Annotated in this window: 392 protein-coding genes, 2 tRNA genes, 1 pseudogene and 1 riboswitch (1 of these 396 running past the window's edge); of the genes and pseudogenes, 168 read left to right on the forward strand and 227 right to left on the reverse strand. The window is 74.9% G+C overall.

Features of this window, described 5'->3' with window-relative positions; all coding sequences use genetic code 11:
• Positions 1-14: 14 nt before the first annotated feature.
• From ACIPW5_RS00730 to ACIPW5_RS00775, 10 genes are all read left to right on the forward strand, one after another.
• Entirely contained in the window at positions 15-536 is a 522-nt protein-coding gene (locus tag ACIPW5_RS00730; RefSeq protein WP_401238392.1) for a MarR family winged helix-turn-helix transcriptional regulator, read from the forward strand.
• A 121-nt stretch (positions 537-657) separates the two neighbouring features.
• Entirely contained in the window at positions 658-1,116 is a 459-nt protein-coding gene (locus ACIPW5_RS00735) for a hypothetical protein (protein WP_401238395.1), read from the forward strand.
• Positions 1,113-1,979, forward strand: coding sequence for an NmrA family NAD(P)-binding protein (locus ACIPW5_RS00740; protein ID WP_401238398.1), 867 nt, complete (start codon positions 1,113-1,115; stop codon positions 1,977-1,979). The genes ACIPW5_RS00735 and ACIPW5_RS00740 overlap by 4 nt, the downstream gene beginning before the upstream one ends.
• Before the next feature lie 204 nt (positions 1,980-2,183).
• Positions 2,184-3,578, forward strand: a complete 1,395-nt coding sequence (locus tag ACIPW5_RS00745; protein ID WP_401238401.1) for a hypothetical protein — start codon at positions 2,184-2,186, stop codon at positions 3,576-3,578.
• Positions 3,579-3,755: 177 nt separating this feature from the next.
• On the forward strand, positions 3,756-4,385 hold the full coding sequence (locus tag ACIPW5_RS00750; protein ID WP_401238403.1) for an ankyrin repeat domain-containing protein: 630 nt from the start codon (positions 3,756-3,758) through the stop codon (positions 4,383-4,385).
• The gene (locus ACIPW5_RS00755; protein ID WP_401238406.1) at positions 4,382-5,494 is read left to right on the forward strand and encodes a hypothetical protein; all 1,113 of its coding nucleotides are present in this window, start codon (positions 4,382-4,384) and stop codon (positions 5,492-5,494) included. The genes ACIPW5_RS00750 and ACIPW5_RS00755 overlap by 4 nt, the downstream gene beginning before the upstream one ends.
• A gap of 47 nt (positions 5,495-5,541) precedes the next feature.
• Positions 5,542-6,429: a class A beta-lactamase gene (bla, locus tag ACIPW5_RS00760; protein ID WP_401238409.1), complete on the forward strand. Its 888-nt coding sequence runs from the start codon at positions 5,542-5,544 to the stop codon at positions 6,427-6,429.
• Positions 6,430-6,573: 144 nt separating this feature from the next.
• Positions 6,574-7,758 (forward strand): serine hydrolase domain-containing protein, encoded by a 1,185-nt coding sequence (locus ACIPW5_RS00765; RefSeq protein WP_401238412.1) that lies wholly within the window; start codon positions 6,574-6,576, stop codon positions 7,756-7,758.
• 74 nt (positions 7,759-7,832) lie between these two features.
• Positions 7,833-8,873, forward strand: coding sequence for a vWA domain-containing protein (locus tag ACIPW5_RS00770; RefSeq protein WP_401238415.1), 1,041 nt, complete (start codon positions 7,833-7,835; stop codon positions 8,871-8,873).
• 182 nt (positions 8,874-9,055) lie between these two features.
• The gene (locus ACIPW5_RS00775; protein ID WP_401238418.1) at positions 9,056-10,177 is read left to right on the forward strand and encodes a glycoside hydrolase family 26 protein; all 1,122 of its coding nucleotides are present in this window, start codon (positions 9,056-9,058) and stop codon (positions 10,175-10,177) included.
• Here ACIPW5_RS00775 and ACIPW5_RS00780 read toward each other — a convergent pair.
• Positions 10,161-10,418, reverse strand: a complete 258-nt coding sequence (locus ACIPW5_RS00780) for a hypothetical protein (RefSeq protein WP_401238421.1) — start codon at positions 10,416-10,418, stop codon at positions 10,161-10,163. The genes ACIPW5_RS00775 and ACIPW5_RS00780 overlap by 17 nt on opposite strands.
• 160 nt (positions 10,419-10,578) lie before the next feature.
• Here ACIPW5_RS00780 and ACIPW5_RS00785 point away from each other — a divergent pair, with 160 nt between their 5' ends.
• On the forward strand, positions 10,579-10,995 hold the full coding sequence (locus tag ACIPW5_RS00785) for a YjbQ family protein (RefSeq protein WP_401238424.1): 417 nt from the start codon (positions 10,579-10,581) through the stop codon (positions 10,993-10,995).
• A 327-nt stretch (positions 10,996-11,322) separates the two neighbouring features.
• Positions 11,323-11,817, forward strand: coding sequence for a C40 family peptidase (locus ACIPW5_RS00790; RefSeq protein ID WP_401238427.1), 495 nt, complete (start codon positions 11,323-11,325; stop codon positions 11,815-11,817).
• Positions 11,818-11,863: 46 nt separating this feature from the next.
• Here ACIPW5_RS00790 and ACIPW5_RS00795 read toward each other — a convergent pair whose 3' ends face one another.
• Positions 11,864-12,655, reverse strand: coding sequence for an SDR family NAD(P)-dependent oxidoreductase (locus tag ACIPW5_RS00795; protein ID WP_401238430.1), 792 nt, complete (start codon positions 12,653-12,655; stop codon positions 11,864-11,866).
• A gap of 109 nt (positions 12,656-12,764) precedes the next feature.
• Here ACIPW5_RS00795 and ACIPW5_RS00800 point away from each other — a divergent pair, with 109 nt between their 5' ends.
• Entirely contained in the window at positions 12,765-13,337 is a 573-nt protein-coding gene (locus ACIPW5_RS00800) for a TetR/AcrR family transcriptional regulator (protein ID WP_401238433.1), read from the forward strand.
• Here ACIPW5_RS00800 and ACIPW5_RS00805 read toward each other — a convergent pair.
• The gene (locus tag ACIPW5_RS00805; protein ID WP_401238436.1) at positions 13,334-14,881 is read right to left on the reverse strand and encodes a serine/threonine-protein kinase; all 1,548 of its coding nucleotides are present in this window, start codon (positions 14,879-14,881) and stop codon (positions 13,334-13,336) included. The two genes, ACIPW5_RS00800 and ACIPW5_RS00805, sit on opposite strands and share 4 nt — an antisense overlap.
• A gap of 226 nt (positions 14,882-15,107) precedes the next feature.
• Here ACIPW5_RS00805 and fabV point away from each other — a divergent pair, with 226 nt between their 5' ends.
• Entirely contained in the window at positions 15,108-16,322 is a 1,215-nt protein-coding gene (gene fabV / locus ACIPW5_RS00810; protein WP_401238438.1) for an enoyl-[acyl-carrier-protein] reductase FabV, read from the forward strand.
• A gap of 61 nt (positions 16,323-16,383) precedes the next feature.
• Entirely contained in the window at positions 16,384-17,292 is a 909-nt protein-coding gene (gene puuE, locus ACIPW5_RS00815; RefSeq protein ID WP_401238441.1) for an allantoinase PuuE, read from the forward strand.
• Positions 17,293-17,344: 52 nt separating this feature from the next.
• Here puuE and ACIPW5_RS00820 read toward each other — a convergent pair whose 3' ends face one another.
• From ACIPW5_RS00820 to ACIPW5_RS00830, 3 genes are all read right to left on the reverse strand, one after another.
• The gene (locus ACIPW5_RS00820; RefSeq protein WP_401240036.1) at positions 17,345-17,704 is read right to left on the reverse strand and encodes a subtilase-type protease inhibitor; all 360 of its coding nucleotides are present in this window, start codon (positions 17,702-17,704) and stop codon (positions 17,345-17,347) included.
• A gap of 342 nt (positions 17,705-18,046) precedes the next feature.
• The gene (locus ACIPW5_RS00825) at positions 18,047-18,862 is read right to left on the reverse strand and encodes a DUF4389 domain-containing protein (protein WP_401238444.1); all 816 of its coding nucleotides are present in this window, start codon (positions 18,860-18,862) and stop codon (positions 18,047-18,049) included.
• Positions 18,863-19,045: 183 nt separating this feature from the next.
• On the reverse strand, positions 19,046-20,392 hold the full coding sequence (locus ACIPW5_RS00830; RefSeq protein ID WP_401238446.1) for a YhgE/Pip domain-containing protein: 1,347 nt from the start codon (positions 20,390-20,392) through the stop codon (positions 19,046-19,048).
• A 142-nt stretch (positions 20,393-20,534) separates the two neighbouring features.
• Between ACIPW5_RS00830 and ACIPW5_RS00835 the strand changes: the two genes are divergently transcribed.
• Positions 20,535-21,200, forward strand: a complete 666-nt coding sequence (locus ACIPW5_RS00835) for a MerR family transcriptional regulator (protein ID WP_401238448.1) — start codon at positions 20,535-20,537, stop codon at positions 21,198-21,200.
• An 82-nt stretch (positions 21,201-21,282) separates the two neighbouring features.
• On the opposite strand, the gene ACIPW5_RS00840 is transcribed toward ACIPW5_RS00835, so the two are convergent.
• Positions 21,283-21,636: a hypothetical protein gene (locus tag ACIPW5_RS00840; protein ID WP_401238450.1), complete on the reverse strand. Its 354-nt coding sequence runs from the start codon at positions 21,634-21,636 to the stop codon at positions 21,283-21,285.
• Between the two features lie 334 nt (positions 21,637-21,970).
• On the opposite strand from ACIPW5_RS00840, the gene rox reads away from it, so the two are divergent.
• Positions 21,971-23,494 (forward strand): rifampin monooxygenase, encoded by a 1,524-nt coding sequence (gene rox / locus ACIPW5_RS00845; protein ID WP_401238452.1) that lies wholly within the window; start codon positions 21,971-21,973, stop codon positions 23,492-23,494.
• Here rox and ACIPW5_RS00850 read toward each other — a convergent pair.
• The 3 genes from ACIPW5_RS00850 to ACIPW5_RS00860 all read right to left on the reverse strand — a co-directional run bounded on the left by ACIPW5_RS00850 (position 23,455) and on the right by ACIPW5_RS00860 (position 27,319).
• Positions 23,455-24,765: a ClC family H(+)/Cl(-) exchange transporter gene (locus tag ACIPW5_RS00850; RefSeq protein WP_401238455.1), complete on the reverse strand. Its 1,311-nt coding sequence runs from the start codon at positions 24,763-24,765 to the stop codon at positions 23,455-23,457. The genes rox and ACIPW5_RS00850 overlap by 40 nt on opposite strands.
• Positions 24,766-24,892: 127 nt before the next feature.
• Positions 24,893-26,911, reverse strand: coding sequence for a sigma-70 family RNA polymerase sigma factor (locus ACIPW5_RS00855; protein ID WP_401238458.1), 2,019 nt, complete (start codon positions 26,909-26,911; stop codon positions 24,893-24,895).
• Between the two features lie 84 nt (positions 26,912-26,995).
• Complete coding sequence (locus ACIPW5_RS00860; RefSeq protein WP_401240038.1) at positions 26,996-27,319, reverse strand: YciI family protein; 324 nt, start codon at positions 27,317-27,319, stop codon at positions 26,996-26,998.
• Positions 27,320-27,469: 150 nt separating this feature from the next.
• On the opposite strand from ACIPW5_RS00860, the gene ACIPW5_RS00865 reads away from it, so the two are divergent.
• Positions 27,470-28,138, forward strand: a complete 669-nt coding sequence (locus tag ACIPW5_RS00865) for a DUF998 domain-containing protein (protein WP_401238461.1) — start codon at positions 27,470-27,472, stop codon at positions 28,136-28,138.
• Between the two features lie 147 nt (positions 28,139-28,285).
• Here the strand turns inward: ACIPW5_RS00865 and ACIPW5_RS00870 are convergent, their stop codons facing one another.
• Together ACIPW5_RS00870 and ACIPW5_RS00875 are read right to left on the reverse strand one after the other, a co-directional pair.
• On the reverse strand, positions 28,286-28,759 hold the full coding sequence (locus ACIPW5_RS00870; RefSeq protein ID WP_401240041.1) for a hypothetical protein: 474 nt from the start codon (positions 28,757-28,759) through the stop codon (positions 28,286-28,288).
• Positions 28,760-28,831: 72 nt separating this feature from the next.
• A complete protein-coding gene (locus ACIPW5_RS00875; protein WP_401238463.1) occupies positions 28,832-29,644 on the reverse strand; it encodes a hypothetical protein in 813 nt (270 codons plus the stop codon).
• A 98-nt stretch (positions 29,645-29,742) separates the two neighbouring features.
• Between ACIPW5_RS00875 and ACIPW5_RS00880 the strand changes: the two genes are divergently transcribed.
• Positions 29,743-30,483 (forward strand): SDR family oxidoreductase, encoded by a 741-nt coding sequence (locus ACIPW5_RS00880; protein WP_401238466.1) that lies wholly within the window; start codon positions 29,743-29,745, stop codon positions 30,481-30,483.
• A 22-nt stretch (positions 30,484-30,505) separates the two neighbouring features.
• On the opposite strand, the gene ACIPW5_RS00885 is transcribed toward ACIPW5_RS00880, so the two are convergent.
• Genes ACIPW5_RS00885 through ACIPW5_RS00895 form a run of 3 tightly spaced genes read right to left on the reverse strand, consistent with a single transcriptional unit; the run spans position 30,506 to position 32,687 of the window.
• A complete protein-coding gene (locus ACIPW5_RS00885) occupies positions 30,506-31,435 on the reverse strand; it encodes an ABC transporter permease (protein WP_401238468.1) in 930 nt (309 codons plus the stop codon).
• Entirely contained in the window at positions 31,432-32,301 is an 870-nt protein-coding gene (locus ACIPW5_RS00890; RefSeq protein ID WP_401238471.1) for an ATP-binding cassette domain-containing protein, read from the reverse strand. The genes ACIPW5_RS00885 and ACIPW5_RS00890 overlap by 4 nt, the downstream gene beginning before the upstream one ends.
• Complete coding sequence (locus tag ACIPW5_RS00895) at positions 32,298-32,687, reverse strand: GntR family transcriptional regulator (protein ID WP_401238473.1); 390 nt, start codon at positions 32,685-32,687, stop codon at positions 32,298-32,300. The genes ACIPW5_RS00890 and ACIPW5_RS00895 overlap by 4 nt, the downstream gene beginning before the upstream one ends.
• Before the next feature lie 132 nt (positions 32,688-32,819).
• Between ACIPW5_RS00895 and ACIPW5_RS00900 the strand changes: the two genes are divergently transcribed.
• A complete protein-coding gene (locus ACIPW5_RS00900; RefSeq protein ID WP_401238476.1) occupies positions 32,820-33,794 on the forward strand; it encodes an LLM class flavin-dependent oxidoreductase in 975 nt (324 codons plus the stop codon).
• A gap of 30 nt (positions 33,795-33,824) precedes the next feature.
• Here ACIPW5_RS00900 and ACIPW5_RS00905 read toward each other — a convergent pair whose 3' ends face one another.
• From ACIPW5_RS00905 to ACIPW5_RS00935, 7 genes are all read right to left on the reverse strand, one after another.
• Positions 33,825-34,829: a BtrH N-terminal domain-containing protein gene (locus ACIPW5_RS00905; protein WP_401238479.1), complete on the reverse strand. Its 1,005-nt coding sequence runs from the start codon at positions 34,827-34,829 to the stop codon at positions 33,825-33,827.
• 67 nt (positions 34,830-34,896) lie between these two features.
• Positions 34,897-36,507, reverse strand: a complete 1,611-nt coding sequence (locus ACIPW5_RS00910) for an alpha/beta hydrolase (protein ID WP_401238481.1) — start codon at positions 36,505-36,507, stop codon at positions 34,897-34,899.
• 289 nt (positions 36,508-36,796) lie between these two features.
• Positions 36,797-37,945 carry an RNA polymerase sigma factor gene (locus tag ACIPW5_RS00915; RefSeq protein ID WP_401240043.1) on the reverse strand — a complete coding sequence of 383 codons (1,149 nt, stop codon included), beginning with the start codon at positions 37,943-37,945 and terminating at the stop codon, positions 36,797-36,799.
• Positions 37,946-37,971: 26 nt separating this feature from the next.
• Positions 37,972-38,379: a YciI family protein gene (locus tag ACIPW5_RS00920; RefSeq protein WP_401238484.1), complete on the reverse strand. Its 408-nt coding sequence runs from the start codon at positions 38,377-38,379 to the stop codon at positions 37,972-37,974.
• 113 nt (positions 38,380-38,492) lie between these two features.
• The gene (locus ACIPW5_RS00925; protein WP_401238486.1) at positions 38,493-39,677 is read right to left on the reverse strand and encodes a serine hydrolase domain-containing protein; all 1,185 of its coding nucleotides are present in this window, start codon (positions 39,675-39,677) and stop codon (positions 38,493-38,495) included.
• 121 nt (positions 39,678-39,798) lie between these two features.
• Complete coding sequence (locus ACIPW5_RS00930; protein ID WP_401238489.1) at positions 39,799-41,055, reverse strand: cytochrome P450; 1,257 nt, start codon at positions 41,053-41,055, stop codon at positions 39,799-39,801.
• Positions 41,056-41,076: 21 nt separating this feature from the next.
• On the reverse strand, positions 41,077-41,601 hold the full coding sequence (locus ACIPW5_RS00935) for a DoxX family protein (RefSeq protein ID WP_401238492.1): 525 nt from the start codon (positions 41,599-41,601) through the stop codon (positions 41,077-41,079).
• Positions 41,602-41,807: 206 nt separating this feature from the next.
• On the opposite strand from ACIPW5_RS00935, the gene ACIPW5_RS00940 reads away from it, so the two are divergent.
• Positions 41,808-42,359, forward strand: a complete 552-nt coding sequence (locus ACIPW5_RS00940; protein WP_401238494.1) for a hypothetical protein — start codon at positions 41,808-41,810, stop codon at positions 42,357-42,359.
• On the opposite strand, the gene ACIPW5_RS00945 is transcribed toward ACIPW5_RS00940, so the two are convergent.
• The 3 genes from ACIPW5_RS00945 to ACIPW5_RS00955 are packed head-to-tail and all read right to left on the reverse strand — an operon-like array spanning position 42,356 to position 45,922.
• Positions 42,356-44,491 carry a hypothetical protein gene (locus tag ACIPW5_RS00945; RefSeq protein ID WP_401238496.1) on the reverse strand — a complete coding sequence of 712 codons (2,136 nt, stop codon included), beginning with the start codon at positions 44,489-44,491 and terminating at the stop codon, positions 42,356-42,358. The two genes, ACIPW5_RS00940 and ACIPW5_RS00945, sit on opposite strands and share 4 nt — an antisense overlap.
• Before the next feature lie 10 nt (positions 44,492-44,501).
• Complete coding sequence (locus ACIPW5_RS00950; RefSeq protein ID WP_401238498.1) at positions 44,502-45,500, reverse strand: hypothetical protein; 999 nt, start codon at positions 45,498-45,500, stop codon at positions 44,502-44,504.
• On the reverse strand, positions 45,497-45,922 hold the full coding sequence (locus tag ACIPW5_RS00955; RefSeq protein ID WP_401238501.1) for a hypothetical protein: 426 nt from the start codon (positions 45,920-45,922) through the stop codon (positions 45,497-45,499). The genes ACIPW5_RS00950 and ACIPW5_RS00955 overlap by 4 nt, the downstream gene beginning before the upstream one ends.
• Before the next feature lie 211 nt (positions 45,923-46,133).
• Here ACIPW5_RS00955 and ACIPW5_RS00960 point away from each other — a divergent pair, with 211 nt between their 5' ends.
• Positions 46,134-47,381: an SUKH-4 family immunity protein gene (locus tag ACIPW5_RS00960; protein WP_401238504.1), complete on the forward strand. Its 1,248-nt coding sequence runs from the start codon at positions 46,134-46,136 to the stop codon at positions 47,379-47,381.
• Here ACIPW5_RS00960 and helR read toward each other — a convergent pair.
• Entirely contained in the window at positions 47,375-49,570 is a 2,196-nt protein-coding gene (gene helR / locus ACIPW5_RS00965; RefSeq protein WP_401238506.1) for an RNA polymerase recycling motor ATPase HelR, read from the reverse strand. The two genes, ACIPW5_RS00960 and helR, sit on opposite strands and share 7 nt — an antisense overlap.
• Positions 49,571-49,807: 237 nt before the next feature.
• On the opposite strand from helR, the gene ACIPW5_RS00970 reads away from it, so the two are divergent.
• The 13 genes from ACIPW5_RS00970 (at position 49,808) to ACIPW5_RS01030 (ending at position 67,082) form a co-directional block, all read left to right on the forward strand.
• Complete coding sequence (locus ACIPW5_RS00970) at positions 49,808-50,218, forward strand: hypothetical protein (protein WP_401238509.1); 411 nt, start codon at positions 49,808-49,810, stop codon at positions 50,216-50,218.
• A gap of 38 nt (positions 50,219-50,256) precedes the next feature.
• Positions 50,257-50,619, forward strand: a complete 363-nt coding sequence (locus tag ACIPW5_RS00975) for a DUF2809 domain-containing protein (protein WP_401238511.1) — start codon at positions 50,257-50,259, stop codon at positions 50,617-50,619.
• Between the two features lie 128 nt (positions 50,620-50,747).
• The gene (locus ACIPW5_RS00980; protein ID WP_401238514.1) at positions 50,748-52,574 is read left to right on the forward strand and encodes a VanW family protein; all 1,827 of its coding nucleotides are present in this window, start codon (positions 50,748-50,750) and stop codon (positions 52,572-52,574) included.
• Positions 52,575-52,699: 125 nt separating this feature from the next.
• A complete protein-coding gene (locus ACIPW5_RS00985) occupies positions 52,700-55,381 on the forward strand; it encodes a SpoIIE family protein phosphatase (protein WP_401238517.1) in 2,682 nt (893 codons plus the stop codon).
• A 9-nt stretch (positions 55,382-55,390) separates the two neighbouring features.
• A complete protein-coding gene (locus ACIPW5_RS00990; RefSeq protein WP_401238519.1) occupies positions 55,391-56,089 on the forward strand; it encodes a M15 family metallopeptidase in 699 nt (232 codons plus the stop codon).
• A gap of 161 nt (positions 56,090-56,250) precedes the next feature.
• Positions 56,251-57,279 carry a galactose-1-phosphate uridylyltransferase gene (gene galT / locus ACIPW5_RS00995; RefSeq protein WP_401238522.1) on the forward strand — a complete coding sequence of 343 codons (1,029 nt, stop codon included), beginning with the start codon at positions 56,251-56,253 and terminating at the stop codon, positions 57,277-57,279.
• Entirely contained in the window at positions 57,276-58,439 is a 1,164-nt protein-coding gene (galK, locus tag ACIPW5_RS01000) for a galactokinase (RefSeq protein WP_401238525.1), read from the forward strand. The genes galT and galK overlap by 4 nt, the downstream gene beginning before the upstream one ends.
• Before the next feature lie 93 nt (positions 58,440-58,532).
• A complete protein-coding gene (locus tag ACIPW5_RS01005; RefSeq protein WP_401238528.1) occupies positions 58,533-60,209 on the forward strand; it encodes a sensor histidine kinase in 1,677 nt (558 codons plus the stop codon).
• On the forward strand, positions 60,206-60,883 hold the full coding sequence (locus ACIPW5_RS01010; protein ID WP_401238531.1) for a response regulator: 678 nt from the start codon (positions 60,206-60,208) through the stop codon (positions 60,881-60,883). Before ACIPW5_RS01005 ends, ACIPW5_RS01010 begins: the two co-directional genes overlap by 4 nt.
• A 202-nt stretch (positions 60,884-61,085) precedes the next feature.
• Positions 61,086-61,877, forward strand: a complete 792-nt coding sequence (locus ACIPW5_RS01015) for an ABC transporter ATP-binding protein (RefSeq protein WP_401238534.1) — start codon at positions 61,086-61,088, stop codon at positions 61,875-61,877.
• Between the two features lie 66 nt (positions 61,878-61,943).
• On the forward strand, positions 61,944-64,499 hold the full coding sequence (locus ACIPW5_RS01020) for an ABC transporter permease (RefSeq protein WP_401238537.1): 2,556 nt from the start codon (positions 61,944-61,946) through the stop codon (positions 64,497-64,499).
• Between the two features lie 192 nt (positions 64,500-64,691).
• Positions 64,692-66,071, forward strand: coding sequence for an AMP-binding protein (locus ACIPW5_RS01025; RefSeq protein ID WP_401238540.1), 1,380 nt, complete (start codon positions 64,692-64,694; stop codon positions 66,069-66,071).
• Between the two features lie 45 nt (positions 66,072-66,116).
• On the forward strand, positions 66,117-67,082 hold the full coding sequence (locus ACIPW5_RS01030; RefSeq protein WP_401238543.1) for a glycosyltransferase family 2 protein: 966 nt from the start codon (positions 66,117-66,119) through the stop codon (positions 67,080-67,082).
• A 10-nt stretch (positions 67,083-67,092) separates the two neighbouring features.
• On the opposite strand, the gene ACIPW5_RS01035 is transcribed toward ACIPW5_RS01030, so the two are convergent.
• On the reverse strand, positions 67,093-68,304 hold the full coding sequence (locus tag ACIPW5_RS01035) for a hypothetical protein (RefSeq protein WP_401238545.1): 1,212 nt from the start codon (positions 68,302-68,304) through the stop codon (positions 67,093-67,095).
• 550 nt (positions 68,305-68,854) lie between these two features.
• On the opposite strand from ACIPW5_RS01035, the gene ACIPW5_RS01040 reads away from it, so the two are divergent.
• Positions 68,855-69,862: a LacI family DNA-binding transcriptional regulator gene (locus ACIPW5_RS01040; RefSeq protein WP_401238548.1), complete on the forward strand. Its 1,008-nt coding sequence runs from the start codon at positions 68,855-68,857 to the stop codon at positions 69,860-69,862.
• Positions 69,863-69,898: 36 nt separating this feature from the next.
• On the opposite strand, the gene ACIPW5_RS01045 is transcribed toward ACIPW5_RS01040, so the two are convergent.
• Together ACIPW5_RS01045 and ACIPW5_RS01050 are read right to left on the reverse strand one after the other, a co-directional pair.
• The gene (locus ACIPW5_RS01045) at positions 69,899-70,843 is read right to left on the reverse strand and encodes an alpha/beta hydrolase fold domain-containing protein (RefSeq protein ID WP_401238551.1); all 945 of its coding nucleotides are present in this window, start codon (positions 70,841-70,843) and stop codon (positions 69,899-69,901) included.
• Positions 70,844-70,922: 79 nt separating this feature from the next.
• Positions 70,923-71,318 (reverse strand): cupin domain-containing protein, encoded by a 396-nt coding sequence (locus tag ACIPW5_RS01050; RefSeq protein WP_401238553.1) that lies wholly within the window; start codon positions 71,316-71,318, stop codon positions 70,923-70,925.
• Positions 71,319-71,370: 52 nt separating this feature from the next.
• On the opposite strand from ACIPW5_RS01050, the gene ACIPW5_RS01055 reads away from it, so the two are divergent.
• From ACIPW5_RS01055 to ACIPW5_RS01075, 5 genes are all read left to right on the forward strand, one after another.
• Complete coding sequence (locus ACIPW5_RS01055) at positions 71,371-72,339, forward strand: GlxA family transcriptional regulator (protein WP_401238556.1); 969 nt, start codon at positions 71,371-71,373, stop codon at positions 72,337-72,339.
• A 117-nt stretch (positions 72,340-72,456) separates the two neighbouring features.
• Complete coding sequence (dacB, locus tag ACIPW5_RS01060; RefSeq protein ID WP_401238559.1) at positions 72,457-74,064, forward strand: D-alanyl-D-alanine carboxypeptidase/D-alanyl-D-alanine-endopeptidase; 1,608 nt, start codon at positions 72,457-72,459, stop codon at positions 74,062-74,064.
• Positions 74,065-74,110: 46 nt separating this feature from the next.
• Positions 74,111-74,434, forward strand: coding sequence for a putative quinol monooxygenase (locus ACIPW5_RS01065; protein ID WP_401238561.1), 324 nt, complete (start codon positions 74,111-74,113; stop codon positions 74,432-74,434).
• A gap of 46 nt (positions 74,435-74,480) precedes the next feature.
• A complete protein-coding gene (locus ACIPW5_RS01070; RefSeq protein ID WP_401238564.1) occupies positions 74,481-75,212 on the forward strand; it encodes a class I SAM-dependent methyltransferase in 732 nt (243 codons plus the stop codon).
• 226 nt (positions 75,213-75,438) lie between these two features.
• Positions 75,439-76,200: a hypothetical protein gene (locus ACIPW5_RS01075; protein WP_401238567.1), complete on the forward strand. Its 762-nt coding sequence runs from the start codon at positions 75,439-75,441 to the stop codon at positions 76,198-76,200.
• Between the two features lie 16 nt (positions 76,201-76,216).
• Here ACIPW5_RS01075 and ACIPW5_RS01080 read toward each other — a convergent pair whose 3' ends face one another.
• Both ACIPW5_RS01080 and ACIPW5_RS01085 read right to left on the reverse strand, forming a co-directional pair.
• Complete coding sequence (locus ACIPW5_RS01080; RefSeq protein WP_401238569.1) at positions 76,217-78,346, reverse strand: MMPL family transporter; 2,130 nt, start codon at positions 78,344-78,346, stop codon at positions 76,217-76,219.
• Positions 78,334-79,953: a hypothetical protein gene (locus ACIPW5_RS01085; protein ID WP_401238572.1), complete on the reverse strand. Its 1,620-nt coding sequence runs from the start codon at positions 79,951-79,953 to the stop codon at positions 78,334-78,336. The genes ACIPW5_RS01080 and ACIPW5_RS01085 overlap by 13 nt, the downstream gene beginning before the upstream one ends.
• Before the next feature lie 260 nt (positions 79,954-80,213).
• Here ACIPW5_RS01085 and ACIPW5_RS01090 point away from each other — a divergent pair, with 260 nt between their 5' ends.
• From ACIPW5_RS01090 to ACIPW5_RS01100, 3 genes are all read left to right on the forward strand, one after another.
• Positions 80,214-80,627, forward strand: coding sequence for a rodlin (locus ACIPW5_RS01090; protein ID WP_401238574.1), 414 nt, complete (start codon positions 80,214-80,216; stop codon positions 80,625-80,627).
• Between the two features lie 167 nt (positions 80,628-80,794).
• A complete protein-coding gene (locus ACIPW5_RS01095; RefSeq protein WP_401238576.1) occupies positions 80,795-84,163 on the forward strand; it encodes a DUF4132 domain-containing protein in 3,369 nt (1,122 codons plus the stop codon).
• 299 nt (positions 84,164-84,462) lie between these two features.
• Positions 84,463-84,732, forward strand: a complete 270-nt coding sequence (locus ACIPW5_RS01100) for a hypothetical protein (RefSeq protein WP_401238579.1) — start codon at positions 84,463-84,465, stop codon at positions 84,730-84,732.
• An 11-nt stretch (positions 84,733-84,743) separates the two neighbouring features.
• Here the strand turns inward: ACIPW5_RS01100 and ACIPW5_RS01105 are convergent, their stop codons facing one another.
• From ACIPW5_RS01105 to ACIPW5_RS01135, 7 genes are all read right to left on the reverse strand, one after another.
• The gene (locus tag ACIPW5_RS01105) at positions 84,744-85,997 is read right to left on the reverse strand and encodes an acetyl-CoA carboxylase biotin carboxylase subunit family protein (protein WP_401238580.1); all 1,254 of its coding nucleotides are present in this window, start codon (positions 85,995-85,997) and stop codon (positions 84,744-84,746) included.
• Positions 85,994-87,286: an ATP-grasp domain-containing protein gene (locus tag ACIPW5_RS01110; protein WP_401238583.1), complete on the reverse strand. Its 1,293-nt coding sequence runs from the start codon at positions 87,284-87,286 to the stop codon at positions 85,994-85,996. The genes ACIPW5_RS01105 and ACIPW5_RS01110 overlap by 4 nt, the downstream gene beginning before the upstream one ends.
• A complete protein-coding gene (locus tag ACIPW5_RS01115) occupies positions 87,283-88,521 on the reverse strand; it encodes an ATP-grasp domain-containing protein (protein WP_401238586.1) in 1,239 nt (412 codons plus the stop codon). Before ACIPW5_RS01115 ends, ACIPW5_RS01110 begins: the two co-directional genes overlap by 4 nt.
• Complete coding sequence (locus ACIPW5_RS01120; protein WP_401238588.1) at positions 88,518-89,834, reverse strand: MFS transporter; 1,317 nt, start codon at positions 89,832-89,834, stop codon at positions 88,518-88,520. The genes ACIPW5_RS01115 and ACIPW5_RS01120 overlap by 4 nt, the downstream gene beginning before the upstream one ends.
• A 39-nt stretch (positions 89,835-89,873) precedes the next feature.
• Complete coding sequence (locus ACIPW5_RS01125; protein ID WP_401238591.1) at positions 89,874-90,902, reverse strand: PLP-dependent cysteine synthase family protein; 1,029 nt, start codon at positions 90,900-90,902, stop codon at positions 89,874-89,876.
• Positions 90,903-91,058: 156 nt separating this feature from the next.
• Positions 91,059-91,670: a serine O-acetyltransferase EpsC gene (gene epsC, locus ACIPW5_RS01130; RefSeq protein ID WP_401238594.1), complete on the reverse strand. Its 612-nt coding sequence runs from the start codon at positions 91,668-91,670 to the stop codon at positions 91,059-91,061.
• The gene (locus tag ACIPW5_RS01135; protein ID WP_401238597.1) at positions 91,670-92,251 is read right to left on the reverse strand and encodes an NADPH-dependent FMN reductase; all 582 of its coding nucleotides are present in this window, start codon (positions 92,249-92,251) and stop codon (positions 91,670-91,672) included. The genes epsC and ACIPW5_RS01135 overlap by 1 nt, the downstream gene beginning before the upstream one ends.
• 293 nt (positions 92,252-92,544) lie before the next feature.
• Here ACIPW5_RS01135 and ACIPW5_RS01140 point away from each other — a divergent pair, with 293 nt between their 5' ends.
• Complete coding sequence (locus ACIPW5_RS01140; protein WP_401238600.1) at positions 92,545-94,713, forward strand: FUSC family protein; 2,169 nt, start codon at positions 92,545-92,547, stop codon at positions 94,711-94,713.
• A gap of 60 nt (positions 94,714-94,773) precedes the next feature.
• Here the strand turns inward: ACIPW5_RS01140 and ACIPW5_RS01145 are convergent, their stop codons facing one another.
• Both ACIPW5_RS01145 and ACIPW5_RS01150 read right to left on the reverse strand, forming a co-directional pair.
• Positions 94,774-95,955, reverse strand: coding sequence for a cytochrome P450 (locus tag ACIPW5_RS01145; protein WP_401238603.1), 1,182 nt, complete (start codon positions 95,953-95,955; stop codon positions 94,774-94,776).
• Positions 95,952-96,662 (reverse strand): tRNA-dependent cyclodipeptide synthase, encoded by a 711-nt coding sequence (locus ACIPW5_RS01150; RefSeq protein WP_401238606.1) that lies wholly within the window; start codon positions 96,660-96,662, stop codon positions 95,952-95,954. Before ACIPW5_RS01150 ends, ACIPW5_RS01145 begins: the two co-directional genes overlap by 4 nt.
• A 346-nt stretch (positions 96,663-97,008) precedes the next feature.
• Between ACIPW5_RS01150 and ACIPW5_RS01155 the strand changes: the two genes are divergently transcribed.
• The gene (locus tag ACIPW5_RS01155) at positions 97,009-97,683 is read left to right on the forward strand and encodes a response regulator (protein ID WP_401238608.1); all 675 of its coding nucleotides are present in this window, start codon (positions 97,009-97,011) and stop codon (positions 97,681-97,683) included.
• Positions 97,684-97,793: 110 nt separating this feature from the next.
• Positions 97,794-98,978: an MFS transporter gene (locus tag ACIPW5_RS01160; RefSeq protein ID WP_401238610.1), complete on the forward strand. Its 1,185-nt coding sequence runs from the start codon at positions 97,794-97,796 to the stop codon at positions 98,976-98,978.
• 78 nt (positions 98,979-99,056) lie between these two features.
• On the opposite strand, the gene ACIPW5_RS01165 is transcribed toward ACIPW5_RS01160, so the two are convergent.
• Genes ACIPW5_RS01165 through ACIPW5_RS01175 form a run of 3 tightly spaced genes read right to left on the reverse strand, consistent with a single transcriptional unit; the run spans position 99,057 to position 101,486 of the window.
• Positions 99,057-99,878, reverse strand: coding sequence for an amino acid ABC transporter ATP-binding protein (locus tag ACIPW5_RS01165; protein WP_401238613.1), 822 nt, complete (start codon positions 99,876-99,878; stop codon positions 99,057-99,059).
• Between the two features lie 7 nt (positions 99,879-99,885).
• Positions 99,886-100,686 carry an amino acid ABC transporter permease gene (locus ACIPW5_RS01170; protein ID WP_401238616.1) on the reverse strand — a complete coding sequence of 267 codons (801 nt, stop codon included), beginning with the start codon at positions 100,684-100,686 and terminating at the stop codon, positions 99,886-99,888.
• Positions 100,683-101,486: an ABC transporter substrate-binding protein gene (locus tag ACIPW5_RS01175; protein ID WP_401240045.1), complete on the reverse strand. Its 804-nt coding sequence runs from the start codon at positions 101,484-101,486 to the stop codon at positions 100,683-100,685. Before ACIPW5_RS01175 ends, ACIPW5_RS01170 begins: the two co-directional genes overlap by 4 nt.
• A 765-nt stretch (positions 101,487-102,251) precedes the next feature.
• Between ACIPW5_RS01175 and ACIPW5_RS01180 the strand changes: the two genes are divergently transcribed.
• From ACIPW5_RS01180 to ACIPW5_RS01190, 3 genes are read left to right on the forward strand one after another with little or no spacing between them, the layout of a single operon-like run.
• The gene (locus tag ACIPW5_RS01180; protein WP_401238618.1) at positions 102,252-103,655 is read left to right on the forward strand and encodes a glycosyltransferase; all 1,404 of its coding nucleotides are present in this window, start codon (positions 102,252-102,254) and stop codon (positions 103,653-103,655) included.
• An 11-nt stretch (positions 103,656-103,666) separates the two neighbouring features.
• Entirely contained in the window at positions 103,667-104,422 is a 756-nt protein-coding gene (locus ACIPW5_RS01185) for a PIG-L deacetylase family protein (protein ID WP_401238621.1), read from the forward strand.
• Entirely contained in the window at positions 104,419-105,678 is a 1,260-nt protein-coding gene (locus tag ACIPW5_RS01190; RefSeq protein WP_401238624.1) for an MFS transporter, read from the forward strand. The genes ACIPW5_RS01185 and ACIPW5_RS01190 overlap by 4 nt, the downstream gene beginning before the upstream one ends.
• A gap of 252 nt (positions 105,679-105,930) precedes the next feature.
• Here the strand turns inward: ACIPW5_RS01190 and ACIPW5_RS01195 are convergent, their stop codons facing one another.
• Complete coding sequence (locus ACIPW5_RS01195) at positions 105,931-106,593, reverse strand: DUF4360 domain-containing protein (protein ID WP_401238626.1); 663 nt, start codon at positions 106,591-106,593, stop codon at positions 105,931-105,933.
• 267 nt (positions 106,594-106,860) lie between these two features.
• Here ACIPW5_RS01195 and ACIPW5_RS01200 point away from each other — a divergent pair, with 267 nt between their 5' ends.
• Positions 106,861-107,814, forward strand: a complete 954-nt coding sequence (locus tag ACIPW5_RS01200; RefSeq protein WP_401238627.1) for a nucleoside hydrolase — start codon at positions 106,861-106,863, stop codon at positions 107,812-107,814.
• 5 nt (positions 107,815-107,819) lie between these two features.
• Here ACIPW5_RS01200 and ACIPW5_RS01205 read toward each other — a convergent pair whose 3' ends face one another.
• Entirely contained in the window at positions 107,820-108,641 is an 822-nt protein-coding gene (locus ACIPW5_RS01205) for a helix-turn-helix transcriptional regulator (RefSeq protein WP_401240047.1), read from the reverse strand.
• Between the two features lie 140 nt (positions 108,642-108,781).
• Between ACIPW5_RS01205 and ACIPW5_RS01210 the strand changes: the two genes are divergently transcribed.
• Complete coding sequence (locus ACIPW5_RS01210) at positions 108,782-110,200, forward strand: MFS transporter (RefSeq protein ID WP_401238630.1); 1,419 nt, start codon at positions 108,782-108,784, stop codon at positions 110,198-110,200.
• A 241-nt stretch (positions 110,201-110,441) separates the two neighbouring features.
• Here the strand turns inward: ACIPW5_RS01210 and ACIPW5_RS01215 are convergent.
• Positions 110,442-111,209, reverse strand: a pseudogene (locus ACIPW5_RS01215) (IclR family transcriptional regulator C-terminal domain-containing protein); the annotation flags it as partial.
• An 866-nt stretch (positions 111,210-112,075) separates the two neighbouring features.
• Entirely contained in the window at positions 112,076-112,654 is a 579-nt protein-coding gene (locus ACIPW5_RS01220; protein WP_241253482.1) for an RNA polymerase sigma factor, read from the reverse strand.
• A gap of 437 nt (positions 112,655-113,091) precedes the next feature.
• Here ACIPW5_RS01220 and ACIPW5_RS01225 point away from each other — a divergent pair, with 437 nt between their 5' ends.
• Positions 113,092-113,523, forward strand: coding sequence for a VOC family protein (locus tag ACIPW5_RS01225; protein WP_401238633.1), 432 nt, complete (start codon positions 113,092-113,094; stop codon positions 113,521-113,523).
• 55 nt (positions 113,524-113,578) lie between these two features.
• On the opposite strand, the gene ACIPW5_RS01230 is transcribed toward ACIPW5_RS01225, so the two are convergent.
• Positions 113,579-114,211: an NADPH-dependent FMN reductase gene (locus ACIPW5_RS01230; RefSeq protein WP_401240049.1), complete on the reverse strand. Its 633-nt coding sequence runs from the start codon at positions 114,209-114,211 to the stop codon at positions 113,579-113,581.
• A gap of 307 nt (positions 114,212-114,518) precedes the next feature.
• Between ACIPW5_RS01230 and ACIPW5_RS01235 the strand changes: the two genes are divergently transcribed.
• Positions 114,519-115,265 carry a polysaccharide deacetylase family protein gene (locus ACIPW5_RS01235; protein ID WP_401238636.1) on the forward strand — a complete coding sequence of 249 codons (747 nt, stop codon included), beginning with the start codon at positions 114,519-114,521 and terminating at the stop codon, positions 115,263-115,265.
• An 87-nt stretch (positions 115,266-115,352) separates the two neighbouring features.
• On the opposite strand, the gene ACIPW5_RS01240 is transcribed toward ACIPW5_RS01235, so the two are convergent.
• Positions 115,353-116,354: a hypothetical protein gene (locus ACIPW5_RS01240; RefSeq protein WP_401238639.1), complete on the reverse strand. Its 1,002-nt coding sequence runs from the start codon at positions 116,352-116,354 to the stop codon at positions 115,353-115,355.
• A 426-nt stretch (positions 116,355-116,780) separates the two neighbouring features.
• Between ACIPW5_RS01240 and ACIPW5_RS01245 the strand changes: the two genes are divergently transcribed.
• Entirely contained in the window at positions 116,781-117,890 is a 1,110-nt protein-coding gene (locus tag ACIPW5_RS01245; protein ID WP_401238641.1) for a mechanosensitive ion channel family protein, read from the forward strand.
• A gap of 49 nt (positions 117,891-117,939) precedes the next feature.
• Here the strand turns inward: ACIPW5_RS01245 and ACIPW5_RS01250 are convergent, their stop codons facing one another.
• Complete coding sequence (locus ACIPW5_RS01250; protein ID WP_401238644.1) at positions 117,940-118,794, reverse strand: SDR family NAD(P)-dependent oxidoreductase; 855 nt, start codon at positions 118,792-118,794, stop codon at positions 117,940-117,942.
• Between the two features lie 89 nt (positions 118,795-118,883).
• Between ACIPW5_RS01250 and ACIPW5_RS01255 the strand changes: the two genes are divergently transcribed.
• A complete protein-coding gene (locus tag ACIPW5_RS01255; RefSeq protein ID WP_401238647.1) occupies positions 118,884-119,336 on the forward strand; it encodes a MarR family winged helix-turn-helix transcriptional regulator in 453 nt (150 codons plus the stop codon).
• A gap of 27 nt (positions 119,337-119,363) precedes the next feature.
• Here the strand turns inward: ACIPW5_RS01255 and ACIPW5_RS01260 are convergent, their stop codons facing one another.
• The gene (locus tag ACIPW5_RS01260) at positions 119,364-120,236 is read right to left on the reverse strand and encodes a PhzF family phenazine biosynthesis protein (protein ID WP_401238650.1); all 873 of its coding nucleotides are present in this window, start codon (positions 120,234-120,236) and stop codon (positions 119,364-119,366) included.
• Between the two features lie 10 nt (positions 120,237-120,246).
• The gene (locus tag ACIPW5_RS01265) at positions 120,247-121,494 is read right to left on the reverse strand and encodes an MFS transporter (RefSeq protein WP_401238653.1); all 1,248 of its coding nucleotides are present in this window, start codon (positions 121,492-121,494) and stop codon (positions 120,247-120,249) included.
• 82 nt (positions 121,495-121,576) lie between these two features.
• Here ACIPW5_RS01265 and ACIPW5_RS01270 point away from each other — a divergent pair, with 82 nt between their 5' ends.
• Both ACIPW5_RS01270 and ACIPW5_RS01275 read left to right on the forward strand, forming a co-directional pair.
• The gene (locus ACIPW5_RS01270) at positions 121,577-122,443 is read left to right on the forward strand and encodes an ArsR family transcriptional regulator (RefSeq protein WP_401238656.1); all 867 of its coding nucleotides are present in this window, start codon (positions 121,577-121,579) and stop codon (positions 122,441-122,443) included.
• A gap of 40 nt (positions 122,444-122,483) precedes the next feature.
• Positions 122,484-123,383 (forward strand): alpha/beta fold hydrolase, encoded by a 900-nt coding sequence (locus tag ACIPW5_RS01275; protein ID WP_401238659.1) that lies wholly within the window; start codon positions 122,484-122,486, stop codon positions 123,381-123,383.
• Here ACIPW5_RS01275 and ACIPW5_RS01280 read toward each other — a convergent pair.
• The gene (locus tag ACIPW5_RS01280) at positions 123,380-124,549 is read right to left on the reverse strand and encodes a cation diffusion facilitator family transporter (protein WP_401238662.1); all 1,170 of its coding nucleotides are present in this window, start codon (positions 124,547-124,549) and stop codon (positions 123,380-123,382) included. The two genes, ACIPW5_RS01275 and ACIPW5_RS01280, sit on opposite strands and share 4 nt — an antisense overlap.
• 103 nt (positions 124,550-124,652) lie before the next feature.
• Between ACIPW5_RS01280 and ACIPW5_RS01285 the strand changes: the two genes are divergently transcribed.
• Positions 124,653-125,219 carry a YbaK/EbsC family protein gene (locus tag ACIPW5_RS01285; protein WP_401238665.1) on the forward strand — a complete coding sequence of 189 codons (567 nt, stop codon included), beginning with the start codon at positions 124,653-124,655 and terminating at the stop codon, positions 125,217-125,219.
• 13 nt (positions 125,220-125,232) lie between these two features.
• On the opposite strand, the gene ACIPW5_RS01290 is transcribed toward ACIPW5_RS01285, so the two are convergent.
• The 3 genes from ACIPW5_RS01290 to ACIPW5_RS01300 form a co-directional block, all read right to left on the reverse strand.
• Entirely contained in the window at positions 125,233-126,144 is a 912-nt protein-coding gene (locus ACIPW5_RS01290) for an SDR family oxidoreductase (protein ID WP_401238668.1), read from the reverse strand.
• A complete protein-coding gene (locus ACIPW5_RS01295; RefSeq protein WP_401238671.1) occupies positions 126,141-126,755 on the reverse strand; it encodes a TetR/AcrR family transcriptional regulator in 615 nt (204 codons plus the stop codon). The genes ACIPW5_RS01290 and ACIPW5_RS01295 overlap by 4 nt, the downstream gene beginning before the upstream one ends.
• Positions 126,756-126,862: 107 nt before the next feature.
• Complete coding sequence (locus ACIPW5_RS01300; RefSeq protein WP_401238674.1) at positions 126,863-127,414, reverse strand: hypothetical protein; 552 nt, start codon at positions 127,412-127,414, stop codon at positions 126,863-126,865.
• Between the two features lie 194 nt (positions 127,415-127,608).
• Between ACIPW5_RS01300 and ACIPW5_RS01305 the strand changes: the two genes are divergently transcribed.
• The 3 genes from ACIPW5_RS01305 (at position 127,609) to ACIPW5_RS01315 (ending at position 130,672) form a co-directional block, all read left to right on the forward strand.
• A complete protein-coding gene (locus tag ACIPW5_RS01305) occupies positions 127,609-128,280 on the forward strand; it encodes a hypothetical protein (protein WP_401238676.1) in 672 nt (223 codons plus the stop codon).
• A 102-nt stretch (positions 128,281-128,382) separates the two neighbouring features.
• The gene (locus ACIPW5_RS01310; RefSeq protein ID WP_401240051.1) at positions 128,383-128,937 is read left to right on the forward strand and encodes an FABP family protein; all 555 of its coding nucleotides are present in this window, start codon (positions 128,383-128,385) and stop codon (positions 128,935-128,937) included.
• 115 nt (positions 128,938-129,052) lie between these two features.
• Positions 129,053-130,672, forward strand: coding sequence for an alpha/beta hydrolase (locus tag ACIPW5_RS01315; protein WP_401238679.1), 1,620 nt, complete (start codon positions 129,053-129,055; stop codon positions 130,670-130,672).
• Here the strand turns inward: ACIPW5_RS01315 and ACIPW5_RS01320 are convergent.
• The gene (locus tag ACIPW5_RS01320; RefSeq protein WP_401238681.1) at positions 130,600-131,358 is read right to left on the reverse strand and encodes an SDR family NAD(P)-dependent oxidoreductase; all 759 of its coding nucleotides are present in this window, start codon (positions 131,356-131,358) and stop codon (positions 130,600-130,602) included. The two genes, ACIPW5_RS01315 and ACIPW5_RS01320, sit on opposite strands and share 73 nt — an antisense overlap.
• Before the next feature lie 102 nt (positions 131,359-131,460).
• On the reverse strand, positions 131,461-132,045 hold the full coding sequence (locus ACIPW5_RS01325) for a TetR/AcrR family transcriptional regulator (protein ID WP_401238684.1): 585 nt from the start codon (positions 132,043-132,045) through the stop codon (positions 131,461-131,463).
• A gap of 134 nt (positions 132,046-132,179) precedes the next feature.
• Here ACIPW5_RS01325 and ACIPW5_RS01330 point away from each other — a divergent pair, with 134 nt between their 5' ends.
• Complete coding sequence (locus tag ACIPW5_RS01330) at positions 132,180-132,614, forward strand: CBS domain-containing protein (RefSeq protein ID WP_401238686.1); 435 nt, start codon at positions 132,180-132,182, stop codon at positions 132,612-132,614.
• Between the two features lie 221 nt (positions 132,615-132,835).
• The gene (locus tag ACIPW5_RS01335; RefSeq protein ID WP_401238689.1) at positions 132,836-133,900 is read left to right on the forward strand and encodes an N-acetylmuramoyl-L-alanine amidase; all 1,065 of its coding nucleotides are present in this window, start codon (positions 132,836-132,838) and stop codon (positions 133,898-133,900) included.
• Here the strand turns inward: ACIPW5_RS01335 and ACIPW5_RS01340 are convergent.
• The 6 genes from ACIPW5_RS01340 to ACIPW5_RS01365 form a co-directional block, all read right to left on the reverse strand.
• Positions 133,875-134,690: a class I SAM-dependent methyltransferase gene (locus ACIPW5_RS01340; RefSeq protein ID WP_401238692.1), complete on the reverse strand. Its 816-nt coding sequence runs from the start codon at positions 134,688-134,690 to the stop codon at positions 133,875-133,877. The two genes, ACIPW5_RS01335 and ACIPW5_RS01340, sit on opposite strands and share 26 nt — an antisense overlap.
• Positions 134,690-135,349: a DUF2278 family protein gene (locus tag ACIPW5_RS01345; RefSeq protein ID WP_401238695.1), complete on the reverse strand. Its 660-nt coding sequence runs from the start codon at positions 135,347-135,349 to the stop codon at positions 134,690-134,692. Before ACIPW5_RS01345 ends, ACIPW5_RS01340 begins: the two co-directional genes overlap by 1 nt.
• Positions 135,350-135,448: 99 nt before the next feature.
• Positions 135,449-136,255, reverse strand: a complete 807-nt coding sequence (locus ACIPW5_RS01350; RefSeq protein ID WP_401238697.1) for an MBL fold metallo-hydrolase — start codon at positions 136,253-136,255, stop codon at positions 135,449-135,451.
• Positions 136,256-136,347: 92 nt separating this feature from the next.
• On the reverse strand, positions 136,348-137,865 hold the full coding sequence (locus tag ACIPW5_RS01355) for an alpha/beta hydrolase (protein WP_401238699.1): 1,518 nt from the start codon (positions 137,863-137,865) through the stop codon (positions 136,348-136,350).
• Between the two features lie 73 nt (positions 137,866-137,938).
• Positions 137,939-141,127, reverse strand: a complete 3,189-nt coding sequence (locus ACIPW5_RS01360; RefSeq protein WP_401238702.1) for an amidohydrolase family protein — start codon at positions 141,125-141,127, stop codon at positions 137,939-137,941.
• Positions 141,128-141,269: 142 nt separating this feature from the next.
• Entirely contained in the window at positions 141,270-142,745 is a 1,476-nt protein-coding gene (locus ACIPW5_RS01365) for a multicopper oxidase family protein (RefSeq protein ID WP_401238704.1), read from the reverse strand.
• 198 nt (positions 142,746-142,943) lie between these two features.
• Here ACIPW5_RS01365 and ACIPW5_RS01370 point away from each other — a divergent pair, with 198 nt between their 5' ends.
• Together ACIPW5_RS01370 and ACIPW5_RS01375 are read left to right on the forward strand one after the other, a co-directional pair.
• Positions 142,944-144,053 (forward strand): ADP-ribosylglycohydrolase family protein, encoded by a 1,110-nt coding sequence (locus tag ACIPW5_RS01370; protein ID WP_401238707.1) that lies wholly within the window; start codon positions 142,944-142,946, stop codon positions 144,051-144,053.
• Positions 144,054-144,212: 159 nt separating this feature from the next.
• Positions 144,213-146,120, forward strand: coding sequence for a hypothetical protein (locus tag ACIPW5_RS01375; RefSeq protein ID WP_401238710.1), 1,908 nt, complete (start codon positions 144,213-144,215; stop codon positions 146,118-146,120).
• A 68-nt stretch (positions 146,121-146,188) separates the two neighbouring features.
• On the opposite strand, the gene ACIPW5_RS01380 is transcribed toward ACIPW5_RS01375, so the two are convergent.
• The 3 genes from ACIPW5_RS01380 to ACIPW5_RS01390 all read right to left on the reverse strand — a co-directional run bounded on the left by ACIPW5_RS01380 (position 146,189) and on the right by ACIPW5_RS01390 (position 149,362).
• Positions 146,189-146,443 carry a hypothetical protein gene (locus tag ACIPW5_RS01380; RefSeq protein ID WP_401238712.1) on the reverse strand — a complete coding sequence of 85 codons (255 nt, stop codon included), beginning with the start codon at positions 146,441-146,443 and terminating at the stop codon, positions 146,189-146,191.
• Positions 146,444-146,491: 48 nt separating this feature from the next.
• On the reverse strand, positions 146,492-148,594 hold the full coding sequence (locus ACIPW5_RS01385) for a sensor histidine kinase (protein ID WP_401238715.1): 2,103 nt from the start codon (positions 148,592-148,594) through the stop codon (positions 146,492-146,494).
• Positions 148,595-148,693: 99 nt separating this feature from the next.
• Entirely contained in the window at positions 148,694-149,362 is a 669-nt protein-coding gene (locus ACIPW5_RS01390) for a response regulator (RefSeq protein ID WP_401238718.1), read from the reverse strand.
• A 129-nt stretch (positions 149,363-149,491) separates the two neighbouring features.
• Between ACIPW5_RS01390 and ACIPW5_RS01395 the strand changes: the two genes are divergently transcribed.
• Together ACIPW5_RS01395 and ACIPW5_RS01400 are read left to right on the forward strand one after the other, a co-directional pair.
• Positions 149,492-150,640 carry a hypothetical protein gene (locus ACIPW5_RS01395; protein ID WP_401238720.1) on the forward strand — a complete coding sequence of 383 codons (1,149 nt, stop codon included), beginning with the start codon at positions 149,492-149,494 and terminating at the stop codon, positions 150,638-150,640.
• 5 nt (positions 150,641-150,645) lie between these two features.
• Positions 150,646-151,275 (forward strand): hypothetical protein, encoded by a 630-nt coding sequence (locus ACIPW5_RS01400; RefSeq protein ID WP_401238723.1) that lies wholly within the window; start codon positions 150,646-150,648, stop codon positions 151,273-151,275.
• On the opposite strand, the gene ACIPW5_RS01405 is transcribed toward ACIPW5_RS01400, so the two are convergent.
• From ACIPW5_RS01405 to ACIPW5_RS01415, 3 genes are read right to left on the reverse strand one after another with little or no spacing between them, the layout of a single operon-like run.
• The gene (locus ACIPW5_RS01405; protein WP_401238725.1) at positions 151,193-152,377 is read right to left on the reverse strand and encodes an anhydro-N-acetylmuramic acid kinase; all 1,185 of its coding nucleotides are present in this window, start codon (positions 152,375-152,377) and stop codon (positions 151,193-151,195) included. The two genes, ACIPW5_RS01400 and ACIPW5_RS01405, sit on opposite strands and share 83 nt — an antisense overlap.
• Complete coding sequence (locus ACIPW5_RS01410) at positions 152,374-153,876, reverse strand: MFS transporter (RefSeq protein WP_401238728.1); 1,503 nt, start codon at positions 153,874-153,876, stop codon at positions 152,374-152,376. Before ACIPW5_RS01410 ends, ACIPW5_RS01405 begins: the two co-directional genes overlap by 4 nt.
• Before the next feature lie 3 nt (positions 153,877-153,879).
• Entirely contained in the window at positions 153,880-155,295 is a 1,416-nt protein-coding gene (locus ACIPW5_RS01415) for an Ig-like domain-containing protein (RefSeq protein ID WP_401238730.1), read from the reverse strand.
• Positions 155,296-155,466: 171 nt separating this feature from the next.
• On the opposite strand from ACIPW5_RS01415, the gene ACIPW5_RS01420 reads away from it, so the two are divergent.
• The 11 genes from ACIPW5_RS01420 to ACIPW5_RS01470 all read left to right on the forward strand — a co-directional run bounded on the left by ACIPW5_RS01420 (position 155,467) and on the right by ACIPW5_RS01470 (position 172,769).
• Entirely contained in the window at positions 155,467-156,087 is a 621-nt protein-coding gene (locus ACIPW5_RS01420; RefSeq protein WP_401238733.1) for an L-threonylcarbamoyladenylate synthase, read from the forward strand.
• Positions 156,088-156,594: 507 nt separating this feature from the next.
• Positions 156,595-158,307, forward strand: a complete 1,713-nt coding sequence (locus tag ACIPW5_RS01425; protein ID WP_401238736.1) for a BTAD domain-containing putative transcriptional regulator — start codon at positions 156,595-156,597, stop codon at positions 158,305-158,307.
• A 133-nt stretch (positions 158,308-158,440) separates the two neighbouring features.
• On the forward strand, positions 158,441-160,576 hold the full coding sequence (locus ACIPW5_RS01430) for a TOMM precursor leader peptide-binding protein (protein ID WP_401238739.1): 2,136 nt from the start codon (positions 158,441-158,443) through the stop codon (positions 160,574-160,576).
• Positions 160,566-162,476: a TOMM precursor leader peptide-binding protein gene (locus ACIPW5_RS01435; protein ID WP_401238742.1), complete on the forward strand. Its 1,911-nt coding sequence runs from the start codon at positions 160,566-160,568 to the stop codon at positions 162,474-162,476. The genes ACIPW5_RS01430 and ACIPW5_RS01435 overlap by 11 nt, the downstream gene beginning before the upstream one ends.
• A 51-nt stretch (positions 162,477-162,527) precedes the next feature.
• Positions 162,528-164,078 carry a SagB family peptide dehydrogenase gene (locus ACIPW5_RS01440; RefSeq protein ID WP_401238744.1) on the forward strand — a complete coding sequence of 517 codons (1,551 nt, stop codon included), beginning with the start codon at positions 162,528-162,530 and terminating at the stop codon, positions 164,076-164,078.
• Between the two features lie 29 nt (positions 164,079-164,107).
• Positions 164,108-166,888, forward strand: a complete 2,781-nt coding sequence (locus ACIPW5_RS01445) for a lantibiotic dehydratase (RefSeq protein WP_401238747.1) — start codon at positions 164,108-164,110, stop codon at positions 166,886-166,888.
• Positions 166,876-167,931, forward strand: coding sequence for a lantibiotic dehydratase C-terminal domain-containing protein (locus ACIPW5_RS01450; RefSeq protein ID WP_401238750.1), 1,056 nt, complete (start codon positions 166,876-166,878; stop codon positions 167,929-167,931). Before ACIPW5_RS01445 ends, ACIPW5_RS01450 begins: the two co-directional genes overlap by 13 nt.
• Positions 167,928-169,034, forward strand: coding sequence for a peptidase M50 (locus ACIPW5_RS01455; RefSeq protein WP_401238753.1), 1,107 nt, complete (start codon positions 167,928-167,930; stop codon positions 169,032-169,034). The genes ACIPW5_RS01450 and ACIPW5_RS01455 overlap by 4 nt, the downstream gene beginning before the upstream one ends.
• A 50-nt stretch (positions 169,035-169,084) precedes the next feature.
• Entirely contained in the window at positions 169,085-170,053 is a 969-nt protein-coding gene (locus ACIPW5_RS01460; protein ID WP_401238756.1) for an ABC transporter ATP-binding protein, read from the forward strand.
• A complete protein-coding gene (locus ACIPW5_RS01465) occupies positions 170,050-170,805 on the forward strand; it encodes an ABC transporter permease (RefSeq protein ID WP_401238758.1) in 756 nt (251 codons plus the stop codon). Before ACIPW5_RS01460 ends, ACIPW5_RS01465 begins: the two co-directional genes overlap by 4 nt.
• Positions 170,802-172,769 (forward strand): TOMM precursor leader peptide-binding protein, encoded by a 1,968-nt coding sequence (locus tag ACIPW5_RS01470; RefSeq protein WP_401238760.1) that lies wholly within the window; start codon positions 170,802-170,804, stop codon positions 172,767-172,769. Before ACIPW5_RS01465 ends, ACIPW5_RS01470 begins: the two co-directional genes overlap by 4 nt.
• A 142-nt stretch (positions 172,770-172,911) precedes the next feature.
• Here ACIPW5_RS01470 and ACIPW5_RS01475 read toward each other — a convergent pair whose 3' ends face one another.
• Entirely contained in the window at positions 172,912-173,085 is a 174-nt protein-coding gene (locus tag ACIPW5_RS01475; RefSeq protein ID WP_007268044.1) for a thiazolylpeptide-type bacteriocin, read from the reverse strand.
• Between the two features lie 232 nt (positions 173,086-173,317).
• On the opposite strand from ACIPW5_RS01475, the gene ACIPW5_RS01480 reads away from it, so the two are divergent.
• Complete coding sequence (locus ACIPW5_RS01480) at positions 173,318-174,601, forward strand: amidohydrolase (RefSeq protein WP_401238763.1); 1,284 nt, start codon at positions 173,318-173,320, stop codon at positions 174,599-174,601.
• Here the strand turns inward: ACIPW5_RS01480 and ACIPW5_RS01485 are convergent.
• Positions 174,598-175,032 (reverse strand): MmpS family transport accessory protein, encoded by a 435-nt coding sequence (locus ACIPW5_RS01485; protein ID WP_401240052.1) that lies wholly within the window; start codon positions 175,030-175,032, stop codon positions 174,598-174,600. The two genes, ACIPW5_RS01480 and ACIPW5_RS01485, sit on opposite strands and share 4 nt — an antisense overlap.
• Before the next feature lie 105 nt (positions 175,033-175,137).
• On the opposite strand from ACIPW5_RS01485, the gene ACIPW5_RS01490 reads away from it, so the two are divergent.
• Complete coding sequence (locus ACIPW5_RS01490) at positions 175,138-175,371, forward strand: DUF6296 family protein (RefSeq protein WP_401238765.1); 234 nt, start codon at positions 175,138-175,140, stop codon at positions 175,369-175,371.
• Between the two features lie 82 nt (positions 175,372-175,453).
• Here the strand turns inward: ACIPW5_RS01490 and ACIPW5_RS01495 are convergent, their stop codons facing one another.
• From ACIPW5_RS01495 to ACIPW5_RS01540, 10 genes are all read right to left on the reverse strand, one after another.
• Entirely contained in the window at positions 175,454-176,716 is a 1,263-nt protein-coding gene (locus tag ACIPW5_RS01495) for an MFS transporter (protein ID WP_401238768.1), read from the reverse strand.
• A complete protein-coding gene (locus tag ACIPW5_RS01500) occupies positions 176,713-179,271 on the reverse strand; it encodes an ATP-grasp domain-containing protein (protein ID WP_401238770.1) in 2,559 nt (852 codons plus the stop codon). The genes ACIPW5_RS01495 and ACIPW5_RS01500 overlap by 4 nt, the downstream gene beginning before the upstream one ends.
• A 90-nt stretch (positions 179,272-179,361) precedes the next feature.
• The gene (locus ACIPW5_RS01505; protein WP_401238772.1) at positions 179,362-180,321 is read right to left on the reverse strand and encodes a PLP-dependent cysteine synthase family protein; all 960 of its coding nucleotides are present in this window, start codon (positions 180,319-180,321) and stop codon (positions 179,362-179,364) included.
• Between the two features lie 137 nt (positions 180,322-180,458).
• A complete protein-coding gene (locus tag ACIPW5_RS01510) occupies positions 180,459-181,721 on the reverse strand; it encodes an SGNH/GDSL hydrolase family protein (protein WP_401238774.1) in 1,263 nt (420 codons plus the stop codon).
• 65 nt (positions 181,722-181,786) lie between these two features.
• Positions 181,787-182,641 carry an ABC transporter ATP-binding protein gene (locus ACIPW5_RS01515; RefSeq protein ID WP_401238776.1) on the reverse strand — a complete coding sequence of 285 codons (855 nt, stop codon included), beginning with the start codon at positions 182,639-182,641 and terminating at the stop codon, positions 181,787-181,789.
• Entirely contained in the window at positions 182,638-183,624 is a 987-nt protein-coding gene (locus ACIPW5_RS01520; RefSeq protein ID WP_401238779.1) for an ABC transporter ATP-binding protein, read from the reverse strand. Before ACIPW5_RS01520 ends, ACIPW5_RS01515 begins: the two co-directional genes overlap by 4 nt.
• Positions 183,621-184,442, reverse strand: coding sequence for an ABC transporter permease (locus ACIPW5_RS01525; RefSeq protein WP_401238782.1), 822 nt, complete (start codon positions 184,440-184,442; stop codon positions 183,621-183,623). Before ACIPW5_RS01525 ends, ACIPW5_RS01520 begins: the two co-directional genes overlap by 4 nt.
• Positions 184,439-185,425, reverse strand: a complete 987-nt coding sequence (locus tag ACIPW5_RS01530; RefSeq protein ID WP_401238785.1) for an ABC transporter permease — start codon at positions 185,423-185,425, stop codon at positions 184,439-184,441. Before ACIPW5_RS01530 ends, ACIPW5_RS01525 begins: the two co-directional genes overlap by 4 nt.
• A complete protein-coding gene (locus ACIPW5_RS01535) occupies positions 185,422-187,101 on the reverse strand; it encodes an ABC transporter substrate-binding protein (protein WP_401238787.1) in 1,680 nt (559 codons plus the stop codon). The genes ACIPW5_RS01530 and ACIPW5_RS01535 overlap by 4 nt, the downstream gene beginning before the upstream one ends.
• Positions 187,102-187,154: 53 nt before the next feature.
• Positions 187,155-188,837: an amidohydrolase gene (locus ACIPW5_RS01540; RefSeq protein WP_401238789.1), complete on the reverse strand. Its 1,683-nt coding sequence runs from the start codon at positions 188,835-188,837 to the stop codon at positions 187,155-187,157.
• 128 nt (positions 188,838-188,965) lie between these two features.
• Here ACIPW5_RS01540 and ACIPW5_RS01545 point away from each other — a divergent pair, with 128 nt between their 5' ends.
• A complete protein-coding gene (locus ACIPW5_RS01545) occupies positions 188,966-189,661 on the forward strand; it encodes a TetR/AcrR family transcriptional regulator (RefSeq protein WP_401238791.1) in 696 nt (231 codons plus the stop codon).
• Between the two features lie 33 nt (positions 189,662-189,694).
• Here the strand turns inward: ACIPW5_RS01545 and ACIPW5_RS01550 are convergent, their stop codons facing one another.
• From ACIPW5_RS01550 to ACIPW5_RS01600, 11 genes are all read right to left on the reverse strand, one after another.
• Positions 189,695-190,567: an RNA polymerase sigma-70 factor gene (locus tag ACIPW5_RS01550; protein WP_401238793.1), complete on the reverse strand. Its 873-nt coding sequence runs from the start codon at positions 190,565-190,567 to the stop codon at positions 189,695-189,697.
• A gap of 74 nt (positions 190,568-190,641) precedes the next feature.
• Positions 190,642-191,244, reverse strand: a complete 603-nt coding sequence (locus ACIPW5_RS01555) for a HutD family protein (protein WP_401238795.1) — start codon at positions 191,242-191,244, stop codon at positions 190,642-190,644.
• 83 nt (positions 191,245-191,327) lie between these two features.
• Positions 191,328-191,699: a peptidase inhibitor family I36 protein gene (locus ACIPW5_RS01560; RefSeq protein ID WP_401238796.1), complete on the reverse strand. Its 372-nt coding sequence runs from the start codon at positions 191,697-191,699 to the stop codon at positions 191,328-191,330.
• Positions 191,696-192,370, reverse strand: a complete 675-nt coding sequence (locus tag ACIPW5_RS01565) for a hypothetical protein (RefSeq protein WP_401238798.1) — start codon at positions 192,368-192,370, stop codon at positions 191,696-191,698. Before ACIPW5_RS01565 ends, ACIPW5_RS01560 begins: the two co-directional genes overlap by 4 nt.
• Positions 192,371-192,499: 129 nt before the next feature.
• Positions 192,500-193,867, reverse strand: coding sequence for a VWA domain-containing protein (locus ACIPW5_RS01570; protein ID WP_401240055.1), 1,368 nt, complete (start codon positions 193,865-193,867; stop codon positions 192,500-192,502).
• Between the two features lie 142 nt (positions 193,868-194,009).
• Positions 194,010-194,213 (reverse strand): cold-shock protein, encoded by a 204-nt coding sequence (locus tag ACIPW5_RS01575; protein ID WP_007268031.1) that lies wholly within the window; start codon positions 194,211-194,213, stop codon positions 194,010-194,012.
• A gap of 168 nt (positions 194,214-194,381) precedes the next feature.
• Positions 194,382-195,044, reverse strand: a complete 663-nt coding sequence (locus ACIPW5_RS01580; protein WP_401238801.1) for an NADPH-dependent F420 reductase — start codon at positions 195,042-195,044, stop codon at positions 194,382-194,384.
• 170 nt (positions 195,045-195,214) lie between these two features.
• The gene (locus tag ACIPW5_RS01585; RefSeq protein ID WP_401238804.1) at positions 195,215-196,576 is read right to left on the reverse strand and encodes an FAD-dependent oxidoreductase; all 1,362 of its coding nucleotides are present in this window, start codon (positions 196,574-196,576) and stop codon (positions 195,215-195,217) included.
• A gap of 133 nt (positions 196,577-196,709) precedes the next feature.
• On the reverse strand, positions 196,710-197,243 hold the full coding sequence (locus ACIPW5_RS01590) for a GNAT family N-acetyltransferase (RefSeq protein WP_401238805.1): 534 nt from the start codon (positions 197,241-197,243) through the stop codon (positions 196,710-196,712).
• Positions 197,244-197,312: 69 nt separating this feature from the next.
• Positions 197,313-198,278 (reverse strand): isopenicillin N synthase family dioxygenase, encoded by a 966-nt coding sequence (locus ACIPW5_RS01595; RefSeq protein ID WP_401238808.1) that lies wholly within the window; start codon positions 198,276-198,278, stop codon positions 197,313-197,315.
• A 136-nt stretch (positions 198,279-198,414) separates the two neighbouring features.
• Positions 198,415-198,900, reverse strand: coding sequence for a hypothetical protein (locus tag ACIPW5_RS01600; protein ID WP_401238810.1), 486 nt, complete (start codon positions 198,898-198,900; stop codon positions 198,415-198,417).
• Positions 198,901-199,151: 251 nt separating this feature from the next.
• Between ACIPW5_RS01600 and ACIPW5_RS01605 the strand changes: the two genes are divergently transcribed.
• From ACIPW5_RS01605 to ACIPW5_RS01615, 3 genes are all read left to right on the forward strand, one after another.
• On the forward strand, positions 199,152-199,712 hold the full coding sequence (locus tag ACIPW5_RS01605) for an HPP family protein (RefSeq protein ID WP_401238812.1): 561 nt from the start codon (positions 199,152-199,154) through the stop codon (positions 199,710-199,712).
• 104 nt (positions 199,713-199,816) lie between these two features.
• On the forward strand, positions 199,817-200,578 hold the full coding sequence (locus tag ACIPW5_RS01610) for a VOC family protein (RefSeq protein ID WP_401240057.1): 762 nt from the start codon (positions 199,817-199,819) through the stop codon (positions 200,576-200,578).
• 59 nt (positions 200,579-200,637) lie between these two features.
• Entirely contained in the window at positions 200,638-201,657 is a 1,020-nt protein-coding gene (locus ACIPW5_RS01615; protein ID WP_401238815.1) for a PHP domain-containing protein, read from the forward strand.
• A gap of 65 nt (positions 201,658-201,722) precedes the next feature.
• Here the strand turns inward: ACIPW5_RS01615 and ACIPW5_RS01620 are convergent, their stop codons facing one another.
• Positions 201,723-202,871 carry a hypothetical protein gene (locus ACIPW5_RS01620; RefSeq protein WP_401238818.1) on the reverse strand — a complete coding sequence of 383 codons (1,149 nt, stop codon included), beginning with the start codon at positions 202,869-202,871 and terminating at the stop codon, positions 201,723-201,725.
• A gap of 241 nt (positions 202,872-203,112) precedes the next feature.
• Here ACIPW5_RS01620 and ACIPW5_RS01625 point away from each other — a divergent pair, with 241 nt between their 5' ends.
• Entirely contained in the window at positions 203,113-204,777 is a 1,665-nt protein-coding gene (locus ACIPW5_RS01625; RefSeq protein WP_401238820.1) for a carboxylesterase/lipase family protein, read from the forward strand.
• Positions 204,778-204,798: 21 nt separating this feature from the next.
• Here ACIPW5_RS01625 and ACIPW5_RS01630 read toward each other — a convergent pair whose 3' ends face one another.
• The gene (locus ACIPW5_RS01630; RefSeq protein WP_401238823.1) at positions 204,799-206,145 is read right to left on the reverse strand and encodes a M64 family metallopeptidase; all 1,347 of its coding nucleotides are present in this window, start codon (positions 206,143-206,145) and stop codon (positions 204,799-204,801) included.
• A gap of 164 nt (positions 206,146-206,309) precedes the next feature.
• On the opposite strand from ACIPW5_RS01630, the gene ACIPW5_RS01635 reads away from it, so the two are divergent.
• Complete coding sequence (locus tag ACIPW5_RS01635; RefSeq protein ID WP_401238824.1) at positions 206,310-207,668, forward strand: tetratricopeptide repeat protein; 1,359 nt, start codon at positions 206,310-206,312, stop codon at positions 207,666-207,668.
• A 30-nt stretch (positions 207,669-207,698) separates the two neighbouring features.
• Here ACIPW5_RS01635 and ACIPW5_RS01640 read toward each other — a convergent pair whose 3' ends face one another.
• The 3 genes from ACIPW5_RS01640 to ACIPW5_RS01650 all read right to left on the reverse strand — a co-directional run bounded on the left by ACIPW5_RS01640 (position 207,699) and on the right by ACIPW5_RS01650 (position 210,821).
• Positions 207,699-209,222, reverse strand: a complete 1,524-nt coding sequence (locus ACIPW5_RS01640) for an MFS transporter (RefSeq protein ID WP_401238827.1) — start codon at positions 209,220-209,222, stop codon at positions 207,699-207,701.
• A 219-nt stretch (positions 209,223-209,441) separates the two neighbouring features.
• Positions 209,442-209,687, reverse strand: coding sequence for a DUF6158 family protein (locus tag ACIPW5_RS01645; RefSeq protein WP_401238829.1), 246 nt, complete (start codon positions 209,685-209,687; stop codon positions 209,442-209,444).
• 42 nt (positions 209,688-209,729) lie between these two features.
• Positions 209,730-210,821, reverse strand: a complete 1,092-nt coding sequence (locus ACIPW5_RS01650; RefSeq protein WP_401238831.1) for an AI-2E family transporter — start codon at positions 210,819-210,821, stop codon at positions 209,730-209,732.
• Between the two features lie 133 nt (positions 210,822-210,954).
• Here ACIPW5_RS01650 and ACIPW5_RS01655 point away from each other — a divergent pair, with 133 nt between their 5' ends.
• Together ACIPW5_RS01655 and ACIPW5_RS01660 are read left to right on the forward strand one after the other, a co-directional pair.
• Positions 210,955-212,253: an MFS transporter gene (locus tag ACIPW5_RS01655; protein WP_401238833.1), complete on the forward strand. Its 1,299-nt coding sequence runs from the start codon at positions 210,955-210,957 to the stop codon at positions 212,251-212,253.
• Positions 212,254-212,328: 75 nt separating this feature from the next.
• The gene (locus tag ACIPW5_RS01660) at positions 212,329-213,066 is read left to right on the forward strand and encodes a hypothetical protein (protein WP_401238836.1); all 738 of its coding nucleotides are present in this window, start codon (positions 212,329-212,331) and stop codon (positions 213,064-213,066) included.
• A gap of 14 nt (positions 213,067-213,080) precedes the next feature.
• Here ACIPW5_RS01660 and ACIPW5_RS01665 read toward each other — a convergent pair whose 3' ends face one another.
• The 4 genes from ACIPW5_RS01665 to ACIPW5_RS01680 form a co-directional block, all read right to left on the reverse strand.
• Positions 213,081-213,422, reverse strand: a complete 342-nt coding sequence (locus ACIPW5_RS01665; protein WP_401238837.1) for a hypothetical protein — start codon at positions 213,420-213,422, stop codon at positions 213,081-213,083.
• 136 nt (positions 213,423-213,558) lie between these two features.
• Complete coding sequence (locus tag ACIPW5_RS01670) at positions 213,559-213,783, reverse strand: hypothetical protein (RefSeq protein ID WP_401238840.1); 225 nt, start codon at positions 213,781-213,783, stop codon at positions 213,559-213,561.
• Positions 213,784-213,924: 141 nt separating this feature from the next.
• Positions 213,925-214,593: a response regulator gene (locus ACIPW5_RS01675; protein ID WP_401238843.1), complete on the reverse strand. Its 669-nt coding sequence runs from the start codon at positions 214,591-214,593 to the stop codon at positions 213,925-213,927.
• Positions 214,590-215,771, reverse strand: a complete 1,182-nt coding sequence (locus tag ACIPW5_RS01680; protein WP_401238846.1) for a sensor histidine kinase — start codon at positions 215,769-215,771, stop codon at positions 214,590-214,592. Before ACIPW5_RS01680 ends, ACIPW5_RS01675 begins: the two co-directional genes overlap by 4 nt.
• Positions 215,772-216,072: 301 nt before the next feature.
• On the opposite strand from ACIPW5_RS01680, the gene ACIPW5_RS01685 reads away from it, so the two are divergent.
• Positions 216,073-218,229 carry an MMPL family transporter gene (locus tag ACIPW5_RS01685; protein WP_401238848.1) on the forward strand — a complete coding sequence of 719 codons (2,157 nt, stop codon included), beginning with the start codon at positions 216,073-216,075 and terminating at the stop codon, positions 218,227-218,229.
• Between the two features lie 65 nt (positions 218,230-218,294).
• On the opposite strand, the gene ACIPW5_RS01690 is transcribed toward ACIPW5_RS01685, so the two are convergent.
• The 3 genes from ACIPW5_RS01690 to ACIPW5_RS01700 form a co-directional block, all read right to left on the reverse strand.
• Positions 218,295-220,088 carry an ABC transporter permease/substrate binding protein gene (locus ACIPW5_RS01690; protein WP_401238851.1) on the reverse strand — a complete coding sequence of 598 codons (1,794 nt, stop codon included), beginning with the start codon at positions 220,086-220,088 and terminating at the stop codon, positions 218,295-218,297.
• Complete coding sequence (locus ACIPW5_RS01695) at positions 220,088-221,149, reverse strand: glycine betaine/L-proline ABC transporter ATP-binding protein (protein WP_401240060.1); 1,062 nt, start codon at positions 221,147-221,149, stop codon at positions 220,088-220,090. The genes ACIPW5_RS01690 and ACIPW5_RS01695 overlap by 1 nt, the downstream gene beginning before the upstream one ends.
• A gap of 201 nt (positions 221,150-221,350) precedes the next feature.
• The gene (locus ACIPW5_RS01700) at positions 221,351-222,310 is read right to left on the reverse strand and encodes a SigB/SigF/SigG family RNA polymerase sigma factor (RefSeq protein ID WP_401238854.1); all 960 of its coding nucleotides are present in this window, start codon (positions 222,308-222,310) and stop codon (positions 221,351-221,353) included.
• 205 nt (positions 222,311-222,515) lie between these two features.
• Here ACIPW5_RS01700 and ACIPW5_RS01705 point away from each other — a divergent pair, with 205 nt between their 5' ends.
• The gene (locus ACIPW5_RS01705; RefSeq protein ID WP_401238857.1) at positions 222,516-222,962 is read left to right on the forward strand and encodes an ArsR family transcriptional regulator; all 447 of its coding nucleotides are present in this window, start codon (positions 222,516-222,518) and stop codon (positions 222,960-222,962) included.
• Between the two features lie 26 nt (positions 222,963-222,988).
• Here ACIPW5_RS01705 and ACIPW5_RS01710 read toward each other — a convergent pair whose 3' ends face one another.
• Together ACIPW5_RS01710 and ACIPW5_RS01715 are read right to left on the reverse strand one after the other, a co-directional pair.
• Complete coding sequence (locus ACIPW5_RS01710; protein ID WP_401238859.1) at positions 222,989-223,762, reverse strand: GntR family transcriptional regulator; 774 nt, start codon at positions 223,760-223,762, stop codon at positions 222,989-222,991.
• 134 nt (positions 223,763-223,896) lie between these two features.
• Positions 223,897-225,435, reverse strand: a complete 1,539-nt coding sequence (locus ACIPW5_RS01715; RefSeq protein WP_401238862.1) for an IucA/IucC family protein — start codon at positions 225,433-225,435, stop codon at positions 223,897-223,899.
• Between the two features lie 201 nt (positions 225,436-225,636).
• On the opposite strand from ACIPW5_RS01715, the gene ACIPW5_RS01720 reads away from it, so the two are divergent.
• Together ACIPW5_RS01720 and ACIPW5_RS01725 are read left to right on the forward strand one after the other, a co-directional pair.
• On the forward strand, positions 225,637-227,094 hold the full coding sequence (locus ACIPW5_RS01720; protein WP_401238863.1) for an IucA/IucC family protein: 1,458 nt from the start codon (positions 225,637-225,639) through the stop codon (positions 227,092-227,094).
• 46 nt (positions 227,095-227,140) lie between these two features.
• Positions 227,141-227,803, forward strand: a complete 663-nt coding sequence (locus tag ACIPW5_RS01725) for a class I SAM-dependent DNA methyltransferase (protein ID WP_401238866.1) — start codon at positions 227,141-227,143, stop codon at positions 227,801-227,803.
• A 170-nt stretch (positions 227,804-227,973) separates the two neighbouring features.
• Here the strand turns inward: ACIPW5_RS01725 and ACIPW5_RS01730 are convergent, their stop codons facing one another.
• Positions 227,974-228,402, reverse strand: a complete 429-nt coding sequence (locus ACIPW5_RS01730; protein ID WP_401238868.1) for a hypothetical protein — start codon at positions 228,400-228,402, stop codon at positions 227,974-227,976.
• 340 nt (positions 228,403-228,742) lie between these two features.
• On the opposite strand from ACIPW5_RS01730, the gene ACIPW5_RS01735 reads away from it, so the two are divergent.
• The 3 genes from ACIPW5_RS01735 (at position 228,743) to ACIPW5_RS01745 (ending at position 234,625) form a co-directional block, all read left to right on the forward strand.
• The gene (locus tag ACIPW5_RS01735; protein ID WP_401238871.1) at positions 228,743-231,586 is read left to right on the forward strand and encodes an AfsR/SARP family transcriptional regulator; all 2,844 of its coding nucleotides are present in this window, start codon (positions 228,743-228,745) and stop codon (positions 231,584-231,586) included.
• A 111-nt stretch (positions 231,587-231,697) separates the two neighbouring features.
• Complete coding sequence (locus ACIPW5_RS01740; RefSeq protein WP_401238874.1) at positions 231,698-233,275, forward strand: FAD-binding oxidoreductase; 1,578 nt, start codon at positions 231,698-231,700, stop codon at positions 233,273-233,275.
• 27 nt (positions 233,276-233,302) lie between these two features.
• Positions 233,303-234,625, forward strand: coding sequence for a hypothetical protein (locus ACIPW5_RS01745; protein WP_401238877.1), 1,323 nt, complete (start codon positions 233,303-233,305; stop codon positions 234,623-234,625).
• On the opposite strand, the gene ACIPW5_RS01750 is transcribed toward ACIPW5_RS01745, so the two are convergent.
• Complete coding sequence (locus ACIPW5_RS01750) at positions 234,579-234,974, reverse strand: hypothetical protein (protein WP_401238879.1); 396 nt, start codon at positions 234,972-234,974, stop codon at positions 234,579-234,581. The genes ACIPW5_RS01745 and ACIPW5_RS01750 overlap by 47 nt on opposite strands.
• An 85-nt stretch (positions 234,975-235,059) precedes the next feature.
• Between ACIPW5_RS01750 and ACIPW5_RS01755 the strand changes: the two genes are divergently transcribed.
• The 4 genes from ACIPW5_RS01755 to ACIPW5_RS01770 all read left to right on the forward strand — a co-directional run bounded on the left by ACIPW5_RS01755 (position 235,060) and on the right by ACIPW5_RS01770 (position 239,218).
• A complete protein-coding gene (locus ACIPW5_RS01755) occupies positions 235,060-236,448 on the forward strand; it encodes a sensor histidine kinase (protein ID WP_401238882.1) in 1,389 nt (462 codons plus the stop codon).
• Entirely contained in the window at positions 236,445-237,125 is a 681-nt protein-coding gene (locus ACIPW5_RS01760) for a response regulator (RefSeq protein ID WP_401238884.1), read from the forward strand. The genes ACIPW5_RS01755 and ACIPW5_RS01760 overlap by 4 nt, the downstream gene beginning before the upstream one ends.
• 58 nt (positions 237,126-237,183) lie before the next feature.
• Positions 237,184-237,981: a GNAT family N-acetyltransferase gene (locus ACIPW5_RS01765; protein WP_401238886.1), complete on the forward strand. Its 798-nt coding sequence runs from the start codon at positions 237,184-237,186 to the stop codon at positions 237,979-237,981.
• A gap of 61 nt (positions 237,982-238,042) precedes the next feature.
• Positions 238,043-239,218, forward strand: coding sequence for a UDP-N-acetylglucosamine--N-acetylmuramyl-(pentapeptide) pyrophosphoryl-undecaprenol N-acetylglucosamine transferase (locus ACIPW5_RS01770; RefSeq protein WP_401238889.1), 1,176 nt, complete (start codon positions 238,043-238,045; stop codon positions 239,216-239,218).
• Between the two features lie 209 nt (positions 239,219-239,427).
• On the opposite strand, the gene ACIPW5_RS01775 is transcribed toward ACIPW5_RS01770, so the two are convergent.
• Positions 239,428-239,946 carry a hypothetical protein gene (locus ACIPW5_RS01775; protein WP_401238891.1) on the reverse strand — a complete coding sequence of 173 codons (519 nt, stop codon included), beginning with the start codon at positions 239,944-239,946 and terminating at the stop codon, positions 239,428-239,430.
• 253 nt (positions 239,947-240,199) lie between these two features.
• Between ACIPW5_RS01775 and ACIPW5_RS01780 the strand changes: the two genes are divergently transcribed.
• Together ACIPW5_RS01780 and ACIPW5_RS01785 are read left to right on the forward strand one after the other, a co-directional pair.
• Positions 240,200-241,243, forward strand: a complete 1,044-nt coding sequence (locus ACIPW5_RS01780; RefSeq protein WP_401238894.1) for an alpha/beta hydrolase — start codon at positions 240,200-240,202, stop codon at positions 241,241-241,243.
• Positions 241,240-242,460, forward strand: coding sequence for an acyltransferase (locus ACIPW5_RS01785; protein WP_401238896.1), 1,221 nt, complete (start codon positions 241,240-241,242; stop codon positions 242,458-242,460). The genes ACIPW5_RS01780 and ACIPW5_RS01785 overlap by 4 nt, the downstream gene beginning before the upstream one ends.
• A 19-nt stretch (positions 242,461-242,479) precedes the next feature.
• On the opposite strand, the gene ACIPW5_RS01790 is transcribed toward ACIPW5_RS01785, so the two are convergent.
• The gene (locus tag ACIPW5_RS01790) at positions 242,480-243,139 is read right to left on the reverse strand and encodes a winged helix-turn-helix transcriptional regulator (protein WP_401238899.1); all 660 of its coding nucleotides are present in this window, start codon (positions 243,137-243,139) and stop codon (positions 242,480-242,482) included.
• 118 nt (positions 243,140-243,257) lie between these two features.
• Between ACIPW5_RS01790 and ACIPW5_RS01795 the strand changes: the two genes are divergently transcribed.
• A complete protein-coding gene (locus ACIPW5_RS01795; RefSeq protein ID WP_401238901.1) occupies positions 243,258-244,469 on the forward strand; it encodes a pyridoxal phosphate-dependent aminotransferase in 1,212 nt (403 codons plus the stop codon).
• Positions 244,470-244,542: 73 nt separating this feature from the next.
• Here the strand turns inward: ACIPW5_RS01795 and ACIPW5_RS01800 are convergent, their stop codons facing one another.
• Complete coding sequence (locus tag ACIPW5_RS01800; RefSeq protein WP_125819052.1) at positions 244,543-244,965, reverse strand: DUF350 domain-containing protein; 423 nt, start codon at positions 244,963-244,965, stop codon at positions 244,543-244,545.
• Between the two features lie 116 nt (positions 244,966-245,081).
• On the opposite strand from ACIPW5_RS01800, the gene ACIPW5_RS01805 reads away from it, so the two are divergent.
• The gene (locus ACIPW5_RS01805) at positions 245,082-246,956 is read left to right on the forward strand and encodes a GNAT family N-acetyltransferase (RefSeq protein ID WP_401238906.1); all 1,875 of its coding nucleotides are present in this window, start codon (positions 245,082-245,084) and stop codon (positions 246,954-246,956) included.
• Between the two features lie 27 nt (positions 246,957-246,983).
• Here the strand turns inward: ACIPW5_RS01805 and ACIPW5_RS01810 are convergent, their stop codons facing one another.
• A complete protein-coding gene (locus ACIPW5_RS01810) occupies positions 246,984-249,026 on the reverse strand; it encodes an AMP-binding protein (protein WP_401238909.1) in 2,043 nt (680 codons plus the stop codon).
• Between the two features lie 140 nt (positions 249,027-249,166).
• Between ACIPW5_RS01810 and ACIPW5_RS01815 the strand changes: the two genes are divergently transcribed.
• A complete protein-coding gene (locus ACIPW5_RS01815) occupies positions 249,167-251,044 on the forward strand; it encodes an ABC transporter ATP-binding protein (protein ID WP_401238912.1) in 1,878 nt (625 codons plus the stop codon).
• A gap of 31 nt (positions 251,045-251,075) precedes the next feature.
• Here the strand turns inward: ACIPW5_RS01815 and ACIPW5_RS01820 are convergent, their stop codons facing one another.
• The 4 genes from ACIPW5_RS01820 to ACIPW5_RS01835 all read right to left on the reverse strand — a co-directional run bounded on the left by ACIPW5_RS01820 (position 251,076) and on the right by ACIPW5_RS01835 (position 255,860).
• On the reverse strand, positions 251,076-252,641 hold the full coding sequence (locus ACIPW5_RS01820) for an AAA family ATPase (RefSeq protein WP_401238915.1): 1,566 nt from the start codon (positions 252,639-252,641) through the stop codon (positions 251,076-251,078).
• 16 nt (positions 252,642-252,657) lie between these two features.
• Positions 252,658-253,251, reverse strand: a complete 594-nt coding sequence (locus tag ACIPW5_RS01825; RefSeq protein WP_401238917.1) for a hypothetical protein — start codon at positions 253,249-253,251, stop codon at positions 252,658-252,660.
• Positions 253,252-253,560: 309 nt separating this feature from the next.
• A complete protein-coding gene (locus ACIPW5_RS01830) occupies positions 253,561-255,336 on the reverse strand; it encodes a hypothetical protein (protein ID WP_401238919.1) in 1,776 nt (591 codons plus the stop codon).
• Positions 255,333-255,860 (reverse strand): hypothetical protein, encoded by a 528-nt coding sequence (locus ACIPW5_RS01835; RefSeq protein WP_401238922.1) that lies wholly within the window; start codon positions 255,858-255,860, stop codon positions 255,333-255,335. The genes ACIPW5_RS01830 and ACIPW5_RS01835 overlap by 4 nt, the downstream gene beginning before the upstream one ends.
• A 140-nt stretch (positions 255,861-256,000) precedes the next feature.
• Between ACIPW5_RS01835 and ACIPW5_RS01840 the strand changes: the two genes are divergently transcribed.
• Complete coding sequence (locus tag ACIPW5_RS01840) at positions 256,001-257,851, forward strand: caspase family protein (RefSeq protein WP_401238924.1); 1,851 nt, start codon at positions 256,001-256,003, stop codon at positions 257,849-257,851.
• Positions 257,852-257,859: 8 nt separating this feature from the next.
• Here the strand turns inward: ACIPW5_RS01840 and ACIPW5_RS01845 are convergent, their stop codons facing one another.
• From ACIPW5_RS01845 to ACIPW5_RS01865, 5 genes are all read right to left on the reverse strand, one after another.
• Positions 257,860-261,834, reverse strand: a complete 3,975-nt coding sequence (locus ACIPW5_RS01845; protein ID WP_401238926.1) for a CHAT domain-containing protein — start codon at positions 261,832-261,834, stop codon at positions 257,860-257,862.
• 18 nt (positions 261,835-261,852) lie between these two features.
• Positions 261,853-262,506, reverse strand: coding sequence for an RES family NAD+ phosphorylase (locus ACIPW5_RS01850; RefSeq protein WP_401238928.1), 654 nt, complete (start codon positions 262,504-262,506; stop codon positions 261,853-261,855).
• A gap of 3 nt (positions 262,507-262,509) precedes the next feature.
• A complete protein-coding gene (locus ACIPW5_RS01855; protein ID WP_401238931.1) occupies positions 262,510-263,154 on the reverse strand; it encodes a hypothetical protein in 645 nt (214 codons plus the stop codon).
• Positions 263,151-264,260, reverse strand: coding sequence for a macro domain-containing protein (locus ACIPW5_RS01860; RefSeq protein ID WP_401238933.1), 1,110 nt, complete (start codon positions 264,258-264,260; stop codon positions 263,151-263,153). The genes ACIPW5_RS01855 and ACIPW5_RS01860 overlap by 4 nt, the downstream gene beginning before the upstream one ends.
• A 157-nt stretch (positions 264,261-264,417) precedes the next feature.
• Positions 264,418-265,128 (reverse strand): FadR/GntR family transcriptional regulator, encoded by a 711-nt coding sequence (locus ACIPW5_RS01865; protein ID WP_401238935.1) that lies wholly within the window; start codon positions 265,126-265,128, stop codon positions 264,418-264,420.
• A gap of 151 nt (positions 265,129-265,279) precedes the next feature.
• Between ACIPW5_RS01865 and ACIPW5_RS01870 the strand changes: the two genes are divergently transcribed.
• Both ACIPW5_RS01870 and ACIPW5_RS01875 read left to right on the forward strand, forming a co-directional pair.
• A complete protein-coding gene (locus ACIPW5_RS01870; protein ID WP_401240062.1) occupies positions 265,280-265,765 on the forward strand; it encodes a gluconokinase in 486 nt (161 codons plus the stop codon).
• 11 nt (positions 265,766-265,776) lie between these two features.
• The gene (locus tag ACIPW5_RS01875; protein ID WP_401238937.1) at positions 265,777-267,174 is read left to right on the forward strand and encodes a gluconate:H+ symporter; all 1,398 of its coding nucleotides are present in this window, start codon (positions 265,777-265,779) and stop codon (positions 267,172-267,174) included.
• 39 nt (positions 267,175-267,213) lie between these two features.
• On the opposite strand, the gene ACIPW5_RS01880 is transcribed toward ACIPW5_RS01875, so the two are convergent.
• From ACIPW5_RS01880 to ACIPW5_RS01895, 4 genes are all read right to left on the reverse strand, one after another.
• Positions 267,214-267,456: a hypothetical protein gene (locus tag ACIPW5_RS01880; protein WP_401238940.1), complete on the reverse strand. Its 243-nt coding sequence runs from the start codon at positions 267,454-267,456 to the stop codon at positions 267,214-267,216.
• Positions 267,453-268,157, reverse strand: a complete 705-nt coding sequence (locus ACIPW5_RS01885; protein WP_401238942.1) for a hypothetical protein — start codon at positions 268,155-268,157, stop codon at positions 267,453-267,455. The genes ACIPW5_RS01880 and ACIPW5_RS01885 overlap by 4 nt, the downstream gene beginning before the upstream one ends.
• A 37-nt stretch (positions 268,158-268,194) precedes the next feature.
• Entirely contained in the window at positions 268,195-268,992 is a 798-nt protein-coding gene (locus ACIPW5_RS01890) for a hypothetical protein (protein ID WP_401238945.1), read from the reverse strand.
• 113 nt (positions 268,993-269,105) lie between these two features.
• The gene (locus ACIPW5_RS01895; RefSeq protein WP_401238947.1) at positions 269,106-272,672 is read right to left on the reverse strand and encodes a S8 family serine peptidase; all 3,567 of its coding nucleotides are present in this window, start codon (positions 272,670-272,672) and stop codon (positions 269,106-269,108) included.
• A gap of 272 nt (positions 272,673-272,944) precedes the next feature.
• Between ACIPW5_RS01895 and ACIPW5_RS01900 the strand changes: the two genes are divergently transcribed.
• Together ACIPW5_RS01900 and ACIPW5_RS01905 are read left to right on the forward strand one after the other, a co-directional pair.
• Complete coding sequence (locus tag ACIPW5_RS01900; protein WP_401238950.1) at positions 272,945-274,498, forward strand: DHA2 family efflux MFS transporter permease subunit; 1,554 nt, start codon at positions 272,945-272,947, stop codon at positions 274,496-274,498.
• A 16-nt stretch (positions 274,499-274,514) separates the two neighbouring features.
• Complete coding sequence (locus tag ACIPW5_RS01905; protein ID WP_401238953.1) at positions 274,515-275,180, forward strand: DUF6629 family protein; 666 nt, start codon at positions 274,515-274,517, stop codon at positions 275,178-275,180.
• Here ACIPW5_RS01905 and ACIPW5_RS01910 read toward each other — a convergent pair.
• The 3 genes from ACIPW5_RS01910 to ACIPW5_RS01920 all read right to left on the reverse strand — a co-directional run bounded on the left by ACIPW5_RS01910 (position 275,144) and on the right by ACIPW5_RS01920 (position 277,700).
• Positions 275,144-275,341, reverse strand: coding sequence for a DUF6126 family protein (locus tag ACIPW5_RS01910; protein WP_401238956.1), 198 nt, complete (start codon positions 275,339-275,341; stop codon positions 275,144-275,146). The two genes, ACIPW5_RS01905 and ACIPW5_RS01910, sit on opposite strands and share 37 nt — an antisense overlap.
• Before the next feature lie 87 nt (positions 275,342-275,428).
• Positions 275,429-276,082 carry a helix-turn-helix domain-containing protein gene (locus ACIPW5_RS01915; protein WP_401238959.1) on the reverse strand — a complete coding sequence of 218 codons (654 nt, stop codon included), beginning with the start codon at positions 276,080-276,082 and terminating at the stop codon, positions 275,429-275,431.
• A gap of 79 nt (positions 276,083-276,161) precedes the next feature.
• Entirely contained in the window at positions 276,162-277,700 is a 1,539-nt protein-coding gene (locus ACIPW5_RS01920; protein ID WP_401238961.1) for an ATP-dependent DNA ligase, read from the reverse strand.
• A 188-nt stretch (positions 277,701-277,888) separates the two neighbouring features.
• Here ACIPW5_RS01920 and ACIPW5_RS01925 point away from each other — a divergent pair, with 188 nt between their 5' ends.
• Positions 277,889-280,633, forward strand: a complete 2,745-nt coding sequence (locus ACIPW5_RS01925; RefSeq protein WP_401238964.1) for an alpha/beta fold hydrolase — start codon at positions 277,889-277,891, stop codon at positions 280,631-280,633.
• Complete coding sequence (locus tag ACIPW5_RS01930; RefSeq protein ID WP_401238967.1) at positions 280,630-281,550, forward strand: ABC transporter permease; 921 nt, start codon at positions 280,630-280,632, stop codon at positions 281,548-281,550. The genes ACIPW5_RS01925 and ACIPW5_RS01930 overlap by 4 nt, the downstream gene beginning before the upstream one ends.
• 122 nt (positions 281,551-281,672) lie before the next feature.
• Here the strand turns inward: ACIPW5_RS01930 and ACIPW5_RS01935 are convergent, their stop codons facing one another.
• Positions 281,673-282,620, reverse strand: coding sequence for an aldo/keto reductase (locus tag ACIPW5_RS01935; RefSeq protein WP_401238969.1), 948 nt, complete (start codon positions 282,618-282,620; stop codon positions 281,673-281,675).
• Between the two features lie 340 nt (positions 282,621-282,960).
• Here ACIPW5_RS01935 and ACIPW5_RS01940 point away from each other — a divergent pair, with 340 nt between their 5' ends.
• The gene (locus ACIPW5_RS01940) at positions 282,961-283,341 is read left to right on the forward strand and encodes a VOC family protein (protein WP_401238972.1); all 381 of its coding nucleotides are present in this window, start codon (positions 282,961-282,963) and stop codon (positions 283,339-283,341) included.
• A 78-nt stretch (positions 283,342-283,419) separates the two neighbouring features.
• On the opposite strand, the gene ACIPW5_RS01945 is transcribed toward ACIPW5_RS01940, so the two are convergent.
• Positions 283,420-284,091, reverse strand: a complete 672-nt coding sequence (locus tag ACIPW5_RS01945) for a hypothetical protein (protein WP_401238975.1) — start codon at positions 284,089-284,091, stop codon at positions 283,420-283,422.
• A gap of 231 nt (positions 284,092-284,322) precedes the next feature.
• On the opposite strand from ACIPW5_RS01945, the gene ACIPW5_RS01950 reads away from it, so the two are divergent.
• Positions 284,323-285,372, forward strand: coding sequence for a helix-turn-helix domain-containing protein (locus ACIPW5_RS01950; protein ID WP_401238978.1), 1,050 nt, complete (start codon positions 284,323-284,325; stop codon positions 285,370-285,372).
• Here the strand turns inward: ACIPW5_RS01950 and ACIPW5_RS01955 are convergent.
• From ACIPW5_RS01955 to ACIPW5_RS01980, 6 genes are all read right to left on the reverse strand, one after another.
• The gene (locus ACIPW5_RS01955; protein ID WP_401238981.1) at positions 285,348-286,136 is read right to left on the reverse strand and encodes an ABC transporter ATP-binding protein; all 789 of its coding nucleotides are present in this window, start codon (positions 286,134-286,136) and stop codon (positions 285,348-285,350) included. The two genes, ACIPW5_RS01950 and ACIPW5_RS01955, sit on opposite strands and share 25 nt — an antisense overlap.
• A complete protein-coding gene (locus ACIPW5_RS01960) occupies positions 286,133-287,155 on the reverse strand; it encodes a FecCD family ABC transporter permease (RefSeq protein ID WP_401238983.1) in 1,023 nt (340 codons plus the stop codon). Before ACIPW5_RS01960 ends, ACIPW5_RS01955 begins: the two co-directional genes overlap by 4 nt.
• Positions 287,152-288,141, reverse strand: a complete 990-nt coding sequence (locus ACIPW5_RS01965; RefSeq protein ID WP_401238986.1) for an ABC transporter substrate-binding protein — start codon at positions 288,139-288,141, stop codon at positions 287,152-287,154. Before ACIPW5_RS01965 ends, ACIPW5_RS01960 begins: the two co-directional genes overlap by 4 nt.
• Before the next feature lie 54 nt (positions 288,142-288,195).
• Positions 288,196-288,282: riboswitch (cobalamin riboswitch) on the reverse strand.
• A 78-nt stretch (positions 288,283-288,360) separates the two neighbouring features.
• On the reverse strand, positions 288,361-289,137 hold the full coding sequence (locus ACIPW5_RS01970) for a tRNA(His) guanylyltransferase Thg1 family protein (protein WP_401238989.1): 777 nt from the start codon (positions 289,135-289,137) through the stop codon (positions 288,361-288,363).
• Positions 289,138-289,208: 71 nt separating this feature from the next.
• Entirely contained in the window at positions 289,209-289,877 is a 669-nt protein-coding gene (locus ACIPW5_RS01975) for an SMI1/KNR4 family protein (RefSeq protein ID WP_401238991.1), read from the reverse strand.
• 60 nt (positions 289,878-289,937) lie between these two features.
• On the reverse strand, positions 289,938-290,306 hold the full coding sequence (locus ACIPW5_RS01980; RefSeq protein WP_401238994.1) for a hypothetical protein: 369 nt from the start codon (positions 290,304-290,306) through the stop codon (positions 289,938-289,940).
• A 281-nt stretch (positions 290,307-290,587) separates the two neighbouring features.
• Between ACIPW5_RS01980 and ACIPW5_RS01985 the strand changes: the two genes are divergently transcribed.
• Positions 290,588-290,902: a DUF6980 family protein gene (locus ACIPW5_RS01985; protein WP_401238996.1), complete on the forward strand. Its 315-nt coding sequence runs from the start codon at positions 290,588-290,590 to the stop codon at positions 290,900-290,902.
• 132 nt (positions 290,903-291,034) lie between these two features.
• On the forward strand, positions 291,035-291,661 hold the full coding sequence (locus ACIPW5_RS01990) for an SMI1/KNR4 family protein (RefSeq protein WP_401238999.1): 627 nt from the start codon (positions 291,035-291,037) through the stop codon (positions 291,659-291,661).
• Positions 291,662-291,747: 86 nt separating this feature from the next.
• Here ACIPW5_RS01990 and ACIPW5_RS01995 read toward each other — a convergent pair whose 3' ends face one another.
• Together ACIPW5_RS01995 and ACIPW5_RS02000 are read right to left on the reverse strand one after the other, a co-directional pair.
• Positions 291,748-292,458, reverse strand: a complete 711-nt coding sequence (locus ACIPW5_RS01995) for a hypothetical protein (protein WP_401239002.1) — start codon at positions 292,456-292,458, stop codon at positions 291,748-291,750.
• Between the two features lie 176 nt (positions 292,459-292,634).
• Positions 292,635-292,711 (reverse strand) — tRNA-Trp (locus tag ACIPW5_RS02000).
• A gap of 130 nt (positions 292,712-292,841) precedes the next feature.
• Between ACIPW5_RS02000 and ACIPW5_RS02005 the strand changes: the two genes are divergently transcribed.
• Together ACIPW5_RS02005 and ACIPW5_RS02010 are read left to right on the forward strand one after the other, a co-directional pair.
• Positions 292,842-293,300 (forward strand): hypothetical protein, encoded by a 459-nt coding sequence (locus ACIPW5_RS02005; protein WP_401239004.1) that lies wholly within the window; start codon positions 292,842-292,844, stop codon positions 293,298-293,300.
• A 114-nt stretch (positions 293,301-293,414) separates the two neighbouring features.
• Complete coding sequence (locus ACIPW5_RS02010; RefSeq protein WP_401239007.1) at positions 293,415-295,070, forward strand: GMC oxidoreductase; 1,656 nt, start codon at positions 293,415-293,417, stop codon at positions 295,068-295,070.
• Between the two features lie 74 nt (positions 295,071-295,144).
• Here ACIPW5_RS02010 and ACIPW5_RS02015 read toward each other — a convergent pair whose 3' ends face one another.
• Together ACIPW5_RS02015 and ACIPW5_RS02020 are read right to left on the reverse strand one after the other, a co-directional pair.
• Positions 295,145-295,624: a carboxymuconolactone decarboxylase family protein gene (locus tag ACIPW5_RS02015; protein WP_401239009.1), complete on the reverse strand. Its 480-nt coding sequence runs from the start codon at positions 295,622-295,624 to the stop codon at positions 295,145-295,147.
• Positions 295,621-296,703 carry a dihydrodipicolinate reductase gene (locus ACIPW5_RS02020; protein WP_401239011.1) on the reverse strand — a complete coding sequence of 361 codons (1,083 nt, stop codon included), beginning with the start codon at positions 296,701-296,703 and terminating at the stop codon, positions 295,621-295,623. Before ACIPW5_RS02020 ends, ACIPW5_RS02015 begins: the two co-directional genes overlap by 4 nt.
• Positions 296,704-296,938: 235 nt before the next feature.
• Here ACIPW5_RS02020 and ACIPW5_RS02025 point away from each other — a divergent pair, with 235 nt between their 5' ends.
• Both ACIPW5_RS02025 and ACIPW5_RS02030 read left to right on the forward strand, forming a co-directional pair.
• Positions 296,939-298,273 carry a glycoside hydrolase family 18 protein gene (locus ACIPW5_RS02025; protein ID WP_401239014.1) on the forward strand — a complete coding sequence of 445 codons (1,335 nt, stop codon included), beginning with the start codon at positions 296,939-296,941 and terminating at the stop codon, positions 298,271-298,273.
• Positions 298,274-298,354: 81 nt separating this feature from the next.
• Positions 298,355-299,581 carry a serpin family protein gene (locus ACIPW5_RS02030; protein WP_401239016.1) on the forward strand — a complete coding sequence of 409 codons (1,227 nt, stop codon included), beginning with the start codon at positions 298,355-298,357 and terminating at the stop codon, positions 299,579-299,581.
• A gap of 161 nt (positions 299,582-299,742) precedes the next feature.
• Here the strand turns inward: ACIPW5_RS02030 and ACIPW5_RS02035 are convergent, their stop codons facing one another.
• Entirely contained in the window at positions 299,743-300,702 is a 960-nt protein-coding gene (locus tag ACIPW5_RS02035; protein WP_401239018.1) for a PfkB family carbohydrate kinase, read from the reverse strand.
• Positions 300,699-301,334 carry a bifunctional 4-hydroxy-2-oxoglutarate aldolase/2-dehydro-3-deoxy-phosphogluconate aldolase gene (locus tag ACIPW5_RS02040; protein ID WP_401239020.1) on the reverse strand — a complete coding sequence of 212 codons (636 nt, stop codon included), beginning with the start codon at positions 301,332-301,334 and terminating at the stop codon, positions 300,699-300,701. Before ACIPW5_RS02040 ends, ACIPW5_RS02035 begins: the two co-directional genes overlap by 4 nt.
• 185 nt (positions 301,335-301,519) lie before the next feature.
• On the opposite strand from ACIPW5_RS02040, the gene ACIPW5_RS02045 reads away from it, so the two are divergent.
• The 5 genes from ACIPW5_RS02045 (at position 301,520) to ACIPW5_RS02065 (ending at position 310,949) form a co-directional block, all read left to right on the forward strand.
• Entirely contained in the window at positions 301,520-302,497 is a 978-nt protein-coding gene (locus tag ACIPW5_RS02045) for a helix-turn-helix transcriptional regulator (protein ID WP_401239022.1), read from the forward strand.
• Positions 302,494-303,243: an SDR family oxidoreductase gene (locus ACIPW5_RS02050; protein ID WP_401239025.1), complete on the forward strand. Its 750-nt coding sequence runs from the start codon at positions 302,494-302,496 to the stop codon at positions 303,241-303,243. Before ACIPW5_RS02045 ends, ACIPW5_RS02050 begins: the two co-directional genes overlap by 4 nt.
• Positions 303,244-303,378: 135 nt before the next feature.
• Complete coding sequence (locus tag ACIPW5_RS02055) at positions 303,379-306,627, forward strand: DEAD/DEAH box helicase (protein WP_401239027.1); 3,249 nt, start codon at positions 303,379-303,381, stop codon at positions 306,625-306,627.
• Positions 306,628-306,703: 76 nt separating this feature from the next.
• The gene (locus ACIPW5_RS02060; RefSeq protein WP_401239029.1) at positions 306,704-308,374 is read left to right on the forward strand and encodes a sigma-70 family RNA polymerase sigma factor; all 1,671 of its coding nucleotides are present in this window, start codon (positions 306,704-306,706) and stop codon (positions 308,372-308,374) included.
• A 94-nt stretch (positions 308,375-308,468) separates the two neighbouring features.
• Positions 308,469-310,949 (forward strand): Helicase associated domain protein, encoded by a 2,481-nt coding sequence (locus ACIPW5_RS02065; RefSeq protein WP_401239031.1) that lies wholly within the window; start codon positions 308,469-308,471, stop codon positions 310,947-310,949.
• Between the two features lie 41 nt (positions 310,950-310,990).
• Here ACIPW5_RS02065 and ACIPW5_RS02070 read toward each other — a convergent pair whose 3' ends face one another.
• Positions 310,991-312,382, reverse strand: coding sequence for a glutamate decarboxylase (locus ACIPW5_RS02070; RefSeq protein ID WP_401239033.1), 1,392 nt, complete (start codon positions 312,380-312,382; stop codon positions 310,991-310,993).
• Between the two features lie 298 nt (positions 312,383-312,680).
• Between ACIPW5_RS02070 and ACIPW5_RS02075 the strand changes: the two genes are divergently transcribed.
• Positions 312,681-313,073: a tyrosinase family oxidase copper chaperone gene (locus ACIPW5_RS02075; protein WP_125813512.1), complete on the forward strand. Its 393-nt coding sequence runs from the start codon at positions 312,681-312,683 to the stop codon at positions 313,071-313,073.
• A complete protein-coding gene (locus tag ACIPW5_RS02080; protein WP_401239036.1) occupies positions 313,073-313,918 on the forward strand; it encodes a tyrosinase family protein in 846 nt (281 codons plus the stop codon). The genes ACIPW5_RS02075 and ACIPW5_RS02080 overlap by 1 nt, the downstream gene beginning before the upstream one ends.
• Here the strand turns inward: ACIPW5_RS02080 and ACIPW5_RS02085 are convergent.
• Positions 313,876-314,574, reverse strand: coding sequence for a response regulator (locus ACIPW5_RS02085; protein ID WP_401239038.1), 699 nt, complete (start codon positions 314,572-314,574; stop codon positions 313,876-313,878). The genes ACIPW5_RS02080 and ACIPW5_RS02085 overlap by 43 nt on opposite strands.
• Positions 314,571-316,169 carry an ATP-binding protein gene (locus tag ACIPW5_RS02090; protein ID WP_401239040.1) on the reverse strand — a complete coding sequence of 533 codons (1,599 nt, stop codon included), beginning with the start codon at positions 316,167-316,169 and terminating at the stop codon, positions 314,571-314,573. Before ACIPW5_RS02090 ends, ACIPW5_RS02085 begins: the two co-directional genes overlap by 4 nt.
• A gap of 107 nt (positions 316,170-316,276) precedes the next feature.
• Between ACIPW5_RS02090 and ACIPW5_RS02095 the strand changes: the two genes are divergently transcribed.
• Together ACIPW5_RS02095 and ACIPW5_RS02100 are read left to right on the forward strand one after the other, a co-directional pair.
• A complete protein-coding gene (locus tag ACIPW5_RS02095; protein ID WP_401239042.1) occupies positions 316,277-317,662 on the forward strand; it encodes a cation:dicarboxylate symporter family transporter in 1,386 nt (461 codons plus the stop codon).
• Positions 317,663-317,953: 291 nt separating this feature from the next.
• On the forward strand, positions 317,954-319,723 hold the full coding sequence (locus tag ACIPW5_RS02100; RefSeq protein ID WP_401240065.1) for a S8 family serine peptidase: 1,770 nt from the start codon (positions 317,954-317,956) through the stop codon (positions 319,721-319,723).
• Here ACIPW5_RS02100 and ACIPW5_RS02105 read toward each other — a convergent pair.
• From ACIPW5_RS02105 to ACIPW5_RS02115, 3 genes are all read right to left on the reverse strand, one after another.
• On the reverse strand, positions 319,720-321,168 hold the full coding sequence (locus ACIPW5_RS02105) for an alpha/beta hydrolase family protein (RefSeq protein ID WP_401239044.1): 1,449 nt from the start codon (positions 321,166-321,168) through the stop codon (positions 319,720-319,722). The genes ACIPW5_RS02100 and ACIPW5_RS02105 overlap by 4 nt on opposite strands.
• 76 nt (positions 321,169-321,244) lie before the next feature.
• Positions 321,245-321,931: a (2Fe-2S)-binding protein gene (locus tag ACIPW5_RS02110; protein ID WP_401239047.1), complete on the reverse strand. Its 687-nt coding sequence runs from the start codon at positions 321,929-321,931 to the stop codon at positions 321,245-321,247.
• A gap of 12 nt (positions 321,932-321,943) precedes the next feature.
• Positions 321,944-322,792 carry an alpha/beta fold hydrolase gene (locus ACIPW5_RS02115; RefSeq protein ID WP_401239050.1) on the reverse strand — a complete coding sequence of 283 codons (849 nt, stop codon included), beginning with the start codon at positions 322,790-322,792 and terminating at the stop codon, positions 321,944-321,946.
• Positions 322,793-323,573: 781 nt separating this feature from the next.
• Here ACIPW5_RS02115 and ACIPW5_RS02120 point away from each other — a divergent pair.
• The gene (locus ACIPW5_RS02120; protein WP_401239052.1) at positions 323,574-324,260 is read left to right on the forward strand and encodes a GNAT family N-acetyltransferase; all 687 of its coding nucleotides are present in this window, start codon (positions 323,574-323,576) and stop codon (positions 324,258-324,260) included.
• Positions 324,261-324,323: 63 nt separating this feature from the next.
• Here ACIPW5_RS02120 and ACIPW5_RS02125 read toward each other — a convergent pair whose 3' ends face one another.
• The 3 genes from ACIPW5_RS02125 to ACIPW5_RS02135 are packed head-to-tail and all read right to left on the reverse strand — an operon-like array spanning position 324,324 to position 327,528.
• Positions 324,324-325,349 (reverse strand): TolB family protein, encoded by a 1,026-nt coding sequence (locus ACIPW5_RS02125; protein WP_401239054.1) that lies wholly within the window; start codon positions 325,347-325,349, stop codon positions 324,324-324,326.
• Between the two features lie 23 nt (positions 325,350-325,372).
• Positions 325,373-326,644, reverse strand: coding sequence for an MFS transporter (locus ACIPW5_RS02130; protein WP_401239057.1), 1,272 nt, complete (start codon positions 326,642-326,644; stop codon positions 325,373-325,375).
• A gap of 2 nt (positions 326,645-326,646) precedes the next feature.
• Entirely contained in the window at positions 326,647-327,528 is an 882-nt protein-coding gene (locus tag ACIPW5_RS02135; RefSeq protein WP_401239060.1) for an alkaline phosphatase family protein, read from the reverse strand.
• Between the two features lie 273 nt (positions 327,529-327,801).
• Between ACIPW5_RS02135 and ACIPW5_RS02140 the strand changes: the two genes are divergently transcribed.
• A complete protein-coding gene (locus tag ACIPW5_RS02140; protein WP_401239063.1) occupies positions 327,802-329,244 on the forward strand; it encodes an alpha/beta hydrolase in 1,443 nt (480 codons plus the stop codon).
• Here ACIPW5_RS02140 and ACIPW5_RS02145 read toward each other — a convergent pair.
• Positions 329,222-330,676 (reverse strand): carboxylesterase/lipase family protein, encoded by a 1,455-nt coding sequence (locus ACIPW5_RS02145; RefSeq protein ID WP_401239066.1) that lies wholly within the window; start codon positions 330,674-330,676, stop codon positions 329,222-329,224. The two genes, ACIPW5_RS02140 and ACIPW5_RS02145, sit on opposite strands and share 23 nt — an antisense overlap.
• Positions 330,677-330,974: 298 nt before the next feature.
• Between ACIPW5_RS02145 and ACIPW5_RS02150 the strand changes: the two genes are divergently transcribed.
• Positions 330,975-331,259, forward strand: a complete 285-nt coding sequence (locus ACIPW5_RS02150) for a chaplin (RefSeq protein ID WP_401239069.1) — start codon at positions 330,975-330,977, stop codon at positions 331,257-331,259.
• Between the two features lie 117 nt (positions 331,260-331,376).
• Here the strand turns inward: ACIPW5_RS02150 and ACIPW5_RS02155 are convergent, their stop codons facing one another.
• The 6 genes from ACIPW5_RS02155 to ACIPW5_RS02180 form a co-directional block, all read right to left on the reverse strand.
• Positions 331,377-332,240 (reverse strand): tyrosinase family protein, encoded by an 864-nt coding sequence (locus tag ACIPW5_RS02155; RefSeq protein WP_401239072.1) that lies wholly within the window; start codon positions 332,238-332,240, stop codon positions 331,377-331,379.
• 26 nt (positions 332,241-332,266) lie between these two features.
• On the reverse strand, positions 332,267-332,635 hold the full coding sequence (locus ACIPW5_RS02160; RefSeq protein WP_401239075.1) for a tyrosinase family oxidase copper chaperone: 369 nt from the start codon (positions 332,633-332,635) through the stop codon (positions 332,267-332,269).
• 68 nt (positions 332,636-332,703) lie between these two features.
• On the reverse strand, positions 332,704-333,246 hold the full coding sequence (locus tag ACIPW5_RS02165; protein WP_401239078.1) for a GNAT family N-acetyltransferase: 543 nt from the start codon (positions 333,244-333,246) through the stop codon (positions 332,704-332,706).
• Positions 333,247-333,322: 76 nt separating this feature from the next.
• Positions 333,323-334,480, reverse strand: coding sequence for an acyl-CoA dehydrogenase family protein (locus ACIPW5_RS02170; protein WP_401239081.1), 1,158 nt, complete (start codon positions 334,478-334,480; stop codon positions 333,323-333,325).
• Entirely contained in the window at positions 334,477-335,667 is a 1,191-nt protein-coding gene (locus ACIPW5_RS02175) for an acyl-CoA dehydrogenase family protein (protein ID WP_401239083.1), read from the reverse strand. The genes ACIPW5_RS02170 and ACIPW5_RS02175 overlap by 4 nt, the downstream gene beginning before the upstream one ends.
• Complete coding sequence (locus tag ACIPW5_RS02180; RefSeq protein ID WP_401239086.1) at positions 335,664-336,641, reverse strand: NADPH:quinone oxidoreductase family protein; 978 nt, start codon at positions 336,639-336,641, stop codon at positions 335,664-335,666. The genes ACIPW5_RS02175 and ACIPW5_RS02180 overlap by 4 nt, the downstream gene beginning before the upstream one ends.
• A 254-nt stretch (positions 336,642-336,895) precedes the next feature.
• On the opposite strand from ACIPW5_RS02180, the gene ACIPW5_RS02185 reads away from it, so the two are divergent.
• From ACIPW5_RS02185 to ACIPW5_RS02195, 3 genes are all read left to right on the forward strand, one after another.
• The gene (locus ACIPW5_RS02185; RefSeq protein WP_401239088.1) at positions 336,896-338,017 is read left to right on the forward strand and encodes a hypothetical protein; all 1,122 of its coding nucleotides are present in this window, start codon (positions 336,896-336,898) and stop codon (positions 338,015-338,017) included.
• A gap of 77 nt (positions 338,018-338,094) precedes the next feature.
• Positions 338,095-338,994: an SDR family oxidoreductase gene (locus tag ACIPW5_RS02190; protein WP_401239091.1), complete on the forward strand. Its 900-nt coding sequence runs from the start codon at positions 338,095-338,097 to the stop codon at positions 338,992-338,994.
• A gap of 48 nt (positions 338,995-339,042) precedes the next feature.
• Positions 339,043-340,242, forward strand: a complete 1,200-nt coding sequence (locus ACIPW5_RS02195) for an SMI1/KNR4 family protein (protein WP_401239094.1) — start codon at positions 339,043-339,045, stop codon at positions 340,240-340,242.
• Here the strand turns inward: ACIPW5_RS02195 and ACIPW5_RS02200 are convergent.
• From ACIPW5_RS02200 to ACIPW5_RS02220, 5 genes are all read right to left on the reverse strand, one after another.
• Positions 340,229-341,062 (reverse strand): enoyl-CoA hydratase/isomerase family protein, encoded by an 834-nt coding sequence (locus ACIPW5_RS02200; protein ID WP_401239096.1) that lies wholly within the window; start codon positions 341,060-341,062, stop codon positions 340,229-340,231. The two genes, ACIPW5_RS02195 and ACIPW5_RS02200, sit on opposite strands and share 14 nt — an antisense overlap.
• A 53-nt stretch (positions 341,063-341,115) precedes the next feature.
• Positions 341,116-341,880 (reverse strand): PIG-L deacetylase family protein, encoded by a 765-nt coding sequence (locus ACIPW5_RS02205; RefSeq protein ID WP_401239099.1) that lies wholly within the window; start codon positions 341,878-341,880, stop codon positions 341,116-341,118.
• Positions 341,881-341,942: 62 nt separating this feature from the next.
• Positions 341,943-343,253, reverse strand: coding sequence for an alpha/beta fold hydrolase (locus ACIPW5_RS02210; protein ID WP_401239102.1), 1,311 nt, complete (start codon positions 343,251-343,253; stop codon positions 341,943-341,945).
• A 192-nt stretch (positions 343,254-343,445) separates the two neighbouring features.
• A complete protein-coding gene (locus ACIPW5_RS02215; RefSeq protein ID WP_401239104.1) occupies positions 343,446-344,531 on the reverse strand; it encodes an S-(hydroxymethyl)mycothiol dehydrogenase in 1,086 nt (361 codons plus the stop codon).
• A gap of 103 nt (positions 344,532-344,634) precedes the next feature.
• Positions 344,635-345,579, reverse strand: a complete 945-nt coding sequence (locus ACIPW5_RS02220) for a LysR substrate-binding domain-containing protein (RefSeq protein WP_401239106.1) — start codon at positions 345,577-345,579, stop codon at positions 344,635-344,637.
• A gap of 71 nt (positions 345,580-345,650) precedes the next feature.
• On the opposite strand from ACIPW5_RS02220, the gene ACIPW5_RS02225 reads away from it, so the two are divergent.
• Entirely contained in the window at positions 345,651-346,580 is a 930-nt protein-coding gene (locus ACIPW5_RS02225; protein ID WP_401239108.1) for a dihydrodipicolinate synthase family protein, read from the forward strand.
• A 401-nt stretch (positions 346,581-346,981) separates the two neighbouring features.
• The gene (locus tag ACIPW5_RS02230) at positions 346,982-347,767 is read left to right on the forward strand and encodes a transglycosylase SLT domain-containing protein (protein WP_401239111.1); all 786 of its coding nucleotides are present in this window, start codon (positions 346,982-346,984) and stop codon (positions 347,765-347,767) included.
• Positions 347,768-347,786: 19 nt separating this feature from the next.
• Here the strand turns inward: ACIPW5_RS02230 and ACIPW5_RS02235 are convergent, their stop codons facing one another.
• The 10 genes from ACIPW5_RS02235 to ACIPW5_RS02280 form a co-directional block, all read right to left on the reverse strand.
• Entirely contained in the window at positions 347,787-348,392 is a 606-nt protein-coding gene (locus ACIPW5_RS02235; protein WP_401239113.1) for a response regulator, read from the reverse strand.
• Positions 348,392-349,645 (reverse strand): sensor histidine kinase, encoded by a 1,254-nt coding sequence (locus tag ACIPW5_RS02240; RefSeq protein ID WP_401240068.1) that lies wholly within the window; start codon positions 349,643-349,645, stop codon positions 348,392-348,394. Before ACIPW5_RS02240 ends, ACIPW5_RS02235 begins: the two co-directional genes overlap by 1 nt.
• A 136-nt stretch (positions 349,646-349,781) precedes the next feature.
• Positions 349,782-350,681, reverse strand: a complete 900-nt coding sequence (locus ACIPW5_RS02245; protein WP_401239115.1) for a squalene/phytoene synthase family protein — start codon at positions 350,679-350,681, stop codon at positions 349,782-349,784.
• A gap of 89 nt (positions 350,682-350,770) precedes the next feature.
• The gene (locus tag ACIPW5_RS02250) at positions 350,771-352,432 is read right to left on the reverse strand and encodes a serine/threonine-protein kinase (RefSeq protein ID WP_401239117.1); all 1,662 of its coding nucleotides are present in this window, start codon (positions 352,430-352,432) and stop codon (positions 350,771-350,773) included.
• Between the two features lie 27 nt (positions 352,433-352,459).
• Positions 352,460-354,130: a peptide-N4-asparagine amidase gene (locus ACIPW5_RS02255; protein ID WP_401239119.1), complete on the reverse strand. Its 1,671-nt coding sequence runs from the start codon at positions 354,128-354,130 to the stop codon at positions 352,460-352,462.
• Positions 354,131-354,204: 74 nt separating this feature from the next.
• Positions 354,205-354,690, reverse strand: coding sequence for a ribonuclease E activity regulator RraA (rraA, locus tag ACIPW5_RS02260; protein WP_401239121.1), 486 nt, complete (start codon positions 354,688-354,690; stop codon positions 354,205-354,207).
• A 58-nt stretch (positions 354,691-354,748) separates the two neighbouring features.
• Positions 354,749-355,015, reverse strand: coding sequence for a GlsB/YeaQ/YmgE family stress response membrane protein (locus tag ACIPW5_RS02265; RefSeq protein ID WP_401239123.1), 267 nt, complete (start codon positions 355,013-355,015; stop codon positions 354,749-354,751).
• 66 nt (positions 355,016-355,081) lie between these two features.
• Complete coding sequence (locus tag ACIPW5_RS02270; RefSeq protein WP_401239125.1) at positions 355,082-355,345, reverse strand: hypothetical protein; 264 nt, start codon at positions 355,343-355,345, stop codon at positions 355,082-355,084.
• 5 nt (positions 355,346-355,350) lie between these two features.
• Positions 355,351-356,220, reverse strand: a complete 870-nt coding sequence (locus ACIPW5_RS02275) for a DMT family transporter (protein ID WP_401239128.1) — start codon at positions 356,218-356,220, stop codon at positions 355,351-355,353.
• Entirely contained in the window at positions 356,217-357,113 is an 897-nt protein-coding gene (locus tag ACIPW5_RS02280; RefSeq protein WP_401239131.1) for a phosphatase PAP2 family protein, read from the reverse strand. The genes ACIPW5_RS02275 and ACIPW5_RS02280 overlap by 4 nt, the downstream gene beginning before the upstream one ends.
• Positions 357,114-357,261: 148 nt before the next feature.
• Between ACIPW5_RS02280 and ACIPW5_RS02285 the strand changes: the two genes are divergently transcribed.
• Positions 357,262-357,882, forward strand: a complete 621-nt coding sequence (locus ACIPW5_RS02285; protein WP_401239133.1) for a TetR/AcrR family transcriptional regulator — start codon at positions 357,262-357,264, stop codon at positions 357,880-357,882.
• Between the two features lie 155 nt (positions 357,883-358,037).
• Here the strand turns inward: ACIPW5_RS02285 and ACIPW5_RS02290 are convergent, their stop codons facing one another.
• The 7 genes from ACIPW5_RS02290 to ACIPW5_RS02320 all read right to left on the reverse strand — a co-directional run bounded on the left by ACIPW5_RS02290 (position 358,038) and on the right by ACIPW5_RS02320 (position 365,504).
• Positions 358,038-358,580 (reverse strand): TerD family protein, encoded by a 543-nt coding sequence (locus ACIPW5_RS02290; protein WP_401239136.1) that lies wholly within the window; start codon positions 358,578-358,580, stop codon positions 358,038-358,040.
• Positions 358,581-358,696: 116 nt separating this feature from the next.
• Positions 358,697-359,914, reverse strand: a complete 1,218-nt coding sequence (locus ACIPW5_RS02295; protein ID WP_401239139.1) for a VWA-like domain-containing protein — start codon at positions 359,912-359,914, stop codon at positions 358,697-358,699.
• Between the two features lie 17 nt (positions 359,915-359,931).
• Positions 359,932-361,122, reverse strand: coding sequence for an AAA family ATPase (locus ACIPW5_RS02300; RefSeq protein WP_401239142.1), 1,191 nt, complete (start codon positions 361,120-361,122; stop codon positions 359,932-359,934).
• The gene (locus ACIPW5_RS02305) at positions 361,119-362,984 is read right to left on the reverse strand and encodes an ankyrin repeat domain-containing protein (protein ID WP_401239145.1); all 1,866 of its coding nucleotides are present in this window, start codon (positions 362,982-362,984) and stop codon (positions 361,119-361,121) included. The genes ACIPW5_RS02300 and ACIPW5_RS02305 overlap by 4 nt, the downstream gene beginning before the upstream one ends.
• Positions 362,981-364,132: a gala protein gene (locus ACIPW5_RS02310; RefSeq protein WP_401239147.1), complete on the reverse strand. Its 1,152-nt coding sequence runs from the start codon at positions 364,130-364,132 to the stop codon at positions 362,981-362,983. The genes ACIPW5_RS02305 and ACIPW5_RS02310 overlap by 4 nt, the downstream gene beginning before the upstream one ends.
• A 116-nt stretch (positions 364,133-364,248) precedes the next feature.
• Positions 364,249-364,324, reverse strand: a tRNA-Arg gene (locus ACIPW5_RS02315).
• Between the two features lie 91 nt (positions 364,325-364,415).
• Positions 364,416-365,504, reverse strand: a complete 1,089-nt coding sequence (locus ACIPW5_RS02320) for a hypothetical protein (RefSeq protein WP_401240070.1) — start codon at positions 365,502-365,504, stop codon at positions 364,416-364,418.
• 236 nt (positions 365,505-365,740) lie between these two features.
• Between ACIPW5_RS02320 and ACIPW5_RS02325 the strand changes: the two genes are divergently transcribed.
• A complete protein-coding gene (locus ACIPW5_RS02325) occupies positions 365,741-366,553 on the forward strand; it encodes a glutamate ABC transporter substrate-binding protein (protein WP_401239149.1) in 813 nt (270 codons plus the stop codon).
• 90 nt (positions 366,554-366,643) lie between these two features.
• On the opposite strand, the gene ACIPW5_RS02330 is transcribed toward ACIPW5_RS02325, so the two are convergent.
• Positions 366,644-367,210 (reverse strand): DJ-1/PfpI family protein, encoded by a 567-nt coding sequence (locus ACIPW5_RS02330; RefSeq protein WP_401239151.1) that lies wholly within the window; start codon positions 367,208-367,210, stop codon positions 366,644-366,646.
• A 219-nt stretch (positions 367,211-367,429) separates the two neighbouring features.
• Between ACIPW5_RS02330 and ACIPW5_RS02335 the strand changes: the two genes are divergently transcribed.
• Positions 367,430-368,254 (forward strand): endonuclease I family protein, encoded by an 825-nt coding sequence (locus tag ACIPW5_RS02335; protein WP_401239154.1) that lies wholly within the window; start codon positions 367,430-367,432, stop codon positions 368,252-368,254.
• 18 nt (positions 368,255-368,272) lie between these two features.
• Here ACIPW5_RS02335 and ACIPW5_RS02340 read toward each other — a convergent pair whose 3' ends face one another.
• From ACIPW5_RS02340 to ACIPW5_RS02355, 4 genes are all read right to left on the reverse strand, one after another.
• Positions 368,273-368,857 (reverse strand): hypothetical protein, encoded by a 585-nt coding sequence (locus tag ACIPW5_RS02340; protein WP_401239157.1) that lies wholly within the window; start codon positions 368,855-368,857, stop codon positions 368,273-368,275.
• 134 nt (positions 368,858-368,991) lie between these two features.
• Complete coding sequence (locus ACIPW5_RS02345; RefSeq protein ID WP_401239159.1) at positions 368,992-370,626, reverse strand: glycoside hydrolase family 20 protein; 1,635 nt, start codon at positions 370,624-370,626, stop codon at positions 368,992-368,994.
• Between the two features lie 81 nt (positions 370,627-370,707).
• Positions 370,708-371,160 carry a heme-binding protein gene (locus ACIPW5_RS02350; protein ID WP_401239162.1) on the reverse strand — a complete coding sequence of 151 codons (453 nt, stop codon included), beginning with the start codon at positions 371,158-371,160 and terminating at the stop codon, positions 370,708-370,710.
• A 49-nt stretch (positions 371,161-371,209) separates the two neighbouring features.
• Positions 371,210-372,430, reverse strand: coding sequence for an MFS transporter (locus ACIPW5_RS02355; protein WP_401239164.1), 1,221 nt, complete (start codon positions 372,428-372,430; stop codon positions 371,210-371,212).
• A 233-nt stretch (positions 372,431-372,663) separates the two neighbouring features.
• On the opposite strand from ACIPW5_RS02355, the gene ACIPW5_RS02360 reads away from it, so the two are divergent.
• Positions 372,664-373,113 carry a MarR family winged helix-turn-helix transcriptional regulator gene (locus tag ACIPW5_RS02360; protein WP_401239167.1) on the forward strand — a complete coding sequence of 150 codons (450 nt, stop codon included), beginning with the start codon at positions 372,664-372,666 and terminating at the stop codon, positions 373,111-373,113.
• Between the two features lie 77 nt (positions 373,114-373,190).
• On the opposite strand, the gene ACIPW5_RS02365 is transcribed toward ACIPW5_RS02360, so the two are convergent.
• From ACIPW5_RS02365 to ACIPW5_RS02385, 5 genes are all read right to left on the reverse strand, one after another.
• Positions 373,191-373,757: a hypothetical protein gene (locus ACIPW5_RS02365; RefSeq protein ID WP_401239170.1), complete on the reverse strand. Its 567-nt coding sequence runs from the start codon at positions 373,755-373,757 to the stop codon at positions 373,191-373,193.
• Positions 373,754-374,449, reverse strand: coding sequence for an RNA polymerase sigma factor (locus tag ACIPW5_RS02370; protein ID WP_401239173.1), 696 nt, complete (start codon positions 374,447-374,449; stop codon positions 373,754-373,756). The genes ACIPW5_RS02365 and ACIPW5_RS02370 overlap by 4 nt, the downstream gene beginning before the upstream one ends.
• Before the next feature lie 8 nt (positions 374,450-374,457).
• Positions 374,458-374,946, reverse strand: a complete 489-nt coding sequence (locus ACIPW5_RS02375; protein WP_401239175.1) for an LAETG motif-containing sortase-dependent surface protein — start codon at positions 374,944-374,946, stop codon at positions 374,458-374,460.
• Positions 374,947-375,070: 124 nt separating this feature from the next.
• Positions 375,071-375,985, reverse strand: coding sequence for a nitroreductase/quinone reductase family protein (locus ACIPW5_RS02380; protein ID WP_401239178.1), 915 nt, complete (start codon positions 375,983-375,985; stop codon positions 375,071-375,073).
• A gap of 339 nt (positions 375,986-376,324) precedes the next feature.
• Positions 376,325-377,788 (reverse strand): PLP-dependent aminotransferase family protein, encoded by a 1,464-nt coding sequence (locus ACIPW5_RS02385; protein WP_401239180.1) that lies wholly within the window; start codon positions 377,786-377,788, stop codon positions 376,325-376,327.
• Positions 377,789-377,817: 29 nt separating this feature from the next.
• Between ACIPW5_RS02385 and ACIPW5_RS02390 the strand changes: the two genes are divergently transcribed.
• Complete coding sequence (locus ACIPW5_RS02390) at positions 377,818-378,744, forward strand: DMT family transporter (protein ID WP_401239183.1); 927 nt, start codon at positions 377,818-377,820, stop codon at positions 378,742-378,744.
• Between the two features lie 39 nt (positions 378,745-378,783).
• Here ACIPW5_RS02390 and ACIPW5_RS02395 read toward each other — a convergent pair whose 3' ends face one another.
• Entirely contained in the window at positions 378,784-379,158 is a 375-nt protein-coding gene (locus ACIPW5_RS02395; protein ID WP_362458255.1) for a YbjQ family protein, read from the reverse strand.
• Positions 379,159-379,374: 216 nt separating this feature from the next.
• On the opposite strand from ACIPW5_RS02395, the gene ACIPW5_RS02400 reads away from it, so the two are divergent.
• On the forward strand, positions 379,375-380,034 hold the full coding sequence (locus tag ACIPW5_RS02400; protein WP_401239186.1) for a hypothetical protein: 660 nt from the start codon (positions 379,375-379,377) through the stop codon (positions 380,032-380,034).
• Positions 380,035-380,107: 73 nt separating this feature from the next.
• Here the strand turns inward: ACIPW5_RS02400 and ACIPW5_RS02405 are convergent, their stop codons facing one another.
• From ACIPW5_RS02405 to ACIPW5_RS02425, 5 genes are all read right to left on the reverse strand, one after another.
• On the reverse strand, positions 380,108-381,040 hold the full coding sequence (locus ACIPW5_RS02405; RefSeq protein ID WP_401239188.1) for an AAA family ATPase: 933 nt from the start codon (positions 381,038-381,040) through the stop codon (positions 380,108-380,110).
• Positions 381,041-381,042: 2 nt separating this feature from the next.
• Entirely contained in the window at positions 381,043-382,251 is a 1,209-nt protein-coding gene (locus ACIPW5_RS02410; protein WP_401239191.1) for an RNA ligase, read from the reverse strand.
• Positions 382,252-382,386: 135 nt separating this feature from the next.
• Positions 382,387-382,821 carry a VOC family protein gene (locus tag ACIPW5_RS02415; RefSeq protein ID WP_401239194.1) on the reverse strand — a complete coding sequence of 145 codons (435 nt, stop codon included), beginning with the start codon at positions 382,819-382,821 and terminating at the stop codon, positions 382,387-382,389.
• A 9-nt stretch (positions 382,822-382,830) separates the two neighbouring features.
• On the reverse strand, positions 382,831-383,811 hold the full coding sequence (locus tag ACIPW5_RS02420) for a tellurite resistance/C4-dicarboxylate transporter family protein (protein ID WP_401239197.1): 981 nt from the start codon (positions 383,809-383,811) through the stop codon (positions 382,831-382,833).
• A gap of 4 nt (positions 383,812-383,815) precedes the next feature.
• Entirely contained in the window at positions 383,816-384,442 is a 627-nt protein-coding gene (locus ACIPW5_RS02425) for an alpha-ketoglutarate-dependent dioxygenase AlkB (RefSeq protein ID WP_401239199.1), read from the reverse strand.
• Positions 384,443-384,563: 121 nt separating this feature from the next.
• Here ACIPW5_RS02425 and ACIPW5_RS02430 point away from each other — a divergent pair, with 121 nt between their 5' ends.
• A complete protein-coding gene (locus tag ACIPW5_RS02430) occupies positions 384,564-386,195 on the forward strand; it encodes an AMP-binding protein (protein ID WP_401239202.1) in 1,632 nt (543 codons plus the stop codon).
• Positions 386,196-386,221: 26 nt separating this feature from the next.
• Here ACIPW5_RS02430 and ACIPW5_RS02435 read toward each other — a convergent pair whose 3' ends face one another.
• Both ACIPW5_RS02435 and ACIPW5_RS02440 read right to left on the reverse strand, forming a co-directional pair.
• The gene (locus ACIPW5_RS02435; RefSeq protein WP_401239204.1) at positions 386,222-388,297 is read right to left on the reverse strand and encodes a SpoIIE family protein phosphatase; all 2,076 of its coding nucleotides are present in this window, start codon (positions 388,295-388,297) and stop codon (positions 386,222-386,224) included.
• A 171-nt stretch (positions 388,298-388,468) separates the two neighbouring features.
• Positions 388,469-389,047: a hypothetical protein gene (locus ACIPW5_RS02440; RefSeq protein ID WP_401239207.1), complete on the reverse strand. Its 579-nt coding sequence runs from the start codon at positions 389,045-389,047 to the stop codon at positions 388,469-388,471.
• A gap of 136 nt (positions 389,048-389,183) precedes the next feature.
• Here ACIPW5_RS02440 and ACIPW5_RS02445 point away from each other — a divergent pair, with 136 nt between their 5' ends.
• From ACIPW5_RS02445 to ACIPW5_RS02475, 7 genes are all read left to right on the forward strand, one after another.
• Complete coding sequence (locus ACIPW5_RS02445) at positions 389,184-389,861, forward strand: response regulator transcription factor (protein WP_401239210.1); 678 nt, start codon at positions 389,184-389,186, stop codon at positions 389,859-389,861.
• 94 nt (positions 389,862-389,955) lie between these two features.
• Positions 389,956-391,332, forward strand: a complete 1,377-nt coding sequence (locus ACIPW5_RS02450; RefSeq protein ID WP_401240073.1) for a sensor histidine kinase — start codon at positions 389,956-389,958, stop codon at positions 391,330-391,332.
• Positions 391,333-391,562: 230 nt separating this feature from the next.
• On the forward strand, positions 391,563-392,081 hold the full coding sequence (locus ACIPW5_RS02455; RefSeq protein ID WP_401239213.1) for a universal stress protein: 519 nt from the start codon (positions 391,563-391,565) through the stop codon (positions 392,079-392,081).
• A 106-nt stretch (positions 392,082-392,187) separates the two neighbouring features.
• Complete coding sequence (locus ACIPW5_RS02460; RefSeq protein WP_401239216.1) at positions 392,188-392,610, forward strand: hypothetical protein; 423 nt, start codon at positions 392,188-392,190, stop codon at positions 392,608-392,610.
• A gap of 147 nt (positions 392,611-392,757) precedes the next feature.
• Positions 392,758-393,123 (forward strand): hypothetical protein, encoded by a 366-nt coding sequence (locus ACIPW5_RS02465; protein WP_401239219.1) that lies wholly within the window; start codon positions 392,758-392,760, stop codon positions 393,121-393,123.
• A 124-nt stretch (positions 393,124-393,247) separates the two neighbouring features.
• Positions 393,248-394,342 carry a PLP-dependent cysteine synthase family protein gene (locus ACIPW5_RS02470; RefSeq protein ID WP_401239222.1) on the forward strand — a complete coding sequence of 365 codons (1,095 nt, stop codon included), beginning with the start codon at positions 393,248-393,250 and terminating at the stop codon, positions 394,340-394,342.
• Positions 394,342-395,646 carry an MDR family MFS transporter gene (locus ACIPW5_RS02475; protein ID WP_401239225.1) on the forward strand — a complete coding sequence of 435 codons (1,305 nt, stop codon included), beginning with the start codon at positions 394,342-394,344 and terminating at the stop codon, positions 395,644-395,646. Before ACIPW5_RS02470 ends, ACIPW5_RS02475 begins: the two co-directional genes overlap by 1 nt.
• A gap of 63 nt (positions 395,647-395,709) precedes the next feature.
• Here the strand turns inward: ACIPW5_RS02475 and ACIPW5_RS02480 are convergent, their stop codons facing one another.
• From ACIPW5_RS02480 to ACIPW5_RS02500, 5 genes are all read right to left on the reverse strand, one after another.
• The gene (locus ACIPW5_RS02480; protein ID WP_401239228.1) at positions 395,710-396,426 is read right to left on the reverse strand and encodes a hypothetical protein; all 717 of its coding nucleotides are present in this window, start codon (positions 396,424-396,426) and stop codon (positions 395,710-395,712) included.
• Positions 396,427-396,559: 133 nt separating this feature from the next.
• Positions 396,560-397,459 carry a geranyl diphosphate 2-C-methyltransferase gene (locus tag ACIPW5_RS02485; RefSeq protein WP_401239231.1) on the reverse strand — a complete coding sequence of 300 codons (900 nt, stop codon included), beginning with the start codon at positions 397,457-397,459 and terminating at the stop codon, positions 396,560-396,562.
• 2 nt (positions 397,460-397,461) lie between these two features.
• Entirely contained in the window at positions 397,462-398,838 is a 1,377-nt protein-coding gene (locus ACIPW5_RS02490; RefSeq protein ID WP_401239234.1) for a family 2 encapsulin nanocompartment cargo protein terpene cyclase, read from the reverse strand.
• Positions 398,839-398,936: 98 nt separating this feature from the next.
• On the reverse strand, positions 398,937-400,349 hold the full coding sequence (locus tag ACIPW5_RS02495; protein WP_401239236.1) for a family 2B encapsulin nanocompartment shell protein: 1,413 nt from the start codon (positions 400,347-400,349) through the stop codon (positions 398,937-398,939).
• Positions 400,350-400,636: 287 nt separating this feature from the next.
• Entirely contained in the window at positions 400,637-401,794 is a 1,158-nt protein-coding gene (locus tag ACIPW5_RS02500; RefSeq protein ID WP_401239239.1) for an amidase domain-containing protein, read from the reverse strand.
• A gap of 253 nt (positions 401,795-402,047) precedes the next feature.
• Here ACIPW5_RS02500 and ACIPW5_RS02505 point away from each other — a divergent pair, with 253 nt between their 5' ends.
• Positions 402,048-404,207, forward strand: coding sequence for a transglycosylase domain-containing protein (locus ACIPW5_RS02505; RefSeq protein ID WP_401239242.1), 2,160 nt, complete (start codon positions 402,048-402,050; stop codon positions 404,205-404,207).
• Positions 404,208-404,267: 60 nt separating this feature from the next.
• Here the strand turns inward: ACIPW5_RS02505 and ACIPW5_RS02510 are convergent, their stop codons facing one another.
• Positions 404,268-405,593, reverse strand: coding sequence for a hypothetical protein (locus ACIPW5_RS02510; protein WP_401239244.1), 1,326 nt, complete (start codon positions 405,591-405,593; stop codon positions 404,268-404,270).
• Positions 405,594-405,825: 232 nt separating this feature from the next.
• Between ACIPW5_RS02510 and ACIPW5_RS02515 the strand changes: the two genes are divergently transcribed.
• Positions 405,826-406,590 (forward strand): hypothetical protein, encoded by a 765-nt coding sequence (locus ACIPW5_RS02515; RefSeq protein ID WP_401239247.1) that lies wholly within the window; start codon positions 405,826-405,828, stop codon positions 406,588-406,590.
• A gap of 17 nt (positions 406,591-406,607) precedes the next feature.
• On the opposite strand, the gene ACIPW5_RS02520 is transcribed toward ACIPW5_RS02515, so the two are convergent.
• Both ACIPW5_RS02520 and ACIPW5_RS02525 read right to left on the reverse strand, forming a co-directional pair.
• Positions 406,608-407,132, reverse strand: a complete 525-nt coding sequence (locus ACIPW5_RS02520) for a DM13 domain-containing protein (protein WP_401239250.1) — start codon at positions 407,130-407,132, stop codon at positions 406,608-406,610.
• 132 nt (positions 407,133-407,264) lie between these two features.
• Positions 407,265-408,419: an agmatine/peptidylarginine deiminase gene (locus tag ACIPW5_RS02525; RefSeq protein ID WP_401239252.1), complete on the reverse strand. Its 1,155-nt coding sequence runs from the start codon at positions 408,417-408,419 to the stop codon at positions 407,265-407,267.
• A gap of 158 nt (positions 408,420-408,577) precedes the next feature.
• Here ACIPW5_RS02525 and ACIPW5_RS02530 point away from each other — a divergent pair, with 158 nt between their 5' ends.
• On the forward strand, positions 408,578-409,225 hold the full coding sequence (locus tag ACIPW5_RS02530; protein ID WP_401239255.1) for a TetR/AcrR family transcriptional regulator: 648 nt from the start codon (positions 408,578-408,580) through the stop codon (positions 409,223-409,225).
• Positions 409,226-409,255: 30 nt separating this feature from the next.
• Here the strand turns inward: ACIPW5_RS02530 and ACIPW5_RS02535 are convergent, their stop codons facing one another.
• The 9 genes from ACIPW5_RS02535 to ACIPW5_RS02575 all read right to left on the reverse strand — a co-directional run bounded on the left by ACIPW5_RS02535 (position 409,256) and on the right by ACIPW5_RS02575 (position 419,516).
• Entirely contained in the window at positions 409,256-410,071 is an 816-nt protein-coding gene (locus ACIPW5_RS02535) for an ABC transporter ATP-binding protein (RefSeq protein WP_401239258.1), read from the reverse strand.
• Positions 410,061-411,065 carry an ABC transporter ATP-binding protein gene (locus ACIPW5_RS02540; RefSeq protein WP_401239261.1) on the reverse strand — a complete coding sequence of 335 codons (1,005 nt, stop codon included), beginning with the start codon at positions 411,063-411,065 and terminating at the stop codon, positions 410,061-410,063. The genes ACIPW5_RS02535 and ACIPW5_RS02540 overlap by 11 nt, the downstream gene beginning before the upstream one ends.
• Positions 411,062-411,916 carry an ABC transporter permease gene (locus ACIPW5_RS02545; RefSeq protein ID WP_401239264.1) on the reverse strand — a complete coding sequence of 285 codons (855 nt, stop codon included), beginning with the start codon at positions 411,914-411,916 and terminating at the stop codon, positions 411,062-411,064. The genes ACIPW5_RS02540 and ACIPW5_RS02545 overlap by 4 nt, the downstream gene beginning before the upstream one ends.
• Positions 411,913-412,872, reverse strand: a complete 960-nt coding sequence (locus tag ACIPW5_RS02550) for an ABC transporter permease (RefSeq protein WP_401239267.1) — start codon at positions 412,870-412,872, stop codon at positions 411,913-411,915. Before ACIPW5_RS02550 ends, ACIPW5_RS02545 begins: the two co-directional genes overlap by 4 nt.
• On the reverse strand, positions 412,869-414,539 hold the full coding sequence (locus ACIPW5_RS02555) for an ABC transporter substrate-binding protein (protein WP_401239269.1): 1,671 nt from the start codon (positions 414,537-414,539) through the stop codon (positions 412,869-412,871). The genes ACIPW5_RS02550 and ACIPW5_RS02555 overlap by 4 nt, the downstream gene beginning before the upstream one ends.
• A gap of 119 nt (positions 414,540-414,658) precedes the next feature.
• A complete protein-coding gene (locus ACIPW5_RS02560; protein ID WP_401239272.1) occupies positions 414,659-415,675 on the reverse strand; it encodes an agmatine/peptidylarginine deiminase in 1,017 nt (338 codons plus the stop codon).
• A gap of 290 nt (positions 415,676-415,965) precedes the next feature.
• The gene (locus ACIPW5_RS02565) at positions 415,966-416,547 is read right to left on the reverse strand and encodes a TetR/AcrR family transcriptional regulator (RefSeq protein WP_401239275.1); all 582 of its coding nucleotides are present in this window, start codon (positions 416,545-416,547) and stop codon (positions 415,966-415,968) included.
• A 128-nt stretch (positions 416,548-416,675) separates the two neighbouring features.
• Positions 416,676-417,836, reverse strand: coding sequence for an agmatine deiminase family protein (locus ACIPW5_RS02570; protein WP_401239278.1), 1,161 nt, complete (start codon positions 417,834-417,836; stop codon positions 416,676-416,678).
• 108 nt (positions 417,837-417,944) lie between these two features.
• The gene (locus ACIPW5_RS02575; RefSeq protein WP_401239280.1) at positions 417,945-419,516 is read right to left on the reverse strand and encodes a serine/threonine-protein kinase; all 1,572 of its coding nucleotides are present in this window, start codon (positions 419,514-419,516) and stop codon (positions 417,945-417,947) included.
• Positions 419,517-419,628: 112 nt separating this feature from the next.
• Here ACIPW5_RS02575 and ACIPW5_RS02580 point away from each other — a divergent pair, with 112 nt between their 5' ends.
• On the forward strand, positions 419,629-420,237 hold the full coding sequence (locus ACIPW5_RS02580) for a TetR/AcrR family transcriptional regulator (RefSeq protein ID WP_401239283.1): 609 nt from the start codon (positions 419,629-419,631) through the stop codon (positions 420,235-420,237).
• Positions 420,238-420,415: 178 nt separating this feature from the next.
• Complete coding sequence (locus ACIPW5_RS02585) at positions 420,416-421,582, forward strand: agmatine deiminase family protein (RefSeq protein WP_401239286.1); 1,167 nt, start codon at positions 420,416-420,418, stop codon at positions 421,580-421,582.
• Between the two features lie 118 nt (positions 421,583-421,700).
• Here the strand turns inward: ACIPW5_RS02585 and ACIPW5_RS02590 are convergent, their stop codons facing one another.
• The 7 genes from ACIPW5_RS02590 to ACIPW5_RS02620 all read right to left on the reverse strand — a co-directional run bounded on the left by ACIPW5_RS02590 (position 421,701) and on the right by ACIPW5_RS02620 (position 429,823).
• The gene (locus ACIPW5_RS02590; protein ID WP_401239289.1) at positions 421,701-423,104 is read right to left on the reverse strand and encodes an aminobutyraldehyde dehydrogenase; all 1,404 of its coding nucleotides are present in this window, start codon (positions 423,102-423,104) and stop codon (positions 421,701-421,703) included.
• Positions 423,097-424,428, reverse strand: coding sequence for a flavin monoamine oxidase family protein (locus ACIPW5_RS02595; RefSeq protein ID WP_401239292.1), 1,332 nt, complete (start codon positions 424,426-424,428; stop codon positions 423,097-423,099). The genes ACIPW5_RS02590 and ACIPW5_RS02595 overlap by 8 nt, the downstream gene beginning before the upstream one ends.
• A gap of 23 nt (positions 424,429-424,451) precedes the next feature.
• Positions 424,452-425,576, reverse strand: coding sequence for an ABC transporter ATP-binding protein (locus tag ACIPW5_RS02600; RefSeq protein ID WP_401239295.1), 1,125 nt, complete (start codon positions 425,574-425,576; stop codon positions 424,452-424,454).
• Between the two features lie 5 nt (positions 425,577-425,581).
• Positions 425,582-426,430: an ABC transporter permease gene (locus ACIPW5_RS02605; RefSeq protein ID WP_401239298.1), complete on the reverse strand. Its 849-nt coding sequence runs from the start codon at positions 426,428-426,430 to the stop codon at positions 425,582-425,584.
• Complete coding sequence (locus ACIPW5_RS02610; RefSeq protein WP_401239300.1) at positions 426,427-427,314, reverse strand: ABC transporter permease; 888 nt, start codon at positions 427,312-427,314, stop codon at positions 426,427-426,429. Before ACIPW5_RS02610 ends, ACIPW5_RS02605 begins: the two co-directional genes overlap by 4 nt.
• A gap of 1 nt (position 427,315) precedes the next feature.
• On the reverse strand, positions 427,316-428,446 hold the full coding sequence (locus tag ACIPW5_RS02615; RefSeq protein WP_401239303.1) for a spermidine/putrescine ABC transporter substrate-binding protein: 1,131 nt from the start codon (positions 428,444-428,446) through the stop codon (positions 427,316-427,318).
• Positions 428,447-428,614: 168 nt separating this feature from the next.
• Positions 428,615-429,823, reverse strand: a complete 1,209-nt coding sequence (locus ACIPW5_RS02620) for an aromatic ring-hydroxylating dioxygenase subunit alpha (RefSeq protein ID WP_401239305.1) — start codon at positions 429,821-429,823, stop codon at positions 428,615-428,617.
• 452 nt (positions 429,824-430,275) lie between these two features.
• Between ACIPW5_RS02620 and ACIPW5_RS02625 the strand changes: the two genes are divergently transcribed.
• From ACIPW5_RS02625 to ACIPW5_RS02670, 10 genes are all read left to right on the forward strand, one after another.
• Positions 430,276-430,719, forward strand: a complete 444-nt coding sequence (locus ACIPW5_RS02625) for a hypothetical protein (RefSeq protein ID WP_401239308.1) — start codon at positions 430,276-430,278, stop codon at positions 430,717-430,719.
• Positions 430,716-432,047 carry an NADH-ubiquinone oxidoreductase-F iron-sulfur binding region domain-containing protein gene (locus tag ACIPW5_RS02630; RefSeq protein WP_401239310.1) on the forward strand — a complete coding sequence of 444 codons (1,332 nt, stop codon included), beginning with the start codon at positions 430,716-430,718 and terminating at the stop codon, positions 432,045-432,047. The genes ACIPW5_RS02625 and ACIPW5_RS02630 overlap by 4 nt, the downstream gene beginning before the upstream one ends.
• Complete coding sequence (locus ACIPW5_RS02635) at positions 432,044-432,235, forward strand: ferredoxin (protein ID WP_401239313.1); 192 nt, start codon at positions 432,044-432,046, stop codon at positions 432,233-432,235. The genes ACIPW5_RS02630 and ACIPW5_RS02635 overlap by 4 nt, the downstream gene beginning before the upstream one ends.
• A 1-nt stretch (position 432,236) precedes the next feature.
• Positions 432,237-434,306, forward strand: coding sequence for an acetate--CoA ligase family protein (locus ACIPW5_RS02640; RefSeq protein WP_401239315.1), 2,070 nt, complete (start codon positions 432,237-432,239; stop codon positions 434,304-434,306).
• Positions 434,307-434,363: 57 nt separating this feature from the next.
• Positions 434,364-435,539, forward strand: a complete 1,176-nt coding sequence (locus ACIPW5_RS02645; RefSeq protein WP_401239318.1) for an acyl-CoA dehydrogenase family protein — start codon at positions 434,364-434,366, stop codon at positions 435,537-435,539.
• A gap of 66 nt (positions 435,540-435,605) precedes the next feature.
• Positions 435,606-436,778 carry an acyl-CoA dehydrogenase family protein gene (locus tag ACIPW5_RS02650; RefSeq protein ID WP_401239320.1) on the forward strand — a complete coding sequence of 391 codons (1,173 nt, stop codon included), beginning with the start codon at positions 435,606-435,608 and terminating at the stop codon, positions 436,776-436,778.
• 81 nt (positions 436,779-436,859) lie between these two features.
• Entirely contained in the window at positions 436,860-437,783 is a 924-nt protein-coding gene (locus tag ACIPW5_RS02655) for a 3-hydroxybutyryl-CoA dehydrogenase (protein WP_401239322.1), read from the forward strand.
• A 79-nt stretch (positions 437,784-437,862) separates the two neighbouring features.
• Positions 437,863-438,474 (forward strand): TetR/AcrR family transcriptional regulator, encoded by a 612-nt coding sequence (locus ACIPW5_RS02660; protein ID WP_401239324.1) that lies wholly within the window; start codon positions 437,863-437,865, stop codon positions 438,472-438,474.
• 52 nt (positions 438,475-438,526) lie between these two features.
• Positions 438,527-439,216: a response regulator transcription factor gene (locus ACIPW5_RS02665; RefSeq protein WP_401239327.1), complete on the forward strand. Its 690-nt coding sequence runs from the start codon at positions 438,527-438,529 to the stop codon at positions 439,214-439,216.
• A complete protein-coding gene (locus ACIPW5_RS02670) occupies positions 439,213-440,583 on the forward strand; it encodes a sensor histidine kinase (RefSeq protein ID WP_401239330.1) in 1,371 nt (456 codons plus the stop codon). The genes ACIPW5_RS02665 and ACIPW5_RS02670 overlap by 4 nt, the downstream gene beginning before the upstream one ends.
• Here ACIPW5_RS02670 and ACIPW5_RS02675 read toward each other — a convergent pair.
• On the reverse strand, positions 440,549-441,052 hold the full coding sequence (locus tag ACIPW5_RS02675; RefSeq protein WP_401239333.1) for an SgcJ/EcaC family oxidoreductase: 504 nt from the start codon (positions 441,050-441,052) through the stop codon (positions 440,549-440,551). The genes ACIPW5_RS02670 and ACIPW5_RS02675 overlap by 35 nt on opposite strands.
• 190 nt (positions 441,053-441,242) lie before the next feature.
• Between ACIPW5_RS02675 and ACIPW5_RS02680 the strand changes: the two genes are divergently transcribed.
• Positions 441,243-441,866 carry a TetR/AcrR family transcriptional regulator gene (locus tag ACIPW5_RS02680; RefSeq protein ID WP_401239336.1) on the forward strand — a complete coding sequence of 208 codons (624 nt, stop codon included), beginning with the start codon at positions 441,243-441,245 and terminating at the stop codon, positions 441,864-441,866.
• An 84-nt stretch (positions 441,867-441,950) separates the two neighbouring features.
• On the opposite strand, the gene ACIPW5_RS02685 is transcribed toward ACIPW5_RS02680, so the two are convergent.
• The 3 genes from ACIPW5_RS02685 to ACIPW5_RS02695 all read right to left on the reverse strand — a co-directional run bounded on the left by ACIPW5_RS02685 (position 441,951) and on the right by ACIPW5_RS02695 (position 447,414).
• Positions 441,951-445,151, reverse strand: a complete 3,201-nt coding sequence (locus ACIPW5_RS02685; protein WP_401239339.1) for a cytochrome P450 — start codon at positions 445,149-445,151, stop codon at positions 441,951-441,953.
• A 167-nt stretch (positions 445,152-445,318) separates the two neighbouring features.
• Complete coding sequence (locus tag ACIPW5_RS02690; RefSeq protein ID WP_401239342.1) at positions 445,319-446,638, reverse strand: diacylglycerol/lipid kinase family protein; 1,320 nt, start codon at positions 446,636-446,638, stop codon at positions 445,319-445,321.
• A gap of 128 nt (positions 446,639-446,766) precedes the next feature.
• Positions 446,767-447,414, reverse strand: coding sequence for a TetR/AcrR family transcriptional regulator (locus ACIPW5_RS02695; protein ID WP_401239344.1), 648 nt, complete (start codon positions 447,412-447,414; stop codon positions 446,767-446,769).
• Between the two features lie 175 nt (positions 447,415-447,589).
• On the opposite strand from ACIPW5_RS02695, the gene ACIPW5_RS02700 reads away from it, so the two are divergent.
• On the forward strand, positions 447,590-448,457 hold the 5' portion of the coding sequence (locus ACIPW5_RS02700; RefSeq protein ID WP_401239347.1) for an amidase. 863 nt of this gene lie beyond the right edge of the window; 868 of the gene's 1,731 nt are visible here — the first part of the coding sequence; it begins with the start codon at positions 447,590-447,592; its stop codon lies beyond the right edge, outside the window.

Below are 448,457 nucleotides of genomic sequence, written 5' to 3' on the forward strand. Positions count from 1 at the left end.
GCCATACTTTCTTCGTGATCCAGCATCCCGACGGCGGCCCGGCCGCACCCACCCTCGACCAGGCCCGCCGCCAGATCGCCCGCTACGGGCTGACCGCCGATCCGCAGGCGGTCCTGGTCGCCGCGCGGCTGATGGCCGCGGGCGCCCGGATCGGGCAGGCGGGCGAGGTGCACTTCGGCCGCTTCGGCCTCTCCACCGGGCGCTACCGGCTGCTGGCCGACCTGGAGGACCACGGCGGCGAGAAGTCACCCTCCCAGCTCGCGGCGAGCCTCGGCGTCTCCCGGGCGACCGTGACGGGCCTGGTCGACGGCCTGGAACGGGAGGGACTGGTGGCCCGCCGGCCGTCCACCGAGGACGGGCGCGGCAACGTGGTGGTCCTCACCGCACGCGGCGCCGACAAGCTGCGCGACCTGGCGCCGGAGCACTTCAGCCGGATGGAGGGCCTGGTCGGCGGCCTCTCCCCCGAGGAACGCGCCACCTTCCTCGACCTGCTGGCCCGGGTGGTCGCGGGCATCGACTCCCTCACCGGGGACTGACACCGCGCCAGGCGGGCCGCCGGCCGGCGGTCCGCCCTTTCCCCGCACCACCAGTTAGCCACCTAAGCAATCCGCACCCTGGTAATTAGGCACCTAATCAATGCATTCGAGAGGACGACCCGTGACGCACCAGCAGGCTCCCGGCGCTCCCCCGCCGACCGCCCTGTGGCCCGACATCCTGGCCGCCTACGCCATGCCCGCCCTGACGGCCGGACTCGCCGGGGCCCTCACCGGGCAGCCGCAGCTCACGACCGCGGCGCTCACCACCATCGGCGGCACCTCCGCCCTGGTGGCCGCCGCACTCGGCGCGCACCTGCGGCGCCGGACCGCGCCGCGCACCCGGACCGCCCGGACCCCGCGCGCCCTCGCGGCCGCCGGTCTGGGCCTGGCCGCCGCCGTGCTCGGCCTGGCCGCCGGGCTCGCCGCCGCCCGCTGGCTGCCGCAGGTCCCCGCCCTCGCCGACAGCCCCTGGCCGCCGCGGCTGCCGGTCGACCTGACGGTCTCCGCGGCCATCGCGGCCACCATCACCGCCTGGCGCCGGCTCCCCGCCGCGCCCCGGACCGAAGGACGTACCCCGTGATCGTCGTCATGGGCGCCGCCGGCGCCACCGGCAGTGCCGCCCTGCGCAGCCTCGCCGCCCTCGGCGTACCCAGCCGGGCCCTGAGCCGGGACCCGGCCCGCCTGGCCGCCGGGCTCGACGGGCGCACCCTCGCCCGTACCTCCGTCCTCGCGGCGGACGCCGCCGACCCTGAGTCCCTGCGGGCCGCCTTCCGCGGCGCCCGCCGGGTCTTCCTCACCATGGCCAACGGCCCGCAACAGGTCCGGTACGAGCTGAACGCCGTCGAGGCGGCGGCCGACTGCGGCGTGGAACACGTCGTCAAGGTGTCCGCGCCCGCCGCCGAGCCGGACTCCCCCGTCGCCGTCTCCCGGGGCCACCACCTGGTCGAGGAGCGGCTGAGGTCCTGCAGCGTCACCGCCACCGTCCTGCGGCCGTACGCCTTCATGCAGAAGCTGCTGCTCCTGGCGCCCGGCATCGCCGCCGCCGGGGTGGTGCACGGCGCCATGGGCCGGGCCCGCTGCAACTACGTGGACGTCCGGGACATCGGGGACGCGGCCGCCGCGGTCCTCACCGACCCGGAACCGGCCGGCGGCGCGTACCCGCTCACGGGCGGACGGGCCTACAGCCACCCGGAACTCACCGCGCTGCTCGGCGAACTGCTCGGCCGTCCGGTCCGCTACCTCGACCTGAGCCCGGCCGAGCTGCACGCCCACCTGGTCGGCCGGGCCGGGATGCCGCCCTGGCTGGCCACCCACGTGGTGGAGATCCAGCAGCTCGCGGTGGTGCGCGAGGAGACCCCGGACGACGCCTTCCTCCGTCTGACGGGACGCGCCCCGCGCACCCTGGAGGCCTTCCTCCGCGAGAACCTGCACCGGTTCCGCTGACCCGGGGTCAGCAGGACGGACGGGCCCCACCCGTTCGCCCGCCTCCGTGATCCGTACGGGCTGTCCGGGCGCCCGTACGGATCACGCCGGGGAGCCGACCGCCCGCCGGCGTGGTCGGCTGGGCCCGGCCGGCCGCGCTCCCCGGCGGCCGGCCGCGCCCCCTCGGTCACAGAAGTCGCAGAAGTCGCAGAAGGAGGAACCCCGATGTCCCGTCGGCATGTCCCGGCCGTCCTCGGCCTCGTCACGGGCGCGCTGGTGGCCGTCCCGGCCCAGGCCGCGCACGCCGCCCCCGTGGAGGTCCGCTGCTCGGTCCCGGATCTCGTCGCGGCGATCAACACCGCGAACGGCACCCCGGGGCCGGACACGCTCCGGCTCGCGCACGGGTGCACGTACAAGCTGACGGCACCGGACCCCGTACACCCCGGCAACGGACTGCCGGTGATCACCAGTGAGATCACCATCGACGGGCGCGGGGCCACCATCAGGCGCGAGGCCCACGGCAAGAAGGTGCCCAAGTTCCGGATCGTCTACGTCGAGAACACGGGCAGCCTCACCCTGACCCGGACGACGGTCAGCGGCGGCCACGCCACGGACTGCCCCGCCTTCCCCGACGCCGTGGGCGTCGCCTGCGGCGGCGGCGTGTCCAACAACGGATCGCTGCGGATCAGCCACAGCACGTTCACCGGCAACACGTCCTCGTCCGCCGTCTTCGCCCAGGGCGGGGCCATCGACAGCCCCGGCCGCGCCGCGAGCGTCATCGACACCGAGGTGAGCGACAACCACGTCGTCTACGACGGGAAGGCGCCCGAGGGGGGTGCCGCGGGCGGCGCCGTCTCGAACGACGGTCCGCTGACCGTCACCGGCTCCCGGCTCAGCGGGAACACCGCGACCGTCACCGCGAACACCAACAGCATCGCCTTCGGCGCCGCCGTCATCAGCTTCTCCGGGACGACCATCGAGGACACCGTCATCAGCGGGAACCGCGCCTTCGCGGTGAAGGGGATCGCGCGCGCCGCGCTGGCCAACGGCATTCCGGAGGAGCTCGGCAGACTCACCGTGACCGGCGGCGCCGTCCGCGACAACGTCGCGGACGCCCCGCACGGCACGGCCCAGGGCGGCGGCATCGCCAACAACGCCCTGATGACCGTCAGCGGCGTGAAGATCAGCGGCAACCGGGCCGTCGCCCAGGGCGGCACCGCGCGCGGCGGCGGCGTCCGCGTGGGCCCCTTCGGCACGCTCGACCTGGCGGACAGCCGTATCACCGGCAACACCGCCGAAGCACCGGGCGGCACCGCACAGGGCGGCGGCATCGACAACCCCGACGGGGGAACCCTGAAGGCCACGCGCAACGAGATCCTCCGCAACACCGTCACCGCGGGGAAGGGCACCGCGCAGGGCGGCGGCCTCTACCACGCGGGAGGAGCGACGGGGCTGGGCACGAGCACGCTGGAGCGGAACACCATCACCCGCAACCGGGCGGCCGACGGCGGCGGCATCTTCAAGGCCTCGGGCACGCTCACCCTCAGCGGTGACGTCGTCCGCGACAACCAGCCCGACGACTGCGCACCGTCCGGTGCGGTCCCGGGCTGCGGCGGCTGAGGCTCGGCGGCCGGGCGGCGCGGCGGCGGAGGCCGGGCCCTTGGGCGCAGGCCTGGTAGCGCAGGCCCGGCCGGGGCGGATCAGCCGATCGGATGACGCTCGGATCGGCCGGGCGGGCGGCACGGGAGGGACGGCGGGCGGACCGCCCCCGCCGGCGGGCCGGGCCACGATGGGCACATGAACCCGCACGACCGACTCCTGCTCGACGCCGCCCGGGCCGGCGACACCGACGCGGTGCGCGCCGCGCTCGCCGCCGGCGCCGCCCCGGAGACCCGCGACGAGGACCTCCGCACGCCGCTGCTGCTCGCGGTGCTCGGCGACCACCTCCGGGCGGCCGAGGTCCTGGTGGCCGCCGGCGCCGATCCGAACGCCCCGGACTCCCGCGCGGACAGCCCCTGGCTGGTCACCGGTGTCACCGGCAGCGTCCGCATGATGCGGGCCCTGCTCCCGGCCGGGCCCGACCTGACGCAGCCCAACCGGTTCGGCGGGACCGCCCTCATCCCGGCCGCCGAGCGCGGGCACGTCGGATACGTACGGGCCGTGCTCGCGGAGACCGGCATCCACGTCGACCACGTCAACCGGCTCGGCTGGACGGCCCTGCTGGAGGCGGTCATCCTCGGCGACGGCGGCTTCCGCCACGAGGAGGTCGTCCGGCTGCTGCTCGCCGCCGGGGCGGACCCGCGGCTCGCCGACTCCAAGGGGGTGACGGCGTACGAGCACGCGGTGCGGCGCGGCTTCGACGGCCTGGCCCGGCTGCTGCGCGCGGCTCAGGACCGGCCGGGCGGCGACGGCCGGAGCACGCGGTGAGCCGCCGGGCCCGTACCCGGGCGCTGCTCGCGGCCGTACCGGCGGTCCTCGCACTGCTGGGCGGCTGCACCACCGCCGGGGCGGAGGGCGGCGTTACGGCACCGGCACCGAGCGGGACCGCGCTGCCCGCCGGCCGGCCCACCCCCGGAGGGACCCTGCTCGTCGCCGACTTCGGGGCCGACACGGTGACCTTCGTCGACCCGCTGCGCGGCCCGGTCGGCTCCGTCGCGGTCGGCACCGCCCCGTACGGGCTGGCCGTCGGCCCGGACGGGCTCGCCTGGGTGGCGACCGCGGAGGGCGTGGCAGTGGTCGACACCCTCGCCCGGACCCGGGTGGCCCGGATCCCGTACACGACCGGTACGGGGCCGGCCGGCACCGGCGAGTACCGGGGCGGCGGCATGGGCATCGCGCTCTCACCGGACGGCTCGCGCGCCTACGTGGGGGTCAACGTGCCGGGCGGCCGGGGCGTGCTCGAAGTGGTCGACACCGCCGCGCGCAGGGTCACGGCGACGGTGCCGGTGGGCCGCCGCCCCTTCGACGTGGACGTCGCCCGTGACGGCGGCGAGGTCTACGTGACCGGCCACGACTCCTTCGACGTCACGGTGGTCGCGGCGGACACCCTCGCTGCGCGCCGCATCGAAGTCGCCCCCTACGGCACGGCGGGCGGGCTCGGGTCCTGGCTCAAGCCGCACTACGCGGTCGTCCGCCCCGGCGACGGCCGGCTGCTGCTGCCGTTCGAGGGGGAACGGCTGGCCGTGGTGGACCCGCGCAACGGTGCGGTCGCGGTGGAACCGATGACGGCCGACACCCACCAGCACGGGGCCGCCCTCACCCCCGACGGCCGCCTCCTGGTCGTCGGGACGGGCGCCGTGGAGGAGGGCGAGGGCCCCTCGCTCACCGTGCGGTCGCCCGGCGGCGACGAACGCGTGTACCCGCTGGACGGCCCGCACGAGGACGTCGCGGTGTCCCGCGACGGCCGCACGGCGTACGTCACCGGCGGCTACACGCGGGACGGCCACTGGAACGGGCTGACCGTCGTCGACCTCGCCGACGGCACCACCCGCCGCCTCCCGGCCGGCACCCGCCCCCTGGGCATCGCCGTCCTCTAGGCCGTGTCCTCCGGATCGTGCCGGGCCGGCCCCGCTAGCGTCGGGGCATGCCGCCGCCCCAGCCGGTCCACCGACTCACCCGGCGCCGGGTACTGGCCGCCGCGGCCGCCGTGCTGCCCCGCGGCGGCCCGGCCCTCACGGTCGCCGACCGGCTGGGGGCCCTCGAACGGGCCCGTTCGGCACGGCTGGGGGTCTTCGCCCGCGACCTCACCACCGGGCGGACGGTCCGGTACCGGGCGGACGAGCCGTTCCCCCTGTGCTCCGTGTTCAAGGCGGTCGCCGTGGCCGCGGTTCTGCGCGACCTCGACCGGGACGGAGCGTTCCTCGGAACCCGCTTCCGCTACACGGCGGGGGACGTCGCGCGGTCCGGCCACGCCCCGGTCACGGGGTTGCCGGAGAACCTGGAACGCGGCATGACGGGGGCGGAGCTGTGCGCGGCGGCCCTCACCCACAGCGACAACGCCGCCGCCAACCTGCTGCTGCGCGAGCTCGGCGGCCCGGGTGCGGTCACCCGCTTCTGCCGGTCCATCGGCGACGGGGTGACCCGGCTCGACCGGTGGGAGCCCGAACTGAACTCCGCGGAACCGGGGCGGATGACCGACACTTCCACCCCGCGCGCCCTCGGCCGCACCTTCGCCCGGCTCACGGTCGGGCCCGCGCTCGCCGACGCCGACCGCCGCCGGCTGACCGGGTGGCTGCTGGGCAGCACGACCGGCGGCAACCGGCTGCGCGCCGGGCTGCCGCAGGGCTGGACCATCGCCGAGAAGACCGGCACCGGCCGCTACGGCACCGCCAACGACGTCGGCATCGCCCGGCGCCCGGCCGGCGGCCCGATCACGATCGCCGTCCTCTCCACCCACCACACACCCGCCGCCCCACCCGACGACCACCTCCTCGCCGAGGTGGCCGCCCTGCTGGCCGCGGCCATGACGTGACCCCGTCCACGCGCTCCGGGTGCTGCCGTAGCGGGGGACTTCGTGTGGGCCGAACGGAGGCGGTGGGGCGCGGCGCGGGGGTGGGGGTTCGGGGCGGGTGCTAGTGGTGTGAACCGCCGCCCCACCGCACACCGGGAGACATCCGTGCCCACCCGCGCCTCCGTACGCCGTTTCCGCACCGGTCTGTCCGCCGCGGCCCTCGCCGCCGCCGCGCTCGGCTCGCTGCTCCCGCCCGCGCAGGCGGCGGACGCGCCGGCCGGTCCGGCCCGCGACGAGCGGCTCCAGCGGGAGCTCGACCGGCTCGTCGCGCAGGACGACGGTCCGCCCGGGGTGATCGCCGTGCTGACCAGGGGTGACCGGACCCGGGTGTACACCGCCGGGGTCGGGGACCTCGCCACCGGCCGCCCGCCCCACCTCGACGACCACATGCGCATCGCCAGCATCGCGAAGGCGTTCAGCGGGGCGGTCGCGCTCCGGCTCGTCGACCGGGGGGCGCTCTCCCTCGACGACAGCATCGGCGAGGTGCTGCCCGACCAGCCCGAGGCCTGGCACGCGGTGACCCTGCGCCAGCTCCTCCAGCACACCAGCGGACTGCCCGACTTCTCGGCCGCCCCCCGGTTCCTGGAGATCCTCCAGGCCGACCCCCGGCACGTCTTCGACTCGCGCACCCTGCTCGACTTCGTGGCGGACGAGCCGCTGCTCTTCCGTCCGGGCTCCCTGTACGAGTACTCCAACTCCGACAACATCGCCGTCGCCCTGATGGCCGAGGCCGTCACCGGCCGCCGCTACGAGGACCTGCTCAAGGAGCTCGTGTACCGCCCCCTCGGGCTGCGCCGGACCAGCCTCCCGCAGGGCTACCGCCTGCCGCGCCCGTTCCTGCACGGCTACGACGTCGCCCCGCCCGCCGCGCCCGAGGACGTCAGCGAGGCCGTCGGCACCTCGGGGGTGTGGGCCTCCGGGGGGATCGTCTCCACCCCCCGCGAGCTCGGCGCTTTCATCCGCGCGTACGGCGGTCCCGCGCTGCTGTCGCGGAAGACCCGTAAGGAGCAGCTCGCGTTCCGCCCCGGGGACTCCTCCGAACCCGCGGGGCCCGGCACCAACGCCGCCGGGCTGGCGCTCTTCCAGTACACGACCCGCTGCGGCGTGCTGTACGGCCACACCGGCAACTTCCCCGGCTACACCCAGCTCGCCGCCGCCACCCCCGACGGCACGCGCTCCCTCACGTTCTCCATCAACACGCAGACCAGCAAGGGCAACAAGCCCGCCCTGCTCGCCCGTCTCCGCACGGTCCAGGAGGACTTCGCCTGCGCGCTCCTCAAGGACCGCTGAAACAAAGCTCCCGGACCGATTGTCAGTGGCGGGTGCGAGGATCTGGACATCACTCGGAAACAGGGGGAGCGGTCATGTCCGGAATCCAGAATTACATCAATCACGTCGCACTCGTACTGGACGCGAGTTCGTCCATGTCGCACCTGAGCCAGAAGGTCGTCGACGTCGCCGATCAGCAGATCGCCTATCTGGCCCGCCGTTCGAAGGAACTCGACCAGGAAACCCGGGTCACGGTCTACGTCTTCTCGAACAAGGTCGAATGCGTCATCTACGACAAGGACGTGCTGCGCATGCCGTCCCTGAAGCAGCTGTACCGGGTCGGCGGAATGACGGCCCTGCTGGCGGCCACGCTGCAGTCGCAGCGGGAACTGGCGCAGACCGCCCAGCTCTACGGCGACCACAGCTTCCTGACGTTCGTGCTGACCGACGGCCAGGAGAACGCGAGCCACCGGTGCCCCGGGGCACCCGGCCGCAACCCCTCCGACCTGGTGCGGGCCGTGGGAACGATGATCGAGACGCAGGACGACAACTGGACGCTGGCCGTCCTGGTGCCGGACCAGATGGGCAAGCGCGAGGCCATGCAGTGCGGCTTCCCCAAGGACAACATCGCCATCTGGGACGCCACGAGCACACAGGGGCTGGAGGACGCCGGCCAGGTCATCCAGGAGGCGACCGAGAAGTTCATGGTGGGCCGCACCAAGGGAATCCGCGGATCCCGTGCGGTGTTCTCCACGGGCGGGGAGGCGGTCAACAAGAAGGCCATCGAGGCGGCCGGGCTCACGCCCGCGGATCCGTCGGCCTACCAGCTCATTCCGGTGGCCCGCGACGCGGGAATCCGGGAATGGGTGGTCGAGAGCGGGCACACCTACCGCACCGGCTGCGCTTTCTACCAGCTGAGCAAGACGGAAAAGGTGCAGGCGCGAAAGCAGATAGCGGTGCTGGAGAAGAAGACGGACCGGGTCTACACGGGACCGGAGGCCCGCGCGCTGCTCGGCCTGCCGGACGCGGAGGTCCGCGTGAAGCCCGACCACAACGACGACTTCACGATCTTCGTGCAGAGCACCAGCGTCAACCGGAAGCTGGTCGCGCAGACCCGGCTGCTGCTCATGGTCTGAGGGCCCGGCACCGTTCTCCCGTCACCCGGTCGGGGGAAGCGGGTGGCGGTCCGCTACCGCGAATGGTCCAGGATCGGGACACCGGACAGGCCGTTGTCCGGGCGGGACGCCTAACGTCGCTGGGGAGGCACCCCTTCCGCAGAACGTTACGCAGCCCCTTTCGCAGACCTTGTGGAGACGCCATGTCCCGTAGAGGCCGCTGGATGGCCCGCGCCTGCGCCGCTACGGCCGCAGTCATGCTGCTCGCGACCGGGGGCGCCCCGGCTCCTGCGCCGCACGGGTCCTACGGGGGCGGCTCCGGGAAGGGGGTCGCGGTGGGCGCCTACCTCCACTACGGCTCCCCCGGCGTCGACCGGATGCAGGGGCTCTCGCGCTGGCTCGGCGGCACCGACCTGCGCGCCGGGCACACCTACCTGCCGGGCGACACCTGGGCGAACATCGAGGGGGCGCCCGACTCCCTGCACGCCTGGGCGCGGTGGCGCAAGGAGCGGCCGGACCGGCTGTTCGTCCTCAACGTGCCCATGCTGAACCAGAACGAGGCAGGCGTCCCCGACGGCCGGGTCGCCGAGCTGCTGCGCGCCGGCGCGGAGGGCAGGTTCGACCGCCACTTCCGGCGGCTGGCCGGGCGTCTGGTCTCCCTCGGGCTGCCGGACACGGTGATCGTGCTCGGCTGGGAGATGAACGGCTTCAACTACACCCACCGGTGCAAGCCGGATCCGGAGAGCTGGAAGCGGTACTGGCGCTCCATCGTGTCGTCGATGCGCTCGGTGCACGGGCAGCGGTTCCGCTTCGACTTCGCCCCCAACCGGGGCCCCGACTCGATCGGCTGGACGAAGTGCTACCCCGGGGACGACGTGGTCGACATCGTCGGGATGGACTCGTACGACCAGCCGCCCGGGGAGAGTTTCGCGGACCAGGTGACCCAGCCCTACGGCCTGCAGCAGCACGTCGACTTCGCACGGGCGCACGGCAAGCGGATCTCCTACCCGGAGTGGGGGCTGTTCCGCAACGGCGACAACGCCGAGTACATGCGGGACATGCTGGCGTGGATCGCCGACCACAAGCCGCTGTACCACAGCATCACCGACTACTGCCCGCACGGCGTGTGGCAGTGCGGGCAGAACCCGCGCGCCGCGCAGGTGTTCCGGGAGTTCCTGTCGGCAGGGCGGGACGGCCGGCCGGCGGGTGGGCCGCCGCGTCCGGGCGGCCCCGCCGGCGAGGCCGCCCGGACGGGTGCGGAGGAGCACGGCGCCCTCTGGGGCGGCCCCGCCCTGCTCGACGGGCCCGCTAGCAGTTCTCGCTGATCACCGACTCCAGGTCCGCCAGGGCCCGGCGCTCCTCCTCCAGCTTCGCCTCCAGCACGCCGCGCGTCTGCTTGAGGGCGGCGATCTGCTGCTGGTCCGGAGGGGACTGCGCCTCCAGGACGGCGATCTTCTGCGTGACCTCCGCCGCCTGCTTCTCCGTCTTCTCGATGCTCTTCCGCAGGTCCTTCGCGAGGCGCTCCATCAGTTCACAGCCGGATTCCCCGGGCATCGGTGAGTTCACGTCGGCTCTCCCTCGTCATGGCGCCCCGTGGCCCGGCGCGCCCACGCGGCCAGTATCGGAGCCGGTACCGGAGCCGGTTCCGGCCCGCACCCGGGGAAGTAGCCCGGACGGACCACGGTCCGTCCGCCGAGTGGCCGGACGCCTGCACGAGGATGGCGGGATGACCTTCACGACCCGCACCATCGACGTGACCACCGGCTCCGCGGAGACCGTCCACGACCTGACCGCGGCCTGCGCCGGCTTCCTGCGCGAGGCGGCCCGGGGGCGCGACGGGCTCCTCAACGTGTTCACCCCGCACGCGACGGCCGGGCTCGCGGTCATCGAAACGGGTGCGGGCAGCGACGACGACCTGCTCGACGCCCTGGCCGCGCTGCTGCCCGCCGACGACCGCTGGCGCCACCGCCACGGCTCCCCCGGCCACGGCCGGGACCACGTGCTCCCGGCCTTCGTGCCGCCGCACGCCACACTGCCGGTCGTCGGCGGCGAACTCGCCCTGGGGACATGGCAGTCGGTCGTCCTGGTGGACACCAACAAGGACAACCCCCGGCGCATCGTGCGGTTTTCCTTCCTGGGCTGACCGGCGGGACGCAGCGGGGCCGTGCCGGCGGCGTGGGCCCGGCCCGTCATCTCCCATGCGCAGAAGGGCCGTTGGCCGCCGACGGGTGCCAGTGCGGTAGCGGGGCACCGGTTCGCCGTGGTGGACGCCGCCGCGGGCCGACGGCCCGCGGCCGGACGGGGGGACGCGTCAAGGACGGAGGAGATCCGGGCACGTCGTCGCGGGCCGGTGTGTCCGACGCGAAGAAACTCGCGCCGTGTCCGAGCGTGCAATTGCGGACACTTCGTGCAAAATGGGCGGTCGTCGGGAGCCATTACGCAGTCACCGAGAACAGTCACCATCACGGTCTTGTTCCTGTATCTGAATGCGGAGGTATCACGATTGCCGAAAACAGAAAAGAGCGCGAAGAGGCATCGCTGTCCCGCCCTGCTCCTCTCCCTCTCCGTGGCGGCCGCCCTGTTCGTCCCCGCCCGCCCTGCCCAGGCCGCTTCCCTGTACGGGATAAAGGCCGTGTCCATCGCCGCTTCCAAGAAAGGCGCACCTTACGTCTACGGCGCCACCGGGCCCGATGAATTCGACTGCTCCGGCCTCACCCTCTACGCCTTCCGCAAGGCGGGCCGGGCCCTTCCCCGCACCGCGGAAGCCCAGTACGAGAGCACTTTGCACATTCCGCACGCGCAGCGCGCACCCGGTGATCTGGTCTTCTTCCCCAAAGGGGGAACCATGGGCCACGTCGGCATCTACGCCGGCCACGACAAGATCTGGCACGCCCCCAAACCCGGCACCCGCGTACGGCTGGAACGCATCTGGACCGGCACCGCCCGCTACAGCCGGGCCAATTGAACGAGCAGCGGGGCGAAACGAACCAGCGCGGGCGCGAAGGCCCTGACTACCGGCGCGAGCGCTGCGCCTCGACGATCTGTCGCACCGAGCCGTCCAGACCGGCCCGTGCCTGAACGCGCTCGGCGAAACCGGGGAACTGGCCGGCCACGGCACTGAGCAGCCTCAACTCCAGCGGTGCCACGTTGACCTCGCAGAGGTCGCGGCGGACGGCCCGTACGACGCCGTCGGCGACCTGTCCGGGCGTCACGGTCCTGATTCCGCTCGGCGGGGTGGCACCCGTCGCGGCGAACATGCCCGCGTCCCGGACGAAGCCCGGCTGCACGAGGGACACCCCCACACCGGTGCCCCTGAGTTCCTGGCGCAGGGCGAGGGCGAAGCCGCGCAGCCCGAACTTCGTCGCGTTGTAGAGGGAGGTCGACCTGGTCGCGGCCTTCCCCGAGATGGAACCGACCAGCACGATGTGGCCCCGGCCGCGCTCGGCCATGCGCGCCGCGAGGAGCCGGGACAGCAGCACCGGGGCGCGCAGGTTGACGTCGAGGGCGCGGTCGAGCTGCTCCTCGGTGTAGTCCAGCAGGTCGCCGCTGGCGGGCAGGGCGGCGTTCGCGACGAGGACGTCCGTCCCGGCGCAGTCCGCCGCGAGCCGGACCACGTCCGGGCGGACGGCGAGATCGGCGACCACGGTGCGGGCGCCGCAGGCGTCGGCCGTCTCCTTGAGGGGCCCCTCCCGGCGTCCGGTGACCGTGAGGCGGGCCCCTTCGGCGGTCAGGCGCGCCGCCAGGGCGGACCCGATGCCTCCGGTGGCGCCGGTGAGCAGGACGTTGGATCCGGACATCTTCACGACGACTCCCGTACGGCGTTCCCTCGGACTCTTCCTGACTGTTCGTTCGAACGAACAGTAGGGATCGTCCGGCGCCGTGTCCACACCCCGGATGGGGCAGAATGCCGGTGTGCCCCTTGCCTCCGAAACCCGCCAGAGCATCATCGACGCCGTGCTGCGGATCATCGGGGAGGACGGGATCGCCGCCGTCACCAACCGGCGGATCGCCAGGGAGGCCGGGGTCTCCCTCGGCTCGGTCACCTACCACTTCGCCACCCAGCACGAGCTGCTGCGCGAGAGCCTGCTGCACTTCGTGGCGGAGGAGACCCGGCACTTCACGGAGCTCGCCGACGCGTGTACGGACGAGCACCTCGACGTCCGGCAGGCGGCGGAGGTGGTGGCGCGGGTCGCGGGCGGCGACGCGTTCGACAGCCGGCACATCGCGCCGTTCGAGCTGTACGTCCAGGCCGGCCGCGACGAACGGCTGCGCGCCTCCGCCGCCGAGTGCTTCGCCGCCTACGACCTGCTGGCCGCGCGGGTGCTCGGCCGCCTCGGCGTGCCGGATCCCGAGCGGCTGGCGGGCGCGGCCGTCGCCCTGGTCTTCGGCCGGCAGCTGCGCCGGCTGGCCACCGGCGCCCCGGCCGAGGACCTCGTCGACGCCCTGCTGCTCCTCGCGGGGCTCGCCCCGGCGCGGACCCCCTAGGGAACGCGCGTCAGCGTCGCGGGAGCGCCGGCGGACTGGGCCCCTTCCAGTTCGACGGCCAGGGTGTCGGGTGAGGTCATCCTGACCACGTAGAGGTTGCCCTTGGGGCAGTCGAAGGTGGCCGCGCGGTCGGTGGGGCGGCTGGTGACGGCCGCCAGGTAGGCGGTGTCGGCGCTGAGTTGGCGCAGTTCCAGGGCCTCCGTGCAGCCCAGGTTCCGGCCGGTGGAGATCTCGTGCACCTCGCTGACCTGGCGGCCCGTGAGCTCCCCGACGGCCCCCGCCTGGAAGGTGACGGTGACGGCGAAGTCCCGGGTCCGGGCGTGGGTGATGCCGTCCGCGTCCGGGGTGCCGGGCCCGAGGCCGGTCCAGGTGCCGGCCCAGGCCGCGGGCAGGGCCGCCGCGGACGCGGACGCCGTCGGGGCGGAGCCCGAGGGGCTCGGGGACGGCCTGCCCGCTCCCTGGCCGTCCGCGCCCTCCCCTCCGGTGAGGCGGGGCAGCACGATGGCGACGGCGGCGACGAGAACGGCGACGGCGGCCCCGGCCGCCACGGCCACTCCGGCCGACGGCCGTCGGCGGCCCGACGGAGCCGACGGGCCCACCGGGATCGCCGGGGCCGCGGGCGGTGACCCCACCGCCGGGAGTTCCCCGAGCAGCGGCCGGAGTTCCGCCTCGCGGCGCGCGGCGTCCGCCGGCAGGGCCTCCGGGGCCGCGGCGGGCCAGCCGTCCTCTTCGCCGGGCCCGAGGCGGTCCCGTACCTCCTCGGCGCCGGGGCGCCGGTCCGGGTCCTTGGCCAGGCAGTCCCGCAGGAGCGGTACGAGCTCGTGCGGCACCCCGTCGAGGAGGGGGTCGTCGTGGACGATGCGGTACAGGAGGGCCGGGAGGCTCGGCTCCTCGCCGTGGCCGAGGAAGGGCCCCCGGCCGGTGGCCGCGTACACGAGGACGGCAGCGAGGGAGAAGACGTCCGCGGGATGCCCGGCCGTGGCGCCGAGGGCCTGTTCCGGCGCGAGGTAGCCGGGGGTACCGATGACCGCGCCGGTCTGCGTGCGGCGCGGGTCGCGGACGGCGCGGGCGATGCCGAAGTCGATCAGGAACGGCCGCTCCGGGCCCAGCAGCACGTTGGCGGGCTTGATGTCGCGGTGCACCACGCCCGCCGCGCGTACGGAGACCAGTGCGGCGGACAGTTCCCGGGCCAGGGCGGTCACGGCCGGCCCGGGCAGCGGCCCGTGCCGGGTCACCCAGTCGGCGAGCGAGGGCGCGGGGACGTACTCGGTGGCCAGCCACTGCGGGGAGGAGCCCTCCGGGCCGAAGTCGACCACGGAGACCGTCCAGGGCGAGCGCACCCGGTCGCTGGTGCGGATCTCCCGGTCGAACCGTTCGGCGAAGCCCGGCTCCCGGCTCAGCTCCCGGTGCACGGTCTTCAGCGCGAGCGCCCGCCCGGACGCGGTCCGGGCCAGGAACACCTCGCCCATGCCGCCCTCCCCGAGCCGCGCCAGGAGGCGGTACCCGCCGATGTCGAGCGGATCACCGGGTCTCAGCGGTTCCACCAACCCACCCCGTTCCCAAGAGCGTTGCCGGGCAGAACTGTACGTCCCCGCACCCGGCCGACGCCCTGGCGGGCGGGGCGGCAGTGGTGGGAACACTCCAAGACCGGACCTTGATCGTTGTCCCCCGTCGGCGCTCCGGAGTCCGGCGACGGCGCCGCAGACTGGAAGTGAGCGGGGGCCGGCCGGCCGCCGCGTCCCCGTCCCTGCCGACCCTAGGACCGCCATCGTGAACGAGCGCGTGCTGAACCCCCGCAACCGGGGATTCCTCTTCCTCGACTCCCACCCGGAGGGCTGTCGGCGGCTGGTGGACGAGATGTGGCGGGCGTGCCCCGCTCCCGACGCCGCCCCGGAGGACGAGGGGCCGGTGGCGCTGGTCATCGGCTCCTCCGCCGGGTACGGCCTCGCCGCCACCCTCGCCGGACTGCGGCGCGCCGGGATCCGCGGGATCGCGGTCTCCTTCGAGAAGGCGCCCACGGAGCGGCGTACCGCCACGGCCGGCTGGTACCGGACCGCCGCCACCGCCGACATCGCCCGTGCGGCCGGACGGGACCTGGTCTTCCTCAACGGCGACGCGTTCTCGGACGCGATGAAGGACGAGGTCGCCGAGCTCCTCGAGCGGCGGTTCGGCGGGCGCCTGGACCACCTGGTGTACTCGGTGGCGGCCCCCCGCCGCACCGACCCCGACACCGGTGCCGCGTACGCCTCCGTCCTCAAGCCCATCGGCGCGCCGAACCGCACCAAGACGCTCGTCTTCGACGACCGGGGCGCCCCCGAGGTCCGCGCGGTCGAGACCGGGCCGGCCGAGGGCGACGACATCGAGCAGACCGTGGCCGTGATGGGCGGCGCGGACTGGGAGCGCTGGATCGACCACCTCTCCGGACGCGGCCTGCTCGCCGACGGGTTCACCACGGCCGCGCTGTCCTACATCGGTTCGCCGCTGACGGCGGCGATCTACCGGCAGGGCACCATCGGCGCGGCCAAGGCCCACCTGGAGGCCACCGCCCGGACCCTGGACGAGCGCCTCCGTAGGACGGTCGGCGGGCGGGCCGTGACCTCCGTCAACGGTGCAGCCGTCACCCAGTCCTCCACGGCCGTCCCCGGGATCGCCCTGTACACCGGCCTGCTGCGCGGGGTGCTCGGGGAGGACCTGGTCCCGCCGATCCGTCAGCTCGCCGCCCTGTGGGACCAGCTGACCGGCGCGGCCCCGCTCGCGCAGGACGACGAGGGCCGGGTCCGGCTGGACGGCTGGGAGCTCGCCGACGAGGTGCAGGCGGCCGTCGCCGCGCGCTGGGAGGCGGCGACGACCGGCACCATCGCGGGCCTCGCCGACCTCGACTGGTTCCGCGACGAGGTCCGGCGCCTGTACGGGTTCTCGGTGCCGGGAGTCGACTACTCCGCCGCCGTCGCCACCGACGTCCCCTGGCCCTCCCCCGCCGCCTGATCCGCGGGACACGGCCCGCGGCAGTGGGGCGCTCCCCCGGCCGGGCGGTAGGGTGCGGCCCGTGTCGGAGCATCTGCGCGATCTCGTCGGCTACGGTGCCGAACCGCCGCACGCCGCCTGGCCCGGCGGGGCCCGCGTCGCCGTCAGCCTCGTACTCAACTACGAGGAGGGCGGCGAGCGGAGCGTCCTGGAGGGCGACCCGGCTTCCGAGGGGTACCTCCACGAGATCGTCGGCGCGCCGCCGGTGGTGGGCGGGCGCGACCTGAACGCCGAGTCGATGTTCGCCTACGGCTCGCGCGCCGGCTTCTGGCGCGTCCACCGCACCCTCGCGGAGCACCGTGCGCCGCTCACCGTCCACGCCGTGGGCCGGGCGCTCGAACGCCATCCGGACGCGGCGCGGGCGATGGGCGCCGCGGGCTGGGAGGTGGCGGGCCACGGCTGGCGCTGGACCGACTACCGCGAGGTGCCGGAGGAGGCCGAGCGCGCCGAGATCGCGCGCTGCACCGCGACGATCGAGCGGCTCGTCGGCCGCCGGCCCGTGGGGTGGTACACCGGCCGGACGAGCCCGGCCACGCGGCGCCTGGTCGCCGAAGAGGGCGGTTTCCTCTACGACTCGGACGACTACTCCGACGACCTGCCCTTCTACGTCGAGGCGGCCGGGCGCCCGCACCTCGTGCTGCCGTACAGCCTCGACGCGAACGACTTCAAGTTCCTGATCGTCCACGGCTTCACGACGGCCGACGACCTGCTCGGCTACCTCGTCGACACCTTCGAGGTGCTCCGTGCGGAGGGCGCCGACCGGCCGCGCATGATGAGCGTGGGCCTGCACGGCCGGATCATCGGCCGGCCCGGGCGGATCCGTGCGCTCGACGGCTTCCTGCGGCACGTCGCGCAGCGCGGCGGGGCCTGGATCACCACCCGCGAGGGCATCGCGCGCCACTGGCTGGCCACGCACCCTCCCACGGCCTGACGGTCCGCCGGCCCGGGTCGGCCGTCCGGGGCTTCCTCCGGTGGAGCGGGCGTCAGAACGCGAAGACGGCGTTGCCGTTGAGGGTCGCGTTCATGGCGCAGGCGTTGGAGAAGGTGTGCTTCCAGGTGACGCGGCTGCCCTGCCAGACGCCCTCCGCGGTGACGGTCACGGGCGCGTAGTGCATCGGGCAGGCGCGGTCGGTGTCGGGGGCGGCGAGCAGCCGGTCGAAGGTGCCGCCGGTGGAGTTGAGGGCCGTACAGGCGGCCTTGGGGTCGGGGTGCGTGCCCTGCGCGCTCGGCATGCAGCTGAGGGTGGCGGCGCGCAGGACCGGGGCGGAGGCGTCGTCGCCCTGGGCGACGGAGAAGACCATCGCGGACGGGGCGTACAGGCTGGTGGGCTTGGCCTCGGCCATGCCGGTGGCGCCTGCCAGGGACAGGAGGGCGGCGGCGGAGACGGCAGCGAAGCGGTAGCGCACGACAAGACTCTCTTTCGATGTGAAGGTTGAGCGCGACAATTACTTTCGTTGTCGGGCTCCGATGCGGCCGAGTCTGTCCGATGCGAAGGTGGAGCGCATGTCGACGGCCGATTTACGGACACCACGTTCGGATATCGGATATCGCATGGTCGTTCGGGCAGCTCAGACGGGGTGCGGCGCTCCGTGTTCGGTCGGAAACGGGGGGTGATGAAGGGGGTGTCCGGCCGGACGCGGGCCGCTGACCTGGCGTCGAGCGACTGGTGTTCACCTGGAGGCCATTCAGCTTGTCCGGATCGCTGCGGTTTCCACGGCTTCGGACCCGTCGTCGTCCCTGACCTGGACGCGGACCGTCGGCGAGGCGCACGCGACGAGGATCCCGAGCACGAGGACGAGGACGACCAGCGCCTTCGCCGGCGCGTCGAGCAGCAGCGGGCGGGTGCCGGAGCCCCCGGCGGCCGGCGGCGGGACGGCCGCGGCCGTCGGCTGGTCGCCGAACAGGCGCTTGGGGTACGCGGAGGTCAGCATCATCGCGTACGCCTGGTAGCGCATCCGGTAGCGCGCGACGGCGGCGACGGCACCGAAGACGGGGGCGGGCATGCGCCCCAGTACGAGGGTGATCAGCCAGAACACCCAGCACAGGGCGCCCCAGCCGTACTGCAGGAGGCCGGTCACGATCATCGCGGGAAGCATCAGGACGAGGCGGAACAGCACGGCGGCCCGGTTCAGCGGGCCGGGGCGCAGTTCGATGCGGACCGGATGGCCGGGCGCCTCGAAGGAGAACGGCGGGTAGCGGTCCACCAGCAGCATCGCACTGGCCGCGACCCGGGTCTCGTACGCCAGGAACCCGCCGAGGAAGCGGGCGATGCCGTCGGGGAGCCGGCCCAGGACCAGTGCGGCGAACCAGCCGGCGACGGTCACGAAGAAGGCCGCGACGGCGAGCAGGGCCGTGACGATCAGCTGGGGCAGGAGCAGGAGCAGCCTGAGCAGGACCGTCCAGCGCCGCTGCGGACCGGGCGGCGGGACGTCGAGCTCCGGCAGGTGCTCGTCCTGCGGGTGGTCCGCGTCCGGCGGGCGGGGGTTCCAGCCTGTGGTCATGGGGCGCTCCTGCCGTCGGTCGGGGCGCGGAGGCCGCCGGACCGGGCAGATACGGAAAGGCGGGTTCCGCGCGTACGCCCTGTCAGGGGTACCGCGCGGAACCCGCCTTTCCAAGGATCCCGGCTGTGGCCGGCCGCCCGTTGCCCTGAAGGGCCCCGTCGGCGCGGCCGGGCCGGACCCGGCTCAGGCCTTGGCGGGCGCCGGGGCCTCGGTGGCCGCGGGCTGCTCCGGGGTCTCGACGACGGCCTCGTCGGCGGCCGGGTGCGGGATGCGGTGCAGGCCCCGGCGGTCGTAGAGGCGGGTGATGCCGAAGCCGAAGAGCAGGGCGGCGACGAGGGCGATGCCCATCGCGGTCCACGCCCGGGTCAGGCCCGCGTCGGCCTGGGCGCCGTAGAAGAGGATGGAACGCAGGCCCTCGGTGATCTGGCGCAGCGGCTCGAACTCGGCGAGGCCGTGGAAGAAGCCGGGCAGCGCCTGGAGGGGCACGGTCGCACCGGAGGAGGGGACGGCCATGGCGATGAAGACGATGGTGGCCAGCAGCATGCCGGGGGTGCCGAAGGCGGCGAAGAGGGCGAGGCCGCCGATGCCGACGACGGCGATGGTGGCGACCGAGTACACCCACAGCAGGCCGAGGTGGGAGGCGTCCATGTCGAGGATGGCGACGGTGGCGACCTCGACCAGGGTGCCCATGATCACCGACATGCCGAGCATGAGGGCGATGCCGACGGCAAGGGTCCGGACGCGGCTGGTGTGCTGGACGGGCTCGCGCTTGCGGACCGGGCCGTAGTCGGTGTGCAGGTAGCCGAGCGCGGTGTCGACCTGGGAGTTGACCAGGTTGGCGCCGAGCATGCCGCAGACGACCAGCACCAGGGCGTAGTAGAAGGCGCTCAGACCCATGGCGCTGCGGGAGCCGACCGGGTGGCCGTCGGCGACGGCCACGGTCACCGGGTCGGCCAGCTTGAGCTGGGCGGCCGTCGGCAGCGGGGTCTTCTGCGCCGCGGCCTGCTTGAGGAGCTCCTGCCCGATCTGGGCGGAGGCCGCGTGGGCCGCCTTCTGGGCGGCCTGGGAGGACATGGAGGAGCCTATGCTGCCGGCGGACTGGTTGGTCAGCACCGTGATCGTCGGCGGCGCGGGCTTGCCCTGGGCCGGGGGCTGGGGGGCGCCGAGCGCGGTCACCGTGGCGGAGAAGTCCTTCGGGATGACGAGGGCACCGAAGACCTTGCCGCTGCCCAGCCGCTTGTCCGCCTCCTCCCGCGTGACGAGCTGCCAGTCGATGCTCTTGTCGCCTTCGGCGGCCTTCTCGATGCCGGAGACGACCTGCTCTCCGAGGGCGACGCGGCGGCCGCCCGCATCGGCGCCGGCGTCGGCGTTGACCAGGGCCACCGGCAGGTCGCGCAGGTTCCCTCTGGGGTTGACGTTGCCGCCCACGTAGAGCAGGGCGAACAACATCGATACCACTGCTGCGATGAGTCCCGTACCGATCCACAGCTGGGGTCGGCGGAGCACGGAGGGTGGCGTGGGGTGAGGCATCGATTCTCCGGTGCGGCTGCGATTCCTGGGTTGGATACTTCTGGTATCCAGTCACTGGATACTGGCAGTATCTTGTTGTGGTGTCCAATCGCCGATGCCGGACACCGGACCGGACCGACCGCATGACCAGCAGGGAAGCCGCATGAAGATCTCGGAGCTCAGCCGGCTCACCGGCGTACCGGTCGCCAGCATCAAGTACTTCCGGCGGCAGGGGCTGCTGCCGGCCGGGCGGGCGACGGCCGCGACGCTGGCGGAGTACGGGGAGGAGCACGCGGAGCGGCTGCGCCTGATCAAGGCCCTGACCACGCTCGGCGGCCTGTCCATCGCGGCCACCCGCGAGGTCCTCGGGGCCGTCGACCAGGCCCACACCACCGAGGGCGCCCTCGGTGCGATCAGCTACGCGCTCCCGGTGCCGGTGGCCTCCCAGGGCCCGGCGGGCGAGGAGGAGGAGACCGAGGCCGACGAGGCCGCCGGGGCGGAGGTGGCGGAGCTGCTCGCGGCCCTGGACTGGCGGGCACCGGGCGCGTCACCGCACGTGAAGGGGCTGACGGCGGCGCTCAAGGAGCTGCGCCGACTGGACGCCCAGTACGCCCCGGGCGAGCTGGCCGCCTACGCGAGGCTGGCCGAGTCGGTGGCCCGGCTGGACCTGGAGCGGGCCTCCTGCCTCGACGAGCCGGTGGCCCTGGCGGAGCGCGCCGTGATCGTCTTCGCGATCTGCGCCCCGGTCTTCGAACTGCTGCGCCGCCTCGCCCAGGAGGACCAGGTCCGCCGCCGCATCGCGGACGACGCCGCGGGCTCAGGCTGCTAGCGGAAGCCGTCCGGGATCCCGCGGGGGTGCCGCCGGGGGCGTTTGGAGGCCGGCCGGCGGCTTCGGGGGTGGCGGGGCGGGGTCAGATGGTGACGCAGATGCCGTCCTCGATGGTGCGGCCGTCCCGCTCCAGGCCGCCGCAGACGAGCTTCGCCCCGGCCTGTTCGTAGCCCACCGCCCACCGGTGGGAGGCGGCGTTCACCTTGGGGCCGTGGAAGTTGCCCCAGTAGGACCGCAGCGTGCCCGGCAGGCCGTCCTTGGTCTGGACGGTGATGTCCTGCACGAAGCGGTTGTGGTGGGCGGTCATCACGCAGATGTACTTCCCGCATTGACTGTCGACCCCGCTGGGACGCGCGTCGGCGGGAGCACCGGCGGTGAGCGCCAGGGTGACTCCGGTTGCCAGGGTCGCGGCGAGGTACCGCAGGCGGTCGTTCATGGAAAAGCCGTCTTTCTTTCCGTCGCTGTATCGGCGGTGACCACCGCGCCCGCGCGGGCCCGGCCTTGATCACGTTCCGTTTGTAACGACCCGCGGGTGGGCGGGGACAGGGCCCGAGGGGGGAACTCACCCACGTGGGCTAATGCGTTCACCTGGCGAAACGCCACTGCACCGGCGGGACGGCGACACAAAGGAAAAGGCAAGGAGTCACGCGCTCCTCGCCACTCTCAACTTATAGCGCACCGGGGGGCTTGCGGCAAGACCCCGGGCCCGTCGCAGAATGGGCGGCCGAATCCAGAACCTGCGAATAAATCTCGTTGAACGGGCGTATTTCATGATTGACGTGATCATTGCGGGCTGCGGACCGACCGGCCTGATGCTGGCCCGCGAACTGCGGCTGCACGGAGTGGGCGTGCTCGTCCTCGAGAAGGAGACGGAGCGGCCCCGCGAGGCCCGTGCCCGCGGCCTCCACGCGCGCAGCATCGAGCTCATGGACCAGCGCGGCCTGGTGGAGCCGTTCCTGGCCCACGGGGAGAAGTTCACGGTGGGCGGCTTCTTCGCCGGTATCGGCAGGTCGTGGCCCGACGGGCTCGACACCACCCATTCCTATGTGCTCGCCATCCCGCAGGCGGTCACGGAGCGCCTGCTCACCGGGTACGCCACCGAGCTCGGCGTGGAGATCCGGCGCGGCAGCGAACTCGTCGGACTCCGTCAGGACGAGGAGGGGGTGAGCGTGGGACTGGCCGACGGGACGCAGTTGCGCTCGCGCTACCTCGTCGGCTGTGACGGCGGCCGCAGTACCGTCCGCGGGCTGCTGGGCGTCGGCTTCCCCGGCGAGCCCAGCAGGGTCGAGACGCTGCTCGCGGACGTGGAACTGACCGCGTCGCCGCAGACGCTGGCCGCCGTGGTCGCCGAAGTCCGCAAGACCCAGACGCGGTTCGGCGCGATCCCCGAGGGGGACGGGCTGTACCGGATCGTCGTGCCCGCCGAGGGGGTGGCCGAGGACCGTACGGTCCCCCCGACCCTCGACGAGCTCCGGCGGCAGCTGACGGCGTACGCCGGCACCGACTTCGGGGTGCACTCGCCGCGCTGGATCTCCCGCTTCGGCGACGCGACACGGCTCGCCGAGCGGTACCGGACGGGCCGGGTGCTGCTGGCCGGCGACGCGGCGCACATCCATCCGCCGACGGGCGGTCAGGGGCTCAACCTCGGCCTCCAGGACGCGTTCAACCTCGGCTGGAAGCTCGCCGCCGAGGTGGCCGGCTGGGCCCCGGAAGGACTGCTGGACAGCTACCACGCCGAGCGGCACCCGGTCGCGGCCGACGTGCTCGACAACACCCGTGCGCAGATGGAGCTGATGTCCACCGAGCCGGGCCCCCGGGCGGTGCACCGGCTGCTGGCCGAACTGGCGGAGTTCGAGGAGGTCAACCGCCGCCTGATCGAGAAGATCACCGCGATCGGGGTCCGCTACGACTTCGGCGAGGGCCACGAACTGCTCGGCCGGAGGCTGCGGGACGTGCGCCTGGAGCGGGGCCGTCTCTACGGGCTGATGCACCGCGGACGCGGGCTGCTGCTCGACCGGACCGGCCGGCTCCCGGCCGCGGGCTGGGCGGACCGGGTCGACCACGTCGTGGACGGCAGCGCCGAACTGGACGTGCCGGCGGTCCTGCTGCGTCCGGACGGGCACGTCGCGTGGGCCGGCGAGGACCCCCGTGAGCTGTCCGGCGCACTGGCGCGGTGGTTCGGCGCCCCCGCGGACCCGGGGGCTCAGTCCACGAGCCCGGGGTCGAATTCGGGCGATGACCACCCCCGGCCGGCTCAGGGCCGCTCCAGCATCCGCCGCCGCAGGGCGTCGTAGACGGGCTCGCTCCGCAGCGCGTCCGCGGTCAGCGTCGCGGCGAAGCATGCGACCAGGAGCGGGAGGACGAGCGGGGCGGCGCCGGTCATCTCCAGCACCAGCACGACCCCGGTGAGCGGCGCCCGTACGACGCCGGCGAACAGGGCGGCCATCCCGACGGCCGCGAACGCCCCCGGGCCGGGCGCCCCGGACGGCAGCAGCGGGGCGGTGACCGCGTGCGTGAAGGTCCCCCACAGGGCGCCCAGGGCCAGCAGCGGGGCGAACAGGCCGCCCGGGGTGGCGGCCGCGTAACTGAGCGGGCCCGCCGCGAAGCGGACGGCGAAGCAGCCCGCCAGTACCGCCACCGCGGGTGCGCCGCCCGCCAGCAGGCTCTCGCTGAGCGGGTCGCCGCCCCCGGCCAGCAGCGGGTCGTACGCCATGAGCAGGCCGACGACGGCCCCGATGACGGCGGCGCGGACCACCGGCGGCACCCGGGTGAGCCGGTCACACACGGCCAGGGTCCCCACGACGAGGCCGCTGTAGGCCGCGCCGAGGACCCCGGCCACCGCGCCGCACAGCAGGAAGAGGGGCAGGGTCCACACCGGCGGCACCGGCGCCTGCGCGACCGGGAAGACCGGCGCGTCGCCCACCAGGAGGCGGGAGCAGGCGAGCGCCGAGGCCGTGCCGGCGAAGGTGAGCAGCACCAGGCGGGGCCGGACCGTGCGGGTCACCTCCTCGCAGACGAACAGCAGCCCGCCGAGGGGTGCGGTGAAGGCCGCGGCCAGGCCGGCACCGCTGAGCGCGGTGTGCAGCTGCCGGGTGTCCTCGGGGTCCAGGCGGGTGAGGCGGCCCGCCCCGGATCCGATCGACGCACCCATGTGGACGATCGGGCCCTCCCGGCCGAGCACCAGGCCGGAGCCGATGGCGATGAGGCCGCCGAGGAACTTCGCGGGGAGCAGCCAGAGCGACCGGGGGCTGCCCGGGGCGGCCTCCTCCCGCCAGACGGCCTCCACGTGCTGGATGCCGCTGCCCTCGGCGTGCGGGACCAGCCGGGCGATCGCGCAGGCCACGGCCGCGCCGGTGGCGGCGAGCGCGACGGGGATCAGCCAGCCCGCGCCGCCGAGTGCGTCGGCGGCCTCCAGCAGCCTGCCGCGCAGCTCGGCGGCGCGTTCCAGGCACCAGCGGAACGCGCCGCCGACCAGCCCCACCAGGGCCCCGGCCGGCACCGCGATCAGGTAGGCCCGGTACCCCTGCGGAGCACGTCGGGGCGGGCCGGGCCGAGGACCGGGCATGGGCTGCCTCCCCACCGAGCCGAACGGGACGTCGTCCGAGCCTGGCCCCGTCGGACGCCCCGGCCCGCGCAGCTCGCCGGGTGCGCCCCGGGGAGGCGCCCGACCGGCCGAAGCGGGGGACCGCCCGTCAGGGGCGCCGGGTGCCCCTGAGCCGGCGCAGGGTGTAGCCGTCGCCCGCCGGGTCCAGGGTCCTGGTGGCCTGCTTGAAGAGGTACTCGGCCCGCTCGTAGGACAGGCGGCGGCGGCCCGTTTCCGGGCACAGGTCGGCGGGCCCGGGGGTCCGGGCGGGGCCGGGCCGGCGGTCCGAGAGGAACACCGGGCCCCGGGCGCGGCCGGCCAGCAGCCGGGGCAGGAGGGCGGCGGTCCCGGAGCGCCAGCTCACCCGGGAGCGGGCGGGTCCGGCCGGGCGGGAACGGCGGTCGTCCAGGTCCAGGTCCTCGGCGTCCAGTGCCAGGACCGTCGTCACGGGCGCGGCCGACTCGTGCAGGAGCAGCCACAGGGTGCGTTCGCGCAGCGGGAGGTCCGGGCGGCTCCAGAGCGCGTCGAGCTGTGCGGGGTCCAGCGCGGGCGTCCGGGGGCGGGCCCCGGCGGCGGGGTTCCCGGTACGGCGTTCCACGCCGGCCGCGAGGTCGGCGCGGGAGGCCCAGGCGGCGAAGGAGCGGACGGCGGAGCGGTGCCGGTTCCAGGTCGCGGGGGCGGTACCGCTCCAGGCCGTCGCGAAGGCGGCCGCCACCTGCTCGGCCGTCACGGAGGCGAGCGGCCGCTGGTCTCCGAGGTCCAGGCGGAGCCTGCGCAGGGTCTGCCCGTAGGAGTGCACGGTCGAGGCGTCCGGACCGCCGCGGGTCAGGAACCCGTGGGCGGCCTGGCCCAGGGTGGGTCCGGGCGGGAGGGCCGGGCCGGTGGCAGCGGCGAGCCCGTCGGCGCGCCGGAGCAGGAAGGCGCGCTCGGCGGCGTTCCCGGTGAGGGCGGCCGCCCGCTGGAACTCCAGCCGGGCCTCCCCGTACCGCTCCAGACGGGCCAGCAGGTCTCCCCTGACGCTGGGCAGGAGGTGGTAGTCGCGCAGCGCGGGGTCGGCGGTGAGGGTGTCTGCCAGGTCGAGCCCGGCCCGGGGCCCGTGCGCCATCGCGAGCGCGACGGCCCGGTTGAGCCGGACGACCGGTGTCGGCAGCAGCTCCTCCAGTGCCCCGTACAAGCCGGCGATGCGCGTCCAGTCCGTCTCCTCGGCGGTGCGCGCCTGGGCGTGGCACACGGCGATCGCCGCTTGCAGGAGGTAGGGGCCCGGCGGGCCGCCGGCCTGCCGGGCGCGCAGCATGGCGGTGAAGCCGCGGCGGATGAGCAGCTGGTCCCAGCGGCCACGGTTCTGTTCGTGCAGCTGGACGGGTTCACCGCGGGGCCCGGTGCGCGCGGCCGAGCGGGAGGCCTGGATCTCCATCAGCGCGACCAGCGCGTGCGATTCGGCCTCCTGCGGTGCCAGCTCCGCCAGGAGCCGGCCCAGCCGGAGTGCTTCGAGGCAGAGTCCGGGGCGCATCAGGTCGTCGCCGGTGGTGGCGGCGTAGCCCTCGTTGAAGATCAGGTAGACCACCTCCCGCACGGAGGCGAGGCGGCCGGCCAGTTCCGGGCCTTCGGGGAGGTCGAACGGCACGCGCTGCTCGGCCAGCGTCCGCTTGGCGGCGGCCATCCGCCGGGTGATCTCCGACGGGGTGGCGAGGAAGGCCCGCGCGATCTCCTCGGCCGTCAGGCCGCCGAGGAGACGGAGGGTCAGTGCGGCCCTCGCCCGGGTCGGCAGGGCGGGGTGGCAGGAGATGAGCATCAGCCGCAGGACGTCGTCCTGTCCGGCGTCCGTTCCCGGGCCGGGTTCGAGGCCCTGGCGCTGGTCCAGCGCGTGGGCGAGCTGCTCCTGTGTGCGGGTCAGCCGCTCGGAGCGGCGTATGCGGTCGACGGCGCGGCGCTTGGCCGTCGTGGTCAGCCAGGCTCCCGGGTTGTCCGGGACGCCCTGGACGGGCCACTGTTCGAGGGCGGCGACGAGCGCGTCCTGGGCCAGCTCCTCGGCGAGGCCGACGTCGCGCACCATCCGCGTCAGCCCGGCGATGATCCTCGCCGACTCGAGCTTCCAGACCGCGTCCACCGTGCGATGGACATCCGGCACCGGCTGATCACAGCACGCGCCGCTGCCGTCCCGCAAGGGGCGTCCGGGACGGCGGCGCCCCGGGGCTCCGGGGCGCCGGGTGGCTCAGGGGCCGAAGACCTGCTGGACCACGCTCTCGCCGTCGCCGACGATCCTGCGGAACCGGCGGGCCAGTTCGACGGCCTCCTCCCTGGACCGGACCTCGATCAGCGCGAAGCCGGCGACGGCCTCCTTGGCCTCGGCGAACGGTCCGTCGGTCACCGTGATCTCGTCGCCGACCGAGGCGACCAGGACTCCGCCCAGTTCGAGGCCGCCGGTGGCCAGCAGTACGCCGGCCGCCGACAGCTCCTCGATGAACCGGCTCATCTCGGCGTACAGGTGCTCGTCGGGGGCGGTGTCGGAAGGCCGGGTCGTCATCAGGTAGCGCACGGGGTCCTCGTCTCGTCGTCGGGTGCCGGTGTCCACCCACACGTCGAACGGGCCGATGTGACAGGGAATGCGGCGCGTTACCTGTCACATCGCCGGATCGACGTGTCACCGAGCAGCGAGCACCGCACACCGATCCCGGAGGACAGACGTATGAGCACCACCACCACGCACACCACGCACACCGCCCGCACCGCCCGCACCACGGCCCGCACGAGGCTCGTGTGCGCCGTCGCGGCGACACCGTTGTGGACGGTCGTGGCCCTCACCCAGGCCGCCACCCGCGAGGGCTTCGACATCACCCGCCACCCGCTGAGCGCACTGAGCAACGGCTCGCTCGGCTGGCTCCAGATCGCGAACTTCCTGGCCGTCGGCACCCTGCTCGTCATCGGGTCGACCGGCCTGCGCGAGGCCCTGCACGGCACCCCCGGAGGGACCTGGGTGCCACGGCTGGTGGGGGCAGCCGGCATCGGCATGGTGCTGGCGGGGGTGTTCGTCATGGACCCGGCCGACGGCTTCCCGGCGGGCACTCCGTACGGGCCCCCGTCCGCGCTCACCTGGCACAGCTACGCCCACTTCGCCGCCGGGTCGGTCACCTTCGCCGCGCTGATCGCGGCCTGCTACGTCCTGGCCCGCCGCTTCGGCCGCCTGCACGACCGCCGGTACGCCGCGCTCGCCCTGGCAGGCGGCACCGCGCTGCTGCTCGGCAACGGCTGGGCGATGGCGGGCGGCGTGGCGGGCACCCTCACGCTGGCGGTGGGCGTCATGACCGCGATGCTCGCGGTCTCCCTGATCGCGGACCGGCTCCGCCGCGGCCTCTGAGCCCGCGTCGGGGGTCAGCGCGGTGGGCGCCGGCCCACCAAGGGCGGGGAGGAGGCCGGGGAAGGCCCCGTCCACCTCCTCGCCGCGCCGGGCGTTCATCTCCTGCGGCCCGGGGCGCACCCCGCCCCTGACCCGCAGTCACCCGGCCTACCCGTAGAGGAGGTCGAGGTGGAAGCGGCTGCGGTCCGGGACGTCCGCGTCCCGGTCCGGCCGGGCGAAGAGCAGGTGGACGCCGGCGGGCCGGGTGACGACGGCCGACTGTTCGTCGCAGGTCAGGAGCGGGTCGGGCACGTGCCGGCAGCCGGCGGCGTCGAGGGCGGCGAGGAAGTCCTCGCGCGGCACGGTGGCCGCGTACGCCCCGGCGTCCGGCAGTACGGGCGACGGCAGCCTGACCGCCGAACCGGGGCGGAGCCGGATCGTGATGCAGCTGACGTGGCGCCGGGTGGACTCCAGCTCCAGCCCGTCCCAGACATACGGGTACCCGTCGAAGTCCGGCCCCTTCATGAGGATCTGCGGATGCGGGCGGCCCGGGCCGAGGAGCTCCTCGGCTTCGGCGAGGGACATGCCGCGGTACAGCGGGCCGAGCCGTCCGGTCGCGGCGAAGTCGAGGAGCACGTTCATCAGGGTCACGACGGCGACTGTGGCAGCTCCGGCGGGGCGGCGCACGCCGATTTCCCCAGGTCCGGGCGGGTCCTAGACGGGCATGAAGGGCGTCGCCAGGAAGGAGAGGAGGGCCAGGGCGGCGATCGCGGCCGCGGAGGCGAGGACGGCCGCCTGGAGGCGGCGGCCCTTGCCGTCGGCGCGGACCACGCGGGAGGGGTCGGCCGGGTCGTAGCTGACCTCCAGGCGGAGGCGGCCGCTGGTGTCGTAGTAGGTGCGGGTGTTGCCCTCCAGGTCCCCGTACAGGTAGAGGGTCGGCTCCGCCGAGCTGTGGGCGTATTCGGCCGTCACCGTGATGCCGTGCCGGGGCAGTCTCCAGCGCTCGGTGACCGCGGGCAGCAGGAGGAGGACCGCGCAGGCGAACGCGAAGCCGACGCCGCCCGTGAGCCAGACGAAGATCATCATCACCGGGTGCGTGACGAACGAGACGAGCACGCTCATCGCGGCGATCGCGAGGACGGAGATCCACACCATCCGCCTCACCCGCCGGCCGAAGGCCTCCCTCGGGGTGAGCGGCTCGCGCTCGGCGGGGCCGGTGGTGACCAGGGCGGCGCCGTCCACGGCGGCGGAGCCCGCGGGGACCGGCGGGAGCGCCGCGTGGACGGCGCGGGCGAAGGCGGCCGCCGCGGCCGCGCTGACCCCCTCGACGCGGTAGACGGCGGGCGGGGTCCCTTCGGGCGCCCGGAGGCGGACCTCGACGGCCCGCCGCTCGGTGTGGACCAGGGCGACGGCCTCGTAGGGGATGCGGTGCTCCCGGCCCGCCCGCCGCAGGACCAACTCGCCCCCGTCGGCTCGGAGATCGGTGCGCTTGGCGCCTCGGAGGACGGGTATCGGCGTGATCGGCATGGCCGGATCCTAACGGCCCGCGGCGGGCGTTGCGGGTGTTCTGGATCTTGTGTTACGTTTTTTATGTAACGATCACTACAGAAATAAGGGAGCTCCTCATGGGCAAGAACGCGCTCGTCACCGGCGGCAGTCGGGGAATCGGCCGGGCCATCGCCGAGCGGCTGGCGGCGGACGGTGTCACGGTCGTACTGACCTACGCGAGCGACGGGGCCGCCGCACGGGAAACCGTCGAGCGGATCACCGGGGGTGGGGGCCGGGCCTTCGCGCTGCGGGCCGAGCTCGGCCGGCACGGGGACGCGGCCGCGCTCTGGGCCGCGTACGACGGACTCGGCCTGGACGGCGTCGACATCATCGTGAACAACGCGGGCATCGGGCTGCCCTCCCCACTGGGCGAGGTCACCGAGGAGGGCTTCGACCGGGTCTTCGCGGTCAACGTCCGGGCCCCGTTCTTCGTGGTGCAGGAGGCCCTGGGCAGGCTGCGCGACGGCGGCCGGATCGTCAACATCTCCAGCGGGGCCGCCCGGCTCGCGATGCCCGAGATCCTGGCCTACGGGGCGACGAAGGGCGCCCTCGACACGCTGACGCTGAACCTCGCCAAGGCCCTGGGCCCCCGGGGCGTCACCGTGAACTCGGTCGCCCCCGGCATCGTCGACACCGACGTCAACGCCGGCTGGCTGCGCGGCAATCCGGAGGCCGAGGCACACGCGGCCTCGCTCGCCGCACTCGGCCGGGTGGGGCAGCCCGAGGACATCGCGGAGGTCGTCGCCTTCCTCGCCTCGGACGCCGGACGCTGGGTCACCGGTCGCGTCGTCGACGCGACCGGTGGAGCGGGGCTCTAGGGGGCGTCCGCCCCCTAGTACCTCAGCCGCGCCGGGTGCGCAGCACCCGGAACGCCGCGTACAGGGCGGCGGCGGCCAGGGCGAGGACCAGGGAGGTCTCGATCAGCTGCGTCGGCCAGTAGTGGGACGTCGGGTGGAAGTCCGCGTACCGGGCCGTGACGTCCAGGTCCGCCGGGCAGACACCCATGTCCCGGGTCCGGGCGAAGCAGGCCTGGTTGGGCAGTCGCTCCCCCGAGCCCGTGAGCAGCCCCATGTCCACCAGCAGGGAATCGGGCGGCATCAGCTTCGCCGGGTTCCCGGCGAAGGGGACGGTGTTGGTCTCCACGGGCAGGAACGACCACCGCAGGGAGCCGGTCCCGGCCAGCACCGCTCCGGTGAGCAGGCCCGCGACCGCCATGGCCGCGACCGTGCGCCGGACGAGCTGTCCGACCAGGACCCCGACGGCGACGCCGAGCAGGCAGTAGCCGATCAGCACCGGTCCGGTGGCCTCGTACGGGCCCCGGTCGAACCGGGTGAGCTGCCAGGTGCTCGACACCCGCGTCCAGCCCAGGCGGTAGACCAGTACCAGCGCGGCCGCCCCGAGGGCCGAGGCCAGTCCGGCGACGAGGACCTTCGCGCCGAGCCAGGCCCTGGGCGTGGTCGACTGGGTGAGGGCGAACCGCCAGGTCCCGCTCTCCAGTTCGCGCGCGGTCATCGGGCCGGCCACGAAGGCCCCGACCAGCAGTGGCAGCAGGAGCAGGGCAGTGCCGGCGTACTCCATGCAGAGCCGCAGCAGGTTGTGGGCACGGGTCGGGAAGACGAAGGGCCCCTCGGAGCCCGGGTCGCCGGCCCAGACGCGCAGGGCGGCCACCGCGGCCAGACCGGCGGCCACGAGGACGGGCAGCGCCCGCAGCACGCCGCGGTGCTGGCGGACCGTGGCCCAGTACGGGCCCTTCAGCACCGGCGCGCTCATGCCCGCACCCCCGCGGTGGTGAACGGCGGGGCGTCGGGGGAACGCAGGTGGGCGAGGAGGAGCTCTTCCAGGGAGGGGCTGTCCGTCTGCCAGGTCCGGCCGTCGACGGGTCCTCCCGGCCGGACGAGGGCCGTGAGCGTACGCCCCGTCGTACGGCTCTCGACGACGGTGTGGCGGGCGAGTTCGGCGGAGGCGGCGGCCGGGCCGGTGAGCAGCCGGTGGGCGGCGGTGACCTCGTCGATGGGCCCGGAGAGGCGGATGCGGCCGCCGTCGGCGAGCAGCAGGTGGTCGCAGGCGCCCTCCAGCTCGGTGAGGATGTGCGAGGACATCACCACGGAGGTGCCGTGTTCGGCGGCGTCGGCCATCAGCGCGCCCATGAGCTGGTGCCGGGCGAGCGGGTCGAGGTCGGCCATCGGCTCGTCGAGGAGGAGCAGGGAGGGCCGCTTGCCGAGGGCGAGGGCCAGGGCGACGCGGGTGCGCTGGCCGCCGGAGAGCGTACGGATCCGGGCCCGCCGGGAGAGGCCGCCGGCGTCCACGATCCGCTCGGCCGTCTCCGGGTCCCAGCGGCCGGGGTTGAGTTCGCGGCCCAGGCCCAGGGTCTCGTCGACGGTGAGCTGCGGGTAGAGGGGCTTGTCCTGGCCGACGTAGGCCAGTTCGGCGCGCGGCGCCGTCCGCAGGGCTCCCTCGGTGGGGAGCACGAGCCCGGCGGCGAGGGCCAGCAGGCTGGACTTGCCGGCCCCGTTGGGGCCGACGAGTGCGCAGATCCGGCCTTCGGGCAGCCGGAAGGTGCAGTCGCGCAGTGCCCACGCCCCCTTGCGGCCGTAGCGCAGCCCGAGGCCTTCCGCCTCGATCACGGTGTCCGTCATGCGTCGCCGTCCCCCTTGAAGTGTTGGTCCAGTACGGATGCGAAGAGCGCGGCCACGTCGTCCCGTTCCATCCCGGCGGCCCGCGCCCTGCGCGCCCAGCCGTCGAGCTCCTCGTGGAACGGGGAGTCCGCCGGGGCGCCGCCCAGGGACTTCCGGATGAAGGTGCCCATCCCCCGCTTCGCCTCGACGAGCCCCTCGCGTTCCAGTTCGCGGTAGGCCTTGAGGACGGTGTTGGGGTTGATGGCGGTGGCCTCGACGACCTCGCGCGCGGCCGGCAGCTTGTCGCCGGGTTCCAACAGGCCCAGGCGCAGGGCCTGTTTGGTCTGCTGGACGATCTGCAGGTACGTGGCGATGCCGCTGCGCCGGTCGATGCGGTACTCCAGCACGACAGCATCACCCTTTCACTAGTGGAGTAGTGAAAGGGTGGGGCAGGGGTGCGCCCCCTGTCAACCGCCTCCGGTGGCGCAAAAGGGATCGTCGCGGCGCTCGCCCGGGCCGCCGGTCCCTATGCTGGCGGCATGATCGACATACCGCTCTCCGCGCTCGAAGTCGCGATGGTCCAGACCGGCACCCGCGCCGTGGACACCCTGCGGGACACCGCGGCCTTCGCGCAGGAGCTGGAACGGCTGGGCTACCACCGGGTCTGGTACGCCGAGCACCACCACTCCCCCGCGATCGGGGCGTTCCCGCCGGTCGTGCTGACCGCGCACGCCGCGGCCTCCACCTCGGTGATCCGGCTGGGCTCGGGCGGCGTGCTGGCCCCCAACCACGCACCGCTCACGCTGGCCGAGCAGTTCGGGACCCTGGCGGCCCTGCACGAGGACCGCATCGACCTCGGCGTCGGCCGCGGCCCCGGCACCTTCGACGAGGGCATCGCGCGCGCCCTGCGCCGCGGGGCGGGGCCCACCACGGACGCCGAGTACCGGGAGGACGTGGCCGCGGTCCTGTCCTTCCTCGTGGAGGAGGTCGCGCTCGGCCCGCTGCCGGAGCCGTGGCTGCTGGCGTCCAGCCCCGCCGGGGCCGGGCTCGCGGCGGAGCTCGGCCTGCCGGTCGCCGTCGCCCACCACATCCGGCCGGAGAACACCCGCGCGGTCCTGGAGCGGTACCGGGCCGGGTTCGTCCCTTCGCGCTGGTGCGCCCGGCCCCGGGTGCTGCTGTGCGTGGAGACGGTGTGCGCGGAGACGGAGGAGGAGGCCCAGTGGCGCGGCGCGCCGATGAACGTCGTCAAGGCGGGGCTGCTCAAGGGCATCAGCGACCTGCCCTTCCCCACGCCCGAGGAGGCGGCCGCGCACCCCTTCACCCCGCAGGAGCTGGCGGCCCTGGCCGGTTTCCGCGCCCAGCAGGCCGTCGGCACCCCCGGCACCGTCGTGCGCCGGCTCGCGCAGCTGGCCGGCGAGACGGGCGCGGACGAGCTGATGCTGACCACGCCCGTCTACGACTTCCGCGACCGGGTCCGTTCGTACGAGCTGATCCGCAAGGAGCTCGGGGCCTGAGGGGCCCGGCCGCGTCCGGGCCCCGGGGCGCTACTTCTGCAGCGCCCGGACCGCCTCGCGTTCCAGCTCCAGGCAGCGGTCCACGCGCTCCGCACACGCGTCGAACAGCGCCCGCCGCTCCGGCGCACCGGCCTGCGGGTCGGCGTCCCGGGCCAGCAGGGCCAGCTCCGCCCAGTGCCCGGCCGACTCCCGGAAGAGTCCGGCGGCGTCCGGGCGGCCGGCCAGGTCCAGGAAATCGGCGTACAGCGGCCGGGTCGCGCCCGGGGCGGTCCACTCCTCCTCCAGGCAGGCGTACAGCCGCCCGGTGCCGGCCCGCAGCGCCTCGGGCGAGCTGCCGAACCGGCGCTCCCAGCCCGCCTTGGTGGTGGCGTCGCGCAGCTGGGCGGCGAACTTCTCCATCCCGCTGAAGCCGAAGTTCACGTCGAACTGGTTGCCGAGCACCGGGCCGGTGAGGTGCGTGACGGTGGAGGCGATCGCCCCGTCCACGTCCGGCTCGCCCTCGGCGGGCCCGGTGGGGACGATCAGCTGGTGGCGGCCCTTGCGGTGGGCGGTCCAGGCGGCGCCGAACTCCTCGCGGTCGATCCGGTACGGGGTCTCGGCGCCGTCCTCGATCAGCAGGTCGTCGCCGTCGTACCCGGCGATGACGACGGTGTACGGGTCGGTGCCGGTCATCTCGGCGTCCGGGTCGGACGCGTGCCAGGGCAGGGAGGAGCGGTCGACCACGCAGAACGCGGGCTGCCCGGCGTCGAGCGCGGCGCGGACCCGGCCCCAGCGGGGGTTCATCGCGCGGGTGGCCTCGTACGGGACGCCGAGGCGGCCGAGGGCGACCTGCACCCAGGGCTCGGGGTGGGCCTGGGCCACGATCGTGAGGATGGGCAGGCGCCCCTGGTACTCGAAGACGAAGTACATGAAGCCGATGCCCCCGGCGAGGCCGGCCACGAGCTCCTCGTCGTGGACGCTGCCCAGGGCGTGCCTGATCAGCGAGGCCTCGCGGTGGCGGCCGGTGCCGAAGTCTTCGTATACGAGCACAGTCATGGGGTGAGCCTAACCGCGCGGGGCCCCGGCCCGTGACCGGCCGGGGCGCCGCGCGGCGGCCGGGCGGTCAGCGCAGCGCGGGGATCACGTCGCGGGTCTCGTCGGCCTCGATGCCCGCGGTGCGCAGGCCCGGCGGCTCCGGCGGGGCCTCGTCCGCGCAGACGGTGCCCCGGGCGGGCAGCTCCAGGGTGGCGAGGTACCGCGTGGCCAGGGCGCTGGCGCACGCGCTGCGGTTGTACGCGGTGTGCCCTTCGGCGTCGAACGTCAGCAGGCGGCCGTTGTCGAGCGTCCGGGCGAGGGCCACGGCGTCCTGGTACGGGGTGTCGGGGTCGCCCGTCGTGCCGAGGACCAGGATCGGGGCGGAGCCGGCCGCCCGGTAGGAGCCCTCGTAGCGGCTGGGGCGCTCCGTCTGCCACTGGGCGCAGGTGGTCGCGTGGTTGTGGTCGTAGGTGGGCGGGCCGAGGCCGATCGGGGGGCCCAGCCGCGGTGCGGAGGCCGCTTCGGCGCCGACCAGGGCGCCCAGCAGGAGCGGGCTCTTCGGGTAGACGCGGTCGGCGCACTCCACGGCCAGGTTGACGTTGAGGAAGTCGAAGGAGCCGGGCGAGGGCGGGTTGAGCAGGAAGGAGGTCTGGCGCGCCTGGGCCGCCCGCAGGGCCTGTCCCAGGTAGGGCCAGACCTCCTTGCCCGAGTTGATGTTGAACATCAGGCGGTAGGCGAGGGTGTAGCCGCTCGCGGGGCGTCCGCTCGGGGTGACGACCGGGTCGGCGTCCAGCACCCGCTTGAGCTCCTCGAAGGCCTCGCGGGGCCGGCCGTCGCCGAAGCCGCACAGGACGGGTTCCCGGGCGCACCAGTCGAGGAACCGGTCCACGGCCCCGTCCAGGGCGGTGAACTGCGCGGCGTCGTAGGCGTAGGGCAGGTCGGCGTAGGTGCGCGGGTCGTAGGCGCCGTCCAGGACCATGGCGCGGACGCGGCGGGGGAACCGGGCGGCGTAGACGGTGCCGACGTAGCTGCCGAAGGAGCGGCCGTAGAAGGTGAGCTGCTCCTCGCCGAGGGCCTGGCGGAGCAGGTCGATGTCCCGGGCGTTGGATCCGGTGCCGATGTACGGGGCGAGGTCCGCGGCGCGCTGCCGGCAGGCGGTGGCGAAGTCCAGTCCCTGGCGGACCGCCTCGCGCAGGGCTCCGGGGCCGGGTACGCCGCGTGCGGCGTCGACGGCGGCGGAGTACTCCTGGTCGTTCCAGCACTCGACCTGTCCGCTGCGCCCCACGCCGCGCATGTCGTAGCCGACGACGTCGAAGGAGTCGCGGAGGGAGGCGGGCAGGTTCTCGTAGCTGTTGCGGGCGAAGTCCACACCGGAGTTGCCGGGTCCGCCGGGGTGGAGCAGCAGGACGCCGGTGCGGTGGGTCCGGTCGGCCGCGAGCCTGCGGGTGACCGCGAGCGGGAGGGTGCGCCCGGCCGGGTCGCGGTAGTCCAGGGGGACGCGGGCGGTCGCGCACTCGAAGGCGTCGCCGGGGGCGGCGCCGGCGCAGGGGCCCCAGGACAGGGTGGGGACGGGCGGGGCCGGGGGCGCCGCCGCGACGGCCTGGGGGGCGGCCCCGAGGAGGGCGGTGGCCGCGGCCAGCACGAGGGCTATTCCCCGGACCACTCGTGTGCGCGGCCCATCGAGTGAACGTTTCTGCATACAGCGGGCTCCCTCTGTGACGGTTCGTCGGGCAGCGGCGCACACGATCGGGGGCCCGTGGGCGCTCCCGCTCGGCCGAGCGGCGTGGACAGGTTCGCACCCGCGGGCCCGCCCGGACAGGCGGTCGGTGGTGCCTACACATCCGGAGCCGTGCGCTCCCCCGCCGTCGCCCGGCGGGGCCCGGCGGGCCCGGCTCCCGCGTCCGCCGCGTGCGGGAAGGGTTCCCCGGCGGGCGCCCGCCCTCCCGGGCGGGGCCGGGAAAGCACTCGTGCGGGTATCCCGGGACACCTCAGCGGCGGCCGCGGGCGTTGAGCCGGGCGGCCTGGCGCGTCAGGTGGTCCCGCTCGGCGAGGTTGGGGGCCTTGCGGGCCGCTTCGGCGTACAGCAGGGCCGCCGCCCCGAGGTCGCCGGCGCGTTCGTGGAGGTACGCCGCCACCGCCGTGTGGCGGGGCAGCGCGTCGTCCAGCGCCGCGAGCGCCGCCAGGCCCGCGCGGGGGCCGTCCGCCTCGCCGAGGGCCACCGCCCGGTTGAGCCTGACGACCGGGCTGCCGGTCAGCCGGACGAGCTCGTCGTACCACTCGACGATCTGCGGCCAGTCCGTCTCCGCGGCGGTGCGGGCGTCCGCGTGGAGCGCGGCGATGGCGGCCTGCGCCTGGAACTCGCCCAGCCGGTCCCGGGCGAGGGCCCGCTGGAGGATCCCGACGCCCTCGGCGACGGCCCGCGTGTCCCAGAGCCCGCGGTCCTGTTCGGCGAGCGGCACCAGGCTGCCGTCGGGCGCGGTCCGGGCCGCGCGGCGGGCGTGGTGCAGCAGCATCAGGGCGAGCAGCCCGGCCGCCTCCGGGTGGTCGATCGCGGCCGCGAGCTGCCGGGTGAGCCGGATGGCCTCGGCGGCGAGGTCGACGTCCCCGGAGTAGCCCTCGTTGAAGACCAGGTAGAGGACGCGCAGCACGGTCGCGACGTCGCCGGGCCGGTCGAGCCGTACGCCCGAGACGGTGCGCTTGGCCCGGCTGATCCTCTGCGCCATCGTCGCCTCGGGCACGAGGTAGGCCCGGGCGATCTGGCGGGTGGTGAGCCCGCCGACGGCGCGCAGGGTGAGGGCCACCGCGGACGAGGGCGTCAGCGACGGGTGGGCGCACAGGAAGTAGAGCCGGAGCGTGTCGTCGGCGGCGCCGGCCGACGGGCCGGGTGCGGGCTCCTGCCCCGCGAGGTCCTCCCTCCTGCGGCGGGCGGTGTCGGCGCGGGTCGCGTCGAGGAACCGCCGCCAGGCCACGGTGACCAGCCAGCCCTTCGGGTCGCGCGGGGGGTCGGCGGGCCAGACGCGGACCGCCTCGACCAGCGCGTCCTGCACGGCGTCCTCGGCCGCCGCGAAGTCGGCTCCGCGGCGGACGAGGGCGGCGAGCACGCCCGGTGTGAGGCTCCTGAGCAGGGCCTCGTCCATCTCGGGCACTCCGGGCATGTCGCAGGTCACTCCGTGATGGTGGGCGGCTCGGTCAGGAAGGGGCGCAGTTCGAGCCACTCGTGGATCGGCTCGCCGCCCGCCCCGGGCGCGGCGGACAGTTCGCCGGCCAGCTCGACGGCCCGTGCGTAGCTGTCGACGTCGATGACCATCCAGCCGGCGATGAGGTCCTTGGTCTCGGCGAACGGCCCGTCGGTGACCGGCGGGCGCCCCTCCCCGTCGTAGCGGACGAAGGTCCCCTCGGGAGCGAGGGCCTGGCCGTCGACGAACTCGCCGGTCTTCTCCAGCCGGGCGGCGAAGTCGTTCATGTACCGGACGTGGTCCGAGATCTCCTGCGGCGTCCACTGGTCCATCGGTACGTCGTTGACCGCCGCCGGGGCTCCTCGGTAGTGCTTGAGCAGCAGGTACTTGGCCATGGTGGTTCTCCTCCGCGGTGCTGTCGCGAGCCCTTCCGGTCGCGTTCTTACAGGAGACGGAGCCGCTGCGGGGTTCTCGACATCGCCGCGGGGGATTATTTCCGACGGGCGGATCAGGGGGCGGCCGGCGGGGCTTCGGGGCAGTACTCGGCCTCCATGATCTTCTGCATGGCCTCCCCGTTCCAGTCGCCGTTGCGGTTGTACGCGAGCTGGTGGCGGGCGTCCTCGGTGGAGACGGCGAGGGAGGTCGAGCCCACCATGCCGCCGCCGTGACCCCACAGGGTCGTCCCGCAGCCGGTGCGGAACCGGGTGATGCCGAGCCCGTAGGCCATGTCGGGGCGGTCCGGGACCGGGACGGTGGTCTTCATGGCCCTGAGCTGCTCGGGGCGGAGCAGTTCGCCGCGCAGCAGGGCGCGGTAGAAGCGGTTCAGGTCAGCGGTGGTGGAGATGACGTCCCCGTCGGCCCAGCCCTGGGAGCCGTTCATCTCGGTGACGTCGTCGATCCGGTCGGGGGCGGTCTCGAACAGTTTGGAGTAGTGGCGGGCGGCGGGCGAGGGCAGGCGGACGGCGTTGCCGGGGTTGGAGGTGGCCTTCAGGCCCAGCGGCCGGATGATGCGGTCGCGGACCTCGGCCCCGTACGTCCGCCCGCCCGCCTTCTCGATGATCAGCCCGGCCAGGACGTAGTTGGTGTTGGAGTAGGAGTGCCGCTCGCCGGGCCGGAACAGCGGCCGGTGGGACAGGGCCACCCGTACGTGCTTCTCGGGCGGCAGGGTGTCGTACCGGTGCGTGAGGTATCCCTCGCCGCGGAGGTAGGTGGAGTTGTACTGCTCGTCGGCCAGGTAGTCGAAGAGGCCGCTGGTGTGGTGGAGGAGCTGCCGTACGGTGATCGCGCGGCCGTCGTTCCCGTTGCCGCGCACCAGGCCGGGGAGGTGGCGCTCCACCTTGTCGTCGAGGTCGAGCCGGCCCTCCGACTCCATCTGGAGCAGGACGGTCGCCACGAACGACTTGGTGATGCTGCCGACGCGGAACCGGTCGTCGGCGCCGCGCGGCGTGCCGGTGGAGCGGTTCCCGACGCCCGAGACCGACTGCCAGACGCCGTGGGCGTCGCGCGCCTGCGCCGTGATGCCGGGGGTGCCGGCCCGTACGTCGGCGTCCATCGCGCGCTGGGTCGCCGCGTGCCGTCCCTGGGCGGGGGCGGGTTCCGGCGAGGCGTGGGCGGGGCCCGCCAGGGCGGTGGCGGCGACGGCGGCCGCCGCGAGGCCCAGGGCTCCGGCCCGTGCGGTCTTCCGTAACGTCATGTCGTCTCCTTGCGGTCGGGCTGTCGGCTCGTTCCGCAGGGAAGGACCCCGTCGGGCGGGGCGGGGTTGAGCGCGTGGAGGACCTCCGGCCGCGGGGCCGGTGCCGGTCCCGGCGGGCGGTCTAGCGGGCCGGGGTGAAGGACACCGGGAGGGCCAGGGGGCCGCGGAGGCCGCCGGGGCGCCAGGGGATCTCGTCCGGGCGTACCGCGAGGGCGAGTCCGGGGAGCCTGCGCAGGGCCGTGCCGATGGCGATCTCGCCTTCGAGCCGGGCCAGCGGTGCGCCCAGGCAGTAGTGGATGCCGTGGCCGAAGGCCAGGTGGGCGTTGTCCCGCCGGGTGATGTCCAGGCGGTCCGGGTCGGGGAAGCGGAGCGGGTCCCGGTCGGCGATGGCGGAGGCGATCAGTACGGTCGCTCCGCGGGGGATGCGTACGCCCGCGATCTCCACGTCCTCGCGGGCGAAGCGGGCGATGCCGGGGCTGACCGGGCCGTCGTAGCGCAGCAGCTCCTCGATCGCGCCCGGCAGCAGCGCCGGATCGGAGCGCAGCAGGCCGAGCTGGCCGGGGTGGGCGAGGAGCATCGCGAGGCCGCCCGCGATCAGGTTGACGGTGGTGATGTAGCCGGCGGCCAGCAGCAGGAAGACCATGGAGACCAGTTCGTCCTCGGTCAGCCGCCGTTCCTCGTCCCGTGCGGTGATCAGGCCGCTGAGCAGGTCGTCCTCGGGGTGCGTCCGCTTGTCCCGGATGAGCTCGGTGACGTAGTCGCGCATGTGCCGCCACGCCTCATCGATGACGGCGGGGTCGGGCGGTTCGGCGCCGCGGGTGGTCAGGCGGTCGGTCCAGTACTGGAAGTCGTGGCGGTCGTCGACCGGGACGCCGAGCAGTTCGCCGATCACGGTGACGGGGAGCGGCAGCGCGAAGTCGGCGACGAGGTCGGCGCTGCCCGCCGGGGCGACCGCGTCGAGCAGCCGGTCGGTGACGGCCTGGATCCGGGGCCGCATCCCGGCCACCCGGCGGGCGGTGAACGCCTGGGAGACCAGGCGGCGCAGCCGGGTGTGGTCGGGCGGGTCGCTGCGGAGCATGTTGCCGAGCATCGCCTCGCGTTGCGTTCCGGGCAGTTGCCGCAGGAGGCGGGCGTCCGTGGCGTCGCGCACGTCGCTGCTGAGGCGGGGGTCCGACAGGGCCTCCAGGCCGTCCTCGTAGCGGGTGACGAGCCAGGCGTCCAGGCCGCCCGCGATGACCGCCCGGTGGACGGGGGCCTCTTCGCACAGCCTGCGGTACAGCGGGAACGGGTCGGCGACGAAGGCCGGGTCGGCGTAGGGCAGCCGAACGGGCTCCTCGCCCGGGCCTGGTCCGGTTCCGTCGGCGGATCGCGTCGTCACCCGGCCATGATGCCCGGCGGATCAGTCCCGCAGCAGGAGCGCCACGGCGGCGAGTACGACCGCCAGGACGAGGGCGGCGAGGCCGTGGCCCGCCCGGTGGTCGCGCAGGACCGGCAGGAAGCGGTCCAGGGCGAAGCGGCCCGGCCCGGTCAGGGCCAGGGTGACGGCCCCGGCGACGATCAGGGACTCGAACTCGACGCCTTCGGGGCCGAACACCGAGCCGGCCCACTTGACGGCGATGGCGTTGATCATGACGCCGACGACGGCCGCCGCGGCCAGCGGGGTGAACAGGCCGAGGACCAGGCCGAGACCGCCGAGGGTCTCGGTCAGTCCGGCGACCGCCGCCATGGTCTCGCCCGCCGGATAGCCGGCCCTGGCGAAGAAGATGCCGGTGCCCTTGAGGCCGGGGCCGTCGAACCATCCGAAGAGCTTCTGGGTCCCGTGCACGGCCATGATCGCGCCGAGGACCAGGCGCAGCACGGGGAGGCCGATGTCGTAGGAGGTGGTCGCGGGGTGACGGGTCGTGGGGGAGAGGATCGCGGCCATCGTGGCGCCTTCCGTCGGCGGTGGGGGGAGTTCCGGGCGGGGCACGTCCGGTCATGGAAGCACGTCCCGCCCGGCCTGCCGGGGCGGGGCGCGCTGGCCCGGCCCGGCCTGCTCCGAAAGGCACCGTCCCGGGGGTGTCCGGCGGGCGTCCGCGGCCCGGCCACCCGGCCCGCGGTCGGGCACGGGCCCTCCGCTACCGTGGCCGGATGCACGGGAGCAGCAGGTGGGAGCCGTATCGGCGGGCCGGGCGGGCGGCCGCGACCGTCGCGGTGGCCGGCGTACTGGCGGGGTGTGCGGACCTGCCGGGCGAGGCCGAGGTCCGCTACGCCGGGGACTACGGCGGCCACGAGCCGCTGGCCGTGCTCGGGTACCCGTCGGCGGGCACGCTGCGGACCGCGCAGGAGGTCGTCTGGCGTACGGCCGACGGGGACACGGAGGAACTGGCCGCCCTCGCCGCTCCGGGCACCACGCACAGCGCCCCGGAGGCGACGGCGCGGAACTGGATCTCCGCCTTCGGCGCGGGCGCCCGGGGAAAGGTCACGGCCGAGTTCTACGACGAGGGGTCCAAGCGGCAGAGCGTCGTCCTGTACTTCCACTCGACCGGCCAGATCAAGCAGATCGACGTCCGCTCGGGCATGGGGGGCGAGGACCGCGACTGGTACGTGTACATGGACGAGGCGGACCCCGCGGCGGTCACGGCCGTGCCGTCGTGGATCCCGAAGACGCCCGGCGCGCTCGGCTCCCGGTCGGCGTCCTAGGGGGATTCCCGCCGGGGCCGGGGTGCGGGGGGACGGCGGAGGACGGCCGGGTCGAAGGGGCTGCGCACCGGTGCGCCGGTCGCCGACGCCACCAGCATCGCCTCCAGCACCTTCTCCTGCGGTGAGGCCTCACCGGTCGCGCGGCGCAGGCAGAGCGACAGGAGGGCCAGGGTCCGCAGTTGGGCGGGCCGCTCCCGGGCGTCCTCGGGCAGCAGCGCGAGGAGTTCCTGCTGGATCTCGACCACCCTGCGCAGCACGGCGGGGTCCTCCAGCTCCAGGAAGCCGCCGTAGAGGGCCTCGGCCACGTCCTGGCGCAGCCTGATCCGCCAGCCCAGCGAGATGTGCGGGAACGAGGGGGCGGCCAGTACGCCCTCGGCGGCGGCCGCCAGGGCGGCGAACCGCTCCGGGGTGGGGCGCCGTCCGAACGCCGCCTGCGCCTCGGTCATCCGCAGTACGGCGGGGTCCAGGTCCGCTTCGGCCCGGCGGCGGGTGCTCTCGCGCGGGACGGCGGGCGGCTGCGGCGCCAGGGTGTCCGGCCAGGGCCTGGCTTCGAAGTGGTGCAGCACCCGCATGACGTCCCGGAGCATCGCGGCGGAGGTGTAGAAGTCCTCGGGTGCGGTCACGAGGCGGAAGCGGACCCCGTCGCGCCGCTCCAGCAGTGCGTGCGCGGCGCGTTCGGCGGTGACCAGGGCGGTCGGGACGACGAGGACGGGCGAGGAGCCCTCGGGCCGCAGCATGAGGTAGGCCACGCCGTCGAGTTCGGAGTGCGCCAGCATCATGGTGACCGGGCCGCGTTCCGCGTCCAGGCCCAGCACCGGCAGTTCGACCAGCAGGGCGCGGTGCGGGGTCCGGTGCGTGAGCAGGACGACGCGCCGCCGCGCGGCGAGTGCGCGGTCGCCGAGCAGCACTCCGGCGAGGTCTCCGCCGTCGCGCGTGCACAGGGTCGTGTCCTCGTCGAGTTCGCCGAGCCATTCGTGGAGCCAGGCCGGGGACAGGTGGCAGGCCCGCTGGTCCTGCCAGGGCGAGACGAACCAGAGGGCCGTGTCGCCCTCGTGGAGCCACATCGGTTCCCGGCCGACGGGTTCCACGCCGGGAACCCGGGTGGGCAGCGCGTTGTGCAGCACCTCGACCAGGGGGTAGCCGTGGAGTTCGTCGGTCGGGGGGTCGACGTCGATCCGGCCCTTCGTGCTGGTGGTCTGGGTGAGGACCACGGACAGCAGGGCCGGGTGCAGGCCGGGCATGCTGACCGCGGGGGCGGCCCAGATGCCGGCGAGGAAGTCCCGTTCCGCCTCGGGCAGTGCGGTGTCGCCGACCAGCGGCCCGATCACGTTCTCCACGAGTCCCTCCAGCCACTCGGTGGTCGGGACGCCGTCGGGCAGCCGGCCGTAGGCGAGGGGTTCCCCGTCGAGGCGTACGTGGGCGAGGAGGCGGGCGGTCTCCTCGGCTCCGGCGTGCGCCGCGCGGCGCAGGGCCCGGTCGGGCTGGTCCCGCAGGGCCCGGCACAGGGCGGGGAAGCGGCGGTCCGGCCGGTTGCGGGGGATGCGGAACCACTGCTCGGCCTGCTTGGGCCGGTGCAGCCGCCGGGGCTGCCACGCCTCCAGGACGGGGACGGCGAGGGCGAGCCGGCCCAGGTGGAGGGCGAGCTGCTCGCGGGCTTCCGGGGGCAGGTCGCGGGTGCGCAGCCATTCCAGGGCGTCGGCGGCGTCGAGGTAGGCCTGGGGGTGGCGGGCCCGGTAGGCCTCGACGGCGTCGGGTTCGATGTCGAGGCCGGGCAGGAACGTCGCCACGGCCTCCTGGGTGAAGCGGGAGGCCTGGACGGTGGCGGCGAGCAGCCGGGCGCACCGGTCGCGCAGCCGTCCGGGCTGCCAGGGGTCCATCGCGGAGGGGCTCAGGACGAGCTGGGTCCAGCCGAGCGGGGTGGTCCGGAGCAGGACGTCGTGGACGGACTCGTGCGCGAGGATCTCGGTGAGCGAGTCCCCGTCGATGATCCGGTCGATGCTGACGAGGATGCGGCCGCCCCGGCAGAGCCCCGCCCAGTCCCGGCTGAACTCGAGGACGCGGGCGGCGGACTGGGGGCCGGAGCGGGACCCGGGGCGGGGGCGGGACCCGGGGCGGGGGCGGGCACGGGACATGGCGGGCCTTTCAGCGCGGGCCGTCCTCGGCGGGTGCGGCGGGCGGTACGGGGGGTGGTGCGAGCGGGTCGGGCTCGTGCCCGTGCTCGTACGCGAGGTCGGTGAGCGGGACCCCTTGGGCCCAGTAGCGGGTGAGCCGGCGGTTGAGGGCCCGTTCGGCACCGGCGTCGGCCGGCAGGGGCAGGTGCAGTGCGGTCAGCAGGTCGAAGCGGTGCAGGTCGAAGGCGGCCGACAGGGCCTCGCCGTAGCCGAGGGCCGCCGCCAGGGCCGCACGGTAGGCCACCCGGGCCGCCAGCAGGAGGACGGCCGGGCTCGCCGGCCACCAGCCGTCGCCGCCGAGGACGAGGGGGACGCTCAGCAGCGCGGTGGCTCCCGCCGTGACGGTGAGGCGGCACGCCAGGTCCAGCTGGTCGCGCCGGTCGTCGACGACGGCCCGGAGCCGCTCGCCGAGCAGGGGGTAGAGCCGGGGCCACCACACCACCGCGTCAGCCCCGTACGCGCTGCCGGCCGTCGCCTCCCCGGCGCGCAGGGCGTTGCCGAGTGCCGTCGGCAGCAGGGGCACCGGGGGCGGCGGGTAGCTCCGCGCCAGCTGCCAGGCGGCCGCCAGCATCCGCTGCCGCTCGGCGTCGGCGGGGTGGGCGGTGACGGCCTCGGCCGTCCGGGCCAGCCGGTTGCGGGCGCGCTCCTGCACGGTGGTCCCGCAGCGGGCGGCGGCGCGGGCCGGGTGCGGCCAGTACCCCTCCAGCAGCCGGACGAGCGGGGCCTGGAGGGGGTGCAGGAGGACGGCGAGGAGCAGTGCTGCGAGGGCCAGGCCGATGAGGGCGGCCCCGGACAGGCCGTGCAGGCGGGACAGTGCCCGGGACGGTTCGATGCCTCCCCCGGGAGCGCGGGCCGCGAGGAGGGCCCCGAGGTACAGCAGGGCCGCGTACGTGGGCAGGTAGCTGACGAGCGCGAACCGTGAGGCGGTCAGCTGCGTCACGCCCGTCGCGAGCTGGGCGGGGGCGCTCACCGCCCGTCGGTCTCGTACGGTTCCAGCGGCAGGTGGTGGGCCGGGCAGGCCGGCGGGACGCCCGGGTGGCGGGCGACCAGCACGGTCGCGTCCCCGTGCGGGCAGCGGAACTCCAGCAGGTCCCAGGAGACGGGCACTCCGGGGAGGGTGGCTCCGTCGCCGGTGCCCAGCGCGAAGCCGCCCGCGGTGTCCTCCTCCGCCTCGTCGTCGGCCTCCAGCAGGACGTCCTCGTCCCCGTCGGCGTCCACCCAGCGGAACTCCCCGCCCCCGAGGGCGATGACCACGGCCCGCACCCCGGGGGGCGCGGTGCCCAGGAAACGGCGTGCGAAGTCGGCGTCGCCTTCGCGGAGTTCGCCGGGGAAGCCGCCCCTGCGCACCCACACCAGCAGGTCGCCGGCCTGCTTCTCGCGGACGGTCCTCATGCGTGGTCCTTCCCCCCTGCGGCCGCTCCCGGCCGGTGTGAAGACCACATGATGCAGGGGTGGGGCGGGGCGTGTCCGGACGTTGGCGCCACTGCCGCGGATCCGGTGCGGACGGCGGTCGCGGGGCGGCGTGGTGCTCGTACTGCCGTCCGGTAAGGGGTCGTCAGTACGGGGCGTCAGGGGTGTCGGTGGGGGGTGGCAGCATGGGCCCATGACTTCTGACGATCTTGACGCGCTGTTCGCCTCCCCCGCCGCGCTGCTGGCGGCCGGGCCCGGCGCCCTCGGGGATCTGCCCGCCGGGGGCGGCGGTGCGGGGCGCGAGGCCTTCGGGCAGGCGGTCGCCGTGCTCGACGGGGCGGAGGTGCCGCGGGCGGAGTTCGCGTCGTGGCTGTACTTCGGGGCCCGGGTGCTGGGGCACGAGGCGTACGCCGGACTGGTCGACGGGGCCGCTCCGGACATGCCGTGGCGGACCGTCTGGGCCTGGTGGCGTCCGGTCGGGGCCTACCGCGCCCAGCCGAACCTGTCCGGCGGTGCGCACGTCGAGGTCCACCGGGCCCCGGACGGCCGGTCCCTGCTGAAGGTCGAGGCGCTGTGGGTGGGCGTGCGCTGGTTCGACCCCGCCACCGGGGAGCCGGTCCCGGCCCCGGCCGAGGGCGAGTTCACCGAGCGGCCGTACGAGGCCGTGGGCGACGGGGAGGAGTACGTCTTCTTCGACGACGAGGAGGAGCCCGTCCTGTACTGGCCGGAGAACTGGGAGGAGCCCGTGCCGCTCGGCGGGGGCCGGTTCGTGTTCGCCGAGGAGCGCGGGATCGCGGTCGTCGAGCGGAACACCGGCCGGCCGGCCGACGGGTCCGCCGGTGCCGTCGGGTGGGGGACGGACGGGCCCTGGTTCGCGGGGCCGGCGCCCGCCGCGGCCCCGCTCGGCCCCGAACGGCTGGCGGAGGCCTTCGGGGACGACGGGGTCGTGCGCCTGGAGCCCGGGCGGCAGCCCGCGGCGCTGGTCCACTCCCCCACCCGGGAGCTGCTGGCGGCCGCCGGGCTGCCGCGGTGGTGGGCGGCGGGGGTGGCCGCGTTCCGCCTGGCGTGGACCGCGGAGGGCGCGCAGCAGGTGCTGCCCGACGAGAACGGCCTGCTGCCGCTCGGCACCTTCGACCTGAGGTACGCGGACACCGGCCTGGTGTCCGTCCACCCGGAGACCGGCGCGGTCTGGATGGTCCGCAACGGCGAGGGCCCGTTCCTCTTCGCCCGGGACGTGGAGACCTTCGTACGGCTGCTGGAGGCGGTGTACCGGTTCATGGGCGCGTGCTGGAGCCCGTACCCGGGCGAGGACGGCAAGCGGGACTTCCTGCGGGAGGCGGCCGCGCTGGAGCCGCTCTCCGTGGACCCCTCCACGCCCGGCGGGGACGTCTGGGAGCACCTGTTCGCGGCCATCGTCGACCTCAGCGTCTGGGGCTACTGAGCCCCGGGGTCCTCCCGGCCGGCTCCGGTGAGGACCACGAGGCGCTGGGTGGCCCTGGTCATGGCGACGTAGCGGTCGACCGCGCCCGCCACGCCCGTGCCGAACCGCTGCGGGTCCACGAGGACGACCAGGTCGAACTCCAGCCCCTTCGACAGCCTCGGCGTCAGCGACCGGACCCGGGGCCTGGCGCGGAACGAGGGGTCGCCGATGACGCAGGCGACGCCTTCCGGGTGCGCGGCGAGCCAGTCGTCGAGGACCGCGTCCCGGTCGGCGGCGGACCCGTGGACGACGGGGATGCCGCTGCTGCGGACGGATGCGGGCACATTGGCGTCCGGGAGGGCGGCGCGGACGACCGGTTCGGCTTCGGCCATCACCTCTTGCGGGGTGCGGTAGTTGACGCTCAGGGCGGCCGTGGTGATCCGGTCGAGCCCGATCCGTTCGAGCCGTTCCCGCCAGGATTCCGCGAAGCCGTCGCGGGCCTGGGCCCGGTCCCCGACGACGGTGAAGCTGCGGGAGGGGCAGCGCTGCAGCAGCATCTGCCATTCGGCGTCGGTCAGTTCCTGGGCCTCGTCCACGACGACGTGCGCGAACGGGCCCGCGAGCAGGTCCCGGTCGGCGGCGGGCGGTACCGTCCCGTCGACCAGGCTGTCCTGGAGGTCCTTGCCGCGCAGCATCGTCACGGCGCCCTCGCCGTCGGCGTCGGCCGCGACCACGCTGTCGATGACGCCGGCCATCCGCTCGCGTTCGGCGGCGAGGGCGGCCTCGTGGCGGCGCTTGCGCAGGGAGGACCGGGCGTCGCCGAGCCGCCGCCGGGCGGCGTCGAGCAGGGGCAGGTCGCTGACCGTCCAGCGTTCGGCGTCCTCGCGCTGGAGCGCGTGCACCTCCTCGCGGCCGAGCCAGGGGGCGCACCTGCGCAGGTAGGCGGGGACCGTCCACAGGTCGGCGACGAGGTCGGTGGCTTCGAGGGAGGGCCAGGCGCGGTCGAGGGCGGTGGCCAGCTCCCGGTCCTGCCGCAGCGATCGGCTCAGCAGCGCGGGCGAGAGGCCGTCCTCGTCGTCCTCGTCGCCTTCGTCGCGGTGCTTGTCGAGCAGGATCTCGACCAGTGCGTCCCAGATCTGCTCGCGCGCCTCGTTGTGCGGGGTGCCGGGTTCGACCGCCTCGAACGCCGTGGCCCAGTCGTCGGCGGTCAGCCGGACGTCGGCCCAGTCGGTGGTGACGGTCATCGCCGTGGCGGGCGGCTCCTCGTAGAAGCGGACGGCCGCGTCGATCGCCTTCACCCAGTCCGCGGAGGACTTCAGCCGGGCCGCTTCCGGGTCGCTCTCGGGCTGCGCCGCGTCCCCTTCGGCGACGAGGTCCCGGACGGTGCAGGTCTGGACGCCCTCCTCGCCGAGGCTGGGCAGCACGTCGGCGACGTAGGACAGGTAGGGGCGGTGCGGGCCGACGAAGAGCACGCCGCCCCTGCGGTGGCCCAGGCGGGGGTCGGCGTAGAGGAGGTGGGCGGTGCGGTGCAGGGCGACCACGGTCTTCCCGGTGCCCGGGCCGCCGTCGACGACGAGGGCGCCGCGGGAGCCCGCGCGGATGATGGCGTCCTGGTCGGCCTGGATGGTGCCGAGGACGTCCCGCATGCGGGACGAGCGGCTGCCGGCGAGGCTCGCGATGAAGGCGGACTGGTCGTCGAGCGCGGCGTGGCCCTCCAGGGCGTCGACGGTGAACACCTCGTCCCAGTAGTCGCCGATCCGGCCGTGGTTCCAGCGGTACCTGCGGCGGCTCGCCAGGCCCATCGGGTGGGCGTGGGTGGCCGCGAAGAAGGGTTCGGCGGCGGGCGAGCGCCAGTCGACGAGGAGCCGGCGGCCCGTGCTGTCGGTGAGGCCGAACCGGCCGACGTACAGGGGTTCACGGCCGTCGGCGAGGACGATGCGGCCGAGGCACAGGTCCAGGCCGAACCGGCGCAGCAGGCGCAGGCGGGCGGTGAGCCGGTGGATCTCCGCGTCCCGGTCCATGGCCTCCCGGCCGATGCCGCCGGGTGCCCTGCGGGCGGCATCGAGCCGCTCGGAGACCTCGGCGGCCGTCCGTTCCAGGCTCTCCCCGATGGCGGCGAAGTGCCGTTCGTCGTCGGCGACCAGCTTCGGGTCGGCCTTGGCGGAGAGGCGGTCGGGGAGGTCGAACACGCTGGTGGTCAGCGGGTGCACTGGTGCGGCTCCGTTCCGGGGTCGTTCGCGACCCGTGTACTGCGGTGTGTCCGGCCCGTGTTGGGCTCAGGCCGGTGATTCTGCGGTACGGGCGGGGCCTTGCCGCAAGCCCCCCGGTGCGTTATAACTTGAGAGTGGCAAGGAGTGGGTTCACCTCCTTGCCTTTGCTGTTTCCGCCGCTCCGCGTGGACGACCCGCCTCCACCCAGCGGGCACCGACCCGGGAGACGAAGGTTCCATGACGCTGCAGGAGGGCCGGCGGGTGACGCTGACGGCCGACATCGGGCTCGCCGACGCACTGGCCGTGACGGACGGCTCCGGCGCCCCGCCGGTGCCGGTGGCCGGGTTCCTCGCGCTGGCGGCCGGGACCGCGGGGACGGTCGAGCGGGTGGTCCGGGAGGAGCGGGGGGAGAGCCACGGGGTCCGCGAGTACCTGCGCCTGAAGTCGCTCTTCGATTCCTTCGGGCACGCCATGCCGGCGGGGAGCCGGCGGCAGCTGGAGGAACAGATCGCGGCCCTGGAGCCGGAGTGGACCGCCCACCGGGAGCAGGGGCCCCTGCTGACCGTCCGCGTGCGCTTCGACAGCGGGTTCGTCCTGGACGGGACGCCGGCGCACCTGTTCGCCGACGCGGGCGGGGACGCGTCCTGATCCGGGTCCGGCTGACCGCCGCGGCCGCGGCGGTGGCGGTGGCCGCGGCCGGTCTGGGGCTGCGGGCGGTGGCCGACGGGAGCGTGGCGAAGTACGGCGGTGACGCGCTGTACACCGTCCTGGTGCTGGCGCTGGTCGTGCTGGCCGCGCCCCGGCTGGCGCCGCCGCGGGCGGCGGCCGCCGCGCTGGCCGTCAGCTGGGCGGTCGAGTTCCTCCAGCTCAGTGCCGTTCCGGCGGAGCTCTCGCGGCGCAGCACGGTGGCCCGGCTGGTCCTCGGGTCCACCTTCAACGCGCCCGACCTGCTCTGGTACGCCGTGGGCGCGGGGGCGGGCGGGCTCGTCCTGGCCGCCTGGCGGGCGCACCGCCCGCACACCACCCCGAGGCCTTTGCCCGATTTGTGAGAACGGTTACCTTCTCACCCGAATAGCGCACTTCCGGGTTCATCATGGTTGACCGGAACTGTCGTCTAAGCGCCCCCTGCCACGGCCCGCGAGCCGTCGGCGGCCGGTCGGCGCCACTAGGGAGAACCGTGCGACCTGCGGGCAGCTGGACGGGGAAGAACTGGCGGATCGCGCTGCCGCTGGCGGGAGGCGCCCTCGTGCTGGGCCTCGGCGGCCTCTACGCCGCCGGGCTCGCCGTGGGCGACGACATCGCCGACGGCACCCGGGTCCGGGGCGTCGACATCGGCGGCATGAGCCGTGCGGCGGCGCAGAACGTGCTGGTCAGGGAGCTCGGCCCGCAGGCCGGCGCCTCGATCCCGGCGGGCATCGGGGACCGCGTCGAACAGGTCGCCCCGGCGTCCGTCGGACTGTCCCTGGACGCCGCCGCGACCGCCGACCGCGCCTCCCGCGACGGCTACGGGCCGGTCGCCGTCATCGGCCGGCTCTTCGCCTCCGGCGACCCGGACGTGGAGCCCGTGGTCCGCACCGATGAGCAGGCGGCCCGGGCCGGCGTCGACCGGCTCGTGGCGAGCACCGCGCAGACGGTCCGGGACGGGTCCATATCCTTCGAGGGCGGCAAGCCCTCGGTCGTCCCCGCGCGCACCGGCGTCAGCCTGGTCGGGGACCGGACCCTCGACACCCTCCGGGAGGCCTACCTGCGGCCGCGCCCGGACGGCACGCCCGTCACCCTTCCCGTCACCCGTACCGAGCCCCGCGTGGACGCGGACGAGACCGGACGGGCCCTGCGCGAGTTCGCCGCGCCGGCCGTGTCCGGGCCCGTCACCCTCGGCGTGGCCGGCAGCCGGATCACCGTGAGCCCCGCGGTCCTGGGCGAGCACCTGAAGATGAACGCCGACGCCGGCGGCCGTCTGGTGCCCGCCCTGGACGCCGAGGGCCTGCTCGCCGACCCGGCCGTGGCCGGCCCCGTGGCGGAGGCCGCCGGGACGCCGCGCAACGCCGCGCTCGACGTGGACGCGGACGGCCGCGTGGTGGTCGCGCGGAGCAGCCGCGCCGGGCAGGAGGTCACCGGGGAGGCCCTCGGCCGGGCCGTACTGCCCGCGCTGACCCGCTCGGGTGCCGGCCGGAGCGCCGAGGTGGCCACCAAGGCCGTCGAGCCGGAGCTCTCCGACACCGAGGTGCAGCGCCTCGGCATCAAGGAGCGGATGTCCTCCTTCACCGTGCAGTTCCCGGCCGCCCCGTACCGGACCACGAACATCGGGCGGGCCGTGGAGCTGATCAACGGCTCCGTGGTCATGCCCGGCAAGGAGTGGAGCTTCAACCGGACGGTCGGCGAGCGCACCGAGCAGAACGGCTTCGTCGACGGCATCATGATCAACGACGGCCGGTACGTGAAGTCGCCCGGCGGCGGTGTGTCCGCGGTGGCGACGACGATGTACAACGCCATGTTCTTCGCGGGCCTGAAGCCCCTCGAACACGGCGCGCACTCCTTCTACATCGAGCGCTACCCCGAGGGCCGCGAGGCCACCGTCGCCTGGGGCACCCTCGACCTGCGCTGGCTCAACGACTCCGGGCACCCGGTCTACGTCAAGGCCACCTCGACGGACACCTCGCTGACGATCACCCTGCTCGGCACGAAGAAGTACGACGAGATCCGCGCGACCAAGGGACCCCGCACCAACGTCAAGCCGCCCGCCAAGATCGAGGCCGCGGGCCCCGCGTGCGAGGTGCAGACGCCCCTGGAGGGCTTCGACGTGACCGTCGGCCGGGTGTTCGTCAAGAACGGCCAGGAGGTCAAGCACGAGGAGTACGCCACCCACTACACCCCGCGCGACGAGGTCACCTGCACGCCGCAGACCGCGCCCGGCACGGCCCCGAGCGGCGCCCCGACCCCCGGCACCCCGACGGCGGGCACTCCGACGGCGGCCGCCCAGGCGGCCGCGGCGCAGGGCCGGTAGGGGGAAAGAGCGCCCGCCCGACGCGCCCGGCGGCGCGCGCGGCGCGTTCCGCCGGGCGCCGGAGGGGCCCCAGGTGCTACAACTGGGGACGTGACCCTTCCTCGCCAGCCGGACCGGGCAACTCGGTGCGGTCACCCCTGAGCAAGGGATTCAAGAGCGTCGCCGGACAGGTCTTCGTCCTCCAGGTGGCGATCGTGGTGTTGCTCGCCGCCGGTGCCCTCCTGGCGCTGCTCCTGCAGTCCCGCCACGACGTCGACCGTGAGGCGCGCAACCGGTCGGTCGCCGTCGCGGAGACCTTCGCGCACTCCCCCGACCTCCAGGAGTCGCTGCGGACGGCGGATCCGTCCGCCACCCTGCAGCCGCTCGCCGAGGTCACCCGCAAGGCCGCCGGGGTCGACTTCATCGTCGTCATGGACACCAACGGGATCCGCTACAGCCATCCCCAGCCGGACCGCATCGGCAAGCGCTTCGTGGGCACCATCGAGCCCTCCCTCGCCGGCAAGGTCCACACCGAGAGCGTGCAGGGGCCCCTCGGCAAGGAGATCCAGGCGGTGGTGCCCGTCACCGCGCCGGACGGCAAGGTCGTCGGGCTGGTGTCCGCGGGCCTGACCGTGGAGAACGTCAGCGGAGCCTTCGACCGCCAGCTCCCGGTCATCCTGCTGGCCATGGCCACCGGCCTGGCCCTGGCCACCGCCGGAACCGCCCTGACCAGCCGCCGCCTGCGCCGGCAGACCCGCGGGCTGGGCCCCCAGGAGATGACCCGGATGTACGAGCACCACGACGCGGTGCTCCACTCCGTCCGCGAGGGGGTGCTGATCACGGACGGGGACGGCCGGCTGGTCCTGGCGAACGACGAGGCCAAGCGGCTGCTCGGACTGCCCGAGGACGCCGAGGGCCGCCGGATCGACGAGGTGCCCGGGCTGGACACCCGGATGGCCGACCTGCTGCTCTCGGGCCGGGTGGCCACCGACGAGGTGCTGGAGACCGGGGACCGGCTGCTCGTCGTCAACCAGCGGCCCACCCATCCCCGCGGACGGCCCGAGGGCGCCGCCGTCACCATCCGCGACTCCACCGACATGCAGGTCCTCACCGGCCGGGCCGAGGCGGCCCGCAAGCGCCTGCGGCTGCTGTACGACGCCACCGGCGACATCGGGACCAGCCTGGACGTGGAGCGGACCGCCCAGGAGCTCGCCGACGTCGCCGTGCCCCGGTTCGCGGACTTCGTCACCGTCGACCTGGCCAGCCCGGTGCTCGACGGCGAGGAGCCCGGCCCCGGCTCCGACATGCGGCGCACGGCGGTCAGCGGCATCCGCCGGGACCACCCGCTGTACCCGCTCGGCCGGCTGATCGAGTTCAAGCCCAGCACCCCGCAGGCCCGCGGCTACGACACCGGGAAGACGGAGCTGGTGACCGACCTGGCCGAGGCTCCGGGGTGGCGCGTCCAGGACCCCCGGCGGACCAGGGCGATCATCGAGTACGGGATCCACTCCCTGATCGCGGCGCCGATCAAGGCCCGGGGCGTGGTCCTCGGCGTGGTCAACTTCTGGCGGGCCGGGAAGCCCGAGCCCTTCGACGAGGACGACGTGTCGCTCGCCGAGGAACTGGTCGCCCGGGCCGCCGTGGCCATGGACAACGCCCGCCGCTACACCCGCGAGCACACGCTGGCCGTCACCCTCCAGCGCAGCCTGCTGCCCCGGGGCCTGCCCGAGCAGAGCGCCGTGGACGCCGCGCACCGCTACCTGCCCGCGCATTCCGGGGTGGGCGGGGACTGGTTCGACGTGATCCCGATGCCGGGCGGCCGGGTCGCCCTGGTCGTCGGCGACGTGGTCGGCCACGGGCTGCACGCCGCGGCCACGATGGGGCGGCTGCGTACGGCGGTGCACAACTTCACCTCCCTCGACCTGCCGCCGGACGAGCTCCTGGCCCGTCTCGACGACCTCGTGCAGCGCATGGACGAGGACGACACCGACGAGGCGGACGGAGCCGGCGGGGTGCTCGGCGCGACCTGCCTGTACGCCGTGTACGACCCCGTCTCCCGCAGCTGCACCCTGTCACGGGCCGGGCACCTGCCGCCGCTGGTGGTCGCCCCGGACGGCACCACGGAGATCGTCGACCTCCCGGCCGGACCCCCGCTCGGGCTGGGCGGCATGCCGTTCGAGACGAGCGAGCTGCGGCTGGCGGAGGGCAGCCAGCTCGTGCTGTACACGGACGGGCTGGTGGAGCAGCGCACCCGGGACATCGAGGAGGGGCTGGAGCTGCTGCGGGAGGCGCTGAGCCACCCGGACCGGGACCCGCAGGAGAGCTGCGTCGCCGTCCTCGACGCCATGCTGCCGTCCCGGCCGACCGACGACGTGGCCCTGCTCATCGCCAGGACCCGGACCCTGGGGCCCGACCGGGTCGCCCAGTGGGACGTACCGCCGCGGGCGAGCGGGGTCGGCGTCGTGCGGAACCTGGCCGTCGCCAAGCTGGCCGAGTGGGGCATGGAGGAGCTCGCCTTCACCACGGAGCTCATCCTCAGCGAGCTGATCACCAACGCCCTGCGGCACGGCAACCCGCCGGTGCGGGTCCGGCTGCTCCACGACCACGCGCTGACCTGCGAGGTGTGGGACGGCAGCAGCACCGCCCCGCACCTGCGGTACGCGGCAACCACGGACGAGGGCGGGCGCGGGCTGTTCCTGGTGGCGCAGCTCAGCGAGCACTGGGGCACCCGGTACACCCCCGAGGGCAAGGTCATCTGGTCGGAGCAGGCCCTCCAGGGTCCCTCGGGCGGCCTCTCCCTGGACGCCTTCGGGGACCTGGAACCGTAGTCTGGCGGGGTGCGCCCCCCGCGCCCCACCCGCCCCACCCGCCCCGTGTCCGCCTGCCTGACCGCGGCCGCCGTGCTGTGCGCGGGCACGGCGCCCGGCTGCGCTCCCTCCGCCCCCGAGCCGGTCCGGGTGCCGGTACGGTCCCTCGCGGCGGAAGTGTCGCGGGTGCCGGCGGAGAAGCTGGGGACCACCCTGCGGCAGGGCTGCCCGGTGCCGGCGGAGCGGCTGCGGCTGGTCCGGATGAACCACTGGGGCTTCGACGGGAAGGTCCACCGGGGCGAGCTGGTCGTCCACCAGGACGCGGTCGAGCCGCTGCTGTACGTCTTCGGCCGGGCCCTGGCGGCCCGCTTCCCGATCCGGCGGATGCGCGTGGCGGCCGAATACGGCGGCGACGACCTCGCGGCCATGGCCGCCGACAACACCTCGGCCTTCAACTGCCGGCCGGTGACCGGGGACCCGGCCAGGCGGTCGCGGCACTCGTGGGGACTCGCCGTGGACGTCAACCCGGTGGAGAACCCGTACGTGGACCGGCACGGGACGGTGCACCCGCCCGCGGGCCGGGCCCACCTGCGCCGCGACCCGGACCGCCCCGGGACGATCACCGAGGACGGCGTGCTGGTCGAGGCCTTCCGCCGGGTCGGCTGGCACTGGGGCGGCGACTGGTGGTCGGCCCCGGACTACCAGCACTTCTCGGCCGACGGCCGCTAGGCCGTCTCTTCCGGATCCAGCCCGACCCGGATTCCGGCGCGGTGCGGCCGGTACCGCACGGGTGATCCTCGCCCGGACGGCCGTATCATCGACTCCGCGCCGCCGACCGGCCCGCGTCCGATGACGGCTGCCCCGGACTCCGCGACCCACAGGACGTGCACGTGCACAGGACCGTCACCCACCTCGCGGACGGACGCGAGCTCGTCTACTACGACAGCGCCCCCGGCCGGGACCGCGGGGCCGTGGACCTCCGGCGGCTCGATCCGGTGGAGAGCTCGCCCGAACTGCGCCGGGATCCGGCCACCGGGGACTGGGTCGCCATCGCCGCCCACCGGCAGTCCCGTACCCACCGGCCGCCCGCCGACGCCTGCCCGCTGTGCCCGTCCCGCGAGGGCCGGCCGAGCGAGATCCCCGCCGCCGACTACGAGGTGGCCGTCTTCGAGAACCGTTTCCCGTCCCTGTCCGGCGCGGCCGGCCGGTGCGAGGTGGTGTGCTTCACCCCGGAGCACGACTCCGGCTTCGCCGGCCTCACCCCCGCGCGGGCCCGGCTGGTCCTGGACGCCTGGACCGACCGCACCGCCGAACTCTCGGCCCGCCCTGGCGTCCACCAGGTGTACTGCTTCGAGAACCGGGGCGCCGAGATCGGCGTCACCCTCCCCCACCCGCACGGCCAGATCTACGCCTTCTCCACCCCCACGCCCCGCACCGCCAAGCACCTCGCCGCCGCGGCCGCCCACCGGGCCGCCACCGGGCGGAACCTCTTCGAGGACCTGCTCGCGGAGGCCCGGGCGGCCACCGGGCGGGTGGTGCTCGCCGGGGAGCACTGGACGGCCTTCGTCCCGTACGCCGCCCGCTGGCCGTACGAGGTCCACCTGTACCCGCACCGCAGGACGGCCGACCTGACCGGCCTCACCGAGGCCGAGCGGGCCGAGTTCCCCGGGCTGTACCTGGACCTGCTGCGGCGCTTCGACCGGCTCTTCGGGCTGGCCGAGCCCACCCCCTACGTCTCGGCCTGGCACCAGGCCCCGACGGCCGGCGGCGGGGAACTCGCCCTCCACCTGGAGCTGTTCACCGTCCGACGGGCCGCCGACAAGCTGAAGTACCTGGCCGGGACGGAGTCCGGCATGGAGGCGTTCATGAACGACGTGGCCCCGGAGGCGGCGGCCGGGCGGCTGCGGGAGGCGGGATGACGGGCGGGCAGGCGGGGGCGGCGCGGGTGCGCGAGGGCTTCGAGCGGGTCCACGGCCGCGCCCCGGAGGGCGTCTGGGCCGCCCCGGGCCGGGTCAACCTGATCGGCGAGCACACCGACTACAACGACGGCTTCGCCCTGCCCATGGCCCTGCCGCAGACCACCCTGCTCGCCGCCCGCCGCCGCGGTGACGGCCTGCTGCGGGTGCACAGCGCCCAGGGCGACGGCCGGGTCGCCGAGTTCGCGGTCGCGGACCTCGCCCCCGGCGCGGTGGCCGGCTGGGCCCGCTACCCCGCCGGGGTGGTCTGGGCGCTGCGCGAGCGGGGCCTGCCCGTCGGCGGGGCCGACCTGCACCTGGACAGCACGGTGCCGACGGGGGCCGGGCTGTCCTCGTCCGCGGCCCTGGAATGCGCGGTGGCCCTCGCCTGTGACGAGCTGTACGGGCTGCGGCTGGAACGGCCGGAGCTGGCGCGGGTGGCGCAGCACGCGGAGAACGCCTTCGCCGGCGTGCCGTGCGGGATCATGGACCAGATGGCCGCGCTGTGCTGCGCCGAGGGCAGCGCCCTGTACCTGGACAGCCGGGGTCCGTCGGTCCGGCAGGTGCCGTTCGACCTCACGGGCCACGGGCTGTCGCTGCTGGTGCTGGACACCCGGGTCAAGCACGACCTCGCCGACGGGGCGTACGCCGCCCTGCGCGCGGGGTGCGAGCGCGCGGCGGGCCTGCTGGGCCTGCCCGCCCTGCGCGACCTCGCCGAGGAGGAACTGGCGGGGGCGCTGGCGGGGCTCCCCGGCGAGCTGGTCCCGCTGGTGCGGCACGTGGTCACCGAGAACGCCCGGGTCGGCCGGGCCGTCGGGAGCCTGGCGGCCGGGGAGCCGGAGGCCCTGGGGCCGCTGCTGACCGCCGGGCACGCCTCCCTCCGGGACGACTACCGGGTCTCCTGTCCCGAGACCGACCTCGCGGTGGACGCCGCCGTCGCCGCGGGTGCGCTGGGTGCGCGGATGACCGGCGGCGGGTTCGGCGGCTGCGTGATCGCCCTGGTCCCGGCCGGGCGGGCCGCTCCGGTGGGGCGGGCCGTGGCGGAGGCCTTCGCGGCGGCCGGGTTCGCGCGGCCGGCGGTGCTGGACGCCGTTCCGTCGGCCGGGGCCCGCCGGATCGCCTGAGCCCCCTCACCCGCCGTCTCTGCCTTTCGGCAGAGGCACGGATCCACCGCGAGGCTCATGCCGCTGCCGTCGCGGGCATCAATACTGGTCAGCGTGGTGCGCACTCCCCTGATCCGTCGTCCCGGCCCCGGCTTCCCGCGCGGGGCCCTGTCTGCCGGGCGTGCCCGCACCGCGGCGGCGACCGCCGGGGCGACGCTGCTGGGCCTCGGCGTATTCGGGGCCCTCGCGGGGATCGGGCTCGCGCCGCATCCGTCGTTCCAGCTGCTGGTGATCGCCGCCGGCGCCCTGCTCTTCCCGCTGCGCGGCCGGTTCCCCGGGGCGGTGCTGCTCGCCCTGGCGGTGCTGACCGGCCTGGCGAGCGGCGCCGGTCCGCTCGCGGCGGTGGCCGCGTACGCGCTGGCGCGGCGGACCGTGTCCGCGCTCCGGCGCGCCCGGCTGCTGGCCGCCGCGGCGGTCCTGCTGGTGGCGACCGCGACGGCGGCCGCCCCCCTGGTGGGTACGGGGCGCGTGCCGTACGGGCTGGCGCTCGGGCTCGCCCTGGCCCCCACGGCGGTGATCGTCCCGGGGCTGGTGGGTACCGCGCAGGGGCAGCAGCGGCGTCTGGTGCGGGCCCTGCGGGAGCGCGGGGACGCGGCGGAGCGGGCGCGCCGGGCCGCGGACAGCGAGGCCCGCACCCACGAGCGCTCCCGGATCGCCGCCGAGATGCACGACCTGCTCGGGCACCGGCTCAGCCTGATCTCGCTGCACGCGGGCGGGCTGGAACTGGCCCTCGGCAAGGCCGCTCCGGAGCTGCGCGAGGAGGCCGTCCTGGTGCGCCGGACCACCCGCGACGCGATGCGCGAGCTGCGGCAGGTCCTGGGCGTGCTCGGGCCGCTGGGCCGGGACGCCGGGCCGGACGTCCTCACGGACGCGACGGGCACCCGCGCCGACCTGGAGGGGCTGGTGGCCGAGTCCCGGGGCGGCGGGGTCGCCGTGCGCCTCGACTGGACGGGGCCGGACCTGGACGCCCGCCCGGCGGCGGTGCGCAGGGCGGCGCACCGGGTGGTGCGCGAGGCCCTGACCAACGTCCACCGGTACGCCCCCTCCGCGCACGTCACCGTGGCGGTCGCGCACGACGCGGAGGCGGTACGGATCACCGTGCGCAACGGCGCGCCGGCCGGGCCGGCGGTCCCCGCCGGGAGCCTGGGCACCGGGCGCGGGCTCACGGGCCTCCGGGAGCGCGTGGAGCTGCTCGGCGGGGCCTTCGGGGCCGCACCGCTGCCGTCCGGCGGGTTCCTGGTGGAGGCCGTCCTGCCGGCGGAGCCCGGTGACGCCGTCGTCCCGCACACCCCCGGGCCGCGGGGTGCGGAGGCCTCGTCCGGCGCGGAGTCCGGCAGCGTCGGGGGCGGGGCCGCCCACACGCTGACCCTCGCGCTGGGGCTGGGGGCGCTGTGCGTGCTGATGGTCCTGGCGACCGCGTTCGTGTACGCCAGCGCGCCCCGGCCGGACGCGGGGCCGCGCCCGCTGCCGCGGGTCGGGATGACGTACGACGAGGTCACCGGGCTCGGCGTGGTGGACAACAAGGCGGTCCGGGCCGCCGCCACGGGGCACGAGCCGCCGCGCCCCGCCGGGACGGCCGGCTGCGCGTACCCGTTCAACGGCGCGACCGAGATCCGTCCGGGGGGCCTGCTGGTGGCCCGCTACTGCTTCGACGCCGGACAGCGTCTGATCGCCGTCGACCGTTTCACCGTCCCGTCGGTGCGGGACGCCTCACCCTGGGAGACCCCTTGACCGAGCCCGACGGGCCGATCCGCGTCCTGCTCGCCGACGACGAGACGATGATCCGGCACGGCGTACGCCTGATCCTGCGGCACGCCGACGGCATCGAGGTCGTCGCCGAGGCCGCGGACGGGCGGCAGGCCGTGGAACTGGCCGCCGTCCACCACCCGGACGTCGCGCTGGTCGACATCCGGATGCCGGTGTGCGACGGCCTGGCGGCGATCGCTCCGCTGCTCGCGCTCGATCCGGCGCCCCGCGTGGTGATGCTGACGACCTTCGGCGACGACGACAACGTGGTGCGGGCGCTGCGGGAGGGCGCCGCCGGGTTCCTGCTGAAGGACGAGGGCCCGCAGGAGCTGATCAGCGCGGTACGGGCCGCCGCGGCGGGCGACGCCGTGCTCTCCCCGGGGGTCACCGGGGCGGTGATCTCCCGAATGCTGGGGGCCCGCGAGCCGGCCGGGGCGGGCGGGGCGGCCGCGGACGAGCGGATCGCCCGGCTGACGGGCCGTGAGCGGGACGTCCTCGCGGCGCTCGGCGAGGGACTGTCGAACCAGGAGATCGCGGCGCGGCTCGGCATCGGGACCGGCACGGTGAAGACCCATGTGGGGGCGATCCTGGACAAGACCGGTTCGACGAGCCGGGTCCAGGCGGCGCTGCTGGCGCACCGGGCGGGGCTGGCCTCCTGAGCCCGCTCTCCGTCCCGGGGCGGAGCGGGGCGGCCGGGGCCTCTGCCCTCCGGCAGAGGCGGGCCGGGCCGACCGGCCCTTTCGGCAGAGGCCGAATCGCACCTTGAGACCGATGTCTGTGCAGGTCAGGGCCGTGAGGATGGATGTGTCCCCCTGGCTCGCGGCATGTTCCGCGGGCCGTCGTCCTTCAGGCGGAGCATCCATGTCGCACGCGTTTCCCCCGTCCCCCGCGCCCTCCACGCCCCCGGCCCCCGACGAGCCGGCGGCCCGCGCGACGGCGTTGACCAAGACCTACGGGAGGGGCGGGACGCGGGTCACCGCGCTGGACGCGGTGTCGGTGGAGTTCGCGCGGGGCCGGTTCACGGCCGTCATGGGGCCGTCCGGCTCCGGCAAGTCCACGCTGATGCACTGCATGGCCGGTCTGGACCCGGTGACGTCCGGTTCGGCGCAGATCGGCGGGGTGGAGCTGTCCGGGCTGGACGACCGCCGGCTGACACGGCTGCGGCGGGAGAAGGTCGGCTTCGTCTTCCAGGGCTTCAACCTGCTGCCGACCCTCACCGCGCTGGAGAACATCACCCTGCCGCTGAGGCTCGCCGGACGGCGGCCCGACCCCGCGTGGACGGACACCGTCGTCGCCACCGTCGGTCTCGGCGGCCGGCTGGCGCACCGGCCGGCCGAGCTGTCCGGGGGCCAGCAGCAGCGCGTCGCCGTGGCCCGCGCGCTGGTCTCGCGTCCCGAGATCGTGTTCGCCGACGAGCCGACCGGCAACCTCGACTCCCGTTCCGGCGCGGAGGTGCTCGGCTTCCTGCGCGACTCGGTGCGGGAGCTGGGCCGGACGGTGGTGATGGTCACCCACGATCCCGTCGCCGCCGCCCATGCCGACCGGGTGGTGTTCCTCGCGGACGGCCGCCTCGTGGACGAGCTGCGCGAACCCACCTCCGGCGCCGTCCTGGACCGGATGCTCGCCTTCGAGGCGCAGGGCCGCAGCAGCTGACGGCGCTCCTCCCCCGCCCCTCCTTCCCGCCCCCTCCCTCCCGCCGAGCCTTCCGAAAGCCCCTTCATGCTGCGAACAGCACTGCGCAACGTCCTCGCCCACAAGGCGCGCCTGGCCATGACCGTCCTCGCGGTCTGTCTCGGGGTCGCCTTCATCTCGGGGTCGCTCGTCTTCGCCGACTCCACCACGGCCGCCTACCGCGCCTCCATGGCGCGGGACTACGCCGGGATCGCGGTCACGGTCGACCCCAAGTACCCCGTCGGCGCCCCCGCCGGCGAACGCGCGAGCGTCCTCGACGACGCCCTCGCGGCCAGGCTGGCCGCCGTACCCGGGGTCGCCGCGGTCCGGCCCGCCGTCGACGGATCGGCGGCCCTGGCCGCGAAGGACGGCACGCCGATGCGGGCGGACGACCCGATGGGCAGGCTCGCCGCCGGCTACGTACCCGGGCCCGGCGGCAAGGACGACCGCTACCCGCTGACGGCCGGCCGGGCCCCGCGCGACCGGGGCGAAGTGGCCCTGGAGCGGGGCACCGCCCGGGCCGGCGGGTACTCCCTGGGCGACACCGTCACCCTGGCCTCCGACGGCCCCGTGCTGAAGCTGCGGCTGGTCGGCCTCGTCTCCACCCGCGACACCCGGGTCACGTCCGGCGGCACCCTCGCGGTCTTCGACCGGGCCACCGCCCAGGAGCTGTTCGCCGCGCCGGGCCGCTACACCGGGATCGACCTGTCCGCCGCGCCCGGCACCGAAGCGTACGAGCTCGCGCGGCGGGTCGGCGCGCTGCTGCCCGCCGACCGGGCCGAGGCCACCACCGCGGCCGCCAAGGCCGCCCAGCAGGCCGTCTACATCGACACCAGGACCCGCAGTTACTCCCGGCTGCCGCTGGTCTTCGCCGTGGTGTCGCTCTTCATCGGCTCGTTCCTCATCGTCAACACCTTCACCATGCTCATCACCCGGCGGACCCGGGAGATCGCGCTGCTGCGTGCGATCGGCGCCACCCGGCGCCAGGTGGTCCGCTCCGTGCTCGCGGAGGCGGCGCTGGTGGGGCTGGTCGCCTCCGTGATCGGGTTCGGTCTCGGTCTCGGCGTCGCCGCCGCGCTGCCCGGCCTGCTCGGCACGGAGGAGGACCTGCTGCCCGCGGGCCCGCTGGTGATCGGCCCCGTACCCGTCCTCGCCTCGCTCGCCGTGGGCGTCGGCGTCACCGTCCTCGCCGCCTGGCTGCCGTCCCGCCGTGCCGCCCGGATCGCCCCCGTCGAGGCGATGCGCAGCGCCGGGCAGCCGCCTTCCGCGACGCTGTCCCGGATCCGGGGGGCGGTCGGCGCGGCCGTGGTCCTGCTGGGAGCCGGTCTGCTGCTCTCCCTGGGCGGCGCGAAGAACGCCTCGGACGAGAACCTGCGCACCGCGATGTTCGGCTGCGGTGTCCTCGTCGCCGGGCTGATCGTGCTGGCGCCGGTGCTGGCGGGTCCGGCGGTGCGGCTCATCGGACGGGTCACCGGCCGGTTCGGCGTGGCGGGCGGCCTCGCCCGGGACAACGCCCTGCGCGACCCGCGGCGCACCGCCGCCACCGCCGTCGCCCTGATGATCAGCACGGCGCTGGTGACCGGGCTCGCCGTCATCGAGCACTCCTCCGGCCGGGCCCTGGACTCCCAGGCGGCCGCGGGCCTGAGCGCCGACTACGTCATCGGCACCCGGAACACCACCACGGCCGTCGACGCGGCCGCCGTCCGGCGGATCGCCGCCGTCCCGGGCGTCCGGACCGCCTCCGCCGTCGCGGACTCGGTCATCTCCGTCGGCACCGGGGCGGGGCAGGTCTCGGGCGTCGACCCGCAGACGGTGGGTGCCGTCATGAGCCTCCGCTTCACCGGCGGTTCCGCGCAGGACATCGGGCCGGGGCGGATCGCCGTCTCCGCGGGCTTCGCCCGCGAGCACCGGATCCGCACCGGCGACCGGGTCCGGGCGGCCATCGGCCCCGGTGCCGGGGAGGACCGCCACCGGACGTACACGGTCGTCGGGGTGTACCAGGACAACCCCACCGCGCAGGACGTGCTCGCCGACCGCGGCGAGGTCCAGCAGTACGGCTACCTGCGCGACTCCGTCCAGCGGGTCCTCGTGTCCGGCTCCGACGGCCTCGGCGGGCGGCTGCGGGCGGCCGTCGACGACAGCCCGCTGCTGAAGGTCCAGAGCCGTGCCCAGCTGGTCCGGGACCAGGCGGGAACGGCCGGGGACCTGATGACCCTGGTGTTCGGGCTGCTCGCCATCGGCGTGGTCATCTCCGCCCTCGGCATGGTCAACACGCTCGCGATGTCGGTCGCCGAACGCACCCGCGAGATCGGCGTGCTGCGCGCCCTCGGCATGGACCGCGCCGGCGTCCGCCGCATGATCCGCCTGGAATCCCTCACGGTGGCCGCGTACGGCACCCTGCTGGGGCTCGCGGGCGGGCTGTTCGGAGCCTGGAAGGTCAGCGGCCTGGCCAACGGGGCCATCCCGCAGTACTCCTTCTCCCTCCCCTGGGGCACCCTGGCCCTCGTCGTCCTGCTCTCCCTCGCCGTCGGCGCCGCGGCGGCCGCTCTCCCGGCACGCAGGGCCGCGTCGCTCACCCCGCTGCACGCGGTGGCGGACGCCTAGGGGGTCCGGGGCCGGTCCGGCGGCCGGGGCGTGGGGTTTTGGATCTTCCGCTGACCGGATCCGGTGCCGATGGTCGGGAACGCGCATTGCCCGCGGGCGTGTCGACCGACTGGAATGCCGAGGTCGGGGCCCGTCACCGCGACACACGACCCGCACGGCGTCCGGTCCGGGAGCCGGCACGGAAGGAATCCCATGGCATCCATCCTCGACGGCTGCACCCCCTGGCCGGAGGAGTACGTCGACCACTACTGGGCCGCGGGCCACTGGGGCGGCAGCACCCTGGACAACCTGCTGCGCGGGTGGGCCGTGGAGCACGGGCCGCGGACCGCGCTCGTGCACGGCGGGACCCGGATCACGTACGCGAACCTGAACCGGCGCGTGGACCGGATGGCCGCCGGGCTGCGGCTGCGCGGGCTCCGGCCCGGGATGCGGGTCGTGGTCCAGCTGCCGAACGTGCCGGAGTTCGTCGTCGCCGTGTTCGCGCTGATGCGCGCCGGTGCGGTGCCCGTCCTGTGCCCGGTGTCCCACCCGGTGTCCGAGGTGCCCGAGCTCGTCCGGGTCACCCAGGCCGTCGGCTACGTCGGCCCGGGGGTGTACCGGGGTGTCGACCACACGGCGATGGCCGCCGACACCGCCGCCCGCTGGCCTTTCCTGCGGCGGGTGTTCACGTACGAGCCGCCGGGCACCGAGTCCCCGTACGGCGGTATGACGACCGACCCGTCGAACTGTCAGTACGCCCCGCTGGGCTCCATCGACGCCCCGCCCGAGCCGGCGCTCCCGCCGAACGCCGCCCAGGTGGCCTTCCTGCTGCTCGGCGAGGGCCGCGCGGACGGCGGGGCCGGGGCGCCGGTGCTCGTCCCGCGCACCCACAACGACTACGCCTACCAGGCGCGGGCCGCCGCCGAGCTGGTGTCGCTCACCCGGGACGACGTGTACCTCGCCGCGCTGCCCGCCCCGTCCGTCCTCGCCCTCGGCTGCCCCGGCATCATCGGCACGCTCACCGCCGGCGGCACCGTGGTCCTGGCCGACGGACCGGATCCCGCGGAGTGCCTGCCGCTCGTGGAGCGGGAGCGGGTCACCGTCACCTCGCTGACGCCGGAGGCCGTCGGGGCGTGGCTCGACGCGCTGCCGTCGGTCGGGGCCGACGTGAGCAGCCTGCGTCTGGTGCAGACCGGCGTCGCACCCCTGCCCCGGGCGGCCGCCGAGCTGCTCGGAGCGGTGCTGGGGGCGCGCCCGCAGCAGGTCTTCGCGCTGGCCGGGGGGCCGGTGCTGCTCACCCGGCCCGCCGACCCGGACGAGACGGTGCTCGGCACTCAGGGCCGCCCGCTCTCGCCCGACGACGAGATCCGCCTGGTCGGCGCCGACGGCCGGAACGTGCCGGACGGCGAACCCGGCGAGCTCCTGGCGCGTGGCCCGTACACCCCGCGCGGCCACTACCGGGCGTCCGGGGACGGCGCCCGCGCCCACACCCCGGACGGCTGGTTCCGCACCGGGGTCCGCGCCCGGCGGACGGCGGACGGGGACCTGGTGGTGACCGGCCGGGCTCCGGCCCGGGGCGCCCCGGCGGGCTGACGGCCGCGGCGGCCGGACGTGCCGGGCCCGGGCGGCTCCCGCATCATGAGTGCTGTGTGCGACCCACCCGGCGGACCGGTCTTCCTGTCGATCGTGGTGCCCGTCTTCAACGAGGAGGAGTCCCTGCCCGAGCTGGCGGCGCGGCTGCGGCCCGTGCTGGACGGGCTCGGGGAACCGTACGAGGTCCTCACCGTCGACGACGGCTCCACCGACGCGACCCCCCGCGTGCTGGAGGAGCTGCGCGGCGCCTGGCCCCGGCTCCGGGTGGTGACCCTGCGGCGCAACAGCGGGCACCAGGCGGCCCTGACGGCGGGGCTGCACCGGGCCCGCGGCGCCTATGTCCTCAGCATGGACGCGGACCTCCAGGACCCGCCGGAGGTCATCCCGCAGATGCTGGAACTGGCGCGGGCGGACGGGCTCGACGTCGTGTACGGCGTGCGGGCCGACCGGTCCGCCGACAGCGGCTTCAAGCGCCGGACGGCGGCCGGCTACTACTGGCTGATGCGCCGTCTGGCCGGTGCCCACGTACCCGCGCAGGCCGGGGACTTCCGGCTGCTGTCGCGCCAGGTGGTGGAGACCCTGAAGTCCCTGCCGGAGCAGCGGCAGATCCACCGGCTGCTCATCCCGTGGCTGGGCTTCCCCGGCGGGCGGGTCACCTACCAGCGCGGGGAGCGGGTGGCGGGCACCACCAAGTACCCGCTGCACAAGATGGTCCTGCTCGCCCTGGACAGCGTCACCAGCTTCTCGGCGGTCCCGCTGCGCCTGGCCACGGCGATCGGTGCCGCCAGCCTCGTCGTGTGCCTCGGCTTCCTCCTGTGGACCCTCGTCGCCCACGCCACGGGGAACACCCTGCCCGGCTGGACCTCCCTGATCACCACGGTCCTGTTCTTCGGCGCCGTCCAGCTCTTCTGCGTCGGGATGCTCGGCGAGTACGTGGCCCGCATCTACACGGCGGTGCAGGCCCGGCCCGCCTACCTCGTGGCCCGCGACACGGACGGGGAACAGCGGTAGGCCGGGCGGGTCACACCAGCACCCCGGAGAAGAACATCGCCCCGAGCAGGGCGTACTGGGCCGCGCAGCAGGCCAGCAGCGGCACCTGGACCCGTCCGGGCAGGCGGGCGACCAGCAGGAGCCCGGTGAACATCTGCGCGTGGTTGCGGTACCAGGACATCTCCGCGCCGGCGAGGAACGGGACGAGGAAGACCGCCGCCGTCAGGACGGCCGCGGCCCACTCCCCCGCGTCGAGCCCGCGGCCGCGGACGAGCAGGGTGGCGGCCGTCGCCAGGACGAGGAGCACGAAGGCGGTGTCGAGCCAGAGCTGCGTCCGGTGGGCGTCGAGCCCGTGCTCGACCAGCCAGGGGAGGTGTCCCTGCGGCCGGTACCAGTCCTTGAACGGGAAGCGGTAGGCCCGGGCCATCTCGTCGAACGGCTGGTGCACGCCGCCCTGTCCGTAGCTGGACTCCTGGATGGCCTCGTACGCGTCCCAGCGGCCGGTCGCCTGCCACATCAGCCACTTGGCCCAGAGCACGCCGCAGCCGGAGACGGCCGCCGCCGCGCCGGCCTTGGCGAACCGGACCGGCCGGGTGTCGCCGCGCCACGCGAAGAGGGCGCTCAGCAGCAGCAGTCCGACGGCGACGGCGCCGACGGGGTGGCAGGCGGCCGCCGCGAAGCCGCCGGCGGCGGCGAGGGCCCACGAGCCGCGTTTGACCCCGGCGACGCAGACCAGCAGGGCGAGGGTGGCGGTGGAGAGGGGGAACAGGGCGTGGAAGTAGACGCCGCCCGGGAACACCGTGCCGATGGCGAGGGTGAGGCCGGTGGCCCGGGTGAGCCGGGCGCCGAGCAGCCACCACAGGACCGCGAACATGCCCAGCAGGCAGAGCTCGGTGACGACGGCGGCGGACAGCTCGTAGGAGAGCCCGGTGGCGGAGACCGCCCGGACCGCCATCGGATAGCCGGGGAACCAGGCGACGTTCCCGCAGATGACGTCGGGGAAGTCCGGGTAGCGCTCCCGGCAGCGGAACATCTCGTAGCCGGTCTCGGCGATGGACAGGTAGTGGGCGGAGTCCCAGCGGGTGCGGCCACCGGTCGACCAGTACGCCACCGGGGAGCCGTCGCCGGCGACGGACGCCCTGGCGACGGCCCAGGTGAGGAGGTTCGCGACCAGCCAGGCGGCGGCCGGGGGCAGCAGGCCGTGCCGCCAGTCACGGCCCGCCGGCCGGGTCGCTCCCGCCATCTCCAGCCCCGCGATCGTCCCGTCGGCGCCACGGCACGGCCGGCGCGAACCGGGGGCCCTGCGGGGTGCCGTGCTCCACGATCATTCTGTCGACCACCCCCGGCCCCCGCACCCGGAGCTACTCCGCCCCGGGTGCGGGTGCGGGACAGCAGGAAGGCCCCGGTCTCCGTGAGGAGGCCGGGGCCTTGATCGAGCGCTGGGCAGGCCTTGCACCTGCATTCCCCCACGGGAAGTGGGGTGTCTTTCCTTGGACCACCAACGCATCGCCCCGTTCGCCGTGTTCCGCGGCGGCGGGCTCGAGATCAACTATAGCCCACGAAACAGGAAGCTCCGCTACCGCGGCTTCGCCGCGCGGAGCGAGGGGATGTGAGGGACCTTCAGCCCGGCCGGCCACCGGTGCCGACGGCCTGGGGGCGTGGTCACGAGGGGAACGCAGCCGGGCCGGCCGAGGGGGCGACCGGATGGTCCGGCCGCCGGGGGCGCCGGGTTTGACTCGTGTAACCTCGAACGGAAGGGCCGCACCGGGCTGCCGAGGGCGTTGGAGCACACCATGACCAGAGAGGCGTCGGCCCCCGCGTCGGCCACGAGTACGGACGTCGCCCGCCTGGCGGGGGTGTCGCGCGCCACCGTCTCCTTCGTGCTCAACGACACCCAGGGCCACCGGGTCGGCGAGGACACCCGGGCGCGGGTACTGGCCGCCGCCGCGCAGCTCGGCTACGTGCCGAACGCGGCCGCCCGGTCCCTGCGCGCCGGCCGCAGCAATCTGGTGCTGCTGCCCGCCTCCGTCTCGGCGGTCGGGCGCCTGGTGAGCGAGTGGGTGGACGCTCTGGTCAGCGAGCTGGAGCGGCACGGCTACACCACCGTGATGCACGCCGGCCGCTTCGGCGATCCGGTCGAAGCCGCCCGCGCCTGGGCCGAGTTGCGGCCGGCCGCGGTGCTCTCCCTCGACGGCGACCGGCTCACCGCGCGGGCGGCCGAGGTGCTGCGCCGGGCGGGGGTGCGCGGGGTGCTGGCGTTCGCCTCGCACCCCGTGGACGGGGTCCACACCATCGCCTTCGACCACACCGCCGTCGGCGCGACCGCGGCCGCGCACCTCGTCGCCCGGGGCCGGACCCGGATCGGCGTGGTCATCCCGCGCGAGCGCGGCCTCGACGCCCTGGCCCGGCCGCGGCTGGCCGGCGCCGAGCAGGTCGCCGCGCGGCACCCGGCGACCGTCACGCCCGTCGAGCTGGCCTACACCCGGGAGTCCGCGACGGCGCTGGCCCGCCGGTGGCGGGAGCTCGGCCTGGACGGCGTCTTCGCGTACAACGACGAGTACGCGGCCCTGCTGATGCACGCCCTGCTGGCCGAGGGGATCCGGGTACCGGACGAGGTGGCCGTCGTGGGCTGTGACGACCTGGTGCTGTCGGCGCTGCAGCGGCCCGCGCTGACCAGCGTCGCGCTGGAGCTGCCGTCCGCCGCGTCCGTGGCGGACGCCCTGCACGCGCTGGTCGCGCAGGGCACGGCACCGCGGGTTCCCGGCATCGAGGCGGTACTGGTGCACCGCCGGTCCTCCTGAGGCCCGGCGGCCGGCACGCGCCGCCGGGCGGCCCGGTCAGGCGTCCAGGTGGCGGGCCAGGAAGGCCACGCTGCGGGTGACGATCGGGGCGACGTCCGGGGCGCCGAGGAAGATGTGGTCGGCGCCCTCCACCGGCTCCAGCACGCTCTCCCCGCCGGCCGCGTGCAGCGCCGCGTGCAGCGCCTCGCTCTGGCCGTAGGGGACCAGTCCGTCGCGCGTGCCGTGGACCAGCAGGAACGGCGGGGCGCCGGACCCGCCGGCGGCGTACGTCACCGGGCTCGCGGCACGGGCCAGCGCCGGCCGCTCCTCGTCGGTGCCGCCCAGCAGCGCGTCGTAGGGGTCGGGGAACTCCACGCCCGGCGGCACGGGCGGCAGGGGGTGCCCGCGCAGGGAGACCAGGTCGGACACCCCGTACCAGTCGACGACGGCCCGGACCGAGGTGTCGCCGGCGCCGACGCCCTCGGTTCCCTCCAGGGCGGCGGCGCCGGGCGTGTGCGGGCCCGTCAGGCCCGCCAGGGCGGCGAGGTGGCCGCCCGCGGACTCGCCCCAGACGGCCATCCGGTCCGGGTCGATGCCGAAGGAGCCGGCGAACCTGCGGACGTAGCGGATGGCGGCCTTCACGTCGTGCAGCTGCGCCGGGAAGGGGGCTTCGAGGCTGTGCCGGTAGTCGACGGAGACCAGGGCGAGCCCGGCCGCCAGCACCGTGCCGTGGAGCAGTCCGGCGGGGACGGTCGGCGGCGGGTAGCGCCGGTCGCCCTCCAGCCAGCCGCCGCCGTGGATCCAGACCACGGCCGGGACGGGGCCCGGCACTCCGGCGGGCACCCGGACGTCCAGCAGCCGCGGGCGGTAGCCCGGCCGGGTGGCGTAGGTGACCCCGTCGAAGTGGCGTACGCCGTCCTCGGCGACCACGGGCGGCACCGGCTCCCGGAAGGGGGGCGGCGGCCAGGTCAGGTCGGGCTCGGCCGGGTGCGATTGCGTCATTGCGGGCCCTTTCGTGCGGAGCTGCTGCCGGCTCCTGTCCGAGTTACACGTGTAACACCGGACTGTAGCCAGCCCCGCCTCAGCCGTCCAGGGGGTGCCCGGTCGTGGCGTCCACGTGGTCGGGGACCTCCTCGTGGCGGTCGCCCACGGTCGGGGTCCCGGTGGGTTCGAACATGAGGATGGCCGCTCCCGACGGCGCGGACGGCCTGTGCTCCGTACCCCGGGGGACGGTGAAGGCCGCCCCGCGCGGGAGCAGGACCGTGCGCTCGCCGCCCGCTTCGCGCAGGGAGATGCGCAGCTCTCCTTCGAGCACCAGGAAGAACTCGTCGGTGTCGTCGTGGGCGTGCCAGACGTGCTCGCCCTCGACCTTCGCGATGCGGACGTCGTAGTCGTTGACGCGCGTGACGATGCGCGGGCTCCACAGGGCGTCGAAGGAGGCCAGGGCCTTGGCCAGGGACACGGGTTCGTTGTTCATGGGCCCATGCTGCGCGGTACCGCGGCTCCGGGGTGAGTGCTAGGAATCGCACATGGCGAAAGAATCCTCGCACCGGGTCGTCGTGATCGTCGACGAGAACTCCAACCCCTTCGAACTCGGCTGCGCGACCGAGGTCTTCGGACTGCGCCGGCCGGAGATCGGCCGTGACCTCTACGCGTTCACCCTCTGCTCCCCCACCCCCCGCACGCCGATGCGCGACGGGTTCTTCACGCTCACGGGGGTGGCCGGACTGGAAGCCGCCGATGCGGCGGACACCCTGATCGTCCCCAACCGCCCCGACACCGAGGTGCCCCGCCGTCCCGCCGTGCTGGACGCCGTCCGGCGGGCGCACGCGCGCGGCGCCCGCCTGGTGGGCTTCTGCAGCGGCGCCTTCACCCTGGCCGAGGCCGGAGTGCTCGACGGCCGCCGGGCCACCGCGCACTGGCAGTGGGCGGACTCCTTCCGGGCCCGGTTCCCCTCCGTCCGCCTGGAGCCCGACGTGCTGTTCGTGGACGACGGCGACATCCTCACCGCCGCCGGGAGCGCGGCCGCGCTCGACCTCGGCCTGCACCTGGTCCGCCGTGACCACGGCGCGGAGGTCGCGGGCGCGGTCAGCCGGCGGCTGGTCTTCGCGGCCCACCGGGACGGCGGCCAGCGGCAGTTCGTGGAGCGGCCGGTGCCCGACCTGCCCGACGAGTCCCTGGCGCCGGTGCTGGCCTGGGCCCAGGAGCGGCTGGACGCTCCGCTCACGGTCGCCGCTCTGGCCGCCCGCGCGGCGGTCAGCCCCGCGACCCTGCACCGCCGCTTCCGGGCGCAGCTGGGCACGACGCCGCTGGCCTGGCTCACGGCGGAGCGGCTCGCCCTGGCCTGCCGGCTGATCGAGCGGGGCGAGTCCCGCATGGAGCTGGTCGCCCGGCACAGCGGGCTCGGCACCGCCGCCAACCTGCGGGCCCTGATGCGCCGGGGTACGGGCATCACCCCGTCCGCGTACAGGCGGCGGTTCGGCCCGGCAGCCGGCTGAGCGAGCCTCCTCCCCCCGTTGCGGCAACAGGGTGACGTGCGGGCCGCAGGGGGGCGTGGCACGCTGTTGACGGGGCTCGGGCCGCTGCGGAGGCGGCTGCGACGAACGGAGCGCGCCGTGAATCCGATCCTGCCCGTGGCGCTGCGGCGCCGGGTCGCCGGCTGCTGCGCGGCCCTGCTGCTGGTGGCGCTCGCCCCGGGCACGGGCGCCCGGGCCGAGCCCTCGCCGTCGCCCGCGCCGTCCGCGGAGGACGGCCTCGACCCCCGCATCACGGAGATCATGCGGGGGCCCGAGTACCGCCACGCCCAGTGGGGGCTGCTGCAGACCGGGCCCGGCGGCGGCCGGGTGGTGCACGACCTGTTCCCCGGGCAGTTCTTCATACCCGGCTCCACCGCGAAGCTCTTCCCCGTATCCGCCACCTGGCAGGTCCTCGGCCCGGACCACCGCTTCACGACGCCCCTCTACGCGGTCGGGCGGCGGACCGGGTCCACCCTGGCCGGCGACCTCGACCTCGTCGCCCAGGGCGACCTCACCCTCGGCGGCCGGACCCGGCCCGACGGGACGGTCGCGTACACGGACCTCGACCACACCTACGCCAACGACTTCCCCGGTGCCACCCTCACCCCGGAGAACCCCCTCGCCGGGATCGAGGAGCTGGCCCGGCAGGTCCGCGGGGCGGGCATCACCCGCGTCGAGGGCGACGTAGTCGTCGACAGCCGGCTGTTCGCCCCCGATCCGGAGCTCGACCCCGTACCGACCCCCCTCATCGTCAACGACAACCTCGTCGACCTGCTGACCACCCCCGGGGACCGGGCGGGTGCGGACGCCCGGCTGGACTGGCGGCCCAAGGTCGCCCCGTACGAGGTCACCTCGACGGTGAAGACCGTCGCGGCCGGGGAGCCCACGGACATCACGGTGACGGCCGACGCCGGCGGCACCCGCATCCGGCTGTCCGGCACCATCGCCGCCGACGCCCGGCCGCTGCTGCGCACCTCCCCGATCGCCGACCCGGCGGCCTTCGGCCGGACGGCGCTCATCAAGGCGCTCGGCCGGGCCGGGGTGGAGGTCGGCGCCGCCGCGACGGGGCCCAACCCGGTGGCCCGGCTGCCGCGCGACTACGCGGGGCGGCCGCGGGTGGCCGCGTACACCTCGCCCCCGTACGAGCAGTACGCGAAGCTGATCCTGAAGGTCAGTCACAACCTGGGCGCCAACCTCGACGTCTGCCTGCTGGCCGTCACCGCCGGCAGCCGGCAGTGCACCGCCGGCTTCCCCGTGCTCGCCGCGTTCCTGGACCGGGCGGGCGTGGACCGCGAGCAGGTGGCGCTGATGGACGGCCGCGGCGGCAACCCCGCCGACCGGGTCACGCCCCGGGCCCTGGTGCAGATGCTGGCGTACTGGCAGGGCACGCCGGACGCACGGCGGTTCCGGGAGGCGCTGCCGATCCTCGGGGTCGACGGGCTGCTGGCGTTGAACTGCCGCGACTGCCCGGCGCGCGGCAAGGTCTTCGCGAAGACCGGTGCGGCGGTCGGCGGCGACCTCCTCAACGACCGGCTGTCGGTGGGCGCCATCACCATCGCCGGCTACCTGGACAAGGGCGGCGGGCGCTTCGACCTCTTCTACGCGGGGGTGACGGGCGCGATGACCGCGACCGCCGACCCCGAGGAGGTGGTGGGCATCGCCGACGACCTGGCCCGGATCGCCGCCTACCTCCAGGAATCGCCCTGACCGGGTGCCGGGCGGCCGCCGCCGGGCCCGTGCCTACAATGGCTGAATGATCTTCATTGTGGTGAAATTCGCCGTCAAGCCCGCATACGTGGACCAGTGGCCGGAGAAGGTCGCGGAGTTCACCCGCGCCACCCGGGCCGAGCCGGGCAACCTGTGGTTCGAGTGGTCCCGCAGCCTGGAGGAGCCCGACACCTACGTCCTGTGCGAGGCGTTCCAGGACGACGCGGCCGAGGCGCACGTCACCTCCGAGCACTTCGCCGAGGCCCTGGAGACGATGCGTCCGCTGGTCACCCGTACGCCCGAGATCGTCAGCACCACCATCGAGGGCGCCACCGGCTGGAGCCGGATGGGCGAGCTCCAGGTCGACTGAGCCCGGCCGGCGGGGGCCTCTTGACCGGCGGTCCATGATGGACCGCATGACGACCGGATCCCGTGCTCGTTCGTTCGGTTCCGCGGCGGCCCGCTACGCCGCACACCGGCCCGCCTACCCGGCCGCGCTCTTCGACGCCGTCGAGGAACTGGCCGGCTTCCCGCTGGCCGGCGCCCGGGTCGCCGACGTCGGCGCGGGAACGGGCATCGCGAGCGCGCTGCTGCACGCCCGCGGGGCCCGGGTGGTGGCGGTGGAGCCGGCCGAGGGCATGGCCGCCGAGTTCCGTCGCCGCAATCCCGGGATCCCGCTGGTCCGCGGCGACGGCGACCGGCTGCCGCTGGCCACGGCGGGCACCGACCTGCTGGCCTACGCCCAGTCCTGGCACTGGACGGACCCCGGCCTGGCCGGCCCCGAGGCGCTGCGCGTCCTGCGGCCCGGGGGTGCGCTGGCCGTCTGGTCCAACGACCCCGACACGGACGTGGAGTGGATCGCCGAGCAGCAGGCGCGCATCGAGGAGCACTTCGGCCCCGGCTGGTACGTCAACGAGCCGGCCCGTTCGCTGCCCGGCCTGCGCTTCACCGCCCGGCGCCTGCACTGGTCGCGCCGGATCTCCGTCGAGGCCCACCTCGGGAAGCTGTCCACGCATTCGCTCTTCCTGGTGGGCGAGCCGGGCGCGGACGCCTTCCTGGCCGCCGAACGCGCCCGGCTGCTCAGCCTCTTCCCGGACGGCCTGCTCCGCGAGCACTACACCGTCAGGCTCGGTGTGGCCGTGCGGTGACGCGAAAGGCCCCGGTCTCCGTGAGGAGGCCGGGGCCTTGATCGAGCGCTGGGCAGGCCTTGCACCTGCATTCCCCCACGGGAAGTGGGGTGTCTTTCCTTGGACCACCAACGCATCGTCCCGTTCGCCGTGTTCCGCGGCGGCGGGCTCGAGATCAACTATACGGCACCCGGGGGGCCGGGAAAACCGTGTGGCGTCCGGGGCGGCAGGACGTCAGCCTGGTCCGGTGACCAGGGAATTGAACGTGCTGCGGCTGTACGTCCGGAACGACCCGTCGCTCGGGCCGTACGAGGATCTGGAGGTCCGCCCGCTGATCGACGGGGTGGACGTGATCGAGGAGGCCTTCGAGGACGCGGAGTACGACGCCCGGTGCGGCGATCCCCGGGACTGGCTGGTGCCCGACGGGCCGCTGGCGGTGGGCGAGAGGCCGCACGCGGTGGTCTTCGCGGAGAGGTGGTGCGGCTGCCACGACCTGCTGCACCTCACGCTGCGGCGGGACGGCGGCACGGTCGTGTGGAGCTGGCGGACGGCAGGCGAAGGGGTTCCCCGGCTGCCCGAGTACCGCTTCGACGCCGCCCGGTACGACGCCGAACTGGAGCGCGCCCGCCGGGACGGCGGCTGGGAGTGGCCCGCGCAGACGGTCGCGCGGCTGGTGCTCGACGGGCTGCGCGGCGAGACCGGGTGGCTGGAGCGCTGGTCGTGCGAACTCGGCCACGTGTGGACGGACCCGCGGCGCCCCGGGCAGGTGCTGGTCTACTTCTTCCGCAACGAGCAGGATCCCGACGGCGGGTACCGGCTCGCCGAGGAGTTCGGCATGGGGGCGGCGGTCACCGACGAGGACCCCGCCGTGCAGGCCGGCCGGATCGTACGGGCCTTCCTGGCGGGCGATCCCCGGACGGTGGACGGGTTCCGGCCCTGCCCGATGGAGGAACTCGGGCACGGGCACTACCACGGCGAGGGGCCGCTGCCCTGGAAGGAGTACCGCTGAGCGGCAGGGCGGTACGTCACACCGCCACCTCCTCCCGCGGCGCGGCGGCCTCCTCCCGGACCGGCGGGCGGGGGCGGCGGAAGGCGCGGGGGCACCACCAGTTGGCGCGGCCGAGGAGGGTCATGGTCGCGGGGACCAGGAGGCAGCGCACCAGGGTGGCGTCCACCACGACCACCAGGGTCAGGGCGGTCGCCAGCTGCTTCATCACCAGCACCTCCCCCGTCGCGAAGCCCGTGAAGACGATGCACATGAGCAGCGCCGAGGAGCTGATGATCCGCGCGGAGCGCTGTACGCCCGCCTCCACGGCGAGGTCGTTGCCGGCTCCGGCGCGGTACGCCTCCTGGATGCGGGAGAGCAGGAACACCTCGTAGTCCATGGACAGTCCGAAGGCCAGGGCGAAGACGACCACCGGCAGCCAGTAGCCCAGTCCGCCCAGGGTGTGGACGCCCAGGATCCCGGCGCACCAGCCGTCCTGGAAGACGAGGACGAGCGCGCCGAACGAGGCGCCGAGGGACAGGGTGTTCATCACGATCGCCTTGAGCGGCAGCAGGACCGAGCCGGTCATCGCCAGCAGCAGGACGTAGCTGGTCAGGGCGATCAGGGCGGCGGCGCGGGGCGCGTGCTCGACGACCTCGGCCCTGAAGTCGGCGTCGAGCGCGGCCCGTCCGGTCACCAGGACGGCGAAGTCCGGCGGCCGGTCGGCCCGCAGGAGCTCCACCAGGCGGGTGGCGTGGGCCGCGTCCGCGTCGGGCACCGGTACGAGGCGGGCGACGGCGACCCCCGGGCCCGCGGCGGCGGCGGGTTCGACGCGCTGCACCTGCGGGGCATCCGCGAAGCGCCCCGCCCACGCCGTCAGCCGGGACGGGTCGGTGCGGGCCACGACCACGACGGCGTCGGGCCGGTGCTGGGGGAACCGCTCGGCGACCAGGTCGGCGAAGCGCCGGGCCTCGCTGCCCGGCGGGAGTTGCAGTTCGCCGACCGGGCTGACGAGGTGGACCCGCAGGAACGGCGCGGCGGCGGCCAGCAGCAGGATCCCCGCGCCGGCCGCGACGGCCGGCGCCCGGCGGCGGGTCCAGCGGGCCAGCGCGGCGAAGGCGCCCTCGTCGGCCTCGCGGCGGGCCCGGGCCCCGATCCGCGCACCGCACGCCACGAGCAGCGCGGGGGTCAGGGTGACCGCGGCGGCGAGCGACAGCAGGACGGTGCCCGCCGCGGCCAGGCCGACGGAGGCGTAGAAGTCGCTCGGGAAGGCGGCCAGCCCGCTGAGGGCGGCGGCGACGACCAGTGCGGCGAACAGCACCGAGCGGCCCGCGCTGCCCATGGTCCGCACCACCGCCTCCGGGACGCCGTGGCCGGCGGCGAGCTCCTCCCGGAACCGCCCGACGGTGAGCAGGGAGTAGTCCACGGCCAGGCCCAGGCCGAGCATCGTGGTGGTGGACAGCACCGGGGAGGTCAGGTCGTACCAGCGCGACAGCAGCAGGAGCCAGAGCATCCCGGTGCCGGCCGCGGCGACGGCCGCGACCAGCGGCACGGCGGCCGCCACCAGGCCGCCGAAGAGGAGGTACACCACGACCAGGGTGACCGGCAGGGTGATCAGCTCGGCGCGCCGGGTGTCGGCCAGGGTCCGGCGCGCCACCTCGGCGCGGGCCCGGTCGCTGCCGCCGAGGGCCACCGCGACGCCGGGCCGGGCCCGGCCGACCGCGCGCAGCCGGGCTTCCACGGCCCGTTCGCAGCGCCGCCGGTCCTCCCCGGCCAGGGCGCGGTCCAGGCGTACGGAAAGCAGGGCCGCCCGGCCGTCGGCGGCGTACGCCCCTGCGGTGAGGGGGGTGACGCCGTGGACTCCGGGGAGGGCGGCCAGGTCCCGGCGCGCGGCGGCCAGTTCCCGCCGGAGGGCGGGGCCGGTCACCGGGGGGCCGGAGACCACGGCGTCGATCTGGCCCCCGTGGGCGCGGACGCCGTCCAGCAGCCGGCCGCCCCGCACCGACTCGTGCGGGGCCACGCTCCAGGGCCGCCGGTCCAGGGCGTCCGCGACCGGTCCGGCGGCGGCCGCCCCGGCGGCGAGGAGCAGCAGCCACAGCAGCAGGACGAGGCGGTGCCGGCGTACGCAGACCAGGGCGAGGCGGGCCGGCAGGGCGTTCAGGGTGCGCACCGGCGGCCTTCGGAGAGGTAGCCGGAGCCGATGGTGACGTCGCCCGGGCGGCGTACGGTCAGCCGGACGAAGCCGTGGTCGCGGGTGCCCCGTACCGGTTCGAGGCATCCGGTGTCCGCCGTCAGCCAGGGCGAGTCGAGGATCCGTACGGTCACCGTGCCGGGGCGGGGCATCCGGACGGTGAGCGCGGCCGCGTCGGAGCTCCGTACGGCGGCGGGCGGGTCGACGAGGGGGACGGCGTCCCGGACGCGGTAGATCCGCCAGTGGCGGTCGTGCCACACCGGCTCCAGGTACGCGGGTCCGCGGGCGACGAGGGCGCGTTCGGCCTCGGAGGCGGCGTCGGGCGGGCCGTCGTGGACCACGACGAGGCCCACGGCCCACCGGTCGAGCCAGGCGCGGTAGGCGGCGGGGGTGAGGCCGCCGTCCCGGTAGAAGAGGCGGCCGCGTTCCACGTCCGCCTGCCGGTTCCAGCCGCGCGCCAGGGTGACGTGGGGGGCGAGGAGGGCGGCCTCGCGGTGGCTGCGCGCCATGACGGCCTCCACCCGGGTGCGGCCGGCTCCGAGCCGGCCGAGTTCCGCGAGGACCCCGTCGGTGTCGGCGGCCCAGGCGGGGACCGGGACGGTGTCGCGGAGGTGGGCGGCCGTGTTGCCGCCGGACCAGAGCAGGCAGAGGGCGAGGCCGGCCGCGGCCGGGGCGCGGCGTGCGCGGCCGGTGGCCGTCGCGGCGGCGGCGAGCAGGAGGGCGGGTGCGGCGAGGCCGGCGAGCCGTTCGACGTTGGTCCCCATCGGGGAGGGGACGGCGTACGTGAGCAGGACGGCCGCCGCGTACAGGGCGGTGGCGCGCCTGACCCACCGCCAGGCGGGCGGCGCGGCCCCGAGGACGGCCAGTGCCGTCAGCAGCGGGGGCCAGATCCGCTCCGGGGGCATGGGCTGTTCGCCCTGGAAGGGGAAGAACCGGGACGTCAGGGCGAGGACGGCGCAGGGCGGTACGAGCAGGGCGGCCGCGACGGCCCGGCGCCGGGGTGCGGGCGGCAGGGCGGTGCCGGTGAGGGCGAGGAACAGTCCGGCGACGGGGCTGGCCATGGCCGAGAGGGCGGCGCACAGGGCGGTGCCGGCGAGCCGCCCGGCCCCGGGGGGTGTCCTGGGGAGGGCGGCCGGCAGGGCGGCGAGGGCGAAGGCCGTGCCCAGGACGAAGGTCGTGCGCCCGGAGGCCGCCTGGCACCACAGGGCGAGGGCCGCCGCCAGCGCGGGCCCTTCGGGCCTCCGGATTCCGGAGCGGGCGCAGAGCAGTCCGGCGAGCCAGGTGGCGGTCAGGCCGGCCGCCACGGTAACGGGCACCACCCCGAAGACGGCCATGGCGTACGGGGACACGAGGCTGTAGGCGGCGGTGTGGAGCCCGCCGTGCCAGGCGAGGTCGTAGGCGGAGCCCGGGTGGCGGGCGGCGAAGTCCGCCCATGCGCCCTGGGCGGCGAGGTCCCCTCCCCCGGTGGCGAGGGCCGCCGCCCAGACGGCGTACAGCGGCAGCGCGCAGCCGGTCGCCGCCACGGCCGCCCGCAGGGCGCGGGGTACGGCGACCGGGGCCCGCCGGGTCAGGGCGACAGAGGTCATGGGCGGCTCCGGTCGTGGCGGCGCGTGGGGGTCGTGGGAGGAACGGCGGTGGAGGGCCGCACGTACCAACGACGGCCGGCGGCCGGTGTGGCGGTGTCCGGGGCACCTGGCACCCGGTCGGCGTCCCGGGATCCGCGGCCCGCGGGCGGCCGCTCTGCCATTCGGGTGACGCACCGCCACGTCCCCGGCCGCGCTCCCGTTACCAGCACGAACTCCCCGATCCGGGGCTCGTTTCGGCTACAGCGAAGGAAAGTTCTCGAATGCTGAAGAAGATGATGGTCACCGCAGCAGCCACCGCCGCCGCCGTCGGCGCGGGTGCCGCCGTCGCCGCCCCGGCCATGGCCATCGGCAACGACAACGGGATCAACACCGTCAACGGCAACGGCGCCCAGCAGATCTACGGCAACCAGAAGTCGACCGGTGACATGAGCCCGCAGCTCAGCGCCATCCAGGGCACCCTGAACAAGCCCTGCATCGGCCTGCCGGTCAAGGTCAACGCCCAGTCGCTGCTCGCGGTGATCGCGAACGTCGGCGTCCAGGACGTCAACGTCCTCGCCAACCCGCAGAACCAGCAGTGCACCGAGAACTCCACCCAGGCCAAGGGCGACGAGCCGCTCTCGCACATCCTCAGCAACATCCCGGTCCTCTCCGGCAACCTCTCCGCCGGCAGCTGACCCTCGGCTTCCGCCGCTGGGCGGGCCGGTCGCGGGCGTCCGCACGAACGCCCGGGACCGGCCCGTCCGCATGTTCGGGGCCGCTCCCCCGGCCCCCCTCCCCGGCCGGTTGTCAGTGGTGGCGCCTACTGTTCGACCGACCGGTTCGTGAACAAGGGGAGGGCGCCATGGGGCGCGGGGAGCACGTCGACGGGCCCGGGACGGCCGCTGTACCAGGGGGTGAGGACGTCTTCGTCCTGCCCGAGGACTGGAAGCGGAATCTGCATCCGCGGCGCGGCGGGGTCCCCGTGGAGGTACCGCCCGTCGACAGGGAGGCACCGGCGCGGCTGCGCGAGTGGTTCGAAGCCGATGCCGAGACGGTCGAGCGGGCCCTCGACGCGCCGAAGAGCGAGCCCGAGGCGGTGGGGGCGGCCCGCGCCCACCAGTCGGGGAGCCCCAGCCCCCTGGGCGCCGCCGTGCTGGCGGAGGCGTTGCCCGTGCGGGCCGGCCGGGCCGGCACGATCGCGGACGCCTGGGCGGTGGTGCACGGACTGCCCTTCGCGGCCCGTGCCGCCGTCGAGGCGCTGGAGCTGTGCACCACGTCCGCGGTGCAGCGCAGCCGGAGCGTCGTCGAGGGCATCGGCTTCCGTCCCGAGGACGAGGGCAACGGCTGGAGGCGGCACGAGGCCGTCCCCGTCCTGCAACGGGTCCGCGCCCTGCTCAGTGTCACCGACGAGGAAACCTACCGTGCCACGGTGGAGGTGCTGGCCCGCCACCGGCGGAGCGCTCGCCGGCGTGTGGCGACCGCATTCCTCGTCCCCACGGAGCAGGGGTGGGTGGACGACTGCTGCGCGGACCCCGCCACGCGCGAGCACCACGAGCGTCCCGTGCGGGAGCTGCTGGTGTGCTCCCTGGGGTCCGCGCGCCAGGCCGCCCTGTTCGGCGACCGGGTGGACCTGAGTTGGTCCGGCTGGAACCCGGCCGTCATCGCCTCGGCGGCCGAGGGCATCGGTGCGGCCGTGGCCCCCTGGCTGGCGGCCGACCTCGACCGGGAGAACTCCGACGCCGACGACGTCAGGAGACTGGCCGGAGCCCTCGCCGAGCTGCCCACGGACGAGGCCTTCGGCCTGCTCCTCGACCGCGTCGAGAACAAGTACGTGCGCGCCGCCCTGGTCGCCGCTGCGGGGCGCCGGCCGCTCCGCGCGCTGCGCATGCTGGCCGGGGCCTCGGTGGGGCCGGGCCGGGCAGCGACCACGGCGGGGCTGCTGCTCAAGGCCCACGTGGCCGCGCACCGGCAGTCGGCGCTCGCCGCGCTGCCGGGCCTGGCGGAGCCGCTCGCCGGTGCCGTCGGGCCGCTCGTGCACCGGGAGCTGGTCGAGGAGGTGCCCGCAGGCTCGCTGCCGCCGCTGCTGACCAGCCCGCCCTGGACGGGCAGGCGCAAGGCCGTGACCCCGCGCGTGGTCGGCGGCCTGGCGGCCGAGCCGGTCACGGCGGTGGTCTGGCGGCCGGGCGAGCGCGCGTCCTGGGCGGCGGCCGAGTCCTGGCTGACGGGGTGGCAGCCCCACGCTCCGATGGAGCAGCTGGTCGATCAGCTCCGGGCGGGCCGGCTCCACCAGTGGAACAGTCTGGCGGTGTTCGTCCACGGCCCGCTCGACGAGGTCCGGCCGCTGCTGCCCGGATGGCACGGGCCTTCCTACATCCAGGAGGGGCCGGCGCTGTTCAAGCCGCTCGTGGCCCGGCACGAGGAGGCGGCCCTCCCGGTCGCCCTGCGCATGGCGGGCGGCAACCCGGCGACGATGGGGCCGGTCCTGCTGCCCTTCCTCGACCGGGACGTGGCCCGGCTGATGGCGGACTGGCTGGTGCGGCTCAAGGCCGCCGGGGAGACGGCCCGGATCTGGCTCGTCCGGCACGGGGCCGGGGCCGCCCGGCTGCTGGTCCCCGACGCGCTGGGTCCCCTCGGGCCGGAGCGGACCGCCGCCGAGCGGGCCCTGTCGGTGATCGCCTCGGCACACGGCGCCGACGCGGTGCGTCAGGCCGCGGCGGCGTACGGGCCGGAGGCCGCCGGTGCCCTCGAGGCACTGCTGGGCGTCGACCCGCTGGTCGCCGCGCTGCCGGCCAGGATTCCCCGGGCGGCTGCATGGGCCACCGTGGGGGCGCTCCCGCAGATCCTGGTCGAATCGGGTGGCGCGCTGCCCGTACCGGCCGTGGAGCACGTCGTCACGATGCTCGCGCTGACCACGCCCTCCTCGGAGTACCCGGGGCTGGAGCAGGTGCGGGAGCTGTGCACGCGGGAGTCCCTGACGGCCTTCGTGTGGGAGCTGTTCACGCAGTGGCGCCTCGCGGGGATGCCGCCCAAGGAGACCTGGGCCCTGCACGCGCTGGGCCGGTTCGGGGACGACGCGACCGTGCGCGCGCTGACCCCGGTGATCCGGGCCTGGCCGGGCGAGGGAGCGCACCAGCGGGCGGTGGACGGCCTGGAGGTCCTCGCGGCCATCGGCAGCGACCGGGCACTGCTGAGCCTGCACGGGATCGCGCAGCGGGTGAAGTTCAAGGCGTTGAAGCTGCGCGCCCAGGAGAAGATCGCCTCGGTCGCGGCGGAACTGAGCCTGACCGCAGAGCAGTTGTCGGACCGACTGGTGCCGGACCTCGGGCTGGACGCGGACGGCGCCACGGTGGTGGACTACGGGGCGCGCCGGTTCACGGTCGGCTTCGACGAGCAGCTCGTCCCGCACGTGCGGGACGAGGCGGGACGTCGGCTGAAGGACCTGCCCAAGCCGGGTGTCCTTGACGACGCCGAGCTCGCGCCCGCCGAGCGCAAGCGGTTCGCCGCCCTGAAGAAGGACCTGCGGACCATCGCACCGGACCAGGTGCGACGGCTGGAGTCCGCGATGGTGGACGGCCGGTCCTGGACGGGCGCCGAGTTCCGGCAGCTGTTCGTCGCCCACCCGCTGGTGTGGCACCTGGTGCGGCGGCTCGTCTGGCAGGTGCGGGACGGTGGGTCGGTGACCCCGTTCCGCGTCACCGGGGAGCGGACGTACGCGGACCTGTCGGGCGGGGGCGTCGAGGTCGCGGACGGGGCGGTCGTCACCCTGCCCCATCCACTGTGCCTGGGGGACGGACCGGCGGCCTGGGCCGGGCTGTTCGACGGGCTGGGGATCGTCCAGCCGTTCCCGCAGCTCGACCGGCCGGTGATGGCCGTGACCCCGGAGGAGGCGGGCGGCGAGCGGCTCACCCGCTTCGAGGGCGTCACGGTGCCGGTGGGCAGGCTGCTCGCGCTGCAGAACCGCGGTTGGGAGCGGGGCGAGCCGCAGGACGCGGGCGTGGAACGCTGGTTCTCCCGCAGGCTGGGACCGGAGCGCCATCTGGTGATCGGCCTCCAGGAGGGCATCGCCGTCGGGATGATCGGCGAGTTCCCGGACCAGACGCTGGAGACCGTCTGGCTCGACACCACACCCTGCGACTACTGGCACTCCCGGACGTACCCGCTGAAGTTCGCCGACATCGACCCGGTGCTGCTCTCCGAGGTACTGGCCGATCTGGCCGCACTGACCTCGTGAGTTCCGGCGCCCGCCCCGGAGGCCCCTGCCTCCGGGGCGGGCGCCTGCCCACCGCTCCGGGGGCGACAAGAAGGCCCCGGTCTCCGTGAGGAGGCCGGGGCCTTGATCGAGCGCTGGGCAGGCCTTGCACCTGCATTCCCCCACGGGAAGTGGGGTGTCTTTCCTTGGACCACCAACGCATCGTCCCGTTCGCCGTGTTCCGCGGCGGCGGGCTCGAGATCAACTATAGCCCATCCCCGCAGGTGGGCGCTGTCGGCGGGTGGTCGAGAACGGCGTGCACGCCGACGAAGGGGGTTCCCATGGTGCCGCGCCGACCGCGCGCCGTGGCGGTGGCCGTCGTCCTGCTGGTCTGCGGGACCGTCGGCACGGCCTGCGGCCCCGGGGCCGCGCCGGGCACCCCGCGGGCCGAGCCTCTGACGCAGGAGGAGCTGATGTCCGTACTGCCCTCCGGGAAGGAGCTTCCGGGCAACCGCGAGGCGTACACCACGCACTACGGCGCGGTGCCGGCCCGGATCCTGCGGGAACAGCACGGGCGGCTGCGGGACTTCCTCGCGGGATCCGGGGGCTGACGGCAGGCCCGTCAGTCGATCACGATCTCCTCCTCGAACCGGTTGCCCAGGGCCCGCAGCCGCCGCTCGCACTCCTGCCGGGTCGGCGCCGACAGCACCGCCGCCGCGAGGAAGTCCGAGGAGAGGGCCGCCTCCGCGAGCACCTCGCCCGGTTCCGCGAAGACCCCGTAGTACTGCACCCAGGGCTCCTCGGGGGTGACCGGGATGCCGCGCACCGTGCCGGGCCGCTTCATCATCAGGACCTGGCCGGCCATGCGGACCGGCTCCAGCCGGGCGCCGTCCGCGAGCCTGGCCAGGGCGGGCAGCCGCAGTCCCGTCTGGGCCCGGCTGGCCAGCTCCACCGGGTGCACGCCGAACACGGCGTCCAGCACCTCGCGGATCCGCGCGCCGGCCGGGCGGGAGGCGATCTCGCAGACCACGAGGCGGTCGTCGGGGGTGTGGAAGACCTCGGCGTGGAACGCGTGGTCGGCTGGGCCGCCGAGGGCCGCGAGCGCGGTGTCCGCCAGCTCCAGCAGGCGCGGGGTCAGCGGGTCGGAGGGGTCCAGGGTCAGGTCCACCCGGGCGCCGGGGTCGGCCTGGAAGGAGGACAGGTCGTACTGGTACTGGGACGGCCAGGACATCACCGAGCGGCCGCCCACGACGACTCCGTCGACGTGGCACATCCGGCCGGGCACGTACGCCTCGACCAGCAGGTCCTCGCGGGGGCCCGAGCCGGGCGGGAAGGCCTCGGCCAGGTGGGCCTCCAGGGCGTCGGGCGTCGTCACGATCCTCAGCCCGACGGAACCGAAGCCGTCGCGGTCCTTGAAGACCACCGGCAGGCCGTGTTCGTCCGCGAAGTCCCGGGCGTCGTCGGCCGTGGCGGGCAGGGCGTGCGGGGCGACCTCGATGCCGGCCGCTTCCAGCCGCCGCTTCATCAGGGCCTTGTCCCGGAAGGGCAGCACCTCGTCGGGCAGCTGTCCGGGCAGGCCGAACTTCTCCCGCAGCCGGGCCGCCCGCATCAGGTCCGCCTCGTGGGGGGCCAGTACGTGCGTGACCCCGTACTCCTCGGCCAGTTCGAGGGCGGTGCGGTCGAGGAGCTCCTCGTCCTCGAAGTCGTCGAGCACCACCAGCCGGCGGTAGCCTCCGTCGCCGTCCGGGACCCGCTCGCGGGCGCCCTCGATCCGTTCGCGGGAGGCGATCACCACCACGCCGCCGTCGAGTTCCGCGAGCCAGCGGTCGTAGGGGAACGGGTCGAGCGGGAAGCGGTGCAGGACCAGCGCGGTCACGCGGCCACCTCCAGGTCCCGGGCGTCCGCCGGCGCCCCGGCCGGGGTCACGTCGATGCGGATCTGCCCGGTCAGCCGCTCGCACAGGGCGATGGCGGCGTCGGTGTCGGCGGCGGTCACGGCGGCGAAGCCGAGCCGGTCCCAGTTGTCGCGCAGCGGGCGGACCGGGTCGCCGGGCGCCACCGAGACCTCCACCGCGAGCACGTCGGGGCGGGCGGCGAGCTCGTCCACTCCGGAGACGGCCGTGACCGTGCCGGGGTCGCGGAGCACGAAGCGGGTGCAGGCCCCGGCCCGGGCCTGCGGGGGCTCCGGGAGCGCCTCGACCAGGCCGAGCGGCCAGGCGACGCCGTAGCCGAGGAGGTCGATGCCGTAGGCGGCCTCGACCAGTTCGTTGATGTGGCCGCCGCCGACCCGGTTGTGGGATTCGATGACGACGGGTCCCCGGGAGCCGAGGCGCAGTTCGGTGTGGCTGGGTCCGTCGGTGACGCCCATCGTGTCGAGGAAGTCCTCGACGGCGGCCGTGACCCGGGCGTGCTCCGCCGGTGCCAGGCGGGCGGGCAGGGCGTGGCCGAGTTCCGCGAAGTGGGTGTCGTCGACGAGCTTCTCGGTCACGGCGATCACCACGTGGCGGCCGGCGAAGCTGAAGGCCTCGACGCTGAACTCGGGCCCGTCGAGGTAGGTCTCCATCAGGAACTCGCTGACGGTGTAGAGGGTCGAGCCGCGGTCGGTGCGCCGGCCGCGCAGCTCCTCGATCCGTTCCCAGGTGGTGTCGAGTTCCCCGGGGCCGCCGACGCGGATCAGGCCGAAGCTCGCGGTGGCGTCGGTGGGCTTGATGATGAAGGGGTAGCCGGCCCGGGCGGCGAAGGCGTCGAGGGAGGCGCGGTCGGTGACCCGGTCCCAGTGGATCGACAGCTTGCCCCGCTCCGTGAGGTGCTGCCGCATCAGGAACTTGTTGCGCATCCGGCGGCTGGCCTCGGGGCCGGTGCCCGGGAAGCCGAAGTGGGCGTTGAGGCGGGCGGCCATGTCGAGCCCGGCCTCGGTGAGGGAGGCGACCGTGTCGAAGCCCCAGGCCTCGCGGGCGGCCTCGGCGAGCGGCCGTACGGTGTCCCAGTCCGTGTAGTCCAGCATCAGCAGCACGTCGGCCAGGGCGGTCTGGTACGTGGTGATCTTGTCGGGGTGCTGGAGGAGCACCACCCGGACGCCCAGCGCCTTGGCGCGTTCGAGGTGCTGGTCCGTGGCGCCGACGAGCAGCAGGGTCCGGTCCGCGGCGCGCGCGGTCGGGGCGGTCATCTCAGTGCTTCCTTCGGGGTCTCGGTGGTCGTGGTGCGCAGGGCGGTGTGGGCGGCGGCGATCCGGTCGGCGGCCTCGGCGGGGGTCGGGGCGTCGACGACGGCGTAACCGTGGCGGGTGGCGGAGTCGGTGGTGCGGGGCAGGAGGTCGCCCGGCCGGTAGGGGAAGTGCACGCCGTGCACGTGGTCCCGGGCGCGGAGTCCGTCGAGGCCCTCGACGGACTCCAGGCGTCCGGCGGGGAGCTGGAAGAAGCCGATGGCGGCGTACCGGTGGGGTGCGGGGGCGGTGACGTCCTCGCCGGCCAGGCCCCGGAAGATCGCGGCCTCGATGTCGTAGCCGGTGGCGACCTCGACGAGCAGCGGGATCCGGTCGCCGCCGAGGCGTGCCTGGGACTCGACGATGCGCGGCCCGGCGGGGGTGAGGATGACCTCGGTGTGGGCGGGGCCGAAGGCGTAGCCGGCGAGGTCGAGGAGGGCGGTGACGGTGTCGCGGACCGCGGCGGCGTCGGCGGGGTCGAGGGGGGCCGGGTGGACGTGCCCGGTCTCGACGAAGCCGGGGGCTCCGGTGGTCTGCTTGGCGGTGATCCCGACGACGTGGTGGGTGCCGCCGGCGGTGAGGGTCTCGACGCTGAACTCGGGGCCTTCGAGGTAGTCCTCGATGATGAAGGGGCCTTCGAAGCCGCCCGCCTTGACCCGCTCGGTCCATTCGGCGAGGTCGGCGGCGGTGCGGACGAGGGCGATCCCGCGGCTGCCCGCCGTGTTGGTGGGCTTGACCACGGCCGGCAGTCCGAACTCCGCCAGCAGCGGCTCGACTTCGCCGAGGGTTTCGGCCCGGTGGGCGCGGACCGCGGAGACCCCGTGGGCGTTGAGGAGGCCGCGCATGGCGTGCTTGTCGTTGAGCAGCCGTACGGATTCGGCGGTGTTCGGCGACAGGCCGAGGGCTTCGGCCTCGGCGAGCACCGGGGCCATGGTGGCCTCGCTGCCCAGGTGCAGGACGTGCTGGACGTCGTGTTCGCGGGCCAGTTCGGCGACGAGGGCGCGCAGGGCCGACTCGTCCCCGAAGTCGACGAGGGCCAGGTGCTGCGAGTGCGCGGCGACCTCGGCGAGGTACTCGGGCGTGCGCAGGGCCGGGTCCCAGACCGACCAGACCTGGAAGCCTGCTTCGACGGCCTTGCGCACAAGTTGCGCGTACGGCATCACCATCAGGAGGCGGCCGGGTTCGCGGGGCTGGGTCATGACGTGGCTCCGTTCCGGGCCGGCGCGCCCGCCGGCGCGGCGGCCGGCGGCACGGCCGCGGGTTCGGGCTCCTCGGCGGTGCGGCGCGGTGCGCGCAGCGGCAGCAGGGAGCGGTAGACGAGGATGGCGCCGAGGCCGAAGGCGCCGTAGAGGACGCTCATGCCGACCGGGGAGAGGAAGGCGCCGACGGTCACGCACAGCGAGCCGATGAGCAGGCCGATGCGGGGTACCAGGCCGTAGGCGGCGAGGTACTTGGTGCGGGCGGCCGGATCGACCAGGTCGGCCAGGATGGCCTGCTTCACCGGTACGTTCGCGATCTCCCCGAGGGTGAACACGACGGCGGCGGCGATCAGGATCCAGCCGTCGTTGCTGACGGCCAGGACCATGTGCCCGGCGGTGAAGACGGCGATGCCGGCGTAGAGGCGGGCCCGGTCGGACAGCCGGCGGAACATGCTGCCGGTGAAGAGGGCGAAGCCGACGACCAGGACGGTGTTGACGGCCCGCAGGATGCCGAGCATGGCGACCCCGTCCACGGACGGGAACCAGCGTTCCAGCCCGGCGAGGGCCTGCTCGGGGAAGTCGTCGGCGAGGCGGACGGCGATGTAGTAGCCGATCTGGACCTCGATGGCCCGGGTGAGGAGCGCGGCTCCCACCAGCCGCAGGAACACCCGGTCGCGGGAGACGGCGAGGTAGCCGCGGAGCATCGCGGGGACGCCGGAGGCCCGGTCCTTGGCGGATTCCGGGGCGCTCTCCGCGATCCGCCACCAGGTGACGAGGGCGGTGGCCAGGGACAGGACGGCCGCGCCGGTCAGCAGGAGGGCGAAGTGGTCCCCGTAGAAGAAGCCGCCGATCAGGGCTCCGACGGTGAACGCCATGTTGATCGACCAGTAGTTGACCGTGTAGACGAGCTGCCGGTTCTCGGGGGTGGAGACGTCGATCATCATCGCCTCGGCGGCGGGGGTGGCCGCGCTGGCGAGACAGGTGTTGAGCAGGAAGAGCACGAAGGTGGCCGCTCCGGACTGCCACCAGGGCGAGTTGGCCAGGGCGAGCAGGGCGAAGGTGAGGGCGGCCCCCGCCTCGCCGGCGACCATCAGCGGCTTGCGGCCGTGGACGTCGGCGAGGTGGCCCCCGACGAAGTTGCTGGCGATGCCCGCGGCGGCCACGGCCATGGTGAGCGCCCCGGCCGCGGCCGCGCCGTACAGCGTGGCGAGGTGGATGACCATCAGCGGCATCAGCATGATGCCGAGCATCCGCTGGACGAATCCGATGCCCAGCCTCAGCTTGATGTTCGGATGGAGCTGACGGAAGTTCACGCCGGGTTCCTTCGGGGGTGGGGGGACGGGCGGGAGGCGTCAGTACTTCGTGGTCAGGATCTGGGCGGGGGCCGTGGCCGGCGGGGAGGCCGGAGCCGGCTGCCGGGCGGGCCGGGCGGCGGGTGCGGGGGCCTCGCTCCACAGGCTGAGGTACCGCTCGCCGGTGTCGGGCAGGACCGTGACGATGGTGGCTCCGATGTAGTCCGGGTGGGCGGCCAGCCGGGCGCAGGCGTGGGCGACTGCACCGGAGGAGACGCCGACGAAGACGCCCTGCTCGCGGGCGAGTGCGCGGGCGCCGGCCATGGCGTCCTCGTCCGAGACGGTCACCACGTTGTCGATCAGCGAGACGTCGGTGGTGGGGGCGACGAAGCCGCCGTTGAGGCCCGGGATCCGGTGCAGGCCGCCCTCGCCCTGGGAGAGCACCGGGGAGTTCTCCGGCTCGACGGCGATGACGCGGATCCGCGGGTCCTGCTCCTTGAGGTACTTCGCTATGCCGCTGAGGGTGCCGCCGGTGCCGACGCCGCAGACCAGTACGTCGATCCGGCCCGCCGTGTCGGCCCAGATCTCGGGGCCGGTGGTCTCGTAGTGGGCGCGGACGTTGTCGGCGTTCTCGTGCTGGCAGGCGAACCAGGACCCGGGGGTCGCCGCGTGCAGCTCCTGGGCCTTGGCGATCGCGCCGGGGTAGCCGGCGTCGCGGGGGGTCTGGACGACCTCGGCGCCCAGGGCCTTGAGCAGGGCGACCCGTTCGGCGGTGGCGCTGTCGGGCAGCACGATGACGCAGCGGTAGCCGCGGGCCGCGGAGAGGGCGGCCAGGGAGATGCCGGTGTTGCCGGAGGTGGCCTCGATGACGGTTCCGTTGCCGGGGGTCAGTTCGCCGCGCTCCTCGGCGGCGCGCAGCATGTAGAGGGCCGCCCGGTCCTTGCTGGTGGACATCGGGTTGGCGGACTCCAGCTTGGCCAGCACCTCGGCGCCCGGGGCCGAGTCGTCGAAGCGCAGGCGGACCAGCGGGGTCGATCCGACCAGGTCCGCGATGCTGTCGGCGATGCGGCGCGTCTCACGGCTTTCCACGTGTGGTTCCTCACAAGTCGGTTCGTGCGGCCGCCTGCCGGGCGGGCGGAGGTGGTCCGCCGCGGTCCCGGTGCGGCCTTCGTGGGGGGATGCAGGGCAGGGTGGAGCGGGATCGCGGCGGGCGCGCCGGGGCCGGTGCGGTGCCGCGCGGCCGGGCTACCAGGAGCCGGCCGAGGCCGTCACCGCGTACAGGTCCTCCATGGGCTGCGGCCGCTGGCCCACCGGCTTGATCACCGCGGTGGCGGCGAGCACCCGGGCGCCCGCGGGCACGTCCTTGTTCACCAGGGCCTGGGCTCCGATGACGGCGTGCGCGCCGATGGTGACCGGTCCCAGCACGGTCGCGTTGGTGCCGAGTACGACGTGGGCGCCCACCACCGGGTGCCTGCGGTCGCCCTCGGGCCGGTTGTTGTCGCTCCACCAGCCGACCGCTCCGAGCGTCACCTGGTGGTAGATGGTCACGTCGTCCCCGACGACGGCGGTTTCGCCGATCACCACGGCGGCGCCGTGGTCGATGAACACCCGGCGGCCGAGCACGGCGCCGGGGTGGATCTCGACGGAGGTCTTGCGGCGCGCGTTCCAGGCGATGAGCCGCGCGGTCATCCGGTGTCCGCGCCGGTGCAGCCGGTGCGCGATCCGGTGGGCCCACAGGGCGGGGAGGGCCGCGTGGAGCAGGGCCTCACGGCGGTTGCGCATGGAGGGGTCGCGGGCGACGACCACCTCCAGGTCCTCCTTCATGATCCGGAACAGGCCGGGGGTCGAGGCCGCCATCAGACGAGCACCTCCGCGCGGTCGCCGGCCGGGGCGAGCTCGGCGATCAGGGCCCGGGTCAGGCTCTCCAGCCGGGCCACGAGCTCCTGGTCGGTGTAGCGGCCGTCCTCGGTGACGAGCGTGTGCGTGCGGGCGACGGCTACCGGCTCGTGGTCGACGACCCGCGCGCCGCAGCGGGCGAGCAGGCCGGTCAGGCCGGTCTGCGCGTCGACGCCGCCGCGCACTCCGGGAGAGGCGCTGGTCACGGCGGCCACCTTGCCGGTCAGCGGGCTCGGCTCCTCGCCCTGGGCCCGGGACAGCCAGTCCAGGGCGTTCTTCAGCGCGCCGGGCATCTCGCCGTTGTAGGAGGGGGTGCTGATGAACAGCGCGTCGGCGCCGGTGACCAGCTCCTTGGCCGCGCGGACGGCGGCCGAGCCGTCGGTGCGCTCCAGTTCGGTCTCGTAGAAGGGCAGTTCGCCGACGGGGAGCAGCACGCTCTCGTGCTCGCCGGGCAGGTTCCCGAGGATGTGGCGCACGGTGGCAAGTACGGCCGTGTTCACCGAGTCGCGCCGGGTGCTGCCGGATATCAGAACGATTTTCACTGGTGGAACTCCTTACTCCTCAGCCTTCCGGTCGGCAGGCCTTCGACTGGTCGAGACTCACGCCTGCGTTCCGGGGCTCCCGGCCCCTGCCGCTCCGCCGTGCGGGCCCCGGGGCGCGCCGGCGCTCGGCCGGACACCGGGGTGCTCTGGCGGGACGGTCCGGCCCGCGTCCTGGTCGTAACCGTGTCAGGTCGAACCGATGCGGTGCTGGACCCCGGCTCGCGTCCCGGCGGAGAGCGGCTCCAGGGCGGCCGCGGCGTGCCGGGCGGGGGCCGGCGGGTGATGCTGGTGGCATGGGTGGCGTTCGCGGTGTGCGGTGGCCGGCCCGGTGGGCGGCGGCGTGGCGGCGCTCGGTGCGCGTCACGCTGGCCGCCGGTGCGGGGTTCTACCTGTTCCTGTACGGCTTCGGCTCGACCGTCGCGGCGACGTACGCGCTGTTCGCCGCGGTGGCGATGGCGGGCCTGTCGCATATCCCCGGGACCGGCCGGCAGCGTGCCGCGGTGGTGCTGAAGCTGGTGCCGGCCTGCTGGGTGCTGATCACGATCGGCACGTTCCTGTCGGTACGGACCTGGACCGCGGTGCTGGGCATGCTGGTCGCGGGCTTCGTGCTGGCGTTCGTCGCGGTGGGCGGGCCGCGGGCGGCGGGGGCGGGGCCGGGGCTCCAGCTGATGTACATCCTGCCGTCGTTCCCGCCCTACGATCCGGGCTCGCTCGGGGAGCGGCTGGCCGGTGCGACGGTGGGCCTCGCGCTGCTGGTGCTGGCGGAGGCGTTCCTGCTGCCCGACCCGCCGACCGTCCCGTACCGGGAGCTGGCCGCGCGGGCCGCGGCGTGCGCGCAGGAGTGCGCGGCCGGGCTGGCGGGGCCGCCGTACGCGCTGTCCGCGCAGGCGCGGCTGCGGGCGGAGGAGGCCGGTCCGGCGCTGCGGCCCTCGCGGGTGCCGGAGGCGGAGCGGCCGGCCGGGCCGGGGCTGCGGGACCGGGCGCTGACCCACACGGGGCTGGCGGCCCGCACCCTGCTGGTCCGGCTGGCGGGGCTGCCCGCGGGGGCCCCGGGGGCGGCCGGCCCGGAGGTGCTGGGGGCGGTACGGGACTGCGCGCGGGAGACGGCCGGGCTGCTGCGGGGCCGGGAGCCGGCCGGGGACGCGCACGCGGAGCTGGCGCGGGCCCGTGCGGCCCTGGCGGCGGGCCCGGACGGCGGGGAGGAGCCGGCGGTGCTGCGGCGGCGCGCGGCGGTGCTGGAGGTGGCGGACGCCGCGCTGGCGATGTCGACGGCGGCCGGGATCGCGGTGCGGGGGCGGGCGGGGGCGGAGCGGGCGGCGCCGGGCCGGTTCTGGTACGCGCGGATGGGCGCGGCGCGGCTGTGGTGGCACCGGCTGGCGGGGCACGCCGAGCGGCGGTCGGTGTTCTTCCAGAACGCGGTGCGCCTCAGCCTGGCGCTGGCGGCCGCGCGGTGGATCGCCGGGGAGGACACCCTGCCGCACGGGTTCTGGGTGCTGCTGGCGACGCTGACGCTGACCCGCACGACGGTGCGCGAGACCCGGACCACGGTACGGATCGCGCTGATCGGGACCTTGGTCGGGGCGCTGGCGGCGGCGGGGCTGCTGGCGCTGGCGGGTTCGGACACCGCCGTGTACGCGGCGGCGCTGCCGCCGCTGATGCTGGCCGCGTTCACCCTGGGGCCGGTCAAGGGGGTGGGCTGGGCGCAGGCGCTGTTCACGGTGGTCGTGGCCTTGGCGTTCGCCCAGCTGGCGCCCGCGACCTGGCAGCTCGCCGAGTTCCGGCTGCTGGACGTGCTGACCGGCAGCGCGATCGGCGCGGTGTTCGGTCTGCTGGCCTGGCCCCGGGGTGCGCAGGACGAGCTGCGGCGGTCGGCGGCGGTGCTCATGCGGGGCGCCGCGGAGATCGTGGTGGCGACGACCGCCCGGCTCGCGGCGGGCGGGGTGCGGGAGCCGGTGGCGGGCGCTCCGGGGAACCGGTCGCTGCTGCACTCGGTGATCCTGGCGGAGTCGGCGTACGCGCAGTTCCAGAGCGAGCCGCACGGGCCGCCGGGGACCGCTCCGGCGCCGGGCGGACGGGCGGGGGCGGGCGGGCAGGACTGGCAGGCGGCGCTGCTGGCCGGCCACCACGTGCTGTGGGGCGCGGAGCGGCTGTTGGCGGGGCCGGGGCTGGTCCTCGTACCGCCCCTGGACCGGGAGTCGGCGGCGGCGGTGACCCGGCTCGGGGACCGGGTGGCCGGCCGGATGCTGCTGGTGTCGGCGTGGCTGGACCCGGGCGGGGACACCCCGCGGACTCCGGTCGCGCTGCGGGACCCGGCGTTCGACGGGTTCGCGGCCGAGCCGCCGGGCGCGCCGCGGCGGTACTACGCGGCGGTCCTGTGGCTGGACTCGCTGATGACGGACCTGGAGCGGATCACCGGGGAGACCGCGGGGGCGGCGGTCGGGGAGCCGCGGCCGGAGGGCTGAAGAGGCCGGGCCCCCGCTCCCCTGGGGGGGCGGGGGCCCGGCCGGCGGGTCAGGCGGTGGTCACCACATCACCGGCAGGCGCTCGGGCAGGCGCTTCATGAAGCCCGTGCGCCAGACGAGCTGCTCGACCGGGACGGCCAGCCGGATGCGGGGCATGGCCTTGAGGAGGGCGAGCAGCGCGGTTTCGGCGTGCTTCTTGCCGAGGGCGGTCGCGGGGCAGTAGTGCGAGCCGCCGCCGAAGGAGAAGTGGGCGGAGGAGTTGGCCCGGGTGAAGTCGAGGCGGTGCGGGTCCGGGAAGACGGAGGGGTCGAAGTTCGCGCCCTCGGGCAGGACGAGCACCAGCTCGCCCGCCTTGACCCGGACGTCGCCCAGGGTCATGTCCTCCATGACCAGGCGGGGCAGGCCGTCGCCGATGGACAGGTTGATCCGCAGCAGCTCGTCCACGGCCTGGGGCATGAGCTCCGGGTGGTCGGCCAGGTGGTCGGACTCCTCCGGGTGGGTGAGCAGGGTGACCAGCGCCATGGCGAGGAACCCGGCGGTGGAGATGACGCCCGCGCCGAAGAGGGTGACGCCGACCGTCGCGAACATCTCGTCGGAGACGTGCTCGTAGCCCTCGGTGCCGCGCAGCTTGGCGAGGTCGCCGATGAGCCCGGTCCCGGTGTCGTCGAGACGCGCCTTCATGTAGGCGATGTCGCGGTCCCAGTTCAGGCGCGCCGCGGGGATCTCGGTGGCGCTGTTCATGAAGGCGATCGGCAGCGACTCCGCGAGGAGCGGTGCCGCGTCGTGCGGGATGCCGAGGATCTGGCAGTGCATCGCCTCGGAGAACGGGTCGGTGAACATGGTGCGGACGTCGACGGGGGCGCCGTGCTGGAGCATCCGCTCGACCAGTTCGGCGGCGTACTCGTCCATCCACTGCTGGAGGCCGGGGGACTTGGGGTTGATGGCCTTCATGACGGCCTTGCGCAGGCCGGCGCCGGTGATGTTGCCCATGTTGTTGACGACCTCCGGGGGGATCGTCAGCGCGTACTGGCGGGGCACACCGGGGTCGGAGGTGTTCTTGAGGCTGAACCGGTCGTCTTCGAGGACCTGCTTGACGAGTTCGTACGAGGAGACGAGCCAGGCCTCGGCTCCGGCGATGGTGCGGACCTTCACGACCGGGGGGAGCTCGTCGACCTGGGTGGGCAGGTGCGTTCCGTCCCACGTGAAGGGGAATTCGAGGATCGGCTCCGCGTGGGTGGTCACAGCTGGTCTCCTTCGGTGGCGGGGGTGACGATGGCGTGGCCCTGGTTGCGGGAGGCCCGCAGTCCGGCGCCGCGCGAGTAGAGCAGGTCCGCCATCGGCAGCGCCTGGTGGTAGCAGTTCAGCGACGAGGGGACGCCGAGGATCGCGGGGGTGTCGAGGAAGAGCGGCGCCTCGGCGCACACGTAGTCCAGGCACACCGCCCGCTGGTGAGCGGTGGGCTGCTGGCCCCCGAGGACCTTCGACGACAGGAAGATGTCGACGAGTTCGTTGCAGGTCTCGGCGAACGCCGGGTCGGTGTGCAGCCGTTCCAGCAGGTCGGCGTGCATGGCGTCGTAGGCCGGTATCCCGCGCAGCGAGGACATCGGCCTGCCGCGCAGGCGGGTGCCCGACGGGTCGATGTCGGCGACGGCGTTGGTCACCTTGGCGCGTACCCCGCGCAGGTTCTTGACGGTCTTGCGGCGGGCCTCGTCGGGGGGATAGCCCATGGCCTCGTACATTTCGGCGACGTGCAGGTCGGTGTAGATCAGGTCTGCCTGCTCGAAGTTGTCGAGCGCCCACTCGGCGAGGGCGTGCACACGCTGGGCGGAGAAGTAGGAGTTGCCGGGCGAGATGCCGATGACGGCGTGGCCGCCCTCGTCGGCGATGACCTGGCAGTGCGGTGTGTACGCGTCGACACGGAAGGCACTGGTTCGAGTGGCTGTTGTCATGGGAGTGGTCGCATCCCTGTCGCCGCGATTCCCCGCGCGGACCCCGTGTCCCGGGTGCGGCGGCGACGAGCTGAAGCTATACGAACACTGGAGGCCTGGGACGATTACCGTGGAGTTCGTCTCGGTTACTGAAATCACATGTTGCCCGAGTCAACTGCAACGGCCTGTAAGCGCGTTGATCCGGACGGTTAAGTGACGTTCCGACACGTCCGCTGGCGGGTCGGCCCTTTCGGAGCCCGGATTCCGATTTGAGCGGTATCGAAGGCTCCGTCGGCCGTGCGGGCGTGTCGCGCGGCACGCGGCGGGTCGCGGTTCCGCTCGCGGCTCCCTCGCCCATAGTGGGGCCATGCAGTCCGAGGAGAGCCCGGTCCGCGTGGTGCTCGTGGAGGACCACCCGCTGTTCCGCAAGGGACTGAGGTCGGCGCTGGAGAGCGCCGAGGACATCGAGGTGGTGGGCGAGGCCGAGACCCTCGCCGAGCTGGCGGGCGCCATCGGGGCGGGGCGGCCGCAGGTGGTGGTGATGGACCTGTCCCTGCCCGACGGGTCGGGCCTGGAGGCCACCCGCCGGCTCACCGAGGAGCATCCCGGCGTGTCGGTGCTGGTGCTGACGATGGCCGACGACGACGGCACCCTCCTCGCCGCCCTGCACGCCGGTGCCCGCGGCTACCTGCTCAAGGGCGCCGGGCGGCAGGAGGTGCTGCACGCGGTGCGCACGGTGGCCGCCGGGGGCGCGGTGTTCGGGCCGGACGTGGCCGCGCGGATCGCTGTACTGGCCACCGGGGGCGGGCGGCGCGACGCCGAGCGGCTCTTCCCCGCCCTGACCGCGCGCGAGGTCGAGGTGCTCGACCTGATCGCCCGCGGCCACGACAACCGGCGCGTGTCCCGCGAGCTGTTCCTCGCGGAGAAGACCGTACGCAACCACGTCACCCGCATCTTCGAGAAGCTCGGCGTCACCACCCGGGCGGAGGCCGTCGCCCGCGCCCGGGACGCGGGGCTCGGCGCGGGCGACGCCCCGGAGTGACGCCGCGGCCCGGCGGGGGTCCGGCGGTCCGCGTGGCGGGTGGGCGACCTCCCGGCGATTCGGGCGCGGGGGGCCGGGCCCGGGCGGGGTGCGGGGTTACCGTCGGCGGCATGGACCGGATGCGCCGGGGATGGCGTCAGTGCGTGCTCGGCGGGGCGGTGTTCGCCGTGTGCATGATGGGCACCACGCTGCCGACCCCGCTCTACGGCCTCTACCAGGAGAAGTTCGGCTTCTCCGAGCTGACCGTCACCGTGGTGTACGCCGTGTACGCCTTCGGGGTGATCGGGGTACTGCTGCTGGCCGGCAACGCCTCGGACGCCGTGGGCAGGCGGCCGGTGCTGCTGGCGGGGCTGGGGTTCGCGGCGGCGAGCGCCGGGTGCTTCCTCCTCGCCACCGGGCTGGACTGGCTGTACGCGGGGCGGCTGCTGTCGGGGCTGTCGGCCGGGCTGTTCACCGGGGCCGCCACGGCCTACGTGATCGAGTCGGCCCCGCCGGGCGGCGGCGGCCGGGCCACGTTCGTGGCGACGGCCGCGAACATGGGCGGGCTGGGCTGCGGTCCGCTGGTGGCGGGGGTGCTCTCGCAGTACGCACCCCGGCCGCTGTACCTGCCGTTCACCGTGCACCTGGTCCTGGTGGCGCTGTCGGCCGCCGTCCTGCTGGGGCTCGGGGAGACCGTACGGCAGCGGCGGCCGCTGTCCACCGTGCGGCCGCAGCGGCCGGGGCTGCCCGCGCCGGTGCGGCCCGTGTTCGCTCCGGCGGCGATCGCGGCCTTCGTCGGGTTCGCGCTGTTCGGGGTGTTCACCTCGGTCAGCCCGGCCTTCCTCGCGGAGTCCCTGGGGGTGCACAACCGCGCCGTGACCGGGCTGGTCGTCGCGCTGGCCTTCTTCGCGTCGACCGCGGGGCAGCTGGCCGTGGGCCGGGTCGGTGCGCGGCGGTCGCTGCCGCTGGGCTGCGCGGGGCTCCTCGCCGGGCTCGCGCTGCTCGCGGGCGCGCTGTACTGGGACCTGCTGGTGCTGGTGGTGCTGAGCGCGCTGGTCGGCGGGACCGGCCAGGGGCTGGCGTTCCGCGGGGCGCTGTCCGTGGTGGCGCGGGCCTCGCCGGCCGACCGGCGGGCCGCGGTGATCTCGACGCTGTTCGTGGTGGCGTACACGGGCATCTCGGTGCCGGTGATCGGGGTGGGCCTGCTGGTGGAGCCGGTCGGGCTGGAGGGTGCCGGGCTGGTGTTCATCGCCTGCATGGCGGTGCTCGTGTCGGCCGCCGGGGCCTATCTGCTGCGGCGTCCGGCGACGGCGTAGCCCTCCTCCCGGCGGCGCGCGGTCCCGGCGTGTCCGGTACCGGTACGCCCGGTGCCGGTGCGCCCGGTACCGGTACGTTCAGTCCTGCGGCGGGGCCTCCTCGGCGGCCGGTGCCTCGACCGCGGCCGGGTCGAGGACGCGGTCGAGGAAGTTGCGGGTGCGTGCGTGCCGCGGACGGGTGACGACCTGTTCCGCGGGCCCCTGTTCGACGATCACGCCGCCGTCCATGAAGACGACCCGGTCCGCGACCTCCCGGGCGAAGCTCATCTCGTGGGTGACGACCATCATGGTCATCCCCTCCCCCGCCAGGACGCGCATGACCGACAGGACCTCACCGACGAGCTCCGGGTCGAGCGCCGAGGTCGGCTCGTCGAAGAGCATCACTTCGGGCCCCATCGACAGGGCGCGGGCGATCGCGACGCGCTGCTGCTGGCCGCCGGAGAGCTGGGCCGGGTAGGCGTCCGCCTTGGCGGCGAGGCCGACGCGCTCCAGGTTCGCGCGGGCGACGGCGGCGGCCCGCTCCTTGCCGGTGCCCAGGACCCTGCGCTGCGGCAGGGTCAGGTTGGCGGTGACGTCGACGTGCGGGAAGAGGTTGAACTGCTGGAAGACCATGCCGATGCGGCGGCGTGCGGCGTCGATGTCCACGTCGGGGTCGGTGAGTTCGGTACCGCCGACGAAGACCTGGCCGCCGGTCGGCTCCTCCAGCAGGTTGACGCAGCGCAGCAGGGTGGACTTGCCGGAGCCGGAGGGCCCGATGACGCACACCACCTCGCCGCGGGCGACGTCGAGGTCGATGCCCCGCAGGACGTGGTTGTCGCCGAAGGACTTGTGCAGTCCCCGGATCTCGATCTCCGGACGGTCCGTGCCCACGGTGTCCCCCGTTCCCTTCGTCTGTGGCATCGGTTCCTCACGTGGCCTTGTCGGCGCGGGCCTCGAGCCGGCGCACCACGAAGCTCAGGGGCACGGTCACGAGGAGGTAGCACAGGCCCGCGACGAGGATGGGGGTGGAGTTCGCGGTCTCGCTGGCGAGGTCGCGGCCGAACTTGGTCAGTTCCCGCTCCTCCAGGGTCACGCCGAGGAAGAGCACCAGCGAGGAGTCCTTGAAGAGGAGGACCAGTTCGTTGGTGAGCGGGGGGATGACGATGCGGAACGCCTGGGGGATGACCACGGACACCATGGCGCGGGCGTGCGAGAAGCCCAGCGAGCGGGCCGCTTCCATCTGGCCCTTGGGCACGGCCTGGATGCCCGCGCGGATGGTCTCCGCCATGTAGGCGGCGGCGACCAGGCCGAGGCCGAGCGCCACCTTCCCGTAGATCCCTCCGGGGATGGCGGTCCCGGGAAAGGCCAGGGGGACGGCCACGCCGACGAAGATGAAGATCAGCAGGGCCGGCAGGCCCCGGAACAGCTCGATGTAGACGCTCGCGACCCAGCGGTACGGGGCCACCGAGGACAGCCGCATCAGGGCCACGACCAGGCCCAGGACCAGGCCGAACAGGAACCCGGAGAAGGTGTACACCACCGTGTTCCGCAGGGCGACGGTGATGATGTCCGGGAAGAGCCTGGCGGCCAGGTCGGCCTGCGCGAACTGGTTCTGCAGCCGGCCCCAGTCGGCGAGCACGCCGACCAGGACCAGTACGGCGACGAAGACCGCGTACTGGACGCCCTGCCAGACGCGGCGCCGCTGCCGCCGGGTCAGCCGTGAGGTCACGACGTCGCCTGGGGCAGCGGGCCGATCCACTGTTCGTAGATCTTCTTGTAGGTGCCGTCGGCCTTGGCGTCGGTGATCGCCTTGTCGATCGCGGCGAGGAGGGCGGTGTTGCCCTTCTTCACCGAGAAGCCGTACTGCTCGCCGGTCTCGATGTTCTGCCCGGGGACGAACTCGGAGGCGTTCGCCGGGTCCTTGAGCCAGCCCTGGACGACCGGGTAGTCGATGACGACCGCGTCGACCTGGCCCGTGCGGAGGCCGTTGAGCACGGCGTCCGAGCTCTCGAAGGCGACGGGGTTGAAGCCCTGCGCCTTGGCGTAGCTCTCGCCGGTGGTCTCGGCCTGCGCGCCCAGCTTCTTGCCCTTGGCCTTGAGGTCGGCGAGGGAGGTGATGCCGCTCTTCTTCGTCGCCAGCAGGGCCTGGGTGGCGTCGAAGTAGGGGACGGAGAAGTCGACGTTCTTCTTGCGCTCGTCGGTGATGGTCATGCCGGCGGCGGCGAGGTCGCACTGGCCGGAGTTGAGGAAGGCCCCCGTCTTGAAGTTCTCGAACGGCGTGTCGAGGATCTTCTGCTCGACTGCGAGCTTCTTCGCGACCAGGTCGACCAGGGCGACGTCGAAGCCCACGACCTTGCCGTTCTGCTCGAACTGGAACGGCGGGTAGGGCAGGTGGGTGCACGTGGTCAGCTTGCCCTTCTCGACGACGCCCACGCCCCCCGCCGCCTCCCCCGGTCCGCTGTCACCCGACGAACATCCGGCGGCGAGGAACACGCCCGCCGCGGCGGCGGCGCCGGCCAGGGCCCGCAGGCGCCGGCGGGCGGGGTGGCGGCGGGTGCCGTCGCGGTGACTGCGGTGTCCTTCGGCCGTCCGGAACACGGTTGACCTCCACGGGTGCGGGGGGAGCGGCGGTCGCGGGAGGAGACCGTCCGTCGCGATCGTAAGCCCCGGTGACGCACCGGCAAGGGAGCCTGCGCGATGCGGCGCGAAGCGTTCCGTGACGAGGTTCCGGGGGCGGGAGGAGTCCGGTGCGGGAAGGGCGTCCGGCCTTCCCGGTGCGTTCTCGCTAATACTTCGTCAACGCTTTCCGGTATTCCCTCCGGGGCGGCCCGCCACGTGCGCCGAGAACGCCCTGATGGGAGCCCTCCCTTACGCCGTACGGGCTACCTCCGGGGTCTGTTCGCGCGTTCACCGCGTGTGCGGGAACACATGTCGCGCCTGTGGACCTCGTGTCAGGATCGGGGCGGGACAGCGCGGATTCCTCCATATGCCGACACATCCTCACTCCCCCGCCGTCCGCGAACTCCATTCCACACGGGATTTCCCCACGGCCACAACGGGCCGGAGCGGCCGGAATTCGACCACGGGTCGAGCGGCTTTCCCCTCACCGTCCACCCCGACACTTCCGGGAAGGCGAATATCGTGACACGTCTGCGCCATGGAAACAGGCTGTTGCACAAACTGTCGGTCCAGTTCGGCTCCGGCCCGCCGGGAAGGGCCCCGCAGCCCCGCGGGAGGCGGTTACCGGGCCCGCGGCCGCACCCTTCACCCGCCCGGACGGCGGCCGCACCCGAGGTGGAGCTGGACCGGACACCGCTGGACCGGATCGAGCCGTTCGTGGGGACCGAGCGGACGGAGACCGTACGGGACACCCTGCACGGAGTGCGCGACCTCCTCGACGGGCGCACGGTCTGGCACATCAGCGACAACCCGCTCCGGGGCGGCGTCGCCGAACTCCTGCGGGCCAATCTCCCCTACCTGGCGGGCGAGGGCATCTCCACCCGCTGGACCACCCTCGACGGCCCGCCCGAATTCCGGGCGTTCACCAAGTCCCTGTACCACCGGCTGTGCGGCGTGGGGCCGGAAGAGGACGCCGAGGACCTGGAGCGGGGCCGGCGGATGTACGAGCGGACGTGCGCGGAGAACGCGGCGCGGCTCGCCCCGGCATTGGACCGGCGCGCCATCGTCGTCCTCCACGACCACCAGACCGCCGGACTCATTCCCCATCTGCGCGCGGCGGGCTGCACGGTGCTGTGGCGGGCCCACATCGGAACGGCGCTGCGGGAGGAACTCGCCGTGCCCGGATGGGATTTCCTGCACCGCTACCTTTCCTCCGCGCACTGCCACATCACCTCCCAGCCCGGGGTGCTGCCCGCCGGACTCCCGGCGGTGGACCGCCGGGTGCTCCGGCCGTCCATCGACCCGCTGTCCACGAAGAACATCCCGCTGCACCCCGGCACCGGTCCGTCCGGTCTGCTGGCCGCCGCCGGCCTGGTCGAGGAGGAGGGCGGTGCCCCTCCCGGAGGGCGCGCCCTGGCCGGCCTCCTGGTGCGCCGGCCCGCGCGGGTGGTGCGGGACGGCGGTCCGGCCCCCGCGGGCGCACCCCTGGTCACCCAGGTGAGCCGGTGGGACCGGGTCAAGGACATCCCCGGAGTGATCCGGGGGTTCGCCGAGTACGTCGATCCGGCCTTCGACGCCCACCTGCTGCTGGTCGGCCCGGAGACCGGGGGCGACCCGCAGGCCGGGCGGGTCTTCGCCGAGTGCCGCCAGGTGCGGGCGGGCCTGGGCCGGCGGGGGCGGCGCGTGCACCTCGTCCAGGTGCCGACCGGCAACCCGTCGGAGCACGCGCTGACCGTCAACGCCATCCAGCGCCACTCGGCCGTGGTGATCCAGAAGAGCCTGGCCGAGGGCTTCGGCCTGACCGTGTCCGAGGCGGCCTGGAAGGGGCGGCCGGTGGTCGCCGCGCCCGTCGGGGGCATCCGGGAGCAGGTCGAGCACGGCACCACCGGACTGCTCCTCTCGGACCCCCGCGACCTGCGCGGGCTCGGGGAGGCGGTCAACCGGCTGCTCTCGGACCGCGGTTACGCGGAGGAGCTCGGCAGGAACGGCCACCAGCGCGTGCTGCGGGGCTTCCTCACCGACAGCAGCGTCCTCGGATTCGCGCGGCTCCTGTCGGACGCCGCCCAGCGCTACCGGTAGAGGAGCCCGACGTGACGGCAGTACGCATCCTGGCCCTCGGGGCCCATCCCGACGACGTCGAGCTCTTCTGCGCGGGGACGCTCGCCCACTACGCCCGGCAGGGCGGCGAGGTCACCGTCGCCGTCGCGACCAACGGCGAACTCGGCTCCCGCACCCTGCCCCCCGCGCGGACGGCCGCGGTCCGCGAGGAGGAGGCGCGCCGGGCCGCCGGCGTGCTCGGCGCGGAACTGCTCTGGCTGGGGCAGCCGGACGGCTTCCTCTTCGACACGGCGGAGACCCGCCGCCAGGTCGTCGAGGTGCTGCGCCGGGTCCGCCCGGACGTCGTCTTCGCCCACCACCCCGGCGACTACCACCCCGACCACCGCGCCGTCGGCCTGCTGGCCGGCGCGGCGCGGCTGCTGGCCCGCGAGCCCGCCCTCGCCACCGGGAGCCCCGCCCTCGACCGGGTGCCTCCCCTGTTCCACATGGACACCCTGCTGGGGAAGAACGCGGGTCCCCCGGACCTGTGGGTGGACATCACGCGGACCATGGCGGTGAAGGAGGCGATGCTGGCCGAGCACACCAGCCAGAACAGCGCCCGCAAGGAGCGCAAGGGCGCCGACTTCCTGGACCTGACCCGCGAGCAGGCCGCGCACCGCGGCCTGGAGGCGGGGGTCCGGTACGCGGAGGCCTTCACCTGCGCGCCCGCCCATCCCGCCGCCTCGGTGCACGACCTGGTCCCGGACGGCGCGGGCATCCGCCTCCCGGTCCTGCCCGCCCCGCGGTGAGCGGCGCGAAGGGCAGGGGAACGGCCGCCCTGTACGCGGTCTTCTTCCTGAACGGGATCGTCCTCGCGAGCTGGGCCCCGCGCATCCCGCAGGTCAAGGAGCAGCTCGGACTGTCGGACGGGCAGCTCGGCACGGCCCTGCTCGGGGTGGCGCTGGGGTCCGTACCGGCGATGCCCGCAGCCGGCCTGCTGGTCAACCGCTTCGGCAGCCGGCCCGTGGCCCGGTGCGCCGCCCTCGTGTACGCCCCCGCCATCGCACTGCCCGGGCTGGCCGGCTCACTGACCGGGCTGCTGCTGGGACTCGCCGTCCTCGGGGCCTCGGTCGGGGCGCTGGACGTCGCCATGAACGCGCACGCGGTGGACCTGGAGCGGCGCACCGGCCGGGCGAGGCTCTCGTCCTTCCACGGCCTGTTCAGCGCCGGGGCGCTGGCGGGGGCCCTGCTCGGCACCGCCGCGGCCGCCGGGGGCGTGGCACCGCGGACGCAGTTCGCGGTGTCCGCGGCCGTGGGGGCGGCCGTCGCGGGGCTGGCGGTGGCCGCCCTGCACCCGGCGGCCCCTCCCCCGCCACCGCCGCGGCGCGGGGACGGCGACGGGGGCGGGCAGGGGGGCGGGGGTGCCGTCCGGCTGCTGCCGCTCAGCGCGCTGGGCCTGTCCGTGCTGCTGATCGAGGGGGTGATGACCGACTGGAGCAGCGTGTACCTGGCGGACTCGCTGGGCGCGGGACCCGGTACGGCGGGTGCCGGGTACGCGGCCTTCGCGCTGGCGATGACGGCCGGGCGGCTCGGCGGCGACCGGGCGGCCCGGGCGTTCGGTCCCGTACGCGTGGTGCGCTGGGGAGCCGTGCTGAGTGCGGCGGGGGCCCTGGCGGCGCTGCTGTCCGGGTCCGCGGCGGCCTCGGCGGCGGGGTTCAGCGCGGTCGGGCTCGGGATCTCCGCGTCCTTCCCGCTGGTGGTCGCGGGCGCCGGCCGGGTCCCCGCCCGGGCGGGGACCGCGGTGGCGACGGTGTCCACCACCGGCTACTTCGCCTTCCTGGCCGGACCTCCGCTGATCGGCTTCCTGGCCTCCCACGGGGGCCTGCGCACCGCCCTGTTCCTGCTGCCGGCGCTCGCCCTGGCGGCCGCCGCGCTGGCCCCCGCGCTGGCCTCGGGAGGGGGTGGGAGTGATCAGGAGCGGCGCGGGGCCGGGCCGGGGTGCCCGGAGGACTCTCCGGCGGGGGCCTCGGGCTCGTCCGCGTCCTGGAGGCCCGGGAAGCGGTAGGGGTCCAGTGCCCACTGCGGCGTCGCGGAGGAGAGTCCGTACGTCGGTGCGGGGTTCACGGTGTTCATCGGACCTCCCGGTAGTGGAGTCATCACTGAACGTCATGACTCGTGACGCTCCGCGTTCGGTTGCCGTGATCGGGCGTTCCCACCCGAACGCCCCCAATGGCATCTGGTCACACCGGCTCCCGGCATGCGCGCGGGGCCGGGCCCGGGGTGGTCCCGGGCCCGGCCCCGCGCGCTCCGGCGGGTGTCAGCGCCGCTGCGGGCACGTCTTCCAGGAGAAGTGGTACACGGTGTTGAAGCTGCCGTCGGTGGAGTCCATGGCGACGTAGCTGGTGGTGTTCGCCGTGTCGGAGGTGCCGGCCTGGGCCCGCAGTTCGGTGTTGATGTTCAGGTTCCGCTTGGCCCCGCAGGGGTGGAAGACCAGGGCCTCGACGGGCACCGCGTCCGACACCTGCCAGTTGCCCTCGGCCGGGCCGTTCAGCGTGTGGCTCCGGTAGGCCGTCTGGGACATGCCCTGGAAGTAGTAGCTGGCGTTGCGGGTGGCGCTCGCGCCCGGTGCGATGCTGGCGAAGCCTCGGTAGTCCGCCTTGGCGATCGCGTAGGTGTAGCCCTGGGGGACGTTCACGCTGAGGCCGAGCTGGCAGTTCTTGCGGGAGTCGGTCGCCTTGGCGTCCTTGCCGACCTGGGCGAGGTACTCGCTGTACGTCACCGTGAAGGCCGTGTTGTCCGGGGAGACCGCGACGTTGGCGGTGCCGGGGCGACAGCCGGAGCCGTTGACCTGGACCACGTCGACGGTGATCTGCCCCGGGGGCGCCGGGAACGGCAGGGCGGGCGCGGCGCCCGCGGAGGGCGTGAGGGCGGCAGCGGCGAGCGCGGCGGCCGCGCCGGCAGTGAACACCGTTCTGAGCATGGGGAGTCCTTCCGATCGCTGCTGTGCGTGATCGGCACGAACCGTTCCACACTCCCCGCGGCCATCGGCGCAGGCGCGGCAGCCGCCACCCCCGCCATCTCCCACGTGACCCCCGTCCGGGGCAGTCATCCGACCATCACACCGGGCGCCGGGGCGATCTCCGCCACGCCCCGGCCGCGTTTTGGCTCGGAAGGGGCGGCCCGCGCGGCCGTCCGGCGGCAGACTGGGCCGTGTCTTCGCGATCAAGCCCACGAGGGGGTCCGGCGCGTGCCCGTTCCGATCATCATCGACTGCGACCCCGGGCACGACGACGCCCTGGCGATCATGCTGGCGGCCGGGGACCCCGGCGTCGACCTCCTCGCCGTCACCACCGTCGCCGGGAACCAGACCCTGGACAAGACCACCCTCAACGCCCGCCGGGTCCTGACCCTCGCCGGCGTGACGGACGTGCCCGTCGCCGCGGGCTGCGACCGGCCGCTGCTCCAGCCGCTGGCCGTCGCCGCCGACGTGCACGGCGAATCCGGCCTGGACGGACCGCAGTTCCCGCCGCCGACGGTCGACGTGGCGCCCGAACACGCGGTGGACCTCATCCACCGGATCCTCACCGAACACCCCGAGCCGGTCACCCTGGTGCCCACCGCCCCGCTGACCAACATCGCCCTGCTGCTGACCCGCCACCCCGACAGCGCCGCCCGCATCCGCGAGATCGTGCTGATGGGAGGCTCCGTGGGGCCCGGCAACCGCACGCCGGCCGCCGAGTTCAACATCTACACCGACCCGGAGGCCGCCGCCGTCGTGTTCGGCAGCGGGGTGCCGGTCACCATGTGCGGGCTCGACGTGACCCACCAGGCCCTGGCCACGCCCGAGGTACTGGCCCGCTTCGAGGCCCTCGGCACCGAGATCGGCGCCGTCTGCGTGGAACTGCTCGGCTACTTCGCCTCCGCGTACCAGCGGCTGTGGGGCATGCCCCACCCGCCACTGCACGACCCGGTGGCGGTGGCCCGGGTGATCGACCCGGCGATCGTGGGCTGCACGGACGCCAACGTCGTGGTCGAGCTCCAGGGCCGCCACACCCGCGGCGCCACCGTCGTGGACCTCCACGCGTACACGGGCCGGCCCGTCAACGCCCGGGTCGCCACGACCCTGGACACGGAGCCGTTCTGGGACCGCATGGTCGGCGCGGTGGCCGCACTCGGCCCGCGCGGATCCCGGAGCGGCTGATCCGCTCAGCCCGCCACCGGGTACATCAGGCCGCGCCGCCCCTCCGGGGAGGTCAGCCACTCCAGCTTCTCGGCGGTGTCGGTGCCCGGCAGCGGGGTGTGCAGCACGATCGACAGGTCGGGCCGCGCCGGGACCCGCAGCTGGGTCGACTCCACGTGCAGCGCGCCGACCACCGGGTGCACCATCCGCTTCTGCAGCTGGCCGCCCGGGCGGATGTCCCGCCGCTTCCACAACGCGGCGAACTCCGGGCTGAGTTCGAGCGCCTCCTCGACCACGGCCCGGAACCCGTCGTCCCCGGGGTGCTCCGAACAGGCCGCACGGAAGTGGGCCACGACGTCGCAGGCGTTGCGCTCCCACTGCGGGGAACGCTCCTTGTAGATCGGGTCGGTGAAGAAGGCGATCAGGCAGTTCTGCACGGTGTCCGGGGTCATCCCGAAGACCAGCGCGGCCGCGTCGTTGTACATCACGGTGTTCCAGTGGACGTCCATGATGTGCGCCGGGAAGGGCATCCAGGCCTCGATCAGCCGCCGCAGGCCGTCGCACTTGCCCCGGTCCCCCGGGGCCACTTGCAGCGCGGGCGGGTTGAGTCCGGCGAGTACGTACAGGTGGCGCCGCTCGGCGCTGGTCAGCTGCAGCACCCGGCTCACGGAGTCCAGCACCTGCGCGGAGACGGTGATGTCGCGACCCTGTTCCAGCCACTGGTACCAGGACACGCCGACCCCCGCCAGCACGGCGACCTCCTCCCGGCGCAGCCCCGGCGTGCGGCGGCGGGCCCCGCCGTCCGGCAGCCCGGCCTCGCCCGGCGAGATCCTCGCGCGCCGGCTCATCAGGAACTCCCGCAGCTCGGCCCGGCGGTGCTGGTCGATCGGCGTGGCCACGCGTTCCCCCTGTTCGGCACCCTGGTGGTGCCACCAACAGGATAAGTTCCCACTCTCCACCGGCATTCCCGTGCCGTGAGGGTGGTGCCATGACGACAGACACACAGGCCCCCGCGGCCGCCGGGCCGCACACGGCCGCACCCGAGAAGACGCCCCGGCTGACCGGCCGGGCCAGGCTGGTCCTCTTCGTGCTCTGCGCCGCCCAGTTCATGGTGGCGCTCGACTTCTCCGTCCTGAACGTGGCGCTGCCCGCGCTCGGCAGGGACCTGGGCCTGAGCCAGTCCGGCCTCCAGTGGGCGGTGACCGCCTTCACCCTGCCCTCCGGCGGCTTCCTGCTGCTCTTCAGCCGGATCGGCGACCTGTACGGCCGCAAGAGGCTGTTCCTGGGCGGCCTCGCGGTCTTCACCGCGGCCTCCCTGCTCGCCACCCTCGCCTGGGACCCCGCCTCCTTCCTGGCCGGGCGCGCCCTCCAGGGCCTGGGGGCGGCCGTCATCGTGCCGACCGGCATGTCGCTGCTGACCACGACGTTCCCCGAGGGCCCGCTGCGCGACAAGGCCCTCGGCATCTCCGGCACCCTGCTGTCCCTGGGCTTCACCGTCGGCATGGTGCTCGGCGGTGTCATGACCGACACCCTCGGCTGGCGTTCCACCATGGGACTGCTCGCGGTCGCCGGGCTGCTCGTCCTGTTCCTCGCGCCGGGTCTGCTGGCGGAGTCGCGCACCCCGGAGCGGCCGCGCCTCGACGTCCCGGGCGCCGTCACCGTCACCGGCGGCCTCCTCGCCCTGATCTACGCCCTGTCGACGGCGGCCGAACGCGGCTTCGGCGGCGCGGACGTCAAGGTCTCCCTGGTGGCCGGACTCGCCCTGCTCGCCGCGTTCGTGGTGGTGGAGTCGAAGTCCCCCGCCCCGCTGGTCTCGCTGCCGATGCTGGGGCGGCGCACGGTGGCCTGGGGCAACGTGGGCGGCCTGGTGACCTTCTCGATGATGTCGACGGTCGTCTTCGTACTGACCCTGTACCTCCAGGAGACGCTGCGCCTGTCCTCCTTCCTGACCGGGCTGGTCTTCGGCGTGCAGGGCGTCACCTCAGCCTTCGCCGGCGCGTACGCCCCCCGGTTCATCGGCCGCTTCGGCGCCCGCCGCGTCCTGATCGGGTCGCTGCTCGCCCAGGGCGCCTTCACCGCCGCACTGCTCGGCATGGGCACGGAGTCGGGGGCCCTGCTCGCGTCGCTGGCCGTGTCGGTGGCCAGCATGGGCCACCTCGGCGCGATCATCTCGTACGGGGTGATCGTGACGAGCGGTGTGCCGGACGAGGAGCAGGGGCTCGCCACCGGTCTGGTGACCACCACCCAGCAGGTCGGGCTGACCGTCGGCATCCCGCTGCTCGGTGTCCTGGCCACCACGCAGGACGGCCTGTTCGACGGGGTGCGGCTGGTCCTGGCGATCGACGCGGCCGTCGTGATCGGCGCGGCCCTGCTGGTCGCGGCCGGTCTCGGCCGGCGGAAGGCTTGACGCGCGGCGCGGCGGGCCGGGGCGCGGAGGCCCCGGCCCGCTCCGGCGCGGCTCCGTCCGTGCCGGGAGGGGCCGGCCCCGGGTGCGGGGCCGGCCGTCCCGGCTAGACGGTGGTGGAGAGGAAGGGACTGTGGAGTCCGGCCGGGTGCGCCGCACCGGCCGCCGGGGCCCGGAACCACTCGGCTCCCGGGGCGGCGGGTGTGCTGCGGACCGGTGCCGGGGCGGGCTGGGCGCTGCCGGACACGATGAGGGCGAGTAAGACCGCGGCGGCCTCGCTCTGCAGGACCCGGGCGGCCTGCTTCAGCCGGCCGGCATCGGGGACGGGGATGGACAGGGCCACGCATTCGGCGTTCGGGCCGGAGGTGATGGGGACGGCCGCGCACACCGTGCCGAGGGCGTACTCCTGGAGGTCGAGCAGCGGGGTGTTGGGCCTGCGCGTGTCGAGCTGGTGGAAGAGGGCCCGCTCGCTGCCGATGGTGTGCGGGGTGAACTTGGACATCCGGTGGCGGTCCAGGTGGTCCTTCCTGTCGTCGTAGTCGAGCTGGGTGAGCAGGGCCTTGCCGACCGCGGAGGCGTGGGCGGCCGACCTGAAGTCGACCCACTCCTCGACGACGGGCGCGCCGGGGCCGTCGGCGTACTGGGTGATGGAGACCTCGCCGTCGGTGTAGCGCGCCACGTAGACGGCGGCCCCGACGGCGTCGCGCACCCAGGCGAGGGTTTCCTTGACGTGGCCGCGCCCTTCGCCTCCCGCCGCGCCGGCCAGCAGCAGGGCGTGGCCGGCGACGTAGGCGTCGGGGCCGGTCGGGGCGGCCAGACCGGTGCGGACGAGCTGTTCCACGGCGCGGGCGATCGTCAGTTGGGGCAGTTTCGTCTCACGGGCGATCTGGGTGAGGCTGACGCCGCCCGAGTACCGGTTGACCACCTCCAGGACGCGCAGGGCCTGGTGTACGGATGCCAGTGCGGCGGGCGCCGGCCGTCCTTCGGGGCTCGTGCGGGCGGCGTGCGTCAGCCGGGGCTGCTTGAGGGCTTCGAGTGCCCACGCGTTGGCCTCCCCCGTCAGGTGGAGGGGGTTGAGGCGTGCGTGGTGGGCCACGGCCACGGCGACCGGTGGACTGGGGGTGAACACGTCGCCCAGGTCGGGGTGTTCGTGGTTGGGGCGGGCCGCGATCGCCTGGCGCAGCCGCGCGGGCAGCCGGTAGGGCGGCCGTGCGGCCCGGCCGGGCCCGCAGGTGAGGGAGCTGAGGTCCTGGGTGGTGATGGGCGGGGAGGTCCAGATCACCGAGGCGGCCAGGGCCGCTTCGATGTCCTCCGGGACCTGCGGCAGGTGCGGCAGGTGCTCCTCGGCGGGCAGGGTCCGGGCCTGCTGCTTCCAGTGCCGGGCGGTGCGGACCTCCGCGCGGGAGAGGTGGTGGAGGTAGAGGCACTGCGCGGCGGTGCGGGAGCCCGCGCCGGCCGCGTACTGGAACCAGAACCGCGCCCCCTCCGTCCGCTCCGTCAGGTGGAGCAGACAGCCGAACAGCAGGGCCGAGTCCACTCCGTGGGGCCAGGATTCGGCGTGCAGGGCGAGCTCCGCGAAGTCCCGGCTCTCCACGAGGGACCAGGTGACGTCGTCCAGGACGCGGGCCGCCCGCACGTGGCAGGCGGCGTCGAGCACCAGGTCGTCGTGGTCGGCGGTGGCGTTCTGCCCCCGGGTGGGCAGGTCCGGGCCGGTGGCGCCGATCGCGGAGCGGGCCCGGTCGGCCACGATCCGGCGGGCGATCCGGCGCCGGGCGGCCCCCTCGTCGTAGCCCGCGTACTCCTCCGCGAGCACCGCGGCGTTCTTCAGGGCCGCGTCCAGTTCGCACAGCGGCATGTCACGGTCAGCAGGCATGTCGCTCACTGGTCCTTCTCCTCTCCGGGGATCCAGTCCACCCCGAGCTTGCGGGACAGGGTGCGGCGTGCGCCGCGTACGTGCGAACGGACCGTCGCGGGGGAGATCCCCATCATCCGGGCCACCGTGTCGGAGTCGTTGCCCAGCAGGAACGCGAGCAGCACCACGTCGTACTGCCGCTCGGACAGTTCCGCGATGGCCGCGTACAGGCCGAGCTTGGATTCCAGCAGTTCGAGCCGTTCCCTGGACGAGCGGCGCAGGGCCGAGAACCACGCCGTCTCCACCATGGCCACCTGGCGGCCGAGGGCCGCCAGCCGGCGTTCGACGTGTTCGCGCAGCACCGCCCAGGCGAAGCCGTGCAGGCTCGCCTCCTTCAGGGCCTGGCGCCACACCTTCAGCAGGAAGGTGAACACGTCGTCGACGACTTCCTGCGCGTCCTTGGCGTTGCCCAGCTGGAGATGGGCGTAGCGCAGGTACGCTCGGTGCTGCTGGGAGTGGAACGCGGTGAACTCCACGGGCAGGACGCCCGCCAGTTCACTGGAGACCGTCTGGTCCCCCGCCGGGTCGAACTCGCCTTCGCTCATGCACTCCCCCACCGTTGCTCGTCGCCGCCCTCCAGGGCGGTGGGTGTCACATCGCTCGAGAAAACACGGACCGTGGTGGCGACTATCAGCGCGAGGGCGACAATCTCGGCAACATTCACTTCGGCGCGAAACCTTCCGGATGGCGTGTGGGGTGGTCGGCTGCCCGCCCCCGTCCGCGGCAGCCGTGGAGCGGCGAGCGCCCCCATCTCCACCCCATCGGAAATCGCGGCCGATCGTGCAAGCCGGTCCCGGAAATCTTCCGGAAGAGTGGCATCCGTGGCCCCGCACGCCCCCTCGGCACCGGCGCGCGCCCCCCGTGCACGGGTGCGCGCCCCGCACCGGGCCGCGGCTGCGCCTGCGGGCGCGGGGTCCTTCTCTGCGCAAGACTCGGTCCCACTGCCGCGCCGGACCGGCCGGCGCTCCCGAGGAGGCTCCGCATGAACTGGACGCTCGAAGTGGTCCCGGTCCCGGTCACCGACATGGACCGGGCCAAGGAGTTCTACGCCGACGCGGTCGGCTTCGGGGTGGACCTCGACGACGAGGTCGCTCCCGGAGTGCGCATCATCCAGCTGACGCCGCCCGGGTCGCGGTGTTCGGTGGCGCTGCTCCAGGGGATGCCGCCGGCCCCCGGTGCGTCGGAGATGGCGCCGGGCACGCTGCACGGCCTCCAGCTCTGCGTCACGGACATCGAGGCGGCCCGCGGGGAGCTGGTGGCGCGCGGGGTGGACGTCTCCCCGGTGCGCCACCTCGGGGCGGCCGGCTGGGAGGACGGGAAGGGCGACACCTGGAACTCGTTCCTGACGTTCCGGGACCCCGACGGGAACGGCTGGGTGGTGCAGGAGGCGCCCTCGGAGCTGTCGCAGCGCTGAGCGGGTGGCGCCCTCCCGGCGGCCGCGGCGCCGGGCCGGCCGCGTCCCGGCGGGGTCAGTCCTGGGCGCGGGCGGTGACCGGCGCGTCGCTGCGGTCGCCGAGGAACTCGTACCAGCGCCGCTGGAGGCACAGGTAGCGGGTGTCGGCCTCGGCGAGGTCGAGGAAGGAGTCGACGGTCGCGGCAAGCCGCTCGCCGAGCCCCCGGTCGCCCAGCGCCCCGTCCTCGGTGAACTCCTGATGGGCCATCGCCAGGCTGAACATGTCGGGGTAGACCCGCGCCCCGAGGTGTTCCAGCGGGACGCGCAGCGCCCACAGGCCCCGGTTGCCGCCCACCATCGAGGGCGAGGCCGACACCAGCAGGACCTGCTTGTCCTTGAAGGGCTGCGGCCGGACGCGGGAGACCCAGTCGACGGCGTTCTTGACCACCCCGGGGACGGAGGCGTTGTACTCGGGCGAGGCGATGACCAGGGCCTGCGCCGCCTCGATCCGCTCGCGCAGGGCCAGCGCCCCCGGCGGTACGCCCTCGTCGGCCTCCAGGTCGCCGTCGTACAGCGGCATCGGGAAGTCGCCGAGCATGGCGGGCTCTGCGGTGGCGCCGGCCCGTACCACCAGGCTCGCGACCAGGGCGGCCAGTCGGGCGTTGACCGATCCGGTCCGGGAGGAGCCCGAGAGCACGAGCACGTGCAGCGAGGACCTGCCGGTGAGTCCCCCGTCGTGCGGGCGGGCCGGGTCCGACGGGAAGCGGTCCTGGTCGGTGGTGTTCACGGCTGTCTCCCTTGCCGGTGCGCGGCCTGCGGTGGCGGAGGCGGGGGTGCCCGAAGCGGACTGTACGGGGAGCCCGGGCCGCGCCGGTCCGGGCGCACCGGGCCCCTTCGGCGCGGCGCACGGAGATCACCCGGGTGCCCGGCACGGCTGCGCGGCGTCCCGCCCGGTGCCCTCGCACACTCGTGGCAGCGCCGCGCGGGGCGGTGCGCCGGCCGAGGGAGCGACTGTGGTGGATGTGGGACGACGTGCCGCGATGGCGGCGCTGCTGGCCGCGGGTCTGGTGCCCGCGCGGACTGCCGTCGCCGCCGCGGCGGCGGGGCCGCGGCCGCCGGCGTCGCTGCTCGGGCAGGAGATCCGGCGGCTGCCCACCTCGCGCAGGGTGGTGGCGCTCACCTTCAACACGGCGTGGGACGAGAGCGGCCTCGACGCCGTCCTGGCGGAGCTGCGGCGTCGGGGGGCGGCCGCCACCTTCTTCCCGACCGGCCTGTTCGCGAAGGCCCGTCCCGCGGCCGTGCGGGCGATGGCCGCCGCCGGGCACGGGCTGGGCAACCACTCCCACAGCCACCCGTACTTCGACGACCTCGACACGGAGGAGCGGGCACGGGAGGTGCGCACCGCCGACGCGGCGATCCGTGCGGCGTCCGGGGCCGAGCCGCTGCCGTTCTTCCGGTTCCCGTACAGCGCGACCACCGAGGACTCGGTGGCGGACGTCAACGGCCTCGGGTACGCGGCGATCGAGTTCACCGACGACACGAACGGCTACCTGGGCCCGGCGGGCGGGATGACGGTGGACAAGGTGGTCCGCCGGGCGGTGGCCGCCCTCGGTCCCGGGGCCATCCTGCAGATGCACGTGGGCAGCGGCAAGGGCGACGGGGTCGTCCTCGACGCGCAGGCGCTGCCGCGGATCATCGAGGCGGCGCTGGAGGAGGAGTACGAGGTCGTCGACCTGCGCGAGTTCCTCACGGCCGCGCGGTGACGGGCGGCCGCCCGCTCCCCCCGGCCCGTGCGGCCGGGGGGAGCGGGCGGCCGGGGTGTTCCCGCCGGTCCGGTCAGGGTGCGGCGGCTACCACCAGATGACGACGTAGCCGGGACCGCCGGCCTCTCCGGCGGCGCCGCCACGGGCGGCGGGGTTGTCCGCGACGCGTCCGCCCAGACCGCCGTCGCCGCCGTCCACGGAGCCCGGAGGCACGCCGACGATGCCGTCGGCGGCGGCACCGCCCACGCCGATCGCGCCGGGCAGGGTGTTCGTACCGGTTCCGGCGGTGGTGCCGGCACCGCCGGCGCGGTTCACCCCGCCGGTGGAGCACGATCCGTTGCCGCCCGCACCGCCGCTGCCGGGGGTGCCCGGGGCGGCGGCGGGGGTGATGAACCCACCGCCGCCGCCACCGCCGCCGGCGCCGCCCGTGGCGGTCAGCAGCGCGGTGTTGGTGGCCGTGGCGACCACGGTCGTGGAACTGCCGTCACCGCCCTGCCCGCCCGCGCCGCCGTTGGTGGTCGCGGAGGTGGCGGCGCTGCCCGCCGTACCGGCGGTGCCTGCGGTGCCGACGTCCACCTGGTAGTCGGCCAGCGGGCGCACGTTGAGGACGCACCAGGTGAAGCCGCCCGCACCGCCACCGCCGCCCGAGCCGCCGGGCCGGGCGGTCGCGTTGGCGGTGGCGCCGCCGCCACCGCCGCCGCCACCGCCGGCGCCCCAGGCCTGGACGAACACGGACGTCACGCCCGCCGGGACGGTGAAGGTGTTGTCGGAGGCGAACTGCCGCAGGCCGTGCGGGAACTGCACGGGCTTCTTCTTGTGGTCGTCCTTGTCCTTGTTCTTGTCCGGGTTCCTCTGCTTGTCCTGGACCGACGGCGCGTTGTGGCCCGATTGCTTGTGCCCGGACTGCTTGTGGCCGGACTGCTTGTGACCGGACTGCTTGTGACCGGACGGCTTGGGCCCGTCCGCGGACGCCGCCGGGGCGGTCGCCACCAGCTGGCCGGAGAGGGCCGCCGCCGCGGCGATGGAGGCGAGCAGCAGCCGGGACCGGGTCCGGGTGCGTGGGGACGCCTTGGGTGCGTTGAGGTTCATGGCTTCCTTCCCCGCCGGCGCTGAGGACCGCCGCGGGAGCGCGAGGGAACGGGTGCGTGGGCCCCGTGGCCCGTCGGCGGGCCGGGCGCCTCTCCACGCGCTGCACATACCACCGCTCCCCCGCCACCCGGCCCGGCCCGACAGGCCGGGGGCATGGGCTGGTCAGGTGAGCGGTTCGTCAACCCGGAGCAACCGGCCTTCACCCGGAAGGCGGTGTCCGCCGCGCCCCGGCGGAACGGCGGGGTCCGGGTGCGCCGGGCCGCCGGGAGTGGGGCAGGATGACGGTGCGTTCGGAATTCGTACATCCGCTCCGCTCCAACGGGGCTGCGCGCAAGACGACCTGACAGGTGACAAGGTGACGACACAGCACATACGGCGGCCGGCAGCGGCCCGTTCCCTCGCCCTCCACGGTGCGGGGGCCGGCCGGTGACCCGGGACCTCGTCATGCACGACTGGGTGGTGGCCGGCATCGCGCTGGCCGCCGGCTGCGTGGCCGGTCTGGTGCTGCGGGCGCTGATGAAGTGGCTGGGCAAGCACGCGAGCCGGACCAAGTGGAGCGGTGACGACGTCATCGTCGACGCGCTGCGGACGATCGTCCCCTGGGCGGCCGTGATCGCCGGGGTGGCGGTGGCCGCTTCGGCGCTGCCGCTCACCGCCCGGATCGGGGGCGTGGTGAACCAGTCGCTGACGGCGGTGCTCATCGTCATCGCCACCCTCAGCGCGGCCCGGGTGGTGGCGGGTCTGGTGCAGGCGGTGGCGGCGTCCCGCACCGGTGTCGCGGCGTCCGCGACGATCTTCGTCAACATCACCCGCATCGTGGTGCTGACGCTGGGGGTCCTCGTGGCCCTGGAGACGCTCGGGGTGTCCATCGCCCCGCTGGTCACCGCTCTGGGAGTCGGCGGTCTCGCGATCGCGCTGGCGTTGCGGGACACCCTCGCCAACCTCTTCGCGGGGGTGCACATCCTGGCCTCCAAGACCGTGCAGCCGGGCGACTACATCCGGCTCAGCAGCGGTGAGGAGGGGTACGTCGTCGACATCAACTGGCGCAACAGCGTGGTGCGCAACCTGTCGAACAACCTCGTGATCATCCCCAACGACCGCCTCGCGCGGACGAACATGACCAACTACACGCAGCCCGAGCAGAAGCTGACGATCCTGGTCCAGGTCGGGGTGGGCTACGAGAGCGACCTGGAGCACGTGGAGAAGGTGACCCTCGACGTCGTCGACGGCGTGATGGCCGACATCAGCGGCGGGGTGCCGGACCACGAGGCCGCGGTCCGCTTCCACACCTTCGGGGACTCCAGGATCAACTTCACGGTGATCCTGGGCGTGGGCGAGTTCAGCGACCAGTACCGGATCAAGCACGAGTTCATCAAGCGCCTGCACCAGCGGTACCGGGCCGAGGGCATCTCGATCCCGGCGCCCGCGCGCACGGTCTCGCTCCGGCAGGACGGGGCGGGGGCGCCGGTGTCCCTCCCGCCGGTCCCGCACCAGCGGGACGCGTCGTCCGAGGTGCTGGCGGACCGGCGGCGGTAGGCGTTCCGGGCTTCCGGGCCTTCGGGCCTTCCGGGCCTCCTCCGGGGTGTCAGCCCACCCAGGCCCCCGTCATGGCCTGGACGGCCGAGCCGTCCAGGTCGGTGAGCTTGAGGCCGACGAACTCGCGGGCCCAGTCGGAGGTCTGGACCCGGAAGGCGGGCTCGTCCGCGGTCAGGGCGTCGATGACCGGCGCGGCCGCCTCGGCAGGGGTCTGGGCCCCGGCGAACGACGTGACCGTGCGCGCGACGTACGTCTCCAGCGCCGGGGCGTAGGGGCCCGCAGCGGCAAGCAGGGCGGGCACGTCGACGCCGATGGTGTTGACGAACTCGCTCGCCACCGCGCCCGGTTCGACGAGGGTGACGGCGACGCCGGCGGTCGCGGCGACGGGGGCGAGCGACTCCATGAAGCCCTCGACGGCGAACTTGGCGGCGCAGTACGCCTCGTTGAAGGGCTGGCCGATCACGCCGCCGACGCTGGTGACCGTGATCAGGCGGCCGCGCGAGGCGCGCAGGTGCGGCATCGCGGCGCGGGTGACCTGGACGACTCCGAAGAAGTTGACCTCCATGGTGGCCCGGACGTCCTCGACGGTGTCCTGTTCGATCGTCCCGACCCGGCCGGCGCCCGCGTTGTTGACCACCGCGTCGAGCCGTCCGTGTTCGGCGAGCACCTCCGCCAGGCAGGCGTCGATGGACGCGGGGTCGACCACGTCGAGCCGCTTGACCTGGACCAGCTCCTCGACCCCCGCTTCGGCGGCGGCCCGGAGCAGCGGGCCGGCCTTCGTGGTGTCCCGCATCGTGGCGACGACCCGCAGGCCCGCCTGCGCGGCGAGGACGGCGGCGGCGAGGCCGATGCCGGAGGAGGTCCCGGTGATCAGGACGGTTTTCGGGGTGCCGGTGGTGCTCATGAGGGGCTCCGGGAAGGGGAGGGGAAATTAGGTGTGTGCACACACAATATATTTACGTGTGCGCGCACGCAAGAAGCTAGGCTTCCGGCATGGCGCGCATAGACCTCACCCTGGGTGACCTCACCGCCCGCGACCACGCCTTCTACGGCCTGATCTGGGCGGGCACCACCCTCTCCGCCCGCATCGACCAGGAGCTCACGCGGGCCCACGGCCTGCCGCTGTCCTGGTTCGAGGTGATGCTGTGGCTGAACGGCCAGAGCGAGCCGGTCGCCGCCTCCGCCCTGGGGGCCAAGACCCTCCTCAGCCGGAGCCAGGTGTCCCGGGTCGTCGACCAGCTCCAGGCCCGGGGCCTGGTCGACCGGGTCCCCTCCCCCACGGACGCCCGCTCCGTGTGCGTGCGCCTGACGGCGGAGGGCCGCCGCGCCTTCGCCGAGGCGGACGCGACCCGCCGGGAAGCCCTGCGCGAGGTCTTCGACGACCGCCTCGACGACGCGGACGTACAGGCCCTGGAGACCGTCTGGGCCAAGCTCAAGCGCCGCTGACCCGGCCCGGGGGCGCGCCGCCGGCGCTCAGGGCGGCTCCACGAGGGTCCCCTCGCCGAGCAGCACGACGGGACCGCCCACCTCGACGCCACGGATCTCCGGCCCGCTCCCGTGCGCGGCGACGGTCATCTCGCTGGGGCGTCCGGTGAACCGGCCCTGGTGCAGCACCACGCGCTCGCCGTCGCCGATGCGGCCGTGGCGGCGCAGGTACGCGGCCGCGCAGCCGGCCCCGCTGCCCGTCGCGACGTCCTCCACGAGGCCGTCGTTGGACCAGTGCCGCCCCTCCCGCGCCCCGGCGTCGAGGAGGTAGGCGTACTCGGCGCCCAGGCCGGCGAGCGGGCCGTCGAGCGGCGTGGTGATCCGGGCCCGGGCCAGCGCGCCGCCGCGTACCGGCAGCACCAGGTAGCGCAGCCCGGTCGAGACGGTCTCCGGGGGCAGGGCGGGGTCCAGGTCGCGGGCGTCCAGGGAGAAGAGGGCGGCGAGGTCCGCGGCCGCGGCGGCCGGGGGACGGCCGAGGAACTCCGCGGGCCCCTGGTCGAGCACGGCCGCGTACCGGCGCGGCGCCCGCCGGCGGGTGGTCACCCGCACGGTGCGGGCGCTCAGGCGCAGGGTCCAGGTGGCGGAACCGGCGGCGGGGGCCTCCAGCGCGTGCAGCACGCTCGCGGCCCCGATGACGGGGTGGCCGGCGAAGCCGAGTTCCCCGGTGAGGTCGAAGACCCGGGCCCGACAGGTGTGCGGGCGCGCGGGGTCCCGTACCAGGAAGACCGATTCGAAGTGACGCAGTTCCCGGGTGACGGCCAGCATCTGGGCGGCGGTCAGCGTTCCGGCGTCGGGGAACACCGCGAGGCTGTTGCCGGCGTAGGGGCGGGGGGCGAAGACGTCGACGTGGTGGTAGCGCACCGGGAACCCCCTACGACCGTACGAGCGTCGGCGCGGCGGGCAGTTCTCGGGCGGTCCGCAACGGGGAGAGGAGCAGCGGCAGGACGGCGAGGAGCTCCCCCAGCGCGCCGATCCACAGCGCCGGGCGGGCGCCGAGCCACTGTCCCAGCAGTCCGCCGGCGAGCGCGCCGACGGGCATGGCCCCCCACACCACGAAGCGGAACGTCGCGGCGGTGCGGCCCAGCAGGGCCTCGGGGCACACCCGCTGCCGGTACGCGACCGAGGTGATCTTGAAGGTCATGAAGGCGGTCCAGCCCAGCCCCTGGAGGGCGACGGCTCCCGCGAGCCGCCAGTCGTCCTGGTAGAGGGGCACGGCCGACAGCCACAGCACCCCGCTCACGGCCACGGAGGCGCACATCGCCCTGCCCTGGCCGAAGGCGGCGGCGACGCGCAGGGTGAGCAGGCTGCCGAGGAGGCCGCCCAGGGCCTCGGCGGTGAACACGGCCGCGCAGAGCAGCGGGGACAGCCCGAGGTCCCCCACGAGCAGCACCATCAGCATGGCGGCACCGAGCGTGCCGAACAGGTTGGAGACGGCGGAGGCGGCGGTGATCGCCCGCAGGGTCCGGTCGCCGAGGACGAAGCGCAGCCCCTCGGCGATCTCGGCGCGCAGGCTCCTCCCCGGCCGCGCGACGGGACGGGGCTCGGGGCGGCGGACGCGCGAGACGAGGAGGGCCGAGAGGAGGTAGCTGACGGCGTCGACGGCGAGGGCCACGGGCGCGGTCAGTGCGCCGACCAGCGCTCCGCCCAGGCCCGGCCCGCCGACCTGGGTGATGTTGCGGGTGGCTTCCAGCCGGACGTTGGCGTCCGCCAGGCGGTCCGCGTCGACCAGGCGCGGCAGCGCGCTCTGGGCGGCCACGTCGAAGAAGACGGTGCACACCGACATCCCGAAGGCCACGGCGTACAGCTGGGGCAGCGACAGCACGTCGAGCCAGGCGGCGGCGGGGACGGACAGCAGCAGGGCCGCGCGGCCCAGGTCGCCCGCGATCATCACGGGGCGGCGGCGCAGCCGGTCCACCCAGGCACCGGCGGGCAGGCCGATCAGCAGGAAGGCCAGGTACTCGGACATCACGAGCAGTCCGGCTTCGAGGGCGGTGGCGTCCAGGACGCCGATGGCCACGAGCGGCAGCGCGAGGAGGGTCACGGCGGAGCCCGCCTGGCTGACGGTGTCGGCGGCCCAGAGGCGGCGGAAGTCGGCGGGGAGGGGGTGGCGGTTCTTCATGTCCGCGAAGATGTCGGCCGCGGGGGCGGTGGGGCCAATGTTTTAGGCTGGGCGAAAAGATCCTGCTGGTGGGGGTGGGTACGTGGGTGAAGTGCGGTTCGGGGTGCACGACGTCGCCGGGATCCGGTTCGCGGTCTCGCCGCTGTGGGAGACCGTCGCCGGATTCCGGGCCACCGCCGATCCGGGGCGGCACGCGGTCCATCTGCCGTGGATCAAGACGGTGTTGCCGCTGCGCGAGGACCGTTCCCTCGCCCGCCGGACCGCGCCGCTGCGCGCCGCGGCCGCCTCCCCCGGGTTCGCCCCTCCGCCCCCGCGCTGCCCGCTGGCCGAGTTCGAGGAGGAGCTCGCCCTGATGGGGCCCGCGCCGGAGCTGGGCGAGGCCCTGCGGGCCTGGTGGGAGGCGGCGGTCCGGCCGTACTGGCCGCGGATCCGGGCCGTGCTGGAGGCGGACGTCGCCTACCGGACGCGCCAGCTCGCGGAGGACGGCATCCAGGAGGTGTTCGCCCGCCTCCACCCCTCGCTGCGCTGGACCGGCGACCGGCTGGTGTCCGCCGAACTGCCCCCGGCCGGTCCGGACCTGGACGGTGCGGGCATCGTGCTGGCCCCCAGCGCGTTCGCCGCGCGCTGCCACCTGCTGACCGGGGCCGCGCCCGCTCCCCCCGCGCTCGTCTACCCCTCGCGGGCGGTGGGCGGCCTGTGGGAGCGGCGGGGCGCCTGCGCGGACGGGCTGGGCCGGCTGCTGGGCCGCAGCCGGGCCCGGCTGCTCGCCCTCACCGGCTCGCCCAGCACCACCACGCAGCTGGCGGCCCTCAGCGGGCTCAGCCTGGGCGCGGTGTCCCAGCACCTCTCGGTCCTGCGCGACGCGGGCCTCGTCACGAGCCACCGCTACCGGCGCGAGGTGCACTACACGGCGAGCGAGCTCGGTACCGCCCTGCTGGAGCGCTCCTGACGGTATGTTCGGCGTCCGCCCCTGCACAGGAGGAGACGGCATGACGGTGAACGAGGAGAAGGCCGTGGGCGTGGGACCGGCGGGCATCGAGGTGGCGTACGAGCGCTGGGGGGACGGGCAGGCCCCGCCGGTGCTGCTGGTCATGGGCATCGCCCTCCAGATGCACGGGTGGCCCGACGGCTTCTGCGCGGAGCTGACGGGGCGCGGCGTACAGCTGATCCGGTTCGACAACCGCGACGTCGGCCTGTCCACGCACTTCCCGGACGCGCCGGTGCCCGACGTCCCGGCGGCGCTCGCGGGCGACCTGTCGTCGGCCTCGTACTCGCTGTCGGACATGGCGGGCGACGCGGTGGGCCTGCTGGACGCGCTGGGGCTGGACAGCGCCCACGTGGTCGGCCTGTCGCTGGGCGGGGCGATCGCCCAGACGATGGCGATCGAACACCCGGACCGGGTGCGGTCGTTGACCTCCCTGATGTCGACGACGGGGGATCCGGCGGTGGGGCAGCCGGACCGCGGGGCGCTGGGGGCGCTCGCGGGACCGCCGCCGAGGAGCCGCGAGGAGGCGGTCCAGCGGACGGTCGACGCCGTGCGGGTGCTGGGCTCGCCGGGGTTCCCCTTCGACGAGGCGGGGGTGCGCGAGCGCGCGGGCCGCGCCTTCGACCGGTCGTACGACCCGCTCGGCGTCGCCCGCCAGGCCGTGGCCTCGGTGGCGTCGGGGGACCGTACGGTGCGGCTGCGGTCGCTGCGGCTCCCCACGCTGGTGATCCACGGCACGGACGATCCGATGTGCGACGTGAGCGGCGGCCGGGCCACCGCCGGGGCCGTGCCGGGCGCCGAACTGGCGGTCTTCGCCGGTATGGGACACGACCTGCCGCGGGCGCTGTGGCCCGCGATCGCCACGCTGATCACGGACCTCGTCCACCGCACGGAGACGGCCTAGACGGCCTGGCGGGAAGCGGCCCGGTGCTCGGCGGCCGGGTGGCCGGTGTGGACGGTCGCGGCCGTCATCCGGGGGATCGCCCGGATCAGGGCGTGCTCGGCGGCGTGTGCGAGGGCGTGCGCCTGGACGACGGTCAGGTGGCCGCCGACCACGATGTCGGCCTCGGCGCGCAGGGCGTGGCCGATCCACCGCATGCGCAGCTGCCCGACGCCGAGCACCCCGGGGACCTCCCGCAGGGCGTGTTCGGCGGTGTCCACGAGGGCCGGGTCGACGCAGTCCATCAGCCGGCGGTACACCTCGCGGGCGGCGTCCTTCAGGACCAGCAGGATGGCGAGGGTGATCAGCAGTCCGACGACGGGGTCGGCGGCCCGCAGGCCGGCCGCGGAGCCCGCCGCTCCCAGCAGGACGGCCAGTGAGGTGAACCCGTCGGTGCGGGCGTGCAGGCCGTCGGCGACCAGGGCGGCGGAGCCGATCCGGCGGCCGGTGCGGATGCGCAGGCGGGCCACCCACTCGTTGCCGGCGAAGCCGGTGAGCGCGGCGGCGCAGACCGCCCACAGGTGGGTGACCTCGCGGGGGTGCAGGAGCCGGTCGACGGCCGTCCAGGCGGCCAGGACGGCGGACGCGGTGATGACCAGCACGATGAGCACGCCGGCCAGGTCCTCGGCGCGGCCGTAGCCGTAGGTGTAGCGGCGGTCGGCGGCGCGCCGGCCGAGCACGAAGGCGATGCCCAGCGGTACGGCGGTCAGCGCGTCGGCGGTGTTGTGGACCGTGTCGCCGAGCAGCGCCACCGACCCGGACAGGGCGACGATCACGGCTTGGGCGGCGGCGGTCGCCCCGAGCACCGCGAGCGAGGTCCACAGCGTGCGCATGCCCTCGCGGGAGGCCTCCATGGCCGGGTCGACCTTGTCGCCGGCGTCGTGGCGGTGCGGGGTGAGCAGGTGCCGCAGGCCGTGCCGGCGGCCGCGGCCGTGAGCGTGGCCGTGGCCGTGGCTTTGGCCGTGAACTTGCTCGTGCTCGTGCTCGTGCTCGTGGCCCGGAGCGTGATGGCCGTCCCCTGGAGCGTGGCCGTTGCCCGGAGCGTGATCGTGGTCGTGAGCGTGGTCGTGGTCGTGATGGTCGTGCCGGTGCGCGGGGGTGCTCCGGCCGGTGCCCCGATTGCCGTCCATGGAGCCTACGTTGACACAGGGAACCCATTGCGGCTACAGCCGTCGTACCCGCTGTGACCAGGTGCGACGGCCTCGCACCTGCGCACCCTGCTAACGTGCGGGCATGCGCGCCCCCATCGGCCCCTTCGAAGACGCCCGGCCCGCCCCCGACTGCCTGGCCGAGCTGGTCGCCCCGGTGGCCGAGGCGGTGCGCGGCCGGCACCGGGAGGACCCGGCCGCGGCGCGGCAGATCGTCTACGTGGACACCGACCCGGCGATCGCGGACACGGCCGCCTTCGTCGAGCACTACGGGCACGAGCTGCTGGACCGGTCCGCGAACTGCGTGGTGGTCGCCGCGAAGCGGGGCGGCGGGACCACGCTCGCCGCCTGCCTGGTGCCCTCGGCGGCGCGGGCCGATGTGAACGGGGTCGTCCGGCGGTACCTGGGGGCCCGGAAGGTGTCCTTCGCCCCGATGGCCACGGCCGTGGAGCTGACCGGCATGGAGTACGGCGGGATCACCCCGCTGGGCCTGCCGGCCGGGTGGCCGCTGCTGGTGGACGCGGCGGTCGCCGGCATGCCGTACGTCCTGGTGGGCAGCGGCCGCCGGCGCGGCAAGCTGATCGCCCCGGGCGGGCTGTTCGCCCGGCTCCCGGGCGCGGAGCTGATCGAGGGCCTCGCCGTCGTGCCGTAGCCGGCGGCGTCCGTCAGAGCGGGTCGCCGAGCGGCCCGTACTCCGCTTCCAGGTTCTCGGCCCAGTGCGCGGCGAAGTCCGGCCGGCTGCCGTCCGCGTCGGTGAACCCGTACTCCCGGTACAGGCCCCAGGTCGCCAGGGCACGGCCGGACTTGGCCATGACGCCGGGGTCGGCGGCGAGCGCGGCGACGGCCCGGCCGAGGTAGGCCGGGGTTTCGGAGTGGGCGAAGTGCGGGTCCTTCGCCGCGCCGTCGCGCCAGTTGTCCTCGGTGACGCCGAAGTGCTCCAGCATGGCCTCCGAGCGCAGGAAGCCCGGGGTGACGGCCACGGCCGCGACGCCGTGGGGCCGTAGTTCGGCGGCCTGGGCGACGGCGAGGCGGATGACCGTGGACTTGGCCAGGTCGTAGAAGAAGGAGCCGCGGTAGCGGGCGGTGTTGCCGTCGGTGACCTCCACGACCAGGCCGCTCCCCCGGGCGACCATCAGGGGGAGGGCGTGGCGGCTGGTGATCACGTGGGTCTCCACCGCCTGCCGCAGCAGCCGGATGCCGGTGTCGAGGTCCTGTTCCCACAGGGGGTGTTCCCAGTCGGTCAGCGGGTCCCCGCCCCAGACGGAGTTGACCAGGACGTCGAGCCGTCCGTCCTGGTCGGCGGCGATCCGGCCGACGAGGGCCCGGACTTCCTCGGGGCTGCTGTGGTCGGTCCGCACGGGGATGCCGAGGCCGCCGGCCGCGGTGACCCGCTCGGCGGTCTCCTCGATCGTCTCCGGGCGGTCCAGGGGGGACCGTCCGGCGGCGCTGCTGCGTCCGGTGACGTAGACCGTCGCGCCGGCGGCGCCCAGTTCGATCGCGATGCCCCGGCCTCCGCCGCGGGTGCCGCCGGCGACCAGGGCGACCTTTCCTGCCAGCGGGCGTACGTCGTCGGTCATGCTTCCTCCTGGTCGGGGGCGTGGTGGGGCGGGAGGTGCGGGGAGAGCACGGTGCCGAGCTCGTGCCCCAGGCGGCCGCGCAGGGTGCCCTCGCGTTCCAGGGCCCAGGTCAGGCCCGTTCCGGCGGTGATCGCCTGGACGGTGCGGGTCAGTGCCGCGACGTCCGTGCCGGGGTGGAGTTCGCCCGTGGCGGCCGCCTCCGCCAGCAGCTCCCCCACGGCCCGCGCCTGGGCCCGGTGCACGGCGAGGGCGCGCTCGTAGAGCTCCGGATCGGTGAGGTCCGCGCACAGGAACGCCAGGTGGTGGGCGAAGCTCTCCGGGGTGGCCATCTCGGACGCGGTCTCCACCGTCAGTGCGGTCAGGGCGCCGAGCGCGGAGTCGTGGTCCCGGCGCACCCGTCCGGCCCGTTCGCCCGCTTCGGCGGCGGACCGGTCGGCGAGGGCCAGCAGCAGGCCGCGCTTGGACCCGAACCGCTGCACCAGGGTGCCCGGCACCAGGCCGACCTCGCGGGCCACGGCGGCGAGCGTGAACCCGGCGGGTCCCACGCGGCCCATGACCCGGGCCGCCGCCCGCAGGATCACGGCGTCTTCCACCCCTCGGGGACGGGCCACCGGCGCACCTCCGTCGTCACGCGTTAATAAATGCCTGTTCATTCATTAAAGCGTCCGGCCCACGCTCCGGCAAGTACCGCCCCACGGGTCCGCCCCGCGCGGCAGGTTCAGAAGACGGCCGTGAGCAGCTCGACCAGGAGCCCTGCCGCCACGCCCAGGACGATCACGGCCACCATCGCGGCCAGCGCGCCGAGCACGAACCCGCCCCCGTCCACGGCCCCGCCGCGGCGGGCGCAGGACGCCAGCCAGGTCGCCAGCGCGAGGAACGGGACGAGGAGCAGTCCGGTCGCGACGCCCAGGTCGCCGACGGCGAATCCCGACAGTTCGTACGCCTTCCCGCGCACGGTGCGGACCTCCACCGCGGAGCCCGGCCGGTGCTCCTCGGCGGCCGTCTCCAGCAGGATCTCCTCCTGCGGGCCGCCTCCCCCGCGTGCCGGGGTGTAGCGGCCCTTGCACTGCGTGCCGGCCGCGTAGCCCTCCACGTCGGCGGCCTCGTAGCACTCGGCGATCGTCACCACCCCGTCCACGGGGCCGAATCCGAGGACGGCGGCCAGCTGCGGGCCGGGCAGGAGCCAGACCAGCCAGGCGGCGAGGACGAGGGTCGCCGCCGACCCGAGCGCCGCCGCACCGCGGGCCGCACCGCGCGCACCATCCCGCATCCCGCACCCCCTCCCCCGCTGGGCCTTACCCGTGACGGCGGCTGCCTAACGCCGGACGGCCCCAAGTAGCCACCGTCCGCTATCCGCCATATGGGGTGCCGACACCCCCGCGGGGTGCCGCGCGGCTCCTAGGATGAGGCCCGCTGCGGCCCCGGGAGCGCCGCAGCACGAGTCCACGGGCAGGGAGTTGACGCATGAAGCGGTTGCGCGCACTGGTGGCGGTAGGGGTCCTGGCGCTGGCGTCCGCGGGGGCGGGCACGGCCCAGGCCGACGCCCTCTCCCCCGCCTCCGGCGCGGGCCGGTGCCCGGCCGCGGAGATCTTCGCCACCGACAACACCGCCGTCATCACGGACCCGGCCGACCCCCGGCTGCGCACGCGGCTGCACCGCTTCGACCGCGAGGTGCGGGAGATCATCCGCTCCCACGGGGCGCGCACCGAGTCCTCGACCCTGCTCGACGGGGTGTTCTGGTCCTCGGACGAACAGCAGGCCACCTACGAGCGCTCGCGCGAGTTCGACGTCGCCAGGGTCGACGCGAACGGGCTGCACCACATCGCCGACGTCATCCGCAAGCAGTACGACCAGGAGTCCGTGCTGACGTTCCGCTGCCTGCCGCGCACCTCGCCGGAGACCGACGCGGTCGAGATCCAGGCCGGGGGCGTCAGCGCCACCCGGCTGCGCGACGCCCTGCTCGCCGACCCTGTGGCGCGGGAGCGGCTCGGCGGCGGCTCGGTCGCCCTCGACGGGCGGCTGATCCTCATCGCGCCGATCGCGGACCTGCCGCTCGCGCGGAAGTTCACGGCCCGGCTCGGCGTCGACTGGAACTCCGTCGAGGTCCGGTACGGGGACGAGGAGTTCGTCGCGTAGGGCGGTCGTCGTGTCCGGTCGGCGGACCGTCCCCGGACGACCGCGCGGTGCAGGCTACGCTGCACGCTCGCGGGGAACGACCACAGAACGGGCAAGGTGAACATGTTCGAGCCGGCGCAGGAGAATCCCTACCCCGACAGCCACGTCCTCGGGGAGGGGCCCGAGCTGCATCCGCTGCTGGCTCCGGTGCTGCCCCTGCTGGGGCGCTGGCACGGACGGGGGCGGGGCGAGTACCCGACCCTGGAGCAGGACTTCCGGTACGAGCAGGAGATCACCTTCAGCCACGACGGCCGGCCCTTCCTGCGGTACGAGGCCCGCGCGTGGCTGGTCGACGGGGCCGGTGCCCCGGTGCGGCCGGCGGGCCGGGAGGCCGGGTGGTGGCGGGTGACGCCCGAGGCGTCGCTGGAGGTGGTGCTCGCCCACCCGACCGGCATCGTCGAGACCTACACCGGACGGGTGTCCGCCCCCGCCCCGGACGGGCTGGAGATCGAGATCGGGACCAAGGAGGTGTCACTGACCCCGCTGGCCAAGGAGGTCACCGGCACCCGCCGCCACTACACCCTCGTCGGCGACGGCCTGACGGTCGAGCACGACATGGCGGCCGTGGGACAGCCCCTCCAGCACCACTTGACGACGCGTCTGGTCCGCCGCGCCTGACCGCGGGGGGTGGCACCAGCACCACCCCGGACACGGGTGCTGGGGAGATCGTCCCGGGCCCCCGGTTCGCGGAGGATCGTCACGACCGATCACCGTGACGGGGGAGAGCACCCAGATGGACCTGTTGAAGAAGACCGCGCGCCGGGCCGCGGCCGCCGCCTGCGGACTGCTGGCCGTGGCGGCGCTGCCCGCCGTCCCGGCGCACGCCGCGCCGGACGCCGGGGCCCGCGCGATACCCGCCCGGTACGCGGACCAGCGGCTCGACTGGCAGCCCTGCCGGACGGGTCCGCTGGAGTGCGCCTCCATGACGGTGCCGCGCGACTGGTACCACCCGGGCCGGGGGGCGGACCTCACGGTGGCCGTGTCCCGGCACCGCTCCACGGACCCCGCCGCCCGGCGCGGCGTCCTGATGATGGCGGCCGGCGGACCGGGGGCGTCGGGGCTGGGGCGGCCGGCGGGCCTGGCCTCCTACGCGCCGAAGCTGGCGGCCGCGTACGACATCGTGAGCTTCGACCAGCGCGGCGTCGGGGCGAGCACGAACGTGGTCTGCTCCGGCCAGGAGGAGGTGGACGCCCTGTTCGCGGGCGGCGACCTGCGCGACCGCTCGGCGGAGGCCGTCCGCGGCACCGTGCAGCGGGCGCGGGCCTTCGTGCGCGACTGCCGCCGCAACTCGGGCGGTCTGCTGCCGTACATCACCACCGACCAGGCCGCGCACGACATGGACCTGTACCGGTCGCTGCTGGGCGTCCGGCAGGTGTCGTACTACGGCCCGTCCTACGCCACCCACCTCGGCGCCGTCTACGCGACCCGCTTCCCGCGCCGGGTCGAGCGGGTGGTGCTGGACAGCAACATCGACTTCAGCGGCAGCTGGCAGGAGTTCCTGACGGGGCAGCCGATGAGCTTCCAGCGCCGGTTCGAGCAGGACTTCCTGCCGTGGCTGGCGGCGAACGACGCGACCTACCACCGGGGCAGGACCCCGGAGGAGGCCAAGGCCTCGTACGAGCGGCTGCGCGCCTCGCTGCGCGAGCACCCGCTCGACCTGGAGGGGACCCGCGTCCTGCCCGACCACTTGGACGCGGCCGCGACCGGCATGATCTACAGCGGCGACCGGTTCCCGGACCTGGCGGCGCTCCTGGGCGTCCTGGAGGACCCGGCGGGCGCCCCGGCCGCCACCCGGCGGGCCCTCGCGCAGAAGCTGAAGCACCCGATGGACGCCCGGTTCGCGGCGGACTTCTTCTCCGTCGTCTGCCAGGACACCCCGTGGAACCGGGACACCGGACACTGGGTCCGCAGGAGCGAGGCGGACAGCCGGGCCTACCCCATGGCCGGGGCCCGGGAGCTGGCCTTCACCTCGATCTGCGCCGCCTGGCCGCGCTCCGGCGCCCCGCGCGTGGAGGTGACCGGCCGGGGGCTGCCGCCGGTCCTGATGCTCAACTCGGAGCACGATCCGGCGACCTACTACGAGGGGGCCGTACGGGCCCACCGGCGGCTGGCGGGATCGCGCCTGATCACGGTCGGCGGCGGTGACCACGGGGCCTACCAGTCGAAGAACACCTGTGTGGACCGCTACGTGGAGGACTTCCTGCTCGACGGCCGGATGCCGGAGGCGGACGCCGTCTGCGCGGGGCGGCCGCTGCCGGATCCGGCCGCGCGGGCCGGCGGTCAGGCGGAGGAGCCGCTGTCGACGACGAGGTCGGTGCCGACCACCGAGCCGGCCGCGGGCGAGGCGAGGTAGAGCACGGCGGCGGCCACCTCCTCGGCCTCCGCGACCCGGCCGAGCGGGTTCTCCGACCTGACCCGCTCGGCCCGGTCGGCCTCGGTCTCGCCGGGCCGCAGCGACATGGGGCCGGCGGCGGCGCCGGGGCTGACCGCGTTGATGCGCACGCCCTCGTGGATGTGGTCGAGGGCGGCCGCGCGGGTGAGGGCGGAGACGGCCGCCTTGGAGGTGATGTAGGCGGCGGCGTTCGGTATCCGCAGGTGGGCGCCCAGGTTGGAGGAGATGTTGACGATGGCTCCGCCGCCGTTCTTCCTCATGTGCGAGATCTGGTGCTTCATCGCCAGCCAGACGCCGGTGACGTTGGTGCGCAGGACGGTGTCCCAGTCCTCCTCGCTGACGTCGGCTACGGGCCCGGTGCCGCGGAGCACGCCCGCGTTGTTGACGGCGACGTCCAGTCCGCCGAAGCGGGCGACGCTCTCGCGCACGAGGTCCTCCACCCGGTCCGCATCGGTGACGTCGACGGGGACGGCCGCGGCGGTGCCGCCGGCCGCCTCGATGAGGGCGACCGTCTCGTCCAGGGTGGCGGCGGTGCGGCCCGCGGCGACGACGGAGGCGCCCTCGGCGGCGAAGGCGAGGGCGATGGCCCGGCCGAGGCCGGTTCCCGCGCCGGTCACCAGGACGGTCCTGCCGGTGAAGCGGTTCATCTTCGGTGACTCCTTTACGGGGCCGGCGGCCCCTTATTTGAACGATCGGTTCAGAATTCGGGCGTACGGAAGCCCGCGGCCGGGGGCGCGCGGGGCGGGCGGTCAGTCCAGCAGGGTCAGGGCCTGTTCCGCCGCGTCGCGGACGCGGGCCGGGTCGTCCGAGGCCTTGCCGACGACGCGGACGCCCTGGAGCAGGACCAGCAGCATCCGGGCCAGCGCGCGCGGATCGCGGCCGGCTTCCAGTTCCCCCTGCCCCTGGGCCCGTACGAGCGCGGAGTGGAGCAGGGTCTCGAAGCGGTCCCAGCTCACCCCCACCCGGCGGGCGGCGGCGTCGTCGTGCGGGGCCAGCTCGGCCGCCGTGTTGGTGACGAAGCAGCCGGTCAGCCGCTCCCCGGGGGTCGCGGCCTCGGCGGCGAAGCGGCGTACGACGGCCCGGACGCCGGGCAGTGCGGGCCCCGGCGCGGAGAGCTGGTCCAGCAGCAGCGGGTCGAAGGTCTCGGCGTAGCGGTCCAGCGCCTTCAGGTAGAGCTCGCGCTTGCTGCCGAAGGTCGCGTAGATGCTGGCCCGTCCGATGCCGAGGTGCTCGACGAGGTCGGCGACGGACGTCGCCTCGTAGCCGCGCCGCCAGAACAGCTCGAGGGCCGACTGGAGCACGGCGTCCGGATCGAATTCCTTGGTCCTTGCCACGCCGAAGATCATAAAGCGTTCTGGAACGAACGGTCAACAATGTCGTTCGGTCCGGACGCTGACGCTCCCGGCGGGCAGCGCCGGTCCATCCGTGCTGTGCTCGTCTCGTAGGGAAGGGCACGGAAGGAGGAACCATGGACAGGAACCTGCGGGCCCGGGACATCATGACCAAGGGCGTGCAGTGCATCCGCGAGGACCAGTCCCTTCAGGACGCGGCCCGCATGATGCGCGAGCTGAACGTCGGCTGCCTGCCGATCTGCGGGGACGACGAGCGCCTCCAGGGCCTCATCACCGACCGCGACATCATCCTCAAGTGCTGCGCCGACGGCAAGGACCCGGCGCGGATGCGGGCCGGCGACCTCGCCGGCACCCTGCACTGGATCGACGCCGACAGCAACGCCCAGGAAGCCCTGGACACCATGGAGATCCACCAGATCAAGCGGCTGCCCGTCATCGACGTGGCCGGTGGCCGCCGCCTCGTCGGCATGATCACCGAGGCGAACCTGGCGAAGAACCTCTCCGACGCCGACATCGCGGACTTCGCGGTCCGGGTGTACGCCGCCAACTGAGTGCGGGGCGCGGTGGAACCGGGCGGCCGCAGGCCGTGACCACCGGACCCCCTGCTCGTTGAAGGGAGCGGTCAGCGAAGTGCGCAGGGCGCCGGCCGGGCACTTCCAGCCCGGTCGGCGCCCTGTGTCCTCGGGGCCCGGGAAGGGTTCGGGGGCGTACCGGAGGTGCCGCTGTTCCGGTTCTCGTCCACCGTCGTCCGGGGATCCTGGAGTGAACCCAGTTGCGCACCCGCGGATTCCCGCTGACGCCCCTCACCGCCGCCCTGGGCTGTCTGCTCGTCACCGTGGCCGCGGTCGCCGCGGAACCGGCCGCCGCTCCCCCGCAGCCCCGCGCCGTCACCCTGACCTCGGCCGGCACCGCCGTCCTCGCGGACGCCGGGACCCCCTTCGCCATGCTGGCCGTCACGGCGCCCGCCGACCGCCCCGGCGGGCCGGGTCCGGGCGCGTACCGGGTCCGCGCCCGGCAGCGGGCCTCCGGTCACTGGTCTCCGTGGACGCTGGTGGAGGGCGGGGAGCCGTGGTGGGCCGGGCCGTCCGACGCCGTGGAGGTACGGGCCACCGCGGCCGGCGGGGCGCTGCCGGCCGGGGTGCGCCTCGACCTGGTCGACCCGGGGCCCGGCCCCCGCCCCGCGGCCGCGCCCGAGCCGGCGGCGTACGCGGCCGCGGTCGCCGGATCCCGGCCCCGGATCGTGCCCCGGGCCCGCTGGGGCGCGGCCGGGGACCCCGGGGAGCCCGCCGCGTACGGCAGGGACGTCAAGGCCGTGTTCGTCCACCACACCGCCCAGAGCAACGACTACGCCTGCTCCGACTCCCCCGCCGTCGTACGCGGCCTCCAGGCCCTCCACCAGCGGGTCAACGGCTGGAAGGACCTCGGCTACAACTACGTGGTCGACAAGTGCGGCACGGTCTTCGAGGGCCGGGCCGGCGGCTCCGGCCGGCCCGTGACCGGGGCGCACACCCTCGGCTTCAACACGGACACCGTCGGGGTCGCGGTGATCGGCCGGTACTCCGGATCCGGGGCCCCGCCCGAGGCCACGGCGGCCCTGGCCTCGCTCGCCGCCTGGGCCCTCGGCCGGTACGGGCACGCCCCCTCGGGCACCGTGGAGCTGACCGCCTCCGTCGACAACGGGCGCTTCAGGGCCGGGGAGCGGGTGACGGTGGAGCGGATCTCCGGCCACCGCGACGTCTTCGCCACCGAGTGCCCCGGGAACGCCCTCCACCGGCAGCTCCCCGCCGTCCGGGCGCAGGCCGCGAACCCGTTCAACGGCCTGCTCGGCGGCCGCTGACCGCCCAGGCGCGGGCGGTCAGCGCGATCGACCCGTCGGGCCGGACCGGCAGGGACCCGGCGAGGGCCTCGCGCAGCCGGGCGCGTCCGGCGGGGCCGAGGGAGGCGGTGTATCCGGGGGCGGGTCCCTGTCCGGCCAGGAAGGGCTCCCAGAGGTCCGCGAAGCCGGTGAACACGGTCGGCACCTCGACCGGGACGACCTCCACCGCGCCCAGCCCCGCCCCCGTCCACAGCGTCCGCAGCGGGCCGGGCCGGCACAGCGGGAAGCGGCGGCGCTCGTCCAGGCCGGCCGCGGAGGGGTCCAGGGCGACGGCCGCGTCCCAGAAGTGCCCCAGGAGCCCCATGCCCCCGGCGTAGTCCCAGACGTACGCGGCGACCAGCCCGCCCGGCCGCACCGCCCGGGCCGCCTCCGCGACCGCCGCGCCGGGGTCGGGCAGGAAGTTCAGGGCGAGGGCGCTGACAGCGGCGTCGAAGGCCCCGTCGCGCACGGGCAGCGCCTGCGCGTCGGCCACCGCGAAGACCGGCCCCCGGGCCCCGTACTCCGCGGCGGCGGTCCGGGCGGCCGCCGTCACGAAGGCGGCGGACCGGTCCACGCCCAGCACCAGCTCCGGCAGACAGCGGGCCGCCACCGCCCCGGCCAGGGCGCCCGTACCACACCCGGCGTCGATCCACCGGGCTCCGGGCCCGACCCCGAGCGAGGCCGTGAAGGCGTCGGCCACCGGGCGGCTCCAGCGGCCCATGTAGCGCTCGTAGCCGTCCCCGGTGGCCCAGGTGTCGTAGCGCTCCTCCACTAGACGGGGTGGCCGTCGGGCCCGGTGTGGTCGGCCTGGCTGGAGAACTTGTTGAGGAAGACGTCGTACAGGCCGTCGGGCCGGCGGGTGAGGGTGGCCCCGTCCTGCCAGGTGCCGTTGTCGTCCCACCACTGGCTGCCGTACGGATCACCCTGGTTCTGGTGGACGTTGTGCATGCCGAGCCCGTGGTCGAAGGGTTCCCCGAAGACCATGATCTCCCGGCCGGGCAGCAGGATGGGCTCCAGTGCCTGCGCGGCGTCGAGGTTGGAGCCCGAGATCCAGGGGCGGGGCGGGTTGAGCCGGCCCGTCAGGCCGGCCAGCCAGGCGGGCGGGCGGACGGGGAGGGAGCAGCCGGGGCGGTGCTGGAGGCCCGGGTGGCGCTGGTAGTCGAGGGCGCCGGAGCCGGAGCTCGTCGAGAGCTCGTGGTAGCCGGGGTCGAGGGAGGGCACGGGGTCGAGCACGGAGGCGGCCAGGGTGAACACCTTCCACTGGACGCCGGTGGCGGACTGTTTGCTGTCCACGTCGACCGCGCACCGGTACCGGCCGGCGGGCGCGTCCACCTCCAGGTTGACGTGGAACCAGTGCCCCTGGGTGTCGGGCGTGTCGCGGAAGTGGCGGTGCAGCGTTCCCGACAGCACCCCGTAGGAGTCGAGCGGCATGCGGCCAGTCAACCACCGGCGCGGCGCCCGGTGGGGTGACGCGCGGGAACCGTCCTCCCCTGCCCCCGTACGGAGGCGGTTCGGCCTCCACGGCCTCCGCTAGTGCGGGCCCGGAGCGAAGGCGGCGAGCATCTGTTCCAGGGCGGCCTGGTCGGGTCCGGTGAAGGGGGTGAGGCCCGGGACCGCGGTGAGGGTGTCGAGGAGGCGGGGGGTCATGCCGTACGCCGGGGGCAGGTGGGTGGACAGGACGGTGCCGGGGGCGGCGGAGCGCAGCGGGTCCGCGGTGGCGAGGAAGCGGTCGGGGTCGGCGGTCTGGGCCCAGGGGCTGTCCACGCTCGCCCACAGGAGCTGGGCGGCCTTGAGGTCCTCGGCGTCCACCTCGGCGGCGTCGGGGCAGGTGGCGAGGTCCGGGGTGGGCAGCGGGGCACCGAAGCAGTCGGAGCTGAAGCAGGTGCCGGTGCGGTCGTCGAAGAAGCCGACGGTGGCGGGGTTGTCGAAGAGCGGCGGCCGGAAGGCGTGCAGGGTGCGGTCACCGACGGACAGGCTCTGTCCCGGGTTGAGCAGGTACACCCGGTCCAGGGGCAGCGGGCACTCGGTGGACATCTCCCCGACCCCGAGGAAGGTGGTGATCACCCGGGCCCGGGGGGCCGCCTCCAGGAGGGCGAAGAGGCCGCCGGTGTGGTCGCGGTCGGGGTGTGTCAGCCAGATCCAGCGCACGTCGGCCGGGTCGATCACCTCGGCGAGGGTGGCGAGGAAGTCCCGGTCGGGCAGGCCCAGGCCGGTGTCGACGACGACGGGTTCCGCGGCGTGCAGGACGAAGGCGTTGACGGGGACGAAGCCGATTCCGGGGACTTCCAGGCAGTCGGCGAGGACGGTGGTGTCGGGCCCCGCTTGGTGCGTGCTCATGACGGCCTCCACGGCCCTGTGGGAGAGGAGGGGGCTGTACGTTCCATCGTCGCGCCGTACGGGTGGGCCCGCGCGCCGCGCGGTCCCGGTGCTCAGTTCGCGCAGCTCGTGTCGCGGGCGGGGCGCACGCCGGTGGTGAGGAAGCGGGTGACCGTGCGGTCGCCGCAGGCGTTGCCGTTGCCGAGGTAGACGCCGTGGCCGCCCTGCTCGACGGTGACGAGGACGGCCCGGTCGCCGAGGGCCTCGCGCATCTTGAGGCTCTTGGAGTGGGGGGTGGAGGGGTCGCGGCGGCTCTGGACCATCAGGATGCCGGCGGGACCGTGGTTGGTGATCTTGGTCGGCTTGTCCGCGGGGGCGTCCTTCCAGAAGGAGCACGGGAGCACGTTGACCGGCATGCCGGCGGTCAGCGGGTGCCGGGCCCGGTCCTCGTCCACGGCGCGCTGCCGGTCGGCCTGCGAACCGCCGGGCCAGGCCACGTCGTTGCACAGGACCGCGACGAGCTGGGCGGCGTCCTCGTCGCGCAGCGGGCGGGCGAGCTCCGGCGGCAGGGCGGGCGTGTGGGACGGGTCCCGCAGGGCGGCGGCGAGCCGGGCGAAGGCGGGGAAGGCGGAGTCGCTGTAGAGGGTGTTCTGCAGGGCCTGGCGCAGGCCGTTGCCGGTCAGGGGCACGCCGGGGGTGGTGGAGGGGCGGGGTGTGCGGTCCAGGGAGGCGAACAGCGAGAGCAGCAGGGGTTCGACGTCCTCGGGGCGCTGCGCGAGGCGCAGGCCGTCCCGGTCGCGGTCGGGGTGGGCGGCCCAGGCGGCGAAGTCGGGGAACCGGTCGTCGGAGCCCTGGGCCATGTTCGCGAGCCAGCCCCGGGCGACCCGCTTGGGGTCGGGGTCGCCGCTGCTGTCGAGGACCCAGCGGTCGGTGCGCCCGGGGTAGGTCTGCGCGTAGACGGCGCCGACGTAGGTGCCGTAGGAGACTCCCCAGGCGGAGAGCTTGCGCTCGCCGAGCGCGGCGCGGAGGCGGTCCATGTCGCGGACCTGGTTGGCGGTGGTGAAGCTGCGCAGCACGGGTCCGCCGTTGCGGGCGCAGGCCTCGGCGGTGCGGCGGGCGCGGGCGAGGTTCTCGGTGACGTCCCCGTCGGGGGCGGGCCAGGAGCGCAGGGCGGTGAGGTAGCGGTCCTCGGGGGCGAGTCCGCAGCTCGCGGTGGTGGAGCCGCCGACGCCGCGGGGGTCGAAGGCGACGAGGTCGTAGGCGCCGCCGAGCTGCTGCCGCAGGGCCTCGCCCTTCTGCGTCAGGCGCTGTACGCCGGAGCCGCCCGGGCCGCCGGGGATGACGACGAGGGTGCCGCGGCGGGCCTCGGGGCGGTCGCTGCGGATGCGGGAGACGGCCACCTTGATCTGCGGGCCCGCGGGGTCGTCGTAGTCGAGGGGGACGGGAAGGTCGGCGCACTCCTGGGCGGCGGGGCCGCCCGGCTTGGCGCAGGGCTGCCAGGCGAGGGCGGGCACCTCGGCGCGGGGGGTGCCGGCGGCCGCCTGCGCGGGGAGGCCGGTTGCGGTGAGCGCGGTGGCGGCGGTCACGGCGGAGAGGGCGAGGAGGAGGGCCTTGTTCCCGGAATTCGTCATGGGGCAAGCCTGGTTCAGCCGGCCCCGCCGGCCCATCCGGCGGACCGGCCGCCGGATGGTGGGGGTAACCCCCCTACAGGAAGCGCCCGTCGACCCGGTGGGCGGTGCAGCAGGAGTCCCGGTGCAGCTGGCGCAGTACCGGCCGCCAGGCCTGGGCCTGGGCCGGGGCCGGGTCGGCGGGGTCGGGGTAGGCGGCTTCCAGGGCGGCGCGTTCGTACGGGGTGCCGGCGCGCAGCACGGCCCGTACGCGGACCAGGTCGGCGAAGTCGGTGAAGGGGTCGCCGTCGACGAGGGTGAGGTCGGCGAGCTTGCCCGCCTCGGCCGTGCCGAGGTGCGCGTCGGCGCCGTAGACGCGGGCGGGGGTGCGGGTGGCGGTGGTGAGGGCTTCGGCGGGTGACAGGCCGTACCGGTGGAGGGCGCGCAGGGCGAGGTGGAGGTGGAGGCCGACGGGGGTGAGCGGGGCATCGGTGCCGAGGGCGAGGCGGCCGCCGCCGGCGAGGACGGCCCGGTAGACGGCGACTTCGCGGGCGAGGGCGGTGTCCTGGTCGGGGGTGGGCGGCTGGGCGGCAGCGGCTTTGAGGGCGGCCGCGTCCCAGGGCGGCATCATGGCGGTGACCCGGCGGTCGGCGGCGAGGGTGGGGTCGGCGCCGATCAGGGGCAGGGCGGTGAAGGGGGTGGCGACGAGGTCGAAGCCGCCGCGGGTGTAGATCTCCAGGGTGTCCTGGAAGGTGTGGCCGGCGGGGGTCGCGCCGTGGCCGTACTCGGCGCGTTCGGTGGCGACCAGATGGGTGGTCAGGTCCTGGCCGGCCTGGATGCCGGGGGCGCACAGGTGGGAGCCGGAGCGGACGCCGAGCACCTCGTGGGCGAAGCGGGCGGCCTCCTCCATGAAGGAGTGGGGGGCGCGGACGTAGGTCTTGACGAAGTCCCAGTCCAGGGCTTCGGCGCGGGCCAGGGAGCGGGCGAGTCCGGCACGGGTGCGGTGGGCGCGGCCCATGCTGTAGGCGACGCGGGAGCCGTCGAGGAGTTCGCCGCCGGCCAGCAGCCGGGGCGCGGCGAGGCGGCCGGCGCGGATGTCCTCGCGCAGGCGGGCCTGTTCGTAGGCGGAGCCGCCGAGGGAGACGGCGGTGGTGATGCCGTAGGCCAGGTGCAGGGCGCCCTGCCGGGCTCCGTAGGTGTAGGGGTACGGGTGGACGTGCGCGTCCCACAGGCCCGGCAGGACGGTGCCGTGGGAGGCGTCGACGGTGCGGGCGGCGCGGCGGCGCGGGCGGTGCCGTTCGACGGCGTTGATCCGGCCGCCGCTGATGAGCAGGTCGACGTCGGCGCGGGGCGGGGATCCGGTGGCGTCCCACAGCAGTCCGGCGTGGACGACGGTGTCGACGGGTTCGGGGCGGCGGTAGGACAGGGCGACGGGGACGGTGCGGGGGGCGCCGTCCGGGCTGCCGTCGGGGCGCAGGGAGAGCAGGCGCAGCCGGGCGTTGGACTGGTAGAGCAGGGTGCGGGAGTCGGCGGACCAGGAGGGGTGGTCGGCGGGTTCGTCGGTGAGGCGGCGGGCGGGGCCCGCGGGGGTGCCGTCGGGGGTGACGGGCAGCAGCCAGAGGGCGGATTCGGCGACGCAGGCCAGGTGGCGGCCGTCGGGGGACCAGACGGGGCCGGAGGCGTAGCGGTCGGAGAGGGAGGTGTGCGGGGCGAGGGCGTGCAGGCGGGCGGCGCCGGTGGCGGTGTCGACGATCCGGATGAGGTTGTAGCCCTCGCGGAAGCGGCGGCTGAGCCGGTTGCGGTCGCAGAGGGCGAGGTGGCGGCCGTCGGGCGACCAGCTGGGCGGGCTGGGGAGGCCCCCGCCGCCGAGGGCCGTGGCGAGCGGGGTGTCGGTGGCGGAGGCGAGGTCGCGGACGATCAGCCGCCCGGCGAGGTCGAGGGCGGCGAGGCGGGTGCCGTCCGGGGAGAGGGAGCCGTAGACCCGGCCGGGCGGGGTGAGCGTGCTGTCGCGGCCGTCGGCGAGGTCGCGGCGGCGTACGGTGTTCAGCCCGTCGCGGTCGTCGGTGTAGAGCAGGGCGCGCCCGTCGGGGGTCCACACCGGGCCCTGGACGTAGGCGGTGTCGGGGGCCTGGAGGATCCGCTGCGGGGCTCCGCCCGCGACGGGTGCGGTCCACAGGGCGCCGAGCGCGGCGAAGGCGACGGTGCGGGCGTCGGGCGAGAGGGCGGGCAGGTGGATGCCGCGTACGGGGCGGGGCCGGTCGGCTTCGAGGTCGTACTCCTTGACCCGGTAGCGGGGCCGGGGCACTTCGAGGGTGGCGTCGAGGGGGATGTCGCGGGCGGGGCCGTCGCGGTGCGGGCGGATCACCCGGAACCTGCCGTCGAGGGTGATCAGCAGGCGGTCGTCGCCGATCCAGCGCGGGGGTGCGGGGGCGAGGTCGCCGTCGAGGGGGACGGGGCGGCCGTCGGCGTGGAGGGTGAGCTTCTCGGCCCGGCGGGGTCCGGGGGCGGCGGACAGCCAGGCGGTGCGGCCGGCCGGGGAGAGGGCGGGGGCCAGCAGGCTGCCTTCGGCGACGGTGTGTTCGGTCCGTACGGGTCCGCTGCCGTCGGCGGCGACGGAGGCGAGGGTGCGGGCGGGGAGGGTCTCGCCGACGGGGGTGGCGCGCAGGAACAGGACGCGGCGGCCGTCGGGGGCGAAGACCGGGTCGAGGTCCTCCCAGGGGCCGTCCTGGCCGGGTCCGTCCTGTCCCGGTGTCCCGGTGAGGCGGCGCAGGCCGCCGTCGGCGAGGGAGACGGTCCAGATGCGGTACGGGCTCCCGGCGACGGGGTCGCCGCCGCGTTCGGAGCAGAAGGCGAGGGTGCGGCCGTCCGGGGACCAGGCGGGCGCCCGGTGGTCGAACGGGCCGTCGGTGAGGCGGCGCAGGCCGGTGCCGTCGGCGCGCATCAGCCAGATGTGGAAGGTGCCGCCGCGGTAGGCGCTCATGGCGACGCGGCGGCCGTCCGGGGAGAACACCGGGCGGCCTGGTTCCAGGTCGGGCGGGGTGAGCGGGGTGGCGGGGGCGCCGTCCGGGGGCAGCGACCAGAGGACGTTCTGCACCTCGGCGATGACGCGCCGGCCGTCGGCGGTGGCGGTGGCGGCGCCGTTGGTGGCCCGGGTGAAGCGGAGCACGGCCCGGCCGTCCGGCCGTGGGGCGGCCGGGCGGGCGGCGGCCGCCGGGGGTTCGGCCGCCGCGGCGAGTGCCCCCAGTGCCCCGGCCGAAGCCGCCCGCAGTACCGTCCTGCGTCCCATCCGCATCCCGCCGCCGCCTCGTGTCCGTCGTGGTGACCCTCCGTCGGGCGGCCAACGATCACGGGCCCGGTTCGGCAACGGGCGCGGGTCCGCCCCGGCGGCCGGGCAGGGCCGCCGGGGCGGGGCGGGGTGGGCGCGGGGGTCAGGAGATGCGCATGTTGGCCATCATGCCCATGGCGCCGTGGTCGAACAGGTGGCAGTGGTAGACGTAGGTGCCGCGGTAGCCGTCGAAGGTGGCCTGGACCTTGACGGTCTCGCCCGGCTTGAGCGGCACGGTGTCCTTCAGGCCGGTCTCGGGTCCCGAGGTGACGGGCTTGCCGTTGCGCTCCAGCACCCGGAACTGCACGAGGTGCATGTGGAAGTTGTGCGGGGCGATCTTGTTGTTGTTCGTCACGGTCCAGATCTCGGTGGCACCGTAGGCGATCTCGGTGTCGATCCGGTCCATGTCGTACGTCTTGCCGTTGATGTACGCGCTGCCGCCGGGGGCCTCGTCCATCCGCATGTCGAAGTCGCGGGTGACGCTGGCCGGGCCGAGCGGCGGCAGGGTGCGCAGCCGGGCCGGGACGCGGCTGTGGTCCGCCGCCTTGCGGGTGACGCGGAACTGGAGCACCTTGCCGACGACGTCCGCGGACTCGAAGGGGGCGATGTCCTTGTTGCGGAGCTCGATGACGGTGCCGACGGGGTAGCGGGAGAAGTCGATGACGACGTCGGCGCGCTCGCCGGGGCTGATCGAGACGGTGTTCGTGCGGTGCGGGGCGGGGAGCAGGCCGCCGTCGGTGCCGATCTGGACGAGCTCGGAGTCGTCGGCGAGGCTCAGGTCGAAGAAGCGCTGGTTGGAGGTGTTGGTGAGGCGGAAGCGGTACTTGCGGGCCGCGACCTCGAAGAACGGCCAGGACTTGCCGTTGGCGAGGATGACGTTGCGCTTCATGAAGTCGCCCATGGCGTAGACGAGTTCGCCGTTCTCCAGGAAACGGGCGTCGCGCAGCGCGATCGGCACGTCGTACTGGCCCGCGGGCAGCGGCAGCCGGCGCTCGATGTCGTCGGTGAGGATGTAGGTGCCCGTCATCCCGCGGAAGACGTTCTCCGACTCCATGTGGTGGGCGTGGTCGTGGAACCACAGGTTCGCGTGCGGCTGGGTGTTGGGGTACGTGTACGTCTTGGTGCCGCCGCCGGCCGGGATCAGGTCCATCGGGGCGCCGTCGCTGTCCTGCGGGACGTGGGCGCCGTGGAGGTGGATCGAGGTGGGCACGGCGAGGGAGTTGGTCTGCTTGATGACCGTGCGCCGGTTCGACTCGGCCTTGATGACGGGGCCGGGGAAGGAGCCGTTGAAGGTGCGCAGCGGGGTTCTGAGGCCCGGCACGATCTCCTTGGTGGCTTCCTTCAGGGTCATGCGGTAGTAGCTGGTGGTGCTGGTGGTGCGGTAGGGCTCCAGGACCGGGGGCACCGGCATCTTCTGCTGGAACTTGGTTATCCCGGCGGCGTCGAGCTCGGCGGCGCCGGCGGCGTTGCGCGCGGGCTCGGCCGTGGCCGCGTTCACGACGGGCAGCAGCATGCCACCGGTGCCGACGATGCTGGTGGCGGCGACGCCTGCCCGGAGCGCGGTCCGTCGAGTGATCACATTTCCCCCGTGGGTGCGGCCCGACGCCTGGTGTGCCGGGTGGAGTGGGTCGCGCGCGGGTGCGCGCGGTCGGCTGGACGGGGAGAGCCTGTTCGAACGCGGTCGTGCGGCGCTGGTGCGGCTGTGGAGCAGGGGGGATCCGGCCCCGGAAAGGCCTGCGTACGATGCCCGCTGGTGTTCGAAGCGAGGGGGAACGGCATGACGGACGAACTGACGGAGCGGCAGGAGCTGGCACGCAGCGGCCGGTTGCTGGAGGGGACCCGGGGGCTGCTGCTGGGGCTGGCGCTCGGGGAGTCGCTGGGCGGTGCCCGGGGCGGCCCGGTGCCGGCGGGGACCGTGCGGGCGGGGGTGTGCACCCAGCTGGCCTGCTTCACGGTGGAGGGTCTCGTGCGGGCCGCGGTGCGCGGCAGCATGAAGGGGATCTGCCACACGCCGTCGGTGCTGTGGCACGCGTACTGCCGCTGGGCGCACCTCCAGGGCGTCGAACGGGAGCGGGTGCGCGGGCGGTGGACCGCCTTCGGCAGCCGCCCGTGGCCGGACGGGTGGCTCACCGGGGTGCCGGCGCTGGCGGAGCGGCGCGGCAGCGCCCCGGCCACGGTGGCGGCCTTGTCGGGCCTGGAACAGGGCACGCTGGAGCAGCCGGCGACCAACAGCCGGGGCTGGCACGCCGTGGGCCGGACGCTGCCGCTGGCTTTCGTCGGCTCGGCCCGTTCCCCGCGGTACGCGCGGTACTGGAACCGGCAGATGCGCGAGGTGGCGGCGCTGACCCACGGGGACGCCGGGGCGCAGTGGGCGGCGGCGTGCGCGACGGTGCTGGCCGGGCACTGTCTGGTCGCGGAGTCGTTGCGGGAGGCCGCCGAGGCGGCGGTCGCGGGGCTGCACGGGGTGGACGGCATGCCCCCGGCGGAGCTGGGCCGGCTGTCGGCGGCGCTGGACGAGGCCACCGCCCGGCCGGGTGACGCGGCGCTGCTGGCGCGGCTGGCGCCGGACCAGACGGCGTGGTCGGCGGTGCTCGGGGGCGTGTACGCGGCGGTCTCCTTCCCGGGGCGCGGGCAGGTGGAGGCGGCCCTGCGGTTCGCGGCGGGGGCGCCCGACGGGGAGGCGGTGGGCTGTGTGGCGGGGGCGCTGCTGGGGGCGGCGCACGGGGCGCGGGCCCTGCCGGTGGAGCTGGTGAGCCGGCACGAGCTGGCCTGGGTGCTGGACACCCTGGCGCGGGACCTGCTGTCGGAGTTCTCCGAGTCCCCGGGCGGCAGCGGTCACGAGGAGGGATGGGACCCGTACTGGCTGGACCGTTACCCCGGCTGGTGACGGGGCGTTGGACCGTCCGGGCGGTGCTGCGCGGTGTCCGGCGCGGCAGCGCCGGTCACGTCCCCCGGTGGCGCCGGGGCCGGGGATATTGGATGGCCGGCGCCGCGTTCGCGCTCTGCCGGGCTTCTTGACGGTTCATCACAGTGGAGGCAATGCGTGATGCGCACACGGTCCGTCCTGCTGGCCACCGCCCTGCTGGCGACGCTGTTGCAGACGGCGGACGGGGCGGTGGCCGCGAGCGGGCCCCCCTCCCCCGGCGGGCGGTCCGCCTCCGACGGCCAGGCGGGGCACGAGACGGCCCTGTACGGCATCAAGGGTTCGGGGAGCGCCGGGCGGGCGGGGGCCCAGGAGTTCAGCACCGACGACGGCCGGCTGTCGCGGGTCTCGCTGTTCATCGGCAGCGCGGCGGCGACCGGCAGGCTGACCGTGCAGGTGCGCACCGCCCGGGACGACGCCGGCTCCGCGATCGCCTCGGCGAGCGTGGACCTGGCCGCCCTGGGCGGTGCGGGCACGGGCTGGGTGGAGGTGCCGCTGGCGGCGGCGCTGCGGCCCGGCGCCCGGTACTACCTGTTCGCCCAGGCCACCACGGCCGAGGCCGGGGCGGTGACCTGGCACGGCACGCGGACGGCCGCGGCCGGCTCCCCGGCGGGGGCGCAGTACGACCAGGCGCGGGGCGGCTGGCAGGCGGGCTCGGGCCGGCTGGCGTTCTACGTGAACCCGGCCGGGTCCGAGCGGTGCGGGGAGACCGAGGCCTGCTACGTCCCGGTCTCGGCGAAGCCGGCCCGGACCGCGGGCCTGCTCTCCAACGGGCGGGCGGTGGAGGCCGTCGACCCGGCCTTCGCCGTCGGCGCCCGCTACGTGGAGGGCAGCAACGTCCTGGTGCTGCCGTCGGGCCGCTGGCGCTACCTGCCGGCGGGCGCGGAGAAGTCCCGGGTGGTGGAGGCCGGGGACGCGGGCGCGCTGGCGCAGATCGCAGAGTCCCGGCGCTGGCTGGCCGGGGGCCGGGTGCCGGGTGCCGCGGGGGCCCGGCGCGAGGGTGCGGAGCGGGCGCTGCTGTCGATGCGGGCGCTGCTGCGGCCGAACGGGGCGCTGGCGGCGGCCTGGTACCCGTTCTGGGACTTCTCCTGGCCGCGGGACTCGGCCTTCGCGGCGGCCGCGTTCGCGCACACGGGGCACGACGAGGAGGCGTACCGGATCCTGCTGTACAACGCGCGGACGCAGCGGCCCGACGGGACCTGGGAGGCCCGTACCCGGCTGGACGGCTCGGGGCCGCCGGACGACCGGCGGTGGCAGCTGGACGCGAACGGCTGGGTGCCCTGGGCCACCTGGCAGTGGTACCGGACGGCGCCCGCGGCGGACCGGGAGGAGCGGCTGCGCGTGCTGTACCCGGCGATCCTGAAGGCGGCCGACCACGCGGCGGCGTCCCTGGACGCGGAGGGGCTGCCGCCGGCCTCCCCCGACTACTGGGAACTGCCCACGGACACCGCCAACATCGGTACGGCGGCCCCGCTGCTGTCGGGGCTGCGGGCGGCCGCCGACCTGGCCGCCGGGCTCGGGCGGCGGCAGGAGGCCGCGCGCTGGACGGAGGCGGCGGGCCGGCTGGAGCGGGGCATCGCCAAGCGGTTCGCGCCGGGCGGCTACCAGCGGACGGCGGACGGACTGCACGGCCGGGACAGCGCGGCGGCGTTCATGGCGCCGCCGTTCAACGCGGCCCCGGCCGGTCTGCCCGGGGCGCTGGAGACCACCTACCGGGAGCTGCTGCGGCCCAACGGCGGTGTGGTGCCGGGCAGTGACCCCGGCACCCGGTGGGGGAACATCACCTGGACGGCGAGCACCTCGTTCTTCGCGCTCGCCTGGTCGTCGCTGGGCGAGCGGGCCAAGGGCGGCGCGGTGCTCGACTGGGTGCTCTCCCGGCGCAACGCGCTCGGCGAACTCCCCGAGACGGTGGACGCGCAGGGCCTCCCGAAGGCCGTCGTGCCGCTGGCCTGGACGGACGCGCTGGTCCTGCTGACCCTCGTCCAGCTGGGGGACGCGCCCCTGGCGGCACCGCCCGTACCGCGCGCGTGAGCTGAGGGCGCACGTGCGCCGGGCCCGGGACGTGTGTCCCGGGCCCGGCCGGAGGGGCTGTCCTCCGGTCACTTGGTGGTGTAGTAGAGCCACCACTTGTGGTCGTGCTGCTTGCAGTAGTAGCTCTTGTAGTGGCCCGACTTGCCGGCCGCCTCGCAGGACGACTTGCTCGGGTAGGGCCCCTTCTTGCCACTGGTCTTGTGCTCCAGCACCGACACGACGTCGGACTGCTGCTGCGGGGCGGCCAGTGCGGCCGGACCGGCCATGATCAGGCCGGCGGTGACCAGGGCCACCGGAGCGAGCTTGACGATCTTCGCGTACATGATGGTTCCTCTTCTCGGTTCTTCCGGGCCCGTTCGGGCTTCGGACCATCAACGTACGGAGGCCCCTGTCCCGGGCACATGGTCCCCAGGTCCCGTGCCGGTCCCGGCCCGGCGCGGGAGCACCGCCCTGACCCGGGTCCCGGTCCCGCCGCTGACCAGGTCGAAGGTGCCGCCCAGCTCCTCGGCGCGCTCGGCCATCGAGCGCAGCCCCACCCCGGCGTCGGCGGGCACGTCCGCGGGGACGCCGGATCCGTCGTCGGTGACCTCGACCGTCACCGCCTCGGGGGTGAGCACCACCGCGGCGTGGGCGTGGCCGGCCCGCGCGTGGCGGACGACGTTGTTCAGGGCCTCCGCCGTGATCCGGTAGAGGGCCACCTCCACCGCGGCCGGCAGTCCCGGGAACGGCTCGGGGGCCAGGCTGACGGTGATGCGCAGGGTGCGGCCCAGGTGCTCGGCGAGCTGGCGCAGGGCGCGGGGCAGGTCGGCGCCGTCCAGGGCGGCGGGGGCCAGTCCGCCGGTGATGTGGCGCAGTTCGTCGATGGCCTGCCCGATGCCCTCGGAGACGGCGGCCAGCGAGTCCGTGGCCCGGGTGCCGGGCGGTATGGCCGCGCGTGCGGCGTCGACCTGGAGGCGCAGCCCGGACAGGGCGGGGCCCAGGCCGTCGTGGAGGTCGTGGCGCAGCCGGCGCCGCTCCTCCTCGCGGGCCAGGACGATCTGTCCGCGGCTCGTCTGGAGTTCCTCGTAGAGCTGGAGGGAGGCGATGGCGGGCGCGCTGTGGTCGGCCAGGATCCGCACGGCCTCGCGGTCCTGCTGGTCGAGGGCGAGTTCGCCCGCGCGCGGGGGGACGTAGAGGTGGCCGATGGCGTTGTCCCGGTGGACGAGGGGGAAGGCCTCGTCGTCGCTTCCGGGGCTGCCCAGGCGGGCCAGTTCGCGTTCCCCGTGCCGGGTGCTGATCACCAGCCGGGCGGCGGGCAGCCGGAGGGTGTGGACGACCGTGTCGCACAGCAGGCGGGGCATGTCCCCGGGGTCGAGGGCGTGGCTGAGGCGGTCGGCGAGGGCGCGCACCGCCTGGTAGGGCTGGGCGCGTTCGCCGTAGTAGTAGCGGTCGACCAGCCGGGCGGCCCAGCGGGCCGTGGGCCTCAGCAGCACGCCGACCAGCAGGGCGAGGCAGGCCATCAGCCCGGACTCGGGGGTCAGCGAGCCGGGCGCGAAGTAGTCGAGGACGAACGCGCCGCCCGCGTAGGCCATGAAGAGGCCGAAGGTGAGGACGAAGGCGGTCAGGATGCGCCGCCCCGCCCGGTCCAGGGCCCAGGTGCGCTCCCGGATGTGGACGTAGCCCACGGTCGCCGGCCAGGAGGCGGCGGCGAGGTAGACGATGACGACCTCGAAGCCCATCGGCGGGTCGCCGTACTGGTTGACGGCGAGGACGGTGATCCACAGCAGGTAGGGCACCGCCAGGATCGCGTAGGGGCGGTCGGACTTGGCGGTGCGGGGCCAGCGGACGGCCATGACGAGGATGCCGATGCCCACGACGAAGGGCGGGACCCAGCGGACCGCGGTGTCCATCCACGGCGTCAGCAGGCTTTCGGGGCCGGCCCATCCGGGCCCGGAGATGGGGGTGTGGACCCCGTAGTAGACGAAGCCGGGACGGGTGAAGACGTAGTACTGCTGGGCGGCGCTGAACAGGGCGGTGAAGACCACGAACGGCGCTCCCCAGCGGGGGAAGCGGCCGGTGGGGAGCCACAGCGGCATGGGGTAGATGATGACGTTGATCAGGGTGAAGGCGATCATCACCAGGATGAACACGGCCGTGAGCACGCGCGGGCCCGCTCCGTGCACCACGGCGGTCTGCGGCACCACCTGGGCGAGGGTGAGCGCGCAGCCCGAGCAGAGCATGAGCCGGCCGAGGACCCGGGCCGTGCGGCGGGCGGCGAAGACCATGCCGGTGAGGGCGATGCCGAGGCCGACGAGCACGTGGTCGGCGGCGAGGTGGAGCCGGACGGTGTGCAGGGCGGGGTTGCCGATGTGGGTGAGGGTGACGATGCCCCAGGTGATGGCGGAGAGCATGGTCAGGACGCAGACGGCGTAGGCGGGCAGCATCTCCGGCCCCGACCGGGGCGTGCTCGCGGTGGTCCGGTTCGCTGTGCGCATGTCGGCCTCCCCGGCCGCTCGGTGCGTTGGTTTCCAGCCTGGTGCGCCCCCGGTCCCGGGCGCATGGGGCGGGTGTCCCGGTTTCCGGGCGGTCCGGGGTCAGCCGTCCTCGCCCAGGCCCGCGTCCCGGGCCCGGGCGACGGCCTCCGCGCGGGAGGTGACCTGGAGCTTCTCGAAGACGTGGGTGACGTGGTTGCGGACGGTCTTCTCGGACAGGACCAGTTCCCGGGCGATGCGCCGGTTGTCGTGGCCCCGCGCGATCAGTTCGAGCACCTCCACCTCGCGGGAGGTCAGGGCGGGGAAGAGCTGTCCGGCGTCGCGCCGCCGGCCGCCGGCCAGGAGCTCCGAGAGGCGGGCGGCGATCTCGGAGCCGAAGACGGCGCCGCCCGCCGCGACCGTGCGCAGGGCGTGCAGCACCTCCTCGGAGCCGGCGCCCTTGACCACGTAGCCGCGGGCGCCCGCCTGGAGGGCGGCGAGCAGGCTGCCGTCGTCGTCGGACATGGTGAGCATCAGGACCGGCAGGCCGGGGTGGGTGCCGGCGAGGCGGCGGGTGGCCTCGATCCCGGAGACGTCGGGGAGGGACAGGTCCATCACGACCACGTCCGGCCGGTGCCGGTCCACCGCGTCCGGGACCTCGCCGCCGGTCTCGGCCTCGGCGACGACCACCGCGCCCCGGGTGCTCTCCAGGGCGGCCCGAAGGCCCTCGCGGAACAGGGGGTGGTCGTCGACGATCAAGACCCGGGGGATGGGGCGGTCTGCTTCGTCCACGGATCGACACTAGCAGTCATCGTCGGTCGCTCTGAGTGACCGGGCCGTGCGGTGGGACCGGACGCCGGGGACCGCGAGGGGGCCTGGGCCTCATGCCCCTGGGGTGCGGGCGCCCGGATCGTGGGCGGCATGTCCGCACACCCCTCCTCCGTCCGCATCGACCGGTCCCTGATCGCCGGCCCGGTCCACGTCCCCGTGCAGATCCGCTGCGGGGACGGTGCGCCGGACGGACTCCCCCGCCTCCTCGGGGAGCTCTCCCCCGACCGGATCGCCCTGGTCACCGACCCCGGGCTGCCGCGCGGGCACGCGGCGCGGGTCCTGCGCCTGCTGGGCGCGGCCGCACCCGCCGGGGTGCTGTGGCCCGACGGCGACGGCCCCCTCGTCGTCCCGGACGGCACCCTCGCCGTCGCCCTGGGCGGCAGCCGGGTGATCGAAGCCGCCGACCGGGCCCGGTACGCCGACGGCACCCGCCCGGCCCTGGTCCGGGTGCCCACCACCCTGCGGGCCATGACCGACACGGCCCTGTCGCCGGCGGGGCCCGGGGACCGGATCACGGCGCCCGCCCTGGTCCGGATCGACCTGGAGCACCTCACGACGCTGCCGCCGCACCGGCTGCGCGCCGGGCTGGGGCCGCTGCTGCGCACCGTGCTGGCCGTCGTGCCGGCGTCGGCCGGGCGCGTCGCCGCCCGGCTGCGGCCCGGCGGCGGGTACGACCCGCAGACCCTCGCCTCGTACGTCTGCCTCTGCCTGGAGGCCAGGACCGCGCTCTGCTCCCACGACCCGCTCGGACGGGGGCCCGCCGCCGCCCTGCGCTACGGGGAGCCCGTCGCCCGTGCGGTGCGGGGCCTGGCCGGGCCCGGTCTCCCGTACGGGGACGCGCTCGCCCTGGGCCTGCGCGCCGCCGCCGCGGTCGCCCGCCGCCGGGGCCTGCTGGGCCCGGCGGACGCGGCAGCCCACGAGGACCTGCTGGCCCGCGCGGGCGCCGCCCGGACCCTGCCCGGCGGGATCCGCCCGCGCGAGCTCGCGGCCGCCGTGACCGGGGGCCGGGAGGAGGTCCGCATGGTGCTGCTGCGCGGGCTGGGCGATCCGTACGCGCACCACGGCTCCCTGCTCACCCCGGTCGCCGCCGGCGACCTGGAGGCCGCGCTCACCGAACTCGTGCCCGCCGGCCGGCGGATCCCGGTACCGGACCGGGACCGGGACCGCGCGCGGACCTCCGTCCCGGGCCTCCGGGACGGCGCACTCCCCGCCCCGGGCGGGACGCTCACAAGGAAGTGATCACCATGTACCCGTTCCTCGGCCACTTCGGCGCCGCACTCCCGGCGCACCGGCTGCGGGCCGCCGCAGCGCAGCTCCGTCCCGGCCCCGGCGGCGGGATCCGTCCGAGCCGCGGTGAGGGGTGGGCGCTCGCGTCCGGCCGGCTCTACGAGCAGCACGGGATCGCCGCGGTCCTCGACGGCGGGATCGAAGGCCGGCTCGCCCTGGCCACCCGGCTGGAGGTGCGCGGCCTCCCGGTCGCCGACCGCAACGACGCGGCGCTGGCGTGCTCCGCCTTCGAGCTGGACGGTGCGCGGTTCACGGCGCACCTCGGGGGCGCGTACGCGGCCGCCGTGGTCGACGCGCGCGCCGAGCCGGTGCTGGTCCTGGCCGCCGCGGGGGCGGGCGGCGCTCCGCTGTACTACCACTGGGAGCCCGACCGGGGGCGGCTGTGCTTCGCCTCGGCCCTCCCGGCCCTGCTCACGCTGCTCCCGGACCTGCCGGAGCAGTGGGTGCGGACGCTGCCGCCCGGCACCACCGCCGTGTACACGCGCCGGGCGGGGCCGGCCGTGCTCACGGGGGCGGGCCCACGACGATCCGTACCGGCGCCCTGGACGGCGCGGGCGGAAGCCGCAGCGGCGCGTGTCCCGGGGTGAGGGAGCCGAGCACCCGGGGCCCCCGGGCCCCGGTGCACCCGGGGGCGTTGCCGGGCAGGCCGTGCAGGCTCAGCCAGCCGAGGACCGCGAAGGCGTACGCCTCCTTCGCGGCGGCGGGCAGTCCCAGCACGGCCGAGTCCAGCAGGGCCGTGTGCGGGGGCAGTTCCTCGCGGAGCATGGCCATCAGGGCCGGGTTGCGGGTGCCGCCGCCGGAGGCGAAGACCTCGGTGACGCGCAGCGGGCGCAGGGCGTCGGCGACGGTCCGGGCGGTGAGCCGGGCGAGGGTGGCGAGGAGGTCCTGCGGCGGGAGGGCGGCGCAGCCGTCGAGGGCGGCGCGCAGGTGGCCGTGGTGGAAGAGCTCCTTGCCGGTGGTCTTGGGCGCGGGCAGCCGGTAGTAGGGCTCGGTGAGCAGGCGCAGCAGGAGCGGTTCGTGGACCCGGCCGGCGGCGGCGAGGGCGCCGTCCTCGTCGTATCCGAGGCGGCCGCCGGTGAGTTCGCGCACGGCGGCGTCCATCAGGGCGTTGCCGGGGCCGGTGTCGAAGGCCAGGGGCGGGCCGGACCGGGGCAGGGCGGTGAGGTTGGCGATGCCGCCGATGTTGAGGGCGGCGGGGGTGCCGGGGCGGCCGCGCAGCAGCATCAGGTCGACGAGGGCGACGAGCGGGGCGCCCTGGCCGCCTGCGGCGACGTCGCGGGGGCGGAAGTCCGAGACCACGGGGCGCCCGGTGGCTTCGGCGATCCAGGCGGGGCTGCCGAGCTGGAGGGTGCCGTGGACCCGGCCGGCCTCGGCCCAGTGGTAGACGGTCTGGCCGTGCGAGGCGATCAGTGCGGCCCGGCCGGCGCAGAGTTCGCGGTCGGCGCGGACCGCGAGGGCGGCGAAGGCCTGCCCGATCCGGGTGTCGAGGAGGCAGGCGTCGGCCAGGGTGGTGCGCGCGGGCGGCAGGGCCGCCGCGAGGACCTCGCGCAGGCCGTCCCCGTAGCGGTCGCTGAGCATCCCGAGCGGGACCAGCCGCAGGGTCTCGCCGCCGTCCTCCGGGAGGATCCGGGCGGCGGCCGCGTCGACGGCGTCGTACGAGGTGCCCGACATCAGGCCGATCACCCTCATTCCAGGGGCCTCCGGTGGTCGTCGCCGCGCAGCCCGGCCAGGGCGAGGGCGCTGAGGGCGCAGGTGCCGGCTGCGTAGTAGGCGGGGACGTCGTGGTCGCCGGTGGCGGCGGTCACGGCGGTGATGAGGAGGCCCGCGCAGCCGGAGAACACGGCGCCGGTGAGGGCGTACGCCAGTCCGAGCCCGGTGCAGCGCACCCGGGCGGGGAACGTCTCGGCGAGCATCGCGGGCCCCGGGCCGGCGAGGAGCCCGACGGTGGCGCCCGCGCCGAGGACGGCGGCGGCCCGGGCGGGGGCGCCGGCGGCGGGGTCCTGGAGGAGGTGGAGCAGCGGGAGCGCGAGGAAGGTGACGCCGAGGGCTCCGGCGAGCATGACGGGGCGGCGGCCGATCCGGTCGCTGAGGATCCCGGCGGGCAGGATGGCGGCGGCGAAGCCGAGGTTGGCGAGGGCGGTCGCGGCCAGGGCCTCCTGGAAGGAGGCGCCGAGCGTGGCCTGGAGGTAGGAGGGCAGCACCACGAGGAAGGTGTACCCGGCCGCGGACCAGCCCATGAGCCGCGCGACCCCGAGCAGGACGGCCCGCCCGGGACCGCTCCCTCCGGGGGGTGCGGGGGCGGTCCCGGCTCCGGCGGGGTCGGTGCGGACCGTGGCGGCCGGGGCGGTCCCGGCTCCCGCAGGGTCGGTGCGGACCGTGGCGGCCGGGGCGATGGGGGCCGTGTGGGCGGGGGCGGTTCCCGCCGGGGCGGCGCGGCCGGGACGCGCGGCTCCCGGGGGTACGCGGCCGGCCGGGCCGGAATCGGGGGGCCGGGGGCGGGTCGGCGCGGCGGCTCGGGCCGGGTCGTCGGGGAGGCCCGTGCGGAGCCGGTACGCGGCCAGGCCGAGCGGCAGGGCCAGCAGGAAGGGAATTCGCCAGCCCCAGGCGTGCAGGGCCGCCGGGGACAGCACCGTGGCGAGAAGGGCGGCGACGGCCGCGCCGGCCAGCAGGCCCAGGGCGACGGTGAAGGACTGCCAGGCGCCGTGGCGGCCCCGCCGGCCCGGCGGGGCCGATTCCGTCATCAGCGCCACGGCCCCGCCGAACTCCCCGCCCAGGCACAGGCCTTGCAGGACCCGGAGCAGGGTGAGCAGCCAGGGGGCGGCGGGGCCGATGGCGTCCCGGGTCGGGAGGAGGCCGATCAGGGTGGTGGCCAGGGTCATCAGCGCGATGACGAGGACCAGGGCGTGGCGGCGGCCGACGCGGTCGCCGACGCGGCCGAAGAGGAGGGCTCCGGCGGGCCGGAAGAAGAAGGACACCGCGAAGGAGGCGTAGGTGGCGACCAGCGGGCCGGCGCCGCCCGGCCCGGCCGTCGCCGAGGGGGTGAAGAACCGGTCGGCGATGACCGTGGCGAAGGCCCCGTAGACGCCGAACTCGTACCACTCGGTGAAGTTCCCGGCGGAGCCCGCGAGCAGCACCCGGCGCGGTCCGGCGGCGGGCCGCGCGGGGCGGGCCGGGGCGAGGGGGGACACGCCTCAGGTGGTCGGGTCGAGGCGGGCGGGGGTGTCCGGGGGCCGGTGGGCGGCGGCCCGGGTCAGGGCGCTGCCCGAGAGCCAGGTGCGCCAGTCCATGTTCCAGTCGCCGATGCCGTTGCCGAAGGGGTCCATGCGCTCGCCGCCGCTGTTGACCACCTCGACGATGTCGCCCTCGCGGACGGTCTCGTAGAACCAGGCGGCGTCCGCGGTGGACATGCCGGTGCAGCCGTGGCTGACGTTCTCCTCGCCCTGCGCGTCGACGGACCAGGGCGCGGCGTGGACGTACTCGCCGCTCCAGGTGACCCGGGTCGCGTAGAGGACGGGGAGGTCGTAGAACTCCTTGGTGCCCTTCTTGATGCCGACGCTGTCGCCGCGCATGCGGACCTTGGCCTCCTTGCCGAGGACGACCTTGATGCCGCTGCGGGTCAGGAAGCCGGCCTTCCCGGTGGTGACGGGGATGGTCCTGATGACGCGTCCGTTGCGGCGTACGGTCATCTCGTGGGCGGCGGAGTCGGTGACGGCCTCGATGCGGTCGGCGACGGTGAACTCCACGGACTCGGAGGGGCCGCCGTAGCCGTGCTCGCCGAGGTCGACCCCGTCGAGCCCGCTGCGGACGCGGACGACGGTGTGGGCGGGCCAGTAGGTGCGGGGCCGGAAGTGCAGGGTCGAGCTGTCGACCCAGTGCCAGGCCCCTTCGACCCGGGGCTGCGAGGTCACCTGGAGGGCCTGCTCGACGCGGGCGCGGGCGTCGGGGTCGTCGGCGGGGACGGGGTCGCTGAGTTCGGCGGTGACGACCTCGCCGGCGCCGTACGTGCCGGGGCGGGGGCCGAAGTCGGCGGTGAGCCGGCTGCCGTCGGCGGGCGCGTCGGGCTCCGCGGTCCGGAAGGCCAGGCTGGCGCCGACGAGGGCGCCGCGGCCGTCCTGGGCGCCGACGCGGACGGTGTAGCCCTCCCCCGCGCGCAGCGGTTCGGTGTTGCGCCAGCGCTCGCCGTCCGCGCCGAGTTCGCCCGCGAGGTGGCGGCCGTGCCCGTCGGTGACGGTGACGTCGGTGAGACGGCCGGCCTCCGCGCCGGCGAGGGCGATCTCCAGCGGGGCGCCCGCGTCCGTGGGGAGTTCGCCGGCGTCGCCGAGGGCCGGGTCCCACAGCAGGGTGGCGCCCCGGGCGGTGGCCAGCACCCGCTGCTCCTGCCAGGTGCCGCAGCTGCCCCCGCGCAGGGCCCCGGCGGCGCACCACACGGCGGAGTCCCCGCGCAGGCCGCCGTCCAGGGCGTGGCCGACCAGCAGGGTGACCGCGGCCTCCGCGGCGGCGGGATCCGCCGCATCTGCCGTGCGGCCGGGCACGTGGGCGAGGGCCAGCGCGGCGGCCCCCGTCACCGCGGCGACCGCGCTCCACGCCTTCGTCCGTGACTTCGCCACGCAGCCCTCCACCTTTGTCCCTCGGCCGGATGGCAGCATCAAAGAGGACGGGAAGCCGAAACGATGATCGTAAACTCGGCGCTGCGCCCGAACGGGCACCCCAAGTGAACCCGGACGGAGTACGGGGCCCGACCTGCGGAGTGCGGCGGTCCGGTCCCGTACGCTCGGCGGATGGCGAAGTACTTCGACGTTCACCCCGAGAACCCCCAGCGGCGCACCCTCACCGGCGTGGTGGACTCCCTCCGCTCCGGCGCGCTCATCGCGTACCCCACGGATTCCTGTTTCGCGCTGGGCTGTCAGCTGGGCAACCGCGACGGCCTCGCGCGGATCCGGTCGATCCGCAACCTCGACGACAAGCACCACTTCACCCTCGTGTGCCAGAACTTCGCCCAGCTGGGGCAGTTCGTGTACGTGGACAACGACGTGTTCCGGGCCGTCAAGGCCGCGACCCCGGGCGCCTACACCTTCATCCTGAAGGCCACCCCGGAGGTGCCGCGCCAGCTGCTGCACCCGAAGAAGAAGACGGTCGGGGTCCGGATCCCGGACCACCTCGTCACCCAGGCCCTGCTCGCCGAGCTGGGCGAGCCGCTGGTCTCCAGCACCCTGCTGCTGCCGGACGAGGACGAGCCGCTGACCCAGGGCTGGGAGATCAAGGAGCGGCTCGACCACGTGGTCGACGCCGTCGTGGACTCCGGGGACTGCGGTACCCGGCCGACCACCGTCATCGACTTCTCCGGCGGCGGGGCGGAGATCCTGCGCCGCGGGGCGGGCGACACCGCGCGCTTCGAGTAGCCCCCGCCCGCGAGCGTCCCCCAGGGGGCGGCCCTCCCCGGGCAACCCCCTTCGAGCGGTCCTCCCCCGAAGACGGATTCCGGTTCCGGTTCACGGATCCGGAATTCGCCATTCCGGCACTCGATCCGGCCACCGGGGGCCCGGCCGGGAATGCGCCCTCCATTCATACTCGAGCGGGACATCCATCGAGACTCGTTTAGCTGTGAACAGAATTGACGGACCGACGGTAACTCGGCGGAATCCCGGGGTGACGGAGAGGAGAAGAAGGCCGGGTACGCCGGAATTGATCCGTATCCGAACTCGACTTTCACAAGATCCGTTCTGTAGGGTTCCAGTTATTCACCGCCCAACGGGGAGCGGCGATCAGCCGCGGGCACTGGTCCGGACTTTTCCGGAGGCGTGTCCGTCACGGCCGTCCGCGAGAATGCCGCGCCCCCGTCACGTTCATCTGCGACACACGTGACCCGACACGGGGGACCACCAATGCGGTTCCAGCTTTTGGGGCCCTTGAGTATTGCGCACGGCCCCGAGACAGTAGTCCTCAAACCGTCCAAGCCGACCAGCCTGCTCGCCGCCCTTCTGCTCCATCCCGGCGCCGTGGTTTCCACCGGCTATCTGCTGCATGCCGTATGGGACGAGGAGCCTCCCGCGACCGCACGGGCCGCACTCCAGACCTGTGTGCTGCGGCTGCGCAGGTTATTCGCGAAATACGGCATATCCGCGACCACCATCGAGGCCGTGCCGGGCGGATACCGGATGCGCAACGACCCCGAGACGCTCGACCTCTCGCTGTTCCGGTTGCTGACCGCGCAGGCGCGGGCCGCCGCCGGGACCCCGGAGGAGCTCTACCGGCTGCGCGAGGCCCTCTCCCTCTGGCAGGGCCAGCCCCTGTCCAACGTGGCCTCGGGCATGCTCCAGCGGGACGCGGTGCCCTCCCTCGAACAGGAGCGGCTGCGGGCCCTGGAGCGGGTGTGCGACCTCGAACTGGCCGCCGGGAACTGCCATCAGGTGCTCGTCGACCTGTACGAGGGCACCCGCCGGCTGCCCGTCCGCGAGCGCTTCACCGAGCAGCTCGTCGAGGCCCTCTACCGCACGGGCCGGCAGGCGGAGGCGCTCGCCGAGTACCGCACCGTGCGCGAGCGGCTGCGCGAGGAGCTCGGCGTCGACCCCGGTCCGGGCCTGCGCCGCCTGGAGCTGGCGATCCTGCGGGCCGAGGAACTGGGCCCTTCCGCTCGCCCCGAGGAGCTCGACCCGGCCCCGCCGCGCCCCGCGGCCGTCGTCCGCGACCGTGCTCCCGAGCCCGCGGGGCCACCGCCGGTGCCCGGGTTCGCCGGACGCGCGACGGACCTGCGGGCCCTGGCGCTGCGCCTCACCGACACCGGCGGACCGCGGCTGCTGGTCGTCTCCGGAGCCCCCGGGATCGGCAAGTCGGCGCTCGCGCAGCAGAGCGCGTACGAGGTCCGGGAGGCCTTTCCGGGCGGGGTGTCCGCCGTCGACCTGGCCCGGCCCGACGGGTGCCCCCTCGACCCCGAGGAGGCCCGCAAGCTGCTGCCCGGACCGGGCGGCGGCGGCCGGCGGCTGCTGGTCCTCGACAACGCGGCCGGTGCCGGCCAGGTGCTGCCGCTGCTGCCGGAGACCGGCGGCGCCACGGTGCTGGTGACCAGCCGGCGCGCCCTGGCCGCGGCGGTCGCCACGCACGGCGGCTTCGTGCACCGGCTCGACGTGCTCGCGCCCGCCGAGGCCCACGCGCTGCTCACCGGCCTCGTCGGGGCCGGTCGGATCGGCGGCGAGGAGCACGCCGCCCGCGAACTGGCGTCCGTGTGCGGGTACTTCCCGCTCGCCCTGCGGATCGCCGCCGGTCGGCTGCTGACCCGGCCGGGGCTCTCCGTCGCCGACTGCGCGGCCTGGCTGGCCGAGGACCCGCCGGGCCGCCTGGCCCTCGCCGAGGACCCCCGGCTGTCGGTGCCCGAGGTGCTCGGGCAGGCCGTCGGCGCGCTCCCGCACGAGCTGCGGGAGGCGTTCCTGCGGCTGGGCTCGCTCGAGTCCCGCTCCGGTCCCGCCACAGTCGCGGAAGAGAGCGTGCTCGAACAGCTCGTGGAGGCCGGGATGCTGGAGGACGGACCGCCCGGAGAGCCCTACCGGGTCCACGCCTTCCTCCGCGTCTACGCGCGGTGGCTGGCCCGGGGCCGGGCCGGCGCCGCGGCCCTCCTGCCCCGCTGAGACGGGACCCGCCCGCCTCCCCGACATTTCCCACCTCACGTCTTCGTCCCCACCAGACCGCAATCAGAGGTGTTCCATGTCCCTGGACAGCTATCAGAACGTTGCCGCGACACGCCCCAGGATCCGCCGGGACGTGCTCTTCACCGAAACGCCCGACGGGGTGCTGTTCCACAACTCCGACGGGGGTTTCCGCCTCACCGCCCGCACCGCGTACCGGTTCGCCACGCTGATCGTCCCGCACCTGACCGGCGAGCACACCGTCACGGAGCTGTGTCACGGGCTGGGCGACACCCAGCGCGCGATGGTCGGCGAACTCGTCAAGACCCTGTACGAACGGGACTTCGCCCGTTCCGTCGCCGCACCCGCCGATGCCGCCGGGGCCGCCGCGCCGCCGCCGGACGTGGCCCGCAGATTCGCGCCGCAGATCGCCTACGCCGACCACTACGCCGATGACGCCGAAGCCCGCTTCCTGCGCTTCCGCGACACCCGGGTCGCCGTCCTCGGCGAGGACGCGGTGGCCCGCTGGTGCGCGCTCAGCCTGGTCCGCAACGGCTGCGCCACCGTCGGCGTACTGCCCGGCGCGGACGCCGACGAGGTCCGGGCCGAGGCCGCCGAGGCCGCCGCCGACGGCTGCCCGGTGGACGTCCGCACGCTGCCCGAAGGGGCCCTCGGCTGGCCGGAGCTGGCCGGGTACGACTTCGTCGTGGTGACCGGCGGGGCGGCGGCCCCGGCCCGGCTGCTGCCGCTGCTGCGCGCCGGGGTGCCCGAGGGGCGCAGCCTGCTGCCCGCCTGGTCGTACGGGAACGACGCGGTGGTGGGCCCGCTCATGGCGCACGGCACCGACGGCTGCTGGTCCTGCGCGGCCCTGCGGCTGGGCTCGGCGCGCGGCGGCCCGGCGGCGGCCGCGCTCTGGAGCGCCCTCGCCCTGCCGGAGGCGCCCCTGGCCGAGGGCCCGGTGCCGGGGCGGCCGCTGGCCGCGATGATCGGCAACCTGCTCGGGTACGAGGTGTTCCGCGCGGCCTCCGGCTCGCTGCCCGCCGAGACCGCCGGGCGGCTCCTCGTCCAGGACACCGCCTCGCTGGACGTCACCGCCGAGCCGCTGTTCCCGCACCCCCGCTGCCCGTTCTGCGCGCCCGCGGACACCGAGGCCGCCCCCCTGGACCTCACCGCCGCCGGCACCTCGGGCACGCCCGCGCTGCCGACGCTGGAGACCGCCCGGGACGCCGACGAGCTGGTGGAGGAACTGAACCGGCGCTCCGCCCTGGTGCGCCCGTACGCGGGCGTGTTCACCCGGTACGCGGACGAGGAGCTCACCCAGATCCCGCTGAAGGCCGGGGTGGTGGAGCTGGGCCTCGGGCACGGGGAGACCCGCACCGTGGCCGCGTTCGACGTCCACCACGTGGCCGGGGCCCGGATGCGGGCCCTGGACGCGGCGGCGCTGGTGTACGCGGAGCACGTGGTGCCGGCCCGCGGACTGGCCGGCCCTGCCGCCGGGCCGGGCGCGGTGGCCGCGGCACGGCTGGCGACGGCCTCCGGGATACCGGGCGAGGCGTCCGCGTACCAGCGTGCCGTGTCCCTGCTGACGAAGGAGCCCGCGCTGGTTCCGGCGGGCGCGGTGCGGCCGTTCGGCCCGCACAACGCCGAGCGGCTCTTCGAGCGCACCCGCGCCGGGGCCGGGGCCGGCCCCTCCCCCGCCGACGCGGCCGCGGCCGGGCTGCTGTCGGCCCTCGGGCACGCCGCGCTGCTGCGCGCGCTGCGCGGGGCGGCGGCGGCCCGGGTGCCGCTGCCGGAGCGCGACGGGGAGGACGCCGAACTCGGCTTCCTGCTGCGGTCGGCGGACCGGCTGGAACTGGAGCCCGAGCTGCTGGACCTCGGGGAGGGCCCGCGCTCCGGGGTGCAGGTGCTGCTCGCCCGCGCCGGGGAGCGGTGGGCGCTGGGCGAGGGCCTGGACCGGCGTACGGCGGCGGTCGCGGCCCTGCGGGAGCTGCTGGGCGCCGCGCAGTACGAGGCCGACACCACCGACGCGGGCCGCGACCCCCTGCTGCCGGACCTGGACCCGCGCGCGCTGGCGGTGTCCGCGGAGCCGGCCGCGCCCCTGGCGGGCGGTGACGGCACGTCATGGGAGCGGGTGCTGGAGCTCCTGGCGGGAGCGGGGCTCGACGCGTACGCGGTGCCGACCGGGTCGGCGGAGCTGGCCGGGGTGGGCGTCCACACCGTGCGGGTGCTGCTGGCGACGGCGGCGGCCGGGGAGTCCGGCGATGACGCGTAGCGGCTCCGCCGCGGTGGCGGACGGGCTCGGGCAGGAGGCCGCCGGGCGGTTCACGGCGCTGCTGGAGCGCTCGGTGGCCGCGCTGGGCGGGCCGCCGGTGGCCGTGTCGGCGCTGGGGCTGCGGGACGCGTTCCGGGTCCCGGACCGGGAGGTGCCGGCGGGCGCGGTCCCGGTGGCACTGTACGGGCACCAGGCCGTGGTGGGCCCCCTCCCGGGGGACGGGCCCGGGTGCGCGCGGTGCCTGGAGCGGCGCTGGCAGGCGGTGCGGTCGGTCGCGCTGCGGGACGCCCTGGAGCTGGGCGGCGGGACCCGGGCGGCGGGCGGCTGGCCGTACGCGCACGCCTTCGCCGCCGACGCGCTGGCCGCGCTGGTGGTCTCGGCGGGCTCCGGCGCCGCCGGGGCGGCCGGCGGGGTGTTCCCCGGGGTGTGGGTGCTGGACCTGCGCGGCGGCTCCGTGCGGCGCTACCCGCTGGTGCCCGATCCGGAGTGCCCGGTGTGCGGGACCCCGGAGGCGGACACGGCGCGGGCGCTGGATCCGGAGCCGGCGCCCAAGTACCGGCCGGGGGCGTTCCGTACCCGGCCGGTGGAGGCGTACGACATCGACGTGGCGGCGTTCGCGAACCCGCTGTGCGGGGCGCTGGGCCCCTCGCTGGTGCAGGACGTCTCCTCCACGTCCACCTCGGCGACCATCGGCTGCTTCTCGATGCGCTCCGGCGAGTACCTGCGGGAGACGTTCTGGGGCGGCCACACCGACTCCTTCGACCGCAGCGCCCGGGTCGGCGTGCTGGAGGGGCTGGAGCGGTACGCGGGGATGCGCTCGCGTGCGCGCACGACCAGCGTCACGGGCTCGCTGAACGGCTTCGGCGCCGAGGCCGTCGACCCGCGGGTCGTGGGCCTGTACAGCGGGGCGTTCTACCGGGACAACCCCCGGGTGCGGCCCTTCGACCCGGACCGGGAGATCCCGTGGGTGTGGGGCTGGTCGCTGCGCGACCGGCAGCCGCGGCTGGTGCCGGAGGTGCTGACGTACTACCACGCGCCGGGCCTGGAGAACCGGTTCGTGCAGGAGAGCTCGAACGGCTGCGCCTCGGGCGGGAGTCTGGCCGAGGCGGCCTACTTCGGGCTGATGGAGGTGGTCGAGCGGGACGCGTTCCTGCTCACCTGGTACGGGCGGCAGCCGCTGCCGGAGATCGACCCGGCCACCAGCTCCCGGAGCTCGACCCGGGCGATGGTCGACCGGCTCGCCCTGTACGGGTACCGGGCGCGGTTCTTCGACACGCGGATCAGCTTCCCGATCCCGGTGGTGACCGCGGTCGCCGAGCGGTTCGACGGCGGGCCCGGCCGGATGTGCTTCGGGGCGGGCGCCGGGCTGGACCCGGAGTCGGCGCTGGACTCGGCGCTGTGCGAGATCGCCACGGACGCGGTGAACCTGCCCGGGCGCACCGAGCGGGACGAGGAGCGGCTGCGCGCGATGGCGGCCGATTTCGACCTGGTCACCGCGCTGCACGACCACCCGCTGGTGTACGGGGTGCCGGAGATGGGCCGCCACGCCGACTTCCTGCTGCGGGGGCCCGCGTCGGGTCCGCTGCGGCCGGTGTCCTCGCTGTCGGGCCCCGAGGGGGTGTCGGACGACGTGGCCGTGGATCTGGCGCGGTGCGTGGAGGCCGTCGCCGCCGGGGGGTTCGACGTGGTGGTGGTCGACCAGACCCTGCCGGAGCAGCGGGCGCTGGGCCTGCACACCGTGAGCGTGCTGGTGCCGGGGCTGCTGCCGATCGACTTCGGCTGGTCGAGGCAGCGCGCGCTGGGCATGCCGCGGCTGCGCACGGCCCTGCGCGAGGCGGGGCTGCGCGGGCGCGACCTGGAGCCCGCCGACCTCAACCCGGCCCCGCACCCCTTCCCCTGACCCGGCCGCCGCCGGCCCGCCCGGCACGGCCGCACGAACCGAGGAGGACCCGTGGGCTACGCCCATGACTACGCCAGCGCCATCATGTACCGGGGCCGGGTGCCCATGGAGCCCGTCGACTTCGTGCCCGACTGGGCCGACCGCCCCCGCAAGGCGAAGTACTACCCCGGCGCGGAGACCCTGCCGCTGCCGGACCCGGCGGACGCCGGGCCGGGCCCCGCGGCGGGGTTCACCCTGCCGCTGCTGTCCGGGATGCTCCAGGACTCGTACGGGCTGACCGGCCGGCGGCTGGGCGTGCAGGCCAACACCGACCTGGCGGCGCTCCCCCACTACACGCAGGCCAACTGGTCGCGGGGCACCGCCTCGGGCGGCGGGCTCTACCCGGTCGGCGTGCACTGGGCGGCCGGGGCGGGCGGGCCGCTCACCCCGGGGCTGTACCACTACGCCCCGCACCAGCACGGGCTGCGCCGGCTGCTGGCCGGGGACGTCACGGGGGACGTGCGCGGGGCGCTGGGCCTCGGCGAGGGCGAGGGCGCCTCGCAGTACCTGGTGCTGAGCGTCAAGTACTGGCAGAACTCCTTCAAGTACAACAGCTTCTCCTTCCACGCGGTCAGCATGGACGTGGGCGCGCTGGTGCAGACCTGGCGGCTGTGGGCCCGGGCGTACGGGCTGCGGATCGCGCCCGCGCTCTGGTTCGACGAGGAGCGGCTGGCCCGGCTGCTCGGCGTGGCCCCCGAGGAGGAGGGCGTCTTCGCGGTCCTCCCCCTGGAGTGGGAGGGCGACCCGGCCCGCTCCGCCGCCGGGGCTCCGTCGGCGGGCGCCGCGGCCCGCCGCCGGGACTCCGAGCGGTCCCGCACCGTGCTGGCCTTCGAGACGCTGGAGCGGATCCACGGGGCCACCCTGGGCCGGGCCGAGGACCGTCCGGCGCCGGGCGCGCTGGACGCGGCGGCCGCGTATCCGCCGCGCGGCGGGGAGCCCCTGCCCCTGCCCGCCCCGGCGGCGCCCCCGCTGGGGGAGGCCGCCGCGCTGCGGGCCCGGCGCAGCAGCTTCGGCCGCTTCGACGCGACCCGGTCGGTGACGGCGGAGCAGCTGGCGGCGGCGCTGGCGGACTGTGCGGCGACCCGGCCCGGGAGCGAGGCGGAGCGGCCCGACGGGCCGCCGCTGACCTCGCTGTACGCCTTCGTCAACCACGTCGAGGGGATCGAGCCGGGCAGCTACGCCTACGACGCCGAGGCGCACGCGCTGCGGCTGGTGGTGCCCGGTCCTCCAGGGCCGTTCCTCCAGGAGAACTACTTCCTGTCCAACTACAACCTGGAGCAGGCGGGCGCCGTGCTGGTGCCGACGGTGCGCACCACCGCGGTCCTCGACGCGGTCGGCGACCGGGGCTACCGCCTGATGGGGGCGGCCGTCGGCGCGGTCGCGCAGACCTTCTACACCACCGCCGCCGCCCACGGGCTGGGCGCGGGCGTGGCGCTGGGCTTCGACAACGTCTCGTACGCCGAGCGGCTGGGGCTGACGGACACGGACGAGGCACCGCTGCTGATCATGCTGCTCGGCCACGAGCGGCCGGAGCCCGCCGACTTCCGCCACGAGATCGCCTGACCGGGCCACGAGAGGAGAGCGGGACCAGGATGGACACCACCACCGAATGGCACGCCGGCGAGCGCTTCATGCTGCGCGTCGCCGGACTGCCGCTGGCCGCGGCCGACGCGCTGCGCTGCGGGGACACCGGGCGCTGGGCGGCCGACGTGCTCGCGGCCGAGGAGGCCCTGCGGGCGGACGCGCAGTGGCTGAGCGAGGTGCTGCACCGGGCGGTCGGCGCGACCGATCCGGAGCCGGGCGGGCCGGGCGCGGCGCACCGGCGCGAACTGCTGCGGCTGCGGCGGCAGATCCACAACGGGCGGCTGCCCGCCGACGCCGGGGCCGCCCGGGGGGCGGTGGCCGGCCTGGGCCGGGAGGCGGGCGACCGGCTGGAGCTCTGGCTGGAGCGGACCCGCGAGCTGGAGAAGCTGCTGGCCGAGGGCGAGCCGCTGCTCGCCGCCGATCTGGGCCGGGGCCGGGCCGCGCTGCGGGGGCTGCTCGGCGACGACCGGCTGCGGCACGGGCTGCTGCTGGCCTCGCCGGTGCTGGAGGGGCAGCTCGACGCGTACGCGCAGGCCACCGCCGGGGGCGGGGAGCCGGGGGGCCGGGCGCGCAAGGCCGAGCGCTCGGTGCTCTCGTACCTGTACCGAACCGCCTGCAAGACCAGCCCGTTCAGCACCTTCACCGGGGTGGCGACCGGCCGGTTCACCCCGGAGGCGGGGGCGGACGGGATCCGGGTGGAGGACACCTGGAGCAGTCACGTCCGGCTGAACGTGGTGGTGCTGGCGCGCCTGGCCGAGCTGGTCCTCGCCGACCCGGTGCGGCGCCGGGACCTGCCGCTGCGCCCGGCCCCGGGCTGGGGCCGGGAGGAGGACCGGATCCGGTACGTGCGCCGCTCGGTGACGGCCGGGGACGACACGGCCGCCGTCACCTTCGACGCGGTCAAGGACCGGTTGTTCTTCCTGCGCCGCAGCGGCACCCTGGACCGGCTGCTGGCCCTGTTCGCCGAGCGGGCCGAGGGGGCCGCGGACGGCGACGGGCACGGGCTGCGCCACCAGGAGCTGGCCGACTGGCTGGCCGCCGAGCACGGTGCGGCGCCCGAGGAGTGCGAGGCGTACATCGGGGCCCTGCTCCAGCTCGGCATGGTGCGGGTGCCCTGCCTGGACACCGAGGTGCACGGCGGCGACCCCGTGCGGTCCTTCCAGCGGGCCCTGTCCGGTCTGGAGCGGCCCTGGGCCGACGAGCTGGCCGCGCTGCTGGAGGAGCCGGCCCGGCTGCTGGAGCGCTATCCGCTCGCCGGGCGGGCCGAGCGCCGCGCGCTGCTGTCCGACCTGCGGGCGGCGCTGCGCCGGGCGCAGGAGGAGCTGGGCGCCCCGGCGGACGCGCCGCTGCCGCAGACGCTGGTGTACGAGGACACGAGCGCGGGCCGCGACCTGCCGGCGGCGCTCCCGGCCTGGGCGGAGCCGGGTGCGGGCGGCGGTGCGCTGCGTTCGGTCGAGCGGATCCTGCCCGCCTTCGACCTGACGGTGGCCCAGCGGATCACCTTCGAGGGGTTCTTCACGGCCCGCTACGGCCGGGGCGGGCGGTGCGAGGACCTGCTGGGGCTGGTGCACGACTTCCACGAGGACTTCTTCGACCAGTACCTGTCGTTCACCGCGCGGCGCACCCCGTACGACGCCCGGGGCGAGTACGTGCCGGAGGAGAACTGGCTGGGCCTGCCGGGGATCCGGGCCCTGGACGCGGCGCGGCGGGCCTTCACCGGCCGGATGCGGGAGCACTGGGCGGCGTACGAGGAGCGGGGCGCGGGCGGCGGCGAACTGCGGCTGTCCGACGCGGACGTGGAGGCGGTGGCGGCGGAACTGGAGCCGGTGGTGCCCGGCTTCGCGCCGCGCTGCCACCACCTCCAGCTCGCGCGGGACCCGGAGACGGGCGCGGAGCTGACCGTCCTGAACCGCTCGTACGGCGGGCTGTCCTTCCCGTTCAGCCGGTTCACGCACCTCTACCCGGAGCCGGCCGGGCTGGACGGGGAGCTGCGGGCGACGGCCGCCGCGGTGACCCCGCCCGGCGCGGTGTTCGCCGAGGTCACGGGCGGGGCGGTGACCACCAACCTGAACCTGCACGGCCGGCTCGTCGAGTACGAGATCGTCTGCCCGGGCGAGAGCGGCACCCTGCCCGAGGACCGGCTGCTGCGCCTGGACGACCTGTACGCGGAGCACGTGCCGGAGACCGGCCGGGTGGTGCTGCGTTCCCGGCGGCTGGGGCTGGAGGTGATCCCGGTCTACCTGGGGTACCTGGTGCCGCTGGCGCTGCCGGCCGTGCCGCGCACCCTGCTGCTGCTGTCGCCGTCCTCGATGTCCCCGCTGGACGTGTGGGCGGGGGTGCCGGAGGGCGCGGCGCTCTCCGGGGTGACCGCGCGTCCGCGGGTGGTGCACGGGGACCTGGTGCTGAGCCGGCGCAGCTGGACGACGACGGCGGGCGAACTCCCGGCACACGGTGCCCGGGAGGCCGGGCACTTCCTGGAGTGGCAGCGCTGGCGCCGGGCGCACGGGCTGCCGGAGCGGGTGTTCGCGACCGTGTCGGCCGGTCCGTCCGCGCTGGGCGCCAAGCCGCAGTACGTGGACTTCTCCAGCCTGCTGTCGCTGGCCGCGTTCGAACCGCTGCTGCGCGAGGGCGGGCACCGGGTCGTCTTCCGGGAGATGCTGCCGGACCCCGGCGGCCTGCACGTCGCCTCGGAGCGCGGCGGGCACGTCGCCGAGCTCGCCGTCGAGACCTTCACCACGACCACCACGACCGTCCGGACCGAGGAGGGCGCATCCGCATGTCAGAGCTGACCCCGACGCGTGGCGCGTGGCAGGCCATGCACGTGTTCTACGCCGCCAACCCGCAGCCGCTGCTGGTGCAGTGCGTGCGACCGCTGATCGCCTCGCTGACGGCGGACGGGCTGCTGGCGGGGCACTTCTTCATCAACTACTGGCTGGAGGGCCCGCACGTGCGGCTGCGGCTGCGGCCGGTGAGCCCGGAGGCGGAGCCGGAGGTGCGCCGGCGTGCCGAGGAGGCGGTCGGGGCGTTCCTGAAGGCGCGGCCCGCGCTGTACGAGGTGGACTCGGGCTTCCTCAACGAGTTCTACAACACGCTGTTCGACATCGAGTTCCCGGAGGGGGACCGGGCCGCGTTCATGGGCGAGGACGGCCGGATGAACCTGCGGCCCAACAACTCCTTCTCCTACGAGCCGTACGAGCCGGAGTACGGCAAGTACGGCGGCCCGGCCGGGGTGGAGCTCGCGGAGTGGCACTTCGCGCACTCCAGCGACCTGGTCATGGACGCGCTGGGCTCGATGAACCTGCACCTGCGGACGGTGCTGCTGGGCACCTCGGCGCAGCTGATGATGGTGATGGCCGGGGTGTTCCTGCCCGACCGGGAGGAGCTCGCCACCTACCTGGACAGCTACTACCAGTTCTGGCACCGGGCGTTCCCGGGCACCGGCTTCATCGGCTCGACCGAGTACGACCGCACCTACGAGCAGACCGGCCCGGGGCTGGGGCGCCGCTTCGAGGCCGTGCTGGAGGCCCTGGGCTCCGGGGAGACCGGCCGGCTGCCCGCCTTCCTGGCCGGCTGGGCGGAGCACTGCCGGGAGCTGCGCGCCCGCGCGCAGGCGCTGGCGGTGGGCGGGGAGCTGGTGTTCCGGTCCTGGGACGGGAGCCGGGACGAGCGGGTGACCGATCCGGCGGTGGCGCTGCCGCTGCTGCTGTCCCCGTACATGCACATGACCAACAACCGGCTGCACGTGACGATCCGGGACGAGGCCTACCTCTCCCACCTGCTGGGCCGGGTGCTGCGGGAGGGCGCGGGTGCCTCCGGGGTGGTCGTGCCGTGAGCGCGCCCTCGGGGATGCTGGACCACCGGCCCGCGCTGCGGCCCGGGGTCCTGCTGTCGCCGCCGCTGCTGAACGGCCCCGCCGTGGTGCACCTGGTCAAGGACCCGGTGTCCGGGGCGGCGTTCGAGATCGGGCCGAAGGAGTACTTCCTCGTCTCGCGGCTCGACGGCTCGCGCAGCCTGGCGGAGATCGGCGAGGCGTACGGGCACGCCTTCGGGCGCCGGCTGGGCGAGCGGAACTGGCAGCAGCTGCTCGGCCTGCTCGGCACCCGGCGGCTGCTGGCCGGCGGTCCGGTCCCGGAGCCGGAGGCCGGACCCGGGCCGCAGCGGACCGGGACCCTGCTGCGCGGCACCCTGCGGCTGGTCGCGGACGCGGACGCGACGACGGCGCGGCTGCACCGCGTCCTGCGGCCGGTGCTGCGGCCGGCGGTGCTGGGCGCGCTGCTGTTGGTGTTCCTGGCCATGGAGGTGTGGCTCGCGGCCTCCGCGGGCACCCTGCTCTCCGACCTGTGGTGGCTGCTGACGCGGCCGGCGCCGCTGCTGGCCGTGGCCTCGCTGCTGTGGCTGAGCACGGCCCTGCACGAGTTCGCCCACGGGATAGCCGCCCGGCACGTGGGCGGCACCGTCGGGGAGATCGGGCTGCGCTGGCGGCTGCCAATGGTGATCATGTACTGCCGGGTCGACAACTACCGCTACCTGGCGCGCCGCCGGGACCAGCTGGCCGTGGCCGGGGCGGGCGCCTTCGCCAACCTGCTGTTCCTGCTGCCGTTCTGCGCCTGGTGGGCGGCGCTGCCCGCGGGTGACCCCACCCGCCGGGTGCTCGGCGCACTGCTGCTGCTCGGCAGCGCGCAGGCCCTGGTCAACCTCGTCCCGCTGCCCCCGCTGGACGGCTACACCCTGCTCGGGCACGCGCTGCGCGTGACCCGGCTGGCGCCCGCCAGTTCGGCGTACCTGCGGCTGCGCGTCCGGGACAAGGACGCGGCGGCCGCCTACCCGGTACGGGCCCGGCGGCTGTACCTCGGCTACGGGATCGGCTCGGCCGTGCTGGTCCTGCTCCTCGCCGGGTGCCTCACGGCCGCCGTCGTCCTCGCCGTCACCCCCTAGACCCCTTTCCGTCCCCCCACCCGATTCCGACACCGAGGGAACCGCACGCCATGACAACTGACCGCACTCCGCCGCCCGACGCGCCCGTGGCCGTCGCCGTCCGGGAGGTCCGCAAGCGTTACGGCGACCGCCAGGCCGTGGACGGGCTCTCCCTCGACGTGCGCCGCGGCGAGTTCTTCGGACTCCTCGGCCCCAACGGGGCGGGCAAGACCACCTTCATCGAGATCGTCGAGGGCCTGCGCCAGGCCGACTCGGGCACGGTCGAGGTCCTCGGCCACAGCCCCTGGCCGCGCAACACGGCGCTGCTGCCCCGGATCGGGGTGCAGACCCAGGCCTCGGCGTTCTTCGTCCGGCAGACCGCGCGGGAGCACCTCGCCACCGTCGCCGGGCTGTACCGCAAGGACGCGGCCGCCGCCGACCGGACGCTGGCGCTGGTCGGGCTGACCGAGCAGCGGGACGTGCTCGTGGAGAACCTCTCGGGCGGCCAGCGCCAGCGGCTCGCCATCGCCTCCGCCCTGGTCCACGACCCCGAGCTGATCTTCCTGGACGAGCCGACGGCCGCGCTGGACCCGCAGGCGCGCCGCGACCTGTGGCAGGTGCTGCGCGCCCTCAAGGGCGAGGGCCGCACCATCGTCTACACCACCCACCACCTCGACGAGGCCGAGGCCCTGTGCGACCGGGTGGCCATCCTGGTCGGCGGCCGCATCGCCGCCCTGGACTCCCCGCACCAGCTGATCACCACCGCCGGGGCGCGGGCCAGGCTGCTGGTCCCCGAGGGGCGGATCGGGCGGGCCGAGGCCGCCGCACTGGAGGGGGTGGAGCGGGTCAGCGAGCAGGGCGGCTCGCTGGTGCTGGAGACCTCGGTCCCCGGCAAGGTGCTCCAGGCCGTCGACGCGCTCACCGGGCTCGACGGGGTGATGACCCGCACGGCCACCCTGGAGGACGTCTACCTGGAACTCACCGGCCACGCCACGGCCGAAGGCCACTCCCCCGCACACACCCAGGAGTCCCGCGCATGAGCGCCTACACGGCACTGACCGCGGCCGGATACCGGGCCCAGGTCCGGGACAAGGCCACCCTGTTCTTCACCTTCGCGTTCCCGCTGCTGTTCCTCGTCGTCTTCGGCCTGATCTTCAGCGGCCAGGACGTGGAGCAGAGCGGCCGCCCCTACATCTCGTACATCGCGCCCGGCGTGATGTCCTGGGGCGTCGCCAACGCCGCCGTCTTCGGGATCGCCTTCACCCTGATGCAGTGGCGGCGCGACGACCTGCTGCGCCTGGTCCGGCTCAGCCCGACGCCGCTGACCACGGTGCTGGCCTCGCGCTACGTCCTGGCCCTGGTGATCGGCGTGGTGCAGGCGGCGGTGTTCATCGCGGTCGCGATGCTCCCCGGCTTCGGGCTCGAACTGGACGGGCGCTGGCCCCTGGTGCTGCCCGCGCTGGGGCTCGGCATCACCGCGTTCATGGCCATCGGGGTGATCGTCGGCAACTACGCCAGGACGCCCGAGGCCGTCGCCGCCATCGCCAACTGCATGATGGTGCCGATGGCGTTCCTGTCGGGCTCCTTCCTGCCGCTCGACATGATGCCGTCCTGGCTGCGCACGGTCTCCCAGGTGCTGCCGCTGCGCTACCTCAACGACGCCGCGTCCGGAGCCCTCACCGGCTCCGGCTCGCTCGCCTCGATCGGCATCGGCTGCGCGGCCCTGGCCGGCTTCGCCCTCCTGTTCGGCGGGATCGGGCTGAAGACCTTCCGCTGGAGCAACCAGTCGTGACCGGGACCGCGACGCAGACCGTACGGGCGGCCGCGGCCCCCGACGGCACCGCCCTGGAGGAGGCCCGCCGCCGGCTGGAACGGGCCCTCGCCGCTGCCGCCGCCCCGGGCGCGGCAGCCCCGTACGTGGTCACGCTCGGCGTGCACGACGCCCTCGGGCCGCGCGCCGCCGACCCCTTCGCCGGGGTCCGCCCGGCCGCCACCGTCCACCTCGGCGCGCAGGCCGTGCTGCTGGGCCCCTGGGGCGGCGACGGCACCGCCCCCGCCTGCGGGCAGTGCCTGGCGATGCGCTGGCAGCGGCTGCGCAGCAAGAGCGAACGGGACGCGCTGGAGACCGGGACGGGGCCGCGCACCCCGGTCTCGGACCGGTGGCCGCGGCTGTCGCCGTACGTGCTGGACGCGGTGGCGGCCCTGCACGCCGCCGTGGCGGGCGGGGAGGCGCGGGCGCCGGGGGCGGTGGCCGCCGACCGGGCCCTGCCGCAGGTGTCCCGGCTGGACCTGGAGACCCTCCAGGTCCGTACGTACCCGCTGGCCGCGGACCCGCTCTGCCCCGACTGCGGGCCGCACGCCGCCGCCGCGCCGCAGCCGTTCGTCCCGGCCTCCCGGCCCAAGCCGGACCCGGACGCGCAGCGGCTGCGCAAGGCGTCCTCGTACCCGGTGCCGCGGGAGGCCCTGGCCAATCCGGTGACCGGGGTGCTCGGCGGGGGCACCTGGATCAACGTGACCTCGCCGACCACGGCCCCGGTCGCCGGCAGCGTCTTCATGCGCGGCTACGCGGGGCTGACGGACGTCACCTGGAGCGGGCAGGCCAACAGCTTCTCGGCCAGCCGCGACCTGGCCTTCCTGGAGGGGCTGGAGCGGTACGCGGGCACCCACCGGCGCACCGGCGGCGAGGCGCTCACCGCCTCCTACGCGGAGCTGGGCGACCGGGCCCTGAACCCGGCGGAGTGCGGCTTCTACCCGCCCGAGACCTACCGGGACGACCCCCTGGTGTCGCCCTTCGACCCGGAGCGGCCCATCCCCTGGGTGTACGGGCATTCGCTGCGCGACGACCGGCCGGTGCTGGTGCCGGCCCGGCTGGCGTACTACAGCGCGGGCCTGGCCGCCGACAACTTCGTCTTCGAGTGCTCCAACGGCTGCGCCATCGGCGGCTGTGTGGAGGAGGCGCTGCTCGGGGCGCTGCTGGAGCTGATCGAACGGGACGCGTTCCTGCTCGCCTGGTACGGCGGCCAGCGGCTGACGGAGATCGACCTGGACTCCGTACCGGGGCCCGCGGTGCGGATGATGGTGGACCGGGCGGCCCTCCAGGGGTACGACGTGCACGCCTTCGACAACCGGATCGACCTCGCGGTGCCCGTGGTGACGGGGCTGGCCGTACGCCGTGACGGCGGGCCGGGACTGTACTCGTTCGGCGCGGGCGCGGCCCTGGACCCGGCGTCGGCCGTGGAGGCGGCGCTGTCAGAGGTGCTCACGTACATCCCGCACCTGCCCCGGCAGGTGGCCGAGCGGCAGGGCGAACTGGAGGCGATGTCCCGGGACTTCGGGAAGGTGCTGCACCTCAAGGACCACGCCCAGCTGTACGGGCTGCCGGAGATGGCCCCGCACGCGCGGACCTACCGGGAGCCGCTCGGCATACGGTCCATGGCGGACCTGTACGCGGGCTGGGAGGCCGGCGGCCGGCCGAGGACCGGCGACCTCCGGGACGACCTGCTGCTGTGCGTGCGGGAGTTGACGGACGCCGGGCACGACGTGATCGTGGTCGACCAGACCACGCCGGAGCAGCGGCGGATGGGGCTGAGCACGGTGTGCGCCGTCGTGCCGGGGCTGCTGCCGATCGACTTCGGCTGGTCGCGCCAGCGGGCCCCGTACATGCCCAGGCTGCGGACGGCCGCGATGCGGGCGGGGCTGCGCGGGAGCCCGCTGACGGACGCGGAGGTCCGGCTGGTGCCGCACCCGTTCCCCTGACCGCGCCGGCGGGGGCCCCGGGGGAGTCTCCCCCGGGGCCCCCGCCGTGTGCCGCCGTCCGCCGTGGCGGCATGCCGGATGCCCCGGACCCCTTCCTGCGGGGTCCGGGGCATCCGGTGTCGTGCGGTGCGGCGCCGGGGTGTCAGGCGCTGCAGGAGGTGGTGCTGGTGGTCGAGGAACAGGTCGAGGTGGAGCTGCAGCTCGTGGAACCGGCGAGCACGACCTCGCTGGCGTCCGAGTAGTCCGAGATCTCGAAGGTCTCCGACTCCAGCTCGAGGATCTCGTCGGCGAGCGAGGCGAGCGGCGACTTCTCCATGGGACTCTCCTTCGTTGGGGGTGGGCCGGCCGGTGCGTCGGCGTGGCCGGTTCTGGTGTCCTGGTGCGTCCCGGGGTCCGCGGCCGGTGTGTTCCGGCCGGTTCTCCCTGGCGCACTTCAAGGAAAACAAGTCGCGCCTTCACATCGCCTGTTCATCTCCTGACACTCCTCTGACAGAAAGTGTCAGCGGCCTGACAGTCCCGCCCCGAGCCGGTGCCCGAGCATGGTCGTCATGACCGCCTCCGCCACCGTGCTCCCCGGACTCGCGCCCCTGCTGCGGCCGTTGACGACCCTGTACCTGGACCTGCACCGCCACCCCGAGCTCTCGGGCACGGAGGAGCGCACGGCCGCCCGGTTCGCCGACTGGCTGGAGTCCGCCGGGTACGCGACCACCCGCGGGATCGGCGGGCACGGCGTGGCCGGAGTGCTGCGCCGGGGCGAGGGTCCGACGGTGATGCTGCGCGCCGAGCTGGACGCGCTGCCGGTGCGGGAGGCGACGGGGCTGCCGTACGCGAGCGAGGGCCCGGCGGCGCACGCCTGCGGGCACGACCTGCACCTCGCCGCGGCCGCCGGCACCGCCTCCCTGCTGGCCCGGGCCCTGCCCGGGGCCTGGCGGGGCACGCTCGTGGTCGTGGGACAGCCCGCGGAGGAGACCCTGGAGGGGGCGCGGGCCATGCTCGCGGACGGGCTGTACGAGCGCGTCGGGCGCCCGGACGCGGTGCTCGCGCAGCACGCGGCCCCGCTGCCCGCCGGGATGGTCGCGCACGGGTACGGGCCGATGACCGCCGGGAGCGTGACGTTCCGGGTGGTGGTGCACGGGCGCGGCGGGCACGCGGGCGCCCCGCACCTGACGGTGGACCCGGTGGTGACGGCGGCCCACGTGGTGACCCGGCTGCAGACGGTGGTGGCCCGGGAGGCGGCGCCCTCGGAGCAGGTGGCCGTCACGGTGGGCTCACTGCGGGCCGGCGAGCGGGCCAACGTCGTACCCGACCGGGCAGAGCTGGGGATCACCGTACGGGCGGCCGGGGAGGCGGCGCTCGCGCGGGCGGCGGAGGCGGTCGAGCGGATCGTGCGCGCCGAGTGCGCCGCCTCGGGCTGCCCCCGGGAGCCCGAGATCGTCCGTGAGGGCTCCTCCCCCGTCACCCACCCGGACCCGGCCACGACGGCCGCGGTGCGCGCGGCGCACACGGCGCGGCTGGGGGCGGAGCGGGTGGCCATGTGGCCGCCGTCCCTGGCCACGGAAGACTTCGGGCTGTTCGGCGACGCGGGACGGCCGGTGCACGGCGCTCAGGGGGTGCGGCTCGCCTACTGGATGCTGGGGGTGATCGGGCCGGCCGCCTGGGCGGCCGCTCCCGGGGAGGGCGCGGCGGGCAAGCTGGCGACCCTCCCCGCCAACCACGCCCCGGACTTCGCCCCGGACGTGCGCACGGCCCTGCCAGCCGGGGTGGACGCGCTGACGGCGGCGGCCCTGTCCTGCCTGGCCGGGCCGGACGCCGCCGCGCCGGACACCGCCTAGCCGGCGGCGGGCGAGACGGCGACGCAGCCGCCGGCGGCCGTCAGGGCCTCGCCGGACTGCTCGGCGATGACCTTGCCCTTGTAGGTGATCTTGCAGGTGATCCCGCCCTCGGAGCCGGCCGCCGCGACGGGGAGCACGGTGGGCGGCATGATGCCGCGCAGGGTGACGGTCTTGGTCCAGGGCAGGGACGGGGCGTCCACGGTCTCGTGCTGCGGCTGCGTCGCGGTACCGGCGCCGGCGGCGAAGCTGATGGAGGCCGCACCCGCGCCGGTGACCTCGTAGGTCACCTCGTACTTCTCGTCGACCACCTTGTCGACCTGGTCGACGGCGGCGGACTCGACGGCGGACCCGACGGCGTCGGAGGAGGAGCAGGCCGTCACGGCGAGCAGGAGCGCGGCGGCGAGGACGCCGGTGCGGGCGAGGCGGTGGATGTTCACGGGGTTCCTTCGGAGAAGCAAGCGGACACCCCGTACACAATCGCAAAGTAAAGGTAAAGTCAAAAGGCGGTTCGGGGAGGTACGGCCCACGATGGACACATGAGCGCCCGACGGTACGAGCTGACGTTTCCCGGCGACGACGGGGCGGGCCCGGACACCGTGGTCGTGGAGCGCACCGAGGCGTCCGGTCCGGGAGGGCACCCGGTGTACGCCGACGCCACGGGCATCGTCCGTGCGGAGATCAGCGACCGCGACGAGGTCCGCATGCTCGCCTCCGGCGCCCGGCAGGCCCTGGCCCACCCCACCGGGGCCCGCCCGCTGCCCGAATCCTGAGCGGTACGCGGGAGCCCCCTGCGGGCCGCGGTGAGGCGGCCCGCAGGGGGCTCCGGGCAGGGCGGGGGCGTGCCCCGGGCGGTCAGGCCGCCGCGGGCGCGGCCGGCGTGCTGCTGCCCTCGGGCACCGGACGCGGCCGCGGGTACACGGCCTCCTCCGGGAGCCTCGGTTCCAGCCGCAGCACACCGACGGCCGAGACCGTCGCGCCGGCCGCGAGGACCAGCCACATCGCCAGGGGCGACATCGTGAGCAGGGCGGTCAGGACGGCCGGGGCGAGGGCGCTGGGCACCGCCCAGGAGAGCTGGTACACGGCGAGGTGCCGGCCCCGCGTCTCCTCGGGCGCGGCCTGCGCGCACAGGGCCGACGCGGTGGCCCCGTGCATCAGCTCGCCCGCGGTGAACAGGGCCGTGGCGGCGAAGATGCCGATCAGGATGGCCGTCTTGTCCCCCACCGCGGCGAGCACGGCGAACACCAGGAACGAGGAGGCGAACACCGCCGCGCCCAGGGCCACCGCACGGGAGCGGCGGAAGGCGACCAGGGCCCGGGTGACCGGGATCTGGAGCAGCGCGATCCCGACCGTGTTGACGGCGTAGAGGACGCCCACCAGGGAGGTGGACGCGCCGAGGTCCTGGGTGACGTACGCCGGGATGCCGATCGCGAGCACCGTGTAGCCGAACGCCGTCGGCACGTTGAGCAGGGTCAGGGCGAGGAACGGCCGGTTGCGCGCCACCAGCCGGTAGCCGCCCTTGCGGGAGGTCCGGGCGGCCGGAACGGCCGGCTTCTCGATGGGGATCGACCCGAAGCAGGCGGCCGCCAGCAGGTACCCGGCGGCGGTGCCGATCACGATCACGTAGTAGAACGCGTCGCTGCCGAGGGCCAGGACCCCGCCCGCGGCCAGACCGCCCACGCCCAGACCGGCGTTGCGCAGGCTGCGCTGCGCGGCGAGCAGCTTGTCCCGCTCGGTGCCCTGGACGAACTCGGCGATGAACGACTGGATCGCGGGCGGGTACGAGGTGTCGCCGAGCGCCACCAGCAGGATCACGGCGAACATCGTGTAGCCGTTGTCCACCAGCGGGTACGTGCAGAAGCCCGCGGCCCGCAGCAGGTACCCGCCGGTGACGACGGCCTTGGCCCCGAACCGGTCGATGAGGACGCCCGCCGCCGGGTTGCTGATCAGGCCGATCACGGCCGCGGCCGTCATCAGGGTGCCCACCTGGGTGAGCGGCAGCCCCGTCACGTGGTGGAAGTACAGCAGGGACAGCGGCAGGTACATGCCGGCGCCGGTGGCGTCGACGACCATGCCCAGCATGTACCGCGACTTCGCCGACAGGCGGGCCCCCGTCATGACGCGTCGCCGATCACGCTGTGTTCGCGCACCCACTCGCCCAGCTCGCGCAGCCGGCGCTCGACCTCCGCGCGGGTCGGCCCGGTGCCCACCGCGGCCGCGAGGAAGTCGGAGGAGCCGGAGGCCGGGGCGATGACCTGGCCCTCCTCGGCGTAGAGCCAGAACCCGTCGAGCCAGTCGTGTCCGGGGGCCGCGGGCAGCTCCCGCACCAGGCCGGGCCGCTTCATCATGAGCAGCTGGCCGGCCATGTGGCGCGGCTTCGGCAGGCCGGCGGCGTCCCCGCCCCGGCGTACGGCGGGGTGGAGTTCGTGGCCCGCCTCGGCGCGCACGGCGTACCCGCCGAGGTGCACGCCGAACAGGCTGTGGAAGACCTCGCGGATCTTGGCGCCGCCGGGGCGGCAGGCGATCTCGCACATGACGAGGCGGTCGTCCGGGGTGTGGAAGACCTCCATGTGGAAGGTGTGGTCGCGCAGCCGGGAGCCCTCGGGGGCCAGCGCGGCCAGGGCCCGCTCGGCGAGGTCGAGCAGCCGCGGGGTGACCGGGTCGTCCTCGTCGAGGGTGAGGTCGATGCGCGGGCCGGGGTCGGAGGCGAAGGAAGACAGGTCGTACTGGTACTGCGAGGGCCAGGCCATCGCGACCCGGCCGTCGCGCACCACGCCGTCGACGTGGCACATGCGGCCGGGGACGAAGTCCTCCAGCAGGACGTCGTCGCGCTCGCCGTCGGCGTACACCTCCGTCAGGCACTCCTCGAAGGAGGCCTCGTCCTGGAGGATGCGCAGGCCGACCGCGTTGAAGCCGCTGCGCTCCTTGAAGACGACGGGGAAGCCCTCGGCCGCGGCGAACTCGCGGGCCTGGTCCGCGGTGCGGGCCTGGACCCAGGCCGCGACCTCGATGCCGGAGGCCTGGGCGCGGGTCTTCATCAGCGCCTTGTCGCGGAACGGCATGACGTCGTCGTGCCAGGCGCCGCGCAGTCCGAAGCGCTCGCGCAGCCGCGCGGCGCGCAGCATGTCGGCCTCGTGCAGCGCGGTGACGCCGGTGATGCCGTGCTCGGCGATGAGTGCGGCGGCGCGGGCGTCGACCTCCTCCGCGTCGAAGTCGTCGAAGATCTCCAGGCGGGTGTAGCCGAGGTCGCCGTCCGGGACCTTCTCGCCCGCGAGTTCGATCTTGTCGCGGGCGGCGAGGACGACGATGTCGCCGGTGTGGTCGGGCAGCCAGGAGCGGTAGGGGAACGGCTCCAGCGGGTTGCGGTGCAGGATCAGCAGGTTCTCGCGCGGGGCGATCTCGGACGGCTGCGCGAGGACGGTCTCCCCGTCCGGGCCGGCGAGGGTGATGCGGACGTGCTCGCGGATCACCTCGGCGCCCCGGCGGATCGCCGCGGAGGTGTCCTCGGCGGCGACGGCGATCAGGCCGAGCCGGTCCCAGTTGTCCTGCAGGACCCGCACCTCGTCGCCGGGCTTGGCGCTGGGGGTGACGGAGATGACGCCCTCGGCGGCGCGGGCCTCCTCGATGCCGTCGACGGACTCGACCCGGGTGCCGGGGGTGCCGATCAGGGCGCGGACGCTGGCGCCGCCGTGCGCCCGGGGCCGGTCGGGGAGCTCCTCGACGAGGCCGAAGGGGGCGCCGACGGCGAGGGTGACCAGGTCGACGCCGAAGGCGCTGCGCACCAGTTCGGGGATGGAGTCGCCGCCGATCCGGTTGTGGCCCTCGATGACGCGGGGTCCCTTGGGGGTGAGGCGCACCTCGGTGTGGCAGACCCCGTCGCGCAGGCCCATCACGTCGAGGAAGCCGCGTATGCCGTCGCGTATCGCCTCTTCGTCGGCGTCGGACAGCCGGGCCGGGACCGCGTGGCCGAGCTCCGCGAAGTGGCCGTCGGCGGTGAACTTCTCGGTGACGGTGACGATGACGTGGCGGCCGCCGAAGCTGAAGGACTCCACGCTGAACTCGGGTCCGTGCAGGAACTCCTCCATCAGGAAGTCCTTGAGGACGAACAGCGAGGAGACCCGGTCGGTGCGGGTGCCGGAGAGCCGGGTGACCTCGGCCCAGACCCGGTCCGCGTCCTCGGGGCCCTCGACGCGCATGACGCCGATGCTCGCGGTGGCGTCGACGGGCTTGACGATGAAGGGGAAGCCGTACGCGGCCCCGAAGGCGTCGAGGTCCTCACGGTCCTTCAGGGAGCGTGCTCCGACGGCGTGTTCGGGGTCGTGCTCGGCGACGTAGCGCCGCATGGCGGCCTTGTCCCGGATGCGGGCCGTGACCTCGTAGCCGGTTCCGCCGAGCCCGTACAGGTCGTTGATCCGGCCGGCGTTCTCCAGCCCCGGCTCGGTCAGGGAGACGGCGGCGGCGAAGCCGGGGCTCTCGTGCCAGGCCCGGACCAGGGGTTCGATCTGCTCCCACTCCGTGAAGTCCACGACCTCGACGGCCGCGGCGAGGCGGTTCTGCTCCTCGCTGACCTTGGTGGGGTGCTGGAGCAGCAGCACGCTCAGTCCCAGGTCGTGGGCCTTCCGCACGGTCTCGTCGGTCGCACCGACGAGCAGCAGGGTGCGCTCGGGGTTCATCAGCTCTCTTCTCCCCCTGCTGCCGCAGGGATGTTCGGGCTCGTACTCGGGTGGGAACGGGGGGTGGGGCGGGGCGGGTGGGGCGTCGGCTCAGCTCGGGCCGGGGGTGTCCTCCTGCGGCCACCAGCTGAGGTAGCGCTCGCCGCTGTCGGGGAACACGGTGGCCACGACCGCGTCCGACAGGTCGTGGCGGCGGGCGAGTTCGAGGCAGCCGTACGCGGCGGCGCCCGCGGAGATCCCGACGAGGAGCCCGGAGCGGGCGGCGATGGCGCGCGTGGTGGCGGCCGCGTCGGCGTCCTGGACGGGGATCACCTCGTCGATGAGGTGGATGTCGGTGACGGGGCTGATGAAGCCGCCGTTGAGGCCGGGGATGGCGTGCGGCCCGGCCTGGCCGCCGGAGAGCAGTGCGGAGCCCGCCGGCTCGACGGCGACCACCTTCAGGCCGGGGTTGCGCTCGCGCAGGTAGCGGGCGGTTCCGGTGAGGGTGCCGCCGGTGCCGATGCCGCAGACCAGGTAGTCGACGCGGCCGCCGGCGTCGTGCCAGATCTCGGGGCCGGTGGTCTCGTAGTGGGCGCGGACGTTGTCGGGGTTCTCGTGCTGGCGCGCGTACCAGGAGCCGGGCATGTCGGCGTGCAGCTTCTCGGCGTGCTCGACGCAGGCGGCGAAGCCGAGGGTGTGGTCGGTGAACTCGACGTCCGCGCCCAGCATGCGCAGGGTGAGCACGCGTTCGCGGGAGGCGTTGGAGGGGAGCACGATCAGGCAGCGGTAGCCGCGGGCGGCGGCGAGCGCGGCCAGGGCGATGCCGGTGTTCCCGGAGGTGGACTCGATGACGGTGGCACCCGGCTGGAGGGCCCCGGACTCCTCGGCGGCTCTCAGCATGAAGAGGGCGGCCCGGTCCTTGACGCTGGACAGCGGGTTGGCCGCTTCCAGTTTGGCGAGGACCCGGGCGGTCTCCGGCAGACCGTCGAGCTGGAGCCGGAACAGCGGGGTGCCGCCGACGAGGTCCTCGAATGATGCCGCGATGCGGCGGGTGGTGCGCGCGTGGTTCACGTGCCGACCCCTTTGGTGCTGGACGTGCGGTGGGTCTCTGCAAAGTAGCCAGACCCGGTAGCGCGCGATTGGCGCCCGGCTCGGGCCGGACTCGATTGCCGCTCGCGCGCCGCGTGCGTCCGTGGACCGGGCGCGGCTCAGAGGGAGTCCGGGTCGACCGCCCCGGCCATCGCCCGGTAGCCCGCGTCGTTGAGGTGGAGGCGGTCCGCGAAGGCGAGTTCCGCTTTCAGCTTCTGCGGGTGTTCCGGGTCGGCCACCGCGCGGTCGAAGTCCACCACGCCGTCGTAGGAACCGCTGGTCCGGATCCAGGTGTTGACCTCGTTCCGGACGGCTTCCGCGGCCGGGTTCCAGTACGCGGCGTCGCCGTAGGGCGGGAGGGTGCCGCCGAGGATCCTGACACCGCTGCGGCGGGCCTCGCGGATCAGCTCCCGGTGCCCGGCGATGATCTCCTGGGCGGTGGCCCGGGGGCCGGCCGTGCAGCGGTCCTGGGGCATGTCGGGCTGGATGATGTCGTTGGTGCCCTGGAGGACGATGACCGTGCCGGTGTCCGGGCGGCCGAGCGCGTCGCGGCGGAAGCGGTGCAGGGCGCTCTCCCCGAAGCAGGGCGAGTCGTTCAGGACCTTGTTCCCGGCGATCCCCGCGTTGAGGACGGCACGGGGCCGGCCCTGTCCGGCGAGGCGGTCCGCGAGGGCGTCGGGGTAGCGGCGGTCGGTGCCGGGGGTCGCGCCGAAGCCGTCCGTGAGGGAGTCGCCGAAGGTGACGACGGCCCGGCCCCGGACGCCGCCCTTCACGTCGATCCCGGCCAGGTGGTACCAGGAGAAGCTCTGGTCGCCGGGGGCTGAGAAGGCGTTGCCGGAGGTGTCGCGCAGGTGGTCGCCGGCGGCCCGGTAGGAGGTGCCCATGGCCACGTTGTGGAAGGTGGCGGGGCCGGTGGGGCCCTGGAACCACAGGGTGACGGTGACCTGTTCGAAGGCCTTGACGGGCAGGGCCACCGCGTCGCTCGCGAGCGTTGCGCCCGCCGGGACGGCCGCCGTGGCGGCGCCCCCGAAGCGCAGGGTGCGTACGGAGCCGGGCAGGACGGCGGCGCCCCCGGCGCTGCGGGCGACGGTCGCGCCGGTGATCCGCAGCGGGGTCTTCCCGTAGGCGTTGGTGAGGCGGACGCGCAGCTCCGTGCCCTCGGCCCCGGCCCGGACCACCTGGCGCACCGACTGGTTGCGGAAGCCCTCCTCGGACCAGTTGGGGAACCAGTCGGTGTGCGTGGGGGCCTGCGGGGAGGCTCCCCAGGCGCTGTGCCAGGGGGTGGTGCGGGCCGCTGCGGGAGCGGCCGCGGTGGTGGTGCCGGCCACGGCCAGGAGGGCGGCGGCGAGCGGGACGGCGAGGGCGGTCTTCTTCGTGGTCATACCCCCCTGACCCGGCCCGCCCGGCGGATGTGACGGGCGGGGCGGGTGCGTACGTGTGGGGCCGGTCACACGGCGGGGGTTCCTTCCGCGGGGTCGAGCTTCCTGCGCCGCCGGGCGATGGAGCCGGGGTCCCAGCCGGGGCGGGGCACGGAGGCCAGCAGCAGCCGGGTGTACGGGTGCCGGGGCGCCGTCAGCAGCTCGGCCACGGGCCGGTGTTCCACGGTCCGGCCCCGGTACATGACGAGGGCCTCGTCGCAGACGTAGCGGACGACCGCCAGGTCGTGGCTGACGAAGACCAGGCCGATGCCGGTGTCGCGCCGGATGTCGGCGAGCAGGTTGAGCACCTGGGCCTGTACGGACACGTCCAGGGCGGAGACCGCCTCGTCGAGGACGAGCACGGCGGGCTCCACCGCCAGCGCCAGGGCGATGGCGGCGCGCTGGCGCTGGCCGCCGGAGAGCCGGCGGGGCGGGGCGGCCGCCTCGCGGTCGCCGAGGCCGACCCGGGCGAGCAGGTCCCGTACCCGGGCGGCGCGCGCCGCCGGGTCGCGGGAGCCGTGCAGCCGGAGCACCCCGTCGAGGGCGGTGCCGACGGGGAGCCGGGCGTCCAGGGAGAGGTAGGGGTCCTGGAAGACGATCTGGACGGCCTTGGCACGGGCCAGCCGGGCCGCCCGGCCCCGGACGGAGCCGGCCAGGGGGCTGCCCTGGACGAGGATCCGCCCGGCGTCGGGGCGTTCGAGGCCGACCAGCATCCGGGCGGTGGTGGTCTTTCCGGAGCCGGACTCGCCGACGATCCCGAGGGCGCCGCCCGGCGCCAGCGAGAAGGTCAGCCCGTCGACGGCGACGACCTCCGTCCCGCGGGTCCGGTACGTCTTGTGCAGCCCGGTGACGTCGAGGAGCGGGGCCGGGGGCGGGGTGGTCATCGGGCCTCCGCGGGGGTGAGGGCGGCTTCGCCGAGCCGGTGGCAGGCGGCGGCCGCCGCCGGGCCCCGTTCCCGGAGCGGCGGCGGGGACTGCTCGCAGCGAGCCGGGTCCACGAAGGCGCAGCGGGGTGCGAAGGCGCAGCCGGGCGCGGCTTCGAGCAGGCCGAGGGGGGTTCCGGGGACGGGGACCAGGCGGCGGGGCGGGGCGGGGTCGAGCGGCGGGGCGGAGCCGATGAGGCCGGCGGTGTAGGGGTGCCGGGGTGCGGTGAGGAGGTCGGCGGCGGGAGCGGTCTCGACGATGCGGCCGGCGTACATCACGTAGACGCGGTCTCCGACGGAGGCGGCGAGTTCGATGTCGTGGGTGATCAGGAGCAGGCCGAGGCCGTGTTCGCGGCGGAGCCGGTCCAGGAGGGCGAGGATCTCGGCCTGGGTGCTGACGTCGAGGGCGGTGGTCGGCTCGTCGCACAGCAGCAGGCGGGGTTCGGCGGTGAGCGCGGCGGCGATCACGACGCGCTGGAGCATGCCGCCGGACAGCTCGTGGGGGTACTGGTCCAGGTGCCGGACGGGGTCCGGGAGGCCGACCGCGTCGAGGAGTTCGGCCGCCCGGGCGCGGGCCCGGGCCCTGGACCGGCGGTGCACCAGGCGCAGGGACTCGGTGAGGAAGTCCCCGACGCGCCGCACCGGGTTCACGGCGGCCCTGGGGTCCTGGTAGATCATCGCGGCCTTGGCGGTGCGGACCTCGCGCAGGGCCTCCCGGCCGGCGCCGACGAGGTCGGTGCCGTCGACCCGGACCCGGCCCCGGACCTCGGCGCCTGCGGGGAAGAGCCCGAGGGCGGCGCGGGCGGTGACGGACTTCCCGGAGCCGGATTCGCCGACGAGCACGACGGTTTCGCCGGGGTCCGCGTACAGGCTGATGCCGTCGAGGAGGGGGCGGGCGGTGCCCGGGAGGGTGATGTGCAGGTCCTCGTACCGGAGCAGTGTCATCGGGGTTCCCTTCCGGCGAGGCGGTCGCCGAGGTTCTCCCCGACGGAGGTGAAGGCGACGACCACGACGACGACGGCCACGGCGGGGACGACCGCGGACAGCGGTTCGCCCTGGAGCACGGCGGCCTGGCCCTGGTTGATCATCGCTCCCCAGTCGGGGGTGGGCGGCTGGACGCCGAGGCCGAGGAAGGAGAGCGCGGCGAGGTCGAGGAGCGCGTACCCGAAGTTGACGGTGCACTGGGCGAGCAGGGTCGGGGCGATGTTGGGCAGCAGGGCGCGCACGGTGGTGAAGAGCGCGGAGTGCCCCTGGACCCGGTAGGCGGCGATGTAGGGGCGGGCCTTCTCCTGGAGGGCGAGGCCGCGCACGAGGCGTGCCGTGTACGGCATGTAGGCGAGGGCCATGGCGATGACGGGGGCGGTCGTCCCCTTGCCGAAGAGGGCGACGGCGAGGATGGCCAGGAGGAGGGCGGGGAAGGCGAAGAGGACGTCGAGGACCCGGCCGGCGACGCGGTCGGTGCGGCCGCCCCGCCAGGCGGTGAACAGGCCGACGGCCACGCCGAGGACGGTGGAGGAGACGACCACGGCGAGGGGGCCGGCGAGGCTGGTGCGGGTGCCGGCGATCAGGGCGGACAGGGTGTCGTGGCCGCCCTGGTCGGTGCCGAGCCAGTGGCCGGGGCCGGGGCCGAGCAGGGTGTCGCCGAGCCGGCCGAAGGTGGGGTCGTGGGGGGTGATCCAGGGCGCGAGCAGTGCGACGAGCACGAACAGGGCCAGGAGCAGGGGGCCGGCCGCGCGCAGCGGGTTCTTCCCGGGGGCGTTCACCGGGCTCCCCCCGCCGCGGCCGTGCGCGGGTCGATCAGCGGCAGCAGGAGGTCGACGAGGGCGTTGACCACGACGAAGGCGGCCACCACCAGCAGCACGATCGCCTGGACGACCTGGAAGTCCAGCTGGTCCACGCACTGCACGAGCAGGGAGCCGATCCCGGACATCCCGAAGGCCGTCTCGACGATGGCGGTGCCGACCAGCATGCCGGAGACGAGGAGCGCGGAGACGGTGACGACGGGCCCGAGGGCGTTGCGCAGCACGTGGCGGCGGATCACGGTGGCCCGCGGGACGCCCCGGCTGAGCGCGACCTCCACGTGCTCGCGGCGCAGTTCGTCCAGCATCGCCGAGCGGGTCACGCGGGTCACCAGGGCGGTGAAGGTCACGGACAGGGCGACGGCGGGCAGCAGGACGTGGTGGAGCCGGTCGAGCACGCCGCTGCCGTTGCCGATGACGGGGAACCAGCCCAGCCGGACGCCGAGCACGGAGCGCAGGAGCAGGGCGACGACGAAGGCGGGTGCGGCCGCTCCGACCGTGACCAGCAGCATCAGCGTGCGGTCGGTGCGGGATCCGCGGCGCAGCGCCCCGAGGGCTCCGGCGGCGACGCCGACGGACCCGATCAGCAGCGCGGCGGTGCTGACGAGGAGGAGGGAGGAGGGCAGCCGGGACCACAGGAGGGCCCCGACGTCCTGCTGGAAGAGGTGGGAGCGGCCGAAGTCGCCCTGGAGGACCCCTTCCAGCCAGTTCCAGTAGCGCAGCAGGAAGGGCTGGTCGAACCCGTACTGGTGGCGGATTCCGGCGAGCTGCTCGGGGCTGGGGCTGCGGCCGCGCACGAGGAAGGCGGCCGGGTCGCCGGGGGCGAGGTAGAGGGAGGAGAACACCAGGAAGGAGGTGACCAGGAGGGTGGTGGCCATGGCGGCGAGGCGGCGCAGCACCCGGCCGGTCCGGCCGAGCACCGCCGTGAGGGCGGCCGGGCCCGTCATCCTCTGGCTCCGATCTCGGCCGCCCACGGGTAGTAGAGGTAGGCGATGGACGGCCGGACCCCGGTGATGCGGTTGCCCAGGAAGACGCTCACGGGCTGGGTGTAGAGGGGCAGCCAGGGCAGTTCCCGCAGGGCGATGCGCTGGGCCTCGGCGTTGGCGGCGGCGTGCCCGGCGGGGTCCTGGGCCGCTCCTGCCCGTTCCACGGCGGCGTCGAAGGCGGGGTCGGACCAGCCGCCGTAGTTGCTGAAGTTGCCGGTCTGGAGGGAGCCGTACATGTCCAGCGGGTCGGTGATGGAGGTGTACCAGAAGGTGAGGAAGAGGTCGATGCCCTCGCGGGCGGCGGGGTCGGTGAAGAGCGTGGAGTACTTCTCGGCGGAGAGGGTCTCGATGCGCGGCTTGAGCCCGATGGCGGTGGCGGCCTGGGCGACGGCCTGGGTGATGATCGTCGTCTGGGAGTCCACGGCGCTGGTGGCGAGGACGACCTCCTGCCCGGAGACGCCCGCCTCGGCGGCGAGGGCCTTGGCCTTCGCGGGGTCGTAGGGGACCTCGGGGACGTCCTTCAGGACGGACTCGCGGATGCCGTCGGGTGCCCCGCTCCAGAGGTTGTCGGTCACCAGGGAGTGGGCGACCTCGCCGACGCCGCCGGCGCCGGCCTTGACGATGCCCTCCCGGTCGGTGGCCATCAGCAGGGCCCGGCGGACCCGGGCGTCGCCGAGGGGGCCCTTGAGGTCGGCGACGATCTCGTCGGCGACGGTGGTGTTGCGGCCGAAGTAGAGCGTTCCGGCCCGGCCGGAGCGCAGTTGTCCGTAGGCGCCGGCCGGGACCATCCAGCCGCCGTCGACCTCGCCGCTGCGGAAGGCGTCGACCCGGGTGGCGGGGTCCGCGAGGAAGACGAACTTCACCTCGCCCGACCTGGCCTTCAGCTCGGGGTTCCAGTAGCCGTCGAACCGCTTGAGGGTGAGGGACTGGCCCGGGGTCCAGGAGCCGAAGGAGAAGGGGCCGGTGCAGTTCACGCCGGTCTGCGGGTTCCCGTAGTCCTGGCCGGCCCTGGCGAGGGTGGCGGCGGACTCCACCGTGCCGGGGGCCGCGGCGAGGTACTGGTTGAAGGTGGAGTCGGGCCGGGCGAGGGTGACGGTCACCTCCATGTCCCCGGTCCGGTCGACGGAGGTGACGTTGCGGTGGGTGGAGGCCCAGACGCTGGCGGTCCCCGGGTCGAGGTTGCGGCGCAGGGAGGCGACGACGTCGTCCGCGGTCAGGGGCGTGCCGTCGTGGAAGCGGACTCCGGGGCGGATCGTGTAGACCCAGGTGGTGGGGGTGGGGTTGGCGTACGAGGAGGCGAGGTTCGGGGAGGTCGTGAGGTCGGGGTTCCAGCGCAGCAGGCTCTCGCAGACGTTGGCGAGGATCTGGTTGGGCGGGAAGTCGAAGGACCGGGCGTAGTCGATGCTGGTCGGCTCGGCGTACGTCGACCAGGTGAAGGCGTCCAGGTCGCCGGCGGGGGCGGGGGTCCGGTCGGTGAGCCGTGCGGGGTCCGGCGCGTCGGGGCGCGGCCCGGCGGTGCCGCTGCACGCGCCGGTGAGGAGCAGGGCGGCGGCCGTGAGGCCGGCGGCCAGGGTGTGCCGGGCGCGCCGGGCGCGTCCGCTGCCGGGGAGGCCGGCTCTCGGTCGGGGTGTGGGCATCGTCTGCCTCCGTGAGGGGTGGGCGGGGATCTGCCGGTGGGGCGGGCGGGGGTTCAGCCGGCGGCGATGTGGACCGGTTCGCCGTCGACGTAGGTGCGGAGCACCCGTACGTCGCCGATCTCCTCGGCGGGCAGGGCGAAGGGGTCGCGGTCGAGCACGGCGAGGTCCGCGTACTTGCCGGGCTCGACGGTGCCGGTGACCTCGTCGAGGTGGTTCACCCAGGCGCTGCCGGCGGTGTAGGCGGTCAGGGCCTGGGACAGGGTCAGGGCCTGCTCGGGGAAGAAGGGTTCGCGGACCCCGCCGGGGGCGGGGGCGCCGGCCTCGCCGTCGGGGACGGTGCGGTTGACGGCGACGTGGACGCCCCACAGCGGGTTGGGGCTGCTGACGGACCAGTCGCTGCCGGCCACCAGGCGGGTGCCGGCCCGTGCGAGGTCGCCGAACGGGTACTGGAGGGCGGCGCGCCGGGGGCCGAGGAAGGGGATGGTCAGCTCGTCCATCTGGGGTTCGTGGGCGGCCCACAGCGCCTGGATGTTCGCGGCGGCGCCGAGCCGGGCGAAGCGGCCGATGTCGTCGGGGTGGACGACCTGGAGGTGGGCCAGGTGGTGGCGGTTGTCGTTGGCCCCGTTGGCCGCGAGGGCCGCCTCCAGTGCGTCGAGGACCTCGCGTACGGCGCGGTCGCCGAGGGCGTGGAAGTGCAGCTGGAAGCCGGACCGGTCGAGGATCCGCACCGCTTCGCGCAGGAGCGCCGGTTCGACGAAGCTGAGCCCGGAGTTGGCGGTGGCGCAGCCGCAGCCGTCGAGGTAGGGCTCCAGCATGCCGGCCGTGAAGTTCTCGGCGATGCCGTCCTGCATGATCTTCACGCTGGTGGCGTTGAAGCGGCCGGCGCGGCCGCCCCGGCGGCGCTCCTCGATCTCGGGGATCTGTTCCAGCCCCCGCTCGCGGTCCCACCACAGGGCTCCGACGACCCGGGCCTTCAGGGAGCCTTCGCGGGCGGCGCGCAGGTAGACGCCGTAGTTGTCGGGCTGGGCGGGGAAAGCGCCGATCATGGCGTCCTGCCAGGCGGTCACGCCGAGGGAGAAGAGGTGCCGCTGCGCGGCGAGCAGGCCGGCGTGCGCCTCGTCGGGGGTGGCGCCGGGCACGTGGCGGGCGACCAGTTCCATGGCGCCCTCCTGGAGGGTGCCGGCCGGGGTGCCGTCGGGCTCCCGCTCGATCCGGCCGTCCGCCGGGTCGGGGGTGTCCCGGCCGACCCCGGCGCGTTCGAAGGCGCGGGTGTTGGCCCAGGCCCCGTGGCCGTCGCGGTTGGTCAGCAGGACGGGCCGGTCGGGGACCACGGCATCGAGCATGGCCCGGGTGGGGGTGCCGCCGGGGAAGGCGTCCATCGACCAGCCGCCGCCGCGGATCCAGTCCGCCCGGGGGTGCTCTCCGGCGTATGCGGCGACCACGGCCAGGTACTCGTCGGCGGAGCGGGCCCCGCTCAGGTCGCAGCCGAGCATCTGGACGCCGGCCACCACCGGGTGGACGTGGGCGTCCTGGAAGCCGGGGAGCAGCAGGCCTCCGGCGAGGTCGACGACCTCGGTGGCCCGGTCGGCGAGGGGGCGTACCTCGCTCTCGTCGGCGACGGCGAGGATCTTCCCCCCGGCGACGGCGACGGCCGCCCGGACGGGGGCCCGGGAGGTCCCGGTGAAGACCTTCCCTCCCACGAAGACGGTGTCGGCCCGCTGACTGCTGCTGCCCATCGCGCATCCTCCGGCTCGGCGGGCGGGGCCCGCTCGGCGTGCTGAATGAGGAGGAGTGAACGGCAGCGCAACACTGTTGTCAACGGTGTTGCGCTCACCCTGTGCCGGATCGATACACTGGCCGCACCATGCCGAAGCCACCCGACACCCCCGGCCGTTCCAAGCGGGCCGGAAGCCAGCTCACCCCCGAGGCGATCATCGACGCGAGCCTGCGCATCGCGGCACGCGGCAGCGCGGACGCCTTCACGGTCCGCCGCCTCGGCGAGGAGCTCGGCGCCGACCCCACGGCGGTCTACCGCCACTTCCGCGACAAGGACGAGCTGCTGCTGTCCGTCGCCGACCGCACCCTCGGCGAGGTGCTCGCCGGGATCCCCGAGGGGCTCGGCTGGCAGGACCGGCTGCGGGCGCTGGCCGCCGGATCGCTGGAGGTCGCCCTCAAGTACCCGGTGGTCGGCTCGACCATGGCCAGCCGGACCACCCGCCGGGCCAACGAGTTCCGGGTGGTCGAACTGATCCTGGGGGCGGTCCGGGAGGCCGGGCTCGAAGGCGCCGAGGCGGCCGCGCACTACCGGATGGTCGGCGACTCCATCCTCGCCTGGGTCGGGCAGCGCGCCGCCTACCTGCTGTTCCCGCCGGACGTGCGGGAGGCGGACGAGGCCTCCTGGAGCCGCGAGTACCGGCTGGTCGACCCCGGCGGCTTCCCGAACATCACCCGGCTGAGCGGCGAACTCGCCGGGGTGACCGAGGAGGAGATCTTCCGTCTCCGGGTCGAGGCGCTGATCACCGCGATCGAGGAGCGGGCCCGGGCGGCCGGCGGAGCGTAGTCCGGCCGGCCCGGCCCGGGGTCCGACGGGCCGTCAGCGGCGCAGGCCCGCCAGCTTGTCGGGGTTGACCTGGATGCGGATGTTGCGCATGAGGCCGTCCTCCAGGTCGTAGGTGAGCGAGCCGATCGGCTCGTCCCCGACCAGGGCGAGGACGCTGAGCTCGCCGTTGATGACCGCCGGGACGACGGTGACCCCGGCCATGGCCGGCTTGGCGAGCACCCCGAGCAGGAAGCGGCCCACGTGGTCCGCGCCGTACAGCGGCCGGCGGCCCGCGGTGACCTTGCCGCCGCCGTCGGACCAGGCGGTGACGTCGGGGGCGAGCATCGCCAGGACCTCGTTGAGGTCTCCCCCGGCGCAGGCCTTCAGGAAGCGCTGGGTGATCTGCTCGCGCTCCGCGGTGTCGGAGTCGAAGCGCTGGCGGCGCTCGGCCACGTGCTTGCGGGCCCGGTGCGAGATCTGCCGGACCGCCGGCTCCGGCCGGTCCAGGAAGCCCGCGATCTCGGCGTGCGAGTAGCCGAAGACCTCGCGCAGCACGAACACGGCGCGCTCCACGGGACTCAGCGTCTCCAGGACGACCAGCATCGCCGTGGAGACGCTCTCGGCGAGCTCCTGCTCCTGCGCGACGTCGGGTTCGGTGAGCAGGGGCTCGGGCAGCCAGGGACCGACGTACTCCTCCCGGGTGGCGCGGGCGGAGGTGAGCCGGTTCAGCGACAGGTTGGTCACCGTGCGCACGAGGTACGCCTTGGGGTGGCGGACCTCCGAGCGGTCGGCCTTGTTCCAGGTCAGCCAGGCGTCCTGGACGATGTCCTCGGCGTCGCTGACGGTCCCCAGCATGCGGTAGGCGGTGGCGAACAGCAGTCTGCGGTGTTCGCCGAACGGGTCCGTTTCGGGTTCGGTCGTGATCACCGTTCGATTCTGCCCGGCGGACGGCGCACGCTGCCACCCCCGGCCCGCGGCATGTCAGTTGGCGGTGCGGCGGCTCACTCCCCGCCGGGGACGGCGTGCACGCCCACCACGGCCGCGCGCCCCTCGGTACGGACCACGCAGGCCGGGGATTCCCGCAGCAGGGCGGCGTCGTGGCGGCCGAGTTCGGTGCGGACGGCGGGGAGTTCCGGGCGGTGGAGGGTCGCCGGGCCGTCCAGGGCCACGACCAGCAGCGTCTCGCCCGGCAGCGCCCGGAGGACGAGTTCGCCCCGTACGACGGCGCTGCGGGCCCGGACCCGGTCCCGGTGGTACATCACGTTGAAGTTCACGACGGGTCCGCCCAGCAGCCGGCAGTCGGTCGGCCGGTCCCCGGGGAAGTACCGGGGCGCGTACCGCTCGTCGACGAGGTGCCGGTCTCCGCCGACCGTGAGGTCCATGCCCGCACCCTCGGCCAGGGTGAGGATCCGGTCGACTCCGGGGAAGGACGAGAAGGGCCCGTCCGTCTCCACCTCGGCGAGGCTGACCCGCCAGGCGAAACCGGCCGTCCCCGCGTCCTCGGGCCAGGCCGCGATCTCGCGGGTGACCCCGCCGCCGTTCTTCCACGGTGCGGCCGCCCGGCCGGCGGCGCGCAGGATCCGGATCTCGGCGGGGCCGGGCATGGCGGGGTTCCTTCCCTCGGGTCCGTACCGCCGGGCCGGCGGTACGGACCCGGGCGGTGTGGGCCGAGCCTATCCGGAGGGTCTCAGCAGCCCGTGGCCCAGGTGTGGGAGCCGCCCTGGTCGTTGGCGCCGGCGTGGTAGCCGACCTCCTGGCCGGGGGCCAGACAGAGGGTGACCCGGCCCAGCAGTTCGCGGCCCTGGTACACCTTCACGTGGTCCGGCACGCCCGGCCCGGAGACGCCGTGGTTGGCCCAGGAGGAGTCCTGCTTGAACATGTCGCCCTCCCACCAGGAGTCGTCGCCGCTGTGCTCGATCTTCATGCCGTCGAAGTTGGCGTGGGTCCAGACACAGAAGTAGCCGCTGCGGCAGTCCGCCGCCTCGGCGGCGGCCGAGGTGGCGAGGATCCCGGCGGTGGCGACCAGGGCGGTCGCGAGGAGGGTGGTGAGGCGCTTCATGCGGGTGGGTTTCCCTTCGGTGGTGGTGTCCTGAGCACGGTCGTGGCTTCGGTGACGGCGTGGGCGCGCAGCCGCTCCCAGTCGGCGATCTCGGCGCGGTGGCGGGCCCGGACCTCGGCGAGGTCGCGGTGGGTGTGGTCGGCTTCGGGCCGCAGGTTGTTGACGACGACCGAGGCGCGGAACCAGCCGGGCTGGTCCCCGTAGAGCCGCTGCTGCGCGGCGGCGAGGCAGCCGTCGGTGTGGGCGCGTACGACGTGGCCGGTGGGGAGCGCGAGGGACAGCTCCGCCGGGCCGGTGCCGAACAGGGCCGCACCGACCCGCCGGTCACCGGCGTCCTGCGGGCGGCCCGGCCCGCCGCGGGGCGGGACGAGCCCCTGGCGGGTCAGGCAGGCGTCGGTGAGGCGCTGGGTGGCTGCCTTGATCAGTTCGTCGGGATCGGGGGCGGGGCCCGGGGTTCCCGCGGCACAGGCCGCCAGGACCGCGCAGCCGGCCAGGACCGCACCGGCCGTCGGCAGGGCCCGGACCGCCGCGCGGGCGCGGCCGGGCAGGCGGGCCGCCGTCTCGCGGGCCGCCGCGGCCGCGCGGGACGGGGCGCCGGTGGCGCGCGGGCGTCCGGACCGGCGTGAGCGGCGGCGCGTCCGGGACCCGGGCAGTTCCTTGATCACAGCCATGGTGTCTAGCCGCCGGAGCCCCCCGGGCGACAGGGCGGGCGGCTCCGGCTCACCCGACCGGCCGCGCGTTTCACCCGGTGAAACGTTGCTGCGCGTCCGCCCCGGCACCGCCGCCGGACGGCGGGCGGATCAGCGCAGGATGCCCGCCTGCCGGGCCGCGCGCAGCCAGGAGGGGAACTCCGACAGCAGCCGGTCGTACAGGTCCTGGTCGGAGATCCGGTCGATGTCGTCGACGGCGAAGAAGCCGACGTTGTCCACGCGCCGTCCGGGCATGGTGTCGAAGCGCTCCAGTACGCCGAAGCCGGCCCGGCCGAGTCCGACGAACTGCCAGAACACCGGCTCCTCCACGGCCGCCCGCAGCTCCCGCTCGATCTCGTCGTTGCGGTACACCCCGCCGTCGGAGAAGAACAGGACCAGGGTCGGGGCCGGCACCGGGTGGGAGCGTACGAACGCCCGCACCTCGGCGATGACCTTCTGCTCCTCGTTCTGGAAGCCCACGTGCCGCATGTCGACCTGGCCGGGGACCAGGCCCTTGGGCGGCTTCCGGCGGCCGAAGACGCTCATCTGGCCGACGCGCACGTGCAGGCGCAGCCACTCGGGCAGGTCGCCGACGGCGAGGTCGGGCAGCCGGGCCGGGTTGGTGGCGAAGGTCCAGGCCTGCATCTCGCCGTCGTCGTCGAGCTGCGCGGCGACGGCCGCCATCCGCTCCACCACGTTCGCGACGGTGCCGCGCGCGTACAGGGTGCTCATCGATCCGGAGGCGTCGAGGACCAGGACCACGCGGGCCGTGACCCCCTGCGCGCCGGCCTTGCTCAGGCTGACGGCCACCTGCTTCTTGCGCAGCGACAGGCGCCCGCGCATGTCCTCGGGGAGCCACTCCTCGCCCTTGACCAGCCGCACGACCGCCTCACCGGCGGGCGCGGCGGCGGGCGGCGGCGCGGGGGCCGGGGCCGGGGCCGGGGTCGGCACGGGGGCGGCCGCGGGCGGCGGGGCGTCGTCGACGGTGATGCCGTAGTCGGTCGCGAGTCCGGCGAGCCCGCTCGCGTACCCCTGGCCCACGGCCCGGAACTTCCACGCCCCGGCCCGCCGGTAGAGCTCGCCGCTCACGAAGGCGGTCTCCGGCCCGGCCTCCATGTCGAAGCGGGCCAGCTCGGCACCGGAGACGGCGTCGAGCAGGCACAGGTGCAGTCCCGGGACCCGGCCGAAGGTGCCGCCGTCGGCGGAGGCGCAGAGCACGACCCGTTCGATCTCCCCCTCCAGGGCGGCGAGGTCGACGTCGAGGGTGTCCGCGCCGGGCCGCTTGCCCAGGTGGCGTACGGCTCCGGAGGCGTGGCGGGGCTGGTTGTAGAAGACGAAGTCGCCGTCGGAGCGGACCCGTCCGGTGCCCGCCAGCAGGAGCGCGGAGGCGTCCACGTCGGGCACGCCCGGCCCGGCGGACCAGCCGAGGACGGCCCTGACGGAAGGGGCGGCGACCGGGAGGTTGGCGCCTTTGCTCATTGTCGTCACGTCGGACAGTCTGCCCGGCGGACCCGCGCCGCGCGGGCGAATGGCGGCGGAAGCCGTACGGGAACACGGCCGGGGCCCGCACCGTCGGTGCGGGCCCCGGCGCCGCTCGGTCGAGCGGGGGTCGTTCGAGTGCTCAGGCGGGCACGATGTTCTCGGCCTGCGGGCCCTTCTGGCCCTGGGTGACGTCGAAGTTCACCTTCTGGCCCTCCTGGAGCTCCCGGTAGCCCTGGGTGGCGATGTTCGAGTAGTGGGCGAACACGTCGGCGCCGCCGCCGTCCTGCTCGATGAAGCCGAAGCCCTTTTCCGCGTTGAACCACTTCACGGTGCCGGACGCCATATCGATTCTCCTTCGGGGCCGTACCCGGGACCGCACTGTGCGGACCCGGAGTCGCCGTGATGATTGACCCCGTTCGAAGAACTCTGGGAACCACACCCGCAACTCCCAGGACCGTAGCACAGGGCTACTGCATAAATGCAGAGCGTTACGTCGATCGAGTGTACGGAATCAGCCGCGGAACTCTTCCGTGCGGACCGGCGAGGCCTCGGCCAGGGCCCGGGTCACGGCCTCGACCCCGCCGCGGAGCCCGTAGACGGGGGTGTCGGGCTGCTGGCGCCAGGACTCGTCGAGGCCGCCCGCGTCGACGGTGTCGAAGCCGAGCTCGTCGATGAGCGCGCGGACCGCCTTCTTGGCCTCCTCCTGGTCGCCGGCGACGGGCACCGCGATCCGCTCGGGGTGCCCGGCGGGCCGCGGGCGGTCGACGAGGTCGGCCGCGTAGGTGCCGTTGAAGGCCTTGACCACCGGGTGCCCCAGGTGGCGTTCGGTCCAGCGGCTCTCGGTCAGGCCCTCGTCCTCGACGCCGGCGATCCGGCCGTCGCGGCGCTTGGGGTAGTAGTTGCCGGTGTCGATGACGGCGAAGCCCTCGGCCGCCCCGTCGAAGAGCCCGGCGGGAAGGTCGGGGATGTTCCTGAAGGGGACGGTGACCACCACGATCTCGGCGCCGCGCGCCGCCTCGGCGACGGTGACGGGGGTGGCGCCGGTCTCCTCGGCGAGGGCGGTGAGCGTCTGCGGGCCCCGGGAGTTGGCGACGGAGACCTGGTGTCCGAGCGAGGTGAGCCGGCGGGTGAGGTTGCCGCCGATGTTGCCGGCGCCGATGATGCCGATCTTCATGAGCTCTCCAGTGCGTGCGGAGTCGGATATCGCGTCCGTCGCAACCCGCTTCCGGGCCGCCGCATTCCGCCGCCGCGCCGCCGGACGGCGCGGATCGCCCGTACGGGTGAGGTCCCGCCGTTCCCCGGACATGCCGGTGGGGCCCGCCTGCGACGGGCCCCACCGGTGGCTCAGGCGCCGCTCGCGCCCAGCATGCCCTCGCGCTCCACGATCTTCACGCGCTCGCGGCCCTGCGGCTCGCCCAGCGCCTTCTCGGCGGCGTCCAGCTTGTACCAGCCCTCCCAGGTCGTGTAGCGGACCTGCCGCTCGGCGAGGAAGGCCTCGACCGCCTCGGGCTCGGGGGTGGCGGGGGTGAGCAGGCGCCCCTCGGCGTGGTCGGCCAGCAGGTTGGCGACGGTCTCGTTCGCGTCGCCCTTGGTGTGGCCGATCAGACCGATCGGGCCGCGCCGGATCCAGCCGGTGACGTACGTCGAGGCGAGGTGCTCGCCGTTCTCGATGACGCGGCCGCCCTCGTCGGGCACCGTGCCGGACTCGACGTCCCAGGGGAGCTTGGGCAGTTCGTCGGAGAGGTAGCCGACGGCCCGGTAGACCGACTGGACGTCCCAGTCGGTGAACGCGCCGGTGCCCTTGACGTTGCCGGTGCCGTCCAGCTCGGTGCGCTCGGTGCGCAGGCCGACCACCTTGCCGTCCTCGCCGAGGATCTCGGCGGGCGACTCGAAGAAGTGCAGGAACAGCTTGTGCGGGCGGTCGCCGGTGTCGCGGATCGCCCAGTTCTCCAGGGTCTTGGCGACCATGTCGGTCTGCTTGTTCTTGCGGCGCTCGGCGATCGAGCCCTCGTCGTAGTCGATGTCCTCGGGGTTGACGATGACCTCGATGTTGGGCGAGTGGTCGAGCTCGCGCAGCTCCATCGGGCTGAACTTCGCCTGGGCCGGACCGCGGCGCCCGAAGACGTGGACCTCCAGGGCCTTGTTGGCCTTGATCCCGTCGTACACGTTCGGCGGGATCTCGGTCGGGAGCAGCTCGTCGGCCGTCTTGGCGAGGATGCGGGCGACGTCGAGGGCGACGTTGCCGACGCCGAGGACGGCGACCTTCTCGGCCTCCAGCGGCCAGGTGCGCGGCACGTCCGGGTGGCCGTCGTACCAGGAGACGAAGTCGGCGGCGCCGTAGGAGCCGTCGAGCTCGATGCCCGGGATGCCGAGCGCCCGGTCCGCGGTGGCGCCGGTGGAGAAGACCACGGCGTCGTAGAAGGAGTGCAGCTCGTCGAGCGCGATGTCGTTCGGGTAGTCGACGTTGCCGAAGAGGCGGACCTGGGGCTTGTCGAGCACCTGGTGCAGGGCGGTGATGATGCCCTTGATGCGCGGGTGGTCGGGGGCGACGCCGTAGCGGATCAGGCCGAAGGGGGCGGGCATCCGCTCGAAGAGGTCGATGGACACGCCGGGGTCGGCCGCCGCCTCGGACTTCAGCAGCGCGTCGGCCGCGTAGATTCCGGCGGGGCCGGCACCGACGATTGCTACCCGCAGAGGGCGAGGCATGAATGGGTTCCCTTCGACCGACAATCTGACTGATCTAGGAAACCCTAAACTAAGGCCACCCTAACCCGGCACCCGCCCCCGGGTTATGACCCCATAATCGGATCTTATGGCTCACCAAAGCCGGGCTTTGGTCTCAGGCCTCGTACTCGGTGAGGTCGATGCTGTGGAGGCTGACCCGGGCCCCGGTCTCCGGGTCGGAGGTCTCCCCGTCGGCCGCCATGCCGAGCTTGCGGATCACGTTCCCGGACTCCTCGTTGCCGACCCGGTTGACGGCGACGATGCGGTCGAGGCCGCGGTCCTGGAGGGCGAACTCCAGGGCCGCCTGAGCTGCCTCGGAGGCGTAGCCCTGCCCCCAGAAGGGCCGGCCGAGGCGCCAGCTGATCTGCACCTGGTGGCGCGTCTCGGGCAGCTCGTCGGCGGCGGACAGACCGACGGCGCCGATCAGCTCGCCGGAGGCGAGGAGCTCGACGGCGAACAGGCCGAAGCCCTCGTCGTCCCACTCCTCCTCCCAGTGCTCGATGGCCTCGGCGGTCTGGTCCAGGTCGAGCGCGGAACCGTCGCCGATCCAGCGCATCACGTCCGGGTCTGCGTTGATCTCCGAGAGGGGGACGAGGTCGTCGTCGGTCCAGCGGCGGAGGAGGAGGCGGGGGGTGCGGATCTCGGTCATGCGCACATCCTGCCGAACGGGGTCCGACCAGGGGTAATCGGGCCCGCCCGGACCGGTCCGGGACCGCCCTCAGGGCACCGTGATGGCGTCGAGCTTCGCCCGCAGGTAGACGTGCGAGTCGACCGGCTCGTGGGCCACCCGGCCGACGGGGGCGGGCAGGGACTCGACGCGGGTGTGCGCGTCGCACTCGTAGAAGTACACGAGCGAGACCAGCTCCTCGGCCGGGGCGTGCGCGGGCGGCGGCAGCACCCGGTGGCGGCCGGCCCGCCAGCGGTCCCCGGTCCAGCGGGCCAGCAGGTCGCCGATGTTGACGGTGAGGGCCGCCGGGTCCCAGGGGGCGTCCTGCCAGCCCTCTTCGTCGGTGTGGATCTGGAGGCCGCCCGCTCCCGGCTCCCGGTCCAGGACGGTCACCGTGCCGAAGTCGGTGTGCGGTCCGATGCGGAACTGTCCGGGCAGCGGCTCGCCGACCACCTCGGTGCCCGGGTACCAGTTGAGGTTGAACCCCCAGGTGGGGTGGCCGGTGTACCGGGTGAAGCAGTCCTCGGGCCGGCCCAGGGCCACCGCCAGCAGCTCCAGCAGCTCGTCCGAGAGGGCCCGCATCGCGGCCAGGTACGCGATCACCGGCTCCCGCAGCCCCGGCACCTCGGCGGGCCAGGTGTTGGGGCGGAACCACTCGGCGTCCACCGCGGGCACACCCGTGGGCTCCTCGGCGGCGAAGGACCAGGACTCCTTCAGGTCGGGCGGGGACTCCGTCCCCTCCGCGTAGCCGTTGGCCTCCGCGCCGGGGCCGAGCCAGCCGCGCCCGCCGACGCTGACCGCGTACGGCTCCTTCACCTCCGGCGGCAGCCTGAAGAAGGTGCGGGCGGCCTCCCGGATCCGGGCGGGCAGCGCCGGGTCCACCCCGTGCCCGGTGACCAGCAGGAAGCCTGCCGTCCGCAGCGCCTCGTCGACACGGGCGGCGGTCCGGGCGCGGGCGGCGGGACCGCCGGAGCGCCACGCCCCGAGGTCGATGACGGGAACCTGGGTGCCGGGCATGGGGACCTGCCTTCCGGAAAGGGGCCGGGAGTCCGCTCCGAGCGTAGGGGTTCGGGCCCGCCCGACACCGCCGAACGGCCCCGCGCCGCCCGTACGGGGTCGGCGGGGCCAGGGCCGGCCGGTCGGGTCGGCGGGGTCAGTCCGGCAGGGCGGTGCCGCAGTGGGAGCAGTAGCGGGCGGCGGGTTCCGTGGCGAGACGGCCGCAGTCGGGGCAGACCCGGTGGAGCAGGCAGGCCGTCTCCCCGCCCTCGGCCGCGCCGGTGCCGATGCCGAGGCCGGGGCGCCGGATGTGGACGGTGAGGTACGCCAGCCCCTGCGGACCGGCGGTCAGGGAGCGCCGGGCACCGCGCGCGAGCCAGCAGGCGGTGTGCGGGCGCAGCCGGTGCCCGCCCTGCTCGGTTTCGATCCGCCCGCCGCCCGCCACCACGACGAGCAGGACGTCGAGGGCGTGCTCGGCGTGCTCCGCGATGACCGTTCCGGGACGCAGCCGGATCAGGTTGGAGTCCAGTCCGCGTCCGGATCCGGTCAGCCGCCACAGGGCACCGGTCGCGTCGGCGGGGGCTCCGGCGATCACCGCGTCGAGGTCGGTGAGGATCCCGGCCGGATGGGGGTGCGTCGTCATGACTGGTCCTTCCCTGCCGCGCGCTCGTGCCTCCGCAGTCATACACGATCACGGCCGGCCGTTTCCGGCCGATACGGTCTTTGTGCCCCGACTGCCTGTGGTCCCCGTGGCCACACCCCGGCGGCGGGCGGCGGGTACCCGGGCGCTAGGGTCGTGTCCGGATTGCCCTGCCCCGGCCGAGGCCGGTTCCCCGTCCCGGGCGCGGCCGCTCCTGCCTCCCTGCCCCGCCCGCACCGGAAACCCGCGCCCGCATGCACCCCAGCACCACCACCGTCGCCGCCGACGCCCCTGCCCCCGCTCCCGACCCCTCCCCGCGCGGACGCCTGCTCACGCCCCGGGCCCCCGCCCGGCCGAGCGCGGCCGCCGCCGTGCACAGCGTCAGCGCCGCCACCACCGTCCTGCTGGCCCTCGTCGGGATCGGCGCGCTGATCCACGAGCCGGTCCTGATACCCCCGCTGGCCGCGAGCGCCGCGCTGGTGCACAGCGCCCCCACCCTGCCGCTGGCCCAGCCGCGCGGGGTGGTCATCGGTCACCTGATCGGCGCGGCGACCGGTTTCGCGGTCCTGGCCGTGGCCGGCAGCAGCGCCTGGGCGGCGGCCCTGGCGGCCGGGCTCACCCTGGCCCTGCTGACGCTGGCCCGCACCCCGCACTCCCCCGCGGTGGCCACCGCCGTGGTGACGGTGCTCCAGACCCCGGCTCCCGCCCGGTTCGTCCCGCTGCTCTTCGGGTCGACCGTGCTGCTGGTCCTCACCGGCTACGCCGGGTCCCGCATCCGCCGCACCGCTCCGAGGTACCCCGCCTACTGGTGGTGACCGCGGGCGCGCCTGCGCTGCGGCGAGGGGGCGCGGACGCTACTCCTTGTGGTGTGGAAATTTCTGCGAAGGACGTCTTCGGGGCCCCCTGCTGGGTGAGTCTGATGGCCCGCGACCTGGAGGCGTCCCAGCGCTTCTACGCGGCGGTCGTGGGGTGGAGCTTCCGCCGGGCCCGGCTGGGCTCGGCCTTCTCGGTGGCCGTGCTGGACGGCGTACCGGTCGCCGGGATCGGGGCGCTGGCCACGGACCTGGCGGTGGCGGTGGCCTGGACCCCGTACTTCGCCGTCGACGACGTGGACGTGGCGGCCTCCCGGATCCGCGAGCGGGTCGGCACCGTGGCGGTGGGCCCCGTCTCCTTCCCCGGGGGCGGGCGGGCCGCGCTGGTCGCCGACCCGGACGGCGCGGTCTTCGGGGTCTGGCAGGGGCCCGTCTCCTCCGGCTGGCGCGTGGGCAAGGGACCCGCCCCGGCCTGGCTGGAGCTGCGGACCCGCAACGCGTTCGACTCCGCACTGTTCTACGGCGAGGTGCTGGAGTGGGCCACGGGACGCGAGGGGTGCTGCGAGGTCGCGTACGAGGAGGACCGGGTGGTCCTGCGGCAGGGCGGGGACCCGGTGGCCCGGCTGGACAGCGGCCCGGTGGAGCAGGGCGCCTACGCCCCGCACACCCGGCCCCGCTGGCACGTGCACTTCCGGGTGGCGGACCTGGACGCGGCCGTCGAGTCGGCCCTCGACCTCGGCGGGCGCACCGTGTCGGTGGTCACCTCGGACGGCACCGAGCGCTCCCTCCTGCTGCGCGATCCGGACGGGGCCCTGTTCACGCTCACGGAGCGGGTCGTGCCGCCCGGACCGGAGGGCGGGGCGCGCTGACGGTCCCGCTCGCCGCTCCCCGGAGCCGCGGGGAGACTGGGTCCGGGAGGAGGTGCGCCATGGACCCGGTGGCGGCACTGGACCGGATCGCGTTCCTGCTGGAGCGCGCACAGGCACCGGTCCACCGGGTGCGGGCCTTCCGCACCGCCGCGGCGGCCGTGGCGGGTCTGGGCGAGCGGGAGACCGCCGAGCGCACCGCGGCCGGATCCCTGGAGGCGGTCAGGGGCATCGGCCCGAAGACCGCCCAGGTGGTGCGCGAGGCGCTGGCCGGCGTGGTCCCCGCATACCTGGGCGCGCTGGAGGAGGAGGCCGCGGCGCTGCCGGAGCGCCCGCCCGCCCCGCCCGCCGCGACCGCGCTGCGCGCCGCCCTGCGCGGGGACTGCCACCTCCACTCGGACTGGTCCGACGGCGGGAGCCCGATCGAGGCGATGGGGCGGGCCGCCGCGGAGCTGGGGCACGAGTGGGCGGTGCTGACGGACCACTCGCCGAGCCTGAAGGTCGCCCGGGGGCTGTCACCGGAGCGGCTGCGCGAACAGCTGCGGGTGGTGGCGGAGCTGAACGAGCGGTGGGCCCCCTTCCGGCTGCTCACCGGCATCGAGTGCGACATCCTGCCCGACGGCTCGCTCGACCAGGAGCCGGAGCTGCTGGAGCGGCTCGACCTGGTGGTGGGGTCCGTCCACTCGAAGCTGCGGATGGAGGCGCCCGCCATGACGCGGCGGCTGCTCAGGGCCGTGCGCGACCCGTCGCTGGACGTCCTCGGGCACTGCACGGGGCGGCTGGTGACGGGTCGGACGCGCCCCGAGTCCGCCTTCGACGCCGAGGCCGTCTTCGCGGCGTGCGCGGAGTCCGGCACGGCCGTGGAGATCAACAGCCGCCCCGAGCGCCTGGACCCGCCCCGGCGGCTGCTGCGGCTGGCCGTCGCGGCGGGCACCCTCTTCGCGGTCGACACCGACGCGCACGCCCCGGGCCAGCTGGACTGGCAGATCCTGGGCTGCGAACGGGCGGCGGAGTGCGGGGTGCCGCAGGCGCGGGTGGTCAACACCTGGCCCGCCGAGCGGCTGCTCGCCTGGACGGCATAGCGACGGGACGGCATGGCGACGGGGCCCCGGCCGCGCGGTGTGCGACCGGGGCCCCGTCGGGTGCGTCAGGCGGACCGGCCTCCCGTTCCGGCGGGCGGGCGGCGGTACGTGAGGGCCAGACCGGCCAGCACCGCACCGGTTCCCGCGCAGAGCACGGCGGTGACCCCGGACCACGCGTACGGGGCGCCGAGGGCGCCGTCGAGCGGGTCGAAGAGCACCAGGCCGCCGACGACGTGCAGGGTCACCACGGCGAGCGCGGCCACCGCCGCCGCCCGCCAGACCGCCGGGGTGTCGCGCACGGCCAGCAGGGCTCCGAGCGCCAGGCAGAGCAGGGACACCGCGAGCGGTGCCAGGGACTCGGGCGCCGGGGGGCGGGCGAGGTTGCCGGGCAGGTGGAGGACCCCGCACAGCAGCAGCACGGCCGCGGTCGGCCAGCGCAGTACGTGGCCCAGCGCGCCCCTCGCCGGAGCGGCGGCGGGCACCCGGTCCGGCTCGGCCGGCATCCGGGCCTCCTCGGGCCACGCCTGCCCGGCCCACGCCCCCTCGGGCCGGGCCGGCGCGGTGACGGCCGCCGCCGGCACCTGCGCGGCGGGGTCCCGGGCCGGGACGGGCGGGACGGGGTCCTCGGCCGGCGGGTCCTGCGGTGGCGGCGGCAGGGCCTCCTGTGCGGGGGGCCGGTCCGTGCGCGGGGTGCCGTCGGGGCCGAGGATGCTGGCCAGCAGGGCCACGTCCTCGATGGGCCGGCCGACGGCCGCCGCCCGGAGGGTGATGTCGGCCTCGCCCTCCTCCAGGGGGTGCTCGCCCAGTAGGGCGACCATGTGGCGGACGTCGTCCACGGGCCGGGCGACGGCGGCCGCGCGGAGCACGTCGTGCCCCGGGCCGTCGGCGCTGCCGGTCTCCTTCAGGAGGCTGACCAGCGCGGTCACCTCCTCGACGGGCCGGCAGGTGGCCGCCGTCTCCAGCAGGGTGCGGACCTGCTCGGGGTGCGGGGCGGGGCTCGGGTCGGGGCTCGGGTCGGGCCGGGGATCGCGGTCCTGGCCGGCGGGGGCCGGGCCGAAGGGGGCCGGGTCGAAGGAGGCCGGGTCGGGGGCGGCGTCGGGTACGGGGGGTACCGGGGGCGCGGGGGTCGCGGGGCCGTCGGTGTGGTCCGGGGTGGCGGGGAGCCCGTCGCGGTCGCCGTGGTCCGTCGCCGCGAGGGTACTGGGGTCATTCATGGAAAGCTCCGTTCGCCGACGCGCGGGTATACGCATCGCGCGCCGGTCATCGTGCGTCATGGGAATCGCACGCTCTGTTACATTCAGCGGCACCGGCCGCGACTGCGCCATTCGGGGCGGGCAAACGGGGGGCTCCCCGGCGTGTCCGCACCCCGCGCCGGAACACGCCGGAGCCAAGCCCGGCCGGGGGTGGCGCGGGCGCGCACAGTGGCCCGACCGACCCGTCGAGGAGGGCGCCGCCGTGCCGGATCCCCGTCCCGCCCGCAGCGGGCGCGTCCACCGCGGACTGCTGGGCGCCCTGCTGCCCGTGCTGGCCGCGCTGATGCTCTGCGCCGCCGCTTCGGCCCCGCCCACCGCCGTGTCGGCGGCCCGCGAGCGTCCGGTCGTACCGACCGCCGAGGGTCCCGTAAGGGGCCGCGCGCACGGGGCGTACGACACGTTCGAGGGCATCCCCTACGCGGCGGCGCCGACCGGTCCGCTGCGCTGGCGGCCGCCGCAGCCCCCGCCGCGGCGGGCGGAGGTGCTCGACGCCGGGGCCCCGGGGGCGCGCTGTGCGCAGCTGCCGGCCTTCGGGCCGGGCGGGCCGGAGGGCTCGGAGGACTGCCTGTTCCTGAACGTCACCGCCCCGTCGGGGCCGGGGCGGGCGCGGCCGGTGATGGTGTGGTTCCACGGCGGCGGGTTCCGCTTCGGCTCGGGGGACGCGTACCGGGCGGAGCCGCTGGTGGCGGCGGGCGACGTGGTGGTGGTGACGGTCAACTACCGGCTCGGCGTCTTCGGCTTCTTCGGCCACCCGGAGCTGGGCGGGGCGCCGGACTTCGGGATCGCCGACCAGCAGGCGGCGCTGCGCTGGGTGCGGGCGAACGCGGCCGGCTTCGGCGGCGATCCGGGGCGGGTCACGCTCTTCGGGGAGTCGGCGGGCGGCCTCAGCGTCTGCGCGCACCTGGTCTCCCCCGCGTCCGCGGGCCTCTTCCACCGGGCGGTCGTGCAGAGCGGCTCCTGCTCGACGACCATGCCGCCGTACGCCCTGCTGCCGGCGGTGGGGACGTACGAGCCCTTCGTGCCGGAGGAGCGCACGGTGACGGCCGGTGCGGCGGCGGCGGCCTCCCTCGGCTGCGGCGGACGGCCCGCGGGCCGGGTGCTGGAGTGCCTGCGCGGGCTGGACACGGGCCGGCTGCTGACGGCGGAGCTGACGGAGCGGTTCTCCGGGGTCGCGTACGGGAACGCCGTGCTGCCGCTGGAGCCGGCCCGGGCGCTGGAGGCGGGGCGGTTCCACCGGGTTCCCGTGGTGCAGGGCAGCAACCGCGACGAGATGCGGCTGTTCCTCTCGCAGGCGCTGGTGGTGTACCCGGTGGACGGGGAGGAGGGCTACCGGGAGCGGCTGCGGACCTCGTTCGGAGCGGAGGCACCGGCCGTGGCGGCGGCCTATCCGGCGGGCTCCTTCGCGACGCCCGCGCTGGCCTGGGCCGCGCTGCTCTCCGACGCCTCCTTCACCTGCCCGACGCTGCGGGACGGCCGGGCGCTGGCCCGGCACGTGCCGGCGTACGGCTACCTCTTCGCCGACGGGGAGGCCCCGAACTTCCTGGGGCTGCCCGAGCTCGCGGGCTTCCCGTTCGGGGCGGCGCACGGCTTCGAACTGCCCTACCTGTTCGCGACGGTGGACCTGGCGGAGCCGCAGCGCGCCCTGGCCGGGCGGATGGCGGACTACTGGACGCGCTTCGCCCGCACCGGGGCTCCGGACGCGCCCGGGGCTCCCGTCTGGCCCCGGTTCGCGCCGGGCACCCCCTCGGTGCTGGAGCTGGCGCCGGTTCCGGGCGGGATCCGCCCGGTGGACCCGGAGGCCGCGCACCACTGTGCCCTCTGGGACTCCGTCACCCTCCCCGCGGCCGGGGCGCCGGCGGCGGGCTGACGGCGGGCGGGCGGCGCGGGGTCAGATCCGCACGTCCCAGGTGAGCGTGGAGGTCAGGGCGCGGGCGGCCTCGGGGTCGCGGACCGAGGGGGTGCGGTCGGTGACGGCGACCGACAGCCGGTGGCCGCGCAGGTCGAGAAGCCACAGTTCGGCGACCCGTACCTCGGTGCGTCCGGCGAACCGCTTGAGCTCGCGGCCGTCGAGGTACCAGCGGACGTCCAACTGCCGTCCGTCGGGCCCGTGGAGGCGGGGGACGGCCGCCTTGGCGGTGTGCCGCAGCCGGAGCGTGCGGTCGGTGGGGGTGAGCGGGGTGGCGAGGCGGGCGTGCCGGTGGAAGCCGGTGGTCATCGCCTCGACCCCGGGGAGGTTGAAGGGCTTGCCGAGGACCCGCATCAGGGAGTTGTCGGTGGGCCGGTAGAGCCCGGTGACGTAGTAGCCGCCGCCCTCGTACGCGCCGACGGTGCCGCCGTCGGGCGAGGTCTCGCCGAGCCAGCGGAACCACTTGGCCCGCTCCGCCGCCATCCGGGAGGCGTCGAGGGTGGAGGTGTTGGGGTCGGCGGGCTCGGTGCCGGTGTACTTCTCGTAGTCGGGGACGCCCGGGTAGAAGTACTCGTCGGCGAGCTTGCCGAGGGAGTGGCCGGTCTCGTGAATGGCGACCTGCCCGGACTTGGGGTGGCCGGCGGAGGCGGTGGAGATGCCCTCGTAGCCGAGGGCGGCGCTGGGCTCGTTGTATCCGGCGCCGCCGTACTTGGCGCTGTTGGCCAGGACGATCACCAGGTCCGCGGCGGGGGCCTTGGCGACGTACGCGTCCACCTTGGGCTGGTCCACGCACAGCAGCCGCTCGATGGACTCGCACCAGAAGTACGAGCCGAGCGCGGTGTCGCGGACGGTGTCGGGGCCCGGGTCGCCGGAGACCCCGGACTGGGCGGAGACCGCGTCCACGGTCCAGACGTTGAAGAGGTCCCGGTAGGTGGTGTACGGCTCCACGGCGGTGACCTCGGCCCACTTGGCGCGCGCGTCGGCGTGGAAGCGGTCCAGTTCGGCCGCGGTGTAGCCGTCGCCGATGACGACCACGTCGAGCCGGTCCGCGGTGGGGCCGTTGTCGACCGCCTTGGTGACCTGTCCGTCGGCGGAGCGGGCGGCCTCGGAGAGGCGGGGCGCGGCCTTCGCCGGTCCGGCGGCGGGTACCAGGACGTGGCCGGATCCGGCGTCGCCGCCGTGTTCCGGCCCGGGTATCTCGACGCGCACGCCGGCCGGGCGGGGCGGGTCGGCGGCTGCCGCGGGCGCGGTCGCCGCGGCCAGCAGGGCGGCGCTCGCACAGGCCGCGGCGAGCGCCGTGCGCAGGGCCGGCCGGACGGTTCGCCTCATGGGGGTCCTCCGTGGGGGAAGGGAGTAGGGCGGGGTGTTAAGCAGCGGGTTAAGCCCGCTGAACCGAGTGCTTAAACTAGGCGGCGCGCCGGGCCGCGCGCAACGGCCTACTCCGGTTCCATACTGGGGAGTTGAGCCATCCAGGGTGACAGCAGGGGGAGTTCATGGACGAACCGGCCGAGATCGGACGCCGGGTGCAGCGGTTGCGCGCCGAACGCGGTCTGACCCAGCGGCAATTGGCGGAGCCGGCCTACACCCCGGCGTACGTGTCCACCCTGGAGGCGGGCAAGGTGCGGCCCTCCGAGACCGCGCTGCGCTTCCTCGCCGGGCGGCTCGGCACCTCGTACGAGGAGCTGGCCACGGGGCGTCCCGCGCACCTGGCCACCGAGCTGCGGCTCGCCCTGACCGACGCCCAGCGCACCCTGGCCACCGGCTCGGCGCAGGAGGCCGCGGCGCAGTTCCGGCACCTGCTGGCCGAGGCCGAGCGGCTGGGCCTGGCCGACGAGCGGGCGGAGGCGCTGCTGGGACTCGGCGACTGCGCCCTGGAGGCCGGGGAACTGACCGGCGCGGCGGGCCACTTCGAGGCGGCGGAGCTGCTGCTGGCGGACGAGCCGCTGCCCCGCCGGGCCCGGCCGATCCGCGGCCGGGCGGTCGCCCACCTGCTGGCCGGCGAACTGCGGTACGCCTGCTACCTGCTGGAGTCGGCGATCCACGCGCTGAACGCGGGCGGCCTCGGGGACCCGGAGGCGCTGGTGCTGCTGTACTCGGCGGTCATCGGCCCGTACACCGACATGGGCGCCCACGCCCGCGCGGCCCATGCGGCGGAGCTGGCGCTGGCGCTGGCCCCGCAGGTCGGGGATCCGGCGCTGGTGGCGGGGATGCACCGGCAGGTGGCGCGGACCTTCCTGACCGAGGGCCGGGTGGCCGACGCGGACGCCTCGCTGGCGAAGGCCCAGGCGGTGTACCGGCAGCTGCGGCTGCGGACCGACCTGGCGCACTGCCACTGGATGCGCGGCTACGTCCAGGCGCAGCACGGGGAACTGGCGGCGGCGGAGCGGGAGCTGCGGACCGCCCGGGAGATGCTGGCGGCGCGGCGGGCGGCGCTCTACACCGCGCAGGTGGAGGTGGAGCTGGCCGACGTGCTGCGCCGCCTGGGGCGGTACGAGGAGGCCGCCGAGCTGGTGTCGGGGCTGCTGGAGGAGGGTTCGGGCCCGGGGGCGGTGCACGCGGGCGGTGCGCACCGGCTGCTGGGGCTGATCGCCGAGGAGCGCGGGGACCTCGATGCCGCCGAGGAGCACTACGTACGGGCGCTGGCGCTGCTGGAGCGCAGCGGGGCGGGCGGGGACCTGGCGGACCTGTGCCGGCTGCTGGGCGACCTGCTGCGGCGGGCGGGCCGGACGGAGGCGGCGATGGACGCCTACCGCACCGGGCTCGGGCACCGCGCGGCCCCGGGCACGACCACCCTGGGCCCGGCTCCGGCGGCCCCGGCCCACCTGGCCCCGCTCCCGGCGCCGCCCCGCTGAGGCGGGGGGCGCCGGGAGCGGGGCCGGGGGTCAGTGGTTCTCGGTGGGGCGGAGGTCGCGCGGGATCAGCGTCCAGGTGGTGGCCGCGGCGGCGACGGCCAGGGCTCCGGCCAGCAGGAAGGCCGGGGTGATCGCCAGGGTGTAGGCGTGCGTGGCGGTCTCCAGGAGGGCCTGGCCGACCGCGCCGCCGAGCCGCTCGGCGGTGTGCGCCGCCTCGCCGACCGAGTCCCGTACGGCGCTCGCGGCCGGGCCGTCGAGGTCGAGCACCGGCAGGTTCCCCCGGTAGAGGGCGCCGGCGGTGCTGCCGAGGATGGCGACGCCCATCGCGGAGCCCAGCTCGTAGCAGGTCTCCTCGATGGCGGCCGCGCTGGAGACCTGGTCGGCCGGCGCGGCGGAGACCAGGGTGACGGAGGCCACCGTGGTCGCGACGCCCGCGCCCAGCCCCATCACGGTCAGGCCCGCCGCGAAGGCCGGGTAGCCGAGCTCGGTGAACTGCTGGACGGTCCAGGGCATCGCCATGCCGGCCGCGAGGACCACGAGTCCGGCGCCCAGCACGTGCCGGATCGGGTAGCGCTGCATGAGCGCCGGGGCGACCATCGACGCGCAGATCAGCGCCAGCGGGGCGGGCAGCAGCCGCAGCCCGGCCTCCAGCGGGGTGTAGCCCTGGCCGTACTGGAACCACTGGGTGACGAGGAAGAGGATCGCGCCCATGCCGACCATCGGGAGGAAGATCGCGGTGGCGGCGACGCTGAACGCGGGCTTGGCGAACAGCCGCACCTGGAGCAGCGGGTTGTCCAGGCGCAGCTGGCGGCGGACGAACACGGTGAGCGCGAGGGCGGCGAGGGCGAGCAGGGCCCAGGGCAGCGGGTCGGCGATGCCGCTCTTGCCGAGCTGCTTGATGCCGCCCGCGAGGGCGAGCATGCCGACGATCGACTGTCCGACGCCCCACCAGTCCCAGGCGCCGTCGCCGCGCGGGGCGCGCGATTCGGGGAGGTAACGCAGACCGGCCGCGACGATCACGGCGGCGACGGGGAGGTTCAGGAGGAAGGCGGAGTGCCAGCCGTGGTCCTGGACGAGGAGGCCGCCGACGACGGGGCCGAAGGCCATGCCGCCGCCGAACACGGCGGCCCAGACGGCGAGGGCGAAGGCGCGCTCCTTGGCGTCGGTGAAGACGCTGCGCAGGATCGACAGGGTGGCCGGCATGATGGCCGCGCCGCCGACGCCGAGGAGGGCGCGGGCGGCGATCAGGTGCCAGGCCTCGGTGGCGAACACGGCGATCAGCGAGGCGGCGGAGAAGATGCCGAAGCCCGCCATCAGCAGCCGCTTGCGGCCCCAGCGGTCGCCGAGGGCGCCCGCGGTGACGAGCAGTCCGGACAGGGCGAGGGCGTAGACGTCGATGATCCACAGCTGCTGCACGGCGCCGGGCTGGAGGTCGGCGACGAGCGAGGGGAAGGCCACGTTGAGGATCGTGGTGTCCATGGAGATGAGCAGGAGGCTGCCGGAGAGGATCGCGAGGACGATCCAGCGGCGAGGGTCCCGCGTGGGGGTGTGCATGGAATTCCGTTCTTGGGGGCGCCCCTGGGCGCCAAAATGAGTCTACGTCGCCCCGAATGATACAAGGATGTCTCACTCGGAGCAACGGAGACTCATCAGAGGGTCCTCAGTCGGTGGGTACGGCGAGCCGGCCCCTCCCCGGGTTTCACCCGTCCGGCGCCGGGCACAAGCCCACAGCCGCCCCGCGCATCCGCGGGGCGGACCAGCGTGCGGGGGGCCTCAGTCCTCGCCCGGCGTGCGGGCGCGGGCGCCGGAGCGGGTGCGGGCCGCGGTGGTGGCGCGCTGCGGGTGGCGGCGGAGGTACTCGTCCTCCAGCTCCCGCAGCCGCTGGGTGTGCGTGGCCAGCGCGTCGTCCGAGCCGTGCAGCAGGGTCTCGTGGCGCGTGCGGTGGATCGTCTCCAGCTCCTTGAGCAGCCGGCCGTCCTCCAGCTCCCGCGCCGCCGCACCGGCGGCGTGCTCCGCCATGTCGACCACCTCCACGTCCCACGGTAAACGCGTCGGGCGGGATCAGCCGTCCGGGCCCGGTTCCGCCCGCGCCTCCGCCGCCGGCCCGTCCCCCTGACCGTCGGCCCGCGTCCGCAGGGCGCAGCGGACCGACCAGGCCACCGAGACCAGCGGGACCGCGACCACCGCCCCGACCACTCCGGCCGCGATGGCCCCGGCGATGACCGAGACCGCCACCACGAGCGGGTGCAGGCGCACGGCCCAGCTCATCACCAGGGGATGCAGCAGGTGCCCCTCGATCTGCCCGATCACCACGATCAGCGCGACCACCACCCCCGCGACGACCGGCCCGCGCGCCGCCAGCGCCACCACGGCGGCGACCGCGAGGGCGACCGGCGACCCCACGAGGGGCACGAAGGCCGCGAAGAACTCCAGGAGGGCCAGCGGGAGCGCGAGCGGCACCCCGAGGAAGTACAGCGCCACTCCGACGAGCACCGCGTTGGTCGCCGCGACCAGCACGATCCCGTGGGTGTACCCGGTGAACGTGCGCCAGGCCGCGCGCCCGGCGAGGTCCGTCCGCGCCCGCGCCCGTTCGGGCAGCTGGGCGCAGAACCAGGCCCACTGGCGGCCGCCGCCGTGCAGGAAGAAGACGGAGGAGAACACGGCGAGCGCCAGCACGGTGAGCACCTGCACCACGTGCCCGGCTCCGCTCAGCGCCGTGCTCAACAGGGTCGAGCGGTGGGTGGAGAAGTACTCGCCGATCTTGGTCTGGAGGCCGGTGAGCGCTCCGGGGTCCAGCCGGAAGGGCGGCCGCTCCAGCCACGTCTCGATGCTGACGAGGCCCTCGCGGAACTCCCGGACCAGGGTGGTGCTCTCCCCCGCCACCGCTTCGCCGACCAGCGCGAGGACGCCCAGCAACAGGACGGCGCTCCCGACGAGGGTGACCGCGACGGCCGCGGGGCGGGGCAGGAACCGGGCCAGGACCCGGGCGGGCGGCGACAGCAGGGCGGTCACGACGAGGCCGAGGAAGAGCGCCACGCCGATCTCGTGGAAGCGGCCGAGCAGCGAGAAGACGGCGTAGACGGCCACGCCGACGACCAGCAGGCGCCAGGCGTAGGCGGCGGCCGTACGCAGGAACGGGGACACCGGCGGCATGACCCATGGGTGCCACGGGCGGCGGCCGCTGCCACGCACCGGGTGCCGTTTTGACCCGTACGGGGCCGTACGGGGCCGTAGGGGGAGAAAATGCGTTGCCCGGGTGTCCGCCGGCGGCGCAGGATGGTCCGCCGTGAGTAGATCCCGTCTGTCGTCCGTACTGCCCGACCTGGCCCCCTGGCGTTCCAGCCGCGACTTCCGGCTGCTGTTCTTCCAGGGGACGGTCACCTTCTTCGGCTCCTTCATGGCGATGATCGCCCTGCCGCTCCAGATCAAGCACCTGACGGACTCGCCGCTCGCGGTCGGTGCCATGGGCGCGGTGGAGCTGGTCCCGCTGGTGGTCTGCGGGCTGTACGGCGGGGCGCTGGCCGACGCGGTGGACCGGCGGCGGCTGATCCTGCTGACGGAGGCCGGGCTCGGGCTGCTCGCACTGGTCCTGCTGGTGAACTCGCTGCTGCCGGAGCCACTGCTGTGGCCGCTGTACGTGGTGGCGGCCGGGGTGTCGGCGCTGACGGGCCTCCAGCGTCCGGCGATGGACTCGCTGATGGCGCGGATCGTGCCGCACGACCAGCTGACCGCCGCCGCCGCGCTCAACGCGCTGCGCTACCAGTTCGGGGCGATCGCCGGTCCGGCGCTGGCCGGCGTGGTCGTGGCGTACGCGGGCTACGCGTCGGCGTACGCGGTGACCGTCGCGGGCTTCGCGGTCTCGGTGCTGCTGTGCACGCGGCTCAGCCCGGCGCCGCCGGTCGGGGGCGCGGAGCGGCCCTCGCTGCGGGGGATAGCCGAGGGCGCCCGGTACGCGTGGAGCCGGCCGGTGCTGCTGGGGACGTACGCCGTCGACCTGGCGGCGATGTTCTTCGCGTTCCCGAACGCGATCTTCCCGTTCCTGGCCGACGAGCTGGACGCTGTGTGGGCCCTGGGCCTGATGTACGCGGCGGGTGCGGTGGGCTCGCTGGTGCTGGGTCTGACCAGCGGCTGGGTCTCGGGGGTGCGTCGGCACGGGCTGCTGGTGGTCTTCGGCGCAGCCGCGTGGGGGCTCGCGATCGCGGCGGCGGGCTGGTTCTCGAACGTCTGGCTGGTGCTGTTGTGCCTGGCGGCGGCGGGCGCCGGCGACATGCTGAGCGCGCTGGGCCGGTCCACGATCTGGAACCAGACCATCCCGGAGGAGCTGCGGGGGCGGCTCGCGGGGATCGAGGTGCTCTCGTACAGCGTCGGGCCGCAGCTCGGGCAGGTCCGGGCGGGCACCATGGCCGGCTGGACGGGGACCCGGCCGGCCTTCTGGAGCGGCGGGCTCGCGTGCGTGGCGTCCGTGGCCCTGCTGGCCGCGCTGCTGCCGAAGCTGATCTCCTACGACGCGGACACCGACGAGGACGCGCAGCGCCGCCGGGCCGCGCGGGAGGCCCAGGCGCCGACCGCGGACGCGCGGGCCTGACGCGGGCCCGCACCGCGGAGCCCGAACGGCGGTCCCCGCGGTGCGCGGGGCGGCCGGGGCCGGGAGGGTGACGGCATGGGCGACTGGTGGTACCGCAACATCCTGGAGCCGGGGAAACTGCCCCTGCTGCTGGCGCTGTCGGCGTTCGTCGCGACCTTCGTGGTGACCCGGGTCATCACCCGGATGATCCGGGCCGGCAAGGGGCCCTTCCGCAACGTCACCCCGGGCGGGCTGCACGTGCACCACTGCGTCCCCGGGGTGGTGCTGATGACCGTCGGCGGCTTCACCGCGATCGCGGGCGGCCGGACGGGGTGGGGCTCCTGGGTGGCGGCCGTGCTGTTCGGGATGGGCACGGGCCTGGTGCTGGACGAGTTCGCACTGATCCTGCACCTGAGCGACGTCTACTGGACGGAGGAGGGCACCCTCAGCGTCGAGGTGGTGGTGATGACCTCGGCCCTGGCCGGTCTGCTGCTGTGCGGGTTCCTGCCGCTGGGCGTGGACGGCCTGACCGAGGACCAGCAGGCGAACCGTCTGTTCCTCGGCTCCACCGTGCTGTTCAACCTGCTGCTGGCGGCGGTCGCCCTGGTCAAGGGCAAGCCCCGGCTGGCGGTGTTCGGGATGGTCGTCCCGCTGATCGCCCTGTTCGCGGCGGTCCGGCTGGCCCGGCCGGCCTCCCCGTGGGCGCGCCGCTTCTACGGACACCGCCCCCGGACCAGGGCGCGGACGATCAAGCGGGCGTACCGGCACGACCGGCGCTGGGGCGGACTGGAACGCCGGATCGGCTACCTGATCGGCGGCGCGCCCAGCCGGTAGCCGGGCGCCCGGGATCAGACGGAGGCGGCGGCCCCGTCGAGCTCCCACGCGTGGCGCTTGAACTCCCGCCGGAAGTCGGCGTGGTCCTCCCACTGGCGGGCGATGCCGCGCAGCACGTCCCAGTGGTGCTCCACCGACTGGTCGATGACCTTGCGCAGGAGCGGCTCGGCGGTCTCCCGCGTCGCGATGAGCCCCTTGACGGCGGAGGCCTCCAGCACGCTGTTGCGCAGCGCGCGCAGCGCCCGGGAGGTGTCGTCCATCGCGAACCCGCGGTCACTGCCGGTCTCGGCGTCGAACAGCGGGGTCAGCCGGGCCTCGATGAACGCGGTGATCCGCTCGAAGTGCTGCACGTCCATCGGGTTTCTCCCGTTCCCGCCGCCCGGCACCCGTCGCGCCGGCCGGCTCGTCGATCCTGCTCACCGGTGTGTCCAGGGCAGGATACGAGGTCACGGGGGCCGTCGGGTCAAGGGGCACCGGCGCCGCCCGGGACGTCTAGGGGGTCACCGCCAGGACGGGTGGGGCGGGGGAGGTCCAGCGGTGGCCGCAGGGGTCGAAGGCCAGGACGACCGGTTCGCCCGGGCGCTGGCGCCAGGAGATCCGCTGCGGGGTTTCCGCGCACTGCGGACAGACCGGCAGCGGGCCGGGGTGCGGGTCCGGTTCGGTGCGGCACCGGGGCACCTCGGCGAGTACCGGCGGCGCGGTGTGCGCATCACGCATGGGGGCTCCCTGGTCCGGCGGTTGTGCTCCTGGCACTGTGCCATGCGGGAAGCCCCCCGCGCACCGGCGGATCATCCAGTGTTCCGGCTGGTCAGGCGTGCGGGCGCCGGGGAATTCCGGGTGTCTGTGGGCACTTGGGGCTCAAGCGCCCCTCCGTTCGGCCTCGACCAGCCCGGTCTCGTACGCGGCGATCACCGCCTGGGCCCGGTCGCGTGCGCCGAGCTTCCCGAAGACGGCGGTGAGGTGGTTCTTGACGGTGGAGACGCTGATGTCCAGTTCCGCGGCGATCGCGGCGTTGTCCAGACCGCGGGCGAGCAGCCGCCAGATCTCCAGTTCGCGCGGGGTCATTCCGTCGGGCGCCGCCGGGGCGGGCCGGGGCTCGCGCGGGGCGGTCCGTACGTAGGCGGAGATCAGCCGGGTCAGCAGCCTCGGCGCGACGGCCGCCTCGCCGGTGTGGACGGTGCGGACGGCCGCGATCAGCTCCTCCGGGGAGACGTCCTTGGGCAGGAAGCCGTAGGCGCCGGCGCGCAGGGCGGCGACCACGTACTCGTCCATGTCGAAGGTGCTCAGGGCGAGGACGCGGGATCCGGGCCGGACCTCGGCCAGCCGGCCGGTGGCGGCGACCCCGTCGAGCACCGGCATCCGGATGTCCATCACCACCACGTCCGGCAGCAGCTCCTGGGCGAGGGCCACGGCCTCGGCGCCGTCCGCGGCCTCGCCGACCACCTCGATGTCCGGGTCGGGGGCCAGGATCAGGGCCAGGCCGCGCCGTACCAGCGGCTGGTCGTCGGCGATCAGCACGCGGATCATCGGCGGAGTTCCTCTCGTTGCGGGTGGGGCTGGTGGTGCGCGTCGGGGGCCGTGGGCGCCGGGAGGCGGACCGCGACCCGGAAGCCGCCCTCCTCGCGGGGCCCGGCCTCCAGGGTGCCGCCGTGCAGGGCGACGCGTTCCCGCATGCCGATCAGGCCGTACCCGGCGCCGCGGTAGGGGCGCCGGGCGGCGCCGTCGGCGGGGCCCTCGTCGCACACCTCGACGGCGACCTCGTCCGCTCCGTACGCCAGCCGCACCCGGACGGGGGCGTTCCCGGCGTGCTTGCGGGCGTTGGTGAGGGCCTCCTGCACGACCCGGAACACGGTCAGGCCGACGGTGGGCGGCAGCGGCCGGGCGGGTCCGGTCACCGCGAGTTCGGTGTCCGTCCCCGCGGCCCGGGACTCCGCGACGATCCGTTCCACGTCCCCGGCCCCGGGCTGCGGGGCCGGCACGGCCGTCTCCGGTTCCTCGCCGGCCCGCAGGACGTCGAGCAGCTGCCGCATCTCGCCGAGGGCCATCCGGCCGGACTGCTCCAGGGTCACCAGTGCCTCGCGGGCGGCCCCGGGGTCGTGGTCGAGGTTGGCCCGGGCCCCGCCGGCCATCAGCTGCATGGTGGTGATGTGGTGGGCGACGATGTCGTGCAGCTCCCGCGCGATGCGGCGGCGTTCGTCGGCCACCGCCCGTTCGGCGAGCAGGACCCGCTTGGCCGCGGTCTCCCGCTGCCAGCGCCTGACCAGGAGGCCGGTGGTGACGACGAGGAGGGTGGCCGCCGAGTTGGCCAGGAGGCCGAAGCCCGGGTCGAAGGGCAAGCCGCCCTGCCCGAGGGTGTTCAGCGGCGCCGTGGCGAGGGCCGCGCCCACCACCACGGAGGGCCGGCAGGCCACCGCGACCGAGTAGAGGGCGACGGCCGGGGTGAGTCCGAAGTGCGGGGGCACCGAGGCGGTCAGGTTCACCACCGCGCCCAGCAGCAGGACCGCGCAGAGCGTCACCACCGGGTGGCGGCGCCGGGCCAGCAGGGCGAGTGACGCGGCCAACACGGTGAACGCGGCCACCACCCCGAGGGAGGCACCCTCGAACTGGGTCTCGATGGCGAAGCCCGTGAGGTCCACGGCGGCGGCGCCGACCGCCACCAGTGCGTCGTTGCGCGTCCACGTCAGCCTCTCGGCGCGCGTGCCCATCCCCTCTGCCCCTTTCCCACGGACCGCCGTGGGCCGCCCTCGTGGGTCCATTCTCCCATCCGGCCGGGTGGCGGAGACCGGCCGAGGGTGCCGGTCCCGACCAGGACCCGGGTCCTGGTCGGGACCGGATCCCGGACCGCGGTCCCGGCCGCTTTCTCCTTCTCCACCAGGACGTTTTCCCGTCCGGCGGCTGATGGTCTGGAGTCCGGACGGCCGACCCGGCCGCGATCCGCACGGAACAGACCGGAGGAGAACAGTGATCCGCGCCCTGACGGGATGCTCGACCAGGAACCCATGGAAGGTGATCGCCCTGTGGGCGGTGCTGGGCATCGGGCTGACGATCCTCGGGCAGGTGTTCGTCTTCCGCGCCACGCAGCCCGGCAACGACGGCTTCCTGCCCGCCTCCTACGATTCGGCGGCCGCCCTGCGGATCTCCGAGGAGAGCTTCGGGGCCCGGCCGGACTCCGACCCGCTGACGGTCCTGGTGGCCCGCGAGGACGGGGCGGCGCTCGCCGCCCCCGACGAGCGCCGGATCGAGGAGGTGTCGCGGCGCCTGGCCGGGCAGCGGATCGTCATGCCGAAGAAGAAGGAGGATCCGCCGTTCATGGAGGACCACTCCCAGACGCCGCGGATCGGCGCCGGGATGACGGCCCCGGACCGCTCCTTCCGGCTGCTGTCGGTGGAGTTGAAGGGCAATCCGCAGGACCCGGGGGTGCAGAGCACCTACAAGGCGTTCCGCGAGCAGGCGCGGGCCGCGTTCGGCGAGGCGGGCCTGCGGACCGGGTTCACGGGCGGGCTGGCGGCCACGGTGGACACCGCCGACGCCGAGGAGACCCGGTCGACGGTGGTCGGCGCAGTGGTCATGGGGCTGATCGTGCTGCTCCACGTCCTGGTCTTCCGCAGCGTGTTCGCCGCCCTGCTGCCGCTGCTCGCGATGGCGGTGATCGGCGGCGGGGCGGCCGGGACCGTGGTCATGGCGTCGGTGGCGAGCGGGGTCCGGCTGGCGCCCTCCACTCCCGGGCTGATCAACGTGGTGCTCATGGGCATCGGGATCGACTACTTCCTGTTCCTGCTGTTCCGGTTCCGCGAGCAGCTGCGGCAGCACCCCGCGCAGAGCGGGCGCGAGGCGGCCGCGGAGGTCGCGGGCCGGGTGGGCACGGCCGTCACCTCGGCGGCGCTGACGATCGTCGCCGCGTTCGCCACCCTCGGGATCGCCTCCTTCGGCCAGTTCCGGGTGCTCGGCCCGGCGATCGCGGTGTCGGTGCTGGTGATGCTGCTGGGCAGCCTCACGCTGATGCCGGCGATGCTGGCCGTCACCGGCCGCAGGATGTTCTGGCCCTCGCGCGCCCTGGACCGCGCGCCCCGTGAGGGTGCGGCGGGCCGCCTCGGCCGGCTGACGGCCCGGCGCCCGGTGGCGCTGGTCCTCGGCTCGCTGGTGCTGCTCGGTGCGCTGACGGCGGGGCTGGCCGGGATCCGGATGGACTACGGGCAGTCCGGCGCGGGCGGCGAGCGGACCGCCGCGGTGGAGACGGCGGCGGAGATATCCCGCGCCCTGCCCGCCGGGGTCTCGGACCCGACGAGCGTGCTCGTCGCCGCGAAGGACGGGGCTCCGCTCGGCGCGGAGCGCGTGGCCGGGCTGGCGGGGGCGCTCGCCCGGGTGCCCGGGGTGGGCGGGGTCGCGCCGACGGTGCTGAGCAAGGACGGGAAGGCGGCCCGGATCGACCTGCTGCTGAACGTCGAATCCGGCGGGCAGCAGGCCCGAGACCTGGTCTCCGGGCCGGTCCGGGAGACGGTCCGGGCCAATCTTCCGGCCGGGACCGAGGCCCATGTCGGCGGCACCGCCTCGGTGTTCGCGGACATCGCGGTGGCGGTCGACAAGGACCTGAAGGTCATCTTCCCGGTGGCGGCGGTGCTGATCGCGGTGATCCTGCTGGTGCTGCTGCGGAGCGTGCTCGCGCCGGTCGTGCTGATGCTCGCGGTCGGGCTCGGCTTCGCGGCCACGCTGGGGGCCTCGGCCCTGGTCTTCCAGCACGGTCTGGGGCGGCCGGGCGTGGACTTCACGCTCCCCCTGGTGCTGTTCCTGTTCGTGGTGGCGCTGGGCACCGACTACAACATCCTGATCAGCGACCGGCTCCGGGAGGAGATGGAGCGCCCCGGACCGGCCCGCGCGGCGGTGGCCCGTGCGGTGCGGCACACCGCGCCGGCGATCGCGACGGCCGGACTGGTGCTCGCCGCGTCCTTCGGGAGCCTGGCCGTGAGCCCGCACGCGGGGACCCAGCAGACCGGGTTCGCGACGGCGGTCGGGATCCTGCTGTCCGCGTTCGTGCTGTCGGCCGTGCTGGTGCCGGCCCTGGCCGCGCTGCTGGGCCGCTCCCTGTGGTGGCCGGTGCGCCCGCGGGTGCGCGGCGAGCAGCTCCGGGAGGACCGGCCCGGGGCGGACCGGGTGCCGGTGGGCTGAGCCGCGTACGCGGACGCCGGGGCGCCCGGGACCGTGTGGTCCCGGGCGCCCCGGCGCGTGTCCGGTCAGCCGAGCGCGGCCACCTCGGGGTGGCCGGTCAGCCAGGCGCGGACCGCCTGCTGCTCCTTGCCCTTGCCCATCTCCTGGATCTTCGCCTCCAGGCCGGTGAGCTGGGCCTCGGTCAGCTTGAACGAGCGCAGCCAGGCGGCGACCTCGGGCTCGTCGGCGGCGAAGCCCTTGCGGGCGAGGGTGTGGATGCCGTCGCCCTCGCCCCAGACGCCCTTGGGGTCGGCCAGTTTGGTCAGCTCGTAGGTGGAGTACGCCCAGTGCGGGGACCACAGCACGCTCACCACGGGCTCCTTCTTCTCGTAGGCCCGCTTCAGCTCGGCGAGCATGCCCGGGGTGGAGCCGTCGACGACCTGGTACTCGCCTTCGAGCCCGTACTCCTTGAGGACCTTCTCCTTCAGCAGGGACATGGCTCCGGCGCTGGGCTCGATGCCGATGATCCGGCCCTTGAACCGCGCCCCCTTGCCCTTGAGGTCCTCCAGGGACCGGACGTCCTTGACGTAGGAGGGGACCGAGAGCTCGATGGAGGTGGGTCCGTACCAGGAGCCGAGGTCGTCGAGCTTGTTCCCGTACTTCTTCCAGTACTCGGCCTGGGTGACGGGCAGCCAGGCGTCGGTCTGGAAGTCGACCTGGCCGCCGGCGAGCCCGGTGAACAGCGCGCCGAGTTCCAGCTGGCGGGCGTCCACGGTGAAGCCCCGGCGTTCCAGCAGTTCCTTCCAGAGGAAGGTGGAGGCGATGCCCTCGTCCCAGGGGATGTAGCCGATGGTGACCTTCCGGCCCTTGCCGGTGTTCTCGGCATCGGTGGCGGGTGCCGGTGATCCGGAGCCGCCGAAGGTGCTCAGTCCGCCGGCGACGAGGGCCAGGACGACCGCGGCGGTGACGGCGTACGCGGGCTGCGGGCGGTGGTTCCACAGCCGGGCCGGGCCGCGCGCGGCGGAGCGGGCCAGGGCCTGGGCCCGGCGGCCGACCGGGGAGACCTGGCGGCCCAGGGCTCCGGTCATCCGGTCCAGGTACATGGCGAGGACCACGATGGACAGGCCGGCTTCGAAGCCGAGGCCGATGTCGACGCTGCCGATGGCCCGGTAGACGGCGCCGCCGAGTCCGCCGCCGCCGACCATGCCGGCGATGACGACCATGGACAGGCCGAGCATGATGACCTGGTTGACGCCCGCCATGATGGTGGGCAGGGCCAGCGGCAGCTGGACGCGGACGAGGGTGTCGCGCGGGGCGGTGCCGAAGGCCTCGGCGGCCTCGACCAGTTCGGCGTCCACCTGGCGGATGCCGAGCTCGGTCATCCGTACGCCCGGCGGCAGCGAGAAGACGATGGTGGCGATGATCCCGGGGACCACGCCCACGCCGAAGAAGACGATGCCGGGGATGAGGTACACCATGGCCGGCATGGTCTGCATGAAGTCCAGCACGGGCCGCAGCGCGGCGCTGACCCTGGCGGAGCGCGCGGCCCAGATGCCCAGCGGGAGGGCGAACGCCAGCGTGACGAGGGTGGCGACCAGGACCAGGGACAGGGTGGACATGGCCTCGTCCCACAGGGCCAGGGAGTCCACGAGCGCGAAGGCCGCGAAGGCGAGCAGGCCCGCGAGGAGGCCGCGCAGCCACCAGGCGGCGAGGGCGAGGAGGCCGGCGAAGAGCAGCGGCGCGGGGGCGGACAGCACGGCGTTCGTGCCGTCGTAGAGCCCCGTGACCAGCATGCTGACGGTGTCGAAGAGCCAGGACAGGTGGCGCTGGAGGAGGTCGACGGCGCTGTCGGCCCAGGCTCCGAGGTGCAGGCGGGGCATCAGGCGGCCACCTCCGCACAGGCCATGGGGGGCCGTTGTTCGTCGCCGATGAAGGCGACGAGCCGGTCCTTGGGCACGGAGCCGACGACGGCGCCGTCGGCTCCGGTGACGGCGACCGGGTGGGGGACGCGGGCGCTGACGGAGCAGAGGTCGGCGAGCGGGGTGTCGGCGCTGACGGTGGGGCAGGCGCAGGTTTCGACGCCCTCGGCGGGGGCGTCCATGACGGCGTCGGCGGTCAGCACGCGTGAGCGGTCCACGTCCTGGACGAAGGAGGCGACGTAGTGGTCGGCGGGCCGGGTGAGGATGTCCTCGGCCGTGCCCTGCTGGACGATCCGGCCGTCGCGCATGACGGCGACCCGGTCGCCGAGGCGCATGGCCTCGTTGAGGTCGTGGGTGATGAAGACGATGGTCTTCTTCAGGGTGCGCTGGAGTTCGAGGAGCTGGTCCTGCATGTCGCGGCGGATCAGCGGGTCCAGGGCGCTGAAGGACTCGTCCATCAGGAGCAGGTCGGCGTCGGTGGCCAGTGCGCGGGCCAGGCCGACGCGCTGCTGCATGCCGCCGGAGAGCTCGTCGGGCCAGGAGTTCTCCCAGCCGCCGAGCCCGCACAGCGCGAGCGCCTCGGCGCCGCGGCGTTCGCGCTCGGCCCGGGGGACGCCCTGGACCTCCAGGCCGTAGGCGGCGTTGGCCAGTACGTCGCGGTGCGGGAAGAGCGCGAAGTGCTGGAAGACCATGGAGACCCTGGTGGAGCGTACGCGGCGCAGCTCGCGCGGGGTCAGGGCGGTGAGGTCCTCGCCGTCGAAGAGGATGCGGCCGGAGGTGGGTTCCAGCAGTCCGTTGAGCATCCGCAGGAGGGTGGACTTGCCGGAGCCCGACAGGCCCATGACGACGAAGATCTGGCCGGGCTCGACGCGGAAGGAGGCGTCGATCACCGCGGCGGTGGTGCCGTCGGCGCGCAGCTCGTCGCGGTCGGCGCCGCCTTCGAGGGCGCGGACGGCGGCCGCCCGGCGGTCGGGGTGTCTGGCGAACACCTTGTAGACGTGTTCGGCCTGGAGCGTGGACACATGCACCTCGTGGGTCGTACGGGGGCCGGTCCGTCGCCGGGGGCGGCGGGCCGGGGAGCGGGGCGGGATCGGCCCGCGCGGTCCGTGCTCCGGCCCAGCGGCCGGAGCATGCGGTTCCGCTCCAGCGGCCCGCATGCCCGCCCTTCACCACCGCAAACGGCGAAGTGATCCAACTCACGCCGGGGAGGGCCCCCGAGGGGGTCAGTGCGCGTGCCGCCCGGGACCCGCGTCGTGGTCGGCCAGCATGGAGGTACGCAGGTGGGCGAGGAGCCGGGTGAGGAGCCGGGAGACCTGCATCTGGGAGATGCCGAGGGCGGCTCCGATCTGGGCCTGGGTCAGCTCTTCGCCGAAGCGCATGCGCAGCATGTCGCGTTCGCGGTCGCTGAGCCGTTCCAGCAGCGGGGCCAGGGTCTGGATGTCCTCGACGAGCTCCAGGGCGGGCTCCTCCTCGCCCAGGACCTCGGCGAGGGTGTGGCCCTCGGCGGGGCCGTCGCCGTGCTCGGCGTGCGGGGCGTCGAGGGAGCCGCTGGTGTGCCCGTTGGCGGCGACCAGGCCCTCGATGACCTGCTCTTCGGTGAGGTCGAGGTACGCCGCGAGATCGCGGACCGTCGGCGAGCGGTCGAGCCGGACCGTCAGCTCCTCCTTCGCCTTGGCTATGTCGATGCGCAGCTCCTGGAGCCGGCGCGGGACGTGGACGGCCCAGGCGGTGTCGCGGAAGTGGCGTTTGATCTCGCCGGTGATGTACGGCATGGCGAGGGTGGCGAACTCGTTCTCGCGGGCCGGGTCGAACCGGTCGATGGCCTTGATCAGCCCGATGGTGCCGACCTGGACGAGGTCGTCGACGTCCCCCGCGGCCCCGTCGGCGCGGCCGCGGAAGCGGCGGACGGCGTACTGGACGAGCGAGGCGTTCATCTCGATCAGGGTGTTGCGGACGTACTGGCGCTCGGCGGTGCCCTCGGGGAGCTCGCGGAGGCGGGCGAAGAAGACCTTCGACATCTCCCGCGCGTCCGCCGGGGCCACCTCCCTGGGCTCGTCGATCCGGGGCAGTCCGGCCTCGCGGGCAGCGGCCCGGCCGCTGCGGCGGGGGCCGGGCAGGAGGGGCTCGGCGGGGCGGGCCGCGGCGGGGCCGGCGGTGGGGGAAGGGCGGGCGGAAACCTGCATGGGGTTCGCTCCTTGGGCTGGTCGGCTTGCGGCGCGGGACCTTGACTGCCCTCGACTCTGTACTGGTTCCGCTCACACGTCAAGAAATACCGGAAACGCATTTCGCGTCTTGTTTCACGTGAAAGCCATGCCGCATCATGGCGGGATGGGGAGCATGACACGTCGACAGAACTGGACATTTCTCACAAATCACGCGCGCGTCCTGGTGACCATCGCCCGGGATCCGGCGGCGCGGTTGCGGGACGTCGCCGCGGTGTGCGCGCTCACCGAGCGCACGGTCCAGGCGATCGTGGCCGACCTGGAGTCGGACGGGTACCTGCGGCGCGCGCGGGACGGGCGGCGCAACCGCTACGAGATCTCGGCGGGCGCCATGTTCCGGCACCCCGCCGAGGCCGGGGTGCAGGTGGCCGGGCTGCTCGCCCTGCTGACCGGGGCCGAGGCGGCCGGGGGTGCGGAGGCGGCGGGCGTCGCGGAGGCGGCGGAGGCGGCGGAGGCGGCGGAGGCGGCCGCGGGGGGCGGAGGCGCCGGACGGGAAGCGGGCGCCGGGGACGGCGGCGGGGCTCCGGCGGCGGACGACCGGGAGGCACCGGGCGGCGCGGAGGCTCCCGGCGGCACGGCCCCGGCGGAAGCCGCGGCCCCCGTCCGCCCCTGAGGCCCTGGCGGCACCCGCCCTGTGGGCTACGTCACCCGGAAGGCGATCGCCTCGGGCTCGCGGTGGAAGGTCAGCCGGTCCCAGTCGGTGAACGCCAGGTCCGTGACGGCCAGCAGCCGCCCGGAGCCGTCGTGCACGGTGCGGCGCACGGACAGCCCGCAGGCGGGCGCGGCGCCGGCCGGGTGGCTGGTACGCGTCATCGTGATGGTCTCCGAGGTCCTGCCGCGCGCGGCGGCCCGCTCCAGCCAGCGGTGCAGCGGCCCCAGGTCCTCGCCCCGGGCCCCGTGCGGCCGGTCGAGGTAGGCCGCCAGCTCCGGGGTGCGGGCCACGGCGCGGGGGCAGAGGTAGGTCACCGCGTGCCGGACCGCGCGCCCGTCCGGGCCGTACACGTGGCGCTGGTGGACCAGGGTGCGCTCGCCGCCGCCCATCCCGAGCAGCGCGCCGAGCGCGGGCGGCACGGTGACCAGGGCGAGCCGGGTCCGCGTGAGGCGGGGGCCGGGACCGTCCCGGCGGGCGGGCGCGGTCCGGGAGGCGGCCGGCGTGGGGCGCCCGGAGCCGGGCAGCACCGCGGCCCGGGTGCCGCGGCGGCCGGTGACGACCAGTCCGTCGGCGCGCAGCTCCTGGAGGGCGGCCCGGACGGTCTGCCGGTTGACCTCGTAGCGGGCGGCCAGGGTGCGCTCGGAGGGCAGCCTGCCGCCGGAGGTCCGGGCGGCGCGGTCGAGTTCGTCCCGCAGCTGTGCGGCGATCCGCTGGTACTTGGGCATGGCGGCCGGGCCGCCGCCCCGCGAAGGGGAGGGCATGGCTTCTCCTCTGACGGGTGGTCAAGGACTGCGCGGTCTGCCCGACCAACCTAGCATTGGTCTATACCTTTCGGCAGGAGAGATCCGTCGGCCCGGCCCACCTTGGCCGAATCCCACGCCCGTCGGCCGCCCCGTCACGCACCCCGCAGCGGGTTGGGCAGCGGCAGGTAGCGCGCGTCCGCGCCGTCCGCCCGGGTCCAGCGCAGCAGCAGGTTCGTCTTGGCCGGAAGCGCCGGGGCGGTGAGCAGCTCCGCGATCTCCGGCAGGCCGTACGCGGCGTCGTAGCGCAGCAGTTCCCCGCGGACCGCCGGCCACACCCCGGCGGCGGCCGCGGGGTGCCGCTCGGCCAGGGCTCCGCCCACCTCCGCGAGGTGGTTGACGACCAGGCAGTACACGAGCCGCTGCCAGGCGGCCCCGCGCGGCATGTCCCCGGGGAGTTTCACGCCCTCCGCGTCGCGGAAGAGGGCCTGCACCGGCATGCCCCGGTCGTCCACGGCGACCAGGCAGTTCTGGAGGTGCGCCTCCAGCACGATCCCGTGCCGGGCGAACAGGTCCAGGACCGGAGGCACGACATGGCGCAGGTACGCCCTCCACCAGCCGGCCGGGTCGGGCGCGGTCTCCAGCGGGCTGCCCGGGAACCCCTCGGCGAGGGCGGCGGACAGCAGCGGCACCGCGCCCGCCGCCACCCGGCCGCGCAGGCCGTCGCGGACCAGGACCGCCAGTTCCTCGAAGGCGAAGGCGGCGGTGCGGTACCCGCGGTCGCTCAGCCACACCGCGTCCGATCCGGTGCGGCGGCGCAGATCGGCGAAGCCCTCCTCCACCGCGGAGTCGGTGCGGCGCAGCTTCAGCAGGTCGTGGCGCCACAGCCGGCGCACGTCGTTGGTGATCCGGACGTCGAGGCTGAACTTCGCGAACAGGTCGGCGTCCGCACCCGGCGCGTACACGGTCCGCACGGAGGCGGTGGGCCACACCGGCAGCCGCGTCGGGCCGAGCCGCAGCAGGCGCCCGTCGGTGAAGGCCTCGCGCAGCTCCCGGCGTCCCGCGGTCAGCTCCAGCTGCCAGGGGTGCGCGGGCAGCACCCGGTAGCCGGCGGGCGGGCGGGGGCCGTCGAGGATCCCGGCGAGCGCGTCGACCGCGTCGGCGGCGGCCGGGCCGCCCTCCTCGGCCACCTGGTCCTCGCGCAGTCCGAGCAGCACCAGCGGGAAGCGGGTGTGGGCCTCGGGGGCGTACGGCAGCCAGCTCGCGGCGGGCGCGCCGCCGCGCGCCTTGGGGGCGGGGTGGTGCGGATGGCCCATGACCAGGGCCTGTTCGGACCGGACGTAGGGGTCCTCGGGGGGCTCGGCGGCCGCCCGGGCGGCCAGCAGTGCGGCGACGGCCTCCCGGCTGTCGTCGATCTCGCCGGGCAGCTCGTCGTTGGACACGCCGGTGTGGCGGTGCAGTTCGTCGGAGACGAGCTTGACGAGTTCCGCGTGGCCGAGCCGGTGCCAGCCGTCCGCCGTGTGCAGCTCCGCGCCGGAGGGGTGGCGGCCGCCGGACACCCGCAGCAGCCGGCCGCTGCCGCGCAGCCGGTGGACCTGCCCGTCCACGGCCTCGCCCACCTCCCTGAGCAGGCAGTTCAGCAGGGGGGCGGCGCTGTGGGCGTCGGCTGCGGTGTTGAGGTCCACTGGTTCCATTCGGTCCGTCCGCGGGTGCCGGCAGTGCGCGGGAAGGACCACCGGATGTGATCTTCAGTATCCGCGATGATGACGTGATCATCGGTTGAACGACCCGAAAGGACCGGACCCCTGGACCGCAGCAGGCACGTTTCCCCGCCCGACCCCGGGCACTCCCCCGCCACCGCCGCCGAGGAGGCCGTCGCCGTCGCGCTGGCCGGCGTGCGGCCCGGGCTGGGGGCCGCGTACGAGGCCTCGCTCGCCGGGGCCCGCTCCGCCGTGCTGACCCGGCTGTGGCGGGCGCTGGCCTTCGAGCCGCTGCCGTGGGTGGCGGGCCGGGAGCACGGGCCGGACTCGCTCACCGTGCTGCTGGCCGGCGGCGGGCGGCTGGAGGGGCCGCGCGCCGACCCGTACGCGACGGGCTCCCGGGTCGCCGAGGTGCGGCTCGACGGGCGGCCCCACCGGCAGGCGGCCCGGCTGGTCGAGGCGCTGCGGGTGCCGCACGGCGCGGCCTTCGCCGCCGAACTCGACGACAGCACCGCCTCCCTGGCCCTGTCCCGGGCCGGGCAGCCGGCCGGCGGGCGGGCGGAGCCGTCGGCGGGGTGGGAGTGGGAGCAGCGGGTGGTGGACGGGCACCCGTACCACCCCAACTGCCGCTCCCGCCCCGGGTTCACGGTGGCCGAGCAGCTGGCGTACGCACCGGAGCACGGGCCGTTGGTGGGACTCGGGCTGGTCCCCGTACGGGCGGCGGAGTGCCTGATGGCCGGGGAGTGGCCGGAGCACCTGCGCGACGGGGACCGGATCCTGGTGCCGGTCCACCCCTGGCAGGCCGAACACGTCCTGAAGGGCGAGGAGGTGCTGCCGGGGTTCGCGGCGCACCCGCTGATGGCGCTGCGGACGCTCGCCCCGGCGGCGGGCGGCCCCCATGTGAAGACGGCGCTGAGCACCCGGCTGACCTCCTCCGTCCGGGACATCTCCGCGTACTCGGTGGAGACGGCCGCCGTGGTGTCCGCCTTCGCCCACGCCCTGACCGAACGGCTCGACGGCCGGCTGCACATCACCCGCACCCTGGGCGCGGCCACCGCCTACGGCCCGGACCTGGCGGCGGTGCTCCGCGAGCCCCCGGAGGCGTACGCGGGGCCCGGTGAGCGGGTGGTGCCGGTGGCGGCGCTGGCGGGGACCGGGCTCGCCGAGTCGGCGGCGTGGCGGGCCGCGTTCGCCCGGCTGGCGCTGTCGGTGTGCCTGCGGGTGCTGGACCTCGGGGTGGCGCTGGAGGCCCACGGGCAGAACCTGCTGGTGGTGCTGGCGGCCGACGGGAGCCCGCTGCGGCTGGTCTACCGGGACCTGGCCGACATCCGGATCAGCCCGGTCCGGCTCGCCCGGCACGGCCTGCCGGTGCCGCCGCTCTCCGGGCGGCTCGTCACGGACGACGAGACGGTCCTGCGGCGCAAGCTGTTCGGCTCCCTGGCGGCCGGGGCCCTCGCCTCGACGGCGGGTTCGGCCGGGGCCTTCGCGGAGTGCCTCGCGGCCGGGCTGGACGCCGCGGCGCCCACCGCGGACTCGGCCGCGCTGCGGGACGGGCCGCTGCCGGTGAAGGCGCTCACGCTGATGCGGCTGAGTCCGGGGGTGCCGGGCGACCAGTGGGCGGAGCTGCCCCCTCCGCTCGCCGGGGGGCGGTGAGCCGCGGGGGTGAGCCCGGCGGCCGGACGGGCTACTGTTCAGGGGCATGACACAGACCTCGCGGCTCAGTGCCGTCCAGGCCTCCTACGACACCGTCGCGGTCGACCACGCCCGGCTGCTGAGCGGCGATCTGGAGGGCCGGCCCCTGGACCGGGCGGTGCTGAACGCCTTCGCCGAGCACGTGCGCGGCGGGGGCGGCGGGGCGGTCGCCGACCTGGGCTGCGGCACGGGCCGGGTGGCGGCGTACCTGGGTGGGCGCGGCGTACGGGTCTTCGGTGTCGACCTCTCCCCCGCGATGGTGGCGGTGGCCCGGCGCAGCCATCCCGGGCTGCGGTTCGAGGTGGGCAGGATGGCCGGGCTGGACATGGCCGACGGGGTGCTGGGCGGGGTCCTGGCCTGGTACGCCACCGTGCACACGCCGCCCGGGGAACTCCCCTCCGTCTTCGCCGAGTTCGCCCGGGTGCTGGCGCCGGGGGGCTACGCGCTGGTCGCGTTCGAGGCGGAGGAAGGGCAGCGGCGGCTCGACCGGGCCTACGGGCATCCGGTCGACCTCGACGTGTACGGGACCCCGCCGGACCTGATCGCCTCGCTGCTGGCCGGGGCGGGGCTGGCGGAGGTCGCCCGGATGGTGCGGGGGCCCGGCGCCCGCGAACAGGGGCCGCAGGGGTTCCTGCTGGCCCGCAAGGACCCCCGGGAGCCGCCCCTCTGAGACGCCTCCGCCCGTGCCGGGCCCCGACCCCGGCACGGGGCCCGGCACGGGACGCGATCGCGCCCGGCGCGCGGGCCGTCCCAGGGCCGGCGCGCCGGGCGGCGGGGAACCGGGCGGGCGGCGCGGAGGTGCAGCGCCGCAGCGCCCGCCCGGTGGTTCGGGGAGGGCGGTCAGCTCTGCCAGCCGGTCCAGCTGCCGCTGTTCAAGCGGTGCCGGTACCAGCGTTCGCCGTCCATGCCCACCACGGAGATCGTCGGGGTCCACGTGTTGTTGCCCTCGATGCGGACGCCGCTGCGGACCGTGCCGCCCAGCGACTGCCAGTCGGACCAGCCGCCGCCGGTGTTGTTCCACCGGGTCCACACCGCGAAGTCGGTGCCGACGATGAAGACCTGCCGCGTCCCGTTCGGGAAGGTCTGCCAGGCCTCCCCGTACTCGCAGATGTAGTCGCCGCCGAGGCCGGCCACGTGGCAGTAGCCCGCGGCGGCCGCCGGGTTCGGGGCCGGCGCCGGGGCGGCCGAGGCCACACCGCTCAGCGCGGCGCCCGCCAGGGCGAGGGTGGAGGCCGCGAGGGCCGTGGCACGGACGATGGATAACGCCATGAGGATGACTCCCTGTTTCCCACTCGTCTTCGGAAGGACGCCGGCCGGTCCGCACCGGGCCCCCGCCCCACACGGGGCTGGGAGGGCGGGTGCCGTGGTGCGGACCGTCCGACGTGGAGAAGCCTTCCAGCGCCCGCAAACGGAGCCCTAACGCAGCGCTAAGGGAACGTCGGCGATCCTTGTGCCACACCGTCGTTCCGGTGGGCGTCCGCGCGTCGTCGCAGGTACGGGCGGTGCGGGGTGGTGCGGGGGGCCCGAGGCGATTGGCCGGGATCGCCCTCATGCGCCGAAATGCGGAGACATATGCTCAGGCGGGGGAAAGTGAATGGAAGGGGCATGCATGGAGTTCCGCGTGCTGGGGACGGTCTCCTTGGTGGCGGAGTGCGGAAGGCCCGTACAACTGGGCCCCGCCAAGCGGCGCAGCCTGCTGGCGATGCTCTTGCTGCGGCCCAACGCGGCCGTGGGCGTCGACCGGCTGACCCGGGCGCTGTGGGACGAGGACCCGCCGAAGCACTCCCGGACGGTACTGCAGGGCCACGTCTCGCGGTTGCGCTCCCTGCTCGCCGAGCACGGGGCGGCCGCCCACGGGATCGAACTGCTCACCCAGGGACCGGCGTACGCCCTGCGGCTGCCCGAATCCCTGGTGGACGCGCAGCGCTTCGAGCAGCTGCACCGGCTCGCCCGGGAGCAGCGGGAACCCGCCCGGGCGGTACGGCTGCTCCAGGAGGCGCTCGCCCTGTGGGAGGGGCCCGCGCTGGGCGGGACCGTGGGCGGTCCCCTGCTGGAGGCCGCCGCGCACGGGCTGGACGAACTGCGGCTGGCCGCGGTGGAGGAGCTGGCCGGGGCGCACTCGCTGCTCGGCGAGCACACCGCCGCGGCGGCTCTGCTGCGGGCCGAGGCCGCCCTGCACCCGTTGCGGGAGCCGCTGGTCGCCGCGCTGATGCTGGCGCTGGGCCGGTCGGGCCGGCAGTCGGACGCCATGGACTGGTACCACCGCACGCGGGAGCTGCTCGCCGAGCAGCTCGGCGTCGATCCCGGAGCGGTGCTCTCGGACGCGTACACCGCTCTGCTGCGGGCCGAGGAGCCCGCGCGGGCCGCGACGGCACCCGTGACCGTGACCACCGCGACCGGCACCGGGACGGCCGGCGCCGCCGGGGGATCCGGCACGGCCGCGGGGACGCCCGGGGCGCCCGGCGGGGCAGCAGCCTCCAGCAGTACGGGAGCGGGTGCCGGAACCGCCGCAGCCGCCGCGGCCGCGGGAACCGGAGCCGCCGGAGCCGACGCACGGGCCGCCGCGGCCCCGGCGGCCCGCCCGGTGACGGGGCCCCAGCTGTTGCCGCGCCGCCCCGGCGGCTTCACGGGCCGCACCGGCGAACTGGCCGCGCTGGGCCGGGCGGCGGCCGGCGACCCCGGCCCCGTCGTCATGCTCACCGGCAGCGCCGGCGTCGGCAAGACCGCGCTGGCCCTGCACTGGGCGCACGGGCGGCGCGAGGACTTCCCCGACGGCCGGCTCTTCGCCGACCTCCACGGCTACAGCCCCATCCCGGCCCGTGACACCACCTCCGTGCTGCGCGAGTTCCTGCTCGCGCTCGGGCTCCCGGCCGAGCGGATGCCCGACTCCCCGCAGGCCCTCGGCGCCCGCTACCGGGAGCTGACCTCCGGGCGCCGGATGCTGGTCGTGCTCGACAACGCCCGGGACGCCGAACAGGTGCGGCCGCTGCTGCCCGGTGGCGACGGCTGCGTCACGCTGGTCACCAGCCGCAGCCGGCTCGGCGAGCTCGTGGTCTCCGACGCCGCCCGCCCCGTACCGGTGCGCGAGCTGCCCGCGGCGCAGTCCGCCGAGCTGCTCGCCGCCGTCCTGGGCCCGGACCTGATCGCCTCCGATCCGGAGGCCGCCGCGCGCCTCGCCGGGCTGTGCGACGGCCTGCCGCTGGCCCTGCGCGTGGCGGCCGCCCGGCTCGCCACCCGCCCGCACCAGGGGCTGGCCGCCTTCGCCGGGGAACTCGCCGACGAGCACACCCGGCTGGACCTGCTCAACGTGGGCAGCACCGGGGTCTCCGCCGCGCTCCACCTCACGGTGCAGCAGCTGCCGGAGCCCGCCCGGCGGATGTTCCACCAGCTCGGACCGCACACCGGGGCCGCCCTCGACGTCCGCACCGCCGCCGCGCTGGGCGGCTGCCTGCCCAGCCAGGCGGCCTCCGCCCTGGACCAGCTGGCCGCCGCCCAGCTGGTGGTGGAGGCGGGTCCGCAGTCGTACGTGCTGCACGACCTGGTCCGGCTCTACGCCCGCAGCCTGTCGCCGGGTCACGACCCGGAGGGGCTGCTTCGGCTGCTCGACCACTGGCTGCGCACGCTCCTCGCGGCCTGCGCCGCCGCCGAGCCGGGCAGCGAGCCCTGCTGCGCGCTGCCCGCCGGAACCCGGCGGGCCGCCCCGGTACGGCCGTTCGCGGACCGCGCCGACGCCCTGGCCTGGTTCTCCGCCGAACGGGGCGCGCTGCGCGGCGCCGTCGAGTCGGCCGTCGCCGCCGGGCTGCACGGCCGCGCCTGGCGGCTGGTGCTGCTCCAGTGGCCGCTGATCGTGTGGCAGGTCCGCGACGGCTGGGTGCCCCTGCTCGAACGGGCCCTGGCCTGTGCCGAGGCCGACGGCGACCCCGGCGCCCAGTCGCGCACCCGGGCGCTGCTGGGCTGGGTGCTGTCCGAGGAGGGCCGTCCCGAGGAGGCCCTCGCGCAGCTGGAGCGGGCACCGGGCCTGGCGGCCCTGGCCGGGGACGCGAACGCGGAGGCCATCGCCCGGATCAACCTCGCCGTCGCGCTCCTACGCGCGGGCGCGCGCGCCCGTCCCGCGGAGCTGCTGGCCTCGGCGCTGGAGCTGGCCGAGCGGGTGGGCCGCACGGACACGGCCGCCCTGGCCCACCAGCACCTCACGGAGCACCTGCTGACCGTGGGCGCGCCCGAGGAGGCCGCCGACCACGCGGTGCGCGGCCTGGCGCTGGCCGCCCCGCCGGCGGCGGCGCCCCGCCGGGTGGTGCTGCGCACCCTGTACGGCGAGGCGCTGGCGGCGACGGGCCGCCGGGGCGAGGCCGTGCGCCAGCTCGACGACGCGGTCCGGGAGGCGCGGGCCCATGCGTACGAGGAGGGCGAGAGCGCGGCCCGCGCGGCGCTGGCGGCGTTGACGGAACGTTAATCCCCTTGCGGGGCCCGCCCGGCGGCCCGGCCGTGGTCCGTTCGGGCGGCAACCGGCGCGCGGCGGGCCCGCCTGCTCGGCGATCGGGCCCGGCGGTGGCAGGAAGGAGGGATGAGCCTTCCACGCCGCCGGGTCCTCGCGGGTACGGCCGCCGCCGCGGTCACCGCCGCGGTCCCCGCCACCGGGACGGGCGCGCGGGCGGACGGTCCGCGGGGCGGCGGGCCGCGCCGGGGTGCGCGTACGGCGGCCGGGCCGGGGCCCGACTTCGGGGCGCTCGGCCGTGCGATGGACGGCCGGCTGGTCCTGCCGGGGGACGCCGACTACGCCGAGGCCCGGCAGCTGTTCCAGCCCCGCTACGACGCCGTCGCGCCCGGAGCCGTGGCCTACCCCGCGCACGCCGGGGACGTGGCCGTCTGCCTCGACTTCGCCCGCCGGTCCGCCGCGGCCGTGGTGCCGCGCGGCGGCGGCCACAGCTACGCGGGGTGGTCGACGGCCGCGGGCGCCCTGGTGGTGGACACCGGGGCGATGGCCTCGGTGACCGTCGACGGTGACGGGGCGCGGGTCGGCGCGGGGGCCCGGCTCGCCGATGTGCACGGGGTCCTCGCCGCGCGCGGCCTGGGTGTCCCCGCCGGGCTGTGCCCCTCCGTCGGCATCGCCGGGCTCGCCCTCGGCGGCGGGCTGGGGCTGGGCTCGCGGGCCTACGGGACCACCTCGGACCGGCTCTCGGGCGCCCGCGTGGTCACCCCGGACGGGGTGGTCCGGGAGGTGGGCGCCGACCGGAACCCCGACCTGTTCTGGGCGCTGCGCGGCGGCGGGGGCGGCAACTTCGGCGTGGTCACCGAGTTCCGGCTGCGCACCCATCCGGTGGGCGATGCCGCGTACGCCGAACTGCACTGGCCCGCCGGGGACTCCGCGGCGCTGGTGCGGGGCTGGCAGCGCTGGCTGGGCGCGCTGCCGGACCCGTTCTGGAGCCAGGTGGAGTTCACCGTGGAGGCCGGCCGGGACGCCGTCCCCGCCTTCCGGGCGGTGTGCCTGGACGGGCGGGCGGAGCTGGAGCGGGAGCTGTCCCGGCTGGTGGGCCTGGTGGGCCGGGAGGCGCGGGACGGCTGGTTCGCCGTACGCGGCTACGGGGACACCGTGCGGGCCATGGCCGGCTGCGCCGACCGCGGTCCCGGGCAGTGCAGGCTGCCGGGGCGGCTGCCCGGCCGGGACCCGCGGGGGCTGCTGGGCCGGGACTCGTACGCGGCCCGCTCGGACTTCTGGGGCGGTGCGGGGCTGCCGGACGGCGCGGTGGCGGCGGTCCTGGCCGCGGTCCGGCGCTACGGGCGCGAGGCGCCGCCCGGCGGGTTCGGGGTGGTCCAGTTCGACGGGGTCTGCGGCGGGGCCGTGAACCGGGTGCCGGCCGCGGCCACCGCGTTCGTGCACCGGGACAGCGCCTTCCTGTCCCAGTACCTCGCGTACTGGCCGCGGACGGCGACGGCCGCCGAGGTCTCCCGGCACGAGGGCTGGCTCGACGGGCTGTGGCGGGACCTGCGCCCGTGGGCGGGCGGCCGCGCCTACCAGAACTACGCCGATCCGAAGCTCGCCGGCTGGCGCGAGGCGTACTACGGGTCCAACCTCCCCCGCCTGGAGGGGATCAGGCGGGCCCACGACCCGGACAGGCTGTTCCGTTTCCCCCAGGCCGTCTAGGACGGCGACGACAGGAGCGTGCGAGACATGCGACGTTTGTTGACGGTGGCGACGGCGGCGGCCGCGGCGGCCGCCGCCCTGATGCTGCCGGGCGGGGCGCTGCCCGTCGCGCCGGCGGAGCGGGCCGAGGCGGCCTCCGAGCACTGGTCCGCTCGGGAGGCGACGGCGTTCTGGACGGAGGACCGGATGGCCTCCGCCCTGCCCGTGCCCGAACCGGGCAGGGGCAAGGGAACGGGCACGGGAACGGGCGAGGGCACCGGCACGGCCGCGGACCCCGTCCCGGCCTCCGGCCCCGCCGCCCCGGCGGCGGCCGGTCCCGCCACCCCGGACCCGTCCCCGGCGGCGGCCCCGTCCCCGGCCGCGGACGCTGCGGGCCCGGCCGACCAGGCCGAGCCGGCCGCCCCCGACGCCGGTGTCCCGGACGCCATCGTTCCCGGCCCGGCCGTCCCCGACGCCGCAGTCCCCGACGCCGCCGTCCCCGACACGGCGGCCGACGCGCCCGTGCCCCCGGTACCGGCACCCGTGCCTCCGACCGGACCCGACGCGCCCCGGCCGCCCGCGGAGCCCGCCGTACCCGCGCCGGCGCCCGCGCCGAGCTCGCCCGTCAAGGCCGCGGTGCCGGCCGTGAACGGCGTCGGGCAGGACTTCAACGGGATCCCGGTCGTCGGCCGCATGTTCGTGATGCAGGGCAGCGGGGCCTACTTCTGCACCGCGAGCGTGGTCTCCTCCCCCGGCCGTGACATGGTGCTCAGCGCGGCGCACTGCCTGCTCGGCACGGATACCCGCCAGGTGGCCTTCGTCCCGCAGTACACGCGAGCGAAGCCGCGCCCGTACGGCCTCTTCCCGGTGCTGCGCAACGCCGCGGGCCGTTCGAAGGTGTGGATCGCCCCCCGGTACCGCACCGACGGACCCGACCGGGCGGCCACCCTCGACGTGGCCTTCGCCCAGGTGGGGCCCGGCGCCGACGGCCTGCCGGTGGAGGACGTCGTCGGCGGGAACCGGCTCGTCACCGGGGCCGCCTTCAACCAGTCCAAGGTCACCCTGATCGGCCATCCGGCGGCCGCCGCCCGGCCGCGCACGTGCGTGAACAAGACGACCAAGTTCACCAGCACCGACGCGAAGAGCCCCGGATCCTTCCTGCGGATCGACTGCACCGGCTACCCGGGCGGGACCAGCGGCGGCCCCTTCCTCGCCCGCTACAACGCGCAGACGATGACCGGGGACGTCATCGGGGTGATCGGCGGCTGGAAGACGGGCGGGCCGACCGCGGACACCTCGTACAGCTCCTACTTCGGCGCGGAGATCAGGAAGCTGTACCAGACGGCGGTTGCCGGGGCGCTGGTGCAGTGAGCACCCGCTCCCAGCGGGTGCGGCGCGGGTTGCCGACCGTACGGGGAGTCGCCGGGACGCCGCCGGCGGTCAGCTGGTCGGCCGGGGCGAGCGCGAGCTGGCGGCGCAGGTCCGCCAGGGCCGCGTGCACCGGCGCGAGGATCACCTCGGCGCGCGGGTGGACGTACGCGAGGGCGTGCGCAGTGGTCTCGATGGTCTCGGCGGCGTCCTCGACGGCGGTCCGGCTCCACCCGCCGGGCCCCCCGCCGCTCCAGGGCGCGACGGCGTCGTACAGGTGGCAGGCGGCATCGGCCGCGGCGTCGGCCCGTTCACCGACGCCCGGCCCCGCGATGGTCGGCAGCAGCTCCATGCCCGCTCAACGAGCGGGATGCGCCGGGGGAACGAGCCCGCCGCGGATCCCGTGCGACGGCCGGTGCGCATAGGCTGGCGGGATCATGAGGCTGAGAGTGCGCACGCCGGACGGCAGGGGAGAGAAGGGCCCGGAGGGGCGGACGGCCGCGAGGACCCGCGGGGCGGGCGGACCGGGCACGTTCGCCCAGTTCGCCGTGGCGCTGCGGACGCCCGCGCGGGCGGGCGAACCGCTGCTGGCGCGGGCGCCCCGGGCGTGGCAGCGGATGCTGCCCTTCGCCGTGATGGGCGTCTTCGTGGTGTCGCTGCTGCCGGTGACGATCGCGGTGCTGACCAACGACTACGGAATGGGCGGCGGCTGGGCCGGTGCCCTCGGCGTGGCACAGACGGTGCCGCTGCTGCTGGCGGTGTCGCGTCCCGTGGCCGCCTGGGGCCTGGTGCTGGCCGCGGACGTCCTCGGGGCGGCCCTGCTGCTGGCCGACGCGGACCGGGTGGCCGGGCACTCCTGGCCGTGGACGCCGATGGTGGTGGTCGGGTACCTGGCGCTGATGGTGTGCCTGGGGCTGCGCGAGCCCGTGCGGACGCTGGTCCAGGTGGGGCTGGCCACGGGTGCGGCCGGGGTGGTGCTCGGCTTCTTCGCCCCGGACGGGGTGACGAACACCGTGGCCCTGCTGTTCGTGCTCAGCGGCTGCGTGCTCGCGGTGACGGGCGCGCTGCGCGGGCTGGGTGACGCCCGCCAGCGCGCCGCCGAACAGGAGAGCATCAGCGAGGCGGAGCGGGCCCGGCGCACCCTGCTGGAGGAACGCGCGCGGATCGCACGGGAGTTGCACGACGTGGTGGCCCACCACATGTCGGTGATCACGGTGCAGGCGGACTCCGCGCCGTACCGGCTGCCCGGCATGGAGGAGCCGGTGCGGGAGGAGTTCGCGGCGATCGCGGCCAGTGCGCGGGAGTCGCTGGGCGAGATGCGGCGGCTGCTGACGGTGCTGCGCGGCGATTCGGGTTCCGGCGGTGCGGACGGGGAGCGGGCGCCGCAGCCGGGCATCGCGCGGATCCAGCAGCTGGTGGAGGCGACCGTGCGGGCGGGGCAGCCGGTGGAATGTTCCCTGGCCGCGGGGCTGGCGGACGCGCCGGTGCCGCCGGCGGTGGACCTGTCGGCGTACCGCATCGTGCAGGAGGCCCTCGCCAACGTGGTGCGGCACGCCCCGGGCGCGACGGCGCGCGTCTCGGTGACGCACTCCGCCGAGGACGGCGAGGTGCTGGTCCTGGTCGTCAACGGCCCGGCCCGGGAGGCGGTGGTGGAGCTGGAGGGTTCCGGGACGGGGCACGGCCTGGTGGGGATGCGCGAGCGCGTACGGTTGACCGGCGGGACCCTGGACGCGGGCCCGCTGCCCGACGGCGGGTTCCGGGTGGCCGCGCGGCTCCCCCTCGACCCGCCCCTGCCCGCCGACTCCCGCGCCGAGGAGCCCAGTTGACCATCCGCGTGATCATCGTCGACGACCAGGCCATGGTCCGCGCGGGGTTCGCCGCGCTGCTGTCGGCCCAGGCCGACATCGACGTGGTGGGCGAGGCCCCCGACGGCCGCGAGGGGATCCGCGTCTCGCGCACGGTGCACCCCGACGTGGTGCTGATGGACGTACGGATGCCGGAGCTCGACGGACTCTCCGCGGCCCGCGAACTGCTGGACCCGCCGCCGGGGGTGACGCACCGGCCCAAGGTGCTGATGCTGACCACCTTCGACATCGACGACTACGTGTACGAGGCGCTGCGCGCGGGCGCGTCCGGGTTCCTGCTCAAGGACGCCCCGCCGGCGGACCTGATCGCGGCGGTCCGGGTGGTCGCCTCGGGCGAGGCGCTGCTGGCGCCGTCGGTGACGCGCCGGCTGATCTCCGACTTCGTGCGGCAGCGGCCGACACCGCGCAAGGATCCGGCACTGCGGCTGAACGGCCTGACCCCGCGCGAGACGGAGGTGCTGGAGCTGATCGCGCGGGGGCTGTCGAACCAGGAGATCGCCGCCCACCTGGTCCTGGCGGAGCAGACGGTGAAGACGCACATCGGCCGGGTCCTGGGCAAGCTGGACCTCCGCGACCGGGCGCAGGCGGTGGTCTTCGCGTACGAGGCGGGCCTGGTCCGGCCGGGCGAGCAGGGCTGACGACGCCGTTCCGGCAGGGCCCCGGAGACCGCGGCGGGCCGCCCCGTAGGCTGGCCCGGTGACTCTGCACAGCCTTCACGACCGATCCGCCCTGGCCGCCCGCTTCGACCGGGACCCGGCGATGCACCTGATGGAGCTCGGCGACCTCGACGACCTGCTCTGGCCCCATACCAGTTGGTACACGGTGTCCGAGGACGGGCCGGTGGCCCTGCTGTACGCGGTCGGCGACGTCCCGACGCTGCTCGGCTTCAGCCGCCCCGAGCAGGGCGCCGCGCTGGAGGAACTGGCCGGGGCGCTGCTCCCCGTACTGCCCCGGCGCTTCTTCGGGCACCTGACCGGCAACGCCGTGAAGGTGCTGGAGTCCGCGTACGAGGTGCGTACGCACGGAACCCTGCTGCGGATGGCCCTGACCGATCCCGGGGCGGCCGAGCGGCACCCGGCCGGCGCGTGGCGCCCGGCCCCGCTGGGGCGGGCGGACCTGCCGGAGCTCCTCGAACTGTTCGCCCGGGCCTATCCGGGCAACTGGTTCGACCACCGGATGCTCGACACCGGCCAGTACGTCGGCGCCCGGGAGGACGGACGGCTGGTGGCCGTGGCGGGGGTGCACGTCCACTCGCCCGCCTACCGGGTCGCCGCCATCGGCAACGTCGCCACGCATCCGGACGTCCGCGGGCGGGGTGCGGGCGGGGCCTGCGTCGCCGAGCTGTGCCGTCGGCTGGGCCAGGACGCCGGCCGCATCGACCACATCGGCCTGAACGTCCGCGCGGACAACGCCACGGCCGTCGGCCTGTACCGCAGGCTCGGGTTCACCGAGGTCACGGAGTTCACGGAGGCCACCTTCACGGCGCGCCCGTGAGACGCGGCTCCCGGGACACGGCGGTTGCGGCGGGCTCCGGTGCCACGGTTAGGGTGGCCGCGTGAACCTTTCTTCCGCGCTTCCCCGTTCCTTCCGGCTGCTCGTCACTGGCGGGGGGACCGGTGGGCATACCTACCCCGCCCTGACCGCGATCCGTACCCTGCAGGCCCGCCTCGCGGCCACCGGCGGCACCCTCGACGTGCTGTGGATCGGGACCGCCGACGGCCTGGAGGCCCGGGTCGCCCCCGCCGAGGGGATCGCGTTCAAGACCGTCGCCACCGGGAAGATCCGCCGTTCGGCGAACCCGCTGAAGATGCTGTCCGCGGCGAACGTGAAGGACATGGCGAAGGTGCCGCTGGGCGTGGCCCAGGCCCGCACGATCGTCTCCGAGTTCGCCCCGGACGTGGTGCTCGCCACCGGCGGGTACGTCGCGGTCCCGGCCGGCCTGGCGGCGCGGATGTGCAAGCGCCCGCTGGTGCTGCACGAGCAGACCGTCCGGCTCGGCCTGGCCAACCGCAAGCTGGCCGGGTCGGCCACCCGCATCGCCGTCTCCTCGGAGTCCTCGCTGCCGCTGCTGCCGGAAGACGTCCGCGGGCGCGCCGTGGTCACCGGCAACCCGGTCCGGCCCGAGGTCCTGTCCGGGCACCCCGACAAGGCGGTGCACGCGCTGAACCTGACCGGCTTCGACCGCCGGCTGCCGACCGTCTACGTCACCGGCGGCGCGCAGGGCGCCCAGCAGATCAACGGCGTGGTGCGCGAGGTGCTGCCGTGGCTGCTGAGCCACGCGAACGTGATCCACCAGTGCGGCCCGGCCAACGTGGACGAGCTGCGCTTCGCGGCCTCCGGCCTGGACCCGGTGCTCGCGGGCCGCTACCACGTGACGGGCTTCGTCGGCCCGGAGCTGCCGGACGTGCTGGCGCTCGCCGACATCGTCCTGTCCCGCTCCGGGGCGGGCACGCTGGCCGAGCTCACCGCGCTGGGCAAGCCGGCGGTGTTCGTGCCGCTGGCGACCTCGGCCGGCAACGAGCAGGCGCACAACGCGCAGCACCTGGCCGACGCGGGAGCGGCCGTCGCGCTGGTCGGCGAGGTGACCGCCCAGGCCCTGGCCGACGCCATCGGCCCGCTCCTGACCGACCCGGCCCGCCGCGCCTACATGGCCGACCGTGCCCGCGCGTACGGCCGCCCGGACGCGGCGGAGCGCCTGGTGGACGTCCTCCTGGAGGCGGCCGCCCGCTGACGCCCCCGCCACCCGGCCCCAGGGGGGCACCCGCAGCGCCCGAGCGCCTGCGGGTGCCCCCTGCGCACTTCTGCCGCCGGTCCACGGCCCCGACGCCCGCCCCCGGCCGCACAACGGCCGACGGCCTCCGCCCGGTCCGCGGCGGAGCGGAGGGAGGCGGAGGCCATCGGCGGGTCGGCCCGTCATACGGACCGGGATGACGCCGGAGCTCAGCTGTTCCAGGTCTCGGTGTACGAGTCCGCGACCGTGACCTTCGCCCAGGTGTTGGTGACGCGGCAGTTCTTGGACTGGTGCGTCACGTACACCTGGTACTCCCGCTTCTTGATGCCGATCTTGTAGTTCACCCGCTTGCGGGCGGGCACCTCGATCAGCACGGTCTTGCCCTTCGCGACGGAGGCGCTGGCTTCGACGCTCACTCCGAGCTTGGAGCTGATCTCCGCGGCCGCCAGATTGAGCGTGCCTCCGATCTCGCCGCTGACGGAACCCGTCAGGCTGGCGGACACCTGCGCGGTGACGCTCTCGCGCGTGGTGGCGGAGCTGCGACGGTTGTCGACGACCCCCTGCGCGACCACCTTGTGCCACGTGGAGGAGATCTCCGTGTACTTGCGCTTGTAGACGTCGTCGCAGATCTCGGCTGCGGAAGCGGGCGTCGAAAGCCCGATCAGCCCACCGGCCAACACGGCCGAAGCAGTGCCGGCCGTGACGAACTTGCGCACGTAAGTGCCCATGTCATTCCCCCTGTTGAGGCCCCAGCCCGGTCAGTGGCGGGGCGATGTGCAGAAGCTGTCCGCGGCCCGCCCGGCCCTACAAGCTTCTTGATCGGAATCTGAGCTTGCCCGGGCGTCTCCTCCTCCACCCCCTACTGGGGTATGACATGCGGGTTGGCTCCACGGTGCGACGTGCGGCCGGGTACCTCCTTCCTACCTTCCTCCTCGTCAACGGCCCGTACCGGGCCGGTTCGAGGAGAGAAGGGGGAGGGGCATGCGCCGCTTCCGTAGGACGGTCGTTGCGGGCGCGCTGGCGTTGGCCGTCGTCGCGGGGACCGCGGGATGGGCGGCGGGGGACAGCCGGGACGCCGTGACCGGGCCGCCGCCCGGGAGCGCCGCCTGGCGGGCCGGGTCGGTGGGCGGGCGGGCGCTGCCCGATCCGGAGGGGGCGTCCCCGCGCGAGGTGGCCCGGTTCTTCGCCGGCCTGGACGGGGAGGCGCGCCGGGAGCTGGTACGGGCCCACCCGCTCGTGGTCGGCGGTCTGGACGGGGCTCCGCTCCCCCTGCGGTACGAGGCCAACCGGATGGCGGTCCTCGCCACGGGTGAGGCCCGCTACGCCTCCCTCGCCGACCCGGGCCGGCAGATCCTGGCCTTCGACCCGCGCGGGCGGGGGCAGGTCGTCGAGGTGTTCGGGGACCTGGAGCGCGCGGCGCACGTCTCGGTGGTCGTGCCGGGGTCGGACAACGACGCCGCCTCGCACGACGCCGTACGGGCCCCGCACACCGGGCCGGCCGGGATGGCCCGTTCGCTGCGGGCGGCCGCCGGGGACGGGACGGCCGTCATCGCGTGGACGGGCTACACCACCCCGGTGGGGGTCGGGCTGGACGCGGCGACCGGGCGGCTGGCCGCGGCGGGCGCGGTCCGGCTGGCCCGGTTCACGGCCGGGCTGGACGCGGTCGGGGCGCCCGACCCGGTGCTGTTCTGCCACAGCTACGGATCGGTGGTCTGCGGGCTGGCGGCCCGTCACACGGACGCGGCCGACCTCGTGGCCCTCGGCTCCCCCGGCATGCGCGCCGGCACCGCGGCCGGTCTGGGCACCCGGGCCCGGGTGTGGGCGGCCCGCGGTCCCTCCGACTGGATCGCGGACGTGCCGAAGGTGGAGTTCGCGGGCCTCGGCCACGGCACCGACCCGGTCTCCCCCGCCTTCGGCGCCCGCCGGGTGCCCGCCGGCGACGTCCGCGGCCACACCGGCTACTTCGCGCCCGGCACCAGTTCCCTGGCGGCGTTCGCGGCGATCGCGAAGGGGGAGGTCCGATGAGCGCGCTCACGCTGCTGCGGGGTGCGGCGGACCGGATCGACCGGCAGACCCCCGCCCACCGGGACCGGGCCGTCGACGGCCTGCGGGCGCTGGCCCTGCTGGCGGTGCCCACGGGGCACTGGCTGCTCGGCGGCTTCACCCTCGACGCGGACGGCGGCCTGCACAACGCGAGCCCGCTCTCCGCCTTCGGGGCCCTCGCCCCGGCGAGCTGGGTGCTCCAGATGCTCGGGATCTTCTTCCTGGTCGGCGGCTACGCCTCGGCGCTCTCCTTCCGCCGCCGCACGGGCTCTGCCGGGGCGTGGCTGAAGGGGCGGATGGTCCGGCTGGGGCGGCCGGTGCTCGGGGTGACGGCCGTGTGGGCGCTGGCCGCGCCCGCGCTGTACACGGCGGGCGTACCGGAGGCCACCCTGCGGACGGGGGCCACGCTGGTGGTCCAGCCCCTGTGGTTCGTCGGGGTGTACGCGGTGGTGACGGCGCTGACCCCGTACTGCGTGCGGGCCGCGGAGCGGATCGGCGGGTGGGCGGCGGCGCCGCTGATCGGGTCGGTCGCGGTGGTGGACTTCCTGCGGTACGGGCCGCTGTCCGATGCGGTGCCGTCCTGGCTGTCGGTGCTGAACGTGCTGCCGGGCTGGCTGTTCGCGTACCAGCTCGGCGTGGCCTGGGGCGGGCGGCGGATCGGCCGGCGCGGGGCGTGGCTGCTGCTGGCGGGCGGGGCGGCGCTGTTCGCGGTGCTGCTGCTCGCCTTCCACTACCCGGCGTCGATGGTCGGGGTGCCCGGCGAGGCGCGGACCAACTCGCATCCGCCGTCGCTGCTGGTGCTGGCCCTGGCCTCGGCGCAGTCGGGGGCGGCGATCCTGCTGCGGGACCGGCTGGCGGGGCTGCTGGCCCGGCCGGCGCTGTGGGCGCCGGTGGTGGTGGTCAACCTGTCCGCGATGACCATCCTGTGCTGGCACCAGACGGCGATGCTGACGGCGGCCGTGCCCGGTGCGCTCGCGGGCCCGGTGGCCGGGCTGACGACGGCGCCCGACACCCTCGGCTGGATCGCGGCGCGGGCGGCGTGGATGCCGGTGTTCGCGGTGCTGCTGGCCGTCATCGCCCGGTACGCCCGCCGGTTCGAGGCCGCCCCGGCCCGCGGCCGCCGGGCCCCGGCGGTACGGCGTACCGTGGCGGGGCTGCTGGCCGCGGGCTTCGCGGTGTTCGCGCTGGGCCTGGCGTAGGAGGTCGTCCCGCGCGCGGTCACTCCCCGCGCAGGGCGGCGGCCGCCGGGCCCTCGCCGTGCACCTCCAGGCGGCCCTCCCGGACGGCCCGTGCCAGGTCGAGCACGCCCTCGCCGAGCTCCCGGCAGGTGTCGGCGTCGAGGACGAGGCGGGCGTCCGCCGCCCCCGCGGGCCCGTCCCCGTAGACGGGCCCGTCCCCGCGGGCCGGGCCCTCGCCGTCGAGGCGGACGTGGAAGACGCCCTCGTCGAGGACCACGTCGACCACGGCCGGGACCCCGGTCGCGGGGAGGCGGCGCAGCAGGGGCAGGGCGTACCAGTGGGCGCGCAGCGCGTCGGTGGGGCGGCGTTCGGCGAGGTCGGGGGCGCCCCATTCGGCGAGTGCCGTGAGCACGGGCAGCAGTCCGGCGCCGCGCGCGGTCAGCTCGTACACGGTCGCGGCGGCCGGCGGCGGCAGCTTGCGGCGGGTCGCCAGGCCCTGCGCCTCCATGTCCTTGAGCCGGCCGGCCAGTACGTCCGTGGAGACGCCGGGCAGGTCGGCGTGGAGGTCGGTGTACCGGCGGGGGCCCGCCAGCAGCTCCCGGACGATCAGCAGGGTCCAGCGGTCCCCGACGGCGTCCAGGGCGCGGGCCGAGGCGCAGTACTGGTCGTAGCTTCGACGGCGTGGCTGACGAGGTGACATGCAGCGCAGTCTAGACAACATGTTGGACTTTCCAAGCTCTCACTTGGTAAAACCAAGCAGGAGGTCCGGAGCGGTACGGGACCGCAGTACGGAACAGCGGGAACAGGGAGGGCACGGCATGGAGTTCCGGCAGTCGAGCAAGCTCAGCGAGGTCTGCTACGAGATCCGGGGCCCGGTGATCGAGCACGCCAACGCACTGGAGGAGGCGGGGCACAGCGTGCTGCGCCTCAACACCGGAAACCCGGCCGCCTTCGGCTTCGAGGCGCCGGAGGAGATCGTCCAGGACATGATCCGGATGCTCCCCAAGGCCCACGGGTACACCGACGCGCGCGGGGTGCTCTCCGCCCGCCGGGCCGTCGTCCAGCGCTACCAGGCCATCGGCCTGACCGACGTGACGGTGGACGACGTCTTCCTCGGCAACGGCGTCTCCGAGCTGGTCTCCATGGCCGTGCAGGCACTGCTGGAGGACGGGGACGAGGTCCTCATCCCCGCCCCGGACTTCCCGCTCTGGACCGCCGTGACCACCCTGGCGGGCGGCAAGGCCGTGCACTACGTCTGCGACGAGTCCGCCGACTGGTACCCGGACCTCGACGACATGGCGTCCAAGATCACGGACCGCACCAAGGCCGTGGTCATCATCAACCCGAACAACCCCACGGGCGCCGTCTACCCGAAGGAGGTCCTGGAGGGCATCCTCGAACTCGCCCGGCGCCACGGGCTGATGGTCTTCGCCGACGAGATCTACGACCAGATCCTGTACGACGACGAGGTCCACCACAGCGCCGCCGTCCTCGCCCCCGACCTGGTCGTCCTCACCTTCTGCGGGCTGTCGAAGACGTACCGGGTGGCGGGCTTCCGGTCCGGCTGGCTGGTGGTGAGCGGTCCCCGGCAGCACGCGCGCAGCTACCTGGAGGGGCTGACCATGCTCGCGTCCATGCGGCTGTGTGCCAACGCCCCGGCCCAGTACGCCATCCAGGCCGCGCTCGGCGGACGCCAGTCCATCAAGGAGCTGACCGGCCCGGGCGGCCGGCTCCTCGAACAGCGCGACCGCGCCTGGGAGAAGCTGAACGAGATCCCCGGCGTGTCCTGCGTGAAGCCGAAGGGCGCCCTGTACGCGTTCCCGCGCATCGACCCCAAGGTGCACCCGATCCACGACGACGAGCGGTTCGTGCTCGACCTGCTGCTGCGGGAGAAGATCCAGGTCGTCCAGGGCACGGGCTTCAACTGGCCCCGCCCCGACCACTTCCGGATCCTGACCCTGCCGTACGCCGACGACCTGGACGCGGCGATCAGCCGGATCGGCCGCTTCCTGAGCGGGTACCGCCAGTAGGCGCGTGCCGGGAACGCGAGAGAGCGCCGCTCCCGGTGGGGAGCGGCGCTCTCGTCGTGTGGTCGGGCGCCGGTCAGGCGATGGACGCGGCCACGATGGCGGCGACCGCCAGGTTGCAGGAGGCGGTGACCCACACGGCCGGGTGCGGCTCGGGGTCGACGACGATGGCCCCGAGCTTGCCCGGGGTCACCAGGTCCAGCACCAGGAAGGCCACGGCCATCAGGACCAGGCCGAGCACGCCGAAGGCGGCGGTGGACAGCAGGCCCTTGCCGAAGTCCTCGTAGGTCGTCCAGATCGAGGTGAAGACGATGCCGCCGATGCCGAGGAGCGCCGAGCTGAGCAGGAGGGCCGCGTTGCGGTTGCGCTCCTCCCAGATCTGCTTCGGGAGCTTCCCGGGCGTCAGCACGTCCACGAGGACGATGCCGAGGATCAGCAGCACCAGACCGAGGGCGCCGTAGGCGCTCGTACGGCCAAGTCCGTTGACGATGTCGCTCATTGAGAAGCCTGTCTCCGCGTGGGTGGGAAAGGATGGGCCAGGACGGGCCGGAGGGGCGCCGTGGGGAGGCCGAATCTATCGCACGGCTCCGCCCCGGACCATGGGGAGGTCAGGAAATGGCAAAGGTCAGGGCCGCGCGGGCCGGGGAGGCGGAGGCGCTGACGGCGCTGGTGATGCGGTCGAAGGCGTACTGGGGGTACGACGCCGCCTTCCTGGCCGCGTGCGGCCCGCAGCTGCGCGTGCGGGAGGAGGAGCTGGCCGGCCGCAGGATCGCGGTGGCCGAAAACGTGCGCGGGGCGCTGCTGGGGCTCGCCTCCCTGGACGAGGCCGGGGAGGGGCCGGAGGACGGGTCCGGGGACGGCGACGGGCTCGGGGAGGTACGGGCGGCCCGGCTCGGGCTGCTCTTCGTCGAGCCCTCCGCCATCGGACTCGGCACCGGGCGGCTGCTGTACCGGGACGCGCTGCGCCGGGCCGCCGCCCTGGGCGTGCGCCGGCTGCTGATCGACGCCGATCCGCATGCGGCCGGCTTCTACCGCGCGATGGGCGCGGTGGAGCGTCCCGGCGCGGCCGCGGAGGGGCTCGTACGGTTCGAGGCCGCGCCCGTGCCGCTCCCGGACTGGGCCCGCGCCTGGACGGGCGGGCTCCCGGCGGTCCACGTGGGCAACGTCGCCGAGTTCAACGCCCAGTTCGCCGACCCCTCCCTCGACCCCGGGCAGCGGGCCGCGCACGACTACGCCTGCCTGGCCGCCTTCTACAGCCCCCGCCCGGCGGCCCTGGTGCTGCCCCGGCCGGTGTCCCCCGGCTGGGTCGCCCTGGTCGGCCGGCAACTGGGCTGGGACCCGGAGGTCGAGGTGTACGACGGGCTGGCGGAGCGGGGCCCCGGGCTGTCGGACGCCGTGTCGGCCCGGCCGGCGCTGGCCCGGCGGGTGACGGAGGGCGGGCTGCCCCTCGTACCGTGGGGGCTGACCGGACCGTACGCCCGGCTCGCGGGCCTGCCGTGGCGGCCGGACGGGCTGCGGTACGAGTCGAAGTCGGCCGCGCACGCCCTGTTCGGGCGGATCCTGGCGGGCGGCGGGCATCCGGGGATCACGCTCCCCGCACAGTGGCGGGCCGGTTCCCGGTGGGCGGCCGTCCGGCGACTGGCGGCGCGGTCCCGGGCGGGCGAGAGCACCGTTCTCAAATCGGAGCACGGTGTCGGCGGTTCGGGCACCACGGTGGTCACCCCCGGAGACGTACGGGCGGCCGGCGGGGCCCGGGCCGTACTGCGCGGGCTCCCGCGCGGGCCGCTGCTGCTGGAGGAGTACGTGCACGGCCCGGCGGACCCGCGCGTGCCGCGCGACCTGACCTACGACGGGTTCGTGGACGCCTCGGGCCGGCCGCACGAGGCCGGCGCGGCGGTGATGGACGTGGCCGACGGCGGCTACCGCGGCGCGACGGTCGGCCCCGGGGTGGTTCCCGGCCGTCTGGTAGGGCCGCTGCTGGCGTTCGGGGCGGCGGTGGGCCGGGAGCTGGCGGCGTCCGGCTACCGGGGCTGGTTCGACGTGGACTTCGTCACCGACGCGGCGGGCCGGCTCGCGCCCACCGAGGCCAACCTGCGGCTGACCGGCCCGTCGGCGGCCTTCATGGTGGCGGCCCGGCTGGACGAACTCCGGGGCGCGGGGCACCTCGTACGCATCGCCGACCGGGTGGAGCTGGGCGCGCGGCTGCCGGACGCGCAGCTGGAGGCGCTGTGCGCGGACCTGGCACGGGGCTGTGCGGAGCTCGGCGCCGTGTTCGTGCCCGCGATCCCGACGGGCGCCTTCGGCCCGGCGCCGTGGCTGGGGGTGCTGGTGGCCGCGCGGGACACGGAGGCACTGGACGCGGCCGAGGCCCTGGTGCGCGAGCGGGCCCGCGCGGCCGGCGACGGCTTCGGGCCGCACGCCGGCCCGGAGCCCGGCCGGCAACCCGCCCTGCACTCCGCCCCGGAGCCCGACCGGAAGCCCGGCCCGTAGGCCGGCCGGGAGCGGGGCGCGCGGCGGTCAGTCGTCGAAGTCGAAGGGGCTCACCGGCTTCCGGGTGGCGTAGACGGCCACCACCAGGGCCGCGACCATCAGCGGGACGTTGAAGGCGTAGACCAGGGCGGCCTGGCGCGGCCAGTCCTGTTTGGCGGCCAGCCGGTAGAGGTTGTCCTGCGGCCACCAGGCGATCAGCAGGTACGCGATCGCCAGGTGGGCCGCGACGGTGATGCGCCTCCCCCTCCCCTGGTCCAGCATCGGCCGCCGGCCGGTGAACAGGAACATCACCCCGGCCCCGAAGGCGAGGGACTCGCACAGGTAGAGGATCCAGAAGAGGAAGGCCCACGGGTTCGGGACACCGGTGAGGTCGGTGGACCCGGGCCAGATGACGTCCGTGAAGACCCGGGCGAGGAGGCCCACCACCGGTGCGGCGCATCCCAGTCCGAAGGCCAGCGGCACGACCTGCGGGCTCCCGGCGGCGCCCGCCGTGCGGACTCCCCCGTACTTGCCCCCGCCCCGGCTCCCGGCCACCGGGCCCAGGAGCAGCGGCGGCTGCGGCACCTGGGTCCGGTCCTCGCGGCCGGCCCGGGTGCGGGGCGTGGCACGCATCCGGACCACCGCCCGCGGGACCGCGTCGGCGGGCACTTTGCCCTTCAGGTGCTCCCTGAGCCGGGCGGTGTCCGGCAGGACCTCGGCCGGGAGGCCGTGCGGCGGTGAAAGGTACGCGACGAGCCGGTGGCCGCCCCCGGCGACGGAGACGCGGGCGACCAGGGCGGTGCCCACGGAGGCGTGCGCCCGGATCTCGGACTCCAGCGGGTGGGGGTCGATCCGGGTGCCGTCCTCGGCCTCGATCCGGTCGGCGGCCCTGCCTGCGAACTCCAGCAGCCCGTCCGGGCGGAGCACCCCGAGATCGCCGGTGGCTATCGCCTCCCCGCCGCCGGGCGGTTCCACGGTGAGCTGCCCGTCGAGCACCCGGACCCCGCAGCCGGGGAAGGGGGTGCCGAGCAGGGAGATCCGCTCGGGCCCGTCCAGCGGGCGGGGCAGCTGCGGGAGTTCGAACCAGGTGCCGGTGCCGGCGGCCTCGGTGAGGGCGTAGACGTTGAGCACGCGCGCGCCGGGGCGCAGCCGGTCCTGGAAGGCGCTGTGGTCGTCGAGGTAGAGGCGGTCCCCGCTGACGGCGAGCAGCCGCAGCGACCGGAGTTCGGCGTCCGGCCCCCGGCGGAACGGGGCGATGTCGGACGCCGGGGGCTCTTGTGCGAGCAGCAGCTCCGCAGCTCCGGCCGGGTCCGTGTGGAGCACGCTGACCTCCGCCTTGCGGACGGCTCGGCGCGCCTGTCCGGGCAGCCACACGGCGCCCTCGGGCAGGACGAGTGCGCCGCCGGAGCACAGGGCCCGGGTCCAGCCGGCGGCGAAGGGCGTGGTGTCCGGCCCGGCGGTGAACAGGTGCCGGTCCCCGGGGGCCAGCCGGGCCGTCTCCGCCCAGCCTTCGTGGGCGGCGAGCAGGGTCGCGTGGCCGACGGGGACGGGGCGTGGGTCGGGGGCGCCGGTGAACAGCACGGCCGCGCCGCCCGCTCCGGTCGTACGCGTGGACGGCGGTCCGGGCTCCGCGTCCGCGCCGGGGCCGGGGCCGGGGCCGAGGGCACGGTCGGGGTCGAGCGTGCGCAGCCCCTCGCCCCCGTCGAGGCGGGCCTCGTCGATGGGGCGGGCGATGAGCAGGTCCGGGGCGAGGGCGGCGAGCTGCCGCCTGCCGACGCGCGGGTCGGCGACGTCGAGGACGGTGTAGGTCCCGCCGGCCTTGAGCACGGCGAGCAGGGCCGTGACCAGTTCGCGCTGCCGGGGCAGGGCGAGGGCGACGAGGCCGTCCGCGGGCAGGCCCCCGTCCGCCAGGTACCGGGCCAGCCGGTCGGACTCCGCGTCGAGGACGGCGTACGGGACGGTCTCGTCCCCGGTGACGAGCGCGGGGGCCTCCGGGGTGCGGCGGGCCCACGCGCCGAAGCGGGCCAGTACGGTGTCGGCGCCCTCGGGGGCGGGGTGGTCCGGCGGTGATGACTGCGGTGGCTGCGTCATTCCCCGATGATGCCACCGGGCGCCGACAGCGCCCGGGGGTGTCGAAGTTCCGTTGGCAAAACGTGAGTTGGCCACACCTGGGAGTGAGTCCGAGGCGGATCCGTTGACCTCGACTTAACTTGAGGTTCTAGCGTGGTGGCATGGATATGGAAGTCACCGCCTGGCATTCGCTGCACAGCGCGATCAACGCCCAGCAGGACCGCCGCCCGCTCTCCCGGGCGAGCCTGCGCCGGATCGCCGCCTTCGCCCGCCCGCACCGGCGCGGGCTGACCCTCTTCCTGCTGCTGAGCGTGGTGGGCGCCCTGCTGGCCGTGGCCACTCCCCTGCTGGCCAGCCGGATCGTCGACACCATCGTCGGGCACGGGGACGAGGGCCGGGTGGTCCGGCTGGCCCTGCTCATCGCGGTGATCGCGGTGGCCGAGGCGGCCCTGGGCCTGCTGACGCGCAAGCTGTCCTCCACCCTCGGGGAGGGGCTGATCCTGGACCTGCGGCGGGCGGTCTTCGACCACGTCCAGCGGATGCCCGTCGCCTTCTTCACCCGGACCCGGACGGGCGCCCTGGTCAGCCGCCTCAACAACGACGTGATCGGCGCCCAGCGGGCCTTCAGCAACACCCTCTCCGGGGTGGTCTCCAACCTCGTGACCCTGCTGCTGACGCTGGGCGTGATGCTCACCATCTCCTGGCAGATCACCCTGCTGGCGCTGGTGCTGCTGCCGGTGTTCGTGCTGCCGGCCCGCCGGATGGGCGCGCGGATGGCCGGGATGCAGCGGGAGGCGTCGACGCTCAACGCGGCGATGGGCACGCAGATGACGGAACGGTTCTCCGCGCCCGGCGCGACCCTGGTGAAACTGTTCGGGCGGCCCTCGGACGAGTCCGCCGAGTTCGCGGCCCGCGCGGCCCGGGTCCGGGACATCGGGATCCGTACGGCGATGGCCCAGTCGGCCTTCATCACCGCCCTGACCCTGGTCTCCGCGCTGGCCCTCGCCCTGGTGTACGGGCTGGGCGGGTACTTCGCCCTGCGCGGCACCCTGGAGGCCGGCTCCGTGGTCGCCCTCGCCCTGCTCCTGACCCGGCTGTACGCGCCATTGACCGCGCTGGCCGGGGCCCGGGTCGAGGTGATGAGCGCCATGGTCAGCTTCGAGCGGGTCTTCGAGATCCTCGACCTGGAGCCGCTGATCGCCCAGAAGCCGGACGCCGTCGAGGTGCCCGACGGCCCGGTGTCGGTGGAGTTCGACCGGGTCTCCTTCGGCTACCCCTCCGCCGACAAGGTCTCCCTCGCCTCCCTGGAGGAGGTGGCCGCCCTCGACGCCCGGGGCGGCACCCGGGTGCTCCACGAGGTGTCCTTCCGCGCGGAGCCCGGCCAGATGGTCGCCCTCGTCGGCTCCTCGGGCGCCGGGAAGTCGACCATCGCCCAGCTGCTGCCCCGGCTGTACGACGCCGACGCGGGCGCCGTCCGCCTGGGCGGCGTCGACGTACGGGACCTCACGGCCGACTCCATCCGCGACACCCTCGGCATGGTCACCCAGGACGGGCACCTCTTCCACGAGTCGGTACGGGCCAACCTGCTGCTGGCCCGGCCCGGGGCGACCGAGGAGGAGCTGTGGGAGGCCCTGCGCCGCTCCCGCCTGGACGGGCTCGTCGCCTCCCTCCCCGACGGCCTGGACACCGTCGTCGGCGAGCGCGGCTACCGGCTGTCGGGCGGGGAGCGGCAGCGGCTGACCATCGCCCGGCTGCTGCTGGCCCGGCAGCGGGTGGTGATCCTCGACGAGGCCACCGCCCACCTGGACTCCACCTCGGAGGCGGCCGTGCAGGAGGCGCTGGCCGAGGCCCTGGCCGGCCGCACGGCCGTGGTGATCGCGCACCGGCTGTCCACCGTCCAGGCCGCCGACCTGATCCTCGTGGTGGAGGAGGGCCGGATCGTCGAACGCGGTACGCACCCCGCCCTGCTGGCGGCGGACGGCCGGTACGCCGAGCTGTACCGGACCCAGTTCGCCGCGCGCGGCGCCGCGGCGGCGTGAACCGGCGGCCCGGACCGGCGGCGGCCGGGGGTCAGTCGTCCAGGAACACGATCCGGCGGCCCTGTCCGGCGGAGCCCTGGGCCGCGCTGGCCGCGAAGCGCCCTGCGGGGACGGCGCGTTCGCGGCCCCAGGCCCGGATCTCCTCGATCTGCTCCGGGTTGTTGCGGCTGAGCGGCACCGTGTTGGAGAAGGTGTCCTCCACGAAGTCGGGCCGCATCAGCTCGGTGCCGCCGCCCAGGTAGACCTCGGCGCCGACGTCGTGCAGGGCGGCCTCGATGTCCGAGCCGGCGAAGCCCTCGGAGAGGTCCACGAGCCGGGCCAGCTGCTCGCGACCGGGCTCGGCCCTCAGGTAGCGGCGGTAGTAGATCCCGATGATCTCCTCGCGGTCCCGGGCGTCGGGCAGGTCGACGAAGAACAGCTCGTCGAAGCGGCCCTTGCGCAGCAGCTCCGGCGGCAGGCTGCGGACGTCGTTGGCGGTGGCCACCACGAAGGCACGGGACTGCGACTCCTGGAGCCAGAAGAGGAACTGGCCGATGATGCGCTGCGGCACCCCGGTGCCGTCGTTCACCCCGGCGAGCCCCTTCTCGATCTCGTCGATCCACAGCACGCAGGGCGCGACCCGGTCGGCGGTCTCCAGCGCCTCCCGGAACCGGCCCTCGGACTCGCCGAGGTACTTGCCGTGGATGGAGCCCATGTCCAGCCGGTACAGCGGGAGCTGCCACTGGGCGGCGACGGCCTTCGCGGACAGCGACTTGCCGCAGCCCGGCACGCCGACCAGCAGCACCCCGCGCGGCGGCCGCAGGTCGGTGGCGCGCAGGTCGGCCTGGAGCAGGCGGCCGCGCCGGCGCAGCCAGTCGCGGAGGTTGCTCAGGCCGCCGACCGCGTAGTCGGAGTCCTTCAGGGGCACCCTCTGCAGTCCGGTCAGGTCGTTGAAGATGCGGTCCTTGGACTGGGCCAGCAGCACCACGTCACCCGCCTCCACCGAGCCCTTGGCGGCGACGGTCGCCATCAGGTTGACGGCCTCCCCCTCGGTGACCCCGACGAGGAACCCGGCGGCGCGCCGGACGTCCTGCTCCTCCCAGGCGACGGGGATGTGGCCCCGGTGGTCGTCGAGGAAGGCGGACAGCGTCGCGTACATCTCGTCGGCGTCGGGCAGGTCGAGCTGGAGACTCATGCCGAGCCGCTGGAGCCCGCTCCACACCGGGCTGTCGGTGATCAGGATGACGCTGCCCATGTTGGTGTCGGCGAGCCGGGCCAGTTCGGCGACGTGCCGGGCCAGTGAGGTGTCCGCGTCCAGGCCGTCGGGTTCGACGAGGACCAGGGTGGCGTTGGGCCGGGAGGTGAACTGGGAGGCCGCGTACTCCATCGCTCCGGTGAGGGAGCGGTCGTCCAGCACGGCCGTGTTGGTGCGCAGGTCCCGCAGTCCGGTGGCCCGGGTGTAGATCCAGAAGGGCATGTTGGCGCGCCGGGCGTGGGTGGCGGCGGTGCGCACGAGGCGCAGCGCGCGCTGCTGCTCGATGGTGCGCAGGCAGATCACCGGTACCCGGGCGGAGATGTAGCTGTCGAGGTCGCGCCGGCATTCTGCGTAGGTGGGCATGGGTGGCGGTCTCCGGTCAGTCGGTGACGATGCGGCGGCGGGCGGGCGCCGCCGGGTCGTACGCCCAGCCGTCGCCCGGGGCCCGGCCGGGGGCCCGGTCCGGGGCCGGGGCGCCCCCGGGGCCCGGGGCGGTCAGCGGGTTGTCGCGCAGGGTGCGGCGGCGGGCCTCGACCGCGCGCGGGTCCGCGCCGGACCGCAGGGCCCCGTCCAGGGCGGCCTCCAACTGCCGCTGGAATCCGGCGATGTGGCCCTCGGTGAGCTCCCGCAGCCGCGCGCGCAGGTCCGGCGGCAGGGCGGGGTGCGCGGTGAGGGCGCGGACGGCGTCCAGGCCGGTGCGGGCCTGCGCCAGGGCGCGGCCGGCGGCGAACTCGTCGCCCGCGGCGTCCAGGGCGGCGGTCAGGGCGGCCGCCCAGTCGCGCAGGCGCCGGTCCAGGGCTTCGGTGAACTCCCCGGAGAAGCGGGCCCAGGTCTCGCAGTGGAAGTCCTCCGGGCGCAGCACGGGCAGCCGGGCGGCGGCCTCGGCGGTGGCGGCGCCGCCGTGCGCGCCCCAGTCGCGCAGGAACCGCGTCCAGGTCTGGTAGGCGCCGCCGTGGCCCCACGTCCCGTCCATGGTCAGGGCTGCTCCCGCCGGGTGCCGGGGCGGCGGACGAGCTGTTCGCCGGGCGGGAGCGGGGACCAGTCGGGCAGTCCCTCCACGATCCGGCGCAGCCGGGCGGTGGAGCGCTCCCCGGCGGGGGGGGGGGGGGCCCGCCCCCCCCCCCCCCCCCGCCCCGCCGGGGGGGGGGGGGGGGGCGGGCCCGGGGGCCCGGGGGGGGGGGGGGGGGGGGGCGCGCCCCCCCCCCCCCGCGCCCCCCCCCCCCGGGGGGGGGGGGGGCGGCGGCCGCGGCCGCGGGCTCCGGGGTGGCGGGGTCGGGGGTGCTCATGCGGGGTCGCCTCCCGGGGTGACGGTCCGGCCGGTGAAGGGGGAGTTGCCCTCGGTGGCGGTGTCCAGGGAGGCGATCAGCTCCCGGACCCGTTCCTCGACGGCGTCGGCGTCCACGTACGCCTGGTTCCAGGCCGACAGTTCGGCGCGGGTGGCGACCAGGTCGCGCAGGCTCTCGGCCCGGGCCTCGTCGAGGACCCGCCGCGCGTCCTCCTGGACGCGACGGCACCGGGCGGCCTGGCCGTGGATGACCAGCCAGGCGATGCCGCCGGTGAACAGCGCGGCCATCACGGCCCCGGCGGCACCGCCCGTGCCGCCGATGACCGCGGCGACCAGGACCACGAGGACCGCCACCGCCACCGGCCGGGCGTACGCGTACCCGAGGCCGGCGAGGAAGGGGACGGTGTGCCGGTCCCAGTGGTCGGCGAGGCCCTGCTGCAGCTCCGGCAGCGGGCTGAGGAAGGAGCCCTGCCAGGGCGGCAGGCGGAACCGGCCGCCGGCCGCCAGCGGGTGCGAGGCCCCGAAGCGGACCTGGACGTCCTGCGGCACGACGGCCCGGTAGTCCCGGGAGAAGCCCTGGTGGGCGTGGTGGAACCAGCCCCGGCAGGCGGCCACGGCGAGCCGCCGGGTGGCCTGGGAGGTGCCGATGGCGGCCGGGTTGAGGGCGGCGGAGCTCTGGACGGTGAGGTAGTCGAGGGATTCGTCGTACGAGGCGGAGTCGGCGTCGGTGGCCGTCCGGGCGCGGGCGGTGTCCCCGTCGTGGGCGACCACCGCCTCCTGGTAGGCGAGGTCGCGGCGCAGCGGCAGCTCCTCGTCGTCGTACTCGGAGACGAGCCGGTCGAGGATGTCGTCGACGGCGTCCTCCAGGCGCTGCGAGGGGGCGGGTGCGGTGTTCACGACCGCCGTGTACTTGTCGAGGATCGCCTGCTGGCCCCGGGCCGCGGAGAGCACCCCGCCCAGCTGCGGCCACTGCGGGGACAGGGAGTGCAGGAACGGGAACTCGGTCGCGGGCACGGCCGGGCACAGGGTGCGCAGTTCGGCTCCCCAGCGCTCGATCTGGACGTCCTGGGCGGCGGTGTCGGCGGCGAGCAGTTCCTGCCAGCCGTCGAGGACCTCGCGCAGCAGGGTGCGGCCGACCGGGCCGAAGGCGCCCTGGGCCACGGACTCCAGGATGACGGCGAACTCGCGGCCGAGGGCGCGCGGGTCCTGGGCCGTCAGGTAGTGGCGCAGCCAGCGCGCGGATTCGGCGGGCCGGGCCTGGCGGCGCAGGACGAGCGCGAAGAACAGCGAGGTCCGGTCCGGGGAGCGGCGGAAGGCCTCCTGCACGACCCGTTCGCACAGCGCCGGGTCGTCGGCGGCCCAGGAGGTCAGTGCGACCAGGGCGGGTGCGAGCCAGTAGCGGGGGGTCTGGAGCATCAGTTCGTCGCCGACGGTGCGGACGACGTCCTCGGAGACGAGGCCGAGGTCGAAGGCCTGGAGCATGCCGACGGCCGTGCGCCGGACCACCTTGTGGTGGCCGAACTCGTGGTCGAGCTGGTCCTGGAGGACCCCGACGCGGGTCTCGGCGCGCTGGAGGGCGGCGACGAGCCGGGCCTGGGCGACGAAGGCGAGGAACTCCTGCCGCAGCTGCCGGAGTTCGCCGCGCGCCTGGTCCTGCTGCGCTTCGACGTGCTTGACCTGGGCGCCGACCTGGACGACCTGTTCGGAGACGCCGAGGACGAGCCGGTTGATCGCGGCGAGCTTGACGTACAGGCCGGCGTCGACGGCGCTCATGCCGCACCTCCCGAGCGCGGTCCGGCGGGCCTGACCACGGATCCGCCGGCCAGGACGGGCAGCACCAGCCCGTCGGAGTGGACCTCCACGTACGCGTAGCCGGGGTTGCGCACCAGCATCCGGGCCCCGCCGTAGGGCTCGGGGAGGGTGTCGCGGGGCGCGTAGTGGGTGACGATGGCGCCGAAGAGGTCGAGGACGTGGTCGACGTAGGGCGGGCCCAGGTGGCAGCGGGCGAGGAAGCCGACGGGGGCGCCCGGGTGTTCGCTCTCGTAGTGGGCGCGGATCCAGTCGGCGAGCCGCCGCCGGGCCGCCTCGTCGAGGCCCGCGTCGAAGCCGGAGACGGCTTCGAGCAGTTCCCGTGAACGGTCCTTCAGCCGGTCGGCGACCGGGCCCGGCGGGCGGCCGGCCCCGGCGGCCGCGGGCGCGGGTCCCGGTCTCCCGCCCGTCGCCCGCGGATCGCGGGCCGGTCCTTCGACGATCCTGCGCGGACGCTCGATGTACCCCATGGCCTCCCCCGATTTCATGAGTGGAGCACGCAGGTTAATGACGTACCGTCAATCGTGCGACCACAAAAGGGATATGGGCCTCGGCGGACCGGCAACCGCCCTCGAACCGACCGGATTCCGGCCAGTGGCCGTCCGGTGCGGCGGACCACACTGGAGCCATGGAGACCGTGTACGCCCTGCTCGTGGGCATCAACGAGTACCGCGCGGAGACGCGTGCCGATCTGCGCGGCTGTCTGAACGACGTGGCCGCGGCCGGCGCCGCGCTGGAAGCGGTGGCCCCGGGCCGGGTCCGCGCCCGTGTCCTCACCGACGGCGCGGCCACCGCCGCCGCCGTGCAGGAGGGGATCGTGGGCCACCTCGGGCAGGCCGGTCCCGGGGACACCGCGCTGTTCTGGTTCTCGGGGCACGGTACGGAGTACCCGGCGCAGACCCCCGAAGAGCTGTTGATCGAGCCGACCGGCCGGTGCCAGGCACTGGTCTGCGCGGACGGGCCGCTGCCGGACAAGCGGCTGGGCGTGCTGCTGGACGGGGCGGCGGCGGGCGGCGCCCGGGTGGTGGCGGTGCTGGACTCCTGCTTCTCGGGCGGGTCCAGCCGGGACGACTGGCCCTCCCGGATGCTGCTGCCGCTGCCGTCGTGGCGGCCGGAACCGTCCGCCGGGACGCGGGACACGAGCGGGCCGGCCCGGATGACCGCCCATGTGCTGCTGGCGGCGAGCCGGAGCAACCAGCCCGCGTTCGAACGGCCGCTGGAGGGCCCCGACGGGCCGGTCGTCCACGGCGTGTTCTCGTACGCCCTGACCCGCGCCCTGCGGGCCGCCGCGCCGGGGACCACGCTCCGGCAGCTGCTCGCCCAGGCGGAGGCCGGGGTGCGGCGGCTGGTGAACGGGCAGCAGCCGGTGCTGTTCCCCGTCCAGCCCGGCGGGCCCGCGGACCGGCCGCTGCTGGAGGGCGGGGCCCTGCGGTCGGCCGAGCCGAGCCCGTACCTGCTGCGGGAGGGCCCCGACGGCTGGGAGGTGGACTGCGGCCGGGTGCACGGCCTGACCGGCGGCCCGGGCACGGAGTTCAAGGCCGCGGGCGGCGGACTCGTACGGGCCGGGGCGGTGCGGGCGGACCGCACCCTGGTCGTCCCCGACGGCTGGACGCCGAACCCGGGCTCGGTGCACGCGGTGTCCGTGTCGGCGCTGGCCCTGCCCCCGGCGGCGGTGGTCCTCGACGGGGCCGAGGGGCTCCTGCCCGCCTCCCCGCTGCTGCACGAGGTGGCGGCGGGCTCGCCGGAGGAGGCCTCGGCGGGGCTGCTGCTGCGGGTGGAGGTGCGCGGGGGGCGGGCGCGGGTGCTGCGCCGCGACGGGTCCCCGTACGTGCCCCCGCTGCCGCTGGCCACGGACGCGGACGCGGCCCGGCTCGGGGACTGCCTGACCCGGCTGGTGCACTGGCACCGGATCCGCGGCCTCGACGCGGGACTGTCACCGCTGAGCAGCCACGTCAAGGTGGAGGTGCGGCCCTGGGAGGACCGGGAGGGGGAACCCCTGCGGACCGACGGGAACGGGGAGATCGTCGTGTCGTACGAGGGCTCCCGCGAACCGCGGATCGCCGTGCGGCTGCACAACACCGGCCCCCGGCCGCTGTGGTGCGTGCTGGTCAACCTGGACGACCGCTTCGGCGCGGACACCCTGCTGTTCCCGGGGGAGTTCATCGGCTCCGGGATGTACGGCCACGCCCTGGACGGGGAGGCGGTGCAGATGTCCCTGCCGGCCTCCCGGCCGGTACGCCCGGGGGCCTCGGCACGCGACTGGCTGAAGCTGGTGGTGGCCGAGAACGAGCTGAACACGGTGCCGTTCCGCCTGAGCCGCTGGGAGCCGGGCGGCGTCGGCACCCGCACGCCCCTGCGCGCACCGGCGGACGGGCTGCTGCGGCTGACCGACCCGGACCGGATCATGCGGCCGGCGGGCTCCTCCGCCTCGGGCCGGTGGGGCGCGAGCACCCTGGCGCTGCGCACGGTGGTGCCGTAGGCGGGGCCTCACTGCCCGAGGTGGGTGAACCCGGCCCAGGCGGTGAGGTCGTCCGGGTCGAGGCGCCGCAGCCGGGCGGCGAGGGCGGGCGGCAACCCGTCGGGGACGGCCCGCTCCGGGTCCAGCATCCACAGCTGGGCCCGGCGCAGCGCCCGGGCGGGCGGCTCCTGCTCGCGGCGCAGGTAGTGGTGGGTCAGGAACATCAGGACGGAGGTGGCGTCGTCGGGGACCGGCCACAGCGAGCCGATGACGGACCGGCTGCCGGCCACGAGGAAGGCGGAGGACAGGCTGTAGGCCTCGTTGAGGCCCCGCCCGGAGACCTGGCTGCGGCAGGCGGCGAGCACGACGAGCCCGAGCGGCCCGTGGGCGGCGCCGGTGAGCTCCTCCGCGGTCAGGACGCCGTCCTTGAGCGCGAGGTAGGAGCTGCGGGGCCGGTTCTCCTCGACCGTGCCGTGGCAGGCGAGGTGCAGCACGGCACCGCCGTCGGCGCGTTCGCGCAGCCAGCGGGCCACCTCGCCGGGCGTCCCGTCCCCGGAGCGCAGGCCCAGCCGGTCGCCGCCGGGGTAGAAGGCGTGCAGGACGGCGTCGGCCTCCTCCCCCGCGTACGGGAGGTCGCCGGTGGGGTCGCCGACGACCAGCGCGGTGCCGGTGTGCGGGACGGCCGGGCGGGCCGCGACCTCGCAGAGCAGGCGGGCGGAGGCCGCGTAGGAGATCTCCGCGTCCTGGAGGGCGTACCGGCGGCCCGTGCTCGTGTCGGCGAACGCCGCGTGCCAGGGGACGAGGCCGAGCGGGCCCATCGGTACGAGGACCAGCCGGGGCAGCCGGCCGGGCCGGTCGGGGACGTCGAACACGCCGAGCAGCGGGCGCAGGGCGGCCCGCCAGACCCAGGCGCAGAGCCGGTCGAGCTGCTCGCGCAGCGGCCGGGCCGGGGCGGGGCCGTGGCCCGGCACGGGCCCCATGTCGCGGGGTGCGGGGGTGCCGCCCGGGTGGTAGTCGCGCAGCGGGCCGGCGTCCGCCCGCAGGCCGGGCAGCGGCACTTCGTGGACGTCCCCGCGGGAGGTGACGACGACGGCGGTGCCGGGGCAGTGCCGGGTGGCGGCGACCAGGTAGACGAGGGCGTCCTTGCCCTGGGTGCGCAGGGCCGCGCCGATCTCCTCGGGGGCGGGCGGGTCGAGCAGCCGGACGCGGGCTTCGGTGAGGGCGAGCACGACGCGGCGTCGCAGGTCTCCCGGCGCGGCGTCGGGGTCGTCCGCGGCGCCGGCCGCCCGCCACTCGGCGGCCAGGGCGTCCCGTCCGGCGGCGGTGAGCAGTTCGGGGACGGAACGGCTGGTGGTGGCGGCGTGCAGGACCAGCCCGCGGCAGGCGTCGAGGGCCTGGAGGGCGTCCTGCGGGGCCCGGTCGGCGAGGCACCAGCCGACGACCTCCTCGGAGAGGTCGGTGGCCAGCCGGGCGGCCTCGGCCGCGTCCTGGGTGCCGGACTGGAACAGGGCGGAACAGGCGAAGCCCCGCAGGGCCTCCAGGCCGAGGCGGCGGCCGCGTTCACGGTCGCGGCGGGCGATGCGGCCGCGGACGCGGTAGGCGCGGCCGAGGGAGTGGGCGGCGACCGACCAGAGCCGGTGCTCGGGGCCGCCCATGGCGTCCACGGAACCTTCGAGGAGGCCGATGGCCCGCTCCAGGTCCCGGGCGCGCTGCGGCGAGCGCGGCTCTTCGTTCGCCATCACCAGGGTGCAGTACGTGGCGCCCACCTCGGAGGTCAGCCGGGTCCATGTGTCGCCGCCGGGCTCGGCGCAGCCGATCGCCTCCTCGGACAGGGCGAGGGTCTCGCGGACGCGCGGCACGTCGTACGCGAGCAGGGCGTCGGCGCGCCAGGCGAGGGCGATGTTGCCGATCACGTTGGCCCGGTGCAGGCGGGGCAGCCGGGCCGCCAGGCGGAGCAGCTCCGCTCCCGTGGGCCGCCCGGCCGGCGGTGGGGTCCGGGGCGCTCCGAGGCGCTGGGCGAGGTTCTCCCGTGCCATCCGGGCCGATTCCAGCATGCCGAAGGCCTCGATCCAGGAGGGGTCGGCGCGGTCCCACCGTTCGAGGGCCCGGGCGGCTTCGGCGGCCTGCCGGTCGGCCTCCGGCAGGTCGCCCCGTTTGACGGCGAGCAGGGCCCGGGGCACCGCCTGCTGGACGCGCAGCACGAGGTCCAGCTTCGGGGAAGCTCCGAGCTGCTCGCGGATCCGCTCCCAGTCGGCCCGTTCGACCACGGAGCCGCTGGTGACCCCGCGCAGCTGGGCGACCATCCCCGAGGCGATGGTGGAGCCGTAGGCCACCCAGGGGCTGTCGTTGCCGGCCGCGGCGGCCGCCGCGAAGTGCTCCACGGCTTCTTCGAGCCGGTCCGCGTCCATCCCCGTGACGCCTTGGGCGAGACGGAAGTTGCCGAGCACCGCGAGGCCGTGACCTCGCCACTCGGGGTCCTCTTCGGCGTAGGCGAGGACGGCCGCGGTCAGTTCCGCCTCGCGTTCCGGGCCCAGGCGTTCGCCGTCGGGGTCGATGAGGGGCAGCGCCGCGAGGAAGTGGGCGGCCCGTTCGGCTCGGCCTATGCCGGGCTCCGCCGACCGCCAGTTCTCGATCAGCTCCGCCATCCGGCGTTCCCAGGCTTCGCGGGCCGGGGACCCCTCGCCGTTGAAGATCGAGTCGAAGCTGAAGTCCGGGGAGAACTCGCCGCTGCTGATGCGCTCCTGGAACTGGTGGTAGATGCGCACGACCTCGTCGACGGACACGTCCTGCGGATGGTCGGGGCCGAGCCGGTGCTGCGCCTCGGAGACCAGCATGAGCAGCACGTCGCGTATCTCGGGGGCCGTTCCGTCCGCTTCCACCGCCGCCAGTCCGGCCCGCTCGATGGCCCTCAGCCGCTCCGGGCCCTGGTCCGTCTCGTACAGCAGCTGCTGGGCGTGGACGAGGCCCAGCGCGGCGGGCCCGAGGTCCCCGTCGGCCGGCGTCCACCGGTCCACGGCCCGGGTGAGCAGGCCGATGGCGCGGTCGATGGCCGGCAGGTCGAAGCGGGGCTGGGCCCGGGAGAACAGGAAGCGGCCCAGGACGTCGAGGTAGAACCAGGGCAGTTCGTCCATCTCGGCGCCGGTGGTCAGCAGCCCGGCGAGTTCCTCCTCGGCCCGGTCGGCCTCCGCTTCCTCGGACCACGTGCCGCCGATCGCGACGCGGGCGAAGGCGAGCCGCAGCCGGGCGGGCCGCTCCCATGCGGGGTGTCCGTCCGCCTCGGCCAGGGCCCGCGCGGTCTCGTCGCGGCCTTCTTCGAGGGCGGCCCGGTCGGTGGCGTGGTAGCCGCCGAGGATGAGGGACAAGCCGCGTGACTGGCGTACGAGCGGCAGGTCCCGGTCCGCCTCGCCGGTGGTCAGCGCCCGGCCGTAGTGGTCGGCGGAGCGGAGGTACGAGGCGGTGTCGCCGGTGCGCAGGCCGTGGTTCTGCCAGAGGTAGCCGAGGGCCTCCAGGAGGTCGGCGTCCTGGCCGCCGGTGTCGTCGAGGGCCTCCTGGCCCCGGCGCAGGGCCTCGTCGAGGAGGCCGGGCTCGTCGGCTCCGTCCACGACGCGGCGCTTGGTGAGGTAGGCGAGGACCCACCGGGCGTGCACCGCGCGCGGTGACGGCCGCTCCGCGTCCGGCAGTTCGGCCAGGGCCCGGACGAGCAGGGCCCGGACCTCGGCGGCCGTCTGCGGGTCGGGCCGCTCGTCGTACCGCAGGGCGAGGAGGTGTCCGTACATGATGCGCCGGACCGGCCGGGCGGGGCCCTCGTCCGGGCCGCGGAAGGCGTGGGCGAAGGCTTCGGCGGCGAGGTCGCGGTCCTCGGGGTCGTCCTGTTCCTCCCACAGCCGGTAACTCAGCTCCCCGGCCCGCCCGCACAGTTCGCGGGCCTCGGCGCTGCCGGCCGGGACGCCGGTGAGCGCGGTCATGGCCTCGTCGCGGGCGGCTCTCAGCGCGGCGGTGTCCACAGGGGCCTCCGGTGGGGGTCAGGGCGCGAGGCGGGCGTGGTAGGGCAGCAGGACCTCGTCGAGCCAGCGGCGGCCTTCGGGCGTGGTGAAGTCGACGGGGTCCTGGCCGGTGGGGGCGAGCGCGGCGGGCGGGCAGCGGTCGGCGAACAGGACGAGGGCCCGCTCGCCCGGCTCCCGTTTGGAGGACCACAGGAACCCCTGCGCCCACGGGTCGGTGTGGCGGCGGATCCAGTGTGCCCAGTCGCGGGTGTACGGGTAGTCGCGGGCCTCCGCCTGGACGAGCCAGCTGTCCTGGTGGACGGCGGCCAGGTCCTGCCCGGTGACCAGCGCGACCACGTCGAGGGACTGGGTCAGGCGCAGCGCCGACAGCCGGCGGCCGGTGACGGCCGCGCGGGGCACCAGCCGGGCCGCGCCCGAGGGGTCGAAGGGCAGCGAGTGCAGGACGCTCTCGCTGACGGCGGCCTGCGGGGTGAGTCCGGCGTACAGGTAGCCGTAGTGGTCGCAGGAGGTGGAGTCGAAGCGGCCGCCCCCGTAGAGGCAGTGGGCGGGGACGGGGTTGAAGGCGTCGCCCGCACGCCGGGCCGAGTGCACCCGGTAGAGCGGGGTGCCTGCGGTGAGGGTGACCTTGGCGGGGGTGCCGGCCGGCTCGGCGGGGGGCCGGTAGTTGGGCACGGGCTATTCCCCTTCGGCGAGGAACTCGGCGGCGTCGACGAGCCGTTGCTCGTCGGGGGTGTCGAGCAGGGTGACGGGGGCCGGGCCGAGCCAGGCGTTCGGGGAGAGCCACCAGTCGGCGGTGCCCCAGGGGTCGTCGTCGGCGCCCAGCAGTGCGTTGACCCGGGCGACGGTGGGGCGGACGCGGCCGTCGGCGGTGAACTGGAAGGCGGGCAGCCGGATCAGCCCGCCGGGTGCGCGCAGCCGGATCAGGTCCGGGGCGTAGGGGTCGGGGCCGCGTTCCAGGACGTCGGCGTCTCCGAGGGCGGGGGCGGCGAGGAGGCGGGCGCGGACCTCGCCGAGGACCGGTCCGACCATGCGGTGTCCGTCGAGCAGCAGGACGGCCAGGTCGTCGGCGGTGTGGCCGAGGTGGCCGGCGGGTGCCTCGGGGGCGGCGGTGAGCCGGCTCTCGCCGGGGAACCGGTCGGGCAGGAGTTCCTCCAGCAGGCGGGCGGCGCGCAGTGCGGCGCGCCGGGCTTCCTCGCCGGTGGCCGTGCGCGCCTCGGCGAGCAGGAGTGCGAGCCGGCGCAGGGAGCCGGGGTCGAGGCGGGGCCGCAGTGCGTCCCAGTCGGCGGCCGCGGCGGCCAGCCGGGCGTAGGGGTCGGTCATGCCGGGCTCCCGTCCGGTGCGGTGAGCAACTCTTCGATCAGGTCGGCGCGTTCGGGGCGGCGCACGACGAGGTGGACGTCCTGGTCGCAGCCGCGGGCGAGCCGGGCCTCGATCGCGGCCCAGAGGGCGGCGAGGCTGTCGGCGGGGGACAGTCCGCCGCGGCCGGCGCCCAGCAGGGGGAGGCAGACGGAGGTTCCGGCGGGGCCGTCGGCCAGCAGGTCGAAGACGCGGGTGACGGCGCGGGTGACGTCGGCCGGGAGGACGTCGTAGTCGTTGGTGCCGGGCCGGGGCACGGCGACGGCCGCGTGGTGGATGTGGCGGACGCCCTGCGCTTCGAGGGCTCCGGCGCCGGTGACGGCGACCGTGCCGGGGGCGACGGGGAGGCCCTGGGGGGCGTACCGGTCGGTCCAGGCGCGCAGTTCGTCGCGGATCCGGTCCTCGACGACGCGGCCGGCCGGGTCCCGGACGGCTCCCGCGCGGCGCAGGGAGGCGGCGACGGAGGACTTGTACGGCTCGGGGAGGGCGAAGTGGGTGTTCGAGGGGGAGACCACCACGTCGATGTCGCGCAGCAGGTCGACGGGGTGCACGTGCAGGGTCAGCGCGTGTGCGCGGCCGCCGGCCCGGACGGCCAGCCGGCGGTGGCTGGGGCTCAGCCTGCGGGCGGGGCCGGGGGGCGCGGGCGGGTCTTCGGGGGCTTGCGGGGGTAAGGAGCCGGCGGCGGCGCGGCGGACGAGCTGCTCGGCGACCTGTCCGAGCACCATCAGCTCCTGGTGCTTGCGGAAACGCTCCACGCTGACGCCGTACACCTGGGCGGCGCGCCGGCGCCGGTCGGCGGGGGGCCAGTCCCGGGTGCCGCGCGCGAGGCCGAGGCTGTATTCGGCGGCTTCCTGGAGGGTGCCCCCGCCCATGGCGGCGACGGCGGCGCGCAACAGCCGCTCGACGGCGGGGAAGTGCGGCTCTCCGGGGCCCCCCGCCCCCGGACCGGCCGACATGCCGGTGAGCAACGGGAGCCGTAGCTCACGCAGTCGGACGATCCCGGCCCGCCGCACTTCCCTCACCTCCGCGAGGACCTCCCCGTAGTCCGGCAGTTGTGTGGGCGACGACATGGCGGAAGGATCGCACCGCCCGAGCGCCCCGGACAAGCCGGATCACGTCCTCGCACCCCATGGTGCGGGAGCCGTCCGGTCGCTTCCGGGTCGCCGGCCGGTCGCGGCGGGGCGGATCCGGGCCTGATCCGGGCCCGGAGCACACCGGTCGCCGGCCTCAGGGGGCGAGCACGTCCAGTTCTTCCAGGGCGCCGAGGGCGATCCGCCGGGTCAGGGCCTCGGCGGCGGCGGCGTCGCCCTCGCGGACCGCTTCGGCGACCCGTACGTGCAGGGTGACGGCGGCCGGGTCGGGGTCGTGGAACATCACGGCGTGCTCGGTGCGGCCGGTGAGGACCTCGGCGACGACGTCGCCGAGCCGGGCGAACATCTCGTTGCCGGAGGCGTCGAGGACGGTCCGGTGGAAGGCGATGTCGTGGTGGAGGTAGCCCTCCAGCTGGTGGCCGCGGGAGGTGCTGACCATGCCGAGGGCCGCCTCGGTGAGCCGGGCGCACTGTTCGGGGGTGGCGCGGGTGGCCGCGAGTCCGGCGGCGACGGGTTCGACGGCCGAGCGCAGCACGGTCAGGGAGCGCAGCTGGCGGGGGCGGTCGGTGCCGGCGAGCCGCCAGCGGATGACGCGCGGGTCGTAGACGTTCCACTCCTCGGCGGGACGGACGGTGACCCCGACCCGGCGGCGGGACTCGACGAGCTGCATCGACTCCAGGACGCGGACCACCTCCCGGACAACGGTGCGGGAGGCGTCGAAGCGGCCGGCGATCTCGTCGGTGCGCAGGACGCTGCCGGGCGGGTACTCCCCCGCCGTGATCGCGAGGCCGAGGGTGTCCAGCACCTGGGAGTGGAGTCCTGGGCCCGGACTGCCTTCGGTGGTCATGGCGTAAGCGTACGGTGACGCCCCGAGCGGCAAAAGATGTGACGTTTTTCCGCTCGACCCTTGAATAAGTACTACTTAATGGGTTTCAGTGGTGCTCCCAGCAACGAGGACAGCGAGGTACGACGTGAGCTCCCAGCGCGTCATTGTGGTGATGGGCGTCGCCGGCACCGGCAAGACGACCGTCGGGCGGCTGCTCGCGGAGGCGCTCGGCCTCCCGTACGCGGAAGGTGACGCCTTCCATCCGGCGGCCAACGTGGCCAAGATGTCGGCCGGCACCCCGCTCGACGACGCCGACCGCAGGCCCTGGCTGGACGCCATCGGCGAGTGGATCCGCAACCGGGCGGAGCCGGGCGGCGGCGTGGTCGCCGCCTCCTGCCTCAAGCACTCCTACCGCGACCGGCTGCGCGCGGCCGCTCCGGACGCCGTGTTCGTCCACCTCACCGGGGACCGGCCGCTGATCGAGCGGCGGATGGCGGACCGCAAGGGGCACTTCATGCCCGCCTCCCTGCTGGACTCCCAGTTCGCCGTGCTCGAACCGCTCCGGGCGGACGAACGCGGGATCGCCGTCGATGTCGCCGGCACGCCCGAGGAGATCACCGAACGGGCGCTGGCCGCCCTCCGAACGTTCGACAGATAAGGAAACCCACCGTGACCGGTCTCAGCGTCGAGACTCTGGCGGCGGCCGCGCCCGCACCCATCACCTCGGCCGGCGACGTCCAGCTGGGCGTCGCCGTCCTCGCGGGCATCGCCGTCATCGTCCTGCTCATCACCCGCCTCAAGATGCACGCCTTCCTGGCCCTGACGGTCGGTTCGCTCGCCCTCGGGTCCTTCGCGGGCGCCCCGCTGGGCAAGACGGTCGCCAGCTTCACCGCGGGCCTGGGGGCCACGGTCGCGGGGGTCGGCGTCCTCATCGCGCTCGGCGCGGTCCTCGGCAGGCTGCTGGCCGACTCGGGCGGGGCGGACGAGATCGTGGACACGATCCTGGCCCGGGCACGGGGCCGGGCGATGCCGTGGGCGATGGTGCTGATCGCCTCGGTGATCGGGCTGCCGCTCTTCTTCGAGGTCGGCATCGTGCTGCTGATCCCGGTGGTGCTGATGGTCGCCCGGCGCGGCGGCTACTCCCTGATGCGGATCGGCGTGCCCGCGCTCGCCGGCCTGTCGGTGATGCACGGTCTGATACCGCCGCACCCCGGCCCGCTGGTCGCCGTCGACGCGCTGCACGCGAACCTGGGCGTCACCCTCGCCCTCGGGGTCCTCGTCGCGATACCCACGGTGGTCATCGCCGGCCCGCTGTTCTCCCGGTACGCGGCGCGCTGGGTGGACATCCCCGCGCCGGAGCACCTGGTCCCCGAGCGCCCGTCGGCGGATCCCGCGCACCGCCCGCGGTTCGGGGCGACGGTCTTCACGGTGCTGCTGCCGGTGGTGCTGATGCTGGTCAAGGCCCTGGTGGACATCGTTGTCGACGACCCGGCCGACACCGTGCAGAAGGTCGCGGACGTCGTCGGCTCCCCGCTGATCGCCCTGCTCTCGGCGGTCCTGGTCGGGATGTTCACCCTCGGCCGGGCCGCCGGGTTCACCCGGGAGCGGCTGTCGTCCACGGTGGAGAAGTCCCTCGCGCCGATCGCCGGCATCCTGCTGATCGTGGGCGCGGGCGGCGGCTTCAAGCAGACGCTGATCGACGCCGGGGTGGGCCGGATGATCCTGGACGTGTCCGAGGACTGGTCCGTACCGGCCCTGCTGCTGGCCTGGCTGATCGCGGTCGCGATCCGCCTGGCGACGGGCTCGGCGACGGTCGCGACCATCTCGGCGGCCGGCCTGGTGGCGCCGCTGGCGGCGGGCATGTCCACGACGGAGACCGCCCTGCTGGTCCTCGCGATCGGGGCGGGCTCGCTGTTCTTCAGCCACGTCAACGACGCCGGGTTCTGGCTGGTCAAGGAGTACTTCGGGATGAGCGTCGGGCAGACCCTCAAGACCTGGTCCGTGATGGAGACCGTCATCTCGGTCACGGGTCTGGGCTTCGTCCTGCTGCTGTCGCTCGTCCTGTGACCCGCACCCCCGCCCGATCCGCACCCCCGTCCGCCGGCTTCACCGGCGGCGGGGGTGCGCTCCGTCCAGCTGCGCCGCCGCGAGGGCCAGGCCCGCGGCGGCGCGGGCGCAGCGGTCGGCGAGGGCGGTGACCTCGGCGCGGTACGCGTCGGCCTCCCGGCCGTGCCACTCCAGGGCGGCCGCCCCGGCCCGCAGCCGCCGGGCGTGGGAGCGCAGGGCGGCGGAGTGGGTGCGCAGGCCGTCCGCCGGGGCGGCCCGGCTCGGCAGGGGGCAGTCGTTCACGGGCTCCTCCGGGGGTTCGCGGACACGGGCGCGGCCGGGGCCGGGCCGGGGCTGCGGGCGCAGAAGGCCCGCAGGGCGGCGCCGAGGCCCAGCAGGGGTTCGGCGGTGACGGCCCGGCCGGTGGCCACCTGCCAGCCCGCGTGGTCGTTGAAGGGGTTCTCGTCGGTCAGGGCGTGCCAGGCCAGCACGTCCGCGAAGGCCGGTGCCAGCAAGGCGAACGCCCGAGCGGGGCCCCGCTCGCGCAGCAGGGTGCGGAAGGCTCGGGCCGCGTCGGCCTGCCGGTCCTCGGCGACCGCGCCCAGCACGGCGGCGGAGTCCGGGTCGGCCCACAGTTCGGGGCGGCCCACGGCCGCGGCGCGGATCCGGCCCCTCAGTCCGCAGACGGCGGTGCTGACGGCGAGGCTCTCGCGGCCCCCGAGGATCCCGGCGAGCCACCCGGCCCGGGCCAGCCCCCGTCCGCGCGGGGCCCAGCCGAACCCGGCCGGGTCGGTGAGGGTGCGCAGCAGGGTCCGCCAGGCCCGGCGGCGGCTCCCGCCGCGCCCCACGAGCGCCCCGGCGGTCAGGCGGGGCCCGAGGGCGAGTCCGGAGGCGTACCGTGCGGCCTCGCCGACGGCGTCGGCGGCCTCGGCCAGGTCCCGGCACAGGGCGTCGAGCGTGTCCGTGTCCGGGTCGGTGGCCAGGGTGGTCGCGGCGTCGGACATGGGTTCCTCGCGGGGGCTGCGTACGGTGACTTCGGGATCACCGTACGTCCGCCGCGCGGGCGGCGCGCGCGGGAGCGGGGCCGAACGCGGCCTCGCGGAACGCGGTGCGCGAGGGGCCGGTGCCGGTGCTCCCGGGGGCCGGGACGAGCAGGGCCCAGCGGCCCTGGCGGGGCGAGATCCACACGGCCGGGCCGGAGCCGGACGGGGGGTGGTGGGTCCACACCCCGGCGGGTGCGGGGTGCCAGAGGAGGCCGCGCGAGGGGGTGAGTTCGCCGGTGCGGATCCGCAGGGACTCGGCGGTCCAGGCGCGGGGCACGGGCCGGTCGGCGGTGTCCTCGGCACCGGTGGCGGCGTCCCCGTCGGCGAGCAGGTGGCGCAGGAAGCGGGCGAGGTCGGCGGCGCTGGTGCGCAGGGCGGCTCCGGCGTAGTGGGTGCGGGCCATGCCGAGGGGCCCCCAGACCCGGGTGCGGGCGCAGTCGGCCAGCGGGGTTCCGCAGAGGTGTTCGGCGAGCCGGGTGAGGGCGTCGAGGGGGGCGGGGCCGTCGCCGCGGGTGAGCAGGTGGTGGGCGGTGGTGGTGCGTGCGGGCAGGCCGGCCGGGGCGGTCGCCCCGTAGGCGGTGAGGGGGGTGTGCAGGGTCAGCTCGCCCCGGGCGACGAGGCCGCCGAGGACGGGCCAGAGGGCGAGCAGCGGGGTCAGGGCTCCGGCGTCGAGCGGGGCCTCCCAGTCGTCGGCGGGGGTGCCGGGCCGGGCGGCGTCGACGGCGTCCGCCGATCCCACCGCCCAGAGCGCGGCCGGTCCGGCGGCGCTCACGAGTGCCTCGATCTGCGGCGTCATGGTCCGCCACGCTACGTCGCTCCGCCGGACGGGCCGGGCACGCCGGACGGGATGTCCCGGCGCGGCCGCCGCCCGCCACCCGAATGCCGGGGGCGGGCGGCGGTCGGACGCGGCTAGCCCTTGTCGGGGCGGTCGGTCACCCGGAGGGTGTTGACCAGCGGCTTGCCGGAGCCGTTGTGCGTGACGAAGCGGAGGTTGAGCACCCCGTCCGTGACCTTGACCGTGTAGGTCCTGGTCAGGGCGGTGTAGGTGCCCGCCTCCAGGGAGATGTCCAGGGAGGGCAGGATCTGGGTGCCCTCGGCCAGGACGTCGAAGACCCGCTTGTCGGGCCGGGTGTTGGAGAGCTCGGCGAAGCCCAGCTCCACGGTGTAGGTGCCGTTCGGGACGTTGTCGAAGCGGTACTCGTACATGTTCTCGCGGGCGCTGCGGAAGAGCTGCTGGTCGTCCGTCCCGGCGATGGTGCGGCCGGTGGAGTGGACGGAGGAGCTGCCCTGGTAGCCGTACGAGCCGGCGGTGTACTTGCGGTCCGGGGACCAGGAGTCGCCCGCCGCGTCGACGGCGGCGCGCTCGGAGCCGGCGTCCACGGCGGTCTGGTAGCGCGGTACGACGACCTTGACGGGGACGGTGAGCACGGGTGCGCGGCCGCTGGCCGAGGTGATCCGCAGTCCGGTGCTCAGCACCGTGCCCGGGGCCAGCCCGGCGGTGTCGGCCGTGAGGGAGAGCGCGGCCTTGCCGCCGGTCGGGAGGCTGCCCTCCGCCGGGGCCACCGTCAGCCAGGGCGCGTCCTCGGCGACCGTGTAGGCGGTGGTGAGGCCGGGGTTGGCGAGCTCCAGGGTGCGGGTGCGCCGCTGGCCGGCAGGCAGGACCAGCTCGACGGCCGGTGCGGCGGCGGTGACCCGGCCGGTGCGCAGGGACTGGCTGACCGTGGTGACGTCGGCGGGCTTGACGTCGGCGGTGGCGGTGGCGGTCTCGTAGGAGGGCGCGGCGAGGGTGACCGTGCGGGCGCCCGAGGGGCTCTGGACCACGTAGCCGCCGTCGGCGGCGGTGGTGGCGGAGACGGCCGAGTCGCCGCTGCCGACGGTCACCGTGGCGCCGGCGACGCCGCCGCCGTCGTTGGCGTCGAGCACCCGGCCGGTGACCACGCCGCTGCGGGTGGTGCGGAAGCCGATGGAGAGCCCGTCGGTGATGGCCGGGGTGTTGAAGGAGTACTTGAAGGCGTCGGTGCCGGTCGCGTTCTCCACGCCGACGGTGGCGGTGGAGCCGCCCTTGATGCCGGTGCCGCCCGTCCCCTTGTAGGAGTAGGTGACGGTGCCGTCCTCGCCGATGGCCGCCGAGAAGGAGAAGGTGTCGGACTGCGCCGACCAGTGGGCGACCTGGCGCCACTCGATCACGTAGCTGCGGTGCGGGGCGGTTCCGGTGACGGCGGTGAAGACGCCCGATCCGCTGTCGGCGGCGCCGACGACGAGGTCGTCCCAGAAGGGGTAGAGGGCCGCGTTGGGGGTGGCGGCGCTCGGGATGTCGCCGTTGACGTCGCCGGTGTGGTTGCCGCCGAGGCTGACGGTGCCGTTGGTGCCGATCCAGGCCTGGGCGTACGTCTTCCCGTACAGCGGGAGCGGGAAGGGCAGGTCGACGCGCTCGGTGGTGTTGTCGCCGGTCAGGGCGAGCCGCCGCTCCCCCGCGCTGTACGGGCGGCCGCCGCCCGCGGCGCAGGCGTAGCCGTAGCCGTCGGTGCGCTCGGGGAGGGTGACGGTGACGGCGGTGTCGCCGCTGACGGCGGCCTTGGCCGTGCCGGCGGTGAGGCAGCGGCCGGGGTGGGTGGCGGTCACGTCGTACGTGCCGTGCGGCAGGGTGACCTCGAAGCGGCCCTGGGCGTCGGTGGTGGCGGTGACCGGGGTGTCGGCGATGGTGACGGCCGCTCCGGCGGCGGGCCCGGCGGGCGAGGTGACGGTGCCGCTGAGCCTGGCGCTCGCCGCCCGGGTCAGGGTGAGGTCGGCGGTTGCGGTGGCCTGTTCGGTGACGGTCGCCGTGGCGGCGTGCTGTCCGTAGCCGAACTTGGCGGCGGTGAGTTCGTACGCGCCGACCGAGAGCACTCCGAAGCGGTAGGTGCCGTCGGCGGCGGTGGTGGCGGTCCGGTCGATCGGGCCGTGCGCGGTGATCCGGGCGCCGGCGACGGGCTGGCCGGAGTCGTCGCGGACGGTGCCGGCGAGGGCGCCGACCGCGCCGCGCGGGGCGGACTCCACCGCGGCCAGGGCGTCGAGCCGGCCTTCGCCGAAGACGTTGTTGTCGGCGGCGGTGCCGCCGCACTGGCTGCTGTCCGTGTCCTGGGCGGTGCCGTCCAGCAGGGCTTCGGTCTGCGCGACGTCACCGGCGAGGGAGGGCGCGGCCGACCACAGCAGGGCCACGGTGGCGGCGGTGTGCGGTGAGGCCATGGAGGTGCCGGAGAAGGAGGCGTACGCGCCGCCGGGGACGGAGGAGCGGACGTTCACTCCGGGGGCGGCGATGTTCGGCTTGACGATGCCGCCGGGGCCGGCGCCGCGGGAGGAGAAGGAGGCGATGGCGCCGTCGCTGCCGAAGGCGCCGGAGCTGTAGGAGCGCGCGTAGTCGCCGGGCGAGCCGCTGGTGCCGCAGCCGGGTCCGGCGTTGCCGTTGGAGAAGGCGGGGAAGATGCCGGCGGCCCGCCAGGCGTCCACGACCTGCTGGTACCAGTCGTCGTGCGCGGCGCTGCCCCAGGAGTTGTTGACGATGTGCGGGGCGAGGTCGGGGCGGGGGTTCTGGCCGTGCAGGTCGGTGGGGGCGACGATCCACTGTCCGGAGGCGAGCAGGGAGGCCTCGGAGCAGGAGTTGGTCTCGCAGCCCTTCGCGGCGATCCACTTGGCGCCCGGGGCGACGCCGATCTTGTTGGCGCCTCCGTCGTCGCCGACCATGGTGCCCATGGTGTGGGTGCCGTGGTCGTTGTTGTCGCAGGGTGCGGCGCCGGCGCAGATCCCGGCCGGGTCGAACCAGTTGTAGTCGTGGGAGTAGCTGCCGTCGGCGTTCCTGCCGCGGTACTGGTTGGCGACGGCGGGGTGGGTGTGGTCGACGCCGCTGTCGATGTTGGCGACGACGATGCCCTCGCCGCGCACGCCGAGCCGGTCCCAGACCTGGGGTGCCTTGATCCGGTCGATGTTCCATTCGACGGCGTCGGCGGCGGTCTTCTCCCGGGTGCCCTCGGCGGGCTTGGGGAGGCTGACCTTGTCGTCGGCGTCGATCCGTGCGACCTCGGGGCGTTCGGCGAGGGAACCGGCGAGTTTGCGGCTGCCGACGACGCGGACGGCGTTGACGATCCAGTACGAGGTGTACTCCGCCCCGGCCCCGTCGAGGGCCTTGCGGACCTCGGCCTGGGTGCGCGCGGCGTGCTCCTTCTTGGTGCGCAGAACCGTTTCGGCCTTGGCGGCGCGGGTCTGCTGCCGCCCCGCGGCGGTCAGGTCGGCGGCGCTGTCGAGGTAGACCCAGAAGACGGCCTTCTCGGAGCCGTCGAACTGGGCGCGGAGGGCGGGTTCGAGCTTGCGCTCGGCCGCGGTGGGCGCGGGGCCGGGCTCGGGGGCGGCGGAGGCCGCGCCCGCGCCGACCGGGAGGAGCAGGGCCGCGCTCAGAGCGGCGAGCGCCGCGCGTAAGGAACGTCGTCGGTTGCGTTGTGGCACGTGTCGTCTCCTCTTGCGCCGCGTGGGGCGCGTGCAGATCGTGCGGATCGTGCGGGAAGTGCGTGCGGGAAGTGCGTGCGCAACGTGCGCGGGTCGTGCGCGGGCCATGGTCCGGGAGGTGCCATATGCATGACAAGAGGGCCTCGTGAGCCACGGAACGGACGGGTCCGTACGGGGCGCCGTGCGGGTCGCCGCACCGGTCACCGCGCGCCCGCCAGGCCCGCCGGGCCCGCCCGGTGGCCTTTCCGGTGCGGGCGGGTCAGCCTGGTGGGATGAGCTCGCTGCCCGGCGGACCGGTACCCGAGCCCGGCCTGACACCGGCGTCCGGGCCCGTCCCCGCGCCCGCCGCGGAACCGGCGGTCGCCCTCGGCTCCGCGCAGGGGCGGTGGATCGTGGCCGCCACCGTGCTCGGGTCGGCGATGGCCCTGCTGGACTCGACCGTGGTCAACGTGGCCCTGCCCCGCATCGGGCAGGACCTCGGCGCGGACATGGCGGTGCTCCAGTGGACGGTGAACGCCTACCTGCTGACCCTGGCCGCGCTGATCCTGGTGGGCGGGGCGCTCGGCGACCGGTTCGGCCGGCGCCGGATCTTCGTGCTCGGCGTGGTCTGGTTCGCGGCGGGCTCGCTGCTGTGCGGGCTCGCACCGAACGCCGGGGTCCTGATCGCCGCCCGCGCCCTCCAGGGCGTCGGCGGAGCGCTGCTGACGCCCGGTTCCCTCGCGCTGATCCAGGGCTCGATCCGGGCGGACGACCGGGCCCGCGCGGTGGGCCTGTGGTCGGGGTTCGGCGGCGTCGGCGCGGCCGTGGGGCCCTTCCTCGGCGGCTGGCTGGTGGACGGGCCGGGCTGGCGGTGGGTGTTCCTGCTGAACGTGCCGCTGGCCGCGCTGTGCGTGCCGGTGACCCTGAAGCACGTACCGGAGTCCCGGGACCCGGGGGCGGTGGGCCGGTTCGACGTACTGGGCGCGGTGCTCGGCGCGGCGGCGCTGGGCCTGCTGACGTACGCGCTGATCGAGGCCCGGTCCGCGGCGGCGCCGGTCATCGGCGCGGCGGTGGGCGGGGTGCTGCTGGCCGCCGCGTTCGTCTACGTGGAGCGCCACCGGCGGGATCCGATGGTGCCGCCGGACATGTTCGCCTCCCGGCAGTTCACCGCCGTCAACCTCGTCACCCTCTTCGTCTACGCGGCCTTCGGCGGCTTCTTCTTCCTCGTCGTGCTCCAGCTCCAGGTGGTGTCCGGGTACTCCGCCCTCGGCGCCGGGGCCGCCCTGCTGCCCACCACCGTCCTGATGCTGCTGCTGTCCTCGCGGGCGGGGGCGCTCGGGGAGCGGATCGGGCCGCGCGTCCCGCTCACCGTCGGACCGCTGCTGTGCGCGGCCGGGACGCTGCTCACGCTGCGCGTGGGCCCGGACGCCTCGTACGCCCGGGACGTGCTGCCGGCCATGGTGGTGATGGGCGCGGGCATGACCGTCCTGGTGGCCCCGCTGACCGCGACCGTCCTGGCCTCGGTGCCGGCCGGCCGGGCGGGACTGGCCAGCGGGATCAACAACGCCGCCGCGCGGGCCGCCGGGCTGCTCGCGGTGGCCGCGCTGCCGCTGCTGGCCGGGATGGGCCCGGACGCGTACCTGTCAGCCGGGGCCTTCGACGCCGCCTTCCGACGGGCCGTGCCCTGGTGCGCGGGCGCCCTGGTGGCGGGCGCGGTCACGGCCTGGGCGACCGTACGCTCCCCCGCGCCCGGGGTCTGCCACCCGCAGTGCCGCACGCACTGCGCGATCGGCGCCCCGCCGCTGGAACACCCCTCGGCGCCGGACGCGCCGGAGGGCCCGCGCTGACGGCGGGAGGATCCGGGTGTGCTGGAGCGCGGCGGCGGACCTGACGGCGGGCACGGCCGTGGCCGCCGTCGGGGTGGTGTGCCTGGCCCGCACCCGGCGGGCCCGCGACCTGCCCGTCGCCGCGCTCCCGCTGCTGCTCGGCGCGCACCAGCTGGTCGAGGCGGCCGTCTGGCGCACGGGCGGCGGCTGCGGCCCGGCCACCACGGCCTGGGCGGTGATCGCGCTGCCGGTGCTGCCGCTGTGGGTGCCGTTCGGGGTGCTGCTCGCCGCGGCGCCCGGGTCCCGGCGCCGGCTGCTCGGGCCGGCGGCCGTGGGAGCGGCCACGGCGGCGGTGCTCGCGTACTGCCTGGCCGCGGGGCCGGTGAGCGCGGAGGTCCGCGGCCGGGTGATCGGCTACGGGATCGACGTCCCCTGGGCCCCGCTGGTCCTGGCGGGCTACCTGTACGCCACCCTGGGCGCCCTGCTGCTCGCCGGGGACCGGACGCTGCGGCTGCTCGGGGCCGTGCTGGCCGCCGGGGCGGTGGTCTGCGCGGCCCTGTGGCGGGTGGCGTTCGCCTCCACCTGGTGCGCCTTCGCGGCGGCGGCCTCGGTGCTGGTGCTCGGCTGGGTGCGGCGCCCGGAAGGGGCACCGGCCGACGGCCGGGACTACTGGTTCTGGCCGCCCAGGACGAAGAGCAGGTAGACGAAGAAGGCGAAGAGGTGGCCGACGAACAGGTACGCGATCAGCCTGATGATCAGGCCGCGCGGGAACTTGTTCTCGAACCGCTCGCGGATGGTCAGCGGCGCGGGCTCCTGCTGCTGCTCCTGCTGCTCCGGAACGGCCTGCTCTGCGGTGGTGGACACCTGGTCTCCTCGGGACTCGGACTCGGACGCGGACGCGGAAAGGGATTCGGACACGGTGACGGCTCCCCCTGGTACTCGGTACCGGTGCTAGTGCTGGTGCGTGGTGGTCTTGGTGCCGAGGCACAGCCCGGCGAGGCTGCTCTGCAGCAGGGTGTGGACGAACAGGAGCTCGCACCCGCCCGGCCCGGCCGCGCCGATCCGGTGCGGGGTCAGCGAGTCGAAGTGCGCGCTGTCCCCCGGCTCCAGCAGGTGCTCGGCCTCCCCCAGGTGCAGCCGCAGCCGCCCGCTGAGCACGTACAGCCACTCCTCCCCGGGGTGTACGCGGACCAGCTCGCCCTGGCTGCGCCCGTGGGGGACGTGCACGCGCAGCGCCTGCATCCCCCGCCCCGAGCCACCGGCCTGCCAGTACGTCCACCCGTCGGCCTCGCGGGCCCCCGGCCCGCCGGCCCGTACGATGGGATCGGCAACGGCCGGGGTCTCCCCCAGCAACTCGGAGACGGTCGTACCGTAGGTGCGGGCGAGCCCCAGCAGCAGCGGCAGCGAGGGCTGGCGCCGGCCGGTCTCCAGCCGGGACAGGTGCGCGGGCGAGAGCCTGGCCCGCGCGGCGGCGGCCTCCAGGGTGAGCCCGGCGCGCCGGCGCAGTTCGCGCAGTTGCGGGGCGACCGCGGGCAGCTCGTCGGCGAGGTCCTCCTCGGGGCCTGCGGGACCGGTGCCGTCTGGTTCCTGGGAACGGGGCGTCATACCCCCGATTGAGCCAGAATCTTGCCTTCCTGGCAATCTCTCTTGCCTCTGGGGCAAAAACGCCCCGGGCCGGGCTCCCTCAGCCGTCCCTGCGGCCCTGTTCCAGCACCGTCTCCACGGTATCGGCCTCCTCCGCCGGCTTGTCCGGGCGGTGCCGCAGGACCCGGGCGAAGCGCAGGGCGACCCCGGCCGGGTAGCGCGCGGAGCGCTGGAGTCCGTCGTAGGCGACCTCCACCACCAGCTCGGGCCTGACCCGCACGGTGAAGCCGTCGTCCGCCTCCGCCAGCTCGCCCAGCCGCCCGGTCTGCCAGCGCAGCATCTCGTCCGTCAGCCCCTTGAAGGTCTTGCCGAGCATGGCGTGGCCGCCGTCCCCGGTCCGCGCGCCCAGATGCAGGTTCGACAGCAGTCCGGTGCGGCGGCCGTGGCCCCATTCGGCGGCGAGCACCACCAGGTCGAGGGTGTGGACCGGTTTCACCTTGAGCCACTGCTTCCCGCGCCGGCCCGCCGCGTACGGGGAGCCGAGGGCCTTCACCACGACCCCCTCGTGGCCCCGGCGCAGGGTCTGCGTCCAGAACTCCCCGGCCGCCCCCGCCCCCGCCCCGGCTTCCTCCACCACCAGCCGCCTGACCCGGGCCGACTGGGGGACCAGGGCGGCCAGCGCCGCGTACCGCTCGCTGACCGGCAGGTCCAGCAGGACCTCGTCGCCGAGGGCCAGCACGTCGAAGAAGTACGCGGTCACCGGCAGGGCCGCACGCGCCGCCGCCACGTCGGCCCGGGAGCCGACCCGGCCCGCGATCTCCTGGAAGGGCACCGGGCGCCCGTCGGGCCCCTGCCCGATGACCTCCCCGTCGAGGACGAACCGCTCGCCGGGCAGGCTCCGGGCCAGTTCGGCCACCTCCGGCAGCCGGCCGGTGATCTCGTCGAGGGAGCGGGTGTGGATCCGCACCTCGTCCCCGTCCCGGTGCACCTGCACGCGGATCCCGTCGAGCTTCTCCTCCACCGCGCAGGGGGCGAGCGCCGCCAGGGCCTCGTCCAGGGACCGCGCGGTCCCGGCCAGCATGGGCTGGACGGGCTGCCCGACGCGCAGGGTCACCCCGCGCAGCGCTTCGGCGCCCCGGGCCAGTACGTCCGCCGCCGTGCGGGGCAGCGAGCCGTCCAGCATCACGGCGCGGCGCAGGTCGGCGGCCGGCACCCCGGCGGCCCTGGCCACCCCTTCCAGGGCCACGGCGTCCAGCGCGCCCTGGCGCACCTCCCCCGACAGCAGGGCGCGCAGGAAGCGCTGTTCCTCCCCGGTGGCGGCGCCCAGCAGCTCCGCGACGATCCGGCGGCGCTCGGCCTGCGCCCCCGGCCCCGCCACGGCGGCCAGCCGGGCCGCGGCGGCGTCGACGGCCGTCACGGTGAGCGCGGGCTCGGCCGCGGGGGCGGTGTCCTGGGCCAGGGTGCGCCAGCCCACTCCGGTGCGGCCCTGCGGGAGCCGCCCGGAGAGGTAGGCGCTGACCAGGGCGGCCTCCTCGGCGGGGGCGGCCGCGAACAGCTCCGCCAGCAGGGCGGTCTTCCGGGACCGGGCGGAGGTCTCGGCGACCTCCCGGGACACGCGCGCGACCTCGGCCAGCAGCATGCCGTCCATCCTCCCGCCGACCGCGCCCCGGCGCAGGCCGGGGCCGCCGCGGGCCGCAGCCGCCGGGGTCCCGGGGCCCGGCCTACTGCGGCTGCGGTACGCCCGTCCGCGCGGGTACTCCTGGAGAAGGGGCGGGGCTCCCCCTGAGGGAGCTCGGGGAAGGCGATCACGGGCTTTAGGGTGCCCATATGAAGCTACGACTGCCCCGGCGGCCCCGGGACCGCCTGCTCGCCGGCGCCGCCGCCCTCGCGGTCCTGGCGGGCGTCGGCTCCTGGACGGCGGCCGCCGCGTCCGGGGAGGAGCCGGCCGTGCGGCGCGAGGACCGGTTCGTGCAGGTGCCCGGGCTGGACGCCCCGGCGCCGGGCGCGCCCGGCGCCGGGATCGACACCTCCTTCTTCACCGCCGGCGATCCCGCGGTGCGGCGGCCGGCCGTGCTCCTCGGACACGGGTTCGGCGGGAGCAAGGACGACGTCCGGGCCCAGGCCGAGCGCCTCGCGCGGGACGGCTACGCCGTGCTGACCTGGTCGGCGCGCGGGTTCGGCCGCTCCGGCGGGAAGATCGGGCTGAACGACCCCGAGCACGAGGTCAAGGACGTCTCCGCGCTCGTCGACGCGCTGGCCCGGCGGCCCGAGGTCCGGCTCGACGCGGACGGCGATCCGCGCGTGGGCGTGGCCGGGGCCTCGTACGGCGGGGCCGTGGCCCTGCTGGCCGCCGGGTACGACCGCCGGGTGGACGCGATCGCCCCGCAGATCACCTATTGGAACCTCGCGGACTCCCTCTTCCCCCAGGGCGTGTTCAAGAAGCTCTGGGCCGGGATCTTCTTCACCACCGGCGCGGCGGGCGGCCTCCAGCAGGCGCAGCCGACCGCGGCCGCCGGTGCCCCGGGGTCCCCGGGCGCGCCCGGCTGCGGACGGTTCGATCCGCAGCTGTGCGCGATGTACGAGCGGGTCGCGGTGACCGGGAAGCCCGACGCCGAGGCGCGCGAGCTGCTGGAGCGGCGCAGCCCCTCGGCCGTGGCCGGCCGGATCAAGGTGCCCGCGCTCATCGTGCAGGGCCAGGAGGACTCCCTCTTCCCGCTGGACCAGGCCGACGCCATGGCGGGGGCCATCGCCGCGAACGGGGCTCCGGTCGCCGTGGACTGGGCGGCCGGCGGGCACGACGGCGGCATGCGCGAGGCGGACCGGGTCGAGGCCCGGGTGGCGGCCTGGTTCGACCGCTACCTGAAGGACGACGCCTCGGCGGACACCGGCCCGGCGTTCCGGGTGTCGCGCTCCGGCGGGTTCGACTCCACCGACGGGCGGCTCACCCTGCGCGGCGCGACCGGGGAGCGCTACCCGGGGCTGGCCTCCTCGCCGCGCGGCTTCGCCCTCTCGGGGCGGGAGCAGACCTTCGCCAACCCGGCGGGCGGGGCGCCGCCGGCGCTGTCCGCGCTGCCCGGGGTCGGCGGGCAGCTGGCCGCCCTCGGGACCGGGCTCTCGCTGGACTTCCCCGGGCAGAACGCCCGCTTCGAGTCGGAGCCGCTGGCCGAGGCGGTGCGGATCACCGGGGCGCCGACCGTCACCCTGAAGGTGAGGTCGACGGCTGCCGACGGCGCGGCCGTGCTGTTCGGCAAGGTGTACGACGTGGGGCCGGACGGGCGGCAGCAGGTGCTGCCGTCCCAGCTGGTGGCGCCCGTACGGGTGGAGGACGCCGGCCAGGGCCGGAGCGTGGAGCTGCGGCTCCCGGCGATCGACCACGCCGTCCAGGCCGGGCACCGGCTGCGGCTGGTGGTCGCCGCCACCGACCTCGGCTACGCCTCCCCGGCCGCTCCGGCCGCCTACTCCGTCTCCGCGGAGGGCCCGCTGCGGGTGCCCGTCGCGGACGGGGTGCGGACGGCCGCCGCCGGGCTGCCCGCCTGGACCTGGGGGCTGCCGCTGGGCGCGCTGGCGCTGGCCGCGGGGCTGCTCGGGATCCGGCGGACCGGCGGGGGCCGCGCGGGGACCCCGGGACGGGAACCGCAGCCCGAACCCGCACTGGCCGACGTACCACTGGACATCACCGGGCTGACGAAGCGGTACGCGAAGGCGCGGGACCGCTACGCCGTGCGGGACCTGTCCTTCCGGGTGGAGAAGGGCCAGGTGCTGGGCCTGCTCGGGCCCAACGGCGCGGGCAAGACCACGACGCTGCGGATGCTGATGGGCCTGATCACGCCGGACGCCGGGGAGATCCGGGTGTTCGGGCACCCGATCCGGCCCGGCGCCCCGGTGCTGTCGCGGGTCGGGGCGTTCGTGGAGGGCGCGGGCTTCCTCCCGCACCTGACGGGCCGCACCAACCTGGAGCTGTACTGGCGGGCCACGGGCCGTCCCGCCGAGGACGCGCACCTGGCGGAGGCCCTGGAGATCGCCGGACTCGGCGACGCCCTGGACCGGGCGGTGCGCACGTACTCGCAGGGCATGCGGCAGCGGCTGGCGATCGCGCAGGCGATGCTCGGGATGCCGGACCTGCTGATCCTCGACGAGCCGACGAACGGCCTGGACCCGCCGCAGATCCGGGAGATGCGGGACGTGATGATCCGCTACGCGGCCGGCGGCCGGACGGTCATCGTCTCCAGCCACCTGCTGTCGGAGGTGGAGCAGTCCTGCACCCACCTGGTGGTCATGGACCGCGGCCGGCTCGTACGGGCCGGCGAGGTCGCAGAGATCACCGGAGGCGGGGACACCCTGCTGGTGACCCTGGCGGAGCCGGTGGACGGGGCGGCCGTGGCGAAGGTCGGCGCGCTGGAGGGGGTGGCCTCGGCGGTGCGCTGCGAGGAGGGCCTGCTCGTCCGGCTCGACGGCGGGTCGCCCGCGGCCCTGATCGCCGAACTCGTACGGCTGGAGCTGCCGGTGGCGGCGGTGGGGCCGCACCGGCGGCTGGAGGACGCGTTCCTCACCCTGATCGGAGGTACGGCATGAGCGCCGTGGAGGAGGCCCGGGTACGGGAGTCCGGCGCGGGAGGTTCCGGGGGGCGGGAGACCGCGCCCGGCTACCGGGCGGGGCGGACGCTGCCGCTGCGCGTGGAGGCGCTGCGGCAGTGGCGCCGGCGGCGGACGCTGGTGATGGGCGGGGTGCTGGCCGCACTGCCCTTCGTGATGATCATCGCGTTCGCGGTGGGCGGCGGCCCGGACGACGGGCGCGGTGGCGGCGGCAACGGCAGCGGCCGGATCAGCATGATCGACACGGCGACGGCCTCCGGTGCGAACTTCGCCGTGACCTGCCTGTTCGTGTCGGCCGGGTTCCTGCTGGTGGTGCCGGTGGCCCTGTTCTGCGGGGACACGGTGGCCTCGGAGGCCAGCTGGTCCTCGCTGCGGTACCTGCTGGCCTCGCCGGTGCCGAGGGCCCGGCTGCTGTGGAGCAAGCTGATGGTGGCGCTGGGGTTCAGCCTGGCGGCGATCGTGCTGCTGCCGGTGGTGGCCCTGGCGGCGGGTACGGCCGCGTACGGCTGGGGGCCGCTGCGGCTCCCGACGGGCGGGGCGCTGCCCGCCGCGGACTCGCTGCCGAGGCTGGCGCTGGCCGTGGCGTTCGTGTTCGTGTCGCAGCTGGTGACGGCCGGGCTGGCGTTCTGGCTGTCGACGCGGACGGACGCGCCGCTCGGCGCGGTGGGCGGGGCGGTGGGCCTCACCATCGTGGGGAACGTCCTCGACGCGGTGACGGCCCTCGGGTCGTGGCGCGAGTTCCTGCCCGCGCACTGGCAGTTCGCCTGGGCGGACGCCCTGCAGCCGCAGCTGGAGTGGGGCGGGATGGTCAAGGGCGTGGTGGTGTCGGTGTCGTACGCCGTGGTGCTGTTCGCGCTGGCGTTCCGGGGGTTCTCCCGCAAGGACATCACGTCCTGACGGGAGCATCCCCCGGTCCGGTCGCGCGCCCGACCCCCGGTCCGGCCGCGGGCCCGCGCGGTGACGCGCGGGCCCGCGGTCTGCGTATGGGTCCGTACGGCCTGCGCGGGGGCCCGCACCGCCTACGCGTGGGCCCGCGCGACCTCGTCGATCTCGGCCAGCAGCTCCGCGTCCAGGGGGCGGTCGCCCGCGGCCGCGTTGGCGCGCACCTGCTCGGGCGAGGTGGCGCCGGCGATCACGGAGGAGCAGCCGGGCCGGGCGGAGAGCCAGCCGATGGCGAGTTCCAGGACGCTGCGGCCGTGCTTGTCGGCGATCGCGGCCAGGGCCTCGACGGTGTCGAGGCGCTCTTCGGTGAGGTAGGTGTCGCGGCCTTCGAGGCGGGAGCCGGCCGGGACGGGCGCGCCGCGGCGGATCTTGCCGGTGAGCAGGCCGTTGGCCAGCGGGAAGTACGGGAGGACGCCGAGGCCGTAGTGCCGGGCGGCGGGGACCAGTTCGCGTTCCGCGGAGCGCTGGAGCAGCGACCACTCGTTCTGCGCGGAGACGAAGGGCACGGCGCCCGTCTCGCGGGCCACGTGGGCGGCCTCGGCGAGCTGCCAGCCGCTGAAGTTGGAGTGCCCGATGTAGCGGATCTTGCCCTCGGCGACGAGTTCGGCGAGGGCCGCGAGGGTTTCGGCGACGGGGGTGTCCGGGTCGGGGCTGTGCAGCTGGTAGAGGTCGATGTGGTCGGTGTCCAGGCGGCGCAGGGACTCCTCGACGGCGCGCCGGACGTAGGCGCGGCCGCCGCGGGACCCGGCGGCGGGACCGTATCCCATGTCGACGCCGTCGTAGCCGAACTTGGTCGCCAGGACGACCTGGTCGCGGCGGCCCTTGAGGGCCTGGCCGAGGTGGGTCTCGGAGCCGCCCTGGCCGCCGTAGATGTCGGCGGTGTCGAGGAGGGTGATCCCGGAGTCGAGGGCGGCGTCGACGACGTCGCGGGTGGCCCGGGCGTCGAGGCGGCCGCCGAAGTTGTTGCAGCCGAGGCCCACGGCGGAGACCTTCAGCCCTGAGGTGCCCAGGTGGAGATAGCGCATGCGGGGTGTTCCTCCGTACTCGTGCGGTGGGTGCGGCTCGCTCCGGTCCGTCCGGACCCGTCCGGTTCCAGCCCGTTCCCTCCGGTGCCGTCCGGTTCCGTCCGGTGCGCGGCCGGCCAAGTCGCAGTGTAGGCAGACCGGTTGGTCTGCCGCACCGGGCGGCCGCGCGCGCGGCGTGAACAGTGTGTGTCGGCGGCGGGCCGGGCGGCGCCGGGATGGCGCGAAAGGGGTGGACCGTACCGGGACGGGATGCCTAGGATCAAGGCGACGGCATCGCGTGTCGGTCACCGACCGGGTGAGGCATGGAGGTGCCGTGACTGCCTTTCGGAGGCATTCACCCATGTCGGTCCAGCTGAACCACACGATCGTCCACTGCCTTGACAACAAGGTGTCCGCCGCGTTCCTCGCGGACGTCCTCGGCCTCGAAGTCGGCCCGGAATGGGGCCCGTTCGTCCCCGTGTCCACTGCCAACGGCGTGACCCTGGACTTCGCGACCGTCCCGGCCGAGTCGATCACGCCGCAGCACTACGCGTTCCTGATCTCGGAGGAGGAGTTCGACTCCGCCTTCGAGAAGATCCGGGCCTCGGGGGCCGAGTACTTCGCCGACCCGCACCGCAAGCACCCGGGCGAGATCAACCACAACGACGGCGGCCGCGGGGTGTACTTCATGGACCCCGCCGGGCACGCGATGGAGATCATCACCCGCCCGTACGGCGGATAGCGCGGAACCGGTGCGCGCCCCCGACCCCCGTGACGGGGGCGTGCACCGGTGCCCGGCCGACCGGGCCGGGGGGCGGCCTCAGAGGCCGCGGGCGGTGATGTCGCCGTGGGCGGTGGTGGCGCGGACGTTCAGCGCGGCGTCGGCGCCGGCCGTGTTGTTCAGCGAGTTGTCGATCCGGCCGTAGCCCGTGCCCGCGTCGAGGGAGGCGGAGACCCCGGGCGCGGCGGCGACCGTGATGTCCCCGTGCCCGGTGCTCAGTACGACCGTGCCGCCTACGGCCTCGCCGACGCGGAGGTCGCCCTTCTCGGTGCGGATCTCCGCCGGACCGCCCAGGCGGGCGACCGAGACGCTGCCGGACTGGAGGACGAGGCGGGCGCCGCCGGTCTCGTCGAGCTCCACCGCGGCGCGCGCGCCCTCGAAGGCCACGTGGCCGAGACGGCCGGCGGTCCGCAGCTCCGCGTCGGCGGCCTTCGCCTCGACGCGGGACCCGGCGGGCAGGTGGACGGTCACGTCGAGCCGTCCGGAGGAGCCGAGGAGCCGGTTGTTCGCGGCGGGGGCCGCGACGCGCAGGACGCCTTCCCCGTAGGCGACTTCGGTCTCCTGCGCGGCCTTGACGTCGCGGCTGCTGGTGGCGTCGGCGGGCAGCACCTCGACCGTGGTGTCGGTCCGGTCGGCGGCGACGAGCCGGATCCGGGCCGCGGGAACGTCCAGGACCGCCGAGACCGGATCCGGCGTGTCGAACTTCTGCATCGTGCTCTCCCCATTCGTCGTCTTCCGGACCGGCGGCGGCGCGCCGGAACGTTCAGCACGCTATCCGCGTACCGGCCGCCCGGTGAGGGCCGTGCGCGCCAGGTGGGGGACCATCCGTGCCACCGGGGACCGCCCGTGCCACCGGGGGGACTTCCGGCGCCGTGTCGGGGTCATCTCACGCCGCACCTTCGCAGTGATCTTGTGCGGCGATCTCGTCTATGCTCGGCGCCCGTGGTCTCACACGCGCATCAGGGGACGACCTCCTCGGCCCTCGCCCGTCTCAACGTCAACGCCGCGCGCCGGCTCGGCATACCCGGCAGCGGGTACGCGCACCTGCTCGGCGTGGCGCCGGAGCACCTGCACGACGACCTGTGCCGGCCGCCGACGCTGACGAGCATCCGGATCGCGGAGCTGATGACCGTCCACGCGCCCTGGCCCGAAGTGGCGCTGTTGATGGCGCAGGAGTCGGAGGTCGGCTCCCTCGGCGTCTGGGACTACCTGATCACCTGTGCGCCGACTCCGCTGGAGGGGGTCCGGGACGCGGCCGCGTACCTGGCCTCCGTGCTCGACACCGGCTCGGACGGCCTGCGGGTCGCCGAGGAGGACGGGCACGTCCGCGTCAGCCACCTCAACGGGGCCGACCTGACCCACGAGGCGGCGTCCGCCGTCCGCGCCTGCGCGCTCGGCCTGATCCAGCGGCGGCTGGGCCATGCCGCCCGGCGCGCCCTGGTCCCCACCCGGGTCTCCCTGGCCACCGAGGCCCCTGCGGACCACGGCCCCCTGGTCGAGCTGTACGGGACGCGTGCCGTCGACTTCGAGGCACCGGTCAGCTCGATCACCTTCCGCGCCGCCGACCTGAAGGAGCCCGCGCCGCACGCCCAGCCGGGCCTGTCGGTGGTGCTGCGCAGGCACGCCGAGCAGTCGCTCGCCTCGTCGGTGCCGCTCCGCGGCTGGCTGGACCTCTTCCGCGCCGCCCTGGAATCGGCGGCCGGGACCGGCCCGCCCGCTCTGCCCGGGGTGGCGCTGCGCATGAACATCAGCGCCCGGACCCTGCAACGGCGCCTGGAGGAGCACGGCACGACGTGGAGCCGTGAGGTCGAGGAACTCCGCCGGACCCGCATCACCGGCCTCCTCCACGACACCGACCTCAGCGTCGACGCGATCGCCGCACGCACCGGGTACGCCGACGCCCGCGCCCTGCGCCGCGCCGTGCGGCGCTGGTACGGGCAGACGCCGGCCACCCTGCGGGGCGGACGTCACCCGGCGGGTTCCGGCAGGTAGACGATGTTCGGGGCGCCCGTGGTCGGGTGGACGCCGATGCGGGTGCGGACCCCGTAGACCTCCGCGAGCAGTTCCTCGTGCAGCACCTCGCCCGGCGTGCCCGCGGCGACGACCCGGCCCGCCGACAGGACGTACAGCCGGTCGCAGAAGGAGGCCGCGAGGTTGAGGTCGTGCAGCACCAGGAGGGCGGTCGCGGTCAGGCCGCGGACCAGGCCGAGCACCTCCAGCTGGTAGCGGATGTCGAGGTGGTTCGTCGGCTCGTCCAGGGCCAGCAGGCCCGGTTCCTGCACGAGGGCGCGGGCGACGAGGGCGCGCTGGCGCTCGCCGCCGGAGAGTTCCTCGAAGCGCCGGTCCGCGTAGCCGGCCGCGCCGACCCGCTCCAGCGCCCCGGCCACCTGCCGCCGGTCCTCCGGGCCGTCCTGCTCCCAGAAGCGCTTGTGCGGGCTGCGGCCCATGGCGACGACCTCGCGGACGGTCAGCCCGAAGGTGCCGGCGGCGTCCTGCGGGACCACCGCCACCCGCCGGGCGCGGTCCTTGGCGCCCAGCGCCCCGGCGTCGGCGCCGTCGAGCAGCACCCGGCCGGCGGTGGGCCGCAGGGTGCCGTAGACGCAGCGGAGCAGGGTGGTCTTGCCGCTGCCGTTGGGCCCGACCACGCCGACCGTCTCGCCGGGGCGGGCGGTGAGGTCGACCCCGTGCAGCAGGGTGTGCCCGTCCACCTCGTAACGCAGGGCCTCGACGGCGAGTTCCGCCGGTCCGCGCGTCATCCGGCCACCCCCTCGGTCCGGCTGGTCCGGCGCAGCATCCACAGGAAGAACGGCCCGCCCACCAGGGCGGTGACCACCCCCACCGGGACCTCCTCGGGAGCCGCCGCCGTACGGGCGACCAGGTCGGCCAGGACCAGGAAGACGGCCCCGGCGAGCGCGGTGACGGGCAGCAGCGCGCGGTGGCCGGCGCCGACGACCGTCCGGGCGGCGTGCGGGACCATCAGCCCGACGAAGCCGATGGCGCCGCTGTAGGCGACGAGCACCCCGATGACGAGGGAGGTGAGCACGAACACGGCGGCCCGGAAGCGGCCGGTGTCCAGACCGAGGGTGCGGGCGCCCTCCTCCCCCGCGAGCAGCAGGTCCAGCGGGCGGGCCAGGGCCGTGAGCAGGGCGGTGCCGGCGAGCAGCGCGACGGCCGGCAGGGCGAGTTCGTCCCAGCGGGCCCCGCCGAGGCCGCCCAGGGTCCAGCGGAGCACGGTGCCTATTTGGTTGGGGTGCGCGGACAGCACGAGCACCAGGCTGGTCAGCGCCGACAGGATGTACTGCACGGCGACGCCGGCCAGGACCAGCCGGCCGGTGGTCATGGTGCCGCCGCGCCGGGCCATGGCGTAGACGGCGACGAGGGCCGCCATGGACCCGGCGAAGGCGGCGGCCGGCAGCCCGGCCCCGCCCGCGAGCCCGGCGACGCCCGCGCCGCCGAACACGATGACCAGGACCGCCCCCGCCGAGGCCCCGGAGGAGGCCCCGAGCAGGAAGGGGTCGGCGAGCGGGTTGCGCACGAGGGCCTGGAGCACGGTGCCGGTCACGGCCAGCCCGGCCCCGACGACGGCCCCGAGCAGGACCCTGGGCATCCGCACGTCCCACACGATGGAGGCGAAGGCCCCGCGCGCGCCGGGGCCGCCGAGGACGATGTCGAGGACCTGGCCGGGCGGGATCCGTACGGGTCCCAGGGCCAGGCCCGCCACCGCGGAGACGGCGAGCGCGGCGGCGAGCAGCACCAGCGTCAGGCCCCGCCTCACGGGGCCTCGGGGTGCAGCTGCCGGCCCAGGGACTCGACGGCGTCGGCGACGCGCACGCCGAGCACGGCGGAGGACAGCGGGAGCACCACGAAGCGCCGGTTCTTGACGGCGGGAACCTCCGCCAGCGCCGGGTCGTTCAACAGGCGCTGCTTCTTGGCCTCCACGGTGGTGCCGCCGTAGTCGTAGATGAGGACGACCTCGGGTGCGCGCTCGATGACCTTCTCCCACGGCACGTCGCCGAAGGTGTCCTTGAGGTCGGCGAACACGTTGGTGCCCCCGGCGAGGGAGACGATCTCGTTGCCGATGCCGTTGCCGCCCGAGGTGAAGGCGGAGGCCTCGCCGGAGTCGTAGACGAAGACGGACGGCCGGGGCCGGTCCTTCACCCGTGCGGTGACGGCGTCGACGCGCTGCTGCTCCTCGCGGACGAGGGCCTCGCCGCGCTCGGACACGCCGAAGGTCCGGGCGACCTCGGTGATCTCGGTCTTCAGCTGTGCGAGCCCGACGGGGCCCTGGGTGCAGTACTCGACGCTCAGCCGGGAGCCGATGCCGGACTTGGCCAGCCCTTCGCGGTCCCGGCCCTGCCCCTTGTCGAAGGCGCTGGCGTAACCGCCGTACACGAAGTCGGGGTTGGCGCCGAGGAGCACCTCCTTGGAGGGGTACTCCTTCGCCAGCACCTTGATCTTGTCGTAGGCGGGCCGGTAGGCGGGCAGTACGGAGTCGTCGAGGTAGGCGGTGCCGGCCATCCGGTCCTGGAGCCCGAGGGCCAGCATGATCTCGGTGGCGTGCTGGTTCATGGTGACGGCGCGCGCGGGCGGCGCCTGGTAGGTGCTGGTGACACCGCAGTTGGTGACGGTGTACGGGAACCCGGGCGCGGCCTGCGCCCCGGGTGCGGGCCGCTCGGCCCCGGACGGCCCGCCGCAGGCGGCGAGCGGCAGCACGAGGGCGAGCGGCAGGAAGGAGCGCACGGCGGCGCGGACACGCGACATGGTGGGGCCTCTCCGGGGGATCCTCGTCCCCGGTCGAAGTGAGAGGCGGTGCGTCAGTGTCTGACTCCCGGCCCCCGCACGCACGCGCGCGGCGACCGGTCACAGTGGCGGGACCGCACCGGATTCACACCGGTTTCCTGTCCTGCACCGCCGGGACAACCCGGCCAAGTCTGCCAGACCCGTTCTTAGCGCCCGGAAGGGGCACCTCCGGACGCCCTGTCAGGCCGTCAGCGTCGGCATCGCCGGAATCCACCGGGCGAGGCGTCCGCCCGGCTCGGCCGTGAAGTGCTCCGCGCCCCCGACCTCCCACCAGGACCGCAGGGCGGTCGTCCGCACGGTCTCGCCGGACCGCTTGTCGGTGTACTCGACGGCCCGCTCCCCGCTCGCCCGCACGGCCGTCTGGCCGCGCTTGCAGGCGGCCGGGTAGTCGTTCCAGTTCACCTCCGCCTCCGCCCACAGCAGTTCCTGCATGGCGCCGGTCGACATGCGGTGCAGCCGCTTGTGGGAGAAGTGCGCCTGGGCCGCCATCGAGATCGAGTTCCGCACGGCGTCGCGCTGCCGCCACACGAAGTAGTTGGCGACCTCGACGGGGTCGGACAGGGTGAACACCCGCGCGTCGAACAGCGCCCGCCGGCCCGGCCGGCGCTCGTTGAGGACCGCGGTGGCCAACGAGGCAGACACCGACAGCTGTTTGGCGACGACCCCGCCGAACCAGGGCTCGCAGGCCTGGCTCGCGAAGTCGGTGAGCAGCAGGCTGATCTCGTCGGACTGGTGGTAGGCGAAGGCCGTACCGCTGACCTCGGCACAGAGCGCCTCGGTGACGGCGGCCATGTCCTCCACGAAGGCCATGTCGAACGGCTTGTCCGCGTCGCGCAGGTAGGTGTGGAAGGCGCGGCCGTCGAGGCGCAGGATCGTATAGGTGCGCCGGGGCAGCACGGCCCGGTGCGCAGCCTCGTACCGCTTCATGCGGTCGCCCAGTGCGGTCGTGTCACTCATGCCCCAGGTTAACGGGCCGCCGCGCGCCGCCGCCCGCCAATATCCCCCGGGCCCACCCCACCCGCCTCGCCCTACGGCCACACCTCGCCGCCATCGGCCCAGGTCCAGAGCCAGCTTCGCAGTGACGACGACGCGTGCCGCAGTCCGTCGTGCGGGCCTTCGCCCCCTGTGCGATCCCAGCCGTCGGCGTCGTACAGGAGCACGGGGTTGCCGACCGCGGCCAACGAGAGGTGCCACTCCATCGTGCAGCCGCCGTACGCGAGGTGCAGCCACGACGCCGGCACCCCCCGGGACCGGTTCCGCTCGTGGAGGGCGACCGCGCACGGCCAGTCGCGGAGGTACCCGGGAGGACGGTTGCCCTCGGCCAGGGAGGCGAGCCCGCTGCCGGGGCCGAACCCACCGTCGGCGACCTCGGTGTAGACGCGCCGCAGCAGTCCGGGGAGGGGGCGCCCGATCCGCCGCTCCGCCCTCTCCACCTCGGCCGGACCGACCGGCGGGAACAGCGGCTCCCGCGGGGCGTCGGCGTAGTAGCCGGCCACCAACTCGGACCCCGCCTCCACTCGGACCGTTCCGTTGCTCGCGTACGACACGATGTCGTCCCGGTCCGGGTCCAGCCGCTCGCTGCCGTACCGCTCGGCGATCCACGCGACGGGCACGTCCGCCTCGTCGAACCGCCGGCCCGGGTCCCACGCCCGCGCCCGAAGCTTCTCGATCAGCAGGTCGTCGTCGGGGTAGCTCATGTGCCGGAAGCCTAACCGCGCGCCCGCACGGGCCGAGAACTCCCCCGAACCGACCGCCGCCTACCGGGGATCGTCGGTGTACCAGGGATGGTCGAAGAGGCCGGGCCGGACACCCCATGAGGCGAGCACCGCACTCAGCCCAGACTCGTCCGCGGCATCGGCGGACCTGATGAGGGCTGCGCCGATGTCGTAGTCGAAGCCCTCGATGAGCTGGCGATCGTACTCCCAGTGCTCGAGCCGGAAGCCACGGTCAACAGCGCTGCGCGCCCATCCCTCGTCCCGTGCCCGTACATCGAGGCCACTCTCCTCGGGGCGGATGTCCACGAACGCACGGCGATCCGGCTGTGATGCCGGGACCTCCGCCACCAGCCTCCTGCCGAGCCGGAGCGCGGTCAGCTTGTCCGTCGGCCAGCCCGCTCCGTCATCCATGGGACCTCATTCTGCACAGACGGGGCGGGTACGGGCGACATGGGAGCGGGCGGCCACGACGAAGCCGGCACCTGGGCCGGCGAAGGCCGGGCCGCCGAACGCGACCCTCCACGTGACCCCCGACGCGGTGGTCATCACCTCCGCCCCGCGGACCATCCGGCTTCCCCCGCGCGGGGGACCAGGCAGCAGTGCGGTCCGCCGGGCGTCGTCGTGGTGACGAGCAGGGCACCTGACCGTGATCTACTTCTGGTCATGGTGCCGCCCGACGAAATGCCGAGGTCATGACCCAGCACTGCTGCGAGGCGATGGACAGCCGAGTGAACCTGCGCTGCGAACAGCACGACGACCCCTTCGCCTGCCCGGACGCGCTGATCGGCTTCAACGCCAAGTTCCAGGAGTACGGGCTGCTGGTCCACGACGGCGGCACGTCGAGCATCACGATCGACTTCTGCCCCTGGTGCGGACGGCGTCTCCCCGAGTCTCAGCGGGACCGCTGGTTCGACGAGCTGGAGCGCCTCGGGATCGATCCGTGGGAGGACGAGGTCCCCGCCGAGTTCCAGGACGACCGCTGGCTCACCGCTCCGCACCAGCAGTAACGAACCGACAGCACCCCGGGCCGCTCCTGGAACGGCAACACGCCGACGATCGCCGGCGGCGGATGGCCCGGAGCCGGCCCCGGTCCGAGTGCTTCCTGAGGTTGTCGGTACCCGGTGACAGGATGCCGTGCCATGACAGCATTGATCACTGAGTCCTGGACCCGAATCGAGAACTGGCTGGCCGAGCACGCCCCGGCGACCTACGCCGCGTTGGCGCCGCCTGCGGACCCGGCCGACATCGTCGCAGCCGAACGCGTCATCGGACGGCCCTTCCTGAAGCCCTTGAGGATGTCCCTGTTGCGGCACGACGGTCTTGTCGGCCACGGATCCTCGCTGCTGCCAGGGTTCTACAGACCGCTGAGTGCGCGCGAGATAGCAGCCGATTGGCAAAGCTGCGCCCTCTACCACGACAAGCCCACGGTGGACGGGATGGGCGAGGTGGAGTTGGACCACGACTTCATGAGGATCGGGTCCAGCTTCCACCTGTACGGACATCCGCAGGTGATCCCCATCGCGCGGGACGTCTGCGGAGGGCACCTCGTACTGGACCACCGTCCTGAGATCGACCGGGGGCGCGTCCACAACGCTGACGCGGTGGAAGGCGTTTCGCGCCGATCGCATGAGATGTGGACCTCCCTGCCCGTGCTCATGGAGACGCTCGCCACGTCGCTCCAGACCAACCGACCCGTCGACCGCGACATGCCCGTGGTGGACGAGAACCAGAGGCTCCGCTGGGACTCCGCATCGCCGCGGAGTTGACGGACTTTGCATCGCCCATGACACGGCGGCGAGCAGCCCAGGCCTGTGCGGAAGCGTCGGGAAGGGACCTGGCCTGCGGATCTCGGTCAGAGCGCGACCGGGAGCTCCTCGATCCAGCAGTCGACCGACTTCGCGGTGATCACGGCTTGGGCCTCCTCGGCGTCGGCTCTGGTCAGGAAGACGCCCGCTCCGGTGACGTCCGGTCCGTCGGGGCGGATCGTCCGTGTCATGACGACGTAGACGTGGCGGTGGCGCTCTCGTCGGATCGTGCCGCTTTCCTCAGCCGACAGTGCCTCGACGAGTTCTTGGGCCGACGCGATGTCGAGGCCGGCATCGACTCCGGAAAGAGGCCGGCTGGGCCAGACAACCGGCCTGGCGGGGTGGAAGTTGTTGAAGAAGCTCTGCTGCGTGCGGCCGAGTATTCCCTCGGTCCAGCCGACGGCCATGGCGACCACGTAGTCGGACTCGCCTTGGCTCTCCAGAACGAAGACGCGGTCGTCCCGCCCGAAGTACATGCCGGCGTGGTCGGCCTTGACCTGCTCGCTCTCGGCCTCGGTCGCACACCTGATCGCCAAGCCGCGGTATTCGGTACTGATCTTCACCACGGCGGCAGGCTTGAAGAGCAGGTCGATCGTCGTCTCCGGCTCGCCGGGTTCGTCGGGTTGCCCGATGCTCCGCATCAGGAGCTGGCTGTGGCTCGCCGTGTAGGCCAGGAGGTGGAAGCTGCGCTCGCTGCGGAAGAGCTCCTTGCCGGGGATGAACTGGCGATCACGGTTGAGCCAGGTGCTGTCCGTCATGGGCTCACGATCCGTGTCCCGCCCGCTCTGGTCAATGTGACGGTTCGACCTTGGGGAGCGGCTCTCTTGGCCTGCGACGCCGCCGGCGAAGGCGCCGTGCACGACCAGGGGAAGACAAAACGGACCTCCGGAAGAGTCTCCGGAAGTCCGTTCTTCGTGCAATGCCTGGTCAGGCATGGCAGGGGTAGCAGGATTCGAACCTACGACATCTGGTTTTGGAGACCAGCGCTCTGACCAGCTGAGCTATACCCCTTCGGTGAGGCACAGCCTGCCATGAAGCGGGCGGAAGATCCAATCCATTTCCCGCGCCGCCGGTGGCGGGAGCCGGGTGGGCGGAGGATCGTGGGCGGGGAGGGGGTGGGCCGCCGAGGTCTGGAGGAGTCGTGCGCCATCGTCCGGGGCGGCTGCTGGGGGTCCTGGTCGCGGTCCTGCTCGTCGGGGCCGGTACCGGTGGGTCCGGGGAGACCGTGTCCCTCGACGGGGACCGGCCCGGGGAGCGGCTCGACGTGACCCTGACGCGCGTCGTCGACCCCGCGGGGCGGGCGGGTGCCGAGCGGCTGGTGGCGGTGGGGCTGCGGCTGGAGAACACCGGGACGGTGCCGTACGAGGACTCCCCCGCCGCGGCGGCGCACCTGTTCGACGCCGAGGGGCGGCGGTTCGCGGGGGTGGACGCCCCGACCGATGCCGGGGAGAGCCTGCCCGGCACCGTGCGCCTGGCGCCCGGCGGTTCGGCCTCCGGGTTCGTCACGTTCCGGGTGCCCGAGGGGGCCCGCCTGGCCGCCGTGCAGTTCGCGCTGGAGGCGGGACTGGGGGACGACGTGGGCCACTGGAGCCTTCCCTGAGCTCTGCGGCCAGGGGGCGGGAATCAGCCGGAAGTTCCCGCGACGCGTGTAGTGACTTAGCTGGCGTTCGCCAGTAGAACTTGTTCCCACTCCGTCGAGAGTGAGGAACGTCACATGAGTGACAGAAGCCTGAACAGCAGGGTTCCCAAGGGTGTTTCACGGCGCGGATTCATCACTGGAACTGGTTCTATTCTGGGGGCGGTGGTGCTGTCCGCCAACGTCACCCCGGCCCGTGCCGAACCGGCCACCGGCGCCACCACCGTCGCCGGACCCATCGAGTCCGGGGCCCGCATCCCGGTCCTCGTGATCGGCACCGGATACGGCGGCTCCGTCGCCGCGCTGCGGCTCGCCCAGGCCGGCGTCCCCGTGCACATGGCCGAGATGGGCATGGCCTGGGACACCCCCGGCAGCGACGGCAAGATCTTCGCCAACACCACCAGGCCCGACTACCGCTCGTACTGGCTGCGCACCAGGACCAAGGCGCCGCTCAGCAACTTCCTCGGCTTCCCCATCGACAAGGACGTCCCCCGCTACACGGGCATCCTCGATGCCGAGGAGATGGGCGGGATCATCGTCTACCAGGGCCGGGGCGTCGGCGGCGGCTCGCTCGTCAACGGCGGCATGGCCGTGACCCCCAAGCGGCAGAACTTCGCCGCGATCCTGCCCTCGGTGGACGCCGAGGAGATGTACCGGACCTACTACCCGCGGGCCAACGCCGGGCTCGGGGTGGGGCTGATCGACCCCAACTGGTTCGAGACGGTGGACTGTTACCAGTTCGCCCGGGTCGGCCGCAAGCACGCCCAGCGTTCCGGGTTCCCCTTCGTCTTCGTCCCCGACGTCTACGACTGGGACTACATGAAGCAGGAGGTGGCCGGCACCGTCCCGAAGTCCGCGGTCGACGGGGAGATCCTCTACGGCAACAACGCGGGCAAGAAGTCCCTCCAGCAGACCTATCTGGCCGCCGCCCGGGCGACCGGGAAGGTCACCATCTCGCCCCTGCACCGGGTCACCACCGTCTCCCCCTCGGACGGTGGCGGCTACTCGGTCGTCATGGAGCAGCTGGGCACCTCCGGGGAGGTCCTCGCCACGAAGACCGTGACCGCCGGCCGGGTGTTCTTCGCGGCCGGCAGCGTGGGGACGAGCAAGCTGCTGGTCCGGCTGAAGGCGACCGGGGCGCTGCCGAACCTGAACGACGAGGTGGGCAAGGGCTGGGGCGACAACGGCAACGTGATGTGCGGCCGCGCCAACCACATGTGGGACCCGACCGGGAAGGTGCAGGCCTCCATCCCCTGCGGCGGCATCGACAACTGGGACGCGGGCGGCGCCTTCGCCGAGGTGGCCCCGCTGCCGACGGGGATCGAGACGTACGCGTCGTTCTACCTCTCCATCACCAAGAACCCGAACCGGGCGCGGTTCTCGTGGAACGCGGCGGCCGGGAAGGTCGAGCTGGACTGGCAGACGGCGTGGAAGCAGCCGTCCATCGACATGGCGAAGACCATCTTCGACAAGATCAACGCCAAGGAGGGGACGATCTACCGCACCGACCTCTTCGGCACCAACAAGATCTGGGGCGACCACCTCACCTACCACCCGCTGGGCGGGGCGGTCCTGAACAAGGCCACGGACAACTACGGCCGGCTGCACGGGCACCCGGGCCTGTACGTCATCGACGGAGCGCTGATCCCCGGCAACACCAGCGTGAACCCGTTCGTGACCATCACGGCCCTCGCCGAGCGCAACATCGAGAAGATCATCGCCACGGATCTGTGAGCCGAGCGGTTCCCGGGGCCGTCCGGATCCTCCGGGCGGCCCCGGGCCGCGCCTCGGGCGCCGGGGCCTCACGTTCAGCTGCCCGGCAGCACGCAGACGCTGTCGAGGCCCAGTACGTGGTTGAGCCGGCCGAAGGCCAGCCAGGAGCCGATGCTCATGCTCAGCTCCACGATCTCCAGCTGGCTGTAGTGCGCGGTCATCCGCGCCCAGAAGTCCTCGTCGAGGTTGTGGTGGTCCAGGGCGTAGCGCTCGGCGTACTCGGCGGCGAGCCGGGTGCGGTCGTCGAAGGCGTCGGTGGTGCGCCATGCGGTGACGGCGTCCGCGAACTCCTCCTCGACCTTCTCCCCGTCCCGGTCGGTGCGCCAGTCGAGGCAGAAGACGCACCCGTTGATCTGGGCGATGCGCAGCCGCGCCGCCTCGAACTCGCGCAGGCCCAGGGTGGTGTGGGCGTAGACGGAGAGGGAGAAGTTGGCGGCGGCCATGCCGATGCCGGGGACCATGTCCCCCCACACGTACTCGATCGGGTGCTGGCCGTCGGGGATGTCGATTCTCATGGCTGTTTCCTTCCGAGTCTGCCGACTGCGGGCCGCAGCGGGACGTCCAGGGCGTCGTAGAGGCCGGGTCCGGCGGCCACCAGCCAGTCGATGGCGCCCACCAGGCGGCCGACTGCGGTGGCGTTCCCGCCGGCGGAGCGGTTGTCGCCCTCGTCGGTGGCCTCGACGGTCACCTCGATGCGGGGGCGGCCCTCGATGACCACCCGGTGGGCTCCGGCGCCGCCGTCGGGCGGGAGCGGCCAGTCGGGGGCACAGGAGGCGTGGATGCGGGTGACGTGCTCGATGACGATGCGGGGTTCCCCGCCGACGACGCCCTGGACCTCGAAGCGGATGGCGCCCTGGGTACCGGCCTCGAAGACGCCCATGGAGGGGGTGGTCACCGTGGTGTCGAGGGCGCGGCGCTGCGAGGTCTCGCGGATCTCGTCGAGTTCGACGCCGAGGGCGCGGGCCATGAGGCGGATCTGACCGCCCCACACCATGGTGGGGATCGAGGGCATGAGCATCATCGGCTCGTAGTCCATGGGGTGGCCCATGCCGACGAGGTGGCGCACGGAGTCCGGCTGGTCGTACGTGGAGTAGTCGAAGATCTCCTGGCAGCGGATGGCGTCGACGGTGGTGCCCAGGCCGCTGATCAGCAGCGGGAGCACGTCGTTGCCCCAGCCGGGGTCGACGCCGGAGGCGAAGAGCGAGCCGCCGCCCTCGGCGATGGCGGCCAGGACCGGGTCCCGGAACTCCGGCGGGGCGCTGCGGTGGTCGTAGAGCGGGTAGAGGGCGGGGCTGACGACGGCCGCGCCGGCGGTGATGGCGCGGGTGATGTCGGCGAGGGCGTCGTCGGGGCGGACGTCGCCGGACGCGGCGTAGACGACGGCGGCCGGGCGGGCGGCGAGCACCGCCGCTATGTCGTCGGTGGCCGCCACCCCCAGCCGGTGGCCGAGTCCGGCGAGTTCGCCGGCGTCGCGGCCGGCCTTCGCGGGGTTGTGGACGATGACTGCCGTGAGTTCGAGCGCCGGGTGGGCGTCGACGGCGCGGATCGCCGCGCGGCCGACGTTGCCGGTGCCCCAGACCACCGTGGGAATCATGCGCGGAGGGTAGCGAGGGGGCGTGGAGGTGCCCAGCGTCGTGAAGGAGGTTTTTCGGACGGGCCGCCGTCCGGTCCCCGGCCGTGGTGGACACCCCCTTGACCCAGATGGTCCAGACCAATACGTTCCCGGGTGGGACGGGCGCCGCCGGTACAGGGCCGCGCCCGTCCCCGCACGGTTCAGGAGCACCACTCCCCCGCATCCGCAAAGGAAGCCCATGCGTCTCATGCGCCCCATGCGCCGCAGCACTTTCGGCCGGCTGGCCGTCGCCGCCTGTTCCCTCTCCCTCCTCACCGCCTTCGCTCCCGCCGCGGCGGCCGGCACCGGGGAGCCCGACCGGGCGGGCTCGCACGACCGCTCGTACCGGAAGGTCGGCTACTTCACCCAGTGGGGCGTCTACGGGCGCGACTTCCAGGTACAGGACCTGGAGGCGAACGGCACCGCCGGCAAACTCACCCACGTCAACTACGCCTTCGGCAACATCGGCGCCGACGGCAAGTGCTTCACGGGCAACGTGGCCGGCGAGGCCGACGCCTGGGCCGACTACGCCCGCCCGCTCGACGCGGCGAACTCCGTGGACGGCGTCGCCGACACCGCGGACCAGCCGCTGGCCGGGAACTTCAACCAGCTGAAGGAGCTGAAGGCCAGGCACCCCGGCCTCAAGGTGCTGATCTCGCTGGGCGGCTGGAGCTGGTCCACCCACTTCTCGGACGCGGCCCTCACCCCCGCCTCCCGCAAGGCCCTCGTCCGCTCCTGCATCGACCTCTACCTCAAGGGGAACCTCCCGCAGGACGGCGCCCGGGGCGGCCCAGGCGCCGCCGCCGGGGTCTTCGACGGGATCGACCTGGACTGGGAGTGGCCCGGCTCGGAGGGCGACACCGACACGAAGTTCCGGCCGGAGGACAAGCGCAACTTCACCGAGCTGGTCCACGAGTTCCGCACCCAGCTCGACGCGTACGGGCGCGAGCGGAAGCGCGCGTACGAGCTGACGGCCTTCGTCCCGGCCGCCCCCGCCAAGATCGACGCGGGCTTCGACGTCCGCCGGATCATGCGCGACCTGGACTTCGTCACCCTCCAGGGCTACGACTTCCACGTGTCGGGGGAGAAGAGCACCGCCCAGCAGTCCGCGCTGTACGCCCGGGGCGACTTCAGCGTCGACGGCACGGTGGACTCCTGGCTGCGGCGCGGGGCGCCCGCGCGCAAGCTGGTGGTCGGCATGCCGTTCTACGGGCAGGGCTGGACCGGGGTCACCGGTGGCGGCGACGGCATGGGCAAGCCCGCCGCGGGCCCGGCGCCCGCGAAGTGGGCCGCGGGGTACGCGGACTACAAGGAGCTGAAGGAACTGGCCGCCTCCGGCACCTTCCAGGTGCACCGCGACCGGCGCGGCGGCCACGCCTGGCTGTTCGACGGCACCACCCTGTGGACGTACGACGACCCGCAGGTGCTTCGCACGAAGGCCCGCTACGTCCGCGAACAGGGCCTGGGCGGCGCCATGTTCTGGTCCCTGGACGCCGACACCGCCGACGGCGAGCTGACCACCGCCGTCGACCGGGGCCTGCGCGGCCGCTGAACCGGCGCAGCGGGACCCGGCGCCGCCGGGCCGAGGAAAATCCGTCCGGCCCGGCGGCGTCCACCACGTACCCTCCCCGGCATGAGGAACTCGACGGTACGGGCGGTCAACCGGCTCACGGCGCGCTGGGCCGCCGAAGCCTCCGGCGAGGACGGGGGTACGGTCTTCACCGCGGCCGGGGTCTGGCCGCTGCTGGCCTTCCTGGCGGACGGTGCGGACGCCGAGACCCGCGCGGAGCTGGAGGAGTCGCTCGGCATACCCGCCGGGACGGCGGCGCAGGCCGCGCGGGAGCTGCTCGCCGCACTGGACGGCGTACGGGGCCTGCGGGCGGCGACGGGCCTGTGGACCGCGGCGGACCTGCCGCTGGAGCCCGACTGGCCGGCGGCGCTGCCGGAAGGGACCCGGGGTCGGCTGACCGGCGACCCCGGCGCCGACGGCAAGGCGCTCGACGCGTGGGCCGCGGAGCGGACGGACGGCCTGATCGAGCGCATGCCGATCGTGTTTCCGGAGGGCCCGGACGCGATCCGGCTCGTCCTCGCCTCCGCGCTCGTGCTGCGGCTGAAGTGGATCCAGCCGTTCTGGGACTGCCCGGCGGAGGTCCACGAGGGCCCCTGGGCCGGCCGGAGCATGGTCATGCTGCACCGCGACACGTCCCTGCCGGACCGGGCCAAGGTGGCACACGGCCCGGCCGGGCCGGTCACCCTGATGGAGGTGGTCGGGGACACCGGGGTCGACGTCCACCTCGTCCTCGGCGAGCCCGGCGCGGCTCCGGGCGAGGTCCTGACGACCGGGATCGAGGCCGCCACCAGGGCCCGCCCGGCCACGGGCGCGCACCTGCTCCCCGAGGGGACCCCGGGGCCGGGCCTGTCCGTCCGGACCGTCCCCGCCGTGTCGCCGGAGACCACGCTCGGCGTCTCCACCCCGGCCTTCGAGGTGCGGGCGGAGCACGACCTCCTCGGCCACGCCCGGCTGTTCGGCCTGCGCACCGCCTCGGACACCGGGTCGGGCCACTTCCCCGGCATCAGCCCCGACCCGCTGGCCATCACCTCGGCACGGCAGTCGGCGCTCGCCCGCTTCCACGCCGAGGGGTTCGAAGCCGCTGCCGTCACCGCCTTCGGCGTGGCGGTGGGCTCCGCGCCCCACTTCCCGTACCGCGCCCGCCGGGTGACGGTGTCCATCGACCGCCCCTTCGGCTTCCTGGCCGTCCACCGCACCTCCCGCCTGGTCCTGGCGGCCGGCTGGGTCACCGACCCCCTCCCGTACGAGGAGCCGGACCGGGAGGCCGAGGAGGCGGAGTTCTGGGCTTAGGCCGTCTCTTCCGGATCTGGCCTGACCCGCGCCGCCCGGCACCGCACCTCGCCGCGTTGGCGGAGCACCCGAGTACGTCCAGTACAAGGGCGCCCCGCCAACGCGCCGATGCACGGCACCGGACGACGCGGGCTCAACCGGCAAGATCCGAAAGAGACGACCTAGACGAACCGCGCGGCCAGTGCCGCCGTCTCCGTGAAGGCCGGCACCCGGCCCGTGCCGCCGCGGCCCGCCACCGACAGGGAGGCCGCCGCCACCCCGCAGGCCACCGCCCGGGCGAGCGGGTCGCCCAGGGCGAGACGGGCGGTGGCGGTGCCGGTGAAGCAGTCCCCGGCGCCGGTGGTGTCCACGGGGGCCGGGTCGACGGGGACGGGGTGGTACACCGCCCGGGTGCCGTCGTCCAGCAGCAGCCGGTCCGGACCGGCGGTGACGGCCACCGTGCGCGCGCCCAGCGCCCGGTAGCGGGCGGCGGCGGTGGCCGGGTCGGCGGTGTCCACCAGGGCGAGCGCGTCGGCCGGGCAGGAGGTCTTGAGCAGCCCGGTCAGCGGGGCGACCTCGGCGAGCAGGGAGCGGGCCTCCGCGCGGCCGGTCAGGCGGGGACGGTGGTTGGGGTCGTAGGTGACGAGCCCGCCCGCCGCGTGGACGGCACGGGCGGCGGCCACGACCGCTCCGCGGCTGCCCGGGGAGAGCGCGCCGGTGATGCCGCTGGTGATCAGCGCCCGGCAGCCGGCCAGCAGCGGGAGCCAGGCTTCCACGTGGGCCGGGGACAGGGTGGAGGCGGCGCTGTGGGTGCGCCAGTACACGAACTCCCGGCCCCCGTCGGGGTCAGCGGAGAGCAGGTAGGCCCCGTTGGGGCGGGGCGCGCGGTGCACGTGTGCGGTGTCCACGCCCAGTTCGGCGGCGCGGCGCAGCAGCGGGACGCTCAGCTCGTCGTCCCCGACGACGGTCAGGAGCGCGGTGCGGGCCCCCGCCGCGGCGGCCGCGGCGGCGGCGTTGAGGGCGTCGCCGGAGTAGGAGATCCGGGCGGCGGTGCCGTCGGCGGCGTCGCGCAGGGCGGTGCCGGCGTGGATCTCGACCAGGACCTCGCCGAGGACGAGGACGTCGTAGCGCGGGGCGGTCACGGCCGGCACCCCTCGCGGCCGCAGCAGGGCCCGGCCAGCTCCGCGAAGACGGCGGCCAGCTCTCCCGGGTCGGCGGGCAGGCCGCTGCCGATGCCGACGGCGCTCGCGCCCGCGTCGAGCCATTCGCGGACCCGGCCGGGCCGGATCCCGCCCGTGGGGACGAGCACGGCGTCCGGCAGTACGGCCCGGAGGGAGCGGATGAACTCCGGCCCGCCCACGTGGGCCGGGAACACCTTCGCGGCGCCCGCGCTCCGGACGGCGGCGGCTATCTCCCCGGGGGTGAAGCCGCCTTCGAGGAAGGGCGTCCCGCGCCGTGCGGCGGCCTCGCGGACCTCGGGGGCAGGGTAGGGGGAGACGAGGAACGCCGCCCCGGCGTCGAGGGCCGCGTCCGCCTGGGCGGCGGTGGTGACCGTGCCCACCCCGATGACTGCGGACCGCCCCCGTGCGTCGCGCAGTGCCGCGGCGCGACGCACGGCCCCGGCCCAGCCGGGGGTGGAGGTGGTGAGCTCCACGGCCCGGCAGCCGGCGCCGAGCAGTTCCGCGGTGGCCCGCAGGGCCCGGTCGGCGTCGGTGCTGCGCAGCACCGGGAGCAGGCGCTGGGCGGCGAGCACGGCGTACGGATGGCAGGACACGGATCCCTCCCGGCTGTTCCGCGGCCCGGAACGGCGCGCGGAACGGTACGTGGAACAGAGCGACTTGATGGTCTAGACCACCCGACCGCAACCGTACACACCCGAGGGCCGCCCGGTCACCCCCCGCGCCCGACTGGCGCGATCCTTCAAGACGGGCCGCCCCGGGCGGACCTAGCGTGGGGCGCATGGACGAATTCGCGAGCGCGGTGCTGGTCGCGGCGGTGGCACGGGCGCTGGCCGACGCCGGCCTCGCCACGGACGCCCCGCGGGCCGACGGGGCCCTGCTGCCCTTCGGGGAGAAGCGCCGGTACCTGGCCGGGGTCGCGGAGCGGCACGGGCTGTTGCCCCTGCTGCGCGTCGGCCTCCTGCTCCCGGAGGCGGTCCGCGACCCCGCCGTCACCGCCCTGCTGGCGGCCCTGGACCCGCTCGAACTCCTCGAACGGTGGGGCCGGCTGGAGCAGTTCACGCACGCCCGGCACCGCGTCCTCGTCCACGGGGCCGCCGACGGGTGCGTCACCGCCGAACACGCGGGCCCGCCCGGGGAGCCGCCCGTACCGGCCGAAGACGTACTGGTCCTGGGCCTGCTGACGGTGCTGCTGACGCTGACGGGCGCCCGCGGCCTCACCGTCACCGCGGGTGGCGAGGCCGGGCCTACGGTCTTCGACAGCGGGGTCTTCACGGCGCCGCCGCCCGGCACCGACACCGCCCGGTGGCGGTTCACCTGGTCCGCCACGGCCGCCCGCGCCGCCCCCGTCCCCTGCACCGCCCCCGCCCCCCGCGCCCTCCCGGGCTCCGGCTCCGGCCCCGGCCCCGGCCCCGGCCCCGGCACGGTCGCGCGGGCCCGCCTCCTGCTGGCCGGCGATCCCGCCCGCCGCTGGTCGCTCCGGGGGCTCGCGGCCGGCCTGCACACCTCGCCGCGGACCCTCCAGCGGCGCCTGCGCCCCGCCGGCGGCTTCCAGGACCTGCTCGGCGCCGTGCGCGCCGAGGGGGCCGCGGCGCTCCTCCTCGACGGCCGGCACCCGCTGCCCGTCGTGGGCTTCGCGTGCGGTTACGCCGACCAGCCGCACTTCACGCGCGAGTTCGCACGCCGCACGGCAATGACGCCGGCGGCCTACCGGCGGGCGTTCGCCCGCCACGGACCCTCCAGGGAACGGACACCATGAACCTCAACGGCAGAACGGTCCTCGTGACGGGCGGCGCCCGCGGCATCGGACGGGAGCTGACCCGCCAACTCGTCGGCCAGGGCGCCCACGTGGTCGCCGTCGGCCGCGATCCGGGACGGCTGGAGTCCCTCGCGGCCGCACACCCGGGGCAGGTCTCGACCCACGCCGTGGACCTGGCCGACCCGGAGGCCACCGCGGCCTTCGCGGACGGGCTGGCCCGGCTCCACCCCGAGCTGTCCGTCCTGATCAACAACGCGGGAGTGCAGACGCACACCGACTTCTTCCGGGAGGACCCGAGGGTCACCCGCCCCGCCCTGCGCCGCGAGACGGCCCTCAACCTGGAGGCCGTCACCACGCTCTCGACGGCGCTGCTCCCCCACCTCCGCACCCTCCCCTCCGCCGCGATCGTCAACGTCACCAGCGGGCTCGCCCTCGCCCCGAAGGCCTCGGCGCCCGTGTACTGCGCCACCAAGGCGGCCGTGCGCACCTTCACCCGGGCGCTGCGCTACCAGTGCGAGGACACCGCACCGCACATCCGCGTGATCGACGCGGTACTGCCCCTGGTGGACACCGACATGACGCGCGGCCGGGGCCGCGGCAAGCTCGGCGCGGCCCGCACCGCCGGGGCCGTGATCGCCGGGATCCGCCGCGAGCGGTCCGAGCTCTACATCGGCAGGACGCGGATCCTGCGCGCCCTGCTGCGCCTCTCCCCGGCCCTCGCCCACCGGATCCTGCGCGACGGCTGAGCCCGGCGGACCCGGCGGACCGCCCCGCGCGCCCGGATTCCCGGCGGTCCGCCCCGAACCTCGCAACCGCCTGACCCACCGTCACCGTGCCCGTAAGGTGCGACGTATTGATCACCGATGACGGGAGTGGGCGTTATGGGGGGCGAGCGGCGGCGCCGGAGCGGGGTGGTGGCGTACTGGCGGGCGGTGGAGCTGTTCAGTCCGCAGAAGGTGCCCGCCCTCTCCGTCCGGGAGCGGGTGCACCCGGTCGAGGAGGGCCGGCCCATGCCGTGGGACGCCGGGCACCCGGTGCGGGCCGTGCCGCTGGAGGGCGGGTACAAGTGGCAGCACGTGGTCTACGGCGGCGTGTTCGCCCTCGGCTCCGTACGCGACACCCTGCTCGACGTGTTCGGGGAGAGCGACGAGGACCACGACGGCCGGATGGACGGCGAGAGCGCCCTGTTCGCCCTCACCGTGACCGACCGGGGCCGGGTCCTGCTGGACTCCGCCGTGTTCTCCTCCTGCGCCTGGGCCACCGGCCGCGCCGTCGCCCCCGGCCCCGGCACCCCGGGCTGGCTCGACGGGTTCGAGGAGGAGGCCGGCGCCTGGGGCCGGCGGGCCGGAGCGCTCGGGGACCCGGTCGGGGGCGGCGGGGCCGACGCGGACTCCCCGCTCGGGCAGGGGGTGGTCTCCGCCGCCCACCTGCTGGAGTTCACCGGCGAACTGGCCCGGACCTGGGGGGTCTCCGTCGCACTGGACCCCGCCGCGGTCCGGGTGCGCAGCGTGCCCGTGCGGCTGGACCAGGCCGACACGGCCGACCAGCAGGACTTCCTCAACAGCTTCATCGCCGCCGACCTGGACCGGGTGGCCGACGCGCTCGCCCGCGAGGATCCCGGGGCGGGGCTCGGCGCCTACCTCACCCCCGGCTCCGGCTTCGACCGGGAGGGCCGGGTCGACCTGCGGCTGCGGCCCGCGGCCGCGCTGGCCGGGGTCACGCCCGAGCGCACGCCCGCCGGGCGCTGGCCGGCCGACGCCCGTCATCCGCTCGCGCTGAGCCAGCAGTTCGCCGTCAACGCCGTGCACGCCGAACTCGCCCCCGACGCCGGGCTCTTCGCCGTCAACGGCCCGCCCGGCACGGGCAAGACCACCATGCTGCGCGACTGCTTCGCCGCCGCCGTCGTCGAGCGGGCCCGCCGCCTCGCCGGACTGCGGCTGCCCTCCGAGGCGTTCGAGCGGCAGGCCCCGTACGTGTGGAAGAGCGGCGAGTACACCCGTACCGTCACCCCGCTGCGCCCCGAGTTCACCGGCTTCGAGATGGTCGTCGCCTCCGCGAACAACGGCGCCGTCGAGAACATATCCACCGAGATACCCGCCCGCGCCGCCCTCGGGGCGCGCTGGCGCGAGGACGCCGACTACTTCGGGGAGCAGGCCACCCGGCTCCTCAAGGGCGAGCCCGCGTGGGGTGCGGTCGCGGCCCGGCTCGGCAGCAAGAGGAACCGCCTGGAGTTCGTCAACCGCTTCTGGCACGGCCGGTACCGGCGGACCGACGCCGGCGCCCCTCCGCCCCCGCCCGTGCCGCAGCAGGGCCGGCGCGGCGCCCGCGACCCCTGGATCGACAGCGGCAGCGGCCTCTCGCACCTGCTGCGGCAGTGGCGGGACACCCCGCAGGCCGGCGTGTGGACCGAGGCCCGGAAGCGGTTCGGAGCCGCCCTCGCCGAGGTCGATCGGCTGCGCGGCGAACGTGCCGAGGCGGCGGAGGCGTACGCGGGCCTGGACGCGGCGCACGAGGAGCTGCGCGCCGCCCGGGCGGCGGTGGACCGGGACACCGCGGAGCTCGCCCGGGTCCGGGAGCAGCTGCCGCCCGCCGAGGCCGCGCTGGCCGGCGTACGGCGGTCCCTGGAGCGGGCCGAGGAGGGGCACCGGGCACACCTGGCCCGCCGCCCGGGCCTCTCCGTCAGCCTCTTCACCCTGGGCCGGGCCGCCCGGGCCTGGCACGCGGACGAGGCCGAGGCGGCGGGGGCCGTCGCCGCCGCCCGGCAGGTGCACGACGCGGAGCAGGATCGGCTGGACGGCGTACGGGCCGCCGTGGCCGCCGCCGCCGCGCGCCTGGACGGGTCCCGGGATGCGGCGGAGGCCGCCTTCGGGCGCGCCGGGCGCATGGCGGAGGCCCTCGGTGCGGCCCGCACCCGGTGGGAGGGGTTCGTGCCGGAGGAGTCCTGGCTGTCGGACGACTCCCTGCGCGAGCGGTCGGCGCCCTGGTCGGACCCGGAGATCACGCGGGCGCGCACCGAGCTGTTCCTGGCCGCCCTGGACCTGCACCGGGCGTTCCTGCGCTGCACGGCCCGCACCATGTACGCGAACCTGATGGCCGGCATGGACGCGGTCGCCGGCGCGGTGCCGCGGACCGTGCCGGAGGCGCACGTCCGGGCCGCGTGGCAGAGCCTGTTCCTCGTGGTGCCCGTCGTGTCGACCACCTTCGCCTCCCTCGACCGGGTCTTCGGCCGGCTGGGGGCGGAGGCGCTGGGCTGGCTGTTCGTCGACGAGGCCGGGCAGGCGACCCCGCAGATGGCGGTGGGCGGCATGTGGCGGGCACGGCGCACGGTCGTGGTCGGCGACCCGCTCCAGCTGGAGCCGGTGGTGGTGCTGCCGTGGACGGCGCAGCGGGCGCTGCGCGAGGACTTCGGCGTGGCGGAGGAGTGGGCGCCGGGCCGTACGTCGGTGCAGCGGCTGGCCGACCGCGCCAACCGGTACGGCACGCTGCTGCCGGCGGAGCTGCCGGACGGCGGGCACGAGGTGTGGGTCGGGGCGCCCCTGCGGGTGCACCGGCGGTGCGACGACCCGATGTTCTCGGTGAGCAACGCGGTCGCCTACGACGGGCTGATGGTCCAGGGCGTGGACCCGGGGACGCGCGCACCGTACCCGTACCGGCCGGCCAGCAGCTGGGTGGACGTGGCCGGGGCGGAGGCGGACGGGCACTGGATCCCGGAGGAGGGACGGGCCCTGCGCCGGGTGCTGGAGCGGCTGCGGGACGAGGGGGGCGTGGACCTGGCCCGGGACGTGTTCGTCATCAGCCCGTTCCGGCAGGTGGTGGCGGGCGCGAAGGGGGTCTGCCGGGACCTGGTGCCTCCGGGGCGGGTCGGTACGGTCCACACGACGCAGGGCAAGGAGGCGGACGTCGTCGTGCTCGTCCTCGGCACGGACCCGCGGCGGCCCGGCGCCCGGGCCTGGGCGGCCTCCCGCCCGAACCTCCTCAACGTGGCGGTGAGCCGCGCGAAGCGCCGGCTGTTCGTGATCGGCAACCGCGACGCCTGGCGCGACCAGCGCTTCTTCGCCACCCTGGCGGAGTCCCTTCCGTCCCATGCGTGGAGCGCCCCGGAGGGCGGGCAGAAAAATTCTTCCGGATAACCGTTATCCGGGTCCCACTCGACGGTCTCCCAGTTATCGGGCAACATCGACCGCCGGTACGGACAGGGATCATCACATGAGTACACAGCACACGGCAGAGCTGGTGGCAGCGGCCCGCGCGGGCGATCCCCGCGCGCAGGACGAGCTGGTCAGCGCCCACCTGCCGCTGGTCTACAACGTGGTCGGACGCGCACTGCAGGGGTCCCACGACGTGGACGACGTGGTGCAGGACACGATGCTGCGGGCGCTCGACGGGCTGGGCGGCCTGCGGACGGACGAGAGCTTCCGGTCCTGGCTGGTGGCCATCGCGATGAACCGCGTACGGGCGCACTGGCAGGCCACGAGCGGCGGCCCCGGGCAGAGCGGGCTGGAGGCCGCCCAGGACGTCGCCGATCCCGGCGCCGACTTCGCCGACCTGACGGTCACCCGGCTGCACCTGTCCGGGCAGCGGCGCGAGACCGCCCGCGCCACGCGCTGGCTGGAGCCCGACGACCGGGCGCTGCTGTCGCTGTGGTGGCTGGAGTGCGCGGGCGAGCTGACCCGGGCCGACGTGGCCTCGGCGCTGGAGCTGACCCCGCAGCACACGGCGGTGCGGGTGCAGCGGATGAAGGCGCAGCTGGAGTCCGCCCGCGTGGTGGAGCGCGCCCTGGAGACACAGCCGCCGTGCGAGGGGCTGCGGGCGATGACCGGCACCTGGGACGGCCGGCCGTCCGCGCTGTGGCGCAAGCGCATAGCCCGGCACGCCCGCGAGTGCATGCGCTGCTCGGGTCTGTGGAACGGCATGGTGCCGGCGGAGGGGCTGCTGGCGGGCCTGGCGCTGGTGCCGGTGACGGCGGCGCTGCTGGCGGGCGTGCGGTCCGCCGTCGCCGCCGGCCACGCCACGGCGAACGTGGCCTTCGCCGACGCGGCGACCCAGCTGTCGCCGGTGGTGTCGGGCCCGGGCCGGGCGGCCCGGCGCAAGGGCGGGGACGCCGCGGACGGTTCCGGGGGTCCGGCCGGCCCCGACGGCCGCGCGGCACAGCGCAGGCGCCGCCAGAACCGGCGCCGGGCCATCGGCGGTGCGGTGGTCGCCGCGTGCGTCGCGGGCGGCGGCCTGGTGTACCTCGGGCAGCTGCCCGGCGCGAAGAAGGCGGAGGCGGGCGGGGCGCCGGCCTCCCCGCTGGCGGCCCTCTCGGCGTCGGACCCGGCCGCGCCGCTGCCGTCCGGCTCCGCCCCGGCCTCGCCCTCCGCTTCGGCGTCGGGCTCGCCGACCCCGTCGGCTTCCGCTTCGGCCTCCGCGTCGGCGTCGGCCGGCGCCGCGAAGACCTCGGCGGCTCCCGCACCGGCGAGGACCACCGCCAAGGCCCCGGCCCCCGGTCCGGCTCCGGCGGGTGTGGCGGGGCAGGTCATCGCCCTGGTCAACCAGGAGCGTGCGGCGGCCGGCTGCGGTCCGCTGAAGGAGGACGCGCAGCTGCGGAACGCCGCGCAGGGGCACTCGGACGACATGGCGCGGCGGGACTTCTTCGACCACACCAACCCCGACGGCGCCGACCCGGGGGCGCGGACCACGGCCGCCGGGTACCGGTGGTCGACGTACGGGGAGAACATCGCCCGGGGGCAGCAGACCGCGCAGTCCGTGATGGACTCCTGGATGAAGAGCCCGGGCCACCGCGCCAACATCCTCAACTGCTCCTTCAAGGACATCGGCGTGGGCATCCACACCGGTTCCGGCGGCCCCTGGTGGACGCAGAACTTCGGGGCGCGCTGACCCGGCCGGGCCCCGTGCTCCTGTTTGACTCAGAATCCGGGCAAGATGGGAGCTGGAAGAGAACGGGCAGATCAACACGGGCGGAGTGGGGTGCATGGCGAGGCAGGAGCTGCGCCCTCATCAGCGCGAGGCGGTGGACGCCGTGGTGCGGGCGCTCCAGCTGCCCGCCACCGGCCGGGTGCCCGAGCGGGGCCTGCGGACCCAGGTGATCATGGCCACCGGGTCCGGCAAGTCCCTGGTCGCCGTGCGTGCGGCCGAGGAGCTGCGGGCGGGCCGGGTGCTGGTGCTGGTCCCCTCCCTCGACCTGCTCGTGCAGACCGTCGCCGCCTGGCGGGAGGGGGGCCGCACCGGCCGGGCGCTCGCGGTGTGTTCGCTGCGCGGCGAGGACGTGGGGGTGCCCAGTACGACCGCTCCCGGGCAGCTGGCCCGGTGGGGCTCGCGGCCGGTGGAGCGGCTGACGGTGTTCGCCACGTACGCCTCGCTGGGTCTGGGCACCATCGAGGGGGCGCACCTGGCGGGGCTGCCGTCCTGGGACCTGGTGGTGGTCGACGAGGCGCACCGCACCTCGGGGCGGATCGGCAAGCCCTGGGCGGTGGTGCACGACAACGCCCGGATCCCCTCCGTGCGGCGGCTGTACATGACGGCCACGCCCCGGGTGTGGCGCGACGGCGAGGACAGCGAGGAGGCCGAGGAGCCGGAGGAGGCCGGGGCGGGCGGGTACCCGGCGGAGACGGCCGGCGGTGCGGAGCCGCGGGGCCGGGGCGAGCTGGTCGCGTCCATGGAGGACGATCCCCAGGGGCCGTTCGGCGCCCGCTGCTACACCCTGTCCCTGTCGGAGGCCATCGACCGGGGGGTCTGCGCCCCGTACCGGGTGGTGTGCGTGGACGTCAGCGACCCGGGGTTCCAGTCGGCGGTGCTGCTGGGTGCCGACGGCCGTTCGGACCGGGTGCGCGGGATGCGGCTCGCGGCGCTCCAGGCGGCTCTGGTGAAGGCCGCGGCGGACCAGGGCTTCCGGCGGACGCTGGTGTTCCATCACCTGACCAAGGAGGCCGAGGCGTTCGCGGCGGGGCTGCCGGCGGTCGCGGCCAGGCTGCGGGTGACGAGCCGGTCGCCGCTGCCGGCGTATCCGCGCACGGTCTGGGCGGACTGGCTGTGCGGGCAGCACACTGCGGCGCACCGGCGGCGGGTGCTGGAGGCGTTCGCCGCGGACCGGGTCGCGGACAAGGCGTTCCTGGGCAGCGTGCGGGTGCTGGGCGAGGGGGTGGACACCAAGGAGTGCGACTCCGTCTTCTGGGCGGACGTACGCGGTTCCATGCCGGACCTGGTGCAGGCGGTGGGCCGGGCGCTGCGGATCCGGCCGGGCGAGGGGAAGGTGGCCTCGCTGGTGGTGCCGGTGCTGCTGGGGCCCGGGGAGTCCCCGGAGTCGATGCTGACCTCCCGGGCGTACGGGGACCTCGCGCGGCTCCTGGAGGCGCTGAGGGCGCACGACTCCAGGCTGGTGGAGGCCCTGGCCCAGCCGCAGGCGCCGAGCGCGGCGGCCAAGGCCCCGGCGGCGGCCGGTGCCGGTACGGGTCCGGGGGCGGGCGCCCGGGCGCTGCTGAGCTTCTCCGCGCCCCGGGACCCGGCGCTGCTGGCGGCCTTCATCCGGCTGCGCGTGCTCCATCCGGAGCACACGCAGTGGCGGCGGGGGGCGGAGGCGGCGCGGGTCTACGCGGCGTCGGCCGGGGACCTGAAGGTGCCGTTCGCGTTCAAGGTGCCGGCGGGCGGGGCCGCGTGGCCGGCGGCGCTGGCGGGCTTCCCGCTCGGCCAGTGGATCGCGGACGCGCGGCGCACGTACCGCAGGGGTGCGCTGGGCCGGGAGCGGACCCGTGAGCTGGAGGAACTCGGCATGGTGTGGAGCCATTTCGACGTGGCCTTCGAGGAGGGGCTCGCGGCGGCCCGCGCCTGGGCCGCCGAGCACGGGCACCTGCTGCCGCCGGTGGAGGCGACCTGGCGGGGGCTGCCGGTCGGGGTGTGGATGAAGAACAACCGGGCCGCCGCGCGGCGGGAGGGGCCGGGGGCGCTGCCCCAGGAGCGCCGGGAGGCCCTGGAGGAGATCGACCCGTCCTGGTGCCCGGCCTGGGACATCGGCTGGCAGCGGGCGTTCCGGCTGACCCGGGCGCATCTGGAGGCGGGCGGGTCGGTCCCGCCGGGCCCGGGGTCCGTGGTGGTGCAGGGCGAGGACCTGGGGGTGTGGGTGCGGGGCCAGCGGCTCGGGTGGGAGCGGCTGGCCTGGGCGCAGCGGTGGCTGCTGGAGCACGGGCTGGGGCTGGCGCCCGCCGCGGAGGCGGAGCGCCCGCCCCCGCGGCGGAGCCATGCCGCCGCCTGGGCGGGGCACCTGGAGGCCGCCCGGCGGTTCCACGCCCGTGAGGGGCACCTGCGGGTGCCGCGCACGCACGTGGAGCCGGTCGGCGGGGAGGAGCTACGGCTGGGGGCGTGGATCGCGAACCAGCGCTCCCGGGCGGCGAAGCTGTCGCCGGAGCGGGCGGCCGCGCTGACGGAGCTGGGGATGCGCTGGTCGGCGCCGCCGGCGTGAGCCCGCGGCGCCGTGGGCCGGTGGGGCGGTGAGCCCGCCGGTCAGTGGTGGAAGCCGGAGCGGGGTGCGGTGGCGGGGACGGGCTGGGGCGTGGCGGCGAGGTGTTCCACGGCCCGGCGCAGGTCCTCGACGAGCAGGGCGATCTGGTCGCGGGTCACCCCGTGCCGGATCAGCACGCGCTGGACGACCGTGTCCTGCCGGTCGGCGGGCAGCGGGTACGAGGGCACCTGCCAGCCGCGCATGCGCAGCCGGTCGGAGAGGTCGTAGAGGCTGAAGCCGGCTCCGGCGGGGTCGGTGAGCGTGTAGGAGACGGCGGGCAGGGCGCCCTGGCCGTCGTAGAGCAGGGTGAAGGGCCCCATGGCGTCGATCTCGCCGGCCAGGTAGCGGGCGGTGTCGGCGCAGGCCTCCTGGACGCGCCGGTAGCCGCCGCGGCCCAGCCGCAGGAAGAGGTAGTACTGGGCGATGACCTCGCCGCCGGGGCGGGAGAAGTTGAGGGCGAAGGTGGGCATGTCGCCGCCGAGGTAGTCCACGTCGAAGACGAGCTGCGGGGGGAGCAGGTCGGCGGTGCGCCAGACGATCCAGCCGACGCCGAGCGGGGCGAGCCCGTACTTGTGCCCGGAGGTGTTGACGGAGGCCACGCGGGGCAGCCGGAAGTCCCATTCCACGTCGGGGTGGAGGAAGGGGGCGACGAAGCCCCCGCTGGCGGCGTCCACGTGGACGGGGACGTCCCAGCCGTGCTCGGCCTGGATCCGGTCGAGGGCGGCGGCGATCTCGGCGACGGGTTCGTAGTCGCAGGTGTAGGTGACGCCGAGGATGGCGACGACCCCGATGGTGTTCTCGTCGACGTAGGCGTCGAGCTGGTGGGGGCGCAGGCCGGTGGCGCCGGGCTCCAGGGGGACCTGGCGCAGTTCGACGTCGAAGTAGCGGGCGAACTTCTCCCAGCAGATCTGTACCGGGCCGCACACCAGGTTGGGGCGGTCGGCGGGCTTCCCCTCGGCGCGCCGGCGCTCGCGCCAGCGCCATTTGAGGGCGAGTCCGCCGAGCATGGCGGCCTCGCTGGAGCCGGTGGTGGAGCAGCCGGTGCCCACCTGGCCGGGCGGGGCGTTCCAGAGGTCGGCCAGGATGTTGACGCAGCGGGCCTCGATCTCGGCGGTCTGCGGGTACTCGTCCTTGTCGATCATGTTCTTGTCGAGGCACTCGTTCATCAGGCGGTGTACCGCGTCGTCCGACCAGGTGGTGCAGAAGGTGGCCAGGTTCTGGGCGGCGTTGCCGTCGAGGAGCAGCTCGTTGTGCAGGAGTGAGTAGACGACCTCGGAGGGCGAGTGGTCGTCGGGCATCCGGTACTTCGGGAGGATCTGGCCGCTCAGGGCGGACGTGAACACGTCCGTTCCGTCGTCCCGGGCGTGCGTGTCCTTCGTCTGATGAAGAGCCATATCCGGACTATAGGGGCAAAAGCCACCATATTCCGGCTTCACGACTCCTCGAAATCCGGTCGCGCGGAGCGGTTTCCCGCACTGCTTCCGGCCGAGTACGGAGTGTGACCCCCTCCATAGGCACCCCTGCCGGACCGTAAAAATTACTGTCGGGTAGTATTTCCTCCGTAGATCTTCCCGTCCGGGCCACTGGAGCCGGTCCGGACGGGAAGATCACCCAAATGGTTCTACATAGAACTTATCCGCCGATGTCCGGATAGCGGTCAACTGTCGTGCAGGCACTGATAGTTCTTCCGCCATGAACAAGATCACCCGTCGGCAGGCCTTGGGCACCACTGCCGGCGCACTCACCGTCCTCGGCATCGCGGGCGCCACCGCGCACGCCGCCGCCACCGACTCCCGTGCCGCCACCACCCCGGCCGGCACCGTCGACGAGGTGTACCAGGGCCGCCGCATCCAGATATCCCCCGCCACCGGCGGCGGTCACCACGGTGGCCACCACGGCGGCGCCGGGATGCCGACCGTCCGGATAGACGGCCGCGAGCTGCACGTCATGCGCAACGCCGACGGCACCTGGATCAGCGTCGTCAACCACTACGAGACCTTCGCCGACCCCGCCTCGCTGGCCCGGGCCGCCGTGCGCGAGCTCCAGGGCGCCCAGCTCGCCCCGATGCAGATGGGCGGCATGTGATGGCAGTCCGCAAGAACCAGGCCACGCTGACCGCCGAGGAGAAGCGCGCCTTCACCAACGCGCTCCTCGAGCTGAAGCGCACCGGCCGCTACGACCGGTTCGTCACCACGCACAACGGCTTCATCATGAGCGACACCGACTCGGGCGACCGGGTGGGCCACCGCTCCCCCTCCTTCCTCCCCTGGCACCGCCGCTTTCTGCTGGAGTTCGAAGCGGCTCTTCAGGCGGTGGACAAGAACGTCACGCTCCCGTACTGGGACTGGACCGCCGACCGCACCTCCCGCTCCTCCCTCTGGGCCGCCGACTTCCTCGGCGGCACCGGGCGCGCCCGCGACGGGCAGGTCATGGACGGCCCCTTCGCCTACGCGACGGGCAAGTGGGAGATAGCGGTCCGCGTGGACGGCCGCTCCTACCTGCGGCGCGCGCTCGGCGAGGGCGTCGCCCAGCTGCCGACGCGGGCCGAGGTGGACGCCGTACTGGCCATGCCGGTCTACGACATGGCCCCCTGGAACAGCTCCTCGAACGGCTTCCGCAACAACCTGGAGGGCTGGCGCGGCGCCAACCTCCACAACCGGGTGCACGTGTGGGTCGGCGGCCAGATGGCCACCGGCGTCTCCCCCAACGACCCGGTCTTCTGGATGCACCACGCCTTCGTGGACAAGCTCTGGGCCGACTGGCAGGCGAAGAACCCGAACTCGACCTACCTGCCGGCCGCGGGCACCCCGAACGTGGTCGACCTGCGCGACACGATGCGCCCCTGGAACGACGTGACCCCGGCCGACATGCTCGACCACCGGAAGTTCTACACGTTCGACACCGAGCCGGCCGCCGCCAGCCAGCGGTAGTGCAGCTCGGGGCGGCCGACCTGGCCGTACCGGGGGGTACGGTCCGCGCGCCCGGTGTCCACCAGGTGCTCCAGGTAGCGGCGGGCGGTGATCCGCGAGATCCCGGCCGCCTCGGCCGCCCCCGCGGCGGTCAGCCCCTCGGGCGCCGCCCGCAGCAGCGCCGCGACCCGGTCCAGGGTCGGGGCGCTGAGCCCTTTGGGCAGCTGGGCGGAGGCGGGCGCGCGCAGTGCGGCGAGCGCCCGGTCCACGTCGTCCTGGCCGGCCGCCTCGCCGGCGGCCGCGCGGAACTCGGCGTAGCGCAGCAGCCGTTCGCGCAAGGTGGGGAACGCGAAGGGCTTGAGCACGTACTGCACCACGCCCAGTGACACGCTCTCGCGGACCATGGCCAGGTCCCGCGCCGAGGTCACCGCGATCACGTCGGCGGGATGCCCGGCCGCCCGCAGCCCGCGCGCGAAGCGCAGCCCGTGGCCGTCGGGCAGGGTCAGGTCGAGCAGCAGCAGGTCGACGGGGGTGCGCTCCAGCACCCGGGTGGCCTCGGCCAGGGAGTGGACGGCCGCCACGGCGGTGAAGCCGGGCACCCGGCCGACGTAGAGCGCGTGCGCGTCGGCGGCGACGGGGTCGTCCTCGACGACGAGGACCCGCACGGGCCCGCTCACCGCGCACCGCCCGCGAGCGGGAAGCGCGCGGTGAAGGCCGCTCCGCCCCCGGGGGCGCCGGCGGCCTCCACGGAGCCGCCGTGCCGGTGGGCCACCTGGCGGACCAGGGCCAGGCCCAGACCCCGCCCCTCCCCCTTGCCCGACCAGCCCCGCCGGAAGACGTCCGCCCCCTCGGGCAGCCCGGGTCCGTTGTCCGCGACCCGCAGCAGCAGCCCGGCCCCGTCCCGGCGCACGGTGACGGTGACCTGCCCGCCCGGCACCCCCGTCAGGGCGTCGAGGGCGTTGTCGACCAGGTTCCCGAGCACCGTGACCAGGTCCCGGGCCGGCGGCACCCCCGGCCCCGCCTCGATCGCCCCGCACTCCGGGGTGACGACCAGTTCGATGCCGCGCTCGTGCGCCTGCGCGGCCTTGCCGAGCAGCAGCGCGACCAGCACCGGCTCTCCCACGGCGGTGACGACCTCGTCGGTCAGGGCCTGGGCCAGCTCCAGTTCGGCGGTGGCGAACTCCACCGCCTCCTCGCTGCGGCCCAGTTCGATCAGGGAGACCACGGTGTGGAGCCGGTTGGCCGCCTCGTGCGCCTGGGAGCGCAGCGCCTGGGTGAACCCGCGCTCGTGGTCCAGTTCCCCGGCGAGGGAGAGGAGTTCGGTGTGGTCCCGCAGGGTGACCACGGTGCCGCGGCGCCCGCCGCCGGCCACCGGCGAGCTGTTGACGACCAGCACCCGCTCGGCACTCAGGTGCACCTCGTCGACCCGGGGCCGGTCGGCGAGCAGCGCTCCGGTGAGCGGGGCGGGCAGGCCCAGGTCGGCGACGCCGGTCCCGGTGACCTCCCCGCGCAGACCCAGGAGTTCGCGTCCCGCGTCGTTGATCAGGGTGATCCTGCGGTGGCCGTCGAGCATCAGCAGCCCCTCCCGGACCCCGTGCAGGGCCGCCTGGTGGTAGTCGTACATCCGGCTCAGCCCGGCGGCGTCCATGCCGTGGGTGTGGCGCCGCAGCCGGGCGTTGACCACGTACGTACCCACCGCGCCGAGGGCCAGTGCCCCCGCGGCCACCCAGGCCAGGGCGGTGAGCTGCTCCGCGAGCCGGGCGCTGATGGCGCGGACGGTGATCCCGGCGCTCACCAGGCCGATCACGGAGCCGTCCGCGTCCCGGAGCGGGGTGACCACGCGGATGGAGGGGCCGAGCGTACCGGTGTACGTCTCGCTGAAGGTACCGCCGCGCAGGGCCGGGGCGGTGTTGCCGAGGAAGCGCTCGCCGATGCGGCGCGGGTCGGGGTGGGTCCAGCGCCGCCCGTCCGGGGCCATGATCGTCACGAAGTCCACGCCGGAGTCGGTGCGCACCCGCTCGGCATAGGGCTGGAGCGCGGCGGAGGGGTCGGCTCCGTGGTCGCCTGCGCGTACGGCCTCGCGTACGGAGGGCGAGTCCGCGACGGACCGGGCCACCGCTCCGGCCTGCCGCCGGGCGGCGTCCTCGGCCTGGTCGCCGGCGGTGGCGTAGGCGAAGACGGCGCAGCCCGCGACGACGAGCGCGACCAGCAGGACCTGCATGGCGAAGAGCTGGCCGGCGAGGCTGCGGGGCGGCCGGAGGAAGCGGAACATGGCGCTCAGTGTGCACCGGGCCGTGAACTCAATGAACGCAAGGGTGACCGGGGTCACACGGTGGGCGATGGTCTCCCGGAACGACTTCACCACCCAGGAGGCGCGGCATGGCCGGCAGACGCGACAGAACCCACTACCTCTACATCGCGGTGATCGCCGCGGTGCTGCTCGGCATCGCCGTCGGCTTCGCCGCGCCCGGCGTGGCCGTCGAGCTCAAGCCGCTCGGCACCGGCTTCGTGAACCTCATCAAGATGATGATCTCGCCCGTGATCTTCTGCACGATCGTGCTGGGGATCGGCTCGGTCCGCAAGGCCGCCAAGGTGGGCGCCGTGGGCGGTCTGGCCCTCGGGTACTTCATGGTGATGTCCACGGTGGCGCTGGCCATCGGACTGCTGGTGGGGAACCTGCTGGAGCCGGGCAGCGGACTGCACCTGACCGAGGCCGCGGCGCGGGCCGGCGAGGCGCAGGCCAAGGCGGGCGGGGCGGAGAGCACCCAGGAGTTCCTGCTGGGGATCATCCCGACCACCCTGGTCTCCGCCTTCACCGGGGGCGAGGTGCTGCAGACCCTGCTGGTGGCGCTGCTGTGCGGGTTCGCGCTCCAGGCGATGGGACCGGCGGGCGAGCCGGTGCTGCGCGGGGTCGGGCACGTGCAGAAGCTGGTGTTCCGGGTGCTGGCGATGATCATGTGGGCGGCGCCCGTCGGCGCCTTCGGCGCGATCGCGGCCGTGGTCGGGGCGACCGGGATCGACGCGCTGAAGTCCCTCGCCGTCATCATGATCGGCTTCTACACGACCTGCCTGCTCTTCGTCTTCGTGGTGCTGGGCACCCTGCTGCGGGTCTGCACGGGCGTCAGCGTCTTCTCGCTGCTGCGCTACCTGGGCCGGGAGTTCCTGCTGATCCTGTCGACCTCCTCCTCCGAGTCGGCCCTGCCGCGGCTGATCGCGAAGATGGAGCACCTCGGCGTCTCCCGGCCGGTCACCGGCATCACCGTGCCGACGGGCTACTCGTTCAACCTGGACGGGACCGCCATCTACCTGACCATGTCCTCCCTGTTCGTCGCGGAGGCGATGGGCAAGCCGCTGGCCCTGGGCGAGCAGGTCTCGCTGCTGCTCTTCATGATCGTGGCCTCCAAGGGTGCGGCCGGGGTCACCGGGGCGGGCCTGGCCACCCTGGCGGGCGGCCTCCAGTCGCACCGGCCCGAACTGGTCGACGGGGTGGGCCTGATCGTCGGCATCGACCGCTTCATGAGCGAGGCGCGGGCCCTGACGAACTTCGCCGGCAACGCGGTGGCCACCGTCCTGATCGGGACGTGGACGAAGGAGTTCGACCGCGAGCGGGCCGCCGAAGTCCTCGCCGGACGGCTGCCCTTCGACGAGGCCACGCTGGTGGACGACGGCCACACGACGCCTGGTGCCCCCGTCGAGTCCGCCCCGGCCGCCGGGACGGCCGTCCCCGGCCCGGCGGCGGGCCCCAAGGACGGTGTGCCGGCCTGAGCCTCCGGGCCCGCACACCCGCGGGATCCGGCCGGGCAGGGCTCGCCCCCACGGTGCCCAGCCCGGCCGGTGACCGCGTCACATGTCAACAAACGTCCCCGAACCGCCATTTTCAGCCATGTGATCTTGAACTCTGCTGCGCTAAAAGGTACTTCCCTCCGGGGCCGCGCGTCTGACATCTTGCGTCCACCACTCGTTTCGTACGGCCCGGTAGGTGCCACCAGCACCACCGGGCCGTCTTCGGAGGACGCATTGATACCCCACATATCCAGCCGACCTCGACGTGCGATGGTGCTGGCGGCCGCTCTCGGCGCCGCCCTCACCTTCGGAGCCCCCGCCGCGCTCGCCGGCACCGCTCCCGTCGGTCCCTCCGGCTCCCCGGCCTCCGCCCCGGCGGCGGCCCCCAAGGCTGCGGCCCCGGCTTCCCAGAGTGCGACCTGGGCCGCCGGCACCCGCGCCTACCTCGTGATCACCGCTCCCGGTGACAGCTCGGCGGTGCGCTCGGCCGTCACCGCCAACGGCGGCACGGTCTTCTCGTACTACGACGCGATCGGCGTCGTCGTCGCCCACTCCTCCTCCGCCTCCTTCGCCACGACGATGCGCGGGGTCAGCGGGGTCCAGAAGGTCGGCGCCACCCGCACCTCGGACGTCCCGGCCGACGCCTACAACCCGGCGCTGCCCGCCAACCCGGCCCAGTCGACGACCCCGGCCGGCGAGCCGGTCCGCGCCGACATGAGCCAGATCAAGGCGGACCAGGCCTGGGCCGTCAACGCCGGTTCCTCCTCGGTCAAGGTCGGCATCCTCGACACCGGTGTCGACGACCAGCACCAGGACATCGCGCCCAACTTCAACGCCGCCGACTCGGTCTCCTGCGCCTACGGCAAGGCCGACACGCGCGCCGGCTCCTGGCGGGACGTCGGCGACCACGGCACGCACGTCGCCGGCACGGTGGCGGCCTCCAAGAACGGCAAGGGCGTCGTCGGCGTGGCCCCGGGCGTGAAGATCTCCTCGGTCCGCATCGCGGAGCCGAACAGCTCGCTCTTCTTCGCCGAGAACACCATCTGCGGGTTCGTGTGGGCCGGTGACCACGGCTTCAAGGTCACCAACAACAGCTACTACACCGACCCGTGGCAGTTCAACTGCCCGGACAACCTCGACCAGGCCGCCATCATCGAGGGCGTCAACCGCGCCCAGCAGTACGCGGAGGGCAAGGGCTCGCTCCAGGTCGCCGCGGCGGGCAACGAGAACTACGACCTGGCCCACAAGACGACCGACACGGCGAGCCCCAACGACTCGACCCCGGTCACCCGCACCATCACCAACGCGTGCGTCGACATCCCGACCGAGCTCCCGGGCGTGGTCACGGTCGCGGCGAACGGCACCGGCACCACCAAGGCCTCGTTCTCCAACTTCGGCCAGGGCATCATCGACGTCGCGGCCCCCGGCCAGGACGTCTACTCCACCCTCCCGGGCGGCAAGTACGGCTCCAAGAGCGGTACGTCGATGGCCAGCCCGCACGTCACGGGCGTCGCCGCGCTGATGGTGAGCGCCAACCCGTCCCTCACCCCGGCGCAGATCCGCGACCGGCTGGCCACCCAGGCCAACGACATCGCCTGCCCGTCGGACAGCCGCTGCACCGGCACCGCGGCCAACAACGCCTTCTTCGGCGAGGGCCAGGTCGACGCGCTGAAGGCGGTCGGCGGCTCCACTCCCCCGGCCGGCAAGTACTTCGAGAACACTGCCGACTTCGCCATCGGCGACAACACCACGGTGGAGAGCCCGATCACCGTCTCCGGCGTGACCGGCAACGCCCCGGCCACCCTCAAGGTCGGCGTGAACATCGCGCACACCTACATCGGTGACCTGAAGGTCGACCTGGTCGCCCCCGACGGCACCGTCTACACGGTCCACAACCGGGCCGGCGGCAGCACGGACAACATCAACCAGACCTACACCGTCAACGCCTCCTCCGAGGTCGCGAACGGCACCTGGAAGCTCCGTGTGAACGACAACGCCGGCGGCGACACCGGCAAGATCGACTCCTGGAACCTGACCTTCTAGGAACGGTCGAGCGGTCCTCGGGAAGGGCCCGGACCCAACACGTCCGCAAGCCAGTCGAAGACCACGTCGCAGTGCTGCTGCGGGGCCATCGGGGAGCAGTGCAACTGCGCCCCGGTGGCCTGCGTCATTTTCAGGTACGCGCGGCGGGCCCGCAGCAGGTCGTACATCTCCTGCGGCTGGCCCGGGTAGAACTGCTCGAAGTCGTAGTCCAGGACCAGCACCGGCGCCTTGATGCGCGGCACGAGCTTCGTGACGTCCATGCCGATGGCCACCTGCGCGGGCGTCCAGAGGTCGGTGGGCACCTTGCCCTCGCGGGCCTGGCGCAGCGCCTGCCGGTCGAAGATCTCCAGGCGCTTGGAGACGGTGAAGCGCAGCTGCGGGGTCAGCCGAGGGACCACCTCCTCGTTCCAGACCTTGTTGGTCTGCGCCTTGTCCGGCGTGACGAGGTCGCGCAGCTCCTTGTCGAAGCCCAGCCAGGGGCTCAGGCAGCCCGGCTGGCAGACCACCGCGGCCAGCCGCTGCTCGAAGGCGGCGGCGCGGGCGACGAGGTTGCCCCCCATGCTGATCCCGGTGAGCGCGATCCGGTTCCCGTCGACGTCCTCGCGCGCCCGGAGCCAGTCGACGAGCGGTGCCACCACCTTCTCCCATGCGGTGGTGAAGGGGATCTCCTCGACGAACAGCAACTGCCCCTGGCCGGGGCCGTCGTAGACGAGGGCGTTCCAGCCCCGGTCGAGGGCGGCGGACACCCCGTAGGTCCACATGTCGGTGTTCTGCCCGTCGCTGCCGTTGGTGAGGATCACGGTGGGGCGCGGCCGGACCGGCCCTTCGGGGCGGAAGAACCACACCGGCAAGTGCGTCCCGGCGTACGGGACCTGCGCGGTGACCGCGGCCGGGGAGCAGAGCCGGGCGAAGGCGTCCCAGGCCCCGCGCGCGGAGAGGTAGAGGGCCTTCTCGTCGCCGGGCCGGTCCGTGCCCAGGACGTAGAACAGGGCCTGGCTGTAGTACTGCGCGGCGCGCAGCGAGCGGAACCGGCGGGTCTGCCCGGGGACCTCCCGGCCCGCGGGGGCGCCGGGCGGAGGCGCGGAGAGCTTGTCGCCCCAGGAGCGGAAGGTGTCGGTGAAGGTCTGCTCGGACAGGCCGGCCGCGTTGATCGCGTTGACGATGGTCAGCACCTCCCCCACCTCGGAAGCCCGCATGCCCGCCGCGCCGAGCGCGAGGAGCCCGGCGAACTCGAAGCCCGGGTCGGCGAAGAGCTTCATCGCCCCGGGGGCGGGGTCGGGGACGGCCGCGGCGGCGGGCGCGGCGGCGGGCCCGGCCGCGGCGTGCGCGGCGGCGCCGGTGAAGGGCAGTGCACCGGCGCCGGCGGCTATGGATCCCGCGGCGAGGCCGGTGAGCGCCGCGCGGCGGGAGACCCCGGAGGGGTGGCGCGGAGTACGAGCGTCCATGACCAGGACGCTAGGAGGAGTCCCGGCAGTCCGCCCGCCCGCGGCCCCGGCACTGCTCCGAACGGGCGACGGCGGGCTACCGGGTGCGCAGCACGCAGTCCCCGCAGAGTCCGCCGCCGGGCACCCGGTAGTACAGGCAGCAGCTCCGCCGTACGAAGGCCACGCCCAGGCCCGGTTCGTGGACGAAGGAGCCGGTGCCCGCCAGCGGCCCGTCGTCGGCGAGGAGGCTCCCCGCCAGCTCCACCGCCGCGGCGCCCTCCGCGTCCGGGACCCGGTCGAGGAGCACGCGCAGGGCGCCGACCAGCCCGGAGGCCGCGTTGCCGCGCAGCACCTTCGCGGAGACCCCGTGGTGCTCGCGCAGGGCGGCCTCCAGCGGGCCCAGGGCGCCGAGGACGCTCTCCCCGAGGGCCCCGGCGGGCAGGTCCGCGTCCGGTTCGGGCAGCCAGAGCTCCAGCGAGCCCGCGGCGGGCAGCCGCCACCACACCCGGCCGGGGTCCAGGTCGGGCAGCCGCCCGGACAGGGCGGCGCAGCCGAGGCCCACCGACCAGAGCCGGGAGGCGATCCCGAACTGGGCGGTGGAGGCCGCGACCCGCCCCGGTCCGCTGCGGGTCCGGCGGCCCACCTCCGCGACGTAGGCGCCCAGCCGCTCCCCGGAGAGCTCCGTGAGCGGCCGGAAGCCCGGCGCGGGCGGTTCGGCTCCGCCGGGGACGGAGAAGAAGGGCCCGACGGCGGCCAGCCGGCGCAGTACGCGGTCCATGTCCATCCCCGGATGATCTCAGGCGGGTCCGTCGGCGCGGCCGGCGAGCCAGCCGAGCATCGCGGGGGTGGCGTCGAAGTGGCCGCCGTGCCCGGCGTCGGCCTGCAGCCGCAGGGCCGCGCCGGGGATGCGCGCGGCCAGCCACTCGCCGTGGGCCGGCGGGACGAGGGTGTCCAGGCCGCCGTGCCAGAGCCGCACCGGCACCGTGACGGCCGCCGGGTCGAAGCCCCACCCGGTGCCGAACAGCGCCACGACGTCGTCCACCCAGCCGTCCAGCCCCGGACGGACCGCCTCGGCGAAGGCGGCGCCCAGCATGGCGCTGACGTCCGGGCGGGAGAGGACCTCCTGTTCGACCGCCGGCAGCGGCGGCAGGCCGGCCGTGCCGACGTTCGCGAGGTGCTCCATGACGGCGGCCCGCCCGGTGAGGGCGGCGGCCGCGCTGCGGCGGTTCCCCTCGTTCATGCCGGCGGTCCACTCCAGCCCGGCCGCGTCCCGCGGCGCGAGGGCGGCCAGGGATCCCACCCGGGTGACCCGGCCGGGGAGCGCGGCGGCGGCCGCCAGGGCGTGCGGGCCGCCCCCGGACACCCCGAACACCGCGAAGCGGTCCAGGCCGAGCGCGTCGGCGACGGCAGCCACGTCGGCGGCCGCGTCGACGACCCGGCGCCCCTCCTGCGGGGTGGAGCATCCGAATCCGGGCCGGTCGTAGGTGACCAGCCGGACGCCGAGCTCGCGGAACAGGGAGTCGTCGGGGTGGCGGGCCAGTCGGCTCATCGGGCTGCCGTGCAGGTAGAGCACCGGTGTCCCGTCCGGCACCCCCCACTCCTCGACCGCCAGCGTCCGACCACTGTCCAAGATCACTTCGCGCATGGCGGCCAAGCTAGCCCCGCCGGGCCGGGCTCGGTAAGGGCATTTCGTCGAAGGCGGAACCGCGTCGAAGGCGGAACCGCGTCGAAGGCGGAACCGCGTCGAGGGCGGAACCGCTTCCGAGCCGGAACCGCGTCCAAGACGGAACGGCGTCCAGGACGGGAGGCGACATCGAGGGCGAAGGTCACGGCGAGTGACCCGGGCGGCGGCCTCCGGCTGGCCCGGGACGGGGCGGGGCGCCAGCATCGTGTCAATGACCCCTTCGACCCCTCCGGAACAGCGGCTCACGCCCTCCGCGCGGCACCCGCCGGACCCGGGTGGCGCAACCGGGACCCGAGCGCGGGCCGCCCGCCTTTGGAAACTCCTCCGACGACCATTCGTTCGATTTCCGGGCGGCGGCCCGGAACGGCCGCCCCGGCCGCCGGGTCCGCCTGCGGGTCACGTTCCCCACTCAGCGCGGGCCACTCGAATCATCGCAGGTCAGAGGCCATGAATCGGCCGCCGGCCGCAGCCCGCGGCGGCGCCGGGAACCCCGGGACCGACCGGTCGGACGGGCATCCGCCGACCGGCGGAACGACCTCCGCGGCCCGCCGACCGGAGCCATCGGAAAACGATGCCGCGCCATTGCCAAATTGGGGGTTCATGAGAGGACTTTAAGGAGCTACATTGAGCCACTCGCGTTCACCTGACAGCCCGTTGCCTTTCACTCGCGTTTTGCGCGGGGGGTGACGTCAGGAGCGCACACTGTGCAACCACCCCACCGCCCAGAAGGACCGAAGGCTCCGTGCCCGTACCCGTACTCCTCGCCGGCCGCTCCGTGCGGCTCGAGCCCCTCGCCCCCCACCACACCGAGGCCCTGGCCGTGGCCGGGGCCGAGGATCGTACGACTTACGCCTTCACTCCCGTACCGCACGGGTTGCAGGCGTCCCACGAGTACATCGACCGCGCCCTCTCCGATCAGGCAGCGGGTCGATCGCTTGCGTTCGCCGTCGTCAGAGCCACTGACGGCCGGGTGGTCGGTTCGACCCGGTTCCTGGAACTCGACTACTGGCAGGGTCCGCTGGTGTGGCCCGCCGTCCCCGGGGTCCCCTTCGGTGATCCGGCGACCGCCATCCCCGATGCCGCCGAGATCGGGAACACCTGGCTGTCCCCGGGCGCCCAGGGCACCGGCATCAACACCGAGGCGAAGCTGCTCATGCTGCGCCACGCCTTCGAGACCTGGGGCGTGCGGCGGATCTCACTGCGGGCCGACGCCCGCAACGGCCGCTCACGGGCCGCGATGGAACGTCTCGGCTTCACCTGCGAAGGGGTCCGCCGGGCCCATTCGCGGGGGCTGGACGGGGCGGTGCGCAGCACGGCCTTCTACTCCGTCCTCGACGAGGAGTGGCCCACCGTCCGCTCGATCATCGAGCTGCGGCTCTCCAGCGCGGCCCCGCGCCGCCGCAGGCGCCGGACGCTGATTCCGGCGTAACGGTCCTGCTGCGCCCCGGCCCGGCCGTCGCCACGGCCCCCGCCCCCGTCCCTCCCCGGTGCCTCAGCCGAGGAAGGCCGGGGCGAGGGCCGAGTCCGCCAGCCGGGCCGGGGCCCCGCTCCCGTCGGCGGGCAGGGTGTACAGATCGGCTCCGAAGTCGCCCGGCAGGGAGTAGACGAGGGTCCGGTCGTCACGCCACACCACCTGGTCGTCCACGCTGCGCTCCTCGGCGAGCGGCGTCTCCCGCATCGAGGCCAGGTCCAGCACGTGGAGCCGCCACGGCGCCTCGGCGGGCAGGCCGGGCACCCGCTTCTTGAACACCAGCCGCGTCCCGTCGGGGGACAGCGAGGGGCACTCCAGGTTCTCCCGGAGCGTGGTGACCGTGCGCGCGGCCAGGTCGCCGCGGACCAGGTAGGTCCTGCCGCCGGTGGCGAGGGTCGCGTAGAAGGCCTTCTCGTCGGCGGTGAAGGTCACCCCCCAGAAGTTCACGTCGGCGTTGCGGTACTCCTTGCCGTCCTTCAGGACCGTGAAGTCCTCCAGGGAGGCGTCGAGCCTCCCCGTGCGCAGGTCGAGCAGCGAGGTGCGGGTGGAGAAGTCCGTGCCGGCGTAGGAATCCCCGCCGACGAAGACGGTCCATGCGGCGAGGTGTCCGCCGGGCGAGACCCGGGCGCGGGTGGGGATCCCGGCGAGCGGGTGCGCCGACACCTCCCCGAGGCCGGCGTCGAGGACGACGGCCCGGTAGCTCTCCTGCACCCCGCCCCGGTCGGCCTGGAGGCAGATCCCCGTGCCGGCCGCGGCGTGGAAGCGCAGGCAGCTGACGCCGGAGGCGGTACGGGGACCCCCGGGTGCGTCGGCCGGGACGGTGGCGAGCTCGTCACGGTGCGGGCCCCAGGCCATGTTCCGGAAGACCATCCGGCTGCCGCCGCCCGGGGCCAGCGAGACCTCGCCCCGGGTGACCTGCGGCCCGCCGGCACGCGCCTGGTCCTTCTCCGCGGCGCGCGAGGAGGCCCGCAGGACGGCGAACACCCCGACTCCGGCGAGCAGGACGACGGCGGTGGCCAGGATCAGGATCCGGCGGTGGAGGGTCATGGGGGCCTTTCGGGGAAGGGGGATCAGGCCCGTGGGGCGGCGGCGGGCCGCAGCCACAGGCAGGCCGTGAGGGCCGCGGCGAGCAGGACGGCGGCCGCGGCGAGGGCGGGCCGGGCGCCCCAGAGGGTCCAGGCGGCGCCGAAGCCGAGGGAGGCGGCGAACCGGGCGAGGGCCTGGCCGGTCTGGACGAGGGCGAGCCCGCTGCCGCGGTGTTCCTCGGGGACGGCTCCGGCGGCCTCGGCCATGAGCACGCCGTCGGTGGCCGCGTAGAAGCCGCCGTGCAGCAGCAGGACCGCGTACGGCAGGGCCGGGTGGTGCGCGCCGGTGAGGAGCAGGACGTACGCGGCGAGCAGCGCGAGGTGGCCGCCGAGGAAGACGGTGCGGCGGCCGGCCCGGTCGGCGAGCCGGCCCAGCGGCAGGGCCAGCAGGAAGAAGGCGGCGGCGGTGCCGAGCGGGAGGAGCGCGAACCAGCGGTCGGCGATCCCGGCGGCCCGTTGCAGCAGCAGGAAGACGAAGGCGTCGCTGACGGTGCACAGGCCCAGCAGGAGGGCGCAGAGGCCGGTCCTGCGCAGGTCGCGGCCGCGCAGCAGGCCGAAGGCGCCGCGCAGGGAGACCGGGGCGGCGTCCGCCGCGGGGGCGGCGCGGCGGCCGGGCACGAAGAGCACCAGCACCAGGACGCCGAGTGCGGCCACGCAGGCGCTGACGGTGAAGACGGCGTCGTAGCCCTCGGCGGCGCCGCGCAGGATCAGGAAGGCGAGGACCGGCCCGATCAGTGCTCCTGCGGTGTCCATGGCGCGGTGGACTCCGAAGGCCCGGCCGCGTTCGGCGGGGTCGGCGGCCAGGGAGATCAGCGCGTCGCGGGGGGCGGTGCGCAGTCCCTTGCCGGTGCGGTCGAGGGCGAGGACGGCGCCGATGGCGGGCAGGGTGTGGGCGAGCAGCAGCAGCGGCTTGCACAGGGCGGAGAGGCCGTAGCCGAGCCCGGCGAGGGCCTTGTGGCGGCCGAAGCGGTCGCCGAGGTGGCCCCCGGTGAGCCGGACCAGGGCGCTGACGCCGTTGTAGAGGCCGTCGAGCAGGCCGAAGCCGAGGGGGCTGAGCCCGAGGCCGGCGACGAGGTAGAGCGGGAGCACGGCCGTGACCATCTCGGAGGAGACGTCGGTGATCAGGGAGACCGTGCCGAGGGCGAGCACCGTGGGGGCGAGGGCGGCGCGCCGCCCCGGGCTGGTACCCGGGGCGGCGGCCGGTGGCTCGGGGGACACGGCGGGCGCGGGGGTACCGCGACTGTCCGCGACGTACATGGTCAGGAGGCCCAGATCCCCGTGATGTCCTTGGCGGTGGCGGCGTTCCCGGCGTGGGTGGTCAGCCCGGCCAGGCCCTCCAGGGTGCGCAGCACGTCGTAGTGGTTGTAGGTGGTGGTGGAGGTGGAGCCGGGGGTGACGGGCTGACCGTAGAGCACGGTCGGGATCTTGTTGCCGGCGAGCCGGTTGTCCTCGTCGAAGGTGACGACGAGCAGGCTGTTGTGGGTCTTGGCCCAGTCCGCGTAGGCCTTGAGCTTGTTCTTGAGCCAGGTGTCGCCGGTGCCGACGGAGCAGTCGTGCATGTCGTTGCACAGGTCGGGGACGACGAAGGACACCTTGGGCAGGGTGGTGAAGTCGGTGGGGAACTGGGCCATCGTCTTGGCCGTGCTGGTCGGCACGTTGGAGAAGGCGAACCAGGGGTTGTGCTTGCGGGCGTACTTGCCGCTGGAGCAGGTGGTGGAGCCCTGGCTCGGGAGGCCCTCGTTGTAGCTGGCCCAGCTCTTGCCGGCCGCCATCAGCTCGGAGGCGAGGTTGGGGGCGGAGCTGAAGCCGGGGGTGTAGCAGCTGTCGCCGGTGACGCCCTGGTTCGAGCCGGAGAACAGCTGGAGGTAGTTGGGCTGGCTGGGGTGGGTGATGCCGTAGGAGCTGGTGAGGTTGGCACCCCCGGCCTTGAGGGAGTTGATGTAGGGGGCGCTGGAGCTCCCGATGACCTGGTTGTAGGCGTGGTTCTCGAAGACCACGACGACGGTGTGGTCGGGGGCGGGCAGGCCGGCCGCGTGCGCGGGCTGGGCGGCGGCGAGGCCGGCCCACAGGCCGGCTCCGGCGACGGTGGCGCCGAAGGCGGCGGCGAGCGCGGTCTTGCGGCGAGGCCGTGAAATGGTCATGCCAAACACGGGGACATACCTCCGGGCGTGGGGAAGGTGCGGGGATCAGGGGCGGCGGCGCGGACGCACCATACCCACCGGCATGTGCATGGGCCAGGGATGCTTGGATAACGGGAAGGGAACACCGGGGGCACCGTGGGTGACGGGTAATGACCTCGTCCACGGAATCCCAAGAGAAGTAAAAATGAGGAACCCAGCAGCGCTTTCGCTCATCATTCGAACGGAAGCAGACCATCCCCAAACGGGGCAGCAACAGCCGGAGAGCCACCGCACATGTCGTACGAACCCGACGGCCATGACCAGCCGCCGTACCGGCCGCAAGGGCAGCAGCCCGGCCGTCAGCAAGGCCGACAGCAGGGCCCCCCGCCGTACGCGCCCCAGGGTGGCCGCCCCCAGCAGCCGCACGGCCGCGCCCCGCAGGGAGCCGGCCCCTACGGCGGCCCGCCGCAGCCGCCCCGGCCCCCGCAGGGCCAGGGCCCGTACCGCCCCGGCGGCCTCGACGAACCCACCCAGGCCCAGCCCCGCTACGAGCGCCCGGACTACGAGCCGCCCCGCTTCGAGCAGCAGCGCCCCGGCGGCCAGGGCTACCAGCCGGGTCCCGGGCAGCCCCCGTACGAGCAGCAGCAGTACGGCTACGCCGAGCCGCCCTACGGCGAGGAGCCGCGCCGCAAGTCCAAGGTGAAGCGCTGGATCATCGCGGGCGTCACGGTCCTGGCCCTCGGCGGCATCGCGGCGGGCACGATGGCCTACTTCGAGATACCCCCGTTCACCGACAAGGGCAAGGACGTCTCCTTCGGCGGGGGCGCCGACAACAAGGGCGGCGGCGCGGCCAAGCAGGCGCCGAACTCGAAGATGTCGATGCCCACCGGCCCGAAGACCGACTTCAAGAACACCTCGACGCTCAGCGACGGCACGCAGATCGGCGTCGCCACCATCACGGGCAAGAAGTCGGGCTTCACGGGCAAGGTCTGGGTGTGGGCGCCCAAGGAGTACAGCGACCCCAAGTTCGCCAAGAGCGGCTTCCCGGTCATGATCGCCCTGCCCGGCGGCCCCGGCTTCCCGGGCAACTACTGGATGGGCACCGACCTGGGCCTCCAGACGAGCATCAGCAAGTGGTACCACGAGGGCAAGGGCAAGCCCTTCATCCTCGCCATGCCGGTGCTGAACCCGGCACCGGACGACGGGGGCGTCTACTGGGACGGCTCCGACATCCCCGGCCAGCCCAAGATGGGCACCTGGCTGACCGAGGACGTCCCGGACCTGATGCGGGAGAACTTCCGCACCATCAAGTCCCGTGACGGCTGGGCCTTCATGGGCTCCTCCACGGGCGGCTTCGCCGGCCTGAAGGCCGTGCTGAAGCACCCGGACAAGTTCAAGGCCGTGATCGCCTCCGGCCCGGACGTCGTCCCGGACTCCTCGCTGTGGAAGGGCCACGACAAGGAGAAGGCCGAGAACAACCCGGAGCTCCTCGCCAAGCAGCTCATCGACAGGAAGGGCCCGGACGTCTACCTGGCCTTCCAGGTCGGCGACAACGAGAGCAACAAGAAGACGCTGCCGGACGTCCAGAAGTTCGTCCAGACGTACACCAAGGGCCCGATCCACACCAGCCTGAGGGTGATCCCCGGCGGCCAGCACAACGCCAAGACCTACGTCCCGAACATGGGCCTGGGGCCGATGGAGTTCATCAGCAAGGTCATGGAAGGACCAGTGGAGTAACAGCCTCCGCGCCCCGCACTGCCTCCGGCTCCGGCCCGTCGAAGAACTTCGGCGGGCCGTCGCCGTCCCAGGGCGCCCAGCCGGGGTCCCCGGTGACGGCGAAGCGGACCCAGGCCCCGTGCATCTCGTCGGCCAGCTCCTGCGGGGCGTCGGGCCCGGCCAGCCACGCGGACTCCGGCACCCCGAGGGTGTCGAAGACGAACCCCAGCTCCAGCGCGTGGCAGGCACCCAGGCCCGGTACGCCGCTGGGCCAGCGGAACTCGTACAGGTGGCTCGGGGCCGGCCGCGGGGCCCCGGCGATCCGGCGCAGCGGGTCGCGCAGCAGCCGGTCGGTGATCAGGTGCCCGGCGAGGTCGGACGGGGAGACCCCCGGCAGCGCGGCGCGCAGCGCCCGTACGGCCGCCCGGTCCTTGCCGCCGCGCAGCCGGCCCAGGGCCACGGCCGCCGGCCCGAGCCGGTCCAGCAGCCGCCCTCCGCCGGTCGGCGCGAGCCACAGCCGGTGCTCCTGGGCGGTCCAGCCCAGCAGCAGCGGCACCTTCGAGGAGGTGGCCGCCTCCAGCGGGTCGGCGGGCAGCGAGTCCGGGTCGGTGACCAGCCCGAAGGCGGGACCGCCGAGCACCGGGGAGGAGCGCCGCAGCACCGCCGCCTGGGCGGCGAGCAGCGCGGGCAGGCCCACCGCCGCGAAGGCGCCCGCGGTGGCGGGCACCCCGAGCTGCGCGGCCATCCGCCGCACCATGGTCCGCACCCCGTCGCGCGGCAGCGCCTCGGGGGCGCCGCTCTGCAGGACGGCCCGGGCGAAGAGGCCCTCGGCGCGGGGGGCGCCGAGCAGGGCTCCGACGCTGATGGCCCCGGCGGACTCGCCGAAGAGGGTGACCCGGTCGGGGTCGCCGCCGAAGGCCGCGATGTTGTCCCGCACCCATTCCAGGGCGGCGATCTGGTCGAGCAGGCCCCGGTTGGCGGGCGCGTCGGGGAACAGCCCGTAACCGAGGACGCCGAGGCGGAAGTTGACCGAGACGAACACGATCCCGTCGCGGGCGAACGCCGAGCCGTCGTAGACCGGGACGGCCGAGGAGCCCCGGGTGTGGGCGCCGCCGTGCAGCCACACCATGACGGGCAGGCCGGCCCCGGGTGCCGGGTCCGGGGTCCAGACGTTCAGGTTCAGGCAGTTCGCGCCGGGGACCTTCGGATCCGGCAGCAGCGCCGCGAAGGCCGGCGGGTAGGGCACCTTCGGCGCGGTGGGCCCGAACTCCCCGGCGTCCCGTACGCCGTCCCAGGCGGCCGGCGGCCGCGGAGCGTCGAACCGGCGGGCGCCGACGGGCGCGGCGGCGTAGGGGATCCCCCGGAAGACGGCGGTGCCGTCCCGCTCCCAGCGGCCCTCCACGACGCCGTGTCCGGTACCGGCCCGGGGCCGTCCGCCGCCCGCTGCGCTCATCCGTGCTCTCCTCACCGGTGTCCTCCGGGGCACCGTCGCACAGGCGTCCGGGGCCTGACAAGGCGGGACCCGCCCGCACGGAAAGGATCGCACCCGGCCGGGAGTGGCGCCCGTGCGGGCGGGAAGCGGCCGGGAACGGGCCGGGAAACGGTCACGCGGGTACGGACGCCCTCCGGCTCTGTCCGTTTCCGTGTCACCCGGAAGCCGATCGGGCCGTGACCACTCGGCGCCCGCAGCGTTGTACGCCATGTCACCAGCCGCAGGAATGCGGCGCCCCACATCTCATGAGGAGATCTTGATGTCGCGTATCGCGAAGGCATTCGCCATCACCGCTGTGGCGGGCACCGCCGTGGCCGCCGGTGCGGGTCTGGCTGTCGCCGATGCCGGAGCGCACGGTGCGGCGGTCGGCTCCCCCGGTGTCGGGTCCGGCAACGTGGTCCAGGTCCCGGTCCACGTCCCGGTCAACGTCTGCGGCAACACCATCAACGTGATCGCCCTGCTGAACCCGGCCTTCGGCAACACCTGCGTCAACGCCTCCGGTGGCGACAAGCACCACACCGAGGGCGGCAGCTACGGCGAGTGATCATCTCGCCCGCCTGACCGGCTGAAGGGCCCCCGCCGTACGGCGGGGGCCCTTTTCCGTGTCCGCGTTCCGCGTGCGGCCGCGGGGAGGGGCGGCCCCCGGGGCGGGGGCCGCCGGTCACTCGTAGCGGTAGACGCCCCGGTGTCCGAGCATCTCGCGCGGGGTGACGTCCCACGGGGGCATCGGCTCGTCGAGGGAGACGACCCGGCCGCGCTGGAGGTCGCCCAGCGCCAGGGGGGCCGCCGGCAGGTAGCCGGAGCCGGGGTGGCGCTGCTGCCAGCGGTCCCACAGCAGGTCCACGAAGGCGTGGTGCAGCCAGAAGGCGGGGTCGTTCGGGGAGGTGCCGCCCGTCATGTGGCCGCCGATCCACTGGTGGACCTTGTTGTGGTTGCGCCAGCGCTCGCTCCTGGGCGCGGCCCAGCCCTCCAGCTTGTTGCGGAAGCCGCCCTCGCGGGCGGTGGAGTCCCAGGGCGCGGAGTCGTAGAGCGGGTCGTCGAGGGCCCACTGGAGTTCGGCGGCGGTCGGCAGGGAGATCGGGTTCGCGGGGCGGCCGAGGTTGCGGGTGAGGAACGGGGCCTCGCTGACCCCGACGGTGACCGTCCAGTTGCCCCGCCGGTGGGCGAAGGGGCCGGTCATCACCTGGCGGTCGCCCTCGCGGCCGGTGCCGCCGAGGAAGTCCTCGGCCCAGAGGGAGGAGATGGGGCTGTTGTCGGTGGTCCAGTCCCAGTACGGGACGGAGACCTGCGGGTCGACGGCCCGCAGCCGCTGCTCGAACTCCAGCAGGTAGCGCCGGTGCCAGGGGAAGAAGGACGGGGACATGTGTCCGACGCGCAGCTTCCGCTCCCGGTCGGGCACGAAGTAGGTGCCGTGGGTGCGGACGAACTCGTCGTAGACGCCGCTGCGCTTGAGTTCCAGCACGGCGGCCGTGAACCGCTTCTTCTGGGCGCTGGTCAGGTTCTTCTGGTTCTGCCGGGTGTACAACGCGGGGCTCCTCCCGTTCCCGTCCGTCAGCCGTGGTGCGGTGCCGCGAAGGCCAGTTGGCTGGTGCCGAGTTCGTCGACGGCGGCGCGGGCGAGCTCCAGCGGGGTCGCGTAGGACTCGAAGTGGTTGACCCCGCTGAGGTAGCTCCCGTCGGCGCGGCGCATCACGTGCAGGGCCCGGCCGTCGATGCGCACCTGCGCGGAGGCCGGGTCGACGCTGATGTGGCGGCCGCGGTACGTCTCCTCGGCGAGCGGGGCCGGGGTGAGCGTCTGCCGGGGGCCCCGGGCGCGCAGTACGGGCGCCAGGGCGGCGGCCACGCCGCCCGCCACGGCCGCGCCGAAGGCCGTGCGCAGGACCGTGCGGCGGGTCGGTGGTGCGGCGGCTGCGGCGTGCATGCGGTCTCCCTCGCTCGGCGGTCGGTGGTTCGCCTGTCCAACGAGGAGCGCCCGTGCGAGGTCACCTGTCACCCGGTGGGACCGGGGTGCTCCGGGTGCTTGTAGAAGAGGGTGGTGGGGCGCAGGACGCCGGCCGGGTCGGTGGCGTAGTCGGGGATGGTGCCCGCCTCGGTCCAGCCGGCGGAGCGGTAGACGTGCTCGGCGCCGCTGCCGGTCTCGGTGTCGAGGAAGAGCAGGACGATCCCGGCCCGTGCGGCTTCCCGTTCGGCCTCGGCCAGCAGGGCGCGGGCGGTGCCGCGGCCCCGGGCGGCGGGGTGGACCATGAGCTTGCGCAGCTCGGCGCGGTGGCGGCCGTTGGGCTTGGACTCCCGGTACCAGCTGACGGTGCCCTCCAGGCGGCCGTCGGCGCCGCGGGCGGCCCAGAGCGCGAGGGCCCCCTCCTCGACCGCGGGCAGCAGCCCGTCCCACCAGGCGGCGGCGTCCGCGTGGTCCAGGCCGGTGAGGAAGCCGAGGGAGGCCCCGCCGTCGACGATGTCGACGAGCAGGGAGGCGAGTTCGCCGCGGTGGGCGGCGAGGGCGGGGGCGGTGAGCCGGGTGATCGTTGCCGTCATGCGGTGAGCATAGGAACCGGCCGGGGGCGGGGCGGGGGCGGGGTGGAACTCCCTGCGCCCCGCCCCGCCGGGCGGGTCAGGGTGCCGGGAGTTCTGCGAAGTCGGCCACCAGGCCCCGGTGGTGGCCCGCGGTGCCCAGGGCGAGGGAGTCGGCCTTGGCGCGCTTGAGGTAGAGGTGGGCGGGGTGTTCCCAGGTCATGCCGGTGCCGCCGTGGAGCTGGACGCACTCCTCGGCCGCGCGGACGGCGACGCCGGAGCAGTACGCCTGGGCGACGGCGACCGTGAGCGGGGCGTCCGGGGCGCCGGTGGCCAGGGCGTCGGCGGCGGCGCGGGCGGCCGCCCGGGCGGAGGCCACGTCCAGCCACAGCCGCGCGAGGCGGTGCTTGAGGGCCTGGAAGGAGCCGACGGGGCGGTTGAACTGGTGGCGTCCGCGCACGTGGGCGACGGTCTCGGTGAGGCACCAGTCGGCGAGCCCGAGCTGTTCCGAGGCCAGCAGTCCGGCTGCGGACAGCAGGGCTCCGGCGACGGCCGCCCGCGCGCCGGCGGGGTCGGCGAGACGGGTGCCGGCGGCCCGGTCGAGGGTGACGTCGGCGAGCGGCCGGGTCAGGTCCAGCGGGGTCCGGGGGGTCAGGACGGCGCGGTCCGCGGGGACGGCGTACAGCCCGGTGTCGGCCGGGACCAGCAGGACGTCGGCGGCCACCGCGTCGGCGACGGAGGTGACGGTGCCGCTGAGCACCCCGGCGCCGACGTCGTGGACCGGCGCCGGCAGGGGCGCGCCGGGGGCCAGGGTCAGCGGGAGGGCGGGGACGCAGATCAGCCGGCCGGCCGCGGCCTCGGCGACCAGGGCGGCGGCTTCGGCGTTGTCGGGGGCGACGGCGAGCAGGATCTCCGTCGCGAGGACGGAGGCCGTCAGGTACGGCACGGGTGCGACGGCCCGGCCCAGCTCCTCCAGGACGACGGCGGCCTCGCGGTGGCTCGCGCCCGCTCCCCCGAGCTTCTCGGGGACGAGCAGTCCGGCGGCGCCGATCCCGGCGGCGAGGGTGTGCCACAGCGCGGGGTCGTGGGGGCGGCCGGTCTCGGCCCGGGCGAGGACCCCTGCGGGGGCGCAGCGGTCGGCGAGCAGGGAGCGTACGGCCGCGCGCAGTTCCTCCTCGGCCGGCGAGTGGAGCAGGTCGTAGGGGGCGCCGGGGGCCGCCGGGCCGGGCTGCGGTGCCGGGGTGGACTGCGTCGTCATCGGGTGAGGTCCTTCCAGGCGGTGTCCTTGTCGTCGCGCGGTTCGGGGGGCAGGCCGAGGACGCGTTCGGCGACGATGTTGAGGAGGATCTCGCTGGTGCCGCCCTCGATGCTGTTGCCCTTGGCGCGCAGGTAGCGGTAGCCGGCGTCGCGTCCGGTGAAGTCGACGATCTCGGGGCGGCGCATGGTCCAGTCCTCGTACAGGAGGCCCTCCTCGCCGAGGAGTTCCACCTCCAGGCCGCTGATCTCCTGGTTGAGGCGGGCGAAGGTGAGCTTCATGCCGCTGCCCTCGGGGCCGGGCTGGCCGGCGGCGAGCTGCTGGCGCAGCCGTTCGGCGGTGAGGCGGGCCACCTCGGACTCCACCCACAGTTCCAGCAGCCGCTGGTGCAGGGCGTGGGTGCGCAGCCCGGGGCGTTCGCGCCAGGCGGCGGCGACGGGGGCGATCATGCCGCCCTCGCGCGGGATCCGCATGCCGCCGATGGACACGCGTTCGTTCATCAGGGTGGTGCGGGCGACGGCCCAGCCCTGGCCGACGGCGCCGAGGCGGTGGGTGTCGGGGATGCGGACGCCGGTCAGGAAGACCTCGTTGAACTCGGCCTCGCCGGTGATCTGGCGCAGCGGGCGGACCTCGACGCCGGGGGCGTGCATGTCGCACAGGAAGTAGGTGATGCCCTGGTGCTTGGGCAGGCCGGGATCGGTGCGGGCGAGGAGGATGGCCCAGCGGGCGGTGTGGGCGCTGGAGGTCCACACCTTCTGGCCGTCGACCACCCACTCCCCCGCCGCCTCGTCCAGGACGGCGCGGGTGCCGAGGGCGGCGAGGTCGGAGCCGGCCCCGGGTTCGCTGAAGAGCTGGCACCAGACCTCCTCCCCCAGCCAGAGGGGGCGCAGGAAGCGGGCCTTCTGCTCCTCGGTGCCGTAGGCGAGGATCGTGGGCGCGGCCATGCCGAGGCCGATGCCGATCCGGCGGGGGTCGTTGCCGGGGGCTCCGGCGGCCTCCAGTTCGGCGTCCACGACGGCCTGCAGGGTGCGGGGCGCGCCCAGTCCGCCGAGCCCCTCGGGGTAGTGGACCCAGGCGAGCCCGGCGTCGAAGCGGGCGCGCAGGAAGTCGGCGGGGGCGGTGGCGGCGGGCGGGTGGGCGACGAGCAGGGCCCGGGTGCGGGCGAGGAGGTCCTCGGCGTCGGCGGTCATCGGGCGGCTCCCCGGTCCTGCGACGGTACGACGACCAGCCGGCCGGTGGTGGTGCCGTCGGCGAGGCGCTGGACGGCGTCGGCGGCCCGGTCGAGCGGGACGCGTTCGCTGACCAGGGGTTTGATCGCGCCGTCGGCGGCGAGGCGGGTGAGTTCGGTGTGGCAGGCGAGGACTGCGGCGGGGTCCTTGGCCGCGTACAGGCCCCAGTGCAGGCCGAGGACCGCGTAGTTCTTGACCAGGGCGTGGTTGAGGGCGGGGGCGGGGATGGTGCCGCTGGCGAAGCCGACGACGACGATGCGGCCCTCGAAGGCCGTGCACTTGGCGGAGGCGGTGTAGGCATCGCCGCCGACGGGGTCGTAGACGACGTCGGCGCCGCGTCCGCCGGTGAACTCCTTGACGCGGGTGACGACGTCCTCGGCGGCCCGGTCGATGACGAGGTCGCAGCCGAGTTCCTCTGCGGTGCGGGTCTTGGCCTTGCCTCCGACGACCCCGATGACGGTGGCTCCGGCGGCCTTGCCGAGCTGGACGGCGGCGCTGCCGACCCCTCCGGCGGCGGCGTGCACCAGCAGGGTCTCGCCGCGCTGGAGGCGGGCCCTGCGGTGGAGGCCGAACCAGCCGGTCTGGTAGCCGATGTGGAGGGCGGCGGCCTCGGCGTCGTCGAGGGTGGCGGGGGCGGGCAGCAGGGCGCGGGCGGGGGCGGTGACGTACTCGGCGAAGCCGCCGTGGGGCAGGCTCGGGTTGGCGATGACGCGCCGGCCGTCCTCGGTCAGGCCGCAGACCTCGACGCCCGGGGTGAAGGGCAGGGGCGGGCGGATCTGGTACTGGCCGCGGACGAGGAGCGCGTCGGGGAAGTTGACGTTCGCCGCGAGCACCCGGAGTTTCACCTCGCCCTCGCCGGGCACCGGTTCGGGGACCTCTTCGAGGCGCATGGCCTCCAGGGGTTCGCCGGTCGTGTGTACTCGCCATGCCTGCATCCGGGGCCTCCAGCCGCCGTCGAGGGACCACGCTCGGCGGCATACTAAGCGGTCGCTTGCCCCCTTGGGAACCCTCGTCCGGGCCATCCGGAAATCGGACGAACGAACCAAGGATGAACAGCAGTACCTGGAGATAACATCAACAGGCCGCTTGCACAGGGCATATGACGCACCAGGGGATTCCGCGCGCCCGGAAGCGACCGCTCCGGGCGCGCGTCCGCGCCCTGCGCACACACCACAGGGGGAACCGAACGATGAACAGCACACGCACGCGCAGGGCCGGCTCGGCGGCCGCCGCCGCCCTCGTCCTCGCCGGGATCGTCACCGCCGCCGGTCCGGCCGCGGCCGCGCCCGCCTGCACGCCCCGCATCCAGGTCCTCGGCTCGATCGGGACCGGCGGCTACCACGTGGGCAACGAGCAGACCGAGGGCGTCCTCGCCCTCGGCACGGGCACCCTGTCCGTCGGCGTCTCCGGCGGCAAGCCCGTCTACTGGACCGGTACCCGGCTCCGCAAGGTCCCGCTCTCCGACGCGAACCTGTCGGGCGCGGTGCTCGCCGTGAACAAGAGCGGCCTGATGGTGGGCGTCGTGCACGGGGCCGACGACTACCTCTTCACCTACCGGGCGGGCGACGCCGCGGTCACCCGGCTGCCGGGGAGCGACTGGCTGTCCGACGACGCCGACGTCAACGACGCCGGCTACGTCGTCTCGCGCACCCGGCCGGGCACGGGCGCCGTGTGGAAGGACGGCCTGAAGGTCCGCGACCTGGCCGTGCCCTCGGACGCGGCGCCCGGCACCCGGATCGAGCTGGTCTCCGGCATCAACAACAAGGGTGACGTCATCGGCATGGCGCGCGAGGACTACGAGGTCCCCGAGACCGGCCAGCGCCTGGAGGGCAGCTACCCCGTCCTGTGGCCCGCCGACGGCGGACCGGCCAAGGCCCTGCCCCGCACCTCCCACGACAGCTGGGTGCAGGACATCGACGAGAGCGGCCGCGTCGTCGGCTACGACTGGTACGGCATGGGCTACCAGTACCGTCCGGTGACCTGGACCCCGCCGTACTCCGGGCCGGTCGGCGCCCCCGACGCGCTGAAGACCCACCCGTACGGCACCTTCGAGGCCGTCAGCCCGACGACCGGCGTCTCCGTCGGCACCGCCAAGTTCCACCCGGACATCCAGACCCTCCCCGACCAGGCGCAGCTGTGGACGGGCACCGGGCCGGTGCTCGCCCTGCCCCGGCTCGCCGCGAACCAGGCCAGCGCCGCCTCGTCGGCCGCCGACGACGGCCGGGTCGGCGGGGCAGCGGTCAACGCGGGCGGCACGCTGAAGCCGGTGATCTGGACCTGCGCGACGAAGCAGGCGTACCTGCCGAAGTAGCGGCCGGAGGGGCGGCCGGACCGGCGGCCGCCGTCACGGGCATGGCCATCTGCGCGCCGGCGCGCTATCGATGCCCCATGACGGACGAGATCAGGCGCGGTCTGCCCGCGCCGCCCCCGCTCGGCGCCGCCGCCCTGCCCCCCGGCACGTACGCGGGGCAGGTGGTCCTCGTGACCGGCGGCGGCACCGGGCTGGGCAAGGCCATCGCCGCCGAGTTCGCCCGGCTCGGCGCGGACCTGCTGATCGCGGGGCGGCGCGCCGCAAAGCTGGAGGCGGCGCGCGGGGAACTGGCGGCCGTACCCGGCGCGGGCCGGGTGGCGGCCGCCGTCTGCGACATCCGGGACCCCGAGCGGGTCGCGGACGCCTTCGACGCCGCCGCGGCGGCGCTGGGGCCGCCGGACGTGCTGGTCAACAACGCCGCGGCGAACTTCCCCAGCCCCGCCGAGGACCTGTCGCCGGGCGCCTGGCGGGCGGTGGTCGACACCACCCTGACCGGAACCTGGTTCATGACCCGCGAGTTCGGCCGGCGCCACCTCGCCGCCGGCACCCCGGGGGCGATCGTCAGCGTCGGCGCCTCGTACGCCTGGACCGGCGGCCCGGGCTTCGTCCACAGCGCCGCCGCCAAGGCCGGGGTGAAGAACCTGGTGGAGACCCTCGCCGTGGAGTGGGGCCCGTACGGCATCCGCGTCAACGGGCTGGTACCCGGGCTGTTCCCGCACGCCGACATGACCGAGGACATCCGGGGCGGGCTGGAGCGCGCCGCCCCGGACTCCAAGGACGCCCGCCAGCCGGCCCTGCGGGTGGGTGCCCCGCGCGAACTGGGCTGGGCCGCCACCTTCCTGGCCTCGCCCTACGCCCGCTTCGTCACCGGCCACACCCTGGTGGTCGACGGGGCGAACTGGCAGCGCCGGGCCCTGGTCCAGCCGGAGGTGGTACCGGTGCGCGAGCAGCTGGGGCGCGGGCCGTTCCACCCGTGAGCGGCGCGTCCCGAGGCGTTGTCAGTGGGGTGCGGCACCATCGGGATCATGAAGACCGACGACTGGGAACCCTTCCTCCGCACCTGGAGCGCCGAGCGGGAGACGGCCATGCGCACCGAGGCGCCCGAGCAGCCGCCCCTGGGCTGGCTGGGCTTCGACCCCGCCCCGCCGGAGCGGATAGCCGCGCTCGAAGCCCGGCTGGGGGTCCCGCTGCCGCCTTCGTACCGCTCCTTCCTGGAGGTCACCGACGGCTGGCGGTGGGCCGGGGAGTTCGTCGAACTGCTGGCGCCGGCGGCGGAGGTGGGGCTGCTGCGGGAGCTGACGGAACACCTGTACGAGATGCTGACCGAGTGGGAGGCGGAGGACCTCGCCGACGAGGACCAGGACGACGGCGAGGACGACGATCTCGGCGAGGAGGAGGACGGGGACTCCGGCGACGACGAGGACGAGGACGAGGAGCCGTACGAGTCGGCGCGGTGGAGCCGGGCGGTGCAGATCTCCCTGGAGGGGGACCAGACCTGGCTGGTGCTCGACCCCGGTGACGTCAACGCCGACGGCGAGTGGGCGGCGTACCGGTACTCCAGCTGGAGCGGCATCGGGCCGGAGCGGCACGAGTCCTTCGCCGACCTGATGTACGCGGAGTTCCAGGGCTTCCACGCCCTGCGCAAGCCCGACGGCGAGACCCACCGGGGCCTGGCCGCCCGGGTGGAGCGGGCCCGGGAGGACCTGCTGGCCGGACGGGCCGCCGAGGCGGAGCGGGAGCTGGAGGAGGCGCGGGAGTTCGGGTACGGGCCGGCGGCGGTGTACCTGTTCCAGCTCCGGGCCCTGCGCGGGGAGCACCACATGCTGCCCGACGCCCGCTCCGAGCTGGCGCCGGAGGATCCGCTGCTGCGGCATGTCGTGCTGCCGGTGCTCGCGGTGGCCGCCGAGGAGGACACGCGGCCGTTCCCGCCCGAGGACCCGGAGCTCGACGGCTACCGGCGGCGCTATCGGGAGGGCGTGCACCGGGCCTGGCAGGACGGGGCCCTGGACCGGGCGCGGGAGCTCGCGCGGCGGGGGGATCCCGAGGAGGCCTGGCGGGTGCTGGCCGAGGAGGCACTGCCCCGGTGGCGCCCGGTCTCCGACGGCCACGTGCTGCCGGCCGAGCTGACGGCGGACCCCTTGCTGCGGCCGCTGCTCACGGCGGAGCGGGTGGACCGGATCCTGTCCACCCCCCGCCCGGGGACGGCGGTGGTCAGGCTCCCCTGAAGTGCGGGGGCCTGCGGGCGGCCTTGGCTCCGTAGCCCTCCGCGACGTCCTCGGAGGTGAGGGTGAGGGCCGCCGTCATGGCGACCCGGTCCAGGGCGGCGGGCAGGGCGGCGTCGGCGTAGGCGTCGACCGAGCGCTTGATGCCCTGGACGGCCAGCGGGGCGTTTGCCGCGATCTCGGCGGCCAGGGCGCGGGCCTCGGCGTCCAGTCCGGCCCGGGGGACGACCAGTTGGACGAGGCCCAGGCGCTCGGCGGTCGCGGCGTCGATGCTGCGGCCGGTGAGGGCGAGGAACTTGGCCCAGCCCGCGCCGGCCTCCCGGGCGATGCGCAGGTCGCCGCCGGCGTCCACGGCCACGCCCAGCCGGGCCTCGGGCAGGGCGAAGACGGCGTCGTCGGCGGCGATCCGGATGTCGGCCATCAGGGCCAGTTCGAAGCCGAAGCCCAGGCAGTGGCCCTGGACGGCGGCGACGACCGGCTGCGGCAGGCGGGCGAGGACCGAGAAGCGCTCGTGGACCCAGCGGATGCCCTCGTAGTAGTTCCGGTTCCGCTCGGCGGCGGAGGCGCCCGTGATGGCGCCGCCGGGGGCGGTCACGTCGATGCCCGCGCAGAAGGCCCGGCCCTGTGCGCGCAGCAGGACCGCGCGCACCTGCGGGTCGAAGCGGATCCGGTCGGCCAGCAGGCCCAGCTGGCGGGTGGACTCCCAGCTCCAGCCGTTGAGCTTGTCCGGGCGGCAGAGGGTGAGGAGCGCGATGCCGTCCTCGACGTCCAGCCGGATGCGCTCCGCGCCCTCGCCGACCTCCGTGCCGACCGTGTCGATCACCGTTTACCGCACCCCCGGAATGACTGACGGAGCGTCAGCTTAGGGGGGTCCGGTCAGCGGGGGAAGACCTCGAACGGCACGGCCGGGCGTCCGCCGAAGCGGGCCGCCGCCTGCTGGACGTTGCCGGTCAGGAAGTTCCGTACGTACTCCTCGGGATCCTGGTCGGTCAGCGCGGAGATGTACGCCTTGTGTTCCAGCAGGGACCGGATCGCGCGCTCCAGGCCGGGGCCGGCGTCGACGGCGTGGGTGGGGGTGGTGGTGTTGGCCACCGCCACCCAGCGCACCCCGTCCCACGGCTCCAGGCCCTGCTCGGAGACGAGCTCGGGGAAGATCCACCGGTTGCCCGCGTCGGCGGCGGCGTCCAGCACGGCCCGGCCGACGGCCTTGTGGTCGGGGGTGTTCCAGTACCCGCCGCCGCCCACCCCGCCCCAGGTGTCACGGTGGTTGAGGGTGATCACCAGCTCGGGGCGGTGCCGCCGGATGGCCGCCGCGATGTCCCGGCGCAGCCCGAGCCCGTACTCGACGACCCCGTCACGGTGGTCGAGGAACTCCACGGTGGAGACCCCGACGACCGCCGCGCTCGCCCGCTGCTCGGCCTCGCGCAGCGGGCCGCACTCGTCGGGGGCGACCCCGTCGATGCCCGCCTCGCCGCGCGTGGCGAGGAGGTAGGCGACCTCGCGGCCGCCGTCCGTCCACTCGGCGATGGCGGCGGCGCAGCCGTACTCCAGGTCGTCGGGGTGCGCGACGACCGCGAGGGCGCGCTGCCAGTCGGCGGGCATGGACTGCAAGGGCGGCTGCTGCTCAGCGTGTTCGGTCATACGCCGCACAATAGGCGACGTCCTGCTCTGCCATGGGGCTCCCGGACCTCGTCCGGCCGCGTCTAGACCTCGTCGCGGACCAGGGAGAGGAGCCGGTCCAGGACGCGGGGGCCGCCCGCGCGGACGCCGTCGTGTTCGAACTCGTCCGTCACCCAGGTGCGCAGGCCGCGCACGGCCCGGGCCGTGGCCAGGGAGTGGGCGGTGTCCACGTACATGTCGTCGTGGTAGACGGCGGCCGCCACCGGGACCTCGTTGGCCGCGAGCCGGGCCCGGTCGTACAGGGGCTGCCAGCCGGTGCGGGAGGCCAGGTGTTCGGCGGTCTCGCGGAGGGGGGCGAGGGCCGGGTCGGTGGTGAAGTGCCAGGGGTGGATGGTCTCGCCGGTGAACAGCACGGGGGCGTCGCCCGCGAGGGCCTTCGCCGCGTCGAAGCGGGGATGCGCGGCACGGACCCGTTCGGCGGCCCACCCGGTGGGCACCGCCGGGTCCTGGGCGTAGATCGACTCGTGGAGCAGGGCGTAGAGGGGGTGGCCCGCGAAGGAGAGGTGGGCGTGGACGGCGTACAGGAAGGCGTCCGAGAGGACGGGGCCCGCCGGGGTGGTGACGAAGGCGTCCTCCAGCAGGTAGTGCAGCTCGTGGCTGCCGTCGCCGGCGCCGAGGACCAGGCCGAGGGACTGGAAGGCCTCGACGGTGAGCCGGTGGCCGCCGGGGAGTTCGGCGGGGCGCTCGGCGAGGTGGGCGGCGATGCGGCGGGCGCGCTCGACGTCCATGGGGTAGCGGGCGTAGTGGGCGTCGTTCTTGCGCTCGATGCGGGGGTACGCGGCCTCGTACACCTCGGTCGCGGTGGCGTCGAGGGAGGGCAGTCCGCCGGTGATCAGTGCGGCGGCCAGGCCCTCGGGCGCGGTGGAGAGGTAGTGGGTGGTGCAGAAGCCGCCGAAGCTCTGGCCGAGCACGGTCCAGGGGGCGCCGCCGGTCAGGGCGGGGCGGATGGCCTCGGCGTCGCGGACGATGGAGTCGGCGCGGAAGTGGGTGAGGTGGGCGGCCTGCTCGGCGGGGGTTCCGCGCGCGGGCAGGGTCTGCCGGTTGACGGGGGTGGAGCGGCCGGTGCCGCGCTGGTCCAGGAGGAGCACCCGGTAGTCGGCGAGGGCCCGCTCCAGCCAGGCCTGTCGTCCGGTGAACCGCCGGGCCCCGAAGCCGGGGCCGCCCTCCAGGTACAGCAGCCACGGCAGCCGCTCGGGGTCCTTGTCGTTGGCCACCACCTCCCGGGCGTACAGCTCGATGCGCTCCCCGTCGGGGCGGTCGTGGTCGAGCGGCACGGTGAAGTGGTGGTCGGTCAGGACGACACCGGGCTGGCGGTAGCTGCGCGGGAGGGTCACGGACGGCCCCTGGGGTGTGGGTGCGGATCCCCTCCCCCGCACCGTCGCCGGATCGCGGCGGGGCCCGGGACCGGGGCTGACGTCCCGGCCGAGTCTAGGCCGTCCCCTCTCCGGAGCGACCCGGGTCCGGGCCGGCCGCGCGGGCCGGCCCGGACCCGGGTCAGTGGATCGTTGGGTCAGCGGGTCAGCGGGTCAGAACTCGACCACCGAGCGGAGCACCTCGCCGCGCTCCATGCGGGCGAAGGCCTCCTCGACCCCGTCGAGCGGGATGGTCTCGGAGACGAAGGCGTCAAGGTCGAGCCGGCCCTGGAGGTAGAGGTCGACCAGCAGCGGGAAGTCGCGCTCGGGCAGGCAGTCCCCGTACCAGGAGGACTTCAGCGCGCCGCCGCGCCCGAACACGTCCAGCAGCGGCAGTTCGAGCTGCATCTCCGGCGTCGGTACGCCGACCAGGACCACGGTGCCGGCCAGGTCGCGGGCGTAGAAGGCCTGCCGGTAGGTCTCGGGGCGGCCGACGGCCTCGATGACCACGTCCGCGCCGTTCCCGCCGGTCAGCTCCTGGATCGCCTTGACCACGTCCTCCGTGCGCCCGTTGACGGTGTGGGTGGCGCCGAGGCCGCGCGCCCACTCCAGCTTCCGGTCGTCCAGGTCCACGGCGATGATGCGCGAGGCGCCGGCCAGCCGGGCCCCGGCGACGGCCGCGTTGCCGACTCCCCCGCAGCCGATGACGGCGACCGAGTCGCCGCGCCCGACGTTGCCGGTGTTCAGGGCCGCGCCCAGGCCCGCCATGACGCCGCAGCCGAGCAGTCCGGCGGCGGCCGGGGAGGCGGCCGGGTCCACCTTGGTGCACTGTCCGGCGGCGACGAGCGTCTTCTCGGCGAAGGCGCCGATGCCCAGGGCCGGGGAGAGCGGGGTGCCGTCCTCCAGGGTCATGGGCTGGGTGGCGTTGTGGGTGTTGAAGCAGTACCAGGGGCGGCCGCGCTTGCAGGCCCGGCAGGTGCCGCACACCGCGCGCCAGTTGAGCACCACGAAGTCGCCGGGGGCGACGGAGGTGACGTCGGGGCCGACGGACTCGACGACGCCCGCGGCCTCGTGGCCGAGGAGGAAGGGGAACTCGTCGTTGATGCCGCCCTCGCGGTAGTGCAGGTCGGTATGACAGACCCCGCAGGCCTGGACCTTGACGAGGGCTTCGCCGGGCCCCGGGTCGGGCACGAGGATCGTGGTCGTCTCCACCGGTGCGCCCTTGCTCCGCGCGATGACCCCTCGTACGCGATGTGTCACGTCGTACCCCGTTCTGTTCGGATCGGTCTGACCGGTCTGACCGGTCTGGATCATCGAACGTACACGGGCGCGGCCCCCCAAGGGAGTTGTGCGGGCCTCCGCGTCACCCGCCGCCTCCGGTTCCGGCCAGGTCCGCCGGTACGGACGCGCGCAGCGCCGCCGCGAAGGCGGCGACCGCGGGGTGGGCGGCGGCGCCGCTGCGGAAGGCGACCTTGGTGCGGCGTTCCATGTGCAGGCGGGTGAGGGAGACGGCGGGGTCCGGGGGGCCGGTCACGCCCAGCTGGGGGACGACGGCCACCCCCTGCCCGGCCGCGACCAGGGCGAGGACGGTGTCGAACTCGTCGACCTGGTGCCGGATCCGGGGGGTGAACCCGGCCGCCTGGCAGGCGCGCACGGTCATGGCGTGGCAGAGGGTGCCGGGCGTGGCGGTGATCCAGGGCGCGTCCTGGTGCGTACGCAGGACCGCGCCCTGGTCGGAGCCGGTGCCCGGGGGCGGGCCGGCGGGGGCGGTCCCCGGGTGCGGGGCCGCCAGGTACATCGCCTCCCCGTACAGGGGCCGGGTGGCCAGCCCCGGCTCCGGGGGCGCGGGAACGAAGTCGTACTCGTGGACCAGGGCCACGTCCAGGTCCCCGGCCCGCAGCGCGTGCGCGACGGCCGCCGGGTCGGTCTCACGGACCTGCGGCTCCAGACCCGGGTGGCGCCGGGCCAGGTGGACCAGGGCGGCCGGGACGATGGCCCGGGTGGCGGTGGGGAAGGAGCCGACGCGCAGGACGCCGGCGAGGCCGCTGCGGGCCTCCGCGAGGTCGGCGTCGGCCTGCTCCAGGCGTTCCAGGACGGCCTCGGCGTGGCGTACGAGGTTGTGGGCGGCCGGGGTCAGGCGGACGCGGCGGCCGGTGCGTTCCAGCAGGGGCAGGCCGGCTTCGCGTTCGAGGACGGCGAGCTGCTGGGAGACGGCGGAGGGGCTGAAAGCGAGGGCCTCGGCCACGGCGGCGATCGTGTCGCGACGGGCGAGTTCCCGCAGGAGGCGCAGGCGGCGGACGTCGAGCATCGGCTCAGCTTACGCTTTCGATAAGAAAAGCGAACTGGATTCGGCGCTCGGTCCGGGCGAAGCTCTTCTGCATGCGACAGGAAACGGCACAGGCCGGGCAATCCACCGATGGCACCCCTTTCACCCTCGACGGGATCCACGTCCCGCTCGTCACCCCCTTCACGCGCGGCGGCGAGGTCGCGGCCGAGGCGCTGGAGGCCCTGGCCCACGAGGTGCTCGACGCGGGGGCCGCCGGGATCGTGGCCCTGGGCACGACCGGGGAGACCGCCGCGCTGGACGGGGCGGAGCGCGACCTGGTCACCGGGATCTGCGCCCGGGTCTGCGGGGAGCGGGGCGTGCCGCTCACGGTGGGGGCGGGGGCGAGCGGTACCCGGGCGAGCGAGGCGGCGCTGGCCCGCCTGACACGGTGGCCCGAGGCACGGGCAGCGCTGGTGACCGTGCCGTCGTTCGTACGGCCCTCGGCGGCGGGGGTGCTGGCGCATTTCACTCGGCTGGCGGAGGTGAGCCCGCTGCCGCTGATCGTCTATCACATCCCCTACCGGACGGGGCAGCCGCTGGACGCGGACGCGCTGCGAGCGCTGGGCTCGCTGGCCGGGGTGGCCGGGGTCAAGTACGCGGCGGGCGGGATCGACGCGGAGACGGTGTCGCTGCTGGGCCGGCTGCCGGACGGGTTCGCGGTCCTGGCCGGGGACGACGCGTACGCGTCCCCGATGCTGGCGCTCGGCGCCTCGGGGGCGGTGCTCGCCTCGGCCCATCTGGCGACGGAGCGGTTCGTGGAGCTCGCGGCGGCCTGGGGGGCCGGCGACGCCGGGCGCGCGCGGGAGCTGGGGCACGCGCTGGCGCGGGTGTCGGAGGCGGCCTTCGCGGAGCCGAACCCGGCGGTGGTCAAGGGCGTGCTGCACGCGCAGGGCCGGATCCCCACCCCGGACGTGCGCCTGCCCCTGCTGCCCGCCTCCGGGCGGGCGGTGGACGCCACCCTGGAGGCACTGGCCGCCCTCTGAGGGTCCCGGGGCGGGTACACCGGAGTGCAGAATATCCACTTTAGGCCGGTTTACCGCTCTCGCGCCGCTCGCCCGAATCAACAGCATCGGGGCGCCAATTGACCGTATTGGGCGAGGCGGCCTCAAACCTCCCGGACCCGTGATGTGAGTCACGCGGACCCCTTCAACATCAATTCACCCGGAACGGCCGGTTCCCTTTCCCCGGAAAGGAAATCGGCCTTTTCGCGATCTCGCCTTCATGGTCATTCTCCGGACGGGGTCCCGGAAGTCGATCTATCGGGGGAATTCGTGTCTTGTTCCCGCCCGTCGCACTCGCCTACGGTCACCTCACTCCCCGCGGCCGACTGCCGAATCCGGCCGCCGCCGGGGCTTCCCCGTACCCCCACGTGAGGAACAGCGCCATGCCCCGACAGGGAAAGCACCGTCGGCCGAAGCAGCACTGGATCACCCGCAAGCTGGCGGTCGCCGGCACGGGTGGAGCGGCCCTCGCCCTCCCTCTGATCAGCGCCACCACGGCCGGGGCGACCGGCACGCAGCCGGCCTCGCTCGTCAAGGCGTCGGTGGAGAAGGCCGTCGCGGTGAAGCCGGCCGCGGTGAAGCCGGCCGTGGAGAAGTCCGCCGCGGAAAAGGCGTCCGTGGAAAAGGCGGCGGCGTCCCTGACCTATTCGGTGGTCGGCGGCGACACCCTTTCGAAGATCGCGTCCCGGCATTCCGTGAGCGGCGGCTGGCAGGCCCTCTACGAGGCCAACCGGAACGTCATCGGCGCCGACCCCTCGGTCATCCGCCCCGGCCTCAAACTGAGCATCGGCGCGGCGGCCCGCGCGGCCGCGGCGAAGCCCGCCGCCAAACCGGCCGCCCCCGTCTACGCGAACAACCTCGACGGCTGGATCCGCCAGTCGCTGGCCGTCATGGCGAAGCACGGAATTCCCGGCAGCTACAACGGAATCCACCGCAACGTGATGCGGGAGTCCTCGGGCAACCCCCTCGCCATCAACAACTGGGACATCAACGCGCAGAACGGCATCCCCTCCAAGGGCCTGCTCCAGGTCATCGACCCGACCTTCCGCGCCTACCACGTGCCCGGCACGTCCCTGGACTCCTACGACCCGGTCGCGAACATCACGGCGGCCTGCAACTACGCCGCCGCCCGCTACGGTTCGATCGACAACGTCAACGGCGCCTACTAGCGGCGCCCGGGCGCGGCCCTCAGAGCCAGCCCTGGCGGCGGGCCGCGCGGACGGCCTCCATGCGGTTGCGGGTGCCCGTCTTGCCGATGGCCGCCGACAGGTAGTTGCGGACGGTCGACTCGGACAGGTGCACCCGCCCCGCGATGTCGGCCACGGTGGCGCCGTCCGCGGCGGCGTTCAGCACGTCGGCCTCGCGCGCGGTCAGCGGGTTGGGGCCGGCGCTCAGCGCGGCGGCCGCGAGCGCCGGGTCGATCACGGTCTCCCCGGCCAGCACCCGGCGGATCGCGACGGCCAGCTCCTCCACCGGCCCGTCCTTGACGAGGAACCCGGCGGCCCCGGCCTCCATCGCACGGCGCAGGTAGCCGGGACGCCCGAAGGTGGTCAGGATCAGCACCCGGCAGCCGGGGCACCGGACGCGCAGCTCTGCGGCGGCGTCCAGGCCGCTGAGTCCCGGGAGTTCGATGTCGAGCAGGGCCACGTCGGGCCGGGCCTCCAGCGCGGCCGGCAGGATCTCGTCGCCGGCCCCCACCTGGGCCACGACCTCGATGTCCTCCTCCAGCCCCAGCAGCAGGGCCAGCGCGCCGCGCATCATGCCCTGGTCCTCCGCCAGCAGGACCCTGATCATCAGCTCTCCCCGTCCCCGTGTTCGTGTCCGGTCCGTTCCACCGGAAGTTCGGCGGTGACCCGGAAGCCGCCGCCGGGGACCGGGCCCGCGGCGAGCGTGCCGCCCGAGGCGGCTAGGCGTTCGCGCAGGCCCGTCAGCCCGCTGCCCGCCGGGGCCGAGCCTACTCCGGCGCCGTCGTCCGTGATCACCAGCCGGGCCCGCTCCGCGGTGCCGTGCAGTTCGATCTCGCAGCCGGAGGCCCCGCTGTGGCGGACGGCGTTGGTGGCGGCCTCGCGGACCACCCAGCCCAGCAGGGCCGCCGTCTGCGGGGGCAGCGGGGGCCCGGACTGGCGTACGACGGGCTCGATGCCGGCGGCGGTCAGCGCGGCACGGGCCCGGTCGAGCTCGGTGGCCAGGCTGGCCTCGCGGTAGCCGGTGACGGCCTCCCGGATCTCGGTGAGCGCCTGGCGTCCGACGGCCTCGATGTCGCGCACCTGCCCGAGGGCCGCCCCCATGTCCCGGGGCGCGATCCGGCGGGCCGCCTCCGACTTCACGACGATCACCGACAGGGTATGGCCGAGCAGGTCGTGCAGGTCCCGGGAGAAGCGCAGCCGCTCCTGGTCCACGGCGGCCCGCGCCAGCTCCTGCCGGGTCTCGCGCAGTTCCCGCACCGTCTCGGCCAGGGCCAGGATGGCGGCGGTGACCATGCCGGACAGGAAGGTCCCGTAGACGATGCCGAGCGCGTCCCAGCCCTCGTGCAGACCCGACACCACCCCGGCGACGGCGGTGACGGCGAACATCACCGGGCCGAGCCGGCGGCCGCGCACCACCGCGCCGGTGGCCAGGCCCAGCAAGGGGAAGAACAGCAGCCAGTCGTCCCCGTAGGCGCCCGCCATGGCGCAGGTGACCGCGGCCAGCGCGGCCAGGCACCAGCGGGTGGCGGCGGCTTCCCGGGCCTCCTTGTGGAAGGCCCGGAACACCAGGGTGACGTAGAGGGAGTTGAAGGCCAACAGGCCGGCCGCGCCCACCCAGGGGTTGGGCGTCTCGCCGTGGACGATGTTGGAGATCGCGCCCATGCCCAGGAGCAGCCAGGGCAGCAGGGTGAAGGCGTTGGGCGGGCCCATCGGACCGCTGCCGTAGTCGGGGGCCTCGCCCCGGGCCTTGCGGGCCTTCTCCGCCACCCGCCACTCGGCCTTGCGCGCCTCCCAGTCCGCCTTCCGCGCGGCCTTCCGATCGGCCTTGCACTGCCGCTCCGTGCGCTCTCCGCCCCGCATGTCCGTCCCCCGTTCCGTGGTCATGCCGCCCTCGCGGGCCCGTTCCGTCATGCCCCTCACGCTAGGGAGCGGGGCGGGGGCGCCGGCAGATCCGCCCGTACGGTCCTCGGCAGTACGAATGTCACCGGTACGGATGTCACCGGTTCCGCAGCGCGCGGAACAGGGTGCCCACGGGCGCGGCCAGTCCGTAGCCGACGTCCTTGCGCAGGGCGCCGGTGCCGGCCTTCTCCACCGCGGCCAGCTGGTGCCCCATCAGCTCCGTCATGGCGGCGACCACCGGGCGCAGGCCGGGCTCGGTGAGGTCGAGGACGCCGCCGGCCGCGGCGAGGGCGGTGCGCGCGCGGTCGCACTCGGCGGCGAGGAGGGCGCGCACCGCCGGGGTGTCGCGGGCCCCTTCGAGGTCGGCGCGGGTGACGGAGTGCTCGGCGAGGCGGGAGCGCGGGATGCAGAGCCGCCCCTCGGCGAGGTCTCCGGCCAGGTCGGCGAGGAAGTCGACGCGCTGGGCGGCGTCCACGAAGGCTCGCCATGCGGCGGCCTGGGCGGGGTCGGGCCCGCCCCGGTACTGGAGTCCGGTGAAGACCGTGATCCCGGGCCAGGCGTAGGCGTCGAGGTAGGCCTGGAAGTCCTCCTCGCCGTCGAAGCCGTCGAAGCCGGCCTCGGCGGTGGCCGCCCCGTCGAGGAAGCGGGTGATCCAGTGGCCGGGCAGGCCCCTGGCGTCGACGGCGTGGGCGTAGGCGCGCAGCAGCGGGTCGGGGCTGTCGCCGGTCGTCAGGGCCGACTCGACGCGGCCGGCCAGCGCGGCCAGTCCGGCGGCCCGCTCGCCCGGGGTGCCGTTCTCGGCCACGTCGTCGACCAGGTTCATGAAGGCCAGGCCCGTCGCGAGCCAGGGCACCAGGGCCGGTGCGGCGAGCAGGCGCAGGGTCAGGTACGGGGCCGGTTCGCGGCGCAGCACCCGGCGGGCCGCGCAGGTGTGGTCGGCCCGCAGCCGGGGGTCGGTTATCCCGGCCTGGGTGAGGGTGCTGCGCCAGCTGGGCATCGTGGAACGTGCTCCTCGGAACGTGTCTGCCGTACGCGGCCGCGTGCGGGTGCGCGTGCGGGCGGGTGCGCGCGTACGGCTCCACGATGTCAGGAGCGGTACACCTTCTTCACGTTGCCCTGGGTGTCGGCGTACACGTAGCCGCCGCGTCCGTACTCGTCGGTGAGGTAGGGGCGCATGGAGGCGGTGGCGTCGAAGAGCCAGGGCTCGACGATGACGTAGCGGGACTTCGGCTTGGTGACGCCGAGTTCCTGCTGCGCCCGGTCCAGGAGGCCGGGCAGGGCGTCCCAGTTCACGGCCGCCATGTCGATGAGCGGCTCGTCCTGCTTCACGGTGCCGCCGGGGCCGTCGTGTTCGACCTGGCCGTCGCGGTACTCGTACCGGTCGTAGGTGTCGGCCCCGGGGGCGGTGGGGATGGAGGCCAGCACGTACCCCTCGTAGACGGTCATCTCCACGAAGGTGGTGGTGCCGGTCTTCTGCTTGAACGCCGCGAGGGCGGTGCGGATCCTGTCGGGCGTGAGCAGGCTGCCCTTGGCCGCCGCGGGGCTGCCCTGGGTCTTGGGGGTGGCCTTCGGGGCGACGTTGGCGGCCGTGCCGCCGGTGGCCGGGGCGGAGGCCGCGGGGCCCTTCGCGTCCGGGTCGCCGGACGTGCCGCCGGACAGGTACTGGACGAGTCCGGCCGCGCCGCCGGCGAGGGCCAGCACGAGGAACCCGCCGATCAGCGCGGCGCGCCGGCGGGCGGGGGCCGGGGCGGAGGTGGGCACGGGCGTGGTGGGCCCGTACGGGGAGCCGCCGCCGGGGGTGAAGGGCCTGGTGCCGGAGGTGGTGGGGGGCGGGCCGTAGGGTCCCGGGGCCTGCGCCTGGAACGGGGCCGGGGCGTGGGCGGCTCCGGCGGCCGTGCCGAGAGCGGCGCTCGCGCCCCGGAGCAGTGCTTCCAGCTCGGCGCCGTCGGGCCGCGCCGCGGGATCGCGTACGAGCAGCCGTTCCAGTACGGGTCCCAGCGGGCCCGAGCGCACGGGTGCCGGGATCGGCTCGTCCAGGACGGCGACCACGGTGGCCAGGCTGGTGGCCCGGCGCAGCGGGTGCGTCCCCTCGGCGGCCACGTACAGCATCATGCCGAGCGACCACAGGTCGGAGGCCGCCAGGCCCTCCTCGCCGCGGCACCGCTCGGGGGCGATGTACTCGGGCGAGCCGATCAGCACGCCGGTGGAGGTGAGGGCGGTCGCCCCGTGCAGGGCGGCGATGCCGAAGTCGGTCAGTACGCCCGCCCCGTCGGGCCGCAGCAGGACGTTGGCCGGCTTCACGTCCCGGTGGAGCACGCCCTCCGCGTGCGCGGCCCGCAGCGCGGAGAGGATGTCGAGCCCGAGCCGGACCACCTCGGGCAGCGGCATCGGTCCGGCGGCGAGCCGGTCGTGCAGGGAGCCGCCCTTGAGCAGCTCCATCACGATCCACGGGTGGCCCTCGGTGCCGGGCGCGGGCTCGACGATGTGGTGGATCGTCACCACGTTGGGGTGGGCGAGGCGGGCCAGGGCCCGTGCCTCGCGGATGGCCCGCTCGCGCAGCTGGACGGCGAGCTCCGGCTGCGCGGCGGCGGTGGCGGGGTCCGGCGGGCGCACCTCCTTGAGGGCGACCTCGCGGTGCAGTGCGATGTCGCGGGCGCGCCACACCGTGCCCATGCCTCCGGCGCCCAGGGGGCCGATGAGTTCGAAACGGCCGTCGATCAGCCGTCTGCCGGCCTCACTGTTCTCCATGGGCGGTCATCGTAGGCCCCGCCACCGTCAGCAGCGGAGGCGGTCCTCCGTCAGGGCGCCCTGCGCGGTGGACACCGTACGGTCGTAGCAGCCTCCGCCGATGCCCGACCCGTACAGGCGGTAGCGCTCCGTGGTGGTGCCGACGGCGTGCCGCTGGTCGCGCGGGACGTTGGCCGTGTACGAGGCGTCGCCCGTGTACCGGTCGTCGAGACGGGTGCGGCCGGTCTCGCGGCCGCCGCGCAGCGTGACGGTGTCGGCCCGGTCGCCGAGGGACAGGACGGTGCGCAGCCGGTCCCCGGCGCCGAGGGTGGTCTCGCCGTCCATGGTGTACGTGCGGGCCGTGCGGGTGGTGCGGTCGCCCCGGGTGACGCTCTCCTCGTCGGTCCAGCCGGCGGTGAGGGCGTCCCGGGTCTCGCCGTCGGTCCAGCGGTGCGCGGAGGTGTGGGAGACGGCCCGGGTGACGGTGGTGGTGACCCGGCCGTGTGAGGTGTCGAGGTGCCCGGCGACGGTCAGGCGGTGGGCGCCGTCGGTGTCCAGGCGGTGTTCGCCGCCCGGGGCGGCGGGGGTCCAGCGGGAGGAGCCGGTGGGCGCCCCCTCCTCGTGCCGGGTGAGCGCGCCGGTGACGACCTGGCGGCCGTGGTCCTGCCAGAGCAGCAGGTTGGCGGGGGTGCTCCAGCCGGCCTGGCCGGCCGGGACGCCGGCGACGGAGACCTCGACGCGGTGTTCGCGGCCGTCGTTGAGCAGGGCGGCCCAGGGGGTGAGGTCGTACACGATCGGCTGGACGTCGAAGGCGCGCGGGGCGGGGGTGACGTACCAGAGGAAGGGGTTGGACCAGCCGCCGGTCCACACGGTCGGGAAGGGCGCGGCCAGCCCGGCGAGCCGGCCGTCGACGGAGATCCGGACCTCGCGGTGGGGGCCGTCGGAGGCCTTGCAGGAGTAGGGGGCGGCGTCGGGCACGGTCAGGTACCAGTACTCCTCGCAGCCGCCGCCGGAGCCGGTGGCGTACACCTCGGCGAGGAGCCGCTCGGTGTTGCGCGGGGTCGTCACCGCCGGGGAGGTGAGCGGCAGGACCCGGTCGGGGGTGTCGGGGGCGGGGGCGTGCCGGTCGGCGGCGTAGAGGGTGAGGGTGACCTTGACGTCGATGACGCCGGTGTAGGTGTCGTTGACGACGTTGCCGATCAGCATCTCGACGGGGCCGGGGCGGCCGAGGACGTCGCGGTAGCGGGTGACGTCCTTCTCGACGGACCACTCGATGCCGTCGGGCGAGGGTTCGGGGGTGGAGGTGCGCAGGATCTCCACGCCGCCGAGGGTGAGGTTGCCGAGCCGGTCGTACTGGCGGCCCTTGACCTTGCCGTCGAGGCGCAGGACGGCTTTGGCCCAGTCGGAGCGGCCGCAGCCGGTGGGCGGGGTGTACGTGCCCCGGTAGGGGGTGAAGTCGCGGAACTGCGCCTCGGCGAGGGTCACCCGGCAGGACCGGGTGGCGGGGCGCACGACGGGCGGGGCGGCGGTGAGGGGGTCGTGCCAGTCGGTGCCGAACTCGGCGGGCGGGACGGGTCCGGCGGCCGGACCGGCGCCCGGACCGGCGGAGGCGGCCGGGGGTGCGGCCGCGGGGGCTCCGGCGGCGGCCGCGGGTCCGGCCAGGGCCCCGGCGGCGAGGGTGAGCGCGCCGAGCAGGCCCATGATCCTGTGTCGTCTCATGGGCCCGCAGTGAATCCCCTGGCGGCCCGCCGCCGCCAGGGCCGTGGCCGGGAGGTGGCGTGAAACCGACGGTGTCAGTGCCCGGCGGGCAGGAGGACGACGCCGTCGTCGTCCACGTACACGGTGTCGCCGGGGCGGAAGGTGACCCCGCCGATGGTGACGGGCTCGTCGACGGCGCCCGCGCCGGTCTTGCCGCTCTTGCGCGGGCAGGTGCCGAGTGCCTGGACGCCGAGGTCCAGGGCGCCGAGGGCGACGCTGTCGCGGACCGCGCCGTTGACGATCAGCCCGGCCCAGCCGGAGGCGTGGGCGGCGCCGGCGATGAGGTCGCCGACCAGGGCGGTGCGCAGGGAACCGCCGCCGTCGACGACGAGGACGGCGCCTTCGCCGGGGGTGTGGAGGAGTTCGCGCAGGAGGGCGTTGTCCTCGTGGCAGCGGACGGTGCGCACGGGTCCGGCGTACAGCTGCCGGCCGCCGATCCGGCGGAACGCGGTGGTGCAGATGCCGAGGTCCTCGCCGTGCTCGTCGTACAGGTCGGCGGTGGGGACTGGGGTGGTGCTCATCTGGTTCGGGGCTCCTCGCATCCGGTACGTCGCGCGGGGCCCAGCGTAGGCCAGGTGCTCAGCGGCGGGAGTTGCCGAAGAGGATGCGGTAGGCGACGAGCAGGACGAGGGAGCCGACGATGGCGGAGCCCCAGGTGGCCAGGTCGAAGAACTGGGCCTGGATCGGGCGGTCCAGGAACTTCGCGGAGAGCCAGCCGCCGGTGAAGGCACCGGCCACTCCGATGAGGGTGGTGACGATGAAGCCGCCCGGGTCCCGGCCGGGGAGCAGGATCTTGGCTATGCCGCCGGCCAGCAGGCCCAGGATGATCCAGCCGATGATGCCCATGCCGTTCACTCCGCTCTTCGTGTGCGTCTCTGTCCTTCAAGGACGCGGGCGGCGGCCGGGCGGTTCTCAGCGGTGGCGGGCGCGCCACAGTGCGGTGGCCGCTACCGCTCCCGCGACGGCGCCGACCACGGCGACGCCGCCCCGGGAGCGGTAGGAGAAGACGGAGAGGGTGGAGCGGGCCGAGAAGGCGGAGCCCAGGCTGAGCCAGGAGGCCGTGGAGCCGACGGAGAACCCGGATCCGAGGGAGGCGACGGAGAGGAAGCTGCCCGCCGAGCCGATGGACAGCACGGAGTTCCTGGACCAGAGGGAGAGGTACGAGCGGTCGGTCATGTGCGTCATGCTGTCACATGGCCGGCCGGTACGGCCCGGGTTTCGGCGGGCTGCGCGGCGGGCGCGGTACGGGTGAGCAGCAGGACCCCGCGGGTGGCCGCGAGCGCTCCGGCGGCGGCGAGCAGGATCCCGAGGGCGCCGCCCTGGAGGCGTTCGCCGAGCAGGATCATGCCGATGGCGGCCGCGGCGAGCGGGTTGGCCAGGTTGACCACGGCGAGCGGGGCGCCCAGGCCGCCCCGGTAGGCCCGCTGGGAGAGCAGCATCCCGCCGACCGCGAAGACCACCACCAGCACGGCCACGGTGATCACCCGCCCGCTGAGCAGGGACCCGCCCCGGCCGCCCGCGACGGCCACGGTCTGGGTCAGGGCGGAGGCGACGGCGGAGGCCAGCCCGGAGGCGGTGGCGTGGCGCAGCCCCGGGCCGGGGTCCTTGCGCGCGGTGAGCAGGAGGATCGCGGCGACGGTGGCTCCGGACACGGCCAGCGCCTCGGCCAGGGTGAGGGTGTCGTCGGGGGCCGGGCCGGAGGCGGGGAGCAGCAGCAGGCCGAGCCCGGCGACGGTGGCCAGGGTGCCCCGCCACTCGGTGGCGGCGACCCGGCGGCCGGCGCCGCGCGCGCCCAGCGGGACGGCGGCCACCAGGGTGAGCGCGCCCAGGGGCTGGACCAGGGTCAGCGGGCCGTAGCGGAGCGCGGCGGCGTGCAGCAGCGCGGCGGCGGCGTTCAGTCCGGCCGACCACCACCAGGCGCCGTTGCCGAGCAGGGCCCGGGCGCTGCGGGCGGTGGCCCGGCGGGCGAGGCGCTCCTGGGCGACGGCGGCGGCCGCGTAGGTGGCGGCGGAGGCGAGGCAGAGGGCGACGGCGAGGGCGGTGGCGTTCACCGGTCGCCTCCGGCGCGGACGGGTACGGGTGCGGGTGCGGGTGCGGCCGGGGCCGGGGCGGTCGCGGGGCCGTCGGCGGCTGCTTCCTGCGCGGCGGGTTCCCGCACGGCCGGGCGCGGGTGCGGCAGGCCGCGTACCGGCGGGGCAACGGCGGCGTCGGCGGTCTCGGCGGCCGGGCGCGGGACGAGCAGCAGGGCCGCGCCGAGCAGCAGGGCGGCGACGGCGGCGTCGACCCAGTAGTGGTTGGCGGTGCCCACGACCACGAGCAGGGTCACCAGGGGGTGCAGCAGCCACAGGGCGCGCCACCTCGACCGGGTCGCGGCGATCATCCCGAGGGCCAGCATCAGGGCCCAGCCGAAGTGCAGCGAGGGCATCGCGGCGAACTGGTTGGCCATGGTGTCGGCTTCCGGGGCGGCCCCGTAGACGCTCGGCCCGTACACCTGCGCGGTGTCCACCAGGTGCGCGGCGTCCAGCATCCGGGGCGGTGCGAGCGGGAAGGAGAGGTGCAGCACGAGCGCCGCGCCGGTGAGGACTGCGAGGACCCGGCGGGTCCACAGGTAGTGCCGGGGGCGGCGCAGGTACAGCCAGACCAGGAACAGGGCGGTCGCCGGGAAGTGCACGGCCGCGTAGTAGGTGTTGGCGGTGTGGACGAGGGCGTCCGAGTGGAGCAGCAGCCGCTGGACGGCGCCCTCGCCGGGCAGGTGCAGGGCGCGTTCGGCGTCCCATACCCGGCCGGCGTTGCGGAAGGCCTCGTCGGTGCGGCCCGTCGAGAGCGTCCGGCCCGCCTTGTAGACGGCGAACAGTCCCGCGACGAGCAGCAGCTCGCGTATGAGCCGGCGGCGCGCGTCGCTCTTCCCGGCCGGTGGCCGGTCCGGTGTGGTGTGGGAGGTCATCCCCCGGTCTCACTTCTTTCGGTTCCTATCGACACGCCAGTGTATCGATACATGGGCGTATCGATACGCTGGTGTCCCGATAAGCTCGGATGGCCGTACACTCGGAACACGGACCCGCCGCCGGATCCCGCGAGGAGGACCCCACCCCATGACGTCGACGCCGCAGGTCACCGCGCGCCGCTCCAAGATCACCCCGGAGCGCGAGCAGGAGTTCTACGACGTCGTCCTCGACCAGCTCCGCGAGCACGGCTACGAGGCCCTGACCATGGAGGGCGTGGCCGCCCGGGCCTGCTGCGGCAAGTCCACGCTCTACCGGCAGTGGAAGACGAAGCCGCAGCTCGTGGCCGCCGCCCTGCGCGCGAGCCGCGCCCGCCGCGGGGAGCGGACCCTCGCCGACGTGGACACCGGGACCCTGGCGGAAGACCTCCGCGAGGCCGCCCGGATCGCGGCGGGCACCTCGGGTCGCGACACCCGGCTCACCCAGGCGCTCGGGGTGGCCGTGCTCAGCGACGAGGAGCTCCAGGGCGCGCTGCGCGAGGCCCTGGTGGAACCCGAACTGGAGGCCTTCGGCGCGATCGTCGAGCGGGCCGTGGCGCGCGGCGAGCTGGCCGCGGACCATCCGGCGGTGGAGTTCCTGCCGGCGCAGCTGATGGGCGTCCTGCGGATCCGGCCCGTCCTGGAGGGGCGGTACGCGGACTCCGACTACCTGGTCAGGTTCGTGGACGCGGCGCTGCTGCCCGCACTGGGCATGCGCCCGCAGTCCCCCTGACCCCCTGAACCGGTGGGCCGCCGTTCACGATGACCGGACGGCGACCCACTCGCGCTGCCTCGTGGGGACGGCGGCAGCGCGCCACCCGGACGGGGCGGCGGCCACTCCCGAGCAGGGTGACCGCCGCCCGGTCCGGTGCGGACGCCCCGGGAAGCTCAGTGCGCGGCGCCCATGACCCGGGCGTACTCCTGCGGGTCCGCGTCGAAGCCGCGCGTGCGCGCGTCCAGCACCCAGCCGCCCGAGGCGTCCCGGGTGAACTCGGCGACGGTGGCCGCGGTGGCCCCGGCGAGCTCCGCGAAGTCGGTGGCGGCGAGGTCGGTGTACCCCTCGCGGATGCGCAGCCCCGTGCCGCCGACGGCGGCGAAGGTCTTGCGGTCCGGTGCCGCGGCGGACCCGGTGTCCTGGATCACCACTCCGACCACCACCCGGCCCAGCTCGGGCGCGAGCCGGTCCAGTTCGAGGGTCATCACCTCGTCGAAGCCGAAGCCCTGCCCGGTGCGGCTGTCCCGGGCCAGGGTGACGGTGCCGTCGGGCGCGCGGCTGCCGAAGTGCACCAGGTAGACGGGCTCCCCGTGCGGGTCCGCGGCCCCGTACACGGCGGCGACGATGTCCAGGTCGTTGGCGGGCGTGCCGGCGGGGCTCGGGTCCCAGCGCAGCGCTATCTCCACCTTGGCCAGGCCCTTGCGTACTCCGCTCACCGAACTCCCCCTCCACGCGGCCGCTTCGGCCGTGACGTCCGGGCGCCATGCTGCCACGCCCCGGTGATCACCGTGCGAACGACCGTACACAACCGGCCAGTTCCGCACCGCCCCGGTCAGCGGTCCGGGCCGGCCGGATCCAGGCGTACGGTCTCCACCCAGCCGGGCGGCTGCGGCGCCCCCGCCCCGATCAGCGCGGCGATCAGCCGGCAGGACGGGGACTCCTCGGGCCAGGGGGTGTGGCCGTCGGTCAGCACGACGACCACGGACGGGCGCTCGGGCGCGGCCAGCGCGGCCGCGATGCCCACCCGCATGTCGGTGCCGCCGCCCCCGGCCAGGGTCACCTCGCGGGCACTGGTCACGCGGCTCACGGCGTGCACGTCGGCGTCGCAGGCCAGTACGGTGACCCGGTTGCCGCCCACCCCCACCTCGCGCAGCACCCCGGTGACCTCGGCGAGGGCCGCGGCGAGCTCCGCGTCCCCCATGGACCCCGAGGTGTCGATGACGACCGCCACCCTGGGCAGCGGCCGGCGCAGGCTCGGCAGCACCACCCGGCCGCCCAGCGCGGGCGTGCGGCGCGAGGGGCGCCGGTAGGTGTAGTCCACCGCCCCCGCGGCCCAGGCGGCGGCCTCCCGGACCGCCCCGGACAGGGCGCGGCGCCAGTCGACGGCCGGCTCCAGCACCTCCTGCGCCCAGCGCTCCCATCCGGCGGGCACGCTCCCCCGGCCCCGGGAGCGGTGGTGGGCGCGCACGGCCTGGGCGGTCTGGCGGCGCAGGGCCTCCGCCTCCACCGGGCCGATCCGGGACGTGCCGTCCCCGCCGCCACCGCCCAGCTCCCAGGGGGCCTGCCGGCCGTGCGCGCCCGAACCGCAGTCCACCCCGTGCGGGGGCGTGGCCGGGATGCCCGGCAGGTAGCCCTCGAACATCCCGCCCTTCGGCAGGCCGAAGAGCCCCGGCTCCATCCGGCCGGCCGGCAGCTCCAGCCCGTCGGCGAGGAGGTCGTCGTTGATCTCGCAGTCCTGGGCGATGTTGATCCGGACCGGATCGCGCTGGTCGGCGGCCGGCAGCCGGTCGGCGCGGCCGTGGTGGTCGCGCAGCAGGTGGGCCACCTCGTGGATCCACACCCCCGACAGTTCGGGGACGGGGGTGCGCGCCACGAACTCCGGCGAGACGTAGCAGCGCCAGTGCCGGTCGACGCCCATCGTCCGCACCCCGGACGGGCCCGGGGAGGGCACGACGGTCAGTGCGTACAGGGCGGAGGCGAGGTAGGGCCGGGCCTCGGCGGCCGCGTAGCGGGCGGCGAGCAGCTTGGCCCGGTCGAGCGGGACGTCCACCGGCGCGGCCCCGCCCGTCAGCGGGCGCCGGGCAGGGCCCCGGCCAGCTGGAGCAGTTCCACGAAGGCGTCGATCCCCGCGGGGACCGGCCAGGACAGGTCGCGCATCGCCGCGAGGTCGGCGGCGGCCCGCGCGGCCACGTCGGGGACGCCCGCGTCGACCGCCTTGGCGAGGACCTCCCAGCCGGCCTCCCAGCGGGAGCGGGTGGGTTCCGCCTGCACGGCGGCGACGACCGCGATGAGGAAGGCCAACTGGCGGTCTCCGCGCTCGGGCAGCGCGAAGGCGCCGGGGTCGGCCAGCACCCGCTCCGGGTCGGGCAGGTCCAGGTGCTCCAGGTAGGTCAGCAGCTCCAGGCCCGCCCCGTCGCCGACGGCCCCGGTGAGGGCGGCGGACAGGGCCTCCCGGCCCGCGCCGGCCGCGTAGCCGGTGGCCAGCAGGCGCAGCGCCATCTCCCAGGTGCGCGGGGAGGGCCAGGCCCGGCCGCGCGCCTCGGCGTCGTTCGGCATGTGGTGGACCAGACCCGGACGGGCGGTCAGGAAGCCGGACACCGCGCCCCGGGCGCGGGCGGCCGCGCCGGCGGAGCGGGCCGGGTCGACCGCGGGCAGGACGGTCTCGGGCCAGATGCCGGCCATTCCGCGGGCCACGGTGCGCGGGTCGTGGGTCCAGTCGAGGTGGACGAACCGGTTGGCGAGGGGTGGGCTGAGGTGCCAGCCGTCCGCCGCGCTGGCGGGCGGGTTCGCCGCCGCGACGATCCGTACGGACGCGGGCAGTTCGAGGCTGCCGACGCGCCGTTCCAGGACCACGCGCAGCAGGGCGGCCTGCACGGCGGGCGGGGCGGAGGACAGCTCGTCGAAGAAGAGCAGCCCGTGTCCGGTGCGGGCCAGGCGCACCGCCCAGTCCGGCGGGGCCATCGGCACGCCGGTGGTGGCGGGGTCGTCGCCGACGATCGGCAGGCCGGCGAAGTCGGAGGGCTCGTGGACGCTGGCGACGACGGTCTCCAGCGCCACCCCGAGGGAGGCGGCGAGCCGTTCCATGCCCGCGGACTTGCCGATGCCGGGCTCGCCCCACAGCAGGACGGGCTGGTTGGCCGTCACCGCGAGGGCGAGCGCCTCCAGCTGGTGGTTGGCGGCGGGCTCGGTACGGGTGGCGCCGAGGCGGGCGGCCAGCGCGTCGGCGGCGGCGAGTGCGGGCGGCGGTACGGCGCTCATGCCCGGACCCCGCCGTCTTCGGCGGCGCCGTCACCGTCGGACGCGGACGGTGACGCGGACGCGTCGGACGCGTGCGGGTCGCCCGCCTCCGCGTAGCCGTCCTCGTCGTAGTCGTCGTCCTCGAAGTCGCCCCATTCGGCGCGCTCGGCCATGAACTCGTCGTACTCCTCGAAGTTGATGCCGGGGTGGCGCTCCTCGACGAGTTCCTTGAGGAAGGCCAGGTCGGTGCGCTTGTAGCGGGTCACCACCTGGCCCAGCGACAGCTCCATGTCGTCGGTCACGTCGGTGCGGGCGCCGGCCGCGAGGAGGGCCCGGACCAGGGAGGCGGTCCCGCCGTTCTGGACGGCGCTCTGGAGCGGGGTGCGCTCGGAGCCGTCCTGCTCCTCCAGGCCGAGTCCGGCCTCCAGGAGCCTGGGCAGCAGCTCCTCGTGCCGTACGAAGGGCAGCAGGTGCAGCAGCCCCTGGCCCCTGCCGTTGCGCACCCGGGGGTCGATCCCGGCGTCGAGCAGCGCGAGCACCCCGGGGGTGTCGCCGTGCTGGACGCGCTCGAACAGCTCGCGGCGCTCGGCGCGCAGGGCGCGCGGCAGCCGGCCCTCGCCGGAGGCCCAGGCCTCCCGGACCGCGAAGCAGCCCGCCACCTCGCCGCCGAAGGCCCGGAGCGCGCGTTCGCGCTGCTGCTCCTCGGCACTGTGCGGGACGTCGAGCACGCCGTCGCGGGAGCGGACCTCGTGCCACTCGCCCGTGCAGCGCACCCGGGCGGTCCGCGGCGCGGTGGGGGCGGGCGGTCCGGCGGCCGGTCCGGCGCCGGGGAAGAGGGCGGCGGCGACGAGCGGGTGCAGCTCGTGCGGGGCGGTGCGGCCGGTGCGCACGAGGTACGGGTCGGGCAGCGGCCGCCAGGCGTAGTCGGGCAGCCGGGGTACGTCGCGCACCTCGGACGAGTCCACGAGCCGGGCCCGCAGCGCGCCGTCCGGGCCGGTGTGCTCCACCAGCAGCAGGCAGCGCCAGTGCGGGGCGAACTCGAACCGGTCCCCGGCGCCCGCCCCGGCGAGGCGGCGCACCCCGGCGGCGAGCAGGGCCGGGTCCAGCGTGGCGGCCCTCAGGGCGGCCGCGGCGTCGCTCCAGCGGTAGGCGTTCGGCGGGGCGCTCAGGTCCAGGGCGATCCCGGCGGCGGCGAAGGCCTCGACGGTCTCGCCGCGCCACTGGAGCACGGCGGCCCACTCCGCCCGCCCGGCGGGATCGGCGGGGCCGGGGTCGGCGGTGGGCACCTCGTCCGCGCCGAGCGGGGTGCCGTCGGTACGGAAGAAGGGGATCCGGTCGGCCGGGCCGACGCAGGAGCGCAGCTCGGCGGCGTGCCGGGCGTCCCAGAACCAGCGGGCGCGGGTCCAGTCCTCGACGGCCCAGGAGGCGTAGGAGTGGCGGCGCGCGCCCGGGTCGACGGGGCGGCAGTGCAGCCGCAGCCGCTGCGGGCCGTCCACCATGGCGCGGGTGGTGATGTACAGGACGGGCGCGTCCGGGCCGGTGCCGTACCGGGCCAGTACGACGCGGCGGTTGGGGGCGATGACGGTACGGCCGCCCAGGACCCGGGGCAGGTGCCAGCGCAGCAGGTCGGGGGCGAAGTGGCGCAGGTCCTCCGCCAGCGCTTCGGCGACGGCGCTCCCGTACTCGGCGCCGATCGCGGCCGGGTCGACGGTGGTCTCCGTGCCGGCCGCGGCGCAGGCGGCGCGCCAGTCCCCGGCCAGGCGGTGCGCGGTGGCCCGCTCGATCGTCCCGGCGGGCACGGCGTAGCGGCGGATCCGCTGCCAGGCCGCCGCGTCCTCGGACGGGATCCCGCCGGGCGGCGCGGTGCGGGGGGTCTCGCTCACCGGTACACGCTCCCGATGGCCCGCAGGTCCGGGTGGGAGGCGCGGGCGGGGCGCAGCCGTTCGGCGAAGGAGCGCTTGAGGCGGCGGGGGGTGCCGGGGCCGAGGCCGACGTGCTCCAGCGGGGCGTCCGCGGGCAGGGCGGCGAGCAGGCTCTTGGCGCCGCGCCCGGTGATGCCGGTGTGGCGCAGTTCCAGGCGGCGCAGCGGGCTGCCCGGCAGGGCGGCGGCCAGGGCGTACGCGCCTTCGTCGCCGGTCTCGTTGCCGGCGGAGCCGAGGCTGCGCTCGGACATGGTCCGGCCCAGGTCCAGGGCCTCGATGCCGCCGAGGGCGTCGGCGAGGGCGCGGGCTCCGGCGACGCCGATGCCGTTGCCGCCGAGGCCGAGCCGGACGGGCCGCTCGGCGCCGGCGTCGGCGGCCGCGGCGGCGATGACGGCGACGCCCTCGTCGCCGAGGTGGTTGGCCGGTACGTACAGTTCGCGGACCCCGGCCTCGCGGATCAGGGCGGCGAGCAGCGGCGCGGCTTCGACGGTGAGGCCGTTGCCGCCGAGGAAGACCCGCTCCAGGGGGGCCTCGCGGTCGCGCAGGGCGTCCAGGAGGAGGCGTACGCCCGCTGCGCCGATGCCGGTGTTGACGAGGTCGAGGGTGCGCAGCGCGGTGTTGCGGCGCAGCAGTGCGGCGACCGTGCGGGCGCCGTCCTCGTGCAGGGGGTTGCGCTTGAGCCAGAGGGCGCGGACGGCGGTGTCGTCGGCGAGGGCTCCGGCGAGGGCGAGCACGCCGTCGGGGCCGATGCGGTTGCAGCCGAGGTAGAGGGTGTGGGCCCGGTGGCGGCCGGCCGCGCCGGTGAGGGCCGTCGCGAGGGTGCGGGCGCCCTCGTCGGCCAGGGAGTTGGTGCCGAGGAGCAGGTGTGCGGCGTGCGGGGAGGCCAGGGCGACGGGCAGCAGCCGGGCCGCGCCGGCGGGGCCGAGGCCCTGCTTGCAGAGGTCGACGCGGCCGTCGGTGCGCAGGGTGCCGAGGGGGAAGGTCTCGTCGGATGCGACGGGGCGGTCCTGGGCGAGGCGGTCGAGCAGCGGACCGAGGCCGGCCGGGTCGGCGAGGGGCAGGTCCGGGTGCTCGATTGCGGGGCACCGTACGGGCGTCGGCCGTGTCATCAGCATTCCACCGGTTCCGTCGCCGGCGCCCGGCGACCCTGCGACTTCGCGGAGCCGCGGCAGGCCGGCACGCCGTCGCGCCGTGCTGCCGCCGTTCCGACATGACGGAAGAGAAGTGGCAAGACCGGTCGGATTCGAACCGACGTCCTCCAGCTCGATGCTTGGGCGCGACGACCTCTGCGCTACGGCCTTGCCGAGGGTGATCATAGCGGCTCGACGGCCGGAAATCGATCACCCGTTTGAATATCCGAGGTGCTTCCGGGCCGTCTCCCCGCCTCCGGCGCTACCAGTCCCCGTCCTGGACCGGGTCGCCCGGGCGCGGCGCGTTGCCGAGCGGCAGGACCTGGCCGGGGGACGGGGGCGTCCACGGCGTGTGGTCGTCGCCGAGCCAGTCGCCGACGGGCTTGACCGCACCGAGGGGGCCGGCCGCCGGGAGGTCGGTGCCGGTCTCGTCGTAGTAGTCGTACCAGGGCAGGCCCGCCCGCGTGTAGGCGGCCCGGTCCACCGGCGAGGGCGGCGCGTCCTCGCCGGTAATGCGGCGCCACTCGGGCGGCGTGACCAGGTGGACGAAGACCCGCGCGGCGGGCCGGCCGGCCCAGTCGGAGGACCTGCGGTCGTCCTGGTAGACCTCCTGGCGCATCGTGCCGCCCACGCCGAGCCCCATGGCCGGAGCGGCGGGCCGGCGTGCGGCGGGCCGGGCGGGCGCGCCGCCGGGGGCGGGAGCGGCCATCGCCCTCGGGGCCGACCCCGGCACGGCCGGCACGGAGGGCGCCGGCGGGGGCGCACCGTAGCCGCCGCCGTAGAGGTTCTCGGAGACGGTGGGCAGGCGCCGCACCCGCTCCTCCTCCCGCCAGGCCGCGAGGGCCTCGGGACCGAGCGGGAACGCCTGGAGCTGCACCCCGCCGGTGACCTCCTCGCCGGTGACCTGCCCCTCGACGGTGGCCCCCAGGCCGAGCGGCACGGCGACGAACTGGCGCACCGTCCCGTCGCCCGAGTTGATCCCGTCGAGCCAGGGCTGGCGGGGCAGCACCACGTAGTTCTGCGGCCCGCGCTCCAGCCGGCCGGTCCACCGCCTGCCGGAGACGGCGCACACCTTGCCCACGCCGACCTGGAGCGCGGCGGGCTCCTGCGAGCCGCCGAAGCTGAGCCACATCGCCTCGCGCAGGTACACCGGCAGCATCACGCCGCCCTTGGCGAGCCATTCCGGCGGCACCGTGTCCGGGTGGTCCTCCACCCGTCGCAGCGGGAACTCCCCCAGACCCGGCGGGAGGGCGTGCGTACCCGATTCGGGGAGGCGCAATGTCCGGATGAACCGGATCCGTACCCCTTCGCCCAGCAGGAGGGTGTTCCCCTCGATCCTCGCCGCGCCCATTTCCTCGTTCGCCACCGCGGACAGCCCCCTTCTCCCGCCACTCACCGGCGCCGCCGCAAGATCCACGGCAGAACCGGATCGTTATCCTCAAGTTTTCCTCAGAAGTAGTGACGGTGCGGCCGTCACCTTCCTAGCTTCCTCATACACGTGCGCCCGTACCCCCGCGGTTCCGCACGCCCGCCCCCGTTCCCGCGTCATCCCCCGGGATTCCGCGTTCCCGAGGAAAAGAGTTCAGCATGAAGGTTCCCAAGGCCGGTGCGGTCGCCACGGTGATCGTCCTCGCCGCCACCGCCACCGGCTGCGGCGGCGAGGCCCCGAAGGAGCCCATCTCCATCGGCATCAAGTTCGACCAGCCCGGCATCGGGATGCGCGAGCCCGACGGCACCTTCACCGGTTTCGACGTCGACGTGGCCACCTACATCGCCAAGGAGCTCGGCTACAAGGCGAACGAGATCGAGTTCAAGCAGGTCTACAGCTCGGACCGGGAACTGCTGATCCAGTACAACGAGGTCAAGTTCGTCGCCGCGAGCTACACGATCAACGACAAGCGCCGCGAGAAGGTCGAGTTCGCCGGACCCTACTTCGTCGCCCACCAGGACCTGATGATCCGCGCCGACGACAACTCGATCACCAAGGCCGAGGACCTGAACAACAAGCGGCTGTGCACGGTGAGCGGCTCCACCTCCGCCGAGAACATCCGCAAGAACCTGGCGCCGAAGGCGAGCGTCCTGGAGCTCGGCGGCTACTCGGAGTGCCTCGTGGCCATCCGGGACAACACCGCCGACGCGATGACCACCGACAACTCCATCCTCGCCGGGTACGCGGCGCGCAAGGAGAACGCGGGCAAGTTCAAGCTGCTCGGGCTGAACATGAGCAACGAGAACTACGGCATCGGCCTCAAGAAGGGCGACAACGACCTTCAGCGGAAGATCAACACGGCGATCACCAAGATGGTCTCCGACGGTTCCTGGGAAGCGGCCGTGAAGAAGCACTTCGGCCCGGCCAACTACAAGTACGAGCCGGCGCCCCAGGTCACCACCGGCCACTGACGCACTCCGGGGCGGGGGCCCCGTCCGGCCCCCGCCCCGGTCTCCGCTCCGCTCGGCGCCGCGGTCTCCGCTCCGCCCGCCGTCCCGCTGCTACGCGAGCGGCGCCTTGCCGCGCAGCACGGTGAGGAACTCCCGCATCCAGGCCGGGTGGTCGGGCCAGGCCCGCGCCGAGACGAGGGTGCCGTCGACCACCGCCTCGGCGTCCCGGAAGCCGGCCCCGGCGGCCAGCATGTCCGGCTCCAGCGCCGGGTAGGCCGTGACCTGGCGGCCGCCCAGGCCCCCGCTCGCGGCGGTGATCAGCGGGCCGTGGCAGATCTGCGCGATCGGCTTGTCGTCCCCGGCGAAGGCGGCCAGGATCCGCCGCACCTCCGGGTCGTTGCGCAGGTACTCCGGCGCCCTCCCGCCCGGGACGACGACGGCCGCGTACTCGGCCGGATCCACGTCCGCGAAGGCGATGTCGGCGGGCCAGGTGTAGCCGGGCTTCTCCGTGTAGGTGTCGAAGCCCTCCTCGAAGTCGTGCACCACGAACCGCAGCTTCTTCACCGCGGGCGCCGCGATGTGCACCTCGTACCCCTCCTCCCGCAGGCGCTGGTAGGGGTAGAGCACCTCCAGGGACTCCGCCGCGTCGCCGGTCACGATGAGGATCTTCACTGCCATGGGCCACTCCCGTACGAGCTGTCGGCGGCCGCGTCGGGTCCGCCGGTGGGCACCCGCTACCGTGCCCGGGGCGCACGGCGGACAAACTCCAAGGTCCACGTCCCCGACACATGGTTTTCACGTGTAAGGCACATGACAATAGGATCCTCGCACTGCCACCTGACACCCCGCCAACTGCCATGGCGGGGACGGTGTTTGTGGAGAGGTATCCCCCACGTCATGAGAATCTCCCGTACCGCCCCCTGGGCCGCCGGGCTCGCCGCGGCCGCCCTGTTCCTCATACCGGCCAGCGCCACCGCCGGCCAGCACCGCACCACCGCCGACACCGCGCAGGCCGCTCCCCAGGCCTACCCGGTGACCGTCGACGCCTACTACGCGGCCGCCGCGGGCAAGACCGGCGCCGCACTGAAGACCGCGCTGCACGACATCATCAAGACCCAGTCCAAGGTCAGCTACGACGGCGTGTGGAACGCGCTGAAGGTGACCGACCAGGACCCCGCGAACCCGAACAACGTCATCCTGGTCTACTCGGGCCGTTCCCAGTCCAAGTCCACCAACGGCGGCGGGGCCAACGACTGGAACCGGGAGCACGTCTGGGCCAAGAGCCACGGCGACTTCGGCACCGCCACCGGTCCGGGCACCGACCTGCACCACCTGCGCCCCGAGGACGTGACCGTCAACAGCACCCGCGGGAACAAGGACTTCGACAAGGGCGGCAGCCCCGTGGCGGAGGCCCCGGGCAGCTTCACCGACGCCGACTCCTTCGAGCCCCGGGACGCGGTCAAGGGCGACGTCGCGCGGATGCTGCTGTACATGGCGGTCCGCTACGACGGCGGGGACGGCTTCGCGGACCTGGAGATGAACGACAGGGTCAACAACGGGAGCGCGCCCCTCTTCGGGCGGATCAGCCTGCTGAAGCAGTGGAACCAGATGGACCCGCCGGACGCCTTCGAGCAGCGCCGCAACCAGGTCATCTACGACACCTACCAGCACAACCGCAACCCGTTCGTCGACCACCCGGAGTGGGTCAACTCCATCTGGTAGCCGCCCCCTCACCGTCCGCTACTTGACGTAGACCTCTTCGAGGGTGTCGATGACCCCGGCCGCGTCCAGGTGGTAGCGGAAGGGCAGGCCCGAGTTCGGGTGGGCGGTCACCCACGAGGTCAGCTCGTGCGTGGTGACCGGCTTGCCCGTCACCTCGCCGGCGAGGACCGGCGAGGTGGCGGTGATCTTCGCGGTCTCCGAGACCGGGTAGTACGTCTCCTCGCCGACCGGCTCGAAGGGCCCGGGGCAGCCGAACTCCCCGTGCCTGACGATGAGGTGGTGCGCGCCGCCCTCGGGCGTGTAGCGGTACACCGCGATCGTGTCGGGCGAGATCGGCATCTTGTGGTCACAGGAGGGCGCGGGCGCCGGGGCCGGGGGCTTCTTCGCCGCCGGGGTGGCCGGCGCCGAGGGCTTGGCCGGCGCCCCGGTCTTCGAGGCCGCGGGCGCGGACGGCGTGCCCGCCGCGGAGGGCGCGGCGGGGGCGGCCGCGCCGGGCGGGCCGTCCGGGGCGGCCGCGTCCTCCCCGTTCCGGCAGGCGGTGAGCACCAGTGCTCCGCACATCGCGAGGGCGGCCATGGCCGCGTGCCCCCGTACCGCTCTCATCCCGGTCTCCCTCTGCCGCGTTCCGGTGTCGCCGCACCGTAACCCCCGGGATCCGGCCAGGGCGATGGCCTGAAGTGATTCGTCACCGGGCCGGGATCGGGTCGTTGCGGAGTGCGGACCTCCGGTGCGGTGGCCTACCGGGCGACCCGGCCCGCGAGGGCCTGGAAGTCCGTCCAGGCGGCCTGCGGCGGGCGGGGGTCCCAGACCTTCTGGGCCAGGGCGGCCAGCGGCAGCCGGATGCCCGCGGCCACCTGGTCCGGGGTCTGCGAGGCGGCCAGGTCGCACCAGACGGCGAGGCGGGCGCCGAGGACCTGCGGGTCGTAGCGGGCGGGGACGGCGGTGGTGCCGCGGAGCACGAGCGGGGTCCACTGTTCGTAGATCCGCTTGCCGGTCGGGTAGGTGAACTGGTTCGGCTCGCCGAGCACGTAGTACAGGTACTCGTCGTTGAGGTTGACCACCTTGCGGCCCGCGTCCAGGTACTCCAGCGGCGGCCGGGCGCCGATCTCCTTGCCCGTCCAGTACTCGGCCTGGATGTCCGGGGCCGCCTGGACGGTCCCGCCCCGGAAGAAGCCGTCGTTCCACGCCTTGAGGGCCTTGCCGGACGGCCGGACCACGGCCGCCCGGTCGTTCAGCCAGCCCGTCGCCAGGTCCTGCACCCGGGCGGTGGGCCCGTAGCGGGCCCGCGCCGCGCTCGCGAGGCCGGGGAAGGAGGCCTGGGGGTCGCGGACCACGAGGGCCTGGTACTCGTCCGCGCCCAGGTGCCAGGCGCCCGCCGGGAACAGCGGCAGGTACTCGCGCAGCAGCTCGTCGACCAGCTTGGCCGAGGCCGGGTTCGCTATGTCCACGGCGCCCTTGACGGCCCGGCCCGACGCGTCGCGCAGTTGGAGCTCCGGGTGGGCGCGGAGCACGGCGCCGAGGTGTCCGGGCGAGTCGATCTCGGGGACCACCGCGATGTGCAGCCGGGCGGCGAGCGCGTTGATCCGGCGCACCTCGGCCTTGGTCAGGTGGGGGGTGGAGACGATCTCGGGGTGGGTGGCGGACTCGATCCGGAAGGCCTGGTCGTCGGAGAAGTGCAGGCCGAGCTGGTTGAGCTTGAGGTCGGCCATCTCGCGCAGCCGGCCCTCGATCCACTCGGGGGTGAAGTACTTGCGCGCGATGTCGAGGTTCAGGCCGCGCTGCGGCTTGGCCGGGACGTCCTTGACGGTGCCCTCGGGGGCCGAGCCGGCCCCGCGTATCTCCTGTTTGAGGGTGCGGGTGCCGTAGAAGACGCCCGCCTCGTCGGGGCCGCTGATCCTGACCCGGCCGTCCTGGACGGCGAGGGTGTACGACTCGGCCGGTCCGGAGCCCTTCGCGGCGAGGGCCAGCTGGACGTCGCCGGGCCCCGGCCGGTCCGACTCGGCGTACCCGAGGCCCAGTTCGCCGGCGATCAGCTTCCCCTCGTCGGCGAGGGCCGCGCTGTCGGCGGGTGCGACGAGGACGCGGGCACCGGGGGCGGGCTTCCAGCCGGGACCCCGGGCGGGCACGTGCTCGCGTACGGACGGCACGGTGCGCGGGGCGGCGGAGAGGGGGTACGAGGACGCGGGCGGCCCGGTCGGGGACGGGGTCGGAGGGGCCGCGGTCGGGACGGGCGACGGGGAGGCGGCGCCCTGCGCGGCCCGGCTGCCCTCGGCTCCGGCGGAGCAGGCGGGTACGGCGAGGGCGACCAGCGTGGCGGCCGCTGCCGTCGCGATGGCCCGACTTCCGCGGAACCGCCCGGTCGTCTGCCTCATCGTGTACCCGTGTACCCGTGTAGCCGTGTCCCCCGTACCAACCTGGCACGGGGGACGCGGTCGCGCGACCCGGGACGGCGGCTACGCGGCGGAGTCGGCCCGCTCCAGGGCCTCCAGGGCGGCCGTCCCGAACCCGTGGTCCTGCTCGGGGGCGCCGCCGCCGACGCCGACGGCGCCGATCAGGTGGCCGTCGCGGTGGACGGGGAGCCCGCCCGCGATGAAGAGCAGCGGCCGGTCGAGCGCGGTGGGGAGGCTGTGGAAGGGCCCGCCGGGCAGTACGGCTTCGGCGAGGCCGGCCGTGGGGGCGTTCAGCTGGAGGGCGGTGAAGGCCTTGCGCGTGCTGGTCTCGCCGGAGATCAGGACGGCCCGGTCGTCGCGGCGGAAGGCCAGCGGGTGGCCGCCCGCGTCGAGGACGGTGACGCTGACGGCGACCCCGGCCGCCTCGGCGGCGGTGCGCGCCGCGTCGACGAGCAGTTCGGCGTCCCCGGTGGTCAGGGGGGTGATGCGGGTGCGGGTGGCGGTGGTGCGGGACATGGTGGGGCTCCTGTTGCCGTGTGGTGGTGCGGGTGGTGCGGGTGGGGGGTCAGTGGTGGACGGGGGCGGGCGCGGCGGCGGGGGTTCCAGCCGCGAGGACCCGGCTCCCGCCCGTCGCGCGGCGGGCCGTACGGCGCTCCAGCGCTCCGGAGACCAGGGCGAGGACGAGGGCGGAGGCGGCGAGCGCGGCGCCGACCCAGTTCGGGGCGGTCCAGCCGAGCCCGGCGGTGATGACGAGCCCGCCGAGCCAGGCGGCGAGGGCGTTGCCGAGGTTGAAGGCGCCGATGTTGACGGCGGAGGCCAGCGTGGGGGCACCGGCGGCCTGGTCGAGGACCCGCTTCTGCAGCGGCGGCACGGTCGCGAAGCCGAGGGCGCCGATGAGGAAGACGGTGACGGCGGCGCCCGCCTTGTCGTGGGCGGTCAGGGTGAAGAGGGCCAGTACGACGGCCAGGGCGCCCAGGGAGGTGTACAGCATCGGCATCAGCGCCCGGTCCGCGTAGCGGCCCCCGACGAGGTTGCCGGCGACCATGCCGAGCCCGAAGAGGACCAGCAGCCAGGTGACGGAGGTGTCCGCGAAGCCGGCGACGGCGGTCATCATCGGGGTGATGTAGGTGATCGCGGCGAAGACCCCGCCGAAGCCGAGGACGGTCATCGCCATGGCCAGCAGGACCTGGACGTTGCGGAACGCGGCCACCTCGTGACGTACCCGCACGCCCTCGGGGCGGGGCAGGTCGGGGACCAGCCGGGCGATGCCGAGCAGGCCGAGCACGCCGAGGGCGGCGACGATCAGGAAGGTGACGCGCCAGCCCAGGTGCTGGCCGACGAGGGTGCCGAGCGGGACGCCGACCACGTTGGCCACGGTCAGGCCGGTGAACATCATGGCGATGGCGCCGGCCTTCTTCTCGGGCGCCACGAGCCCGGCGGCGACCACCGAGCCGATGCCGAAGAAGGCGCCGTGGGCGAGGGAGGCGACGACGCGTCCGGCCAGCATCACGCCGAATGAGGGGGCGAGCGCGGAGAGCAGGTTGCCGGCGATGAACAGGCCCATGAGCAGCATCAGCATGCGCTTGCGGGGGACGCGGGTGCCGAGGACGGTCATCACCGGGGCGCCGAGGACCACGCCGAGGGCGTAGCCGGTGACCAGGAGGCCGGCGGTGGGGATCGAGACGCCGTAGCCGGCCGCGACCTCGGGGAGGAGGCCCATGATCACGAACTCGGTGGTGCCGATCCCGAAGGCTCCGATGGCGAGGGCGAGGAGCGCGAGAGGCATGACGAAGCTGCCCTTCAGGGTGCGGGGGTGGGGTGGGGGGTGGCGCCGGGCGAACGTTCTTGCGCTCGCCGGTTGCGCTCGTCCACATTAATTGCAGACGCGGGATATTTGCAAGCGCGGGCTATTGCGCCCGTGACCTATCCTTGGCGGTACGCGCGCGGGGCCCGACCACCCGCCCGCGCCGCCGCCCCAGCACCCGCACCCACGCCCGTACCCACGACGGAGGAGCCCCCATGACGGCCACGGACAGCGCACTGACCGGCCTCGCCCAGGGCTGGTGCGCCCTCTCCCTCCTCCACGGCCGGATCGAGGCCCACATCGAACGCGCCCTCCAGGCCGGACACGGCCTGAGCGTGCGCGAGTACTCCCTGCTGGACGTGCTCAGCCGCCAGCACGGCGGCCCCGGCGGGCACCTGCGGATGCACCAGGTCGCCGACTCCGTGGTGCTCAGCCAGAGCGCGACGACCCGGCTGGTCAGCAGGCTGGAGGACCGTGGACTGCTGAACCGCTACATCTGCGACACCGACCGCCGGGGCATCTACACCGACGTCAGCGAAGCGGGCCTGGCCCTCCTGGACCAGGCCCGCCCGACGAACGACGCCGCCCTGCGCGAGGCCCTGGACGAGGCCGCCCGCAACCCGGAGCTGGCCCCGCTGGTGGCGGCCGTGGAGAACGCCGGCTAGGCCGTCTCTTTAGGATCTTGCGGGTCTGGGGGCACCTCCCAGCGGTAGCTGGGGGAGCCAGATCCGGAAGAGACGGCCTAGCGGCCGGCCGGCTGCGTGGCCGGCGGGAGGCCGCCGGCCCCCGCCGGGGTCGGGGTGGCCGAGCCCCCCGGGGGCACCGCGGAGGACGGGACCGCGGAGCGGGACGGCCGTCCCGGGGTGGCCGACGGGACCGGGACGGGGATCCCCTGCCCGGTGGTCGCCCCCGCGGGGGCCGACGGCGGCACCGGCGACGAGGGCGACGGCGAGGACGGGGCCGGGGACGACGACGGCGCGCTCGGCCGGGGCGAGACCGACGGCCCGGTCGGGCCGAGCTCCGGCGGCGCGGCGGGCGGCTCGGGTCGGACCGGCCGCTGGTCGGGCCCGCCTAGCACCAGGTACCCGGCGAGGGCGGCCGCGGCGAGGCCGGAGACGCCCGCCAGGGCCCATCCCCCGCGGCGCAGCCACAGTGAGCGCACGGAGAGCCGCCGCAGGTGCGGGCCGGGCGGATCGGCGGGCCGCAGCGAGCGGACCGTCACCTCCTCGGCCCTGGCTTCCAGGGCCTCGCGCAGCCGGCGCTCCACGGGGCGTTCGCCGTCGGGCGCGTGACCCGTAGGACCGGTCATACCCTTCCCTCCAGAATCCTCTCCAGCGCGTCCAGGCCGCGGCTGGCGTTCGACTTCACCGAGCCCCGGCTGATGCCCAGGGTCTCGGCGATCTCCGCCTCGCTCATGTCGGCCCAGTACCGCAGCACCAGCACCTGCCGGCGGCGCGGGGTCAGCCTCCCCAGCGCGGACAGCACCTCGCGGTGCGCCTCGTCCAGGACCACGGACGCCTCGGCGGAGGGGACGTCGGCGGTGACCGGCGGGATCCAGGCACGGGCCGTGCGGCGCCGGCGCAGCACGGACCGGGAGGTGTTCACGACGGCGGTGCGCAGGTAGCCCAGCGCGTTGTCCACCTCCGAGATCTCCTCCCCGTACCTGCGGTAGAGGGCGGTGAAGGCGTCCTGCACCACGTCCTCCGCGGTGCCGGTGTCGTCGACGAGGAGCACGGCGAGACGGACCATGCCCAGGCGGTGGGCGTGGTACAGCTCGCTGACCGTCGGCGGGCGCGGGGACTCCCCCGCACCGTGGCCGCCGTAGGAGGACGACGGGGACGCGTACGTGTACGGGTACGCGCGGGTGTCCGCCGCGCTCCCGCCGGGTCCGGACTCCGGCGGGGCGCTGCGTTCGCGGCGCGTGAGCCACCACCACAGGCCCCGCCACGCCCGGGGGGAACCGGGCGTGAGGGGGCCGGCGGTCAGTGCTGGTTCGAGCACGGGTGTCCTCAGTTGGCGGCGCGGCGCCGTACGGCGAACAGGGCGCCGCCGCCTGCGGCGACGAGCGCGGCCGCGCCGGCCCCGAGGGCGATGGTGGTCGCCGAGGAGCCAGTATGCGCGAGCTCAGCGGCGTCACCGGAACCGGGCGTCGCGGAAGGGGCGGCGGAGGGCCCGCCGGCACCGGCCGGGGACGTCGGGCTGGGCTTGGCGCCGGCCGGCGCCGAGGGGACCGGGGTGGGCTTCGCGCTGCCCGGGGACGTCGGGACCGCGCTGGGCTGTCCGCTGCCGGCCGGGGACGTCGGGGCCGGGCTGGGCGTGGCGCTGGCCGGCGCCGACGGGAAGGCGCTCGGCGCCGCGCTGCTGGTGGGGGTCGGAGCGGCGGAGGCGCCCTGCGCGGCGAAGGCCGGCCCGGCGAGGGCGAGTACCGTCCCGGCGGTGGCGGCGGCGAGGGCCGCCCGGCGGGCGGTGGCGGGAACAGCGCGCTTCAGGTTCTTCACAGTGGCTCTCCACGGTCGGTTCGAGGGCGGGAACTTCGCCCTTCACCCCCGCACGACGCGCGAGTCCCCGATCGGTTGCCGCCGTTTCCGAAAAACTTTCCGCGGGTTCCCGCCGCCCGTCGGATCAGGGCCGCGGCGGGGGCCAGGGGACCTCCTCCAGCAGCGGCAGCAGCACCTCCTCCTCGTGGTCGAGGTGGGCGTTCAGCTCCGCCGTCATCCGGGCCAGTTCGGTGCGGAACCGCTCGGGTTCGGCGATGGCCACCCCGTCGAGCAGGGCCACCAGGGAGGCCTGGATCCGGGCGACGGTGCGGTGTTCCTCCCGCAGCCGCTCGAAGACGGGTGCCAGGTGCGGGTGGTGGGCCAGGGTGCCGGGGAACAGGTGGGCGTCCTCGCTGGTGTGGTGGAACTCCAGGCCCTGGCAGAAGGCCAGGCAGCGCTGGCGGATCTGGAGCCCGAGTCCGGGGGCCGGCGGGAGTCCCGGTCCGGTGTGGGCGGCGCGGGCCGCGAAGTGGGCCTCCGTCTCGGCTCCGACGTGGCGCAGCTGGGCCCGCAGCCAGGTGTGGACCTCCAGGAGCTTCCCGGCCAGGGTGCAGATCCCGGCGGGGGGCCGCCAGCCGTCGGGATCGGCGGGTTCCAGGCGGACGACGGGCAGCGGGCGGATGGTGCGCCCCTGGTACTCGCCGTAGCCGGGGGCGGTGCGCAGGACGGCGTCGAAGAGTTCGGTGCGCCGGTCCCCCTCGGCCGGTACGGCGAGGGCGTCGAAGGCGTCGGCGCCGAGCTCCACCCGTACCTGCGGGTGGGCCAGGAGGTTGTGGTACCAGGCGGGGTGGGCGGGGGCGCCGAGGTTGGAGGCGACGACCAGCAGGACGCCCTCGTGGCGGACGAAGCCGAGCGGGGTGGTGCGCTCTTCTCCGGACCGGGCGCCGGTGGTGGTGAGCAGGAGCAGGTCCTCGCCCTCGAAGTAGCCGCCGACCTTGCCGTGGCGGGCGCGGAACTCCTCGATGACGGAGCGGTTGAAGTCCTGTGCGGGTGTGGGCACGTGTGTGTTCCCTCTGGGTGGGCCGGTCCGGCACGCCGCCGGTCCCCCGGCGGGCCGCTGCGGGGAGGGCCGCCGGGGCGGGGCGTGCGGAACGGGCGTACGGACGCGCGTGCGTGCGTACGGGGTTCGGAAGAAGGGGAGGCGGCTGCGGCTCGACGGCCGGGCCGCGACGCGGGGGCCGCGGGTGCGGCCGCGCTACGTCAACTGCGGGGCGCGGAGTACCGACTCATGGCGTGTCCCTGAGTGAAGGGTGTTCGCCCGATCACCGGCCGGCCCACTGCTCTGTGGCCGGAGTCACGCGACACCGCTCGCCATTAGACGGGGCGGGCGCGGCGGTTGTCAACGCCGATGATCTTGTACGGTCTGCCGCAGTGCCCGGCCGAGGACGGCCACGCCCTCCTCGATCTCACCGGCCGGCCCGGCCGCGTAGCCGAGGATCAGGCCCGGCGGGCCGGGTCGCAGCCGGTGCCAGGACAGCGGGTGCGCCTTGACGCCCAGGGTCAGGGCCGCGCCGGCCACGGCGGTGTCGTCGAAGGAGGCTCCGTCGAAGGTGACGGTCAGGTGCAGCCCCGCCGCGGCGCCGTGCACCCGGGCTCCGGGCAGGTGCTCGGCGACGGCCCCCAGCATCGCGTCCCGGCGGCGGCGGTGGCGGCGGCGGACGAAGCGCAGGTGGCGCTCCAGTTCGCCCGAGTCCATCAGCCGGGCGAGGACGAGCTGTGCGAGGACCGGGTTGCCGAGGTCGGCGTAGCGCTTGGCCTCGACGACGGCCTCCCGCAGCCGTCCCGGGACCAGCAGCCAGCCCAGCCGCAGGGCGGGCGCGAGCAGCTTGGACACGCTCCCGGCGTAGCAGACCCCCTCGGGGGCCAGGGCCCGCAGGGCGGGGACGGGCGCGCGGTCGTAGCGGTGCTCGGCGTCGTAGTCGTCCTCCAGGACCAGTCCCCCGGCGGCGGCCCAGGCCAGCAGCGCGCGGCGGCGCTCCCCGTCGAGGACGACCCCGGTCGGGAACTGGTGCGCCGGGGTCATGAGGACCGCCCGCGCCCCGCTCGCCCGCAGCGCGGCCACGTCCAGCCCGGCGCCGTCCACCGGTACTCCGACGACGTCCAGCCCGCCGTGTTCCAGCTGCTGGCGCGCCCCCAGCGAGCCGGGGTCCTCCACCGCCACCCGGCGCACGCCGGCCCCGGGCAGTACCTGCGCGAGCAGCCCGAGGGCCTGGGCGACCCCGGCGACCACGACGACCTCGGCGGGGTCGACGCGGATCCCGCGGTTGCGGGCGAGCCAGCCGGCGACCGCCGACCGGAGGGCGGGCGCGCCCTGCGGGTTGCCGTAGCCGAAGTCGGCCGGGGTGAGGGCGGCGAGCACCCTGCGCTCGGCCTGGATCCAGGCGGTGCGCGGGAAGGCGGTGAGGTCGGGCACCCCGGGCGAGAGGTCGATCCGGCAGGGCACGGCGCGCAGCGCGTCCACCAGCCCGCCGCGCGGTACGGCGGCGGCGGGTCCGGCCTGCGGGGGCGGCGGCGCGGCGACGACCACGGTGCCGGCCCGGCCCCGGCCCTCGACCTGGCCGGTCTCGGCGAGCCGCTGGTAGGCCTCGGTCACCAGTCCGCGGGAGACGCGGAGTTCGGCGGCGAGCACCCGGCTGGCGGGGAGCCGGCTGCCGACGGGCAGGGTGCCGTCGGCGATCGCGGCGCGCAGCCGGGCGGCGAGCCACTCGGTGCGGTTGCCGGGCGGGGCCTGGCCGATGTCGAGCTGGAGGAAGTCCGAGCCGGTAATGGACCCCTCGGCGGCACCTTCTTTGGACCTGCTCACGGGGCCATTGTCCCTCCAGGCTGGACGGCATGAGCACTTCCACTTCCGCCCCGTCCGCCGCGTCCGTCTCCCCCGCACGTTCCGCTCCCCTTCGGGACCTGCTCCCCGGGATGGCCGGGATGGCGCTGGTCGGCAGCAGCGTCACCGTCTCCCGCTCCCTGGTCGACGCCCCGCTGTTCGCCGCGCAGGCCGTCCGCTACGTCGCCGCCGCCGTGCTCCTGGTCCTGCTCGCGCGGGCCGCCCGGGTGCCGCTGCTGCGCCCCCGGGGGCGGGAGTGGCTGTGGCTGGCCGGGATCGCGGCCGGCGGGCTGGTGCTGTTCAACGTGGCCGTCGTACGGGGTGTGGCGCACGCCGAACCGGCCGTGATCGCCGTCGCGGTGGCCTCGGTGCCGGTGCTGCTCGGGGTGGCCGGGCCGCTGCTGGAGAAGCGGCGGCCCAGTCGCCGGGTGCTGCTGGCGGCGCCCGTGGTGGTCGCGGGGGCGGTGCTGGTCGAGGGGACCGGGCGCACCGATGCGGCGGGGATCGGCTGGGCGGTGCTGGCGCTGGCCTGCGAGGCGGCGTTCACCCTGCTCGCGGTGCCGGTGCTGGGGCGGCACGGCGCGTGGGGGGTGTCCGTGCACGCAGTGTGGATGGGGGCGGTGATGCTGGCGGTGCTGTCGGTGTGCACGGAACGCCCGTCCGCCCTGGCGGAGCTGACCGTCGGGCAGTGGGGCGCCGTCGGGTACCTCGCCGTGCTGGTGACGGCGGTGGCCTTCCTGCTCTGGTACCGCACGGTGGCGGCCGTGGGCTCCGGCCGGGCGGGGCTGCTCACCGGGATCGCCCCGCTCGCGGCGGCCGGCGCCGGGGTGCTGTCGGGCGGCGGTGCGCCCCGCCCGGCGGTGTGGCTGGGCCTGGCGGTGGTGGTGGCCGGGCTGGCGCTGGGGCTGCGCGGCGCGGGCGGCCCCCCAGATGCCTGACCGCGGCGCGGCGGCCGGGGCGGCCCGGCCGCACGGGGATCAAGTCCCGGCGGGCACCAGGACCACGGCGGTCCCGTAGGCGCAGACCTCCGTCCCGACGTCGGCGGCGTCGGTCACGTCGAAGCGCATCATCAGCACCGCGTTGGCGCCGCGCGCCCTGGCCTGCTCGATCAGCCGTTCCATGGCCTGGTTGCGGGTCTCCACGAGGGTCTTGGTGAGTCCCTTGAGCTCGCCGCCGATCATGGACTTCAGGCCGGCGCCGATCTGGCTGCCGAGGTGGCGGGAGCGCACGGTGAGCCCGAACACCTCCCCGATGACCTGCTCGACGCGGTAGCCCGGGACGTCGTTGGTGGTCACGACCAGGACGCCGGTCTGCTGGGCGCCGGGGCCGCCGCCGTAGTCTTCGATACCCATGGGCCCACTGTGCTGCCGGGGACGGCCGCACGCATCCGCAGTGCTTCCGCGCCTGCCCGGCGCCGTCTAGAAGATATTGGGCATATCGGGCTAATCGGCGGTGCGTCGGCCGGGGCCCCGCCCGCTCCCTCGTCATAGTCGTCCGTGGCAGCCAAGGGGCTGCCGCCCCCCGCCGCGTCCTGCGGCCGGGCGGAAGCCTTCGTGGAGGAGCGGCTCATGCTGAAGCCCACCAGGACCATCCTCGCCCTCGCCGCCGGCAGCATGGTGCTGGGTCTGTTCGGCGCGGGCGTCGCCGTCGCGGACGACGGTCCGCTGGTCGACGGACCCGCCGTGGAGGAGGCCCTCGACGGGGACTCCGGCTACGACGAGTACGACGAGTACGACGACGGGTCCGAGTACGACGAGTACGACGACGAGCAGTCCGGCGCTCAGGCCGCCCAGAAGCCGGGGAGCTCGAAGCCCCAGGCCCAGAAGCCCGGGAGCCGGAAGCCCGCCGCCGACGGTCCCGTCACCTACCCCAAGCCCAAGTACTCCCTGGGCAAGGTGGTCTCGCGCGGCCCCCTGAAGGTCCGCAGCAAGCCCACCACCCACTCGAAGCCCCTGTACAAGGTGCACCCGCACCAGAAGCTGTCGATCGTGTGCAAGACGCACGGCGAGAAGGTCGACGGCAACAACCTCTGGTACCTGCTGGAGCACAAGAAGGACAAGAAGCCGGTGGACGCCACCGACGGCATGAACGGCCTCGACGGCCTCGACGCCACCGAGGGCACCGACGGCAAGAGGGGCGCCCAGGTGCGCAAGTACGACTACAAGCACGCCTGGGTCTCGGCCCGCTACGTGAAGGACATCACCCCGGTGAAGTGGTGCCGCTTCTGACCCTCGCGGTCAGCTCCCCCGGGCGTACGGGACGGTGCCCCACGGCTCCGCCTCCCGTACGCCCGGCGGCGTGTCAGAAGTCCCCGTAGTTGACCTGCCAGGTCGGCAGACCCATCCGGCGCCAGACGGCGACCACCCGGTCCCGGTCGTCGAGCGAGACCCGGACGGCGTAGCGGTCGCGCACGTGCGCGTCGAAGAGCTCGGCCTTGACCACGTCGTCACGGCGGGTGTCGCCCGCCGCCCGCATCCACAGCTCGTCGTACGGCACTTCGTGGCGCCGCAGCCAGGACTCCGTCTGCTGCCGGTGCTCCTCGCTCCGCCCGGACAGCAGCACGATCACGTCCCCGTCCGCGCGCCGGAAGGCGTCGAGCGCGTGCCGGACGGACTCGTTCAGCAGGTCGGTCTCGCAGCGCGAGAAGTCGTACGGGCCACGGTCGCCGGTGAGGGCGAGCGTGCCGTCGATGTCGCACATCACGGCGGACGGGAGCGCGGGGTCGGCGACGTAGGGGCGGACGGACGGCTGGTCGTTCAGCCACTCCGCGGTCAGCCGCCAGCCCCCCTTCTTCACGTTGGCGTGCTTGCCGGCGAGTATCCGGATGATCTCCTCGCCGACCGGCCGCTCCCGCGCGGCGTCACGGCGCAGGCACTCCTCCACGGACACGTCGGTGAAGTCGTGCACGACGAAGGTGGCGCGCCCGGCGACCGCGGCCTTGAGCCGCTTGGGGATGTTCGACGTCAGGTGGGTGTTGTCGACGACCACGTCGAAGCCGTCGTCGACCGCCGCGCGGACCGCCGCGTCCTGCACGGCGAGCACGGTCTGCTCGTGCCGGTACGAGCGGCCCCGCTCGGGGTCGGGCAGGTCGAGCATGGCCCGCAGGTCGTCGAGGTTGACCCGCCGCATGCGGCCGCCCGCCTCTGCCTGGAGGGCGCGGGCCGCGGTCGTCTTGCCCGAGGCCGGCAACCCCGTCATGACGTGGACCACGGGGAGTTCGGGCTCTTCGGACACGTTCAGTTCTCCTCGTCGGTGGTGTAGGGGTCGGCCGTCTCCGGCCGGACGGCCCGCCAGGAGACGAGCTCGGTGCTGCGGCCGTCCAGGCGCGTGAACATGGCCGCGCGGATCTTTCCGTCCCGGATCTCCTTGGCGGCGCGCGCGAAGGCACCCCGGTCGCCGGTCAGGTGCGCGAGCGCCCCGAAGGCCTCGTCGACCTCCCGCTCCCGCCGGGCGAAGGCCTCCTCCAGCCCGGCGACGACCTCGCGCACCCACGCGTCGAACTCGTCGGGGACCTGCTCCAGGAGGGCGTCGAGCGGCTTCCCGCCGGCCTCCTCCACGTCGGCGACCGTGCAGTTCAGGCCCTGGGCGAGCAGCTTGGCGGACACTCCCGCGAAGCGCTGGACGCCGTGGGCGCGCCAGACGTCCCGCTCGTTGACCCCGGTCAGCAGCTTGTGCAGGCGTACGTACTCCGTGAGCTTGGCCTTGGCGCGCACGCCGGAGGCGAAGCGCAGGACGAAGCCCTCGGCCTCGGTGCCGGTCGCGGACCCGCCGCCGGGCAGGGTGTTGGACTCGGCCAGGGCGAGGAGCTCGTCGAGCGGCATGGCGGGCCACACCCGGACGACGGAGCCGACGCCCCGCCAGTGGCCGGCGGCCTCGGCGAGCGGCACCTCGGTGCCGTCGGGGCCGAAGGCGGCCAGCAGGACGAGGTCCCGGCGGTCGCCGTAGTCCACGACGATCCGGTTCTGCGGGTAGAGGATCTCCGCGAGGTAGGTGGTGCCGGGCACGAGGGCCGTGGTGTCGCGGGTGTCGAGGCGGCGCTGCGCCCAGGTGGCCTGGCTGCTGATGAAGGAGCCCTTGGAGGCGACCCGCCAGCGTCCGGCGTAGTGGAAGACCACGGCGAGGCTGCCGTCGACCTTGTCGTAGACCTCGAACGCCTCGTCGGGCAGGGCGGGCGCGTAGGGGCGGCCGGAGGTGTGCTCGCCGACGTTGAAGAACTTCGGCAGCGGCAGCGCGACGACCGCTCCGGTCTCGTCGTCGGCGACGAGGCCGCGGCAGCGGGTGGTGACCGTGTTCCATATCTGCTCGTACTGGGCGGTGCGCGTGTACGTGTAGATGGACAGCGGCAGTTCGGGGTGCTGCTTGCGGGTCACGTGTCCGGCGTCGATGGCGTCCGCCAGCTCCTGCGCGGGCAGCAGGCCGTGCAGAGTCAGGTGGTCCTGGCTCATGGGTTCCTCCCGGTTCGAGATGGCTCATTCTCACGTGCGGGAGGGACCGGCCGGTACTGAATTTCCACTGGTCAGCGGCCAGGCGCCCGGTTCCGCCAGGGAGGATGACGCCCGCTCGGGCGGCCCGGTTCCCGGTCAGTGCGAGACGCAGAGCTCGTTGCCCTGGGGGTCGGCGAGGGTGGTCCAGCGGTGGGGGCCCTGGCGGCCCTCGTGCAGGAGGGTGGCGCCCTTGGCCACGAGGCGGTCGACCAGGACGCGGGGGTCGTCCTCGCCGGTGCGGACGTCGAGGTGGACGCGGTTCTTGACCGCCTTGGGCTCCAGGACGAACTGGAACAGCACCCGGGGAGCCCGCTCCGTGCCGCCGGGGTGGCGGATCGCGGCGCCGGCCTTCCAGACGAGCGTGCCCCGGTGGGTGGTGGTGTCCTCCTCGGTGGCGTGGCCCGCCTCGATCATCTCCCGGACGAACTCCTCGTCCGTCGGCTCCCGTTCCCAGCCCAGCGCGTCCGCCCACCAGTCGGCGAGCGGGTGCGGGTCGGTGGAGTCGACGGTCACCTGGAACGTGTAGGCCATGGCGGGACCCTACCGATCCGCCCCGTTCCCGCCCTCCGGGAAACGCCGCCGGGCGGGCCGGCAGCAGCTGAGGGTGAACGCGGCGAACGTGATGATCCAGGCGGCGACCGCGATCCACAGCAGGACCTCGCCCAGGGGTCGCAGCCACGGTACGCCGGTCACCGGGGCGGCGGTGAGGCAGGCGGTGGCGGTCATGCCGAGGGGGAAGACGGTGGACCAGCGGCGGACGTCGTAGCGGTGGCGGGGGCTGCCGAGTTCGGCGGCGAGGAGGACCGCGTACCAGACGAGCGAGATGCCGAGGGCGGCGAGGGTGGCGGCGCGCAGGGCCGTGTGCGCCGGACCGGTCCACAGCGGCAGGGCGGTGAGTTTCGCCCCGGCGAGGGCGGTGATGGACAGGGCCCCGCCCGCGACCCAGTGGTCGCCCGCCCCGCTGACGACCTCGTGGAAGTCGAACCGGGTCAGGGCGACGCCGTACAGCAGCAGGCCGAGGCAGAAGCAGGCCAGGGCGGCGAGGGCCAGCCAGTCGGGGTACCCGGCGGCGGCCAGGGAGGCCGCGAGGACGGCGAGGCCCTGGGTGGCGACGCAGACGAGGAAGGCGGCCCCGGGCATGCGGCGCCGCCAGTGCAGGACGACGGCGGCGAGGAGTCCGGGCCACAGCAGGGCGGCCAGGACCAGCAGGGCGGCGGCCGCGCGCTCCCACCCGAGCGGGACCAGCCGGGCACCGAGGACGGTGGTCGCGGCGACGGCGGTGAGGGCGGCCGGGGTGTCGGCCTCGGCGCGGAAGCGGCCCCGGTCCCCGATCAGCCGGGCGGTGAAGTCCCCGGCGAGGACGAGCCACAGTGCGGCCGCGACGACCAGCGCGGCGATCGAGAGCGGGGTGTGGCCGGTCAGCTCCAGGCCGATGGAGAGGACGCCGGTGGCCATGACCGCGCCGCCCGCGGCGGGCGGGAGGGCGGAGCACCAGGCCCGGAAGCGGAACCGGCTGCGCATGGCCTCACATTACGCCGCGGGTGCGGAACTGGACGCTGATGCGGGGCCCGACGGCCCGCGTCGTCTTGGGGACGGCGTGCTCCATGGTGCGCTGGCAGGAGCCGCCCATGACCACGAGGTCGCCGTGGCCCAGCGGCAGCCGCAGCAGGGTGGGGCCGCCCTCGCGGGGGCGCAGGACGAGGTCGCGGGGGTCCCCGACGGAGAGGATCGCGACCATGGTGTCCTCGGTGGCGGAGCGGCCGGTGCGGTCGCCGTGCCAGGCGACGCTGTCGCGGCCGTCGCGGTAGAGGCAGAGCCCGGCGGTGGCGAAGGGCTCGCCGAGTTCGGCGGCGTAGTGCCGGCCGAGGGCGTCGCGGGCCTCGGTGAGCACGGGGTGCGGGAGCTGCTCGCCCTCCCGGTAGTGGGCCAGCAGCCGGGGCACCTCCACCTCGCGGTCGTACATCTGCCGCCGTTCGGCGCGCCAGGGCACCTCGGCGGCGAGCCGTTCGAAGAGGGCGTCGGCCCCGGTGAGCCACCCGGGGAGGTGGTCGGCCCAGGCGCCGGCCCCGAGCAGGGTTCGCCGTACCGGTGAGAGCGGCCCGAGCCGGATCTCGTCGGTCTGGTCGAAGAGGGAGCCCTGGAGTGCGTGCATGGGACCAGCCTACCCCCGCAATCGAACGTACGCTCGAAAAGAAGGGGGGCTCCGGGGGGTGGTCCGGCGGGCCGCGGAAGAGGATCATGGCCGCACGCCGGCTCCGCCGGGCCACAGAGTCGTGGAGGTACACGTGTCGGTCGCGCCCAGTCACGCGTCAGGAAGCTCCGGGGTCCCGCTGCTGGACGAGACGATCGGGGACAACCTCGACCGCACCGTGCGCCGCTTCCCCGGCCGGGACGCCCTCGTCGACGTGGCCGCCGGGCGCCGGTGGACGTACGCGGAGCTGGCAGCCGACGTGGACGTCCTCGCCCTCGGCCTGCTCGGCCTCGGCATCACCGCCGGCGACCGGGTCGGCATCTGGGCCCCCAACCGCGCCGAGTGGACCCTGGTGCAGTACGCCACCGCGAAGATCGGGGCGGTCCTGGTCACCGTCAACCCGGCGTACCGCTCGCACGAGCTGGAGTACGTGCTGAACCAGTCCGGGATCCGGCTGCTGGTCGCGGCGGACGGCTTCAAGGGCTCGGACTACGCGGGGATGATCGAGGAGGTCCGGCCGCGCTGCGCGGACCTGGAGTTCACCGTGCTGCTGGACGGCCCGCTGTGGCACGCGCTGCTGGAGAGCGGCGCCCAGGGCGACCCGGCGGACCTGGCACGGGCCGCCGCGGCCCTGGACCCGGACGACCCGGTGAACATCCAGTACACCTCGGGGACCACGGGCTTCCCCAAGGGGGCCACCCTCTCCCACCGCAACATCCTGAACAACGGCTTCTTCGTCGGGGAGCTGTGCGGCTACAGCGAGCGCGACCGGGTGTGCGTACCGGTGCCCTTCTACCACTGCTTCGGCATGGTCATGGGCGCCCTCGCCTGCACCAGCCACGGCGCGGCGATGGTGATCCCGGCCCCGGCCTTCGACCCGGCGGCCACCCTGGCGGCGGTGGAGGCGGAGGCGTGCACCTCCCTGTACGGGGTGCCGACCATGTTCATCGCCGAACTGGCCGCCCCCGGCTTCGACGGGTACGACCTGTCGAGCCTGCGGACCGGGATCATGGCGGGCTCGCCCTGCCCGGTGGAGGTGATGAACGAGGTGATCGAGCGGATGGGGATGGCCGAGGTCTCCATCTGCTACGGCATGACGGAGACCTCCCCGGTGTCCACGCAGACCCGGGTGGACGACTCCGTGGAGCGCCGCGTCTCCACCGTGGGCCGGGTCGGGCCGCACCTGGAGGTCAAGGTCGTCGACCCGGAGAGCGGCGCCACCGTCCCCCGCGGAACCCCGGGCGAGCTGTGCACCCGCGGCTACTCGGTGATGATCGGCTACTGGGGCGAGCCGGCGAAGACCGCCGAGGCCGTGGACGGGGAGGGCTGGATGCACACCGGCGACCTGGCGGTCATGGACGAGGACGGCTACCTGAGCATCACGGGCCGGCTCAAGGACATGGTGATCCGGGGCGGCGAGAACCTCTACCCGCGCGAGATCGAGGAGTTCCTGCACGGCCACCCCGACGTCCTGGACGTCCAGGTGATCGGCGTCCCCGACGCCAAGTACGGGGAGGAGCTGATGGCCTGGGTGCGGATGCGCGCGGGGGCCGAGCCGCTGACGGCGGATGCGGTCCGGGCGTACTGCTCGGGCCGCCTGGCCCACTTCAAGATCCCGCGCTACGTCCACGTCGTGGAGGAGTTCCCGATGACGGTCACCGGCAAGATCCGCAAGGTGGAGATGCGGGAGATCGCGGCCCGGCTGCTGGCGTAGCCCCGCGGCCCCGGCCCCCGGGCCCGTCACCCCGCGCGGCGGATCCGGGCCAGGAGCAGGACCGTGTCGTCGGTGGCCGCGTCCGGGACCAGGGCCGACAGGACGCGTTCCACCTCCCCCTCCAGCGGGCCCTCGACCGAGGCGAGCTGCGCCCGCAGGGCGTCCAGGCCCGCTTCGATGTCCTGGCCCCGGGCCTCGACGAGCCCGTCGGTGTACAGGGCGAGGACGGCCCCGTCGGGGAGGCGGGCGTCGGCCGAGCGAAAGGGGACCCCGCCGACCCCGAGCGGGACCCCGAGGCCACCGCCGAGGGTCTCGACGGTGCCGTCGGGTCGGCGCAGGAGGGGCGGGGGGTGGCCGGCGTTCGCGATGCGGGCGCGGCCGGTGTGCGGGTCGTACTCCACGTACACGCAGGTGGCCAGCTCGATGCCGGACTCCCGGGCGCACGCGTCGAGTTCGCCGAGCAGCCGCTCGGGCTCCGGGCCGTGGCGGGCCAGCGCCTTGGCGGTGATGCGGAGCCGGCCCATCGAGGCGGCGGCGGGGACCCCGTGGCCCATCACGTCGCCGACGACGAGGGCCACCCGGCCCCCGGGCAGGTCGATCACGTCGTACCAGTCCCCGCCGACCTCGGTGGCCCGGCTGCCCGGCAGGTAGCGGTGGGCGACGGCCACGTGCTCGCTGCGGGCCAGGGCGTTCGGCAGCAGGGCGCGCTGGAGGGTGAGGGCGATGTCCTGGACCCGGCTGTAGAGACGGGCGTTGTCCAGGCAGAGGGCGGCGCGGGAGGCGAGTTCCCCGGCGAGGCTCAGGTCCTGTTCGGTGAAGTCGGGACGGGCGGACGACCGCCCGAACATGGCGATGCCCTGCACGGTGCCCCGGGCCACGAGCGGCGCGATGACGATGCGGGCCAGGCCGCTCTCCAGGAGCAGCCGGGCGCGGTCCGGGCGGGAGGCGGCCCGGGCCGCGAACTCCTCGTCGACCGTGACGCAGAGCGGCCGGCCGGTGCCGAGCATCCGGTGGATGCCGGAACCCGGCGGGTACGTCACCCGCTCCAGGCCGGCCACCAGCTCGGGCGCGGGCGGCGGGAGCACGGTGCCGAAGGCGATCCGGCGGGTGAACAGCGGGAGCCGCGGGTCGAAGGCCTCGGCGGGGTGCATCCACTCCACCAGCTCGACCACGCAGCCGTCACAGAAGTCCGGTACGGCCACCCCGACCAGTTCCCGGGCGGTGGTGTCCACGTCCAGGGTGGTGCCGACGCGGGCCGCGGCCCGGTCCAGCAGGGCCAGGCGCCGGCGGGCCGCGGTGGCCTCCAGCAGGGCCCGCTCCCGGTCGGTGACGTCCACCAGCAGGCCGCCCACCCCCGGGCGGGTCTCCCCGGCCCGGCTGAGCGGGAACAGGCTGACCGACCGGACCTGGTCGCGGTCGGGGCGGCCGGGGGTGCGCAGCCCCACCAGGGCTCCGACGAGGGGACGGCCCTCGTCGGCGACGGCGCGCAGCATGCGCTGGAACTCGCCGTCGTCAGAGGTGAGCATGATCTCGTCGGTGGCGCGGCCGATGTGGGCGGCGACGGGGAGGCCGTCCATGTCGGCCAGGGCCTGGTTGAGGTGCACGTAGCGCAGGTCCTGGTCGAGCATGACCAGGCCGATGGGACAGGTTTCGAAGAGGGCGTCGAGGAAGGCGAGGTTGGTCTTCACCCGGTCGAGCTCGTCCCCCCTGCTGGCCAGCCCCATGATCACGGTCTCGCCGGCGGTGCCGGCCACCGGGAAGACCCGGAACCCGCAGTCGAAGACGGAGCCGTCCCGGTGCAGGGCGGGCAGCCGGACCCGCCAGTACCCGAGGGCGGCGGCCCGTTCCGCCAGCAGGGCGGCGGATCCGGGGGTGCCTTCGGGGGTGTCCCCGGGAGGTTCGGGGAAGAGGAGGGCGGCGGGCCGGGACAGCACCTCGGCGGCCCCGTACCCGAAGAGCCCCTGCGCGCCGGGCCCCCAGAACCGGATCCGGCCGTCCCCGTCCATGCCGAAGACGGCCACCGCCACGTGCTCCAGCAGGGACCCCGGCTCCGACCGGATCGGACCGGCACCCCCCGAGCCCCCCGACTGCTCCGACGGCACCGGAAGCCTCCTCTGCCCGGGGCGCGGCGGGTCCCGTCCGCCCGCGCCGGGGCGGGGGGCTCGCCGCTCCCCTTCATTCTGCGCGCCATCGCCGGAGCGGACATCACGGCGGCGGGCCGTCCCGTCCGGGCCCGGCCCGCGAGCCGCCCGGCCGGGGCCGGGCGGCGGGTGCTACCTCGCGGACGTTCCCCGGTTCAGGGGGGTGTTCGCGGTGACGGTGCCGTCGCCGGAGACGGTCACCGCGTGGCGGACGCCGTCCGGGCCGAGCACCACCGCGCGCCAGGCGCTGCCGCCGCCCTGCTGGGCGACCGCGCGCAGGCCCTCGACCTTGCCGCCCTCCACCGCCGCGGCCGCCTTCTCCGCCGCCTGGCCGATGGGCAGGGCGGGCAGCGGGGCGGGCGCCGCGGCGTGCCCGGCGAAGCCGCCGCGGGCGGGGCCGGCACCGTCCCGCACCTTCGGCTCGGCCTTGCGTCCGGCCTTCGGCCCGCCCTCGGGGGCGTGCCCGCGGCCCGGTTCCGGTCGGACGACGTGGCGGGCCCGGTCCTCGTGGCCGTGGTGGTGGCCGGCCACGGCCACCGCCGTCGCCCCGCCGCCCACGATCACCGCGGCCGCGCCGACGGCCACCGCCCAGCGTGCGCCCGTACCCCGGGGGACCGCGCCGCCCAGCCCCTTGCGCGCGGGCTTCGCCGGCTGCTCGGCGGTGGGTTCGGGCTGGTCGGACGGGTCGGACTGCGGCAAAGACTCAGACATACCGGGACTCCTCAGGCACAACCGGGCACCACACCCGGCTCGTCGCCGAGCATGCCGGGGCGATGCTGAAGCCCACCTGAAGCCGCCTGAAGACCCCTTCAGCAAAGCCCGGACCCCACCTGAGACCCTGGGCGGCATGCGCGTACTGGTGGTGGAGGACGAACGACGGCTGGCGCTCGCCCTCCAGCGGGGGCTCCGGTCGGAGGGCTTCTCGGTGGACGTGGCCCACGACGGGCCGCAGGGCCTGTGGATGGCCTGCGAGCACGACTACGACCTGATCGTGCTCGACATCATGCTGCCCGGCCTCAACGGCTACCGGGTCTGCGCCCGGCTGCGCGCCGCGGGCAACGAGTCCGGGATCCTGATGCTCACGGCGAAGGACGGCGAGTACGACGAGGCCGAGGCCCTGGACACCGGCGCCGACGACTTCCTCTCCAAGCCCTTCTCCTACCTCGTCCTCGTCGCCCGGCTCCGCGCCCTGGGCCGGCGCACGGGCCGCCGGGGCCCGCGGACCATGGAGTTCGGCGACCTGCTGGTCGACCCGGCGCGCCACCTGTGCTCCCGGGGCGGGACGGAGATACGGCTGACCGCCCGGGAGTTCGCGGTGCTGGAGTGCCTGGCCCGGCGCGCCGGGGAGGTGGTGCCCAAGCGGGAGATCCTGGAACAGGTCTGGGACAGCGCCTTCGACGGCGACCCGAACGTGGTCGAGGTGCACGTCAGCGCGGTGCGCCGGAAGATCGACGCGCCGTTCGGCCGGTCCGCCCTGGAGACCGTGCGGGGTGCCGGGTACCGGCTGGCGGCCGACGGTGGCTGACCCCCGGACCCCGACGGGGACTCCGGCGGAGCCCGGCGCGGTGGGCCGCGCGCTCGGCCGCGTACGCACGGCCGGGCGGCGCCTGCTGCGCCGGATCGGGCCCGCCACCGTCCGCGGACGCGCCACCGCGGGCGCCGTCCTCGTCGTGGCGGCGGCCCTGGCCCTGGCCTCGTTCGCGCTGCTCGGGCTGTTGAAGGCCAACCTGCTGCGCAACGCCGAGCGCGACGCCGAGCGGCAGGCCGTGACCATCGCCCGGCTCGCCGCCTCCGGCGGCCTGGACCGGATGCGCGCGCCGCTGCCCGGCGCCGACTTCGTCCAGGTGGTGGGCGCCCGCGGCCGGGTGCTGCGGGCCACCCCGAACCTGGCCGGCGCACCCGCGCTCGGCCCCGGCGGTCCCTCGGGGCCCGGAACGGCCTTCCACACCTGGCGGGTCCGGCCGCTCGGCGGCGAACACCGGCTGAGGGTCGTCCAGGTCACCACGGACACCCCGCAGGGGCTGGTCACCGTGTACGTGGGCACCTCGCTGCGCGACGTGGACGCGGCCGACGACACCACCACCGCCGCCCTCGCCGTCGGCGGGCCGCTGCTGCTCGCCACGGTGGCCCTGGTCACCTGGCGGGTGACCGGCCGCGCCCTGCGCCCCGTCGAGGCGATCCGCGCCGAGGTCGCCGAGATCACCGACCGGGACCTGCACCGCCGGGTCCCGGTACCGCCCACCCGCGACGAGGTGGCCCGGCTGGCCGAGACGATGAACGCCACGCTGGACCGGCTGGAGTCCTCCGGGCACCGGCAGCGCCGGTTCATCGCCGACGCCTCGCACGAGCTGCGCAGCCCGCTCACCGTGCTGCGCACCCAGCTGGAGGTGGCCCTGGCCGTCCGGGACCCGGAGCTGTGGCCGGAGCTGATCGGCGGGGCGCTGGAGGACACCGAGCGGCTCCAGCACCTGGCCTCGGACCTGCTCCTGCTGGCCCGGATCGACGCCGCCCAGCCCGTGGCCCCGGTCCGGCTGGACCTCGGTGACCTGGTGCGCTCCGCCGTGGCGGCCCGGGCGGGCGACCGGGTGCCCGTACGCACCGGGCTGGCGGCGGGGGTGGAGGTGGAGGGCAGCGAGCTGTGGCTGACCCGGGTGGTGACCAACCTGCTCGACAACGCCCAGCGGTTCGCCGACCGGCGGGTCGAGGTCGTCCTGCGCACCGCGTCCGACGGTTCCGGGGCGCGGACGGCCGTGCTGGAGGTGCTCGACGACGGTCCCGGCATCCCGCCCACCGACCGGGAGCGGGTCTTCGAGCGGTTCACCCGGCTCGACGACGCCCGCAGCCGCGACCACGGCGGGGCCGGCCTGGGGCTGGCGATCGCCCGCGACCTGACCGCCCATCACGGCGGCACCCTCACCGCCGAGCCCGCGCACCGCGGCGCCCTCCTGCGGGCCGTCCTCCCGACGGCGCCCGGAGGCCCGCCGCCCCACCGGTGACCCTCCTGCGCGAGGTGCGCATCGTGGGGCCCGCCGGCCGCGAGCCCGGTCCGGCGGGCCGGAGGCAGGGGTCTTTTCCGCCGTTTCGGCCTCCGGGCCGAAGGCGTCCACCCCGCCCTGACGGGAACTTGACGCCGGCCGACCGGGTCCATACGCACCGCTGACGTACGGACGGCGCCGACGGGCGTTCAATGGAAGCCTGACGGTGGGCGACGCGGGAGGGGCCGGCGGTGGGGAGACCACGGGTGGTTGCGGGCGTGAGCGGCGGGCCCGGGAGTCCGACGACCCTGCACCGGGCCGCCGACGAGGCCCGGTTGCGCGGGGCCGAGCTGTGGGCGGTGCTCGCCTGGCAGACGCCGGGCGGGGGGCTGGGCAGCCGGACCTCCTGCGTCTGCGACAGCTACCCCGAGTACCGGATGGCGGCCGCCGGGCGGCTGCGCGACGCCGTCGTCGAGGCCTTCGGGCGGGGCGGCCCGGGTGTTCCCCTGACGGCGCAGATCGTACGGGGCACCCCGCGGGCCGTGCTGGTCGACGCCGCCCGGGACGCGGACGACCTGCTGGTGGTCGGGGCGGGCCGCCGGGGCCGGCTGCTGGGCGCCCTGCGGCCCTCGGTGGCCCGGTACTGCCTGCGGCACGCGCCGTGCCCCGTGCTCGCGGTGCCGCCGAACCCGCTGGAGGCCCAGCTGCACACCGTGCGCCGCCGCAACGCGTGGCACCTCCCGCTGGACGCGCGGGAGCTGGCGGGCTGACCGTCCGTCACCGTCCCGTCCGCTGGGGCGGCACCGGCCGGGAAGCGCCCGGCGATTGTCCGGTTCGGGACCGCACATCACGCGGGGGACAAGCTAAGATCACGACGTGGTCTCAGCCCGGTCCCCCCGTACGCCGCGGATCCGCACTTCCGCGGGCCTGCTGCACCTGCTCGGGCTGACCCTGCTGCTGCTCTGCCTGCTCTGCGCGCACGGCGCCGGCTCGCACGACGCCGGCCACACCACCCTCTCCACCAGCACCGCCGCACCGGCGGACCCGGTCGCCGCGACCCCGGCCTCGGTGACCTCCGCCGACCACCACTCCCCCTCCCACCCGGTCCACGACTGCGCCCCCCTGCCGCCCCGTGCGGCCTCCCCGGCGGACGCGACCGCGATCCCCCCGGCGGGCACCCTGACCCGGCCCGCCCCCGCGGTCCACGGGGACGCCGCCGACCGCTGCGGCCCGGCCCGCCACCAGGCCGGAGCCGTCACCTCCGCACAACCCCGCACCTCTCCCGTCCTCCAGGTGTAGACCCGGGATCCTTCCGGGCCCGTCCCGCGATCCCCGCCGCCCCCGCCCGCACGGGCCCAGGGGTGCCCGCCGCACGGAGGAACCATGCCGACCCGTACCCACCCGCACCATCAACGCCCCTTTCGTCCCGGTTCACCCTGGTACCGCATGCTGGTCGCCAGCCTGCTCGGCGCGCTGCTCCTCGCCGCCCTCGCCTGCTCCTCGCACGGGCACACCGACGTCTCCTCCGGCTCGCCGGCCGCCGGAGCCGCGCTGGAGCCCGGACCGACGGCCCCTGCAGAGCCCCTGGGCCACGCACACCCCCACCCCGGCCACGGTGCCAGCTGCGCCTCCTCCGACCCGGCCCCCACCGGCCAGGGGCCGGCCCCCCTGTCCGCCGCGCCCGTACGGCCCTCGGCGGGTGCGGGCGCCGCCCCGGCGGCGGCCCGCGCGGCACCCCCGGGCACCGCCGGACCGGCCCACGCCCGCTCAGGACGTTCCACTCTGACCATCGTCTGTCGATGGCGGCTCTAGTCCGCTCCCGTAAGCCCGTTCGCAACGGCTGACGTATGCCCCGAACGGGCGGACCCTGCCCTGCCCAGGCTCGGCACTTCCCACGAGCGCGACCACCGACGCATCTTCGAACGAGAGCGGAACAATGCATTCTTCGGCCACCGACGTCACTCCCCCCGCCCGCTCCGGCCTCTCCGGGCTGGTCGGCAACACCCCCCTGCTGCGCGTATCGGAGCCCCTGGCCCCGGCGGGCCGCGGCTTCTGGGCGAAGCTCGAGGGCTTCAACCCCGGCGGCATCAAGGACCGCCCCGGACTGCACATGGTCGAGCGCGCCCGCGCCCGCGGCGAGCTGAAGCCGGGCGCCCGGATCATCGAGTCCACCAGCGGCACCCTCGGCCTCGGCCTCGCCCTGGCCGGCATGGTCCACGGACACCCCGTCACCCTCGTCACCGACCCCGGCCTGGAGGCGTCGATGACCCGCCTGCTCACCGCGTACGGGGCCCAGGTCAACGTCGTCTCCGAACCGCACCCCACCGGCGGCTGGCAGCAGGCCCGCCGCGACCGCGTCACCCAGCTGCTGGCCCAGCACCCCGGCTCCTGGTGCCCGGACCAGTACAACAACCCGGACAACACCACCGCCTACACCCCGCTGGCCCTCGAACTGGCCACCGAGCTGCACCACATCGACGTCCTGGTGTGCAGCGTCGGCACCGGAGGGCACTCGGCCGGCGTCTCCCGCGTCCTGCGCCAGCTCTACCCGGAGCTGAAGCTGGTGGGGGTGGACACCGTCGGCTCCACCATCTTCGGCCAGCCCGCGCGGACCCGCCTGATGCGCGGCCTCGGTTCGAGCATCTACCCGCGCAACGTCGCCTACGAGCAGTTCTCCGAGGTGCACTGGGTCGCCCCGGGCGAGGCCGTGTGGACCTGCCGCCAGCTCGCCGCCTCCCACTACGCCGCCGGCGGCTGGAGCGTCGGCGCGGTCGCCCTGGTCGCCGGCTGGCTGGCCCGCACCCTGCCCGAGGACACCCGGATCGCCGCGGTCTTCCCCGACGGCCCGCAGCGCTACCTCGGCACCGTGTACGACGACGACTACTGCGCCGCGCACGGGCTGCTGGACTCCCCGCCGGCCGCGGAGCCCGAGACGATCGGCCGCCTGGACGAGAAGGAGGTCACCCGCTGGACCCGCTGCGCGAGCGTGGTGGACCCGCTGACCCTGCGCGCCGCGGAGGTTCCCGCCTGATGAAGGGCACCCTCGCGCAGGTCCGCACGTACGAGCGCAGCGTCCAGCTGCTGATGGTGAACCAGTTCACCATCAACCTGGGCTTCTACATGCTCATGCCCTACCTCGCCACGCACCTGGCCGGCCCGCTCGGGCTGGCCGGCTGGACCGTCGGACTGATCCTCGGCGTGCGCAACTTCAGCCAGCAGGGCATGTTCCTGATCGGCGGCACCCTCGCCGACCGCCTCGGCTACAAGCCGATGATCATCACCGGGCTCGTGCTGCGCATCGCCGGGTTCGCGACCCTCGGGCTGGTCGACTCCGTCCCGGCGCTCATCGCCGCCTCCGCGGCCACCGGGCTGGCCGGGGCCCTGTTCAACCCGGCCACCCGGGCCTACCTGGCGGCCGACGCGGGCGAGCGCCGGGTGGAGGCCTTCGCCCTGTTCAACGTCTTCTACCAGGCCGGCATCCTGCTGGGCCCGCTGGTGGGCATGGTGCTGACGGGCGTCGACTTCCGCGTCACCTGCCTGGTGGCGGCCGGGATCTTCGCGGTGCTGAGCATCGTGCAGGTCCGGGCCCTGCCCGCCCGCCGGGGCAACGACGCCGCCGAACGCGCCGAGGGCCCCCGGGAGGGGGTGCTCGCCCAGTGGCGCGGGATCCTCGCCAACCGGCCGTTCCTGCTGTTCTCCGTGGCGATGATCGGCTCCTACGTGATGACCTTCCAGGTCTACATGGCGCTGCCGCTGGAGATCCGGCGGGTCGGCGGCGAGGGCGGCTTCGGCACGGCCGCGGTGGCGGTGCTCTTCGCGGTGTCCGGGCTGAGCACGATCCTCTTCCAGACCCGCGTCACCGCCTGGTGCAAGGCCCGTCTGGAGCCGGGCCGGGCGCTGGCCTGGGGGCTGCTGGCGATGGGAGCGGCGTTCCTGCCGCTGCTGGCCGCCACGGCCCTGCCCGTGCCCCGGTCGCAGCTGGGGACGCAGCTGCTGGCGGCGGTGCCGCCGGTGCTGGCGGCCCTGCTGCTGGCCGCCGGGACGATGATCGCGTACCCGTTCGAGATGGACACCATCGTCCGGCTCTGCGGGGACCGGCTCGTCGCCACGCACTACGGGCTGTACAACACGGTGTGCGGGGTCGGCATCGCCGTCGGGAACCTGCTGACGGGGGCGGCGCTGGACGCGGCCCGCTCGGCCGGGATGTCGGCGCTGCCCTGGCTCGCGCTGTTCCTCCTCGGCCTCGGGTGCACGGCCGCCCTGTACGGCCTCGACCGCTCGGGCCGGCTCGCCCCGCCCGTCCGCGGAGCGCGCGCCGAGGCCGTACCGGCCTGAGTCCGCTGCCCGTTGCCCGCCGCCCGGCTCCGGCCGGGCGGCGGGTACGGGGTGTCCTCGGGGTCAGGAGATCCCGTACCACTGGCTCGCCCAGCCGGTGTTGATGGTGCTGGTGGACTGCTCGGCGAGGTTCACGTTGGCCGGCAGGGAGTTCTGGCCGGTCAGGAGGGTGCTGTAGCGCAGGTTGGGGGGCGTGAGGCCCGCGTTGACGGAGATGCCGGCGCCGGTGGACTTCAAGGTGAGGGCGTTGGTGGCCCAGTTGCCGTTGAGCAGGAGGGCGATGAAGTAGGTCCCGGGTGCGGCGGTGAACGGCTTGGCGAGGGCGAACGGCTTCGCGACGGGGTCGGTCATCAGCTGCGGGGAGATGTCCGGGGTGGCCGCGCGCAGCGCGCCGGTGGCGTCGTACACGCCCAGGTAGCAGTTGGAGAGCTGGGCGTTGGGGTCGAGTCCGGCCAGTCCGAGCCAGATGTTCGACCAGGCGGTCTCCTGCCGCAGGACGATCCGGACCAGGGTGACGCGTCCGCCGACGCCGGCCGCCGACTGGGCGGTGACGTGGCCCGCGTCGTTCGGGTCGCCGGTCCAGGCCAGCAGGTTCTGGTCCTGCGGGCGGGGTCCTTCGTACCCGGCGCCCGTGCCGCCGGGTGCGGGCGGCGCCGCCACGGCCGCCGGGGAACTCCCCGCGGCCTTCGGGTCCTTGTCCGGCGCGGTGCAGCCGGCCAGGACGAACAGGGCGGCGAGCGCGGCGGCGAGAGTGCGCGCGGCGGTGGTACGGGTGGACATGCTTCCCCCAGGTGGTGCGGATGTGCCGGGGGCCATGGTCACACGCCCGGGAGGGGCCGGATCCGTCGGCTGACGGACCCGGCCCCTCCGGTGTGCTGCGGACGGGCCCGGTCGGAGCCCGCTCAGAACCTGGTCAGACGCGGTCGGCGGCGATCAGGACGTACTGGAAGGAGCCGTCCTCGTAGGACTTGATGAACGCCTCCTCGATGCCGGTCACCAGCGAGGTCGTGGCGCGCAGCTTCCAGTAGGGCAGCGTGTCGGGCGTCAGGTCGATGACGGCCTGCGGCACGAGGCGGTTGTCGGCCATGGCCCGCAGGTACTCGCGGCGGGAGTGGATGTTGCACTCGAAGTGCGCGTTGATCTGCGAGACCCACTTGGAGGGCTGGCCGTAACGCGGGTTCCAGCAGCCGGTGATGGTCACGTAGCGGCCGCCGACGGCGAGCACCCGGGAGTGCTCGGCGAAGAGGTCGTGCAGGTCGACGTACATGCTGGACTCGTTGTTCCACGAGCCCGCCGCCTGGCCGGTCTCGAAGGGGGTGTTCAGCATGTTGCAGACGCGGGCGCGGACGTGGTCCTCGATGCCGAGTTCGCGGGCGCGCTGGTTGGCGAAGTCGGCCTGCTTGGTCGACAGGGTGACGCCCTCGACCTTGCAGCCGAAGCGCTGGTGGGCCATCACCATGGAGCCGCCGCGGCCGCAGCCGGCGTCCACCAGGGTGTCGTCGCGGCCGATGGGGCCGAGGTGGTCGAGGAGCAGTTCGGCCTGGGCCGACTCCAGCCGGTGCAGTTCGGCGATCAGCTTCTTCTCGTACTCGCTGTCATCGGCGTCGCCGAGGGCCGCGTGGTCGATGTCGCCGATGCCGTAGTGGTGGTGGTAAAGGCCGTCGACGTCGCCCAGGCGCAGGTTGACGGGGCGGGCCTCGGCGTTCCAGTAACGGGCGATGTCACCCTGGTAGGGCGTCGTCGGCGCGGGGATGAGCACGGAGCCGACGGAGGGGGTGGTGGTGAGATCGGTGCTGGTCACGAATAAGTCCATCCTTACCAGAAATCGGGCAGGCTGTAGCGATAGGTGTTGGTCTGGTGCCAGTAGTGGTTGCCGTCGACCCACGCGGCCACCCCGCGCAGGAAGCGCAGCAGGCTCGGTACGGGGCAGGCGGCGGCCAGTGCGGCGGTCTCGGCCTCGAAGTCGTGCATGAGCTCGTTGTGGACCTCGATCGCCTTGAGGTAGCCCTCCCGGTCGGAGACCCCCTCGCGTTCGGCGATCACCACGGGCAGGTTCAAGTGGCGCCCGGGGCTGGCGAGTTCCTTGGTGTACGAGTAGAGGTCGTTGACGATGGTGCTGACGTTGCCGGCGAGCGCCAGGACCCGCTGCATCGCGGGCTGGGCGTGCAGGTCGGCGGGCAGTTCGTAGCCGCCGACGGTGTCCGTGATGGTGGGGCACGGCCGGAAGTTGTTGAACTGCCGCATCACGAGGTACTCCCACACCTCGGGCATGTGGTCCGTCTGCGCCCAGGCGCCCTCGGCGAGGTACCCGAGGTGCAGCCGGGCCATGTCGTGCCGGAACCGGTCGGCCTGGGAGGGCGTGGACTGCTGGACGAAGTACTCCATGGCGGAGCGGTAGGAGCGCCTCGGCGCGTCCTCCTGGAGCGAATCCGCCCACTGGGGGTGGTACTCCCTGGTGGTGTGCAGGGGGTCGAGTGCGGTGTGGGCCAGCAGCAGGCGGCCGCCCAGACCGATGGGCGAACCCCCGTGGTCCTCGCAGTACATGTCGTCGACGGCGTTCTCGGCGACCATCAGCCGGGCGGCGACCATCAGGTGCTCGATCGTCGGGGCGTCGGGGTGGCACGCGACCATGTAGCGGCCGGTGGAGAAGCCGTCGAACTCGCCCTCCCAGTCGGCCGGGTAGAGCTGGATCTCGTCCATCGCCCAGGCCTTGATCCGGCGGCTGAGCTCGGCCACCCGCGCCGGGTCGGGTTCGGCGACGGGGTGGTAGTAGAGGCCGGGGATGTGCAGGGCCTCCACCGGTGCGGCGGGCGCCGCCGGTTCCCCGTGCGGGGCGAGGTGCAGGGCGGCCGTGCCCAGGCCGCTGGGCCCGCGGATGATCCGCTCCAGCGCCTCGCCGGCCTGCCGTACCGTTCCCTCACCCTCCCCCGCCGCGGGCGCGGCGGGGGCGTGGGTGCCGAAGGGCAGGACGGGCGCGGACGGCAGGGCGGACCGGGTGGCGGCGGGGGCCGTGACGACGGGCGTCGCGGCCGCGGCCGCCGCGGGAACGGCCTCGGCCGCGGCGGTTTCCGCGACCGGGGCGTCGGCCGGGGGCCTGCCCAGGGCCAGGGTGTGGGCGAGGACGTGCGCGCCGAAGTGCGCGGCGGCGGAGGGCAGGCTCGACTGCAGAGGGGAAGGCCCGGGATCGGGCATCCGTGGCTCCTTGGTGAGGTGGGTGAGGTGGCCCGGATCCCGGGCGTGCTCGGCCGGGCCCGGGGGGTGCCGGGTGTCGCGGCCGGTGGGCAGGTCCTCTAGTCGCGCCTGCGGGCGATCTGCACGTTCTCCAGGACGCCGAGGGCGTCGGGCACCAGGATGGCGGCGGAGTAGTAGGTGGTGACCAGGTAGGAGATGATCGCCTGCTCGTTGATGCCCATGAAGCGCACCGACAGGCCGGGCTCGTACTCCTCGGGCAGTCCGGTCTGCCGCAGGCCGATGACGCCCTGGTTGTCCTCGCCGGTGCGCATGGCGAGGATGGAGCTGGTGTTCTCCTTGCTGATCGGGATCTTGTTGCAGGGCAGGATCGGTACGCCCCGCCAGGCCGGGACCTGCTGCCCGCCGACGTCGACGTGGTCCGGGTAGAGCCCGCGCGCGTTGAACTCGCGCCCGATGGCCGCGATCGTCTTGGGGTGCGCGAAGAGGAACTTGGTGCCGCGGCGGCGGCAGAGCAGCTCGTCGAGGTCGTCCGGGGTGGGCGGGCCGGAGTGGGTCTGGATGCGCTGCTTGAAGTCGGCGTTGTGGAGCAGGCCGAACTCGCGGTTGTTGATCAGCTCGTGCTCCTGGCGCTCGCGCAGCGCCTCGATGGTGAGCCTGAGCTGTTCCTCGGTCTGGTTGTGCGGCCCGTTGTAGAGGTCGGCGACCCTGGTGTGGACCCGCAGGACGGTCTGTGCGACGGAGAGTTCGTACTCGCGGGGCTTGAGCTCGTAGTCCACGAAGGCGGTGGGGAGTTCGTACTCGCCGGTGTGGCCGGCCGACAGGGCGATCTCGGCCTCGCCGTGGCGGTTCTGCCGCTGGTGCGGGAGCGAGCTGAACTCCTGGATGTGGGCCTGGAGGGTCGGCGCCTGCGACAGGACGGCGGCGAACTCGTCGCGGGAGAGGGTGAGCAGGGTGCCCGGGGTCTCCGCGGTGGCGGTGTAGTCCCAGCCGGCGTCGCCGTCGAGGAGGGCGTTCTCGCCGAAGCGGTCGCCGTCGGCGAGGGTGGCGACGGCGACCTGGTCGCCGTACTTGCCGACGGAGGTCTGGCTGATCCGGCCGTGGGCGATCATGTGGATCTGGTCGGCCGGGGCGCCGCGCTCGACGAGCACCTCGCCGGCCCGGAAGTCGCGCTGGACGCACCGGCCGGCGAGCGCGGTCAGCACCTCCAGGTCGTCGAAGCCGCGCAGCAGGGCCAGCTCGCCGAGTTCCTGCGGGATCACGCGGACCGAGGCGCCGTCCTGGACGAACTCGATCCGCCCGTCGCCGACGGTGTAGCTCAGTCGGCGGTTCACCCGGTAGGTGCCGCCCTTGGTCTCCACCCACGGCAGGCTGCGCAGCAGCCACCGGGAGGTGATCTCCTGCATCTGGGGGGCGGACTTGGTGGTGCTGGCAAGGTTGCGGGCGGCGGCCGTGCTCAGGCTGGACTGCTGCGGCGGATCCAGCTGGGCTTCCGGGCTGGTGTCAACGGTCATGCGACGAGCTCTCCTTCGTAAGCTCGGCGACGTACATAAGCGCACGTCACCGGTGAAAAGGAAAAAAGAAGGGCGAATATCCGGGAATCCGTCCAGATCTCGAGGAACAGTAACGGTCCGCTCACCCGGATGACCTTGAAATGCCGAGCGCATTACCTCGATGCAGTGATCTTGGTGGGCCGGAGGTTTGACACGACCGACGACAGGATCCGGCCAGGCCGGGGCATGAAAAAAGCCCCTCCCGCCGGGGAGGCTTCCGCCGGCGGGAGGGGCTCGGGTGACGACCGTCAGGTGCGGTACGCGAAGTAGCGCGCGTCCGGGTAGGACGCGATGATGCTCGCGAGCGACTTACGGTACGTGTTGGTGGAGTGGTACGTGAGGTACGGCATGCCGGCACGGCTGCGGTAGCTGACGATCATGGAGTGGTCCTTGGACCCGTCCTTGTTGAAGTCCACCTGCAGGATGTCGCCGATGTCCATCTGGTACACGTTCGCCAGGTTCGCGGCCCGCTGGTTGGAGAGCGTGAACCAGGCCCACTCGTTCGCCCCGACCCAGGAGTCGGACTGGCGGGTGCCGTCGTACCACCAGTTGCGGTAGTCCGACGAGGTGCCCGGGACGGGCTTCCAGCCGCCGGCCTTCAGCGCCTGGCTGATGAAGTTGGTGCAGTCGCCACCGTTGCCGTTGAACTTCCGGTAGGCGGGGTTGTAGTTGCTCCAGTACTTCTCCGCGTACTTCGCCATGGCGTTGTAGTCGTACGCGCCACCGGTCAGCACCTTGGCCTTGGCGGCCGGGGCGGGGTACTTGGTCGCCGCGGGCGTCCCGTCCGGGTACTGGTTGCCGTCGTCCTTGATGGTGGGGGCGGCGGCGGCCTTGGCGGCCACGGGCTCGTTCACCGCGACGGGAGCGTTGGCGCTGTCCTGGGACTTGATGGAGGTCAGCTCCCAGGAGCCGCCCTTCTTGCCCGTCAGCGTCAGCTCGTAGCGCGTCTTGAAGTCCGTGTTGTCCGGCTCGTCCCCGCGCACCTTCTTGTAGGTGAGCGTGGTCTGCTCGGTGACCTGGACGGTCGCCTTGCCGCCGGTGATGGTCGCCTTGTCCACCACGACGCGGGTGTCGGCCGCCGTGTAGGACTCGCCGAGCTCCGCGAGACGGGTCTTGCGGGACTTGAGCGACGCGATCGCCGCGTCCTCGTCCTTCTTCAGCTTGTCCGACAGGCGGGCCTTCTTCTTGGAGGAGGGCGCCGCGTCGCGGTGCTTCACGTGGCCGTCGACCAGGGCCTGCGTGCGCTGCGAGAGCACGTCGTCGGCGATGCGGCCGAAGGCGTCCGCGGTGGCGCGGTCGGCGTCCTCCGTCGTACCCGCGCTCGCGGAGTAGGCGAACAGGCTGCCGGACGCGATCGTCACGGTCAGGGCGCCTATGGCGGCCAGCCTGAACCTCTTAGGTATCACTGTGTATCCCCTTGTCACCCGGTCCACACGGACCGGGAGGACGGAATCTTCGCACAACTGGGCGATGCTGTGGCTGCGTTCCGTTTCGTCCCCCGTTGCCCGGCATGATCGCTCCGCCCGGCGGGCCACACGACTCCGCTTCCGCATCGCGAGACGCTCCGGTACCGGACGCCGGTTCCCACCACCTCCTCACCTTCTTCACAGGAAATGCATCTAGGGTGTAGGCGGAAGCGGAGCACAGGGGGCATACCGAGTGGGCAGGCAGGACGAGTCGTCGAGAGGGCGATCGCGGGGCAGGCGTGCCGCCCCGAAGGGCACCGGTGCGGCCCCGAAGAGCAGCGGTGCGGCCCCCACCGGCCGCCGCCGGAAGTCCGGCGGCCGTCGGGCACCTTCCGGTTCCGGCCTGGCGGCCCGCCTCGCACCCGTCCTCGGACCCCTCCTCGCCAAGGCGCACCCGCTGCTGCGGCGGCTGCGCCCGGCGTACCCGCGACCGGGGCGCAGCGGCTGGCGCCGCTGGATACCCTCCGGCCGCCAGTGGCTCGGCGCCGTCCTGTACCTGTTCGTCGGAATGACGGCGTTCGTCGGAATCGCCTACGCGGTAACGGACATACCCGACGATCTCAACTCTTTCGCGAAACAACAGGACAACGTCTACTACTGGTCCGACGGCTCCACCATGGCGCGCACGGGCTGGGTCCAGCGGCAGGAGATGCCCCTGGAGAAGGTGCCCGAGAAGGTGCAGGGCGCCGTCCTGGCGGCCGAGAACGCCAGCTTCTACTCCGATCCCGGCGTCTCGCCCTCCGGCGTGCTGCGCGCCGTGCGCGCCGCGCTGACGGGCGGTGAGACCCAGGGCGGGTCCACCATCACGCAGCAGTACGTGAAGAACGCGTACCTGAACCAGGACCGCACCCTGTCCCGGAAGTTCACCGAGCTGCTGCTCGCCGTGAAGCTGGACAGCCGCGCGGGCAAGAAGCAGATCCTTGAGGACTACCTCAACACCAGCTGGTTCGGGCGCGGCACGTACGGCATCCAGCGCGCCTCCCAGGCGTACTACGGCAAGGACGTCTCCCAGCTCAACGCCAGCGAGGGCGCCTTCCTCGCCTCCCTCCTCAAGGGCGCCGGCCTGTTCGACCCCACCCTGGGCAAGGAGAACCACGCCCGCGCCGTCGAGCGCTGGAGCTGGATCCTGGACCGCATGGTGGAGACCGGCCACCTCTCCGCCGCCGAGCGCGCCGGCTACACGAAGTTCCCGGAGCCCTCGGACGCCTCCCTCGTGGGCATCCCCGGAGCGCAGAACGGCTATCTGGTGCAGATGGCCAAGGCCTACACGATCAAGGCCGGCCACCTCAAGGAGTCCGACTTCGACCTCGGCGGCTACCAGATCTACACGACCTTCGACAAGAACCGGATGGCGGCCCTGACCACCGCGGTGCAGGAGGCGCAGAAGTCCTTCGACGCCGAGAAGCGTCCCGACACCGACAAGTTCGCGAAGATCGGCGCGGCCAGCGTGGCCCGGGACGGCCGGCTGCTCGCCGTGTACGGCGGCCCGGACTACCTCAAGCAGGGCTTCAACGAGGCGAACGCGACGACGATCCCGGCCGGCACGATCCTCACGCCCTTCGTCTACGCCGCCGCGCTGGAGGACGGGGTGGTGCGCACGCGCGGCCAGGCCCGTACGCCCGTCTCCGCCTCCAGCATGTACGACGGCAACGACCAGGCGACCGTGCAGACGCCCGAGGGCCCGTACTGGGACCGCAGCGGCAAGGTGCTCAAGGGGCACAACGAGGGCGACCGCAGCTGGGGGCAGATCACCCTGCAGCAGGCGGTGGCCAACTCCGTCAACACCCCCATGCTCCAGCTCGGCATCGACGTCGGGGTCGACCGGGTGGAGGCGTACGCCGAGCGGTCGGGACTCCTCGCGTCGAGCCTGGGCCCGCGGATCCCCACCTTCGCGCTCGGGGAGAACTCGAAGCCCAGCGCGATCCGGATCGCCGGGGCCTACCAGACCTTCGCCGCGGACGGGATGCACACCGACCCCTATTCGGTGCGCTCGGCCTCCCGCGCGGGCGCCGCCGTGCCGCTCGAACAGCCGAAGGCGGTCAAGGCGATGTCGCAGAAGACCGCCCGGACGGTGTCGGAGGCCCTGCGCTCGGCCGTCAGCGAGGGTTCGGCCAAGGCCGCGGCCAAGGTCCAGCCGGGAGCGGCGGGCAAGACGGGCACGACCGCCGCGAACACGGCGGGCTGGTTCGTGGGGACCACCGCGCAGGAGACCACGGCGGTGGTGGTCTACCGGATGTCGCTGCTGGACCTGATCCCGCTGCCGCTGACCGGGCTCGGCGGCGACGCCCCCACGGTGCCCGGCAGCGCGCGGGCGGTCGACCTGTGGACGAACTACGCCAGGGCCGTGAAGTAGCCGGGACCACGACGGCAGGGGCCGGGCGGCACGTGCCGCCCGGCCCCCGTCGTCGTGGTCCTACTTGACGACCGCGTTCCAGTCCGGCGCCTGCGCCGGGTCGAGCATCCGCAGCTGGGCCAGGACCTTGGGGTCCTGGGCGTCCATCCAGTCCGCGACCTCGCGGAACGAGGCGCAGCGCACGTCCTGCCGGTTGCAGACGTCCTTCATCACGTCCTCGACGGCCTTCATGTAGATGCCGCCGTTCCAGTCCTCGAAGTGGTTTCCGATGAACATCGGGGCCCGGCTGCCGTTGTAGACGCGGTTGAAGCCGTTCATGTAGGAGCCGCGGACCTGATCCCGCCACGCGGGGAACTTCGCGGGGTCGCCCTGGGTGCTGTCGCCGGACTGGTTGTAGAGGAAGTTGAAGTCCATGGAGAGGACCTGCACCTCCTTGCCCTGGAGCGGGACAAGCTGGAGGGGGAAGTTCCAGATGCCGTCGATCTTGGACGGCCAGAGCTGGAAGTCGCCCGAGGAGCTCGCGTCGTAGCGCCAGTTGTACTGCTTGACGGCGGAGATCAGGTTCTTCTGGCCCTCCAGGCAGGGGGCGCGGCCGCCGACCACCTCCCGGTCGGGGTCGAAGGGCAGGGCCGGCTCGCCGGTGAAGCCGGTGTTGGTCTTCCAGGCCTTCATGAAGCCGTACGCCTGGTCGATCTCGCTCTTCCACTCCTCGACGCTCCAGTCCCCGCCGCCCTTGGCGCCGCAGAAATGGCCGTTGAAGTGGGAGCCGATCTCGTTGCCGTCGGTCCAGGCGCCGCGCAGCTGCTGGAGCGTGGTCTTCACGTGCGGGGCGGTCGGGTACGAGATGGCGGCCGCGCCCTGGCCGTGCTGCGGCGGGCGGTAGAGGGACTTCTTCGCGTCGGGCAGGAGGTAGATGCCCGTGAGGAAGAACGTCATGTGGGCCTTGTTCTGCTTGGCCACCTGGCGGAAGTGGGAGAAGAGGTGGTCGTCACCCTCCAGCGCGCCGTCCCAGGAGAAGACCACGAACTGCGGCGGCTTCTCGCCCGGCTTCAGCTTCTCGGGCTTGAGCTGTCCCGGCTGGGGTCCGGTGTAGGAGGTGGAGCCGTCGCCCAGCACCTCGACCTTGCCGTCCCAGTTCGGCTTCGGCCCCTTGCCGAAGCCGGGCCCGCCGGTCACCCCGCCGGCGCCCGTCGGGGTGCCCAGGCGTGCGTCCTGCCGGTTCTCCGAGGAACCCGAGAAGCCGACCGCGAAGGCGGTGGCGGCCCCGCCGGCCACGATCACGGCGGCGGCTATGCCCACGCGCTTGCGGTTGCGGTTCCTGCGGCGCGCCTTGCGGGCCGTGCGGGACTTCGCCCGGGTGCCGGCGGCGGCATCGGTCTCGGCCATCGCGGTCGTACCCCCCTGAATCTCCGCAGCAGGGCCGCGCGTGGATGCTTCGTACGAATATAGAACTTGTTGGCACACAGCTCACACGACACCCCCGGTGACCCACCTTTTCACAGCCGATCCACAGACCGGCGGCCGTTCGTGGCAACGGGGTGCGGCACCCGGGTGAACCCCGCGGCCCGCCGTGCGGGGGCGACCGGGGCGGGGCGGCCACCGGGGCGATAACGGCACCATGGAGCAGACCCCCACGGCCGAGGCCGCCGAGATCAAGGTCAGCTTTGCCGGGACGGAGGCCGCCGCGGCGTTCGACGCCCTGGGGCTCGACCGTGACGACGGCCGGCGCCGGTCCGTCCACTTCTGGGACAGGCCCACGAGGACCGCCGGGCAGGAGATCGCCCTGCCGCTCCTGGAGCGGGGCGTCATCCTGCGGCTGCGCCGGGACCGCGAGGGGCGTGGCTCCAAGGACGAAGCCGACATGACGGTCAAACTGCGGCCCTGTCCGGCACTGCCGCCGCCCTGGCTGGAGGAGCGCGAGGGCGAGGAGTGGGAGTACCGGATCGAGCAGGACCGGGCCGCGCCCGCGTTCGCACCCGTGGTGGCGGCCTCGCTCCAGGCCGAGGTGGGCTTCGCCGCCTCCCTCGACCCCGGGGCCGGCTCGCCCGGCCGGCTGCTGGTCGAGGAACAGCTGGAGCTGCTCGGCGCGGCCGGGCCGGCCGCCGGCGGCCTGGACGGGCTGACGGCGCTGGGCCCGGTGCACGCCGTGAAGTGGAAGCAGGAGTGGGAGGAGCTGCCCCGCGCGGTGGCCGTCGAGGAGTGGACCACCGAGGGCGGGCTGCGGTTCGTCGAGGTCTCGGCGCGCGCGGACCTGGAGGACGCGGCCGATGTCCAGCACCTCCTGGACGGGGCCCTGCGGGCGCGCGGCCTCACCCCGCCGCCGACCGGCGACACCAAGACCCGGACCGTGATGACCGCGCTCGCCCGCGCCCTGCTGCGCTAGGCGGTGCTCCTTCCGGATCAGACCGGCTGGAGGGCGGCCGCGCCGAAGGAGACGTCGAAGCGGTCGCACCAGATCGTGACGCTGCCGTACTGGGACAGGTCCACGTCGGCGGGGACCGGGTAGTTCTGGTCGCCCTTGTTGCCCTTGAGGGCGCCCAGGCTGACGTGCTTCCCGTCGTCGAAGACGTACCAGCCGTCGGTGCCCTCCTTCACCGGGGCGTCGGTGAGCCAGACCCGGAGGTCCGGACCGTTGCTGGTGTCCAGCCCTTCGAGGCGCAGGACGCGGGAGCCGTCCGCCAGCCGCACCAGCTCCACCGTCCCGGTGGTGGTGTGCTCGTGGCTGATCAGGGTCCCCCGGGCCAGGGTCCGGGGTGCGGCCTGGGCGGGGGCGGACGCCGTCGCCGTCGGCAGCGCCTCCCGGACCGTCCGGTCCTGCCAGAGCTTCCACGGCTCGAACCAGTACGCCCCCACCGCCACCAGTACGGCCGCCACCGCCACCGCTGCGATCACCATCGGCCTGCGCCGCCCGCCCGCGCGTCCCATTGCGTACCCCTCCGTCGTCGTCCTCCGGCCATTCAACCGGACCGGGACGCCGGGACCGGGCTTCCGGGTGGTGACGGAATCCTTACGGCTCCGCCCGGCCGGTGGTCACCGGCCGGGCGGGCACCCGGTGCGCTACGCGGCCGGCTGCTGCTGGGTGACGCAGTGGATGCCGCCGCCGCCGGTGCCGAGGCGGTCGATGTTCAGCTGCTCGACGACGCGGCCGGGAAAGAGCCGGCCGAGGGTGGCCCGGGAGGCCGTGTCCGCCCGGGTGTCACCGAACTGGCCGGAGATCACCGCGCCGTTGCAGACGTAGTAGTTGGCGAACGAGGCGAGGAAGTCCGGGTTGGTCGAGCGGATCTTGTAGTAGTCGGGGCCCTGGAGCTGGTCCACCGACATGCGGGTGCCGTTCGCGGCGGTCGCCGCGGACAGGATCTGGTACTGCTGGCGGGCGTCCTTGGCGTAGACGTCGTTGTCGGTCGCGAGCGGCATCTGGACGAGGGCCCGGCCGGGTGCCAGGAACCGGGAGGTCGCGTCGACGTGGTCGTCGGTGATGTCCTGGCCGCGGACGCCGTCGAACCAGATGACCTTGGAGGCGCCGTACGCCGTGCACAGCGCGGCCTCGATCTGCGCCTGCGACTTCCCGGGGTTGCGGTTGCTGTTGACCAGGCTGCTGCGGGTGGCCATCAGGGTGCCCGCGCCGTCCTGCTCGACGGCACCGCCCTCGCCGATCAGGGCCGCGCTGGTGAACGGGACCCCGGTGTAGGCGGCGACCCGGCCGGCGACCAGGTTGTCCTTGGCGTGGGTCTGGCGGTTGCCCCAGCCGTTGAAGTTCAGGCCGATCGCGTCCAGGCCGCCGGCCCCGTCGGTCCGGAAGACCGGACCGGAGTCGCGCATCCAGCAGTCGTCCACGGGGATGGAGGTGAGCACGGTGACGGTGGAGCCGCACAGGGAGCGGGCGCGGGCGGCGCTGCCGGAGTTGGCGCACAGGTAGACCGGCTCGTACTTGGCGATGGTGCGGGCGATCAGGGCGATGTCCGACTGGACGCCCGAGAGCTTGTTCCCCCAGATCGAGGTGCTGTCCGGCCAGGCCATCCAGGTGCGGGTGTGGCGCACGTCCTCGATCGGTACGCGGAAGGCTCCCGCGGCGGCCGGACGGGCGGCGGCCCGGGCGACCGCCGGTGCGGCGGCGGCCGTGACGGCCGCGCCGGCGGCGGCGAGGCCCGCGGCGGTCAGGAAGCGGCGCCTGTCCATGCCCGCCCGGGGCGGACCGGCTGCGTGGTCGTTCATGAGGGGTCTCCTTCGGGTCTCCGACGCCCCGCGGCGGTTGCGGGGTTGGCCGGAAAACTAAAACTGGCCAAGCGCTCGGTCAAGAGTTTCGGCAGGACCGTTCCGGAGGTTCGGGAAAAGGCCCAGGTGGCGCGCCGGAGGCTGACTAGAGTGACGCCATGCCTGCTGCGCCGAAGGACTCCCCGGACCCGTCCGCACCGCCCGCGCCGGCGGTACCGGGGACGGGACGCGCCCGGGTCTCCGCCAAGGGCGAGCAGACCCGGGCACGGCTGATCGCCGCCGCGCGGACCCTGCTCGCGGGCGGCATGAGCGAGCGCTTCACCACCCGGAACGTGGCGGCCCTGAGCGGCGTGTCGCACGGGATGTGCCACTACCACTTCCAGGACCGGACCGATCTGGTCCTGGCGGTCGTCGCGGACATGCGCCCCGAGTGGATCCTCCCGCTGGAGGAGGCCGTGGCGGCGCCCGGCTCCTTCGCCGAGCGGGCCGACCGGGTGGTCGCGCTGCTCTCCCGGCCCGAGGGCACGGAGCTCTCCCACCTCCACGCCGCCCTGCACTGGCACGCCCTGAACGACGCCCGGGTCCGCGCCTGCCTGGAGGCGGAGTACCGGCGCTGGCGGGGCAGTTTCACGGCCCTGTTCGACGTGCTCGCCGAGGAGCGGGGCGGGGGCGTGGACGCGCGCCTGCTGGGCGAGGCGGTGGCGGCCGCGGTGGACGGCCTGGCGGCCGTGGAGTCGCTGGGCGCCGAGGTCGACCCGGGCCCGGTGCTGCGCACGCTGGTGCGCACGCTCGCCGCCGGCAGCTGAGCCGGCCGCCCCGGGCCCCGTCCCGCTGCTTCAGAGGGCCCGTCTGGCCTCGGCGATCGCGTCCGGGTCCCAGCCCGGCCGGGGTACGGAGTCCAGGAGCAGCCGGGTGTACGGGTGCCGGGGCGCGGCGAGGACCTCCTGGGTCGGGCCGCTCTCGACCACGGCTCCGTGGCGCATCACCACGATCTCGTCGGTGACGGACCGGACGACGCCGAGGTCGTGGGTGATGAACAGGTACCCGATCCCGGTCTCCTCCCTGATGTCGGCCAGCAGGTTGAGGATCTGCGCCTGGACGGACACGTCGAGGGCGGCGACGGCCTCGTCCAGGACGAGTGCGGCAGGTTCGACGGCGAGGGCGCGGGCGATGGCCACCCGCTGGCGCTGGCCGCCGGAGAGCTGCCGGGGCCGGGCCTCGGCGGCCCGGGTGCCCAGGCCGACCTGGTCGAGCAGTTCCCGCACCCGGGCGGTGTGGTCGCGGCCGGGGAAGTGCAGGGCGAGGGTTTCGCGCAGCGCGGCCTCGACGGGGGTGCGCGGGTCGAGGGAGAGGTACGGGTCCTGGAAGACCATCTGGACCTGGCGGGCGCGGGCCAGCCGGGCGGCCCTGCCGCGGGTGCGGGCGGGCCGGGGCAGGCCGCGTACGAGGACCTCGCCCGCGTCGGCCGTCTCCAGGCCGACGAGGATGCGGGCGGTGGTGGTCTTGCCCGAGCCGGACTCGCCGACGACGCCCAGCGAGCCGCCCTCGGGCAGGGCGAAGGACACGTCGTCGACGGCCCGGACGGTGCCGAAGGTGCGGCGCAGGCCCCTGACCTCCAGCAGGTGCGGGGCGTCCGTGGTGCTATCGGACATCGGCGGTGCTCCCTTCGAGCCGGTCGCTGTGGTGGCAGGCGGCCCGGTGGTCCGGCCGGCCGGGCGCGGCCGCCGGGTGCGGCGGCCGGTGGTCGCAGATCTCCGTGGCGAGCGGGCAGCGGGCGGCGAAGGCGCAGCCGGACAGTTCCTCGCGCAGGTCGGGCGGCCGTCCGTCGATGGCGGCGAGCCGGCCCCGGGGGCCGTCCATCCGCGGGGTGGAGGCGAGCAGGGCGGCGGTGTACGGGTGCCGGGGCCGGGCGAACAGGGCCTCGGCGGGCCCGGTTTCGGCGATCCGGCCGGCGTACATCACGTAGACCCGGTCGCTGATGGCCGCGGCGAGGTCGAGGTCGTGGGTGACGAACAGCAGCCCGGTGCCGAAGCGTGCGCGCAGCCCCGCCAGCAGGGAGATCACCTCGGCCTGGCTGGTGACGTCGAGGGCGGTGGTGGGCTCGTCGGCCAGCAGGAGGGCGGGGTCCCCCATGAGGGCGGCGGCGATCACGACCCGCTGGAGCATGCCGCCGGAGACCTGGCCGGGGTACTTGCGCAGGACGGCCTCGTCCAGGCCGACGGCCCGCAGCAGTTCCAGCGCGCGGGCGGTGGCGTCCGCGCGGTTCAGCGTGCCGTTGAGCAGGACGCTCTCGGTGAGGAAGTCGCCGATGCGGCGCAGCGGGTTGACTGCGGCGCGCGGGTCCTGGAAGACCATGGCGACCGTGCCGGCCCGTACGCCGCCCAGTTCGGCCGGGGTCATGGCGAGCACGTCGCGCCCGCAGACCCGTACGGCGCCTTCGGCGCGGGCGCCGGGCGGCAGCAGTCCCAGCGCGCTGCGGGAGGTGATGCTCTTGCCGGAGCCGGATTCGCCGACGAGGGCGACGGTCTCGCCGCGGCCGACGGTGAGGTCGATCCCGTCCAGGACGGGCCGGGCGGTTCCGGGGAGGGTGACCCGCAGTCCGCTGACCTCTAGGGCGTTCTCGGGCGTGCTGGCGGGAGTGTTCATCGGTCTCTCCTGGCGACGCGGTCGGCCCAGCGTTCGCCCACCACGTTGAAGGCGACCACGGTCAGCACGATGAAGGCGCAGGGCAGGATCGCGGACAGCGGGTAGCCGTGCTGGATCGCGGTCTGCCCGTCGAAGACCATGCGGCCCCAGTCGGGGGTGAGCGCGGGGACGCCGAGCCCGAGGAAGGACAGTCCGGCGAGGTCCATCAGGGCGTAGCCGAAGTTGATCGTGGACTGGGCGAGGACGACGGGGGCGATGTTGGGCAGGACGTGGCGCAGGCAGATCTGGAGGGCGGAGTGGCCCTGGACCCGGTAGGCGCTCACGTACGGGCGGGCCGCCTCGGCGAGGACGAGGGAGCGGGTGAGGCGGCTGACGTAGGGGAGGTAGGCGACGGCGAGGGCGATGACGGGGGCGAGCAGTCCTTCGCCGTAGACGGAGATGATCAGGATGGCGAGCAGCATGCCGGGGAAGGCGAAGACCAGCTCGGTGCTGCGGGAGAGCACGGAGTCGAGCCAGCCGCCGCGCCAGGCGGCGGCCGTGCCGACGGCGACTCCGGCGAGGGTGGAGAAGACCACGACGCCGAGGGGGCCGAGCAGCGATGTGCGTGCGCCGAGGAGCAGTCTGGAGAGGGTGTCGCGGCCGGCGGCGTCGACGCCGAGCGGGTGTGCGGCGTCGGGGCCGGCCAGGGCGTTGCCCAGGTCGACGGCGTTGGGGTCGTGGGGCACCAGCCAGGGTGCGAGCAGCGCGGCCAGGACGACCAGGCCGACGAGGCCGAGGCAGGCGAGGTGGAGCGGGGAGCCGGCGGCGCGGATCTTGGAGAGGCCGGGGCGGCGGGTCAGTACGGCGGTCATGCGGCGGCCCCTCTGGTGCCGAGGGTGACCCGGGGGTCGACGAGCGGGAGCAGCAGGTCCACGACCAGGTTCACGGCCATGAAGAGGGCGACGATGATCAGCGAGATGGCCTGGACGGTCGGGAAGTCCTTGGTGCTGGTGGACAGTTCGAGGAGCTGGCCGATACCGCCGACGCTGAAGGCGGTCTCCACCAGGACGGTGCAGACGAGCAGGGTGGAGACGATCAGGCCGCCGGTGGTCAGGACGGTGCCGAGGGAGTTGCGGAACACGTGCCGGCGGATGACCTGGCGTTCCGGTACGCCGCGGCTGCGGGCGACGGTGACGTGGTCGCTGTCGAGGGCTTCGGCCATGGCGGAGCGGGTGACGCGGGCGAGCATGCCGATCAGGTAGAGGGCGAGGGCCGTCGCCGGGAGGGCGAGGTGCCAGAGCTTGTCGGTGAAGCCCTCGCCGGCCCCGCTGGTGGGGAACCAGCCGAGCTTGACGGCGAACAGGCCCTGGAGGAGCACGGCCGCGACGAAGGACGGGGTGCCGACGGCGAAGGTGGTGGTGACGAGCACGGCGGTGTCGGTGGCGCCGCCGCGGACCGCGGCGAGCCGGCCGAGGAAGAGGCCGACGGCCACCACCACGACGAGCGCCATGGTGACGAGGAGCAGGGTGGTGGGCAGCCGGTCGGCCAGCAGCCGGGAGACGTCGGTGCGGTAGGTGATGGAGCGGCCGAAGTCGCCCTGGAGGACGTCGCCGAGCCAGCGGCCGTAGCGCACGAGGAAGGGCTCGTCCAGGTGGTACTGGGCCTTGACGGAGGCGAGCGCCTCCGGGGAGGCGGAGCGGCCGGAGAGGAGAAAGCTCGCCGGGTCGCCCGGGGCCAGGTACATCGCCCCGAACACCACGAACGAGGCGGCGAGCAGGGTGGCGGCCATCTCCCCCAGCCTGCGTGCCGCGAAGCGGGCGAAGCTCACTGTGCGGCCCCCACGGCGGCGGCCCAGGGGTGGTACATGTACGAGATGGTGGTCGGGGCGCCGGTGATCCGCTTGTTCAGGAACACGGCGGTGGGCCATTCGGCGACGGGGATCCACAGGAGCTGTTCGGCGGCCTGCCGCTGGAGCTTGGCGACGGTCTCCAGTCGCTTGGCCGGGTCGTAGGCGGCGGTGGCCTCGTCGACGAGCCGGTCGTACTCGGGGTCGCTGTGACCGGCGAAGTTCATGTAGGCGCCGGTCTTGAAGTTGGTCAGCAGGTCGAGCGGGTCGGTGATCGAGTCGTAGTAGGTGAGCGGGAACATGTCGATGCCCTCGCGTGCCTGCGGGTCGGTGAAGAGCGCGGTGAAGGCGTTGGGGGCGATGGTCTTCAGCCGGATGTCCAGGCCGATGCTGGTGCCGGCGGCCTGGACGGCGGTGGCGAGGAGGGACACGTCCTGGCCGATGGAGCTGGTGGCGACGGTCAGGGTCTTGCCGGTGGCACCGGCCTCCTTGACGAGGGCCTTGGCCCGCTCGACGTCCTGTCCGGTGGGGGGCAGTCCGTCGAAGGCGGTCTTGAGGGTCTGCTCGGGGGCGGAGGCCCAGGCGGCGCGGGTGGTGAGGGAGCTGGTGACGGTGCCGGCGCCGCCGAGTCCTGCCTTGACGAAGCCGGTGCGGTCCAGGGCCAGGGACAGGGCGCGGCGGACGCGGACGTCGCCGAGGGGGCCCTGGGTGTTGGTGACGTTGACGTTGACGGTGCTCAGGCCCTCGCCGAAGTACAGGGTGCCGACGCCGCTGCCGCGCAGCCGGCCGTAGCTCTCGGTGGGGATGAGGTAGCCGCCGTCGATCTCCCCGCTGAGCATGGCGTTGGTGCGGGCGGAGGGGTCGGTGAGGAAGCGGAAGACGGCCTTCTTGGACTTGGCCTTGGTGCCCCAGTAGCCGTCGAAGCGGTCCAGTTCGATGGACTGGCCCTTGTCCCAGGTGCCGAGCTTGAAGGGGCCGGTGCAGCCGAGGCTCCCGGTGGTTCCGTAGTCCTTGCCCGCTGCCTCGACGACGGCCTTGGAGGCGACGACCCCGGCGGCGGTGGCCATGTACTGGGGGAACTGGGAGTCGGGCTTCTTGAGCTTGACGGTGACCTGGAGCGGTCCGCTCTTGGTGACGGACTCGACGTTCTGGAAGTTCTGGGCCCAGGCGGCGGCGTTCGCGGGGTCGGTCTGCCGGCCGAGGCTGTAGACCACGTCGTCGGCGGTCATCTCGCCGCCGTCGTGGAAGCGCACGCCGGGCCGCAGGTCGTAGACCCAGGTGGTGGGGTCGGGGTTGGAGGCCTTGCGGGCGAGTCCGGGTTCGGTGGTGAGGTCCGGGTTCCAGCGCATGAGGCTCTCGCACACGTTGGACAGGACGGTGTTCTGGGGGTAGTCGAACGCCACCGTGTAGTCGAGGGTGGGCGGTTCGGCGTAGACGGCCCAGGTGAAGGAGTCGATCTCGCCCTTGGCCTCCGGGGTGGAGGCGGACAGCTTGACGTCGGTGACGCCGCCGGCCTCGTCCTTCGGCGGGCCCGCACAGGCCGCGAGGAGGGCGAGGGAGGACAGGACCGCGGTGGCGGCGGCCGCGGGGCGCGTGCCCGCGGGCAGGCGGCGGAGGCGTCTGCCGGTGCGGGGTGGTGAGGTGGTCATCGTCGCGCTCTCTTTTCCGTGAGGGATGCGGGGAGGAGCGGGCGGACCGCGGGGGCGGTCCGCCGGGGGCGGCCGGGCCCGGTCGGTGCGACCGGGTCGGCCGGTGCGGGCCGGTCCGGTCAGCCGGCGGCGGGGCGGGCGGCCGGGATCTGCTGGGTGATGCAGTGGACGCCGCCGCCGCCGAAGGCGATGGCGAGCGCCCGGACGCCGACGACCTTGCGGCCGGGGTAGGCGGTGGCGATCACCGCGAGCGCCTCCTCGTCCTCGGGCAGGCCCGCCACCGGGACGACGACGCCGCCGTTGGCGACGTAGTAGTTGAGGTACGACACCTCGATCTCGCCGCCGGCGAGGTCCGCGAAGGCGGTCTGCGGGACCTCGACGATCTCCAGGCGGCGGCCCCGGGCGTCGGTGACGGCCTCCAGTACGGCGCGGTTGGCGCGCATCCGGGCGTAGTCCGGGTGGGCCGGGTCGTCGGGGAGGGAGACGACGACGGTGCCGGGTGCGGCGAAGGCGGCGACCCCGTCGACGTGGCCGTCGGTCTCGGTGTCGAGCAGACCGCCGTACGGCAGCCAGATGACCTTGGTGACGCCGAGCCGGGCCTTCAGCTCGGCCTCGATCTCCTCGCGGGTCATGCCGGGGTTGCGGTTGGGGTGCAGCAGGCACTGCTCGGTGGTGATGAGGGTGCCCTCGCCGTCGACGGTGATCGCGCCGCCTTCGAGGATCATGTCGGAGGCGATGCGCGGGGCGCCGACGTGCTCCAGCAGCAGGGCGCTGACCCGGTCGTCGGAGTCCCAGGGGTGGTGCTTGCCGCCCCAGGCGTTGAAGCGGAAGTCGACGCCGGCCCGATTGCCCTCGGCGTCGAGGACGAAGAGCGGGGCGGAGTCGCGGAACCAGGAGTCGTCGAGCGGCAGCTCGATGACGGTGACGGTGTCCCCGCAGTGGGCCCGGGCGTCCTCGGCGTGGCCGGGCGGGGCAACCATCGTGACGGGCTCGAATGCGGCGATGGCGCGGGCCACGTCGGCGTACTCCTCCTTCACGGCGGGGAGGACGCTGCCCCACAGGTCCGGACGGGTGGGCCAGGCCATCAGACAGCCCTCGTGCGCGGACCACTCGGCGGGCATACGGTATTCAGCCATCAGGTGTCTCATTTCTTGCGTTGGCGGAGTCTGTCACCCAACTGAAATTTCAGTCAAGGGCGAGGGCGGACATGCAAGCCAGGGGCAGGTCAGAGGGAGGGGGTCACGCGGAGCGCGGGCCCGGAGGCGCCTCGTGGGCGCGGCGCGGGGAAGAACCGCGGGGTGCCGGTCGGCCCGGGCAGGGCTTCACTGTGGCACTGACTGAAAATTCAGTCAATAGATACGGCGTGGAAACGTCCTCGCCATGACGGAGCGAGGGGGAAGGGATGCGGCGGCCGCCGGGCGGGGCCTCAGCCCCGCGTGAGTCCGGCCAGCTCCGCGTCGATGGCGCCGAGCATCAGCTCCCGGGCGTGGCCGATGCCGATGCCGCCGCTGAGCCAGCGCATGCTGAGCCCTTCCAGCAGGGCGGTGAGCCGCTCGGCCGCCGCGGCGAGCGCCGAGGCCGGGACCATCGGCCGGACCTGGCCCAGCAGCGCGGCGACCTCCTGGACCCAGACCAGGGTGGCGCGGGCGAGGTCCTCGCGCAGCACCTCGTCGAAGACGGCGCTCGCCCGCAGCTCGCCCCAGGCCGCACTGTTCTCCCGCACCTCCACGGTGTCCTGGAGTTCGAGCAGGAGGGTCTCCTCCAGCTCCTCGCGGGGCGAGAGCGGCGGCTCGGAGGGGTCCCGGTCGGTGGTGTACCGCTCCGCGCGGTCGTTGATGAACTCCAGGGTGTGGCGCAGGACCCCGGTGCGGTCCTTGAAGTGGTAGTAGATCAGGGCGGTGGACACCCCGGCCTCGGCCGCGAGTTCTTCCACGCGCAGCCCGCGGACCCCGCGCCGGGCGATGACCCGGGCGGCCGCTTCGAGGATCTGAGTGCTGCGAGACGCCATGCCCCGCACCTTACCGGGGTGCTCCCGGCGGGACGTAAGCGGGCCGTCACCGGGCGTTCGGGCCGCGACGGGCGCGGCCCGCCCCCCGACCGGTGCGCCGCCCGCCCGCCGGGGCACCCCGGCGCGCATCAGAGCGCCGGCGGAACGGGGTGCGACTGCGTGGCGCAGTGGATGCCGCCGCCCCCGCTCGCGATGCCGTCGATGTCGACCTGGACCACCTGGCGGGCCGGGTAGGCGGCCTGGAGGATGGCGTAGGCCACGCCGTCGGCGTACGGATCGCCGAACTGCGGGAGGATCACCGCGCCGTTGGGCGTGTAGTAGTTGGTGTAGCTGGAGAGGAACTCGTCCCCCTTGCCCCGGATCCGGCTCCGCTCGGGGCCGGGGAGTTCGGTGATGGCCAGGCTCCGGCCGCGGGCGTCGGTGGCGCCCTGCAGCACGCGCTTGGTCTCCTCGTACACGGCGACCCACTTGGGGTCGGTGCCGGGGGCGGGCCGGTCCAGGATGACCTTGCCGGGGGCCGTGAAGCGGGCCAGGCAGTCGATGTGGCAGTCGGTGATGTCCTGGCCCGCCAGGCCCGGCACCCAGATCACCTTGTCCATCCCGAGCGAACTCCGCAGCGCGTCCTCCACCTGGGACTGGCCCGTCCCGGGGTTCCGGTTGGGGTTGACCAGGGAGCTGACGGTGGCCAGCAGGGTGCCCTCGCCGTCGGTCTCCAGTGAGCCGCCCTCGCCGGTGAACCCGGCCCGGATCCGGCGCACCTGGTACTCGTCGAGGAGGATGGCGGCCGCCGCGGCGTCGTTGGCGAAGGGCTGGGCGTACTTGGTGCCCGTCTTTCCCCAGCCGTTGAAGTTGGTGTCCACACCGGCGATCGCGCCCGGCCCGACCACGAACGTGGGCCCGAAGTCCCGGATCCACAGGTCGTCAACCGGGATCTCGATCACGTCCACGGCGTACCGGGCGCCCCGGCCGCAGAGGTAGCGGGCGTCGGCGGCCTGGCCGGGGCGGGCCAGCACGACCACCGGCTCGAACCGCGATATCTGGTGGGCGACCTCGGCGATGTCGGCGCGCACCCGCTCCAGCGGGCGGCCCCAGACGGAGGAGAGCGCGGGCCAGGCCATGTACGTGCGGACGTGCGCGTCGGTCTCCGCGGGCATGGTGAGCGCGCCGGCGCCCGGGACAGTCGCCGCCCGCGCGGCGCCGGCGGTGAGGGGCGGCGCGAGGAGCGTCAGCGGTACGGCTGCCGCGCCGTACCGGAGGAGGTTGCGGCGGGTGGTGCTGGGCGTGTCCATGGTGCTCCCTGATGAGGAAGGGGAGGGGGATGACGGGCATCTTTGCGCTAACTGAAAATTCAGTCAAGCAGCGTGGCGGGGGTGTCCCGGCCGCCGCGGGCCCGGTGCTCACTCACGGTGGTACTGGTCCACCAGGACCGTGACGGAACCGTCGGCGGCCGCCTCCACCAGCCGGACCACGACGATCCGGCTCCGGTCGGGGCTGCGCACGCAGAACGGCCGCCGCTCCCCCAGGGCGCTGAAGGGCAGTGCGGTCACCGGCTTCGTCTCGATGCCCTGCTCGCAGTCGGCGGGCGTCGGCGCACCCTTCTCGGCCAGGTGCACGTCCGAGGACTCCGAGGCGACGAAGGAGCGGCCCTCCGACGCCAGGTACCAGGCGGCCGTGTCGGCCGGCACCACCTTCCCGGCCTCCAGGTCGAACTCGTAGCCGGAGTCGGGGGCGGTGAGCTTCGTCCCCGTGTAGCCGGGCACGAAGCCCTCGGCTCCGCCGCCCTCCGGGTCCGGGGCGTCGAACCAGTAGACGGCCGCGCCGCAGGCCGCGAGGGTCACGGCGACCGCCGCGGCCACCGCCGGCAGCCGCCCGCGGGAGCGCCGGCGGGCCCGTCTGCCGCCGTCCGCCTCGGGGGCGGGGGCGTACGGGACCGGGGCGGGAGGGGTCGGCGCGGGGCCGGGCACGGGGCCGGGAGCCGGTACGGGCACGGGGCCGGGGGCCGGTACGGGGACGGGAGCGGCCGGGGCCGTCGGCGCGTGCGGGGCGGGCCATCCGCCGTCCCGGCCCGCGCCGACCTCCTCCCGGACCGGTCGGGGCAGCCAGCCCTCGGTGAACTCCGGCCGCGGGCCCACACCGGGGTGGGCGTGGACGTACCCGATCAGTTCGGCGGTCGTGGGCCGGTCCGCCGGCTCCTTGGCCAGGCACCAGCGCACCAGCTGCTCCAGCTCGGCGGGGACCCGGGTGAGGTCCGGGTGCTCGTGCACCACCCGGTACAGGGCGGTCGACTCCGGCCCGCCGCCGAAGGGCGGCTGCCCGCCCGCCACGTAGGCCGTCAGCGCACCGAGGGCGAAGACGTCGGTGGCGGAGGTCACGGGCCGGCCGAGCGCCTGCTCGGGCGCCATGAAGGCCGCGGTCCCGATCCGCAGTCCGGTGCCGGTCAGGGCGGCGGAGCCGGCCGCGTGCGCGATCCCGAAGTCGATCACGCGCGGCCCGTCGCCGGCGAGCAGCACGTTGGCGGGCTTGAGGTCGCGGTGGACCACGCCCGCGCCGTGGATGGCCTGGAGCGCCTCGGCGATGCCCGCGACGAGCAGCAGCACCGTACGGACCGGCAGCGGCCCGTGCCGGCGCACCACCTCGTCCAGCGAGGGGCCCGGCACGTAGGCGGTGGCCAGCCAGGGCGTGCGCTCGTCCACCCCGAAGTCGACCACCTGGGCGGTGAAGAGGCCGTGGATCCGGCGGGCGCTGGCCACCTCGCGCGCGAACCGCTCCCGGAAGGCGGGATCCGCGGCGAACTCCCTGCGGACGGCCTTCAGGGCGATCGGGCGGCCGCCGGGGGTATGGGCGAGGTAGACCTCCCCCATGCCGCCGGAACCGAGCCGGGCGTGGAGGCGGTAGCCGCCGATCTCTCGGGGGTCGTCTGCGGCCAGTGCCGCGTGGGCCGGCTGGACGCCGGAAGGCTGAACGGACATGCGGTGGCTCTTTCGGAGATGCGGGAGTGACCGGATCGCATCGTCGCCCTAACTGGATTTTCAGTCAATGTGTGACAATGCGAGACGCGACACCGCCAGGAAGGATCACACCGTGACGGACCGAAGACGCGTCATCCTCGAAAGCGCCGCCCGGGTCATCGCCCGCAGGGGCGTCCGGGGGCTGCGGGTGACGGAGCTGGCGGCGGAGGCGGGAGTCTCCACCGCCCTGGTCTACTACCACTTCCGGGACCGGCCCGGGATCCTGCGGCACGCCCTCGCCTTCATCGGGGACCGGGCCGACCGGTACACGGAGCAGGGGCCGGACGGGCTCCCCGCGGGGCCCGCCGCCGACCCCCGGGAGCGGCTGGAGCGGATGCTCCTGCTGGAGGTCCAGGACCTCCCCGAGGTGCGGGAGAACAGCGCCGCCTGGGGCGAGCTGCGGGCCCACGCGGTCTTCGACCCGGAGCTGCGGGACGAGCTCGCGGCGGCCGGCGCCGCCTGGACCGCCGAGGTGGCGGAGCTGCTCGGCGCCGTCCACCCGGCAGCTCCGGCCGATGCCGTCACGGCCGCCGCCGAGCGGCTGACCGCCCTGCTGGAGGGGCTGAGCGTGCGCTGGCTCAGCGGGCTGACGCCGCCCGGCCACGCCCGGGAGCTGCTGCGGGCGGCGGTCCGGGTGGAGGCCGACCGGCTGGCGCCGGAGGCCGCGTCGCGGTTTGACTGAAAATCCAGTCAGTGCCAGAGTGGCGGTAACGGGCCGTTCCGCTTTCCTGCCGAACGGCCGACCGCGGGGTTGACGCGCACCCTTGTCGTAGGAGCCCGGGGCCCGAGCCCCTGGTCGCGCCCCCGCGCCCGTCCCGGCGAGACGTACCTGTCCCGCCGGTAAACGATCGGAGTCTCCCGTGACGAACCCGCCCCCCACTCGCCGGACCGTCCTGCGCACCCTCTCCGCGCTCGGAGCCCTCGCCTTCGGCTCGGCGGCCTGCGGCCCCGCCGAGTCCTCCCTGCGGTCGGGTACCCCGGCCGGCTCGGCCCAGTCCGCCTCCGGCACCGCCAAGCGCCGCCTCGGCGCGGAGTGGGAGAGCCACACCCGCACCTTCATGTCCTGGCCGGCCCTGGCCGCGGGGGTCTGGGAGGAGGACCTGCGCTACGTCCGCGAGGACATCGCCAGGATCGCCCGCGCCATCGGGGAGTACGAGGCCGTGGTCATGATGGCCCGCCCGGAGCAGGTGGCGGCCGCACAGAAGGCGGTCGGCTCCCAGGTCGAGGTCATCCCGCTGGCCGTCGACGACCTCTGGGCCCGCGACACCGTCCCCGTCTTCGTGGAGGAGGGCGGCAAGGTCGTCGGCGTCGACTTCAACTTCAACGGCTGGGGCAACAAGCAGAAGCACCCCAACGACGCCAAGGTCGGGCGCGCGCTGCTGGAGAAGTACAAGATCCCCCGGGTGCAGGCGCCGCTGGTGGCCGAGGGCGGCTCCTTCGAGCCCGACGGCGAGGGCACGCTGATGATCACCGAGAGCTCGATCGTCAACGACAACCGCAACCGGGGCAAGTCCCGCGACACCATCGAGGCCGAGCTGAAGCAGACCCTCGGCGTGGAGAAGGTCATCTGGCTGGCCGGCGTGCGCGGCGAGGACATCACCGACGCCCACGTCGACAGCCTCGTACGGTTCACCGAGCCCGGTGTGGTCCTGCTGGACCGCGCGCACCCGAGCACCCCGCCGGACTCCTGGTCGCGCTCCGCGGACCAGGCGAAGTCCGTCCTGTCGAGGGCGACGGACGCCCGCGGCCGCCGCTTCGAGGTCATCGACCTCCCGCAGCCCGACCTGAACCGCATCACGGGCCGCGGCGACGACTTCGTCTCCACGTACGCCAACTTCTACATCGCCAACGACGCGGTGTTCATGCCCAAGTTCGGGGACCGCAAGGCGGACGACCGCGCCCGCGCCATCCTCCAGGAGCACTTCCCCAAGCGCGACGTCGTCCCGGTCTCCATCGACACGATCGCCTCGGGCGGCGGCGGCATCCACTGCTCGACCCACGACCAGCCCGGCAAGCCCGCTGCCTGACCCGCGCCGGCCGCCGGAGCACGGCGGTTCCGGCCAGTGCCTGCAGCCCGAGCTCCAGCGGCCGCCCCTTCCCCGGGCCCTTCGCCCCCGTCCGCGGGTCGGAGGGCCCGGTCCGGGCTCAGAGCATGACGTGTTTGACCCGGGTGTAGTCGAGCAGGCCCGCCATGGAGAGGTCGCTGCCGTAGCCGGACTGGCCGGTGCCGCCGTGCGGCATCTCGGAGACCGTGGTGCCGTGGGTGTTCACCCAGACGATGCCGGTGCGCAGGGAGCGGGTCGCGCGCATGGCGCGGTCGTGGTCGGCCGTCCACACGCTCGCGGCCAGGCCGTGGCGGACGCCGTCGGCCAGGTGCAGCGCCTCTTCCTCGTCCGTGAAGGACTGCACGGTCACGACGGGGCCGAAGACCTCCTCCTGCACGATCTCGTCGTCCTGCCGGACCCCGGCGACGACGGTGGGCTCGTGGAAGAAGCCCGGACGGGGGAGGCGGGCGCCGCCGGTCACGATCTCGGCATGGGCCGGCAGCCGTTCGAGGAACCCCCGGACGGAGGCCAGTTGGGCGGGGTTGTTGAGGGGGCCGAAGTCGGTGCCGGGGCGCAGCCGGGCCGCCCCTGCCGCGAAGGCCGCGAGGAAGGCGTCGTGGACGCGGTGGTGGACGAGGAAGCGGGTGGGCGCGGTGCAGTCCTGGCCGGCGTTGTAGTAGGCGACGTCGACGAGGGCGGCGGCGGTCGCCGCGGGGTCGGCGTCCTCGTGGACGATGACCGGGGCGTTGCCGCCGAGTTCGAGGTGGACCCGTTTGAGGCCGGCGGCCGCGGCGGCGGCGACCTGGCGTCCGGCCCGTACGCTCCCGGTGACCGCGACGAGGGCCACGTCGGGGTGGGCGGTGAGCGCGCGGCCGGTGTCGCGGTCGCCGCAGACCACGTTGAGCACGCCCGGCGGCAGGTGCGGGGCCGCGATGCGGGCCAGCAGCGCGGTCGAGGTGGGGGTGGTGTCGGCGGGCTTCAGAACGGTGGTGTTGCCCGCGGCGAGGGCCGGGGCGAGCTTCCACACCGCCATCATCAGGGGGTAGTTCCACGGGGTGATCTGGGCGCAGACCCCGACGGGTTCGCGGCGCAGCAGTGAGGTGCGGCCCTCGGTGTACTCGGCGGCGGCGGGGCCGGGGAGGTTGCGCGCGGCCCCGGCGAAGAAGCGCAGGGTGTCGGTGATCGCGGGGAATTCCCCGATCCTGAACTGGTGGGCGGGTTTGCCGGTGTCGCCGGTCTCGGCGGCCGTGAGCGCGTCCGCGTGTTCCTCGACGGCGTCGGCGAGGGCGAGCAGTGCGCGCTGGCGTACGGCCGGGGTGGTCGTGGACCAGTGCTCGTACGCGGCCGCGGCGGCCGTGCAGGCGGCGTCGACGTCGGCCTGGCCGGAGCGCGGGGCGCGGCGGTGGACGCGGCCGGTGGCGGGGTCGGTCAGGTCCGTGGTCGCGCCGGAGGCGGCGGGCCGGTCGGCCCCGGCGATGTGGTTGTGCGGCAGGGGGTCAGCCACGGCGCAGGGCCTCCTCGGCGGCGGCGCGTCCGGTGCGTACGGCGCCCTCCATGTAGCCGGCCGCCCACTGGTCGGATCCGCAGACGTAGAAGGGCGGTTCGTGGGTGCCGTGGAGGGGTCCGACGGCGGTGACGTCGCCGGGGGTCCACTGGGTGACGTAGCCCTGGGTCCAGGGGTCGGTGCCCCAGAGGCGGAGGTGGGTGGCGACGGGGTGGTGGGCCGGGTCACCGTAGAGGCGGGCGATCTCGGCGAGGAGTTCGGCGGGGCGCAGCGGGGCGGGGATGCCGAGGAGCACGCCGAGCCGCTCGGGCGGGACGAGGGCGGAGAGGATGCCGTGGCTCTGCGGCCAGGTGCTGCCGAGCACCCCTTCGCATTCGGAGAGCCCGCTGCGGCCGCGGTCGCGCCAGAACGGGCGGTCGTAGGCGGCGGTGAACTTGGCGGCGAGCGCCTGGCGTTGGCGGTGCAGGGAGGCGAGGCGGGCGGCGGAGACCCCGGTGACGGCGACGGAGCGGAGCGGGCCGACGGGCAGGGCGCTGACGACGGCCGCGGCGGTGAGGGTCTCGCCGTCGGCGAGCCGTACGGTGCAGCGGCCGGGGCGGCGTACGGTGACGGCCGCGACGGGCGAGCCGGTGCGGACGCGTCCGCCGAGGGCGGCGGCCATGCGCAGGGCGACGGTGGCGGAGCCCTCGGCGACCCGCAGGCCCTCCCAGGCCTCGTAGTCGTAGGGGTCGGGTCCGGCCGGGTCGGGTACCGGTACGGCGGCGTGCTTGCGCAGGGCGGCGAGGAGCGAGGTGCGTTCGCAGGAGCCGTCGGCGAGGGCGAGCTGTCCGATCTCCCAGAGCCGGACGACGGCCGGGCCGGCTCCCTGGGCGCGCAGCCAGTCGCCGACGGACAGCCGGTCGAGGGCGGTGGCCTCGGGGTGGGCCCAGGGGTCGTCGGGGTCGACGGTGCGGGCGAGGGCGCGGAAGGCGGCGGTGGTCTTGCGGTGGCGGGCGTCGTCGCCGGGGCCGAACCAGTGGGGCGGTTCGTCCGCCGAGACCCCTTCGGGGGTGGCGCGGGTGAGGGCGCCGGGCTCGGCGACGTAGCTGGGGGTCAGGGTGAGGCCGAGTTCGGCGACGAGGGTGGTGTAGGCGGTGTGGGCGCGGCCGACGACCTCTCCGCCGAGCTGGACGAGGCGGCCGTCGGGGAGGGCGGTCTGCTCGACGCGTCCGCCGGCCCGGTCGCGGGCCTCGACGACGAGGACGTCGGCTCCGCCCGCGGCGAGGTCGCGTGCGGCGGCGAGGCCGGCCAGGCCGGCGCCGAGCACGATGACGTCGTGGTTCATGGGTGGTCCTCCGGTGGGGGCGGTCAGTCCAGGACGAGGCAGTGTTCGGGCTTCCAGCCGATCTCGACGCGTTCGCCGCCGCTCCAGCGGTCCTCCCTGCGGGAGCGGACGGTGTTCTGCTCCAGGACGGACACCGTGACCCCGGGGGCCAGTTCGATGAGGTAGGTGGTGGTGGGGCCGCCGTAGACGGTTTCGCGGACGACCCCGGTGACGCGGGCCATGTCGGGTTCCAGGTCGGAGAGCCAGATCTTCTCGGGGCGGATGGAGAGGTCGACGCGGCTGCCGTCGGGGACGTTCGCGCGGTGGCCGACGGGCAGTTCGGGGCCGCCGTCGAGGACGACGCGGCCGGCGCGGTAGGTGCCGGGGACGAGGTTGGAGGTGCCCATGAAGGAGGCGGTGAAGCGGGTGGCGGGGCGCTCGTAGACGTCCTCGGGGGTTCCGCACTGTTCGACGCGGCCCTCGTTCATGACGGCGAGGCGGTCCGACATGGTGAGGGCCTCGTCCTGGTCGTGGGTGACGAAGACGAAGGTGATGCCCACCTCGCGCTGGATCTGCTTGAGTTCGACCTGCATGTGGCGGCGGAGCTTGAGGTCGAGGGCGGCCAGCGGCTCGTCCAGGAGCAGCACCTGGGGGCGGTTGACGAGGGCCCGGGCGAGGGCGACGCGCTGCTTCTGGCCGCCGGAGAGGGTGGCGGGCTTGCGCCCCGCGAGGTGGGAGAGCTGGACGAGGTCGAGCATGTCGGCGACGCGGGTGCGTATCTCGGCGCGGGCGACGCCCTTGCGCTTGAGGCCGAAGGCCACGTTGTCCGCGAGGGAGAGGTGGTCGAAGAGGGCGTAGCTCTGGAAGACGGTGTTGACGTCGCGCCGGTCGGGCGGGAGGCCGGTGACGTCGCGGCCGTCGAGCAGGACGCTGCCGTCGGTGGGGTCGGTGAAGCCGCCGATCATCCGCAGCAGGGTGGTCTTGCCGCAGCCGGAGGGGCCGAGGAGGGAGAAGAACTCGCCCTGGAACACGTCGAGTTCGACCCCGCTGACGGCGTACGCGGCGTGGCCGGCGGCGTACTGCTTGCTGACCCGGTCGAGCCGGACGGCCGGGGTCGGGCGGACGGGGGTGGGGGGCACGGGGGTCGGGGGCACGGCGGACGGGGGCATGCGGATCACTTCCCGGAGAGCAGGTCGAGGCCGCCGCGGCGCCCGAAGAGGCGCGGGATGGCGAGTGCGAGGAGGATCAGGCCGATGGATCCGGCCAGCATCAGGGTGCCGACGGCGTTGATGGTGGGCTGGACGCCGAAGCGGATCGCCGAGTAGATGCGGACGGACAGCGGCTGCGGGTCGACGCCGGTGGTGAAGTAGGCGAGGACGAAGTCGTCGAAGACGAGGGCGAAGACGAGGACCGCGGAGGCGAGGATGCCCGGGAGCAGCGCGGGCAGGGTGACGAGCCGCAGCGCCTGGCCCCGGGTGGCGCCGAGGTCCATGGCGGCCTCCTCCACCTCCGGGTTGAGGGCGGCGACGCGGGAGCGGAGGATGACCGTCACGTAGGAGATCGAGAAGGTGATCTCGGCGAGCATCACGGTGGTGGTGGACAGGGTGATGCCGAGGCCCTTGAAGAGGAGCATCGCCGCGACGCCGGTGACGATCTCCGGGGTGATCAGCGGTACGAGCATGACGAGGCCGGCGAGGGAGCCGAGCCGGCTGCGGCTGCGTACGAGGCCCAGGGCGAGCGCCACGCCGAGGACGAGCGAGCCGGCCATGGCGACGAGGGACACCTCCAGGCTCATGCCGAGGGAGTCGAGCAGGGCGTGGTCGTCGGCGAGCGCGGAGTACCAGCGCAGGCTCGCGCCGTCGAAGACGGTGAGGGACTTCTGGGCGTTGAAGGAGAACAGGACGACGACGGCGACGGGGAGGTAGAGGAGGGCGAAGAAGACGACGGTGACGGCGATGGCGAAGCGGGGCCGGCGTCCGGCGCCGCGCCGGCGGCCGCCGCGGCGGGGTTTCACGGTGGTCATCGGGCGGCCTCCGCCTCGTCCTTGCGGGCGCGCCGCAGGTAGCCGAGCATGCCGAAGAACAGGACCGCCATCAGGAGCATGGTGAGGGCCGATCCGAGGGGCCAGTTCTGGCCCTGGAAGAACTTGTCCTGGATCAGGTTGCCGATCATGATCTGGTCGGGGCCTCCCATGAGCTGGGCGCTGACGAAGTCGCCCATGGCGGGCAGGAAGACGAGGACGCACCCGGCTGCCGCTCCCTGGCGGGTGGCGGGGACGGTGACGAAGAGGAAGGTCCGCAGGGGGCCTCCGTACAGGTCGCGTCCGGCCTCGATGAGCGAGGTGTCCATGCGCTCCATCGCCGCGTACAGCGGGATGACCATGAAGACGACGAACCCGTAGACGAGTCCTGCGACGACACCGGCGCCGGTCTGCAGGATCCTGGTGCCGCCGTCGGCGAGTCCGGCGGCGCGCAGGGCCTTCAGGACGGGCCCGTCGTCGGAGAGCACGACGGACCAGCCGTACATCCGTACCAGGTAGTTGGCGAAGAAGGGTACGACGATCGCGGCGATCAGCAGGTTCTTGAAGCGGCCGCCGTGCAGGGCGATGGCGTAGGCCACCGGGTAGGCCACGGCCAGGCTGACGAGGCAGGCGGCCAGCGCGTAGCCGAGGGAGCGCAGCAGCACGGTGCGGTACGCCGGGTCGGCGAGGGCGGTCAGGTTGCCGGGGTCGAGCCCGAAGCGCGGGTTGCCGAGCGGGTCGGTGGTGCCGAGCGCGAGGGTGGCCACCAGGAGGAGGGAGGCGAGGAGGAAGCCGGTCATCCAGAGGGTGCCGGGGAGCAGCAGCCAGGTCCACAGGCGCTGCCGGGGCGGCCGGGCGGGCCCGGGGCGGTTGCGTCGTCGTGCCATGTCAGCCGGCCTTGACCTCGGTCCAGGCGGCGTCGCGGGCCCGTTCGCCGCGCTGGTCGCCGTTGCGGAAGAAGAGGTCGGCCTTGAGGTCCTCGGTGGTGACCACGCACTGCGGGAACGGCTCGACGAGCGCCGCGTACGTGTCCTCGGTGCCGCGGACGGGCATCGGGTAGCCGATGTACTCGATGTTCTTCTTCACGTTCTCCGGGCGGAGCATGTAGTCGATGAAGAGCATCGCGGTGCCGGGGTGCCGGGCGTTGGCGGGGATGGCGTAGCAGTCGGAGTTGACGGGGGCGCCCTCGCGGGCGGTCTCGAAGCCGAAGACGGCCGGGTCCTCGGCCTGGGCCAGCATGGCGGCCATGTCCCCGCTCCACGCCTGGGTCATGTCGGCGTTGCCGTTGAGCAGGTTGTTGTAGCTGTCGCTGGAGAAGCCGCGCAGGTGGGGGCGGAGCGAGCGGAGGGTGTCGGTGACGCGGGCGAGTTCGGGTGCGTCGCCGGTGGTGAGGGGCAGGCCGAGCTTGAGCGCGCCCAGGCCGAGGACCTCGTCGCGGTCGTCGAGGACGAAGACCTTGCCCTTGGCTCCGGCGTTCCACAGGTCGTCCCAGGAGCCGGTGAGGTCGCCGAGCCGGTCCCGGCGCCAGCCGATGCCCGTCTTGTACATGGTGAAGGGGACGGTGTGCGCGGATCCGGCGTCGTACCAGGGGTCGTTGAAGTAGCCGTAGCCGGCGAAGACGGATTCGGCGCCCCGCAGCCGGGAGTGGTCGATCGTGCGCAGCCGTCCGCCGGCGGCGAGCCGCTGGGCCCATTTCGCGGTGGGGAAGACGATGTCGTAGCGGTTGCCGGCGTTGAGCTTGGCGGCCATGCCCTCCATGGAGTCGTAGTTCGACTGGACGACCTTGACGCCGTACTCCTTCTGGAAGCCTTCGAAGACGGCGGGGTCGACGAAGTCCGCCCAGTTGAAGTAGACGAGGTCGCCGTCGACCTTGACGTCGATGGGCTTCTGCGCGGCCTCCTGCCCGGCCGGGTCGCCGGCCGAGGAGAAGCCGCAGCCGGAGGCGGTGAGGGCGAGGGCGGCGGCGGTGCCGGCGCGGAGGAGCGAGCGTCTGGACGGGGGGAGTGCCTCGGGGGACATGGGGTCCTCTCCGTAGGGCCGCGGGGGGACGGCGGGGACGAGCTCGGGGCCGTGGGGGGCTCGGTCGTGCGGTGCGGGTGCCTGCCGGTGCGCCGGGTGTGCGGGTACGGGCGGGCGGTGCGGCAGGGCGGGCCGGGGCGGGGCTCCGCGTGCCGGTACGGGTACGGGCTACGGCGTGCCGTCGAGGTCGGCCCGGATGCGGGCGGCGAACCAGGCGACCGCCGATTCGCGGCGCGAGAGCGGTCCGGGCTCGAACCCGGGGGTGGAGAGGCCCTTCTGCACGCGGGCGACGAGCTCGGCGTCCTCGTCGTTGGTGATCCACCCGATGTGGATGTTGAGGCGGCGGGCGAGCCGGGTGCGCAGGCCGGTGCCGCGGCGGGTGTAGAAGCCGCCGGGAACGGCGACGCGGTCGACGGCCGTGGGGACGGCCGTCCAGGCGAGCACGTGGTCGGGGTAGAAGTCGATGAGGGTGTTGGGGTAGACGACCGCGTAGCGCCAGACCCGGCGGTCGGCCTCGGCGAGGCCGGGCATCGGGGCGGCGATGCGCTGGTAGAGGCGCTCGGCCCAGTTGGAGGAGGGCTTGTCGCGCAGCGGGGAGGCGAAGAGGGCGTAGTTCTCGGCGATCTCGCAGGTGTAGCCCTGGTAGTCGAGCAGCCGCATCAGGCCGGGGTGGGCCACCGGGACGTGGTAGCCCTCCAGGTAGTTGTCCACCGCCACCTTCCAGTTGGCCTGCTGCACTTCGGCTCCGGCCAGGTCGTGGATGCGGGCGCGGCCGACCGGCACCAGGTCGGCTCCGGCGTAGTGGCCGACCGCCTCCGCGAGGCCCGCGCAGCTCTTGGCCAGCGGTTCGGCGTCCACGTCGAGGTTGACGAAGACGAAGCCGAGGAAGGATTCGACGGCGGCCGGGAACAGGCCGAGACCCGGCTTGTCCAGGCAGGGGATCTGGCGGGCCTCGGGGGCGCCGACGAGGGTTCCGTCGAGGCGGTACGTCCAGCCGTGGTACGGGCAGCGGATGGCCTTGCCGTCCGGTTCGGGGGCGGTGACCAGGCGGGTTCCGCGGTGCCGGCATACGTTGAGGTGGGCGGCGAGGCCGCCGTCCTCGGTACGGACGACGAGGACCTCGCGGTCGGCGACGGTGGCCGCCAGGCGGGCTCCCGGGCCGGGGAGGTCGGATTCGTGGCAGACGAGCTGCCAGGACCGGGCGAAGACGCGGCGGGTCTCGGCGGCGGCGGTCTCGGGGTCGGTGTAGTAGCGCGCCGGGAGCGCGGGTCCGGGGGCCCCGTCGGCGGCGGGGGCGGGGGCGTGCGGGGTGCTGTCGGGGTCCCCGTCGGCGGCGGGGAGGTGCGGGGTGCGGGTGTCGGGGGCTCTGGAGTGCATCGGTGACTCCTCCGTGCCGGCGTGCGGCGATGGGTGTCGGCGTGCGGTGGCGAGCTGTCGGGGGCGGGGCGAGCCGGGTGCGGGCAGGCGGCCGGGGCGGGGAGCCGGGGCCGGGCTGACCGACTGGACAGTCAGATTGCTGGCTCGTTTCCGCCGGGTCAAGACTTGTTCACTGACCGATCGGTCAGCTAGCGTGATTCTTGCCTGACCGATCGGTCAGCAAACATGCTTTCCTGTCGCCTCGCGCCCTTTACCCCGCATTCGCCCTGGTCACCGGGGTGCGGAAGGCCACCGCGCGGCCCGCCCGGCCCCACCCGGGCCCATCCCCGGCGATCCCCCGATCCCCGCCGCACGCCCGTCGGCGCCCCTGCGGCGAGCCCTCGTACTCCCCCGCACCCCGGCCCGCGCCCGGCGCCGGACGGCGGACGGCACCCCATCTCCCGGAGGCACGCATGAGCGGTCGTCGGCGTCTGGACTGGCTCGGCCTCACCCCCGAACCGGAGCGCGAACTCCCCACCGCGGTCGCCGCCCTGCGCGCCGCCCCGCCCGGCGCCGCCCCGCCCGGCGCCGCCCCGCCCGGCGCCGCCCCGGGCCGTCCGCAGGACCTGGCGGACGCCGAACGGCGCCGGGTCGAACGCCTGGTGCTGCACGGCACCCGGCACGGCTGGCTGCGCTACCTCGCCGAGGTGACCGACCTGGTGACCTCGGTCGCCGCCGGCGCCCGGGCCGGCGACCCCGCCGCCGCCCTGCTCGCCGGCGAGGTCGTCCTCGACCACCACCGCATGCTCATCGGCCTCCCGGGACCGGGATACGGCCGCACCGCGCGGGACCGCACCGCCCTGGAGGGCGCCGTACGGGCCCTGCGCGCCCACACCACGGAAGGAGCCGGCCGATGACCGCGATCCGACTCCCGACGGCGGTGCCGACGCCCGGCACCGTCCTCGGCGCCGCGCCCCACCGCGCGGAGGACGCCGCCGCCTACCGGGCCGGAGGCGGCTACGGCAGCGCCACCGGCCCGGAGGAACTGCTCGCCCACCTCGCCGCCTCCGGGCTGCGCGGCCGCGGCGGGGCCGCCTTCCCGGCCGCCGTCAAGCTGCGCTCCGTACGCGACCGCGGCGGCGGCCCCGTCGTCGTGGCCAACGGCGAGGAGGGCGAGCCGGGTTCGGCCAAGGACCGCTGGCTGCTGCGGGCCCGGCCGCACCTGGTGCTCGACGGCCTCGCCCGCGCGGCCGCCGTCACCGGCGCCGTACGCGGCTACGTGTACCTCTCGGACCCGGTGGCGGGCGCCCGCGTCCGCGCGGCCCTCGCCGAGCACCCGCCGCCGCTGCCCGTCGAGGTGGTCGAGACCGGCCACGCGTACGTCGCGGGCGAGGAGACGGCGGTGGTCCGCAGGATCGACGGCGGACCGGCGCTGCCCACCGCCAAACCGCCCCGCCCGTTCGAACGGGGCGTGGGCGGGGCACCGACCCTGGTCTCCAACGTCGAGACGCTCGCCCGGATCGCGCTCACCGCCGCCCGGCCCCGGCTGCGCGACGCCGTCGCCCACGGCACCCTGGTCACCCTCTCCGGCGCGGGCGCCGCACCCGTGCTCACCGAAGTCCCGTCCGGAACCACCCTGCGCGCGCTGGCCCGCCGCCACGGCGTCCCGGACGCGGCCGGAGCCCTGATGGGCGGGCTGTTCGGCGGGCTCGTCGACGCCCGCGCCCTGGACCTCCCGCTCGAACCGGACGCCCTCGCCGCCGCGGGCACCGCCCTGGGCTGCGGAGCCGTCCGCTTCCTCGGCCCCGGGGAGTGCCCGGTGGGCACCGCCGCCGACGCGGCCGCCCACCTCGCGGCCGAGGGCGCGCGGCAGTGCGGGGTCTGCGTCTCCGGCACCGCGGCGGTCGCGGACGCCCTGCGCGCCCTCACCTCCGGCCGCGCGGACCCGGACACCGGCGACCACCTGCTCCGCTGGTCGCGGGGCCTGCCCGGACGGGGTGCCTGTGGACTGCTCGACGCCGCCGCCGGCCTCGCGGGCAGCCTGCTCCGCGCCTTCCCCGGCCCGGTCCGCGCCCACCTCACCGCCCCCTGCCCGGTCTGCGCGGCCACCGCCCCCGCCGACGGGACCCGCCGCCTCACGGTGCCGGTGCCGGAGACCGCCCCCGCCCTCGCCCCTCCCGCCTACGCCACTCCCCCCGCCTCCCCCGCCGGCAACCCGCTGCCCGTGCCGAAAGGAACGCCGTGAAACTCCTGCTGGACTCCACCCGCTGCCAGGGGTACGGACTGTGCCAGGAACCCGCACCCGAACTGGTCGAACTCGACGAATGGGGCTACGCGCGGATCATCGCCGTGGACGTCCCGGCCGGGGCCGAGGACGCCGCCCGCGCCTGCGCCGACAGCTGCCCCAACTCCGCGCTCCGCGTGGAGGGATGACATGGCCCGCGACCTGACCGCCCTCTTCGACCCCCGCTCCGTCGCCGTCGTCGGCGCCAGCGACGACCCCGCCAAGTACGGCCACGCCGTGGCCTCCCAGGCCCTGCGCGCCCCCGGCCGGCGGCCCGTCCACCTGGTCAACCGGCGCGGCGGCAGCGTCCTCGGCCGCACCGCCGCCACCTCCCTCACCGGGATCGGCGAACCCGTGGACCTGGTGGTGCTCTCCGTGCCCGGCGCCGGCTTCGAGGCCGCCGTCGACGAGGCCCTCGCCTGCGGGGCCAGGGCGATCGTCGCCATCACCGCGGGCTTCGCCGAGGCCGGGCCGGCGGGCCTGGCCCGGCAGCGGGCCGTGGCCGAGCGGGTCCGCGCCGCCGGGGCGGTCCTCGTCGGGCCCAACTGCCTGGGCATCGCCGACAACACCACCGAGCTGTACCTCGCCTCGGACCGGTTCGCCCCCGGCGGCGTCGCCCTGCTCAGCCAGAGCGGCAACCTCGCCCTCGAACTCCAGCTCCGCGGCGCGCCGCACGGCCTGGGCTACTCCCGGTTCGTCTCCCTCGGCAACCAGGCCGACGTCACCCTCGTCGACCTCGTCACCGACTGCGCCCGCCATCCGGCCACCTCCGCCATCGCCGTGTACGCCGAGGACTTCGGCGACGGCCGGGCCTTCGCGGAGGCCGCCGCGGCGGCGGGCAAGCCGGTGGTCCTGCTCACCGCGGGCCGGGGCGCCGCCTCCGCGCGCAGCGCCCGCTCCCACACCGGGGCGCTGACCACCCCGGCCGACGTGGTGGCGGCCGCCTGCCGCGACGCCGGGGTCGAACTCGTGCGCACGCCGCGGGAGATGGCCGTCGTCCTGGCGGCCCTGGGCGCGGGGGCCCGTACCCGGGGCCGGCGCACCGCGGTCTTCACCGACGGCGGCGGCCACGGCGCGATCGCCGCCGACGCGGCCGAGGACGCCGGGCTGCGCGTGCCGGAGCTCGGCGCGGCCGTGCAGGAGCGGCTGCGGGCCGTGCTGTGGGAGCAGTCCTCCACCGGCAACCCGGTGGACCTGGCCGGGGCGGGCGAGCAGCGGCCCCTGTCGTACGCGGACGCCGTCGGGGAGCTGCTCGCGGCCGAGGAGGTCGACGCCGTGCTGATGACCGGCTACTTCGGCGGCTACGCGGCCTCCGAGGGCGGTCTCGGCGGTGGTCCGGCCGGCGGTTCCGTACTGGCGGAGGGCGAGACCCGGGCCGCGAAGGAGATCGTCGCGCACCTCGCGGCGGTGGCGAAGCCGCTGGTGGTGCAGTCGATGTACCCGCACTCGCCGAGCTGCCGGGTGCTGGCGGAGGCCGGGGTGCCGGTGTTCTCCGCCACCGAGGACGCCGCCCGCGCACTGGGGGCCGTCGCCGGTCGGGCGGCCGGGCCCGTGCCGGGGATCGTGCCGCTGCCCGCCCCGGCCGTGGCGCTGGGCGACCCCGGGTACCACGGGGTGCGGGCCCTGCTGGCCGCCGGGGGGGTGCCGTTCCCGGCCGCCCGCGAGGTCCTCGACGAGGCCGGACTGCTGGCCGCGGCCGAGGAGTTCGATGGCCCGTACGTCCTCAAGGCCCTGCACCTGCTGCACAAGTCCGACGCGGGCGGGGTGGTCCTGGGCCTGCCCGACCGGGGCGCGCTGCTGGCCGCGTACCGCGCGATGCGCGCCCGGCTCGGCGCCGCCGCCCACTCGGTGGAGGCGATGGCCGACCTGTCCGACGGGGTCGAGCTGATCGTGGGCGTGCACCGGGACCCGCGGTTCGGGCCGGTGGCCGTGGTCGGGCTCGGCGGCGTGCTCACCGAGACCCTGCGGGACGTGGCCTTCGCCCTGGCGCCCGTACCGGCCGCACGGGCCGAGCGGCTGCTGCGGGGGCTGCGGTCCGGCGCCCTGCTGGACGGCGTGCGCGGGCGGCCCGCCGTGGACGTGGCCGCCGCGGCCGCCGTGATCGAGCGGATCACGGAGGTCGCCGCGGCCCATCCGGAGATCGCCGAACTGGAGGTCAACCCGCTGCTGGTGCGCCCGCAGGGCGCACTGGCCCTGGACGCCCGCGCCGTCCTGGGCTGAAGGTGCCCAGCCCCAGCCCCATCCCCATCCCCATCACCCGAAGGAGAGCAAGAGGACATGGACTTCCGCTACACCCCGGAGCAGGCCGAACTGAAGGCGCGCGCCGCCGCCTACGCGAGGCTCCTGATGGGGTACGAGGACCAGGCCGAGGAGGCGGGCGGCCCGCTGCCCGCGGACACGGTCCGGGAACTGACCCGCGCCGCGATCGACGCCGGGGTCTACGCGATCAACATGCCCGCCGAGTGGGGCGGCGCGGGCCTGTCGCTGCTGGACCAGGTCATCGTCGAGGAGGAGTTCGGTAAGGTCACCAACTGCCTGTGGGACATCCCCTGGCGGCCCGCGAACGTGCTGGCGTACGGCACCCCGGCGCAGCGGGAGAAGTACCTCCTGCCGGTCGTGCGGGGCGAGCGGTTCGACGCGTTCGCGGTGACCGAGCCCGGGGCGGGCTCCGATCCCGGCTCGGGCACGAGCACGGCCGTCCGCGCCGCCGGCGGCTGGCTGCTGAACGGCGAGAAGTGGTTCGTGACCTGCGGTGACATCGCGGACTTCCTGCTGGTGCAGGCCGATGCCGGGCCCGAGCGGGCGCCGACGCTGTTCTTCGTCGACAAGCAGGCGCCCGGGGTCGAGATGACCCGGGTACCGCGGTTCATGCACTCCGCGGTGAACGGGCACCCGGAGTTCACCTTCACCGACGTCTTCGTCCCCGACGAGGACGTGCTGGGGGGTGTCGGCAACGGCTACGAGCTGACGAAGGAATGGTTCACCGACGAGCGGCTGATGATCGCCGCCCGGACGATCGGCGCGGCCGAACGGGCCCTGGAACTGGCCCGGGACTGGGCCGTGGAGCGACGCCAGTTCGGCTCCCCCATCGCCGACTTCCAGCTGGTGCAGGGCATGCTCGCCGACTGCGCCGTCGACATCGCCGTCAACCGCGCCTACACCCACCAGGTCGCCTGGGAGGCCGACCGGCCCGAGACCGACCGCAAGACCCTCCACGCGAAGGCGTCGACGGCGAAGCTCGCGGCGAGCGAGGCCGCGGGGCGGGTCGTGGACCGGTGCGTGCAGATTTTCGGGGGCCGCGGCTACGACCGCACGTACCCCGTCGAGCGGATGTACCGGGAGCTGCGCGTCGACCGGATCTGGGAGGGCACCTCCGAGATCCAGCGCCTGATCATCGCCAACGAGCTCGTCAAACGCGGCACCGGGGCGCTGGCCTTCCCCGCCTCCTCCTGACGCAGGGCCTCGAAGAACGACGGCCCCCGGCACTCCCCCACCGACCACGAAGGACGAAGGACGCACATGGACTTCCGCCTCACCCCCCGTCAGGAAGAGCTCCGCGGCGCGGCGCGCGCGCTCACCGACTTCATCATGAAGTACGAGACCGACTGCGAGGAGAACAACGGCCTGCCGCCGCACGCCCACACCGAGATCCGCGACGCGGTCCTCGACAGCGGCCTCCAGGCCGTCAACATGCCCGCCGAGTGGGGCGGCGCCGGCCTCACGGTCCTGGAGCAGGTCACCGTCCAGGCCGAACTCGGACGGCTCACCGGGGCGCTGTGGGACATGGTGTGGCGCCCGGCGAACGCCCTGTCCCACTGCACGCCCGAGCAGCGCGAACGCTACCTCGTCCCGGTGATCCGGGGTCAGCGCCGGGACTGCTACGCCGTGTCGGAGCCGGAGGCGGGCTCCGATCCGCAGAACCTGCGGACGACGGCGACCCGGACCGGCGGCGGCTGGGTGCTGAACGGCGAGAAGTGGTTCGTCACCGTCGGCGACCACGCCGACTTCATGATCGTGCTGGCCGCCGCCGGGGAGGAGCGCGCGCCGACCCTGTTCCTGGTCGACAAGGACACCGCGGGCGTCGAGATGACCCGCGTGCCGCGCTGGATGCACACCTTCGTCTACGAGCACCCCGAGTTCACCTTCACCGAGGTCTTCGTCCCGGACGGGGCGGTGCTCGGCGAGGTGGGCCAGGGCTACGACATCACCCGCTCCTGGTTCACCGAGGAACGGCTGATGATCGCCGCCCGGACGATCGGCGCGGCCGAACGGGCCCTGGAACTGGCCCGGGACTGGGCCGTGGAGCGACGCCAGTTCGGCTCCCCCATCGCCGACTTCCAGCTCGTCCAGGGCATGCTCGCCGACTGCGCCGTCGACATCGCCGTCAACCGCGCCTACACCCACCAGGTCGCCTGGGAGGCCGACCAGTCCGGCACCGACCGCAAGACGCTCCACGCGAAGGCGGCCATCGCCAAGCTGGCGGCGAGCGAGGCCTCGGGCCGGGTCGTCGACCGGTGCGTGCAGATCTTCGGCGGCCGCGGCTACGACCGCACGTACCCCGTCGAGCGGCTCTACCGGGAACTGCGCGTCGACCGGATCTGGGAGGGCACCTCCGAGATCCAGCGCCTGATCATCGCGGGCGAACTCGTCAAGCGCGGCACGGGCGTCCTGCGGATGCCGGCCGCCGGCTGACCCCCGGCCGGGGCGGTGCGGACGGCACCGGCCGCACCGCCCCGGCGCACCCGACGGAAACAGTGGAGGGAGAACGCACGGATGACCAGTGTCCACATCGACGCCGGTTCCGGTACCGGGACCGAACGGGTCGGCATCGAACGGGTCGGGATCGTCGGCTGCGGGGTGATGGGATCCGGCATCGCCGAGGTCTGCGCCCGCGCCGGACTCGACGTGGTGGTCGTGGAGACGACCGCCACGGCCGCGGCCGCCGGCCTGGAGCGGGTCCTGCGCTCCCTCGGGCGCGCCACCGCCTCGGGCCGGCTCACCGCCGCCGGACGGGACGCCGCGGCCGCCCGGCTGTCGGTGACCACGGACCTGGCCCGGATGGCGGACCGGGACCTCGTCGTCGAGGCGGTCGCCGAGGACGAGCGGGCCAAGCTGGAGGTCTTCGCCCGGCTCGACGCGGTGGTGGAGCGCCCGGACGCCGTCCTGGCGACGAACACCTCCTCCCTCCCCGTCATCCGGCTGGCCGCCGCCGTCTCCCGGCCGGAACAGGTCGTCGGCCTGCACTTCTTCAACCCGGTGCCGGTGCTGCCCCTGGTCGAGCTGGTGCCCTCGCTGCTCACCGGCGAGGACACGGTCCGGCGTACGCACGCCTTCGCCTCCGCGGTGCTGGGCAAGGAGGTCGTCCGCGCGCGGGACCGCGCCGGGTTCGTCGTGAACGCGCTGCTCGTGCCGTACCTGCTGGCCGCCGTGCGGATGGCCGAGGCGGGCCGGGCCTCGGCCGAGGACATCGACCGGGGCATGACCCTGGGCTGCGCGCACCCGATGGGACCGCTCGCGCTGGCCGACCTGATCGGCCTGGACACGGTGCAGGCCATCGCCCGGTCGATGTACGCGGAGTACCGGGAGCCGCAGTACGCCCCGCCACCGCTGCTCGCCCGGATGGTCGAGGCGGGCCGGCTGGGCCGCAAGACGGGCAGGGGCTTCCACGTCTACGGCGGTCCCGGGGGCGCGCGATGAGCGAGGATGGTGGTGCGCCGGCCCGGGCAGCCGGGCGGGCCCGCCCGGTCCACGGGCGCCGACACGGGGAGCAGCCGACGTGACCAAGGCCGAGCGCGCGATCGAGACACGTGAGCGGATCCTCACGGCCGCGTGCGAGGTCATCGCGGACATCGGCTTCGAGAGCATCAGCATGCGCAAGGTCGCCGAGCACGCGGGCGTCTCGAAGGCCCTGCTCCACTACCACTTCGACACGCGGGAGAAGCTCTTCGCCGAGGCGATGACGCATTCCTTCGCCCAGACCGGCAAGGACACGGAGGCCGGCCCGGACACGGTCCCGGCCTCCGTGGCGCTGGCCCGGATCCTGCGGAGCATGCTGCCGACGGACGAGGAACTGCGCCAGGACTGGAAGCTGTGGCAGGAGCTGTGGGTGCGCGCCCAGCGCGACACGGCGGCCCGTCACCTGGCGGTCGACCTGTACGACCAGCTGCACGCGTGGGTCGGCGGCGCCGTGGAACGGGGCATCGCGTCCGGGGAGTTCACCGACTGCGACGTCGCCGCGGTGAGCACGCTGGTGCTGGCCCTGTGCGACGGCCTCGGCATCCGGCTGATGCTCGACGACCCCCGGGTGGACCTCGCCGCGGCCCGTGCGGTGATCTGGCGCGCGATCGCGCCCGCGCTCGGGATCCCGGAGGCCTTCCCGGACGTCTGAGCGGCCGTGACGCCCCCGGAGGGGTCGCACCCGCTGGCATAGGGTGCGCAGTGTGCGTGTACTTCTGGTGGAAGACGATGAGCCGATCGCCGAATCCCTGCTCCGCGGGCTGAGCCGGTACGGCTTCGACGCCGAGTGGGTCACCACGGGTGGCGCGGCCCTGGGCCATGCGGGCCCGTACGACGTGGTCCTGCTCGACCTCGGTCTCCCCGACGTCGACGGCCTCGACGTGTGCAAGGAGCTGCGCGGGCGCAGCGACGTGCCGATCATCGTGATCAGCGCGCGCAGCGACGAGACGGACCGGGTGGTCGGGCTGGAGCTCGGTGCCGACGACTACGTCTCCAAGCCCTTCGGCGTACGGGAGGTCATCGCGCGGATCCGTGCCGTGACCCGGCGCCTGCAGCCCCGTACCCCGTCAGCCCAGGAGAACCAGCCCGACCGCTACGGCGCCCGGCTCACCGTCGACCGCAAGGCCGCCCGCGTCCGGCTGGACGGCGAGGAGGTGGCGCTCGCCCCCAAGGAGTACGACCTGCTGGCCTTCCTCACCGAGGAGCCGGGCGCCCTGATGTCGCGCGAGCAGATCATGGAGGCGGTCTGGGACGCGAACTGGTTCGGCCCGACCAAGACCCTCGACGTCCACGTCGCGGCACTGCGCCGCAAGCTCGCCGGAACGATCACCATCGAGGCGGTGCGGGGGGTCGGTTTCCGGCTCGTCGTCAACGGGGACGACGACGCCCGATGATCCGCCAGCTCATCCGCAGCTACATCCTGCTCGTCGCCGTCGCGATCCTCCTGTTCACGGTCCCGGTCGCCTTCACCCTCACCGCCCAGCTGCGCGGTGACGCCGAGGTGTTCGTCAAGCGCGAGGCGACGACCATGGCGCGGCTCCTGGGCAACGCCAACGCGAGCTCCTGCCAGGCGCTGCGGGAGATGGCGCGGGCGTACGCGCAGCAGACCGGCGACCGGGTGGAGGTCACCCCCACCGCCGCCTGCACGCCGGACCCGCCCGCGCCGGCCCGCGACGCCGCCCTGGCCCGGGCCCTGAAGGACGGGGAGCCGACGACCGACTGGGGCTCGCGGTTCATCTGGGGCCGCAACCTGGTGATCACCGTGCCCGCGAAGGACCGGGGGCAGGTCGTCGGCGCCGTCCGCATCGTCTACCCGACCGGTCACCTCAACGACAGGCTCTGGACCATCTGGGGCTTCCGGGCCGGTCTCGCCGTCGCGGTGCTCGGGGTCGCCGCCGTGATCGGCGCGGTGGTGGCCCGCCGGCTGACCCGGCCGCTGCGCCAGCTCAACGACGTGGCGAGCAAGTTCAGCGACGGCGACCTGACGGCTCGGTCACCGGTGGAGGGCCCGGAGGAGACCCGGACGCTCGCCCGGACCCTGAACCAGGCGGGTGAACGCCTGGACACGCTGATCGCCTCGCAGCGCATCTTCGTCGCCGACGCCTCCCACCAGCTCCGCACCCCGCTGACGGCGCTGCGGCTCTCGCTGGACAACATCGCGGACGGCGTGGACGACGAGTTCGTGCGGGAGGACGTGGAACTGGCGACCGCGGAGGTCGTGCGGATGAGCCGGCTGGTCAACGGCCTGCTGGTGCTGGCGCGGGCGGAGGCCAAGGTGACGGCGGCGGAGCCGCTGCCGCTCATCGACATCGTGGAGGAGCGGCTCTCGGTGTGGCGTCCGGCCGCCGAGGAGCGCGCGGTCACCATCGCGTTCACGCGGAGCGCCTTCTCCGGCCCCCGGCCCACCGTCATGGCCGCCCCCGGCCATCTGGAACAGGTGCTGGACAACGTCCTGTCCAACGCCCTGGAGGTATCGCCGGACGGCAGCACCATCACCGTCCGGATCGACCCCGAGGGCACCGAGGTGCGGCTCTCCGTCATCGACGAAGGCCCCGGCATGTCCGACGCGGACAAAACCAGGGCCTTCGACCGGTTCTGGAGGGGTCAGGGCCTGACCGGCCGGGCGGGCTCGGGACTCGGCCTGGCCGTCGTCAAGCAGCTGGTGACGGACGGTGGGGGGACGGTGGTGCTGCGGGACGCTCCGGGTTCCGGCCTGTGGGTCGCCATCACCCTTCGGGCATCTTCGAGGAGTGGTGGTTGACGATCAGCCACTTGCCGTCCCGCTTCTCGTACTCGTACGTGTAGCGGGCCGCCACGGTGCTCTTCGCCCCGGTCGCGGGGTCGGTGAGGGTGAACTCGTAGACGCCCGTGTCCATGGCGGAGTCCTTGTCGAGGACGTTGACGATGCTCTGGACCTTCTTGCCGACGGGCTTCTTCTGCAGGAAGTGCTCGAAGTAGTCGACGATCTGGGCGCGGTCGGTGCGGACCTTGTTGGAGACCGTGGGCAGCAGGACGGCGTCGCCCGCGTAGAGGTCCGCCACCTTCTTGGGGTCACCGGTCTGGAGGGCCTTGTTCCAGGTGGTGAACAGTCCTTCGATCTGGGTCTTGGCGGGCCGGGGGTCCTCCTTCCGGGAGTCGGCGGTCGCCACGACGGTACCGACGGTACCGAGGACCAGGCCGGCGGCGCCGATGACGACGGCGGCACGCGTGCTGATGCTACGAACGGTCAACGCATCTCCAGTGGGTGCGGTTCGGACGGCTGCTCCCCCGCGGGGGGGGGGGGGGGGGGAAGTGCCTCCAGACTCGCGGTCCACCGGTTAGGGGTCGTGCAGGCCCCGTACAGCGCACGTCCAGGACAGAGCCAACGTTCCGACGTGGTCCGGCGACTTGTTCGCCGGACCACGTCGTTAGAATCCGCCCATGGCTCATGTTTCCGCGGCCGAGCGCCGGCCCCAGCTCGTCAAGGCCGCCATCGACCTGATGGCGAGGCAGGGCGTGGCCGCCGGGAGCACGCGGGCCATCGCCGCCGAGCTCGGTGTCGCGCAGGCCACGGTGCACTACACCTTCGGGACGAAGGAGGACCTGTACCGGGCGGTCATGGACCAGCTGACCGAGGACCTGATCGCGCAGGTGGAGCGGGCGGCCCCGGAGGACGCCGGCTTCGAGGAGACGATCGCCGCCCTGGCCGGTGCCCTGTGGCGCACGGCGTGCGAGGAGTCGGCCGACTACCAGCTGCTGACGGAGCTGTCGCTGCTGGCGCTGCGCACGCCCAAACTGAGCGAGGCCCGCCAGGGGCACTACCGCGGGGTCGTCGAGGTGACGGCCCGACTGGTGCGCGAGGCGGCGGCGCGCGCCGGGCACGAGCTCGTGCAGCCCGCGGAGACGGTCGCCCGGTTCTTCCACGCCGGCTTCGACGGGCTGACGATACAGCGCCTGTACGCACCGGACGGGGCCGCCGAGACCCTCGGGCTGCGGGCTCTGGTCTCGGCGACCACGGCCCTGGCCACGGGGCGGCTGGAGCTCGTGGACGTGCCGACGGACTGAGGCGGGGACGACGACGGCCGCGGACACGCCGTGTGTCCGCGGCCGTGGCCGTAGCCGTGGCCGTGATCAAGGGCCGGGCCGCGGTCAGCCGGCCCAGACGTCCTCGACGTAGCGGCCGGACTCGAGGAGGCCGGCCAGCCAGGCGGCGGCCTCCTCCCCCGACGACCCGGTGTGCTCGCGGTGGACCGCCGTGAAGGCCTCGCGTACCGCGGGGGCCATGCGGCGGCCGTCGCCGCAGACGTGGACCCGGCCGCCGGCCTCCAGCACGGCCCACACCTCGGCGCTCTCGCGCGCGATGCGGTCCTGGACGAAGCGGGCTCCGTCCACGGGCGCGTGCATGAAGGCCGGGCGCATGCTCACCGCCCCGGCCGCCTCGGCGGCTTCGAACTCCTCGCGGTGGAGGTAGTCGACGTCGGGGTGGTCGCAGCCGAAGTAGCACAGCAGCGTTCCGGTGGAGCGGGCGTGGAGCCGGTCGAGGACGGCACCGCGGAAGGGTGCCAGCCCGGTTCCGGCGCTGACCAGGATGACGGGCACGGCCGGGTCCTCGGGGAGGCGGAAGGAGTCGCTGCAGGGCAGCACCCGTGCCCGGAGGGTGTCGCCGGCCGTCACGGCCCCGAGGTGGTGGGAGGCGATGCCGCGGAAGGTGCCCTCCCCGGACCGGTGCGGGGCCGCGAGCAGGGACACCATCAGGTCCACCTCGCCCGGGGAGGCCGCCGCGGAGGAGGAGACCGAGTAGTGGCGCGGGCGCAGGACCGGCAGCAGTTCCAGGAAGCGCTCGAAGGGCAGTTCGCAGGCGCGGTGGGCCTCCAGCAGGTCCAGGACGCTGCGTCCGGGGACGGTCACCCGCTCGCGGAAGGTCTCGGGGTCCGCGGCGGCGAGGGCGGCCAGGGGCTGCTTCTCGGGCGGGCAGGCGGTGTGTCCGGCGAGCACGGCGAGGTGCTCCGGGGTGGCGGGGTCCTGGAGTTCCACGAAGTCGGTCAGGAGGCGGCGCAGGGTCAGCGGGCGGTCGACGGGCAGGGTGCTGCGGCCGCGGCGGCGGGCCCGCAGCCGCACCGTGCGGTCGAGGTCCAGGCCGAACCGGTCGGCGACCCGCCGGACGAGGGCGTCCGGGTTGCGCGGCAGGACGGCCAGGTGGTCGGCGGTGCGGTAGGTGACCCCGTCGGGCAGGCGCAGCTTCAGGAAGCGCTTGGAGCGGCCGAGTTCGTGCTCCGTGTCGACGAGTTCGTACGCTTCGAGCACCTGCATCGGCTGGACCCCGTGCCGCTCGGCGAGGCCGTCGAGGACCGAGCCGGGGGCGTCCTGGAGCTCGTACAGGCCCTCGCCCGCTGCCGGTCCGGCGGTGGCCGCCGGGTCGGCGTGGCGGTCCAGGAGGGCGGACCACAGGTCGGCCGTCCACCGGTCGACGGTGCCCGCGAAGTCCCCCGAGGCGTCGGCCGCGCCCCGTTCCAGCAGGGGCGTGGCGCCGGCCGCGGCCAGGCGCTCGTGGATGAGGGTGGGGACGCGCTGGTAGGTGGCCGCCCAGTTGCGGTCGCCGACGCCGAGCACCGCGTACCGGACGCCGTCCAGGGAGCCGGGCTCCAGGCCCTCCAGCGAGGCGACGAACGCGGTGGCGTCGTCGGTGGGCCTGCCGTTGTAGGAGGCGGCGACGATCACCACCGGGCCCGCGGCGGAACGCAGCCTGCCGACGTGGTCGTCGAGGGGCGCGACGGACGGGGCGAACCCGTACGCGTCGCCGTCCGCGGCCAGGTCGCGGGCGATGCCCGCGCAGGTGCCGAGGTTGGAGCCGTGCAGCAGGGTCAGCGCGGTGCCGTTCGCCCGCCGGTCCGCGGGTCCGTCCTGGGCTGCGGGGGCGCCGCCCTGGGCGGGGGCGGGGAGGCGGCGCTCCGCCGTGGTGCGGCGGACGGGCCTGAGGGTGAACCCGTCGGGCTTGATGGTGAGCGACTGCTTGATCTTCAGCTGGTAGTCGGCGTGGTCGACCAGCCGGAAGCGGTGCACCAGCAGGCCGAGCAGCAGGGTGGCCTCGTGCAGGGCGAACTGGCGCCCGATACAGGCGCGTTCGCCGTTGCCGAACGGCTTGAAGAGGTGGACGGAGCGCTCCTCCTCCCGCGCCGGGGTGAACCGCTCGGGGTCGAACAGCTCGACGTTGTCGCCCCAGGCGGGGTCGCGGTGCAGGGCCGGGGTGAGGATGGTCAGCGCCTCGCCCTTGCGCACGGCGTACCCGTCGCCGATGACGGTGTCCTCGAGCGGCTCCACGGCGAAGCCGGGTGCGGTGGGCCACAGCCGCAGGCTCTCGTTGAGCACCTGGCGGAGGTAGGTCAGCTTGCCGACGTCCCCGTAGTCGGGGTCCGGGGCGTCCTGGTCCCCCCACAGGGCGTCCACCTCGGCCTGGGCCCGCGCGAGCACCTCGGGGTGCTTGGTCAGGTAGTGCAGGGCGAAGGAGAGTGCTCCGCTGGTGGTCTCGTGGCCGGCGATGAGGAACGTGATCACCTGGTTGCGGATGTTGGTGTCGTCCAGGGGTTCGCCCGTCGCCGCGTCCCGGGTGTGCAGCATGCGGCCCAGCAGGTCGTCCGTGCGCGTGTCGCCCGAGGCCCTGCGCCGGCGGATGACCTCGTCGACGAGGCCGTTCATCAGCTCGGTGTCCCGGCGGAACTGCTCGGCCTGCCTGCGCTTGAAGATCTCCGAGCCGGGGACGGACTCGACCTTGTCCTGGGTGAAGGCGAGTGCGCGGGACATCGCGTCGACGAACGGGTGCGCCCCGTCGCGGCGGAACGACTCGAAGTCGAAGCCGAAGCCGCACAGCCCGATGGTGTCGAAGGTCAGCCGGGTCATGTCCTCGGGGACGTCGACGGGGGCCGTCCCGGCGGCCCGGTCCCAGGCGGCGATGAGGGAGCGGGCGACCCGCAGCATGGTCGCGTGGTAGTCGCGCATCGCGCCGAGCGAGAAGGCCGGCATCAGGATGTCGTGGGCCTTGCGCCAGTTCGGCTCGTGGTGGAAGGCGGTGAAGAGGCCGTCCCCGGCGATCGCCCGGACCTCGACCAGGTCCCGGTGGACGCTCTTGCGGAACCGGGTCTCGTCCGAGAGCTCCGCGACCAGGTCCAGCCCGCCGACGACGACGGTCTCGGCCCCGAAGAAGCGCAGCCGGAACAGCGGCCCGAGTTCCTTGACCTCCTTCATCAGGTGGACGAGCCCGTCGGCGCCCCCGGGCAGGTCGAGGGCGTGGCCGATCAGGGGCAGCGCCTTGCGCTCGGGTATCGGCCGGGTGGTGGCAACGGACTCGTGGGTCATCGGCATGCCTTCCGTTCCGCGTCGCATCGCGTCGTCGATCGCTTCCCCTCCACCATACGAACGACTTTGTCAGTCGACCAAGTCTGTCGATTGTGTCGATCGACACGACGGTGCGGCGGAACCGTGGGCGGGCGCCGCCCGTTCGCGGGTGCGGGTGAGGGACCCGGTCAGCCCTCGCTCCGGCCGAAGGCGAGGCCGAGGAGCCGCCGCCAGTCCACGCGCGGCGCGGGTACGGTCACCCCCGGCCGGTCGCGCGGTACGCGCACCCGCAGCGCGCCCGGCCGGACCGTGCACACCACCGGGGTGGCCATCCGCAGCGCCTCGCCGTCCACCGCCACCGGGATCTCCCGCGCGCCGGAGATCACCTCGACGCGCTGGGCCGTGGTGACCGTCAGCGCCTCGGACTGCGAGCCCCGCACGGCCAGCTCCGCGGCCGCCGCGGCGCTCTCGACCCGGATCGCCAGCACGCCCAGTTCGCCGTCCTGGAGGCTCGGCCGGCGCCCGGCACCGCCGAGGTCGTCGGGGGACACGTACGCGTTGTTGCTGATCAGCAGCGCCTGCCGGGAGGCGAGCGCGGTGCCGTCGATCCGCGCGTCGAGCCGCTGGACCCCTTCGCCGGCCAGCAGGTCCGGCATGAGGGCGAGGATCGTCCCCGCCTTGTCGTCGCGGTACTCGGGGCGCTGGACGACGTCGGCGTAGACGCCGAAGGACACGGTGTTGACGAAGGCGCGGCCCGCGACGTCGCCGAGGTCGATCCGCAGCTCCTCGCCGTCGGTCAGCGCGTCGAGGCACCGGGCGGGGTCGGACCGGTCGAGGCCGAGGTCCATGGCGAAGTGGTTGCGGGTCCCGGCGGGGACCACCAGGAACGGCAGGTCGTGCTCGGCGGCGACCGCCGCGACCAGCGCCTGCGTGCCGTCGCCCCCGGCCACCCCGAGCAGGTCCGCGCCCTCCCGCACCGCCTCCCGGGCCAGGGCCGCGACATCGGCCGGCGCCGACGGGTCGAGCAGGTGCACCCGGGCGCCCAGCTCCCGCGCGCGCTCCGCCAGCGTGAACCGGCCGACCTTCCCGCCCCCGGACTTCGGGTTCATGATCAGGTACGGCCGCTCCGGCGGAACCGCCGCGACGCCCCGCCCGGCCCGCTCGGGACGTGCCGCGCGCAGCGCACCCCGGGCGCAGGCCAGCGCGGCGCCCCAGCACAGGACCAGCACCAGCGCCGTCCGCCACAGCCCGGCGAACGCGTAGAGCACCAGGACGCCGGCGGGGGCGGCGACCGCGACGACGGCCCCGAGCAGGCGCAGCACGCCCCGGCGCGCCAGGAACCACCACGTGCCCGCCGCGAGCAGGACCAGCCCGAGCAGGCCCGCCCCGACGACCAGCAGCCCGCCCTCGCCCAGCGAGAGCACCAGCACGGCCAGGGAGCCGACTGCCGCCAGCACGGCCAGCCGGGCCAGCCACCGCGCGGCCGGTCCGGCGCCGCGGCCCGTCATCGACGTCCTCCCATGGCGTGCTCCACCTCTCGGCCGGCTCCGGTACACCAGCCTGCACCTCCCCGGGGCGCCGGGCATCCCGGCCGGCCGGTGCCCGCCGCGGCGGGGGCCTCACGCGTGGGGGCGGATCAGCGCGCCCCGCCCCCGGGGACCAGTTCGCGTTCGAGGGCGGACAGGGCGAACGCGTGCGCGGAGGTGTGCTGCCAGCGGGACCTGCCGAACATGACGTCCTCGGAGAGCCCGCTCAGCATGGCCACGGCCCGGATGGTGAACTCGGGAAGGGGCACGTCGGCGAAGTGCCCCAGGTCCCGGCCCTCGCGGACGATGGCCTCCAGGCGCTCGTCCCAGCCGTCCAGCAGCCCGGTGAGGACCTGCCGGCCCGCTTCGTCGTGGCCCTGGAGCATGACCTGCGTCCACAGGGCGTAGCGTTCGTCGCCCTGGTGGCGGGGCAGGTAGAAGCGGACGAACAGGTCCAGCTTCTCGGCCGGGGACCCGGCCTGGTCGGCGGCCTGCCGGAAGCGCTCCCAGAGGTCCGCCTGGCTCCAGGCGAGGACTTCCAGCAGCAGCCGGTCCTTCTTGCCGAAGTGGTACAGGATGTGCCCGGTGCTCATGCCGGCCCGCGCGGCGATGTCCGACATCCGCAGGCCCGCGGTGCCCTTCTCGGCTATGACGCTGATGGCGGCCCGCATGGCCCGCCCCCGCGCCCCGTCCCCGCTGGGCTGGCGCTTCCGGTCGATCGGGGCCCCGAGCGCGGGCCCGGTCTCTGACGTCGGCATGGGCTCACTTTCGGTTCCGGAAATCCAGGTCCCAGTCTAGGTTCCAAAAATCTAGATTCTTAATCTAGACTGAAAATCTAGTCAGAGCGATGGGGAGTGTGACGGCCCGCTGTGCGCGGTCGCCCCGACGGCCAGCGGCCCGCCTGTCCTCACCCACCACCCAGGAGACACCCACATGACGCGCGGATTCGATGTCGTGGAGACCTGCATCGCCGACCTGCGCGCGGCGCTGGAGAAGGGCGAGACGACCTCGGTCGGCCTGCTCGACGCCTACCTCGCGCGGATCGACGCGTACGACCGGCCCGGCACCGCCACCGCCCTGAACGCGATGGTCGTGATGAACCCGCGGGCCCGCGCGGAGGCCGAGGCCTCCGACGCCCGCCGCGCCCGCGGCGAGACGCTGGGCCCGCTCGACGGCATCCCGTACACCGCCAAGGACAGCTACCTCGCCGAGGGGCTCACGGCCGCGTCCGGCTCCCCCGCCTTCGAGCACCTCGTCGCCCAGCGCGACGCCTTCGCCATCGAGCGGCTGCGCGCGGGCGGTGCCGTCCTCATCGGCCTGACCAACATGCCGCCGATGGCGAACGGGGGCATGCAGCGCGGCGTGTACGGCCGCGCGGAGAGCCCGTACAGCGCCGACTGGCTCACCAGCGCCTACGGCTCCGGCTCCTCCAACGGCTCCGGCACCGCGACGGCGGCGTCCTTCGGCGCCTTCGGCCTCGGCGAGGAGACCTGGTCCTCGGGCCGGGCCCCCGCCTCGAACAACGCCCTGTGCGCCTACACCCCCAGCCGCGGGGTGATCTCGGTCCGCGGGAACTGGCCGCTCGTCCCGACCATGGACGTCGTCGTCCCGCACACCCGCACCATGGCCGACCTGCTCGAACTCCTCGACGTCATCGTCGCCGACGACGCGAACACGCGCGGTGACCTGTGGCGCGCCCAGCCGTGGCTGGAGCTGCCCCGGGCGTCACAGGTGCGCCCCGCCTCCTACCCGGCGCTCGCCCCCGCCGAAGCCGCGTCCGGCGCACTCGCCGGCAAGCGCG

This window comes from Streptomyces sp. NPDC090077 (assembly GCF_044747545.1).
Lineage (GTDB): Bacteria > Actinomycetota > Actinomycetes > Streptomycetales > Streptomycetaceae > Streptomyces.

Bases quoted from the DNA above. Each gene is read 5' to 3' on its own strand.
- ACIPW5_RS02445 (WP_401239210.1), top strand. From the start codon at position 389,184: ATGCGCGTACTGGTGGTGGAGGACGAACGACGGCTGGCGCTCGCCCTC.
- ACIPW5_RS01805 (WP_401238906.1), top strand. From the start codon at position 245,082: ATGGCAAAGGTCAGGGCCGCGCGGGCCGGGGAGGCGGAGGCGCTGACG.
- ACIPW5_RS01055 (WP_401238556.1), top strand. From the start codon at position 71,371: ATGGCGAAAGAATCCTCGCACCGGGTCGTCGTGATCGTCGACGAGAAC.
- ACIPW5_RS01825 (WP_401238917.1), bottom strand. From the start codon at position 253,251: ATGGACGGGACGTGGGGCCACGGCGGCGCCTACCAGACCTGGACGCGG.
- ACIPW5_RS01995 (WP_401239002.1), bottom strand. From the start codon at position 292,458: ATGACGGACAGCACCTGGCTCAACCGTGATCGCCAGTTCATCCCCGGC.
- ACIPW5_RS01225 (WP_401238633.1), top strand. From the start codon at position 113,092: ATGAACTGGACGCTCGAAGTGGTCCCGGTCCCGGTCACCGACATGGAC.
- ACIPW5_RS02680 (WP_401239336.1), top strand. From the start codon at position 441,243: ATGGCTCATGTTTCCGCGGCCGAGCGCCGGCCCCAGCTCGTCAAGGCC.
- ACIPW5_RS01265 (WP_401238653.1), bottom strand. From the start codon at position 121,494: ATGAAGAACCGCCACCCCCTCCCCGCCGACTTCCGCCGCCTCTGGGCC.
- ACIPW5_RS02690 (WP_401239342.1), bottom strand. From the start codon at position 446,638: ATGACGGGCCGCGGCGCCGGACCGGCCGCGCGGTGGCTGGCCCGGCTG.
- ACIPW5_RS01220 (WP_241253482.1), bottom strand. From the start codon at position 112,654: ATGAGCGAAGGCGAGTTCGACCCGGCGGGGGACCAGACGGTCTCCAGT.
- ACIPW5_RS01570 (WP_401240055.1), bottom strand. From the start codon at position 193,867: ATGAGCAAAGGCGCCAACCTCCCGGTCGCCGCCCCTTCCGTCAGGGCC.
- ACIPW5_RS01975 (WP_401238991.1), bottom strand. From the start codon at position 289,877: ATGAGCTACCCCGACGACGACCTGCTGATCGAGAAGCTTCGGGCGCGG.
- ACIPW5_RS01500 (WP_401238770.1), bottom strand. From the start codon at position 179,271: ATGAACCCCGAGCGCACCCTGCTGCTCGTCGGTGCGACCGACGAGACC.
- ACIPW5_RS01865 (WP_401238935.1), bottom strand. From the start codon at position 265,128: ATGACCACCGAAGGCAGTCCGGGCCCAGGACTCCACTCCCAGGTGCTG.
- ACIPW5_RS02265 (WP_401239123.1), bottom strand. From the start codon at position 355,015: ATGGGCATCATCGGCTGGATCATCCTGGGCCTGCTGGCCGGCGGCATA.
- ACIPW5_RS02655 (WP_401239322.1), top strand. From the start codon at position 436,860: ATGACCAGTGTCCACATCGACGCCGGTTCCGGTACCGGGACCGAACGG.
- ACIPW5_RS01820 (WP_401238915.1), bottom strand. From the start codon at position 252,641: ATGCCCACCTACGCAGAATGCCGGCGCGACCTCGACAGCTACATCTCC.
- ACIPW5_RS00850 (WP_401238455.1), bottom strand. From the start codon at position 24,765: ATGCCCGGTCCTCGGCCCGGCCCGCCCCGACGTGCTCCGCAGGGGTAC.
- ACIPW5_RS01585 (WP_401238804.1), bottom strand. From the start codon at position 196,576: ATGCCTCGCCCTCTGCGGGTAGCAATCGTCGGTGCCGGCCCCGCCGGA.
- ACIPW5_RS01670 (WP_401238840.1), bottom strand. From the start codon at position 213,783: ATGCGTGATGCGCACACCGCGCCGCCGGTACTCGCCGAGGTGCCCCGG.
- ACIPW5_RS01785 (WP_401238896.1), top strand. From the start codon at position 241,240: ATGAGCGCGCTCACGCTGCTGCGGGGTGCGGCGGACCGGATCGACCGG.
- ACIPW5_RS01445 (WP_401238747.1), top strand. From the start codon at position 164,108: ATGGACACCACCACCGAATGGCACGCCGGCGAGCGCTTCATGCTGCGC.
- ACIPW5_RS02130 (WP_401239057.1), bottom strand. From the start codon at position 326,644: ATGTACGTCGCGGACAGTCGCGGTACCCCCGCGCCCGCCGTGTCCCCC.
- ACIPW5_RS01195 (WP_401238626.1), bottom strand. From the start codon at position 106,593: ATGCTCAGAACGGTGTTCACTGCCGGCGCGGCCGCCGCGCTCGCCGCT.
- ACIPW5_RS02125 (WP_401239054.1), bottom strand. From the start codon at position 325,349: ATGACCCTCCACCGCCGGATCCTGATCCTGGCCACCGCCGTCGTCCTG.
- ACIPW5_RS02615 (WP_401239303.1), bottom strand. From the start codon at position 428,446: ATGTCCCCCGAGGCACTCCCCCCGTCCAGACGCTCGCTCCTCCGCGCC.
- ACIPW5_RS01815 (WP_401238912.1), top strand. From the start codon at position 249,167: ATGGATATGGAAGTCACCGCCTGGCATTCGCTGCACAGCGCGATCAAC.
- ACIPW5_RS02510 (WP_401239244.1), bottom strand. From the start codon at position 405,593: ATGGCCGAGACCGATGCCGCCGCCGGCACCCGGGCGAAGTCCCGCACG.
- ACIPW5_RS01375 (WP_401238710.1), top strand. From the start codon at position 144,213: ATGCGCACACGGTCCGTCCTGCTGGCCACCGCCCTGCTGGCGACGCTG.
- ACIPW5_RS02030 (WP_401239016.1), top strand. From the start codon at position 298,355: ATGAGGAACTCGACGGTACGGGCGGTCAACCGGCTCACGGCGCGCTGG.
- ACIPW5_RS01255 (WP_401238647.1), top strand. From the start codon at position 118,884: ATGGCGCGCATAGACCTCACCCTGGGTGACCTCACCGCCCGCGACCAC.
- ACIPW5_RS01300 (WP_401238674.1), bottom strand. From the start codon at position 127,414: ATGCGGGATGGTGCGCGCGGTGCGGCCCGCGGTGCGGCGGCGCTCGGG.
- ACIPW5_RS00750 (WP_401238403.1), top strand. From the start codon at position 3,756: ATGAACCCGCACGACCGACTCCTGCTCGACGCCGCCCGGGCCGGCGAC.
- ACIPW5_RS01025 (WP_401238540.1), top strand. From the start codon at position 64,692: ATGGCATCCATCCTCGACGGCTGCACCCCCTGGCCGGAGGAGTACGTC.
- ACIPW5_RS01985 (WP_401238996.1), top strand. From the start codon at position 290,588: ATGACCCAGCACTGCTGCGAGGCGATGGACAGCCGAGTGAACCTGCGC.
- ACIPW5_RS01370 (WP_401238707.1), top strand. From the start codon at position 142,944: ATGACGGACGAACTGACGGAGCGGCAGGAGCTGGCACGCAGCGGCCGG.
- ACIPW5_RS01650 (WP_401238831.1), bottom strand. From the start codon at position 210,821: ATGCCGCCGGTGTCCCCGTTCCTGCGTACGGCCGCCGCCTACGCCTGG.
- ACIPW5_RS02050 (WP_401239025.1), top strand. From the start codon at position 302,494: ATGAACCTCAACGGCAGAACGGTCCTCGTGACGGGCGGCGCCCGCGGC.
- ACIPW5_RS01680 (WP_401238846.1), bottom strand. From the start codon at position 215,771: ATGGGCACGCGCGCCGAGAGGCTGACGTGGACGCGCAACGACGCACTG.
- ACIPW5_RS01155 (WP_401238608.1), top strand. From the start codon at position 97,009: ATGCAGTCCGAGGAGAGCCCGGTCCGCGTGGTGCTCGTGGAGGACCAC.
- ACIPW5_RS01095 (WP_401238576.1), top strand. From the start codon at position 80,795: ATGGGGCGCGGGGAGCACGTCGACGGGCCCGGGACGGCCGCTGTACCA.
- ACIPW5_RS01395 (WP_401238720.1), top strand. From the start codon at position 149,492: ATGTCCGCACACCCCTCCTCCGTCCGCATCGACCGGTCCCTGATCGCC.
- ACIPW5_RS01885 (WP_401238942.1), bottom strand. From the start codon at position 268,157: ATGTCCGACGCCGCGACCACCCTGGCCACCGACCCGGACACGGACACG.
- ACIPW5_RS02410 (WP_401239191.1), bottom strand. From the start codon at position 382,251: ATGAGCCAGGACCACCTGACTCTGCACGGCCTGCTGCCCGCGCAGGAG.
- ACIPW5_RS02365 (WP_401239170.1), bottom strand. From the start codon at position 373,757: ATGACCGGTCCTACGGGTCACGCGCCCGACGGCGAACGCCCCGTGGAG.
- ACIPW5_RS02105 (WP_401239044.1), bottom strand. From the start codon at position 321,168: ATGGACGCTCGTACTCCGCGCCACCCCTCCGGGGTCTCCCGCCGCGCG.
- ACIPW5_RS02330 (WP_401239151.1), bottom strand. From the start codon at position 367,210: ATGGCAGTGAAGATCCTCATCGTGACCGGCGACGCGGCGGAGTCCCTG.
- ACIPW5_RS02280 (WP_401239131.1), bottom strand. From the start codon at position 357,113: ATGACCTCCCACACCACACCGGACCGGCCACCGGCCGGGAAGAGCGAC.
- ACIPW5_RS01350 (WP_401238697.1), bottom strand. From the start codon at position 136,255: ATGAGCACGCACCAAGCGGGGCCCGACACCACCGTCCTCGCCGACTGC.
- ACIPW5_RS02065 (WP_401239031.1), top strand. From the start codon at position 308,469: ATGGCGAGGCAGGAGCTGCGCCCTCATCAGCGCGAGGCGGTGGACGCC.
- ACIPW5_RS01560 (WP_401238796.1), bottom strand. From the start codon at position 191,699: ATGAAGCGCCTCACCACCCTCCTCGCGACCGCCCTGGTCGCCACCGCC.
- ACIPW5_RS01790 (WP_401238899.1), bottom strand. From the start codon at position 243,139: ATGTCACCTCGTCAGCCACGCCGTCGAAGCTACGACCAGTACTGCGCC.
- ACIPW5_RS00865 (WP_401238461.1), top strand. From the start codon at position 27,470: ATGAGCACCACCACCACGCACACCACGCACACCGCCCGCACCGCCCGC.
- ACIPW5_RS02360 (WP_401239167.1), top strand. From the start codon at position 372,664: ATGACGGCCACGGACAGCGCACTGACCGGCCTCGCCCAGGGCTGGTGC.
- ACIPW5_RS02250 (WP_401239117.1), bottom strand. From the start codon at position 352,432: ATGGAGAACAGTGAGGCCGGCAGACGGCTGATCGACGGCCGTTTCGAA.
- ACIPW5_RS01945 (WP_401238975.1), bottom strand. From the start codon at position 284,091: ATGCAGAAGTTCGACACGCCGGATCCGGTCTCGGCGGTCCTGGACGTT.
- ACIPW5_RS02395 (WP_362458255.1), bottom strand. From the start codon at position 379,158: ATGGGTATCGAAGACTACGGCGGCGGCCCCGGCGCCCAGCAGACCGGC.
- ACIPW5_RS02345 (WP_401239159.1), bottom strand. From the start codon at position 370,626: ATGAGGCAGACGACCGGGCGGTTCCGCGGAAGTCGGGCCATCGCGACG.
- ACIPW5_RS01495 (WP_401238768.1), bottom strand. From the start codon at position 176,716: ATGACGGGGGCCCGCCTGTCGGCGAAGTCGCGGTACATGCTGGGCATG.
- ACIPW5_RS01630 (WP_401238823.1), bottom strand. From the start codon at position 206,145: ATGAGGCGAACCGTCCGGCCGGCCCTGCGCACGGCGCTCGCCGCGGCC.
- ACIPW5_RS00835 (WP_401238448.1), top strand. From the start codon at position 20,535: ATGAAGATCTCGGAGCTCAGCCGGCTCACCGGCGTACCGGTCGCCAGC.
- ACIPW5_RS02600 (WP_401239295.1), bottom strand. From the start codon at position 425,576: ATGCCCCCGTCCGCCGTGCCCCCGACCCCCGTGCCCCCCACCCCCGTC.
- galK (WP_401238525.1), top strand. From the start codon at position 57,276: ATGACGGGCGGGCAGGCGGGGGCGGCGCGGGTGCGCGAGGGCTTCGAG.
- ACIPW5_RS01085 (WP_401238572.1), bottom strand. From the start codon at position 79,953: ATGACCTCTGTCGCCCTGACCCGGCGGGCCCCGGTCGCCGTACCCCGC.
- ACIPW5_RS02535 (WP_401239258.1), bottom strand. From the start codon at position 410,071: ATGTCCGATAGCACCACGGACGCCCCGCACCTGCTGGAGGTCAGGGGC.
- ACIPW5_RS02555 (WP_401239269.1), bottom strand. From the start codon at position 414,539: ATGACCACCTCACCACCCCGCACCGGCAGACGCCTCCGCCGCCTGCCC.
- ACIPW5_RS01515 (WP_401238776.1), bottom strand. From the start codon at position 182,641: ATGACCACCCCGCCCCCGGCCCCGCTCCTCGACGTCACCGGGCTGCAC.
- ACIPW5_RS01605 (WP_401238812.1), top strand. From the start codon at position 199,152: ATGCACCCCAGCACCACCACCGTCGCCGCCGACGCCCCTGCCCCCGCT.
- ACIPW5_RS02685 (WP_401239339.1), bottom strand. From the start codon at position 445,151: ATGACCCACGAGTCCGTTGCCACCACCCGGCCGATACCCGAGCGCAAG.
- ACIPW5_RS01715 (WP_401238862.1), bottom strand. From the start codon at position 225,435: ATGGAACCAGTGGACCTCAACACCGCAGCCGACGCCCACAGCGCCGCC.
- ACIPW5_RS02530 (WP_401239255.1), top strand. From the start codon at position 408,578: ATGCCTGCTGCGCCGAAGGACTCCCCGGACCCGTCCGCACCGCCCGCG.
- ACIPW5_RS02310 (WP_401239147.1), bottom strand. From the start codon at position 364,132: ATGACACGGCCGACGCCCGTACGGTGCCCCGCAATCGAGCACCCGGAC.
- ACIPW5_RS01110 (WP_401238583.1), bottom strand. From the start codon at position 87,286: ATGACCGCCCCGACCGCGCGCGCCGCGGACCGGACCCTGCTGCTCGTC.
- ACIPW5_RS02695 (WP_401239344.1), bottom strand. From the start codon at position 447,414: ATGCCGACGTCAGAGACCGGGCCCGCGCTCGGGGCCCCGATCGACCGG.
- ACIPW5_RS02645 (WP_401239318.1), top strand. From the start codon at position 434,364: ATGGACTTCCGCTACACCCCGGAGCAGGCCGAACTGAAGGCGCGCGCC.
- ACIPW5_RS01665 (WP_401238837.1), bottom strand. From the start codon at position 213,422: ATGGACGTGCAGCACTTCGAGCGGATCACCGCGTTCATCGAGGCCCGG.
- ACIPW5_RS02625 (WP_401239308.1), top strand. From the start codon at position 430,276: ATGAGCGGTCGTCGGCGTCTGGACTGGCTCGGCCTCACCCCCGAACCG.
- ACIPW5_RS01535 (WP_401238787.1), bottom strand. From the start codon at position 187,101: ATGCCCACACCCCGACCGAGAGCCGGCCTCCCCGGCAGCGGACGCGCC.
- ACIPW5_RS01835 (WP_401238922.1), bottom strand. From the start codon at position 255,860: ATGAAATCGGGGGAGGCCATGGGGTACATCGAGCGTCCGCGCAGGATC.
- ACIPW5_RS02475 (WP_401239225.1), top strand. From the start codon at position 394,342: ATGAAGGGCACCCTCGCGCAGGTCCGCACGTACGAGCGCAGCGTCCAG.
- ACIPW5_RS01940 (WP_401238972.1), top strand. From the start codon at position 282,961: ATGTCGGTCCAGCTGAACCACACGATCGTCCACTGCCTTGACAACAAG.
- ACIPW5_RS01240 (WP_401238639.1), bottom strand. From the start codon at position 116,354: ATGAACCTCAACGCACCCAAGGCGTCCCCACGCACCCGGACCCGGTCC.
- ACIPW5_RS02440 (WP_401239207.1), bottom strand. From the start codon at position 389,047: ATGTCTGAGTCTTTGCCGCAGTCCGACCCGTCCGACCAGCCCGAACCC.
- ACIPW5_RS01520 (WP_401238779.1), bottom strand. From the start codon at position 183,624: ATGACACTGCTCCGGTACGAGGACCTGCACATCACCCTCCCGGGCACC.
- ACIPW5_RS02335 (WP_401239154.1), top strand. From the start codon at position 367,430: ATGAGAATCTCCCGTACCGCCCCCTGGGCCGCCGGGCTCGCCGCGGCC.
- ACIPW5_RS01800 (WP_125819052.1), bottom strand. From the start codon at position 244,965: ATGAGCGACATCGTCAACGGACTTGGCCGTACGAGCGCCTACGGCGCC.
- ACIPW5_RS01555 (WP_401238795.1), bottom strand. From the start codon at position 191,244: ATGCCCGGCCCCGCCGAGATCCGGATCCTGCGCGCCGCCGGCCGGGCG.
- ACIPW5_RS01320 (WP_401238681.1), bottom strand. From the start codon at position 131,358: ATGAACCGCTTCACCGGCAGGACCGTCCTGGTGACCGGCGCGGGAACC.
- rox (WP_401238452.1), top strand. From the start codon at position 21,971: ATGATTGACGTGATCATTGCGGGCTGCGGACCGACCGGCCTGATGCTG.
- ACIPW5_RS01475 (WP_007268044.1), bottom strand. From the start codon at position 173,085: ATGGAGAAGTCGCCGCTCGCCTCGCTCGCCGACGAGATCCTCGAGCTG.
- ACIPW5_RS00920 (WP_401238484.1), bottom strand. From the start codon at position 38,379: ATGGCCAAGTACCTGCTGCTCAAGCACTACCGAGGAGCCCCGGCGGCG.
- rraA (WP_401239121.1), bottom strand. From the start codon at position 354,690: ATGAGCACCACCCCAGTCCCCACCGCCGACCTGTACGACGAGCACGGC.
- ACIPW5_RS01925 (WP_401238964.1), top strand. From the start codon at position 277,889: ATGAAGCTACGACTGCCCCGGCGGCCCCGGGACCGCCTGCTCGCCGGC.
- ACIPW5_RS00875 (WP_401238463.1), bottom strand. From the start codon at position 29,644: ATGCCGATCACGCCGATACCCGTCCTCCGAGGCGCCAAGCGCACCGAT.
- ACIPW5_RS02245 (WP_401239115.1), bottom strand. From the start codon at position 350,681: ATGCCCAGCTGGCGCAGCACCCTCACCCAGGCCGGGATAACCGACCCC.
- ACIPW5_RS02270 (WP_401239125.1), bottom strand. From the start codon at position 355,345: ATGACCGACCGCTCGTACCTCTCCCTCTGGTCCAGGAACTCCGTGCTG.
- ACIPW5_RS01740 (WP_401238874.1), top strand. From the start codon at position 231,698: ATGAGCCTTCCACGCCGCCGGGTCCTCGCGGGTACGGCCGCCGCCGCG.
- ACIPW5_RS00840 (WP_401238450.1), bottom strand. From the start codon at position 21,636: ATGAACGACCGCCTGCGGTACCTCGCCGCGACCCTGGCAACCGGAGTC.
- ACIPW5_RS01935 (WP_401238969.1), bottom strand. From the start codon at position 282,620: ATGCGCTATCTCCACCTGGGCACCTCAGGGCTGAAGGTCTCCGCCGTG.
- ACIPW5_RS02520 (WP_401239250.1), bottom strand. From the start codon at position 407,132: ATGGGACGCGCGGGCGGGCGGCGCAGGCCGATGGTGATCGCAGCGGTG.
- ACIPW5_RS01450 (WP_401238750.1), top strand. From the start codon at position 166,876: ATGTCAGAGCTGACCCCGACGCGTGGCGCGTGGCAGGCCATGCACGTG.
- ACIPW5_RS02355 (WP_401239164.1), bottom strand. From the start codon at position 372,430: ATGCCTCTCGCGCTCCTCGCCCTCGCCATCGGAGCCTTCGGGATCGGC.
- ACIPW5_RS01620 (WP_401238818.1), bottom strand. From the start codon at position 202,871: ATGAATGACCCCAGTACCCTCGCGGCGACGGACCACGGCGACCGCGAC.
- ACIPW5_RS01725 (WP_401238866.1), top strand. From the start codon at position 227,141: ATGACACAGACCTCGCGGCTCAGTGCCGTCCAGGCCTCCTACGACACC.
- ACIPW5_RS01285 (WP_401238665.1), top strand. From the start codon at position 124,653: ATGCGCGCCCCCATCGGCCCCTTCGAAGACGCCCGGCCCGCCCCCGAC.
- ACIPW5_RS02610 (WP_401239300.1), bottom strand. From the start codon at position 427,314: ATGGCACGACGACGCAACCGCCCCGGGCCCGCCCGGCCGCCCCGGCAG.
- ACIPW5_RS02565 (WP_401239275.1), bottom strand. From the start codon at position 416,547: ATGGCGTCTCGCAGCACTCAGATCCTCGAAGCGGCCGCCCGGGTCATC.
- ACIPW5_RS01615 (WP_401238815.1), top strand. From the start codon at position 200,638: ATGGACCCGGTGGCGGCACTGGACCGGATCGCGTTCCTGCTGGAGCGC.
- ACIPW5_RS02010 (WP_401239007.1), top strand. From the start codon at position 293,415: ATGAGTGACAGAAGCCTGAACAGCAGGGTTCCCAAGGGTGTTTCACGG.
- ACIPW5_RS00890 (WP_401238471.1), bottom strand. From the start codon at position 32,301: ATGACGGACACCGTGATCGAGGCGGAAGGCCTCGGGCTGCGCTACGGC.
- ACIPW5_RS02180 (WP_401239086.1), bottom strand. From the start codon at position 336,641: ATGCAGGCATGGCGAGTACACACGACCGGCGAACCCCTGGAGGCCATG.
- ACIPW5_RS01140 (WP_401238600.1), top strand. From the start codon at position 92,545: ATGGGTGGCGTTCGCGGTGTGCGGTGGCCGGCCCGGTGGGCGGCGGCG.
- ACIPW5_RS02160 (WP_401239075.1), bottom strand. From the start codon at position 332,635: ATGCACGCCGCAGCCGCCGCACCACCGACCCGCCGCACGGTCCTGCGC.
- ACIPW5_RS02350 (WP_401239162.1), bottom strand. From the start codon at position 371,160: ATGTCCCGCACCACCGCCACCCGCACCCGCATCACCCCCCTGACCACC.
- ACIPW5_RS01115 (WP_401238586.1), bottom strand. From the start codon at position 88,521: ATGACCCAGCCCCGCGAACCCGGCCGCCTCCTGATGGTGATGCCGTAC.
- ACIPW5_RS01855 (WP_401238931.1), bottom strand. From the start codon at position 263,154: ATGACCGACCCCTACGCCCGGCTGGCCGCCGCGGCCGCCGACTGGGAC.
- ACIPW5_RS01710 (WP_401238859.1), bottom strand. From the start codon at position 223,762: ATGCCCTCCCCTTCGCGGGGCGGCGGCCCGGCCGCCATGCCCAAGTAC.
- ACIPW5_RS01275 (WP_401238659.1), top strand. From the start codon at position 122,484: ATGACGGTGAACGAGGAGAAGGCCGTGGGCGTGGGACCGGCGGGCATC.
- ACIPW5_RS02045 (WP_401239022.1), top strand. From the start codon at position 301,520: ATGGACGAATTCGCGAGCGCGGTGCTGGTCGCGGCGGTGGCACGGGCG.
- ACIPW5_RS01810 (WP_401238909.1), bottom strand. From the start codon at position 249,026: ATGACGCAGCCACCGCAGTCATCACCGCCGGACCACCCCGCCCCCGAG.
- ACIPW5_RS01700 (WP_401238854.1), bottom strand. From the start codon at position 222,310: ATGCAGGTTTCCGCCCGCCCTTCCCCCACCGCCGGCCCCGCCGCGGCC.
- ACIPW5_RS01165 (WP_401238613.1), bottom strand. From the start codon at position 99,878: ATGCCACAGACGAAGGGAACGGGGGACACCGTGGGCACGGACCGTCCG.
- ACIPW5_RS02060 (WP_401239029.1), top strand. From the start codon at position 306,704: ATGAGTACACAGCACACGGCAGAGCTGGTGGCAGCGGCCCGCGCGGGC.
- ACIPW5_RS02485 (WP_401239231.1), bottom strand. From the start codon at position 397,459: ATGGACTTATTCGTGACCAGCACCGATCTCACCACCACCCCCTCCGTC.
- ACIPW5_RS01915 (WP_401238959.1), bottom strand. From the start codon at position 276,082: ATGACGCCCCGTTCCCAGGAACCAGACGGCACCGGTCCCGCAGGCCCC.
- ACIPW5_RS01360 (WP_401238702.1), bottom strand. From the start codon at position 141,127: ATGGGACGCAGGACGGTACTGCGGGCGGCTTCGGCCGGGGCACTGGGG.
- ACIPW5_RS02090 (WP_401239040.1), bottom strand. From the start codon at position 316,169: ATGTTCCGCTTCCTCCGGCCGCCCCGCAGCCTCGCCGGCCAGCTCTTC.
- ACIPW5_RS02640 (WP_401239315.1), top strand. From the start codon at position 432,237: ATGGCCCGCGACCTGACCGCCCTCTTCGACCCCCGCTCCGTCGCCGTC.
- ACIPW5_RS00935 (WP_401238492.1), bottom strand. From the start codon at position 41,601: ATGGCCGCGATCCTCTCCCCCACGACCCGTCACCCCGCGACCACCTCC.
- ACIPW5_RS01795 (WP_401238901.1), top strand. From the start codon at position 243,258: ATGGAGTTCCGGCAGTCGAGCAAGCTCAGCGAGGTCTGCTACGAGATC.
- ACIPW5_RS01510 (WP_401238774.1), bottom strand. From the start codon at position 181,721: ATGACCACGAAGAAGACCGCCCTCGCCGTCCCGCTCGCCGCCGCCCTC.
- ACIPW5_RS02070 (WP_401239033.1), bottom strand. From the start codon at position 312,382: ATGGCTCTTCATCAGACGAAGGACACGCACGCCCGGGACGACGGAACG.
- ACIPW5_RS02140 (WP_401239063.1), top strand. From the start codon at position 327,802: ATGTCGTACGAACCCGACGGCCATGACCAGCCGCCGTACCGGCCGCAA.
- ACIPW5_RS01310 (WP_401240051.1), top strand. From the start codon at position 128,383: ATGTTCGAGCCGGCGCAGGAGAATCCCTACCCCGACAGCCACGTCCTC.
- ACIPW5_RS01435 (WP_401238742.1), top strand. From the start codon at position 160,566: ATGACGCGTAGCGGCTCCGCCGCGGTGGCGGACGGGCTCGGGCAGGAG.
- ACIPW5_RS01635 (WP_401238824.1), top strand. From the start codon at position 206,310: ATGGACGAACCGGCCGAGATCGGACGCCGGGTGCAGCGGTTGCGCGCC.
- ACIPW5_RS02080 (WP_401239036.1), top strand. From the start codon at position 313,073: ATGGCAGTCCGCAAGAACCAGGCCACGCTGACCGCCGAGGAGAAGCGC.
- ACIPW5_RS01280 (WP_401238662.1), bottom strand. From the start codon at position 124,549: ATGGACGGCAATCGGGGCACCGGCCGGAGCACCCCCGCGCACCGGCAC.
- ACIPW5_RS01020 (WP_401238537.1), top strand. From the start codon at position 61,944: ATGCTGCGAACAGCACTGCGCAACGTCCTCGCCCACAAGGCGCGCCTG.
- ACIPW5_RS02650 (WP_401239320.1), top strand. From the start codon at position 435,606: ATGGACTTCCGCCTCACCCCCCGTCAGGAAGAGCTCCGCGGCGCGGCG.
- ACIPW5_RS01385 (WP_401238715.1), bottom strand. From the start codon at position 148,594: ATGCGCACAGCGAACCGGACCACCGCGAGCACGCCCCGGTCGGGGCCG.
- ACIPW5_RS01545 (WP_401238791.1), top strand. From the start codon at position 188,966: ATGCCGAAGCCACCCGACACCCCCGGCCGTTCCAAGCGGGCCGGAAGC.
- ACIPW5_RS01150 (WP_401238606.1), bottom strand. From the start codon at position 96,662: ATGACAACAGCCACTCGAACCAGTGCCTTCCGTGTCGACGCGTACACA.
- ACIPW5_RS00955 (WP_401238501.1), bottom strand. From the start codon at position 45,922: ATGAGGACCGTCCGCGAGAAGCAGGCCGGCGACCTGCTGGTGTGGGTG.
- ACIPW5_RS02225 (WP_401239108.1), top strand. From the start codon at position 345,651: ATGCGACAGGAAACGGCACAGGCCGGGCAATCCACCGATGGCACCCCT.
- ACIPW5_RS02025 (WP_401239014.1), top strand. From the start codon at position 296,939: ATGCGCCGCAGCACTTTCGGCCGGCTGGCCGTCGCCGCCTGTTCCCTC.
- ACIPW5_RS02415 (WP_401239194.1), bottom strand. From the start codon at position 382,821: ATGGCCTACACGTTCCAGGTGACCGTCGACTCCACCGACCCGCACCCG.
- ACIPW5_RS00915 (WP_401240043.1), bottom strand. From the start codon at position 37,945: ATGGACGAGGCCCTGCTCAGGAGCCTCACACCGGGCGTGCTCGCCGCC.
- ACIPW5_RS00770 (WP_401238415.1), top strand. From the start codon at position 7,833: ATGTCCGGAATCCAGAATTACATCAATCACGTCGCACTCGTACTGGAC.
- ACIPW5_RS01730 (WP_401238868.1), bottom strand. From the start codon at position 228,402: ATGGCGTTATCCATCGTCCGTGCCACGGCCCTCGCGGCCTCCACCCTC.
- ACIPW5_RS01460 (WP_401238756.1), top strand. From the start codon at position 169,085: ATGACAACTGACCGCACTCCGCCGCCCGACGCGCCCGTGGCCGTCGCC.
- ACIPW5_RS02425 (WP_401239199.1), bottom strand. From the start codon at position 384,442: ATGCACGCACTCCAGGGCTCCCTCTTCGACCAGACCGACGAGATCCGG.
- ACIPW5_RS01580 (WP_401238801.1), bottom strand. From the start codon at position 195,044: ATGAAGATCGGCATCATCGGCGCCGGCAACATCGGCGGCAACCTCACC.
- ACIPW5_RS00925 (WP_401238486.1), bottom strand. From the start codon at position 39,677: ATGACGTTACGGAAGACCGCACGGGCCGGAGCCCTGGGCCTCGCGGCG.
- ACIPW5_RS02480 (WP_401239228.1), bottom strand. From the start codon at position 396,426: ATGTCCACCCGTACCACCGCCGCGCGCACTCTCGCCGCCGCGCTCGCC.
- ACIPW5_RS01970 (WP_401238989.1), bottom strand. From the start codon at position 289,137: ATGAGTGACACGACCGCACTGGGCGACCGCATGAAGCGGTACGAGGCT.
- ACIPW5_RS02190 (WP_401239091.1), top strand. From the start codon at position 338,095: ATGACGGACGAGATCAGGCGCGGTCTGCCCGCGCCGCCCCCGCTCGGC.
- ACIPW5_RS01575 (WP_007268031.1), bottom strand. From the start codon at position 194,213: ATGGCGTCCGGCACCGTGAAGTGGTTCAACGCGGAAAAGGGCTTCGGC.
- ACIPW5_RS01780 (WP_401238894.1), top strand. From the start codon at position 240,200: ATGCGCCGCTTCCGTAGGACGGTCGTTGCGGGCGCGCTGGCGTTGGCC.
- bla (WP_401238409.1), top strand. From the start codon at position 5,542: ATGCCGCCGCCCCAGCCGGTCCACCGACTCACCCGGCGCCGGGTACTG.
- ACIPW5_RS01420 (WP_401238733.1), top strand. From the start codon at position 155,467: ATGGCGAAGTACTTCGACGTTCACCCCGAGAACCCCCAGCGGCGCACC.
- ACIPW5_RS02570 (WP_401239278.1), bottom strand. From the start codon at position 417,836: ATGGACACGCCCAGCACCACCCGCCGCAACCTCCTCCGGTACGGCGCG.
- ACIPW5_RS00910 (WP_401238481.1), bottom strand. From the start codon at position 36,507: ATGCAGAAACGTTCACTCGATGGGCCGCGCACACGAGTGGTCCGGGGA.
- ACIPW5_RS00905 (WP_401238479.1), bottom strand. From the start codon at position 34,829: ATGACTGTGCTCGTATACGAAGACTTCGGCACCGGCCGCCACCGCGAG.
- ACIPW5_RS01315 (WP_401238679.1), top strand. From the start codon at position 129,053: ATGGACCTGTTGAAGAAGACCGCGCGCCGGGCCGCGGCCGCCGCCTGC.
- ACIPW5_RS01050 (WP_401238553.1), bottom strand. From the start codon at position 71,318: ATGAACAACGAACCCGTGTCCCTGGCCAAGGCCCTGGCCTCCTTCGAC.
- ACIPW5_RS01930 (WP_401238967.1), top strand. From the start codon at position 280,630: ATGAGCGCCGTGGAGGAGGCCCGGGTACGGGAGTCCGGCGCGGGAGGT.
- ACIPW5_RS01305 (WP_401238676.1), top strand. From the start codon at position 127,609: ATGAAGCGGTTGCGCGCACTGGTGGCGGTAGGGGTCCTGGCGCTGGCG.
- ACIPW5_RS01480 (WP_401238763.1), top strand. From the start codon at position 173,318: ATGACCGCCTCCGCCACCGTGCTCCCCGGACTCGCGCCCCTGCTGCGG.
- ACIPW5_RS01045 (WP_401238551.1), bottom strand. From the start codon at position 70,843: ATGACGCAATCGCACCCGGCCGAGCCCGACCTGACCTGGCCGCCGCCC.
- ACIPW5_RS02465 (WP_401239219.1), top strand. From the start codon at position 392,758: ATGCTGGTCGCCAGCCTGCTCGGCGCGCTGCTCCTCGCCGCCCTCGCC.
- ACIPW5_RS01465 (WP_401238758.1), top strand. From the start codon at position 170,050: ATGAGCGCCTACACGGCACTGACCGCGGCCGGATACCGGGCCCAGGTC.
- ACIPW5_RS01210 (WP_401238630.1), top strand. From the start codon at position 108,782: ATGACGACAGACACACAGGCCCCCGCGGCCGCCGGGCCGCACACGGCC.
- ACIPW5_RS01160 (WP_401238610.1), top strand. From the start codon at position 97,794: ATGGACCGGATGCGCCGGGGATGGCGTCAGTGCGTGCTCGGCGGGGCG.
- ACIPW5_RS01610 (WP_401240057.1), top strand. From the start codon at position 199,817: ATGGCCCGCGACCTGGAGGCGTCCCAGCGCTTCTACGCGGCGGTCGTG.
- ACIPW5_RS01860 (WP_401238933.1), bottom strand. From the start codon at position 264,260: ATGTCGTCGCCCACACAACTGCCGGACTACGGGGAGGTCCTCGCGGAG.
- ACIPW5_RS01890 (WP_401238945.1), bottom strand. From the start codon at position 268,992: ATGACGCCGCAGATCGAGGCACTCGTGAGCGCCGCCGGACCGGCCGCG.
- epsC (WP_401238594.1), bottom strand. From the start codon at position 91,670: ATGGCGGCCTCGACCCCCGGCCTGTTCCGGATCATGAAGGAGGACCTG.
- ACIPW5_RS01920 (WP_401238961.1), bottom strand. From the start codon at position 277,700: ATGCTGCTGGCCGAGGTCGCGCGCGTGTCCCGGGAGGTCGCCGAGACC.
- ACIPW5_RS01735 (WP_401238871.1), top strand. From the start codon at position 228,743: ATGGAGTTCCGCGTGCTGGGGACGGTCTCCTTGGTGGCGGAGTGCGGA.
- ACIPW5_RS01595 (WP_401238808.1), bottom strand. From the start codon at position 198,278: ATGCCCGGCACCCAGGTTCCCGTCATCGACCTCGGGGCGTGGCGCTCC.
- ACIPW5_RS00785 (WP_401238424.1), top strand. From the start codon at position 10,579: ATGACCTTCACGACCCGCACCATCGACGTGACCACCGGCTCCGCGGAG.
- ACIPW5_RS02545 (WP_401239264.1), bottom strand. From the start codon at position 411,916: ATGACCGCCGTACTGACCCGCCGCCCCGGCCTCTCCAAGATCCGCGCC.
- ACIPW5_RS01380 (WP_401238712.1), bottom strand. From the start codon at position 146,443: ATGTACGCGAAGATCGTCAAGCTCGCTCCGGTGGCCCTGGTCACCGCC.
- ACIPW5_RS02020 (WP_401239011.1), bottom strand. From the start codon at position 296,703: ATGATTCCCACGGTGGTCTGGGGCACCGGCAACGTCGGCCGCGCGGCG.
- ACIPW5_RS02515 (WP_401239247.1), top strand. From the start codon at position 405,826: ATGGAGCAGACCCCCACGGCCGAGGCCGCCGAGATCAAGGTCAGCTTT.
- ACIPW5_RS02400 (WP_401239186.1), top strand. From the start codon at position 379,375: ATGCTGAAGCCCACCAGGACCATCCTCGCCCTCGCCGCCGGCAGCATG.
- ACIPW5_RS01830 (WP_401238919.1), bottom strand. From the start codon at position 255,336: ATGAGCGCCGTCGACGCCGGCCTGTACGTCAAGCTCGCCGCGATCAAC.
- ACIPW5_RS01490 (WP_401238765.1), top strand. From the start codon at position 175,138: ATGAGCGCCCGACGGTACGAGCTGACGTTTCCCGGCGACGACGGGGCG.
- ACIPW5_RS01090 (WP_401238574.1), top strand. From the start codon at position 80,214: ATGCTGAAGAAGATGATGGTCACCGCAGCAGCCACCGCCGCCGCCGTC.
- ACIPW5_RS02595 (WP_401239292.1), bottom strand. From the start codon at position 424,428: ATGAACCACGACGTCATCGTGCTCGGCGCCGGCCTGGCCGGCCTCGCC.
- ACIPW5_RS00885 (WP_401238468.1), bottom strand. From the start codon at position 31,435: ATGAGCGCGCCGGTGCTGAAGGGCCCGTACTGGGCCACGGTCCGCCAG.
- ACIPW5_RS01035 (WP_401238545.1), bottom strand. From the start codon at position 68,304: ATGGCGGGAGCGACCCGGCCGGCGGGCCGTGACTGGCGGCACGGCCTG.
- ACIPW5_RS02195 (WP_401239094.1), top strand. From the start codon at position 339,043: ATGAAGACCGACGACTGGGAACCCTTCCTCCGCACCTGGAGCGCCGAG.
- ACIPW5_RS01840 (WP_401238924.1), top strand. From the start codon at position 256,001: ATGGAGACCGTGTACGCCCTGCTCGTGGGCATCAACGAGTACCGCGCG.
- ACIPW5_RS00900 (WP_401238476.1), top strand. From the start codon at position 32,820: ATGATCGACATACCGCTCTCCGCGCTCGAAGTCGCGATGGTCCAGACC.
- ACIPW5_RS02205 (WP_401239099.1), bottom strand. From the start codon at position 341,880: ATGACCGAACACGCTGAGCAGCAGCCGCCCTTGCAGTCCATGCCCGCC.
- ACIPW5_RS02115 (WP_401239050.1), bottom strand. From the start codon at position 322,792: ATGCGCGAAGTGATCTTGGACAGTGGTCGGACGCTGGCGGTCGAGGAG.
- ACIPW5_RS00870 (WP_401240041.1), bottom strand. From the start codon at position 28,759: ATGAACGTGCTCCTCGACTTCGCCGCGACCGGACGGCTCGGCCCGCTG.
- ACIPW5_RS02150 (WP_401239069.1), top strand. From the start codon at position 330,975: ATGTCGCGTATCGCGAAGGCATTCGCCATCACCGCTGTGGCGGGCACC.
- ACIPW5_RS01990 (WP_401238999.1), top strand. From the start codon at position 291,035: ATGACAGCATTGATCACTGAGTCCTGGACCCGAATCGAGAACTGGCTG.
- ACIPW5_RS02235 (WP_401239113.1), bottom strand. From the start codon at position 348,392: ATGATCAGGGTCCTGCTGGCGGAGGACCAGGGCATGATGCGCGGCGCG.
- ACIPW5_RS02220 (WP_401239106.1), bottom strand. From the start codon at position 345,579: ATGCTCGACGTCCGCCGCCTGCGCCTCCTGCGGGAACTCGCCCGTCGC.
- ACIPW5_RS02470 (WP_401239222.1), top strand. From the start codon at position 393,248: ATGCATTCTTCGGCCACCGACGTCACTCCCCCCGCCCGCTCCGGCCTC.
- ACIPW5_RS01750 (WP_401238879.1), bottom strand. From the start codon at position 234,974: ATGGAGCTGCTGCCGACCATCGCGGGGCCGGGCGTCGGTGAACGGGCC.
- ACIPW5_RS01530 (WP_401238785.1), bottom strand. From the start codon at position 185,425: ATGACGGGCCCGGCCGCCCTCACGGCGGTGCTCGGCCGGACCGGCCGG.
- ACIPW5_RS01565 (WP_401238798.1), bottom strand. From the start codon at position 192,370: ATGGCTGTGATCAAGGAACTGCCCGGGTCCCGGACGCGCCGCCGCTCA.
- ACIPW5_RS02135 (WP_401239060.1), bottom strand. From the start codon at position 327,528: ATGACCATTTCACGGCCTCGCCGCAAGACCGCGCTCGCCGCCGCCTTC.
- ACIPW5_RS01405 (WP_401238725.1), bottom strand. From the start codon at position 152,377: ATGAGGGTGATCGGCCTGATGTCGGGCACCTCGTACGACGCCGTCGAC.
- ACIPW5_RS02170 (WP_401239081.1), bottom strand. From the start codon at position 334,480: ATGACGACGCAGTCCACCCCGGCACCGCAGCCCGGCCCGGCGGCCCCC.
- ACIPW5_RS01400 (WP_401238723.1), top strand. From the start codon at position 150,646: ATGTACCCGTTCCTCGGCCACTTCGGCGCCGCACTCCCGGCGCACCGG.
- ACIPW5_RS00825 (WP_401238444.1), bottom strand. From the start codon at position 18,862: ATGACCACAGGCTGGAACCCCCGCCCGCCGGACGCGGACCACCCGCAG.
- ACIPW5_RS02605 (WP_401239298.1), bottom strand. From the start codon at position 426,430: ATGACCACCGTGAAACCCCGCCGCGGCGGCCGCCGGCGCGGCGCCGGA.
- ACIPW5_RS01330 (WP_401238686.1), top strand. From the start codon at position 132,180: ATGGACAGGAACCTGCGGGCCCGGGACATCATGACCAAGGGCGTGCAG.
- ACIPW5_RS00880 (WP_401238466.1), top strand. From the start codon at position 29,743: ATGGGCAAGAACGCGCTCGTCACCGGCGGCAGTCGGGGAATCGGCCGG.
- ACIPW5_RS02390 (WP_401239183.1), top strand. From the start codon at position 377,818: ATGAGCACTTCCACTTCCGCCCCGTCCGCCGCGTCCGTCTCCCCCGCA.
- ACIPW5_RS01600 (WP_401238810.1), bottom strand. From the start codon at position 198,900: ATGACGACGCACCCCCATCCGGCCGGGATCCTCACCGACCTCGACGCG.
- ACIPW5_RS00970 (WP_401238509.1), top strand. From the start codon at position 49,808: ATGACGCTGCAGGAGGGCCGGCGGGTGACGCTGACGGCCGACATCGGG.
- ACIPW5_RS01065 (WP_401238561.1), top strand. From the start codon at position 74,111: ATGATCTTCATTGTGGTGAAATTCGCCGTCAAGCCCGCATACGTGGAC.
- ACIPW5_RS02320 (WP_401240070.1), bottom strand. From the start codon at position 365,504: ATGGGCGCGGCGAGGATCGAGGGGAACACCCTCCTGCTGGGCGAAGGG.
- ACIPW5_RS00940 (WP_401238494.1), top strand. From the start codon at position 41,808: ATGCACGGGAGCAGCAGGTGGGAGCCGTATCGGCGGGCCGGGCGGGCG.
- ACIPW5_RS02015 (WP_401239009.1), bottom strand. From the start codon at position 295,624: ATGAGAATCGACATCCCCGACGGCCAGCACCCGATCGAGTACGTGTGG.
- ACIPW5_RS01640 (WP_401238827.1), bottom strand. From the start codon at position 209,222: ATGCACACCCCCACGCGGGACCCTCGCCGCTGGATCGTCCTCGCGATC.
- ACIPW5_RS01755 (WP_401238882.1), top strand. From the start codon at position 235,060: ATGAGGCTGAGAGTGCGCACGCCGGACGGCAGGGGAGAGAAGGGCCCG.
- ACIPW5_RS01040 (WP_401238548.1), top strand. From the start codon at position 68,855: ATGACCAGAGAGGCGTCGGCCCCCGCGTCGGCCACGAGTACGGACGTC.
- ACIPW5_RS02630 (WP_401239310.1), top strand. From the start codon at position 430,716: ATGACCGCGATCCGACTCCCGACGGCGGTGCCGACGCCCGGCACCGTC.
- ACIPW5_RS02340 (WP_401239157.1), bottom strand. From the start codon at position 368,857: ATGAGAGCGGTACGGGGGCACGCGGCCATGGCCGCCCTCGCGATGTGC.
- ACIPW5_RS02240 (WP_401240068.1), bottom strand. From the start codon at position 349,645: ATGCGGGGCGGAGAGCGCACGGAGCGGCAGTGCAAGGCCGATCGGAAG.
- ACIPW5_RS02145 (WP_401239066.1), bottom strand. From the start codon at position 330,676: ATGAGCGCAGCGGGCGGCGGACGGCCCCGGGCCGGTACCGGACACGGC.
- ACIPW5_RS02495 (WP_401239236.1), bottom strand. From the start codon at position 400,349: ATGACCGTTGACACCAGCCCGGAAGCCCAGCTGGATCCGCCGCAGCAG.
- ACIPW5_RS02185 (WP_401239088.1), top strand. From the start codon at position 336,896: ATGAACAGCACACGCACGCGCAGGGCCGGCTCGGCGGCCGCCGCCGCC.
- ACIPW5_RS02560 (WP_401239272.1), bottom strand. From the start codon at position 415,675: ATGGCTGAATACCGTATGCCCGCCGAGTGGTCCGCGCACGAGGGCTGT.
- ACIPW5_RS02540 (WP_401239261.1), bottom strand. From the start codon at position 411,065: ATGAACACTCCCGCCAGCACGCCCGAGAACGCCCTAGAGGTCAGCGGA.
- ACIPW5_RS02420 (WP_401239197.1), bottom strand. From the start codon at position 383,811: ATGCGCAGCCGGTTCCGCTTCCGGGCCTGGTGCTCCGCCCTCCCGCCC.
- ACIPW5_RS02110 (WP_401239047.1), bottom strand. From the start codon at position 321,931: ATGGACATGGACCGCGTACTGCGCCGGCTGGCCGCCGTCGGGCCCTTC.
- ACIPW5_RS01345 (WP_401238695.1), bottom strand. From the start codon at position 135,349: ATGCCGCTCGACTCCTACGGGGTGCTGTCGGGAACGCTGCACCGCCAC.
- ACIPW5_RS01250 (WP_401238644.1), bottom strand. From the start codon at position 118,794: ATGAGCACCACCGGCACCCCGAAAACCGTCCTGATCACCGGGACCTCC.
- ACIPW5_RS01980 (WP_401238994.1), bottom strand. From the start codon at position 290,306: ATGGATGACGGAGCGGGCTGGCCGACGGACAAGCTGACCGCGCTCCGG.
- ACIPW5_RS02255 (WP_401239119.1), bottom strand. From the start codon at position 354,130: ATGAGACGACACAGGATCATGGGCCTGCTCGGCGCGCTCACCCTCGCC.
- ACIPW5_RS02300 (WP_401239142.1), bottom strand. From the start codon at position 361,122: ATGAGCGCCGTACCGCCGCCCGCACTCGCCGCCGCCGACGCGCTGGCC.
- ACIPW5_RS02230 (WP_401239111.1), top strand. From the start codon at position 346,982: ATGCCCCGACAGGGAAAGCACCGTCGGCCGAAGCAGCACTGGATCACC.
- ACIPW5_RS02575 (WP_401239280.1), bottom strand. From the start codon at position 419,516: ATGTCCGTTCAGCCTTCCGGCGTCCAGCCGGCCCACGCGGCACTGGCC.
- ACIPW5_RS01675 (WP_401238843.1), bottom strand. From the start codon at position 214,593: ATGATCCGCGTGCTGATCGCCGACGACCAGCCGCTGGTACGGCGCGGC.
- ACIPW5_RS01870 (WP_401240062.1), top strand. From the start codon at position 265,280: ATGGGCGTCGCCGGCACCGGCAAGACGACCGTCGGGCGGCTGCTCGCG.
- ACIPW5_RS01900 (WP_401238950.1), top strand. From the start codon at position 272,945: ATGAGCTCGCTGCCCGGCGGACCGGTACCCGAGCCCGGCCTGACACCG.
- ACIPW5_RS02325 (WP_401239149.1), top strand. From the start codon at position 365,741: ATGAAGGTTCCCAAGGCCGGTGCGGTCGCCACGGTGATCGTCCTCGCC.
- ACIPW5_RS01030 (WP_401238543.1), top strand. From the start codon at position 66,117: ATGAGTGCTGTGTGCGACCCACCCGGCGGACCGGTCTTCCTGTCGATC.
- ACIPW5_RS02095 (WP_401239042.1), top strand. From the start codon at position 316,277: ATGGCCGGCAGACGCGACAGAACCCACTACCTCTACATCGCGGTGATC.
- ACIPW5_RS00820 (WP_401240036.1), bottom strand. From the start codon at position 17,704: ATGGCCGAGGCCAAGCCCACCAGCCTGTACGCCCCGTCCGCGATGGTC.
- ACIPW5_RS00745 (WP_401238401.1), top strand. From the start codon at position 2,184: ATGTCCCGTCGGCATGTCCCGGCCGTCCTCGGCCTCGTCACGGGCGCG.
- ACIPW5_RS02055 (WP_401239027.1), top strand. From the start codon at position 303,379: ATGGGGGGCGAGCGGCGGCGCCGGAGCGGGGTGGTGGCGTACTGGCGG.
- ACIPW5_RS02620 (WP_401239305.1), bottom strand. From the start codon at position 429,823: ATGCACTCCAGAGCCCCCGACACCCGCACCCCGCACCTCCCCGCCGCC.
- ACIPW5_RS02670 (WP_401239330.1), top strand. From the start codon at position 439,213: ATGATCCGCCAGCTCATCCGCAGCTACATCCTGCTCGTCGCCGTCGCG.
- ACIPW5_RS02165 (WP_401239078.1), bottom strand. From the start codon at position 333,246: ATGACGGCAACGATCACCCGGCTCACCGCCCCCGCCCTCGCCGCCCAC.
- ACIPW5_RS02490 (WP_401239234.1), bottom strand. From the start codon at position 398,838: ATGCCCGATCCCGGGCCTTCCCCTCTGCAGTCGAGCCTGCCCTCCGCC.
- ACIPW5_RS02525 (WP_401239252.1), bottom strand. From the start codon at position 408,419: ATGAACGACCACGCAGCCGGTCCGCCCCGGGCGGGCATGGACAGGCGC.
- ACIPW5_RS01540 (WP_401238789.1), bottom strand. From the start codon at position 188,837: ATGGGCAGCAGCAGTCAGCGGGCCGACACCGTCTTCGTGGGAGGGAAG.
- ACIPW5_RS02075 (WP_125813512.1), top strand. From the start codon at position 312,681: ATGAACAAGATCACCCGTCGGCAGGCCTTGGGCACCACTGCCGGCGCA.
- ACIPW5_RS01070 (WP_401238564.1), top strand. From the start codon at position 74,481: ATGACGACCGGATCCCGTGCTCGTTCGTTCGGTTCCGCGGCGGCCCGC.
- ACIPW5_RS01775 (WP_401238891.1), bottom strand. From the start codon at position 239,946: ATGGGCACTTACGTGCGCAAGTTCGTCACGGCCGGCACTGCTTCGGCC.
- ACIPW5_RS01355 (WP_401238699.1), bottom strand. From the start codon at position 137,865: ATGACGAATTCCGGGAACAAGGCCCTCCTCCTCGCCCTCTCCGCCGTG.
- ACIPW5_RS00960 (WP_401238504.1), top strand. From the start codon at position 46,134: ATGACTTCTGACGATCTTGACGCGCTGTTCGCCTCCCCCGCCGCGCTG.
- ACIPW5_RS01100 (WP_401238579.1), top strand. From the start codon at position 84,463: ATGGTGCCGCGCCGACCGCGCGCCGTGGCGGTGGCCGTCGTCCTGCTG.
- ACIPW5_RS00830 (WP_401238446.1), bottom strand. From the start codon at position 20,392: ATGCCTCACCCCACGCCACCCTCCGTGCTCCGCCGACCCCAGCTGTGG.
- ACIPW5_RS01965 (WP_401238986.1), bottom strand. From the start codon at position 288,141: ATGTCGCGTGTCCGCGCCGCCGTGCGCTCCTTCCTGCCGCTCGCCCTC.
- ACIPW5_RS01955 (WP_401238981.1), bottom strand. From the start codon at position 286,136: ATGACGCGCGGACCGGCGGAACTCGCCGTCGAGGCCCTGCGTTACGAG.
- ACIPW5_RS02285 (WP_401239133.1), top strand. From the start codon at position 357,262: ATGACGTCGACGCCGCAGGTCACCGCGCGCCGCTCCAAGATCACCCCG.
- ACIPW5_RS01205 (WP_401240047.1), bottom strand. From the start codon at position 108,641: ATGAGCCGGCGCGCGAGGATCTCGCCGGGCGAGGCCGGGCTGCCGGAC.
- ACIPW5_RS01645 (WP_401238829.1), bottom strand. From the start codon at position 209,687: ATGGCGGAGCACGCCGCCGGTGCGGCGGCGCGGGAGCTGGAGGACGGC.
- ACIPW5_RS01015 (WP_401238534.1), top strand. From the start codon at position 61,086: ATGTCGCACGCGTTTCCCCCGTCCCCCGCGCCCTCCACGCCCCCGGCC.
- ACIPW5_RS01690 (WP_401238851.1), bottom strand. From the start codon at position 220,088: ATGCCCCGCCTGCACCTCGGAGCCTGGGCCGACAGCGCCGTCGACCTC.
- ACIPW5_RS00775 (WP_401238418.1), top strand. From the start codon at position 9,056: ATGTCCCGTAGAGGCCGCTGGATGGCCCGCGCCTGCGCCGCTACGGCC.
- ACIPW5_RS01290 (WP_401238668.1), bottom strand. From the start codon at position 126,144: ATGACCGACGACGTACGCCCGCTGGCAGGAAAGGTCGCCCTGGTCGCC.
- ACIPW5_RS01590 (WP_401238805.1), bottom strand. From the start codon at position 197,243: ATGACCGAGATCCGCACCCCCCGCCTCCTCCTCCGCCGCTGGACCGAC.
- ACIPW5_RS02175 (WP_401239083.1), bottom strand. From the start codon at position 335,667: ATGACCGCCGACGCCGAGGACCTCCTCGCCCGCACCCGGGCCCTGCTC.
- ACIPW5_RS00945 (WP_401238496.1), bottom strand. From the start codon at position 44,491: ATGTCCCGTGCCCGCCCCCGCCCCGGGTCCCGCCCCCGCCCCGGGTCC.
- ACIPW5_RS01745 (WP_401238877.1), top strand. From the start codon at position 233,303: ATGCGACGTTTGTTGACGGTGGCGACGGCGGCGGCCGCGGCGGCCGCC.
- ACIPW5_RS01660 (WP_401238836.1), top strand. From the start codon at position 212,329: ATGGGCGACTGGTGGTACCGCAACATCCTGGAGCCGGGGAAACTGCCC.